Here is a 461,373-nt window from a genome sequence, read left to right on the forward strand (position 1 = left end):
GGAGCTGCAGCAGGATGGCATCGACGCGACCCTGATCGCCGATTCGGCCGCCGCGCATCTGATGAGGTCCGGGCTGGTGCAGTGGGTCATCGTCGGCGCCGACCGCATCTGCGCCAACGGCGATACCGCCAACAAGATCGGCACCTATCAGCTGGCGATCGCCGCGCGCCACCACGGCGTCAAGTTCATGGTGGTGGCACCGTCGTCCACGGTGGACATGGACACCGCCAGCGGCGATCAGATCGAGATCGAGCAGCGCGACCCGGGCGAATTGTTCGGGGTCGGCGGCGTGCGCACGGTGGCCGATGGCATCAACGCCTGGAATCCGGTGTTCGATGTCACCCCCGGCAGCCTGATAGATGCGATCGTCACCGAACGCGGGGTGATCGCGCAGCCGGACCTGGCGCGCATGCAGGCAGCGTTCGGCGGCTGAGGCCAGTGCGGCGCACTATCGCCGCATCGCCCCGCCAAAATCCTGCAAGTGCTTGTTTCTGGCCGGTAAACCGGCGGCATCGTGGTGCCCCTTCGTGATACAATCCGGGGCTTGAAACGATCGGCGGGAGCGTGGGGTCGGCAGCCTGTTGTCAGGGCGCCCCCGACGCGGCTTTCCGGCTCGCCCGCCACCTCACTTACGGAACCCGAATGGCAGAAACCGCCAAGGAAATCATCCAGGTCAATCTGGAAGACGAGATGCGCAAGAGCTATCTCGATTACGCGATGAGCGTGATCGTGGGCCGCGCACTCCCCGATGCCCGTGATGGCCTCAAACCCGTGCACCGTCGCGTCCTGTACGCCATGCACGAGCTGGGCGCACACAGCAACAAGGCCTACTTCAAGTCGGCGCGTATCGTCGGCGACGTCATCGGTAAATACCACCCGCACGGCGACCAGTCGGTGTACGACACGCTGGTGCGCATGGCGCAGCCGTTCTCGCTGCGCTACATGATGGTGGACGGCCAGGGTAACTTCGGTTCGGTCGATGGCGACTCCGCCGCGGCAATGCGTTACACCGAGTCGCGCATGTCGCGGCTGGCGCATGAGCTGATGGCCGACATCGACAAGGAAACCGTCGATTTCCAGCCCAATTACGACGAAAAGGAACAGGAGCCGACGGTCATGCCGACCCGGTTCCCGAGCCTGCTGGTCAACGGCTCGGCCGGTATCGCGGTGGGCATGGCCACCAACATCCCGCCGCATAATCTGACCGAGGCGATCAACGCCTGCATCGCCTTGATCGACACGCCGGAGCTGGATGTCGAAGGCCTGATGGAATACATCCCCGGCCCGGATTTCCCCACCGCCGGCATCATCAACGGCACCGCCGGCATCGCTGCCGGTTACCGCACCGGCCGTGGCCGCGTGCGCATGCGCGCCAAGGCCGATGTGGAAGTGGCCGACAACGGCCGTGAAGCGATCATCGTCACCGAGATTCCGTATCAGGTGAACAAGGCGCGGCTGATCGAGAAGATCGCCGAGCTGGTCAAGGAAAAGAAGCTCGAAGGCATCAGCGAGCTGCGCGACGAGTCCGACAAGGACGGCATGCGCATCTACATCGAGGTCAAGCGCGGCGAGTCGGCCGAGGTTGTGCTCAACAACCTGTATCAGCAGACCCAGATGGAGTCGGTGTTCGGCATCAACATGGTGGCGCTGATCGACGGCCGCCCGCAGTTGATGAACCTCAAGCAGATGCTGCAGGCGTTCATCCGCCACCGCCGCGAAGTGGTGACCCGCCGCACCATCTTTGAACTGCGCAAGGCGCGTGCGCGTGCGCATGTGCTGGAAGGCCTGACCGTCGCGTTGGCCAACATCGACGAGATGATCGAGCTGATCAAGACCTCGGCCAACCCGCAGGAAGCGCGCGAGCGCATGCTGGCCAAGACCTGGGAACCGGGTCTTGTCGGTGCGCTGCTGGGCGCCGCCGGTGCCGAAGCCTCCAAGCCGGAAGATCTGGCCCCGGGCGTGGGCCTGGCCAACGGCTTCTATCAGCTCAGTGAAGTGCAGGCCTCGCAGATCCTGGAAATGCGCCTGCATCGCCTGACCGGGTTGGAGCAGGAAAAGCTGACCGACGAGTACAAGCAGTTGCTTGAGGTCATCCAGGGCCTGATCCGCATCCTGGAAAACCCCGACGTGCTGTTGCAGGTGATTCGCGACGAGCTGATCAACATCCGCGAGGAGTACGGCGACGAACGCCGCACCGAGATCCGTCACAGCGAAGAAGATCTGGACATCCTGGACCTGATTTCGCCGGAAGACGTGGTGGTGACGCTCTCGCATGCCGGCTATGCCAAGCGCCAGCCGGTCAGCGCATATCGTGCGCAGCGCCGTGGTGGCCGCGGCCGGTCTGCGGCGGCGACCAAGGAAGAGGATTTCATCGACCAGCTGTGGCTGGTCAACACGCACGACACGCTGCTGACCTTCACCAGCAGCGGCAAGGTGTTCTGGCTGCCGGTGTACCAGTTGCCGGAGGCCGGCTCCAATGCGCGTGGCCGTCCGATCATCAACTGGATTCCGCTGGAACCCGGCGAGCGTGTGCAGGCGGTGCTGCCGGTGCGCGAATACGCCGACAACCGCTATGTGTTCTTCGCCACGCGCAACGGCACGGTCAAGAAGACCCCGCTGAGCGAATTCGCGTTCCGCCTGGCACGCGGCAAGATCGCGATCAACCTCGATGAGGGCGATGCGCTGGTCGGTGTGGCCTTGACCGATGGCGATCGCGACGTGTTGCTGTTCGCCTCCAACGGCAAGACCGTGCGCTTTGGCGAATCCACCGTGCGTTCGATGGGCCGGACCGCCACCGGTGTGCGCGGCATCCGTCTGACCAAGGGCGAAGAGGTGGTCAGCCTGATCGTGGCCGAGCGTGCAGGCGGCATCGAAGGCGATGTCGAGGACGAGGGTGTCGAGGACGTGGTGGAGAGCACGGATGGTGTCGAGGCAGAGGTGATCGACGTCGCCGAGAGCGACGACATGGCCTACATCCTCACCGCCACCGAGAACGGCTACGGCAAGCGCACCCCGCTGACCGAGTACCCGCGCAAGGGCCGCGGTACGCAGGGCGTGATCGGCATCCAGACCACCGAGCGCAACGGCAAGCTGGTGCGTGCGGTGCTGCTGGGCGCCACCGACGAAGTGCTGCTGATTTCCGATGGCGGTACGCTGGTGCGCACCCGCGGTTCGGAAATCTCGCGCGTGGGTCGCAATACCCAGGGCGTGACCTTGATCCGCTTGTCCAAGGGCGAAAAGCTGCAGGCGGTCGAACGCCTGGATGCCTCGCTGGATGAGGCCGAGGATGTGCTGGACGATGCAGCGGTTGCACCGGCAGCAAGTGCAGGCGACCTGCCACCGACCGAAGCGTGATCGCAGCAGGCGAGCAATGCAGCTGAAGAAAAACGCCGGCGCACAGCCGGCGTTTTTTATTGCACGCGATGACATCTGCAACGCAGTGTTTTTCGACGGCGTTCGCAAAGAACGCGGTTTTTTCACCGCGGCGGGTCGAAGGTTGGGGGTGGTGTGGCGGCGTTGCGTCGCCGCAGATCGAAGAGGAACAACTGATGACGACATTGCATCGTCCTTCCCGTCGCGGCCACTGGGCGCTGGCGACGTTGGGAGGCGTGATTGGAGTGCTGGGCACCGTGCTGCTGGCCGGCGGCGTGTGGCTGGCCGCGCTGGGCGGCTCCTGGTATTACGCGCCTGTGGGCGTGGCTTTGCTGATCGCCGGCGTATTGCTGTTTCGCGGTCGCAATGCGGGCGCGTGGTGGCTTGCCGCAGTGGTGGCGGCGACGTTGCTGTGGACATGGTGGGAATCGGGCAGCGACTACTGGCGTTGGGTGCCGCGACTTGGCTTGATCGTCGGCCTGGCATTCGTGCTGGCGCTGCTGCTGCCGAAGCTGGAGCGCCCGGTATCGCGTGCGGTATCGCGCAGCGTGGCCGGCGTTCTGGCGGCGGTGTTCGTGGTGGCCTTCGCGCTCGCCTTCGTGCCGTTTGGAGTGACCGAGGCCGATGGCGCGCTGGCACACGCCGCCGGCATGGCCGTGGGCCTGGTCAAGCGCAGCGCGTCTGCAGCGCCGGCCGCCGCCGACGGGCAGCCGGGCAATGCGCCTGCCGACGACGACTGGGCCGCGTATGGACGCAGCCAGGCCGGGCAGCGCTATTCGCCGCTGCAGCAGATCAACCGCGACAACGTTGCGCAATTGAAGCAGGCCTGGGTCTTCCACACCGGCGACCTGCCGAGCAAGCGCTGGGGTGCGGAAACCACGCCGCTGAAGGTGGGCGACAGCCTGTACCTGTGCACCGCGCGCAATCAGGTGATCGCGCTGGATGCCGCCAGTGGCAAGGAGCGTTGGCGCTACGATCCCAAGGTCAAGGACGAGGCGATTCCGTATACGGCCGCCTGCCGTGGTGTGTCGTACTACCAGGTGCCGGTGGCAGCCAACGACGCCGCCGCAGCAGTGGCAGCGGATGGGGCGCCGCTGTGCCGCACGCGCATCATCGAAGGCACGCTGGATGGCCGCCTGATCGCGCTGGATGCGCGTAGCGGCAAGCCGTGCACGGATTTCGGCAACAACGGCCAGGTCGACATCACCGTCGGCATGGGGCAGACGCCGCCGGGTTATGTGTCGATCAATTCGCCGCCCGCCATCGTGCGCGGGGTGGTGGTCACCGGCCATCAGGTGCTGGACGGGCAGAAGCGTTACGAGCCGTCCGGTGTGATCGAGGGCTTCGATGCGGTGACCGGCCAATTGCGCTGGGCCTGGGACATGACCCATCCGGACTGGAACGGCGCACCGCCGCCGGGCCAGACCTGGACGCGTGGCACGCCGAACATGTGGACCACCGCCGCGGCCGACGAACAGCTGGGCTATGTGTATCTGCCGATGGGTAACTCCACCGCCGATTACTGGAGCAGCTCGCGCACGCCGCAGGAGAATCGCTATGCGACCTCGCTGGTGGCGCTGGATGTCACCACCGGCAAGCCGGTGTGGAATTTCCAGACTACGCATATCGATGCGTGGGATTATGACCTGGGCTCGCAGCCGAGCCTGATCGACTTCCCCAAGGACGGCGTCAACGTGCCGGCAGTGTTGTTGCCGAGCAAGCAGGGCGAGTTGTACGTGCTGGATCGGCGTACCGGCAAGCCGCTGGTGGGCGTGGAAGAACGCGCAGTGCCAGGCGGTGGCGTGGAGCCGCAGATGCGTGCCAAGACGCAGCCATTTTCGCTGTACCACACGCTGCGCAAGCCGGATCTGACCGAGCGCGACATGTGGGGGATGACGCCGATCGATCAGCTGGTCTGCCGCATCCAGTTCCGCAAGGCCAGCTACAAGGGCATCTACACGCCGCCGGAAGCCGACCGTCATTCGATCGAATACCCCGGCTACAACGGTGGTTCGGACTGGGGCAGCGTGTCGGTGGATCCGCAGCGCGGCGTGATTGTGGCCAACTACAACGACATGCCCAACTACAACCTGCTGGTGCCGCGCGCCAAGGCCGACAAACTGGGCTGGGCGCCGCGCGATGAAGCGCGCGGCGATGCAGGTGGCGCAGAAGGCGCGGGCGATCCGCAGGCCGGCACGCCGTACGCGATCAACGTCAACGCCGGCTGGCGTCTGCCGTTCACCAAGCTGCTGTGCAAGCAGCCGCCGTATGGCGGCATTCGTGCAGTCGATCTGGCCAGCGGCAAGACGCTTTGGGACCGCCCGTTCGGCAGCGCACGCGGCAATGGTCCGTTCGGCATTCGCTCGGGTCTGCCGATCGAGATCGGCACGCCCAACAACGGCGGTTCGGTGGTGACGGCCAGTGGCTTGATCTTCATTGCCGCAGCCACCGACGACCTGATCCGCGCCATCGATCTGGCCACCGGCAAGGAGCTGTGGCATGCCAAGCTGCCGGCCGGCGGCCAGGCCAACCCGATGGTCTACGCCTACAACGGCCGCGAGTATCTGGTGATCATGGCCGGGGGCCACCACTTCATGGAAACGCCTGCAGGCGATGCCGTGGTGGCCTACGCGCTGCCGCAGCAGGCACCATGACGTAGGCAGGGACCAAACCCGCCAACCAAGGCGAACCGGCCAGTCCCGAGGCCTGAAACAAAAAAGCGCACCGCAAACGGTGCGCTTTTTTCATGGGCAATCGCATCGCAGCAGTCGCTGCATCGGGAAGCGGTCAAACAGCATGCATCTACCTGTTGACCCAACAGAACCCCGCACCCACGCTCATACGATTCCCGATTCCCGATTCCCGATTCCCGATTCCCGACTCACCCAACGTTAGCCGCAACCGCATCCTCCATCACCGCATCGCGCACATCCTGCGCCAGCGTCGCCTTGACGATGATCGAGCGGATGGCATCGGTGGCATCCGACAGCGGCACATCGCTGCTCAGGCGCTGGAAGGTGTCGCGGCTGTTGTAGCCGGACCCGTCCTTCAGATAGTGGTCGTACATCGACAACAGGTCCTGGCAGGCGGTGATCAGCGCCGCGGCGTTGCCGCGCAACAGGGCATAGCCGATCTGGTCGAAGCTGTGCAGGCAATCGGCCAGCCAATGCAGGTCGTAACGGGCGGTGGCCGGTTCCGGCGCAGTGTGGCCGCGGCTGTAGGCGCTGTAGCGGCGCAGGCTGCGTGCCACCCGTGCGACGTGCGCGAACAACGTGCCAATCTCGTTGGCGATATCCAGCCGCTGCACCATCACCATCGGAATGACCTGGCTGTCGGCAGCCGGCGCCTGTTCGGCGGCCGTCTGTTCCTGCTGCTCCAGCGATTGCTTGAGGACGGTGTAGCTGCGTTGCAGCGATTCCAGCTCCAGCACGCTGGCGGCCGCACGCGCCTTCGCCTGCGAGAGCGCAGCCTGGTAGCGGGCAAGGCTGTCCTGGGTGCTGGCGAGCTGGCCGGATTCGGCGCGCAGCTGGCGGCCACGCACGAACGCCAGCACGGTGGCAATCAGCGCCCAGAGCGCGAATGCAGGCACCAGGTAGATCAAGATGCCCATGGAGATCCCTCGAAACGTTGCATACCTTGTCGGCCCGCACGCGGTGGACTTGAGGGCAATCGTCGAGAATGTGATGGGCAACGATGTCCTCGCTCGCAGCCCGACGCCGGAAGCTGTCGCGCCCCCTGACCAAAGGCACGTGGCGGGCGGTATCCCGGCATGCTCGAATCAGCGCACTCGCCAGCCCGGAGCCTTGCATGCGCAGATGGATCGATCGCTGGCCGCCAACGTTGCGGCGCATCCGCTCAGCCGGACTGATCTGGGTCGTGATGTGTACCACCGCGCATGCCGCGCCAGCCGTGCCAGCCATGCCGTCATCGGCACCCGTGCAGGTGGGTTACAGCGAGGCCACGGACCTGTTCAATCTGCTGGATAACCTGTCGGACTGGTTGCCCGGCTATACGGCGCCAGTGTATCGCAGCTATTTCGAAACCCATGGCGGGCTGGACCCGGCCGATCGTGCAGCACTTGTGGCCTACGCAGCTTTCCGTCGGCGCACCTCGGGGCTGACAAAGGACGACGATCTGGAGATGCTCGACCGCGTGTTTGCGCCAGATGCTACCCGTGAGGTGGATCCTTTCTCCCGGCATTTCCTCGGGAATGCGGGATTCGAGGCCTCAGCGGATGCCGCCATTGCCGAGCAGTCGGCAGACGACCAGGCGATGTTGCACGCGTACTTTGCCCGCTTCGTTCCGCGCGCCAGGCGCGTGGTCGCCGTTGCACCGCGTTTCGCGCAACAGGCGCGCGAGCTGGGCGAGGAACTGTCCAACCCCGCCGTCTCGCGGTTGGCAGCGCAGATGCGGGCGTTCTTTGCGGTGCCGGAGCCTGCGGTGTTCCAGGCAAGATTCGTCTGGTGGCCGGAGCCGGACACCACCCAGGCCAAGGTACGTGGACGCACCATGCTGCTGTATTCGCAGCATGATGCGCGCACCGGCACGGCCTCGATGGACTGGGCGCCGATCGTGTTGCATGAATTGAGTCACTACCTGTCTGCGGGGCAGCCCTTGGCGCGCAAACGCATGCTCGCTGCCAATTTCGTGCGGCTGTGTCCGGGTGCGAGCACCTTGCGTAACCCGCTCAACGCGCTGGAAGAGCCGTTGGCGATCTACTGGGGACAGTATCGCTTCGAGCAGGCGGTGCGCGGGCGTTCGCTGCCGCCGTCGTCGCAGTGGTATATCCAGGCGGACGCCGATCGCGCGGCGAAGGCGATCGCAGCGGCCTATCCAGCAAGCAGTGCGGCACCGGTGCTCGATGACAACGCATTGCTGGCCGCTGCTGCATCGGCCTGCAAGTAGACCGTCGTGGAGCTGAGAGCGGCCAATCGCATGCAGCCGATAGTCGTTGCCTGCTGCGGACGCTGCGCCCACAACCGGTGATGTCCGCGTGCTGCATGCCGACCGCGTGCGGGGTGCACGCGGTCGGCGAAACAGCCGGGGCCGAGAGTCCTCAGCCGAGAATGCCGGGCAAATCCAGGCCTTTTTGCTTCGCGCAGTCGGTGGCGATGGCGTAGCCGGCATCGGCGTGGCGCATCACGCCGGTGGCCGGGTCGTTCCAGAGCACGCGCTCCAGACGTCTGTCGGCCGCCTCGCTGCCGTCGCAGACGATGACCATGCCGGCGTGCTGCGAGAAGCCCATGCCGACGCCGCCGCCGTGATGCAGCGACACCCATGTCGCACCGGACGCGGTGTTGAGCAGGGCATTGAGCAGCGGCCAGTCGGAGACCGCATCCGAGCCGTCGGCCATGGCCTCGGTCTCGCGGTTGGGCGAGGCGACGCTGCCCGAATCCAGATGATCGCGGCCGATCACCACCGGCGCCTTCAGTTCACCGCTGCGCACCATCGCATTGAAGGCCAGGCCGAGCCGATGGCGGTCGCCCAGACCGACCCAGCAGATCCGCGCAGGCAGGCCCTGGAAGGCGATCTTTTCGGCAGCCATGTCCAGCCAGCGGTGCAGATGCGCATCGTCGGGAATGAGCTCCTTGACCTTGGCATCGGTCTTGGCGATGTCGTCGGGATCGCCACTGAGCGCGACCCAGCGGAACGGGCCGATACCGCGGCAGAACAGCGGCCGGATATAGGCGGGCACGAAGCCGGGGAAGTCGAACGCATTGTCGACGCCGGCCTCCAGCGCCATCTGGCGCAGGTTGTTGCCGTAATCCACGGTGGGCACGCCGAGTGCGTGGAAGGTGAGCATGGCGCGGATGTGGTTGGCCATCGAGTCGCGCGCGGCCGCTTCCACCTCCTTCGGTGCGCTCACGCGTTTCGCGTCCCATTCCTCCACCGTCCAGCCCTGCGGCAGGTAGCCGTTGATCGGGTCGTGCGCGGAGGTCTGGTCGGTCAGCAGGTCCGGTTTGACTCCACGTAGCAGCAGTTCGTCCAGCACGTCTGCGACATTGCCGAGCAGGCCGACCGACAGCGGTTTCTTCGCCGTGCACGATTCTTCGATCAGGCGCAGCGCTTCGTCCAGGTCGTCGGTCCAGGTGTCCAGGTAGCCGGTGCGCAGGCGCATGTCGATGCTGGAACGGCGGCATTCCACCGCCAGGCACGAGGCGCCGGCCATTACCGCGGCCAGCGGCTGCGCGCCGCCCATGCCGCCCAGGCCACCGGTAAACAGCCACTTGCCGGCCAGGCTGCCGCCATAATGCTGGCGGCCCATTTCCACGAAGGTTTCGTAGGTGCCCTGCACGATGCCTTGCGCGCCGATGTAGATCCAGCTGCCGGCGGTCATCTGGCCGTACATCGCCAGACCCTTGCGATCGAGTTCATTGAAATGCTCCCAGCTGGCCCAGCGCGGCACCAGGTTGGAGTTGGCGATCAGCACGCGCGGCGCATCGGCATGCGTGCGGAACACCCCGACCGGCTTGCCGGACTGCACCAGCAGGGTCTGGTCGTCGTCCAGGCGGGTCAGCGCGGCGACGATCGCATCGAAGGACTCCCAGTCGCGCGCGGCGCGACCGATGCCGCCATAGACCACCAGTTCCTGCGGGCGCTCGGCCACGTCCGGGTCCAGGTTGTTCATCAGCATGCGCAGCGGCGCTTCGGTGAGCCAGCTTTTTGCGGTGAGCGTGGTGCCGGTGGCGGCGCGGATGACGCGGGTTGCATCGTGACGGGTCATGCCGGTTTCCTTGCAATCAACGGTGCGCCGCAGGCGGCGTGGTGGCGGAGGAGTGAGTGGCGTTGGCAAACTGCAGGCAGGCCAGCAGCACGTGGCGCAGCACCGCGCGCAGTGCGACCGCATGTGCGGGGAGCCAGGGCGTGGGCCAGTTCTGCGGTGTGATGGTGTCCGGCTCGCGCATGTAGCCGCGGCACGCCAGCTCCATCTGCAGCGTATGCACGCCATGCCCGGGCTGCGCGTAATGGCGGGTGATCCAGCCGCCCTTGAAGCGCCCATTGCGCACGGTGCTCGAGCCGCTGCTGCGGCACAGCTGCTCCACGGCATCGGCCAGGGCCGGATCGCAACTGCGGTCGTCGTTGCTGCCGATGTTGAACTGCGGCAGCTCGCCATCGAACAGATGCGGAATATGCGAGCGGATCGAATGCGCGTCGTAGACCACGATGCTGGCGTGCTGCGTGCGCAGGCGCGCGATCTCGGCAGCGAGCGCAGCGTGATAGGGGTCGAACCACTGCGTGCGGCGCCAGGCGATCTGTGCTTGGTCGGGTTCGGCTCCGTCAGCATATAGCGGCTGATTGTCGAAGGTGGTCAGCGGACACAGGCCGGTGGTGTTCTGGCCCGGGTACAGGGACGCTCCGCTGGGATCGCGGTTGACGTCGATCACCGAGCGCGAGATCGCGGTGCGCACGGTGGTGGCGCCGAGCGATTGCGCGAAGTCGTACAGCTGATGCACCCACCAATCGGCATCGCGGCGTGCCAGCCAGGGCGAGACGAACTGGTCGGCCATCTCCTCGGGCAGCTCGGTGCCGGTATGCGGGAAGCTGAGGATCAGCGGCGCATCGCCGCGCTGTATGTCGAGCCAGGGCAGGGCGCTCATCGCGGTGCGCCTTGTGCTGGTGCGATCGTCAAGACGCGACGATGTCGCGCCTGCATCCGGTCGGCACGCAGCGCGCAAGCGCGCAGCACGGCCTGACGCGCAAGCAGTCCGCGCGCGCGTATCGCCCGCAGTGCATGGTCGTCGCGCAGATGCGCGCTCGGCAGTGACGCGAGACCTTGCACGCGCGAACACCATGCTGCCGAGTTCATTCCAGCAGCTGCGATGTGGCGCGTCATGCGTGCTGCTCCACGCCTGGCAAGGCAATGGCGACCGCCTGCGCGAGCGCGCCCGAACGCACCAACGCACTGGCCGCCAGCATGTCGGGATGGAAATAGCGGTCGTCCTGCAGGGTCGGTACCTGCGCGCGCAGAAGGGCGCGTGCCGCTTCCAGCGCGGCGCTGGAGCGCAGCGGCGCATGGAAGTCGCAGCCTTGTACGGCCGCCAGCAGTTCGATGCCGATCACGTGCGCGGCGTTCTCGGCCATCGCCAGCAAACGCCGCGCGCCATGCGCCGCCATCGACACATGATCTTCCTGATTGGCCGAGGTCGGGATCGAATCGACACTGGCCGGATACGCGCGCTGCTTGTTCTCCGACACCAGGGCCGCAGCGGTGACCTGCGGAATCATGAAACCGGAATTCAGGCCCGGGCGCGGGGTGAGAAACGCCGGCAGGCCCGACAAGGCCGGGTCGACCAGCATCGCGGTGCGGCGTTCGCTGATCGAGCCGATTTCGCAGACCGCCATCGCCAGCATGTCGGCTGCGAAGGCCACCGGCTCGGCGTGGAAGTTGCCGCCGGACAAGGCCTCGCCGGTATCGCTGAACACCAGCGGGTTATCCGAGACGCCATTGGCCTCGATCTCCAGCGTGCGTGCGGCCTGACGCATGATGTCCAGCGCCGCGCCCATCACCTGCGGCTGGCAGCGCAGGCAGTACGGATCCTGCACCCGCACATCGCCGAGCCGGTGCGATTCGCGGATGCTCGAATCGGCCATCAGCGCGCGCAGCGCGGCAGCGGTGGCGATCTGTCCCGGCTGGCCGCGCAAGGCATGGATGCGCGCATCGAACGGCGTGTCCGAGCCCTTGGCCGCTTCCACCGACAGCGCGCCGGTGACCAGCGCGGCCTGCAGCACGGTTTCGATCTCGAACAGCCCGGCCAAGGCGCAGGCGGTGGAGAACTGGGTGCCGTTGAGCAGCGCCAGGCCTTCCTTGGCGCCCAGCACGCGCGGCTGCAGCTGCGCTTGCGCCAGCGCGTCGGCTGCAGGCAGGCGTTGCCCGCCGACGAAGGCTTCGCCGACGCCGATCATCACCGCGGCCAGGTGCGACAGCGGTGCCAGATCGCCGGAGGCGCCGACCGAGCCCTGGCACGGCACCACCGGCGTGATGCCCTGGCGCAGCATCGCGTCCAGCAATGCCAGCGTCTGCGGCTGCACCCCGGAAGCGCCCTGGGCCAGGCTGGTGAGCTTGAGCGCCATCATCAGCCGCACCACCGGCACCGGCGTGGGCTCGCCGACCCCGGCGGCGTGCGAGAGCACGATATTGCGCTGCAGGGTTTGCAGGTCCTCGCGTTCGATGCGCACGCTGGCCAGCTTGCCGAAGCCGGTATTGACCCCATACACCGGTTCGCCGCGCGCCACGATGGCCTCCACCGTCTGCGCGCTGCGCAGCACCGCGGCCGCGCAGGCGTCGTCCAGCACGACGTCGGCGCCGCGATACAGCGCACGCCACTGCGCCAGCGTGACCTGGCCGGGCTGCAAGACAATAGAAGCACTCATGATGACTCCGGATTCAGCAGGAATGCCCGCGCCAGACGCGGGCATGAAGAGGGTTGAAGCCCATGCGGTAGACCAGGTCGGCTGGCGCATCGATGTCCCAGATCGCCAGGTCGCAATGCAGGCCGGCGCGTAGCCGGCCCAGTCGCTCGCCGCGCCCGAGCGCGCGGGCGGCTTCGCGGGTGAACCCGGCGATGCACTCGTCCACGGTCATGCGGAACAGCGTGGCGGCCATGTTCATCGCCAGCAGTGGGCTGGTCAGCGGCGAGGTGCCCGGATTGCAGTCGGTGGCCAGGGCCAGCGGCACGCCGGCGGCGCGCAACGCCGCGATCGGCGGCAGCTGGGTGTCGCGGGTGAAATAGAACGCGCCCGGCAACAGCACCGCGACGGTGCCGGCGCCGGCCATTGCGGCAATGCCGGCGTCATCCAGGTACTCGATGTGATCGGCCGACAACGCGCCATGGCGTGCGGCCAGTTGCGCGCCATGCTGGTTGCTCAGTTGCTCGGCATGGATCTTGATGTCCAGGCCGTGTGCCTGCGCGGCGCGGAAGACCTGTTCGGCCTGCGCGGGCGAGAACGCCAGATGCTCGCAGAACACGTCCACCGCCTCGGCAAGCCCTTGCGCGGCGATCGCCGGAATCATCTGCGTGCAGACGGCGTCGATATAAGTTTGCGCATCGCCGCCCGGCGGCACCGCATGCGCACCGAGGAAGGTCGGCACCACTTCGACCTTGCGCAGTGCCGCGAGCTGGCGTGCCACGCGCAGCTGCTTGGTTTCGTCCTCCAGCGTCAGCCCGTAGCCAGATTTGATTTCCAGCGTGGTCACGCCTTCGGCGAGCATGGCGTCCAGGCGCGGCAGGCTGGCGGCCAGCAGCGCTGCGTCGTCGGCGGCGCGGGTGGCGCGCACCGTGGCCACGATGCCGCCGCCGGCTGCGGCAATCTCGGCATAACTGGCACCGCGCAGGCGTTGCTCGAATTCGTGGGCGCGATTGCCTGCATACACCAGATGGGTATGGCAATCGACCAGGCCGGGGCTGATCCAGCGGCGCCGGCAATCGTGCGCAACGTCCGGTGTCAGCGCCGGGGCCTGCGCGGCCGGGCCGGCATAGGTGATGCGGCCGTCCTGGCAGGCCAGTACGCCATCGTCCACGATGCCAAGGCCACCGTCTGCTGCGTCCAGGGTCATCAGCTGTGCGTTGTGCCAGAGGACGTCGCAATGCATGGCGCAGGCTCGTGGTGTCTGATATGTATATACAATAGAACCGGTAATCGAGGGTGTCCAGTGGCAGACCAACAGGTGCAGGCGTTGTGGGCGGCGCGGGCTCTCTTGCCCGATGGCTGGGCGGGCGACGTGCGGATCACGCTGGCGCAGGGGCGCATCGCCTCGGTGCAGCCCGGCACCGCACCCGCTGCCGGCGACGACCGGGTCGAGCGGCTGCTGCCCGGGCTGGGCAACCTGCATAGCCACGCATTCCAGCGCGGCATGGCCGGGCTGACCGAAGTGGGCGGGCGCAGTGGCGACAGTTTCTGGAGCTGGCGCGAGTTGATGTACCGCTTCGTCGACCGGCTCGATCCGGACAGCCTGCAGGCGATCGCCGAACAGGCCTATGTGGAGATGCTCGAAAGCGGCTTCACCCGCGTCGGCGAATTTCATTACCTGCACCACAGCCCCGGCGGCGCGGCGTATGCGCAGGCCGGCGAAATGTCCGGGCGCATCGCCGCTGCCGCCGCCAACACCGGCATCGGGCTGACACTGTTGCCGGTGTTCTATGCGCATGCGGATTTCGGTGGCGTGGCGCCCAGCGCAGCGCAGCGTCGTTTGATCCACGACATCGACGGCTTCGCGCGGTTGCTGGACGACTGCAAGGGCAGCCTCAAGGTATTGCCGGATGCCGTGCTCGGGCTGGCACCACACAGCCTGCGCGCGGTCACGCCGGAGCAGTTGGCTGCATTGGTGCCACTCACCGATGGGCCGATCCACATCCATATCGCCGAGCAGCAGCGCGAGGTCCAGGCCTGCCTGGCCTGGTCCGGCCAGCGTCCGCTGCAGTGGCTGCTGGCCAACGCACCGGTGGATGCGCGCTGGTGCCTGGTGCATGCCACGCATGTGGACGCCAGCGAGCTGCAGGGTATCGTCGACAGCGGCGCGGTGGTCGGGCTGTGCCCGATCACCGAGGCGAATCTGGGCGACGGCCTGTTCCCGATGCAGGCATTTGCGGCCGCGGGCGGGCGCTTTGGTGTCGGCTCGGATTCGAATGTGTTGATCGACGCGGCCGAAGAACTGCGCCTGCTCGAATACGGCCAGCGTCTGCAGCTGCAGGCGCGCAATGTGCTGGCGCAGGCGGGCGCCTCCAGTGGGCGTTGGTTGTTCGAGCAGGCGGGCGAGGGTGCGGCGCAGGCCCTGGGCATTGCGCGCAGCGGCATCCGGGTTGGCGCGTCGGCCGATCTGCTCGAACTGGACCCGACCCATCCGGCGCTGCTGGCACGCAACGACGACGCGCTGCTGGACAGTTGGCTGTTCGCCGCGCGCGGCGGTGCGGTGCGCACTGTCTGGCGCGCCGGGCGAGCGGTGGTGCGCGACGGGCGCCATGTGGATCGCGCGCGGATTGCCGCGCGTTTTGCCGGTGTTCTGCGATCGCTGCTGAGCAAATGAGCGGATGCGCGCACAATGCGGGTCTGACCGGAGACCCGTTTTGACCGCCACCCCCACCGCCGCGCCCGGCACCCTGCATCAACGCATCCGGCAGGATCTGGAACGCCGCATCCACAGTGGCGACTGGCCGCCCGGTCACCGTGTGCCGCCCGAGCACGAGCTGATGGCGCAATACGGCTGCTCGCGCATGACCGTGAACAAGGTGCTCGGCCTGCTTGCCGATGCCGGCATGATCGAACGTCGTCGCCGCACCGGCTCGTTCGTGGCGCGCCCGCATCCGCATCTGGAGCAGGTCGCGTTGTCGATCCCCGACATCGAAGTGGAAATGACCGCGCGCGGCCACGTCTACCGGTTCGCGCTGCTGTCGCGTCGACTGCGCAGCCCGCGCCTGCGCGTGCCGCAGGAGCGTGCGCTGGGCAGCAGCGGCAAGGTGCTCGCGCTGGAAAGCGTGCACCTGGCAGACGGCCGCCCGTTCGCGCTGGAACAGCGGGTGATCGACACCACCACCGTGCCCGAGGCATTGCTGCAGCCGTTCACCGACGTGGCGCCGGGCAGTTGGTTGTTGCGCAACGTGCCGTGGACGCGCGCCGAACACCGCATCAGTGCCGTCAGTGCGGACGCCGCGCAAGCCGAACGCCTGCAGGTGGACGATGGCGCGGCCTGTCTGGTCATCGATCGCCACACTTGGCGCGGCGACCAGCCGGTCACCTACGTGCGGCAGTTGTTCCTGGGCGGATCCTACGACCTGGTGGCGCGGTTCGCACCGGGAATGCGCTGAGCCTCAAACGCCGCGCGCAAGCGCATAGGGCGATGCATGAATCAGATCGTCGTGCACTGCCGCCAGCGCACCGCCTCGTCCACGCCGGGGCGCGGATTGAGTTGCACGCGCACGGTGCGCAGGTAGGGGTAGCGCTGCAGTTCGCGGCAGATCAACGGCCACGCCGCCGCATCGTCAACCGAGCGATCCACCGCCAGCGTTGCCTGGGTGATCCAGATGCCGCGCACCAGGCCTGGCGTCTGTGCCAGCGCCTTGGACACCTCGCGCTGATAGCCCTGCATGGTTGCCGCATCCGGTTCGGCATCATTTGCCAATGGTGTCGATGCAGGCGGTGCGGCTGATGGCGGCGCGGCCTGCGGTGAGCTCGCGCCCTGCGGTGCAGGTGTTGCAGCGACCGCTGCGGCAGCACCTGGGGCGGCCACCACCGTTGCCTGCTGCGTGGGCGCAGGTGGCTGCACCGGTTGCAAGGCCAGCACCGTGACCAGCGCCAAGGTTGCCAGCGCTGCAGCGGCAATGAGGCTGTGACGGATCGCGCGACGGCGCGCCATGCCGACTACGCCGGTTTCCACATCGCCCGGCAGATACGGCTTGAGCAAGGGCCACAGGCGCACGCCATCTAGCACTTCGATGGACTGCTTCTCGGCGGCCGCCAGGCCTTCGCGTTCCATGCGGCCCTCGGTCACCATCACGCCGCCACCCGCGCCGGCCAGCCGTGCCATCGCACCCAGCTCGTTCACCGCTGCCACGCCGATGCGGTAGCCGCGCCCGTGCTTGCAGGCCACCAGGCGCGTGCCCTGCTCGGTCTGCATCATGAAGTCCGCCGTCGGCAGGCCGTCCTGCGGCACCTGCGTGGGTTGCCAGCCGCGTTGCTCCTGCAGCACGCGCTGCACCACGGCGGAAAAATCGCGCCAGTGCATCGCCGCCAATGCACGCACACCCTCGCTGGTTTCGTTGGCACGGCGCCGCACCAGCCACACATAGGCGCACACCACCACCCACAGCAGCAGGGAAACCACAAGCGCCACAGTCCAGGAAGGCATGAGCATCAAGCGAAGGTATGGCACGTATGACGAAGCGGTGCGCCTAGAAGAATCCTTCGCCGCAGATTCGTCAATGGATCGCGGGCGGCGATACCACGCAGCGTGATCCAGATAGCGAAAGACCCGCCAGTCCGAAGCCGTGAGGGGAGGGGAGCAAACGGACTTCGTATTACAGGACTGGCGGGTCCTTCCCGATTGTCTAAAAAATCATGTTGCTTTGCAACATTGCCGGGCTGGCTTATTCACCATCGAACGCAGCGCTGCCAGGATTGGAGTTGCCGCCGGCCGAGCCTGCGCCGGTGGTGTCGCTGCTGGCAGCCTGCGCGGCCTGATTGGCGGTGCGGTTGGCGCGCTTGGTCGCGGCGGTATTGGCGCGTACCTGGGCCTTGAGCGATTCCACCTCGCGGCGCAGGTTTTCCAGTTCGTCCTGCTCGGGAATGTTGAGCGTGCGCAGCACGCCCTTGACGCGTTCGTCGAAGGCCTTGCCCAGCTTGTCCCAACCGCGTACCGCGGTGTCGCGTGCCTGCTCGAACTGGGTCTCCACCTCTTCGCGCAGCTCATCGACGCTTTCGGCTGCCTTGCGCTGGCCGCTGCGCTCGTAGGCTGCGCCTTCGCGCACCAGCGAATCGAACAACTTGCCACCCTCGCTCTGTACCCGTCCCAGCGCACCTAGCCCGGCCAGCCACACCGTCTGCGCCGATTCGCCGAGCCGGCGCGAAATCTGTTCCGCCTGCGCCTGGAAGCCGTGCGCGGCATCGTCGCGCTTGCCGTTCTGATCGTATCCGGTCGTCATGGAATGCTCCTGTGGGTTGCCAAAGTGACGTTGCCTTCACCCTAGTCCCGGCACTGCATCGAGCAGGTGAAGCACGCTCAGAGCATCCGCCTGCAATGGGCCGCGCGGGTGACTTGTCGCTGAAGCACCGGTGCGGTCAGGCCATGGCCGGGCGATCAGGCCCGGACCAACGACGCTGCGGCTCAGGCGAGTTTTTCGGCCAGCAGGCGCCGGATCTCCGATTCCACCATCGGCTGCATCGCCGACAACAGGAAGCCGAGCTCGGCGGTGACATGTACCTGCTGCGGCAGCAGGGTGATTGCCCCATCCACGCCGGCCCGCGCGATGCGCAAGGTATCGCCTTCCCAATGCGAGGCGACGCCATAGCGATCGGTCAACTTGCGCGCCGCCGCGTCGATCGCTGCGCGGGCCTGGGCCGGCGACAAGGCATGGTCGTGGCGGATATCGATGCTGGACATGGGTTCCATGGGGAAGACGAAAGAAGCGTGCATTGTGCGCATGCGCGGGCCAGGCTCCAAGTGCGGCGCGCGCGTGGTCAAGCAGCGCCGCCACTTCGGTGCCGTACCTGCGTCGGCAGGACGCAGGTCACATTGTTGGCCGCGGCGCGCGGCAAACCTGCTAGGCTGCGGCGGGTGCGCGATCTGCAAGTTCATTTCACCCACCGGCAGCAGCCGGATCATTCCCTCAAGCCCGGCGTCCACCGGATCGTCCGCCATGCCTCCGGCAGCGTGCGGGTGGTTGCCGATGCGCAGGGTGCGTTGCTGTTGGCGCAGTTCTGCCTGGACCAGCGCGGGCTGTGGCTACAGGTCGCCAACGGGATCCGCGGCATCCATGTCAACGGACGTCCGGTGCGGCGCATGGCGCTGTTGCGCCCCGGCGATGCGATCTACGCCGATGGCGTGGAGATGCTGCTGCGCAGTGCGCCATCGAGCGCGCCGGCCAACGACGTTGCAGACGACGATGCCGGCCTGAGCGAGGTCTGTCTGCTGTTGCGCGGGCTGGGCGGCCGCCATCACGGGCGCAGCTTCACGCTGGACCGCTCACGCCTGGTCGGCAGCGACCCGGCGGCGGACATCGTCATCGACGACCCGGCCTTCGCCGCGCAGCACGCGCGCCTGGAACGTCACGGCGACCGTGTGCTGATCCGCGACCTGGGTTCGGAAGAGGGCAGCTGGATCAACGGCGTGCAGGTGCGCGACGGCTGGCTGCAGGCCGGCGACCAGGTGGTGTTCGATGCCCGCCACCGCTTTGTCGTCGAGGTGCCGCGGATCCATCACGGCACCACCTGGGACCTTCCCGAGTCGGAGCCGTTGCCACCACCACGCGCGCCCGGCGAACCGGTGCGTGCGCCGGTCAAGGTGGCGCGCTGGCCGTGGTTGCTGCTCAGCGCGGTGTTGCTGGCGGCGGCGTTGAGCGCCTTGCTGTGGTTCGGCGCGCGCTGAGTTTCTTCCAGATCCGCCAGCCCAGCAGCACCGCCAGGATGCCGGCATACAGCGCCGGTTCGCGGATGTCGGATTTCACCAGCCACCAGAAATGCAGCACTGCCAGCAACCCGATCGGGTAGATCAGCATGTGCAGGCGGCCCCAGTTGCGCTTGAGCCGCCGCATCCAGCCCTGGGTGGAGGTGATCGCCAGCGGCACCAGCAGCAGCCATGCCGCAAAGCCCACCGTGATGTAGGGGCGCTTGAGGATCTCTTCGAAGATCTGCGTCCAGAAGCCGCGCAGATCCAGGCTCAGGTAGGCCGCCAGATGCACGCTGGCGTAGAAGAATGCGTACAGCCCGAGCATGCGTCGGAAACGGATCAGCGTCGCCTGGCCGGTGAGCTGGCGCAGCGGCGTGATTGCCAGGGTGATCAACAGAAAGCGCAGCGCCCACAGCCCGGTGCGGTGCTCGATCTCGGCCACCGGATCGGCGCCCAGCGCATCGCTGCCGGTTTGCCATACCTGCCAGAACTGCCAGCCGAGCAAGGCGATCGGCGTCAGCGCGGCGACATGCACCAGGGTCTTGGCGGCGATCAGGGATGCGGAGGTCTTGGCCATGCGATCTCGAAGAAGGAAGCGATGCCGCACGGGCATCAACATGCATCGTAGGAGCGCACCCGGGCGCGACGGGCATTCCTGGTAATGCCCGTCGCGCCCGGGTGCGCTCCTACGCGGGGGGTATCACTGCCTTAGAACCACTTCTTCAGGTCCATCCCCGCGTACAGCGAGGCGACCTGGTCCGCGTAGCCGTTGAACGGCTTGGTCGCGATGCGCTCGGCGAACAACTTGCTCGCGGTGCCGGCGATACGGCGCTCGGTTTTCTGGCTCCAGCGTGGGTGATCCACCGCCGGATTGACGTTGGAAAAGAAGCCGTACTCGGACGGCTGCAGATCGTGCCAGGCGGTCTCGGGCATCTTCTCGACAAAGCGGATTTCCACGATCGACTTGATGCTCTTGAAGCCGTACTTCCACGGCACCACCAGCCGCAGCGGCGCACCGTTCTGCTGCGGCAGCGGCTTGCCGTACAGGCCGGTGGCCAACAGGGTCAGCGGGTGCATCGCTTCGTCGATGCGCAGGCCTTCGCGGTACGGCCAGTTGATCGAGCGGTAGCGCACGCCGGGCATCTGCTGCGGATCAGCCAGCGTGGTGAATGCCACGTACTTGGCCTTGGAAGTCGGGGCGAAGCGCTTGAGCACCTCACCCAGCGGCACGCCTGTCCACGGGATCACCATCGACCAGCCTTCCACGCAGCGCAGCCGGTAGATGCGCTCTTCCGCGCTGATGCCCTTGAGCAATTCGTCCAGCGACAGGCTGCCGGGCTTTTCGCATTCGCCGCTGACCTTCACCGACCACGGCGACAGCTTCAGGGTCTTGGCGGCCTTGGACGGGTCGGTCTTGTCGGTGCCGAACTCGTAGAAGTTGTTGTAGCTGGTGACGTCTTCCAGCCGGGTCAGTTCCTCGGCGGTACGGAAGCCGCTGCGCGCCTGCGCCGGGGTCACCACGGTCTTGGGCGGAGGCGGCGGATCGGCCTCGGCGCAGCCGGCCACGCCCAGCGCCGGGGTCAGCGCAAACAGCTGCAGCAGCCGGCGTCGGTCGCGGTAGACGGCCTCATCGGTGATCTCGCTGGACGGCGTCTTCAAGACATCGCGAAGGGACATGGCTCGCTCCTGACAGTGGCTGCTAATGAGAATACCGGACCATGGTGATGACGCTGCCGATGGCCTACGCAAACCATACGTCGCCGTGGGTGAGAAGGATGCACATGCAACTTTTCTGCAACGCTGCCAAGGCCGGTGCGCTGCGGCATACTAGAAGGCTAGCTCGACAAGGTGTGCCATGACACGCGCGTTCAATTTCAGTGCCGGCCCTGCGACATTGCCGGAATCGGTCCTGCGCCAGGCGCAGGAAGAGATGGTCGAGTGGAACGGCGTCGGCGCCTCGATCGTGGAAATCAGCCACCGCAGCGCCGATTTCATGGCCGTGGCGGCCGCGGCCGAAGCCGATCTGCGTACCCTGTTGTCGATTCCCGACGATTACGCGGTGCTGTTCACCGCCGGTGGCGCCACCACCATCCAGGCGCTGCTGCCGCTGAATTTCGCCGCACCCGGCCAGGCTGCCGACTACGTGATCACCGGCCACTGGGGCAAGACCGCGATCAAGCAGGCGGCCACCTATGTGGATGCGCGCATTGCTGCCGACGGCCAGGCGGGCGGCTTCACCGACATTCCGCCAGTGGCCAGTTGGACCTTGTCGCCGCACTCGGCCTACGTGCACATCACCGCCAACGAAACCATCCACGGCGTCGAGTTCCGCGACACGCCGGCAGTGGGCACGCTGCCGCTGTTTGCCGATTTCAGTTCGTCGATCGCCTCCGAGCCGCTGGATGTGTCGCGCTACGGGCTGATCTATGCCGGCGCGCAGAAGAATCTGGGCCCGGTCGGCATCTCGGTACTGATCGTGCGGCGCGACCTGCTCGAACGCGCCGGCCAGCCGCGCGCGGACATCTTCAACTACGCCTCGCATGCCGCCCGCGATTCGATGCTCAACACGCCGCCGACCTGGAACTGGTATCTGCTCGGACTCACCGTGAAGTGGATGCTGGAGCAGGGCGGGGTGGACGAGTTCGCCCGCCGCAACGCCGAAAAGGCTGCGCTGGTGTATGGCGCGATCGATGGTTCCGGCGGGTTCTATCGCAACCTGGTCAAGCCGGCGGTGCGTTCGCGCATGAACATCCCGTTCTTCCTGGCCGACGAGCAGCTGGATGCGTTGTTCGTCAGCGAATCCAAGGCAGCCGGTCTGCTGGCGCTGAAGGGGCACAAGGCGGTCGGCGGCATTCGCGCCTCGCTCTACAACGCGATGCCGGTGGCGGGCGCGCAGGCGCTGGCGAGCTTCATGCACGACTTCCAGCAGCGTCACGGCTGAGTCTTTCATTCGACCGCGGCGCATGCCGCGCAGGCGCATGCGCCGCAATTTCAAGGAATGCCGAGCGATGGCTCCCAAGTCCAGCAAGCCCAGTGCCGCCACCGGTGGCAAGACCAAACCGGCAGGCAAGTCCGCCGCCAAGTCCGCGGCCAACGCCTCGGACAAGCGCGCGATCAAGCCGGCCACCGCTGCGCCGGTGCTGGCCGACGTGCGCGCCAAGATCGACGAGATCGACCGCACCATCCAGGCGTTGATCGCCGAACGCGCCAACTTCGCCCATCAGGTCGGCAAGGCCAAGGGCAAGCTCGCCGCAGCGGTGGATTACTACCGGCCCGAGCGCGAGGCGCAGGTGCTGCGCATGGTGGTGGACCGCAACGAAGGCCCGCTCAGCGATGAAGTGCTGGTGCACGTGTACCGCGAAATCATGTCCGCGTGCCTGGCCCAGCAGGAGCCGTTGAAGATCGGCTATCTCGGCCCGGAAGGCACCTTCAGCCAGCAGGCGGTGCTCAAGCACTTCGGCCGTTCGGCAGTCGGCCTGCCGATGGCAACCATCGAGGAAGTGTTCCAGGAAGTGGAAGCCGGCAATGCCGATTTCGGCGTGGTGCCGGTGGAAAATTCCGGCCAGGGCACCATCCAGGTCACCCTGGACATGTTCCTGACCTCCAACCTGAAAATCTGCGGCGAAGTCGAGTTGCGCGTGCACCAGTACCTGCTCTCGCGCAACGGCCGGCTGGAAGACATCGAGCGCATCTACGCGCATTCGCAGTCGTTTGCGCAGACCGCCGGTTGGCTGCGTTCGCACCTGCCCAAGGTCGAGAAGATCGCCGTCTCCAGCAATGCCGAAGGCGCACGCCGCGCCCGCAATGCCGAGGACGCCGCGGCGATCGGCGGCGAGAGCGCCGCGCATGTGTATGGCTTGAAGAAAGTCATCATGAAGTCGATCGAAGACGACGACGACAACACCACGCGTTTTCTGGTGATCGGCCGGCAGATCTTTCCCACCTCCGGGCATGACCGCACCTCGGTGCTGGTGTTCATCCACGACAAGCCAGGTGCATTGTTCGACGTGCTCAGCCCGTTCGCGCGGCATGGCATCAGCATGAACCGCATCGAGTCGCGTCCCTCGCACCAGGCCAAGTGGGAATACGGCTTCTTCATCGACCTGGCCGGCCACGTGGAAGACGAGGCGATGAAGCAGGCGCTGGCCGAACTGGAAGCGCACTCGGCGCAGATCAAGGTGCTGGGCTCGTACCCGGTCGCCATTCCCTGAGCGCCGGGCGTCACGCCAGCGCAGTCCCGACGGGCGCGCCGTCACCGGCCGAGGTGACGGTAGCGCCACGACACTCTTCAACGCGCATCGCCGCACAGGGCGATGCCGCAGCAATCGGATCACACGCATGAGCAGCAGCACGCACCACTGGATCGCCCGGCAGGGCAGCGCATTGCAGGGCAGCCTGGCCATTCCTGGCGACAAGTCGGTCTCGCACCGCGCAGTGATGTTCGCCGCGCTGGCCGATGGCGTCTCGCAGATCGACGGCTTTCTCGAAGGCGAAGACACGCGCTCCACCGCGGCCATTTTCGCCCAGCTCGGTGTGCGCATCGACACGCCGTCGGCGTCGCAGCGCATCGTGCACGGCGTCGGCGTGGATGGCCTGCAGCCGCCCAGCCAGGCGCTGGACTGTGGCAACGCCGGCACCGGCATGCGTCTGCTCACCGGCCTGCTGGCCGCGCAGCGTTTCGATAGCGAGTTGGTCGGCGATGCGTCGCTGTCCAAGCGCCCGATGCGGCGCGTGACCGGCCCGCTGGCACAGATGGGCGCGCGCATCGACACCGAGGACGACGGCACCCCGCCGCTGCGTGTGCACGGCGGCCAGACCTTGCATGGCATCGACTTCGTCTCGCCGGTCGCCAGCGCGCAGGTCAAATCCGCGGTGTTGCTGGCAGGCCTGTATGCGCAGGGCGAGACGTCGGTCAGCGAGCCGCATCCCACCCGCGATTACACCGAGCGCATGTTGTCCGCGTTTGGGGTTGAGATCGATTTCTCGCCCGGCAAGGCGCGGCTACGCGGTGGTCAGCGTCTGCGCGCCACCGATATCGCGGTGCCTGCTGATTTTTCGTCGGCGGCGTTCTTCATCGTGGCAGCCAGCATCATTCCCGGTTCGGAGGTGCTGCTGCGTGCGGTGGGCCTGAATCCACGTCGCACCGGGTTGCTGGCGGCACTGCGGCTGATGGGCGCGGATATCGCCGAAGAACGTCATGCCGAACATGGTGGCGAGCCGGTGGCCGATCTGCGCGTGCGCTACGTGCCGCTGCAAGGCGCGCAGATTCCCGAAGCGCTGGTGCCTGACATGATCGACGAATTCCCGGCGCTGTTTGTGGCCGCCGCTGCGGCAACCGGGCAGACGGTGGTCACCGGCGCTGCCGAATTGCGGGTCAAGGAGTCCGACCGCCTTGCAGCCATGGCCATCGGGCTGCGCGCGCTGGGCGTGCGTGTGGACGAAACCCCTGATGGCGCCACCATTCACGGCGGCAGCATCGGCAGCGGCGTGATCGAAAGCCACGGCGACCACCGCATCGCGATGGCGTTTGCCATTGCCGGGCAGCTGTCCACCGGCAGCGTGCGGGTCAACGACGTGGCCAATGTCGCAACCTCGTTCCCGGGCTTCGACAGCCTGGCGCGGGGCGCCGGTTTCGGGCTCGAAACGACCTGAGTAACGAAACGGCTTCGGTAGGAAAAGCGGGCAGTTCTCTTACCGGTTGAGGACTGCTCGTCGGATGAGGACTGCTCGATCGAAGGGCGTCGTGAGTGGCGACGCCTGTCAGTTGACTTTTAGATGCCGCGTTGCAGCCAGCACGGCGCTATTACGATCCAACTTGGTTGATGATCCCGCTCAGCGCTCTGCGGTGAACTCCACCGGCACCTGCACGCTGCTGACGACGGCATGGCCGTCACGGGTGGCTGGCTCGAAACGCCACTGACGCAAGCTGTCCATCACCGCTGCATCCAGGCGCGGGTCGTTGCTGCCGCTGCGATCGACGATGCTCACATCGCTCACCCGGCCTTGCACATCCAACTGCAGGCGGGCGGTGCGGCTGCCTGCGATCCCGGCCTGCGCGATATCCGACGGGTAGCTCGGCATCGCATTGCCCGGCAGCGGAATCGCTTCTTCAGTGCTGACCGGCGCGCGCGCGGGTTGGTGCGCAATCATGGTCATCGCACGCGGGCCATCCGAGGTCGGGAGGATCTGGCGACTGGCCGCAGGCGCGGGGCGCGTATCGGTCGCAAACGATTCATCGCTATGGCGGGCCCACCACCAGGTCGGCACCACCACCAGCAGCGCCAGCAGGGTCGCCCACAGCCACGGCGAGGCGCCGTCGGCCGTGTCGTCGCCCGCACGGTCTTGCGCATGCACGGGGCGGGGCGGCAGTGCCTGGGTAGGGTGTGACGAAGGATTGGAGATGAAGGACATGGCCGGCCTCCTGGCGCATCTTTGGGATGACGTGGCCAGTCTGGTCGGCCTTGCCTGAGGCCCAGCTAAGGCAGGGCGCTCAGGAAGGTTTAAACGGCGGTAGACATTCAGCTTGGTCAAACCGAGTCAAGGTCTGGTTCGACCCGCTTTGTCCGGTTAACGCGCAGTGATGTTCGTCGATTGCGGTAGTCCGGCCGTCGTCAGTTTGCGGTACGCACGACGCGGCTCAGCGGCCGGGCTTACTGCGCCGGCTTGAACTCGAACGGGATATCCAGACTGCCGGCAATCGGCTGGCCGTTGCGCTGCGCCGGATGGAAACGCCAGTGACGCACCGCTTCCATCGCGGCGCGGTCCAGATCGCGCGAGCCGCTGCGTTGCACCAGCGTCACCCCGCCTGGGTTGCCCGCTGCGTCTACGTCCACCCGCACCACCACATCGCCGGCGTCGCCGCGACGCAAGGCAGCCGAGGGATAGCGTGGCGGCGGCATCTGGCCCTGCATCGGCACCGGGCGATCTCCGCCTGCGGCCGCCGCGGCGTTTGCCGGTGCTGCGCCCGGCGCGCCGGGAACCGCGTCCTCCGGCAAGGGCGTCGGCGCGGGCGGGGCTGGCGGCGCAGTTTCCACCAGTGTCGGGGTCTCTTCCGGTGGCTTGGCCTGGGGCATGTCGCTGGCGCCGTCCTGGGCCGGCAGCGGTGCGGGCAACGGCTGGATGTTGTCGTCGGCCTGCGCACCTGCAGCCGGTTGCGCCGGCGAGGCCTTGTAGAAGTCGTCCTTGCGGCCGGTGGCCCATACCAGCAGGAACAGCAGCAGGCCGGCAACGAAGGCGATACCGGCAATTTTCAGGGTGTGGCGGGGCAGTCGCAGGACGATCTGACGATCGGACGCAGGGCGGGGCGCGGGCATAGGGCTCACCTGAAGGATCGGGCCAATTCTGGCATAGCAGCGGTGAATCGATCGCAGCAGGTGGCGGAACAGGCGATAATCTCGCGCTTCCTACCGACACACAGACTCCCGATGCTAGATCCGGCCCTGCTTCGCCAACATCCCGCCGACCTTGCCGAGCGCCTGCGCAGCACGCGCAGTTTCTCCCTGGACACTGCGGAACTGGAGTCGCTGGAAAGCGAGCGCAAGCGCATCCAGGTGCGCACGCAGGAGCTGCAGAGTCAGCGCAATTCCAAGTCCAAGGCGATCGGGCAGGCCAAGGCAAAGGGCGAGGATGTCACTGCGCTGATGGCCGAAGTGGCCGGTTTCGGTGATGAGCTCAAAGCCTCCGAAGAAGCGCTGGAGGTGATTCGCGCCAAGCTGGAGACCATCGCGCTGGGCTTGCCCAATTTGCCCGCAGACGACGTGCCGCAGGGCAGGGACGAGAGCGAGAATGTCGAGCAGTCGCGCTGGGGCACGCCGCGTCAGTTCGACTTCCCGGTCAAGGACCATGTGGAACTCGGTGCGCCGCACGGCTGGCTGGACGGCGAGACCGCCGCCAAGCTGTCGGGTGCGCGTTTCACCGTGCTGCGCGGGCCGGTCGCGCGGCTGCACCGCGCGCTGGCGCAATTCATGCTCGACCTGCATGTCGGCGAGCATGGCTACGAAGAAACCAATGTGCCGCTGCTGGTCAATGCCGAATCGATGCGCGGCACCGGGCAACTGCCCAAGTTCGAGGACGACCTGTTTCAGACCGAAGTGGGCGAGTCGCGCCGCTATCTGATTCCTACCTCGGAAGTGCCGCTGACCAATATCGTGCGCGACGAAATCGTCGATGCCGAGCGTCTGCCATTGCGTATGACCGCGCATTCGATGTGCTTCCGTGCCGAAGCCGGCAGCGGCGGCCGCGACACGCGCGGCATGATCCGCCAGCACCAGTTCGAAAAAGTAGAGCTGGTCACCGCCTGCGCGCCGGAACACAGCGATGCCGAGCATCAGCGCATGACCCGCTGCGCCGAAGTGGTGCTGGAAAAACTCGGCCTGCCGTATCGCAAGGTGCTGCTGTGCACCGGCGACATGGGCTTCTCGGCGATCAAGACCTACGATTTGGAAGTGTGGCTGCCGTCGCAGGACACCTATCGCGAGATTTCGTCGTGCTCGAACTGCGGCGATTTCCAGGCGCGGCGCATGCAGGCGCGCTGGCGCAACCCGGCCAGCGGCAAGCCGGAGCTGCTGCACACGCTCAACGGCTCCGGCACCGCCGTGGGCCGCGCGATGATCGCGGTGATGGAGAACTACCAGAACGCCGACGGCTCGATCGATGTGCCCGAGGTGCTGCGTCCATATATGGGCGGGCTCGAGCGGATCGGATAAGAGCGGCTGAGGCACCGGCTGCGCGGTGTCCAGACGGGCGCGGCCGATGCATGGAATGGGTGTGCATTTTCATGTTCGATTCCAGGCGGACAGGCAGTCTCGACTGGCGACTGGCGACTGGCGACTGCCAGCTCCGGCTCGCTCGTCAGCCTTGTTGAGCATGTTGCTCGCTGCCGCTTAGCTGCCCAGGTTGCGGTGGGGTAGCTGTTAAAAATATTGATCGAGAACGGGGCCGGCACTGGCCCCGTTTGCATTTCCATGGCGCACGGCTTGTTGCATTGCCTGGAAGACCCTGGCGGATCTTGCGAGCGCTACCCGCCGACATCTGCGCTGGGTGCCGCGCGTAGCGGCGGCGAAAACGATGGAGCTCCGTGCACAAGAGTTCGATGTTCTGGCTGCAAGGAACTACATTTCTGATGTATCAGGTCGTTGCTCTGTTGGAATAAAGGTGATTAAATATCACTTATCGTTCTATCCATGGATGCCTGCGCCATGCACGACCTGAATGACCTGTACTACTTTGCGATGGTGGTGGACCACGGCGGCTTCGCCGCGGCCGAGCGTGCGCTCGGGATCCCCAAGTCGCGCCTGAGCCGCCGTATCAGCCAGCTCGAAACGGATCTGGGCGTGCGCCTGCTGCAGCGCTCCACGCGCCGCTTTGCGGTCACCGACGTCGGCACCAGCGTGCATCGGCACGCGCAGACCATGCTGGCCGAAGCTCAGGCCGCGCGCGAGGTGGTGGATCGTCTCAGTGCCGAGCCGCGCGGTCTCGTACGTGTGAGCGTTCCGGTCTCGCTGGCGCAGATCCAGCTGCCCAAGCTGTTGCCGGAATTCCTGGCCAAGTACCCCAAGGTGCGGCTGCAGCTCAACATCAGCAATCGCCGCGTCGACGTCATCAACGAAGGCTACGACATCGCGCTGCGTGTGCGTTCGCGCCTGGACGACGACGGGAGCCTGGTGATGCGCAGCTTCGGCCAGGTGCAGGAGTTGCTGGTGGCCAGCCCCAAATACCTGGACCGCGCCGGGCGCCCCAAGGACCCAAGCGAGCTGGCCAACCACACCACCATGAGCACCAGCGAGGACGAAGCCCACCAGCGCTGGGAACTGCACGGCCCCAATGGCGAGATGCGCCGCGTGGACCTGCAGCCGCGTCTGGCCGGCTTCGATTTCCCGCTGCTGCAGTCGATGGCGCGCGATGGCTTCGGCATCACCATGCTGCCGGAAACCGTGTGCGCCCAGGCAGTGCGCAGCGGCGAGCTGGAAGTGGTGCTGCCGCACTGGTCGCTGCCGCAAGGCATCTGCCACGCGGTGTTCGCCTCGCGCCGCGGCCTGCTGCCGGCGGTGCGGGTGTTTATCGACTTCCTGGCCGAGCACCTGCCGCAGGAAATCGAACGCTCGCGCCTGGATTGCGGCGGCAACTGCGCCGAGCTGGCCGAAAAGCTCAAGCGTGCGGCCGCGACCGCACCGCGCCTGGCCGTGGCGGAAGCCGGCTGAGCGCCGTGCCTGTTGGTGGCTGAAGCCGGCTAAGCGCTGTGCCTGGTCGTCGACGTCGGCACATCAGCGCTGTCGCTTGGCAGCACTGCGTAATCGAGAACGCTGCGTAACCCGGCAAGCGGAACCGCTTGGCTGAGCTGTGCAGCTCAACAACACGCGGCGCTTAGCAAAGCGCGTCCGGGCATGCGAGAATGCGCGCCCGGGAGCAATCCCGGGTCGATGGCACCGCGTAAAGCCGAGTCCATCGACACACGTCACCCGCATCGCGCGTGGCGCAAGCGTGATCACCCGACACCTTCGGCGGTCACGCAAGGCAGCATCGGAGAGATGGCCGAGCGGTTTAAGGCACCGGTCTTGAAAACCGGCGAAGGGTCAAACCTTCCGTGGGTTCGAATCCCACTCTCTCCGCCAGTCACTTCTAAGCCGTTAGTTTTTAAAATAAAAATCTGACTTGGTTGGATTGGAAGGCAGGAAGCATGCAGAGGAAACACTCGCATGCGCATCCCTCATCATCTGAGCCGTTCTCCGACCGGTCGTTGGTCGTTTGTCCAACGTGTGCCCGTCGATTTGCAAACCGTGATGGGCTGCCGGCTTATCAAACGCACTTTGCAAACGAAGGACTTGGCGCAAGCGCATGTGCGTGCGGTGGTGCTTGGGGCGGGCTATGCTCGGCTCTTCGCACAGTCGAAGGATCAACGCGTGGCCAAGCTCGGCAAACCGGACGCCGACCCCCTAATCGCTCGCCTAGCGAGCGCCGAGAACCTCCAAGAATTGACGCTCAATCGCACCCGCTAACCGGATGGGACGGTAAACGAGCAGTGGTAGATCGATAGCCCAAAAGACCTGAAGTTGTATCGGCAGTTGATGGAGTTGTAAGCAAGGGGGCGTGGCAAGCGCCCAGCCGCCGCGACTCCCAGTAACCGCTTCCACCACATTCCGGGGCGCCGCATAAGTCCAGCCCGGTTCGGCTGTCATCTCCGCCGGCCATCGAGACGATGACGCTGGGAAAGGCCCGGGACGCGTTCCTGGCGACCCTCAAAGGCTCGACGCTGCCCGAAACCTACACGATCCAAAAGAGGGTCAGTCGTGTATGTGCAGCGGCAAGAAGCTAGGATTGCAGTGGTTGAGGAAAAGCTTGGGCGAACGCAAGTGGGGAAAGAAAAAATTCGGAATTGATGGGATTGTCTGTTCGTCAGCTGGCAGCGTTGGCTCGGCGAAAGGAAGAAAAGGCTCCGGCAGTAGGGGCGTCTTCTTTGCATTTCGAAAGACTTAGCTCAAATCACAACCGCTCGGCTGCGGCCAAAGTAGTGGCCGGCAACATCGCCTTGACGTTGGCCGGTGCTGAGATGCCAATCGTGCTGGCGCCCAAGATGTCTTCTAGCTCGTTGATGCTGACGATGTAGCTGTCCAGCGACCCGGGCGTAGCGCTGTCGAGGATCAGCCAGCTGATGGCCAGCGAGCCGCCGCTGGGGTTGGCCGTAATGATTATTCTCTGAAAGAAGTCTGGCATCCGATGCCGTGGCTGGAAAGGAAGTAGTTGTTGGTGATGTCGCTATAGATGACGTCACTGTAGACCAGGGCGCTGGCGATGTCCCGGTAGCACTCGGCGACGTCTTCCCTGACACTTGGCGCCTTGGTTGAAGCTAGCGACCTGCGGAACAATGCGGACAGCCGAAGGCGGCCCAACTGGGCGAGTGATGGGGTGACGCAGGGTCCGTGTCAGATAACCGCTGATGACAGTGTCAGGGTTTTCTGAATCCAGCATAGGGAGGGCGACCCTTAGTTTCGCCTTTCGTAAGCATTCCTCATAACGTCAAAAATTTGTGGTCCTGCGTTTTAGCTCCCTCAACGGTGGGTAGCCGATAGCAGGCAGTTGACATCAAACTGGCGCCGAGCAACTCTAATGCGCGTGGGGGTATTGGGGAATGACCTCGCGGTCGCGCTTCGCGCACCCTCCGCATTCTTTGAACACGAACACCTGCCGATAGGTTTACTGGGCATGCGTTGCCATGCCTTGTCTTCGCATGGGCGCTAGTTCGTGGGAGCGATGAGGTCTACCCGGATCTCGGTCAGTGATCAACTTGGAAGATGCTATGGAATCGGGCACAAAGCCGCGCCAGATGCGCGCGTTTGGATTTGCACTGGCTGCTTTGGCAGGGATCATGCCCGTAGCAGGATCGGCCGAGAACGTCTACGACGACTACGGCAAGCTGATTCAGTCCGGAGCTGTGGTTACAAGTCCGGGGGACAAGCTCTTCGGGGACAACATCAACCTCTATACCGGGTCGATGGAAATCACGCAGACCGACGTCGACTTGAAGGGCAACAACGCACTCCAAGTCCGGATAGGCCGTCGGTTCACGGTGGGCAGTCCGAGTAGGGGGCACTTCAAACTCTGGGACCTGGACATTCCCAACATGCACGGGGTCTTCGCCTTTCCAGGCGGCAACACCGCGCCAGACGGCTGGGCAATAAATGGGACCAGAGACACCGCTTACAACCGGTGCAGCAGCTACAGCGTGCCCCCCGCTGCCCAAAACCAAGGTGGGATCTTTGAGTCTTCCGAGTTCTGGCGCGGCAACTTTCTCTACCGCCCTGGAAGCGGCGATCAGGAGCTGCTGCGAGCTTCTGCTCAAGCCCTTCGTCCAGACGATGGACGCACTTATCCCATCGTTCTAAAAGACGGCTCTGCTATCCGTTGTCTGGCGTCGTTGGATGGAGCCAGCGAATCGGGAGTGCGTGGTGAAGGATTTGAATTGGTTGACACGCAAGGCAGCGTGTATGCCTTCAACCACATGGTCACGCGCTCCTATCCAGCGTTGGCTAAGTCCTCCCCTGGCCCAGAGGCCCTTTCTGCAGGTGCGGCGATGACCACCGCAAGCGTCGGTGGAATCGTTCCGATGGTCGCTAACAACTACATCCTGGTTCGCAAGGAGGTCTTGATCTATCCCACGCGAGTGACCGATCGCTTCGGCAACACGGTGGTTTACAACTGGAATCCCGGTGCTCCGTGGCAGCTTCTAAGCATTGTTGCAAGCGATGGGCGTCGCATTGACCTGTCGTATGCCGGAGGGAATGGCAACACCATCACCTCCGTGACAACTGGCGGGCGAACCTGGTCTTACGGCTACAGCGACACCCTGGACACAGTGACGCTGCCTGACGGCAGCAGCTGGACTTTTGACTTGGTCGCCTTGTCTCTTGCACGCGTAACTTACAGCCAGCCGCCGGGCTGCGACAACATACGCCCTTGGTCCGGTGGCACTAGAGTGGGAAGCATTACTGCTCCCACCGGTGCTCGCAGCGATTACACGATCAATTCCATGCTGATGGGCCGGTCGTGGGTGCCCAGGGTTTGCAGGAGAGAAGAAGCCTACTCTGACATCCCCTACCAGTTCTATGTCATGGCAGTTACCAGTCGGCGTATCTCCGGCCCCGGGTTGCCGTCGCAGGGCCTCACCTGGACGTATGACTACGGCACACCAAACAACTGCTGGCAGCCAAGTCCCAACCCAAATCCTCTCGACCCTACCAAATACGTTGAGTGTAATGCTGGCTCGCCCATTACTCGGGACATCACCGTCAAGGATCCTGCAGGGCAGGCCACGCGTTATCGATTTGGAAATCGCTATTGGTCCAACGAAGGCTTATTACTCCAGCAGGACTTCGGTTGGAATGGTTCTACAGCCGTTCGCACGCGGATGACCGATTACGCTGCATTTGATGCGGCTCCTTATGCGGCACGGACGATGTATCCGGGTGGCAACTATGGCGATAACACGGTGGCGGCCAGGCAGCGGCCCGTGCGTCAGGTAATCACGATCGACAAGGGCGACCAGTTCGTGTGGCGGATTGCGGACTGCAATGGGCAGCCGTGTTTCGATGAGTTTGCTCGTCCGTTGCGGATCGAACGCTTCAGTCCCTGGCACAGCCGCACCGACGAAACCACGTATTACGATGAGCGCGGTGCGTGGGTGTTGGGACAGACCGCCATCGCTCGCAACATCAACACCGGCATTGTTACCTCTCAAGTCGACTACGGCAGCAATGCGTTGCCCCAAACGGAACGGCGCAATGGGAAGCTGGTCGCAACCTATACCTACAATCCCGATGGGACCCTGGCACAAGTCAAGGATGGCTTGGGAAACGCGACAACCTTGTCTGGCTGGAAGCGTGGCATCCCCCAGACCGTTGCAAATGCCGATGGCACGGCTAAGTCCGCATCCGTGGACGACAATGGGTGGATCCGTCAGACCAACGACGAGAATGGATTTGCGACGACGTATGGCTACGACGCGATGGGGCGGGTGAACGCCACGAACTACCCATCGGGCGACAGCACCGCTTGGAACTCGACTGCACAGGCGTTCGAGCGAGTGGGTGGCGACGAATACGGCATCGGTGCCGGCCATTGGCGCCAGACTGTGACCACTGGTAACGCACAAAAAGTTACCTACTTCGATGCACTGTGGCAGCCGCTACTGACGCGGGAATACGATGCGGCAAACGTTGCGGGGACACTCCGGGTCAAGCGCTTCGTCTACGACCATGAAGGAAGGACTATCTTTGCTTCCTATCCGAGTGGCAACGAGACCGCCAACACCGGAGTCTGGACAGAGTTCGACGTAGTGGGTCGGCCCACGGCCGTATCCCAGGACAGTGAGCAGGGACTGCTGACCACGATCACGCAGTATTTGCCTGGCGCTCAAACCCTGGTTACCAATCCGCGTGGTGCTCAGACGCGCACGGGTTACCAGGTGTTCGATCAACCGATCTATGACGCACCTGTCTGGGTGCAGCTACCAGAGTCCAGCAGGACCAATATTGCTCGCGATGTTTTCGGCAAGGCGGTCAAGATCGAGCGGGGTGCCCAATGATTCAATGCATGGATGCAATCGGTCAAAGGACGAAGTTCTACGTTCTTGGCTCCACTGGCAAGTTCAGGGCTCTTCGGACCTTTGGAGGCTGCCTCGTTTTTCTTCTACTCCTCGTGTTGCCGGGATTTGCGCACGCAGCTCGCCAATGTCCAGACGGCAGCCCTGCGGGTAGAGGCAACATTTGTCCGGACGTTCCAGACAACGAGGCCCGCTGGGTGGGCTATAACGTGCCATCCCAGATGGTCGTTGGGCAGACGTATGCGGTCAGCGCGACCTACCAGAACATGGGCAACCAAGTGTGGGGTTCAAGCATCGGCCACAAGCTTGGATATGGCGGCAGCTCTGTTCCTGTCAGTCCTTGGGGTATTTCAAGGATAGAACTGCCAGGTGCTGTCTCGATTGGAAGTAACGTAACCTTCAATTTCAATGTCACCGCGCCACTTACGCCAGGCCAGTATTCATTTGCTTGGCGAATGGTGCAGGAGGGAAAAGAGTGGTTCGGAGCGTTTGGAGCTTCTTCTATTCAGGTGCTTCCCTCGCTGATCAAAGGCAGCATCGAAAGCGTCACTTACAACGCAATATCTGGCTGGGCCTGTTCAACGTATTTGAACCGCTCGGTCGATGTGCATATGTATCTGGGCGGCTCTGCTGGCTCGGGAACCTTCGCTGGAGCCACCGCGGCTACCCTGCCAAGTGATGCTGGTATCGCAAATGCCTGTAGCGCTTCTGGCAGCAACTATCGGTTTTCGTTTCCCATCGATGAGAACTTCATCATCCAGAACGGTGGGAAGTCGATCCACATCCACGGCATATCGCCAGTGGGAGCTGGGAACGACACCATCTCTGGGTCAGGTTCAGTCGCTGTGCCTGCATCGATTATCAAAGGCAACATCGACGGAATCCAGAATGACAACGCCATCGTCGGCTGGGCGTGTTCGACTGGCTTGGCCCGGTCGGTTGATATCCATATGTATACGGGCGGCGCCTATGGAACCGGCAGTCTTGCTGCCATCGGCAGAGCCAACCTTCCCAGCGAAGGGGGCGTTGCTGGTGCCTGTTCGGGGTCGGGGAGTAATTACCGTTTCTCCATTCCCATCACGGAAGACCTGATTCGAAGCCACGGTGGAAGGCCGATCTACATCCATGGCCTTTCACCCATCGGTGGCGCAAACAATGTCATCGCGGGTTCCGGGGCAGTGGCGGTGCCGGCATCGGTCGTCAAAGGAAGAATCGATGGCATTGACAACAACAGAGCGATCGTTGGGTGGGCGTGCTCGACCAGATTGAGCCAATCCATCGAGGTTCACATGTATGCGGGCGGAGCCGCCGGCAGCGGGACGATGGTAGCAAGTGCAGGCGCGAACCTTCCCAGCGATGGTGGCATTGCCGGAGCATGTGCTGCATCGGGAGGCAATTATCGTTTTTCTATCCCAATTACCGACGAGCTAATCCGCAGTTACGGAGGCAAGTCGTTTTACATTCACGGTCTGTCACCGGTTGGCGGAGGGAACAACCTCATTGATGGGTCAGGGGCCCTAGCAATTCCAGCGCTTCAGCGTGGTGCTGCGTTTGCCTCCCAGAACATGCCTGCACAGCTCTCGACGGGTCGTTCGTATAACGGTTCGGTTCGCTTCACCAATACGGGCAACGTCACTTGGCGCCAAGGGCAGAGCTATCGGGCAGTGTTGGTTGGCGATACACGCGGGTGGTCTCCAGGCGAAATCGGCCTGCCGTCGGACGTTCCGCCGGGTGGCAGCGTGGACTTCAATTTCAGCCTCCGGGCACCTTTGGGTGCGGGCGGCTACAACCTGCGTTGGCGGATGCGCGATGGTGCTGGTGATCTGGGTAATGAGTCCAGTAATCAAGTCGTGCAGGTGGTGGCTCCGCCGCCGGTGGAACATGGCGTCGGGCTTGCTGCCCGTAGTTACGTTTACGACGCGAACCAGCAGCTGTGCAAGGTGATTGAGCCCGAAAGCGGCGCCACGGTCATGGCCTACGACGCGGCTGGCAACTTGGCTTGGTCGGCCAGCGGCTTGGACCTTCCGAGCACGACCAGCTGTGATCTGGATGCGGCAGCGAACAGTGGAAGGCGTGTCGCCCGCACCTACGACTCTCGCAACCGACTCAAGACCTTGCAGTTTCCGGACCGCAACGGCGATCAGAACTGGGACTACACGCCAGATGGCCTTCCTTCTCGCGTAAGCACGGTCAATGACTCGGGCAATACGACAGTCGTCAACGCCTACAACTACAATAAACGACGGAAGTTGCTGTCTGAGGTGGTTGAGCAGCCAGGGATCAGTTGGTCATTTGGCTACGGCTACGACGCCAATGGAGCATTGGCGAGCCAAAGCTATCCCACCGGCACAACAGTGACCTATTCGCCGAATGCGCTGGGTCAGCCAACGGCCGTGCGGGACCAGGCAGGAAACAACTACGCCACTGGGATTGCCTACTACCCAAATGGTGCGGCTAGCCAGTTCAATTATGGCAACGGTGTGAATCACTCGCTCGTGCTCAACGGGCGTCAGATGCCCCAGCAAGTGCGGGACTACAACGTTGCGTCGTTCGAGTATCAATACGACGCCAACGGGAACGTCAGCGCTATTTTCGACCAGCAAAGAGGCTCAGGCTTCAACCGCTACATGGGGTATGACGGGCTGGATCGCCTGATGGAAGCAGGGTCTGAGCGGTTTGGTGGAAGCAACTGGAACAACTACACCTACGATGTTTTGGACAACATCCTCACCGCCAAGCTCCCAGGTGTGCGTGAGAACAACTACTGGTATGACTCTAAGAACCGCCTCACCAACATCCTGAGCAATGAAGGGTCCACGACAATCGGCCTGAACTACGACGTTCAGGGCAACTTGAAGAACAAGAACGGCCAGGCCTACGCGTTCGACTATGGAAATCGTCTGAGAGACGTGACAGGGAAAGAGGCCTATCGCTACGACGCTTATGGACGTCGGGTGTTATCTGGGGGCTTATCTACCTTGAACATACAAGCGTATAGCCAGGCGGGACAGCTGCTTTACGCTGAGGTGCGCGGCAAGGGCAACACCGAATACGTCTACCTCAACGGGAGCTTGCTCGCCACGCGCAATGCAGGGGCCATCAAGTTCCAGCACACCGATGCATTGGGCAGCCCGATTGCGGTGACCGACGCTGCCAGTCAAGTAGTTGAAAGGACTGACTACCAGCCCTACGGCAGCCCCATCGGTAAGACGGTCGATGGCATCGGCTACACCGGTCATGCCATGGATGGTGCGACCGGGCTGACCTACATGCAGCAGCGCTACTACGACCAGGACCTTGGGCGGTTCCTGAGCGTGGATCCGGTGGCTGCGGACTCGGTTTTTTCGGCGAATTTTAATCGCTATTGGTATGCTAATAACAATCCGTATCGCTTCACAGATCCGGATGGGCGAGATGTCAAATGTGACGGAGTCAAGTGCCACATCAATAGCCGTAACGGCTACGAATTCTGGGCAGTCGATTTCCCGCGATACACCGCCATCACTATGCAGACCGCAGTCTTGGACATCGCAATCGCCTACGTCCAGGCAATCCAAGCAGTTGCAAACGTTACCCAAAGTGGGGAGCCACAGACTAGCAACAATCCTTATGATGGCCCGGTGGACAGCCCCGTCATCGTAGTAGATGGTGACGGCAACGCTATCCCGGTTGAACAAGGAGAGCAGATAAAGGGCTCGCCTGACGGTAGATATCAGCAGGTTCTCGGTCAAGATGGCAGGCCAACAGGAACGCGTTTGGACAAAGGCGGGCACAAGGGACAATCTGATCCAAAAGCTCAGGGACCTCACGGGCATCGCCCTGGTGTAACTGATGACACGGGAAATCCGCACTTGCCGCTAAACCCGCCAATCCCTGAAAAGCGAGAGGATAATTAATGCCGAAGTTCAACTATGACGACCGGGTTCGTGTGATAAGCGGTGCTAGCGCATCAGCTAGACAAGGCGCCAATGGGTGGGTTGTTGGAGTCTTTGAGAGCCGACCTGCTGGAGAATATTTCCAAGCGTTTCCAGAAGGTGTGGTCTATTCGATAGAGTTCGAGGATGGCCAAGCTCTGGAGATACATGAGGTCGACTTGGAAGCCTTGGAATAGTTTGGTGCCATGTTTTTCTGACGCCCAAGGTATGGCTCCCACGATGTGGATGGAGACAAATTTTATCCACTCAATTACAGGCACAGAACCAAGACCAGCATCTGTAGCGATTTCAGAACAACGACTGTCCTCAGCTGAAGCTTGGTATTGCAGCTGTGCTACATAGGCCACCTGTGGATGGAGAACTCCGCCTTCCGCAGTCCCGCCGAGCCTGACGGAGCCAGGAAGATCAGGCTGAGCGAGAACTACCAGAAAAACCGGTTGTGCGGAGTAGCACCAGGCAGGCATGGCTCCCAGTTTTGGCGGGCATGCTGCTGCGATGAGTGCTATGGCGAGATAGCGGGCATGTTTTGCATCACCGCGAAGCGCGTTTCGACTTGTTCGTGGCTATCGACTTGAGAGCGATCTGCTGGTCACTGACCCTGACCTCGGCAAGTGGTCCTTTCAAGGCTCCGAGCTGTAAGGCACCAGATTCCCCGATGGTTAACGAACTCAACCTGGACGACTGCTTGGCGTTTCGATCGTAAGCAATGGCAATGAGGCCGTGGGCATTGAATACCAAAGCGCTGGCTCCAATAGCCATGCAGCCAGCGGAAGCCTTCTTCGCACCGGCGTCCACCATGACGAAGCGAAATCCTTTGAACGTCATGTCCGCACTGACATGCCAGCCCGCGTTGATAGCCGCCTTGGCCTCAGAGGATGGGTTGGGCAGCGACGAAAGAGGGCATCGCTCGTCGGCCTGCAGGGGTTGCTTTACCGGCGGCAGCTGAGTGGTGGGCACCAGCCTTAGGGAACCTGCGCGCTCGGTCGAAAAAGTAGGGGTTCCTGCATTCAACGGAGGCGTTACTGATGAGTTCGCTGCTGTTTCTACTGTCGTCTTATCTGGTGCGCGCTCTACATCAGCAGTGCGAAGCGCTAGCGCTACCGTCATGGTCAAGATAATCACTGCAGAAACAGCTAAGGGAGCCCAATCCGCAGTTTTTTGCGGTGCCCAAGCTGGCAATGAGGTAGGGGTAGGGCGAGTCACCATGGCCCATCATAGATTGGGTTGATTGGCGGAGCTATGATGGCGCTTCAAACCAATGGACAGGGAGATCCAGCGTAATGAACGATTTTGAACAGGTGCCTTTTGGCGCCAGCGATTTTGCGGAGAACCCAGAGAACCGGTGCGCCTGTCTGCTGCTGCTGGACACCTCAGGTTCCATGAGCGGCAAGCCCATCGAGCAGCTCAACGCGGGCCTGCTGCAGTTCCAGGAAGAACTGAACTCGGACTCGCTCGCTGCCAAGAGAGTGGAGGTCGCCATTGTCACGTTTGGCCCAGTCCAGACCGTGACCGATTTCGTCACGGCAGATAGCTTCTATCCTCCCGTGCTGTCGTGCACTGGGGACACCCCGATGGGCGCAGCGATTGAGCAAGGCTTGGAGATGGTTCGGCAACGCAAGGAGATCTACAAAGCCAACGGCGTTTCCTACTACCGACCTTGGGTGTTTCTCATCACCGATGGTTCGCCGACCGACGCATGGCAACGTGCTGCAGCTTTGGTCCGGGAAGGGGAAGCAACGAAGAACTTCCAGTTCTTCGCGGTTGGCGTGCAGGGGGCAGACATGGACACTCTTGGCAAAATCTCCTCGCGTGCACCGCTGCATCTCAAGGGCCTCCAGTTCAAGGAACTGTTCAAATGGCTGTCCAACTCAATGAGCGCGGTGTCCCGTTCGACCCCTGGAGATAATGTGCCTCTGGTCAACCCCGCAGCCCCGGACGGCTGGGCCAGCGTGTAATGAATCTCCAGGATTGGCGCGTCGTTGCGGCCTCATCCATTGGCACATCCCACATCAAGTTTGGAACGGATTGCCAGGACGCCTATGAACAGGAATTCTTTCCAGAGCACGGAGCCGTGCTCTTGGTGGCGTCGGATGGTGCGGGAAGTGCATCTCAATCAGAGACCGGTGCGAAGCTAGCGACGTCGGAGATTCGGGACTGTGTGCGCAACTACTTTGAAGACGGCCATGGCGTTGAAGAGATAACGCGGGACGTGGTCTTGAACTGGCTCGCCGGCGTTACGACCCGTATTGCGCACAGGGCTGCGGCCGACGGGTTGGAGGTCAGAGAGTATGCTTGCACGTTGGTGGCGGCTATCGTCTCCCCGACGCATACATGCTTCTTCCAGGTGGGCGACGGGGCCATTGTTATACGCCCTCGCGGCGATGATTGGGCCTATGTGTTTTGGCCGCAGCATGGGGAATACATCAACACGACCGTCTTCGTCACCGATCCGGCCGCCGTATTGAACGCGGAGTTCTCCTGCAATGTGGGCGCGGTGGATGAGGTCGCGGTGTTCACCGATGGCATAGAAGCCTTGGTGCTCCACCAGGCCACGCAGAGCGTTCATTCGCCCTTCTTCGACAAGATATTCGCGCCGGTCCGTGCCTTAGAGGGGGCAGGCTACAGCGAAGATTTGTCCTCTAAGCTGGAAGCCTATCTTGCCTCGCCAGTGATCTGCGAGCGGACGGACGACGACAAGACGCTCCTGCTTGCCAGTCGGCTGGCGAAGCTGCCAGACGCACCGGCGCCAGTAGAGGACGCCTAAGTGGTTTCACCTGCTCTGGTTGGTAAATCCGGACCAGTTCGGCTGGGAAAGCAACTGGGCAAAGGGGGAGAGGGAACGGTCTTCGAGGTCGAGGGAAGGCCGGACTCGGCTGCCAAGATCTATTTGGCTGCGGTAAGCAGCGAGAGAGCCGACAAGCTGGTGGCCATGGCTGCCCTTCGGACCGCTGCGCTGGATCAGCTCACTGCCTGGCCTACTGACGTGCTGCGGCAATCCGATGGCAAGGTCTGTGGCTTTGTCATGGCCAACCTTCGTGCGTCGAAGGACATACATAAGCTCTACAGTCCGAAAAGCCGCTTGGCGGACTTTCCCCAGGCAGACTGGAGGCTAGTGGTTCGTGCCGCCTTGAACACTGCGCGAGCATTCTCGGTTATCCACCAAGCAGGTCACTTGGTTGGGGACGTCAATCACGGCGGTGTGCGGGTGTCACCGGATGCGACCGTGAAGCTGATCGACACAGACAGCTTCCAGATTTCGCATCAAGGGCGCACCTTCCTCTGTGAGGTCGGCGTCCAGGACTTCACACCGCCCGAGCTCCACGGAAAGGCCTTCAAACAAGTCACACGAACCGCCAACCACGACAACTTCGGCCTGGCCGTCCTGATTTTTCAGATGCTCATGAATGGTCGGCATCCCTTTGCTGGCCGATACAATGGGCCGGGCGATATGCCTATCGAAAAGGCGATCCCGGAGTTCCGTTACGCCTACGGCAAAGACACTGCTCGGACACGTATGAGCCCTCCGCCGCTGAGTGCGTCGCCGGCCGCAGCGTCGCCTTGGGTTGCAGATCTGTGGGAAAGGGCGTTCGGCACCGAGGGAGCTAAGCCGGGTGGGCGTCCCAAGGCAGAGGATTGGGTTCAAGCGCTGACCAGGCTGGAGCAGCATTTCAAGCGGTGTTCTTCCAGGCCGTCCCACTTCTATTTTGATGGACTGTCTGAGTGCCCATGGTGTCCAATTGAACGCGCCGGGATTTCGCTCTTTGGCGGTGCAGCGGTCGTCATCCCCAAGCTGGCCTCCGGTCCCTTCAACCTGGATGCGATTTGGCGAGATATCACGACAGCAGTGTTGCCACCCATGCATGCGCTGCCTCAGGTGAAGGCGGTGCCTGCCAATCCCCAGATTCAAGCATTGGGCAGCCGGCGCACGTTCTGGAAAACGACAGGGTGGCTGGTGGGGCTGCTTATTTTGGTGCTTGGCATCGCGCTTTCTGCGGTGCTAGCCCCCGTGTGGGCGTGTCTGGGCTGGGCGATGGGCGCGTGGGTCAACAGCCGAGGCCGTTCGGACCTGGCACCACTGGCGTCCGGCTATAAGCAAGCGAAAGCCCAATACGACGGGCTCGTCGCTCGATGGAAGCAAGAGCAAGCGGACACTCAGCTCCAAGCGAAGCAGAATCAGCTTCGTCCGTTGCGGGATGAGCATGCCGGTCTGCAGGCGGAACGAGAAAGGCGTTATCGAGCGCTGTCCAACAATCGCGAACAGATCGCACGCAAACAGTTCTTGGATCAGTTCGAGATTGAGCGAGCCACTATTCCGGGCATCGGGGCGGCGAAGAAAGTCATGCTGGAATCGTTTGGCATCGAGACGGCAGCAGATGTGAATCGCAATGCGGTTCTAAACGTTCCGGGGTTTGGGCCCGCGCTGACCGACCGCCTTATGAAGTGGCGGCAGGAAAAAGAAGCACGATTCCACTTCAACCCGAACTCAGCAATCGATCCCAGGCAGGTCGCGGATCTAGATCGAACCATTCAAGCAAGAAGGGCCCAAATCGAGGCAGACCTGGTGGCCGGCCGCAGTGCCATTCTCCAGATGCGACAGGCCGCGATGGCTCGTCGCAGGTCTTTAGAGGAAGCCATGAGTGCCGCGGTGGAAGATTTCTCACAGAGGACAGCAGACGCTAGGGCTGCCGGGGTTCTTTAAAAGTCATTGCTGACAGAGGCGATCGCTGGGCAGCTCTCTAGGCATGACTCGGGATAGGCCATCAATGGCTGAGGCGAACCCAGCGGCTGATCCCAGACGAGAAATCTGTAGTAGCTTGTTGAGGCCGGTGTCGCTGCGCAGGGCGACCTCTTCGTATTGGCATACCGGCAGCTCCCGATTGTCCTTGAAGCGGCGGTGAGGGCCTCCTTTCTTATTGACGTAACGCCATGTCCGATCCACAACCGTTGCATCACGCGGAACGCTGCCATCCTCAATAAAGCGAGTGGATGACACCAGCACCTGTAGCTCTTTGTAGCCCACCGCGCCAACGCCATTCGCGTCGTAGATCAGAACACGGTCCGGGAAAAAATGGAGTGCCTGGGTTCCGACATTGACGGTAATGGTCTTGATGTTCGTTTTGACAAATGGGGGCGGCGCTGAGGCAAAGCGCGTCGGCTTGCGCTTAACAAGGGTTCCAGCCCCAGCGTGGTATTTCCGGTCGAAGACCTTGGCGTGGGAGGACACGTGCCACGTGGCATAAGCGGAGGCTATGGTGTGGGCTCCTGCGTGGAGTGCTTCCAATGCCTTCTCCATCGGCTCGTCCAGCTCATACATCAGAACTACCGTCTTCCGGAGTTGGTCCTTCAAATACGCTGCGATGATGGCTCCTATGCTGAAGAAAGCCAGCATAACCAGCGCCCAGTCCGGGGCTTCGTTGCCAGCCGCAATCAAAAGCACCAGCGCCGAAACCATAGCGACGCCTGGCCACATGCGCCATCTCTTCTTCTTTGCATTGAGCTCTTCCAGCAATGCCTGCGAGGACGAGTCCACAATCGTGGTCGCGTCGGCCGAATCTATTTCGACCATCGGGCCATGCGTGCGCGAAATTTCAGGCCATTGTGGGGGTGAAGACGGGGAGTGCTGGGCACCAGGCACGGGACGGACGGAACCGCGTGGTGACACCGGGCGAGGACGCGTGGCTCCCGAAGGGATGGTTGCGCGGTAGTAAATGCCGCCTGCACCCATGTGCACGTAGTTACCCCGCGGACCATTTCCGACCCGGAGCCCCTTGATTCCGGCCGAGACGCCAATCCCGCCCTTCGACAAGTTGAACCGCAGAGGTCCAACCCTCACGCTTTTGCGCAGATAAAGTCCCATGCTCAGGCCCCCTAGGCCTCCGTGCCAGATGCTTGTATAGCACGTGGCTCCGCTGCAGTAGCGGGCTCGGGGCGCCTCATTGGTTCCGCTATTCGTCAGCGTTTGGCATCAATAGCTTTGGGACGCGCGCAGCACGCACCTTGGGCTCCAGCTTAGATAGCGCCACCAAGTCCTTTGCCAGTTGGTCCTTCTGTCGATCGCTTTGCTCTCCCAACGCCAAGATTGCGTCGGCCATACCGGGGCTGCTGGCCAATAAAAAAGCCGGCGGCACTTCGAGCGCTCCGGCCATCTCAAACAATGCCTCAAGGCTGATAGACATGGCTCCCGATTCATACCGGGAGATCCGCGCCGCCGACGCCATTGGCATTGACGTAACTTCCTCCGCCGCGGATGTTGCCAGGACCGTCATAGCGGTCCATGTAACCGACCCCTCAAAGTGAGTAGCGGGCGCTTGGCTTTTCGCGTTGAGGCCGTCGTTGACTTGCTTTGTCTTTAAGGCGCGAAGTGATCAACGCCAGGGATGAAAGCGCGTTATTGACCGACCGTCAGTGATGTTGAGCCTGAAAGGTTTAACACTGCTGACTGGCGCACATTTTTCACGCTGTCACGTCTCTTCTGGTGCGACAGCAGGCTGATCCACTTGACCCCGGCACACGTCTTTTAAGGCGAGGAGCCGCACACAGCCAAAACACATTGACACTTTAAGGAGAGAGACCATGGGTGACCTGCACTTGGATGCGAACAGCATCTTTAACGGTATTGTGGTTGTGCTGTTGGCGGCAGGAGGTAGTTGGGCACTTGGGCGGGCCTGGGGACGGCTTGGTCTTTTGAGTGACCGAATGAATTTGAAGATTTTGCGTGCAGAGCTTGGAAAAGTAGTGGATCTGCAGGGGGATTCCTCGAAGACTTCTGTTTTTCTTTTGACACAGGTGCTTTTTTGCCTTGCAATCATGGGCGTGGGAGCGGCCTATGCTCCTCTTGCGTTTTTCGAAGGAGGAATGAGGTGGTTCGTTGCAGTTTTGGCTGTCCTCGGTCTATCGATTTATGGCTGCGCAATCTATGCGGTCGGCATACTCGTCCGACTGCGTAAAGGTCCTGCGTATGTGCAGCGGCAAGAAGCCAGGATTGCGGCGGTTGAGGAAAAGCTTGGGCGGACGCAAGTGGGGAAAGAAAAAATTAGGGATTGATGGATTGTCCGTTCGGCAGCTGCCAGCCTTGGCTCGGGAAAAAGGTAGAAGAGGCTCCGGCAGCCGGGGCCTCTTCTTTGCGTTTCGAAAGACTCAGCTCAAGTCACAACCGCTGGGTGCGGCCAAGTAGTGGCTGGCAGCATCGCCTTGACGTTGGCCGGTGCTGAGATGCCAATCGTGCTGGCGCCAAACGTGTCTTCTAGCTCGTTGATGCTGACGATGTAGCTGTCCAGCGACCCGAGCGTGGCACTGTTCGGGATCAGCCAGCTGATGGCCCGTGAGCCACCGTCAGGGTTGGCCGTGATGATGGTCTTCCAGAAGAAATCTGGGGTGCGGATGCCATGGCTTGTCAGGAAGTAATCGTTGGTCGTGTCGCTGTAGATGACCCCGCCATAGACCTGGACGCTGGCGATATCGCGGTAACACTCGGCGACTTCTTCCGCCCGCACCCAGATGCCTTGGTTGAAGCTGGCGACCTGAGGAACGATGTTAGACATCAGGTTGGCGCGGCGGATGTAGGTGGCGTTGTAGTCCATGTGATTGGACGTAACCAGATGTCCCCGGTCGTATCCCGAACGCACGCTGGCGTAGGAGGCGCTGGACGTTTGGCCGGCGCAGCCGCTGGGCAGTTCGGTATCCAGGTTGAAGCTGGACGGCCGAGCCGCCGAGCCGTTGTCCGCCTGCAGCACGTATTCGTAACGAAGCGCGGTGCGGTTCGTGCAGTCGTAGCTCAAGCCTCCGTTCAATGTGCGCAGGCAGACGATTACGCGCTGCAGTCGCGCAATGGTCGAAAGTTCTGCGAAGCGCTCTCCGGCGGGCGTGCCCAGCTCCAGGCAGGGGATAGAGTGGCATCAGGCATTCAGCTCACGCTGTCAGGTCGCGAGGCGCCGCTCGTCATTGCCCTGGACCAGAAGGCCGATGCAGCGTTGACCGAAGGAGGGCGCTGGCGCTCAAACGCCCTGACGTCGGCGCAGCTGGACCTGGTGGCGACGGCGGTCCGGCCGGGTGATGTGGTCGGTCGCCTGCGCTATGGCGCTCCTCGGGACTGCCAAGTGGAATTGCGCTATGCCGGGCATGAGGCAGGTGCTTTGACTGCCTGGATCGGTGCCAACGATAGCGGCTACTGCCGGCGGCTCAGCGGCAGCCAAGCCAGGATGCAGATGCGTCCCGACGGCAGCGCCGCGCTTTCGCTGCTCTTGAACGGTCAACGCGATATGGCGTTGTTTGAGCGGGTGCCCTGACCTCGGTGCAGGTGCAGGCTGCCAGCGCGACAACACCGCCGTCTTTCAAACGGTGATTACTGTGTGTCGGCGTGCTGATGGAAGTTAATCCTTGCGGCAGCGAACGAGGAAAAACATCAGGGGCGTGGCCTGGCTATAAATTGTTCATGAAATGAGCAAGATCAGCCGCCTGCGAGGACTGCCGCGGGTTTCTCCAAGGAAGCGGCAGCTTCGACTAGAAAAACGAAAGGAATGCCGGGCGTAGGCTGGATCGCGCGTCTATTAGCCATTGCCATTGCAACGGCAGGCCAGTGTAGGCGTGCGGCCCTCGACAAGTGACTGCCTACGGCTTCGACGGAGCGTAAACAGCGGGTGTAGCACATTGGCCTGACCAGCCATAAAGCCAGGAACCTCATGAACGCGCCCGTCGAATATCGCCCCGATCTGGAAACGCCCAGCGTCAGTGAGCATGAAACCATTCGTTCCCTGGAAGCGCTGTTCGTTGACATGGCAACGACCGTGGCGGAAAAGGAGGGGCATGCGCACCGCGCAGTCCATGCGAAAGGGCAGGGCCTGTTCACCGCCAGACTCAGCGTATTCAACGATCTGCCCGAAGAGCTGCGACAAGGCCTGTTTGCAGGGCCTGGGCAGTACGATGCTTACATCCGTCTGTCATCGCCACCTGCAGAACAACTGAGCGATGCTGTCTCGACCCCGCGCGCCCTGGCGTTGAAGGTGTTGGGTGTCAGCGGTGAGCGTGTCGAGGGCGGAGACGAGAAGCACAGCCAGGATTTCTTGATGGTCAATGGCCCTTCCTTCACTACCCCCGGTCCCGACGGGTTCTTGCGTAATTTCCGGGTGCTGGCGACGACTACGGAAAAGGCGCCAGGTGCCAAGGCGGCGCTTTCGAAAGTGCTTCGGGGTGTCGAGCACACGCTTGAAAAGATCGGCGGGGGAAGCGGCAGCATCAAGCAGATGGGCGGACAGCCGCAGGTTCATCCGCTGGGCGAGACGTTTTTCTCGCAGGTGCCGTACCTCTACGGGCGTTACATCGCCAAGTTCTCGCTGGCGCCGGTGTCCAGCAATCTCGTTGAACTCGATGGGCAGGAAGTTGGCGACTCCCAGGACGCGCAGCGCGAGGCCGTTCATCACGCCATCAGCACCCTGGACAGCCCGGCCGAGTGGGAGCTACGCGTGCAGCTGTGCCGGGACGTGGAGAAGATGCCGGTCGAGGATGCGTCGATAGAGTGGTCGCAATCCATCAGCCCCTTTGTGGCAGTCGCGCGCGTGGTGGTCGAGCGCCAGGCCGGTTGGGACGGAGAGAACTCGCAGCAGCTGGAAGACCGCATCGCCTTCTCGCCGTGGCATGCCTTGGCCGCGCACCGGCCGCTGGGCGCCATCAACCGGGCGCGCCGTATCGTGATGGCAGCCTCGCGCCGATTCCGCTCCGAGTTCAATCGCTGCCCGATTCACGAGCCGACTGGCGTCTAGCTGTTCTCGCTGCGTGCCCGTGTCATGCAGTCTCTCTGCATCCGCGGGCCGGAGTGCCCCGGATCGCAGCTGCCAGGCAAGGATTTTGAGAAGTCGTTGAGCGACTGCGGCGACCAGCTTGGCATGTCAGGGTGACCGCCGCCGCATTTGGCAAGGAGTAGCAGACCGCGGGCTCGATCCATCAGGACTGGTGCTTCTGCCTAGCTGAATGCTTGACTCACCCAGGGTGGTGGATCGGGAAAGGACCATCAAGAAAGGCCGTTTGCCGCCGCTAGGGACGCATCCCCAACGCAAGCAGCAGAGGCCGCTATGTTTTTCTCCGATAGCCACAAGGTGGACGCACTGACCAAGGCGGTTGATGCCACGTTGAAAGGTGGCAGTGCGCAGTGGCCCAACAACGGATCGGCTCTGCTGCTCAAGAAGATGGCCGAACGCTTGTATGCGGCCCAGCAGGAGCGCGACCTGGCCAAGGCACAGGCGGAAGACGCGACCACCGCGTTGCGCCATCTGGAGGGCCGTTTCGAGCTGGTCGCCAGCGGTACGACCGACGGGCTCTGGGATATTGGCGTCATCGCCGGCGATCCCAGCCACCCCGACAGCCCGGTGTGGTGGTCGCCGCAGATGCGCCGGCTGCTGGGCTTTGCCTCTGAACAGGATTTTCCCAATGTCCTGGACAGCTGGGTCGCATGCCTGCACCCGGATGACAAGCAGCCGACGCTGGATGCCTTCGCGGCACACCTTGCCGATCGCAGCGGTCGAACGCCCTACGACGTCGAAAACCGCCTGCGTCTGAAATCCGGCAAATATCGCTGGTTCCGCGCATTCGGCACCACCGAGCGCGATGCGCAGGGCTTGCCGCTCCGTGTGGCGGGTTCGCTCACCGATATCACCGAGCGCCGCGAGCGCGAGCAGTTCCTCGACATCACGCTGACGCGCTTCGAGCTCGGCTCGCAGATGCTCAGCGACGGCTTGTGGGACATGAGCGTGATCGCAGGTGACCCGATCAATCCGAATAACGAATTCTGGTGGTCGCAGCAGTTCCGCCATCTGCTCGGCTTCGAGTCCGAGCAGGACTTCCCCAATGTGCTCGATAGCTGGGCGTCACGGCTGCACCCGGAAGACAAGGAGCGTTCTTTGAACGCGTTCGCGGCGCATTTGAACGACCGAAGTGGCCGCACCAACTTCGATATCGAGTATCGCCTGCAGCTCAAGAACGGCCAGTACCGCTGGTTCCGCGCACGCGGCCTAACCAAGCGCGCTGCCGATGGCACGCCGTTGCGCGCGGTTGGAGCATTGATGGACGTGGAAGCCGGGCGTCAGCTGGGCGAGGTGGCAAATACGCTCAGCAGTGCGGCAGGCGATATCGTGCGCAGCAACGATGACCTGTCGCGGCGCACGGAGCAGCAGGCGGCGGCGCTCGAGGAGACTGCAAGCTCCATGGAGGAGATGACCAGCATCGTTCGCAAGAACGCCGAAGGTGCGCGTCAGGCCAATTCGCTGGCGAGCAAGGCCGCGGAGACCGCGTTGCATGGCGGTGAGCTGGTCAATGGTGTCGTCAGCACCATGGCGGCAATCCAGGCGTCGTCGCGGAAGATCGGCGAAATCATCACCGTCATCGATGGCATCGCGTTCCAGACCAATATCCTTGCCTTGAACGCGGCCGTGGAAGCGGCGCGGGCTGGCGAGCAGGGACGTGGCTTTGCGGTCGTCGCGTCCGAGGTGCGTAGCCTCGCGCAGCGCTGCACCATGGCCGCCAAGGAGATCCGCGACCTGATCGCCGATTCGGGTGCGAAGGTGGGGCAGGGCGCGGAGCAGGTCAACGTGGCGGGCAAGGCCATGGAAGAACTGCTTTCCTCGGTGCGGCAGGTCAACGACATCATGAGCGGCATCGCCGCGGCCAGTCACGAGCAAAGCGCTGGCATCGAGCAGATCAATCAAACCATCTCGCAGATGGATGCAGCGACCCAGCAAAACTCCGCTCTTGTTGACACCATGGCATCGTCGGCCCGTGCACTTGAGGATCAGGCGACGGCGTTGGTGGAGAGTGTTGCCAACAGCTCACGCAGCGTCGCCGGCAAGACGAAGCTCGCATTGGCTGCATAACGCGTGTAGCCGGTGCCACCCTGTGACCCGGTAATGCCGGGAAGCAGGGCGGTGCACTGGAAACCAGAATGCGTTCAATGGCTTTTCTACGCTCGGCCTGAAAAGGCGCCCGGTCTAGACCGATCGCCTGAAATGTTTCATCGGGCAGGTGCGGTGTCGATGCGTGCGCCCGTCACGAATGAGGCTCTCTGGATTTTTCCATCGGCCACCTCGTAGATGCATAGCATCTCAACAAGGCCGATCCCGTCTGGAAAGTTGCGGGTGATGCGCTCCGCGTCGGTGACGATGTTGCCGACGACGGTCCGCGACAACAGCCGCGCATGCAGGTCCGGCTCTTGAAAGCGGGCCAGAAACCGCTCGCGAAGCATGGCATGCCCCTTGGCCAGCTGTGGTCCGTGCAAGGTGTAATGCTCGGCATCGTCAGCATAGGTGGCCAGCAAGGCGTCGATATCCTTGGCGTTGTAGGCGTCCAGCTGCGCTTGAACGATCGAGAGCACGCTATCGGTGGTCATGTCTGACAATGCTCGTGTAGAGAAGGACAAGCCGCTATCGTCCAGCATCCGTGGATGACGTGCCAAGGATTTGCTGGCAGTGAGGCACCGGGGCAAGCGGATCCTGGTGGGTGTCTGCTAGTACCAACCCAGATACAGCGTCGCAATGCCCCAGGTGTCGATCAAGCCATGCGCCAGGATCATCGCCCAGAGGTTGCGTCGTGATCGCAGATAGACATAGCCGAACAACGCGCCGACAAGCCCGGTCAGCAACACCCCCGAGATGCCTTGGGTCAGGTGCATCGCGCCAAACAGGGCTCCCCCTGCCAGTGCCGCCATCACGCGTCCGCCAGGATAGCGGCTCAGCAGGTGATCGAGGTGGTGCATCAGGAACGCACGGAAGACCAGTTCCTCGCCAAGCGCCGCGCTGAGCCAGGCGCCGCCTGCCAGGTGGGCGGCCGCGTTGACGTTGCCAAGCAGTGCGCCGTAGCCGCTGTAGTCGGCTTTGGTGCCGGTCAGCGCATCGATCAGCGGTTGCACGAACGGATTGATGACGCCGATGACCAGCGCGAGCAGCAGCAGCGTCCAGCCGAGCAAGGCGCGAGACGGCTGAGGCTTTAATCCACAGGCACTCAGCGAGCGCGTTTCCAGCCAGACCAAGGCAATCCCTAGAATGCCGACAAGCGGCATCCGCCAGGGAAACTGCACCCAGCGGTAGTGCGCCAGTGCGAGGATGACTGCGATCGCTGCGATGCGTGCCAGAGGATGTCCCAGTGCAGGGATGCCCGGGTGGAGATGTGCGCTTGAGGAGCCTTGTTGAAACATGCTGGACGAAGGATCGAGTAGGTCCTCGAACGGTAACCACGGGAGCGACAAGCGTCCTGTGCCAGAGGGCATGGGTTGCTGACTGCGACGAGGGACAGACATGCGCTGTTTCAGGCGCTCGACCGTGATCCGCACATTGAAGTAGGGCCGGCCGATGTCGCCGTGTGCGGTGAAGACGCTGCTGGCAGCGGCTGATTTCAACATTCATCACTGATGGGTTTGCATTGAGTTCAAGCAATGTCTGCATCAGCACAGTTTTTCAGTTGGCAGCCGCTCCATGCTCTCATTTCATTTTCTGGTGACGTAGTGGCTGGGGATTCGTTTCAGCTTGGACTGCACATCGCTTCGAAATGACGATGTCCTTGGTGCCTTCGCCGTGCGGCCCTGGTTGCCTGATTACAGCTTGAGCATTGATTGCCGCGCTCAACGTCAGCTGGTATCGATCATCTCAAGCGATGGTTCTTCGTTATAGAAACTGCGTTGGCTAGTGGTGACCGCTGACGTCTGTCATGCAGTGCTCTGCTTGAACTCGGCATCACCTTGCTTGTTCAGCTGTGTTTGCGCCGACCGGCAAAACGCACCACCAAGGACATGTGGATCCGGATACGCTATGCGCTTCCCACAGCGTTGTTGAAAGGTATGGAGCAGTTGAACGAGCAATGGATGACAGCGGTTGTGGATGCCTTGAGCGACCTGCAGGCAGCAAGGGTGGCTCAGGGCGCGGTGCTTGAGGCCCTGGTTGCTTCGCATCCATCCCCGGTGCTGCTGATGCGGTGTTGGGATCGCCTTTCCTCCTCCTTGGTTGCGACCGTTTCGCAACACAAGGCCTCGTCGACAATGGCAAAGCCGATCGAGGCGTATACGCTTGAGCAGTTGGCAGCGTGGACGGATCGAATGGAGCGCTGTTTTCCCCAGGCCAGAGGGCAATCCTAGCCTGGGCTACTGCAAGGCAGCGCTTGCCATCCCGCTCGATGCACAGCACCTGGCCATCCAGTGCGTAGCGTAGTCATACGCCGCGCCTGGATCAGCGAAGGCAACAATGAGCAGTTGCCAGCAGTGCAGTGTGCTGGCGCCGGACGCTAGCCGGCCGAACAGAGCGGGCAGTCTGCATCGACGTGCTGGGGCTTACTGACGCATACCAATCGCCAAACGATTGAATGCGGCCATCAGCGCGATGGCAAAGCTCAGGTCGGCAATCTCGGCGTCACTGAAATGGGCTTTCAGAAGAGCAAAGTCATCGTCAGGGGCTCGGCTGTTTGCAATATCTGTCAAAGATTCGGTCCACCCCAGGGCCACGCGCTCACGTTCGCTGAAATGCGGACTCACCCGCCACCCGGCCAGGCTGTCCAACTTGGCGTCGGGCATGCCGCCGGCACGTAATGCAGCAGCGTGCATTTCCAGGCAGAAGGCGCAGCCGTTGAGTTGCGAAACGCGCAGGTAGACAAGTTCAATCAAGGGCTTGCCGAGGCTGCTCTGCTCCAGTGCTTTCTTGGTGATGCCAAATCCTTTATAGGCATCTGGAGATAGGGTTTGGTAAGGCAAACGACGTGTGGTCACGCAGAATCCAGTCTTGAGTCAGTGGCAGCAAGCAGCCGTTTTTAGGGAGGCAAACCCGCTGATGCTGCCGTTGCGCCAACGAGGCCGCAGAACAGGAATGAGCGGCGAGCAATGTTCGGGTGCCCGGCGGAACTTTTGCCGCATCTTGTGCGGCCGCGTCTACTTTAAGAGACTGATGTCCCAGCTGGATGGGGCAAGAATTGAAGATCCGAGTAGGACATGAGTGACAGGGGGCAGTGCGAGCCGGCGCGCGACTTGCCGATGTTTTTGCAGTTGTATTGGCGCTACCGAAACGCAATTGCGCAAGGCGGGCTGCGCCCGGGTGACCGGGTACCTTCGGTGCGCAGTCTTGCCAGCGAAGTAGGGGTTGCGCGTGGAACGGTAGAGAAGGCTTACGAGTTGCTCGTGAGTGAGGGCTACCTTCTGACCAGGGGGCCAGCCGGAACCGTGGTGTCGCCCATGGCGTGCAGCGTGGGCGCTGGCCGGCGTCAGCGTCACCCTCCGCCGCGCGCGGCGCCTTCGCTGGACACGTCGTCTGCAGGCGTGCTCAGCAGGCCCTTCCAACTCGGCGTGCCGGCGTTCGATGCATTCCCCTGCAAGGTGTGGAAACGCCTGGCGGGGCGTCACCTGCGCTCGCTGGATACGGCAGCCATGGGCTACCCTGAAGCGGCAGGTCATGAGCCGTTACGCCGTGCCATTGCCAACTACCTGGCCAGCGCTCGAGGCGTTGCCTGCACATACGAACAGGTGTTCGTGACCGCAGGCTACCCGGGTGCCCTGGACTTGATCTGTCGCACCCTGCTGAAAACAGGAGATGTCGGCTGGTACGAAGATCCGGGCTATCTGTTCGCCCGCCAGTTCCTGCAGCGCTCCGGGATGCAGCTGCAGCCGGTGCCAGTAGACGAGGAGGGCTTGAACGTAGGCGAAGGTCTGAAGCAAAGCCCTGCGGCGCGATTCGCCGTGGTCACACCTGCCCATCAAAGCCCGACGGGCGTGGCACTGTCATTGCCTCGCCGCCTGCAATTGCTGGACTGGGCCAGCCAGGTCAATGGATGGGTGATAGAAGACGATTACGACAGCGAATTTCGTTACCACGGCCGGCCCCTCACGGCGCTCAGTAGCCTGGATGACAATGATCGCGTGCTCTATACGGGGTCTTTCAGCAAGGTGCTTTTCCCTGGTCTTCGCCTGGCCTATCTGGTTGTCCCCAAGGCCCAGACCGAACGTTTCGCCGATGCAGCCGGGCAGCTTGGCGGTGTGGGATCCTTCGTGTCACAGGCCACGGTCGCCGAGTTCATGGAGCAAGGGCACTTCTCCCGTCACTTGCGCAAGATGCGCACGCTCTACAGTCAGCGGCGCAGCTATTTGGTCGATGCGCTCACCGATCTCTTTGGCTCTCGCATGGCGATCCAGCCCCAGGCAGGCGGGCTCCAGGTGCTGGCCTATCCCAGCACGGGGCAAAGCGATGCGCTGCTGGCGCAGGCCGCCCAATCACACGGACTGCCACTCCAGGCATTGAGCAGGTGGCGAATGCGCCCCTCACCGTCCGGCGGTTTGCTGATGGGATTCTCAGGCTTTGCAACGCGAGAATACGCGTACGCCTCGGTTCAACGGCTACGAGCAGCGCTGGATGACGTGTGGGTGCCTGCAGGGCCTCGCGTTCGTGCTGCATCGCCCCGGGCCTGAAGCACTTTGATCAACGGCCACCCTGAAAGCGGAAGGTGAAGCGCATGTCCGACGCGGCGGCCGTTGCCGAGTCTGCTGGCGGGGCAGTGGCGGCGACCAACGTCAACTGGCCATCGGCCACAGGCACCGGGATGCCAAGGGTGAGATCGATCTGTTTGGACCAGCCGCCGCCAAGCACGGCGGCCCTGACGATCAACCGGCCTGCCACGACGCATTGCACCTCGGCCGGGCAACGGCTGTCTTCGATGACGCGGTCGGGACGTACCTTGGGGCCATCGACCGCCGCGATTTCTCCCAGCCGCACCGGGCCTTCGATGGGCTGGCTGGCAATGGGGCCAGCCGCCGCGCACGCGGCAAGCCAGGCGACCAGAAGCGTTGCAAGCACCAGCGTGCGGAAGGGGCGGAGACGTTCCATGGCGGCAATCATGCCCGTGTGTTGTGGAGATGCAAGCTGGTGTCTTCGGTGCACTGTGCGGATGTAGCGACCACATCACTGCGATGCAGCGTCATTTCGCCGTGATGCGCTCGCGCAAGTGTCAGCATTGCGCGAGCGCAGGCAGCAATACGGCCAGTCACTAAGGATCGCGCTACCCGGCCAGTCAGATCACCGAGGCATTGACCTTGAACACCTCGACCGCCTGCGTCAGCTGGGTCGAATGCGCTTCCAGCGAACGTGCCGCCGTGCTCGCGGCTTCGACCAGGCTGACGTTCTGCTGCGTGGTTTCATCCATCTGGGCGATGGTCAGGTTGACCTGTTCGATGCCGCCGGCCTGTTCCTGCGAGGCGGCGGAGATGTGGCCCATGATGTCGGTGACATGCTGGACGCTGGTGACGACCTCGCCCATGGTGGTGCCGGCCTTGTGCACCAGCGTTGCACCGTCGGCAACGCGCTGCACGGAGTCGTCGATCAGGCGTTTGATCTCCTTGGCGGCGTCCGATGAGCGGTGCGAGAGGGTGCGCACTTCCGAGGCGACCACGGCAAAACCGCGGCCTTGTTCGCCGGCGCGTGCGGCCTCGACGGCGGCATTGAGCGCGAGGATGTTGGTCTGGAAGGCGATGCCGTCGATGACCGAGATGATGTCGGCAATACGCCTGGACGAGGCTTCGATGCCGGACATCTGTTCGATGACCTGGCCAACCACGTCGCGTCCTTCCGAAGCGATGGCGGCGGCGCCCAGCGCGAGCTGGTTGGCGCGGCCGGCGTGCTCGGCATTCTGCTTGACGGTGGAGGTTAGCTCTTCCATCGAGGCGGCGGTTTCTTCCAGGCTGGCGGCCTGCTGTTCGCTGCGGCGCGACAGTTCCTGGTTGCCGCTGGCGATGTCTTCGGCGGCAAAACCGATGCTGTTGGAGGTGGTCTGGATATGCGTGACGATGTCGGTCAGGCGATGCACGGTGCTGTTGGCATCGTCGCGCATGGAGGCGAACACGCCGTGGAAGTTGCCGGTCATGCGCACGGTCAGGTCGCCATCGGCGATGCACCGCAGCAGGTCGGAAAACCTGGCCAGGTTGGTGTCGGAGGTGGCCATCATGGTGTTGAGGTTTTCGACCATCAGGCGGAAGTCGTGCTCGAACTTTTCCGGCTGGCCGCGCAGCGCGAAGTTGCCGGCGCAGGCAGCCTGGGTGAGCTGCTGGATCTGCGCGTTGATGGCGCGCAGGTTCTGCTTGACCTGCTGCATGGTGGCGGTGATGGCGGCTTTCTCGCCGGGGTATTGCTCGATTTCGGGGGCCAGGTCGCCGATGGCATAGCTGCCCATGACCTCGGTCATGCGCAGCTGGGTCTGCACGTGCGCATGCACCAGGGCGTTGGTGTCCTGCACCATGTGCCCGTATTCGCCGGGGAACTGCTGGGCGTCGGTGCGGTAGCTGATCTCGCCGGCATCGTGGCGGGCCGCCATGCTGCGCTGGGCGGAGATCACATCCTGCAGGCGGCGCTGCATCTGCTGCATGGCGCGCAGCAGCTGGCCGGATTCGTCCTTGCTGGTGGGCAGGTCCTGGCTGCGCAGGTCGCCGTCATTGATGCGCTCGGCCAGCCGCAGCGATTGCCGCAAGGGCAGCACCACGCTGCGGGTCAGCAACCACGCAATGGTGGCGCCCAGCAGCAAGGCGATGACGGTGGAGACCACCATCAGCATCGCAAAGCCGCGCGCGGTGGTCACCGCGTCCTTGGCGGCCGCGCGGTTCTTGGCCTCCTGCAGGTCGATGAAGGCGTTGATGCTGGCCAGCCAGGCGACGAAAGCAGGGCGCGCCTGCTGCAGCAGGCGTTGTTCGGCATGCGGCTTGTCGGCGCCATCGCGGAACGCGCGCACCTGCGCGATCAAGGGCATGGCGCGCTGCTCGATGGCCTTGATACGCTGGAGGATGGCCTTTTCTTCGGCGTCCGTGGAGGCCGCGATCATGTCGTCCAGTGGCTTGGCGGAGCGGGCGTAGTCCGCGGCGAGCTTGTCGATCGATTGCTCTGCCGTGTGCCGGTCTGCCGGGTCGTCCAGCAGCACGACATCGCGCAGGGCGATCGCGCGGTCGTGCACGCTGCCGCGGAAATTGATCGCATAGCGTTGCTTGACGCTGTTCACTTCGTTGATGGCGGTGAGCTGCTGGTCGATGCTGCGTACGCGCTGGATGCCGACGACGGTGAGGATCACCATCAGGACAATGATCGCGAGGAAGCCGAGGGCCAGGCGCTGACCGATGCGCAGATTCGAAAGCAGGGACATAGGGAGTTTGATCGGTGATCCGGCGAGCGGAAGAGCGGGGAGAATCCCAGCAACAGCTGGGAGGCGATGCGCCCGGGACACCGATGGGGTCGGCAGCGTCGCCGCTGCACGAAGGATGTCTCGACCTGTTCGTTAGCGGCCTGCGTCAGCGGAAATGAAACCGTCCGCCGCGGCAGGATTCATCCACGGTTGGCTTCGCAATGCCGTCAGGCCAGGGCGATCAGGACGCAAGCTACCGGTCGCGGCCGCAGCGCTGCGCTTTGGTGCCGGTCAGCGCCAGGGCAGAAGCGGATTCAGGCTCAGCGAGTGGCCGAGGCGTGGAGACGGCCGCAGCGCCGGAGCCGCGGCCGATGGCAGGCGTCGATCAGCACGCACCGTGCCGCCACCGCAGCACAGCCGCCGATTCAGACGGCCTCAGTCATAGCGCGACAGATCCGGCGCCTTCATCGACGGCGTCATCAGCTTGGCGGCAATGTTCTGGATGCTGGGTTGGCTGGCGAATTTCAGTGCGCCGTGCAGCAGCTGGATGCCGAGCCGGCTGTGTGGATTCATCAGGCGCGGGCCGATCTTCGGTACGCCCTGGCCCTGTTCCACCATCGGCCGCATGGCGTCGGCGTAGGCGGCGAAGGCCTGTTCCAGCGTCGCGGCGCGTGCGATCTCGTTGGCCAGCACGTAGCCGCCGGTGACCGCCAGGGTGGCGCCGATGCCGGCCAGCGGGGTTGCGCACCAGGCCGCGTCGCCGGTCAGCACGACGCGGCCGGCGTGCCAGCGCGGCATGCGCACCTGCCGCAAGGCATCGAAGTAGAAATCGTCGGTGGTGTCCATGCCGTCCAGCACCCGCGCAGCCTGCCAGCCGGCGTCGGCGAAGCGTTCGCGCAGATAGGCCTTCTGGGTCGCCATATCCCAGTCCTGCTCGCCCTCGGGGGCTTTCTGCAGCGACAGCATGGCGCGCGTGGTGCCGTGCTGGTCAGGGCGCAACGAGATGCTGCGCCCGCCGGTGGCGTGATACCAGCGCCACAGGCGGTCATCGTCGGCGGTGCGTGCGATGGTGAAGTAGGCGATGGTCAGATCCATCCAGCGCGGGTCGTTCTCGCCGGGGAACAGCAGCTCGCGCGTGGCCGAGCCGACGCCTTCGGCGACGATGACGGCATCGAAGCGGTCGCTGCGTCCGCTTTGGAAGTGGACGGTGGCAGCCTCGCCGTCGTCATCGATGCTGGCGATGCGGTCGCCGAACAGGTACTCGGCCTGCTGGCGGGCGGCGTCGTAGAGCAGGCGGGCGAGATCGCCGCGCAGGATTTCCAGTTCTGCGGTCGGGCCATCGCCGTCCATGTCGTCGGTCTTGAAGGTCGCCACCGCATGGCCGTGGTCGTCGACCCAGGCGGTGCCTTCCTCGCCGGTGCCGTGATCGAGTGCGGCCTGCTCCAGGCCCATGCGCTGCAGGACCTCGCGGCCGACCCCGCGCACGTCGATGTTCTGGCCGCCATCGCGAAACTGCGCGGTCTGCTCGACGACGCTGACGTCGAACCCCTGCCGGGCGAGCGCCCAGGCCACGGTGTTGCCGGCGACGCTTGCGCCGGTGATGAGGATGCGACGCGCCATGACAGATCACCCGAAAGAAGAAATATCAGAAGTGATATTACATGTCCTGGCCGCGCTGCTCCATGTTGGCGATCAGGCGCTGCATGAACGCGACAGTCTGCTGCGCCTCCTCGGGCGAGAAGTTCTTCAGCGCATCGGCATTGAGATCGATCAGTATCTTGCCGCCGATCTCGGCGATCTTGCGCCCGCGCGGCGTGAGTGAGACCACCGCGGCGCGGCGGTCCTGCGGCGCCGGGGAGCGCTTGATCAACTTCAGGCCCTCCAGCTTGTCCAGCAGGGCCACCATTGCCGGCTGCTTCACCGCCGAGTCGATCACCAGGTCGCGTTGCAGCATCGGCCCTTTCCAGGACAGCAGCATGATTGGCCCGATCAGTGCCAGCGACACGCCATGCGGCCGCAGTTGCGCATCCACCAGACGATTGAAGACCCGCGCAGCGTGGTTGGCCAGATACCCCGGTGCGACCGCAGCCAGCGGGTGAATGAGTACGTCGCGATCCTGCATCTGCGTTACCGTGCCACGCCTTTCGGCCATCTCGCGATTTTATCCGGGCACGCGCACCACGGGGCATTGCCTGCGCGCCGCGTCGAGACATCCATGCCGGCTGCCGCGCCGCAACGCGCGCCATGGTGGGGCCGGCGCGCAGTCAGCAGGCATCGTCACCTGAGTGTTGTAACGTAGGCGGGCGCTGCACGCCGGGCAGGGCGCCCACGGCGATGCCGGATGGCGCTGGTGGCAGGTCAGGCCGGCAGGTCGGCCTGGTCTGATCCTGCCAGCCGGCGATGCGCGGCGTTGGCCCCTGGTTCCTCTTCAATGGTTCGTCAAAGATGCTTGTTTGGGTAATTGGTAAACCGGCCGCGCACCGCGTTGCGCATTGCACGCAGGACGACTGCCGCTGGACGGCAGCACGATCGGGCGCCGCATGAGCGCGCCGTTTCCGTATGGCGACAGCGCCATGGCGCAAGCCGTGCGCGCCTACGACTGGGCCGCAACACCGCTGGGGCCGACCACGCAGTGGCCGTCGCCGCTGCGCAATGCGGTCAGCCTGATGCTCAGCTCGCCGGAAAGCATGTATGTGGTGTGGGGCGATGCGCTGACCTTCTTCTACAACGATGCCTATACGCCGATCCTGGGGCCGCGGCAGCCGCATGCGCTGGGTGCGCCGCTGCAGGAACTGTGGGCCGATGCCTGGGAGGCGGTGCGTGCGCCAATCGAGGCCGCGTTCGCGGGGCGCGCCTCGCGCTTCGAGGAAGTGCCGATCGGCATGAACCGCTACGGCACGCCGGAAGACACCTGGTGGACGTTCTCGTTCTCGCCGATCTATCTGGACGATGGGCGTGTGGGCGGCGCGTTCTGCGTCACCAACGAAGTCACCGACCGCAAGGTGGCGCAAAACCGGCTTGCCGATGAGCACGAGCGACTGATCCGGTTGTTCGAGCAGGCGCCGATGTTCATGGCGTTCCTGAGCGGTCCGCAGCATCGGGTGGAGTTCGCCAACCCGTGTTATTCGCGCCTGATCGGGCACCGCGACGTGATCGGCAAGCCGCTGGCCGAGGCCTTGCCGGATCTGGTCGAGCAGGGGCATCTGCATCGCCTGGACGAGGTGTACCAGTCCGGGCGTGCCTACGCGGCTAATGCGCTGGCCTATAACGTGCAGGCCGAGCCGGGCGGCCCGGTGGAGCGACGTCTGCTGGATCTGGTCTACCAGCCGATCGCCGGCGCCGACGGCACCGTCTCCGGCATCTTCGTGCAGGGTCTGGACATCACCGACCGCATCGGCCTGGAACGCGCGGTGCGCGAGGCGGAAGTGCGCAACCGGCAGATCCTGGACAGCGTGATGGACTACGCGATCATCGCCACCGACCTGCACGGCCTGGTCACGTCCTGGAACGAGGGCGCTCAGCGCATTCTTGGCTGGAGCGAGGCCGAGATGTTGGGCCAGACGCTGGAGCGCACCTTCACCCCGGAAGATGTGGAGCGGCGGCAGATCCTGATCGAGGCGGCGGCGGCGCTGGAAAGCGGCAGCGGCATGGACGAGCGCTGGCATGTGCGCAAGTCCGGCCAGCGTTTCTGGGCGAACGGGTCGCTGATGGTGCTGCGCGACGAAACCGGCGCGGCGATCGGCTTTGTCAAGGTGTTGCGCGACCGCACCGCCGAGCGGCTGGCCAGCGAGGCCCTGCGCGAGAGCGAGCGCCGGCTGGATGCGCTGGTGCGCGCGTCCTCGCAGTCGATCTTCTCGGCCAGCGCCGACTGGCGCGAGCTTCGCCAACTGGTTGGCGAGGGGGCGCTGAGCGATGCGCTCTCGGCAAGCTTGAACTGGCAGCAGGAGATGGTGCACCCGGACGATCGCGCGCGGCTGGCCGAAGCCATTGCGCATTCGATCGTCAACAAGACCGGGCTGGACGTGGAATACCGCGTGCTGGATGCCGATCAGCGGGTGGGTTGGACCCTGATGCGCGCGATCCCCTTGCTGGACGAGCGCGAGCAGATCGTGGAGTGGTTCGGCACCGCTGCCGACATCACCGACAAGCGGCTGGCCGAACAGCAGCTGCGCCAGCTGACCGAAACGCTGGAAGAGCGCGTGCGCGAACGCAGCGCGGCGCTGCTGCTGGCCGAGGAAAAGCTGCGCCAGAGCCAGAAGATGGAGGCGGTCGGCCAGCTGACCGGCGGGCTGGCGCACGACTTCAACAATCTGCTGACGGCGATAAGCGTCGGTCTGGAGCTGTTGCAGACGCGCATCGAACAGGGCAAGTACGACCGCCTGGAGCGCTACGTGGAAATGGCGCAATCCAGCGCCGCGCGCGCCACCGCACTGACCCAGCGGCTGCTGGCGTTTTCGCGCCGGCAGACCCTGGCGCCCACCGCGCTGGAGGTACAGGCACTGGTGCAGGGCATGCACGACATCATCGCGCGCACGCTTGGGCCTTCGATCGCCTTGCGGCTGCGCCCTGCAGCCGACCCCTGGAAAGTGCTGGTGGATGCGCCGCAGCTGGAAAACGCGCTATTGAACCTGTGCATCAACGCGCGCGATGCGATGCCCGATGGCGGCGAGCTCACCATCGCCGTCGCCAACCGGGTGCTGGACGCCGGCGCCGCCCAGCAGCTGGACCTGCCGATCGGCGAGTACGTGTGCCTGAGCGTGCAGGACACCGGCACCGGCATGAGCGCCGATGTGATGTCCAAGGTGTTCGAGCCGTTCTTCACCACCAAGCCGATCGGGCAGGGCACCGGTCTGGGCTTGTCGATGATCTACGGATTCACCCGCCAGTCCGGCGGCCACGTGCGGATCGATTCGGAGGTGGGCGTCGGCACCACGATGGCGTTGTACCTGCCGCGCTTCGATGGCGTGCTTGCGCAGGACGAGGCGGTGCCGGCGACCGAGCAACCGCTGCGCTCGACCGCGCCAAGCTGCACGGTGCTGCTGGTGGAAGACGAAACCGCGATCCGCGTGCTGATGTCCGAAGTGCTGAGCGAAGCGGGCTACCGCGTCATCGAGACCGCCGAAGGCAGCGCCGCAGTGGAGCGTCTGCGCTCGCAGGAGACGATCGATCTGCTGGTGACCGACGTCGGCCTGACCGGCGGATTGAACGGGCGTCAGGTCGCCGACGCGGGGCGGCAGTCGCGGCCGACGTTGCCGGTGCTGTTCGTCACCGGCTACGCGGCAACCGCCGCGGTGGGCGCCGGGCAACTGGAGGACGGCATGGAGGTGCTGACCAAGCCGTTTCTGGCCGTGGACCTGGAACGCCGCGTGGCGCAGCTGCTGGAACGCAAATCGCACTGAGGCCTGCATGCAGGCCTGGCGATGATTGGGTCGGGCTTGCTTACAGCGCGGTCTGCACGATGCCCAGCAGGTCGCGCAACGAAAACGGCTTGGTCAATAGACGCATGCCGGTATCGAGAAAATCCGCGCGCTTGGCGATGGAGCCGGCGTAGCCGGTCATGAACACGATGGGCAGGGCGGGATACAGACGGCGCGCATTGTCGGCAAGGTCGCGTCCGTTCATGCCGGGCAGGCAGATATCGGACAGCAGCAGATCGAACGGACGCGCCTGGTTGAGCTGCTCCAGCGCCTGCTCGGCATCTGGCGACGCGATGACCTGATAGCCCTCGTCACCCAGGATATCTGCCGTCATCGCACGAATGGCATCGTCGTCTTCGACCAACAAGATACGGGCGTTACATGATGCGTGATTCACCGCTGTCCTCGAGCGATCGCAACCATGCGATGCACTTCAGGCGTAACGCTAGGCCCACGCGCGTGACGAACGTGTCGGAACTGTCATAAAGCGCGGCGCAGGTCACAGCACGCTACCGGTATCGCGGGCGCTCAGCTCGCGCCAAGCAAGCTGATCCATTCATTGGTGCGCAGCGGTCAGTGATGCGCCCGTGATAAATTTAAACCTATGGAAAATCTGAAGCCGATGATCGCAAACCGCATTACGACTGGTACGACGGGGCTTGACACCATCCTGCGCGGCGGCCTGCCGCCCAACCGCCTGTACCTGCTGGAGGGCCAGCCGGGCTCGGGCAAGACCACCGCATCGCTGCAGTTCCTGCTCGATGGCGCTGCCAAGGGCGAGAGCTGCCTGTACGTGACCTTGTCGGAGACCATCGACGAGCTCAACGAAGTGGCCGCCTCGCACAACTGGTCGCTGGAGGCGCTGCATATCTTCGAGCTGGCATCGGCCGAAGCGTTTCTGGGCGATGGACGCCAGCAGTCCATTCTGCATCCGTGGGAAATGGAGCTGGACGGCACCATCAAGCTGATCCAGTCCGAGGTGGACCGGGTCAAGCCGACGCGTGTGGTGTTCGACTCGCTGTCCGAGTTGCGCCTGCTGGCGCAGGATTCGCTGCGCTACCGGCGTCAGGTGCTGGCGCTCAAGCAGTTCTTTGCGCCGCGTAACATCACCGTGTTCCTGGTCGACGACCTCACCGGCGAGAACGGCGAACGCGATGCGCATCTGCACAGCCTGTGCCACGGGGTGATTTCGCTGGAACGCATGACGCTGGATTTCGGTGCGGCGCGGCGGCGCATGCAGGTGCAGAAATTGCGCGGCGTGGATTTCATCGCCGGCTACCACGACATCACCATCACCACCGGCGGCATGCGGATCTTTCCGCGGCTGATCGCCTCCGATCACCATGTGCCGTTCATCGGCGATGCGGTGTCCAGTGGCGTGGCGCGGATCGATGCGCTGCTGCACGGGGGGCCGCTGCGCGGCACCAGCACGCTGCTGACCGGGCCTGCCGGCTCGGGCAAGACCAATATCGCGCTGCAGTACGTGACCGCTGCCTGCGAGCGCGGCGAGCATTGCTGCATCCTGGAGTTCGACGAGCGCACCGGCACCTTGCTGACGCGTGCCGAGAGCCTGGGCATGGATCTGCGCAAGTATCTGGACGCCGGCTTGCTGGAACTGCATCAGATGGATCCGGCCGAGCTGACCCCGGGCGAGTTCGCCTGGGCGGTGCGCGCCAGTGTGGAACAGCGCAACTGCCGCGTGCTGGTGATCGACAGCCTCAACGGCTATCTCACCTCCATGCCGCAGGAAAAGCAGCTGATGCTGCAGATGCACGAGCTGCTGTCCTACCTCAACCAGAGCGGTGTGACCACGTTCCTGGTCAATCCGCAGCACGGCCTGGTCGGCACGATGTCCACCGGCAACCTCAATATCTCCTACATGGCCGACACCGTCATCCTGTTCCGCTTCTTCGAGGCGCAGGGGCGCATCCGCAAGGCCTTGTCGGTGATCAAGAACCGCAGTGGCGCGCACGAGGATTCGATCCGCGAGCTGCGCATCGGGACGGGCGGTATCCATCTGAGCGAGCCGCTGGAGAAATTCCACGGCGTGCTGACCGGTACTCCGCATTTCGTTGGGGACGATACGCCGTTGCTGGATCGTCCACTTGACTACCTGTGACCCGGATGGGTCCATCGTCCACATCATCGCGCCGTTCGGCCGCGATGCGGAGAGCATTGCCGGCATTGTCGGCCAGCGCGGACTGACGCGCCGGGTGTACGGCTCGCTGGCTGCGCTGGCCAGCGACCTGCTCGATGCCTCCGGTGTGGTGGTGCTGACCGAGGAAGCGGTCGGCGGCGATCTGCAGCAGCTTTCGCGCATCCTGCAGAGCCAGGCCGCCTGGTCGGATATTCCGTTCGTGCTGCTGCGTGCGCCGCGCGGCACCCATAACGGGCGCCAGGCCACGCTGCCGGCCGAAGTCACCAATGTCATCGAGCTGGAACGGCCGCTGAGTTCGTCTTCGTTGCTGAGCGCGATTTCCACTGCCTTGCGCTCGCGCCAGAAGCAGTTCGTGATCCGCGACCAGATGGAGCAGTTGGCCGAGAGCAAAATGGCCTTGATGTCGAGCGAGGCAGAGCTGCGCCGCGTCACCGATGCGCTGCCGGTGTTGATTGCCTTCATCGACAAGGATCTGGTCTACCGCTTCGCCAACCGCTCGTATGAAGACTGGATCGGCATCCCGCCTGCCGAGGTGATCGGGCGCCCGATGGTGGATGTGGTGGGGCCGGCGGTGGTGCAGCAGCGTCGCGCCTGGATCGAGGCCGCACTGGCCGGACGGGCGTTGACGGTGGAGGCCAGCTGGCCGCACGCCGACGGACGCCGGCGTGATGCGGAGATCCGCTACATGCCGCGCCTGGATGCGGACGGCAAGGTGGACGGCTTTCATGTATTTGCCACCGACATCACCGCGCGCGCGCTGGCGCTGGAATCGATCCAGCAGCAGGCCAGCCTGCTCGAGGTCAAGGTGGCCGAGCGCACCGCCGAGCTGCAGCAGCAGATGCTGGCACGCGAGTCCAGCGAGGCGGCATTGCGCCAGGCGCAGAAGATGGAGGCGGTGGGCCAGCTCACCGGCGGCATCGCACACGACTTCAACAACATGCTGACCGGCATCCTGTCGGCGCTGGATCTGGCGCGCCTGCGCATCGACCAGGGCCGCACCGAAGGGCTGGGCCGCTTTCTGGATGTGGCGTCGGCATCAGCCCTGCGCGCGGCCGCACTGACGCAACGGCTGCTGGCGTTTTCGCGCCGGCAATCGCTGGAAGCGCGGCATCTGCATCTGAACGACCTGGTGGTATCACTGCAGGAATTGCTGGCGCGCACGCTGGGCGAATCGGTGCATCTGGAAACCGATCTGCAGGCCGACCTGCCGCAGGCATATGTCGACGAAAACCAGCTGGAAAGCGCGCTGCTCAATCTGGCGATCAATGCCCGCGATGCGATGCCCGATGGCGGGCAGTTGCGCATCGCCACCCGGCAGTTGCAGGTCCAAGCGCAGCCGCTGGAACTCGGGCGCGGGGTGACGCTGGCGCCGGGCAATTACGCGGTGGTGTCGGTGACCGACAGCGGCGCCGGCATGCCGGCCGATGTGCTGGAGCGTGTGTTCGAACCGTTCTACACCACCAAGCCGATCGGGCAGGGCACCGGCCTGGGCATGTCGATGATCTACGGCTTCATGCAGCAGTCCAACGGGCAGGTGTGGGTGGAGTCCGAGCTGGGCAAGGGCACCACGGTGAGCCTGTACCTGCCCGCCGGTCTCCATCCGCAGGCGCTGTCGCCGCAACCGCAAGCCGGTGCCGTGGTGGCCGGGCGCGGCCAGCAGGTGCTGGTGGTGGAAGACGACGAACAAGTGCGGCTGCTGGTGACCGAACTGCTCAACGAGTTGGGCTATGAGGCCGATGTGGTGGCCGACGCCGATGCCGCGCTGCCGATCCTGGCCTCGCAACGGCGCATCGATCTGCTGGTGACCGATGTGGGCCTGCCCGGACTCAACGGGCGCCAGTTGGCGGAGATCGCGCGGCAGTCGCGGCGGGATCTGCCGGTGATCTTCATGACCGGCTATGCGGAAACCGCGCGGGATCGCGGCGAGTTTCTTGCCGACGGCATGAGCATGATCGCCAAGCCGTTTACGCTGGGCGAGTTCAGCGGAAAGCTGCACGAGGTGTTGGGGCCGTCGGCCTGATGGCGTTGCGCGGTCAATCGCGCCTGACACCACGACGGCGCTGCCGTCCGCTGGCACCGGGGCGTCTTTGATGAGGGATGCAGCCTGAGGTTGGCGTCAGGGCGCTGCGCGCCCGGATTGCCGCGCGCTGGCCAGCGACTCGGCCACGGCGATCTTGTCGGCCACCGCCTTCTGCATCGGCGAGCCGGCGTCGAGCAGGCCGTGCAGATGCCGCCAGTGCTCGCTGGCGGCGCGGTAGTCCTGCTGCTGAAAGTCGCTGATGCCCAGCAGCCACAGGCCGCGTTGATGATCCGGCTCGCGTGCGACCACCTGTTGCAGGCGGCTGCGTGAGTTGGCGTCGATGGCGAAATCGCTATGCGTGGCCATGTCCGCGGCCACCCAGCCGACGATGGCGGCGCTGAGATCCGGCGCGATTTTGAGCGCTTGCGCATAGGCCTCACGCGCATCGGCGGGGCGGTTGTCCTGCTCGTGGGTTTTGGCTTGCTGCATCCACGACTCCAGCGCCTGCTCCTGCGCAGCGTCGGCGTTGGCCTCTGCGGCCCGGGCCTGCTCACCCGCGGCGGCGACGGCAGGCGCGTCTGCCGGTTGTACCTGGGGCTGCGCCGTCGCATACACACGCCGTGCGATCGCATCCGGCGCGCCGACCAGCCGATACAAGCCGGCCGTGGCGATCGGCAAGCCGAGTACCAGCACAATCGGCAGGCTGTAGCGTGCATTGCCATTGCGCGCGGGCTGACGCAGCAACGGCACCAGCACCAACAGCAAGGCGACGACCACCAGCGCGGCGCTTGCGACATAGAAACCGGTCATCACCATTCTTCCTCCGGTTGCGGCGCCACCGGCGTGCCGGCGCGCGCACGTTTGCGCACGGTATGGATCACCACGCCCGCACCGGCACCCAGCAGCAGCAACGGACCAAACCACAACAGCCAGGTGCCGCGCTTGACCGGCGGGTCGTACAGCACGAAGTCCGAATAGCGATCGACCATGTACTGCTTGATCTGCGCATCGCTCCTGCCGGCCTGCAACTGCGCGAACACCTGGTGGCGCAGATCGCGCGCAAGCTCGGCGTTGGAGTCGGCCAGGTTCTCGTTCTGGCACACCAGGCAGCGCAACTGCGCGGTCAGGCGCTGATAACGCGCTTCGTCGCTGCGGTTCTTGAACGGCAGCGGGTCCACCGCCTGCGCCGCCAGCGGCGGTGCAAGCAGCACGCCCAGCAGCAGCACCAGCAGCACACGCAGTTGCCGGCCGTGCATGCGCCAGTACCAGCGCCAAACCCAGCGCGCCGCCATCACCGCGTGCCCTTGGGCAGTGCGGCGATGGCGGGCAGTAATTCGTCGTCGATGATCGCGGGCGTGAGCACGCCGATGTGCTTGTAGCGGATCACGCCTTGCGCATCGATCAGGAAACTCTCCGGCGCACCGTAGACACCGAAATCGATCGCGGTCTGGCCGGCTTCATCGGCAATCACCAACGCATACGGATTGCCGTACTGCGCAAGCCAGGCCGTGGCGTCGGCAGGCGCGTCCTTGTAGTTGTAGCCGATCAACGCCACCCCGAGCCGGCTGGCCTGCGCCATCAGCACCGGATGTTCGTGCACGCATTCGGCGCACCAGCTGCCGAAGACATTGAGGACGTAAGGCTTGCCCAGCAGCTGATCGCGGCTGACGCGTTGCTCGGGCCGATCCAGCCGCGGCAGCGAGAACGCCGGTGCCGGCTTGCCGATCAAAGGCGAGGGCACATCGCGCGGGTTGTGCTGCATCGTCCAGTAAATGCCAAAGCCGAACAGCGCCGCCAGCAACAGAAAACCCAGCAAGGGCAGCAGACGGTTCATGCGTGCGATTCCTGCGCAGTGACACTGGTGCCGTGTGCCGGTGCCGGGGTCGCCGTCGTGGCGAGCGTCGGCGCACGGAACCGGCGGGCACAGGCGCTGACGAAGCCGCCCAGCATCATCAGCAGGCCGCCGGCCCAGATCCAGCGGATGAAGGGTTTGTAGTACAGCCGCAGCGTCCAGTCGTACTCGATGTGTTGATCGTCCAGCGGCTCGCCGAGGGCGACATACAGATCGCGGGTGATACCGGGGTCGATCGCCGATTCGGTCTGGATGCGCTCGCTGCTGTACAGGCGTTTTTGCGGATGCAGTTGCGCAACCAGCTGGCCATCGCGGCTGACCTGCACGCTGCCTTGTTCGGCCTTCCAGTTCGGCCCGTCGATCAGTTGCACGCCGTCGAAGCGGAAGGCGTAACCGGCGATCTCGGCGGTCTGCCCGGGCGACAGCCGCACGTCGCGTTCGACCGACAGGCTTTCCGACACCAGCACGCCGGCCACGAACACCGCCACGCCCGCATGCGCGAGCAGCATGCCGGCCATTTCCGCCGGAAACCGCCGGCCGCGCGGCATCTCGCGCCAGCGCTTGTACATGTACAGCGCGGTGCCGGCCGCCACCCATGCGGCGACGCCGATCCCGGCGATCGCCCTGGGTTGGCCCTCGGCAAACAGGCTGCCGACCAGCGCACAGGCGACTGCGGCGATGCCGGCGCGCGTGCCCAGTGCCTGCAACGGCGCCGCCGCGGCCTTGCCCCAGCGCAGGTACGGGCCGAACGGCAGCAACAGCATCACCGGCAACATCAGCAGCGGGAACAGCAAGCCGAAGTAGGGCGGCCCCACCGACACCTTGCCCAGGCCGAAGGCATCGGCCACCAGCGGAAACAAGGTGCCCAGCAGCACCATTGCCGCCGCCACGGTGAGTAGCAGGTTGCCGATCAGGATCGCGGTCTCGCGCGAGGCGGCGGCGAACGGTTTGCCGCTGGCGATCCGGGGCGCGCGCAGCGCATACAGCAGCAGCGAGCCGCCGACCACGGCGATCAGGAAGATCAGGATGTACAGGCCACGGCGCGGATCGGCGGCGAAGGCGTGCACCGAGGTCAGCACGCCCGAGCGCACCAGGAAGGTGCCCAGCAACGACAGCGAGAACGCCAGGATCGACAGCAGGATGGTCCAGGCGCGCAGGCTGCCGCGTTTTTCGGTGACCGCCTGGGTGTGGATCAGCGCGGTGCCGACCAGCCACGGCATGAAGCTGGCGTTTTCCACCGGGTCCCAGAACCACCAGCCGCCCCAGCCCAGTTCCGCATACGCCCACCAGCTGCCGGCGACGATGCCGGCGGTGAGGCAGGCCCAGGCCACATTGGTCCACGGCCGCGCCCAGCGCACCCAGGCCTGTTCCAGCTCGCCACCCAGCAAGGCCGCCACCGCGAACGCAAACGCCACCGAGAAGCCGACATAGCCGGTGTACAGCACCGGCGGGTGGAAGGTCATGCCCGGGTCCTGCAGCACCGGATTGAGTTCGTTGCCATCCAGCGGAATCGGCGACAGCCGCGCGAATGGATTGGAGGTCAGCAGGATGAAGGCCAGAAAGCCCACCGACACCAGCCCCAGCACCGCCAGCACGCGCGCGGCAAAATGCTGCGGCAGATGCCGGCTGAAGGCGGCCAGCAACAGCGTCCAGGTCGACAGGATCGCGATCCACAGCAGCAACGAGCCTTCGTGCGCGCCCCACACCGCGGCAAAGCGGTAGTACCAGGGCAGGGCGATGTTGGCGTTGTCGGCGACATAGCGCACCGAAAAATCCAGCGACAGCAGCGACCAGGCGAGCAGGCCGAACGCCATCCACACAAACAGCGCTTGACCGACCGCGGCCGGCCGCGCGATGCCCATCAACGCGCCATTGCCGCGCCAGGCGCCTATCAGCGGCAGCACGCCCTGCGCAAGCGAGAGCAGTAACGCCAGGATCAGTGCGATCTGGCCGAGTTCAGGCGTCATGGGCGAATCGCATCGTGCAGCGAAGAGGAATCATCGAGGGAAGGAACAGCCTGCGCGCCGCATCAGCGCGGCGCAGACAGCGGCACCGCGGCGGCGGGAATCGGCTTGCCGACATGGCCTTCGGCCATCGCGTCCTTCAGTTCCTTCGGCATATAGGTTTCGTCGTGCTTGGCCAGCACTTCGTTGGCGACAAAGCGCCCGCCCTGCATGCGCCCGTTGGCGATCACCGACTGGTTGTCGCGGAACAGGTCCGGAAGAATGCCGGTGTACTCGACCTGCGTCGCGGCATGCTTGTCGATCACGGTGAAGTGGACGGTGAGGCTGTCGGTGGCGCGCTGGATCGAGCCGGCCTTGACCATGCCGCCGAGGCGGAATTGCCGGTAGCTGGCCGCCTCGCCGGCATGCACCTGGCTGGGCGTGAACAGGTAGCTCATGTTCCGCTGCAGCGCGAGCACGATCAGCGTGACCGCCAATGCCGCAGCGGCGAGTGCGCCGATCACCAGCCACAGGCGTTGCTTGCGGGTGGCGTTCATGGGGCGTCACGCTCCAGCGGCGCTGTTGCCGACAACTCGCGCGTGCGCCGCGGCGTTTGCCGTTGCAGCTGGCCGCGCAGCTCGCGCGGCAGGCGGCGGCGACGCAACCATGGCGATGCCAGGTCGGCCAGCAGCACCAGCACGAACAGTGCGTACGCGGTCCACACGTATTGCCCGTAACCGCCCATCGCCAGCAGGGTCGTCATGCGGTGCGCTCCGTCAGCACGATGCGGCGCGCCCAATCCTTACCGCTTTCCAGGGCGAGCAGGTCCACACGCACGCGGCCGAACAGGCTGGCCAGGTAATAGCACTTGGTCGCCAGCGTCATCGTCAGCAGCGGCCACAGCATGTCCGCGCTCATCGTGGAGGGGCCGAGCAGGCGTACGGTGGAGCCCTGGTGCAGCGTGTTCCACCACACCACCGAGTAATGCACGATCGGCAGATTCACCAGGCCCACCAATGCCAGCAAGCCGGCCGCACGCATTGCCTGGCGGCGGTCTTCCACTGCGTGGTACAGGCCGAGCACGCCCAGATACAAAAACAGCAGCAGCAACTCGGAGGTCAGCCGCGCATCCCAGGTCCACCAGGTGCCCCACATCGGCTTGCCCCACAGCGAGCCGGTGCACAAGGTGATGAAGGTGAAGGCCGCGCCGATCGGCGCCGAGGCCATGGTCACCACCTCGGCCAGCTTGATCCGCCATACCAGCGCGATGAACGCCGCCACGCCCATCGCCGCGTAGATGAACAGGCTCATCCAGGCGCTGGGCACGTGGATGAAGATGATGCGGTAGGCATCGTGCTGCTGGTAATCCGGCGGCGCCAGCACCAGGCCACCGTAGGCGGCCACCGCACCAAGCAACAGCGCCAGGCCCAATGCCCACGGACGCACGCGTCCGGCCACGCGATAGAAGGTCGGCGGCGAGCTGAGTCTGTGCAGCCACAAGGGAATCCACTTGGCCATGCCGGTGTCGTCAGTTGGAATGTCTGGCGGGAGGCGCCAGCGCCTGCACGGCGGCGCCGGCGTTGACCTGCAACTGGCCGTCGGAGAGCTTGCTGGTGCGCTGCATCAGCTCGCGCAATGCGGTGGCGTCCAGCGACGGCGACAGCGACAACAGCAGCGCGACCACGCCGCTGACATGCGCGGTGGCCATCGACGAGCCGGAGGTGAAGTCGTAGCGGCCGTTTGGCTGGGTGGTCAGGATGTCCTTGCCGGGCGCGCTGAGCACGCCGGGCATGGCCGCGGTGGGGCTGCTGCTGCTGCGCACCACCAGCACGCCCGGCACATCGTTGGGAAAGCCGTCCAGCCGGCCGTTGGGCGGCATCGCGGCGACCACGATGCGGCCCTGCTGCACCAGGTGCTGCAGCATCTTGCTCAGCAGCGGGTCGGCCGGGCCGCCCAGGCTCAGGTTGATCACACGCGCGGAGCTGTTGTTGATCGCTGCCAGCGCCTTGGCCAGGGTGAAGGTGTTGCAGCGTGCGGTGGCGCCGACCGTGGGCGCATACCAGCAGGCCTTGTAGATGCTCAGCATGGCCTTGGGCGCCATGCCGACGATGCCTTGATGGTTGTTGCTGCCGGCGGCGATGATGCCGGCCACCTCGGTGCCGTGCGAGTCGCTGCTGGTCATCACCGGCGAGTCGTCGACCAGGTCGTGCACGTCGCGGATGCGCGCCTTCAGGTCGGCATGCGTGGTGTCCACGCCGGTGTCGACCACCGCCACCACCACGCCGCGGCCCTGGGTGACGGTCTGTGCGCTGGCCGCATCGGTGGCGATGAAGCCGCGTTGCAGATCCACGTAGGGGTCGTTGTAGCCGGACAGCGCGGTGGTCTTTTCCGATGCGTCGGCGGAAAACACCGAGAAATCCTGCACCGGTTGCACCAGCTCAACGCCGTCGTCGTCGGCCAGCGCGCTGACCAGTTCGTCGCGCGACACCCCCGGCGGTGGCTGCAGCACGGCGCAATACAGGCCCAGCGAGGTGATCGGCCAGCCGGAGACTTCGCGCAGCTTGTAGCGCTGCTTGAGTGCTTCCATGCGCACGGCGGCCTTCTGGCCGGCGCCGTAATAACTGGAGGCGTAGCCGATCAGGCTGGACCCGGCGCGGGCCGGCGGCGCGCTGAGCGGGTTGGCCACCGCCAGCAGGATGTCGCGGCTGCTGTCGGGCGTATGCGCATCGGCCGCCGGTGGCGTGCTGGCGCTGGCGACGGGCGCCGGCTCCTGCGCGGCGGCCTGCGGGCCAAGGCCGATGCAGGCGGCGATGATGCCGATGGCGAGCAGGCGCTTCATGGTGCGGACACGATCTCGGCCATGCGGATGCCCGGGTTGGCGCGCAGCTGCTGCACGGTCTGCTGCGGCTGGGCCGGCGGTTGCGGCTGGGCCGGCACCACGGTGTAGGCGCCCATCTCGTTGGGCCCGCCGATCACCTGCAACTGCTGTGCATGCAGCAGGCGGTCCCAGTCGGCCACGGTCATCTTGGCGTCCGGCACCACCCGGATGGCGCCTTGCGGCACCGGCTGGGCGGTGGCGCTGCTGAGCGTGCGGTAGTCGTGCGAGGGCGCAGGCGTGGCCAGCCTGACGCCCATGACGCCCAGGCCGATTGCCTGCACCAGCGCCGCGGCCGCCAACGCGCGCACGGTCCAGCTACCGGAGCGGCGCGCTGGCGGCCGCGCGGGCGCGCTGGCCTGCTCCGGCGCATCCAGGCGGCCGAGCAGACGCTGCAGGCCGGCGTTGGCGTCCAGCTTCACCGCCGACGGCAGTGCCAGCGCCTGGCGCAGGCGGTTCTGCTGGGCGAACTCGGCACTGCACGAGGCGCACTTGGCCACGTGCGCGATCAGCCAGGTGTTCTCTTCCTCGGTGGCGCTGTCGAGCAGGACCGCGGGCATCAGTTCCCAGGCGTGCGAGCATTCCTTGCCAGGCGCGATGAAAAACGTCTTCATTGCATGGTCTCCGTATAGGGGGCGCCGCCGGCCAGACCGGGCAGCACATTGCGTAATTTGACCCGCGCATGAAACAGCCGGGCCTTGATGGTGCCTACCGGGCACTGCATGATCTCGGCCACTTCTTCCAGCTTGTGGCCGACGCCGTAGACCAGTTCGATCACCAGGCGCTGGTCCGGCGACAGCCGTTCCATGCCCTTGTCGAGCCAGTCGCGCAGCTCGCGGTCGTCGTTGTCGTCGGCGCTGGGGGCGTGGTCTTCCACCACCGCGGTATCGTCGATGGCCTCGCCGTCGTGCTGGCGCAGGCATTTGAGGCCGCAGCGGTAGGCGATGCCCATGATCCAGGTCGAGACCTGCGAATCGCCGCGGAAGTCGCCGGCCTTCTGCCAGGCGATCCAGAAACAGTCGTTGATGGCTTCTTCGATGATGTCCGGGCGCCGGGTCAGGCGCGACAGGAAGCGGCACAGCCGGCCGTGATAGCTGGTGTACATGGTGGACAACGCGGCGCGATCGCCCGCCGCCATTCGGCGCAGCAGCATGCGATCGGTGGCATCACCCAGGGTGTCGGAATCATTCATCGAGGCAGGCACGGCTTAGGACGCATGTCAGTGCCCGCGGGCGGGCAAAAGGTTGCGTGGGGATCAGAAGGTGACCGACGCGGTGCCCAGCCAGGGCGTTTCGCCGGGGCCGCCCTGCAGGCGTGGGGTGTTGTCGCTGGTGACGATGCGTTCCAGCTTCAGCGTCCATCGGTCCCGACTCCAGCGCAGGCCGAATTGCCCATACTGATAGCGGCCGGACCGGGCGGCGCCGTAGGCCATCGCCGGGAAACGTGACGAACCGGCGCCGACCGTCAGGCTGAGGTCGTCGCGCAGCGGGATATTGGCGGTAACGTCGATGGCGACATTCCACGGCGACTGGTCGGCGCGCGGGAAATTGAAGGTCGACACCGAGAAGGTCAGCACGTCGCGATAGGACCAGGCCAGGCTGGCCTCCTGGCGGTCGAAGGTGCGCGTGGCCTGGTTGGTGGGGTAGCCGTAATACAGCGCGCTGGCCTGCATCTGCCAGCGGTCGCCCAGCATCCAGGCGCGTGCGGCCTGGGCGGTCACCGCCACCGGCTTGCTCAGCGAGGGCGATTGCAGCGCGACCGACGCCGACATCGACCAGCCCGGTGCGGGCAGCCAGTAGCCGGCGGTCTGCAGGGTCGCCTTGTTGGGCGCGATCGAGATGCCGCGGTCGATCAACTGCGAGGTCAGCGCCACCGCGCCGCCGACCGTGCCGGCGATGGCGTTGCCTGGGCCCAACACCAGGGCCAGCAGCAGGCAGTGGCGCAACGCGGCGCGTCGGCGCGCGGCTTGCGCGTGCCGGCAGTGCGGCATCCCCCGGGGCGTGTGGCAGCGTCGCCGGCCCGCCCAGTGGCCGCTCGCGAGCCACGGCTGCCCGTCGCAGGCGCAGCTGCGTCGCGTCCGGAGTGGGTAGGGCCTGGCAGTCAAGGCATTCGGCAATGGGGTAGGCGTCTACATGGAACAGGGGCGCGATAGTGACCCATCACGCAAGACGAGACCGCTGCGACGGCGGTTGTTCCGTCCGTATACGCGAAGGAACCGGCACAGGCAACGCGCACCTGTGCCGGTATGCGCCGGCGATCGCGCTTCCGGATGCCAACCGGCAGCGCTGGCGCCAGCACGCCGGTGGCGATCAGTGCAGGGTGTTGAGGTAGGCGATCAGCGCGTCGAGCTCCTTTTGATCTTCCAGGCCTTCGTACTTCATCTTGGTGCCCGGCAAGGCCTTGGAGGAGGACTGCGATAGATAGGTCTTGAGCTGGGCAGGCGTCCACTGCCACTTGCTGGCCTTGAGCGCATCGGAGTAATTGCTGTAGTCGGCCAGGCTGGCGGCCGGGCGCCCGGCCACGCCGAACATCGACGGGCCCTTCTTGTTCTTGCCCTGGGCGGCGCTGTGGCATTCGGCGCATTCGGTCATGAAAACGCCTTTGCCGTCGGCCGCGTGCGCAGGTGGGGCAAGCAGGGCGCCGGCCAGCAGCAGGCCGGCCAGCGGGGCGCATAACAGGGTCTGGTGGAATGACTTCATGGGGGTCCTTACGCGTGCGGGGGGATCAGAACGAGACATTGACCGACAGCGCGAAACTGTCGAGATCGCGCGGGTTGGTGATCGGAATGCCGCCACCGAACACATTGGTGGTGCTGCCGTTGAACTTGTCGAAGCGGAACCAGGTGGCCGCGAACCGCACGTTGGCATTGGTGGTGTAGGTGCCTTCCTTGCCGAACGGGGTCCAGTACAGCAGGATCAGATTGGCGGTGGTGTCGGGGATGCCGTAGGGCTGATAGCGCGCCACATCGAACGAGCCGCTGTTGATCAGATGCGCCGCCAACACGCCGTAGGTCTGCTTGAACGCGTAGTTCATGCTGATGTTCTGGTCGCGCACGCTGCCGCGGTCGCGCGGGGACATGCTCGGGTCGGTGGGCAGCAGCGGGCTGCCGTATTTGCGGCGCTCGTAGATGTTGACGTAGGCCAGCGACAGCACGTGCTCGCGGGTGCCGAGGAACTGATAGGTCAGGTCGTAGCCCAGGTCGGTGAGGTCATCGCTGGGGCCGCCGCTGCGCAGCCGCTGGCGGCGCGTGGTCATGGCGGTCAGGCCGGCCGAGAAGAATTGCCGCTTCATGTCCTTCATGTAGGCAAAGCGCGCATAGCCGGTGTCGCTGAGCTTGCCCGGGTCGCCATTGGGGTTCCAGCCCAGGTGGTCCTGCGCGTCGGTAGACAGCGCGCTGTAGCTGCCGACTTCGCCGTACCAGTTGCGGTCGAACAGGCCGTACACGGTGGCGCCGATCACGCGGTTGGAGAGCGAGGACGAACTGAGCATGCTGGCCGAGCCGGCATTGGACACCGGGCTCAACGTCGATGCATTGGGCAGCACCTGGATCGGGTCGGACACGCCGGGATTGTTGTTGATGCTGACGCCGACCATCGCGTCCTTGCCGGCCAGCTGGAACGGCTTGCTGACAAAGCGCAGATCCACATCGTCGAGCTGGGTGTTGAAGGTGTCGTTGCCGCCGTTGTTGGAGCGGATCTTGGAGTAACCGCCGACGTGGTCGTTGATCCGTCCGGCCAGATACAGGTCCGCTTCGTTGATGCGTGCGCTGCTGTCGCCGCGGCTGGGATTGCGCCGGGTCCAGGTGACCTGGCCGGAGGCCGGGATCTTGGTGCCGTTGCCGTCGGTATCGGTGAAGCCGCCGAGCTTGAAGCGCATACCGTACGGCGTCAGCGACGGACCGTAGGAGCCGACATGGCAGTCCGCGCACGACGAACCGGTCTGGCGTGCGAACGAGGGAATCGCCTGCGCCTGGGTGCTCGCCAACAGCAGCAACGGGCCGGACACGCACAACAAGGAGGTCAGGGAAGCGGTGCGCGTGGCAGTGTTGCGACGCGGAGCGGGCTGGGAAGTAGGCATGGAAAGTCCTTGTTCGACGGTACGGGGTTCGGCGCTGCGGGAGCGGGGGACGGCGGGCAACACGGCGGAGCTCATCGGCGTTTTCCCGGCAGCACGCGGTGCAGCAGGCCATCGCGCAACACCAGGTGGTGCCAGAGGGCGGCGCCGATATGCGCAATCACCAAGGCCAGCAACACCCAGGCGGCATTCAAGTGCCAGGTGCCCAGGGTGTCGGCCAGGTCTTCGTCCGGCGCAACCAGATTGGGCAGCGTCAGTCCGAACAGATAGACCGGTTTGGCGTAGGCGTTGCTCAACGACCAGCCGATCAGTGGCAGGGCGACCATCAAGCCGTACAGCGCGAGGTGGGTGGCGCCTGCAGCCAGCCGCATCGGCAGCGGCGATGGCGGGCCGGGCGGCAACGCGCGCAGGCGGATGCGCAGGCCCACCCGCAGGACGAACAGCAGCAGCACCATCAAACCGAAGTGGCGATGGCCTTCCATCAGCCACTGCCGCAGGGCGCGTCCTTCCAGCTCGGCGCGCAGCAGGATCAGCGCGGCCGCCATGGCCAGGCAGAACACCGTCAGCCAATGCAATACGCGCATCGGTCTGGGCAGCGGAATGACGCGCGCCGGCAGTGCGGCCTGCTCCGGCAGCGCACTGGCACTGTCGGCTGCAACCGCATCGGGCGCGTGGGGGGATGAACTCATCGATCGGTGTCCTGCGCTGGTGTCGTTGGATCCGGCAGTACGCGGTGCGCTGCCAGGCCTGGCTCCCCACGCCGGCCGAGCTGCGGCCACGTGAACGTGCACCGATATGTGCGGTGCGGCCGCTGAAAGGTTGCATCGCCGCACGCAGATGACGTGCTTTGGCATGGTGTTGGCCGCAGCGACTGCGCTTGCGCGCACCTGGCTTCGCAGCGCCGTGACGCCGCGCAACCTTTCGCGCATGCCGGCGCACTCAGGCATGTCGCACTACGTGCAGTCAGCGGTTACGCCCTTCCGATCATGGCCATCGAACGCATCCAGTTGCATACCCACGGCGACGATCGCGGGCTGCTCATTTCGTTGGAGCAGCAGCGCAATGTCCCGTTCGAGATACGTCGTGTGTATTACCTGTTCGGCACCCGCAACGGCGTCCATCGCGGACAGCATGCACACCGGCGGCTCAACCAGCTGGCGGTGGCCTTGCACGGCTCGGTGACGATCCTGCTGGACCAGGGCGACGGCCACGGCCAGCAGGAAGTGGTACTGGACGATCCATCGCAGGGCCTGCTGCTCGGCCGCATGGTGTGGCGCGACCTGCATCGCTTCAGCCCCGACTGCGTGCTGATGGTGCTGGCCGACCAGTTCTACGATCCCGCCGACTACATTCTCGATTACGACCAGTTCCTCAGCGAAGTGCGCGCTGGCAGCGGTTTGGACGCACGCAGGTTGGAAGCATGAGCGTGCACAAGCCCCTGGTGATCGTGGGCGCAGGCGAATTTGCGCAGATCGCCTGCGAGTATTTTCAGCACGACAGCGACTACACCGTGGTGGCCTTCAGCGTGGAGCGCGACTTCCTGTTGCGACCCACGCTGGCCGAGTTGCCGGTGGTGGCCTACGAGGAGCTCGAACAGCGCTATCCGCCCGAACAGTACGAGGTCTTCGTCGCCATCCCGGCCACGCAGCTCAATCGCCTGCGGACGCGCTTTTTCCAGGACATGTTGCGGCGTGGCTATCGCTGCGCCAGCTATGTCAGCTCGCGTGCGTTCGTCTGGCGCAATGCGCAGATCGGCGCCAACTGTTTCCTGTTCGAAGGCAACGTGATCCAGCCGTTCACCCGGATCGGCGACAACTGCATCCTGTGGAGCGGCAACCATATCGGCCACCGCACCGTGGTGCAGGACAATGTCTTCATCGCCTCGCATGCGGTGATTTCCGGCTATTGCGAGATCGGGCGCGGCAGCTTCATCGGTGTCAACGCCACGCTCAGCGACAAGGTGCGCATCGCCGCCGACAACATCATCGGCGCCGGTGCGCTGGTCACCCGGCACACCGATGCCGAGCGTGTCTACGTCGGCTCGCCGGCGCGCGCGGTGGCCGGCAGATCCAGCTTCGACGTGGAGCTGTGAGCATGTTTGCCTGGACCAAGCGCGGCCTGGTGTTCGACGTCGCACGCGATGGCGTGGGTGGCTGGATGCAGCACGCCGCGCTGACGCCGACGCCCTACCGGTTGTCGGCGCAGGTGCTGCGTGTCTATGCGGGCTTTCGCGATGCGAAGGGCGTGAGCCGGATCGGTTATGTGGACGTACGCGCCAACGCACCGACGCAGATCGTCGGTGTCAGCGGGCAGCCGGTGCTGGACATCGGCCGCGCTGGCTGTTTCGACGACAACGGCATGATTCTCGGCGATGTGGTGGCCGGGCCGGATGGGCTGTACATGTTCTATGTCGGCTTCCAGCGCGTGGCCAAGGCCAAGTTCCTGGCCTTCACCGGGCTTGCGCTGTCCCGCGATGGTGGCGAGCGTTTCCAACGCTTGCAGGACACCCCGCTGCTGGATCGCGCGCCCGGGCGCAGCACGATTGCCGCGGTGCATTCGGCACGTTTCGAGGATGGGCGGTGGCGGCTGTGGTACGCGGTGGGCGACGATTGGGAAAGCATTGGCGGCCAGCCGTATCCGCGCTACCACATCCGCTATGCGGAGACCGACGATCTACGCCATATCCCTGTCGACGATGTGGTGTGCCTGCGTCCGCAGGGCGATGAATACCGCATCGGCCGTCCACGCGTGTATCGCCTGGGCGATCGCTATCTGATGTATTTCACCCGCGGCGATACGCACGGCGGTTATTTCCCGGGTTTCGCGTCCAGTCGCGACGGCGTGCAGTGGCAGCGCGATGACAGTCAGCTGGGGCTGCGGCTGTCCGAGCAGGGCTGGGATGCGCAGACACTCTGTTACCCGGCCTTGATCCAGCAGCATGATCGGGTGTTGATGTTCTACAACGGCAATGCGATGGGGCAGGCCGGCTTCGGCCTGGCCGATGCCGCGTTGCCGCCGGACCTGCAGGGGCACCATGTTTTCGGTTAGGCCGTATCTGCCCGGCGATGCGCCTGCCTGGGATGCCTTGGTGGCGTCCTCGCGCAATGGTAATGTGTTGCATCGGCGCGGCTACATGGACTATCACGCCGACCGCTTCGTGGACGCATCGTTGCTGATCGAACGCGGTGGCGAGGTGGTGGCGGTGTTGCCGGCGAACGTGGAGGGCGACTGTGTCAGCAGCCACGCCGGCCTGACCTATGCGGGCCTGCTGTCGTCCACGGCCCTGCGCGCGGGTGCGACCTTGCAGGTGTTCGAACAGATCGCCGCGCACTATCGCGCGCGCGGGGTGCGCGAGCTTGTGTACAAGCCGGTGCCGCATATCTTCCACGCATATCCGGCCGAAGAAGACCTGTATGCCCTGCATCGCGTAGGTGCGCAGCTGTACCGGCGCGATCTGTCCTCGGCGATCGCGTTGCGCGAGCCGTTTGCGTTCAGCGCCGAACGTCGACGCTCGCTGGGCAAGGCGCGCAAGGCCGGTATGCAGATCCAGGCCAGCACCCGACTCGATGAATTTCATGCCCTGCTGACCGAGGTGTTGCAGCGCCACCACGTGGCGCCGACCCATCGGCTGGACGAGCTGCAATTGCTGCAACGCCGGTTTCCGCAGCAGATCGTGCTGCATGAGGCGCGAGCCGAAGGGGAGCTGTTGGCGGCAGCGCTGGTGCTGGATTTCGGTCGCAGCGTGCACACCCAGTATCTGGCGGTGTCCGCGCGCGGTCGCCAGCTGGATGCGCTGAGCCTGCTGCTGGCCGAGCTGATCACCCAGGTGTATGCGCAGCGCCATTACTTCAGCTTCGGTATCTCGACCGAGCAGGCCGGCCAGGTGCTCAACGACGGTCTGGTCGAACAAAAGGAACGTTTCGGCGCACGCGCCGTGGTACAGGATTTTTATCGGTGGATGCTGTAATGGATGTGCCGTTCTTGGATTTGCGCGCGGTCAATGCGCGGTATGCGGAGGAGCTGAAGCTGGCTGCGGCGCGGGTGATCGATGCCGGCTGGTATGTGCTTGGGCAGGAGCTGGCCGCCTTCGAGGAAGAATTCGCCAGCTACTGCGGCGCTGCGCAGGCGGTGGGTGTGGGCAACGGGCTGGATGCGTTGTCGCTGATCCTGCGCGGCTATCGCGAGCTGGGCGTGTTGCGCGAGGGCGACGAAATCATCGTGCCCGCCAATACCTTCATCGCCACCTTTCTTGCGATCAGTCAGAACCACCTGGTGCTGGTGCCGGTGGAGCCGGACCCTGCGACCTTCAACATCGACCCGGCCAGTGTGGAGAAGGCGATCGGCCCGCGCACGCGCGCCATCATGGCGGTGCATCTGTACGGGCAGTTGGTGGATGTGGCGGCGCTACAGACGCTGGCGCATCGCTACGGGCTGCTGCTGATCGAAGATGCCGCGCAGGCGCATGGTGCCAGTGCGAACGGGCGACGTGCCGGCGCCTTCGGCGATGCGGCGGCGTTCAGTTTTTTCCCGACCAAGAACCTGGGCGCACTCGGCGACGGCGGCGCAGTGGTGACCTCGGATGAGCGCCTGGCCGAGCGCATCCGCGCGCTGCGCAACTACGGTTCGCAGGTGAAGTATCACCACCTCTGCCAGGGCGTGAATTCGCGGCTGGACGAGATGCAGGCGGCGTTCCTGCGGGTCAAGCTGGGCTATCTGGACGATGAGATCGCCCGTCGCCGCGCAGTGGCGCAGCGCTACCTGCACGGCATCGACAACCCCCTGATCACGCTGCCGACGGTGGTGGCCGAAGCGCAGCACGTCTGGCATCTGTTCGTGGTGCGCAGCGCCCAGCGCGACGCCTTGCAGGCGCATCTGCTGCGCTCGGGCATCCATACCCAGATCCATTACCCGGTGCCGCCGCATCGGCAGCCGGCCTACACCACCTTGGGCGATGCCTGCCTGCCGGTGAGCGAGCGGTTGCACCGTGAAGTGCTGAGCCTACCGATGGGGCCGGCGCTGGACGATGCGTCGGTTGCGCGCGTGATTGCCGCATGCCAGTCGTTTGGCGCCCCCGCATGAATGTCGTGCGCAGCAGCGCCTACACCGGCGTTGCGACGCTGGCCAAGCTGCTGGCTGCGCTGGTGGTGGTGAAGCTGGTGGCGGTCTACGCCGGCCCGCAAGGGGTCGGCCGGCTGGGCCAGTTCCTCAATCTGATGTCGGTGCTGGCGGTGCTGGCGGGCGGCGGCATCAGTGCCGGCATCGTCAAGTACGTGGCCGAGTATCGCGACGACGCGGCTGCGCTGGCACGTCTGCTCAGCGCGGCGCTGTGGTACGCGTTCTGCGCGGCCTGCGTGATGGCGGTGCTGGCGTTGCTGTTCAGTGGTGCCATCGCCGAGAGCCTGCTCGGCGATGCGGCGTACCGGCCGCTGATCTGCGTGGTGGCGGTGGCGCAGCTGGGCATCGCACTGGTCAACTACATCCTGGCGGTGATCAACGGCTTCATGGATGTGCGCCGCCTGGCATTCGTGCAGGTCAGCGGTGCGGTGCTGAGCACGGCACTGGTGGCATGGCTGTCTAGCCGGGCACAGCTGCAGGGCGCCTTGCTGGCGCTGGTGCTGGGCCAGGTGCTGTGGTTGCTGGCCGGCGTGCCGGCGCTGCGGCGCAGCGATTATTTTCGACGCGAGATGTTGCGCATGCGCTTCGATGCGCAAATGACGCGCAGGCTGGCGGCGTTCTCGGTGATGACGCTGACCTCCACGCTGGTGCCGCAGCTGGTGGCCATGCTGGTGCGCGACCATCTGGCGCTGCAGTTCGGCTGGCAGCAGGTGGGGTACTGGCAGGCGGTGAGCCGGGTGTCGGATGCGTATCTGCTGTTCTTCACGACTGCGATCAACGTGTATTACCTGCCCAAGCTGGCATCGCTGCAGGAGCGCGCAGCGCTCGGGCGCGAGCTGCGTGCCGCGTATCGCCATGTGCTGCCGGCGGTGATCGTGATGGCGCTGGGCGTCTACCTGTGTCGCGATTGGCTGACCTGGCTGCTGTTCGACGCCCGGTTTGCCCAGGCCACCCCGCTGTATGCCCCGCAGCTGCTGGGCGATGTGATCAAGATCGCCGCCTTCGTGCTGTCGTACGTGATGCTGGCCAAGGCGATGACGCGGCTGTTCGTGATCTCCGAATGCGTGTTTGCCGCCAGCTATCTGGCGCTGGTGTATCTGTTCACCGCGCAATGGGGGCTGATCGGTGCGATGTATGCCTTCGTCGCCAACTACGTGCTGTATCTGCTGTTCAATATCGTGGTGGTGCGGCGCTATCTGGTGCAGCCGGCATGAGCGATTCCACCCAACCCCTCCGGCGCGCACGCTGGCCGCTGGTCTCGGTGCTGATTCCGGCCTTCAACCACGAGCGTTTCGTGCAACGCTGCCTGGACAGCGTGCTGGAGGACCCGTACCCGTGCAAGGAGCTGGTCATCATCGACGATGGCTCCAGCGACGCGACCGGCGAGAAGATTGCGCAGTGGATCGCCAGTCATGGCCACCGGCTGCCGGTGCAGTTCGTGCAGCGCGCCAATCGCGGGGTGGCGGCCACACTCAACGAGCTGGCGCTACGTGCGCGCGGCGAATACCTGCGGCTGGGCGCAAGCGATGATTATCTGCTGGCCGGCGGGCTGGATGCGCAGGTGCGCTACCTGCGTGCGCATCCGCAGAAACTGGCTGTGATCGGCGATGCCTGTGTGGTCGACCAGCATGGGCAGCTGCTGCACGGCAGCGCCATGCGCGACCTGCATCGGGTGGATGTGGACCTGTACCGCTCCGCATCCGGCATCCGCCGCGCGGTGATCCAGCAGTGGGCGGTCGGCGGCGCGGTGGCCTTGCTGCGTCGCAGTGCCTTCGATGCGCGCGCCGGCTGGGACGAGTCGCTGCGGATCGAAGACTGGGATTTTTTCCTGCGCCTGGCCGCGCGTGATGCGCTGGGTTTTGTCGACGTGCCGGTGTGCGCGTACCGGTTGCATGGCCACAATCTCAGCAAGACCGTGGACGTGCGCGCGCGCATTGCCAACCTGAGCGAGTCGCGTCAGGTGGCAAGGCGCTGTGCGGAATTGTTCGATGCGCCCGAGCGTGGCTTGCTGCACGCGCAGTCGCACTACATCGCGGCCAAGGTGGCGTTCCTGCAGCGCCGGCCGCACCGGGTGATCGGGCATCTGCTCGCCTATGCCTGGGTGTCGCTGCCAGCCAGGTGGCGGCCCAGGCCGGCGCGCAGCACGGTGAAACCGGCATGAGCACGCTGCTACGCCGGCCGGCGACCTATCTGGCACTGCCGATGCTGCTCAGTTGCGCGCTGACGTTGCTGACCTATGCGCTGCCCGGCGACTATCTTGACGGCATCGCGCTGCTGGCCGCCGCCGCCGCCGCGACCTGCGTGCTGGACGCCGTGCTGCGCGTGCAGTTGCCTGCGGTGGAGCGCTTTCGCGCCTACCGTTACACCGGTACTCGCGATGCGTTCCTGGTGATGACGCTGGCGGCGGTGGTGACGCTGTTCTGCGTCGTGGATGTGGCGCTGTTTCCGATTCCGCTGTTCAGCGATCCGTCCTCGTATGCGACCTTGAGTCCGCTGCGCGCGCATGTGCGGCACATCTCCAACATGTGCTGGATCCTGCCGCCGATCGCGCTGCTGTGCGTGCGCCATCGCGGGCTGCGCGCGGCGATGCTGACACTGGGTTTCGTGTTTCCGATCGTGGTGATCGACCGCAACCGCATCTTTGCCGGGTTGTTTTCGTTCGTGCTGGTGATGCTGTTGCGCCGCGATCCGGCACGTCGCCTGCCGTGGAAGACCATCGGCCTGCTGATGCTGGCCGGCGGCGGGGTGTTTTCCATCCTCGGCGCACTGCGTTCCGGCTCGCTGGCCACGGTCGCCCTGCCGTTCAGTGCCTTGTATCGCGCCATGCCGCAGGGCGTGCAGTGGTTGCTGCTGTACATCAGCGCCGGGCCGTACAACTTCGGCGCGATCCTGGCCAAGGGCTATGTCAACGCCAGTTTCCTGGTCAATCAGCTGGTGCCGTTCAGTGGCTCGATCGCCACTGCCGGCACCAGCATTCCGCTGGATGCGCCCAACATCAATGTAGGGACCGAATTCTTGCCGTTCCTGATGGCCTGGGGCGCGCCGGGTGCGTTGCTGGCGCTGCTGGCGTTGTATGCAGGGCTGGTGTGGAGCGTGCGCCTGCTCAACAGCTCGCTGTCGATCTTCCATGTGCTGATCTTCCTGCGCATCGCCTATGCCTGCCTGATGTCGCCGTTCGCGCCGCAGGCCTTCACCTGGACCAATTTCGGCTTCATCGCGCTGTGCCTGGTGTTGCATGCCTGCACGGTGCTGTTGCCTACCCGCAATGCCGTACCCACCGCTGCTGCGTAATGCGCGGCCGCTCCGCTTCACCCTGTTCCAGAGCCGGTGCACCATGACTCAACATGACGATATCTATCTGATCGACCTGTGGCGCATCCTGCGCCGCGAATGGCGCTGGGCGCTGGCCGCACTGGTGGTGGTGCTAGCACTCACCTTTGCCTTTACCCGCCTGGCCAGGCCGCAGTGGGAAGCCACCGCCTGGATCCAGGTCGGCGAGATTGGCCCCACGCCGGCCGGGCGCGACCCCAAGGTCGAGCCGTTCCAGCGCGTGATCGACCGCATGAAGACGCGGCTGTTCCAGGATGCGGTGCTGCGCCAGGCCGGCGTGCCGCTGAAAAGCCGCGCTGCGCAGCTGTACCGCGGCAGCCTCAAGCCGGACCCGGACCCGTATGCCAATCTGATCGGGGTGACCATCCGGGCCGAATCGTCGGCGCAGGCGCGCAAGCTGGCGATGGCGACGGTGAGCGCCTTGCAGGGCCTGCACGGCGACACCAATGCCGTGGCGCTCGCACTGGCGCGTACACGCCTGCAAGGCCTCACCGACGATCTACGCGTGGCGACCCGCAACCGCGATCAGCTGCAGCAGCAGGTGCAGGCCGGGCAGGGCACCGCTGCGGCCACGCCGGCCCAGGTTCTGGCAGGCGTGCTGTTGACCGACAGCAACACCACCGTGCGCGCATTGAAGAGCGAACGCGACGATCTGGTGGCCCGCCTGACCACGCGCTACACCTATCAGACCTCGCTGGCGTGGCCGTTGTACGTGCCCGAGCAGCAGGCGTTTCCCAATGCCGTCACCGCCTGGGCCGCCGGCCTGCTCGGCGGGGCGGGGCTGGCGGTGCTGGCGGCGGTGTTACGCAATGCATGGCGGCGCCGCGCGGTGGCCGTCCCGCAGGCTATCGGCTGATCTGCGCAGCGCCGTGCGGCACGCTGCGCAAGGCTGCCCACGCTGCAACCAAACCGCCGGCGCACGGCACTCACCGGTCAATCAAGCGATGTCGCATTGGCGGTGTCGCGTCTGGAGAGTGTCGTGAGAACAGCTGGATCGGTGTGGGAGGCTGCGTATGTCGGTGGTCAATGAGCATGCGGCGCGCGGTGGCACGGTGGCCCCGGAGCGCTTGCTGGAGACGCAACGCGCGTTCGACAGCGTTGCGCCCGACTACGACGGCCCACGCGGCAACAACGCGTTGATCCAGCGCATGCGCAGCACGTTGTGGGACACCGTCGCGGCCGAGCTGCCGGTGGGCTCGCATCTGGTGGACCTGGGCTGCGGTACCGGCCTGGATGCCGGCGAATTCGCACGTCGCGGTTACCACGTGCTGGCCACCGACTGGTCGCCGGCGATGGTCGAGCGCACCCGCCATCGCGCGGCCACGCACGGCCTGCAAGAGCGCCTCAGCGCCGTCCATGTCGGCATCCAGCAGCTCGACCAGCTGCAGGGCAGCTTCGACGGCATGTATTCCAACTTCGGCCCGCTCAACTGCGCGCCGGATCTGCCGGCGGTGGCGGCCGAATGCGCGCGTCTGCTGCGCGCCGATGGCTGCCTGGTGTTCTCGGTGATCGGGCGCATCTGCCCCTGGGAAATCGGCCATTACGGCGTGCGTGGGCGGCTCAAACGCGCCGCGGTGCGCGCCGCGCGCGGGGTCACCGCGGTGGGCATGAACGGCCACACCATCTGGACCTGGTACCACCTGCCGCGCGAGTTCTACCGCGCCTTCGCCAAGCACTTCGTCCTGGAGCGCTATCGCGCGTTGAGCCTGTTCCTGCCGCCGCCGTACCTGGTGGATTTTTGCGAACGGCATCCGCGCCTGTCCGCGCGCCTGGGGCAGTGCGACGACCGGCTGGGCGGCCTGCCGTTGCTGCGCGACATGGGCGACCACTTCCTGATCGTGATGCGCAAGCGCTGAGTGGAGACGCCGATGTCCATGGCCGATGTCTGTCTGCAGGGCGCGCGCTCGATCACCCTGGCCGGCCCCTCGCGCGCGCCGCTGACCATCCGCGCGGGGCGCTTCGGCGGCACGCTCGGCACGCGCAGCCTGCGCCTGGACCTGCAGGGGCATGTGCTGGCGCCCGGCCTGATCAATGCGCACGATCATCTGCAGGTCAACTGCGTGCCGCCGCTGCCGCAGGGCGCGGCGTTTCCCAACAGCTATGCGTGGATCGAGGCATTCCAGGCGCATTTCCAGCATCCCGAGGTGGCCGCGGCCCTGCGTGTGCCCAAGGCGGTGCGTTTGCGTCACGGTGGTCTAAAGAATCTGCTGGCCGGCGTCACCTGCGTGGCGCAGCACGACCCGTGGCATGCCACCCTGGACGAGCCCGGCTTTCCGGTTGGCCTGCTGCGCGAGTTCGGCTGGAGCTATGCGCTGGGATGGACCGGCTACGGCCCACCAGTGCAGGGCAGCTTTGCCGCCACCTCGCCCGAGCATCCCTGGATGATCCACCTGGCCGAAGGCACCGACGCGGTGGCGGCCGCCGAGCTGGACGAACTGGATCGGCTCGGTTGCCTGGCCTCCAACAGCGTGCTGATCCACGGCGTGGGCATGGGCGAGTGCGACATCGAGCGGGTGATCGCATGCGGCGCGGCGGTGGTGTGGTGCCCGTCGAGCAATCTTGCGCTGCTGGGTCGCACGCTCGACCCCTGGCGCCTGTGCATGGCGGGCCGGCTCGCGTTGGGCAACGATTCGCGCGTCAGCGGTTCGCGCGATCTGCTGGAAGAACTGCGCTTCGCCGCCAGCAGCGGGCTGGCCGCGGATCTCTTGCTCGGCCTGGTCACCCATCAGTCGGCGCGCATCCTGCGCATGGCCGCGCGTGGACGCCTGGCGCCGGGGGCGGCGGCCGATCTGGTGATCGTGCGCGACCGCGGTGGCGACCCGGCCGACAGCGTGGTGGGCTGCACACGCAGCGACCTGCGTGCGGTGATACGCGATGGCGTCCCGCGCATCGCCGACCCGGATTTTGCCGACTGGTTCGACGCTGCAGGCGTCCGGACCGTGCCGGTGCTGCTGGATGGCCGCCCCAAGCTGCTCGATGCCACGCTGGCCGATCCGGCGGTGCTGGCACTGGAACCCGGCCTGCAGCGCGTGGCGCAGGCTGCGCACCGGCCCGGCGTGGCCATGGTCGCCAGCGGTGCGCTGTCGTGAGCGTAGTGCCGACGCTGGAGCCGGCAGCGGCGTATGCGCTGTGGGCGCAGGCGTATCCGCCGCATGCGCACAACCCGGTGATGCTGGCCGAGGAACGCGCCATGCTCGCGCTGATGCCGAGCGTGTTGCAGGGCCAGCACGTGCTGGATGCCGGCTGCGGCAGTGGCCGCTACATGCTGCATGCCTTGCGACGCGGCGCGCTGCAGGTCACCGGCGTGGATCTGTCGCCGCAGATGCTGCAGCGTGCGCACGCCGAGCTGTCGCAGCACTGGCCAGCGGCGCGCATGCGCCTGCAACAGGGCAGCCTGGAGCAGCTGCCGCTGGACGATGCCGTGGCCGATCTCAGCGTCTGCGGCCTGGTGGTCGGCCATCTGCAGCGGCTATGGCCGGCGCTGGAAGAATTGCATCGGGTCACCCGCGTCGGCGGCATCGTGCTATGCAGCGATGTGCATCCGATCGGCCATGCGCTGGGCTGGCGGCGCGACTTCAAGGCCGATGGCCGGCAGTACGCGGTGCGGCATACGCAACATCTCTACAGCCATTGGCATGCAGCCTGTGCGGCGCTGGGGATGGAGATCGAAGCAGTGGCCGAGCCGATGCTGGACCCGGCCGACATCGCGCCCGGTGCGCGGTTCGACCGGGCCGCGCTGCAGGTGCCGGTTGCGCTGGTGTTGCGGCTGCGGCGCATCGCGTGAGCGCCGTGGCGGCCATGCTGGCATGTGCCTGCAGCACCTCGGCCGCGGGCAAGCCTTGCCGTTTGCGCGCCGCGCGGTGCGCGGCACGTGGCCCGATCGCGCTTGCAGGCCGTGCAATCCGGGCGCGGTCGCTGTCATGAGCTTGCGGGTGGCGCAACTCAATCTGGTGCCGACGCCGGCCGGCCTGACGGCAGAACAGGTGTTCGCGCAATGGCCATCGCTGGCCGATATCGCCGAGGCCGTCGCCAGCGCCGGGGTGCGCGTGGCGGTGGTCCAGGCCTCTGCACTGAACCTGCGGCTCACCCGCCAGGGCGTGGATTACCGCTTCGTCGAGCTGGGCGCGCGCGGCAGTGCGCAGCGCGCAGCGCTGCTTGCGGCGACGCTGCGCGAGATCGGCGCCGATGTGGTCCATGTCCACGGTCTGGAATTTGCCGGCGATGCACGCCGTCTTGCCCGCCTGCTGCCGCATACGCCGATCCTGCTGCAGGATCACGCCAACCGCCCGCCGCGCTGGTGGGCCCGGAGTGTCTGGCGGCGTCGCTACGCTGCCGCCGCCGGGATCGCGTTCACCTCGCAGGACATGGCGCAGCCGTTCGCACAGGCGCGCCTGTTCAATGCCAGGACGCAGCTGTTTGCGATTCCCGAATCGAGCAGCCGCTTCTCGCCGGGCGATCGCCTGCAGGCACGCGAGCACACCCGCCTGCAGGGCGACCCCTGCGTGTTGTGGGTCGGGCATCTGAGCGCGGCCAAGGATCCGCTGTGCGTGCTCGATGCCGTCGCCCTGGCCGCGCGGGTGTTGCCGGGGCTGCGGCTGTGGTGCGTGTTCGACCAGGCGCCGTTGCTGGAGCAGGTACAGCAGCGCCTGCGCGCCGATCCGTCGCTGGCGCGCTGCGTGCAGCTGCTGGGCAAGGTGCCGCATGCGCGCGTGGAAACGCTGCTGCGTGCCTGCGACCTGTTCGTCTCCGCCAGCCATGCGGAGAGCTGCGGTTATGCCGCAGTGGAGGCGTATGCCTGCGGCACCTTGCCGCTCTTGACCGATATCCCGGCCTTTCGTGCGCTCAGCGATGGCGGCGCAGTCGGCGCGTTGTGGCCGGTGGGCGATGCCTCGGCCCTGGCGGAACTGCTGTTGCGGCTCTTCCGGCAACGCCCCGACCGCGCACAGGTGCGCGCGCATTTCGAGGCACGGCTGTCGTTTGCTGCGGTGGGGCAACGCTGGAAGCATGCGTACACCCGGTTGCTGGCCGCGCCAGGGCGGGCCGCATGAAACTGGCCCTGGTGGTCCCGGGCGGCGTCGACCGCAGCGGCGAGGTCCGCGTGATCCCGGTGTTCCTGACCCTGATCGAATGGCTGGCGCGCCATCACCAGGTGCATGTGTTCGTGCTGCACCAGGAGCCGCTGCCCGGTACCTGGGCATTGCGCGGCGCCACCGTGCACAACATCGGCGCCAGGCGCACCCGCACGCGCGCGATCGCCGCCATCGTCGACGAACATCGGCGTGCTCCGTTCGATGTGATCCAGGCCATTTTTTCCGGCTATTGCAGTCTGATCGCGGTCGCCGCGGCAAGGCTGTTGCGCCGTCCCAGCGTGGTGCATATCGCCGGTGGCGAGCTGGTCGCATTGCATGGCATCGGCTATGGCGGCCGGCAGCGTTGGCGCGGGCGGCTGCGCGAAGCGGTGATCCTGCGCCTGGCCGACCGCGTCACCGCGGCCAGCGCGCCCATCCTGGAGTCGCTGACGGCGCTCGGCATCCACGCGCAGCGGGTGCCGCTGGGCGTGGATCTGCGGGCCTGGCCGCCGGCCGCGCCACGTGCACGCAGCGGCGGCATCGCCCGCTTGCTGCATGTGGCCAGCCTCAATCCGGTCAAGGACCAGACCACCTTGCTGCAGGCAATGGCGGCGCTCAAACGCGCCGGTGTCGCCTTTACCCTGGACATGGTCGGCGTCGATACGCTGGATGGCGCCATGCAGCGCCTGATGCACCAGCTGGACCTGGGCGGGCAGGTGCGTTTTCTCGGTTTCAAGACCCAGCGCGAGTTGCGCCCGATCATGCAGACGGCCGACCTGCTGGTGCTGTCGTCCTTGCATGAAGCTGGCCCGCTGGTGCTGCTGGAAGCGGCGGTCGCCGGCGTGCCCACCGTCGGCACCGCAGTCGGGCATCTGGTCGAGTGGGCACCGGTGTGCGCACTCGCGGTACCGCCGGGCGACTGGGCCGGGCTGGCAGAAGCGGTCCGCCAGGTCTTGGCCGACGACGAGCTGCGCCTGCGCCTGGCCTGGGCGGCGCAATGCCGTGCGGTACGCGAAGACGCGGCGTTGACCACGCGGCTGTTCGAGCAGCTGTATCGGCAACTGTGCGAGGCGCGGCCGCTGCGCTGACTGCGCCTGCAAGGACGCAGCCTGCAGCGGCCGCCATGCAGTACGCGCGGTGCAGCAACGAGGCTGCCAGGCCAAACGTGGTGACATCCTCGCAAGGGTGGTCGACTGTACAAGCCGGCCGCTTGTGCACGCCTGCTGCAGTCCTGGAATGACCAACAAGACGTCGCGAGCGGCCGATGGATGGGTGCGGACGGCGCGCGCGGGATCGGACTGTGCGGCAGATACCTGCCGACTCAGGGCACCGGCCGCGCCGGTGCGGCAGTGAGCGCAGCAGCGTTGTCAGCCGCGCTCAGACTGGCTGCAGATAGCCGTCCAGCGCTGCACGCACCACATACAGCATGTCGGTGCGCGGCACCGGCCGGGTCAGGCGCGTCATCACCCGGCGCAGCTGGGTCTGCCGCACCCACGGCTGGTCCTGAAGCCACAACTGGGTCTGCAGCATGTCGGCACGTTCCTTGCGGCTCTCGGCCGACGGTACTACCCGGTTGCGCAGGTACTGGCGCGCTTCGCCCAGCGAGCGTGACCATTCGATGCCGGGCAGGGCCGACAACCACAGGTTGGAACACGAGGCGGTGGTCAGGGTCTGGCGGGCCGCACGCATGCGCAGCAGGCGCGGGCAATCGGCCTGCAGCCGCGCCATCACCGCCGGCGGCACCACGCTGCGGTAATAACGTTGCAACAGCAGCAGCGGTGGCAACGCCCACCACGGTGCCATGGCCGGGTCGTCCCACAACTGTTCCCAGTCGCGCGGGCCCATGCGCGTGGCCAGCAATGCCAGGTCATGCAGATGCATCAGGCGGATGCTGCGCTGGCAGATGCCGCCGGCGGCATGCAGCAGCAGATGGCACATCAGCGCGCCGACCGACGGGTAGGGATTCAATCCCGGCTGCGGACGCTCCGGCAGGATGCGCGCGGTGATGTCCACGCTGCTCAGCGGCAGGCGTTCCTGGATGCGGGTATGCAGCTCGAGATTGATCGGCGCATCGCGATGCTCGCCCAGTCCTGCGACCGCCTCGCCCTGCAGAGGCTTGAACACCTGGTGCTTCCATTGTTCGAAGGAGGCCACGTAACCCAGCTCGCACAACAGCGCCGCCGCCGCGGGCGCATCCTCCGGCGCCACCAGCAGATCGATATCGGCCATCGGGCGATCGCCGGGCAGATAGACGCCGAGCCGATGCAAGGCAGTGCCCTTGAGACCGACCAGGGCGATGCCCGCCGCACGCGCTGCCGCGTCGATGCGCGTCAGCAGCAGCGCGATGCGCCGATGGCGGTCTTCGACATGGCTGCGTTGCTCGTGCAGGAACGCGGTCCAGTCGGCGTCCTGCCACAGCGAACGGCGTTGCAGCAGCGGCGACACCCCATGCGCGGCCGCCGCGGCCGCGGCCAGCTGCCATTGCAGCCGGTTCCACTGCGGCACCGCCTCGCCGGGCTGCGCCAATTCCCGGGCCAGCCGTTCGGTGGCCGTCTGCAGGCCGTGCTTGATGGTGCGAAGGGAAGGCTGCATGCGGCGGAGATTCCGAGAAGGGCAACGTGATGTGGGGAAGCGAGGTCGGCGGGTTACGCGCTAGCCGACCAGCACGCTGGCCAACTGGCGCGGTTGGGGTTCTGCAGCGCCGGCAAGCGGCTCGGTGCGATGTTGCTGTTCACTGGCGATCAAGGCGGACCAGCGCGCTTCCAACGTGTCCGAGGCCTGTGCAAACGCATCGGCGCCCAGCGTGGCGCGCGCCTGTTGCAGGTCGACCTGCGTATGCAGCAGATCGCGCACGCTGCGGTAGAACTCCGAGTCGTACGCGCCATGGAACATCATCGCCAGGTCGTCGCTGTCCTGCCAATGGGTCTTGCCGCCCAGCTGGTTTTTCACTTCTTCGTAGAACTTGGTGCCGGGCAGCGGATAGGACACGCTGACGCCGATGATGTCCGGGTTGGCCTGTGTCACCAGTGCGCGCGTGGCCAGGATGTCTTCGAGTTCTTCGCCCAGGTAGCCGAGTTGAATGAAGAAGCCCACGCGGATCCCATGCGCACCCAGGCGCCGGCGTGCGGCGATCACCTCGCCAACCTCGGTGCCCTTGGTCATTTTGTCCAGGATGCGCTGGCTGCCGCTTTCGGCACCCAGCCAGGCCTCTGCGCAGCCGGCGCGTGCCAGCGCGGCAGCCATGCGCTCGCTGGCCAGGTCGGCGCGGGTCTGGATGGTGAACGGGATCGCGCCATCGGCGTCGCTCAGGCGCTGCGCAAAGGTTTCCACCCAATCGATGTGGAAGCCGAAGATGTCGTCGGCCATCCAGAGGTGATCGGGCTGGAAGCTGCGCTTGAGATGGATCATTTCGGCAGCCACGTCTTCCGCGTCGCGGCGCTTGTAGTGATTGCCCCAGATCGGTTTGGCGCACCAGTTGCAGCGGAACGGACAACCGCGCGAGGCGGCCATGTTGAGGCTGAAATAGCCGTGCCGTTGCCGCCAGAACCGCTGATAGCGCGGCATGTCCACCAGGTCCCAGGCCGGCAGGCCGCTCAGGCGCGCGTCCGGCGGTTGTGCGCCACGATGCACGTGTGCTGCAGCAGCTGAGCTGACGGCGATACGTGCAACGCCCGCGAGCCAGGCGTCTGTATCGATGATGGGATCTTCTTCGACGCGCGCCACCAGTTCGAGCAGTGGTGCGATGCCTTCGCCAATCAACACCGCGTGCGCGCCGGCAGCCAGAAACACATCCGGGTTGTCGGATGCATCGGAGCCGGCCACCAGCACGCGGCAGCCGGCCGCGCGCGCTTGCCCAATCATCTGGCAGGCCGCCTCGCGCATGCGGCTCAGGCACATCTTGGTGAGGAAGTTGAAGTTGTCCTCGTAGAACACCACAAGGTCAGGCTGCGCAGCGTGCAAGGCGCCGGTGTAGTCCTGCACATCGTCGGCCAGCATCGCGTCGAACAGGCTCAGCGCATGGCCGCGCTCGCGCAATAACGCGGCAACCTGCAGCGTCGCCAACGGTGGATACGGCTTGCCGCGCTCCCATTGCTTGGGGTCGTAACGCAGGAAATACGAATGACTGACCTGGATCTTTAGCATCTGCACAAGGCTCTCGTTCTGTCGCCAGGTGCGCGCAGCGGCGGCGTGCGCAGGCACCGGCATTCGGCTCGGCAGTAGGTGCGGATGCAGGTGGCTTTGGTTGCGCCGATCGGCATGCCGTCGTTGGCGTGCATTGGGCACAGGTGCCGATGCGGATGCGGCAACCTTTCTGTTGCCGTTCGGCACACACCGGCTGATCGATGCAATGGGTGGAAGGGCATGCCGCAGTCGGCTGCGTTGGCGCAATTGATGCCGGTGGGCGATGACGCACGCACTGGCGCGCCGGATGCGGCGGCAGTGGCAGCAGATCCGTTCGGCGAACATCGGCCGCGTCGGCAGTGCGTGCGCCGGCAGATCCTTGGCGCACTGTTCCACTTCGAAAGCGACAGCGACGCGCTGCTGGCATTGGTGGACCTGGCCTACGCGGGCCTGCCCGCGCATCGCCTGCCGGGTGCGCCGGAATTCCATATCACGCTGGATCTGGTGGCGCGTGGTCACGCGGCTTCGAGCGCACAGCCGCCACCGGTGCGCACTCATGCCAGCGGCGGGTTGCTGTGCGGCGTCATGGATGCCTGCAATTACCTGATGTTGTCGGTGCCCGCGCGCCGCGCCATGCTGGTGGTTTCCGACGACATGCTCGCCCACGCCTATCACGTGCGTTATGAGCTGATCGAATTTTCGGTATTTCTGCTGGCGGCGCGCGGCATGGGCCTGGTGCCGTTGCATGGCGCCTGCGTGGGCCGGCAGGGACGCTGTGTGCTGTTGCTCGGCGCCAGTGGCGCCGGCAAATCGACCCTGGCATTACACAGCCTGCTGCATGGCCTGGATTTCATCGCCGAAGACGGCGTGTTCGTGGCGCCGGAGAGTCTGCTCACCACCGGTGTTGCCAACTTCCTGCATCTGCGCGCCGACGCGCTGGGCCTGGTCGATGCGGACACGCGCGCGTGGATCAGCGCCTCGCCAACCATCCGCCGCCGCAGCGGTGTGGAAAAGTTCGAGATCGACATCCGTCACGGCCGTGCGCAGCTGGCGCGCGCGCCCTTGCAGCTGTGTGCAGTGGTGATGCTGTCGGCAACGCCAGCGAGCGATCCCGCACAGCTGTTGCTGGCAATGCCCGCCGAACGCATTGCCGCTTGCCTGGCAGACGATCAACCGTATGCGGCCGGGCAACCGGGCTGGCAGCGCTTTATCCAACAGGTACAGCGCGTCGGCATGTTCACCCTGCGCCGTGGAGCGCATCCGCAGGCCGCGCTGGACGCGCTGCTGCAGGTGTTGCGGTGAGCGCGCCGGCAATGCGGCAGCAGCGCGGCCTCTTTCAGGCCGACGCCATGCCGCATTCCACCGTGAGGGTCATGCGTGACTGAGATGCGCGCTACTGCAGACCGCAAGCCCATGCGCGCGCTATGGCGCGATTTCGTCGGCACGCTGGTGCCGGCGGATGTCTCGACCATCGCGCTCTATGTGGGCTTGTCGCTGCTGGCCGCACTGGCCGGCAGCCTCGTCGCGGTCAGCCTGGTGCCACTGGTGCAGCCTGGTCATGCCGTCCGCCTGGCCGGCTACGCGCTGGCTTCAGCGGATGGTCTGGCGATGCAGGTGGCGCTGTTTGCCGGTGTCAGCCTGGTGTTTGCCGCACTGCGCTGGCATGGCGCACGGCTGGCCGCACGGCTGACCAGCCGCTACGCGATCGGGCTGCGGCAACGCGTGCATGCGGCGTTGATCGATGCGCCGCTGCCGGCCCTGTCCGGTGCCAGCTCGGCGGAAATCGCCAACGTGCTGACCTACAACATCGAGATCGCCACCCAGGGTTTCAGTGCCACCTTGCAGCTGCTGGTGGCCGGAATGACAGCTTTGGTGAGCATCTGCATCGCGGTCATGATCGCCCCCGCGTTGCTGATGGCCACGCCGCTGCTGCTGGCACTGGCGTGGCTGGGCTTGCGCATCTCCAGCAGCGACACCCAGGCGCGCATCAGCCGCGATTACGTGGCCGACATGACGCAGCTGTTCTGGCTGAGCGAAGATTTCCCGCGGCGCCTGCGGCATGTACGTTCGTTCCAGCGCGAAGCATTGGAAACCCTCCATTACGAGCGCATTTCCGCTCGATTGGGGCAGGGCTATGCGCAGCAGCAGGCGCTGGTGGCGGGCAGCCGGCTGATGCTCGAAGCCACCGCAGTGGCTGTGATCGCCGGCATCCTGGTGCTGGCCAACCTGTGGCAGGGCGCGGACCGCGCTGCGTTGATCACCGTCAGCCTGCTGCTCGGGCGCCTGCTGCCGTATCTGGTCAGCACCCGGCAGAGCGTGCAGCAACTGCGCTCGGCGTGGCCGGCGTTGCAGCTGTGGCGGCGCTATGTGGCGCTGGGCACGACGCGTCCACCGGCGTCGGCCGCACCGGCACAACCGTTGCCGGCCGCCCTGCATCTCGAACACATCGGCCTGGCACCGCCGTTGCCCAGGCTCGCTCTCGATCCGCTGCTGTTGCTGCCCGGCGAGCTGACCTTGGTCGTCGGTCCCTCCGGCATCGGCAAGAGCAGTCTGATGGACGTGCTCTCGGGTCAGACCCCGCCTGCGCAGTTTACCGCGCACATGGCCGGGCGCCGGCTGGATTTTGCCGCGTATCGCGCCCTGGTGCGGCATGGCGCCTACCTCGGCCAGGGGGTGCGGCCGTGGCAGCGCACGATCCGCGCCTGTCTGGACTGGGCATTGCCCGGCACCAGCGATGCACGCATGTGGCAGGTATTGACCGACGTCGGATTGGGCGTGCGTCTGCAGCGCGACGGGCAAGGCCTGGACAGCCCGATCAACGGCCCGGATGGGCGCCTGTCCGGTGGCGAAGCGCAGCGCCTGCTGCTGGCGCAGGTGCTGTTGCGCAAGCCGACCCTGGCGGTGCTGGACGAGGCCACCAGCGCACTGGATGCAGAGGCCGAACAGCAGGTGTTGGGCATGCTGCGGCAACGCCTGCCGCAGACCGTGCTGGTGGTGGTCTCGCATCGCACCAGCCTGGCCGCAGTGGCCGATCGCACGGTTGTCTTGGGCATTGCAGTAGCGGCGCAGACCGCTGCCTACGCCGATGCGGTTGCAAGCTCGGACGCGTGATGCCAGGTGGCGTGCTCGCGTCGGCAGCGCGATCAGCCGGCAATCTCTTCCAGCGCCCGATTGCGCGTGCGCGGGCCCAATAGCGCAATCACGCTGGCCACGATCGACATGCTGATCACGATAAAGGCCAGCACGCCATGGCTGCCGACTTGGGCGAGCAGCCAACCGATCAGCACGCTGCTCACCGCCGTGGAAAGACGGCTGAAGGAATAGCAAAAGCCCACCGCCCGCGCGCGCAAGCCGGTGGGGAACAGCTCGGCCTGATAGCCGTGATAGGCAAAGCTCATCCAGGCATTGCAGAACGCGATCATCGCCCCGCACAACACCATGCCGAGCGCCTGATGCTGCAGCGAAAACAGCACGCCGAACAGCACCGCGCCCAGGGCCGATGCGGTGATCTGCCATTTGTTCTCCCAGCGCTGCGCAAAGCGCAGCAACAGCAGCGGCGCCAGCGGGTAGGCCAGCGAAATCGCAAAGGAATAGGCCAGGCTCTTGGTCACGCCGGTGCCTTGCGCCGAGATCAATGCCGGCAACCAGTTGCCGAAGCCGAAGAAGCCGATCGCCTGAAAGATATGGAACACCACCAGCATGCCGATGCGCCCGCGATACGGCGCACGCCACAGCGCCGCGGTCTGCATGTCGCCGGCCGGCGAAGGGGCGGCCACCTGCGGTGCGTCCAGGGGCGCACCCAGATCGCGCACGCAGCGCGTTTCGAGGCGGGTCAAGACCGCATCGGCTTCGGCATGGCGTCCCTGCGCCGCCAGCCAGCGGGCGGATTCCGGCAACCGGCTACGCAGCCACCAGATCGCCAGCGCAAATACCCCGCTCAGCAGCACCACCCAGCGCCAGCCACTCACCCCCAGCGGTGCATGCGGCACCAGCAGCCAGGCGGTCAGCGCCACCGCAGGCACCGCCAGAAACTGCACGAAGAATGCAAACGCGAATGCGGCACTGCGCATATGCCGCGGCACCAGCTCGGACAGATAGGTGTCGATGGTGACCAGCTCGATGCCCAGGCCGATCCCGACCACCAAGCGCAGCAGGATGACGCCGGTGGCGGTGTGCTGCAGGCCCATCGCCACGGTCGCGGCGGTGTACCAGATCAGGGCGAAGGTGAACACCGGACGGCGCCCGAAGCGGTCGGCGAACGGACTCAGCAGGGCCGCGCCGACGAACAGGCCCAGAAACGTCGCCGCCGCAAACGCGGCCTGGTCGGACATGCCGAACGCGCCATCGGCAGCGCTGGCAAAGATGCCGTCGCGGATCAGCCCGGGGCTGATATAGGCGGTCTGGAACAGGTCGTACAACTCGAAAAATCCACCCAGCGCGAGCAGGCCGACCAGCCGCCACAGCGTCGCGCTGGCCGGCAGCCGGTCGATCCGCGCGGCGATGTGCAGGGTGGCGGAAGCGGGGTCAAGCGGAGCGGTCGAAGCCATCGTCATGCAGGCGCTGCCAGTGCGGTGTCCATCATAGCCAGCAGCCCTGTCACCCGGCGCCCGCGCTTCGCGGTCAGGCAACTGCATTCGCAGGCGATCCGACGAGCGCAAGGCACCCCACAGCCATCGCGCATGGCCTGATATCCCTCCCTCCGCGGTGAATGTGTGGCTTGCACGCCATTGCCGCGCCTGCGTTGCAGCGCCTGTGCAACGAGGCGCGGGCCTGGGCACGGAGCGGGGCAGTGGTCAGCTGCAGGTCCTCCCGTTGTTTGACCACTGGAATGCTGTAATCCCCCCAGCGCCACCTGGGCAGGTGGCAAAGCCGCCTGGCCAGCCCCATCTCATGCCTATCACTCATTCCCCGGAGTCATCCGATGACGCCCATTTCCGTGCTCGACCTGGCGCCGGTCTGCGAAGGCAGCGACACCACCCACGCCTTCGCCAACATGCTCGATCTGGCCCAGCACGCCGAGCGCTGGGGCTACCAGCGTTACTGGCTGGCCGAGCACCACAACATGCCGGGCATCGCCAGCGCCGCCACCGCGGTGCTGATCGGCCACGTCGCCGGCGGCACCAAGACCATCCGCGTCGGCGCCGGCGGCATCATGCTGCCCAACCATGCGCCGCTGCAGGTGGCCGAACAGTTCGGCACGCTGGCCTCGCTGTATCCGCAGCGCATCGACCTGGGCCTGGGCCGCGCGCCCGGCACCGACCAGCCGACCGCGCGCGCCCTGCGCCGCTATTTCGACAGCGCCGACCATTTCCCGCAGGACGTGGCCGAGCTGTTGCGCTACTTCGCGCCGGTGGTGCCGGGGCAACTGGTGCAGGCAGTGCCGGGGGGCGGTCTCGACGTGCCGGTGTGGCTGCTGGGTTCCAGCCTGTTCAGTGCGCGGCTGGCCGCGGCGATGGGCTTGTCGTTCGCGTTCGCCTCGCATTTCGCGCCCGATGCGATGGACGAGGCGGTGGCGATCTACCGCCGCGAGTTCCGTCCGTCCGCGCAGTTGGCCAAGCCGCACGTGATGCTGGCCTTGAATGTGGTGGCCGCGGAAACCGAAGCGCAGGCACGCCGCCTGTTCACCACCCAGCAGCAGAGCTTCGTCAACCTGCGCCGCGGCAAGCCGGGCAAGATTCCCGCGCCGATCGACGATATCGACAGCTTCTGGCAGCCGCACGAGCGTGCCGGCGTGGAGCGCGCGTTGGCGTGCACGGTGCTGGGCGATGCCGAGCAGATCGCCCAGGGCGTGGCCGAGTTCATCGAGCGCCACACCCCGGACGAACTGCTGTTCACCGCCAACATCTACGACCATGCTGCGCGTTTACGTTCGTTCGAAATCGCCGCCATGGCCTGCCGCGAGCTGGACGTGACCCCTGCGTGATTCACGTCGCTTTGCGCGACGATCCGCTCAGATGCATGCACCTCCATTGGGAAGACAAGCATGCAATTTCAGGAACGCAGCGAGAGCATCAAGCAGTTGGCGGAATTGATCCGCGGCGTGGACATCGCGATGTTCACGACCGTGTCGGCCGACGGCAAGTTGGTGAGCCGGCCGTTGGGGACGCAGGAAGTCGAATTCGATGGCGACCTGTGGTTCGCCACCGCCGCCGACAGCCCGAAGGTGGCCGAAATTGCCGCCGATCCGCGCGTCAACGTGGCCTATGCCTCGGCCTCGAAGAACAGCTACGTATCGGTCGCCGGTACCGCACGCGTGGTCGATGACCGCGCCAAGATCGAGCAGCTGTGGTCGCCGGCGATGAAGGTGTTCTTCCCCGGTGGCAAGGACGACCCCAACCTGCGCCTGATCCATGTGCGCGCCGAATCGGCCGAGTACTGGGATGGCCCGAGCGGGCTGCTGGGCAAGGCGCTGTACTTCGTGATGACGGCCGTGACCGACGATACCGGCAGCCTGTCGGACAACCGCGTGGTCGATCTGAAGTAACTGTGCTCCAGGTGTGCCGGCCGTCGCGTGCTCAGCGCCAGGCGGCCGGCCACCAACCGCGGATCAGGTCCAGCAACTGGTCCGAGGTGACGCCGAACACCGCCACCGAGATCAGCGCAGCGGCCCAGCCCACCAGCAGCAATGCGCCGTCGCGCTCGAGCAGGGCCAGCGCAAACAGCAGCAGGATCAGCCCGAAGATGTAGTTGGTGAATGGAATCGGCAGGGTCAGCAGGATGCCGACCAGCACCAGCAGCACGCCGGTGACCATCTGCGCCGGCATCCGGTCCAGCACGCCGTGCAGGCGCGGCTTGAGCAGCCGGTCCAGGCGTTGCAGCGTCGGCGCAAGCCGCGCGACGAAACGCTGGCTGGTGCTGCGGCGCGGCCCGCGATCGCCGATGAAACGCGGCACCCATGGCTTGCGCAGGCAGCACATCATCTGCAGCCCGATCAACACCGTCAGCGGGCCACTGATGCCGCCGGCCACGCCGGGAATCGGAATGAATGACGGCAGGATCGCCAGGAACAGGAACACCCCGAATGCGCTCTGCTGCAGATCGGCCAGGATTTCGCGCACCCGCAACACATGCTCCGGATCGCCCTCGCTGAAGGCCGCCAGCAGGCTGCGGATGCCTTCGTTGCGATAGCGCATCTGCGCACCGTCCGCTCCATCCGAGGGCGGGACGCGGTTATCCGACGATGTCATCGCTGCCCTCGTCGCTGACGCGGCTCAGCAGCAGCTTGTCCACGCGTGCGCCATCCAGGTCGACGATCTCGATGCGCCAGCCGGCCCAATCGAAGAATTCGCCCGCCTGCGGAATGCGCCCGAAGTAGTAGATGCACAGGCCGGCGAGCGTGTGGTAGTCGCCTTCGTCGGCCTCCGGCAGTTCGGCACCCAGCACTTCGCGCAGTTCCTCCACCGGCAACGAGCCGTCGATCAGCAGCGAGCCGTCGGCGCGCGTGACCACCAGCGCGTCCTCGTCGGTGTTTTCCACCGCCTGCAGGCGGCCCACCACCGCGCCCATCAGGTCGCTGATGGTCACCAGCCCGCGGATTTCGCCGTATTCGTCCACCACCAGCGCCATCGACTGCTGCTCTTCGCGGAAGATCTCCAGCAGCTTCATCGCATGCGTGGACTCGGACACGAACAAGGTGTCGCGCAGCGCCTGGAACAGCTGCGCGCCGTGTCCGTCCATGCGCGTGACCAGCGACTTGACCTCCAGCACGCCGGCGATGTCCTGGTCGCTGCCGCGGTAGACCGGGTAGCGCGAGAATTCGTGTTCGCGCATCACCAGCAGATTGCGTTCCGGCTCGGCGTTGGCATCCAGCCAGGCGATGCGGTTGCGCGGCGTCATCAGGCTGTCGGCGGTGCGGTCGCCCAGCCGCATCACGCGGTTCATCATGTCGCGCTCGTGTGCATCGATCACGCCGGCCTCGTGGCTTTCGGCCACCAGCATGCGGATCTCCTCTTCGGTCACCGATGCCGATTCGTCCTTGCCCATGCCGAGCATGCGCAGCACCAGCCGGGTCGAGCGCGCCAGCACCCACACGCCGGGCGCGGCGATCTTTGCCAGCCACGCCATCGGTACCGCGACCACCCCGGCGATGTCTTCGGAGTTGCGCAGCGCCAGCCGCTTGGGCACCAGCTCGCCGAAGATCAGCGTCAGGAAGGTGATCAGGGCCACCGCCAGCGTGCTGCCGATCACCACCGAATACGGGCGCGGCTTGCCGACCAGCTCGAACGAGGCCGACAGCGCCGGGAACAGCCCCTGCAGCCAGCTGCTGATGGCCTCGCCGATCGCCTCGCCACCGAACACGCCGGTCAGGATGCCGATCAGGGTGATGCCGATCTGCACCGTGGACAGGAAGTTTTCCGGGCTTTCGGCCAGCGCCAGGGCGCGGGCAGCGCGCTTGCTGGAGCCGGCCATCTGCTTCAGCCGGCTCTTGCGCGAGGTCATCAGGGACATTTCCGACATCGCGAAGAAGCCGTTCAACAGGATCAGCGCGATGACGATCAGAAACTCAACCACGGGCGTCTTCCCCGGTCAGTGGAGGGGAGGGCGGGCGAGCACTGGGTTGGCCGGCGCGCACAGGGGCGGGGCGGCAACGGGGGAATATAGGGTCGTCTTCCATAGGGTGCACCCGAGGGCGCGGGAGCATGTTAGCAAACCACAGGGTGGTTCGAGCCGGGAAATGCCGATGTGAAGGCCGCCTGCGCCGCCGAGATACCCAGACAGGTCATGGAACGGTCATAATTCGCGCTTGGCGTCCGTCTCTCCCTCGACGGCAGGAAGTTTTCCACCCATGTTCTCGTTGCAGACCATCTTCGGCTCCGGCAAGCAGTTCTATGCGCTTCTGAACGAAGCGGCGCAGGCCGCCTACGACAGCACCAAGGCCTTGCATGCCATGATGCGCACGTCCGACCGCCAACCCGCGCTGGACGCCTTCAAGCTGGCCCGCCTGCGCGAACGCGCCGCCTCGGACAAGATCGGCCAGGCGCTGGTGGACAGCTTCATGACCCCGATCGAGCGCGAGGACATCGAAGCGCTGGGCTCGGCCCTGTACAAGATTCCCAAGCAGGTCGAGAAGTTCGCCGACCGCTACTCGCTGGCCACCAAGCATCTGGAGCACATCGACTTCGCCCCGCGCGCGGCGATGCTGGAACAGGCCGCCGCGGTGGTGGTGGAGATGGTGGCCGACCTGCCGCAGATGAACATCGATCGCATGACCGCGCTCAACGACAAGCTGCGCATGCTGGAAAACGAGGCCGACCGGCTGATGCTCGAGCTGTATCGCGACATCTATTCCGGCCGCCTGGACACGCTGCAGATGTTCCTGCTCAAGGAATTCTTCGAGATTCTGGAAAAGGCCATCGACCGTTGCCGCGAGGCAGGGGTGGTGGTGTACCAGATCGTATTGAAGAACAGCTGAGGTCGCCGCGTGCTTACCCTAGTTCTGGTGGTGATCCTGGCGGCGTTGGTGTTCGAGTTCATCAACGGCTTCCACGACACCGCCAACTCCATCGCCACCGTGGTCGCCACCAAGGTGCTGTCGCCGGGCTGGGCGGTGATGCTGGCCGCCGGCATGAACCTGATCGGCGCGCTTACCGGCACCGCGGTGGCGCTGACGATCGCCTCCGGCCTGCTCAATACCGAGGTGGTCGAGGTCACCCCGCAGGTGATCCTGTGCGCGCTGCTGGGCGGCATCATCTGGAACCTGATCACCTGGTGGAAAGGCCTGCCGTCGTCGTCCTCGCATGCCCTGATTGGCGGGCTGTGCGGCGCCGGCCTGGCCGCCGCGCACAACAACTGGAACGCCTTGATCTGGTCGGAAAACATCGGCAACTGGGCCAAGAACAAGGGCCTGTTGTGGAAGGTGTTCGTGCCGATGATCACCTCGCCGATCGCCGGCTTCCTGCTCGGCATCGTGGTGATGCTGTTGCTGTGGGCGATCATCGCCGGCATGGCCCGGCTGGGCGGGCCGATCGGGCGGCTGGCGCGTCCGCGCTGGGTCAATGCGTTCTTCGGCAAGGCGCAGATCGCCTCGGCCGCCTACATGGGCTATGCCCACGGCCATAACGACGCGCAGAAGACCATGGGCATCATCGCGATGACCCTGATCGGCGCGCAGTCGGCCGGTGCGCTGGACGATCTGCCGAGCTGGCTGTCGTTCCTGCATCCGGGCACCGGCCTGGCTGCGGGCGCCGGCATTCCGATGTGGATCGTGCTGACCTGTGCGGTGGTGATGGCCGCCGGCACCGCCTCGGGCGGCTGGAAGATCATCAAGACGCTCGGCCACAAGATGGTCAAGCTGCATCCCATCCACGGCTTTGCCGCAGAAACCAGCTCGGCCACCGTGCTGACCGTGGCCGCGCACTTCGGCATGCCGGTGTCGACCACGCACAGCATTTCCACCGCGATCATGGGCGTGGGCTTTGCCAAGAACCCGCGCTCGCTGCGGCTGGGCGTGATCGAGCGCATCGTCTGGGCCTGGATCCTGACCATCCCGGCCGCCGGCGGAGTGGCGTATCTGATCCTGCGCTGCTTCGAATGGTTCGGCTGGACCTGAGCGATGTCGCGCTGTGGTCACCTCGGTGGGCGAGCATGCGCGCCAACCGCGGCGTGCCCTGTTGCAGGTCATGCCGTTCGACCCTGATGTGCCAACGCGTCCTGCCTGAGGAAACGCGCCGATGATGCTTGCGCTGGTGTGCGTGCTGTTCTTGCTGTCCTGGCTGATCGGCCGCCGGCGCTGGCTGCGCACTGCGCGTGCGCTGGCAGCGGCCACATTGGCGTTGCTGCTGCTGGTGGGCTGCGGCCCGTTGGCGAGCTGGATGCTGCACGGGCTGCAGCAGACCGGCGTCAACGATTTCAACGACTGGCGCGCGCGCAACATGATCGTGCTGCTGGGCGCGGGCACGGTGCGGCCGGATGGCCCCGACGCCACCGCCGAGGCCAACATGTTCGCCTACGGCCGCATCGTCGAGTCGGCGCGGCTGTACCGGCAGTGCCGTGCGCATGGCGGCGACTGCAAGATCGAGATCAGCGGCGGCGACGCGCGCGGGCTGGGCCTGTCCGAGGCGGTGGTGTATCGAAAGGTGCTGATCGGGCTGGGCATCGACCAGGCCGACCTGATCATGGAGCCGTCCAGCATGAACACCTGGCAGAACGCGCAGTTCAGCCAGCCGTTACTGCGCCAGTACCGCCCCGATCGGGTCGTGCTGGTGTCCTCGGCCACGCATCTGCGGCGTGCCGAGCTGTACTTCCGCCACTTCGGCATCGACGCCACGCCGGTGCGCTCGGACTGGTTGACCGCGTCCTGGGCGTGGTTGCCGCAGAGCTACAACTTCACCGTGGCCGATGTCGCCTTGCACGAGTACCTGGGCATTGCGCGCTATCGGGTTTACGAGTGGCTGGGGTGGAATGTGGAGGCTGTTCGGGCTGGGGCGTTGTGAATGGGGAATGGTGAATCGGGAATGGGGAATGGGGATTCGGGATTCGTAGCAGCTGGTGCGCTTCCTGATATGTGGCTGATTTGATTCAGCGGCGCCTGGTGCCCCTTCGGATTGGCGGTGCAATGCGTGTGCGCGGCGGTCGGGAGGGTGATTGCGCTGCTTGGTAGTGTCGCGGCTAGTTGCGCATTTTCTTGCGGCTGGCGTGATGCATCGCCCGCCGCGTGTGCGGCCGGTGATGGTGGTGCTCAGCGGGTTTCGTACATCGTCTTGACGTCGTTGCGGAATGCGGCCTGGCTATCGGTGCGGTTGTAGAACATGTGGCCGCCGGGATATTCGCGCACCTGCACGCGCTTGGGGTCGCTGCCCATCGTCGGCATCTGGTCCACCGTCAGCACCGAGCCCATGAACGGGCAGGAGAGATCATTCCAGCCATGCGCGATCAATACGCGCAGCTTGGGGTCGATCGCCACCGACTGGCGCAGCTGGGTGACCGCGCCCTTGCGCAGTTCGTCGTTCCAGTCCCATAGCTTGTTGACGTCGTAATTGAGCGCCTGATAACGCGCATCGACCTTCCAGCCGACCACGCGGGTGACGAAGTCCACCATCGCGGTGGTGGTCGGCGCGATGATGCTGTCCAGCAGCGGGTCGTTGGCGCGCTGCTCGGGATCGTTGGGGAAGGGGTCGAACGCGGTCACGTTGGAGTCGTAGCGGCTGCCCAGCTCGCCCTTGTCGCGGAACACCTCGCGCAGATACGCCTGGGTTTCCAGGCGCCCGCCGGAGCGGCGCACATAGGTCGCGTCCAGCCCGGTCATGCGGGTGACCTGCTGCAGCATCGCCTCGGTCGCCTGCGGGTCGGTGCGGCCCCTCATCAGCGCCACCGCGTAGTCGCCGCGGGTGTAATCGATCACCTGGCGCATCGCCGTGTCGCTGAGCTGGCCCTGGCGTTCCAGGTGTGCGGCGGCGATCGAGGGCAGCGTCATCATCCAGGCCAGCGGCGACACGTCGCTGTTGTCGTCCAGGGTGGGATTGAGATACGGCGACACCAGCACCACGCCGTTCATCGCCACGCCCAGCCGGGTCTGCAGGTACTGGGTGATGCGCGGGCCGCGGAAGCCGCCATAACTTTCGCCGACCAGGTACTTGCGTGCCTGCAGGCGGCGGTTCTTCAGCAGCCAGTCGTAGACCGCACGCGAGAGATATTCCACGTCGGCCTGCGGGTTGTAGAACTGCTTCTTGGCCTCGTCGTCGCCGATCAGGGCGCGGCTGAAGCCGGTGCCGACCGGGTCGATGAACACCAGGTCGGTGAAGTCCAGCCAGGTGCCGGGGTTATCGCGCAGCGCCGCCGGCGCGGAAGCGCTGTCGCCTTCGGCGCCGAAACCCACCACCTTGGGTCCGATCGCGCCCATGTTCAGATACACCGACGACGCACCAGGCCCACCATTCAGCGCGAAGGTCACCGGGCGGTCCTTGCCATCGACGGTGTAGGCGGTGAACACCACCTCGCCGGTGGTCTTGCCCTGCGCATCGCGCACCGGCAGGGTGCCGACGGTTGCGGTGTAACTCAGCGTGCGCCCGCCCACGCGGGTGCTTTGCCGCACGCTGGCATCGGCCGGCAGTGGCGCGGGCTTGGCGGCGGCGGCATCGGACTTGGTGTCGGTTTTTGCAGCGTTGTTGTCGGGCGCATCGGCCAGCGCGTTCCCGCTGAGCAGGACGCAGGCCAGCAGGCTGGCACGGAGAAGGGAGGGCATGAGCATCGGAGATTCGGCAGGGAGCGACGATGCTAGGCCGCCGATGGCGTCCGATGGATGTGCACAAAGGCATGTGTGTCGCGTTGGCCGACGTGGCCTGCCTGGCTTGGAGCAGCATGTGCCGCTGCAGGCAGTCGTCTGATCCGAAGGGTGGGGATCGGCTTCACCCTCACCCCAACTTCCGCTTCGCACCCCCGGCCCGGGCTGGCAGCGCGGGCGCTCGAAGAGACCTGCGCAAGCAGTGCCTTCTCGCCCCGCTGGGGGGCGAAGCTTTCGCTGCTTGGTGTTTTCAGACTTTCAGCGAATTCAAACCTCCAGCGACGCCAGATCGCCCTTGGTCTCCAGCCACTGCTTGCGATCGCCGGCGCGCTTTTTCGCCAGCAGCATGTCCATCAGCGAGCGGGTCTGTTCGCCATCGTCGATGGTCAGCTGCACCAGGCGGCGCGTATCCGGGTGGATGGTCGACTCGCGCAGCTGCTGCGGATTCATCTCGCCCAGGCCCTTGAAGCGGGTGACGCTGACCTGTCCCTTGAGCTTCTCGCGCGCGATCTTGTCCAGCAGCGTGGTCTTTTCCTCTTCGTCCAGCGCGTAGAACACCTGCTTGCCCACGTCCACGCGGAACAGCGGCGGCATCGCCACGAACACGTGGCCGGCCGCGACCAGCGCAGGGAAATGCTGCAGGAACAGCGCGGTCAGCAAGGTGGCGATATGCAGGCCGTCGGAGTCCGCATCGGCCAGGATCACCACCTTGCCGTAACGCAGCCCGGTGATGTCGTCCTTGCCCGGGTCGCAGCCGATCGCGATCGCCAGGTTGTGGACTTCCTCGGAGGCCAGCACGCTGCCCGATGCCACTTCCCAGGTGTTGAGGATCTTGCCGCGCAGCGGCAGGATCGCCTGGAAGTCCTTGTCGCGGGCCTGCTTGGCCGAGCCGCCGGCCGAGTCGCCCTCGACCAGGAACAATTCGGTACGCGACAGATCCTGGCTGATGCAGTCGGCCAGCTTGCCGGGCAGGGCCGGGCCCTGGGTGACCTTCTTGCGGACAATCTGCTTTTCGGTCTTCAGGCGCGCACTGGCGCGGTCGATGGCGATCTGCGCGATCTTCTCGCCGATCTCCACGTTCTGATTCAGATACAGGCTGAAGGCATCGTGCGCGGCGCCTTCGATGAAGCCGGCGGCCTGGCGCGAGGACAGCCGCTCCTTGGTCTGGCCGGAGAACTGCGGGTCAGTCATCTTCAGGCTGAGCACGAAGGTGACCCGGTCCCACACGTCTTCCGGTGCCAGCTTGACCCCACGCGGCAGCAGATTGCGGAAGTCGCAGAACTCGCGCAGCGCATCGGTCAGGCCCGAACGCAGGCCGTTGACGTGGGTGCCGTGCTGCGCGGTCGGGATCAGGTTGACATAGCTTTCCTGCACCAGCTCGCCTTCCGGCACCCAGGCCGCGGCCCAGTCGACGATCTCGGTGTCCTTCTTCAGGCTGCCTGCAAACAGGTCGGCCGGCAGCATCTCGTGCTCGGCCATCTCGCCCTTGAGGTAGTCGCGCAGGCCGTTCTCGAAGTACCAGCTGTCCTGCTCGCCGGTGGCCTCGTCGTGCAGCTTGACGGTCAGGCCCGGGCACAGCACGGCCTTGGCGCGCAGCAGATGGCGCAGCGCGCGTACGTTGAACTTGGGCGTGTCGAAGTACTTCGGATCGGCCCAGAAGCGCAGCCGCGTGCCGGTGTTCTTCTTGCCAACGGTGCCGACCACTTCCAGCTTGGAGGCGGCGTGGCCGTCGCGGAACTCCATGCGGTGCTCGCTGCCTTCGCGCTTGATGAACAGCTCGACCTTGGTCGACAGCGCGTTGACCACGCTCACGCCCACGCCGTGCAGGCCGCCGGAGAAGGTGTAGTTGCGGTTGCTGAACTTGCCGCCGGCATGCAGCCGGGTCAGGATCAGCTCGACACCGGGAATCTTTTCTTCCGGGTGCATGTCCACCGGCATGCCGCGGCCGTCGTCGGACACCTCGCAGCTGCCGTCCTTGTACAGGGTCACTTCGACCTGCCTGGCATGACCGGCCAGCGCCTCGTCGACCGAGTTGTCGATCACTTCCTGCGCCAGATGGTTCGGGCGCGCAGTGTCGGTATACATGCCAGGGCGGCGTTTGACCGGGTCCAGGCCCGACAGCACTTCAATATCGGCGGCGTTATAACGGGTGTTCATGCATCTCGTTGGCACGTGAAACGACGCGCAAGTGTGGGGGGTGGGCCGATTTTTTGCACGCGACAGGCGTTCAGTGCAGGGCGGGGTGCGGCTGGATACCCTGGCGTTGGATTCGGAACCAAACGTCCCCACCTGAGGATGTCACCGAACCCGGAGGACACCATGAAGTTCAAGCACATCCTGATGCTCACCCTCGGTGCTGCCGCAGTGGCCGCGCTTCCTGCCATGGCCCAGGCCGCTCCCCAGCAGACCGGGCAAGGCGCCGGCGCCAGCGCGCAGAAGGCCGACGACGCCAAGGCCAAGACCGAAGCCGAGCGCAAGGCCGAGCGCCGCGCCGCCGCCGCGGCACACAAGCCCAAGGCCGACGCCGCCACGCGCGAGGAAGAGGAAGAAGAAAAGCCGGCGCGCTGATTCCATCGCGCGACGGCACAACGCCACACGGACGCCCCGGCCTTGGTCGGGGCGTCTGCATTTGAGCGCCAGGCGCAGCGCGTTTTTCGCCGCTGTGACGACATGATCGTCACGCAACCCTTGGGCATTCGCCCGTCACCCGCTAAACTATGGCTTTCCGGGAGGCTTCAAGCCCCATGACCCCCCTGATTTTTGTTACCGGCGGCGTAGTGTCCTCGCTAGGCAAGGGCATTGCCGCCGCTTCGCTTGCCTCCATTCTGGAAGCGCGTGGCCTGAAGGTCACGATGATGAAGCTGGACCCGTACATCAATGTGGACCCGGGCACGATGAGCCCGTTCCAGCATGGCGAGGTCTACGTCACCGACGACGGCGCCGAGACCGACCTGGATCTGGGTCACTACGAGCGCTACGTGCGCACGCGGCTGTCGCGCAAGAACTCGGTCACCACCGGCCGGATCTACGAGAACGTGATCCGCAAGGAGCGCCGCGGCGATTACCTGGGCGCCACCGTGCAGGTGATCCCGCACATCACCGACGAGATCCGCCGTTGTATCGACGAGGCCACCGCCGGGTTCGATGTGGCGCTGATCGAGATCGGCGGCACCGTCGGCGATATCGAGTCGCTGCCGTTCCTGGAAGCGATCCGCCAGGTGCGCACCGAGCGTGGCGCCGAAAAGGCCATGTTCATGCACCTCACCCTGGTGCCGTACATCGCCGCCGCCGGTGAGTTGAAGACCAAGCCGACCCAGCATTCGGTCAAGGAGCTGCGCTCGATCGGTATCCAGCCGGACGTGCTGCTGTGCCGTTCCGAGCAGGCGGTACCGGATTCGGAGCGCCGCAAGATCGCGCTGTTCACCAACGTCTCCGAGCGCGCGGTGATCAGCTGCCCCGATATCGACGTGCTGTACGGCATGCCGCTGGAACTGCGTCGCCAGGGCCTGGACGAACTGGTCATCGATCAGTTCAAGCTGCGCGACAAGGTGGCTGCGCCCGACCTGTCCGAATGGGCTGCGGTGGTGGATGCGGTCAAGCACCCGCTGGACGAGGTCACCATTGCGGTGGTCGGCAAGTACGTCGACCACCAGGACGCCTACAAGTCGGTGGCCGAAGCGCTGCGTCACGGCGGTCTGCGCCAGCGTACCAAGGTCAACCTGAAGTGGCTGGAAGCGCAGGATCTGGAAGGCAGCGACATGGCTGCGCTGCAGGATATCGACGGCATCCTGGTGCCGGGCGGCTTCGGCGACCGTGGTTTCGAAGGCAAGGTGCTCACCTCCAAGTATGCGCGCGAGCACAAGGTGCCGTACTTCGGCATCTGCTACGGCATGCAGGCGGCGGTGGTGGACTATGCCCGCCACGTGGCCGATCTGGACGCAGCCAACAGCACCGAGAACGATCGCCAGTCGCCGCACCCGGTGATCGGCCTGATCACCGAATGGCGCACCGCCACCGGCGAAGTGGAAAAGCGCGACGAGAAGTCCGACCTGGGCGGCACCATGCGGCTGGGTCTGCAGGAGCAGCGGCTCAAGCCGGGCACGCTGGCGCGCGAGGTGTACGGCAAGGATGTGGTCGCCGAGCGTCACCGTCACCGCTACGAGTTCAACAACCGCTACCGCACCCAGCTGGAAGACGCCGGCCTGGTGATCTCCGGCAAGTCGATGGACGACACGCTGGTGGAGATGGTGGAGCTGCCGCGCGATGCGCACCCATGGTTCCTGGCCTGCCAGGCGCATCCGGAATTCCTGTCCACCCCGCGCGACGGGCATCCGCTGTTCATCGGCTTCGTGCGCGCTGCGCGCGAGAAGAAGGCGGGCGGAAAACTGCTGAAGGAAGCGCGTGCCTGAGCCACTCCTTCTCCCATCGGGAGAAGCTGGCGTGCAGCGCCGGATGAGCGGCGCCGCAACGCACCGGAAGATGGCCGCCATGACGAACGCGTCGCCACGCGTCAGCCAGGGCAAACCATCGCACTTCAGCAGCGCTTCGCAACCGTACCCGCACACCAACCCCTCTCCCGACGGGAGAGGGGCTTTAATCAATAGGTGACCTGATGAAACTGTGTGACTTTGACGTTGGCCTGGATCAGCCGTTGTTCCTGATCGCCGGCCCCTGCGTGATCGAGTCGATGCAGCTGCAGCTCGACGTGGCCGGCAAGCTGAAAGAGATCACCGGCAAGCTGGGGATCAACTTCATCTTCAAGTCGAGCTTCGACAAGGCCAACCGCACCTCCGGCACCAGCTTCCGCGGCCCCGGCCTGGAAGAGGGCCTGAAGGTGCTGGAGGCGGTGAAAAAGCAGATCGGCGTGCCGGTGCTGACCGACGTGCACGAATACACCCCGATGAACGAGGTCGCCGCCGTCGTCGACGTGCTGCAGACCCCGGCCTTCCTGGTGCGCCAGACCGATTTCATCAAGAACGTCTGCGCCGCCGGCAAGCCGGTCAACATCAAGAAGGGCCAGTTCCTGGCGCCGTGGGACATGAAGCCGGTGGTCGACAAGGCCAAGTCGACCGGCAACGAGCAGATCATGGTCTGCGAGCGCGGCGCCTCGTTCGGCTACAACAATCTGGTCAGCGACATGCGCTCGCTGAGCGTCATGCGCGACACCGGCTGCCCGGTGGTGTTCGATGCCACCCATTCGGTGCAGTTGCCGGGCGGGCAGGGCAGCAGTTCCGGCGGCCAGCGCGAGTTCGTGCCGGTGCTGGCGCGCGCGGCGGTGGCGGTGGGCATTTCCGGTCTGTTTGCCGAAACCCATCCAGACCCGTCCAAGGCCTTGTCGGATGGCCCCAACGCCTGGCCGCTGGACCGCATGGAGGAACTGCTCGAGACCCTGATGGAACTGGATGCCGTCACCAAGAAGCACGGGTTCGCGCGCTTCGCATGAATTCCGATCCCTGGGCGCTGGCCGCGTCGCAGCGCCAGCGTCGGCAATGGCGCCACTGGCCCTGGGGCTGGATCGCGCTGGTCGCATCGATCGCCGCGTGGGCGTGTATGGCCGCAGTGGTGTTTCTGGTCGCTGCCAGCATCGGCATGCCGGGTGACGGCGACCATGCCATGCAGGCCACGCGGGTGCCAATGCTGGTCACGCTGCTGCTGGCCGCAGTAGCGATCACAAGTTGCCTGATCGCCGGCCCGCTGGCGTTGCGGCTGGCTCGCCAATCCGGCACAGCGATCTTTGCGTTGGTGTTGCTGTCGGTCTTGCTGCTGCTGTCTGGGCTACCGCTGCTGGGCTTGATGGCCTAGCGGCATGCTTGCCGGCCTGTTGCGTGCGGCAGCTTCACGCGATTTGGCAATGTGCCGGTGTGCGGCGATAATCCCGCAGCTTGTTTCCGGTGTACTTCCCCCTTACTGGTAACCGATCGACCTATGACCACTATCGCCAAGATCCTCGCCCGCGAAATCCTTGACTCCCGCGGCAATCCCACGCTGGAGGCCGAAGTCACGCTGGACGACGGCTCGTTCGGCCGCGCTGCCGTGCCCTCGGGCGCCTCGACCGGCACCAAGGAAGCGGTGGAACTGCGCGATGGCGACAAGACCCGCTACCTGGGCAAGGGCGTGCTGCACGCGGTGCAGAACGTCAACGGCACCATCGCCGAGACGCTCAAGGGCTTTGACGCGGCCGACCAGCAGGGTCTGGACCGCCGCCTGATCGACCTGGACGGCACCGAGAACAAGGGCCGCCTGGGCGCGAATGCGCTGCTGGGTGTTTCTCTGGCCGCCGCGCATGCCGTGGCCGCCTCGCGCAAGCAGCCGCTGTGGCAGTACCTGTCCACCATCACCGAGTCCGACGTGGCACTGCCGGTGCCGATGATGAACATCATCAACGGCGGCGCGCATGCCGACAACAACGTCGATTTCCAGGAGTTCATGGTGCTGCCGGTCGGCTGCAGCTCGTTCTCCGAAGCGCTGCGTGCCGGCACCGAAATCTTCCATGCGCTCAAGTCGGTGCTCAAGGGCCACGGCCTGAGCACGGCGGTGGGCGATGAAGGCGGCTTTGCGCCGGACTTCCGCAGCAACGTCGAAGCGCTGGACACCATCCTCGAGGCGATCGGCAAGGCCGGCTACACCGCCGGCGAAGACGTGCTGCTGGGCCTGGACGTGGCCTCCAGCGAGTTCTACGACAACGGCAAGTACAACCTGGTCGGCGAGAACAAGCGCCTGACCAGCGAGCAGTTCGTCGACTTCCTGGCCGACTGGGTCGCGCAGTACCCGATCATCAGCATCGAAGACGGCCTGGCCGAGGACGACTGGGCCGGCTGGAAGCTGCTCACCGACCGCGTCGGCAAGAAGGTGCAGCTGGTGGGCGATGATCTGTTCGTCACCAACCCGAAGATCTTCAAGCAGGGCATCGACTCGGGCACCGCCAACGCGATCCTGATCAAGGTCAACCAGATCGGCACGCTGACCGAGACGCTGGAAGCCATTGCGATGGCGCATGCGGCCAACTATGCCTCGATCGTCTCGCACCGCTCGGGCGAAACCGAAGACACCACCATCGCCGACATCGCCGTGGCCACCACCGCCACGCAGATCAAGACCGGCTCGCTGTGCCGCAGCGACCGCGTCGCCAAGTACAACCAATTGCTGCGCATCGAGCAGGCGCTGGGCTCCGGCGCGCGTTACGCCGGCCGCGACGCGTTCGTTTCGCTCAAGCGCTAAGCCGTGCGCAACTGGCGCTGGCTACTGCTGGTGCTGGCGGTGCTGCTGGCTTGGCTGCAGTACCGCTTCTGGTTCGGGCCTGGGAATTCTGGCGAAGTCATGATGCTGGAAGCCCAGGTCGCGCATCAGACACAGGACAACGAAGGTCTGCGCCAACGCAACCAGGCGTTGGCAGCAGAGGTGAAGGATTTGAAGGACGGCGAGGCGGCAATCGAGGAACGCGCGCGCAGCGAGCTGGGCATGATCAAACCGGGCGAGACGTTCTATCGCGTGGTCGAGGATGCACCGCCGCTTCCGCCTGCAGTGGCCGCGCCGTCCGCTGCGCCCGTCGAGCCTGACGCTCCGGCGGAACAACCATGACCGGTTCGATCTGGGCGATCGTGCCGGCCGCCGGGCGCGGCACGCGTTTTGGTGGGCAGACCCCCAAACAATATCTGTCCGCTGCCGGGCAACCGCTGATGGCCTACACGCTGGCGGCGCTTGCCGCGCATCCGGTGGTGGCCGGCATCGTGGTGGCCATCGCGCCCGACGATGCGGATTGGCCAGGCTGGACTTCGGTGCAGGACAAGCCGGTGCTGACCTGCGTCGGCGGCGGGACACGTGCGGCATCGGTGCTGGCCGGATTGCTGGCCCTGCCGGAGAGCGTGCGGGCCGATGACTTTGTGCTGGTGCACGACGCCGCGCGGCCCAATCTCGCCTTGGCCGATCTGGAGCGTCTGCTGGAAATCGGCCGCGGCGATCCGGTCGGCGCGATCCTGGCTGCGCCGGTGCGCGACACGCTCAAGCGAGCCGGCGACGATGGCGGCATCGATGCCACCGAGCCACGCGAGCGGCTGTGGCGCGCGCTGACCCCTCAGCTGTTCCGTCGCCATCAACTGATCCGTGGCCTCACCGAAGCGTCGGCGGCCGGGGTGGACGTGACCGATGAGGCGATGGCGATGGAGCGGCTGGGATTGCGCCCGTTGCTGGTGGAAGGTGCCGAAGACAACTTCAAGGTGACCACGCCGACGGATCTGGCGCGCTTTGAATTCGAACTGGCGCGCCGAGGTGTTGCAGTGGATGCCCAGTCGCCTGCAACCGACCCGCATGCCGGGGCGGTCGTTGGCCACACCGATGCGCTGTCCGCTGGTGCCCACCACGACGCCGACGCTCCCTAATCACCACGGATTACCATGTCTTTCAATTTTCGAATCGGTCAGGGCTACGACGTGCACGCGTTCGGTGCGGGCGACCACGTGATGCTGGGCGGCGTGCGCGTCGCGCACGGCCATGGCGTGCTCGCGCACAGCGATGGCGACGTGGTGCTGCACGCGCTGTGCGATGCGATGCTGGGCGCGCTGGCGCTGGGCGATATCGGTCAGCACTTTCCGCCGTCCGACGCGCGCTGGAAGGACGCCGACAGTGCGCAGTTCCTGCAGCATTGTGATCACTTGCTGCGCGAGCGTGGCTGGCGGGTCGGCAATGCCGATGTCACCGTGATCTGCGAGCGTCCCAAGATCGGCCCGCATGCACTGGCGATGCGCGAACGCATCGCCGGCCTGCTGGCGATCGAACTCGATGCGGTCAGCGTCAAGGCCACCACCAGCGAAAAACTCGGCTTCACCGGCCGTAGCGAGGGCATTGCTGCGCAAGCGGCGGTCTTGCTCGGCAAGATCGCTGCCTGACCGCAGCTCACAAACGCCTGCGCGCACCGTTGGCGGCGCGGACGGTGCCGGGTATGGCGATCATCAGGCATACCCTGCAGTGCTGAGCCTGCCTTCCCCACCCATCCGGCCACTGCCGGCCAGGTGTTCCAGCCGCTCCAGATCGCGGTTACCTGCGCCGGGCTCGTCTTGGCGTCGCACCGCGACACCACCGCGCCGAGGCATTCGGCACATAGCGCACGACCTGTCGGCGCGAAGGTAAATCACAGCATGAGCGACATCTTTGTTCTGCCGCGCGCGCATGGCGCTGCGGTCCTCGGCGCGGCAATGCGCAGCACGCCCGAAGATTTTCAGGTCGATGAGCTGCCGGCTTTCGAGCCCACCGGCGAGGGCGAGCACCTGTTGCTCACCATCCGCAAGCGTGGGCAGAACACCGCCTATATCGCGAAAAAACTCGCGCAGTGGGCCGGAATCGCCGAAATGGGCGTCAGCTACGCCGGGCTGAAGGACCGCCATGCGGTGACCACGCAGCGCTTCAGCGTGCATCTGCCCAAGCGCATCGCGCCGGAGCTCGCCGCGCTCGACGACGATGAGATGCAGGTCATCGCCAGTACCTGGCATAACCGCAAGCTGCAACGCGGCGCACTGCTGGGCAATCGTTTCGTGTTGACGTTGCGCCAGGTGCAGGGCCAGCACGCGGCGATCGAACAGCGCCTGCAGGCGATCGCCGCGCGCGGTATCCCGAACTGGTTTGGCGAACAGCGTTTCGGCCGCGATGGCGGCAACGTGGCCTCCGCGCTGGCGATGTTCGGTTATGTATCCAATGCAGACGGCACCTTGTCGGCGGCGCCGGCATCCCGGCGGCGGCTGCGCAACGATCAACGCTCGATGCTGCTGTCGGCGGCGCGCTCGGCGTTGTTCAATCGGCTGCTCACCGCACGCGTGGAGCAGGGCAGCTGGGACACCGCGCTGGATGGCGAGGCGTGGATGCTGGATGGCTCGCGCAGCGTGTTCGGCCCCGAACCATTCACCGATGTACTGGCAGAGCGCCTGGCGCGCTTCGATATCCATCCCAGCGGGCCGTTGTGGGGCGCCGGCGAGCTGCGTTCGACCGGGCAGGCTGCGGCGGTGGAGCAGGGCGCGTTGTCCGATCCGCAATCGGAGGTGCTGCGGCAAGGCCTGGAGGCCGCGGGCTTGAAGCAGGAGCGCCGCGCACTGCGCTTGCGTCCGCAACAGCTGGAGTATCGCTGGCTGGATGCGGACAGCCTGCAGATCGCATTCGCACTGCCGCCGGGCTGCTACGCCACCGCGGTGCTGTGGGAGCTCGGCGAGGTCAGCGACGCCGGCCGTCTCAACGCCGGCCTGCGTTCCGACGCCTAGGCCTGCTCGGTTGTCGTTGGCCGCCCGGCAAGCACGTCACCGCCGTAGGAGCGGACCTGGCCGCGACAGGCCTGCCCATCAACGCGTCCTTCGCGCAAGCGCATGCCTACATCGGCGACCCATCGCCCAATCGGCGCTAACGCCGCGCCAGCAACACCAGCAATGCCCCGGTGCCACCTTGCGTGGCCGGCGCGGAATGAAATGCCAGCACATCGTTGCGCTGACGCAGCAGGCGATCCATCAGGTTTTTCAACACCGGCGCGCCATTGTCCGACTGCAGCCCCTTGCCGTGGATGATGCGCACGCAGCCATGCTCGTGCGCATGCGCTTCCAGCAGGAACTGCCGCAGCAGGGATTCGGCCTGCGCGGCGGTGGCGCCATGCAGGTCCAGTTCGTCCTGGATCGAGAACTGACCGCGCTTGAGCCGTTGAAACAATCGGGTGGGAAGATTCTCGCGCCGGTAGCTGGCGGTATCGCCCGCCTCCAACGGCGCACTGTCGCGCAGCAGACGCGCGAATTCGGTGTGCGCTTCCGCATCGTCGCGCTCGGCCATGCGCGCGCGCGGCTTGGGGCGCGGCTTGGCATTGGCCGGTGGGGCGACTTCACGAATCGGCTTGACCGCGCCGATCGCTGCGCGGAACAGCGCGCCGTCGTCTTCGTCTTCAGGATGCGACATGCTCACAGCCTAACCTGCCCAACCTCAGGCGCAAGCGAAGATCAAGCGCGAAGGGCGCGGACGCATCCGGTATCATGACCCGGTTTTCCGAGGAGTCCCATGCGCGTACTGGTTAGCAACGACGACGGTGTCGACGCCCCCGGCATCCAGATTTTGGCCGAGGCGCTGCGCCATGCCGGTCATGAAGTGATGGTGGTCGCGCCCGACCGAGACCGCTCCGGCGCCAGCAATTCGCTGACGCTGGATGTGCCGATCCGCACCCGCCGCATCGACGCGCAGACCTGCGCGGTTGCCGGCACGCCGACCGACTGCGTGCATCTGGCGCTGACCGGCATGCTTGATTACGACCCGGATATCGTGGTCTCCGGCATCAACAACTCGGCCAATCTCGGCGACGACGTGATTTATTCGGGCACCGTGTCCGCCGCGATGGAAGGCCGCTTCCTCGGCCTGCCGGCGGTGGCGGTCTCGCTGGTGACGCACAATCACGAAGCGCATCACTACGAAACCGCCGCGCGCGCCGCGGTGGAGATCGTGGCACGGCTGAAGTCCGACCCGTTGCCCGCCGATACCATCCTCAACGTCAACGTGCCGGACCTGGCCTGGTCGGAGGTGCTCGGTTTCGAGGTCACCCGGCTGGGCAACCGCCACCGGTCCGAGCCCTGCGTGCCGCAGCGCGACCCGCGCGGCCGCACCGTGTACTGGATCGGCCGGGCCGGGCCGGAGCAGGACGCTGGCGCCGGCACCGACTTCCATGCCGTGCGCACCGGACATATCTCGATCACCCCGATCCATGTCGACCTGACCCGCTATCAGGCGCTGGAGACGGTGGCCGGCTGGGTGGGCGGCCTGACCGCCGCGCTGGATACGCCGGCATGACGCCGAGGCTGCGCCTGCAACCGGAATCGGTCGGGATCGGCATGACCTCGCAACGCGTGCGCGACCGGCTGGTCGAGCGCCTGCGCGAGGCTGGCATCCAGGACGAAGCAACGCTCAACGCGGTGCGCACCGTGCCGCGCCATCTGTTCATCGACGAAGCGCTGGCCTCGCGTGCCTATGAAGACACCGCCTTGCCGATCGGCCACGGGCAGACCATCTCGCAGCCCTGGGTGGTCGCGCGCATGACCGAGGCGGTGCTGCAGGTCGGCCCGACCAAAGTGCTCGAAGTGGGCACCGGCTCCGGCTACCAGGGCGCGATCCTCGCCGCGCTGGGGCTGGAGGTGTACACCGTCGAGCGCATCGGCGACCTGCTGCGGCAGGCGCGCAAGCGCTTCCGCCATCTGGGCATGAACGTGCGCAGCAAGCACGACGACGGCCGCATCGGCTGGCCCGAACATGGCCCCTACGATGCCATCGTGGTCACCGCCGCCGCCCCGGCGCTGGTCGACGCGCTGGTCGATCAGCTGGCGGTCGGCGGGCGGCTGGTGGCCCCGGTCGGTGGCGCCTCGTCGCAGTCACTGGTGCAACTCACGCGCGCTGCCGACGGTGCAATCGAGCAGCAGGTTCTGGCGCCGGTCACGTTCGTCCCGCTGTTGTCGGGCATGCTGGATTGAATCCATGAGAGTTTCTCGATGAAGATCTTCGGGCCGTTGTACGACGTGGCCATTCGTTGGTCGCGCAATCGCCGCGCTCCGGCGCTGCTGACCGGCCTCAGTTTCGTGGAGGGTTTCATCTTTCCGGTGCCGCCGGAGGTGATGCTGGCACCGATGTCGCTGGCCGAACCCAAGCGTGCGTTGTGGTTCGCCACCTTGAGCCTGATCGGCTCGGTCTGCGGTGCGCTGGTCGGTTATCTGCTGGGCCATTTCGCCTTCGCCGCATTGCAACCGTTGATCGAATGGCTGGGCTGGAGCGCGAAGATCCAGGCGCAGATCGAGACGCTGCGCACGCTGGTCGCCGATTCGCCGTGGAAGGCCTTCTGGGCGCTGGTGCTGGTGGGCTTCACCCCGATCCCGTTGAAGATCTTTACCTGGGCCTCGGGCGTGGTCGGCGTGCCGATCCTGCCCTTCATTGCCAGCATGCTGGTGGGGCGCGGCAAGCGCGTGTATCTGGTGGCCGGCGCGATCCGGCTGGGTGGGGCGCGTGCCGAGGCCGCGTTGCATCGCTGGATCGAGCCGCTGGGCTGGGTGGCCATGGCCGTTCTGGCGGTGGGAGCAGGCTGGCTGGTGTGGAAGACAACCAACGGATGAGCAAGTTGCAGATGAATTCGGTACGTAAGACAGCAGTCCTGCTCGCAGTCGCCGTCGGGCTGGGCGCCTGCAGCAGCGCCACGGTGGTGCGCTCGCCCGGAGCCGGCGGTGGTTCGGCGTCCGCGCGTCCGTCCGCGGCGCCGCGTCCATCGGTGCCGCGCCCGGGTGCGACCGTCACCGTGCAGCGCGGCGACACGCTATACGCCATCTCGCGCCGCACCAATATCACCGCGCCGGATCTGGCGGCCTGGAATGGCCTGTCCTCGCCGAACACCATCTATCCCGGCCAGACCCTCAAGCTCTATCCGCCCGGAGCCAGCAGGCCGGGCGGCAGCAGCTCCAGCGCCGGCACGGTGGTTCCGCCGCGCCCGAGTGCCCCGATCGCAGCACCGGTCAGCAGCGGATTTCCGTGGCGCTGGCCGGCCGACGGCGTGGTGGTCGGCACCTTCGTCAGCGGCGAGACCACCAAGCAGGGCGTGGACATCGCCGGAGCCAGCGGGCAGGCGGTGCGTGCCGCGGCCGACGGTGTGGTGGTGTACTCCGGCGCCGGCCTGGTCGGCTACGGCGAGCTGATCATCATCAAGCACAACGACCAGTGGCTGTCCGCCTACGGACACAACCGCAAGCGCCTGCTCAACGAAGGCCAGAGCGTCAAGGCCGGCCAGCAGATCGCCGAGATGGGCCGCAGCGGCGCGGCCCGCGACATGCTGCACTTCGAGATTCGCTACAACGGCAAGCCGGTGGATCCGTTGCTGTATCTGCCTAAAAAGTGAATCGGGAATAGGGAATAGGGAGTCGCAATAGCCTTGGGCTGGAGCTTTATCGGTGGGCCGCGTGCGACGCCCTGCAGAGTCACGGCATCTTAGGCTTTGTCAACCTATTGTTTGACAGAGAAACTTCAGCCCGGCCTGCTTTCCCGATTCCCGATTCCCGATTCTCTAATCCCGGCCTTCCAGAATCATCGCCAATGCCACCCGGCGGCCTTCGCTGGCCAGCACGTTGTAGGTGCGTGCCGCGGCCGCATTGGTCATCGCTTCCAGGCCGATGCCGCGGGTCAGGCAGGCTGCCAGCACCTCCGTCTTCGGGAACTGCTGCCGCTCTCCGGTGCCGAGCAGGATCACCGCCGGGGCGAGCGCCAGCACCGCGTCCATATGCGCGACCTCGAGTTGTTCCAGGCTCGACACCGGCCAGTCTTCCACCAGCTCGTCGGGCATCAGGATGAAGCTGCGCTGCAGAATCTGGTCGTTCACCTTGGCATGGCGGCCATCGGCCGCGCGCAGCGCATAGGTGTAGTCGGGGTGTTCCTGGCTTAGAGGCATGTCGAACTCGTCGGGTCAGCCGCGCGGCAGCACGATCTGACGCTTTTCCTTGCTGGGGCGGTACAGGATGGCGACATGGCCGATCCGCTGCACCAGCGCGCTGCCGGTCTGCTGAGTCAGTTCGGCGATCATGGCGTCACGGGCCTCGCGATCCTCCGATGTCACCTTCACCTTGATCAGTTCGTGGCGCTCGAGCACTTCCTCGAGTTCGGCCAGAAATGCCGGCGTGACCCCTTTGCCGCCGGTTTGCAGCAGTGCCTTGAGATCGTGGGCCTGGCCGCGCAGGAAACGGTTCTGGGCGGAGGTGAGAACAATGGACATGCAGGATCAAAGGGAAGCAAAGGGTGTTCAGGGTATCATGGCGACCCGTTCAGACCCCTTTGCCGATGCCTTCCCGTAGTAAAAGCAGCCAGCGCTGGCTCAAGGAACACTTCGCCGATCCGTTCGTCAAGAAGGCGCAGGCCGAAGGCATGCGCTCGCGCGCGGCCTACAAGCTGGAAGAACTGCTCCAGCGCGACCGCCTGCTCAAGCCGGGCATGGTGGTGGTCGACCTGGGCGCGGCGCCGGGCGGCTGGTCGCAGCAGGTGCGCAAGTCCATGGGCGACAGTGGCCGGGTGGTGGCGCTGGATATCCTGGAGATGCCGCCGCTGGCCGGCGTGGAGTTCCTTCACGGCGACTTCAGGGAGCAAACCGTCCTATCGGAATTCGAGGCGATGCTGGGCGATGTGCCGGTGGACCTTGTGCTGTCCGATATGGCCCCCAATAAGAGTGGCATGGATGCGGTCGACCAACCGCGGATGATGCACCTGGCAGAACTGGCGATGGAATTTGCCGATACCCACCTCAAACCGGGCGGGGCGTTCCTGATCAAGCTGTTCCAGGGTGTCGGGTCCGACGACTACATTCGTGAGCTTCGCCGCCGCTATGACAAGGTGACGATTCGCAAGCCGGCGGCCTCGCGCAAGCGCTCCCCGGAAGTTTATGCGCTCGGTCAGGGCAAGCGTGCCCAGATCAAGTAAGCTGCCAATGACCACCGTGTTTCAAGAATTGAAGAGTAGAGGGCACCGGAGCCAATGAGGATGAACGACTTGACCAAGAATCTGCTGCTGTGGGTGGTCGTCGCGGTTGTGCTGATGGTCGTCTTCCAGAGCTTCTCGCCGCGGATGGCGGGCGGTGTCGGCCCCGACTCGATCACCTACACCCAGTTCCTGAAGGAAGTGGACTCAGGTCGGGTCAAATCGGTGGACTACACCGACGAGACCAACCTGGCGGTCAACGCGATCCGCTTCAAGCGCACCGACGGCAGCGAAGCCACCGTCTACGGTCCGCGCGACGACAAGCTGGTCGACGTGCTGTATAGCAAGAACATCGAAATGACCCGCCAGAAGCCCTCCACCGGGCCTGGCTTCTGGTCGTTGGTCCTTAACTTCCTGCCGGTCATCCTGATCATCGGCTTCTGGCTGTTCATCATGCGCCAGATGCAGGGCGGTGGCGGCGGTGCCAAGGGTGCAATGAGCTTCGGCAAGTCGCGCGCCAAGCTGCAGGGCGAGGACCAGGTCAAGATCACCTTTGCCGACGTTGCCGGCTGCGACGAGGCCAAGGAAGAAGTCGGCGAGCTGGTCGACTTCCTGCGTGACCCGACCAAGTTCACCAAGCTGGGCGGCAAGATCCCACGCGGCGTGCTGATGGTGGGCCCGCCGGGTACCGGCAAGACGCTGCTCGCCAAGGCGATCGCCGGCGAAGCCAAGGTGCCGTTCTTCAGCATTTCCGGCTCGGACTTCGTGGAAATGTTCGTCGGCGTGGGTGCCAGCCGCGTGCGTGACATGTTCGAGCAGGCTAAGAAGCATGCGCCGTGCATTATCTTCATCGACGAAATCGATGCGGTGGGCCGTCATCGCGGCGCCGGTCTCGGCGGCGGGCATGACGAGCGCGAGCAGACCCTGAACCAGTTGCTGGTCGAGATGGACGGTTTCGAAGGCGGCGAAGGCGTGATCGTGATCGCGGCGACCAACCGTCCCGACGTGCTGGATCCGGCGCTGCTGCGTCCGGGCCGTTTCGACCGTCAGGTCGTGGTCGGTCTGCCGGACGTCAAGGGGCGCGAGCAGATCCTGCGTGTGCACATGCGCAAGCTGCCACTGGCCGACGACGTGGTGCCGATGGTCATCGCACGCGGTACGCCGGGCTTCTCCGGTGCCGATCTGGCCAACCTGTGCAACGAGGCGGCGTTGTTTGCCGCGCGTGGCAGCGAGAAGGAAGTCCGCATGGACCACTTCGATCGTGCCCGCGACAAGATCCTGATGGGTGCCGAGCGTCGCTCGATGGCCATGAGCGAGGACGAGAAGACGCTCACCGCGTACCACGAGGCAGGTCACGCCATCGTCGGTCGTCTGGTGCCCGAGCATGACCCGGTCTACAAGGTCACGATCATTCCGCGTGGTCGCGCCCTGGGCGTGACGATGTATCTGCCGGAAGGCGACCGTTACTCGATGAACCGCGTGGCGATCGAGTCGCAGCTGTGCTCGCTGTACGGCGGCCGCGTTGCCGAAGAGCTGATCTTCGGCGGCGACAAGGTCACCACCGGTGCGTCCAATGACATCGAGCGTGCGACCAAGATGGCGCGCAACATGGTCACCAAGTGGGGCCTGTCCGACGAGCTCGGCCCGGTGGCCTACGGCGAGGAGGAAGACGAGGTGTTCCTGGGTCGTTCGGTTACCCAGCACAAGAACGTCTCCGACGAGACCGCGCGCATGATCGACGAAGTGGTGCGCTCGATCCTGGACAAGGCCTATAGCAAGACCAAGGCGATCCTCACCGAGAACCTGGACAAGCTGCATGCGATGTCGCAGCTGCTGCTGCAGTACGAGACCATCGACGTGCCGCAGATCGACGCCATCATGGAAGGCCGCGAGCCGCCGCCGCCGGCAGGCTGGGGTAAGTCCGACAAGGACGGTGGCAACAACAACGACAAGGGTAGCCCGCGTCCGTTGCCGCCGATTGCCGGGCCGGCCGAGCAGCTGTAACCCAACGCATCGGTCAGCTGCAGAAGCATTCATCAAGGCCGGGAAGCGATTCCCGGCCTTGATGCGTTATAGCGCCGCATCATCCGATCAGCGCTTGCCGCAATCATCCAAGGAGACACCATCGATGTTCGACACCGCCCTCAAGCTGGATTGCGCCGGTCGCGAGCTGCGACTGGATGCGCCGCAGGTGATGGGGATCGTCAATGTCACGCCGGATTCGTTTTCCGACGGTGGCCAGCACGCCAGCTGCGAGGCCGCCATCGCGCATGGCCTGGGTCTGGTCGAGCAGGGCGCTGCGGTGCTGGATATCGGTGGCGAATCCACCCGTCCCGGCGCCACGCCGGTGTCATTGGAGGAAGAGCTGCAACGCGTGATCCCGGTGATCCAGGCATTGGTGCAGCAGACCACTGTGCCGATCAGTGTGGATACCTACAAGCCGGAGGTGATGCGCGCGGCGGTCGCGGCCGGCGCCGGCATGATCAACGACGTGCATGCGCTGCGCTCGCCGGGTGCGCTGGATGCGGCAGCCGAATTGCGGGTGCCGGTGGTGTTGATGCATGCACGCAGCGCGCCGCATGCGATGCAGGACGCGCCGCACTATGACGACGTGGTGGCCGAGGTGCATCGCTTCCTGGCCGAGCGCATCTTCGCGGCCGAAATGGCCGGGATCGACAAGCGCCGCTTGATCCTCGACCCGGGTTTCGGCTTCGACAAGACCACCACGCACAATCTGACCGTGCTGGCGCAGTTGCAGCGCCTGCAGGAGTTCGGCCTGCCGGTGCTGGCCGGGTTGTCGCGCAAGCGCAGCATCGGCGAGTTGACCGGGCGCCAGGTCGCCGCAGAGCGCGTATACGGCTCGGTCGCCGCGCATCTGATCGCCGCCCAGCACGGCGCGATGTTGCTGCGCGTGCACGATGTGGCCGCCACCGTGGATGCGCTGAAGGTGTGGAGCGCGATGGCGGCGATTCCGCTGCCACGCGTGAGCGCGCCGGCGGCACCGGGCATTCGCTGGCCGGACGAGGACTGATGCCGGCCGACCGCCGCCCGCTGGCGATCGCGCTGATGGGGCCGACCGCCAGCGGCAAGACCGCGCTGGCACTGGACGCCGCGCAGCGCTGGAACGGCGAGATCGTCAGCGTCGATTCGGCGCTGGTGTACCGCGGCCTGGACATCGGCGCGGCCAAGCCGGATGCGGCGATGCGCGCGGCTGTGCCGCATCACCTGATCGATCTGCGCGAGCCCTGGCAGATCTATTCGGCGGCGGAATTCGCCAGCGATGCGCGGCAGGCGATCGAGCAGATCGTGGCGCGCGGCAAGCTGCCGATTCTGGCCGGCGGCACCGGACTGTACTTCCGCGCCTTGCTGGAAGGGCTGTCGCAGTTGCCCGAGGCCGACCCGGCGGTGCGCGCGGCGATCGCAGCCGAAGCCGGCGAGCTCGGCTGGGCCCGGATGCACGCACAACTGGCGGACGTCGACCCTGTTGCGGCGGCGCGGATCCATACCACCGATCCGCAGCGGATCCAGCGCGCCCTGGAGGTCTACCGCATCAGCGGCAGGCCGATCAGCTACTGGCAGGCGCTACCGCCGGGCCCGCGCTTGCCGGTGCGGGTGCTGAAGGTGGTGCTGGCGCCGCGCGAGCGCGCAGTGCTGCATGCACGTATCGAACAGCGCCTGGACACGATGCTGGCGCAGGATTTCCTGGCCGAGGTGGAACGTCTGCGGGCACTGCCGCAACTGCGTGCGGTCGCCGCGCCGCTGGATCTGCCCGCGGTGCGCGCGGTGGGGTACCGCCAGGCCTGGGAGTATCTGGACGGGGCCGGTCGCCTGGCCGATTTTCGCGACAAGGCGGTGCAGGCCACCCGTCAACTGGCCAAGCGGCAACTCACCTGGCTGCGTGGCGAGCTCGACGCGCGCTGGTTCGACCCGGAGCATGACCGCCATCGACTGGAGAGCTCACTTGTCGGCTTCCTCGGTCAACGTCCCGCTGTACGGCAGGCTTCAGGCGTGTAACATCCCGTTTCCGGGGCCGGCTGGGGATGGCAGGTGTCGACCGGGACTATAAGAACAATAATGAAGAGGAGTTTTCGATGGCTAAGGGGCAATCTTTACAGGATCCATTCCTCAACGCGCTGCGGCGCGAGCGGGTGCCGGTCTCTGTGTATCTGGTCAACGGCATCAAGCTGCAGGGCACGATCGAGTCGTTCGACCAGTTCGTGGTTCTGCTGCGCAATACCGTGAGTCAGATGGTCTACAAGCACGCCATCTCCACGGTCGTGCCGGCGCGCAATGTGCGCGTGGGACCAGGTGGTGGGTATGTGCAATCCAATGAAGGCAACCAGGCGGAAGATGACGACGTCGAGCAGTAATGGAGTAGTGCGTGTTTGATCGCTCACGCAAGGGTGAACACGCGTTGTTGATTCAGACCCACTCCGGTGGGCCTGCCGAAGAGGATGTGCTGGAGGAGTTCGCCGACCTTGCAAAGTCGGCGGGCGCCACGGTGGCGGCCACGCTCACCGCGCGCATCGACAAACCGAACCCGTCGACCTTGATCGGCAGCGGCAAGCTGGAAGAAATCAAGGCCGCCGCCGAGGCCACCGGAGCAGATCTGGTGTTGGTCAACCACACCTTGTCGCCGGGCCAGGAGCGCAATCTGGAGCGCTATCTGGAGCGGCGCGTGATCGACCGCACTGGCCTGATCCTGGACATCTTCGCGCAGCGGGCACGCAGCCACGAGGGCAAGTTGCAGGTGGAGCTGGCGCAGCTGCGGCATATGGCCACCCGGCTGGTCCGCGGTTGGACCCACCTTGAGCGTCAGCGCGGTGGTTCGATCGGCCTGCGCGGCCCTGGCGAAACCCAGTTGGAAACCGACCGCCGCTTGCTGCAGAAGCGGGTGGAGCAGTTGCAGCAGCGGCTGGAAAAGGTCGAGGTGCAGCGCACCCAGATGCGGCGTGCGCGCATGCGCAGCGAACTGCCGCGGATTGCGTTGGTCGGTTACACCAATGCCGGCAAATCCACGCTGTTCAACGCCTTGACCGGTGCGGAGGCCTACGTGGCCGACCAGTTGTTCGCCACGCTCGATCCCACCGTGCGCCGTATCGCGCTGCCCGGCGGCAGTGCGATCCTGGCCGATACGGTCGGCTTCGTGCGCGACCTGCCGCACCAACTGGTCGCCGCATTCCGTTCGACCTTGTCCGAGGCGCGCGACGCCGATCTGCTGTTGCATATCGTCGATGCGGCCGACCCGCTGCGCGAGGAACGCATCCAGCAGGTCGATGAGGTGTTGCATGCGGTGGGTGCGGGCGATCTGCCGCAGCTGCTGGTGTTCAACAAGATCGACAAGATCGAAGGCGCGCAGGTGCGTCACGATGCGCAGGACGGTATTCCCGACCAGGCGCGGCGCGAACGCGTGTGGGTTTCCGCGCGCGACGGACGCGGGCTGCAGGAACTGCAGCATGCGCTCGGGCAGCGACTGGACCTGCGCCATGTGACCGGGCAACTGCGGTTGCCGCCATCGGCCGGCCGTCTGCGCTCGAAGTTGCACCAACTGGAAGTGGTGCGCGGCGAGCAGTCCGACGAGGGCGGCTGGTTGCTGGACGTCGACCTGCCGATGGTCGAGGCCGAGCGCCTGGCTGCCGGCGACGACGGTGCGCCACTGCGCGCGATGCTGCCCGATCGTCGCGAAGACTGGGAGTCGTGATCGGCGCTGCACGGTCGGCTTGTGCCGGCCGTGCAGATCGATGTGGTCAGGGCCGGCAGATGAGGGCAGCGGTGTAGCGATCGCGCTGCTTGGCCGTGGCGTTCTGTTTGCTGGCACGACCAAATGCGTGTCTGCAGCAGTGGTGCAGGCGTAAGAATGTCCGCCAGCAGCCGATATCATTGCGATCCTGTCGCCAGCGCAGCCGATGCCCGCTGCCATCGGCTGCACACCGCCACTGAACCCCGGCCACGTCGTCGCTGGCGCGGATTGGGCGCCAGCGCAGACAGGCGCGGCAAATTCGGCTAAAACGTCGGTTGCTCCTTCACTCGCCGTGCCCATGTCCATGTCCGCCGATTCCGAACTGCAGCAGCTGGCCGAACGCCTTGGTCAACAGCTGCTTGCCGCGCGCGAGCGCCTGGTCACTGCCGAGAGCTGTACCGGTGGCTGGATCGCCAAGGCGGTCACCGATGTGGCCGGGTCCTCGCACTGGTTCGATTGCGGCATGGCCGCCTACAGCTACGAGGCCAAGCAGGCCTTGCTGGGGGTGCGGCCGCAGACGCTGGAAGTGCATGGTGCGGTTAGCCGCGAAACGGTGATCGAAATGGTGTCGGGCGCGCTGGTCAATTCCGGTGCGAGCATCGCGGTGGCGGTGACCGGCATCGCCGGCCCGGGTGGCGGCAGTGAGGACAAGCCGGTCGGCACGGTATGGATCGGCTGGAAACGGCGCGGCGGCTATGCCACTGCGCAGTTGTTCCAGTTCGCTGGTGATCGCGATGCAGTGCGGCGTCAGACCGTGGTTGCCGCGCTGCAGGGCTTGAGCGCACTGCTCTAGTCCTCGTACGGAAGAAAGCCGCACGCGCGCCTATGCTGCGCGCAGTGCGACGCTGGCCGCGGTGTTTCTCTTCGACATCTAGCGATTGCGCAGTTCATGCATGGCTGCAATGCAGCTTTCGTTGCATTGTGTTCGCTGCGCGCTGCGCAGCTTCTGCCAGCGGTGTTGTCCAACCCCATTCACTCGCTAAGGTGTGGCCTCACGCGACCTACGGCGCTCGCCGCAGTGCGTCGCGGGCTCTTGGTCGGGGGACAGGCATGCGCATGCAACAGCAACGCCGCACCGGGCTTGCGCTGGCGCTCTTCGCGGCCGCACAGGCATCGCCGCTGCATGCGCAAACGGCCACGCAGCAACCGCGCAACGAGCCGGCAACACTGGCGGCCCTGAAGGTGACTGCGCAAAAGCGCGAGGAATCGCTGCAGAACGTACCGGTGGTGGTCTCGGTATTGCCCGAGCAACTGCTGCAGGACAGCGGCGTGCATGACATCAAGGAACTGCAGGTGCTGGTGCCCGGCTTGATCGTGACCAGCAGTCAGAGCGCTGCGCAGACCACCGCGCGCATCCGCGGCATTGGCACCGTGGGCGACAACGCCGGTCTCGAATCCTCGGTCGGTGTGGTCATCGATGGGGTGGCGCGCGCACGCAACGGCGTGGGCTTTGTCGACCTCGGCGAGCTTGAGCGCATCGAGGTGTTGAAGGGGCCGCAAGGCACCGTGTTCGGCAAGAACACCTCGGCCGGCGTCATCAACGTGGTGACGCGTCGGCCCAGTTTTACCCGCAGTGCCGATGCCGAGATCACCGTGGGCAACTATGGTGCGCTCGGGATTGCCGGCGCCTTCAACGATGCGCTGGGCGACACCAGTGCCTTGCGCGTCTATGCGGCCAGGCGGCGTCGCGACGGCTTCGAACAGGTGGTCACCGGGGCCGGCCCACGCACCGCCAGCGACGATGGCGACCAGAACCTGCGCACTGCGCGCGTGCAATGGTTATGGGAACCCGGCGCCGACCTGGACATCAATCTGGCTGCCGACTACACCCGCCGCCAGGAAAACTGCTGCGTCACCGTCACCACCGAACGTGGGCCGACCGCAGCCCTGATCGATGCGCTGGCACCAGGCGGGCAGGGCGCGATTGCGCGTGCCGATCCGCAAGGCAGGCGTGCCTACAGCAATCGCAGCACCGCGCAGGATATCCAGGACAAGGGCGTATCGGCGCAGCTGGATTGGATCACGCCGTGGCTGGGCGAGGCGGTGCTGACCTCGATCACCGCGTTGCGCGACTGGACATCCATCAACGGCCTGGACTTCGACTACAGTGCGGCCGACATCCTCTACCGCGCGCCGCGCGAGGACGAGATGCTGACCCGGTTCAAGACCTTCAGCCAGGAACTGCGCCTGGCCGGATCGGGCGAGCACCTGGACTGGATGGTCGGTGCGTTCTACGCCGACGAAACCCTGCATCGCAACGAGTCCTATCGCTTCGGCAGTGCCTACGAGCCGTATCTGTCCAGCGTGTTGCTTGCACGGGTCAATCCGGCGCTGGCCACCCGTGCGGATGCAACGCGCTTTCTCGCGGATGCCACCGGCTTGCCGGCCGGCACGCTGTTTCGCGGCCAGGGTAGCTGGGATCGCTTTCGGCAGGATGGCACCAGTGCCGCGCTGTTCACCAATAACACCTGGCATGCCACCGATGCATTGGATGTGGTGGTTGGGCTGCGCTACACCTACGAGCACAAGGCATTGCAGTCGAGGTTTGAAAATCCCGATGGAAGCTCGGCGTGCGCCAGTTACTTCGCGGCCAACGGTCAGCTCGATCCGGCCGCATTGCGGCGTATCGGGGCCGCGCTGGTCGCGCGCGGCGTGCCTGCGTCGGCGGTGCCGACAATCGCACCACAAGTGGTCGGTTTCACCTGTCTGCCCTGGGCCAACGTCGCCCATGCCGGCCGTCGCACCGAGCAACGCCGCACCGAGCGAGGATGGTCGGGCACGGCGAAGCTGGCGTACCGCTGGAGCGATGCGGTGATGACCTATGTGTCCGCCGCACGCGGCTACAAGGCCGGCGGTTTCAACCTGGATCGCGTGCAGTCCTCCGATGGTTTGTCCAGCGGCGTGCAAGGCATCCTGCCGGTGGACGACACCGCGTTTCCCGGCGAATTCGTCGACAGTTACGAGCTCGGCGCCAAGACCAGCTGGCTCGGTGGCAACCTGCTGCTCAATGCCGCGCTGTTCTATCAGGACTTCAGCGACTTTCAGCTCAACAATTTCCTCGGGACCAGCTTCGTGGTGCGCGCCATTCCCAGCGTGGTGTCGCGCGGCATCGATACCGAACTGCTGTGGCAGGGCGCCATGCCCGGCCTGATGGTGCAGGGCGGGCTCAGCTACACGGATACCGCGTATGGCGACGATCCGCTGCCGGACGCCGATCTGGCACTGCTGCCGGGCAGTCGTTTGAGTTTTGCGCCACGCTGGTCGGCCAATCTTTCGGTCAGCTACGAGCACGCGCTCGGCAATCGCATGACCGGCCGGTTCAATGTCGGCGCGAAGTATGTTTCCGAGTACAACGCCGGCTCCGATCTGGATCCGCAGAAGGCACAACCGGGCTATACGGTGCTCAACGCACGGCTGGGCATCGGCGCCGACGACAAGCGCTGGATGCTGGAAGCGTGGGCAGAAAATCTCGGCAACGAAACCTATCGCCAGATCGTCATCGATGCGCCGCTACAGGCGGGTTCGTGGAATGCATTTCTGGGTGCGCCGCGCACGTATGGGCTCACCTTGCGGTTGCGGTATTAGGTTTCGAAGGCCCAAGCACCGCATTGCCAAAGCAGCAAGATGCATGCGCAAGCGCAACCTCGGCTAAGCCCGCAGGTATTCATGACGCGACAGGCACGTGCAGATCGGCTACAAACGAGGTCCCGTTTCCAACCTGCGTGCCGATGCTTCCGTTTTTTGCTCATGCGTTGCCGTTGTCCTTGCTGCGCCGATCTGCTGGCGCTGTCCGGGCGTTGCTGGATGATCGGCGCGCAGCCGCGCGGCAGCCGATGCCTGCGGCGACCGGCCACCGCGCCGTCCTGCGCGCGAGCGATCATGTAGCCACAGGCGTTGCGCGTGGTCGTGCATGGTCAACAGGCGTTTGCAAGGAGCGCACACAAGCAGTGATGCACGTTAACGCCATGCGGCCCGTTGCCGCAGCGCAATCGCAGGCGGTGTGCTGATGTGGGAAGCGCTCGGCACCGTTCGGGATCTTGGGCGGCTGCAGGAAATCGCCGCGGTGCTGATTCGTTACGGATTCGGCGATGTGGTGCGGCGCATCGGGCTTGCCGACGTGCTCGAACGTGCCGGCAAGCTGCTGCACTGGCATAACGCCGAGGGCCGCCTGCGCATGTCCGCCGCGACGCGGGTGCGGCGCGCGCTCGAGGAACTTGGGCCGACCTTCGTCAAGCTGGGGCAGGTGCTGGCCACGCGCGTGGACCTGCTGCCGCCGGAGTGGATCGAAGAGCTGAGCGAGCTGCAGAACGCGGTGCCAGCGCTGCCGTTCGAACAGATCCGCCCGCAACTGGTCGCAGCCCTGGGCGCGGAGCCGGAAAGCGTGTTCGCACGCCTGGACGAACAGCCTCTGGCTGCGGCATCGCTGGCGCAGACGCATCGCGCCTGGCTGGCCGATGGCACACCGGTGGTGCTGAAGATCCGCCGCCCCGGCATTGGCGATGTCATCGATGCGGATCTGCGTCTGTTGGCGCGCCTGGCGGAAATCGTGGAAACGCGTGCGCCCGATCTCAAGCGTTATCGCCCCGCCGAAGTGGTGCAGCAATTCACCGTCTCCTTGCGGCGCGAACTCGATTTCGCCGCCGAGTGCCGCAATGCCGAGCGCATCGCAGCCAATTTCGTCAACGACCCTCAGGTGGTGGTGCCGTCCGTCTATTGGCAGTGGACCTGCGAATCGCTCAACGTGCAGGAATTCATCGACGGCATCCCGGGGCGGGACCTGGTCGCCGTGGATGCGGCCGGCCTGGACCGCAAGGCGCTCGCACGCACCGGCGCCGGGATCGTGCTGAAGATGGTGCTGCAGGATGGCTGTTTCCACGCCGACCCGCATCCGGGCAATATCTTTTATCTGCGCGACGGGCGCATCGCCGTCATCGATTTCGGCATGGTCGGGCGCGTTTCCGAGCAGCGTCGCTTCCAGGTCGCACAACTGCTGCATGGCATGGTCAGCTACGACGCCGAAGCGGTCATCGACGTACTGCTGGAATGGGCCGGTACCAGCCTGGAGATCGATGAGTCGCGGCTGCAACAGGATATCGGTGCCTTCGTCGACGAGTACCGCGGCGTGCCGCTGAAGGAACTGCGCATCGGCGCGATGCTGGGCGATGTGACCTCGATCCTGCGCGATCACGGGCTGACCCTGCCGTCGGATCTGGCGCTGATGATCAAGGCGTTTCTGACGCTCGAAGGCATGGGGCGCCAGCTCGATCCGGATTTCGACATGGCCACCGAGGCGCGCCCGTATCTCGAACGCGTGGTGCTGCAGCGTTATGCACCCAGCGCAATGCTGCGGCGCAGCCGTCGCACCGTGACCGGCGCGATCGACCTGATCGGCGATCTGCCACGCGACCTCAAGCGGCTGCTGCAGGCCGCGCGGCGCGGCAAGCTGCAACTGCAGATCGAAACGCGTGCATTGCGCGAGTTCGGCGAGCAGGTCGATCGCGCGGCCAACCGGCTCACTATGGGGATCGTTACTGCTGCGCTGGTGATCGGCTCGTCGATCGTCATGAACAGTGTCGGCGGCAGTGCCAGCCGCTGGCTGCTCGCGTTGGGCGTCGGCGGTTTCATCGGCGCCGCCATCTGCGGCGTCTGGATCCTGTTCTCCATCTGGCGCAGCCGCCGCTAGACACGGCACGTGTGCCGACTCCGATGGTTGACCCGTGCGTAGCCCACGACACGGCTATTGCGCAGGCGCCAGTTAGTAGTAATACTACTAACCATGGACCTGACCGATACCCAGCAAGCAATCCTGGCCTTGATCGCCGAGCGCATCGATGCCGACGGTGTACCGCCGTCGCAGACCGAGATCGCCCGCGCCTTCGGCTTCAAGGGTGTGCGCGGCGCGCAATACCATCTGGAGGCATTGGAGCAGGCCGGTGCGATCCGTCGCGTGCCCGGCCAGGCCCGCGGCATCCGTCTGGCCGGGCAGTGCGCCCAGTCGCGCACTCCGCCTGCCGCTGCAAACGAGCCGATGCGCGACGATGTGCTGCGTCTGCCGGTGCTGGGACGCGTGGCCGCAGGCCTGCCCATCGGCGCGGATATCGGCTCGGACGACTTCGTGGTGCTGGACCGGGTGTTCTTCTCGCCGTCGCCGGACTATCTGCTCAAGGTGCAGGGCGACTCGATGCGCGACGAAGGTATTTTCAACGGCGACCTGATCGGGGTGCACCGCACCCGCGACGCGCGCTCGGGGCAGATCGTGGTGGCGCGCATCGATGAGGAGATCACGGTCAAGCTGTTGAAGATCGGCAAGGACCGCATCCGCCTGCTGCCGCGCAACCCGGACTACGCGCCGATCGAAGTGTTGCCGGATCAGGATTTCGCGATCGAGGGCCTGTACTGCGGGCTGTTGAGGCCGAATCGTTGAGTACTGCGCCGATGGCCCCACTGGTGTTATCCCGAGCCGGTGCCGCAGGATTTCCCGCTGCCATCGCCATGGCCGCCTCCCTAATCTGAGTGTGTCGCAGCCAGTCTCAGCCTGTGCGATACACCGCCGTTACATTAGCCCTACACCGAAATCACTGACAAGGATCACCCAGATGGATGAGAACAAGAAGCGCGCCCTTTCCGCCGCACTGAGCCAGATCGAGAAGCAATTCGGCAAGGGCTCGGTGATGCGCATGGGCGACCGTGTGATCGAGGCCGTCGAAGTCATTCCGACCGGCTCGCTGATGTTGGACATCGCACTGGGCATCGGCGGCCTGCCCAAGGGCCGCGTGGTGGAGATCTATGGTCCGGAATCGTCGGGCAAGACCACCCTGACCCTGCAGGCGATTGCCGAGTGTCAGAAGAAGGGCGGCACCGCAGCCTTCATCGATGCCGAGCATGCGCTGGACCCGATCTACGCCGCCAAGCTGGGCGTCAATGTCGACGATCTGCTGCTGTCGCAGCCGGATACCGGCGAACAGGCGCTGGAAATCGCCGACATGCTGGTGCGTTCCGGTTCGGTGGACATCGTGGTGGTCGACTCGGTCGCTGCGCTGACCCCGAAGGCGGAAATCGAAGGCGAAATGGGTGACCAGCTGCCGGGTCTGCAGGCTCGCCTGATGAGCCAGGCGCTGCGCAAGCTGACCGGCAATATCAAGCGTTCCAACACGCTGGTGGTCTTCATCAACCAGTTGCGCCACAAGATCGGCGTGATGATGCCAGGCCAGAGCCCGGAAGTGACCACCGGCGGCAACGCGCTGAAGTTCTACGCATCGGTCCGTCTGGACATCCGTCGTATCGGCGCGATCAAGAAGGGCGACGAAATCATCGGCAACCAGACCAAGATCAAGGTGGTCAAGAACAAGCTGGCGCCTCCTTTCAAGCAGGTCGTGACCGAAATCCTCTACGGCGAAGGCATCAGCCGTGAGGGTGAGCTGATCGACATGGGCGTGGAAGCCAAGCTGGTCGAGAAGGCCGGCGCCTGGTACAGCTACGGCGAAGAACGCATCGGACAGGGCAAGGACAACGCGCGTGGCTATCTGCGCGACAACCCGCAGGTTGCGGTGCGGCTGGAAGCCGAGCTGCGCGAGAAGTTCCAGCCGGCCGAAGCGCCGCGCGAAGCCGGCGACGACGTCGAGAAGGAATAACAGCAGCCAGGCAGTGCGAGCCCAGCCGTCATCAGGCCGGTGTCTCGGCGGCAGCGCGAACCGGGACGTCCGCGTGGGCCATCCCCGGTTCCCCCTGCCGGCCGCGTCCGCCTGATGGCAGAACGGCAGCACTGACGGCTGTGGCAGGTTTTCTATCGCGGGGACGGCGGAGTCAGTGCCGTCGCTTCCCGCGGTAGATCTATTGAAGGCCAGGAGGGCAGGCGCCATGGACGGCGCATTGATGCTGTGTGGTTTTGGTACTCGGGACACCCACGATGGACGAGCAACAGCCCGCGCCAAAGCGGGGACGCCGGTTCAAGGAACAGACGCCGGTCCAACGCGCACTGGGATTGCTGGTGCGGCGCGAGCATTCGCGCAAGGAATTGAACCGCAAGCTGCTGGCCCGCGGTATCGAGCCGGACGCTGCACAGGCGGCCGTGGAGCGCCTGGCTGACGAGGGGTGGCAGGACGACACCCGTTTTGCGGCCTCGGTCGTGCGCAATCGCGCAGGCTCGGGCTACGGCCCACTGCATATCCGCGCCGAGCTCGGAACCCATGGCCTGGACAGCGATGCCATCAGCGCCGCAATGGCGACATTTGAGGGCGACTGGACCGAAAACGCGCGCGATCTGATCCGGCGTCGCTTTGGCGACCAGGGCCCCACCGATCTGCCGCAACGGCGCAAGGCCGCCGATCTGCTGGCCCGGCGTGGTTTCGATGGCAACAGCATTCGTAGCGCCACGCGCTTCGACCTTGAGGACTGAGGGCGTCAGGCCTGCTACCCTTCGTGGTTTCAGGTTGTTCCGCTCATCTGCGCCCACATCTCATTGGGTGACCGGGACTGCCGCCCGCCCAATGCCAGCACATGAACGCACCTGCCAAATTCAGCACTTCCCAGATTCGTAGTGACTTCCTCGCGTTCTTCGAGGGGAAGGGCCACACCATCGTGCCATCCGCGCCGCTGGTGCCGGGTAACGACCCGACCTTGCTGTTCACCAACTCCGGCATGGTCCAGTTCAAGGACGTCTTCCTCGGCGCGGAGAAGCGCAGCTACGTGCGCGCGGCCGACGTACAGCGCTGCCTGCGTGCCGGCGGCAAGCACAACGATCTGGATTCGGTGGGCTACACCGCGCGCCATCACACCTTCTTCGAGATGCTGGGCAACTGGTCGTTCGGCGACTACTTCAAGAAGGACGCCATCAGCTGGGCCTGGGAGCTGCTGACCCAGGTCTGGAAGCTGCCGGCCGAGCGGCTGCTGGTCACCGTCTACCACACCGACGAAGAAGCCTTCGCGCTGTGGCGCGACATGATCGGTATTCCGGAAAGCCGCATCGTGCGCATCGGCGACAACAAGGGTGCGCCGTACGCGTCGGACAACTTCTGGCAGATGGCCGATACCGGCCCGTGCGGCCCCTGCACCGAGATCTTCTTTGATCATGGCGACCATATCGCCGGTGGCCCCCCGGGCTCCCCGGACGAGGATGGCGACCGCTTCATCGAGATCTGGAACCTGGTGTTCATGCAGTTCGATCGCCAGCCCGACGGCACCCTGGTGCCGTTGCCGGCCCCGTGCGTGGACACCGGCATGGGCCTGGAGCGCCTGGCTGCGATCCTGCAACACGTGCATACCAACTACGAGATCGATCTGTTCCAGGCCTTGATCGGCAAGGCCAGCGCGCTGACCGGCGTCACCGATCTGGAGAACAAGTCGCTGCGGGTGATCGCCGATCACATCCGCGCCTGTTCGTTCCTGATCGTCGACGGTGTGCTGCCGTCCAATGAAGGCCGCGGTTATGTGCTGCGCCGGATCATCCGGCGTGCGCTGCGCCACGGCTGGATGCTGGGGGTACGCCAGCCGTTCTTCAGCAAGATGGTGCCGACCCTGGTCGAGCTGATGGGCGAGGCCTATCCCGAACTGGTGGTCGCGCGGGAGACCGTCGCGCGCGCATTGCTGGCCGAAGAAGAGCGTTTTGCCGAGACGCTGGACGCCGGCATGAAGATCTTCGACGACGTCGCCGCGCGCGCGCAGGAAGTGATTCCCGGCGCCGATGCGTTCCGCCTTTTCGATACCTACGGGTTCCCGGTAGATCTGACCTCCGACATCGCACGCGAGCGTGGCTTGCGCGTGGACATGGAGGGCTTCGAGTTCGCCATGGAGCGTCAGCGCGAGACCGCGCGTGCCGCCGGCAAGTTCGGTGGCGGCGTCGCATTGCCGGCCGATCTGGTCGCCACCATGTCGCCGACGGTATTTCTGGGCTACGAGGCCTATGACGCCGATGCGCTCAAGGTCGTGGCGTTGCTCAAGCAGGGCCGCCCGGTCGAACGCGCGGAAGCCGGCGACGAGGTCATCGTGTTCACCGACCGTACGCCGTTCTATGCCGAGTCCGGTGGCCAGGTCGGCGATAGCGGCCAGCTGAGCGGTAGCGATGTCTCCATCGAGATCACCGACACCCAGAAGTTTGCCGGCCAGTTCCATGGCCATGTCGGGCGCATCACCGAAGGTGCGCTGGCATTGGGCGATGTGCTGGCAGGCGGCATCGACGTGCAGCGTCGCGGCAAGACCATCCTCAACCACTCGGCCACGCATCTGCTGCATGCGGCCCTGCGCGAGGTGCTGGGCACGCATGTGCAGCAGAAGGGCTCGCTGGTTGCACCGGACCGCTTGCGGTTCGACTTCTCGCACTTCCAGCCGATCACGCCCGAAGAGCTCGCCGTGATCGAACGCAAGGTCAACGCCGAAGTGCGCACCAACCACAGCGTGGAAGTGCACAACATGGCCATGCAGGAGGCGCTGGATTTCGGCGCAATGGCCCTGTTCGGCGAAAAGTACGGCGAGAACGTGCGCGTGCTGAAGATGGGCGGCTATTCCACCGAACTCTGCGGCGGCACCCATGTCACCCGCACCGGCGACATCGGCTTGTTCAAGATCACCTCCGAAGGCGGTGTGTCCTCGGGCGTGCGTCGTATCGAGGCGGTGACCGGGCAGGGCGCGCTGGACCATGTCGCCGATGAGGAGCGACGTCTGCTCGAGGCAGCCAGCCTGCTCGGCGGCAATGCCACCGAGGTGGTCGACAAGGTTCGCGCGCTCACCGAACGTCAGAAGCGGCTCGAGCGTGAACTGGAGTCGCTCAAGGCCAAGCTGGCCTCCGGCGCAACTGCAGACCTGGGTTCCAGCGCGGTCGATGTGGCAGGCGTCAAGGTGGTCGCCGTGCGTCTGGAGGGCTTCGACGCCAAGGCGCTGCGCGATGCGATGGATCGCCTCAAGCAGCAGTTGGGCGACTCGGTCATCGTGTTGGCAGGCGCTGCTGGCGGCAAGGTTGCGCTTGTGGCCGGCGTGAACGGCAGCCCAACTGGCAAGGTGAAGGCGGGGGAACTCCTCGGCCATATCGCCAGTCAGATCGGAGGCAAGGGCGGCGGTCGTCCGGATCTCGCCCAGGGTGGTGGCGAGGATGGTCCCGCCCTTGCGACCGCGCTGGAAGGCGTGCCCTCCTGGGTCAAGCAACACTTGGGCTGAACACTTGTCCTGGTATGCCTTGCTGGTTGGCAGGGTGTCCCGCTACCATTTCCGGTCTATTCCCTTTACCTAGGGCGCGCCTCGTCAGTCGGCCGCCGATGCTGGTGGGAAACCCACCGGTTCCAGGAGATTTGCAAAATGTTGATCCTCACTCGCCGGGTAGGCGAAACCTTGATGATCGGCGACTCGGTCACTGTGACCGTACTCGGCGTCAAGGGTAATCAGGTGCGTATCGGCATCACCGCACCGAAAGATGTTGCTGTACACCGCGAAGAAATCTATCAGCGGATCCAGCGTGGGGATGAGCCGGTCGCTTCCGGTGCGCATCAGGGCGACGATTCTTCGAATTGATCGTCATAAAGGGTTTACGTTAGCCCCTCTTACCCGGTATTCTTCGCGGCCTGCAACGGACACCGCGGCAGGACGCAAAAACTGGAGCGATGCCCGAGCGGCTGAAGGGGCTCCCCTGCTAAGGGAGTATAGGGTCAAAAGCTCTATCGAGGGTTCGAATCCCTCTCGCTCCGCCAGTGTTCTAGACGCCCGCAAATCCCTGATTTGCGGGCGTTTTCATTTGTGCCGGCAGGTCAGTGACGGTCTGCATTGGCATTGCTGGCGCAACGCCGGCGGCTGTGCCGGCCGCAGCATCTGAACTGCCACGAACGCGCTGCGGGCAGCGATTCAAGTAAGCCGGGCACGGGTCGCTAAGGCTGTGACACCTCTCTCGGATCTCACCCCGATGCGCCTGCCGCCGCTGCTTGGACGCTTGTTTTCTTCACTGAGCCGTGGGCTGCAGCACAAGGCCGATGCGGTGGACCGGGTGATGGCGGTGATCGAGTTCGATCTGGATGGCCGCATCCTGCACGCGAACCAGAACTTCCTGTCGCTGATGGGCTACCGGCTGGACGAAGTCGTCGGTCAGCATCACCACATGTTCGTGACCCCCAGCGACCGCGACAGCGAAAGCTATCGACAGTTCTGGCAGGCGCTGCGTCGCGGCGACTTCAATGCCGGGCGGTTCTGCCGGTTGGACAAGAACGGGCGCGAAGTGTGGATCAACGCTTCCTACAACCCGTTGCTGGATCGCGCGGGCAAGGCCTACCGGGTGATCAAGTACGCCACCGACATCACCGCGCAGGTGCGCCAGACCGCCGACTTCGAAGGCCGCATCGATGCGATCGACAAGGTCATGGCGGTCATCGAGTTTTCGCTGGATGGCACGGTGCTCGATGCCAACGAGAATTTCCTTGCGGTGATGGGCTACCGGCTCGATGAGATCCGCGGCAAGCACCATGGCATGTTCGTGGACGCGCAAACGCGGCAGTCGGCGGCCTATCGCGCGTTCTGGGACAAGCTCGGGCGCGGCGCGTTCGACGCGGGGCGCTACAAGCGCCTCAACAAGGACGGCAGCGAGGTGTGGATCCAGGCGTCCTACAACCCGGTGCTCGACGAGCACGGGCGGCCGTACAAAGTGGTCAAGTACGCCACCGACGTGACCCGCCAGGTGATCGATTCGGCCGACGCCGATGGACGCATCCAGGCCATCGACAAGGTGATGGGCGTGATCGAATTCGATCTGCAAGGGCGCGTGCTGAGTGCCAACGACAACTTCCTGGCTATTTTGGGGTACTCCGCCGAGGAGGCGATCGGCCAGCATCACCGTATCTTCGTGGACGCAAGCTACGGCGCCTCCGAGGACTATCGGCATTTCTGGGCGAAGCTGGCGCGTGGGCAGTTCGATGCGGGCCGCTACCGTCGGCTGCGCAAGGACGGCAGTCCGGTGTGGATCCAGGCGTCCTACAACCCGATCCTGGATGTGTCCGGGCGCCCGTACAAGGTGGTCAAGTACGCCACCGATGTCACCGATCAGGTGCGCTCGGCCGAGCGCATGCGTCAGTTGATGCAGCAGACCATGAGCATTGCGCAGAACGTGCAGCGCGAAGCGCACCATATTTCGGTCAGCAACCAGGAACTGGTGAGCCGCTCGTCCACGCAGTCGGCGGCCGTGGCGCAGACCTCGACCACCATCGACCAGCTGGCAGAAACTGTGCGCAGCAATTCCGACAGCGCCGGTTCGGCGCAGCGCATGGCCGAGGCATCGGCCGATGTGGCGCGACGCGGCGCCACCGTCATCGCCGACATGGTCAAGACCACCGCCGGTATTCGCGCGGCCACCGACCGTATCGGCCAGATCATCGAGGTGATCGACGGCATCGCGTTCCAGACCAATATCCTGGCCTTGAATGCAGCCGTGGAAGCGGCACGCGCTGGCGAGCAGGGGCGTGGATTTGCCGTGGTGGCGACCGAGGTGCGTAGCCTGGCGCAGCGCTGCAGTGTCTCGGCAAAGGAAATTCGTGGCTTGATCGACAACGCGACCGACCAGGTGGGCGACGGTTCGCGCCTGGCCGAGCAGGCCGGGGCGGTGATGCAGGACATGGTCGGTTCGGTGCTGCGGGTCACCGCCACCGTGGAGCAGATTGCCGCTGCCAGTCAGGAGCAGGCGCGGGATATTTCCACCGCCAACACCGCGCTGCAATCGATCGGTGTGCAGGCGCGCGACCAGGCGCAGATGGTCGACGATCTGGCGCGCTCTGCACGTGTGCTGGAAGCCGATGCCGACGCGCTGTTTGCTCTGGTCAATGGTGATGGTGATGGTGATGGTGATAGCGATGGCGCCGCAGCGGCGGCTGTCGTGCGCAGCGAGACCCCGAGCAAGCCGCTTGCCAGGCCTGCCAGGCCTGCCAGGCCGCAGGCCGCCTGATCTCGCGCAGTGATGCAGTACTGCGCGGCGTTGGCAATGCGTTGCGTCAAGCGTTGCAGCGTCATCGCAGGCGTCCTGCAATCAGCGTTACTTGAGCACAAAAAAAGCCCGCCGGAAGCGGGCTTTTTGATATCGGCAACTCTCGAGTGTGCAGCGTGCCGGCGTGTCGGCGGCACGCTGCGCGCTGCGCTGGTGCCGCTTACTTTGGTAGGTCGAACACCAGCACTTCCGCATCGCGTGCATCGGCCAGCACAATTTCCGGCTCGTCGGTGATCTGCAGCGCATCACCGGCCGACAGCGCCTGACCATTGACGCTCAGGCTGCCGCGCGCCACCTGCACGTAGCCGATGCGGCCGTCGGCCAGCGGCTGCTGCAGGCGCACCTCGCCATCGAGGATCGAGGCATACAGGCGCGCATCCTGATGCAGGCGCAGCGAGCCATGCTCGCCACCGGGCGAGGCGATCAGACGCAGCTGGTTGCGCTTGCTGTCGGCATCGAAATGCTTCTCCTCGTAGCTGGGCTCGATGCCGCTGCGCTCGGGCATCACCCAGATCTGCAGGAAGTGCACCGGTTCGCTGGCGGAGTGGTTGAACTCGCTGTGGCTGACGCCGCTGCCGGCGCTCATGCGCTGCACGTCGCCGTAGTGCAGCACCGAGCCGGTGCCCATGCTGTCCTTGTGCTCCAGCGCGCCGCCCAGCACGTAGGAAATGATCTCCATGTCGCGGTGGGCGTGGGTGCCGAAGCCTTCGCCCGGGATCACCTTGTCTTCGTTGATCACCCGCAGCGGGCCGATGCCCATGTGGCGCGGGTCGTGGTAACTGGCGAAGGAGAAGGTATGGCGCGAGGACAGCCAGCCATGTTCGGCGCGGCCACGGGTTTCGCTCTTGCGGACATTCAACATGCTGCTTCTCCTTGAAAGGGTTGGTGTCGCCAGGGAATGAATCGGTGTCCCGGCGGCTTGATGGCTAGTCTCTACCTCCGCGCCGGCGCCAAAAAGCGAGTAGATTTGGCCGCTATCATCGAAAAAATCGAACAATGAAAATCAGCCTGGAAGCGTTGCAGATCCTGGATGCGATCGACCGCCGCGGCTCGTTCACGGCCGCGTCCAAGGTGTTGTTCAAGGTGCCGTCGACGATTTCCTACACGGTCTCCAAGCTGGAGGACGATCTGGGCGTGCAGCTGTTCGAGCGGGTCGGCCCCAAGGCGACACCGACCCAGGCCGGGCGCGAACTGCTGCGCGAAGGGCGGCAGCTGCTGCGGGCCGCGCAGGAGTTGGAGGTGCGGGTCCGGCGGGTGGCGTCGGGCTGGGAGTCGGACTTTGCGATCGGGCTGGATGCGATCCTGCCTGTGGCCTTGCTGCAGGCGCAGATCCTGGACTTCTACACGGTGGCCGACAGCACCCGCCTGCGCGTGGTGAGCGAATCCTTGTCCGGCAGCTGGGAGGCGTTGCTGGATCGGCGCGTGGACCTGATCGTGGCGGCGGGCGAGGGGCCGAGCGGTGGTGGCTATGTCGCCGAAGCGATCGGCACGCTGGGCTTCGTGTTCGCGGTGGCCTCCACGCATCCGCTGGCGGGCGCCGGCCTGCTGGGCGCGGCCGAGCTGGCCGAGCACCGTGCGATCGCGGTGGCGGATTCGGCGCGGCGTCTGCTGCCACGCACGGTCGGCCTGCTCTCCGCGCGCGATGTGCTCACCGTGCCGGACATGCAGGCCAAGCTGCAGCTGCAGCTGGCCGGTGCCGGCTACGGTTTTCTGCCCGAGCCGTATGCGCGCGGCGCGCTGCAGGACGGCCGGCTGTGCGCGCTGCAGGTGGAAACCCGTAAACCTGATGAAACCTTCTACCTGGCGTGGCGGCCGGGCGAGGAGGGCGAGGCATTGGGTTGGTGGCGGCGCGCACTGCGCCGCGATGGACTGTTCGATGGCTGGTTGCAGTCGCTTGCCGAAACGTATCGTTCCGTCGCCGCCGGGCAGCCGTGCGTGTGAGGAAGGGCGGATAATGGGCCCTCGCCGTCGCGCAGGGTCGCCGCATGCAAGGCTTGATCGAACAGTACGGATTGGCGCTGGTCTTTGCCAACGTGCTGGCGTTGTCGCTGGGCCTGCCGGTGCCGGCGCTGCCGACCCTGGTGCTGGTCGGTGCCGGCTATGCGCTGCAGGGCGGGAGCGACGCCTGGCTGGCCGGATTGCTGGCGTTGGCTGTGTCAGTGCTGGCAAGTCTGCTCGGTGACCTGGCCTGGTATCTGGCCGGCCGCCGTTTCGGCAATCGCACCCTGCAGTCGCTGTGCCGGCTGTCGCTGTCGCGCGATACCTGCATGAAGAAGACCGAGCGGTTCTTCTCGCGCTGGGGTGTGCGGGTATTGGCGGTGGCCAAGTTCGTGCCTGGTCTGTCGATGGTCTCGGTGCCGATGGCCGGTGCGATGCGGGTGCGCCCGGCGGCGTTCCTGCGCTACGACGCCCTGGGTGCGTCGCTGTGGGCGTTCGTCGGGCTGAGCCTGGGCGCGCTGTTCGCGCATCAGGTGCAGGACGTGCTCGCGTTGCTGTCCGATCTGGGCTCCGGTGCGGTGGTCGTGCTGGCCGCGTTGCTGGCCTGCTACGTCGGCTGGCGTTGGTGGCGGCGGCATGCCTTGCTGCGCTCGCTGGAGCACGCGCGTATCGCGGTGGATGAGCTGGTGCCGCTGCTCGATGGCGACGAGGCGCTACGGCCGACGGTGCTGGACATCCGTGCGCCGGGCTATCGCGATCTGCAGCCGTACACGATTCCCGGCGCGGTGTTTGCCGACGAGCGGCAGCTTGCGCAGATCCTGGCCAGCGTGCCGCGCGATCGCAGTGTGGTGATTTATTGCGCGTGTCCGGACGAGGTGTCGGCGGCGTGGTTGGCCGGTCGGATGCGCGAGCGCGGATATGGCGACGTGCGGCCGTTGCTGGGTGGGCTGGATGCATGGCGCGACGCCGGGCATCCGGTGACCTCGCTGCTGCCGGTGGCGGTGGTTGCCCGTACCAATGATGTGCTGGGCGCAGTGGCCTGACCGCAGTGACGCGATGTCCTGCGGCGGGTGTGCTGGTTTTTGGCAGTTGCTGCGTCGCGTTCGCTGCGTGGTAACAGCGCGGCCACGCCATGCACTCGAACGACAGGCAAAAAAAAGACCAGCAAGCTGGTCGTTTTCTTCAAGATTGGTGCGCCCGGAGAGATTCGAACTCCCGACCGCCTGGTTCGTAGCCAGGTACTCTATCCAACTGAGCTACGGGCGCATTATCTTGTTTTGCCTTGCATTTCTAACTTGCAGATCCGTCGCAGTGCGATCGAACCCTTGTAACTAAAAAGACAGCGGTTAAAGGCTGTCTCTTGTTGTTCTGAAGATGGTGCGCCCGGAGAGATTCGAACTCCCGACCGCCTGGTTCGTAGCCAGGTACTCTATCCAACTGAGCTACGGGCGCGTCGTCAGGAGCGGAATTATGCGGATGCCCGGAGTCCTCGTCAATCCCTTTGTGACATTCGATTGTCGCTACCCTCATCGCCAAGACGCCGGCGCAGCGCGGCGGCCACGGCGGCGGGCGTCTTCATCCATGCGAAGTGATCGCTGCGCGCGCCTAGTTGCGCATCGTCCAAGGCAACACGTTCGGCACGTGCCTGCGGCATTTTCTGCAGCAAGGCCTGCAAGGCGCCGGGCGGGCCGAAGCGGTCGCGTGCGAAGGTCACTGCGCTGATCGGCAGATCGAGTTGGCCCAGTGCCTGCTCGAGATCCCACGACGTGCCTGCCGCACGATAGCGATTGCTGCGACCGACCTGCGCCCAATCGGCGATCAGGCTGCGCGCCTCGGTGCCGCCGAAACCGAGCGTTCGCCCGTGCAGCACGCCTTGCGTGCGTGCCAGCCATGGCAGCAGCCGGAAGATCAGCGGCAGGCCGTAGCGCATCGGCACCGGAAACTTGCGCCAGTACGGCGAGCCGCTGGCGACCAGCCACAGCTGCGCAATCCGTGCCGGCTGCAGCGCGGCATGGCAGCAAGCCAGTTGGCCGCCCAGGCTATGACCGCCCAGCACGCACGGCAGTTGCGGGTCATGCAGGTCGAGCAGCGCGCGGCTGGCGGGGATATCGTCGGCAAGCAGCGTGCGATAGCCCCAGTCGTGCTCGCGCGAGGGGCGCAGGGTGCTGCTGCCGTTGCCGCGCCACTCGTGTAGATACACCGCAATACCGGCGCCGGCCAGGGCGTGCGCGAACGGCTGGTAATGCCGCGCGGCAACGCCCAGTGCCGGCAGCCACAGCAGGCTGGCGATCGGCCGCGCCGGTGCGTGACGCAGCACCTGCCAGGCATGTCCATCCGCAGCGGTCACGGCGATCGTGCTGGCCTGCACGCTCATGGGCTGGGCGCGGCACCGAAATGGTCCAGCACCAGTACCTCGCCGTGCCCTGGGCTGTGGCCGAGGCGGATGGCACGCGCAACGTAGTCGATGGCCGCTTCGCAGGCGTTGAGCAGGGACAGGCCCTGGCACAGCTGCGCGGCAATGGCCGCCGACAGGCTGCAACCGGTGCCATGCGCATCGACCTGCAGGCGCGGATGCATGAACACGTCCTGGGTGACACCGTCATCGAAGCGGTCGATCACCCGCGTGCCCTCGTGCAGGTGACCGCCCTTGAGCAGCACCGCATTGGCGCCGAGTTCGAGCAGGGCAGCGGTGGCGTGCTCGGAGGCATCGGCATCGTCGATGCGGCGGCCGGTCAGCAGTTCGGCTTCGGGCGTATTGGGTGTGATCAGCGTGGCCAGCGGCAGTAGACGCGTGCGCAGGGCCTCCAGCGCGGCGTCTTCGAGCAGGCGGGCGCCACTGGTTGACACCATCACCGGGTCGAGCACCACGAACGGTGGGCGATGGGTTTCGAGCAGATCGGCCACGCAATGGATGACCTCGGCATTGGCGAGCATGCCGAGTTTGACTGCCTGAATTTCGAAGTCCGCAAAGCAGGCATCGATCTGCGCCCGCAGAAACGCGACCGGGGGGATATGCACCGCAGTGACGGCGCGGGTGTTCTGCGCGGTCAATGCGGCGATCGCCGACAGGCCATGCACGCGGTGCGCGGCGAAGGTCTTGAGGTCGGCCTGGATGCCGGCACCACCGCCGGAATCGGAGCCGGCGATGGTCAGGGCGGACAGCGTGCTGGACGTGGTCATGGGGGGATTCTGCACTGCTGCCTGGCGGATGTGCGGATCAGCGCGTGCGCCAGCGACGCCATTGCAGATAGGCAACGTAGCCGGCACCGGTCACTCCGGTGAGGCCGGCCGGCAGGTAGAGCGCGTCGTAGTGCCAGCGCTGGAACAGCCAGGCGCCGAGCATGCTGCCGCCGAGAAAGCCGCCGATGATCAGTCCGCTCAGCGTGAGCCGGCGCACCTGCAGCGGGCGCCCGCGCAGCAGATGCCCCAGGCCGATGCCCAGGTCGGTAAACATGCCGCTCAGATGGGTGGTGCGAACCGCTGCGCCGCTGAGGGTGGTGGCCATGGCGTTCTGCAGGCCGCAGGCGCCTGCGGCGACCAACGCGCCGCCGACATGGTGCAGCTTGAACAGCGGGATTGCGGCCAGCAGCAGCAACGCTTCGAGCAGCAGCGCCGCGCCGTAGCGCTGTCCCAGCCGCAAGACATCGTCCTGGATGATCAGGCCGCTGAGCATGGCGCCTGCGCAGAAGGCGATCAGGATGCCCCAGAGAAAGCCGATCTCCGGTGCGCTGTTCTGCACCAGGGCCACGCCGAGCAGGCTGGTGGTGCCGGTGAGGTGGCTGACCACCTGATGCTCGGAACCCAGGTAGCCGACCACGTTGACCATGCCGGCCACGCCCGACAACGCCACCGCGCCGATCCAGACCCAGCGCGGCAGCAGGATTCCCATCGCCGGTCAGGGTGTGCCGTTGACGGCGATCTGCGAGAACGCGCCGGTTTGCGGGTCGTACAGCGCACCCCAGAAGGCGCTACCGCCATCGCACACCCGGATCGCTTCCTTGGCCGGTTTCACCGGCGGATCGTTCGGGAGTTTGAAGGCGTTGATGTAGATCAACTGCTGGCCCTGGATCACCACGCCCACGTACTGGCGATCGAAATCGCGCGGCTCGGGGATGGTCGGCGTCAAGGCGTCCTGCCTGGATTCGAGCTGTTCGATCTGCTGCTGGCTCGGTGTCCAGTACCCGGTGATCTGGCCCGGATGCCGCGCCGGGCTGTCGCGCGAGCAGGTGTCCAGCACCTGCTCGGCGATGCCCTGGCGGGTGATGACCCAGGACTGCCCGTTCTTGAGGTTGGTCGGCACGCTCGCTGGCGGCGGTGTGGTCGCGCAGCCGGCCAGTGCCATCACGGCGAGTGCCGCCGCGCCGCGCAGCCCGTGCATCACAGTACCTCCGAGGCGAAGTCGGCCAGACGCGAACGCTCGCCGCGCCGCAGCGTGATATGCGCGCTGTGCGGCCAGGCCTTGAAGCGATCCACCGCATAGGTCAGGCCGGAGGTGGTTTCGGTGAGGTAGGGCGTGTCGATCTGTTCGACGTTGCCCAGGCACACGATCTTGGTGCCGGGGCCGGCACGGGTGATCAGCGTCTTCATCTGCTTGGGCGTGAGGTTCTGCGCCTCGTCCAGGATCAGGTAGCGCGACAGGAAGGTACGCCCGCGCATGAAGTTCATCGAGCGGATCTTGATGCGGCTGGCGAGCAGGTCGTTGGTGGCCGCACGCCCCCAGGCGCCGCCGTCCTGGTTGTGGGTGAGCACTTCCAGGTTGTCGGTCAGTGCGCCCATCCACGGCGTCATCTTTTCTTCCTCGGTGCCGGGCAGGAAGCCGATGTCTTCGCCGACGCTGACGGTGGCGCGGGTCATGATGATTTCGCGGTAACGCTGCTGATCCATCGTCTGCGCCAGGCCGGCGGCCAGGGCGAGCAGGGTCTTACCGGTACCGGCGGTGCCGAGCAGGGTGACGAAGTCGATTTCCGGGTCCATCAAGGCATTGAGCGCGAAGTTCTGCTCGCGGTTGCGCGCCACGATGCCCCAGACCGCGTGCTGGCCGCTGCGGAAATCGTCGACCAGGCACAGCGTGGCCTTGCCGCCGCCGACCTTGGCCACGCGCAGCTCCACTTCGTCCTCGCCCGGCAGGTACAGGTACTGGTTCGGATACCAGTCTTCGTCCTCGGCCAGCACGATCTCGTAATGGGTGCGGCCACGCTCGTTCCAGCTGCGCAGGTCCTGATTGTGCTTTTCCCAGAAGTTTTCCGGCAGCTCGATGGCGCCGGTGAACAGCAGGCTGAAATCGTCCAGCGCGCGATCGTTCTGGTAGTCCTCCGCGTTCAGGCCGCTGATGTAGGCCTTGATGCGCAGGTTGATGTCCTTGGACACCAGGATGACCGGCACATCCGGATGCTCTTCGCACAGCGCCAGCACCGAGGCCAGGATCTTGTTGTCCGGGATCATCGCGCCGAAGGTGCGGCCCGGGTCGATCGGGTGGATCTGGAAATACAGCCGGCCGATCGCGGCCTGGCCCTTGAGCTGGATACCCTGCGGATGGCTGAGCAGGATGCCGGCCTGGATCTGCTCGGCGTTGGTGTTTTCCAGCAGTTCGTCCAGGAAGCGGCTGACCTGGCGCGCATTGCGGCTGACTTCGGACGTGCCCTTCTTGGCGTTGTCGAGTTCCTCGATCACCTGCATCGGCAGGAACACATCGTGTTCCTCGAATTTGAACAGCGCGGTGGGATCGTGCATCAGCACGTTGGTGTCCAGCACGTAGATGCGCTTGCCTCGGGTCATTGGGTCTTCCAAGTGATGGAGCAGGGGCGAGCCATCACGCCTGCAGGGCAGGGTGATGGAGGACACGGGAAACCAGGGGGCGTCACTGTCTGGCGTGCGCCTTCAACGCGGCCAGCACGGCGTCGGCGTGGCCGGCGACCTTGACCTTGCGCCAGGCCTGCACCACCACCCCTTCGGGCGAAAGCAGGAAGGTGCTGCGCTCGATGCCGAGCACCTGCTTGCCGTACATGTTCTTTTCCTTGATGACATCGAAGGCGCGGCACAGGGCCTCGTCGCCATCGCTGACCAGCGGGAAGGTAAATCCCTGCTTGGCGCAGAAATTGTCGTGCGACTTCACCGAGTCGCGCGAAACGCCCAGCACGACCGCGCCGGCCTGGGTGAACTGCGGCAGCAGCGCGTTGAAATCCAGGCCCTCGGTGGTGCAGCCGGGCGTGCTGTCCTTCGGGTAGAAGTACAGCACCACCCATTTGCCGGCGTAGCCGCGCAGCGTGGTACTGGTGCCGCCGGACAGCGACAGTGGCAGGTCGAAGCTTGCAGCGGGTAGTTCGAATACAGCGTCGGTCATCGTTGCTCAGCCCTAAGTGGAGGGGCGTACGGCGCGGTCAAGCCGGGCCGACGTCCATCCCATCATAAGCAGCCACGTGGAAACGTTTGGCAAGCGCATCGAACTGCGCATTGCGCTGATTCAGCGACTCGATGGTGTGCTGTTCCAGCTTGTCCACGTGCAGGAAATAGGACTCTTCGTCGTCGCCATCGTCTTCGTCGCGTTCGCCCAGGAAGATATCGATGACCCGATAGCCGTCCTGGGTCAGTTGCTCGGCGAGTTGTTGCAGCGGTTGCTGCGCCGGGTCGGCGAAGAAATATTCCCAGCGCAACGGCCCGTCGAGATTCCAGTCGGTCTCGGAGCGGATGTGCTCGAACATCTGTTTCAGTGCGGAAAGGGCAATGGCCATCGGAACGTCTGCCTCAGAACTTCATCGGGTCCATGATCGCGTCGAGATTGAGGTGATCACAGAATTCCAGGAAATCATCGCGCAACGCGGCGATGTGCATATTGGCCGGCACGCCGATCGTCACCTGCGCCGAGAACATCTCCGCGCCGGTCTGCATGGCGCGGTAGCGCGTGCTCTGCAGGTTCTCGATGGTGATGCCCTGGCGGTCGAAGAAATCGGCCAGCTGGAACAGGATGCCCGGCTTGTCGGCAGCGATGACTTCGACGATGTAGGGCAGCAGGTTGGACTGGGTCTGCTTGGGGCCGGTGCGGTACCACACCAGCTTCAGGCCTTCCTCGCGCTCGAGCCGGGTCAGCATCGCTTCGAGCTTGGCGACCGAATCCCAGGAGCCGGTGGCCAGGGCGGTGACCGAGACATCGCGCCCCACCGTGGCCAGGCGGGCGTCCACGAGATTGCAGCCGCTGTCGGCGATGCGGCGGGTGACGGGCAACAGGGGGGACTCCGGATGCGTCGTGTAGGCGTTGATCAGGAGGTGGTTTTCGGTCGGCGAAGGCCGGGGAGTCGAGTCGGTCAAAGGGGCTTCCGGCATTGCATCAGGCTGAATGGCCGCCCGGGCAGGCGCCCTGGCGGTGACCAGCATACTTGCCCGTGGTTTCGCGCCGCAAGTAACATGCAGGCGGCCACAACCCGCGTGCGCGCGGGCCTTTCCTGTCACGTAAGAGCAGCAGAATTTTGTCCCTTTCCGGCATCATCACCGCGCTGGCGACCCCTTTCGGTCCGGACGGCGCACTTGACCTGGATGCCTGGCGGCGGTTGCTGGAACAGCAACTGCACGGCGGCGTGCAGGGAATCGTCGTCGCCGGCTCCACCGGCGAGGCTGCGGCATTGAGCGACGAGGAGTACGACACCTTGTTGCGCGCCGCGGTTGCGCAGGTGGCCGGCCGCGTGCCGGTGCTGGCCGGTACCGGCCTGTCGGGCACCGCCAAGACCATCGCGCAGACGCGCCGCGCTGCGGCGCTGGGTGCGCAGTACGCGCTGGTCGTGACGCCGCCGTACGTGCGTCCGCCCCAGGCCGGCCTGCAGGCACATTTCCAGGCGGTTGCCGACAACGGCGGGCTGCCGGTGGTGCTGTACAACGTGCCCGGCCGCACCGGATGCGATCTGTTGCCGGAGACGGTTGCCGCACTGGTCGGCCATCCGAATATCGTCGGCATCAAGGAAGCACGCAGCGAGCCGGAGCGCGTCGCCGCGCTGGTGGCGCTGCGCAGCGAGTCCTTCGTGGTGCTCAGCGGTGACGATGGCAGCGCCGCGCAGGCGATGCTGTCAGGTGCCGACGGGCTGATTTCGGTGGCGTCCAACGCGTTGCCGTCGGCGTACCGGCGGCTGTGCGATCTGGCCCGCGATGGCCAGCGCGAGGCGGCCACCACGTGGGACGCACGCCTGAGCGAGTACCACAGTTTCTGCGGGATCGAATCCAATCCCATCCCGGTCAAGGCGCTGCTGCAGCGCGCCGGGATCGGGCACGGCCTGCGTTTGCCGTTACTGCCTCTTTCAGCGGCGCACCAGCCTGCCGCCGACCGCCTTGCCGCCGACGCTGTTGCGTTGGAAGCGCTTTCCAGCCGCGAAATGCTCGCGGCCTGACCCAGGAGATCTATCGATGCGTCATTCCGTTTCCCCCGTCCGCGTGCTCTCGCTCGCGTTGCTGGCGACCGCCACCGTCGCCGCCACGAGCGGTTGCAGCTGGTTCCACAAGGGCGCACGCGGTGACTACGCGCTGGCCCCGGAAGCCCGTCCGCTGGAAGTGCCGCCGGATCTGAACCTGCCCGACACCTCCGGTGCGATGAAGGTGCCGACGCTGGCATCAAGCGCGCAGCAGAACACTTCGGCGCCGCCGTCCGCCAGCGCCAACAGCGGTTTCACCACGCCGGGCGAGCGCGACGAGGTGTTCGCCAAGGTCGGCGCGGCACTGGCCGACATTCCCGGCCTGACCATCGCCAGCAAGGCGCAGATGCTCGGTTCCTACGACGTCAGCTACGAAGGCTCCAGCTTCCTGGTACGCGTGGTGAAGGTCGAAGCCGGCAGCTATGTGTCGGCGGTGGACCCGCGCGGCATGCCGGCCACTGCGGCAGCGCCGGTGGCGGTCATCACGGCGTTGAAGGGCAAGCTGGGCGGCTGAGGCCGCTGCAGCAATCGCAGACAGCAGAACGGGCGCTTCGGGCGCCCGTTTTGCATTCTGATGCGTTGCTGTCGCTTGGTTGCTGCGTTGTCGCCCGGCTGGATGCTGCCAGGCGCTGTTTCAGCGTTGCAGCAGCGGCAACTTGTTCGGCTTGCCATCCCACTCGGCGGCATCGGGCAGCGGCTCCTGGCGCACGGTCAGCACCGGCCAGGCCTTGGCCAGCTCGGCGTTGAGCGCGACGAAGCCTTCCTGGCCTGCCGGGACGTCGTCTTCCGGGTAGATCGCATTGGCCGGGCATTCCGGCTCGCACAGCGTGCAGTCGATGCACTCATCCGGGTCGATGACCAGGAAATTCGGGCCGACGTGGAAGCAATCCACCGGACAGACCTCGACGCAGTCGGTGTATTTGCACTTGATGCAGTTTTCGGTGACAACAAAAGGCATGGCGGAATCCGGCGTTTAGCCTGTCAATTCTAAAGCAGTCCGGTGGCCGGTGTGGGGTTGGCCGGGATTTGTCGGCCTCCAGCCCTGGCCGCTCGGCGCGGTCCTGACCGTCTCCGGTCAGGCCAGCCCGCGCTGCCTGGCCAGCGCGAACAATCCCGTGGCAGCCAGATCTTCCGGATGCAGCTGCGTCTGCACGCCCAACTGCGCCAGCGCCAGCGCGTAGCGCTGCGCCAGGCCGGGGCTGCCGACCAGGTGCACGGTGGCGTGAGTGCCGCGCTGCTCGCGCAGTTCGTGGCCGATCAGCAGGCCCGAGAGGTAGGACGGCAGCGCGGTGGCGGCGAGGCGGTCGAACAGGCCCAGCGTGCGGGCGCCAAACAGGTGGTGGCTGAGGCCGCCGGGCGCGGCGCTGCGGTCGACGCCTTGCGCGAAGGCATCGGTGTCCAGGTCCGCAGGGTCCTCCTGCATCAGCTTGCCCAGGATGCTGTGCTGGCGCAGCACCGCATACAGCTCGCCGGTCATGACGGTGGCGAAACCGGTCAGCTGGCCGTGCGCGATCTGCGCCCATTTGCTGTGGGTGCCGGGTAGGCAGGCGACGTGCTCGCCGTCGCCGAGTGCGGCGATCAGGCCGACCAGCTGGGTTTCCTCGCCACGCATGACATCGGGCACACCGTGCTGCTCGCCGGTGCTTACGCCGGGCACGAACCACAGCGTGCGTCCGGGCAGCAGGTCGGCGTAGCTGCGCATCGCCTGCGCCAGTGCGGTGGTATCGGCCGGGCAGGGCAGATAGGCCTGCTCGACCCAGCCATTGCGGCTGCCGATCATGCCCGACAGCAGCAGCGGGCCGTCCCAGCCGTCGATCAGCGTGCTCAGCACGTCGGCGAAGCGGCCCTGGCAGGCCAGGATGCCGTCGCTGCCGCGGCGTTGCTCCAGCACCGTGCCGTCGGCAGCGAGCAGGTAGCCACGCAGGCTGCTGGTGCCCCAGTCGATGGCGATCATGCGCTGGTCACCCGGCTCTCGGGCAGGCCCTTGATCGGCACGTCGCAGACGTACAGACCGCCGGCTTCCGGCGTGCGCGCCAGTTCTTCGGCGCTGTGGTCCAGGCGCGAGCTGATCACGTGCAGGCGGTCCAGCGTGGCGCCGCCGAGGGCGCTGCAGGTGGGGTGCTTGACCGGCAACTGCACGATGCGCTCGATGCTGCCGTCGGGGCGGTAACGCACCACGCGCCAGGCGCGCCATTGCGCATTCCACAGATGGCCTTCGCTGTCGATGATGGAGCCGTCCGGCTCGGCATCGTCGCGATCCAGCGTGGTGAACACGCGCACGTTGCTGGTCTGCGCAGTGTCGGCGTCGTAATCGCAGCACAGGATCTGCGGGCGCAGCGAGTCGCAGTAATACAGCGTGCGGCCGTCGGGGCTGAAGCAGATCGAGTTGGGGATCGACACGCCCGGCAGCGGCAATGCACGCAGGCCGTGGCGCAGCGAGAACTGGTATATCGCGCCGCGTGCGGCCTTGTGGTCGTGCTCGTCCATGGTGCCGAACACGAGGTTGCCGTTGCGGTCGGCGCGGCCGTCGTTGCTGCGCGTATGCGGGTTGTCGGCTTCGATATCGGCCAGGTGCTCGAGCGGCAGCGTGTCGTCGTTGGCGTTGTCCGGGTCGGCGATGCAGACCGACTTGGCTAGCGCGATCATCACGCGGCCGTCGTCCATCAGGCCGAGGCAACCGGGGCGGTCCGGCAGCGTCCAGTACTGCGTGTGTGCGCTGTGCGGATGATGCCGCCACAGCCGCTTCTCGCTGATGTCCACCCAGTACAGCGCTTCACGTTGCTCGCACCACAGCACGCCTTCGCCATGCGTGCAGCGGCTGTCGACCGCCAGCACGGCGGTGTGTTCGGGCGTGCTTACCATTCGGCGATGCTGCCATCGCTGTGACGCCAGACCGGGTTGCGCCAGTCCGGCGGATTTTCGTTTGCGCGCTTGAGCATGTCTTCGTCGATCTCCACACCGAGCCCGGGCTTGGGCAGCGCGGCGATACTGCCATCGACACACTGAAAATCGTCTTTATTGATCACGTAATCGAGCAGGTCGGCGCCTTCGTTGTAGTGGATGCCGATGCTCTGTTCCTGCAGCACCGCGTTGTGCGAAACGAAGTCCACGTGCAGGCAGGCGGCCAGCGCGATCGGCCCGAGCGGGCAGTGCGGGGCGAAGCCGACATCGTAGGCTTCGGCCATCGCGGCGATCTTGACGCACTCGGTGATACCGCCGGCATGCGACAGGTCCGGCTGCACCATGCCGATACCGCCGGCGCACAGTACGTTCTTGAATTCGAAGCGCGAGAACATGCGCTCGCCGGCCGCCAGCGGAATCGAGGTGCTCGCGGCCAGGCGCGGGTAGTACTCGGCCTGCTCGGCCAGCACCGGTTCCTCGACGAACAGCGGCTTGAACGGCTCCAGCTCGCGCAGCAGCGCCTTGGCCATCGGCGCGCCGACGCGGCCGTGGAAGTCGATGCCGAAATCGATGCTGTTGCCGAAGGCTTCGCGGATCTCGGCGACCTTGACCACCGCCGCATCGACCGCGCGCGCGCTGTCGATCAGCTTCATTTCCTCGGTGCCGTTGAACTTGAAGGTGTCAAAGCCCAGTGCACGGTAGTCGGTGATCTGCTGGATGATCGCGCCCGGGCGGTCGCCGCCGACCCAGCGATAGGTCTTCATGCGATCGCGCACCAGCCCGCCCAGCAGTTCGTACACCGGCACGCCCAGGGCCTTGCCCTTGATGTCCCACAAGGCCTGGTCGATACCGGCGATGGCGCTCATCAGGATGGCGCCGCCACGGTAGAAACCGGCGCGGTACATGGTCTGCCACAGGTCGTTGATGCGCGCCGGATCCTTGCCGACGACGTAGCCGGCCAGTTCGTGCACGGCGGCTTCCACCGAGCGCGCGCGGCCTTCGATGACCGGCTCTCCCCAGCCGGTGATGCCCTCGTCGGTTTCGACCTTGAGGAACAGCCAGCGCGGTGCGGCGTGGTAGGTGGTGAGGCGGGTGATCTTCATCCTTGCAGTTCCTGGTAGGCCTGCACGAAGGCGCGTGCATGCGTCTGGGTCGTTTCGAGCGATTGCGCGGGTTTGTACAGTTCGCCACCGATGCCGGCGCCGGCGGCGCCCTGGGCAAGGAAGCCGGCCAGGGTCTGCGGGCTGACGCCGCCGACCACGTAGACCGGAATGTGCTTGGGCAGCACCGAGCGCAGCGCGCGCACATGCGCGGCGCCATAGGTGGCTGCGGGGAACAACTTCAGGATCGTTGCGCCGGCATCGATGGCGTCGAACGCCTCGCTGGCGGTGGCGAAACCGGCGACCACGGTGAGCCCGCGCGACACCGCATGGCGGATCAGCGACGGGCGCGTATTCGGGGTGACGATGAAGCGCGCACCGATCTCGGCCAGGGTGTCGACATCGTCGTTGCGCAGCACGGTGCCTGCGCCGATCCAGGCGCGCTCGCCGTAGGTCTGCTGGGCCAGGGCGATGCTCTCGGCCCAGCGCGGCGAATTGAGCGGAATCTCGATCGCGTCGAAGCCGGCGTCGATCAGTGCACCGACATGGTCGAGCGTTTCTTCCGGCGTGATGCCACGCAGGATGGCGATCAGCGGCAGGGCGAACAGGCTGGCGGTGGTGTCTGAGGTCATCGTGTTACTCGCGATAGAGCGGAAAGCGGCCGCCAGCGTCCGGATGGGCGCCAGCGTCGGGGGAAGTTGCAGCGCTGCACGGCAGCGCACGGAGGGCGACAGACGGCCGCGACGAGGTGGCTGCTGCACTTGCGTGCGCACTCCAACGGCCTGCAATTGGCCGGCAAGTTGCCGTCATCGTCGTCCACCTCCGCAATCATGGCGTGCGTGTTGCCATCTCGTGGAAGATGGGTCACGTCTGTTCTGGCCGCGCCCGGGAGGTAGGGGCTCCTGCTGCGGCGTTCGATAGCCTCGCGCGGGGAGATATGTGCTGCAAATGAAATTTTCGGCATATTCTATTCCTCCTACGAATACAGCTGCGTGGCGATACCCCATGGCAAATTCCGGCACTCCCTGGTTCAACGCTGCCCGCCTCAAGACGCGCCAGCTGCTGCTGCTGCTGCATCTGCACGAACAACGCTCGGTGCTGCGTGCGGCCGAGGCCGCCAGCATGACCCAACCGGCCGCCTCCAAGCTGCTGGCGGAAATGGAAGACATGCTGGGGGTCAAACTGTTCGAGCGGCATGCCCGCGGGGTGGAGCCCACCTGGTACGGCCATGTGCTGATCCGGCGTGCGCGTGCGGCGATGTCGGAGATCGGCCGGGCGCAGGAAGAAATCGCCGCGTTGCGCGCCGGGCGCATGGGCCAGGCCTCGATCGGCACCGTGGTCAATCCGGGCACCAACCTGGTGCCGCAGGCGATCGCCGAGGTCAAGCGCGAGTTCCCCGACATCCTGGTGCGGGTGGAAATGGACTACAGCCGCCCGCTGGTGGCCAAGTTGCTGGACGGCCAGCTGGACATCGTGATCGGCCGCATCCTGGGGCCCGAAGGCGTGGGCGAGCTGGAGTTCGAGCCGCTGGCCGACGAGCCGCATTCGGTGATCGCGCGTGCCGGCCACCCGCTGGCCAGCCGGGCCGGCCTGCAGCATGCGGATCTGGTGCGGCATGGCTGGATCCTGCCGCCGGCCGACAGCGTGCTGCGCGCGCGGCTGGATTCGATGTTCATGGAGCACGGCGTGCAGACGCCGACCAACGCGATCGAGACCTCGTCGCTGCCGGTGACCTCCACGCTGCTGCGCGGCACCGACATGCTGACCGCCTTGCCGGTGGAGTCGGTGGCGCCGCTGATCCAGGCCAAGCTGCTGACCGTGCTGCCGATCGAGCTGGGCGTCCGCATGGAGTCGTTCGGCATCATCCGGCGGCGCGATTACATCCTGCCGCCCGGGGCCGAGCGCATTCTGCAGGCGCTGCGCACCACCGCGCGGCGTTTGTACCCCGGTCTGCGCGGGCCGGAATCCACTGGTTAAGCGGGCTCTTCCATTTGTATTCCGGCACGGCATACCAGGCTGTGAATTTTTCATTGGCTGGCGCTAGACCACGCGCCTATATCTGTGAGCCAGATCGCACGCTGAAGCGCACGTGAAGTCGGGCAGGTGATCGGCGGCCAAGCCGCCATGCAGTGAGAAGTGGAGCCGGGCGGCGACGTCCGCGTCCTGCACGATCATGCGGCCCGTTGACGGTGCCGCGACAACCAGTCTTCAGTCGTCTTGCGTCCTGGGAGGGATTCAGATGTACAAGTTTTCAAGCCATGCCTCGGCAGGGACGGGCGTGCACGCACGTCGTACCCCGCGTTTGCGTCATTCCGCCATGGCCGTCAGCATCGGGCTGTTGCTCGCCGCACCGGTGTACGCACAACAGACCCAATCGTCCTCGACCGCCCCGGCCGGCAAGACCGCCGGCAGCGCGGTGGATCTGGACACAGTGGAAGTGCGCGGCGTGCGCGCCAGCCTGATCAAGTCGCAGGTGATCAAGCGCGATGCCAGCCAGATCGTGGATTCGGTCAGTGCCGAGGACATCGGCGCCTTGCCCGACCGCAGCGTCACCGAAACCCTGCAGCGCGTCAGCGGCGTGACCATCGATCACTTCGCCGCACGCAGCGACCCGGACCATTTCTCCGCCGAAGGCAGCGGCGTGATGATTCGCGGCCTGACCCAGGTGCGCGGCGAACTCAATGGGCGCGACATCTTCAGCGCCGCCAGCGGTCGCGGCCTGAGCTTCGAAGACGTGCCGGCCGAGTTGATGGCCGGTGTGGACGTCTACAAGAACCCCTCGGCGGAAATCATCGAAGGCGGGCTGGGCGGCACGGTCAATCTGCGCACGCGCATGCCGTTCGACAATCCGGGCCGGATCGTTGGCGGTAACGTCGATTACAACTACGGCGACATGAGCAAGAAGTACAAGCCGTCGGCCTCGTTCCTGTTCAGCGACCGCTGGAACACCGGCATCGGCGAAATGGGCTTCATGATCGATGTCGCGCATTCGGAGCTGGCCACGCGCTCGGACGGCATCCAGGTGGAGCCGTACGTGCGGCGGACCGATGAGGCCGTGCTGGCCGGCAGCGGGCGCAGCGAAGTGTTCGTGCCGGGCGGGGTGAACTGGCGTCAGCTGGATTTCGAGCGCAAGCGCGACGGGATCGCGGCGGCGTTCCAGTGGAAGCCCAGCGATGCCACCGAGATCTATGCGCAGTTCCTGCGCTCGCGCTACGAGATGAACTGGCAGGAGCGCGCCGCGTTCTTCAACGACAGCAACAACAGCATCACGCCGGCACCGGGCACCACCTTCGACTACGACGATCGCGGCGCCTTCCTGCGCGGCTCGCCGGTATCCAGCTCGTGGCGCGGGGTGCTCACCGGCGATGGTGTGCGCTTCAATACCGATAACCGCTATTCCGAACAGCGCACCACCACCACCGACATGTCGGTGGGCTTCAGCCATTTCTTCAACGACAACCTGCAGATCAAGGGCGATATGCAGCTGGTGGAGTCGGAGAACGAACAGCTGGATTTCACCGTGTTCAGTGCGACCTATCTGCCGGGCCTGTCGTACGACGTGTCGGGCAAGTATCCCAGCGTGCAGATCGCCAATCCGGCCTTTACCCAGGACCCGTCCAACTACTTCTGGGCGGCGGCAATGGACCACCTGGGCAAGAACCGCGGGCGGCAGCTGTCCACGCGCGTGGACCTGGAATACACCTTCGATGACAGCAGCTGGTTGCGCTTTGCGCGCTTCGGCATGCGCGCCACCGACCGCAACCAGATCAACAAGAATTCCGGCTACAACTGGGGCGTGATCTCCGACAACTGGGCCGCCATTCCGGGCACCAGCAACGGCCTGGCGAATATGTCCGAGTTCATGACCGACCAGTCGTCGTTGTTCACCTTCTCCGACTTCTTTCGCGGCGGAGTGAACGTGCCGACCACGCTGGTGGTGCCCAACAGCAGCCTGGTCAACAACTACCGCTCCGCCTCGCAGATGATCCAGCAGATCGTGGCGCTGCGCGGCTACGGCTGGGCGCCGGACACCTATCAGCCGCAGGACACCAACCGCCAGCACGAACGCACCCAGGCCGCCTACGCGGCGCTGTACTTCGGCAACGACGAGGCCTGGGGCGTGCCGGTGGACGGCAACATCGGCATCCGCGTGGTGCAGACCAAGACCCAGGCCGAAGGCTTCGGCCAGTTCCAGAACCTGGCCGGGCTCAATGTCTCGCCGGAGCTGCAGGCGCGCTATACCGGGCAGTACTTCGAGAACAACTCCCAGGGCAGCTATACCAACGTGCTGCCCAGCCTGAACCTGCGGCTGCGCTTCACCGACAGCCTGCAATGGCGCTTTGCCGCCTCCAAGGCGATGGCGCGCCCGGACTACACCCAGCTGCAGCCGTACGTGTTGCTCAACGTGGAGACCAACGACGCCGGCCAGGCCACCGATTTTGTCGGCACCGCCGGCAACCCGAACCTCAAGCCGATGGTGGCCAACCAGTTCGACACCGCGCTGGAGTGGTATTTCGACACCAGCGACATGCTGTACGCCACGCTGTTCTACAAGAAGGTCAAGGATTACTTCTCCACCCAGACCCGCAGCGAGATCTACGACAACCGCCCCTGGCTGGTGACGCGCCCGTACAACATGAACGAGGGCACCATCCGCGGCGTGGAGCTGGGCTATACCCAGTTCTTCGATCAGCTGCCGGGCTGGCTGAGCGGGTTCGGCGTCAATGCCAACTTCACCTTCGTCGACAGCCAGGGCGGCGCCAACACCGCCACCGACCCTTACACCAATACCACCGTCACCGGTGTCGAGTTGCCGCTGGAAGGCCTGTCGCGGCGCAGCTACAACCTGGCCGGTATCTACGAGAAGGGCCCGTTGTCGCTGCGCCTGGCCTACAACTGGCGCTCGCGCTACCTTCTGACCACCAGCGATGCATCCACCCGTCTGCCGACCTGGGCCGACGACTATGGCCAGCTCGACGGCTCGTTCTTCTACCGCTTCAACGAGCACCTGCAACTGGGCGTGCAGGTCAACAACCTGACCAACACGGTGACCAAGGTGTTGATGGGGCCGACCTCGTACGAAGGCGGTGAGGTGGACCCGCGTCTGTATACACGCTCCTCGTTCGTCAACGACCGGCGCTATTCGCTGGTGCTGCGCATGAACTGGTAAGCGAAGGCCATCACGGAACTGCCGTGTGCGGGCTCGCAGACTTGAGCCCGCTTTGACCGATCCGGCCATCCGGATCCGCAATGCCAGACCCGGCGGGTTTGTCGGCGTTGCTATAGGTTTTACGAATACCTTTCCAGGAATATTTCATTGGTGTGGCACGACGGCGCCGCCCTATGCTCCGGCCGCAGCCGCTAGGTAAGCCTCGTCAGGATTACCACGCATCGCACCCGCCCGGCCTACCGGTCGTGGGCGGATGCGGGCCAGCACCAACGACGGGCAGGGCGTTCGCGCACCGACCCGCTAAAAACTAGAAGTACATGCGTCCTGGGAGGGAGCACCATGTCAGTGCAACATCGCCACATTCCGGCAGGCCGGACTGTGGGTCAGCGTTCGATCCGTGATTTCCGCCGCTCCGTGATGGCCCTCAGTGTGGCCACGCTGTTGAGCGCGCAGGCCTACGCGCAGGACGCGACCACCACTGCCGCCCCGGCCCAGGACTCCACCACCCAGCAGCTCGACACCGTGCAGGTCACCGGCACGCGCAGCAGCGTCACCAAGGCGCAGCTGGTCAAGCAGAACGCCGAGCAGATCGTCGATTCCATCGTTGCCGAAGACATCGGCAAGCTGCCCGACAACAACGTCGCCGAGGCGCTGCAGCGCATCTCCGGTATCCAGATCTCGCGCAACTACGGCGAAGGCAGCTCGATCGCCATCCGCGGCCTGACCCAGGTGCGCACTGAACTCAATGGCCGTGACATCTTCACCGCCAACGATGGCCGTGGCCTGAGCTTCGAGGACGTGTCGGCCGAATTGCTCGGCGGCGTCAACGTGTACAAGAATCCCTCGGCCGACATGATCGAAGGTGGCCTGGGCGGCACCGTCGACCTGCGCACGCGCCTGCCGTTCGACTACGACGGCCGCAAGATCGCCGGCAGCGTCCAATACAACTATTACGACCTGGCCGACGACGGCAAGCCGGCGTTCTCGGGCCTGTTCAGCGATCGCTGGCAGACCGGCATCGGCGAGATCGGCCTGCTGGTGAACTACTCGCAGCAGAAGAGCCCGTTCCGCCAGGACACCATCTCGATCGAGCCGTGGTATACGCAAACCGATCTGCCGGGCTATGAAGGCCAGGGCGTGTCGGTGCCGCACGGCGCCGGCATCAACACCACCATCGGCGAGCGCGAGCGCAAGACTGGTGCGTTCGCGATGCAGTGGCGCCCGAACGATTCGGTCGAGGTCTATACGCAGGTGCTGCGTTCGGATTACGACTTCAGCTGGCACGATTATTCGTTCTTCGCCCTGACCGGCGCCAACCCGATGCAGGGCTTGCCGGGTATCCAGGTCAACGACCGCAACGAGTTCGTCAATGGCTCGTTCCAGAACGTGCCGACCGAATCCAACACCAGCCTGACCGAGCGGCATTCGGTGACCACCGATTACTCGCTGGGTGCCAAGTGGACGGTCAACGAGAAGCTGACTCTGAGCACCGACTTCCAGTACGTCGATGCCACCACCAAGGGCACGCGCTACATCATCGCCACCGGGCAGGACACCAGCCCGCAGTTCAACGTCGACTTCCGTGGCGATCTGCCGCGCCTGTCGGTGACCGATGCCAGCGGCGCGGAAGGCTACCTGGCCGATGCCAACAACTACGACGGCTGGCGCTGGCACCTGGACAACAAGGACGACAACAAGGGCACCGAGTTCGCCTGGCGCGCCGACATGGACCTGGCCTTCGACAGCGACTTCGTGCGCAGCTTCAAGGCCGGTGTGCGTTACACCGACCGCGATGCCGAGACCAAGGGCAATATCTACCGCTTCATGTGCATCAACGATTGCTCGGGCACCCCGTTCTCGCAGTACCCGACCATCGGCCTGGTGACCAACCCGATCACCGACTTCTTCCGCGGTGAGAGCAGCACCTTTGGCCGCACGCTGACGGCTGCCGACTCGGCAGTCGCCAACTACGAGCAGACCCTGGCCACCTTTGGTGCCAGCCCGCTGGAATTTGCGCCCAACAACATCAATACGCAGAACGAGAAGACCTACGCGGCCTATGGCGTGTTGCGCTTTGGCGTGGACAGCGACTCGATTCCGTTCGACGGCAACATCGGCGTGCGTGTGGTGCGGACCGAGGTGGGCTCGCAGGGCGTGCGCACCGGGACCGACAGCGAAGGCGGTGGCCTGATCCCGGTGGATGCGCAGCAGACCTATACCGACGTGCTGCCCAGCTTGAACCTGCGCTGGATGCTGAGCGATCAGCTGCAGTGGCGTTTTGCGGCCTCGCGCGGCATCTCCCGTCCCACCTTCGACCGGCTCAACCCGAACCTGAGCCTGAGCACCGGCACCTCCAATGGTGCCTCGACCTTCACCGGGACCGCGGGTAACCCGAGTCTGGAAGCGGTCAAGGCCGACCAGTTCGACACCGCGCTGGAGTGGTACTTCGGCCAGGGCTCGATGATGTACGGCACCTTGTTCTACAAGAAGGTCGAAGGCTTCATCGCCAATGCCGTCTTCAACGAGGTCTACGACGGCCAGGTCTGGCAGATCACCCGTCCGGTCAACGGCGATGCCGGCAAGATCCGCGGTGCGGAACTGGGCTACACGCAGTTCTTCGACTTCCTGCCGGGCTGGCTGAGCGGCTTCGGCCTGCAGACCAACTACACCTATGTCGACAGCGAGGCACCGAGTCCCACTGCCACCGACACCAACGGCCAGGCACTGACCGTGCCGCTGGAAGGCCTGTCCAAGAACAGCTACAACGCGATCCTCAGCTACGAAACCTCGCGCTTCCAGGGCCGTGTGGCCTACAACTGGCGCAGCGACTGGCTGGTGACCACCGCGGGCAACGGCACCGGCAACCTGCCGGTCTACAACAAGGGCTTCGGCCAGCTGGATGCCTCGCTGCGTTTCAACATCAATGATGTGTGGTCGATTTCGCTCGATGGCGTGAATCTGCTCGATACCCGTCGCGAAAGCTATCTGGGCACCGAGTCGCGCTACCGTGACTTCGTGATCAACGATCGTCGGTATGGCCTGACATTGCGGGCCAGCCTGTAGAACGCGCCGTAGGAAGTGCGTCTCCGGTCCGGCGAGCTGTGCAGGCAGCCCGTCGGGCCGGTGTTTTTCCTATCGACGGCATGCCGTCGATCGCAAGAGGAGCCGGAGGAATGATCGCTGTGATCGATCCGCCTACTGTGCGCCGCGTTACCGCAGCGATGTGGCCGGTCCGTGTATGGCTGGCACTGCTGGTGCTGTTGTCGCTTTCGATTTTGCCGCTGCAGGCCGCCGATCCGGCGGTGCAGGGGCCATACCAATGGCGCAGCGTCGCCATCGGCGGTGGCGGATTCGTCACCGGTGTGCTGTTTCATCCCGCCGAGCGCGATCTTGCGTATGCACGCACCGATGTCGGTGGTGCGTACCGCTGGGATGCGCGTGCGCAGCAGTGGGTGGCGCTGACCGACTGGCTGGGCGCCGACGACTGGAACCTGATGGGAATCGACGCATTCGCGGTCGATCCTGCCGACCCGCAGGCGCTGTATCTGGCCGCAGGTACTTACATGCACGAGCGCGCCGGCAATGCTGCGGTGCTGCGCTCGTTCGATCGCGGCCGCAGTTTCGAGCGTGCCGAGTTGCCGTTCAAACTCGGCGGCAATCAATTGGGCCGTTCCAATGGCGAACGGCTGGCGGTGGACCCGCACGATGGCCGTGTGCTGTTGCTCGGCTCACGGGATGCGGGCCTGTGGCGCAGCGACGATCGCGGCGCGCACTGGGCGCGGGTGGATGCATTTCCCGCCGAGGCAATGGCGGGCGCGACGGCGCGCAATCATGTCGGACGCGAGCAGGCGGTGGGCATCGCCTTTGTCGTCTTCGATGCTGCCAGCGGCCGCGCCGGCCGTCCGACCCCGCGCATCTATGTCGGCGTGTCCACCGCGCAGACCAGTCTGTATGTCTCCGACGACGCCGGTCGCAGCTGGTCGGCGGTGGCCGGGCAGCCCAAGGGCCTGCGTCCCAGTCATATGGCCGGCGGCAGCGACGGGCAGTGGTATCTGAGCTACGGCGACCAGCCCGGGCCGGACCTGATGGCCGGCGGCGCGCTGTGGAAATACACCCCGGCGCAGGGGCGCTGGAGCGAGATCAGCCCGATCGCGCAGCCGGCCAGCGGCGATGGCTTCGGCTGGGGTGCGGTGGCGGTGGATCCGCAACAGCCGCAGGTGCTGCTGGCCAGCACCTTCCGCCGTCGTAGCCCGCGCGATGAGCTGTTCCGCAGCGTCGACGGCGGGCGCAGCTGGACGCCGTTGCTGGCGGGCGCGCAGTTCGATCACAGCGCAGCGCCGTGGACCGCACAGGCCACGCCGCACTGGATGGGCGCGCTGGCGATCGATCCGTTCGACAGCAACCACGCGCTGTTCGTCACCGGCTACGGCATCTGGGCCTCGCGCAACCTGCAGGATTTCGCCAGGCAGCAGCGGCCGTTGCAGTGGTGGTTCCAGGATCGCGGGCTGGAGGAGACCGTGCCGCTGGATCTGCTCAGCCCGATGCAGGGCGCGCACCTGCTCAGTGCGCTGGGCGATATCGACGGCTTCCGGCATGACGATCTGGAACGTGCGCAGCTGCAATACGCCGGCCCGCGCCTGACCAATGGCGAGAGCATCGATGCCGCCGGGCAGGCCGCGCAGTGGGTGGTGCGCAGCGGTACCGTGCGCGATCGCCGCAACAACGAGATCCGTGCGCTGTATTCGCGCGATGGCGGCGCGCAGTGGACGGCGTTCGCAAGCGAGCCGCCAGCCGGGCAGGGCGCCGGCAACATCGCCATTGCCGCCGATGCATCCCATGTGGTGTGGGCGCCCGAGAAAGGCGGCAACTGGCGCACCGCCGATTTCGGCAAGCACTGGCAACGTGTGCAAGGCCTGCCCGAGACAGCGTTGGCGGTGGCCGATCACGTCGATGCGCGGCGCTGGTATGCAGTGGATACCGCCAGCGGGCGCTTGTACGAGAGCCGCGATGGTGCAGTGAACTTTCGCGACACCGGTGCACAGGCCGGCAACCCGGCGCGCGACGAACGGGCGCGCCCGCAGCTGCGTCCGGATCCGTGGCGGGCAGGGGTGGTGTATCTGGCCAGCCCCGCGCTGGGCGTGATGCGCTGGCAGGACGGGCGTTTGCAGACCTTGTCCAAGCCGGACGAGGCGCGTTCGCTGGGCATCGGCAAGGCACTGCGTGATGGCGCACCGCCGGCGCTGTATCTGGCCGGCCGCGTGGATGGAGTCGACGGCGTGTTCCGCTCCGACGATGAAGGCGCGCACTGGTTGCGCATCAACGACGACGCGCACCGGTTCGGCAAGCCCTACAGCGTCACCGGCGACCCGCGCCTCCCTGGGCGCGTGTACTTCGCCACCGGTGGGCGTGGCATCTTCTACGGCGATCCACGATGAGCGCTGCGTCCCTGCGTGTTTCATCGCGCTGTCTTACCGTGTACGGCGGCATGCGCCGTCGCATCGCTGCGCGCCGAGTGGCCGCGCCGACCCTGGAGATCACTGCATGACCGTTTCCCTCATCCGTCGTGGCTGCCTGTTGGGCCTGGTCCTGGCCAGCCCTGCCGCATTGGCGCAACCGAGCCTGCCGTTGTTGTTTGCCGATGGCGCGGTGCTGCAGCGCGACCAGGCGATGCCGGTGTGGGGCTGGGCCACGCCCCATGCCGCGATCACGGTCAGCTTCGACGGCAAGCGGGCCACCGCTAAAGCCGATGCCAAGGGCCAGTGGAAGGTCAGCCTGCCCGCGCACAAGGCCGGCGGCCCCTATGTGCTGAGCGTGCAGGGCGACGGCGGCGAGTTGCAGGTGCGCGATGTGCTGGTCGGCGATGTGTGGCTGGCCAGCGGCCAATCGAATATGGAGTGGCCGCTGGCGCAGGCCAGCGATGGCCCGCAGGCGGTGGCGGCCGCCAACGACCCGCAGTTGCGCCACTTCAAGGTACCCAAGTCGTGGTCGCTGCAGCCGGAAGCGCGCCTGACCGGCGGCGACTGGAAGGCTGCCACGCCGGACAACGCCGGCGAGTTCACCGCAGTCGGTTATTTCTTCGCCAAGGAGCTGCGCGCCAGCACCGGCGTGCCGATCGGTATCGTCAACAGCACCTGGGGCGGCAGCGCGATCGAGGCGTGGATGGATGCGGCCTCGCTGGGTTTGGATGCCGGGCAGAACCAGGGTGCGATCGAGGCGATCAAGCAGCGCGATGCCGCTGCGCAGGCCGCCACCGGCAAGCGCATCGCGCGCTGGCCCAAGGTGGATGGCGAGATGCCGCAGTGGCGCGAAGCGACATTCGACGACAGCGACTGGGACAGCATCCCGACCACCCAGCAGTGGGAATCCAGCGGCTATGACGGCATGGACGGGATCGCCTGGTATCGCACCACGGTCACCCTGAGCGCTGCCGAAGCCAAGGCCGGCATCACGTTGGGCGTGGGACAGATCGACGACTCGGACATCACCTACGTCAATGGCCAGCAGGTCGGCACGACCGAAAAGCAGTGGAACCTGCCGCGTGTCTACGCCGTGCCGGCTTCGGCCTTGCATGCAGGGGTCAACCACATTGCGGTGCGGGTGGAAGATCTCAGTGGCGGTGGCGGCATGCATGGTCCGGACGAGCAGCGCTTCGTGCAGACCAGCGCCGGTGCCAAACGCGCGTTGGGCGGCTGGAAGTTCCGCCCCGCCGCCGTGCGTGTATCGCTGGTCGACAACAAGAATCAGCTGCCCACGCTGTTGTACAACCAGATGATCCATCCGCTGCAGCCGTTCCCGGTCAAGGGCGTGATCTGGTACCAGGGCGAAACCAATGCTAGCGACACCGGCGCGCTGAAGTACCGTGAACAGTTCGCCGCGATGATCCAGCAATGGCGCGCCGAACGTGGCGCGAAAACGCTGCCGTTCCTGTGGGTGCAGCTGGCCAACTTCAAGGCCGGCGGCGACAAGGGTGAGCTGAGTCCGTGGGCACTGTTGCGCGAGTCGCAGTCCAAGACGCTGGCGCTGCCGGCGACCGGGCAGGCGGCGATCATCGATATCGGCAACCCCACCGATATCCATCCCACCAACAAGCGCGATGTCGGCCATCGCCTTGCGATTGCTGCACGTCATGTGGCGTATGGCGAAACGCTGGTGTACAGCGCGCCGGTGTTCAAGCAGGCGCGCTTTGCCGATGGTCAGGCAATGCTGAGTTTCGATCTGCAGGGCAGTGCCTTGCAGGTGCGTAATGGTGGCGAAGTGCAGGGCTTCCGCGTCGCCGGTGCCGACAAACACTTCCATCCGGCCACCGCACGCATCGAGGGCGATCGGGTGATCGTGCGCAGCGACGCGGTGGCTGCACCGGTCGCGGTGCGCTACGGCTGGAGCGAAAACCCGGACGACGCCAACCTGGTCAATCGCGAACAGCTTCCCGTTTCCCCCTTCCGCACCGATACCTGGTGACACGGAGTCCTATGTCCATGCATTCCCCCGTTGCACGTTTGATCGCTCCTTCCCCTGCACGCCGTTACCTGCGTCCGCTGCTGCTGTCCGCGCTGACGCTGGCCCTGGCGGCGTGCCAATCCGGCGAGCAGGACGACAAAGCCAAACCGGCCGCAGTGGCACCGACTGCCGGTAGCGCAGCGACCGCGCCTGCCACGGCAGCGGCGCCGGCTGCGCAGACACCGATGCCGCAGTTCGTCAGCAAGGACGGCAAACACGCATTGATGGTCGATGGTGCGCCATTCCTGATCCTGGGCGCGCAGGTCAACAACTCCAGCAACTATCCCGGCGTGATGGACAAGGTGTGGCCGGCGATGCAGGTGCTGGGCCCCAATACCGTGCAGGTGCCGATTGCCTGGGAGCAGGTCGAGCCGGAAGAAGGCAAGTTCGATTTCTCCTTCGTCGATACGCTGCTCACGCAGGCGCGCGAGCACAAGGTGCGGCTGGTGCTGCTGTGGTTTGCGACCTGGAAGAACAACGGCCCGGCGTATGCGCCGCACTGGGTCAAGACCGACAACCAGCGCTTCCCGCGCGTGGTGACGCGCGAGGGCAAGGCGATCGGGTCGCTGTCGCCGCATGCGCAGGCCACCCTGGATGCCGACCGCAAGGCCTTCGTGGCCTTCATGCAGCACCTGAAGCAGGTCGATCCGCAGCACACCGTGATCATGATCCAGCCCGAGAACGAGCCGGGCACTTACGGCAGCGTGCGCGACTTCTCGCCGATGGCGCAGCAGCTGTTCGACGGCCCGGTGCCGGAAGAGCTGCTCAAGCGCCTGAACAAGCAGCTGGGCAGCTGGGCACAGGTGTTCGGTGCCGATGCGGACGAGATCTTCCATGCCTGGTCGATCGGTCGCTACATCGACCAGGTGGCCGAAGCCGGCAAGGCCGAATACCCGCTGCCGATGTACGTCAACGCCGCACTGCGTGGCCCGTTCAATCCCGGCCAGCCCGGCCAGTACGCCAGCGGCGGCCCCACCGACAACGTGCTGGATGTGTGGAAGGCCGCCGGCCCGCATATCGACCTGCTGGCGCCGGACATCTACATGCCCGAGTACCGTACCTACACCACGGTACTGGAGCGCTACGCCCGCCCGGACAATGCGCTGTTCGTCGCCGAAACCGGCAACCGCCCGGAATACGCGCGCTATCTGTTCCCCGCGCTGGGCCACGACGGCATCGGCTGGTCGGCGTTCGGCATGGACTACACGCGTTATTCCAACTATCCGCTGGGCGCCAAGCACGTCAACGCAGAAACCCTGGCCCCGTTTGCGCTGGGGTTCGAGCTGGTCAAGCGCGGCATGCGTCCGTTTGCCAAGGCCGCGTCCGAAGGCAAGCTCCACGGCACGGCCGAAGAACCCGGCCAGGCGGTGCAGGAGCTGCAGCTCAACGAGCGTTGGGGCGCCACCATCACCTACGGCGTGCCGCAGTTCTGGTTCCAGGGCAAGCCGCCGGGCAACCCCGAGCCGATCGGCGCGGCCTTGATCGCCGAGCTCGGCCCTGACGAGTTCCTGGTCACCGGCTACCACGTGCGCGTGACCCTGCATCCGGCCAGCGAGGCGACCGCCAACATGCTTTACGACCGCGTCGAGGAAGGCGTGTACGACGGCAGCGACTGGAAGTTCGAGCGCAACTGGAACGGCGACCAGACCGATTACGGCGTCAATTTTTCCAGCGCACCGCAGCTGCTGAAGATCAAGCTGGCCACCTACAAGTAAGCCTGCACGGCCGCCTGCTGCGCAGCCAGATCGCTGCGCAGCAGGCCGTCTTTCAGGTCGAACGCAATGAACCCATGCGTTGCCGCCCCCGCGGCAGCGTTTCGTAATTCCAAGGGAGTGAACATGCAAACCATCAACCGTTCCGCCGGCCATGCGCCTGCCACCCGACGTACACCGCTTGCGCAGTGCCTGGCGTTGTCGCTGGCCTTGCTGGCCAATGCCGCGCACGCGCAGGAAGTGCGCAAGGCCGCCGATGGCGTCACCGTGGTGCCGAGCGCCAAGGGCGCCGCACCGGTGCGTCTGCAGGTGGTCGATGCCGGCATCATCCGCGTCAGTGCCGACCCGGACGGCGACTTCGCGCGCAGCCCCAGCCTGATGCGCGTGCCGGTGCAGGGCGATGGCAACTTCCAGCTGGCCGAGCAGGGCGACAGCGTGCAGCTGAAGACCGGCAAGGTCACCGCCACCGTGTCCACCGTCGATGGTCATGTCAGCTTCGCCGATGCCAATGGCAAGCCGGTGTTGTCGGAGGTTGCCGGCGGGCGCAGCTTTGCGCCGCTGAAAGTGGAGGGCAAGCAGTACCTGAGCGTGCGTCAGCGCTTCCAGTCGCCCGACGACGAAGCGCTGTACGGCTTCGGCCAGCACCAGCAGGGCTGGATGAACCAGAAGGGCCGCAACATCGAGTTGCAGCAGAACAATATCGACATGGCGGTGCCGTACCTGGTGTCCAGCCGCAACTACGGCCTGCTGTGGGACAACAACTCGATCAGCCGCCTGGGCGACCCGCGCGGCCTGCAGCCGCTGCCCAAGACGTTGAAGTTGTATGACGCCAAGGGCAAGGCCGGTGCGCTGACCGCGCGTTATGCGATCAACGGCAAGCAGATCGTCGAGCGTCGCGAGAGCGAGGTGAACTACCAGTATCTCAGCGACCTGACCAAGTATCCGAAGAAGGCGATCACCAAGGACAAGGACAGCCGCATGCAGGTCACCTGGGAGGGCGAGATCGAAGCGCTCACCGGTGGCGAGCACACCTTCTCGCTGTATTCGAGCGAGTACGCCAAGCTGTACGTGGACGGCAAGCTGGTCGTCGATCGCTGGCGCCAGAACTGGAATCCGTGGAATCACGAGTTCAAGCTGGATCTGGAGCCGGGCACGCGCCACACCGTCAAGGTCGAATGGGACCTGATCGACCCCAGCTACATCGCGCTGCTGCACCGCGACCCGCTGCCGGCCGCCGAAGCGAAGGACCTGTCGCTGTGGTCCGAAGCCGGCCAGATGATCGACTACTACTTCGTCTCGGCCGATTCCTACGATCAGGCCGTGGCCGGCTACCGCGAGCTGACCGGCAAGTCGGTGATGCTGCCCAAGTGGGCCTACGGCTTCTGGCAGAGCCGCGAGCGCTACAAGAGCCAGGACGAGTTGGTCGGCGCAGTAGCCGAATACCGCAAGCGCAAGCTGTCGCTGGACAACATCGTGCTCGATTGGTCGTACTGGCCCGAGAACGCCTGGGGCTCGCACGATTTCGATCCGCAGCACTTCCCCGATCCGGACGGCATGGTCAAGGCGGTGCACGACATGCATGCGCAGATCATGATTTCGATCTGGCCCAAGTTCTATCCCACCACCGCCAACTACAAGGAACTGGACGCGGCCGGTTTCATGTTCAAGCGCAACGTGGAAGTGGGTGAGCTGGACTGGATCGGCAAGGGCTACAAGAACTCGTTCTACGATCCGTATTCGGAAAAGGCGCAGGCGATCTACTGGCGCCAGGTCAACGAAAAGCTCAACAGCAAGGGCTTCGATGCGTGGTGGATGGACGCCGACGAACCGGACGTGCATTCCAACCTGGACATCGGCGAGCGCAAGGCGCGCACCACGCCAAACGCGCTGGGCTCGTCCACCGAATACTTCAATTCCTACCCGCTGCCGCACACCCATGGCGTGTACGTGGGCGACCGTGCGGCCGACGACAAGCGCGTGTTCATCCTCTCGCGCAAGGGCTATGCCGGCACCCAGCGCAATGCGGTGGCAGTGTGGAGCGGCGACATCGTCTCGCGCTGGGACGACATGCGTGACCAGATCTCCGGTGGCGTCAACATGGCGCTGTCGGGCCTGCCCAACTGGACCTTCGACATCGGCGGCTTTGCGGTGGAGAAACGCTACGAGAACCAGGACCCGGCGCACCTGCCGGAATGGCGCGAACTCAACACGCGCTGGTTCCAGTTCGGCGCATTCGTGCCGATCTTCCGCTCGCACGGTCAGTTCCCGTACCGCGAGATCTGGAACATTGCCCCGGAAGGCACGCCGTTCTACGACAGCATGGCGTACTACAACCGCCTGCGTTACGCGCTGCTGCCGTACATCTACAGCCTGGCCGGCGACACCTATCAGCGCGATGGCGTGATCATGCGCGGCATGATGATGGACTTCCCGAACGACCCCAAGGTCCGCGACATCAACGACCAGTACCTGTTCGGCCCGGCCTTCCTGGTCGCACCGGTGACCCGCTTCGGCGTCACCTCGCGTCAGGTCTATCTGCCGGCCGGCAGCAGCTGGCTGGATTTCGCCACCGGCAAGCGCTACGAAGGCGGCCAGAGCATCGAAGCGGCCGCGCCGATCGAGCGCATGCCGTTGTTCGTGCGCGCCGGTTCCATCGTGCCGACCGGCCCGGTGCAGGAATACGTGGATCAGAAGCCGGATGCGCCGCTCACCGTGGTGGTCTACACCGGTGCCGACGGCCAGTTCTCGCTGTATGAGGACGACGGCAAGGGCTATGGCTACGAGAAGGGCGAGTTCAGCCGCATTCCGCTGAGCTGGAACCAGGCCAAGGGCGAGCTGAGCATCGGCAAGCGCGAAGGCAGCTGGACCGGCATGCAGGCCAAGCGCACCGTCAATGTGCGCTTTGTCGACGGCCCGCGCGAGGACGCCGGTGCGCTGGAGCCCAGGACCGATGCCAGCATCCAGTACGACGGTAATCCGGTCAGCGTGTTGCAGCGCAAGATTGCGTCCGGCAAAGCGCGTCGTCGATGATCGCAACTCGTTGTCAGTCAGTGAGTGCGCAGATGCCGGATCGCCGCAAGGCTAGGGCGTGCAGGTCCGGTCATGCAGCACGGTGGTGCACGTGCTGACCCGCAGGGAAGTCTGCAAGGCAACCGGTGCCGCACTCGCGGCGCTGGGCGCTGCGCCGGCTGCGTCCGCCATTGCTGCGCCGGTCAAGGCTGCCGGCGAGCAATCGTTGCCTGCCGTTGCTGCGGGCGATGCCTTGCAGCTGTGGTACCGCGAACCGGCCAACGAGTGGGTGCAGGCGCTGCCGGTCGGCAACGGCCGGCTGGGCGCGATGGTGTGGGGCGGTATTGCCCACGAGCGCCTGCAACTCAACGAGGACACGCTGTACGCAGGTGGCCCGTACGATGCCACCAGCCCCGACGCGCTGGCGGCCTTGCCACAGGTGCGCGCGCTCGTGTTTGCCGGGCGCTATGCCGAAGCCGAAACCCTGGCCGACGCAAAGATGCTCTCGCGTCCGCTCAAGCAGATGCCGTATCAACCGCTGGGCGATCTGTTGCTGGATTTCGATCGTGCCGACGGCATCAGCGAGTACCGCCGCCAGCTCGATCTGGATACCGGCGTGGCCACCACCACGTTCCGCTCCGGCGGTGCTGTGCACAAGCGCGAAGTGTTCGTGTCGGCGCAGTCGCAATGCATCGTGGTGCGCCTGTCCTGCGATCGGCCACGCGCGATTTCCCTGCGCGTGGGCATCGACAGCCCGCAGACCGGCGCGGTCACGGTGGAGCAGGGCGGGCTGCTGTTCAGCGGCCGCAACGGCAGCTTCGCCGGCATCGACGGCAAGCTGCGTTTTGCCTTGCGCGTGCTGCCGCAGGTCAAGGGCGGCACGCTCAGCGGGCTACGCGACCGCCTGCGCATCGACGCCGCCGATGAAGTGGTGCTGCTGCTCACCGCTGCCACCAGCTACCAACGCTTTGATGCAGTCGATGGCGATCCGCTGGCATTGACCGCAGCAAGCACGCAGAAGGCGGGAAAGCTGGACTACGCCGCATTGCTGCGTGCGCATCTGGCCGATCACCAGCGGCTGTTCCGGCGCGTGGCGATCGATCTCGGCACCAGCGAGGCGGCGGCACTGCCTACCGACGAGCGCGTGCAGCGTTTTGCGCAGGGCAACGACCCGGCGCTGGCCGCGCTGTATCACCAGTTCGGCCGTTACCTGCTGATCTGCAGCTCGCGGCCCGGCACCCAGCCGGCCAATCTGCAGGGCATCTGGAACGACCTGATGCAGCCGCCGTGGGAAAGCAAGTACACCATCAACATCAACACCGAGATGAACTACTGGCCCAGCGAGGCCAACGCGCTGCACGAGTGCGTCGAACCGCTGGAATCCATGTTGTTCGATCTGGCCAAAACTGGCGCGCACACCGCACGTGCGATGTACGACGCACCCGGCTGGGTGGTGCACAACAACACCGATTTGTGGCGCCAGGCCGGGCCGATCGATGGCGCCAAGTGGAGCCTGTGGCCGATGGGCGGCGTCTGGCTGCTGCAGCAGTTGTGGGACCGCTGGGATTACGGCCGCGACCGCGCGTATCTGGGCAAGATCTATCCCTTGTTCAAGGGCGCAGCGGAGTTCTTCGTCGCCACGCTGGTAAAGGATCCGCAGACCGGCGCGATGGTGACCAACCCGTCGATCTCGCCGGAAAACCAGCATCCGTTCAACGCCGCGCTGTGTGCCGGCCCCACCATGGATGCGCAGCTGCTGCGCGATCTGTTCGCCCAATGCATCGCGATGAGCAAGCTGCTCAAGGTCGACGACGCCTTCGCGCAACAGCTGAGCACGCTGCGCGAGCAATTGCCGCCCAACCGCATCGGCAAGGCGGGGCAATTGCAGGAGTGGCAACAGGACTGGGACATGCAGGCGCCGGAGATCCATCACCGCCATGTCTCGCATCTGTATGCCTTGCATCCTTCGAGCCAGATCAATCTGCGCGATACGCCCGAGCTTGCCGCCGCGGCCAAGCGCACGCTGGAAACGCGCGGCGACAACACCACCGGCTGGGGCATCGGCTGGCGGCTGAATCTGTGGGCACGGCTGGCCGATGGCGAGCATGCCTACCGCATCCTGCAACTGCTGATCTCGCCCGAGCGCACCTACCCAAATCTGTTCGACGCACATCCGCCGTTCCAGATCGACGGCAACTTCGGCGGCACCGCCGGCATCACCGAAATGCTGCTGCAAAGCTGGGGCGGCAGCGTGTTCCTGCTGCCTGCCTTGCCCAAGGCATGGCCGCGCGGCAGTGTGCGTGGCTTGCGCGTGCGCGGTGGTGCCAGCGTGGACCTGCACTGGGACGGCGGCCGCCTGCAGCAGGCACGCGTGCACAGCGAGCGGGGCGGGCGCTATCAACTGTCTTACGCAGGGCAGACCCTGGACCTGGAACTGGGTGCCGGGCGCACCCGGCTGGTGGGCCTCAACAACAACCGATTGGTGACGCAATGAGCTTGTACGTAGGACTGGATGTGGGCACGCAGAGCGTCAAGCTGGTGGCCTACGATCCGCAGGAGCGCGCCGTGGTCGCCACGATCGCCGCGCCGATGGAACTGATCAGCCGCGACGACGGCACCCGCGAGCAACAGGCGCAGTGGTGGATCGACGGCATCGTGCATTGCTTCGCGCAGCTCGATGGCGAGCAGCGTGCGCAGGTGCGTGGCATCTCGGTCTCCGGCCAGCAGCACGGCTTTGTGCCGGTGGCCGCCGATGGCAGCGTCACCGCACCGGTGAAGCTGTGGTGCGATACCAGCACCGCACTGGAATGCGAGGAAATCATGGATGCGGTGGGCGGCGCCGCAGGCAGCGTGGCCACCGCCGGCAACCCGATCATGGCCGGCTACACCGCCTCCAAGCTGCCGTGGACGCGCAAGCATCGCCCCGAGGCGTATGCGGCGATGACCACGGTGATGCTGCCGCACGACTACGTGAACTTCTGGCTCACCGGCGAGCGCTTTGCCGAAGTCGGCGATGCTTCCGGCACCGGCTGGCTGGACGTGCGCACGCGGCAGTGGTCCGAGCGCATGCTCGGCGCGGTGGACGCACAACGCGACCTGCGCGAGGCACTGCCGCCGCTGGTGGAGACCGGCGCAGTCTATGCCTTGTCCGACGCCGCCGCCGATGCCTTGAATCTGCCGGCCGGCGTGCGTGTCACCACCGGCGGCGGCGACAACATGATGGCCGCCATCGGCACCGGCAACGTGGTGCCGGGGCGCCTGACCATGAGCCTGGGTACCTCGGGCACCTTGTTCGCCTACGCCGATCACCCGGTAGTGGACGACGAGGCACGCTGGGCCGCGTTCTGCTCGTCCAGCGGCGGCTGGCTGCCGCTGATCTGCACCATGAATTGCACCGTCGCCACCGAGGCGGTGATGCGCATGTTCTCGATCACCCGCGAGCAGACCGACGCCTTGATCGCGAGCACCACGCCCGGCGCCGATGGGCTGGTGCTGCTGCCGTTCTTCAACGGCGAGCGCACCCCGGACTTGCCGGCCGCCCGCGGCTGCCTGTTCGGCATGGACCTGCACAACACCACCCCGGCACATTTCTACCGCGCCGCGATGGAAGGGGCGACCTATAGCCTGCGCAACGGCTTCGATGCGTTCGTTGCGGCGGGTCTGCAGTTCGACACCATCCTGCTCACCGGCGGCGGCAGCAAGAGCGCGCAATGGCGGCAGATGGTGGCCGATATCTTCAACCTGCAGGTCGTGGTGCCGACCCAGCCCGAAGGCGCTGCCTTCGGTGCCGCGTTGCAGGCCTTGTGGGCCTGCGATCGCGATGACGGCGGTACGCACGCGTTGTCGGATGTGGTGCTGGAGCATCTGCAGGTGGACGACAGCCTGTCGGCGCGCCCGGATCCGCAGCGCGTGGCCCAGTATCAGCAGCACTACCAGCACTTCCTCAAGCACCTGCATGTGGTCAGCCCGCTCTACGCCGGCTGATTGACACGCTTTCTACAACTCCCCCAGCAGCAAGGACATTCCACCCCATGAGCAACACCGTCTACATCGGCGCCAAGGAATATTTCCCCGGTATCGGCAAGATCGGCTTCGAAGGCCGCGACTCGGACAACCCGCTGGCGTTCAAGGTCTACGACGCCAACAAGCAGGTCGGCGACAAGACCATGGCCGAGCATCTGCGCTTTGCCGTGGCCTACTGGCACAGCTTCTGCGGCAACGGCGCCGATCCGTTCGGCCCGGGCACGCGTGCGTACCCGTGGGATATCGGCAACACCGCGTTGAATCGCGCCGAAGCCAAGGCCGATGCCGCGTTCGAGTTCTTCACCAAGCTCGGCGTGCCGTACTACTGCTTCCACGACATCGATCTGTCGCCCGATGCCGACGACATCGGTGAGTACCAGAGCAACCTCAAGCACATGGTCGGTATCGCCAAGCAGCGCCAGGCCGATACCGGCGTCAAGCTGCTGTGGGGCACTGCCAACCTGTTCTCGCACCCGCGTTACATGAACGGTGCGTCGACCAACCCGGACTTCAACGTGGTGGCGCGTGCGGCGGTGCAGGTCAAGGCCGCGATCGATGCCACCGTCGAGCTGGGCGGCGAGAACTACGTGTTCTGGGGTGGCCGCGAGGGCTATGCCTGCCTGCACAACACCCAGATGAAGCGCGAGCAGGACAACATGGCGCGCTTCTTGACCCTGGCACGCGACTACGGCCGCGCGATCGGCTTCACCGGCAACTTCCTGATCGAGCCCAAGCCGATGGAGCCGATGAAGCACCAGTACGACTTCGACAGCGCCACGGTGATCGGCTTCCTGCGCCAGCACGGCCTGGACCAGGACTTCAAGCTCAACATCGAAGCCAACCACGCCACCTTGTCGGGCCATAGCTTCGAGCACGACCTGCAGGTGGCATCCGATGCCGGCCTGCTCGGCAGCATCGATGCCAACCGCGGCAACCCGCAGAACGGCTGGGATACCGACCAGTTCCCGACCGACCTGTACGACACCGTCGGCGCGATGCTGGTGGTGCTGCGCCAGGGCGGGCTGGCACCGGGTGGGCTGAACTTCGATGCCAAGGTACGCCGCGAGTCGTCCGACCCGCAGGATCTGTTCCTGGCGCATATCGGCGGCATGGACGCGTTCGCACGCGGGCTGGAAGTGGCCAATGCGCTGCTGACCTCCTCGCCGCTGGAGCAGTGGCGCGCCGAGCGCTACGCCAGCTTCGACAGCGGTGCAGGCGCGGATTTCGCCAACGGCAGCAGCACGCTGGTGGATCTGGCCAAGTACGCGGCCGGCAACGAACCCAAGCAGCTCAGCGGCCGTCAGGAAGCCTACGAGAACCTGATCAACCAGTATCTGACGCGTTGATGTCCCGTGGCCGGCGGCGCACTGCGCGTCGCCGGCCGATGTCGGCCGCCCCCGTGGCCGCTCCCTTGCATGCTTCCAGGTGAATCCATGTCCAGTGTCTCCGTAAACGGCGCCCCCGATGCCGGTGAGAACACCCGTTTTATCGTCCTGATCAGTTGCGTAGCCACGATCGGCGGTTTTTTGTTCGGTTTCGATAGCGGTGTGATCAACGGCACCGTCGACGGCCTGAAGCAGACCTTCAATTCCAGCGCCGCCGAGACCGGGTTCGAAGTCGCCTCGATGCTGCTGGGCTGCGCCATCGGCGCCTTCTTTGCCGGCCGTCTGGCCGACCGCTGGGGCCGCCGCGCGGTCCTGATCATTTCGGCGGCACTGTTCCTGCTCTCGGCCATTGGCGCCGGTGCCTCGCACAGTTCTGGCTTCTTCATCTTCGCTCGCGTGATGGGCGGCTTTGCGGTGGGCGCTGCCAGCGTCATCTCGCCGGCCTACATCGCCGAGGTCGCCTCCGCGCGCTATCGCGGCCGGCTCGCCACGATGCAGCAGATCGCCATCATCAGCGGACTGTTCTGCGCATTCCTGAGCAACTACCTGCTGGCCAACGCGGCCGGTGCCTCCACCGAGCCGCTATGGGCCGGGCAGGCCGCCTGGCGCTGGATGTTCTGGATGCAGGCGGTTCCCTCGCTGCTGTTCCTGTTGCTGTTGCTGGTCATCCCGGAAAGTCCGCGCTACCTGGTGGTCAAGGGCCGCCGCGAGCAGGCGCTGGTGGTGCTGAAGCGGCTGTACGGCAACGCCGCCGCGCAGACCAAGCTGGCCGAAATCTCGGCCTCGATGTGGGCCGACCAGCACAAGCCCAAGTTCTCCGACCTCATCAACAAGGCCACCGGCAAAATCCGCCCGATCGTCTGGATCGGCGTGGGCCTGGCGGTGTTCCAGCAACTGGTCGGCATCAATGTGGTGTTCTATTACGGCGCGGTGCTGTGGCAGGCGGTGGGCTTTTCCGAGCAGGACGCACTGCTGATCAACGTGCTCTCCGGCGGCCTGAGCATTGGCGCCTGCCTGGTCACGGTGATGCTGGTCGACAAGATCGGCCGCAAGCCGTTGCTGTGGATCGGCTCGGCCGGCATGGCGGTCTCGCTGGCCCTGGTGACCTATGCCTTTGCGACCGCTTCGCTGGACCCCAACGGCAAGCTCGCCATGTCCGATGCCATGGGCATGCTCGCGCTGGTGGCCGCCAACGTCTACGTGGTGTTCTTCAATGCCTCGTGGGGCCCGGTGATGTGGGTGATGCTGGGCGAGATGTTCCCGAACCAGATCCGCGGCTCGGGCCTGGCCATTGCCGGCGCCGCGCAGTGGACCTCCAACTTCGCCATCACCGTCAGCTTCCCGATCCTGCTCGGCAGCATCGGCCTGGCCGGCGCATACGGCATCTACACCGTCGCCGCCTTCATCTCGGTGTTCTTCGTGCTCAAGTACGTCTACGAGACCAAGGGCAAGGAGCTGGAGCAGATGGAGGGCTGATCTCCCCGTTATGCTGATAGCGGCATGGAAGACGAACAAGGCCGCGCACTGCGCGGCCTTGTTCGTTGACGGTCTCGCCGGGATCTTGCCGATGTCTCGCATACCTGCGGGCGCCTCAATCGCGCTGGCTGTCATCGTTGGGCTGGATTGGGTGCGTGCGTCGTCTCGTGACTGCCGGCAGCTCTGACCTGTGCTGTGTCAGGCGGCCTGATTCCCGCGTGGCCCAACGCACCAGCAAAGTGCAATGCGCGTCTTCAACGGCGATAACCGCCTGCAAGGGCACCGGCTCTTTTTGCAAATTGTGCGCCACCGCTATACTCCACCAGGCAGTTTCCCTCCAGACTAGGGCGAATCGTGGAACCAAGGAGTGGTGGTATGGCAGTAGCTAAAGAGCTTGTCAGAGGCATGCTGATCAGCGTGTGCTACTGCCTGGTGTTTCTGATGCTTTGGCGCTTGTCGATCGAACAATGGTATCTGCCGGTTGGTTTGCGCGTAGTCGCCTTGCTCTTTCGGCCTTATCGCGAGTGGCCTTTTCTGTTGGCAGGTGACGCTGCGGCGATGTTGTTCTTGCGTATTCCGCTAGGCGAGTTACAGGGCTTCAATCCGTTATGGTCATATCTGAGTCCCTTCATTCATGCGCCTTTGATTGCTGGGGCGATTGGCCTGCTTCGATACCAAGTTCCTCATATTGTTAAAAGCCAGCACTGGTTTATTCCTGCTGCTCTTGCGATAGCTCTCTGGAACGCTATATGCAGTCTGTTAATAAACGCGACCCTCGGTGGACCGCAGGCTGACCCTGCACTAGACCTGATAGTGCTCTATTGGTCAGGTAGCTATCTGGGCATGCTGGTCTTGCTTCTTCCTGCGATGTTATGGGCGAACTGGAATGACGGTCCTGTACGCCCGAGTCTCCAGCGAGATCTCGGAATCGCGGTGGCTTTTATCCTCGGTCTGTTCTTCTTATTAGGGGTCTCGCAGGAACCATTGACTCGAAGCATCTTGATGGTTGCGATGCTCGTGCCAATGGTCGTGTTGACTTTCAGGCAGGGGTGGAGAGGCAGTGCTCTAGGGTCACTATTGGCAAGCTTCGCAATTGAGTTCTCGCTTCCTCGGGTGTATCAGATCGGGTTTTTTGATCAACAAGTCTTTAGTATCCAGTTGCTCTATGCGGTCACGACGACAGCTCTTTTTGTTTTCAATGCTCGTCTGCGCAAGCCTGCCCGCGATCAGGTTTCGAACCAGCCAAGAGATGATGCCTTCACACTAGCCCGAGCAAGCTATTCCAGTGCTGAGCGCATGCTGCGCAATCGGGTGCTCGAATACTCTGACATCAATGTTCAGATCAACAAGATGCGCAAAGATGTGGTGGCTGATTTGAGGGGCAGAGGGCAGCATTCTGCAGCAATGGAGATGACGCGGGTTGGTGTCCTTGAGTCGCAATTGCTTCAGCAGTATGTCGCCGCGCTGTATCCGTTGGAAATCGAGACGCATGGGCTGTATCAGGCTCTGCGTTCGTCAGCACTCGAACGCTTCTGCCAATCTCAGTTTCAATGCGTGTTTCGCGGTGACTGCAGGAAGCTGTCATTGGAGCTCCAATTGAGTGCTTATCGCAGTACGCTCAATTGTGTGGAGATCTTGCCGCCGGCTAGTCGGCACTTCATCCAGGCTCGTGCTTGGACAGGGAGAGGGGCTAAGGGCGTGTTGGTGCGCGTGATTGCGGATTCGTCGTCAGCTGAGGCGGCCAAGAGCGACTCGGTCGATGTGGAGGCTGAACTGAAGGCGCGCTTGAAAGCGCATGGCGGCATGTTTCGCCGCCGCCATGCGTTTGTTCTGACCTTTCTGGTTGCCGAGCCAGTCTCCGTTGCAGTCAGGGGGAGACTATCCAGTGTTCCCCAGTTGCTTCCCGCCAGTTGAATACCGTGAAGTTTTTTGTTTTGTAGACAAGTCGTGCTTGATCACGCTGAGTTGAATCAAACATTGGCGGATTGTTTGAACTCGTGCTTGCCGAAATCCTGTTTGCCGCCGGCAGCACGACGCGTTCTACATCCTTGCCCATTGGCAAGGTCCAGAGTGCGTTGTCGACTCGTGCTACCACTGCGTGGACCACTCCAGTTACATCGTTGATCTGGAGATATGTCACTCCATCGCGATGGAGTTCATAAATGGCAAGCGACGGATCCATCGTTAGGTTGGCTGCCTTGGGATTGCTGTCGCCAAGTCCTGTCATTGCATGTACGCCGACGCCACCATTGGCACAGCATTGAGCCATTGCCATGCCTGACGACAGCATTCCAGCAACGACGCAAAAAGCCATAAGCCAATCTTTTGCGTTCTTCATGATTTTGCCTTCCCCCTGCATGGGGCAACTCCGCCTGCGATTCAGGCGCTTATACGTTACGTGTTGAATGGCAGATTTTGTTGATTGTTTGTCGCAGAAAATCGCTGCGGCATACCGTTTGCCGATCAGCGAGGAACAGTCAACCGCATCCGCTGTTACCTGGACCTATCCGGTCAGGCGTGATGTGCAGTGCTGGAGCGCGCGCGCTATTTAGCGGCTCGGCTCGAGTTCGCCACCGGCACGTTCAAACCATCCAATCACTCGCCGGTGATGAGGTTCGCCCCAACGACGCAAGAACTGCTGGGTGTGGTGGTCGCCGAGGTCGCGCAGGCTGGCGAGTCGTTGGACGATGAAAGGGGCGGTCAGTGGCTGGGCGCAGTCGACTTCGATGCAGTGGCGCCAGGCGGTATAGCTGTCGGGGATGACGGTCGACATCGTGGTGCTCTTCGGCAAGAGTGAACGTGAGGGCGTTGGCGGGCCGCGGCGGGCTTGCTTTTGCGCGATCAGTGTTACTTTATAACACTTAATTCCATCGTTCGTCTGGTAACGCCGTGTCGCGTCCCTTACCGCAGAGTGTTGTTTGCCTGGTCACCATGCCGAACCTTCCATGCTCGAAGCGGCGCGGTGGCCGCGTCGATCCAGCGGGGTGGGCCCGATGAGGCGGCGGCAGGTGCTGCATGCCGTCGGCGCAGCCCTGGTGCTGTCGCCGCGCCTGGTCCACGCGCAGCCGCTGCCGATGCTGCGCAGCTGCAATCTGCAGCGTCAGGATGCGGGGCTGCGACTTCGACTCGCATTGAACGCGCAGGTCGCCTACCACAGCTTCAGCCTGTCCAATCCAGCGCGCTTGGTCATCGACCTGCCGGGCGTTTCGACACAGCCACCGCAGATCGATCCATTGCCTGACGGTCTCGCGGTCGTTGCCATCCGCAGCGGCCCGCACGGCGATGGGCTGCGCGTGGTGCTCGATCTGGCGCAGCCGCTGACAGCTACGGCGCGCTGGGAGGATGGTGCACTGGTGGTCGATCTTGCTGCTGTGTCCGGCACTGCGTCGTTGTCTGCGGCCGATCCGACCGAGCCGACCGTTGCGGCGGCTGCGCCCACGCGCTCCCGCCTGCATCCCTACGTGGTCGCCATCGACGCCGGTCACGGCGGCAAGGATCCCGGCGCGGTCAGTGCCGATGCGCGCTACGAGAAGCATGTGGCCATGGCGGTCGCGGGGCGGCTGCACCAGCGCCTGGCGGCCGATCCGCGTTACCGGCCGACCATGATCCGCAGCGACGATCGCTTCGTGGCGTTGCACGAGCGGGTGTTGATCGCCCATCGCCGCAATGCCGATCTGTTCGTGTCCATCCATGCCGATGCTGCGCCCAGCAGCCAGGCGCGCGGCGCATCGGTGTTTGCCCTGTCGCAGAACGGCGCCAGCTCTGCATTGGCGCGCTGGATCGCCGACAGCGAAAACGCCGCCGACGACATGGGCGACAGCGCGCGCCGCTTGCGCGTGCCCAGCAACCCGGTGCTGTCGCAGGTGCTGGCCGACCTGTCGCTGAGCGGCACCATCGCCAGCAGCGTGGCGTTCGGCAAGTTGATGCTCGGGCGGCTGCAGCAGGTGACGCGGCTGCATCAGGACCAGGTCGGGCAGGCCGGCTTTGCCGTGTTGAAGTCGCCGGACATTCCGTCGCTGCTGGTGGAAACCGGCTTCATGAGCAATCGCGACGATTGCCGGCGATTGTGCGGCGATACACATCAGGACGAACTGGCGCACACGCTGCATGCCGGTATCGACGATTACTTCCAGATGTTTCCCGGTCGCGCCTGAGGCGCGATTGCCCTCATCTCCTTCTACGAGCTTTCGATGTCCGCCACGCTTCCCGATGTTGCCGTTACCGAACCTTCCCCACTGAGCGCGCCGCTGCGCTGGGTCGGCATGCAGGACATCGCCGTGCCGCTGCGCCTGGCCGATGCCGGGCCCAGCGGCAGCGTGGCCGCGCGTGCCAGCGTGCAGGTGGATCTGCCGCGCCCGGAACTCAAGGGCATCCACATGTCGCGCTTGTACCGCCTGCTGGATCGGCATCTGGAGCAGCCGGTGTCGCCAGCGATGGTGTCGCAGCTGCTGCAGGCGCTGATCGACAGTCATGCCGATTGCGGCAGCCGTGCGGCGCGGCTGGCGCTGAACTTCGAGTTGATGCTGCGGATGCCGGCGCTGCGCAGCGAAGGGCTGAGCGGTTGGCGCGCCTATCCGGTGCGCATCGATGCGCAATCCAGGGCAGGCCGCACCGAGATCCAGTTGCAGGTCGATGTGCTGTACGCCTCCACCTGTCCCTGTTCGGCGGCCTTGTCGCGCCAGTTGCTGAGCGATGCGTTTTTGCAGCAGCACCAAGGGCGCGATGCGTTACCGGTCGCAGAGGTTGCGCAATGGCTGCAACACAGCGGTTCGTACGCCACGCCGCATAGCCAGCGCAGCGTGGCGCAGGTGCGCGTGGAGCTGAGCGAATGCATGCAGCGCTTCGACATTCGCGAACTGGTAGGCCTGTGCGAACAGGCACTGGCGACGCCGGTACAGGCGGCGGTACGGCGCATCGACGAGCAGGCGTTTGCCCGCTTGAATGGCGCCAACCTGATGTATGTCGAAGATGCCGCGCGGCGGTTGCGCAAGGTGCTGGCCGAGCGGCATGCCGTCTTCCATGTGGCAGTGCGCCACCTGGAAAGTCTGCATGCCCATGACGCCATTGCCGAAACCGACAGCGATGCCGGCGCGTTTCATCCATTGGCTGAGTGAGGAAATGCCATGCAGTGCAAACATCCATGTCGATCTGCCGTTGCTGCGTGCAAGTGCAAGGTCGATCGCACGCTGCGGCGATGCGGACGCGCTGTCGCGCAGGCCTATGTGTTGATCGGGCCGTACATGATTTTCGTAGTGGGGTGATCGGCAAGAGCCACGCCCATGCACCCACCCCAGGGTGCACCACGTGCAGCCGCAGGACTGAAGTGCGCGATCGACGGCAAGGCGCAACCCGCAGCGCCCGGCGCCGTAACCGGCCTCAGCCAATCGGCACATCTCAGCACATTGGCTCGATGGCGTTGCCATGGAAGCTGCGCTTGTCTGACCGGTGCGGGATCAATGCGCGTCCACCCGACCAGCGGCAACCACCCTGGCCCAATAACGCAAAAACCCCGCAATGCGGGGTCTTGGCGTGTTCTGCAGTCAGACGACGGTGGTGCTCCCTAGGGGACTCGAACCCCTGTTTTAGCCTTGAGAGGGCCACGTCCTAACCATTAGACGAAGGGAGCGTTTGGTGCGTCTTGTGCAGCGCGCTAGTATAGTGCGCTAAAACCCGTTGGGCAATCCTGCAACACAAGACGGAAGCGCCATCATCGAACCCTCAGTTACATCTCCGTTCACGCTGCGCGTCATCCCACGCGATCAGCACACCATCTCGCGCAAGGACATCAGCCCCAACGCGCTGCGCGTGCTGTACCGCCTACGCGAATCGGGCTTTGGTGCCTACTTGGTCGGCGGCGCCGTCCGCGACCTGCTGGTCGGCGGCCATCCCAAGGATTTCGACGTGGCCACCAGCGCCACGCCGGAAGAAGTCAAAGCGCTGTTCCGCAACTGTCGCCTGATCGGCCGCCGCTTTCGCCTGGCGCATGTGGTGTTCGGCCGCGAGATCATCGAAGTGGCCACGTTCCGCGCCAACATCGACGATGGCAGCGGCGACCGCGAACTGGATAACGGCCGGCTGGTGCGCGACAACGTCTACGGCACCATCGAAGACGATGCGATCCGTCGCGACTTCACCTGCAACGCGCTGTACTACGCGATCGAGGATTTCTCGGTACGCGACTACTGCGGCGGCTTCGAGGACGTGCAGGCACGCCTGATGAAGCTGATCGGCGACCCGGAACTGCGCTACCAGGAAGATCCGGTGCGCATGCTGCGCGCGGTGCGTCTGGCGGCCAAGCTGAACTTCGATATCGAAGCCGGCACCGCAGAACCCATCCCGCGCCTGGCCGGTCTGTTGTCCGAGGCCGCGCCGGCGCGCTTGTTCGAAGAGATCCTCAAGCTGTTCCTGTCCGGGCATGGCGTGGCCAGTTTTGAGGGGCTGGAGCGTTACGGCCTGCTCGGTGCGCTGTTCCCGGAGAGTGCGGCCGCATTGCGCTCCAACCGCAGTGGCGCATTGCGCGCCATGGTGCTGGAAGGCCTGCGCAATACCGATGCGCGCGTGGCCAACGACGAGCCGGTGTCGCCGGCGTTCCTGTTCGCCCTGCTGCTCTGGCCGGCGTTCTGCCGCACCCTGATGGGCCTGCAGGCGCAGGGCGTGCAGCCGGAAGACGCGCAGCGTCGCGCCGCCGACCGGGTCACCCTGCATCAGCTCGAGCGCGTGGCGCTGCCGCGCCGTTTCTCGCTGCCGATGCAGGAAATCTGGCTGCTGCAGACGCGCTTCTCCTCGCGTCAGCGCAAGCGCGTGTTCCGCACCTTGTCGCATCCGCGTTTCCGCGCCGCGTTCGATTTCCTGGTGTTGCGCCAGTTCGCCTCGGCCGATCACGCCGCCGATGTGGAGTTCTGGCGCGAGGCGCAGAAGTCCTCCGGCCAGGAACTGGTCGATGCGATCGAAACCGCGCAGGCCGATCACGAAGGCGAGGAAGGTGCACCGCGCAAGCGGCGGCGCCGCCGCCGTCGCACCGGCGCACCGGCAGGCGAGTAGGGCGTGCAGACCGCCTTTGTCGGCCTGGGCGCCAACCTGGGCCCGGCCGAGGCCAGCGTGCGCGCGGCCATCTTCGCACTGGGCGAGCTACCGCAATCCACCCTGATTGCCGCCTCGCGCCTGTACCGCACGCCGGCCTGGGGCCGCGAAGACCAGCCCGATTTCATCAATGCGGTGGCGCAGCTGCGCACCGCGCTGGCGCCGCTGGAATTGCTGGAGGCCTTGCTCAGCATCGAGCAGGCCTTCGGCCGGCAGCGTATCGACGGCGAGCGCTGGGGCCCGCGCACGCTGGACCTGGATCTGCTGCTGTACGCCGATCAGTTGATCGACCTGCCACGCCTGCAGGTCCCGCACCCGCATCTGCAGGCGCGCGCTTTTGCGCTGCTGCCGCTGTCCGAGCTCGCTCCGGAGGCGATCATTCCGGGCCATGGAACAGTGCGACACGCCCTGCAGGCCATCGATGTCTGCGGGCTGGAGCCGATTGGGTAGATAATGGCCGGCTTATCACCCCACGTAATGACTTCATGAGCAGCCATACCGACAGCAAGCCCTGGACCGTGCCCGCCTTGGCGCAGGCCAAGCGCGAGGGTCGAAAACTGGTCATGTTGACCGCCTACGACGCCGGCTTTGCGCGGACTTTCGATGCCAACGGCGTGGACCTGATCCTGGTCGGCGATTCGCTGGGCATGGTGGTGCAGGGGCACGATTCCACCTTGCCGGTGACCACCGCCGACATGGTCTACCACACCGCCGCAGTGGCAAGGGTGCTGGAGCGGGCGTTGCTGGTGGCCGATCTGTCGTTCCAGGCCGATGCCACGCCGGCGCGCGCACTGGACGCTGCCACCCAACTGCTGCAGGCCGGCGCGGAGATGGTCAAGATCGAGGGCGCCGGGCACAAGCTCGAGGTGATCCGCTATCTGGTCGAGCGCGAGATCCCGGTCTGCTCGCATCTGGGGCTGACCCCGCAATCGGTGCTGCGTTTTGGCGGTTACACGGTGCAGGGGCGCGGCGAAGCCGGCGAACAGTTGCGCCGCGACGCGCAGGCCGTGGTCGATGCCGGTGCCAGCCTGGTCGTGCTGGAATGCGTGCCCACGCCGATCGCCACCCAGATCAGCGCCGCGCTCGGCGTGCCCACCATCGGCATCGGCGCCGGCCCCGGCTGCGATGGCCAGGTGCTGGTGATGCACGACATGCTGGGCCTGGACAGCGGCCACCGCCGTCCCAAGTTCGTCAAGGATTTCCTCGCCGAAGGTGGCTCGGTGGCGGGCGCGGTGCGTGCTTACGCGCAGGCCGTGCGCGACGGCAGCTTCCCCGACGCAGCGCACGCGTACGCCGCATGATCCAGACCCTGACCGATCTTTCCACCCTGCGCGCACTGGTCACCGGCTGGAAGCGCGAGGGCCTGCGCGTGGCGCTGGTGCCGACCATGGGCAACCTGCATGCCGGCCACTATTCGCTGGTGATGCTGGCGCGCCAGTACGCCGACCGCGTGGTGTCGAGCGTGTTCGTCAACCCGACCCAGTTCGGCCCTAATGAAGACTTCGCGCGTTACCCGCGCACGCCCGAGGCCGACCTGCGCGGCCTGGAAGACGCCGGTTGCGATGCACTGTGGCTGCCGGACGTGGACACCATGTATCCGCTCGGCACCGCACTGGCCACGCCGATCCACGCGCCGGGCGTCAGCGACGTGCTGGAAGGTGTGTGCCGGCCGGGGCATTTCGACGGCGTGTGCACGGTGGTGGCGCGGCTGTTCAACCAGGTGCAGCCGGACGTGGCCGCGTTCGGCAAGAAGGACTACCAGCAGCTGGCGGTGATCCGCCAGATGGTGGCCGACCTGGCGTTTCCGATCGAGATCCTGGGCGGCAGCATCGTGCGCGAGGCCGACGGCCTGGCGATGAGCTCGCGCAACCAGTATCTGACCGACGACGAGCGCCCGCGCTCGACCCAGATCCGCAAGGTGCTGCTGCAGATGCGCGACAGCTACGCCGCCGGTACGCCGCGTGCGCAGGTCGAGGACGCCGCCACCCAGGCGCTGGAACAGGCCGGTTTCCGCGTCGATTACGCGGTGGTGCGGCTGCCCGACCTGAGCGAGCCGGGCGATAGCCATGCCGGCGCGCGCGTGGCCTTGATCGCCGCCCGTCTGGGCAGCACGCGGCTGATCGACAACCTGGAATTCTGAGCGGTCTGATGCCGCTGCAAGTGCTGCGTCAGGCCGTGACCGGCGACACCCGCTGTCCGGCGCACAGGCGCGTTTGTCCAGTGCCGGCCTGAAGCCCTCACCACCGGTTGCGCGGCAGGCCGGTGGACACCGGCGCTTTCCGCTAAAATGCCGGCTTTCCTTTGCCGTTGCCCGTCATGCACCTGTCCCTGCTGAAAGCCAAGATCCACCGCGCCACCGTCACCCATTCCGAGCTCAATTACGAAGGCTCGATCGCCATCGACGGCCTGCTGCTGGAAGCCACCGGCATCCGTGAGTTCGAACAGGTGCATATCTGGGACGTCACCAACGGTGCGCGTTTCAGCACCTATGCCATCCGTGCCGACGAAGGCAGCGGCATCATTTCGCTCAACGGCGGCGCCGCGCGTCACGTGCAGGTCGGTGACCTGATCATCGTGGCCGCCTTTGCCAGCATGAGCGAAGCCGAAGCCGAGACCTTCAAGCCCAATCTGGTATATGTGGACGGCAGCAACACGATCACCCACACCAACCACAGCATCCCCACGCAGGCCGCATGACACACACCAACGGATTCGACGCGCTTCACGCCCACGCCCAGCGCCTGCGCGGCGCTGCCATCCCCGCATTGCTTGCCGCCGAGCCGCAACGGCCGACGCAATACGCCAGGCAGGTCGGTCCGTTGTATTTCAATTTCGCGCGGCAGAAGTACGACCGCGCCGCGCTGGATGCCTTGTTCGCCATCGCGCGCGAGCGTGACCTGGCCGGCGCGTTCCAGCGCCTGTTCCGCGGCGAGCAGGTAAATGTCACCGAACAGCGCGCTGCGTTGCACACCGCATTGCGCGGCGACCTGACCGATGCGCCGGTGGCCTCCGAAGCGTATGCCACCGCCGCGGAAGTCCGCCAACGCATGGGCGCGCTGATCCAGCAGCTGGAAGCCACCGACGTCACCGATATCGTCAGCGTGGGCATCGGCGGCTCGGACCTGGGGCCGCGGCTGGTGGCCGATGCCTTGCGTGCGCCGTCGGGTGCGCGTTTCCGCGTGCATTTCGTCTCCAACGTCGATGGCGCGGCGATGCAGCGCACGCTGGCCACGCTGGACCCAGCACACACCGCCGGCATCCTGATTTCCAAGACCTTCGGTACCCAGGAAACGCTGCTCAACGGCAGCATCCTGCACGCCTGGCTGGGCGGCAGCGAGCGCCTGTATGCGGTGAGTGCCAATCCCGAGCGCGCCGCCAAGGCCTTCGACATCGCACCGAGCCGCGTGCTGCCGATGTGGGATTGGGTCGGTGGGCGTTATTCGCTGTGGTCGGCGGTGGGTTTCCCGATCGCGCTGGCGATCGGCTTCGAACGTTTCGAACAATTGCTGGAAGGTGCTGCGCAGTTCGACGCGCATGTGCTCGACACGCCACTGGAAGAAAACGTCGCCGTGCTGCACGGCTTGACTGCGGTGTGGAACCGCAACCTGCTCGGCAGCGCCACGCATGCGGTGATGACCTACGACCAGCGCCTGGCCCTGCTGCCGGCCTACCTGCAGCAACTGGTGATGGAAAGCCTGGGCAAGCGGGTCAAGCTCGACGGTTCTGCAGTGGACAGCGACACCGTGTCGGTGTGGTGGGGCGGTGCGGGTACCGATGTGCAGCACAGCTTCTTCCAGGCGCTGCATCAGGGCACCAGCGTGGTGCCGGCCGATTTCATCGGCACCGTGCACAACGACGATCCGTATGCGGAAAACCACGTCGCGCTGATGGCCAACGTGCTGGCGCAGACCGAAGCGCTGGCCAACGGCCAGGACAGCAGCGATCCGCACCGCAGCTATCCGGGCGGCCGCCCGAGCACGGTGATCCTGCTCGATGCGCTGACCCCGCAGGCGCTGGGTGCGCTGATCTCGATGTACGAGCACAGCGTCTACGTGCAGTCGGTGATGTGGGGCATCAACGCGTTCGACCAGTTCGGCGTGGAGCTGGGCAAGCAGCTGGCCAGCCAGTTGCTGCCCGCGCTGAAGGGCGAGTCGGCCGACGTGGCCGACCCGGTGACGCGCGAGCTGCTGGCCAAGTTGCGCGGCTGAGCCTGTCGCGCATCGATGGGTGTCAGACGACGGGGCCTGCGGGCCCCGTTTCGTTTCTGGAGCACCTGCCTGGCGATAAATTTGGACTAAATGGCCAAATTTCCCAAAATGGGACGTTGGGAGTAGGCTGAAGCCACCACAGCGCGCAGGACCGTCCCATGTCTCGCCTCCAGGATCTGCCCGAACTCGAAAAATCCCCCGCCGCCGACATCAAGGTGAAGGGCTGGCCCAGCCTGATGCGCAAGGTGCGCTCGCATGGCGCGGTGGTCATCACCAACCACAATCACCCCGAGGCGGTGGTGGTGGACGCGGAGGAATACCGCCGGCTGGTCAGCCAGGCAAGTGCAGCGATGGCCACCTCGACGCGCGCGCAGTCGCTGCAGGCACTGCAGGCCAGGTTCGATGCACATCTTGCGGCGGTGACCGATGGCGCAGGCCTGGCCCAGGTGATCGGCAAGCCGGCACGCGGGGGCAGCAAGATCACCCTGGGGCCGTCGCTCTAAATCGTGGGGAACATTCTGGTGCTGGCCGGCGTCAACGGTGCCGGCAAGAGTTCGCTGCTGGGCAGCCTGCTGCGGGAAGACGGTGCCACCTGGTTCAACCCGGATGCGTTCACCCGGGAGCTGGTGGAGCAAGGATGGTCACCCGGAGACGCCAATGCGCAAGCCTGGCAGGAAGGCGTGCGGCGGCTGCGTCAGGCCATGGCCGCCGGCCACGACTATGCATTCGAAACCACCCTGGGCGCGACCACCATCCCGCGCCTGCTGCGGCAAGCCTGCGCGACGCACACGGTGGCGGTCTGGTTCTGCGGCCTGTCCAGCGTCGAGCTGCATATCGCACGTGTGGCAGCGCGCGTGGCCGCGGGCGGGCATGCCATCCCCGAGCACAAGATCCGCGAACGTTACGATGCCTCGCGCGCCAACCTGATCGCGCTGTTGCCGCACCTGTCGGTGCTGCATGTCTACGACAACAGCGCGCCTGCCGACGCGACCGGGCAGGTCGCGCCGCTGCTGGTGCTGGAACTGGACCGCAACGGCCTGCAGTACCCGCAAACGCCCGAAGAACTGGCGCAGGTGCCCGATTGGGCCAAGCCCATCGTGATGGCGGCGCTGGAGTTGCGGCAGTCCTGACCGCGCGCTCAGGTACTTGCGGTCTGATCTGCTTCTCACTGACGCTGCCAGACATCCATCGACTCACCCGTAGGAGCGCACCCGGGCGCGACAGGCCATACCGGCAAAGCTCCTCGCGCCAGGTGCGCTCCTACTGGCCTTGCGACAGCAGCGAGAACGCCACGCTGCACGTGTCGGCCTCACCCGTAGGAGCGCACCCGTGCGCGACAGGGCATACCGGGAAAGCTCCTCGCGCCCAGGTGCGCTCCTACTGGCCTTGCGACAGCAGCGAGACGCCATGCTGCACGTCTGAGCTGTAGCGTCACGCAGCGCTGCAACTGCAACGGCGGCGCTTACGCCTTGCCCAGCTTCACCGCTACCGGGTCGCCGGTGAGGTAGCCCACCGCTGCGCCGAAACGGTTCTTGTAGTTGGCGCGGATCAGCGGATCCAACGTGGCCTTGACGGTGTCGTGCAGCGGGCTTTCCCAGTCGCCGGGATGCTGGAAATTGCTCATCACGTAGGTCCAGCCGTGGATCTGGTCGACCGCGTGCAGGCCGGTGGATTCGGCGCCGGCCGGCACCGACAGCACCCGCGTCAGCGTGCCGCTGTCCACGTTGTAGGCCCACAGGAAATTGTTGACGTGCAGGCTACTGTCTTCGCCAATGAACAAGGTGCGTAGCGCTTCGGAGAACTTGAGGTTGTCCGGGTTGGCCAGCCGTTCCGGGTCGGCCAGGTTGCCCAGCGCGTCGGCCTTGGCCAGATCGTGGCCGGTAAGCGCGGCCGGTGCGGCCATGTCGATCGGCACCCAGTCGCTGTGGATCGGCGCGCCGTGGTTGTCGCGCTGGCCGCCACGCAGATTCAGGGCGTACACCGCACCCGCATCCGGGCCTTCCACTTTCACATCGCCCGAGCCGTTGCGCATGCTGGTGACGATGTAGGACATCGCCATGTAGGCGATCTTGTCACGCGCGTTGACGGTGGTGCCTTCGAGCTTGGTGAAGCCCAGGCTGCCGCCGGCCAGCGCCGCGTAGCGATGGGTTTCCAGATAGGTCGCCGCCTTCTCCATGCCCGGCTTGATGCGGATCCAGTTGAAGGTGCCGTTGAACGGGATCTTGGTAAACGACGCATCGCCCGGGTCGCTCAGATGCACGTCGAGGATGTCGGCGGCGGTCAGACGGTCGGCCATGGCCTGGATCTCGGCGCTGGTGGCGTGGCCGAGCTTGATCCAGCGCAACGTGGCCGCGCCCGGGCCCACGCCCGAGGTCTGCTGCCACTTGCCCACATACAATGTGCCGGCCGACAGGTCCGCCTTGCGGTCGGCGATGAACATGAAAAGACCGCCATTGGTGGCGTCATCGCCCATCAGCACGGTGCGCTGGTCGGGCATCACCTGCACCAGCTCGTGCGAGATGCGGCCCAGGCAGTAGTGCTTGCGCACGCTCCCGGTGCCGTCCGGGTGCACGGTGATTTCGGGCAGGTGGCCGTAGTGATACGGGTTGGCTTTTTCCGGGTCGCCGTACAGATGCGTGCTGTAGCTGCGGAACTGGGTGTTGCCGGCCAGCGCGGTGGCGTCGGGTTCGTACTCTTCGCTGGACAGGTGGGTATTCCACGGCGACAGGCTGGCGCCGCAGGTGGTCCAGAGCCCGTGCACCGGCGCGGTGTCGACGTTGTGGTACTTCACCAGCGACAGCTTGCCGGTGGCCGGGTCCTGATCCAGCGTCAGCACCGCGATCGGCGCGGGCAGGTGGCGGTTGGTGTCGTTGCCGGCCTGGTCGCGGGTGGTGTATTCGAACTGCACCACCGCAAACACGTGGTTGCCCTTGACCCCGGGCACCTTGGCATCGGGCAGGGTCAGCAGCGAGGAGCCGTCCGGGCAATCGGAAAAGAACGGGCGTTCGGCACCGGGTTTGGAGCGGTCGATGATCGGCCGATGCTGGATGTCGTAATAGCCACCGGCCAGCACGGTGCCGCCCTTGCCGTCGGGCACCTGGTCGCCGGTGACGAAGAACGGGTGGTACGCAAGCGCATAACGCTGGCTGCTGCCGTCGCTGTGCGCCACCGTCAGCGCCGACCCCACCGTGGTGGTGGCCATCGCCGCGGGGTTGGCCAGGCTGGGTGCGGGCATGCCATGGAACGTGGCCGACACCAGCTGGGTCGGGTTGTCCGACGGCCGCAACGGGTGTGCGGCCAGTGCCGCGCCGCCGAGGTGTTGCAGGGCGGCGGCGCTGGCGCTGCCCAGCGGCAACAGCGGGACGGACGCCAGCAACTGCATCAGGCGGCGGCGGGCGGGATCGGGGGAGGCAGACATCGAAACTCCAGGCAAAGACGACGATCAACGATGGCCGGTGGCGCATCAGCAAGCCGGTCACGCTAGGCCCGAGGTATGACAGTTGTTTGACGGCGAGCTCACCCGTTGGCGGGCGTTCGAACACCTGCCTGCAAGCGAACCCGGCAATACCCGCGCGGGCGACAGGGGCTGCGCAGTGCGGAGCCTGCGAAGTGGTGCATTGCAGCAAAGTACGCCGCCGCGAAAGATCAAGCGCCACGCCGGATTCGGCGCTTTGCCGTGGTTTGACAGGTGCTGCCGGTATTCCAAGCCTATAGCCCGGGCCAATAAGTTGGCCGTCGTTTGGCATACAAGCGCGCGTTGTTGACAGGGTAGGGGAATCACGCAAGCGTACGCCGCCTAATGGCCTGCGGCGTCACGCATCGCCGTGGGGAGAACCACCTGGAGACCTGGATCTTGGACAAGCTGCTTCGTCGTACCTCCGCGCCTGTCGCGCGTCGTGCCCTCTCTCTGGCCACCGCCGCTGCGGTGCTGATGCTGGCCGCCTGCCAAGGCAAGGACACCGCTGCCGAGGCGAGCAAGACCGCGCCGGCCGCCGCTCCTGCCGAGGCGTCCACCACGATCCATCCCGACCAGTGGCCGTCGCCGAAGTGGCCGTTCGTCCAGGACCAGGCCCTGGAGCAGCGCATCACCGATGTGATGGCCAAGATGAGCGTCGAAGAGAAGGTCGCGCAGACCATCCAGGGCGACATCGCCAGCATGACCCCGGACGATGTGCGCAAGTACCGCATCGGCTCGGTGCTGGCCGGCGGCAATTCCGATCCGGGCGGCAAGTACGACGCCAGCCCGGCCGAATGGTTGAAGCTGGCCGACGCCTTCTATGAAGCGTCGATGGACACCTCCAAGGGCGGCAACGCGATTCCGATCATCTTCGGCATCGATGCGGTGCACGGCCAGAGCAACATCGTCGGCGCCACGCTGTTCCCGCACAACATCGGCCTGGGCGCCACGCGCAACCCGGAGCTGATCAAGCAGATCGGCGAAGTCACCGCCGCCGAAACCCGCGTCACCGGCATGGAGTGGACCTTCGCGCCGACCGTGGCGGTGCCGCAGGACGACCGCTGGGGCCGCAGCTACGAGGGCTATTCCGAGTCGCCGGACGTGGTGGCCAGCTTCGCCGGCAAGATGGTCGAAGGCGTGCAGGGCGTGCCGGGCACTCCGCAGTTCCTCGACGGCAGCCACGTGATTTCCTCGGTGAAGCATTTTGTCGGCGACGGCGGCACCACCGACGGCAAGGACCAGGGCGACACCAAGGTGTCCGAAGCCACCATGCGCGATATCCACGCGGCCGGTTACCCGCCGGCGATCGCGGCCGGTGCGCAGACGGTGATGGCCTCGTTCAACAGCTTCAACGGCGAGAAGATGCACGGCAACAAGGTCATGCTGACCGACGTGCTTAAGGGCCGTATGAACTTCGGTGGCTTCGTGGTCGGCGACTGGAACGGCCACGGCCAGGTCAAGGGCTGCACCAACGAAAACTGCCCGGCCTCGTTCATTGCCGGTGTCGACATGGCGATGGCCTCCGACAGCTGGAAGGGCATCTACGAGACCGAACTGGCGGCAGTGAAATCGGGCCAGATCTCGGCCGAGCGCCTGGACGATGCGGTGCGCCGGATCCTGCGCGTCAAGCTGCGCCTGGGCCTGTTCGAAGCCGGCAAGCCGTCCAAGCGCCCGCTCGGTGGCAAGTACGAATTGCTGGGCGCGCCGGAACACCGCGCGATCGCCCGCCAGGCAGTACGCGAGTCGCTGGTGCTGCTGAAGAACCAGGCCGGCATCCTGCCGCTGGATCCGAAAAAGCGCGTGCTGGTGCTGGGCGACGGCGCCAACGACATGGGCAAGCAGTCCGGCGGCTGGACGCTGAACTGGCAGGGCACCGGCACCAAGCGCAGCGACTACCCCAATGGCAACACCATCTGGGAAGGCCTGGACAAGCAGATCAAGGCCGCCGGCGGCAAGGCCGAGCTGGCAGTCGATGGTGCGTACAAGACCAAGCCCGACGTGGCGGTGGTGGTGTTCGGTGAGAACCCGTACGCCGAGTTCCAGGGCGACATCGCCACCCTGCTGTACAAGCCGGGCGACGAGAGCGAGCTGGCGCTGATCAAGAAGCTCAAGGCCGAAGGCATCCCGGTGGTGGCGGTGTTCCTGAGCGGGCGCCCGTTGTGGATGAACCAGTACATCAACGCCGCCGATGCCTTCGTCGCCGCCTGGTTGCCGGGTTCGGAAGGTGAGGGCATTGCCGACGTGCTGCTGCGCAAGGCCGATGGCACGGTACAGAACGACTTCAAGGGCAAGCTGAGCTTCTCCTGGCCCAAGACCGCGGTGCAGTTCGCCAACAACGTCGGGCAGAAGGATTACGACCCGCAGTTCAAGTTCGGCTTTGGCCTGACCTATGCCGACAAGGGCGACCTGGCCGCGTTGCCGGAGGAATCGGGCGTGTCCGGCGAGCAGTCGGTGGGCGGGGTGTACTTCGTGCGCGGCAAGCCGGCACTGGGCATTGCGATGCAGCTGTCCAATGCCGGCCAGGCCAACATGCCGGCGACTACGCTGCCGGTGGGTCTGTCCGATGGCAGCCTGAAGATGACCGCGGTCGACCACAAGGCGCAGGAAGATGCACGGCGTCTGGTCTGGTCCGGTGCCAAGGCCTCCAGCGTATTGCTGGTGTCTGGCAAGCCGGTCGATGTCTCGCGTGAGAGCAACGGCGATGTTCAGTTGCAGCTGACCGTGCGCCGCGATAGCGCGGTGACCGCGCCGGTGTGGCTGGGCGTGGGCTGTGGCGACAAGTGCGGCGGCCGCGTCGATGCGCAGAAGACTCTGGCCGCGCTGCCGCAAGGCCAGTGGAAGGTGGTGGGCGTGCCGTTGAAGTGCTTCGCAGTGGCCGGTGCGGATGTGACCAAGCTGACCCAGGTCGCCAGCATCGAAAGCGCTGCGGCGCTGGACCTGTCGGTGTCGAAGATCGCGCTGGGCGCACTCAACGAGGCCGAAGTCACGCTCGACTGCCCGGTCAAGTAAGCAGCACACCCGCAGGCGCGCTTGCGGGTATGCCCAGGTAAGAACCACATACATGCGTCGCCGGCCCCGGCGACGTGTTACAGCGGCCACCCTCAGCGGTGGTGTCATCAGCCGCCGCGGGACGCGCGCGTCGATCGGCCGGGACGGCCTGCAGCTGCGGTTCGCCGCGCTGCTGCCACGCACGTAGTGCGGGCGGCGGCAGTCTGCAGACCTGTCCGGTCCACGACGCTCAGCCCAGAGCCAGACAGGAGAGTGCAGTGGGTTTGGCGACGTTGGATATCGTGATTGTGCTGGTCTATCTGACCGGCATCTTCGTGCTCGCGCAGTGGGTCTCGCGCGAGAAGGCAGGTCACAGCAAGAGCGCCGAGGATTACTTCCTGGCCAGCAAGTCGTTGCCGTGGTGGGCGATCGGCGCCTCGCTGATCGCCGCGAACATCTCGGCCGAACAGATCATCGGCATGGCCGGTTCCGGTTATGCGATCGGCCTGGCGATCGCCTCCTACGAGTGGATGGCGGCGCTGACACTGCTGATCGTGGGCAAGTTCTTCCTGCCGATCTTCCTGCGCAACGGCATCTACACCATGCCGCAGTTCCTGGAACAGCGGTACGGCAAGTGGATCCGCACGCTGATGGCGGTGTTCTGGCTGCTGCTGTACGTGTTCGTCAATCTCACCTCGATCCTGTGGCTGGGGTCGATCGCGGTCAGCCAGGTCACCGGCATGGACCAGACCCTGGCGCTGGCGTTGATCGGCGTATTCGCGCTGGTCTACCAGCTGTACGGCGGTCTGAAGGCGGTAGCGCTGACCGACATCGTGCAGGTCACGCTGCTGGTGCTGGGCGGCCTGCTGGTGGCCGGGCTGACCCTGGCGCGGATCGGCGACGGTGCCGGCGTGCTGGCCGGCTTCAAGCACCTGTGGAGTGCGCACCCGGAGCACTTCCACATGATCCTGAGCAAGGACAACCCGTTCTACAAGGACCTGCCCGGCCTGAGCGTGCTGCTGGGCGGTCTGTGGGTGATGAACATCAGTTACTGGGGTTTCAACCAGTACATCATCCAGCGCGCGCTGGCGGCCAAGAACATCGGCGAGGCGCAGAAGGGCATGGTGTTCGCCGCGTTCCTGAAGCTGCTGATGCCGTTGGTGATCGTGGTGCCGGGCATCGCCGCGGTGGTGCTGGCGCCGGACCTGGCCAAGCCCGACCAGGCCTATCCGACCATGATGCAGTTGTTGCCGACCGGCATCCTGGGCCTGGTGTTCGCGGCGCTGGTGGCGGCGATCGTGGCCTCGCTGGCCTCCAAGATCAACTCGGTGGCGACGATCTTCACCCTGGATTTCTACGCCAAGTTCCGCCCGCAGACCGAGCAGAAGCAACTGGTGCGCGTGGGTCGCATCGTGGCGATCGTGGCGGTGGTGATCGGCATCCTGACCGCGCGGCCGTTGCTGGGCAACTTCGATCAGGGCTTTCAGTTCATCCAGGAATTCACCGGCTTCTTTACGCCTGGCGTGGTGGTGATCTTCATGCTCGGCCTGTTCTGGAAGCGCGCCAATGAAGCCGGCGCACTGACCGCGGCGATCGGCTCGGTAGTGCTGTCGTTCGCGCTCAAGTTCGCCTGGCCGGAACTGCCGTTCATGGACCGCATCGGCGTGGTGTTCGTGGCGGCGCTGGTGCTGGCGGTGCTGGTGTCGTTGATGACCGCGCCCACCCAGGCGCGCGACCTGATCCGTACCGACGATGTGGCTTACGGCACCACGCTGGGCTTCAAGGTCGGCGCGATCGGAGTGGTGGTGATCCTGATCGCGCTGTACGCGGTGTTCTGGTAATCGCTCGAGCGATCCGCTGAGATTGGCTGTACGCAATGCGGCGCGACACTCAGGTGTCGCGCCGCATTGCGTTTGCACCTTGTGCTGCTGCCGTTTACACCCGCGCCGCGGCCAGGCTTGCGGCGAGCAGGTTAACCGGCGCTTCAAACTGCTCATACCACGGCGTCTGCAGCCAGGTTTCCAATGCGGCCGCCGGCATCGGTTTGGCGATCCAGTAGCCCTGGCCTTCGTCGCAGCCCCAGGCACGCAACTGCGTGTAGGCCTCTGCCGACTCGATGCCTTCGGCGACCACGCGCTGGCCCAGGCTGTGGCCGAGCTGGATCATCGCCGGTACCAGGGTGCGGTCGGTGCGGTTGTCCGGCAACGAGCGGATGAAGGACTGATCGATCTTCAACGAGCTGGCCGGCAATTGCTTGAGATAGCTGAAATTGCTGTAGCCGGTGCCGAAGTCGTCGATGGCGATATGCACGCCCAGCGCCGCGATGGCCGCCAATTGCTCGGCCAGATGCTCGGGGTGGCGGATCATCGCGCTTTCGGTGAATTCGATCTCCAGCCGGCGCGGATCCAGGTTGTGGCGTTCCAGGCCACGCCGCAGCAGGCCGACGAATCCGGGCCGGTCCAGATCGGCGGCCGACACGTTCAGGGCCAGATTGAAATCCAGTCCCTGTTGCTGCCAGCGCGCGGCCTGGGCGATGCCGTTGTCGATGACCCAGGCGGTGATGCGGTTGATCAATGCGGTTTTTTCGGCCATCGGCACGAAGTCGGCGGGCATCACCGGGCCGATCATCGGATGCTGCCAGCGCAGCAGCGCCTCCACTCCGACGCAGCGGTGATCGTGCAGGTCCACGCGCGGCTGGTAGTGCAGGCGCAGCTGGCTGGCGCTGTCCAGCGCGGCGGGCAGGGAAGCCAGCAGGCGGAAGGTGTTGCGCTGGGCCACGTCGTGCTTGCGCTCGTACATGCTCCACGGCACGCCGCGTTCGCGCGAGATATCCACCGAGGTGGTCAGCGAGCGGATGGTGTCGGCCGCGCCATAGCTGGTCTGCAGTGAGACCGCGCCGATCGAGGCCACTGCGGTATGCGGAATGCCCTGATGTTCCAGTGTCTCGGCAAAGGCCTTGGAGACCTTGGTGCACAGCGCGGACAGACGCTGCGTTTCGGCCTGGGCCAGAAAACCGAAGGTGGTCGGGTCCAGCCGATACAGCGCGGTACCGGCGGGCAGATAGGCCGCCAGCCGACGCTGGGCGATGGCCACATAACCGTCGGCGTAATCCCAGCCCAGCGCTTTGACCATGTCGCGGAAGTAATCGCTGCCGCAGATGTCGACCGCCACCGCGGTGGTGGCCGGCGCGCTGTCGCGTTGCGACAGCCAGGCATCCAGGTCTTCGGCAAAGCGCGACCGATTGGGCAGCCCGGTCGGGCCGTCGCGGTAGGTGGTGCTGCGCAGGTTTTCCACCCGCAGCACCGCCAGGTCGCGCAGGCCTTCCAGCTGGGTGATCGCTTCGGCGTCCAGGCCCGGACGCGGGCTGGTCCCGATCACACACAAGGTGCCGATGCGGTGGCCGTCGCGCAGCGTCAGCGGCGCGCCGGCGTAGAAGCGGATGAAGGGTGGCCCCAGCACCAGCGGGTTGTGGCAAAAGCGCGGATCCAGTTGCGCGTCGGGCACCACCATCACCTCGGGGGCGCGGATCGCATGCGCACAGAACGCCTGGTCACGCGGCGTTTCCTGCGGTTCCAGGCCGATGCGGGCCTTGAACCACTGACGATGCTCGTCCACCAGCGACACCAGCGCGATTTCTGCGCCAAGGTTGCGGGCGGCCATGGCGGCGATGGTCTCGAACACCGGGTCCGGCGGCGAGTCCAGCAGGCACAGGCCACGCAGGACGGACAACCGGGTCGACTCGTCGACCACGGGCGGAGGAGGGGACTTGGCGGGAGCGAGCGCGGATTGCATGCGCTTCTATCGGCCTGGAGCGTAATCCCTTGACCGATCGCGCTGGGCGCCGTTCAGTTGAAGCGGGGCTTGCCACGCGATGGCTGCGACTGAGCCGCTGCCGCGACGACAGCTGCGCGATGGCATCAGGCCACAGTATGCGGCGAGAGCCAGGCGCCAGGCCCGCGGTCGCTCTGACTCCCACGTCATGCGTGATGTAAGCAAACGTGCGGCGTCGCGGTCGGCGCTGGCGCACGGCCGCTAAACATTGGCGACGCCTTGCCGATCACTGAGGGTGCGCCTGCTTCGTTGCCCCACAACAACGTAATCGTTCAGCGCGCTTGTTTCGGCGCTTGTTCGATATGTGACAGGGGTTGCATCGGCTGACACGTCAAATTGACACAGTGTTCACGCGCACTGTGGGTGCCGCCATTGCTCGTCGTCCTCCCCTCTGTCTGGAAAATCGATCGTGAAATCACCGTTGTCTCGTTTTGCCCGCCGCATGCTGCTGGTCGTTGCAGGCCTGGCAGTGTCGTCTGCCGCACACGCGGGGCTGTCGGTGTCCGGCACACAACTACGTGAGTCCAATGGCAACACCGTGGTCTTGCGTGGCGTCAATCTGCCGCACGCCTGGTATGCAAGCCGTACCGACGCGGCCCTGGCTGCCATCGCTGCCACCGGCGCCAATAGCGTGCGCGTGGTGCTCAGTTCCGGTTATCGCTGGAACCGCACACCGGAGGCCGAGGTGTCGCGCATCATCGCGCGTTGCAAAAGCCTGGGCCTGATCGCGGTGCTGGAAGTGCACGACACCACCGGCTATGGCGAAGACGGCGCTGCCGCTGGCCTGGCCCACGCTACTGCGTACTGGACCAGCATCCGCAAGGCGCTGATCGGCAACGAAGACCAGGTCATCATCAACATCGGCAACGAGCCGTTCGGCAATCAGTTGAGCGCCAGCGAATGGGTCAACGGCCATGCAACCGCGATCGCCGCATTGCGCAAGGCCGGACTGACCCACGCCCTGATGGTGGATGCGCCGAACTGGGGCCAGGACTGGAAGTTCTACATGCGCGACAACGCTGCGGCGTTGCTGGCGCGCGACAGCCGCCGCAACCTGATCTTCAGCGTGCACATGTACGAAGTGTTCGGCAGCGATGCGACGGTCAACAATTATCTGCGCGCCTTCCGCGATAAAAAGCTGGCGCTGGTGGTCGGCGAGTTCGGTGGAGACCATCGCGGCGCGCACGTGGACGAGGCAGCGATCATGCGCCGTGCCCGCGAATACAACGTCGGCTATCTGGGCTGGTCGTGGTCGGGCAATGACAGCAGCACGCAATCGCTGGACATCGCAATCGGCTGGAACGCTACGCGCCTCAGCAGCTGGGGGCGCAACCTGATCCTCGGCGCCGATGGCATCACCGCGACCTCGCGCAGGGCGAGCGTGTTCGGGCCACGTTGAGAGTGACGCCCTGCGGTCAGCGTCTTTGGTTTTTCGGGATGGGTGGATAGTTAGCTGCCGAGCTGCCGAGCTGCGGCCTGGCTGCGGGGCCCTTGCCCGCCCACCATCGCAGGACACGCCGCAAGTACGTACTTGTAGGCTCTTACGCGGCATCCATGCCGCGTAAGTTCCCGCGACGGTGAGCGGGCAAGGACCAGTTGAGATGGTCGGTGCGCATGACACAAGCGATGTGCTGTAAGCACTGTTCGGATAATTGCGCGTCCAGTCATTTTCCAAACGTAAGCCGGGGAGCTTTTCAAGAAAGCAGCCGATCAACTCTCTGGCGCGGTGTCCTTACCGGTTGCGGGACCCTTGGCGGCATGGATGCCGCCAAGGAGCCTCCATGGATGGATTCACGGCGTGTCCCGCAAGCGGCGAGGGCACCGCGCTCTCGACTCACCGAGCTTTTGACTCAGTGTCGGATCGAACCAAAAAACAACGCCGTGTTTGAATGGATCAAGCCTGGAATAGCACCTGAAAAACGCCACGGTTCAACGTTTCGTTGTCAGGCCTCAACGCCCGGGCTCGCGTAACGGCCCCGGGCTTGGACGCTTGGTCAGCTTGCGCTGCAGCGAGCGACGGTGCATGCCGAGCAGGCGGGCGGCGGCGGAGACATTGCCGCCGGTCTCGTGCAGCGCCTGCTGGATGTGCTCCCACTGCAGGCGGCTGAGCGGTGTCATCATTTCCCGCGCGGTTTCTTCTTCGTCCGGCTCCGGCAGCTCGTCGTCCTCTTCGCCCAGCGCCCGCATGATGGTGGGGATATTGGCCGGCTTGGGCAGGTAGTCGTCGGCGCCGAGCTTGATCGCCTCCACCGCAGTGGCGATGCTCGCATAGCCGGTGACCAGCAGAATGCGCATGTCGGCGCGGATCTCGCGCAGCGGCTGGATCAGGCTCAGACCGGAATCGTGGCCGAGCTTGAGATCGATCAAGGCGAAATCGGGCAGGGCGCTGCGTGCGGTCGACAGGGCACTGGCCGCGTCGGTGGCGGTCAAGGTTTCCACGCCGCGGCGGGCGAGGCTGCGCTGCAGCGTGCGCAGGTACAAGGTGTCGTCGTCGACCAGCAGGCCGGTACGCAGGGGAGTGCTTGTCATGCGAGTGCCTCGTGTTCGGAGAGCGGCAGACGGAAACCGACGCGGGCGCCGCTGCCTTCGGCGGGCAGCATCCACAACTCGCCCTGCAGCCGCTCGACGGTAGCGTGCGAGAGCGCCAACCCGACTCCCATGCCGTCGTGCTTGCCGCTGTTGAATAAAGTGCCCGGCAGCATGGCCTGCGAGGTGTCGAAGCCCGGCCCGTAGTCGCGGACTTCGCCGCTGAGATGGTCCTGCTCCACGCGCAGGGTGAGATCGATCTGCGGCCGGCCGGCGCGTTCGCCGGCATCGGCCGCATTGTTGAGCAGCACCATCAGCAGATGGCTGACGCCCGGCTGCAGCAGCAGGCGCATCGGTGCGTCGTCGTTGCGGCGCAGCTCGATGGTCGGGCGTACCAGCCGCCATTGTTCCAGCACGTCCTTGACCGCCACCTCGCGGCTGAGGTGGCCGTTGTCGGCCGGTGCGGCCAGCGCCAGCACGCGCTCGTGGCACTGCACCAGCAGTTCGCGCAGGGTGTCCAGATCCTCGCGCAATTCGCCCTGGTCGCATTGGTCGGCGATGTCGTCGACCAGCAGGGTCATCGTCGCCAGTGGCGTGTTGAGTTCATGTGCCACCGAGGCGGCATGCGTGGCCAGCGCGACGATGCCCTCGTTACGCGCAAAGCGCTCGCGCAGCGTGGAGATCTCGCGCTCGCGTTCGCGCATCGACAAGGCCAGCCGGGTGGCAAAGGCCAGCACCACCACCGTCGACAGCAGGAAGTTGGCTGCCATGCCCCACATGTGCAGGCTGAGCGGGTCGAAGCTGCCGTAGGGCAGCGGCAGGCCGAACGCCGCACTGATCACATAGCCGGCGACACAGGACGCCGCCACGGCCATCGCCCAGCCCAGCGGCAGGGCCAGCGCGGCCAGCGCGATCAGCACTAGGAACAGCGAGCCGAACGGGTTGGCGATGCCGCCGCTCCAGCCCACCATCCAGGTCAGCACGGTGACATCGACCAGGATATGGCCGAACTCGGTGGCCGGGCTGACCGCGCCACGGTGGGCCACCCGCAATTGCGCATACAGGTTGAACACCGCCAGTGCGGCCACGCCGGCCCACAAGGGTTGCTGCGGCAGGTCCAGGCCCATCAGGCCGGTGGCGACCAGGATGGTGGCGGCCTGGCCGGCGGTAGCCAGCCAGCGCAGGCTGCACAGGGTCCGCAGGAAGGAGGCGTCTGAGGAATTCATCACGGCAATGCTATGCGCTCGGGGGCGTGGCGGCCTGCGACAAACCGTCGCATCGGCCCGGAAGACGACCCGCGCAGCGCTTCAGCTGTGAGCGGACCGATGACAGGCTAAAATACCGCGATGTACGACGCCGTGACTCGCCCAACCCCTCCCGCCGACGCCACCGCCTGGCCGCGCCGCATCACCCAGGCCGTCAAGATCGGCAGCGTGACTGTGGGCGGCGGCCACCCGGTGGTCGTCCAGTCGATGACCAATACCGATACCGCCGACATCGCCGGCAGCGTCAAGCAGGTGGCCGACCTGTGGCGCGCCGGCTCGGAAATGGTGCGCCTGACCGTCAACAACGCCGAGTCGGCCGCGGCCATTCCGCGCATCGTCGACAAGCTGCGCATGATGGGGATCGAGGTGCCGTTGATCGGCGATTTCCATTACAACGGTCACCAGTTGCTCGCCGCCGAGCCGGCCTGCGCCGAAGCGCTGGCCAAGTACCGCATCAATCCGGGCAATGTCGGCTTCGGCAAGAAGAAGGACCTGCAGTTCGCGCAGTTGATCGAGTTCGCGATCAAGTACGACAAACCGGTGCGCATCGGCGCCAACTGGGGCTCGCTGGACCAGTCGCTGGCTGCGCAGCTGATGGACGAGAACTCGCAACGCGCCACGCCCTGGGATGCCGGTCGCGTGCTGCGCGAGGCCTTGATCCGTTCGGCAGTGGATTCGGCCGAGCGCGCGGTGGAGCTGGGGCTGGCGCGCGAGCGCATCATCCTGTCGGCCAAGGTATCCGGTGTGCAGGAGCTGATCGCGGTGTATCGCGACATGGCGAGCCGCTGCGACTTTGCGCTGCATCTGGGCCTGACCGAGGCCGGCATCGGCAGCAAGGGCATCGTGGCCTCGGCTGCGGCGCTGAGCGTGCTGCTGCAGGAAGGCATCGGCGACACCATCCGCATCTCGCTGACGCCGGAACCGGGCCAGTCGCGCACCCAGGAAGTGATCGTCGCGCAGGAACTGCTGCAGACCACCGGCCAGCGCGCCTTCACGCCGATGGTCACGGCCTGCCCGGGCTGCGGCCGCACCACCTCCGAGTTCTTCCAGGAACTGGCCGGCGTGGTGCAGAACCATGTGCGCGCCAAGATGCCGGAGTGGAAGATCAGCAACCCCGGCGCGGAAAACATGACCCTGGCGGTGATGGGCTGCGTGGTCAATGGGCCGGGCGAATCGCGCCACGCCAACATCGGCATCTCGTTGCCGGGCACCGGCGAGGCGCCGTCGGCGCCGGTGTTCATCGATGGCGAAAAAAGCGTCACCTTGCGTGGCGAAAACATCGCCTACGAGTTCATCGATCTGATCGATCAGTACGTCGAACGCACCTATGTCCGCCGCGCCGGCTGAATCGCCGGCCGGTTTTAGGGGATGGCTGCGTAGCAATGCGTGGCGCATGGCATTGCTGTTTGCCGGCGTGCTGTTGCCCTTGGGCTTGTTCGTCGACCTGGCCGACGAAGTCCACGAGCTGGAAAATTTCTATTTCGACGAGCCCCTGCTGTGGAGCATGCGCAGCATCGCCACGCCGGGGCTGGATGCGTTTTTCGGGGTGATCTCCAAGATCGGCTACCAATACGGGGTGATCCCGGCCGATATCGCCATCGTGCTGGTGTTGCTGATGTTGCGGCGCTGGCGCGAGGGAACCTTTGCCGCACTCGGCTTTGGTGGCTCGGCCTTGTTGAACATGGGCGCCAAGCAGGTGTTCCAGCGCGACCGCCCGAGCCTGTGGGAATCGATCGCCCCGGAAAGCACTTTCAGCTTTCCCAGCGGTCATGCGATGGGCTCGATGACGCTCGCTGCGGTGCTCATCGCGCTGGCCTGGAACACGCGCTGGCGCTGGCCGGTGACCATTGCCGCCAGCCTGTTCGCGGTATTGGTCGGCGTGTCGCGGATCTACCTGGGCGTGCATTATCCCTCCGACATCCTGGGCGGCTGGTCGGCCGCGCTGGTATGGGTGGTCGGGCTGTATCTGGTGATGTTTCGCGGCGCACGGCGGCCGCATTGGCGCCGCCATCTCACCTCGGCCTGAGGGCACGGCCGCGCGACGTCGAACGTGGTCGGCGCAGGCGTGTGACCGGGACTGGCGCAGACCGGCACGGCGTTCGACTCAGTAACGACGTACGCGCTCCCGGCGCCACAACTGCAGCCCGATCACGCTGCCGATCGCGGCCAGCAGAATCATGTAATACGCCGGTCCCATCGGGTGCTGCTTGAGCAACATCACCACCACCAGCGGGGTCAGGCCACCGAATACCGCATAGCCCAGGTTGTAGGCGAACGACACGCCGGACAGGCGCACCACCGGCGGAAACGCTTCGACCATGACGCGCGGAACCGCCCCCAGGACGCCGAGCGCCGCGCCCAGCAGGGCGTACAGCGGAAACAGCAACTGCGGATCACCGGCCAGGCGATAGAACAGCCAGGCGCTGGCGCCCAGGAACACGCTGCCGGCAAGCAGCACACGTCCATTGCCGCAGCGATCGGACAAGGCGCCGGCCACGATCGAGCCGACCGCCTGCAACAGGACCGCGAGCAGGTTGGCCTGCAAGGCGACCGCTGCCGGGTAGTGGTACGCGCTCTGCAACAGCGTTGGCGTCATCAACGACACCACCAGCACCCCGGCTGCCACCATCCAGGTCAGCCACAACGACTGCGCCACACTGCGTGGATGATCGCGCAGCACCAGTTTGAGCGGCGTTTCACGCGCGACGGCACGCATCGCCATCAGCTCGACGAACACCGGCGTTTCGTGCAGCCAACGCCGCAGATACACGGAAAGCAGGCCGAAGAGGCCGCCGGCCAAAAACGGCAGGCGCCAGGCATAGTCGGCGATTTCCTGCGGCGTGAAAGCGCGATTGATCGCCCCGGCGCTGAGCGAACCGAGCAACACCCCGGCGGCCAGGCCGGCGGTCAGTGTTCCGCAAGCCAGTCCCCTGCGTTGCGCAGGCACGTGCTCTGCGACGAAGACCCATGCACTGGGAACTTCGCCGCCGATGGCCGCGCCCTGCAGCAACCGCATCGTCAGCAGCAGTAGCGGGGCGGCCAGGCCGATCTGCGCATAGGTCGGCAGCACGCCGATGGCCAGCGTTGGCAAGGCCATCAACCCGATGCTCAGCGCGAACATGCGCTTGCGACCGAGCAGATCGCCGAAGTGCGCCATCACGATCCCGCCCAGCGGACGGATCAGGTAGCCGGCAGCAAAGATGCCGAAAGTCTGCAACTGCCGCATCCAGTCCGGTATGCCTGGCGGAAAGAACAGCTCTCCCAGCACCGTCGCGAAGAAGATGAAGATGATGAAGTCGTAGAATTCCAGCGCGCCGCCCAGGGCGGACAGGCCCAGCGTCTTGTAGTCGCCGCGTGTGAGCTGGCTTGCGGGTGCAGTGCCTGTTGCGGAAGGGGTCTTCAAGGCATGACATCCTGTGGCAGGTGCTCGCGCGCATGCGCGTGCTGGAGCAGTGAGGTAGGCGTCGTCAGTGGCATCGCTGCGGCAACGCGCAGCTTGCACGCTCGCCCGCCACGGCCGGGCGCGTGCACTTCGGGAAAGGCGCGCTGGCTGCGCCTTCGGTGCCGATCAGTCGCGCACACTTGCGTGCGCAGCCGCTTCGGCATGCAGTGCGGTGGTGTCGAACAACGGCAGCTGCGCATCGCTGCTGTCCACCAGCAGCGAAATCTCGGTGCAGCCCAGGATGATCGCTTGCGCACCCTCCTGGCCGAGGTCGGCCATGACCTGGCGGAAATAGCCGCGCGACTCCGGCCGGATGATGCCCTGGCAGAGTTCGTCGTAAATCACTCGATGCCGTTGCGCGCGTGCGTCGGCCGGCGGTACCAGCACCTGCAGGCCACGCGCAGCCAGGCGCTCGCGATAGAACGGCTGTTCCATGGTGAAACGCGTGCCGAGCAGCCCGACCCGGGTGACCCCCGCGGCAATCAACGCATCGGCGGTGGCATCGGCGATATGCAGCAATGGCAGCGGCGTTGCGGAGGTGATCGCATCGGCAACGCAATGCATGGTGTTGGTGCACAGCACCAGGAAGTCGGCACCGCCGGCATGCAGCGCGCGCGCCGCTGCCGCCATTGCCTGGCCTGCGCCGTCCCAGTCGCCGGCGTGTTGCAGGCGCTCGATCTCATGGAAATTGACGCTGTACAGCAACAGCCTGGCCGAATGCAGGCCGCCGCAGGCCAGGCCCACCCGCTGGTTGATGATGCGGTAATAGGGCAGGGTGGATTCCCAGCTCATGCCGCCGATCAGGCCGATGGTTTTGCTTGGAACCGGCATGCCGACCTCACCTTGGAACAGTCAACGAAGTGCGTGCGCATCGCCCCTTCAATGGCCGGGGAGCGCGTACCAGCGCAGTGTACGTCGGCATCGTCGCCACGCCACCGCGCGGGCCGGTCAGGCCGCTCGCAGACGGTCGATCACTCGCCCGGTTTTGCGCCTTCCAGCGGTGCGTGCGTGGCGGCGCGACGCGCCAGCACGCTTTCACGATGGGCGATGTAGACATTGGCGCAGATGATGATGGCCGCACCGATCAGGGTATGGTGTTCGATCGCCTCGCCGAACAGCCACCAGCCCAGCAGCGCCACCAGCGGCAGCTGCATGAAGCTGATCGGCTGCAGTGCGGAGACTTCGCCAAGCTTGAGCGCGCGCGTCCAGAACAGCTGGCCGGCGGTACCGAAGATGCCCGTCGCCGCCAGCCAGAGCCAGTCGATGCCCTGCGGCCAGCTCCACTGGAACAGCGCCGGAATCAGCGACATCGGCACCCAGAACACATAGGTGTAGAACACCACGGTGTCCGAGTCGTCGCTGCGCGAGAGCTGCTTGATCTGGATCGCCACCACGGCGCTGATCACCGCTGCCAGCAGCGCAATCAGCAGGCCGGGCGTAAAGGTGGACGAGCCCGGCCGCAGGATCACCAACACGCCGATGAATCCGGCCGCCACCGCCAGCCAGCGGCGCAGGCGCACCTGTTCGTGCAGCCACACCACGGCCAGCACGGTGACGAACAACGGGGTGGAATACGACAGCGAGATCGCCTGCGACAACGGCAGATGGCCGATCGCCCAGAACCCGCACAGCATCGAAGCCAAGCCGATCAGGGTGCGTGCCAGGTACTGCGGCAATTGCCGCGTGCGCGGCAGCGCCTTGCCGGCGCGCAGGATCAGCGGCAACAGGGCTAACAGCCCGAACGCATTGCGAAAGAACGCGATCTCGGTGGTGGCGATCGTGCCCGAGGCCAGCCGGATGCAGATGGCCATCAGGCCGAAGGCGAAGGTACTGGTGAGCATCCACAGCGCAGCACGTCGTGATGCCTGCTGCGCTGTCACCAATGCGCTCCGATGATGCGCGGCTCCGGCTCCAGGATCACCGAGTAACGCTCGCGCACCGATTCGGCGATGCGCCGCGCAAAGTCCAGCAGCTGCGCACCGCTGGCGGTGCCGTAATTGACCAGCACCAGGGCGTGATCCGGCGACACCCCGGCATCGCCTTCGCGCCGGCCCTTCCAGCCGCACTGCTCGATCAACCAGGCCGCCGACAACTTGCCCTGGCCGGGCTGCTCACCGGGGTAGACCGGCATATCGGCAAAGGTGGCCTGCAGCGCGGCAATCTGCTCGCTGGGCAGCAAGGGATTCTTGAAGAAGCTGCCGGCATTGCCGAGCACATCCGGGTCCGGCAGTTTGCGCCGACGGATGTTGATCACCGCCTGCGCCACATCGGCGGCACCGGCCAGGTCGGCGCCCATGCTCGCCAGCTCCTCGCGGATGCCGGCGTAGTCCAGTCGCAACTCGTGCAGCAGCGGCAGATTGAATTCCACCGCGACGATCAGATAACGCTCCGGCTGTTGCTTGAACACGCTGTCGCGATAGGCAAAGGCGCACTCGGCCGCGGTCAGCCGCACGAACTGCTGGGCATGCAGATCGAAGGCGTCCACCACATGGATGAAGTCGCCCACTTGCGCGCCGTATGCGCCGATGTTCTGGATCGGGCAGGCGCCGACGGTGCCGGGAATCAAGGCCAGATTCTCCAGCCCCGACAGGCCTTGCTGCAGCGAATACAGCACCAGCGCGTGCCAGTTGACGCCGGCACCGGCGCGCACGATGGCGTGGTCGGCGTGGTGCGCGATGATGGCGATGTCGCGGTTTTCGAAACACAGCACGCAGCCCGGCGGGTCGCCGGCCAGCAGCACGTTGCTGCCGCTGCCCAGTACCAGCAGCGGTTGCCCGGCGATTTCCGGCGCCGCCAGCGCCTGCGGCAAGGCAGCGGCTGCGTGGATGCTCAGCAACCAGCGCGCCGTGGCATCGACATGAAAGGTATTGAGCGCGCGCAGGGGCGCGTGTTCGCTCAAACGCCAGCCGGCCTGCGTTGCATCGCTCATAGCGGCGACACCGCACCACCGCTGGGCGCTTCGCGGCGGCGACGGATCGCGTCCACGCATTCGCCGATCAGCGGCGGCCCGCGATAGACCAGGCCGCTGTAGCACTGCACCAGCGTCGCGCCGGCTGCCATCTTGGCCACCGCATCCGCACCGGAGTTGATGCCGCCCACGCCGATCAACGGAATCGACTCCGGCAGACGCGCGCGCAGGCGGCGCAGCACCAGGGTGGATTGCCCCAGCAGCGGCGCGCCCGACAGGCCGCCGGCTTCGGCGGCCAGCGGATGGTTGGCGATCAGGGTGCGCGTCACCGTGGTGTTGGTGGCGATCACGCCATCCACCGCCAGATCGGCCAGCACGCGCGCGGCCGCATCGATGTCGCGGTCGTTGAGATCGGGGGCCACCTTCACCAGCATCGGCACGCGCTTGCCGTGTTGAGCGGCCAGGGCTTCCTGGGTTTCGCGCAGATCGGCGATCAGTCGGCGCAGCGCCTGTTCTTCCTGCAGTTCGCGCAAGCCGGCGGTGTTGGGCGACGAGATGTTGACCGTAATGTAGTCGGCCAGCGGGTATACGCGCTCCATGCAATAACGGTAGTCGCTGGTGGCTTCCTCGTTGGGCGTGTCCTTGTTCTTGCCGATGTTGATGCCGAGCAGGCCGCCACGACGCCGCGCGCGTTGCACGTTGGCCACCAGCACGTCCACGCCCAGGTTGTTGAAGCCCATGCGGTTGATCACCGCCTGGTATTCCGGCAAGCGGAACATGCGCGGCTTGGGATTGCCTTCCTGCGGACGCGGCGTCACCGTGCCGATCTCGACGAAGCCGAAACCCAGCGCAAGCAGCGCATCGATATGCTCGCCGTTCTTGTCCAGGCCGGCACCGAGCCCGACCGGGTTGGGAAACATCAGACCGAAGGCCGGCGTCGGCAGCGGCACCGGGCGCTTGGCCAGCAGCGGCGTGGTGCCGGTGCGGTAGGCGACGTCGATGGAGCGCAATGCCAGCGCGTGGGCGCGCTCGGCGTCGAGGGAAAACAGCAAGGGGCGGGCAAGCGAATACATGCGGGTCAGTTCAATCCCCCGGCGAACACCCGGGTCTGGTATTGGAAGTCGATCAGCCCGTCGCGCGCATGCGCGTCGAACAGCGTGCGTAGCGCGGCGAGCATCGGGGCATGGCGTGGGTCATGCGCGAGCGGCGCATACGACGAAGACAGCAGCCGGCCGCGCAAGGCGTCGAAGTCCAGCCGCTGCACATTCGGAAAGCGTGCCATCGCGCGGAAGCCTTCGCCGAACCACGCCTGCATGGTGGCATCGTCCTGATAGCGTTCGGCCACGGCCGAATAGTCGGTGCCGTAGTCCAGCAGCAATTGCTCGTAGCCGCGCAGGAAGTCGGTGGTGTCCAGCTCGCGGCTGTTCCAGTAGATCACCGCCAGACCGCCGGGCTGCAGGATGCGCGCCCACTCGGCACGCACCGCCTGCACGTCGAACCAGTGGAAGGCCTGCGCCGCAGACACCAAGCCGACGCTGGCATCGGCCAGCCCGGTGGCCTCGGCGGTGCCGTCGACCGCGCGGAACTTGGGGAACTCCGCCAGCCACTGCTGCGCGGCTGCGCGCATGGCCGGATTGGGTTCCACCGCCGTGACCGGATAACCGGCCTCCAGAAACAGCCGGCTGGAGATGCCGGTACCGGCACCGATATCGGCCACCGCGGTGGCCGGCGTCAGGCCCAGCTCTTCGTGCAGCCAGCGCAGCAGCTGCGGCGGATAGCTCGGCCGGTAGCGCACATAGGCCGCGACGCGGTCGTTGAAGCGTTGGGCGGAGGAGGGCGCGGCCATGCTCAACTGTTGGCGGCCGCAAGCCAGGCCAGGCCGCCGAAGAACAGGATGAAGATCGCCACCCCTGCCACCCAGAGCGCGACCGCCAGCCAGCCAAGAATCAGCCCGCCGATGGCCAGGCCGTCGCCGTCCAGCCCCTGCGGATTGCGGCGGATTTCGCCACGCGCCAGATGGCCGGTGATGATGGCGCAGAGGCTGCCGAGGAACGGGATCAGCGTCCAGCCGAGAATGCCCGAGACCAGGCTGACGATGGCCATGGCGCTGGTCTGTCGAACGACGACGTTCATCATGAACTCCTGAAGTGGCGGCAGCCGACGGCTGGCGTGTCCTGATTATCCCAGAGCCGCCGCCCGAATGGCGTGCCGTCTGCGGCCAGACGCGGTGCATGGCCGGTTTTGACCGGAATGGGAGGGCTCGCGTGTCTGGTCGCCCTGCTATCGGACCGAGCGGCCGATGAGACGTTGGGTGCCGAGATCGTGCGCAGCTGCGTGGCGCACTGCCAATGACCAAGACATCGGAACCAAGCCGCCGCTGATTGGCTGAGCCGGACGCAGGCGCAACGTGGCAGCCATGCTCCGGCAAGCTTGCGACAGCGCGCCGGCTCGATCCCCGGCGCGCCTGCACATCGATCAAAGATCGAACTTGATGCCCTGCGCCAGCGGCAGCGAGTCGGAGTAGTTGATCGTATTGGTCTGGCGACGCATGTAGACCTTCCACGCATCCGAGCCGGATTCGCGGCCACCGCCGGTCTCCTTTTCGCCACCGAACGCACCGCCGATCTCCGCACCCGAGGTGCCGATGTTGACGTTGGCGATGCCGCAGTCGCTGCCGGCCGCCGACAGGAACTTCTCGGCCGCCTTCAGGTTCTGGGTGAAGATCGACGACGACAGGCCCTGCGGCACGCCGTTCTGCAGCTCGATCGCCTCGTCCAGCGTGCTGTACTTCATCACGTACAGGATCGGCGCGAAGGTCTCGTGCTGCACCACCGCGTCGCTGTTTTGCAGCCCGGTGACGATGGCCGGCAGCACGAAGTTGCCGGGGCGGTCGATCGCGGTGCCGCCCACTTCGACCGTGCCGCCAGCGGCCTTGGCCTTGGCGATCGAGGCCAGGAACTGTTCCACCGCGCCCTGGCTGTTGAGCGGGCCCATCAGGTTTGCCGGGTCGGTCGGGTCGCCGATCTTGCTGTCGAGCTGCTTGTACGCCTTGACCAGCGTCGCGAGTACGTTGTCGTAGATGGACTCATGCACGATCAGGCGGCGCGTGGTGGTGCAGCGCTGTCCGGCGGTGCCCACCGCGCCGAACACGATGCCCGGGATGGCCAGCTTCAGGTCGGCGGTGTCGTCCAGGATGATGGCGTTGTTGCCGCCCAGCTCCAGCAGGCAACGGCCCAGGCGATGCGCGACCTTTTCCGCAACCACGCGGCCGATCTGGGTGGAACCGGTGAAGCTGATCAGCGGGATGCGGGTGTCTTCCACCAGCTTCTGCGACAGCGCAGTGCCGGCATCGTTGATCAGGAAGAAGATGTCCGGGAAGCCGGCGTCCTTCAATGCTGCATTGCAGATCTTCATCGTCGCGATCGCGGTCAGCGGGGTCTTGTTGGACGGCTTCCAGATGCAGATATCGCCGCAGATGGCCGCCAGGAACGCATTCCACGCCCACACCGCCACCGGGAAGTTGAACGCACTGATGATGCCGACCAGGCCGAGCGGCTGGTACTGCTCGTACATGCGGTGGCCCGGCCGCTCCGAGTGCATGGTGTAGCCGTACAGCATGCGGCTCTGGCCGACCGCGAAGTCGGCGATGTCGATCATCTCTTGCACCTCGCCATCGCCCTCGGGCTTGCTCTTGCCCATTTCCAGCGCCACCAGCGAGCCCAGCGCATCCTTGTGCGCACGCAGCGCCTCGCCACACAGGCGAACGGCTTCGCCACGGCGCGGCGCAGGCGTGGTCCGCCACACCTTGAAGGCGGCCTGCGCACGCTGGACGATCAGCTCGTAGTCTTCCGGCGTGGTGGCCTGCACCTCGGCGATCACCGCGTTGGTGGTCGGATTGAGCGGCTGCAGCACCCCGGCGCCGGTGGCCTGCGACCAGGTCGCCTCGCCAAGATAGGTACCGGAATTGGACGCGGCGAGGTCGAGCGCCTTGAGCAGGTCAGCGGACATGGGATCTCCAAAGGTCGGGACGGTCGCGCGGCGGCCAGGGCCCCCGCGACACGGGTAGCCGTCGATTTTAGCAGGCTCCGCCGACCACCCACCGGCTTGGCAATCGCAACGATCGTGCGACAATGCCCACCTTGGCCCCGTAGCTCAGCTGGATAGAGCGTCCCCCTCCTAAGGGGAAGGTCGCCCGTTCGAATCGGGCCGGGGTCACCAGGAATCAATTACTTAGCGTCTCGAACGGTTTGGTTTCGGCGGGCACATGTATGCCCAGCTCATCTTCGAAGATGTTTCTACCTGATCGGAACGGTCTAGCAAACGGGCAGCGGCGGTCATGGGGCTGGTCCAGCCGGCACGCATGAGCGGACATGATGCGTATGCCTATCAAAGACGTACCGCCACGGCTGCTACGCAGCGGCGGGAGTGAGATGACGGAGCTGCTGCCATGCGAACGAGGCTGCCGTTGATTACTCCAGATATGTAAAATTATCTGGATCATATGGATTAAACATAAAGTCGTGCGCCATGGAAAAAACCATCAGACTCGCCGGCCTGGCGGATATCGATGCAATTTTTGATATCCGAACCAGAGTTCACGAAAATCATTTATCCCGTGATCAACTGGTGGAAATGGGGATTACCCCCGCAATTATAAAGCAGGCAATTCTAGAAGCCCCATGCACTTGGGTCGCCGAGGTCAATGGTGCCCCTGTAGGGTTTTCTATGGCAGATGTCGAGGAAGGATGTGTGTTCGCAGCTTTCGTTCTACCCGAATTCGAGGGGAACGGATTAGGGCGCAGATTGATGGATAAAGCGGAGGCTTTCCTATTTCAGCACCATCAGACGATCTGGCTAGAAACAGCTGAGGCTAGCCGTGCGAGTGGCTTCTATAGAAGCCTGGGCTGGCAGCCCGTAAAGAATTTGCCGGGAGGTGATGTTCGCTTTGAAAAGTGCCAGAAATAACAATCGAAAATGTACCGATGAGATGCTCGCGCTTAGGCGGGTATCCGCCCAATCACGCAAGGTGTGTTGAGCGTGCGCTTACCGGGGTAGCGCCGGGGAACCAGCAGTACACTAGTGACATTGCTTGGATAAGGATCGCATTGCATGACCTTTGAGAACGTGCGAGTGGATTAGAGCCAGATCGAACTAGTGTCGCCGCGCCTACGACTTCGGCCGTTTATGCCTGCTGATGCTGACGAGGTATTGGCATGCATCACTCCTTCCTTGACGCGCTACATGTCGTTTGATCCTCCGCAATCAAAGATGGATTTCAAGGGTGTCTGGCAAGGTTGGCTGAAGAAAAACGAAAAGGGGAAGGAATTCAACTTTGTGGTACGGATCGACGCTACGCGAGCATTTGTTGGACTGTGTAGTCTTCATCGCACAGGTACGCCTGAGCCGGAAGTCGGCATCTGGATCCGGGAAAGCGAACATGGCCGTGGGTACGGGCGTGAGGCGGTTAGAACAGTCGTTGGCTGGGGAGCAGCAGCGTTCGGCTCTGCCGGATTCATCTATCCCGTAGCGGATTTAAATAGGCCAAGCCGTAGCATCGCTGAGTCCCTTGGTGGCGTCGAGGTTGGGCGAAGTTCGGGAGTCAAGTACGATTCTGTGACGTATAGGATCCCGGCCCGAAGCTGATTTCGCGTCCGCTATTTTGATTGTTTCGGATTTGGAGATTTGCCATGGTTGCTCTCTTCTTATAAATCGTCACGGTACCCAGACTCCTGCCCGCACTGCACATCCGCTAGCGAGCACCTTGCATAGCTCCTTTTATACTGGCCGAGCTTAGGCGAAATATATTTGGTGCCGGTATGTTGCATGAGCTGCAAGAACCACTCACCCATGCCGCACAACCCGCACCCCCACCGGCCGCGCAAACTTATCCATCGCCACCGAGGAGATGCGGCTATGGCGCAGCAGGCTGCCGAGCTGTTCGGGGACACCCAGGCGTTGATCGACCTCTGGTTCGAGCACGGTGCGGCGGCGTTTGCGTTGATCGGCCTTGGCGAAGCGGATGCGGTTGTATTCGGCCCAGCCGACGGTGGTGATGGCGCTCATCAGCGCGATTACCGGCAGGGCGCCCAGTGCGAACGGATCCAGCGCGTTGTGCTTGAGGTACAGCTCCATATAGGCGCTGCGCAGGCCGAAGAACCAGGCGATCAGCGTTGCCAGTGGTGCCCACAGATAGAAATAGACCATCCAGGCGCCGGCGGTGGCGGCACCGTAGGCGAGTCGGCGCGAGCGGCCGAGGCGTTGCGGCAGGTTGATGATGGGCGGTGTCATTGGATTCCTCGGTCGGGGCTTTTCCAGCGAGCGCGTTTGCTGCGGCGCGCGAGCAGGGCACGGGGGAAGGCGATGACGGCAGTGAGCATGCCGATCATCCAGAAGGCGACCGGATACCAGATCACCCAGAAGAACTGGCGCGCCAGGCCTTTTTCGTAGCGGCGTTCGATCACCAGGCTGGTGGCGAACTGCATCAGGCACACCACCGCCAGCACCAGGCCATGCCAGCGCGGCAGGATGGTGTCGACGTACAGCGCAGGCGGCAGCGTGATGACCTTGCCGAGCAGCCACAGCACGATGATGAAGAGCATCGTGTAGGCCCAGGCCAGGCTGAGCGCGTATTCCAGCAGCACGCCCCACATGCGTCGGCTGCGCCAGGACAGCACGCGGCGACCATGGCTCAGCAACACTTCCACACCACCGCGCGCCCAGCGCAGGCGCTGCATCCACAGGCCGCGGAAGGTCTCCGGCATCAGGATCCAGCACAGCGCGTTGGGTTCGTAGCGGATATCCCAGTCGTCGAGCTGCAGGCGCCAGGAAATGTCGATGTCTTCGGTGACCATGTTGTCGGACCAGAAGCCGACGTGATGCAGCGCCGACCGCCGGAACGCGCAGATCACGCCCGACACGGTGAACAGCCGCCCGTAGACACGCTGCGCACGCTTGATCAAACCGACGATGGCGGAGAATTCGCCCACCTGCATGCGGCCCATCAGCGTGGTGCGGTTACGCACGCGCGGATTGCCGGTGACGCCGCCGACGCGCGGGCCGGAGATCAGGTGGCCGACCATCCAGCGGGTGGCATTCGGGTCCAGAATGGCGTCGGCATCTACGCACACCAGGTAGTCCGAGCGCGACGCCAGCGTGCCGACGCGCAGTGCGTTGGCCTTGCCGTGGTTCTGCTCCAGATGCACCACGCGCAGGCGCGGATGCTGGTGGGTGAGGTCGTCGAGCGCCTGGGCGGTGTCGTCGCTGCTGCCATCGTTGATGGCGATGATCTCGAAGTCCGGGTAGTTCTGCGCACTCATCGCGGCGATGGTTTCGCCGACATGCTTGGCCTCGTTGTAGCAGGGCACCAGCAAGGACACGAAGGGCTCGCTGGCCAAAGGTGGCGGCGACGAGGGACCTGGCGTGCCGCGTTCGCGTCGCAGGTAGTAGTACGTGCCTCCGATCATCCAGAAGAACGCCATGATGATGGGATAGAAAAACGCGAAGTTGAACAGGGCGCCCAACAGGAGGCTGGTCGTCATCGGCTACCGCTCGATATATGGGAATTGCCGAGCCGACATGGCCTCGCGCGCTTCGGGAAGAGACGGGTGGCCGCCGATGAAGTCGTCGGGGTAGTACGCCAGGTGGCGCACGCCCGCAGCCAGAAGCAACTTGCTGTGTTCGAGCAGCACACCCTCCGGCAGGGGCTTGCCGGTGCGCCAATCCACGGTCTGCAGTTCGAAAATGGTGTTCTCGAAACCATGCGAATGCTGGCCGACACGCTGCGCCAGCTGCTGCAGCCACTGCTGCGGGTCGTTAGCTTGCTCCATGTACGGCATCGCCATCAGTGCGGTGTAGTCGTAGGCCGAAGCAAACGCATCCAGGCGCTGCGCGAACCAGGCTTCGCTATGCGGCTGCAGCACTGGCTGCGCGAACAGGTTGCGCACGGTCACCAACTTGGGGCGCCAGCGTTCGGCGGCTGCTTTCAGCTCCTGGGTGAAGCCGATCAGCTGCTGCGTGCGCCTGGCAGGATCGCCATTGCCGTAGGCAGGCACTTCGTCGTCGCGCAGATAGGCATCGTCGTGAAACAACAGGCCTTCGAAGTAGGTGTTGGCGGCCAGGTCTTCGTAGATGTCGGCGACCAGCTGATGCGTGCGCGGATTGCCTGGGTCCAGGCGTGGCACATCCTTCGGGTCCTTGCCGCGAATCTGTAGCGCGGCCTGCTGCTGCGCGTCGGGCAGATGGAAGCCCAGCACCGGTAACCAGGCGAACACGCGCACGCCGGCACGGGTGCGCAGCTGCCAGGCCACACGCCCGAACAGATCCGCACGCATCGGCAGATGCCGGTTGGGGAAGTACAGCGCATCGGCTGCGCCATCGCCATCCGGGTCGGCGAAGGCCTGCAGGAACACATGGCTGGGGCCGATGTCCTTGACGCGCTGGACCAGGATGTCGAGGTTGCGTGCCAGCTGCGCCGGATCCGGGTCGTAGACGTAATCCAGATCGATCTGGATCGCACGCAGGCCATCACGCGACAGGTCGCGTCGCAGTTCGCCGGCCAGGTCGCGCACATCGGGGTTGTTGAACAGCAACAGGCGGCCAAGGCTGGCCAGCGATTGCCCGTCCACGCGGTCGCGGCCCTGCTGGCCGATATCGGCTTCGTGCGAACGGCCTTCCAGGTCGAAGCTGAGCGTCATGCCTAGTTGCGCGGCAATGGCGTTGCTGGCGCGGTTGTAGGCGGCATACGGCCACACCATGGCGCGCGGCGGTTTGCCCAGATGCGCCACGATGGCGTCGCGGCTATGGCGCAAATCGGTCTGGATGCGCTGGCGATAATCCGCTTCGCTCTCATAGCCCTTGCCTGCCTCCCAACGACGGGTGACCGCTGCCGGGGTCTGGTTGCCAAATGGATTGCCGGGGATACCTTTGTGTAGATCATCGCTGTGCGAGCCGATTTCGATCAGGCCGCTGTCCTGCATCTCGCGCAGTTGTGCCCAGGTGACGAAGTCATCGTGGGTGAAATCGCGATGGCCATAGGGCACTACCTGGCCGGCCGGCAATTCGACCCAGCTGGTGACGGGGGCGACCAGTGCGGGATAGCCATAGGCCTGCAATAACGGAAAGACGCGCGTGTAGACGCTGCGCAAGCCGTCGTCGAAGGTCAGCAACACCGGCCTGGAGGGCAGGGCGCGCCTACCGGCACGTGCATCCAGGACCTGCTGCACGCTCACCGGGTGGTAGGCGTGCGAGCGCAGCCAGTCCAGATGCGCGGCGAAGTTGCTGGTGGACACCGCGTAACGATCGGGATCGCCCTTGGCGGCGACGTCGTCGCGAATATCGTGGTAGCTGAGCACCAGCAGGCCCGCCTGCGCCGACGACGCGAACGTCATCAGCAGCAAGGCGACCAGCAACAGCGGCAGGCGGATCAAGGCGTACCTCCCCATCGGAAATCCAGGTCGAATCCAAGTTGTTGTTCGCGCTGGCCGTCGTAGACCGGGCGCGACCAGCTCACGCCGTAGCTCAGTGCACTGCCGTCGCCCAGCGACCACAGGTGCCGATACGCCGCGCTGGGCACCCACTGGCTGCCGAAGCCGGACTGATAGGTCGGCCCGACCGTGACCTCCAGCCGCTGCCGGAAGGCGTAGTCGTAGCGACGCCAGCCGATCTGATCGATGCGCACGCCGGCGGCCACCGCAGAGTTGTGGCGCGGATTGAAGTAATTGACGGCGCGGTCGTCTTCGGCGCGTCCGGCCGAGGCGGCGAACAGGCCATCGAGCAGCACGTGCGGGCTGGCCCACAGGCGCTGGCTGCCGGACAGATCCAGCTGATCGCGCCGATTGCCGTCGCTGTAGCGCAGCTGGCGTGCCTGCAGTTCCCAACGGCTTTCGTCGTTGGGTGTCCAGCGCAGAGCGGCGCCGATGCTGTCGCCGGTGATGCCGAAGCGGCGTGCCTGCAGTGAGGCGTCCGGATCGCGTGTGCGCCAGGCCAGGCTGCCGTACCAGGCATCGGAAAACCGCCAGCCGGCATCCAGCGCCCAGGCGGTGCCATCGCGATCGAATTCGTCGAGCGCGCGTCCGCCGTAGGCGCTGACATCCAGGCGGTCGTAGCGGTAGTGCGTGCCCAGCCAGAAGCTGCGGTAACGCACGCGCGTGTCCTGGAAATCGGCCCAATCGTCGCGTGCACGCAATCCCACGCGCCAGCGCTCGCCGAGCAGCGGCGATTCGGCTTCCAGCAGCGTGCTGCCGAAGTCGTTGCCGAGCGGCGAGGTGCTGTTGGTCAGGGTGTCGTTGTCGCTGCGGCCGCGCGCATGGCTGAGATGTACCTGCCAGCCGCGTTGGCGTTCCAGCGAGGCGCCAAGCCGCTGCAGGCCGGCGTCATCCGGATATTCCTTGCGCAGCGGCGCAAAGGTCGCCTCGGCCAGATCCAGGCGATCCAGATCGCGCTGCGCTTCGACCACGCCACTGCGCGCCTGTTTCTGGTGCGGATCCAGCGTCAATGCCATCGCATTGCGTTGCAGCGCGGCACTCGGGTGCCCGCGACGGAATTCGATCGAGGCCAGTGCCGCCTGCAGCTCTGCATTGTCGGGGCCGATGGCTACGCGTTCGCGCAACAGGGCGTCTGCGTCGCGATTGTGGTTCGCCGCCGAGCGTGCGGTAGCCAGGGCGATGTCTGCGCTGAAGCGATCCCAATTTTCGTAACCGCTGCTGGCACCGTTGCGGCGCGGCCACGGCGCCTGCGTGGCCGCGAGTGTTTCAAACAGCGGCATCGCCAGGTCGAAGCGTTCCTGCTCCAGCAAGGCGTAGCCCAGCAGCAGCTGCGTATTGAAGTCGTCGGGATTGTGCTGCAGGGCCTGCCGGAGCACGGCTTCGGCCTCGGCCGGGCGACGCAGGCCCATCAGCGAATCGCCGACCGTCGGCAGCACATAGGCGGGAACCTCGATATCTTCCGCCTTCAACGCCTGGTAGTTGGCCACGACGTCGCGATGGCGCTGACGCTGGTTGAGCGCGACCAGGCTGTCGACGCGCAGCCGCGTGGCTTCCCACGTCAGCGTCGGCGGTGATTCGCGCTCGATGCGGGCGACATTGACCAGGGCCTGATCGGTCTCGGCATAGTGGTGCGCGGTGTCGATGGGTTCGGCGCTGGCCCACCCGATCATGCGGGCGACGCGATCGTTTTCTATGCGTTCGCGCTCCTGCTGCGAGAACCAGTCCGGATGCCGCCACACGGCCTCTGCTGCGAGCTGTGCGCTGCCGAGTTCGCTTAGCGTGATCGCACGCATGGTGTAGGCGCCACGGTCCCGCGGATTCGCACGCAGTACGCGTTCGTAGATGGCCAAGGCATCCGCATGGCGTTGCTGGCCGCGCAATTGCTCAGCCTGCTGCATGGGAGTGAGGGCAGTGGAGGCGTCAGTCACCCCGTTCGGCCGCACTTCACCACCGTGCGCCTGGGGCACACATGCGGCAATCAAAGCGAGGCTGAGCAGAGGAGTGAGTGCGCCCGTGCGGTCAGGACAACCGCGACGCACGTGGTTGCAAAAGCTGGGGGAAAAGGCAGTGCATTAGCGGTCCAGGCGTATGACGACTGGCGATACTGCGTATGCCCATGTAAAGCCCACGTCATCACGAATTTAACGCGATCTTCATCGGATCAGTCCGCTTTAGATGTGACTTGAATCACGAAAAATTCCTTGAGGCAATCTTCCCGACCTAATTAATTGCCTTCAAGCGGCGCCACGGAGACCTGAAGATTGACCAGACGGGCATCACTCAAATACGCCGCTGATTTGCCACGCTGGTCGCAGTTAGATATGCATTAAAGGTAATTACTCTGTGGTCTACGTTAGCGGCACGTTGCCCGATGTTTCTGGTTTGGGAGCAACGGAACTCGGTAGCGAGCGCGTAGGCGGAGATATTTTTGCCCGCTTTTTAAGTGATTTACGTCACAAAAGTAAAAGGGTCGGGTTTTTCTTACAGGGTGGCCCCTACATGGCGCGTTGACCAGTTCTTAACGTTCCATCACAGTTGCGCCGCACTCGTTGTGTTGAAGGGTTGCGTCGCCGTCTTGGTGGCCAGGCATAGCGGTGTGAGCGACGGCGCGCCAAGGCGCGGCCCGCCGCACAGGGGGCAGGACAGATGTGGATGCGTTCGGCGCCAATGGCGCTGGCGGCTTGCCTATGGGCTGTCGCCGGGCTGGCGGCTGCACAACAAACGGCACCGACGACGCTGGATCGGCAGGAGCAATTGCGCCAGGCCGAGGAGATTCAGCGGCGTCAGGAACAGGAGCGACAAGCACCCTTCGCCGGCCCGCGCGAGGATGCCGAGCGCGTGGATGCGCGCAGCACCGTGCTGCCCAAGGAGGAACTGTGTTTCCCGATCGCCCGCGTGCGCCTGTCCGGTGCAGGGAACGACGGTGCACGCTTTGCGTGGTTGTGGAAGTCGCTGCGTCGTTATGAGGGCCGCTGCATCGGTCGCGCGGGTATCGACATCATCCGCCGTCGCGCCCTGGACCAACTGGTCGCGCGCGGCCTGGTCACCACCCGCATCGGCGTGCCCGAACAGGATCTTTCGCGCGGCGAACTGCGTTTCGAATTGATGCCCGGCCGCTTGCGTGCGGTGCGCGTGGTTTCCGACACCGGCGGCGAACATTGGAAGAGCGCGCTGCCGCTACGGCACGGCGACCTGCTGGACCTGCGTGCGATCGAGCAGGCGGTGGAGCAGTTCAAGCGACTGCCATCGCAGGACGCCAAGATCGATATCGCGCCGGGCGAGGCACCGGGCGAATCGGATCTGGTCATCACCTTGCAGCATGGTCGGCGCTGGCGCGGCGTGGCCAATGCCGACGACTCTGGCGTGGAAGCCACCGGGCGCGTGCAGAGCGGGCTGGATTTTTCGCTGGACAACCTGCTGGGCCTCAACGATCTGCTCAGCGTCGGCTACAGCCATGACCTGGCCACGCGCGACGAAGAGCGCGGCACGCGCGGCAACAGTCTCAGTTACAACCTGCCGTGGGGCTGGTGGACGTTTGCGTTGTCGGCCTCGTCGTACCGCTATCACCAGCGCGTGGACGGATTTTTGCAGACCTTCCAGTCCAGCGGCGAATCCAGCAACGCGCAGCTGGATATTCAGCGCGTATTGCATCGCAACGGCACCAGCAAGACCTCTGCTGGTGTCACGGTTGGCCGGCGGCGTGCGCGCAGCTATCTGGATGGCGTGGAGATCGGCATCCAGCGTCGCGATACCAGCAGCGCGGAGTTCTACTTCACCCATCGCCGTTATCTGGGGACGATGCAGTTGGACGTGCGTATCGCGCATCGGCGTGGCACGCCGTGGTTCAACAGCCAGTGGACCGGTTACGACCCGCAGATCGGGTTCCCGACATTCCGTTATGGCGTGACCACGCTGGACGTGAGCACCGCCATGCCGTTCAAGCTGGGACCGGTGCCGATGGCGTGGGAAAGCAGCCTGCGTGCGCAAACCGCAGGCGAGCTGCTGCTTGGCTCGGAGTTCGTCACCATCGGGGGTCGCTACAGCGTGCGCGGCTTCGATGGCGAAGCGACCTTGGGCGCGGAAAAAGGCGCGTATTGGCGCAACACCTTGAGTTTTCCGATCCAGCAGATCGGGCTGACACCGTACCTGGGCCTGGATGCGGGTCGCATCGATGGCACCAGTGCCAGCGGCCTGCGCGGCCGCAGTCTGGTGGGCGGCGCGGTGGGTCTGCGCGGCGGTTGGTTCGGTGCCAGCATCGATGCGTTTGCAGGCTGGGCGATCCATCGCCCGGACGGATTTGGAAGTGCGCAGCCGGCATATGGCGCGCGTGTGATCTACCAGTTCTGACATGGATCGCGCCGCCAGCCGGCAGCGCGCTGTTGATTGATGACGCCCACCAGTGGCGAGAGAGAAACGATGGACACCGAAGCGATGAGCGTACGTGCTTACCTGGCCGAACAAAGCAAGCGCGCGCTTGCGTTGCTACTGTGCTGCACGGTCACCTGGACATCGTTTCCGGCATGGGCACAGATGACGCCAACGCCAAATCCCGGCGGGCAGACACCCGGTCAACAGGTCGCCGCCAATGGCGTGCCGGTGGTGGACATCGTCGCGCCCAATGCGCGCGGCATCTCGCATAACCGCTACAGCAATTTCAATGTCGGCCCGAACGGGTTGATCCTCAACAACAGCGCGCAGATCTCCAAGACCGAGCTGGGCGGCTATGTCGCCGGCAACAACAATCTGCAACGCAGCGGCGCCGCCTCGCTGATCCTCAACGAGGTCACTTCGGCCAGCAGCCGCTTGCAGGGATACACCGAAATCGCCGGTGCCAAGGCGCAGTTGGTGATCGCCAACCCCAACGGCATTTCCTGCGATGGCTGCGGGTTTCTCAACACTTCGCGCGTGACCTTGACCACCGGCACACCCAACCTGGGCAGCGATGGCGCGTTGAACGGCTTCAGCATCACCGGCGGTGCGCTGAGTATCGGCAGCAACGGTCTGGATGCGTTCAATGTGGACCGCCTGGACCTGCTCTCGCGTCAGCTCAGCGTGGACGGCTCGATCTGGACCAGGGAACTGGTCGCTGCCGCGGGTGCAGGGCGGGTCAACTATGACGGCATGCTGCTGGACGTGGTGCCGGGCACCGATGGCGCGGCACCGTCGATCGGCATCGACGTGGCGCAGCTGGGCGGCATGTATGCCGACCGTATTCGCCTGATTGCGACCGAAGCCGGTGTGGGCGTGGTGAGTCGCGGCACCCTGGCGGCGCAGAGTGGCGATCTGCAGATCGACAGCGCCGGCCAGGTGAGCCTGAGCGGGACCACGGTGGCGCGCGATGGAATGGGTGTGCGTGCAGCCGGTGACCTCGACCAGCGCGGCGTGCTCGGCTCGCAGCAAGGCGATGTGCGCCTGCGCGGCGCGCGCATGACCCTGGCAGGCGATCTGGTCGCCGCCGGTATCCTGGATGCACAAGCCAGTGGCACGTTGAGCCACAGCGGCCGCAGCAGCGCCGGGGCCATCCGTCTGTTCGGTTCGGAATTGAATGCCGATGGCAGTCTGCATACGACTGGTGCGCTGGATCTGGGCGCCGACGGTGTATTGCGCAGCAATGGGGTGGCCTATGCGGCAACCGCTGCAACCCTGCGCGCGGGCCAGATTGGCCTGACCGGCACGCTGCAGAGCGGCGGCGCGATCGGGCTGAATGCGAACGCGATTGATGCACTGGGCACCCTGGACGCGGCCACCGCCTTGCGCGTGAACAGTAGCGGCGACGCGCGCCTGGGTGGATTGGCGCAGGCCGGGCAGGGTGCTGATGTGCAAGCCGGCGGTCGGCTGGAACTGCAGGGTCAGCTGATTGCAGCGGATGCAGTGGCGCTCAATGCGGCGAGTATCGACATCGCACAGCGCGGTGCAGTGTCTGCGGGTGGCGATCTGGAGTTGCGCAGTGCAGGTGCGTTGAACAATGCCGGTAGCGGCTACGCCGGCCGCGATCTGCGTCTCCAGGCAGCGTCTGTCACCACGACGGGCAGTCTGGCGGCCGCACGCGATGCGCAGGCGGCGGTTGCGGGTGGTCTGGTCAATAGCGGCACGTTCGTTGCTGGCAATGCGCTGACCATCGACGCGGCGCAGCTGGACAGTCGTGGCGATATCGGCAGCCAGCGTGGGGAGACGCTGCTGCGCAGCCGCGGCGGTCTGGCGCTCAGCGGCAACACCGTGGCAGGTACTGCCCTGGGCCTGGATGCCGCAGCGGATGCGCAAGTCTCGGGCATCGTCAACGCCGGTAGCGTAAATCTTCGTAGCGGCGGGGATACCGCACTCTCCGGCACCCTGCAGACCACCGCCGGTGGGTTGGTGATCGCCGCAGGCGGTGAGCTCGTCAGCGATGCCGTGGTGGGTTCGACAGGCACGATCGATTTGCAGGCGAACGGCGCGCTGAGTCAGCGTGGTCAGCTCCGCGGCGACGGCGCGGTGCAATTGCGCGGCGCAGCGGTCGAGCACAACGGTGTCATCGATGCAGGTGGCGACCTGCGCATCACCAGTGCTGCCGAGCTCGCGTTGGACGGCACCGTGCAGAGCGCTGGCTCAGCCACATTGCAGGCGGGCGCAGCACTGCAGAACCGCGCGAAGGTGATCGCAGCTGGCGCGCTGGATGTAGAGGCAGCCTCGTTGCGCAACGCGCAAAGTGGCGCGTTTTCGTCGGATGCCGGTGCGCGCGTGCGCACGGCCGGCACATTGGACAATGCCGGCAGCCTGTATGCGGCGAGCGATCTGCAGCTGACCGCAGGCGCGTTCACGCAAAGCGGCAGCGCCAGCTCGGGCAACACGCTTTCGGCAGCTGTGAGCGGGTCATTCGACAACGCTGGCAATGTGATTGCCAGGAACGCGCTACAGATCGATGCCGGCAGCGTGCGCAGCAGCGGTCAACTCGGCAGCGAAGCGGCAGGTGTCCGTCTGGGCAGCCAGGGCGATATCGCGCTGCAAGGCGTGGTTGCCGCTGCGACCACGCTGCAGGCCAGCGCCGCTGGCGATCTGCAGCAGGCAGGGTCGCTAAGAGCGCAATCGCTGGCATTGAGTGCCGGGCGTGATCTCACCGCTGCTGGCAACCTGCAATCAGCGTCCACGCTGGATCTGCAGGCACAACGTGCTCTGACATTTGCTGCCCAGGGCCAGGCTGGCGGTGATGCTTCGATGCGCGCCACCACACTGACAACCAGCCAGGATGCGGTGTTGCAGAGCACGGGAGCGATTGCGCTGGACAGCGCGGCCATCGACAGCCGCGGCAAGCTGGATGCAGGGAGCGATCTGCACATCCGCAGCCAGGGCGATCTGGCGCTGGCGGGTGTGGCACAAGGCGGGCGCGACGTTGTTTTGAATGCTACCGGCGCGCTCAGTAACGCAGCGCAGGTGTTTGCAGGCCGCGATCTGTCGTTGCAGGCAGCTAGCCTCGACAACACCACGAGCGGTGTGTTGGCGGGCGAGGGCAACATCGCCCTGACCACTACGGCACTGCTGAACAACGCTGGCCGCGTGCAGGCCGGTGGCGATCTGCAGGTCAGCGCAGCAAATATGGACCAAGGCGGCAGCGCGTCTGCAGGCAGGGCGTTGCGCGCCGCCATCGCAGGCACGCTGGCCAATCGTGGCAATCTGATCGCCAAGGATGCGTTGCAGGTCGATGCGGCCACGCTGCGTAGCAGTGGGCAGTTGGGTAGCGAGCGGGCCGATGTCACGTTGAACAGCCGAGACGCGCTGCAACTCGAGGGTGTGGTTGCAGCGGCCACTGCATTGCGCGCGACTGCTGGCGGCGATTTGCAGCAGGCCGGTTCGCTCAAGGCACAGTCGATCGCGTTGCAGGCGGGGCGCGACCTCACTGCAAATGGCACTCTGCAATCGGCATCCACGTTGGACCTGCAGGCGCAGCGCACGCTCGCCCTGAATGGACAGGCATCGAGTACGGGTGAGGCAACCGTCACCGGTGCAACGGTTCTGACAGGCGCTGCAGCAGTGCTGCAGAGCGGTGCCGCCATCACCCTGGATGGCGGCTCCATCGATAGCCGCGGTTCGCTCGATGCGGCGACCGATTTGAACGTGCGTAGCGCCGGTGATCTTGCACTGGCTGGCGTGGTCCAGGGCGGGCGCGATGTTGCGCTGACCGCTGCGGGCGCGTTGAACAATGGCGCTCAAGTCGTCGCAGCCCGCGATCTGCACGTGCAGGCCGCCAGCGCCAACAATGCTGCAACTGCAACGCTGGGTGCACTACGCGACCTGCGCGTCGATGTCGCCGGGGTGTTGGAAAACAAGGGCAGCCTGCATGGCGAGCGTGGCCTTGCACTGAACACCGGAACATTGCTTCAGCGCGGCCGTGTCTACAGCGGGGATGCGGTATCGATCTCGTCGACAGGCGCATTCGAAAACGCGGGCCAGCTGGTATCGGGCAAGGATCTGAGCATCGCTGCCGACAGCATCGTCAGCAGCGGGCAACTCGGCTCGGTCAACGGCGCACTGACATTGACCAGCCAGAACGCGATCGATCTGCACGGTGTGGTGGCTGCGGCGACCACGCTGCAAGCCACCGCTGGCACCGATCTGCTGCAGAGCGGCTCGCTCAACGCGCAGGCCGTGACATTGCAGGCTGGCCGCGATCTCACTGCCGGGGGAACCCTGCAGTCCGCGTCTGCGTTGGATCTGCAGGCGCAGCGTAGCCTGACGTTGAACGGTCAGGCGCAGGCGGGCAGTGACGCCAACCTGCGCGGCAACAGCATCGCCACCGGCCGCGACGCCGTGCTGAAAAGCGTCGGCGCGATCAGCCTGGACGGTGCGGCAATCGACAGCCGTGGCACGCTCGATGCCGGCACGGACCTGCGCCTGCGCAGCACGGGAGCACTTGCGCTCGCAGGCGTGGCGCAAGCCAATCGCGATGTTGTGTTGAGCGCAACCGACACCTTGAGTAATGCGAGCCAGGTGATTGCCGGCCGTGATCTGTCGGTGCAGGCGGGCAACATCAATAACGTGGCGGCCGGCGTGTTGGCGGCCGATGGCAGCGTCACGCTGACCTCTGGCGCGTTGCAGAACGCCGGCAGCCTGCAGAGCGGTGGCGATCTGCGCATCACCGCCGCCAGCATGGATCAGGGCGGTACTGCGATTGCAGGCAAGGCACTGACCGCGAAGGTCACTGGCACGCTGGACAACCGCGGCAACCTCATTGCCAAAGACACGCTGCAGGTGGAGGCAGGCAGCTTGCGCAGCAGCGGCCAGCTCGGTAGCGAAACTGCCAACGTCAGCTTGATCAGCCAAGGCGACATGACGCTGCAAGGCGTTGTCGCCGCAGCGACCACACTGCAGGCCACTGCAGTTGGCGATCTGCAGCAGGCCGGCTCGCTCAAGGCGCAATCGATCGCGCTACAGGCCGGGCGCGATCTCACCGCCGCAGGCACGCTGCAGTCGGCAACGCAACTGGATCTGCAGGCGCAGCGCGCACTGACAATGAACGGACAAGCGGTGGCGACGGGCAATGTAACCCTGCGCGGCGCGCGGATCGGCACCGGTCAGGCTGCCGTGCTGCAAAGCGGTGGCGCGATCAGCCTGGATGGTGCCGCGATCGACAGCCGTGGCGCACTCGATGCAGCCACTGATTTGAATCTACGCAGCACCGGCGACCTGGCGGTTGCCGGTGTGGCGCAAGCCGATCGCAATGTGGTGCTGAGCGCAGCTGGCACGTTGACCAATGCGGCGCAAGTCGTCGCTGGTCAGAGCTTGAACGTCACCGCAGCCAGCGCAAGCAATGCCGCCAGCGGCGTGCTGCTCGCGCAGGGCGACGCTACCTTCGCCATCGGCGGCTTGCTCGACAATGCTGGCGCCGTGCGCGCCGGCAATCAACTCGCCTTGGGCGTCGGGTCGCTGCGCCAGACTGGCCAGGCCTACGGCTTGCAACGCCTGGGTGTTATCGCCACTGGAGCGGTGGACAATCGCGGTGACCTGATTGGCGGCAATGGCTTGCGCGTGGAAGCGGCGCAAGTCAGCAGCAGCGGCCAGCTGGGCAGCGAGCGCGGGGATGTCGCATTGATCAGCCGCGGCAACCTGGAGCTCGGCGGCAACCTCGCATCGGCAGGCAGCTTCTCGGCGCAGGCCGATGGCGCGCTGGCACAGAGCGGCACCTTGAGCGCTGGTAGCACGCTGGAATTACGCTCCAAGGGCGATCTGGGTGTGGCCGGCCAGCTCGGCGCTCAGCAGGTCACCTTGACCAGCGACGCCGTGTTGCGTCAGCAGGGCACCGTCAGCGGTACGACGGTAGGTCTGCAGGGCGCACGCATCGAGAACGCCGGGCAGACCACCGCTTCGGGCAACTTGAGCCTGCGTGCGGGTGAGATCAGTATCGTCGGCACGGTGGGCGCTGGTATCAACGCAGACGGCAGCCTCGGCAGCGGACGCACGCTGAGCCTGATCGCCGATCGCCAACTCAGCGCCTCCGGCAAGCTGTTGGCTGGCGGCAACCTCACGGCGCAGGGCAGCCAGCTGCAGCTGGCGGGTGCCAGCACACGCGCAACCGGCAATGTCGCACTGACCACCGGCGGCAACCTCGATCATCGTGGCGGTGATTTGCTTGCCGGCGGCACGCTCACCGTGCAGGCCGGCGGCAATATCGACAACGGGCGTCTCAACGCCGTCGCCGGCCAGATGCAGGCCAACCAGCTGAGTATCGACGGCGCCAGCCTGAGCAATGCCGGCGGGCGGTTGGTGCAAAGCGGCAACGGACTGACCCGCGTCAGCATCGGCGGCGCGATCGACAACACCGGTGGCACGCTGGCCAGCAATGCGCAGGATCTGACCATCACTGCAGCCAGCCTGGAAAATGCACAAGGGCGCATCGAGCATGCCGGCACCGGCACCCTGTCGGTCACCAGCCGTAGTGCGCTGGGCAACAGCAGTGGGCGCATCCTCACGCAAGGGCAACTGAACCTGGATGCCAGTGGCGCGTTGAACAACCAGGGCGGCGCGATTGCCGCAGCGGGCGATGCAGCACTCACTGTTGCTGGCCTCAATAACATCAGTGGTTCGGTCTCAGCACGTGAATTGAAGGTGCAAAGTACCGGCGCGGCCGACAACCGCAACGGCTTGCTGCAGGCCAGCGGTGGTGCGCTGACCTTGCGTGCCGACAGCCTCAGCAATGCCGGCGGCATTGTGCAGGCGGTCGCAAACGCTGGTGCGGGTGGAAGCCTGCGCGTCGAACTCAATCGTGGCCTGGACAACGGCAACGGCACGATCGGTGCCGGCACCGACGCAGTGGTTACTGCGGAAAACATCAGCAGCAGCGGCGGCAGTCTGCAAGCAGCGCGCGACCTCAGCGTCACGGCACGCGGCCAGCTAGACAATCACCAAGGCGGCAAGCTCAGTGCTGGCCGTGATCTCAACGTTGCCGTCGCCGGCGCGTTGCTCAACAGCGGCGGCCAGCTCGATGCCGGCAATACGCTGACCGCCTCCGGCGGAAGTATCGACAATAGCCAAGGCAGTATCGTCAACAACGGCGGTGGACTGACACGCATCACCACCGGTGGTGCATTGACCAACAGCGGCGGCAATCTCGGTGGACGCGGCAGCGTGGTGATCGATGCCGCCAGCATCGCCAACAACAGCGGCCAGCTGGTCGCCGGCGGCGACCTGATCGCCACCACCAATGGCTTGAACAACCAGGGCGGCAACGTCTATGCCGGCGCGAGCTTCCTGCTGCAGCGCGCAGGCGCCACGCTAGACAATCAGAACGGCACCATCAAGGCCGAGCAGGCAGTCCGCTTGAACCTGCAGAACTTGAACAACGCGGGTGGCAAGATTGGCGCCGGCAGCATGACCGGCGGCGCCGGCGATGTGGTGATCGATACCGTCGGCTTCGACGGTGGCGGCAGCATCCTGGCGCAGAACCTGCTGGACCTGACCTTGCGTAGCGACTACACCCACCGCGCCGGTGCAGACCTTACCAGTAACGGCACTTTCAACCTGCGCGTCGGTGGGAGCCTGGTCAACGAGTCCACGCTCAAGGCTGCGCGCAGTCTGGACATTACGGCCAGCAGCATCACCAACCGCGCCGGCGCCAACATCCTGTCCAACGACACCCGCCTCAACGGCGGCAACATCATCGACAACGCCGGCAGTATCTCCGGCAATGGCGCACTGTCGCTGGTGGCGAACAGCATCAACAACACCGGCAGCATCGTCGGCGGCAACGTCTCGGTGAGCACCGGCACATTGGTGAACGGCGCCGACTTCGGCGGCGCGACCGACAACGCAGCCTATGGCTCGGCCTTGCTTGGTTCCACCGGCAACATGAATCTGATCGTGCGCGATCAACTACTCAACCGCGACGCGCGCATCTTCAGCCTGGGCAATATCGCCATCGGCGGCGCGCAGGATGGCGGCGGCACCTTGGTATCGCGTACGGGTGTGGTCAATAACCTGTCGGGCAGCATCGAGGCTGATGGGAGCATCTTGATTGCGGCCAATCAGCTGAATAATCGGCGGCGGGTTTTGACTACTGCATTGGGTGCATTGACCGAGCAAGAAAAGGCAGCTGCGAATGCAACGATGCCCGAGGAGCTTATTGAGTCACGTGGAATTGTCTATCCAAGGCAATCTTACTTCATTCGTTTTCCTTACACAGGAAAAAATCCTGGTGTTTATCGTTCCTATTCGGTCGAACAGCAAGAGCGTCTCATCGCTGCAAGTACGGAGGGACGAATCGCGGCTGGAGGAAATATAGCGATTTCTGGAAGCGTCACCAATAACACTTCGTCGATTGCGGCGGCAGGTGCGCTGCAAATAAACCAACGTGGTGTGGGTGGATTGAGTGATGGGCTTTTCGTTGGTGGAGAGTCAATCTTCAACGAATCGCTTGCCTTGAATAGGCAAGTCGTACAGAGAGACTACGAGTATTCAGTAACAGCGGTCATTGACGACTGTGCGCTGAACCAAGGGAATCGGCGTCCTATCTGTACATATGATGCTGAGTCAAAAACCATTTCTTCTTCTACGATCAACACGAGCTATATCGCCCTGGGCGCCAGCATGACCGGTGGCCAAGGCGTCAGCATCAACGGCGCCAACATCAGTAATGGTGCCGTCGGCAGTGACGGTCGTGGCATCAGCGGCGCTTCGCTGAATGGTGTCGGCGCACAAGGTGGCTTGACCGGCCGCGCCACGCAAAGCGCCGGTGGAGTGGGCGGCCAGGCAGTGATCGGCCGCGCCAATGGCGGCGCGAACAGTATTCGTGTTGCCACCGGTACGACCGGCAGTGCAGGCACTCAGGTGGGTACCAACACGCAAGACGCAACGCTGGCTACATCGGGTGGCATCGTCAAGATGTCGGTTGCACCTGTCGCGTCCAACGACAGCGGGCTTGTACGCAGCAGCGTCGATCAGGCAGACGTGGAGGCCACCGCGGCCGGTAACGGCGTCACTGCCGTCGCAACTGACAGCCGTACCCGAGTCGATCCGGCCACCATTCCGGTGACCAACATTGTTGGTAGCGGGCAAACCTCGCTGACGCAGATCGATCTGCCCATTGGCGGGCTGTATCGCTTATCCGGCGGCACCGGTACCGATCTCACTGCAATGGGCCGTGCCGCCAACGGGCTGGGCGGCATCAATGCCTGGCGCAGCAATGGCCCGGGCCGTCGTTACCTGATCGAGACCGACCCGCGCTTCGTCAACTACGACAACTTCATCAGCAGCGACTTCCTGCTGGACAAGCTGGGTGTTGACCCGGAGTGGACCCAGACCCGCCTGGGCGATGGCTTCTATGAGCAGCGCCTGGTGCTGGACCAGATCACCCAGCTCACTGGTCGCCGCTATCTGGGCAACTACGCAGATGGCGTGGCGCAGTACCGCGCCTTGCTGGAGTCGGGCGTGGCCGCCGCAGGTCAGCTGCAGCTGAGCATGGGCGTGGGCTTGACCGCCGCACAAGCGGCCGCGCTGACGCAAGACATCGTCTGGATGGTCGAACAGGACTACCAGGGCCAGAAGGTGCTGGTGCCGGTTGTGTATCTGGCCTCCAACTCGCTGCAGTTGCGCGGCAACGGCGCATTGATTGCAGGCGGCAACGTCGAGCTCAACGCCACCAATTCCATGAGCAACCAGGGCGTCATCGCCGGTGCCGACGTCAGCGTCACCGCCGGTAACCTGCTCAACCAGGGCCGCATCAGCGGCACTGGCAGCGTTGCCCTGGAAGCGCGCAACGACCTGCTCAATCAGGGCCAGATCCAGGGTCGCGACGTGGCACTGGTGGCCGGCAACAACCTGGTCAGCGAAGCATCCAAGGCCATCAACGGCGTTGGCATCCTGTCGGGCATCACCGCCAGCAACACCTTGCAGATGATGGCCGGCAACGACATGACGCTGACCGGTACCCGCGTGCAGGCCGATGGCAGCGCAGCGTTGATTGCGGGCAACAACCTCAGCCTCACGCCCAGCGCCTTGCGCAACGACAACGGCTTGCTGCGCGGTGGCGACGCCGTGTCGGTAACCACGGGCAAAGATCTGGTGATGTCGGCAGGCAACGACCTGCAATTGCACGGCGTCACCATCAAGGCCGACGGTAGCGCTGCACTGCAGGCAGGCAACAACCTCTCGCTGACACCGACCACCGGTCTGGACGGCAAGGTCGCCACCCGTACCAACATCAGCACCGGCGACAGCCTGCAACTGACCGCCGGCAACGACCTGACCATCCGCCAGGCCAACGTCAAGGCCGGCGGTGATCTGATTGCTGCAGCAGGCAACAACCTCAACGTCGAATCCGTCCTCAACGAGACCGAAACCAACAGCTACAAGACCCGCAACGGCAAGACGCGCGTCACCACCACCACGACCACCCAGAGCATTGACCAGCAGGCGCTCACTGCCGGCGGCAACCTGATCCTCAGCGCCGGCAACGACGTCAATCTGGTCGCGGCCAAGCTGGACGCCGGCAAGGGTCTGGGCATCAGCGCCGGCAACGACATCAATGCCAGCACGCTGACCACGGTGGACACCAGCAACACGCTGGAAACGCGCAAGCGCTTCAAGCAGACCACAACGACCAGCGACGAAACCGTCCACGGCACCGAGCTAAACGCCGGCGGCAACCTGGCGATGCAGGCAGGCAACGACATCACCCTCACCGCCGCATCAGCCGCCACCAAGGAAGGCGGCATCACCCTGGCCGCCGGCAACGACGTCAACCTGCTCGCCGCCATCGAACAGCACGACGCCGTGCAGGACATGACCAAGAAGAAGAAGGGCACGTTCTCCAGCAAGACCACGACCACGCATGATGAGTGGCACGACAACGTGGCGGTCACCACCACGCTCAGTGGCGACACGGTGCAGATTGCGGCGGGTAACGATCTGCTGTCGCAAGGCGCGCAGCTCGCCAGCACCGGCGATGTGGTCTTGTCCGCAGGCAACAACATCACGCTGGACACGGTGCAGACCACGCACAGCGAGGAACACGAAAAGACAGTCAAGAAGTCCGGTCTCTACGGCGGCGGCGGATTCAGCGTCGCTTTGGGCGTCACCAAGAAGACCGACGGCCTGGACGTCACCGAGGTCACCAACAGCGGCAGCCTGGTCGGCAGTACCGATGGCTCGGTGACAATGACCGCCGGCAACAAGGTGGCCATTACCGGCAGCGATGTGCTGAGTGCCACCAGCACTACGATCGTGGGCAAGGAAGTCACGATTGCCGTGGCAGAAAATACCGTGGATATGGTGCAGACGTCCAAGCAGCAGAGTGCTGGCATCACGTTAGGATTGACCGGTGGGGCTGTAGACGCCGCGCAGGCGATCTACGGCGCAGTCAAGCGCGGCTCGGAGGTTGAAGACGATCGCCTGAAGGCGCTCTATGCCGCCAAGGCGGGTTACGCGGTCAGCGACACCGTGGGCTTGGTTGGCAATGGCCTGAAGGGCTACGACGGCCAAGCGGTTGCCGGAAACATGACAAAGACTGGCGCCGCCGCAGCCGATGGTGCGCAAGGTGCCGCCAATGCGACGGGGGTAAGCTTGCGCCTTGGCATCGGTGCCAGCAGTTCGTCGAGTAAGACAACCACACACGAAGAGACCACCGGCGGTAGCCGCATCCTCAGTAATGGTGATGTCACCATCGCGGCAACTGGCGGCGATCTCAACGTCATTGGCAGCAAAATTGCCGGTGAAAATGTGGCCTTGGCTGCAGCAAACAATCTCAACTTGCTCAGTAACAAAGAAACCAACACCACTAAGTCGGAGAACAAGAACGCAGGCGGTGAAATCGGCATCAGTGTCGGTGCGGTAACTGGCTATTACCTCACGGTGTCTGCAGGCAAGGGCAGCGCCAAGGGCAATAGCGATCTACGCACAGAAAGCGTGGTCACTGCCAACGACACGTTGACCTTGGTGAGCGGCAACGACACTACGATCCAGGGTGCACAAGCTGTTGGCAACAAGGTCCTTGCTAATGTCGGCGGCGATCTGCTGATCAAGAGCGAGCAGGACACCAATGAGTACAAGAGCAAACAACAGCAGGCCAGTCTGACCCTAGCGACCGGCTCGGGCAGTGGCGGCAGCTACAGCCAGCAGAAGGTCAACAGCAGCTACACCAGTGTGACTGAGCAGAGCGGCATCCAGGCTGGCAATGGTGGCTTCGACATCAATGTGGGCGGTAACACGAAGTTGGTCGGTGGTGCGATTGCTAGTGCTGCCGATGCCAGTCTCAATCGGCTGTCCACCGATAGCCTGACGGTCGAGGACCTCCAGAACAAGGCGGAGTACAAGACCAGCGGCGTAACAGTTGCCGGCGGCACGGGCAGCAGCATGGCCAGCGTTGCCATCGGTGCCGGATTGAGCATGCTGGGTAACGCCAGCGACAGCTCAAGCAGCACGACCAAAAGCGATATCGCCGCCGGTACGATCCAGATCCGCAATGGCGACGACTCTGCACTGGCAGGGTTGGATCGAAGTGCGGCCGAGTTGCAACAATCTGGGCTGAAGGAGATTTTCGACGAGCAAAAACTTGCCGAACAGCAAGAGCTTGCTCAGGCAGCGGGCGAAGTGGCGTTGCGGTCCGCTAAAGCGGTGATCACCTATAAGCGGGAGCAGGCAGCAGCTGCTGCAGATCAAGCGATGAACGATTTGTCTGTCGCCGAACGTGATGGCGATAAGGCAGCGGCTGCTGAAGCTCGTAATCGATTAGCAGATGCAAAGCAAAGTCTGGCGAGCTGGAATGACAAAGGAACTGCTAAGCAAGTCACGCAGGTTGCTGCCGGCGCGCTCGCAGCTGCGGCCTCTGGAGGCAACGTCTTGGCAGCCGCAGGTGGCGTGTTTGTTAGCGAGAATGCACTCCCTAGGTTTGCCGAAGCTTTGCAACGTAACGGCGTTAGTCCCGGTAGCGATGTCGAATCGGCACTAATGGGCGGAATGGCGGCTCTTTTCGGGGCAGCCGGTGGCCTCCTTGCCGGTGACACACAGGCAGGTGCTTCTATGGCGAGTACTGCACAAGTCTACGGCTACTACGATTACCGCGATGGAAGACAGCAGCGCCAGGGTATGGTGGCTGCCGCTCTGGATAAGATCAACGTGGTCGACCCTGACCAGCGGGCAGGTATCAACACGGTTTTGGATAATGCGGTCAGGTTGGGAGCCAATCCGGACGACTTAGTGTTGTTGCTAAAGTCTCCTGAGGCAGGTTCATATCTTGCAAGTATCGCTGCGCCGGAGACCTATGCCTTCAAGCTGTACGGAAAAGAGTACAATCGGCTTACTGTTGATCAACAAAGTGAAGTAATCAAGAAGATCCCGACAGGTACTGTTACTGTATTGATTGGGAAGACAGAAGGGACATCCGCATCTGATAATTTGCAGTCCCGGGATGTCGGCGGTTCTGCTGCAACTGGTTCTACTGGCTTAAGCGGAGCGGCATCGGATAACGAAAGCTTGCGTTTCAAGGGCGCTAGAGTTGTATCCGATTTGGCGATCGCAGGCGGACAGAAAGTCGAAGAGTTCAAAAACTTCCTTGGGCCAAAGACCGCCGAAACGACTGCTCTTGTGCTAATGGCGGCAGCCGGTGGTCCGGTTAAAACGTTCGGTGGCGCACTTTTGGGTGCGACGCCAATTGCCAGCTATGCACAGGACAAGAAAGAGACCTTCTTAGTTCAGCCATTTTCGCCGTTTGTAGGTTCAGCTGCATTCGGTGCCTACACCGACGGTGATCAACAGGCGGTTTATCCGGCTAGTCACGCCACGAGCTCAATGCTTGTCGATACATTGCTCTCATCGCTCGGTGTGTTAGGGACAAAGGCGGGTATTGCTGGAATTATTAAGAGTAGTGATGGATTTGCAGGTGCGGTAAAAGATGCTGAGCAGTACACATCGCTTCTTGATCCTAAGGCAACTAAACACATTTTGGATGGCGATTCTCCCACGTCGGGAGGGCATCGATTTGGAACAGGAAATCCTGGAAAAACGGAATTTCCAGCAAGCTGGAGTGATGATAAGATAGCTCACACTGTTTCTGATATTGCTACTGATCCAAAAGTTAAATGGTCTTTGCCGGATGGTCGTGGATATATAACTGGGACGGCGAATCGCGATGGTTTGGATGTAAAGGTTGTTTATGATACAAAAAAAGGTAGAGTTGTGAGTGGTTATCCGACAAATGTTCCCAAGAATCCAAAGCCATGAATATTTATCATAATTTGGTTAAGAAAAATCTTTATATCGTTATATCTGAGTTGGCTAATCAGCCTGGGGTTGGTAATTCATTTTTAAAAAATGAAATGTCTTATGTGGATCAAATTAACCAAGTGATGGAGTGGGTACAGGATGCTGGTGAATATGGATTGGCTTATGAAAGCATTATTTGTCTACTTGAAAAATATGATTTCACTTTGTCGGGTTTCGCTGTGGTTAAATTATTGGAAGTGGCGCTTATATTTGGATTCAAAACAGATTTAGAGCAGGATAAAGATTTTGATCGGCGCGGTTAGGCGTACGTGACATCTTCCCCCGCGTGAGGTTAGGAGTAGAGCTAGAGCGTGTTATAAAATTTAAGCGAATGCAGCTATTGCAGTCGGATGACGAACAAACGCTCCTATCACTACTAGGATCAGGTTCACTTGGACATGCACTCAATTTTGAGTGGGAGCTCATGTCAGCCCCGCGCAATTCATTGCCAGCTAAAGTTGATGGCCCGCAGTTGATGCTGCGCGCCAAACTCAGCAGGTGTCGGGTTGTCGGTCAGCCTAGGGAGTCGTGCAGGCCTTGCTGTCGGCGTTATGGCGGCGCAAATCCATAGTGGACTGACTAAACTCGGACCATTCATCCGCGTAGTCGCGGCTTGCACAGATGCTCTGCCAGGCTAAGGAGCACGACAACACTTCACGGCAGTCATGACGCAAAGTATTTCAAGAAAGTCGCAATGGCTCGGCCTCCTCGTCTGGTTGGCGCTGTGCTATGCGGTCGCTGGGCTTGGTGCGATGGCATCCATCCAGGCGGCCAGCTTCTATGCAGAACTTGCACGGCCGGCGTGGGCGCCGCCGGGCTGGTTGTTCGGGCCGGTGTGGACGGTGTTGTACGGGATGATGGCAGTGTCGGCTTGGTTGGTGTGGCGCCTTGGGGGATGGGCTGGTGCGCGCGTGGCGCTGACACTGTTCGTCGTGCAGCTGGCGCTCAACGGACTGTGGAGTTGGTTGTTCTTTGCGTGGCATCTGGGGGCGTGGGCGTTCGCTGACATCCTGGTGCTGTGGCTTGTGCTGGTGGCGACCATCGGGGCGTTTGCGAAGAGGCAGGCTCTGGCGGCGTGGTTGTTGGTGCCGTATCTCGCATGGGTGAGCTTTGCGGCCGCGCTCAACTTTTCGATCTGGCAACTCAATCCTCAGGTGCTCGGCTGATCTCGCTGCGGACCTTAGTGACTTGCACCTACCAGCGTGACGGCAGCGACGATCTGTTGCTTGATGCGAAGTGACGCCTATAGTGATGCGGTGCATTGCGCTCAAGTGAGCCCGTTAGCTGCATCGCATCAGCTGAGTCACACGTCAGCCGAGTGACACGACGGCACCAATCCATGTGCAAAACCTGCGCAGGGCCGTCCGCTTAGGCCGCTCCAAAAGTTTCCATAGCAATCAATTGCTTGCGAGCGCGTCGCTTAAATCCCTGAGCCGCAAGGTTTTCTGTTCTGTAGGCCGAGCACGTGCGCCTGCCCATTCACGCAACGCTTGACAGGCCTCGCCGCGGTGATGTCTTTTGCGTACATGCCTAACGCCTCCGCCATCTCCTCGCTTACCTGTCAGCCGCAGCTGCGGCCGGGTGCGGGCGTGGCCGGCATTAGCACCACCATTACCACCGTCACCATTCGCCCGGTGCGGCCCGTCGTCTTCGCGTAACTTCCGAAAACAACGGCCCCGCACCCGGATCAGGATGCGGGGGCTTTCCTCCCTCATCTGATGCGGACGGGGCCTCCCTAACGAGGTCTGTCGATGTCATCGCCTGTTGTTTTGCTCGAACCCGCCGCTGTTGCCGCATCTTCCGCACGCACCATCGTGCACAAATTCGGCGGCACGTCGGTGGCCGATGCCGAGCGCTACCGGCATGTGGCGCAGTTGTTGCTGGCACGCGACGAGTCGGTGCAGGTCACCGTGGTGTCGGCGATGAAGGGGGTGACCGATGCGTTGATCGCACTGGCCGAACTGGCCGCGCAGAACCGCCCCGAATGGCGCGAGCGCTGGCATGAGACGCGTGCGCGTCATCGCGGTGCGGCGGTGGCCCTGCTGGGCGAGCGTTCCGGGCCGACCGTCGAATGGCTGGACGAGCGCTTCGAGCATCTGTCGCAGATCCTCGGTGCATTGGCGGTGATCGGTGAGTTGCCGCGCGAGGTGCTCGACCGCGTGCAAGGCCTGGGCGAGGTGTATTCGGCGCAATTGCTGGGCGACCATTTCCGTGCGCTTGGCGAGGATTGCGCGGTGCTGGATGCGCGCGATGTGCTGGTGGTCAATCGCGGCGAACTCGGCGTGGATGTGGATTGGGACGTCAGCGCGCAGCGCTTGCAGACCTGGCGCCAGGCGCATCCGCAGACGCGCGTGGTGGTCACCGGCTTCGTTGCGCGCGACCGCGCCGACCGCATCACCACGTTGGGGCGCAACGGCAGCGATTATTCCGGTGCAATTTTCGCGGCCTTGTTCGATGCCGATGAGCTGCATATCTGGACCGACGTGGACGGCGTACTGTCGGCCGACCCGCGCGTGGTGCCGGAAGCGGTGCAGCTGGAAACGCTGAGCTACGACGAGGCCTGCGAGCTGGCCTATTTCGGCGCCAAGGTGGTGCACCCGCAGACCATGTCGCCGGCGATCGAGCGCGGCTTGCCGATCATCATCCGCAATACCTTCCAGCCGGAACATCCGGGCACGCGCATCACCGCCAGCAGCGCGGTGAGCGGGCCGATCAAGGGGCTGACGCTGAGCCCGGATCTGGCCGTGCTCAACCTGGAAGGCACCGGCCTGATCGGCGTGCCGGGTACCGCCGAGCGGGTGTTCGCGGCGCTGCGCACGGCGCAGGTGTCGGTGGTGATGATCTCGCAAGGTTCTTCCGAGCATTCGATCTGTTGCGTGGTCAAGCAGCATGAATCCGAGCGTGCACGCAATGCCTTGCTGCAGGCGTTTGCGCATGAACTCACGGTCGGTCAGGTGCAGCGTGTGCAGCTGACCACCGGCATCAGTGTGCTCGCTGCAGTGGGCGATGGCATGGCCGGGCAGCCGGGTGTGGCGGCGCGGCTGTTCGAGTCGCTGGGGCGTGCGCAGGTCAATATCCTGGCGATCGCACAGGGTTCGTCGGAGCGCAACATCTCGGTAGCCATCGACGCGGCGCATGCGACCAAGGCCTTGCGCGCGGCGCATGCCGGCTTCTGGCTGTCGCCGCAGACGTTCTCGGTGGGCGTGATTGGCCCGGGTAACGTGGGCGCGGCGTTGCTGGATCAGTTGCGCATTGCGCAGCCGCAGTTGCTGGGCAAGGCCAACCTGGATCTGCGCCTGCGCGCGGTGGTCTCGCGTGGGCGCATGTTGCTGGACGAGCGCGGCCTGGTCGGCAACTGGCGCGATGCCTTCGCCTCCGCAGCCACCGCGACCGATCTGGAGCGTTTCACCACGCACTTGTTATCCGCGCATCTGCCGCATACGGTGATCATCGACTGCAGCGGCAGCGCAGAAGTGGCCGATCGCTATGCGGAGTGGTTGGCTGCCGGCATCCATGTGGTGACGCCGAACAAACAGGCCGGCTCCGGTCCGTTGCAGCGGTATCAGGCGATCCGTGCGGCGGCCGATGCCAGCGGGGCGCGCTTCCGTTACGAAGCCACCGTGGGCGCCGGCTTGCCGGTGATCACCACGCTGCGCGATCTGGTCGATACCGGCGATGCGGTGACCTCGATCGAGGGCATCTTCTCCGGCACCCTGGCCTGGCTGTTCAACAAGTACGACGGCAGTGTGCCGTTCGCCGAACTGGTGACGCAGGCGCGCGGCATGGGCTATACCGAACCGGATCCACGCGACGATCTGTCCGGCGTGGATGTGGCGCGCAAGCTGGTGATCCTGGCGCGCGAAGCCGGGCGCGAGATCAGCCTGGAAGATGTGCAGGTCGAGAGCCTGGTGCCTGAAGCACTGCGTCAAGCCAGCGTGGACGATTTCATGGCGCGCCTGCATGAGGTGGATGCGACGTTCGCGCAGCGCCTGGCCGACGCACGTGCACGCGGCAATGTGCTGCGCTATGTCGCGCAGCTGCCGCCGGATCGCGCACCGAGCGTCGGCCTGGTCGAACTGCCGGCCGATCACGCGTTCGCCAACCTGCGCCTGACCGACAACGTGGTGCAGTTCACCACGCGTCGTTACTGCGAAAACCCGTTGGTGGTGCAAGGCCCGGGCGCTGGCCCGGAGGTCACCGCAGCCGGCGTGTTTGCCGATCTGCTGCGGGTGGCGGCGGGCGAGGGAGCACGCTTGTGAATCAGGCGGTTGCAGACCAGTCCGCGGAGATGCAACGGGTGGCGATTGCTGCGCGCGAGCTTGGCCAGGCACGCGCCTTTGCACCGGCCTCGGTGGCGAATGTGGCGGTGGGATTCGATCTGCTCGGCTATCCCATCGACGGCGTCGGCGACACCGTCACGGTGCGGCGCATCGATGCGCCACTGGTGCGCATCGCCGCCATCCGCGGCACCACCGTGGCCTTGCCGCTGGATGCCGAACGCAACACGGCGGGTGCGGCCTTGATGTCGTTGCGCGCGGCGCTGGCGCTGCCGTTCGGCTTTGAAATCGAAATCGACAAAGGCATCGCCTTGAGTTCGGGCATGGGCGGCTCGGCAGCGTCATGCGTGGCGGCGTTGGTTGCCGCCAACGCGCTGCTGGATGCGCCGCTAAGTAACGAGCAGCTGTATCAGCACGCACTCGATGGCGAGGCCGTGGCCAGCGGTAGCCGCCACGGCGACAATCTTGGCCCGTTGTTTTTGGGCGGCCTGGTGCTGTGCACGCTGGAGCGTCTGGTGCCGATCAACGTGCCGGCTGCATGGCATAGCCTGCTGGTGCATCCGGATGCGGTGCTGGAAACCCGCCGCGCGCGCGAAGCCCTGGCTGGCGACTATCAGCTACGCGAGTTCGTCGCGCAGAGCACCAACCTGGCCTTGGTACTGGCCGGCTGCCATGCCGGCGATGCGGGGCTGGTGCGGGCCGGCCTGCGCGATGTGCTGGTCGAACCACGCCGCGCGCCGTTGATCGCCGGCTTTGCCGCTGCCAAGCAGGCCGCGCTGGATCACGATGCCTTGGGTGCCAGCATCTCCGGCGCCGGCCCCAGTGTGTTCGCCTGGTTCGCATCGCGCGCGGCCGCCGACGCGGCCGCCGCATCGGTCAAGGCCGCCTTCGCAGGCGTTGGCCTGGATAGCCAGCACTGGGTGTCTCCGATCGCCAGCCCGGCCGCGCGGTTGCTCGCATGAGCCATCGCGCGGAAGTCGTCGTCGATCGATCGACCGCGCACGGCAGGCAGGCCGTGCAGCGCGCAAGGCACGCTTCAACCGACCACCACCTCGCTGATCTGCATCACCGGCGCAAGATCGGTGTAGTTGGCGATATCGGCCAGGATCTCTTCGGCGTGCGGCCCGAAGCTGGCGCCGAATGCCTCCACCGACTCGCAGAAGATATGGCACATGCCGATGAAGGCCGGGGGGCTGCCCGGCTCGCCGCCGCTGATGCCCTTGTCCACCGTATAGCGCAGGCAGGCCGCGCCCATCCGCGCGCTCACCAGCGGCATGTGCGAGTCGCGGTAGTAGGCATGGTCGAAGCGGGCGCCTTCGCGGTACGGGTACATCACGCTGACCTTGATCATCTGCCGGCTCCACTGGAAGGTGCGCGCAGCATAGCGCTGCGCCGCCCTTGCCGGGCGCCGCCGCAACGCGGCGCGGCCATGCCGCAGTGTCCGGCTTTCTCATTCACGGGCCACGCCCCGTCTTCGTCTTGTCTGGAGTCGTCACCATGAACTTCCTCTCCACCCGTGGCGGCGCGCCCGCCGCCAGCCTGAGCCAGGCGATTGCCGCCGGCCTGGCGCCCGATGGCGGCCTTTACGTGCCGCAGAGCCTGCCACCGGCACGCACGCTGACGGCCGGTACCACGTTGGCCGACACCGCCGCCACGTTGCTGCGGCCGTTCTTCGATGGCGATGCGCTGGCGGCCGAGCTGCCGGACATCTGTGCCGAAGCCTTCGACTTCCCGGCGCCGCTGGTGGCCCTGGGCACGCCCGGCGATTACGCGCTGGAGCTGTTCCATGGCCCGACCGCCGCGTTCAAGGATTTCGGCGCGCGCTTTCTTGCCGCCTGCCTGACCCGCCTGCGCCGTGCCGAAGACCGCCCGCTCACCATCCTGGTCGCCACCTCAGGCGACACCGGCGCTGCCGTGGCCGCGGCATTCCACCGCCAGCCGGGTCTGCGCGTGGTGGTGTTGTATCCGGACGGGCGCGTGTCGCCGCGCCAGGCGCATCAGCTGGGCTGCTTCGGCGACAACATCCACGCCCTGCGCGTGGCCGGCTCGTTCGACGATTGCCAGGCGATGGTCAAGCAGGCCCTGAACGATGCCGACCTGCAGGCGCAGCTGCCGCTGAGTTCGGCCAACAGCATCAGCCTGGGCCGCTTGCTGCCGCAGATGAGCTATTACGCGCACGCCGCCCTGCAGCACCATGCCGGCGCGGGGGCGGCGCTGAATCTGGTGGTGCCGACCGGCAACCTGGGCAACGGGCTGGCGGCGATCCTGGCGCGCGCGCTCGGTGTGCCGCTGGGTCGTATCGCGCTGGCGTCCAATGCCAATCATGTGTTGCCGGATTATTTTGCCGGCGACGATTACGCGCCGCAGCCCAGCATCGCCACGCTGGCCAATGCGATGGACGTGGGTGCGCCGAGCAACTTCGAACGGCTGCGCTGGCTCTACCAGGGCGACGATGCCGCGCTGCGCGAGGCCTTCCGTGCGCTCTCGGTGGACGATGCCGCGATCCGCCACACCGTGCAGCAGCGCTTTGCGCGCTATGGCGAAGTGCATTGCCCGCATACCGCCACCGCCGTGCATGTGCTCGAGCAGCTGCGCGCAGAAGGGGCCGAGGGCGGCACCGGCGACTGGGCGGTGGCGGCCACCGCACATCCGGCCAAGTTCGAAGGCGTGGTCGAGCCGCTGATCGGGCGTGAGGTGGAGGTGCCCCCAGCGCTGGCCGCGCTGCTGCAGCGTCCTGCACATGCCGAAACCCTGGCGCCGGACTATGCGGCGTTCCGGCAGCGCCTGCTTGTGGACGCCGCCTGACCGAACGCGTTCAGCCTGCCGGGGTTGGAAAGTGCGGCACATGCGGCTATTTGTAGAGGGTGCGGTTCCGCCATGGCGCCGCGTCCGATGTGGGTCGTTGCATGTCTTATCGAGTGATCGCCGTTGCCGCCGCGTTGTGTGGGTGGGCAGCGGCTGGAACGGCCAGTGCGGCCGATGCCATCTCCGCCGCGCCGTTGCCGGGGCTGGGCGCACCGCGTATGGGTCTGGTCGATGCATTGGCGCGGCAGGCGCCGTCGCTGGATCGCCAGGTGCTGGCCCTGGCGGCCGAGGCGCTGCAATGCGCGCGGCAGCGCCAGCAGGTGGGCGCCGAGCGCGTGCTCAGCGTCATCGACTACAGCCGGCCGTCGACCGAGCGCCGGCTGTGGGTGTTCGATCTGGAGCGGCAGCGGTTGCTGTTCCAGGAATGGGTGGCGCACGGGCGCAATACCGGCAACAACCTGGCGGCCAAGTTTTCCAATGACGACGGCAGTTTCCAGTCCAGCCTGGGCGCGTTCACCGCGCAGGAGTCGTACACCGGCCATAACGGCTATTCGTTACGGCTGAAGGGTCTGGAGCCCGGCTTCAACGACCATGCGCGCGACCGCGCGATCGTGATCCACGGCGCGCCCTATGTCAGCGAGGCGGTGATCCGCACGCAGGGCCGGCTTGGCCGCAGCCTGGGCTGCCCGGCGGTGCGTCCGGCGGTGGCCAGACAGTTGATCGATACCTTGCGTGAAGGCGCCTTCGTGTTTGCCTACTACCCGGACCGGGCCTGGCTGCGGCAATCGCGGTTGCTGGGCAGCGGCTGCGGCGCGTCGGTGGCGAGCGCGAATGCCGGCGGTCGCTGAGTCGTTGCAGGCGGCGCGGGCTCTGACGATCGCGCGAGCGGCCTGAAGTGCTGGCATCGCGTTGGAATCTGCGGGTCAGTCATGCGGCGATGCTTGCTGTCTGCGCGAAGCGCAAAGCAAAGCTTGGTCAATGGCCTGGTGCGGAAGTCGCGCAAACATCCGCAATTGGTGATGCCAACTTCCGCAGCGCTTGCGCCAGTGGATGCGCGCGCTCGCTGGTCGCATCGGTCCTGCTGGCCGTCGCGTCTCAGACGGTATCGCCCGCCAGGCTGCGCAGCGCCGCGTAATCCAGGATCTGCACCAGATGCAGCTGCGGCAGCGCGATCAGCTGCTGTTGCCGCAGCTTGGTGAAAGTGCGGCTCACCGTTTCCACGGTCAGCCCCAGGTGGTCGGCGATATCGCTGCGGCTCATCGGCAGGGCGACGGTGTCGCCGCTGGCGCCGGGCTGGGTGGAGCGGGCGGCCAGTCGCAGCAGGAAATGCGCCAGCCGTTCGCCCGGTTGCAGGCGCGCCAGCAGCAGGCCGGTGTCCTGTGCGGCGGCCAGCTCCATGCTGGCACGCTGCAGCAGCTTGCGTTCCAGCTGCGGGTAGCGCTCGCGCAACTGGCGCATCTGCGCCAGCGGCGTGCGGCAGACCCGGCTGTCGATGATGGCTTCGATATCGTGGCGGTGCTGCGGGGTTTCGGTCAGCCCCACGTAATCGCCCGGCAGCACGAAGCCGGTGATCTGGCGGCGGCCGTCGGCCAGCGTGCGCACCATGCGCAGCGCACCGGAGGTGAGTGTATAGACGTGGTGGCGGGTATCGCCGGCGCGCACCAGGGTGCTGCCGGGCGCGTAGGACTGGGCGCTGGTGGCCTGGTCGAGTGCGTCCATTTCCTGCGGCGACAGCGCCGCGCAGATGGCCCGGCCGCGGACCGCACACTGTGCGCAGTCGGAACCGCGCACATCGGTGCGCGTGGCCACGCCGGGCGCCGGGCAGGTCGTGCTGGGGTCTGGAAGCTGCCGGTACATGAGTCACGCACTGCTGGAATGCGTGTGAATGATACGCCATGCGGTCAGCGCGGCCGGCAGCCGGTAGAATTGTGCGTTCGCCACATTGCCCTGCAGGAGTTTCGCTCGTGATCAAGCCCCGTACGCCGCCCGGCATCATGGAATTGCTGCCGCGCGAGCAGATCGCGTTCCAGCGCATGCTGGACGTCATCCGCCGCAACTACGAGCGGTTCGGGTTCCTGCCGGTCGAAACCCCGGTGTTCGAGCTGTCCGATGTGTTGCTGACCAAGTCCGGCGGCGAGACCGAGCGCCAGGTGTATTTCGTGCAGTCCACCGGCGCGCTGGCCAATGCCGCCGCGGCGGCAGACGAGGGCGGCGAGGGCGGCCTGCCGGAGCTGGCGCTGCGTTTCGACCTGACCGTGCCACTGGCCCGCTACGTGGCCGAGCACGAGCACGACTTGAGCTTCCCGTTCCGCCGCTATCAGATGCAGCGCGTGTATCGCGGCGAGCGTGCCCAGCGCGGGCGGTTCCGCGAGTTCTACCAGTGCGACATCGACGTGATCGGCAAGGATGCGTTGAGCATCCGCTACGACGCCGAAGTGCTGGCGGTGATCCACGCGGTGTTCGCCGAGCTGGGCATCGGCGCGTTCAAGGTGCAGTTGAACAACCGCAAGCTGCTGCGCGGCTTCTTCGAAAGCCTGGGCGTGGCCGAGGGCGAGCTGCAGCTGGCGGTGTTGCGCGAGGTCGACAAGATCGACAAGCGCGGCGCCGACTACGTGCGCGACACGCTGGTGGGCGAAGGCTTCGGCATCGCCGCCGCGCAGGTCGACAAGATCCTGGCCTTCGTGGCGGTGCGCTCGAACGGGCATGCCGATGCGCTGGCACAGCTGCAGGCGCTGGAGGCCTCGGCCGCTGCGAGCGCGACGCTGGGCGAGGGCATCGCCGAGCTGCGCGAGGTGCTGGAACTGGTCAAGGCGCTGGGCGTGCCCGAGAGCGCGTACTGCCTGAACTTCTCGATCGCGCGCGGGCTGGACTACTACACCGGCACGGTCTACGAGACCACGCTGACCGACCACCCGCAGATCGGCTCGATCTGCTCGGGCGGCCGTTACGAAAGCCTGGCCAGCCACTACACCAAGTCCAAGTTGCCCGGCGTGGGCATTTCGATCGGCCTGACCCGGCTGTTCTGGCAGCTGCGCGAGGCCGGCCTGATCCAGGGCATCGCCGAGAGCAGCGTGCACGCGATGGTCGCGCTGATGGACGAGTCGCGCCTGGACGATGCGCTGGATATCGCGCGCCGGCTGCGCATCGGCGGCATCAATACCGAAGTGCAGATGGAGCCGAAGAAGATCGGCAAGCAGTTCCAGTACGCCGCACGCGCGGGCATCCGCTTCGTGGTGCTGGCCGGCGACGACGAGCTGGCGCGCGGGGTGGTGGCGGTCAAGGACCTAGTGCGCGAGCAGCAGTTCGATGTGGCCCGCGACGAGCTGGCCAGCACCTTGCTGGTGGAGCTGGAGCAGGCTAGGGCGATGCTGGTGGCCGGTAACGTCAACGGAAATTGACGCCTCCGGAAGCAGCGCGATGGCGCCGCCAGGGTGGTAAAGACGGTCAGCAGCGCTCACGCCTGCTGAAGCATGCGCAGGCCCACTGGCACCTCGGTGTCGGTGGGTTTGTCGTTTCTGGTCCGCCGCACGGTCCGGGGCTTCTCTGAACGCTTTGCCCGTCGTACTTGTCCCGCAGCCTGTGTTTGCGTTAATGTGCTAACACGCTATTACATTAACGCAATGAAACAACGACCTGCCCCCCGCGAAAGTGCCGATGCCGCCGCCTCCCTCAAGATGCTGGCCGATGCGCTGGCGTGCCTGAAGGAACCCGGCGCGGTCGAGGCCTTTCTGCGCGACCTGTGCACGCCCGCCGAGCTGGAGGCCATGTCCGACCGCTGGCGGGTGGTGCCCTTGTTGATCAAGGGCGTGCCGTATCGCGAAATCCACGAGCTGACCCAGGTCAGCGTGACCACCATCGGGCGCGTTGCGCGCACCCTGGAACATGGCGCCGGCGGCTATGCCGAGGCCCTGCGCGAGCAATCGTCGCGCCCTGTCGAATCCCACTGAGAGAACAAGATGAGTGCTTCCACGGCAGCACCGGCACGTGACCGGTTGCGTATCGCCATCCAGAAGAGCGGCCGCCTGGCCGAACCGGCGCGCAGCCTGCTGGCGGCCTGCGGGCTAAGCTGGCGGCAGAGCCGCGACAAGCTGTTCTGCTACGGCGAATCGCTGCCGGTGGACCTGCTGCTGGTGCGCGATGACGACATCCCCGGCCTGATCGCCGATGGCGTCTGCGATCTGGGCATCGTCGGCCAGAACGAACTCGAAGAGCAGGCATCCGAGCGCCGCCGCAACGGCCTGCCGGCCGCGTATCACGCGGTGCGCGGGGTCGGTTTCGGCCAGTGCCGGTTGATGCTCGCGGTGCCGGAAGAGTGGGACTGGCAGGGCGTGGCGCAACTGGCCGGCAAGCGCATCGCCACCAGCTACCCGTCAATCCTGGCCGACTGGCTGGAGCGCCAGGGCATCGACGCGGCGGTGGTGGAATTGTCCGGCTCGGTGGAGATCGCCCCGCGCCTGGGCACCGCCGATCTGATCTGCGATCTGGTTTCCAGCGGCGCCACCCTGGCCGCCAACCAGCTCAAGCCGGTCGAGCTGGTGATGGAGAGCGAAGCGGTGCTGGCCGGTGCGGTGCGCGAGCCGGCCGACGCACGCGCCGCGCTGCTGGCGATGCTGCTGCGGCGCATGGATGGCGTGCTCAAGCTGCGCGACAGCAAGCTGCTGATGTTCCGCGCCGAGCAGGACAATGTGGATGCGCTGCGCCGTCTGCTGCCCGATGCAGAGCCGCTGGTGCAACTGCCCGACGATGGCAACGGCGCATTGCGCCTGCAGACCATGTGTCATGGCGCGGTGACCTGGCAACGCTTGGAAGAACTCGAACGCGCAGGTGCGCAAGGTTTGATGGTGTTGACGGTGGAGCGCTCGCTGGCATGAATATTCTCGATTGGTCGCAACTGGACGCCGCTGCACGCAACCAGGCATTGACCCGCCCGGTGCAGACCGTGGCCACGCAGACGCGCGACGCGGTGGCTGCATTGATTGCCGATGTGCGCGCACGCGGCGATGCCGCCTTGCGCGAGATCACCGCGCGTTTCGATGGCGTGGCGCTGGACAACTTTGCCGTGAGCGAGGCCGAATTTGCCGCCGCCGAAGCGGCGGTGGCGCCGGAACTGCGTCAGGCCATGCAGGATGCGGTGGCGCGCATCGACACCTTCCACCGCGCCGGCATGAGCGAAGGCTATGCGGTGGAAACCGCGCCGGGCGTGGTGTGCGAAAAGATCGTGCGGCCGATCGGCCGGGTCGGCCTGTACGTGCCGGCCGGCAGTGCGCCGTTGCCATCGACTGCGTTGATGCTGGGCGTGCCGGCACGTCTGGCCAGATGCCGCGAGGTGGTGTTGTGCACGCCGCCACGCAAGGACGGCAGCGTGGATCCGGCTGTGCTGGTTGCCGCGCAGCTGACCGGCGTGCGCCGGGTGTTCAAGCTCGGCGGTGCGCAGGCGATTGCGGCAATGGCGTATGGCAGCGAATCGGTTCCGAGTTGCGACAAGCTGTTCGGCCCGGGCAACAGCTTCGTCACCGAGGCCAAGCAGCAGGTGGCGCAGTCCGGCGCGGCGGCGATCGACATGCCGGCCGGTCCGTCCGAAGTGCTGGTGATCGCCGATGCCGGTGCGCAGCCGGCCTTCGTTGCCGCCGATCTGCTGTCGCAGGCCGAACACGGCCCGGACTCGCAGGTGCTGTTGTTGTCCGACAGCGATGCGCTGATCGCAGCGGTGCAGGTGGAACTGGACACCCAGCTGGCGCAACTGTCGCGCGCCGGGATCGCACGCCAGGCATTGGCGCAATCGCGCCTGATCAAGGTGCAGACCCTGGACGAGGCGTTTGCGATCAGCAACCGCTACGCACCTGAGCATTTGATTCTTGCGCTGCGCGAGCCGCGTGCGTGGCTGAGCCAGGTCGAAGCGGCCGGCTCGGTATTTCTCGGCGATTACACGCCCGAAGCGCTGGGCGATTACTGCAGCGGCACCAACCATGTGTTGCCGACCAGCGGTGCGGCGCGCGCCTACAGCGGCGTGAGCGTGGCCAGCTTCCAGAACATGGTCAGCGTGCAGGCGGCCAGCAAGGCAGGCATCGACGGCATCGGCGCATGCGCGCTGATTCTGGCGCGCGCCGAAGGCCTGGATGCGCACGCCAATGCAGTGGCATTGCGCATGGGAGTGGCAGCATGAGCACGTCTTCGATTCTGGAACTGGTGCGCGAGGACCTGCGTGCGTTTGCCGGCTATTCGTCGGCACGCACCAGCGCCTTGCAGGGCGATGTGTGGCTCAACGCCAACGAGTCGGCCTGGGGCAATCCGGCCGACCCCGGCGCGAGCACGCGGCGGTATCCGGATCCGCAACCCAAGGGTTTGCGCAGCGCACTGGCAGCGCTGTACGGCTGCACGCCCGAGCAGCTGTTGATTGGCCGCGGCAGCGACGAGGCAATCGATTTGCTGGTGCGTGGCCTATGCGTACCCGGGCGCGATGCGGTGGTGGTGACGCCACCGGTGTTTGGCATGTACGCGGTGTGTGCGCGCCTGCAGAACGCACCCCTGGTCGAGGTGGCGCTGGTGGACGGGCCTGCGGGTTTCTACGCGGATATCCCGGCGATCGTTGCGGCAGCGCTGGCCTCGCAGGCCAAGCTGGTATTCCTGTGTTCGCCGTCCAACCCGGCCGGCTCGGCGATTGCCCTGGACGCGATCGAAACCGCGGTGCAGGCCCTGCAGGGCAAGGCGCTGGTGGTAGTCGACGAAGCCTACGGCGAATTCTCCGATGTGCCATCGGCAGTGAGCCTGCTTGCGCGCTACGACAATCTGGCGGTGTTGCGCACGCTGTCCAAGGCGCATGCGCTGGCAGCGGCGCGCATCGGCAGCCTGATCGCCAACGCCGAGCTGATCGCCTTGCTGCGGCGCTGCCAGGCGCCGTACCCGGTGCCGACGCCGTGCGCGGCAATGGCCGAGCAGGCCTTGTCGGCGCCTGCGCTGGAGGTCACGCGTCGGCGCATCGCCGAGGTGCGCAGCGAGCGCACGCGCGTGCACCAGGCGCTGGAGCAGCTGGCCGGTGTGCGTCAGGTGTATCCCTCGCAGGGCAACTTCTTGCTGGTGCGCTTCGACGATGCCGAAGCGGCATTCCAGGCGCTGCTGGAGGCCGGTGTGGTGGTACGCGACCAACGCGCGGTTGCGCAGCTGTCCGACGCGCTGCGCATCACCCTGGGCACGCCCGAACAGAACGAGCGCGTGCTGAGCGCGCTGCAACGCAAGCAGGAGGCCGCCGCATGACCCCGATTCTTTTCGTCGACCGCGACGGCACGCTGATCACCGAGCCGGCCGATTACCAGATCGACGCCTATGAAAAACTGCGCCTGGTCGACAACGTGATTCCGGCGATGCTCAAGTTGCGCGATGCCGGCTATCAGTTCGTCATTGTCAGCAACCAGGACGGGCTGGGCAGCGACAGCTATCCGCGCGCGTCCTTCGATGGCCCCAACAACCTGATGCTGCAGATCTTCGCCAGCCAGGGCATCGTGTTCCGCGAGGTGTTGATCGACTGCAGCTGGCCGGCCGACAACGCGCCCACACGCAAACCCGGGGTCGGCCTGATGGTGCCTTACCTGCAGGACCGCACGATCGACTGGGCACGCTCGGCAATGGTGGGCGACCGTATCACCGACATCCAGTTCGCGCAGAACCTCAATATCCGTGGCTTCCAGCTGCGCACCGACGAGTTCGGTGGCGAGTGGGACTGGCCCGGCATCGCGCACGAGCTGGCCGATGCGCCAAGGCGTGCGGTGGTTCAACGCAACACCAAGGAAACCAAGATCCGCGTCGAACTGGATCTGGACCGCGTGGCCGAGCCGAAGACCGCCACCGGCCTGCCGTTCTTCGATCACATGCTGGAACAGATCGGCAAACACGGCGGTTTTGCGCTGGATATCCGTGCCGAAGGCGACCTGCACATCGACGAGCACCACACCATCGAAGACACCGGTCTGGCGCTGGGCCAAGCCTTGCGCGAAGCGCTGGGCGACAAGCGCGGCATCGGCCGTTACGGCTTCGATCCCGACGACAGCCCGTGGCGCGTGGCCGGCGCCACCGCGCAGCATGGCTTCACGCTGCCGATGGACGAAACCATCGCCAGTGCCGCGCTGGATTTCAGTGGCCGGCCGTACTTCTTGTTCGACGGCGAGTTCAAACGCGAGCGCGTGGGCGACATGCCGACCGAACTGGTGCCGCATTTTTTCCGCTCGATCTGCGACGCCTCCGGTTTGAACCTGCACTTGAGCGTGCGCGGTGAGAACGATCACCACAAGGTCGAAGCCTGCTTCAAGGCCCTGGCGCGCGCGTTGCGCCAGGCGATCCGTCGCGAAGGCACGGCGTTGCCCACCACCAAGGGTGCGCTATGACCGATGTCGCGTTGATCGATGCCGGCGGCGCCAACCTGGGCTCGGTGCGCTACGCGTTGGAGCGGCTGGGCGTGGAAGCGCGCCTGGTACGCGATGCAGCCGGGCTGCAGGGCGCGCAGCGGGTGATCCTGCCTGGCGTCGGCGCTGCGCCCGAAGCGATGTCGCGCCTGCGCGCACAGGGCCTGGTCGAGCCGTTGCGACAACTGCAGGTGCCGCTGATCGGCATCTGCTTAGGGATGCAATTGCTGTTCGAGCATTCCGAAGAAGGCGATGTCGATTGCCTGGGTCTGCTGCCGGGCATCGTGCGTCACATGACGCCGGCGCTCGGCATTCGCGTACCGCATATGGGCTGGAACCAGCTGGTGCCGATGCGCGCGTCCGCGCTGCTGGACGGCCTGCCGGAGCGTGCCAGTGCGTATTTCGTGCATGGTTATGCCGCGCCGGTGACGGCCGACACCGTGGCCGCCTGCGATCACGGCGGCCTGTTCACGGCGGTGGTGCAGCAAGGCCTGCGCTGCGGCGCGCAGTTCCACCCCGAGCGTTCGGCCGAGACCGGTGCACGCATCCTGCGCAATTTTCTTGAGATGAGCTTCCCATGAGTTTCACCGTTTACCCGGCCCTGGATATCCGCAACGGCCGCGTGGTGCGCCTGCTGCAGGGCGACTACGCACGCGAGACGCAGTACGGCGACGATGTGCTGCCGCGCGCGCAGGCGTTTGCCGATGCCGGCGCGCAGTGGATGCATCTGGTCGATCTGGATGCGGCAAAGGCCGGTGGTTACACCCTGGCCACCACACTGGGCGAGATTGCACGTGCCACCGGCTTGCGGGTGCAGACCGGTGGTGGCGTCCGCTCACGCGCCGATGTGGCGCGTATCCTCGATGCTGGCGCCGCACGCGTGGTAATCGGCTCGTTGGCGGTGCGCCAGCCCGACAGCGTCATCGAATGGCTGCAGGAATTCGGCGCCGATCGGTTGACCATCGCGCTGGACACGCGACAGGACGCCGACGGCGTATGGCAGTTGCCGGTGCACGGCTGGACCGAGGCCGCCGAGGCCACGCTGGATCAGTTGGCCGTACGTTACGCGCGGGCCGGCCTGCAGCATCTGCTGTGCACCGACATCGCACGCGACGGCATGCTGTCCAGCCCGAATATGGATTTGTACGCGCACCTGCGCACGCTGGCGCCGCAGTTGCAGGTGCAGGTGTCCGGCGGTGCGCGCAACCTGGCCGATGTCGCGGCCGCCAAGGCTGCCGGATGCGCCGGCATCGTGCTCGGCAAGGCCTTGCTGGAAGGGCATCTGGCATTGAAGGAGGCACTGGCATGCTGAGCCGCCGCATCATTCCGTGCCTGGACGTGCGCGACGGGCGCGTGGTCAAGGGCGTCAAGTTCCGCGACCACATCGACATGGGCGACATCGTCGAACTGGCGCTGCGCTACCGCGACCAGGGTGCAGACGAGCTGGTGTTCTACGACATCGGTGCCAGCCCGGAAGGGCGCTCGGTCGACTACACCTGGGTCGAACGGGTGGCGCGGCTGATCGATATCCCGTTCTGCGTGGCCGGCGGCATCGGTAATGTGGAAACCGCGCGCGCGGTGCTGCATGCCGGTGCTGACAAGATTTCGATCAACTCGCCCGCGCTTGGCCGCCCGCAGTTGATCTCCGAGCTGGCCGATGCCTTCGGCGTGCAGTGCGTGGTGGTCGGTGTCGACTCGATTCGTGAGGACGATGGGCAGTGGCGCGTGCGTCGCTATACCGGCGACCCGAGCAAGACCCAGGCCTTGCCGATGCGCACGCTGGACTGGGTGGCCGAAGCGCAGCGCCTGGGTGCGGGCGAGATCGTGCTCAACTGCATGGACAACGACGGCGTGCGGCGTGGTTACGACATTGCACAGCTGCGTCAGGTGCGCGCGCTCTGCCACGTGCCGTTGATCGCCTCCGGCGGTGCTGGCGAGATGCAGCATTTTGCCGACGTGTTCGACCAGGCCGATGTCGATGGCGCGCTGGCGGCAAGCGTGTTTCACAGCGGCGCGATTCCGATCCCGGCACTCAAGCAATTCCTGCGCGCGCAACAGATCGAGGTACGTGATGGGCAGTAACGAGATGACAGCGGGCGACGCGCTCGCCGCGCTGGACTGGAGCAAGGGCGAGGGCCTGTTGCCGGTGGTCGTGCAGGACGCCGACAACCTGCGCGTGCTGATGCTGGGCTACATGAACGCCGAAGCGCTGGCGGTGACGCAGCAGCGTGGCGAAGTGACCTTCTTCAGCCGCAGCAAGCAGCGCCTGTGGACCAAGGGCGAGAGCTCGGGCAACGTGTTGCGGGTGGTGTCGATCGAGACCGATTGCGACGCCGACACGCTGCTGGTGCAGGCGCGCCCGCACGGGCCGACCTGCCATCTGGGCCGCACCAGCTGTTTTCCAGGCGCGCCCGGCCAGTTCCTCGGCAGCCTGGACGCCTTGATCGCCACGCGCGAGCAGGAGCGCCCGCACGGCAGCTACACCACCAAGCTGTTCGAACAGGGCATCCGCCGCATCGCGCAGAAGGTGGGCGAGGAGGGCGTGGAAACTGCCTTGGCCGGCGTGGTGCAGGGCGATGCCGAGTTGCTCGGCGAGTCGGCCGACCTGCTGTATCACCTGATCGTGCTGCTGCGTGCGCGCGGCCTGGGCCTGGGCGATGCGGTGGCGCTATTGGAGTCGCGGCACAAATAACGTAGTCATGTAGGAGCGCACCCGGGCGCGACGCGTTAGGGGTAAGGCCCGTCGCGCCCGGGTGCGCTCCTACGGGGCACGTGTCGGCGTGTCTTTCGCGCCGTGCGCCTGGCGAGGGCGGGTACAATTTCCGCTGATCTTCGCGCGGGAAAACGCATGCAGCTTTGCTTCGCTCTGTTGGCCCTGGGTGTGCTCGCGGGAAGCGCCTACGCGCGCGATGCCGTGGTCGATGGCACCGTCTACGAAGAACGCGACGGGCGTGCCGGGCGCAGCGCCGATGAGCCGGGCATTGCCGATGTAGCGGTCTCCAACGGCGAGCAACTGGTGCGTACCGACGCGCAAGGCCGCTATCGCCTGCCGGTGCGTGACGGGCAGACGGTGTTCGTGATCAAACCGGGCGAGCGCAGCTTCGTGCCAGCCGCCGACGGACTGCCGGGTTTCTGGCGTCACTACGCGCCCAAGGGCTCGGCCAAGCGCAAATACCCGGGCATCGCCGCAACCGGGCGCAATACGCAGCACTGGGATTTTGCGCTGACCCCGCGCGCCAGTGCCGGCAAGGAAGGCTTCCAGATGCTGGTGTTTGCCGACAGCCAGACCGCCAGCCTGACCGACGTGGGCTACTACCAGCGCGATATCGTGGCACCGATCGTCGGCAAGACCTCGGCCAGGCTGGGCACCACGCTGGGCGATATCGTCAGCGACGATCTGAGCCTGTACCCGGCCTTGAACAAGGTCACCACCCAATTGGGGGTGCCGTGGTTCCATGTGCCGGGCAATCACGATCTCAACGTCGACGCGGGCGACGATGCGCATTCGCTCGACAGCTGGCGTGCCGTCTACGGCCCAGACACCTATGCGGTGGAAGAGGCCAACGCCAGCTTCGTGTTCCTGGACGATGTGATCTATACGCCAGGCGGCAAACCGGCTTATGTGGGCGGCCTGCGCGAGGATCAGTTCACGTTCCTGCAGGCCTATCTGGCGCAGCTGCCGCGCGAGCGGCTGCTGGTGATGGGCATGCATATTCCGTTGTTCGACGCGGCGCCGGGGCAGGAGACCTTTCGGCATGCTGATCGTCGCCGCCTGTTCGCCTTGTTGAAGGATTTTCCGCATGTGCTGGTGCTCAGCGCACACAGCCATACCCAGCGACAGGTCGATCACGGCGCCGACGAAGGTTGGCAGGGCGCCCGCCCGCTGCACGAATACAACGTCGGCGCGGCCTGCGGGGCGTTCTGGTCCGGTGCCAAGGATGCCGACGGCATTCCCGACGCGACGATGAGCGACGGCACGCCGAACGGGTACGCGGTGCTGCGGGTCGCGCCCGGCGGCGACTACACGCTGGCCTATCACGTGGCGCGTTCGGTCGATGATGCGCAACTGCTGCTGCACGCGCCCAAGGTGCTGCGCCAGGGTGCGTATGCGGCTTGGGGGATCTACGCCAATGTCTTCATGGGCCAGGACGACACCCTCGTCGAGATGCGCATCGACAATGGCGCATGGCAACCGATGAAGCGGGTGGAGCGCGCCGATCCGCGCCTGCTGGCCGAGAACGTGCGCGACGATGCGGCCGAGCAATTGCGCGGCTACGACCGCTCGCCCGAGGCCACGCCGTCGACGCATCTATGGCGTGGTGCGCTGCCGACCACGCTGGAGGTAGGCGAGCACGCGGTGGATGTACGCGCATCGCTGCCGAGCGGGCAGTACAGCGCACGCACGGTGTATCGCTTGCAGCGCGCCGATCCCTGAAGAGGAGGCGTGTGTGGGGCGGGGGTTCTGGTGTGGAGCCCGTCGCGCATCAATGCGCTCCTACGGTGATTGGTTGTTGGTTCGTTGACGCTTGAACCCTATCGTCGGAAACACAAACGCCTCCACGAGGGAGGCGTTTTGGGATCCGGGCTGGCAGGCGATGGCGCGCTGGCGGGGATCGATGCTGGCTGGCGTGAGCTGGCTGGCCGGGCGAGTGTAGCGAGGCTGCGCAGGCGCTGACGAAATGAGAATTAGTCTCAGCGCGCGGCAATCTTCATGGCGTCGCGGGTGCCGGCACAGGCGACGGTTTGCGCGGGCTGGCCGGTGCGGCCGGCACCTTGACCTTGGTCGGATCGTCCAGCGACCTGCTATCGGGATCGGCTTCCGGATCCTGGTCCTGCCCGGCGTCCGGAGCGGTCTCCAGCGGCGGATATGGGTAGGCCACGGCCGGGCCTGCCTGTAGCCCTGCACGCCAGCGTGCCAGCACCGGCGCGATGCGCTTGCCGAGCGATTGCTGCGGCAACGACGGCAGTTCGCCTTCCTGCTTCTCGCGCGCGGTGATCGCCGTCCTGGCCATATCGAACGCGGCCAGCGGGTCGTCGCTGCGGTTCATCGCATCGATCAGCCAGGCCTGGCCGAAGTAGGTTGCATTGGAGGTGTTGCCGCAGCCGAACGAGGGCCGGTCAGCGCGCGCGGCGGTGAGGATCAGCGTGTCCGGCGAACGCAGCGCCGGAATGAAGCCGCCCGAGTAGCACGCCGACAGCACGATGATGCGATTGCCGATGCCTGCATCGTCCAATGCCTGGCGCAGATCCTGCGGGCTGATGAAGTCTTCCTCGTTCTGGTCCACCTGCACGTACAGCGTGTGGTCTTCGGTGCCATGGGTGGTGACGAACAGCAGCAGCGCGTCTTCCTTGCGATCCATGCGCTTGCCGATTGCGGCGAGCGTGTCGTACAGGTTGTCGTAGGTCGCCAGCGGCGCGTACGGCTGCTCGCCCAGATTGTCGGGGTTGTTGACCAGCGTCACCACGCGGCCGCGCGCGTCGAAGCGTTGTTCGAACAGCTGCCTGAGGTAGAGCGTCTCGTTGCGAAACACATCGTCGCTGGCATCGCCGGCGAAGCCGACCACATACAGGTCGGTCACCCCAGGACGCTGTGGCTGCAGCGCGTTCAATGCCTGCGCAAGCGCCGCCTGGTCGACCGGGTCCACCTCATCCTTGCCTGCCGCCGCCTGGTTCGGCAGTGCGGCACCGGCATCGGGATGACAGCCGGCCATCAAGGCCACGATGACGATCAACAAGGAGAGCCGCCGCAGCAAGGCGTTCGGTCCGAAGGGGGAATGCAGCGACATGACAAACGCCGAGGTCTGGGAGGACGGGTGGAGCGCCTGGGCGCAGTGATCGCAACGCAGGCCATGACGTTGCACAACGTCCATCGATCCGCTTCAAGCACATCTTGCAGAACACGTTGCCTGCAGCAGGCCTTGCCTGCCAAGTCTCGCCACTGCGCATCGGCAAGGTCGGCTGACCCACGCCTGCAACCGCGCCGCGAGCGCGCCGTCAGGCAGGTGCGGACGGCGCGCTTGAACCGCAATACATCAGTAGCGCATGCAACGCCGAGTAACGACTGCGCTCACCCGAGGATGAGCGCAGCGGACTTGCCGATCGCGCTTACAGCGCCAGCTCGGTGAAACTTTCTACGCGCTGGTGGCTGCCGATCTCGTCGGCCGAGCGTGGGGTGGGGTAATCCTCGCGACGGTCCAGCAACGCGGTACGCATTCCGGCACGCTTGGCTGCGTCCAGCTCTTCGATCACGTCCGACAGGAACAGGATCTCGCCCGGCGGCACGCCGATGCGTTCGGCGATGCGGCGGTAGCTGGCGCTCTCGCGCTTGGGGCCGACCTCGGTATCGAACCAGTCGCTGACCAGCCCGCTCAGGTCGCCGGCATCGCTATGGGCGAAGAACAGCTTCTGCGCCGGCACCGAGCCGGACGAATACACGTACAGCGGAATGCCGGCCGCATGCCAGGCCTGCAGCTGGATCGCCGCATCGGCATAGATGTGCGCGGTGAAGTCGGCGGTCTTGTAGCCGTCGCTCCAGATCATCCCCTGCAGCGCCTTGAGCGCGGTGTGCTTGCGATCCTCGTCGATCCAGGTCTGCAGGGTGCTGACCAGGACTTCGTCCGGCACGTCCTCGCCGATCTCGTCGGCCACCTGGTTGAGCCAGTGCCGTACCTGCGGGTGACCGCCGTGCTCCTGCACGTAGGCCGGCATGGCGCGGCGCGCATACGGAAACAACACGTCCTTGACGAACGAGATGCTGCTGGTGGTGCCTTCGATATCGGTGAGGATCGCTTGCGGTCGTGTCATCGTCAGCTGGCCTTTGGAGGTTTCTCGGGGGCGTAGCGGGGGAATTGTTGGGCGATCTCGGTGCCGGTGAAGTGGCCGACCCAGCCATCGGGCTCGGTGAAGAACCGGATCGCCACAAAGTGCGGCTCCGGCCCCATGTCGAACCAGTGCAGGGTGCTGTCGGGCACGGCGATCAGGTCGTCCTTCACGCATTCGATCTCGTAGACCTTGTTGTCCACGTGCAGCGTGAACTGGCCCGAGCCGGCGACGAAGAAGCGCACCTCGTCTTCCTTGTGGAAGTGCTCGTCCAGGAACTTGGCGCGCATTTCCTCGCGCTTGGGATTATCCGGCGCGATGCTGACCACATCGACGGTCTTCAGCCCGCGCTCGGCGCTGAGCCGCTCGATATCCTCGCGGTAGGCCGCCATCACCTGCTCGGGTGATGCGCCGGGCTCGATCGGCTGATTGGCCTTCCAGCGCTCGAAGGTCACGCCGATCTTGCTCAGCTCGGCGGCAATCTGCTGGCCGTCGCGGCTATCGAGCTGCGGCAGGTTGGGATCGGAATCGTTGTAGATGCGAAGTCGGCTCATGGCGATCTGGCTCACAAGGGAAGGGGGAGGTGGCGAGGACTCAGCGCGGGCCGCGCAGCTTCAGCAGCTCGAGTTCGCAATGCAGCAGGAATTCGAAGGCCTCCAGGTGACGGCGCGCCTCGGCCATGTTGCGGCCCCAGGCATACAGACCGTGTCCTTCGATGAGATACCCCCACAGGCTCTGTTTGTCCAGCAGGGTCTCGACCTGCGCGGCCAGCACCTGCATGTCCTGCGTATTGGCGAACACCGGCACGTCCACTGCCGTTTCATGTGTGGTGTTGCCTTCGAAGGCTTTCAACAGCTCATAGCCCTCCAGCCGGATCATCCCGCTGCCGGCGTACAGCCGCGAGGCAATGGTCTGCACCGGCGAATGCGTGTGCAGCACGCAGCCGATCTCGGGGAAGCGGCGATACAGCTGGGTGTGCAGCAGCGTTTCCGCGGACGGGCGCAACGGACGGCCAACCGCCAGGCCATCGAAGTCCACCACCATGATGTCTTCTTCGACCAGGCGGCCCTTGTCGCGGCCGGACACGGTGATCGCCGCGTGCTGTTCGTCCAGGCGATGGGAGAAATTGCTGCTGGTGGCCGGCGTCCAGCCGGCCTGGGCCAGCTCGCGGATGTTGCCGATCAGCAGGTGCGCCAGCTCGTGCAGACGCGCGGCGCTATAGGGCAGGGGGGCAGTGGTCGCATTCATGGACCTATTCTACTGCCCCGCCGGATTACGGTCAGGTGCAGCGCAGCAGGGTTTTGTTCCTGCCAGGCCCGTACGCAGATCGGCCTACAAAATGTTAGGAGCGCGCGCCTGGCAGTGGCCGCGGTGGTTTCGTCAGTCGTCTGTTGGTGGATGCAGTCAGAAGCCCAGGTCAAATGCCTGGTCGGTCGAGGGCGCGGTGCCCTCACCACTTGCGGGACACGCCGTGAATCCGTCCATGGAGGCTCCTTGGCGGCATCCATGCCGCCAAGGGTCCCGCAACCGGCGAGGACACCGCACCAGGAAGCTGGTCGGTGGTCGCATGAAAAGCCGCTTGTCGCCCCCGTGTCGCACCTCGAGCCAGCGCGCCAGTATCGAACAACGCGCATCACGCACTGCGCTTACTGCTCTTCACTGTGCACACCGATCATCCCGACAGGTCCTTGCCCGCCCACCGTCGCGGGACCTTACGCGGCATGGATGCCGCGTAAGAGCCTACACGGACGTACTTGCGGCGTGTCCCGCGACGGTGGGCGGGCAAGGGCCCTGCAGCCAGGCCGCAGACCAGCACCATCCAACCAACCAACCAAGCTACAGATCAGCCCGCGCAGATCAGCCGCTCTGCGATAGACCGGCGCGCAGGCGTTCTATCGGCCGCTCTCAGCCCACGCGTGTGCTCAACGACCGTCGCGCAGACGGCTGTGGCGATAGCCGTAGCCGAAATAGACCACCAGCCCGACCAGCGTCCACACCCCCATCAACATCCAGTTGTGCAGGGTCATCGCCGACAGCAGGGCCAGGCAGCTCAACACGCCGGCGCTGCAGATCAGCCAGGCCACCGGCATGCGGAACGGACGCGGCAGTTCCGGGTGGGTGCGGCGCAGGATCAGCACGCCGGCGCACACGGCGGCGAACGCGATCAGCGTGCCCATCGAGGTCAGCTCGCCCAGCACATCCAGCGGGAACACCGCTGCCAGCAGGGCGATGCCCACGCCGGTGATCACGGTATTGACGTGCGGGGTGCGGTACTTGGGATGGATGCGGGTGAAGATCGACGGCAGCAGCCCGTCGCGCGCGATGATCATGAAGATGCGCGGCTGGCCGATGATCATCACCAGCACCACCGACGACAGCCCGATCAGCGCACCGACTTCCACCACCACGCGCAACCAGGCCAGCTGCGGATGCGCCGCCACCGCGGTCACCACCGGCTCGTCGGTGCCGAGTAGGGTGTAAGGCACCAGGCCGGTCATCACGGCCGCCATGGCGATGTAGAGCACGGTGCAGATGACCAGCGACAGGATCATGCCGATCGGCAGGTCGCGTTGCGGGCGGTGCGATTCCTGCGCCGCCACCGACACCGCCTCGAAACCGATATAGGCGAAGAACACCATCGCCGCGCCGCGCAGCACGCCTTCCATGCCGTACTTGCCCGGACCTTCGTTGGCCGGAATGAACGGGTGCCAGTTTGCGGTATCCACGTACTTCCAGCCCACCGCGATCACCAGCAGGATCAGCCCGGTCTTGAGGATCACCATCGCCATGTTCATCGCCGACGACTTGCGGATGCCCACATAGCACAGCCAGGTCAGCAGCAGCACGATACCGGCGGCAGGCAGGTTGGCGATTGCGCCGGTGCGCTGCAGCTTGCCGTCCAGCGGCGCGCTGACCAGGGCGGCCGGCAGGTGGATGTTGAAATGTTCCAGCAGGCTGAGGAAATAGCCGGTCCAGCTGACCGCCACCGCCGAGGCGGACACGCCGTACTCCAGCACCAGCATCCAGCCGATGAACCAGGCCGCCAGTTCGCCGAAGGTGGCATAGGTATAGGTGTAGGCGCTGCCGGATACCGGCACCATCGCCGCGAACTCGGCGTAGGCCATTGCGCAGAACGCGCAGCACACCGCGGCCAGCACGAACGACAGCATGATCGCCGGGCCGGCATGGTCGGCCGCGGCCTGACCGGTGATGACGAAGATGCCGCCGCCGATCACCGCCCCGATGCCCAGGGCGGTCAGCCCCCACGGCCCGAGTGCGCGTTGCAGGCCCAGCCCGTCGGCCGCCTCGTGGCTGGCGTGCGGGTGCTTGGTGGCCCAGAGTTGCTTGAACATGCAGCGGTTCCTGTTGAATCCCTGCACGTGGCGGTGCGGGCGTGTGCGAGATGTGCGGGCTGTTGCGAGGTGCTCGTGTCGTCAAATCCCCACACACGAATGTGTGGGCTGTTGCGAGGTACTCGTGTCGTTAAATCCCCGCACACGGATGTGCGGGCTCTTGCGAGGGACTCGCAATCAAGCCTTACGGGCCAGCCGGCTATGGCGAATGCCATAACCGAAATAGATGACCAGGCCGATCATGGTCCAGCCCACGAACACCTTCCAGTGTTCCTGGAAGGCCTGGAAGAACAGGAACAGGCAGGCCAGCGCGCCCAGCGGGCAGATCAGCATCGCCAGCGGCACCCGGAACGGGCGCGGCAGATCCGGCTTGGTGAAGCGCAGCACCATCACCCCGGCGCACACGGTGGCAAAGGCGAGCAGGGTGCCCATCGACACCAGTTCGCCCAGCACGCTGAGCGGGATCAACCCGGCCAGCAGCGCCGCGACCACGCCGACGAAGATCGTGCCGACATAGGGGGTATGGAACTTCGGATGCACCTTGCCGAACAGTCGGGGCATCAACCCATCCTTGGCCATGGTGTAGAAGATGCGCGGCTGCGCCATCAGCATCACCAGCACCACCGAGGACAGGCCGGCGATCGCGCCGATCTCCACCGCGGTCTTGAGCCAGGTCAGTTGCGGGTGCGCTTCCAGCGCGGTGGCCACCGGCTTGGCGGTGCCGAGCTGGGTGTAGGGCAGCAAGCCGGTCAACACCGCGCAGACGATGATGTAGATGACGGTGCAGACCGCCAGCGATACCAGAATGCCGATCGGCATGTTCTTCTGCGGATCCTTGGTCTCGCCGGCGGAGGTGGAGACCGCGTCGAAGCCGATATACGAGAAGAACACGATGGATGCGGCGCGGAACACGCCGTCCCAGCCGAACTGGCCCGGCCCGGTGTTTTCCGGGATGAAGGGATGCCAGTTGGCCGGGTCGATGTAGGCGATACCGAAGCCGACGAACAGGCAGATCACCACCACCTTGATCGCCACCACGATGGCGTTGGCGAACGCCGACTGGGTGACGCCGACGTAGCACAGCATGCTCACCGCAGCCACGATCAGCACGGCCGGCAGGTTGATGAGGTTGCCGGAGCTGACAAAGTTGTGGCCGTCCCAGGCCAGTGGCGCGCCGGCCAGCTCGGCCGGGAACGGCAATCCGAGCGTGCCGGTCAGGAAACTGATCAGGTAGGCGGACCAGCCGACCGCAACGCTGGAGCCGGCGAACAGGTATTCCAGCACCAGGCACCAGCCGATGAACCAGGCGATGCCCTCGCCGAGAGTGGCATATGAATACGAGTAGGCGCTGCCGGAGACTGGCATCATCGCCGCGAACTCCGCGTAGCACAGGCCGGCGAATGCACAGGCGATGCCGGCGAACACGAAGGACAGCATCACCGCCGGGCCGGCATGGTTGGCAGCGGCCTGGCCGGTCAGTACGAAGATGCCGGCACCGATCACCGCGCCGATCCCCAACATGATCAGGTGCTTGGCGGTGAGGGTGCGTTGCAGGGTGGCTTCGCCTTGCAGGCTGCCTTCGACCGGTTCGCCCCCGTCGACATGTCCAGCGGGCTCGATCGGTTTGACCCTCAACAGAGACTTCAGCATTCGGTACATCCCTAAGTGGCAAAGCTAAGGCGCGCGCGCCTGGGCGAAGGTGGTGCGCCGCATCCCGGTGGGACAGGCAAGCGGCCTACCTTGCCAAAGCTACACGCTCACGACAAGCACGTACGCAGCATGAATGGCGATAATGGCCGCCTGGCCCGCAACGGGCGACCGGGAACGACAGATGGTGGATGCAACCCTGCAACAGCGATTGGCCGACTACCGCGCACGCTGGCCGGACGAAGCGGAGCTGGCCGAGCAGTTCGCTCAACTGCTGGACGATGCCACCAACCCGTTCCTGCGCGAGCGTGTCGAAGGTCATTTCACCGGCTCGGCGTGGGTGGTCAGCGCCGATGGCACGCGCACGTTGCTGACCCATCACCGCAAGCTGCAACGCTGGCTGCAGCTGGGCGGGCACGCCGACGGCGACCGCGACCTGGCGCAAGTGGCCTTGCGAGAGGCGCAGGAGGAATCCGGATTGACCGGCTTGCGCCTGGCTGACGCGGCCATTTTCGACCTGGACCGGCACTGGATTCCCGCGCGCGGCGAGGTGGCCGGGCACTGGCATTACGACGCGCGCTATGTGGTGATGGCTGGGGCGGACGAGGCGTTCGAAGTCAGCGAAGAATCGCTGGCCCTGGCGTGGCGCCCGGTCGCCGAACTGCTTGCCGATCCGCAGCTGGATCCGTCGATGCGGCGCATGGCCGAGAAGTGGGTGGCGCGCTCGCGTTGAGCAGCTTGTTATAGCCCCTTTTGTCGGGGCGATAAGGTGCTGCTTGCGCGCCACTGGCTCAGGTGCCGCAAGCGCGGGCACGCCTGTTACTTGCCGGCTTCGGTGGGTGGCAGCAGCGCGGCCGGCGATCGGCTGCTCGGCTCGGTCAGACATCCTGTCTGACTCACCGCCGCGGCACATCCCTGTGCCGCTTTCCGCCAATCCCCGGCCACGCTGCTGCCTCGGCCATTCGCTGTCATGACCTTGAAAGCAGTGGGTGAGTGATGAGACGTTGCCTAACGCTTACGTCTGCGAATCAAAGCCCCTCTCGCGTCGGGGCGAGCAGGCACAGCTTGCTCGCCATGGGCGCGGCCTGGCCTGTCGCTTAGCGGCTTCGGTGGGTGGCAGCAGCGCGGCCGGCGATCGGCTGCCCGGCTCGGTCAGACATCCTGTCTGACTCGCCGCCGCGGCACGTCCTTGTGCCGCTCTCGCCAATCCCCGGCCACGCTGCTGCCTAGGCCATTTGCTGTCATGGCCTTGGAAGCATTGAGTGAGTGATGAGACGTTGCCTAACGCTTACGTCTGCGAATCAAAGCCCCTCTCCTGTCGGGGCGAGCAGGCACAGCTTGCGCGCCATGGGCGCGCGTGACTGGGAGCGCCCGCGCCGCAAGCGCGGGCCGGGGCGCGGGGGGAAGTACAGCCAGGCATCGGCTGCCAGTTTACGAGTCAGCCTTACTGGCGCGTGGCGACGCGTTTGCCATGGCAGACGCGTCGAAGTTGGCCGCAGCGCCCCCTCATCCGGCCCCTCGGGCCACCTTCTCCCGTTGGGAGAAGGGATCACCTCAGTACAAAGTCCGCTCAGTACAGAATGCGCGTCCGCAAGGTCCCTTCGATCAAGGCCAGGCCTTCCTTCAACGCGGTGGCCTGCGCCTCGCTGGCGCTGACGTCGATCACCACGTAGCCCACCTTGGGGTCGGTGCGCAGGAACTGGCCGTCGATATTGACGTTGTGGCGCGAGAACAGTTCGTTGATCTTGGACAGCACGCCCGGCACGTTGCGGTGGATATGCAGCAGACGCAGGCTGTCGGGGTGCTCGGGCAGGGTGACCTCGGGGAAGTTCACCGCCGACAGGGTGCTGCCGTTGTCGCTGTAGCGCACCAGCTTGGCGGCCACTTCGATGCCGATATTGTCCTGCGCTTCCAGCGTGCTGCCGCCGACGTGCGGGGTCAGGATCACGTTGTCGTGTGCGGTCAACTTTGATTCGAACGCATCGCCATTGCCCTTGGGCTCGATCGGGAACACGTCCACCGCCGCGCCGCCGATCTGGCCCGCGCTCAGTGCCGCGTCCAGTGCGTCGATGTCGATCACCGTACCGCGCGAGGCGTTGATCAGATGCGCGCCGTGCTTCATGCGCGCGATCTCCGCCGCGCCGATCATGTCCTTGGTCGACGGCGTCTCCGGCACATGTAGGGTCACCACATCCGAGCGTGCCAGCAGGTCGTCCAGATCGATCGCCGCGCGCGCGTTGCCCAGCGACAGCTTGGTTTCGATGTCGTGGAAGATCACCTGCATGCCCAGCGACTCAGCCAGCACGCCGACCTGGGTGCCGATATGCCCGTAACCGACGATGCCCAGCACCTTGCCGCGCGTTTCGTGGCTGCCGGCGGCCGATTTGGACCACCCACCGCGATGGCATTCGGCATTCTTCTGCGGGATGCCGCGCAACAGCAGGATTGCCTCGGCGATGACCAACTCGGCCACGCTGCGGGTGTTGGAATAGGGCGCGTTGAACACCGGGATGCCGGCCAGCTCGGCCGCGTCCAGATCGACCTGGTTGGTGCCGATGCAGAAGCAGCCCACTGCGATCAGGCGCTTGGCATGCGCCAGCACCTCGGCGCTCAACTGCGTGCGCGAGCGGATGCCGACGATATGCGCCTCGGCGATGCGCGCGATGAGCTCGTCTTCCGGCAACGACTTGGCGTGCAGTTCGATCTGCGAATAACCGGCGGCGCGGAACACATCCACGGCAGTCTGGCTGATGCCTTCCAGCAACAGGACGCGGATGTCCTGCTTGGGAAACGAGGTTCTCTTCGGCGACATGGGGGAGCGCATTGCGGCAATCGGGTCGGCAACTATGCCAGATGGGCCGCGCGATGGGGCGCCCGCAACGCAGTGTTTGCGCAGGCTAAGTCCTTGCGGTGCAACGGTTTCAGCTGAATCCAACGCGGTGGCGGTGCCGCGTCGTGCAACTGGACGAGGCTGGCGCGCACTGGCACGCTGTGCGGTTCCTACTGCAGCGCCGTGTGTCATGACCGATCCCCGCATCCTTTCGTTGCAACAGGCCGTGCCCGAGTTGCGTTTGAAGACCGAGCCGGCCGACCTGGAACACTACGGCCGCGACTGGACGCGGCGCTGGACGCCCAACCCGCTGGCGATCGCCTTGCCCGGTTCGGTGGACGAGGTGCAGGCGGTGCTGCGCTGGGCCAATGCGAACGCGGTTGCGGTAGTGCCTTCGGGCGGGCGCACCGGTCTTTCCGGCGGTGCGGTGGCTGCCAACGGCGAGCTGGTGCTGAGCCTGGAGCGCCTGAACAAGTCGCTGGAGTTCAATGCGGTGGATCGCACGCTCACCGTCCAGGCCGGCATGCCGCTGGAAGCGGTGCACAACGCCGCGCGCGAGCATGGGCTGGTGTATCCGGTGGATTTCGCCGCGCGCGGTTCGTGTTCGATCGGCGGCAACATCGCCACCAATGCCGGCGGCATCCGCGTGATCCGCTACGGCAATACCCGCGACTGGGTGGCCGGCCTGAAGGTGGTCACCGGTGCCGGCGAACTGCTCGAACTCAACAACGCGCTAGTGAAGAATTCCAGCGGCTACGATTTCCGCCATCTGATGATCGGCTCCGAGGGCACGCTCGGCGTGGTGGTCGAAGCGACATTGCGATTGACCGACCCGCCGCCGCCCAGCAACGTGATGTTGCTGGCGCTGCCCTCGTTCGAGGTGCTGATGCAGGTATTTGCCGCGTTCCGCGCGCAGCTGCGGCTGGAGGCGTTCGAATTCTTCACCGATCGCGCGCTCGAACACGTGCTGGCGCACGGCGCGCAGGCACCGTTTGCGCAGGTGTATCCGTATTACGTGGTCACCGAATTCGCTGCCGGCGACGAGGCGCAGGAAGCCGCAGCGATGGCGGCATTCGAAACCTGCATGGAGCAGGGCTGGGTCAGCGACGGGGTGATCAGCCAGAGCGATGCGCAGGCCGCGCAACTGTGGCGGCTGCGCGAAGGCATCACCGAAGCGCTGGCGCGCTACACGCCGTACAAGAACGACGTGTCGGTGCGCATCTCGTTGATGCCTGCGTTCCTGGCCGAAACCCAGGCGTTGCTGCACGATGCGTATCCGCATTTCGATGTGGTGTGGTTCGGCCATATCGGCGATGGCAACCTGCATATCAATGTGCTCAAGCCCGATGGCACCAGCCAGGCCGATTTCGTGGCGGCCTGCGATCAGGTGACCAAGTTGCTGGCGCAGGCCTTGCAGCGTTTTGGCGGCAGCATCTCCGCCGAACACGGCATCGGCCTGGTCAAGAAGGCCTACCTGTGGAGTACCCGCTCGGCCGAGGAGATCGCCTTGATGCGCGGGATCAAACATGTGCTCGATCCTCATCTTTTGCTGAATCCCGGCAAGCTGTTCGAGATGGACGACGCGCCTGCCGCCACGCGTGCCGGTTAGTCTTTCACCACCTTCACATGGAATCGATACGCCAATGATGCGCTCCCTCGTGTTTTGCGCTTTGACGCTGCTGCCGCTGGCGGCCTTCGCATCCAGCCTGGCCGGAACCTCGGCGGGTGCATCGTCGGCCGGTTCGTCCAATTCCTCCGGCAGCAGTTCCGGCGACGACAAGGTGGTGGCCGACGCACGCGAAGATGCCGCCGGCTTCGTCGCCAGCGATGGCGCGATCCGCGGCGCGCGGCTGGAAGCGGCGCTGCTGCAGTTGCGCAGCCGTAGCGATGCGGCGCGGCTGTCCAGCGACCTGGAACTGGCGCAGTCCATCCTGGCCCAGTGAGTTCTCCTCGCCGGTGCTGGTGGCTGTGGCTGGCCGCAGCGATCGCACCGGCGGCGCAGGCCGAATTACGCATCGATGTCGATCCGCAGGGCCTGTCTGCGGCGCAGATCGACACCACGCACGCATTGGTGAAACAGGTGGCGCAGCGTCTGCCGCCGGCCTGGATGCAGCGCATCGACGCACCGATCCAGCTGCAGTGGCGCACGGACTTGCCGGCACACGTGCATGGCCGCGCGATCGGCCGGCGCATCCTGCTCGATCGTGCGCTGCTGGATGCCTGGAGCGCGCAGGCGACGGCCACGCAGACCGACCCCGAGGCACCGGCCACGCGCGCGGCAATGGCCGCCGTGGTGCATGAACTGGCGCATGTGCTGGACCGCAGTGCGCACGGCGGCCTGTCGCGCGACCCGCGGCTGCGCGATCTGGCCGGCTGGCAAGTGCGTCCCTGGCGGATCGGGCGCGGCGCAAACCGGTTCAGCGATCGCAGCCCCGACGATTACGAGCGGCGCAGCCCAGCCGAATTCGTCGCGGTGAATCTCGAACACTACGTGCTCGATGCCGACTATCACTGCCGGCGTCCGGCGCTGGCGGCCTGGTTTGCCGAGCAGGTCGGTGGCATGCCCGATGCAACGCATTGCGAGACGACGTTGCCGTACCTGCAGGCTGATAACGATGCCGGCGCGATGTCGCTGCTGGCACTGGATCCAGCGCGTGTGTACGCGGTGGACTACCTGCTGGCCGAGGGCAATGCGCAGCCGATGAGCCGCTGGGGCCACAGCATGCTGCGTCTGGTGATCTGTGCCCCTGGCCGCACGCCCGGTCCCGATTGCCGTCTGGATCTGCAGTATCACCGCGTGCTGTCGTTCCGCGCCTTCGTCGGCGATGTGCAGATTTCCAGCTGGCGCGGGCTGACCGGCTCGTATCCCTCGCGGTTGTTCGTATTGCCGTTGAATCAGGTCGTGGACGAATACACCAAGGTGGAGCTGCGCGCGCTGTCGTCGGTGCCGCTGACACTGGCGCCCGGGGAGATCGCCGCGCTGCTCGCACGCGCCGCGCAGGTGCATTGGAGTTACGACGGGCGCTACTACTTTATCGGCAACAACTGCGCGGTGGAGACCTTCAAGCTCCTGCACGACGGCGTGCCGCGGCTGGCCGCGGCACGGCTGTCGTCGATCACCCCGCGCGGCGTGAGGCAGCGCTTGCAGCGCGCCGGCATCGCCGACATGCAGGTGCTGGACGACCCTGCGCAGGCGATTCGGCAGGGCTATTACTTTGAGTCGGCGGCGGCGCATTACCAGACCATGTTCGAGGTGATCCGCCGCGGCCTGCCGGTGCCGCAGACCAGCGTGGAGCAATGGCTGGACGCGCGCGCGGACGCGCGTGCGCAGTGGTTCGACCGCGGCGGTCTACGCGAGACGGCTGCAGCGTTATTGCTGGAACAGGCCGCGTTGCGCCGCCAGGAGTTGCTGGCACGCGATGCGCTCAAGCGCCTGCTGACGCCCGGCGCTGCCGGGCGCGACTCGGTGCAGGGTCAACTGCAATCACTGTTCGCGCGGCAGGCCCGGCTCAGTCACCCGGCCACGCTGTTGGGCAGCGCCGGCTACGGGCTGCCGCAAGCGGAAGAGCAGCAAGACCTGAGCGTGCGCGTGGCGCAGGAAACCGGCGTACTGGTCGACGGCTGGAAACAGCTGCAGGCGCTGGGGCGGCAGCAACTGCCGGCCGACGTCCGCGCCGGACTAGAGCAGGGCGAGGCGAATGTGCAGCGCCTGCGCGCACGCCTGCGCGTGCTAGCGCGCGGTGATGCGGCTGCCGACAAACGCCTGCAGCGGTAAGTCCCAGTTCCCGGTGCTCCGGCCAGGGACGACGCATTGCACCAGCTGGCACCTGTCACGCCAGCCGGCGCACCTCAGCCAGCCGGTTGCAGATCCGCCTGCACCGAATACTTGCGCAGCCAGTCGCTGACCTGCGCGTTGTTGCGGTACTGCTTCAGTAGCGTTGCAAGCCGTGCCGGTGCCGGCGTGCAGAACTGCGCGATCGCCACTTCGATCTCGTGGCGACGATCGGCGTCGTACGGATCCTCGCCCGCGAAGTGCTCGCAGGTGTCGTAGTCCTCCACCAGCGTGCGCACATCCTCCGGCATGCCGCACAGGCCGGGCGGATGTTGCAGCCACTCCTCGTCCACCTTGGCGTCGGTGCAGGCCACCGGCGCGGGTGCGGGCGTGGAGGTCGGTGCCGGGGCTGGTTGCGCCGTGCAGGCGCCCAGCAGCCCCAGCGTCACCAAAACGACCAGCTTGCGCATCAGTCGGCGCGGCCTGCGAATTCGCCGGTGGTGGTGTTGACCAGCACGCGCTCACCGTTGGTGATGTACTCGGGCACCATGATTTCCAGGCCGGTATTGAGCTTGGCCGGCTTGGGCCGCTTGGTGGCGGTGCCGCCCTTGAGTTCAGGCGGGGTTTCGACCACTTCCAGCGTTACCGTCTGCGGCAGTTGCACGGCCACCGGCTGGTCGTCGATCACCTGCACGTAGATGCCGGTCAGCCCGTCGATGATGTAACCGGCATCGGTGCCGATCACGTCCGCATCCAGCGTGTAGGGAGTGAAGTCCTCGTCGTCCATGAACACGAACGCCTCGCCATCCTTGTACGAAAACGTCGACAGGCGACGCAGCAACTCCACTTCCGGCAGGTTGTCGTCGGCGTCGAAGCTGGCGTCCAGCTTGGCGCCACCGGGCACGCTGTACATGATGAAGCGGAAACGCACGTTGCCACCGCGGCCCTGCGGCGAGCTACGCTCGATGTCGCGGATCTGGTAGATGCCGCCGTTGTATTCGACGACGTTGCCTTTCTTGATGTCGTTAGCTTTCATGGGAATCGGGAGTTGGGAATGGGGAATCGAAAAAGCCGGGGCCGGGGTGCTGAGAGTAGGGCGCCGTTACGATTCCCCATTCCCGATTCCCCATTCCCCGCTACTTGGGCGCCAACCGCACGCCGCCGTCCAGGCGAATCACATCGCCATTGAGATAGCGATTGCGCAGGATGAAGGCGACGGTGTCGGCGTATTCGTCGGGTTGGCCCAGACGCGAGGGGAACGGGATCGCCGCGGCCAGCGATTGCTGCACCGCCTCGGGCATGCCGTCCACCATCGGGGTCCAGAACACGCCCGGTGCGATCGTCATCACGCGGATGCCGAAGCGCGCCAGTTCGCGCGCCATCGGCAAGGTCATGCCGACCACGCCCCCCTTGCTGGCGGCATAGGCGGCCTGGCCGATCTGGCCTTCGTAGGCGGCCACAGAGGCGGTGTTGATGATCACGCCGCGCTCGCCGTCGTCGCCGGCGCTGTTGTGCTGCATCACGTCGGCTGCGGCCTTGGCGACATTGAAGCTGCCGACCAGGTTGACCAGCACGGTGGTGCGGAAGGTCGCCAGCGGCATCGGCGCTTCCTTGCCGAGCACGCGGCCCGAACCCAGGATGCCGGCGCAGTTCACCGCCAGGTTGAGCCCGCCCAGCGCCTGCGCGGCCTGCGCCACGTTGGCGGCGACCTGCGCCTCGTCGGTGACGTCGGTGGCGAAATACTGCGCGTTGCCGTCACCGAGCAGCGCCAGCGCCGCCTCGGCCTTGTCGGCGTTGACGTCGAACAGGGCGACCTTGCCGCCGTCGGCCACGATGCGCTGCGCCACGGCCAGGCCCAGTCCGGAAACGCCGCCGGTGACGATGGCAAGAACAGAAGAAGGCTGCATGCGGTGGTTCCTTGGAAATCCTGGAAGCCGGTGGATGCCGGCAGGCGAACGGGTGACGACGCAGCCGGCGATTCTAGCCGAAGCGTCCGTGCGCCCGCCCTGGAAGATGGCGCGGGCGTGGCGGCGGCGTGCGGGACTAAAATCTCAGCCGGGGGCCGCCAAGGCCTTGCCGACCTTGCTGCCGGTCTCGCGGCCCAGCAACCGCGCCAGCCAGCGGCCGGTGCGGGCGAGGGCAGGTAGGTCGATGCCGGTCGGCATGCCCAGCCCATGCAGCAGATACACCACATCTTCGCTGGCGACATTGCCGCTGGCGCCCTTGGCGTAGGGGCAGCCGCCGGCACCGGACACCGCCGCATCGACCACGCGCACGCCTTGCTCCAGGCAGGCGGCGATGTTGGCCAGCGCCTGGCCGTAGGTGTCGTGGAAGTGCACGGCCAATGCCGGCATCGGGACCGCCTGCGCCACCGCGGCCAGCATCTGGCGTGCCTTGGCCGGGGTGCCGACGCCGATGGTGTCGCCCAGCGAAATCTCGTAGCAGCCCAGTGCGTACAGCCGTTGCGCGACATCGACCACATCGGCCACCGGCACCTCGCCCTGATACGGGCAGCCCAGCACCGTGGAGACGTAGCCGCGCACGCGCACGCCGTCGAGGGCGGCCTGCGCAAGGATCGGCCGGAACCGTTCGAGCGACTCGTCGATACCGGCATTGGTATTGGTGCGGTTGAAGGCCTCCGACGCCGCAGTGAAGACCGCCACTTCCTGCGCGCCCGCCGCCTGCGCGCGGGTGTAGCCCTGCAGGTTCGGCACCAGCACCGGATAGGCGATGCCAGGCGCCTGTGCGATGCCGGCAAACACCTCGGCCGCGTCGGCCAGCTGCGGCACCCAGCGCGGGCTGACGAAGCTGGTCGCCTCGATGCTGCGCAGCCCGGTCGCGGAGAGTTGATCGATCAAGGCGATCTTGTCGGCGGTGGCGATCGGTGTCGCTTCATTCTGCAGGCCATCGCGCGGGCCGACCTCGACAATGCGGACAAAGTCGCTCACGCCGCGCCCTCCGGCACCCAGGCCGGGCTGCGCTTGTCGAGGAAGGCGCCCAGGCCTTCCTGACCTTCCGCGGAAACGCGCAGGCGCGCGATCCACGCGGCATTGGCAGCGTCGATGGCGTCGCGGTCGATCGGTGGCAGCACCGCGCGCACCAGCGCCTTGGCGCTTGCCGCGGCCAATGGCGCGGCCGCCAGCAACAGGCGGACCTGGCGCTCCACCGCGATATCCAGTTGGTCGGCGGCCACCAGTTGATGCAACAGGCCCAGCAGCTGCGCGGTGGCCGCGTCGAAGATCTCGGCAGTGGCGAACCAGCGCCGGGCCTGGCGCGCGCCGATCGCTGCGATCACATACGGCGAAATCACCGCCGGCAGCAGGCCGAGCTTGCTCTCGGTCAGCCCGAAGCGCGCCTCGGTGCAGCCGATGGCGATATCGCAGCATGCCACCAGGCCCACGCCGCCGCCAAACGCCGCGCCGTTGACGCGCGCGATGGTCGGCTTGGGCAACTCGTCCAGCGTGCGCATCAGGCGCGCCAGGGCGAGCGCATCTGCCGCGTTGTCGGCCTCGCTGGCACCGGCCATGCCGCGCATCCAGTTCAGGTCGGCGCCCGCGGAGAACGCAGCGCCGGCACCGGTGATCACGACGACGCGGATCTGCGCCGCCTGGCCGGCCTGCTGCAAGGCGTCGGTGAGCGCGCCGATCAAGGTCGCATCGAAGGCGTTGTGCACCGCCGGGCGGTGCAGTCGCAACGTGCGGACCGCTCCCTGGTCCTCCACGATCAAGCCGGTGTCCTGCATTGCGTCAACGTCCATGAATGGGATGCGAACCATGATAGCGGCACGGGTCGGCTGAGCCATGACGCGGTGCGTCGATGCTAGAATTGAGAACCATTCCTAACAATCAGGCCGTCTTTGTGACGCTGTCCGACATGCCCTTGCATCGCGCCGCCATCGTGGATTCCGTGGAGGATCGCCTCCCCAACGACACGATCGCCCGGCGTCTGCGCGAACTGGGTTTTGTCGCCGGCGAAGAAGTCACGGTGCTGGCGACCGGGCCGGTCGGGCGCGAACCGCTGCTGGTACAGGTCGGTTACACCCGGTTCGCCCTGCGCCGTAGCGAGGCCGCACGCGTGCAGGTACGCGTCGATGGAGCACAGGCATGAGCGTGGCAAGCGTTCCGTTGCGGCTGGCGCTGGTGGGCAATCCCAACAGCGGCAAGACCGCGCTGTTCAATCAGCTGACCGGCAGCCGGCAGAAGGTTGCCAACTACACCGGCGTCACCGTCGAACGCAAGGAAGGGCAGTTCCGCGCGCCATCCGGGCGCGACTTCGCGGTGCTGGATCTGCCCGGCGCCTACAGCCTGCAGCCGGCCAGCCTGGACGAGGCGATCACCCGCGACCTGTGCCGTGGCTTTTACCCCGGCGAACCGGCACCGGACGTGCTGGTCTGCGTGATGGATGCGACCAACCTGCGCCTGCATCTGCGCTTTGCGCTGGAGCTGCGCGAGCTGGGCCGGCCGATGATCGTGGCCTTGAATATGGTCGATGCGGCGCAACGACGCGGCATCGTCATCGACCTGCCGGCGCTGGAACAGGCGCTTGGGGTGCCGGTGGTGGAAACGGTGGCGGTGCGCCGCGGCGGTGCCAAGGCGCTGGTCGAGCGCATCGACGCGCAGGCCGCGCGTCTGGCGGCACCGAGCGCCACGCCGCCTGCCGACGGCAACTACCATGCGCAGGTGCGACAGATCCTGAGTGCGGCGGTGACCATGCCGACACGGACCTCGCGGGTGGACGATGCGCTGGACCGCTGGCTGCTGCACCCGCTCTGGGGCCTGGTCACGCTGGCGGTGGTGATGTTCCTGATCTTCCAGGCGGTGTATGCCTGGGCCAACCCAGTGATGGACCTGATCGATGCCGGCACCGCGATGCTGGGCGAGTGGGCGGGCACCACGCTGCCGGAGGGCCCGCTCAACAGCCTGCTCAAGGACGGCATCATCACCGGCCTGGGCGGGGTGATCAAATTCCTGCCGCAGATCCTGATCCTGTTCGCCTTCATCCTGGCGTTGGAGGAGTCCGGCTACCTGCCGCGCGCGGCCTTCCTGCTGGACCGCATGATGTCTGCCGCCGGCTTGTCCGGGCGCTCGTTCATCCCGTTGCTGTCGAGCTTTGCCTGTGCGGTGCCGGGCATCATGTCCACCCGCAGCATCCAGGACCCGCGCGACCGGCTCGCCACCATCATGGTCGCGCCATTGATGACGTGCTCGGCGCGCCTGCCGGTGTATGCCTTGCTGATCGGCGCCTTCATCCCGCAGAAGACCGTGTGGGGCATCTTCAACCAGCAGGGCCTGATCCTGTTCGGGCTGTACGCCGCAGCCATCGTCAGCGCGCTGCTGGTGTCGTGGACGATGAAGAAGTGGCGCCGCGACAAGAGCGAGCATCCGCTGATGCTGGAGCTGCCGTCGTACCGCCTGCCGCATCTGCCCGACCTGGCGCTGGGGCTGTGGGAGCGTGCGCTGATCTTCCTCAAGCGCGTCGGCGGCATCATTCTGGCCCTGACCATCCTGCTGTGGTTCCTGCTGTCGTTCCCGGCCGCGCCGGCCGACGCCACCTTGCCGGCGATCGACTACAGCTTCGCCGGGCGCATCGGCCATGCGATGGCGGTCTTCTTCGCGCCGCTGGGCTTCAACTGGCAGATCTGCATCGCGCTGATTCCGGGCCTGGCCGCGCGCGAAGTGGCAGTGGCCTCGCTGGCGACCGTGTACGCGCTGTCGGCTGCCGACGACGATGCCGCGGCGCAGGCCTTGTCGCCGCTGATCAGTGATGGCTGGTCGCTGGCCACCGCGCTGTCGCTGCTGGTCTGGTACATCTACGCGCCGATGTGCATCTCCACGCTGGCCACGATCAAGCGCGAAACCAACTCGTGGAAGCAGATGACGGTCAGCGCGGTGTACCTGTTCGCGCTGGCCTACCTGGCCTCGCTGGTGACCTACCAGCTGGCCGTGCTGCTGGGAGCCGGCTGAAGTGGATCTGTCGCTTACGCTGCAGTACCTGGTCATCGCGCTGGCGGTGTTGCTCAGCCTGTGGGTGGTGATGAAGAAGCAATTTCCCGGCACGCTGCGGCGTCTGCGCGGCGCAGTGGCGATCTGCCTGCTGCGCGATGGGCGGCCTGCGTGGATGCGGGCGCTGGGCCGCCGCGTGGCGCCGCCGGCCGCGCAGAACGCCGCGGCCTGCGGTGGCTGCGACAGCTGCGGGCCGGCGCCGCCACGTCGTCACTGATCCATCGCATCCCTTACACTTGCGCGGCCGCAGGACGCGGCGATGCAGGGGGCACAGATGCGGTTGTTGGTGTTATTGGCAGTCCTGGCGGCGGTTGCCGGCATTTATAACTACGGTGGCAACGCGCTGGACGAAGCGCAGGTGCGCGATTTCTACGCCGCGCACGACAAGGCGATGCTCGGTCAGGACGGCGAAGCGCTGTGCGCGATGACCGCGCCGACGTTCGAAATGGTGGTGCTGTACCGCATGGATTCGCACCAGAAGCGGCAGACCACCACGCGCGAGCAGTACTGTAAATCCAATGGCGAATGGGCGCAGGTGCTGCGTCAGATGCGTCATGTGGCCAACCCGGAAGAGGTGATCGACTACAAGCAGTCGATCACCAGGATCGAGATTGCTGCCGATGAAGCCTCGGCCATGGTCGAGACGCGCGCCACGCTCGGCTTGCCGGGCTTGCGCATGACCTTCCGCTCGCGCGACAAGCTGGTCCGCAAGCGCTGGAAGACCTTGATCGAACGCAGCGAAGGCACTGCCTGGGTCGGCCCGGCGTACGACTGAACGTCGTCGGCACGATTGCTGCCGCATTGTCGTGCCGGCGCCATCGATGCGCGGAAGGGCTGCCTGTTACCGGTACGCGCTGCCCTGGCTCGCGACCCAGCCGATTTGCGCAGGTAACCCGCGTCGACGACAGAAGCCGGTGACCATCCTGGGCGAGGGGATACGCGTGTGGCGATTGCCTTGCCGGCTGGCATCGACGCCAGTGCATCGGCATCACTGCAGCGGGTGTTCGTTAGCGCCGCTGCAACCCAGGCGAGCGGCGTGACGCGTGGCAATGATCGGTGCAGCAGCAACACTGTCACTGGCCGGGTTGCGTCGTCGACGCTGCAGTGCACAGCGCGTCGGCCACGGGCCTTCGCTATGCTTGCGCGATGACGACTTCCTTCCAGATCTCCCGACGTGCGCAGGCGCTGACCAGTTCGGCGATTCGCGAAATCCTCAAGGTGACCGAGCGGCCGGAGGTGATTTCCTTCGCCGGCGGGCTGCCGTCGCCGGCTACCTTTCCGGTGGAGCGCATGCGCGCGGCCAGCGATCAGGTGCTGCGCGATGCGCCGCAGGCCGCGCTGCAATACGGCCCCACCGAAGGCCATGCGCCGCTGCGCGAATGGGTGGCCGCACGGCTGAGCCGTGACGGCGCCAGCATCCGGCCCAGCCAGGTGTTGATCACCACCGGCTCGCAGCAGGGCCTGGATCTGCTCGGCAAGGTCTTCATCGACGAAGGCAGCAAGGTGCTGGTGGAAACGCCGAGCTACCTGGGCGCGCTGCAGGCGTTCTCGCTGTTCCAGCCGAGCTTCGTCGGCATGCCCTCGGATGAGGACGGGGTGGTGGTGGAGGCGCTGGATCCTGCAGTGCTGGCCGATGCGCGCTTTCTGTATTGCCTGCCGAACTTCCAGAACCCCACCGGTCGCCGGTTGCCGCTGGCGCGTCGTCAGGCCCTGGTGGCGCGCGCGGCGGAGGCAGGCGTGCCGATTGTCGAAGACGATCCGTATGGCGAGCTGTATTACAGCGGCCAGCCGCTGCCGAGCCTGCTGTCGCTCAACCCGGAGGGCGTGATCTACATGGGTTCGTTCTCCAAGGTGCTCGCACCCGGGTTGCGGCTGGGCTATGTGGTCGCGCCCGAAGCGGTGCTGGGCAAGCTGATCCAGGCCAAGCAGGCGGCCGATCTGCATACGCCCTCGTTCACCCAGCGCGTGGTCCACCAGACGTTGCAGGACGATTTCCTGGACACGCACATTCCGCAGATCCGCGCGCTGTATGCGCGTCAATGCAGCCTGATGCTGGAAGCACTGGATCGGCATTTCCCGCCCCAGGTGCAATGGAATCGCCCCGAAGGCGGCATGTTCCTGTGGGTGACCCTGCCGCCCGGGCTGGACGGCACCGCGCTGCTGGCGCGTGCGATCGCGCGCAATGTGGCATTCGTGCCGGGCGCGCCTTTCTACGCCACCTTGCCGCAGGTCAATACCTTGCGGCTGTCGTTTGTCACCGTGCCCGGCGACAGGATCGACGCCGGCATCCAGGTCCTGGGCGAGGTGCTGCGCGAGGCGCTGGCCGAATTGCCCGGGCAGGGCGCGTGAGCACGCAGACCGCTGGCGTGCAGGCGCCTGCGCTTGCGCTTGCGACCACCATCGACAGCGTCGCGATCGGTATCGCACGCGACTACACCCGGCCCGGTAGCCGCAGCGCGATCGACAAGCGGGCGGTGGACGGCAGGGTGCACGTCAGTCCCGACGGTCTGCACGGCGACGAGCAGGGCGACCGGCGTGTGCATGGCGGGCCGGACAAGGCGATCCACCATTATCCGCGCGATCACTACGCTGCCTGGCAGGCCGAGCTCGGTGCGCAGGCATTGCTGGAGACGGCCGGCGCATTCGGCGAGAACCTGAGCAGCCTCGGCCTTACCGAAGCCGACGTCTGCCTGGGCGATCGCTTTGCATTGGGTACGGCGGTGGTGGAGGTGTCGCAGCTGCGTCAGCCATGCTGGAAGCTGTCCGACCGTTTCGGCCTGCGCGACATGGCGCGCCGCGTGCAGGACACCGGCCGCACCGGCTGGTACTACCGCGTGCTGCAGCCTGGCGACGTTGCGGCCGGCGACACGCTGACACTGCAGCAGCGACCGCATCCGCAATGGACGCTGTCGCGCCTGCAACAGCTGCTGTATGCGCGCGATATCGACGTCGCCGCCATTACCGAGGTGCTGCAACTGCCGCTGGTGCCGTCATGGCAGGCGCTGTTCGAGCGCCGCCTGCAACGCCGCGAAGTAGAGAGCTGGAGCAAACGCCTGCACGGCGCAGGCGACTGAGAACCGCCAACGCCATCGCGCCAGATCAAAGGCCGCAGCCGCGCTAGCTGCAGGGCTGAGATTTGGGATTTGGGATTCGGGAGTCGGGAGTCGGGAGTCGGGAGTCGGGATTGGGAAATCGCGGTCACGAAGTCGGCAAACGCCACCTTCCAGGCGCCGCCATGATGGCCGTGTGCCACGCGTCCTCATCGTCCTTACCAACGTGCAGCGACGCAGCCCTCACCGCCCCATGACCGCTCGCGCCGTTGTGTGCCAACCGCCACGCGCACCCCACGGACGCCACCAAGCCAAAGCGCCACAGCACATAAAACGCGCACACCCGCACCAGCTCTCACGATTCCCTAACCCCCCCATCCCGATTCCCGGCTCCAACGATTCCCCAATCCCGACTCCCCAATCCCAGCTTTTACGATTCCCGATTCCCGATTCCCAGCTATCTTGTACAACCCCATCGCCCCGCTAGGCCTGCCGCCATGACACCGTCTCCTGTGAAAGTTCTGATCCACGGCGCCTCCGGGCGGATGGGCAAGGCATTGCTGCGCCTGGCTGCCGAAGACGAGGCGCTGCACGTCGTCGGTGCGGTGGTGGGGCGCTCGCCGTCGCAGCGCGTAGTGGACGGTGTGCCGTACTTTGCCGCCAGCGAACTCGGCGGTGCGCCGGCCTTCGATGTGGCAATCGACTTCAGCCTGCCGCAGGGCTTCGCACCGATCCTGGCGCTGTGCGCGCAGCGCGGCAAACCGCTGGTGTCCGGCACCACCGGTCTGGATGAGGCGCAGCGTGCCGCGTTGCTGGAGGCCGCGCAACAGATCCCGTTGGTGTGGGCGTCCAACTTCAGCCTGGGCGTTGCGGTGCTGACCGAACTGGTGGAGCGTGCCGCCGGCAGCCTGCCGGGCTGGGATTGCGACATCGTCGAGGCGCATCACGTGCACAAGCAGGACGCACCCTCCGGAACCGCACTGACGCTGGGGGAGGCGGCCACCGGCAGCGGCGCGCAGCCGCGCTTTGCCAGCCTGCGCGCCGGCGACATCGTCGGCGAACACACGGTGCAGTTCACCGGGCTGGGCGAGCGGGTGGAGCTGGTGCACCGCGCCACCAACCGCGACATCTTTGCGCGCGGTGCCCTGCATGCGGCCAAGCGGCTGCTCGGCAAGCCGGCCGGCAGCTATCGCGTGCGCGATCTGGTGCTGTAAGCCGGCGCGTCGCCGCGCATGAATGGCGAATGATCGCAGTGGCGCATTCATCCCGCCATTGCGATGCCAGCGCGGCGACCGGTGTTCTCCAGGCTGGCATGCCGGGGCACTTGCCTTTACAATTCTCGCTTGCCCGAACCAGCGTCGGACCGGTCCTCAGCACCGCGTCCGCGCTTTGCTGCAACCGGAATTTGGCCGGAAGCGCATCGGAGTCCCAGGCAGCCAGAGCGAGACCCCCACGTGACCCAACCCGCAATCCTTGTCCTCGAAGACGGCACCGTGTTCGAGGGCGAATCCGTAGGCGCCAACGGGCTTTCCGTCGGCGAAGTGGTGTTCAACACCGCCATGACCGGTTACCAGGAAGTCCTGACCGATCCCTCCTACGCCCGCCAGATGGTCACGCTGACCTATCCGCATATCGGCAACACCGGCTTTACCGATCAGGATGACGAGGCCAGCAAGATCTGGGCCGCCGGCCTGATCGTGCGCGATGTGCCGCGTCGCCCCAGCAGCTGGCGCAGCGAAGTCGCACTGCCGGAGTGGCTGCAGGCCCGCGGTGTGGTGGCCATTTCCGGCATCGACACCCGCAAGCTGACCCGCCTGTTGCGGCAGAAGGGCGCCCAGAACGGCGCACTGATGGCCGGCGAGATCGATGTCGACAAGGCACTGGAAGCCGCGCGCAGCTTCCCCGGCCTGAAGGGCATGGACCTGGCCAAGGTGGTTTCCACCGAGACCAGCTACAGCTGGCAGGAAGGCTCGCTGGATCTGAATTCCGACACCTTCGTGCGCGCCGAGCTGAAGCACAAGGTTGTTGCTTACGATTACGGCGTCAAGCTCAACATCCTGCGCATGCTGGCCGACCGTGGCTGCGACGTCACCGTGGTGCCGGCACGCACGCCGGTGGCCGAGGTGCTGGCGATGAACCCGGACGGCGTGTTCCTGTCCAACGGACCGGGCGATCCGGAACCCTGCGATTACGCCATCAGCGCCATCCAGGAATTGATCGCCAGGCAAGTGCCCACCTTCGGCATCTGTCTGGGCCATCAGCTGCTGGCGCTGGCCGCCGGTGCCAGCACGGTCAAGATGACCACCGGCCATCACGGCGCCAACCATCCGGTGCAGGATCTGGACGGCGGGCGGGTGATGATCACCTCGCAGAACCATGGCTTTGCGGTCGACGAAAGCACGCTGCCGGCCAATGTGCGGGTGACCCATCGGTCGCTGTTCGATGGCACCAATCAGGGCATCGCGCTGACCGACGCACCGGCGTTCTCGTTCCAGGGCCACCCGGAAGCCTCGCCGGGCCCGCGCGATGTGGGCCCGTTGTTCGATCGGTTCGTGGAGTTGATGGCCAAGGATGCCAAGCGCGCATGAGCGCTCGTTTGATGGGTGTGCTGATCGTGCTGATGGGCGTTGCCCTGACGTATTGGGGCGTGTGGATGCCGCTGGAGCAGGCACGCGCTGGTGCACAGTCGATCACGCTGCACGGCGGCATGAAGCTGGCCTTGCTGGTGCCGATGTGCTTCGTCTTCGGCGTCGGCTATGTGGCTGGAGGGGAATCCTTTCACCACCGCATGCAGAACAGCGACCCGGACAAGGTGCGCCGTTGGGGCAAGACCTCCGGGATCGGCTGGCTGCTGATCCTGGGCAGCTTTGCCGCGTCCTTCGGGCTGTATCAATGGCTTCAGCACACCCTGCGCGCCCTCGGCTATGGATCTGCCGGATGAACCCGGCGTTCGGCTCTGCCGAGCCGATGCACTATCACGCCGCGTCGCGATGCGATCGCCGCGGCCACTCTTCCGCACCTGCGGCTTGCCGCATGTTCCTAATCGAGTAAAGAAATGCCAAAGCGCACCGACCTAAAAACCATCCTGATCATCGGCGCCGGCCCGATCGTCATCGGCCAGGCCTGCGAGTTCGATTACTCCGGCGCGCAGGCGTGCAAGGCGCTGCGCGACGAGGGCTATCGCGTCGTGCTGGTCAACAGCAATCCGGCCACGATCATGACCGACCCGGACATGGCCGATGCGGTGTACATCGAGCCGATCAACTGGCAGACGGTCGAGAAGATCATCGCCAAGGAAAAGCCCGATGCCCTGCTGCCGACCATGGGCGGGCAGACCGCGCTGAACTGCGCGCTGGATCTGGCCGACCACGGCGTGCTGGAGAAGTACAACGTCGAGCTGATCGGTGCCAAGCGCGAAGCGATCCGCATGGCCGAAGACCGCGAGCTGTTCCGCGTGGCGATGGGCGAGATCGGCCTGGATTGCCCCCGCGCCGAAGTGGCGCACACGCTGGAAGAGGCGCTGGATATCCAGACCCGAGTCGGCTACCCGACCATCATCCGTCCCAGCTTCACCCTGGGCGGCAGCGGCGGCGGCATCGCCTACAACCGCGAAGAGCTGATCGAGATCGTCGGCCGTGGCCTGGAACTGTCGCCGACCACCGAGGTGCTGGTGGAAGAATCGGTGCTGGGCTGGAAGGAATTCGAGATGGAAGTGGTCCGCGACACCGCGGACAACTGCATCATCGTCTGCGCGATCGAAAACCTCGACCCGATGGGCGTGCATACCGGCGACTCGATTACCGTGGCGCCGGCGCAGACGCTGACCGACAAGGAATACCAGCGCCTGCGCGATGCCTCGATCGCGGTGCTGCGCAAGATCGGTGTGGATACCGGCGGCTCGAATGTGCAGTTCGGCATCAGCCCGACCACCGGCCGCGTGGTGGTGATCGAGATGAACCCGCGCGTGTCGCGCTCGTCGGCGCTGGCGTCCAAGGCCACCGGTTTCCCGATCGCCAAGGTTGCCGCCAAGCTGGCGGTGGGCTACACGCTGGACGAATTGAAGAACGAGATCACCGGTGGCCTGACCCCGGCCTCGTTCGAGCCGTCAATCGACTACGTGGTCACCAAGATCCCGCGCTTTGCGTTCGAAAAATTCCCGCAGGCCGACGCGCGCCTGACCACCCAGATGAAGTCGGTGGGCGAGGTGATGGCGATGGGCCGCACCTTCCAGGAATCGCTGCAGAAGGCGCTGCGTGGCCTGGAAACCGGCAAGATCGGGCTGGACCCGACCGGCCTGGATCTGAGCAGCGAAGACGATATCGCCGCGCTCAAGCGCGAGCTCAAGGCACCGGGCCCGGAGCGTCTGTTCTATGTCGCCGATGCGTTCCGCGCCGGCATGAGCGTGGCCGATGTCTACGCGCTGTCGTTCATCGACCCGTGGTTCCTGGATCAGATCGAAGAACTGATCAGCCACGAACAGCAACTGGCCGATGACGGCATGCCGGCACTGGATGCGGCGCGTCTGCGCACGCTCAAGCGCGCTGGTTTCTCCGACGCGCGGCTGGCCGAGTTGACCGGCACCAACGAGGAATCGGTGCGCACGCTGCGTCGCGCGCTCAAGGTGCGCCCGGTCTACAAGCGCGTGGATTCCTGCGCCGCCGAATTCGCCACCAGCACCGCGTATCTGTATTCGACCTACGAGGACGAGTGCGAGGCGCTGCCGACCGACCGCGACAAGATCATGATCCTGGGCGGTGGCCCCAACCGCATCGGCCAGGGCATCGAGTTCGACTACTGCTGCGTGCATGCGGCGCTGGCGCTGCGCGATGACGGCTACGAGACCATCATGGTCAACTGCAACCCGGAGACCGTGTCCACCGATTACGACACCTCCGACCGTCTGTACTTCGAGCCGCTGACGCTGGAAGACGTGCTGGAAATCGTCGAGCTGGAAAAACCCAAGGGCGTGATCGTGCAGTACGGCGGCCAGACCCCGCTGAAGCTGGCGCGCGCGCTGGAAGCCAACGGCGTGCCGGTGATCGGCACCTCGCCCGATTCGATCGATCTGGCCGAAGACCGCGAGCGTTTCCAGCAGCTGGTCGACAAGCTGGGCCTGAAGCAGCCGCCGAACCGCATTGCCCGCAATGCCGAGGAAGCGCTGGTGCTGGCGCGCGAAATCGGCTATCCGCTGGTGGTGCGCCCGAGCTACGTGCTGGGCGGCCGCGCGATGGAAATCGTCTACGGCGAATCCGACCTGGCGCGCTATGTGCGTGACGCGGTCAAGGTCTCCAACGATTCGCCGGTGCTACTGGACCGCTTCCTCGACAACGCGGTGGAAGTGGACGTGGACATCATTGCCGACAAGGACGGCAACGTGCTGATCGGCGGGCTGATGGAACACATCGAAGAGGCCGGCGTGCATTCGGGCGATTCGTCCTGCTCGCTGCCGCCGTATTCGCTCTCGCCCAAGACCCAGGCCGAGCTGCGCCGTCAGGTGGTGATGCTGGCCGAAGGTCTGAACGTGGTCGGCCTGATGAATACCCAGTTCGCGGTGCAGGTGAACGAGGCCGGCGACGACGTGGTGTTCCTGCTGGAAGTGAACCCGCGTGCCTCGCGCACCGTGCCGTTCGTGTCCAAGGCGATCGGCATGCCGCTGGCCAAGATCGCCGCGCGCTGCATGGCCGGCAAGACGCTGGCCGAGCAGGGCGCCACCAAGGAAATCGTGCCGGGCTATTACTCGGTGAAGGAGGCGATCTTCCCGTTCGCCAAGTTCCAGGGCGTGGACCCGATCCTCGGGCCGGAGATGCGCTCCACCGGTGAGGTGATGGGCGTGGGCCGCAGCTTCAGCGCCGCGTTTGCGCGTGCGCAGGAGGCCGGCGGCATCAAGGCACCGCCGGTGGGCAAGGCCTTCGTGTCGGTGCGCGATCCGGACAAGCAGCGGGTGTTGCCGGTGGCGCAGGCGCTGGTGGAGCGCGGCTATACGCTGGTCGCCACGCGCGGCACCGGTGCCTGGCTGCAGCAGAACGGGCTGAGCTGCGAGATCGTCAACAAGGTCGCCGAAGGGCGCCCGCATATCGTCGATTCGATCAAGAACGGCGAGATCGTGTATATCGTCAACACCACTGAAGGTCGCGCCGCCATCTCCGACTCGTTCTCGATCCGGCGTGAAGCGTTGCAGCATCGCGTGACCTATTCGACCACTGTTGCCGGCGCCAAGGCGCTGGTGCATTCGCTGGAATTCCGCGGCACCGGCCCTGTGTGGTCGCTGCAGGAACTGCACAAGGAGCTGGAAGCATGAGAGCACCCATGACGGCAAAGGGCGCGCAGCGTCTGCGCGAAGAGCTGGACCAGCTGAAGTCGGTCAAGCGTCCGGCGGTGATCAATGCGATCGCCGAAGCGCGCGCGCACGGCGATCTGAAGGAAAACGCCGAGTACCACGCCGCGCGCGAGCAGCAGAGCTTCATCGAAGGCCGCATCAAGCAGCTGGAAGGCGAGCTCTCGCATGCCGAGATCATCGACATCACCAAGCTGTCGGCCGGCAACAAGATCGTGTTCGGCGCCACGGTGACGCTGGCCGACACCGAGACCGACGAAGAGAAGCGCTACCAGATCGTTGGCGATCTGGAAGCGGACATCAAGCTGGGCATGATCGCGATCTCCTCGCCGCTGGCGCGTGCGTTGATCGGCAAGCTGGAAGGCGACTCGGTCACCATCGATGCGCCGGCCGGCCAGCGCGAGTACGAAGTGGTCAGCGTTGCCTATCTGGACTGACGCGCCGGGATTGAACGACGCCATCGCCCGATGACCACCGCCACGCTGCTGCTGCCGGAAAAACGCCGCCTGCCCGGTGAACTGGGCGACACGCCGGTGGCGCGCGCGCTGGCGCGTGCCGACCAGCAAGGTGCCGAGCCCGGCGAAGTGGCGCAGCTGCAGCGCCACTTCACGCTGACGCCTGCGCACTGGCCGGTGGCCGCGTTGACCCGCCAGCTCGATGCCGGCGATGCGGCCGGTGCGACCTGGGTGCGTGCCGATCCGGCTTACGTGGTGCCGGATATGCAGGGCGCGCGCTTGATGGGCTACGGCGAGGCGCTCGGCCCCACGGCCGAGGACCTGGCGGTGTTGCTGCCCATCCTCAAGCCGATGTTTGGCGATGCCGGATTCCTGCTGGATGCGCCCACGCCAGCGCGCTGGTATCTGCGGCTGTCGCCGGATGCCAAATTGCCGGAATTTGCGCCACCGGATCTGGCAATCGGCGACGACCTGTTCGAGCATCTGCCAGCCGGCGAGATCGGCCGGCGCTGGCGCGCCTTGCTGACCGAGGCGCAGGTGCTGCTGCATCAGCATCCCTGGAACGAGGGCCGCGTGGCCAGCGGCAAGCCGGCGATCAATTCGCTGTGGTTCTGGGGCGGCGGCGTGCTGCCGCATGCGGTGAGTTCGCCGCACCGTCAGGTACGCAGCCGCGAATCACTGCTGCGTGCGCTGGCGCTGGCGGCCGGTGCCGATGCGCAGGGCGAACAACGCGTGGATGCGTTGGTGGACCTGCGCCATCTGCGCTCACTGCAGCAGTTCAGCGACGACGCGGTGGCGCCGTTGCTGGCGGCGATGGCACGTGGCGAACTGGATCGGCTGGTGCTGGATTTCCAGGATGGCGAAACCGTGTCGCTGACGCATGCGCAACGCTGGCGTTTCTGGCGCAAGCCGCGGGCACAGCTGGCGCAATGACCTCAACCCCGCGGATCGTCCGGCGCCCGCCCGGGCAGGCCGGCAGCTGGCCCGATGCCATGTTGCCGCTGCTGCGCCGCATCTATGCCGCGCGTGGCGTCACCGATACCCACGGCGCGCAGCCGCGTCTGGGTCAATTGCTGTCGCCGCAGTTGCTGCACAACAGTGACGTGGCGGCCGAGTTGCTGGCCGATGCGATCGCCCGGCAGCGGCGCATCCTGGTGGTGGGCGATTTCGACTGCGATGGCGCCACCGCCTGCGCGGTCGGCGTGCGTGGCTTGCGCATGCTCGGCGCGCTGGATGTGCATCACGCGGTGCCCAATCGCATGGTGCATGGCTACGGCCTGTCGCCGGCGCTGGTGGAGGAGCTGGCTGCATTGCAGCCGGATCTGCTGGTCACGGTCGATCACGGCATCGCCTGCCACGCTGGCGTGGCCGCGGCCAAGGCGCGCGGCTGGACGGTGCTGGTCACCGACCATCACCTGCCTGGCGAGGTGTTGCCGCCAGCCGATGCGATTGTCGATCCGAATCTGGCCAACGACCGCTTCCCGAGCAAATCACTGGCCGGGGTCGGGGTGATCTTCTATGTGCTGATGGCCTTGCGCGGTGTGCTGCGCGCGCGTGGCGCCTTCGCCGAACGCGCCGAGCCGGATCTGTCGGTATTGCTGGACCTGGTGGCGGTCGGCACCGTTGCCGATCTGGTGCCGCTGGATATCAACAACCGGGCGCTGGTGTCGGCCGGCCTGCGCCGCCTGCGCGAGGGCAAGGGTTGCATCGGCCTGCGCGCCTTGATCGATGCCAGCGGCCGCGATGTGGCGCGCCTGAGCGCCAGCGATATCGGATTTGCGTTGGGCCCGCGTCTCAACGCAGCCGGCCGGCTGGAAGACATGGCGCTGGGCATCGAGCTGCTGCTCAGCGAGGACTGGAACCGGGCGCGCGAGATCGCCGGCACCCTGGAAGAGATCAACGCCGAGCGCCGCGCGGTGCAGCAGTTGATGACCGACGATGCCGAGCAGGCCGTCACCAAGGTGGTGCTGGATGCCGATGGCGCGTTACCGATCGCCGCGTGCCTGTTCGATGCCGACTGGCACCCGGGCGTGATCGGCCTGGTCGCCTCCAAGCTCAAGGACCGCCTGCATCGCCCGGTGATTGCATTGGCGCCGGCCGAGCCGGGCAGCAGTCAGCTGCGTGGTTCGGCACGTTCGATCCCCGGCCTGCATATCCGCGACGTGCTGGCGGCAGTGGATGCGCGCCACCCGGGCCTGATCCAGAAGTTCGGCGGCCATGCGATGGCCGCCGGGCTGAGTCTTGAGCATGCCGCGTTGGCGACCTTTGAACAGGCATTCCAGCGCCAGGTGCAGGCGATGGTCGACGCCTCGCTGCTGCATGCCGAATTGCATAGCGATGGCGAACTGGCCGCGCACGAGCTCGATCACCTGCATGCCGAGGCGCTACGCGCGGCCGGGCCGTGGGGGCAGGGCTTTCCCGAGCCGCTGTTCGATGGTCAGTTCGAAGTGCTGCAATGGCGCCTGCTCAAGGAACGCCATCTCAAGCTCACGCTGCGCTGCGCCGGCCGCGCCGAACCGCTCAACGCCATCCACTTCAACGGCTGGCGCGGCAGCGAGCCGGCACGCATGGTGCGGCTGGCGTACCGCCTGGTCAGCGACGACTATCGCGGCGGCACCGCGGTGCAGTTGATCGTCGAGCACTGCGAGCCGGCGACAGTCACTGGCTGAGCGCGCGGCTGTCAATCGCTTGCTTTGGTAGGGGCGACAGCGCGGCCCTGCAGCCAGGCTGCACATCAACCGCTCTACACGGGACGGCGCACCCACAGCCGGCATGTACGTGGTGGTACATGCCGCAAGTGGCGCCTGCCTGATGGCGGCAAGATGGTTTCGTTCGCCGCTCAAGGCGTCTTGCAAGACAGTGCAAGCGCACGCTCGCACCGTCCTCGCCTCGGTCAGGGCGCCTTCTTGACCTCGGTCACCAGGGTCGGCAATTCCCACGCCCCGCCAGCGGCCACCAGCCGGCACAGGCCGGAGGTGGATTTGGAGGTCGGCACAAAACGGCGGCCATCCCAGGTCCAGCTGGCCTCGCTGTAGCAGTCGCCCAGGCCGCGGCCCTTCTGCGATTCAAGGATGGTGGAACCGTCGATATCGCTGGCGTGCGTGGTCACCAACGTCGGCGCGAACGGCGCGCGTGCATTGATGACCCAGAAACCGGTGCCGACGTTGTAGGCGCCCATCCAGCAGTCGGTCGAGACCAGCAGTTTGTCGCTGCTGAGCCGGGTGACCGTCAGCGGCTCGGCTGCATCGCCGGCCTGCAGCCCCTTGCATTCCTCATCGGCCGGCAAGCTGGCACGCAGTGCTTGATAGAGCGCCGGCAGCGTGCCCAGGCGCGCATCGGCTGCTTGCGTTGCTGCGAGTTTGACCGCACGCACCTGCGGTGCCGGCACGGCCGGCAGCACTGCAGCGTCGTCGCGATCGCCCTTGCGCACCAGTGCGCCGCGCGTGCCCAGCCGGCCCTGGAACTCATCCATCTTCAGCAGCACCGCCGCGGCGCCGCGATCGGACAGCTGCCAGCGGCGACCATCGTTGCCGACCGCCACGATCTTGCTGCTGCGGGTCAGTGCGGCCAGCAGCGCGGTCACCTGCGCGCTGGTCAGCGGTGCAGTGCCGCTGTCGCGATTCAGTGCCAGCTTGCCCAGGTCGCGCTGGTCAATGCGCAAGGCGAGCGATGCCGGCATCTTGAGCTCGTCGTACTGGCCCAGCACCAACTCGGCGGTGACCGCTTGCCCGGCACCGGCCTTGCGCGTCAGCAAGACCGATACCGGCGTGCTGCCGTCGTCATCCGGCTGATAACCGGCAGCGCGGCAGGTGCGGGTGTTGTCGCAGGCGATGGTCCAGTCCTGGTGATCGAAGGCGATGCCGACCGGCGCATCGGCAAGGGCGGCGACGGGTGCGAGCAACAAGGTGGCGGCAAGCAGGGTAGGGCGCATGGTGTCTTCGAAAGAGCGTATCCGGCGCGCATCTTGCGTTGCTGCCGACGGGCCGTCCAGTGCGTCGCATGCCGAAGCGGGACACGCCTGCGCAACATTTTCATGACGGCACCGGCGCGCTGTCGGTCTTGCTCGCCAGGCGCGGCCTGCGCGCACGTAATCCGAACAAGGGACGCAACCAGCGCACCCGGCGGATCGCAAACTCGTGCAACGCCAGGCAGCCGATCACGGTGGCGGCGAGTACCAGCGCCGGCTCCAGCCAGGCATTCAGATGCAGGGGCATCAGCCAGTACAGCGTCACGATGATCAGGCTCTGGTGCAGGATGTACCACGGGAACACCGCCTCCGTGCAGTACGGCAGCCAGCGGAACGGGCGATTCAATCGAAGCCTTGCCCCGCCAAGAATCGTCAGCAGCGCCAGCCAGGTGTAGGCGGCACGTGCGCTGTGTTCGATCGCCTCCCACGGCAGCGCGGCCAGCGGTGCACCCAGTTGCGCAGTCTGCCCCTGGATGCTGGCATAGCGAATGCCCAGTTCGGTGCCGATCGCCACCAGCGCGGCGACCAAGGTGAGCCAGCGCAGTTGTACGGCCAGCTGCCAGAAGCGTTCGCGGCGTGCCGACAGATACCCCAGGACGAACAGCGGGAACGATTCGGCGTGCACGAACCAGTCGCCAAACAGCGCGTGGGTGGGCGGGTGCCGCGGCATCACCCACAGCACGCAGAACGCTTCCCACAGGATCGGCAACAGCAGCAGTGCCGGCACCGCCAGCGCGGCGGGCAAGCGCGGCCACGCGGCCAACCGCAGCGGTCGGGTCAGCGACACCAGCGCCATCAAGGCGATGGTGTAGGGCAGCAAATAGGCCAGATACCACAGATGGTTCCAGGTGATGCCGTGCTCCCAGCCATCGAAACTGCCGGCCGGCCATGGCCGCACCTGCCAGTAGCGCAGCAGGAAGCTGCCGAAGCCCGGGCTGACCTTGCCGTTGCTCACGCCCTGGCAATAGGCCTGCACCGCGACCACGACGAACATGCCGAACAACAGCGGCGGCAGCAATCGCCCGCAGCGCTGCAAGGCAAAGTGCCAGGGCCTGGCCTGCGGCCGCGCCAGCCCGATCGCGATGCCGGAGATCATGAACAGCAGGGGCATCCGCCAGCGGTTGAGCACGATCATCGGCCATTGCAGCCACTGCGCGGTGTGCACGCTCTTGAGGTGGAAATCCCAGTCGGCCACATAGGCCATGCCCACGTGATAGAGGATCAGCAGTGCGAAGGCGAAGACGCGCAAGGCATCGATATCGTGACGGCGTTCGGTCATGGTGGTGTCGGCAGGAGGCATGCCCGCATCCTCGGCAACGCAGGCCCCAAGCAGCTGCGCCAAGGGCGGCAATGCCGTCCCCGAGTGACCAGTTGCGGTCCCACAGGGACGAACCGGGGACGGCAAGCGGGCGGTTTGCATAGAATGCGCGGATGAATTCACCTGTGTCCGGGGCTATCGCACGCGAGACCGACAGCGATGCCGGCGCGGGCAGGCGCTGGGTAGCGTTGATCTGGCTGCTGGTTTTCTATGGCAGCGCGCTGGGCAACACTGCGAGCATATGGCTGGCGGCACGGCGCGACGGTCAGCCGCTGCTGCTGTGGCAGGTGCTGACCTGGGAGCTGAGCAGCGCGACCGTCTCACTGCTGCTCTTGCCGCCGCTGATCTGGCTCTGCACGCGTTGGCCACTGCATGCCGATGTCTGGCGGCGGCGCGTTCCTCTTTATCTTGCGGCCGCACTCGTCTGGTGGCTGCTGCACGTGAGCGGCATGGTGCTGCTGCGCAAGCTGGTCTATCTGGCGGTCGGTGCGCACTACGATTTCGGTGCCTTGCGGTTGCAGTGGATGTACGAACTCTCCAAGGATCTGCGCACCTTTGCCCTGCTGGTGGCGCTACGGCATGCGCTGGCATGGTATGGCCGGCGTCGGCAGGGCGAGGCACATCTGCTGGCCGCCCCGGACGAAGGCCCGCCGGTCGAGCCGCTGGACCGTCCGGAACGTTTTCTGGTGCGCAAGCTGGGGCGCGACTTCTTGGTCGCCACCGCCGACATCGAATGGATCCAGGCATCGGGCAACTACGTCAATCTGCATGTGCGCGGCCACGATTACCCGCTGCGCAGCACGATGGCCGCGATCGAGGCCAGGCTCGATCCGGCCGTGTTCGTGCGCATCCACCGCAGCTATCTGGTGCAGCTGGCACGCGTACAGGCGATCGAGCCGCTGGAATCCGGCGACGCCCGCGTGCACCTGGCCGACGCCACCGTGCTGCCGTGCAGTCGCCGTTACCTGGCCGCGTTACGGGCGGTGGCAGGGCAGGCGCCTACACCGCAGCGTGTCGAAGCCGCACAGGGCTGACGGTTGTCCAGGCTGTCAGCCCTGCGATCGTACCGGGGGCTTCGCAGTGGCAGATGAGCCCAGGCGCTCGTCGTCTGAGCCGCCTCCTGGCTGCCTTGTTTCAGTCTGAGCTTGCAGTGCTCGCCATGACGTCCACGGCCGGCACGAAACTGCGGCCCGTCACGATCGCCACCGCGTTCCGCCACCGTCGCCCGCTTGCTAAACTAGCCAGCTTGTTTGCCGGAAGTCCGTCATGATCGAAACCAATCCGATCCGCCAGCGCATCACCGATCTCAACGATCGCGTGCTCTCGCTCAGGGGGTATCTTTGACTACGACGTCAAGAAAGAGCGTCTAGAAGAAGTCAGCCGGGAGCTTGAAAGCCCCGATGTGTGGAACGACGCCGAGCGCGCGCAGGCCCTGGGCCGCGAGCGCTCGATGCTGGAAAAGACCGTCATCGGCATCGCCGATGTGCTGACCGGCCTGAGTGATGCCGGCGATCTGCTGGAACTGGCCGAAAGCGAGCAGGACGAAGACACCGCGGTGGCGGTGATCGCCGATCTGGACAAGTACCAGGCCCATGTCGAAAAGCTGGAATTCCAGCGCATGTTCTCCGGCCAGATGGACGGCGCCAACGCGTTCGTCGACATCCAGGCCGGCGCCGGCGGCACCGAGGCGCAGGACTGGGCCGAAATCCTGTTGCGCATGTACCTGCGCTGGGCCGAGTCGCGCGGCTGGAAGACCGAGCTGATGGAAGTGTCCGGCGGCGAAGTCGCGGGCATCAAGTCGGCCACGATCCGCATCGAGGGCGAGTACGCCTATGGCTGGCTGAAGACCGAGATCGGCGTGCACCGGCTGGTGCGCAAGTCGCCGTTCGATTCGGACAACCGCCGGCATACCAGCTTCACCTCGGTGTTCGTGTCGCCGGAAGTGGACGACAACATCGAGATCGACATCAACCCGGCCGATCTGCGGACCGACGTGTATCGCTCCTCCGGCGCCGGTGGTCAGCACGTCAACAAGACCGAATCGGCGGTGCGTATCACGCATATTCCGACCAATACCGTGGTCGCCTGCCAGACCGGCCGCAGCCAGCACCAGAACCGCGACAACGCGATGAAGATGCTGGCCGCCAAGTTGTACGAGCTGGAAGTGCAGAAGCGCAACGTCGAGCGCGATGCGCTGGAAGCCACCAAGTCCGACATCGGCTGGGGCAGCCAGATCCGCAACTACGTGCTCGATCAGAGCCGCATCAAGGATCTGCGCACCGGCATCGAACGCAGCGACACGCAGAAAGTGCTGGACGGCGACCTGGACGAATTCGTCGAGGCCAGCCTCAAGGCCGGTCTGGCAGCAGGCTCCAAGCGCCTGGATGCCTGACCGCAGCAAGACCTCGCCGCGCCCGCCGCGCAGCGACGTGTTCCGCGGATGCTGCGATATGTGCAGCGCCGCGCAGCCTGTACATCGCCACGCAATTCCGTTGCGCCGTGCAGTTGTCACCGATACACCGTAAAACGCAGGAACCGGCCAGCCCGGTTCCGCATTCTCCACCGGGCACGCGCCCGACCTATCGCAGACCGATTCCCGCCATGACCGAACAGACCCCCGCGCCGCAGATCCCCGCCGACGAGAACAGCCTCATCGCCGAGCGTCGCGCGAAACTGGGCGCGTTGCGCGGCCAGGGCATCGCCTATCCCAACGATTTCGTGCGCGAACACTTCGCCGGCGATCTGCAGGCCGAATTTGCCGATGCCGACACCTGGACCTCCGAGGCACTGGAAGCGAGCGGCCGCACGGTCAGGATGGCCGGCCGCCTGATGGCCAAGCGGGTGATGGGCAAGGCCAGCTTTGCGCAGATCCAGGACGAGTCCGGGCGCGTGCAGCTGTTTCTGCAGGGCAATGTGCTGGGCGATGCCTATGCCGCGTTCAAGGGCTGGGATGTCGGCGACATCGTGGCGGTGGAGGGCGGGCTGACCCGCACCAAGACCGGCGAGCTGTCGGTCAAGGCCAGTGCGCTGCGCCTGCTGACCAAGTCGCTGCGTCCGTTGCCGGACAAGTGGCACGGCCTGTCGGACGTGGAGCAGCGCTATCGCCAGCGCTACGTCGATCTGATCGTCACCCCGGAGGCGCGCGAGGTCTTCATCAAGCGCTCCAGGATCATCCGCGCGATCCGCGCCTGGCTGGATACGCGCCGCTTCCTGGAAGTGGAAACGCCGATGATGCATTACATCCCCGGTGGCGCCACCGCCAAGCCGTTCACCACCCACCACAACGCGCTGAATCTGGACCTGTACCTGCGCGTTGCGCCGGAGCTGTACCTCAAGCGGCTGGTGGTCGGTGGGCTGGAGCGGGTCTACGAGATCAACCGCAATTTCCGCAACGAGGGCGTGTCGACCCGGCACAACCCCGAGTTCACCATGCTCGAGCTCTACGAGGCCTATGCCACGTACCACGAGATCATGGACCTGACCGAGCAGGTGATCCGCGACACCGCGCAGTCGGTGCTGGGCACCGCCCAGGTGAACTGGGACGGCGCCGCCATCGATCTGGCGCCGGCTTTCCGGCGCTGGCGCATGGATGAGGCCGTTCGTCACCACAATCCGGAGATCAGCGCGGCCGATTGCACCGATCGCGATGCGCTGCTGCGCCATTGCGAGCGGCTGAAGATCAAGGTCAAGCCGTCCTACGGCTGGGGCAAGTTGCTGCTGGAGATCTTCGAGGGCACCGTGGAACACACCCTGGTGCAGCCGACCTTCATCACCGACCACCCGGTCGAGGTGTCGCCGCTGGCGCGTTCCAGCGACACCGAGCCGGGGTACACCGACCGCTTCGAGCTGTTCATCAACGGCAAGGAGCTCGCCAACGGCTTCTCCGAGCTCAACGACCCGGAAGACCAGGCCGCGCGCTTCCAGGCGCAGGTGCAGGCCAAGGACGGTGGCGACGACGAAGCGATGCATTACGACGCCGATTACATCCGTGCGTTGGAGTACGGCATGGCGCCGACCGGCGGCCTGGGCATCGGCATCGACCGCCTGGTGATGCTGCTGACCGGCAGCACCTCGATCCGCGATGTGCTGCTGTTCCCGTACATGCGTCCGGAAGCCTGATCTTTTTTGTGCCGTCGGCGTGCCGACGGCACAGATACTGCATATGCTAGAGCGGAGCCCCGAATGGCGTATCGTCGGGGGAGTCGGCACAGCGGCCGGCGTCATCGCTTTTCCGTTCTCGGGATAGAGGAGCAACGGCTATGCAGGATGTTTTGGGTAATCTTGCCGGCGTATCGTCGGCGGATCCATCGGGAAGCTGGTCGGAAAAGGCGGATCTGGGATTGAACATCGTCATTGTCGATGACCAGATGTCTGCGCGGACGATGCTGCGCCACGTCATCGAGGACATCGCACCGGAGTTGAAAGTCCACGATTTCGGTGACCCGCTCGACGCGCTGGCGTGGTGCGAGGCCGGACGGGTGGACCTGTTGCTGCTCGACTACCGCATGCCCGGCATGGATGGGCTGGAGTTCGCCCGGCGTCTGCGCCGGCTGCCCAGCCATCGCGATATTCCGATCATCCTGATCACCATCGTCGGTGACGAGCCGATCCGCCAGGCGGCGCTGGAAGCGGGCGTGATCGATTTCCTGGTCAAGCCGATCCGCCCGCGCGAACTGCGTGCGCGCTGCGCCAATTTGCTGCAGCTGCGTCAGCAGAGCGAAAGCGTCAAGCAACGCGCACTGTCGCTGGAGCAGCGTCTGCTGGCCAGCATGAACGAGGTCGAGGAGCGCGAACGCGAGACGCTGTCGCGGCTGGCGCGTGCCATCGAGTACCGCGACTCGGGCACCAGCGCCTTCCTGGAGCGCATGTCGCACGTGGCCGGCCTGATCGCCGAGCAGCTCGGCTTGTCGGAAGAAGAAGTGCGCATCATCGAGATGGCCGCACCGCTGCACGACATGGGCAAGATCGCCATTCCCGATGCGGTGCTGCTCAAGCCGGGCAAGCTCACCGACGACGAGATGAGCATCATGAAACGGCATCCGCGGATCGGCTACGAGCTGCTCAGCGGCAGCCAGAACCGCTTCATCCAGGTCGGCGCCCTGATCGCGCTGCGTCACCACGAGCGCTACGACGGCACCGGCTATCCGGATGGACTGGTGGGCGAGGCGATTCCGCTGGAAGCGCGCATCGTGGCGGTGGCCGACGTCTTCGACGCACTGCTGTCGCCGCGCCCGTACAAGGAGGCCTGGACCATGGACGCCGCGCTGGCTTATCTCTACGCACAACGCGGTCGCCTGTTCGACCCACGCTGCGTGGATGCGCTGCTGCGCGGCCGCGCGCAGCTGGACCAGATCTGCGGCGAATTCTCGACCGCATCGGCACGACCCGGGGTGTAAAGCTATGAATCCGTTCGGAAGGATCCGGCAGCGGTTGATGAATCGACCTGACAGCGAACATGGCCAGGCGATCGTCCGCATCGTTCTGATCAGCCTGATCCTGTCGTATGTCCTCGTGCCGAGCGTCCGGCACAGCTTGCCGCTGCACCAGCACACCGGTGTCTTGGTCATCGTGCTGACAGGCCTCGGGCTTGGCCTGGCCTTGTTCGGATGGCTGCTGTGGCGACCCGACCGCTCGGATGCGCGTCGCATCCTGGGCATGCTGGCCGATTACGGGCTGATGGCAGCCGGCATGATCCAGATGGGCGAGCCGCTGGCCTGGGTGTATGTCGTGGTGATGTGGGTCACCGTCGGTAACGGCCTGCGCTACGGCAACCGCTATCTGTATCTTGCGGTGGCAATGGCGGTTGTGAGTTTTTCCACGACGCTGTCGATGACCGAATACTGGCAACACAACCAGCGCCTTGGGGTCGGGCTTGCGGTGGGTCTGGCCGCCGTTCCGCTGTATTTCTCCAGTCTGCTGCGGCAGTTGACCCGTGCAACCGCCGAGGCGCGCCGCGCCAGCGAGGCCAAGAGCCGCTTTCTGGCCAACATGAGTCACGAGTTTCGGACACCGTTGAACGGTCTATCCGGAATGACCGAGGTATTGGCAACGACGCGTCTGGACGATGAGCAGCGCGAATGCCTGAAAACCATTCAAGCCTCCACACGCAGTCTGCTGGCACTGGTGGAAGAGGTGCTGGACATCTCGGCTATCGAAGCCGGCAAACTGCGGATCAACGCGTCCGACTTTGCAGTGCATGACACCTTGCAGGCAATCGGTCTGATTCTGGAGCCGCAGGCCAAGGCCAAGGGCTTGAGTTATCAGGCAACTATCGCCGTAGATGTCCCTCCCCGTGTGCACGGGGATGCGGGACATCTGCAGCAAATCCTGCTCAACCTGGTCGGCAATGCGGTCAAGTTCACCGACCACGGCAGTGTCCAGTTGAAGGTGGCGGCCACCGACGCCAGCGGCCGCGCTGGTCTGCTGCTCCGTTTTGAAGTGCTCGATACGGGGATCGGTGTGCCGGTCGATATGCGTCCGCGTTTGTTCGAGGCGTTCGAACAGGCGGACACCGGACTGGCGCGCCGCTTCGAAGGCAGCGGCCTCGGAACGACGATCGCCAGGGGGCTGGTGCAGTCGATGGGTGGCGCGATCGGGTTTGAGGAAAATCCCGAAGGCGGCAGCTTGTTCTGGTTTGAACTGCCGTTCGGCCTGGCGACCGCCAAGCCTGCAGCAACTCCGTCGCCTGTGCTGCACGAGACGGAGTCCACCAAGATACCGGGCAACGTAATTGCGTTTGCCGATCCGTTCCTACGTCACCGTGCCCGCGTGCGTAGCATGCAGATCCTGGTGGCAGACGACCATCTGGCAAATCGTCTTGTGCTGCAGCGGCTGCTGCAAAAAGCAGGGCATCGCGTGACCTGTGTTGATGGCGGCGAAGCCGTCCTGGATGCGTTGGCCGAAGCCGACTACGACGCGGCCATCGTCGACCTGCATATGCCTGGTGTCAGCGGTCTGGACATGTTGAAGCAGCTGAGGGTCATGCAGGCCGGTGGTAAGCCGGGAACCCCGATCGTGGTATTGAGCGCTGATGTCACCCCCGAGTCGATTCGCAGCTGCGAACAAGCGGGCGCTTATGCATTCCTGGCCAAGCCGGTGGCGGCGATCAAGTTGCTGGATACGCTGGCCGAAATCGCGGTCAACCAGAAGCTGCGTCAGACCGATCTGAGCATTGGTACCCGTAGCGCGGCCCCAAGCGGCGCAGTCCTCGATCCTGCCGTGCTCGACGAGCTGGCGGAACTGGGGATGGGAAATGAGTTCGAACGCGAGTTCATTCAACAATGTCTCAGCGATGCTGCGGCATGTGTTGTCCAGCTCGGTAAGGCGGCGGCGGACGGAGACTGGGCACGTCTACGCGAGCATGCTCACGCGGTCAAAGGTGTTTCCAGCAATCTCGGGCTGGTGATGTTGGCCGAACAGGGCGGTGAGTTAATGCGCCTGCCGGAAGCGCAGCTGCGAGCAGAATGGAGTCAAAGACTGGAGCAGCTGAAGACTGGTTTGAAGCTTGGGCGCGAAGCGCTCGCCCAGCGTGCTCAAAATAAGTCCGACGGAGGCGTCAGCGGGAATGGCGACCGTGGGTAAGCGAAGCCCGGCAATAGGCCGGGCCTGATTCCCCCAGTATTGGATCCACCAAAATCAGGCGACACCCGCGCCTGCGCGGCGGTTCTGTGCTTTGACCAAACGGTCCATCGTGCGCAGTGATTTCTCACTGAGTGCCAGGGCCGTGTCTACCCAGACTTCGGTGATGCGCAGCAATTCCTCGTAAGGCACCGCCTGTGCGAGGTTGCGTGCGGCGTTCATCGCCAGATAGGAGTGGGAGATGCGCTTTTGCTGGCGAATCAGCGTTTCGGTGGCAACCACGCCTTGGCCCTTCGGTACGAGTACGTCCACGATCCCCATCGCATGCATCTCTTCGCTGCTGTAAATGCGTCCATCGAGAATGATTTTTTCCGCCAGATGGGGCGAAACGCGACGGCACAGGAAGGAATACGCGCCCATGCCCGGAAACAGGCCGAACAGGACCTCGGGCAGTCCCATGCCGATGCCTTCCTCGGCCACGATGGTGTGGCAGGCCAGGGCCATCTCCAGCCCACCTCCCAATGCATCGCCCTGCAGCAGCGCGATGCTGCGCACGTCCCCACCGAAGCCGGTATGCAGGTGATGGACGCCTTCCACGCAGCGAATCGCATACCGCATGAGTTGCTCGCGATTCTGTTCGCGGATCAAGCGTGCGAACAGGTCCAGATCGCCACCGAGATTGAAGGCGTCCGCGTCGGAGGCGAGTACGAAATGGCGCAGTTCCCCACTGCGTCGCTCATGCGGAGCGCGGGTGATGGAGCCCATGACATCCCAGATGTCGTCCAATAACTCGGGACTGCAGCAGGGACGTATGCCAAAAGGCGCATCGGCATGCATGAACAACCAGTGGGTGCCGTCAGCAGCCGAAGAATCGACCCGAATGGTGGAGTGGGGACGACCGAGGGAAATCTTTTCAATCGTGTTCATGGGCGTGATCCTGGAAAAGCCCGCAGTGGGAGAGTGAACGCCGGCGGGCGCGCGCGATCCACTCCGAATCGATGCTACACCGGCACTATCTCCATGAACGCAGAGGGCTTCCTTTCTATCCGGTGGGCCCTATGACCTGAATCTTTCAGTGAATTTCCGCAAGCAAAAGTAGTTTATTGTGAATTGTACATTCTTGAAATTATGTGTTCCGTGATTCTGCGTTCCGGGTCAACCGAAGTATTCCCTGGGCGGCCGTCATGAGTTTTGAAAAAGCATGGTGGTATTTCCATGCATCAGAACGGCGCAGATAACCAAGTGCAAATCGGCCCTTATTCCGGCGCGCGCGTCGTCGCAAGCTGGCCGTCCGAAACGAACGTTCGTCCGAAGCGTGCAGAAGCAAACGCCCGCAAGCCTGGCGGCAGGGCGGGCGTTGGATGACAGCCGGGTGGCTGTCGACCTGCGCTGGCGCCGGTGGATTACGTCTTGGGCGCATCCCGCAATTCGCGGCGCAGGATCTTGCCGACGTTGGTTTTCGGCAATTCCTTGCGGAATTCGATCACTCGCGGCTGCTTGTAGCCGGTCAGGTTGGCGCGGCAGTGCGCCTTGACGGCGTCGGCGGTCAGGGCAGGATCCTTCTTCACGATGACGGCCTTGACGATCTCGCCGGACTTTTCGTCCGGTACACCGACGGCAGCCACTTCCAGCACGCCGGGCATCTCGGCAATCACGTCCTCGATCTCGTTCGGGTAGACGTTGAAGCCGGACACCAGGATCATGTCCTTCTTGCGGTCGACGATGTAGACGAAGCCCTGTTCGTCCATCCGCGCGATATCGCCGGTATGCAGCCAGCCGTCGGCATCCATGACCTTGGCGGTTTCTTCGGGCTTCTTCCAGTAGCCCTTCATCACCTGCGGGCCCTTGATGCACAGCTCGCCGATCTCGCCCAATGGCAGCGCCGCGCCGGCGTCGTCCTTGATGCAGGCATCGGTGGACGGAATCGGCAGGCCGATCGAGCCGTTGTAGTCCTTCAGGTCCATCGGGTTGATGCAGGCGGCCGGCGAGGTTTCGGTCAGGCCGTAGGCCTCGACCAGGGTCAGGCCGGTGACCTTTTTCCAGCGTTCGGCGACCGAACGTTGCACCGCCATGCCGCCGCCAAGGGTCATCTTGAGCGACGAGAAATCCACCTGATCGAAGCCGGGGGTATTGAGCAGGCCGTTGAACAGCGTGTTGACCCCGGTGAAGGCGGTGAAGCGGGTCTTCTTCAGTTCCTTGACGAAGCCGGGCATGTCGCGCGGATTGCTGATCAGGTGATTGCAGCCGCCGATCTTCATGAAGACCAGGCCGTTGGCCGTCAATGCAAAGATGTGGTACAGCGGCAGCGCGGTGATCACCACCTCGGCGCCTTCTTCCAGCTTGCCGGTGCCGGCAAGCCACTGATGGGCCTGCTGCATGTTGGCCACCAGATTGCGGTGGGTGAGCATCGCGCCCTTGGCCACGCCGGTGGTGCCGCCGGTGTACTGCAGGAAGGCGATGTCGTCGGGCTCGATCTGCAAGGTCGGCACGCTGTGCTTGCGGCCCAGTGCCAGTGCGTCGCGGAAACGGATCGCGCCATTGAGGCGGTAATCGGGCACCAGCTTCTTGACGTACTTGACGACGAAGTTGACCAGCGCCGCTTTCGGGAAACCGAGCATGTCGCCCAGCCCGGTGGTGATCACCTGCTTGACCGGGGTGTCGGCGATAACCTGCTGCACGGTGGTGCCGAAGTTGTCGATCACCACCAGCACGCTGGCGCCGGAGTCAATCAGCTGATGCTTCAGCTCGCGCGGGGTGTAGAGCGGATTGACGTTGACCACGGTCAGGCCGGCACGCAGGATGCCGAAGGTGGCGACCGGATACTGCAGACAGTTGGGCATCATCAGGGCAACGCGGTCGCCTTTCTTCAACTGCAGTTCGCCAAGCAGATAGGCGGCGAACTGCTCGACCAGCTGATCAGCTTCGCGATAGGTGATGGTCTTGCCGAAGCTGTGATACGCGGGGCGGTCGGCAAACCGCTTGACCGAGGTGGCGAACACCTCGGCCACGGTACGGAACTGCTCCAAATCGATCTCGGCGGCGACGCCGGCCGGATAACTTTGCAACCAAGGACGTGCCTGATTCATCTGCCCCCCTCCAGGGTATTCGGTACGTGCCGCGGTGTGTTCCACGGCACTACAACAGCGGGCAGCATACCGTCATGGATGGAAAAGGCGAAGCGTGATGCAGAGCAGCATTCAAGCGCGGTGGCGGGTCGGGTTGGTCGCGATTTTGGTCGTGGCCCTGAGCGGTTGCACGCGTGCCGCACCGGAGCAACGGCTGCGCGCAACACTCGAAGCGATGCATCAGGCGATCGAGGCGCGCGAGATTGGTGAGGCGATGGCGCCGGTGGCCGAGGACTTTGTCGGCGAACAAGGGCTGGACGCAGCCGGCCTGCGACGGTTGATGCAACTGCAGATGCTGGGCAACCGCCGCATCGGCGTGACCCTGGGGCCGGTGGATGTGCAAGTGCGCGATGACACCGCGCGCGTGCGCTTCACCGCGCTGCTGACCGGTGGCAGCGGACGCTGGCTGCCCGAGCAGGCACAGACCTATCAGGTGACCACCGGCTGGCGCCTGCAGGACGGCGACTGGCAGCTGACTCACGCGCAATGGGAGCCGGCGGGGCGCTGAGCACGGCGACTCCGGTCTGCGTCTCGCCAGGCGAGCGCGGCCGGTGTCTGGTGGCAAGGTATCTCCCCGTCGCGCTGCGTCGCGTGCAGCGTCTTGCTGCGTCCGACGATGCTTCGCTCGTCCAGCGTCGGCAAGTTCTGGCCACCCAAAACGACACTCCCGCCTGGCGGCGGGAGTGTCGTCGAGCTGATGGCGCAGCGTACCTTGCGATCAGGCCGCCTTGCGTGCGGCCAGTTGGCGCAGCACGTACTGCAGCAGGCCGTCGTGCTTGAAGTACTCCACTTCCTTGGGCGTCAGCAGCAGCACCTTGACCTGGAACTGCTTGACGCTGCCGTCGGACTTTCTGGCATCCACGGTGGCACGGCGGCTGGCGCCGTCCTGCAGGCCGGTGATGTCCAGCACTTCCGAACCATCCAGGCCCAGCGTCTGCGCGTTTTCGTTCTCCAGGAACTGCAGCGGCAGCACGCCCATGCCGACCAGATTGGAGCGATGGATACGCTCGAAGCTCTCGGCGATCACCGCCTTGACGCCGAGCAGGTTGGTGCCCTTGGCCGCCCAGTCGCGCGAGGAGCCGGTGCCGTATTCCTTGCCGGCCAGCACCACCAGCGGCACGCCGTCGGCCTTGTACTTCACTGCCGCATCGTAGATCGCCAGTTTTTCCGGCGCCGCGCCGTCCTTTCCGTAGTACAGCGTGTTGCCGCCTTCTTCGCCACCGAACATCAGGTTCTTGATGCGGATATTGGCGAAGGTGCCGCGCACCATCACGTCGTCATTGCCGCGGCGGCTGCCGTAGCTGTTGAAGTCGGCCGGTTGCACGCCGCGCTCCTGCAGGAAGCGGCCCGCCGGTGAATCCTTCTTGATGTTGCCGGCCGGCGAGATGTGGTCGGTAGTGATCGAGTCGCCGAACAGGCCCATGATGCGCGCACCGTGCACGTCCTCGACGTGGCCGACCTGCATGGTCATGCCGTCGAAGTAGGGCGGGTTCTTGATGTAGGTCGAGGCTGCGTCCCATTCGTACAGCGCACCATCCGGGGAGGCGATGGTGTTCCAGCGGCTGTCGCCCTTGAACACGTCGGCGTAGTTCTGCTTGAACATTTCCGGGCCGACGGTGGCGGCGATGGTGTCGCCGATTTCCTTGTTGCTCGGCCAGATATCGCGCAGATACACCGGCTGCCCGTCGCTACCGGTGCCCAGCGGATCGGTGGTGAGGTTGATGTCGGTGGTACCGGCGATCGCATACGCCACCACCAGCGGCGGCGAGGCGAGGTAGTTCATCTTCACTTCGGGATGCACGCGGCCTTCGAAGTTGCGGTTGCCCGACAACACCGAAGACACCACCAGGTCGTCCTTGGCGATTGCCGCAGACACATCGTCCGGCAGCGGGCCGGAGTTGCCGATGCAGGTGGTGCAGCCATAGCCGACCACGTAGAAACCGAGCGTTTCCAGATCGGCGAGCACGCCGGCCTTGCTCAGGTAATCGGTGACCACGCGCGAGCCCGGCCCGAGCGAGGTCTTCACCCACGGCTGCGCCTTCAGCCCCCTGGCCGCCGCGTTACGCGCGAGCAGGCCGGCACCCAGCATCACTGCCGGGTTGGAGGTGTTGGTACACGAGGTGATCGCGGCGATCACCACCGAGCCGTCGCGCAGCTGCCAGCCGGCACCGCTGTTGGTGGAACTCTCGGCCTGCGCTGCCTTGGCGCCGACCGCGGTGCCGCCGCCGCCTTCGTTCTTCAGCCGGTCTTCCTGCTTGATGTCGGTCAGGCGCTTGCTGCGCGCGTCCACGAACGGCTTGAGGCTCTCGCGGAAGTTGGACTGCATGTCTTCCAGCAGCACGCGGTCCTGCGGGCGCTTGGGGCCGGCCAGCGACGGCTTGACCTCGCCCATGTCCAGCTCCAGCGTGGCGCTGTACTGCGCCGGCGGGGTGTTGGCGTCGTGCCACAGGCCCTGCGCCTTGGCATAGGCCTCGACCAGCGCGATCTGCTCCTCGCTGCGGCCGGACAGGCGCAGATAGGTCAGTGATTCGTCGTCGACCGGGAAGATGCCGCAGGTGGCGCCGTATTCCGGTGCCATGTTGCCGATGGTGGCGCGGTCGGCCAGCGGCAGATGCTGCAGGCCTTCGCCGTAGAACTCGACGAACTTGCCGACCACACCGGCCTTGCGCAGCATCTGGGTGACGGTGAGTACCAGATCGGTGGCGGTGGCGCCTTCGGGCAGCTTGCCGCTGAGCTTGAAGCCGACCACCTGCGGAATCAGCATGGACGAGGGCTGCCCCAGCATTGCGGCTTCGGCCTCGATCCCGCCCACGCCCCAGCCCAGCACGCCGATGCCGTTGATCATGGTGGTGTGGCTGTCGGTGCCGAACACGGTGTCCGGGTACGCGATCTGTGTTCCGTCCTTGTCGGCGCTCATCACCACGCGCGCCAGATTCTCAAGATTCACCTGGTGGACGATACCGGTGTTGGGCGGCACCACCTTGAAGTTTTCGAACGCCTTCTGGCCCCAGCGCAGGAAGCCGTAGCGTTCCTGGTTACGCTGGAATTCGATCTTGCCGTTGAGGTCGAGCGCATCGGCCGAGCCGAATACGTCCACCTGTACCGAGTGGTCGATGACCAGCTCGGAGGGGATCTGCGGGTTGATCTGGTCGGCGTTGCCGCCGAGCTTGACCACGGCATCGCGCATCGCGGCCAGGTCGACCACGCACGGCACGCCGGTGAAGTCCTGCAGCACCACGCGGGCGGGCATGAAGGCGATTTCGATATCGGGCTCGGCCTTGGGGTCCCACTTGGCGACCGCTTCGATATGGTCCTTGCCGACGGTGACACCACCGTCCTCGTGCCGGAGCAGGTTCTCCAGCAGGATCTTCATCGAATAGGGCAGGTGGCCGATATCGAAGCGCTCGCCCAGCTTCGGCAGGCTGTAGTACTCGTAGCGCTTGCCGTGGACCTCAAGCGAGGTGCGGGTGGAAAAGGAATCGCTCATGCATCACTCCTATGGCTGCAGGCTGTAGGTCTGTTTGGAACAGTGTGACTAATTCAGTGTGTACGTTCGGTTGCAGAACAGGGTATGTGGTCTTGAGTACGACAAGTCAAGTATGTAAAATCGGCGCATACTTTCTGCCGGGGCCACCTCCATGGAAGCCACAGTTGCCGAACGCGGGCAGATCACGCTGCCCAAGGCCGTGCGCGATGCTCTGGGACTGACCAAGGGCACCACGCTCAAGATCGAGCTCGACGGCGGGCGCATCATCCTGCGCAAGGACGTCAGCGAGGCGCTGCGCAAGGTGCGCGGCAAGTTCAAGCTGGTCGACGGGCTGACCAGCACCGACGAGGCGATGCGCGCCATCCGCGGCCGCGCCCCCGGGGATCCGTTCGACCCATGATCGCCCTGGATTCATCGGTGCTGCTCGACATCCTGGTCGGCGATGCGGTCTACGGCGAGGTGTCGGAGATCTGCATCGGCGATGCGCTGGCGCGCGACGAAGTGGTGGTCTGCGATGCGGTGGTGGCCGAGGTGCTGGCCATGCTCGATACCCAGGTCGACCTGATGGAAACCCTGGCCTCGATCGGGGTGCGTTACGAAGCCACCCAGGAAGCGGCGGCGGTGCGCGCCGGCCATATGAACAAGCGCTTCCGCGCGCGCGGCGGCAAGCGCGAGCGGGTGGTGGCCGATTTCCTGATCGGTGCCCACGCGATGCTCCAGTGCGACGGGTTGATCACCCGCGACGAGGGCTTTTTCCGCGACTACTTCAAGGGTTTGAAGATCGTTGTTCCCAAACCCGCAAGCTGATCCACGTTTCGCGTCTACACATTCACTGCTGTCTTTCGGAGAATCCGCATGTTGGAAGCCTACCGCCACCACGTTGCAGAGCGCGCCGCGCTCGGTATCCCGCCGCTGCCGCTGACCGCGCAGCAGACCGCCGAGGTCATCGAGCTGCTGAAGGCTCCGCCGGCGGGCGAAGAAGAATTCCTGGTCGAGCTGCTCAGCCAGCGCGTGCCGGCCGGCGTGGATGATGCCGCCAAGGTCAAGGCTTCGTACCTGGCCGCGGTGGCCTTCGGCACCGAGAAAACCGCGCTGATCAGCCCCACCCGTGCAACCGAGCTGCTCGGCACCATGCTGGGTGGCTACAACATACAGCCGCTGATTGACCTGCTCGACAACGCCGAGCTGGGCGCCACCGCCGCCGAAGCGCTCAAGCACACCTTGCTGGTGTTCGACGCCTTCCACGACGTGCAGGAAAAGGCCGAAGCCGGTAATGCGCATGCCAAGGCCGTGCTGCAGAGCTGGGCCGACGCCGAGTGGTTCACCAGCAAGCCGGAAGTGCCGCAGAGCATGACCGTCACCGTGTTCAAGGTACCGGGCGAGACCAACACCGACGACCTGTCGCCGGCCCCGGATGCCACCACCCGCCCGGACATCCCGCTGCACGCGCTGGCGATGCTGAAGAACAAGCGCGACGGCGCGGCCTTCGAGCCGGAAGAAGACGGCAAGCGCGGCCCGATCCAGGCCATCGCCGATCTCAAGGACAAGGGCCATCTGGTCGCCTACGTGGGCGATGTGGTCGGTACCGGTTCCTCGCGCAAGTCGGCGACCAACTCGGTGCTGTGGTGGACCGGCGAGGACATTCCGTTCATTCCGAACAAGCGCTTCGGCGGCGTCTGCCTGGGTAGCAAGATCGCCCCGATCTTTTACAACACGATGGAAGACGCCGGCGCGTTGCCGATCGAGCTGGACGTGTCGCAGATGGAGCACGGCGATGTGGTCGAGCTGCGTCCGTATGACGGCAAGGCGCTGAAGAACGGGCAGGTGATCGCCGAGTTCGCGATGAAGTCGGACGTGCTGTTCGACGAAGTGCGCGCCGGTGGCCGCATTCCGCTGATCGTCGGCCGCGGCCTGACCGCCAAGGCGCGCGAGTTCCTGGGCCTGCCGGCCTCTGACCTGTTCCGCCTGCCGATGGACCCGCCGGACACCGGCAAGGGCTTCTCGCTGGCGCAGAAGATGGTCGGCCGCGCCTGCGGCTTGCCGGAAGGCCAGGGCATGCGTCCGGGCACCTATTGCGAGCCGAAGATGACCTCGGTGGGCTCGCAGGACACCACCGGCCCGATGACCCGCGATGAGCTCAAGGACCTGGCCTGCCTGGGCTTCTCGGCCGACCTGGTGATGCAGTCGTTCTGCCACACCGCGGCCTATCCGAAGCCGGTCGACGTCAAGACCCACCACACCTTGCCGGAGTTCATCTCCACCCGTGGCGGCGTGTCGCTGCGTCCCGGCGATGGCGTGATCCACAGCTGGCTCAACCGCATGCTGCTGCCCGACACCGTCGGCACCGGTGGCGACTCGCACACGCGTTTCCCGATCGGCATTTCGTTCCCGGCCGGCTCCGGCCTGGTGGCCTTCGCCGCCGCCACCGGCGTGATGCCGCTGGACATGCCCGAGAGCGTGCTGGTGCGCTTCAAGGGTGAGATGCAGCCGGGCGTGACCCTGCGTGACCTGGTCAATGCGATCCCGCTGTATGCGATCAAGGACGGTCTGCTGACCGTGGCCAAGCAGGGCAAGAAGAACATCTTCTCCGGCCGCATCCTGGAAATCGAAGGCCTGCCGAACCTGAAGGTGGAACAGGCGTTCGAGCTGTCCGACGCCTCGGCCGAGCGTTCGGCGGCCGGTTGCACCGTGCACCTGGACAAGGCGCCGATCATCGAATACCTGACCAGCAACATCACCCTGCTGCGCTGGATGATTGCCGAAGGCTATGCCGATGCACGCACGCTGGGCCGCCGCATCAAGAAGATGGAAGAGTGGCTGGCCGACCCGCAGCTGCTGCAGCCCGATGCCGACGCCGAGTACGCCGCCGTCATCGAGATCGACCTGGCCGACATCCACGAGCCGATCGTGGCGTGCCCGAACGACCCGGACGACGTCAAGACGCTGTCCGACGTGGCCGGTGCGGCGATCGACGAGGTGTTCATCGGTTCGTGCATGACCAACATCGGGCACTTCCGTGCCGCCGCCAAGTTGCTGGAAGGCAAGCGCGACATCCCGACCCGTCTGTGGGTTGCGCCGCCGACCAAGATGGACGCCTCCGAGCTGACCAAGGAAGGCCATTACGGCACCTTCGGCGCGGCTGGTGCACGCATGGAAATGCCGGGCTGCTCGCTGTGCATGGGCAACCAGGCGCAGGCACGCGAGGGCGCCACGGTGTTCTCCACCTCCACGCGTAACTTCCCGAATCGTCTGGGCCGCAACACCAACGTGTACCTGGGTTCGGCGGAACTGGCGGCGATCTGCTCGCGTCTGGGCCGCATCCCGACCAAGGACGAATACATGGCCGATGTGGGCGTGATCAAGACCAGTGGCGATCAGATCTACCGCTACATGAACTTCGATCAGATCCAGGAATATCAGGACGTGGCCGACACCGTCGCTGCCTGATCCAGCTGCTTGATCACCTGTTCGAAAACGCCCGGCAATGCCGGGCGTTTTTCGTTATTCGGGCGATGACTTCGTTTTAGCTACGTAATGTCGGGAATTAAGGCAATCGCAGTTAACTCGGCTATCGCATTGCAACAAAAATCTGAAGTCCGGAGGTCTAGAGTGGCGCCGCTCCCATCGCTCTGATTGATCTCCAATGCCCACTTGCACGATCGCTGGTCAAACGCTGCACTACGCACAATACGGTCAAGGGTTTCCGGTGTTGCTTGGCCACAGTTATCTCTGGGACGCGGCCATGTGGGAGCCGCAGATCCAGGCGCTTTCGCAGCACTATCGGGTCATCGTTCCCGAGTTGTGGGGGCACGGGCAATCGGCAGCGCTGCCAGCGGGCACGCAGACGGTTGGCGATCTTGCCAAGCAGATGCTGCTGTTGCTGGATGCGCTGGAACTGCCGCAATGCGCGGTGGTCGGCCTGTCGGTCGGTGGCATGTGGGGCGCCGAACTGGCGCTGCTGGCACCGCAGCGCGTGCGCAGCCTGGTGCTGATGGATACCTTCCTGGGTGCCGAGCCGCAGGCCACGCAAACGCGTTATTTCGCTCTGCTCGATGCGATCGAAGCGGCCGGGCAGGTGACGCCCGCGTTGATCGAGGCCATCGTGCCGATCTTTTTCCGGCCCGGCATCGATCTGAATTCCGCGCTGCCGGCTGCGTTTGCGCAGCGTCTGGCGGCGCTCTCGGCCGAGCAGTTGCGTACATCTATCGTGCCGCTGGGCCGGCTGATCTTCGGGCGCGCGGATCGCCTGGAGGCAATGTCCGCGCTGAATCCGGCCAGCACCTTCCTGCTCGGCGGCGCAGACGATATTCCGCGCCCGCCGGAAGAATTGTGGTTGATGGCTGAGGTGATCGGTTGCGACTACGAGCTGATCCCCGATGCCGGACATATCGCATCGCTGGAGAATCCGGCCTTCGTCACCGCGCAGTTGCTGGGTTGGTTGAAGCGCACCGTGGCATCGGATTCGACGCGGATGGAGAGGCACGCGCTGGAAGGCAGCGCTCAGGCATAGCACCGCTTTAATGATGTGCTGCTGATCTGGCGATCAGAACGACACCGTGTGTTGCTTGCAACCATGAGCACCGACCGCCTCACCTGGTCCTTGCCCGCCCACCGTCGCGGGACCTTACGCGGCATGGATGCCGCGTAAGAGCCTACAAGGACGTACTTGCGGCGTGTCCTGCGATGGTGGGCGGGCAAGGACCCTGCACCGAAGCACCAGATCAGATGCTTTGCCTTCCGGCAATTTGCTTCGGTCTGCTGATGTGGGCGTAGAACGCTATGAGAACAGCCTGCCAAACCACGACGTAGTGTCGTGAGCCGCTCTAAGACTGCGCGCCCAACCAGGCTTCCAGTGCCGCCGCCGGCAACGGCCGCGAAAATAGATAGCCCTGCAGCACTTCGCAGCCGAGGTCGGCGAGGAACAGGCGTTGGGCTTCGTTTTCCACGCCTTCGGCAACCACGTGCTTGCGCAGATGCTCGCCGATGCGCAGCACCGAGGTGGTGAGGGCGCGGGCGTCTTCGCTGTGTTCGATGTCGCGCACGAAGCTCATGTCCAGCTTGAGTTCGTCGATCGGCAGGCGATGCAGATGGCTCAGGCTCGAGTAGCCGGTGCCGAAGTCGTCCAGCGACAACGAGATGCCGGCTTCGCGGATGGCGTGCAGGTTTTCCAGGACGCCGGGTTGCCCGGAGAGCATCACGCTCTCGGTCATTTCCAGGGTGAGGTCGGAGGGCTGCGCGCCCATGTCGGCGATCAGGCGCAACAGGTCGCTGAGCATGCGCGGGCTTTCGAAGCTGCTCGCCGACAGGTTCACCGACACGCGCGACACCGGCACGCCACGCTTGCGCCAATCGGCGATCTGCCGGCAGGCGCTGCGCAGCACCCAGTCGTTGAGCTGCGGCATCATGCCTTGTTCTTCGGCCACGGGCAGAAACCGCGCCGGCGAAATGGCGCCCATTTGCGGATGATTCCAGCGCAACAGCGCTTCGACGCCGTATAGCGCGTGCGGCGCGGCGCTGTGCAACTGCGGTTGGTAGTGCAACTGCAGTTGATCGCGGTCGATCGCCTGGCGTAGCTCCGCTTCCAGCGCAACGCGCTCCTGCGCCATGCGGTTCATGTCGGAACTGAAGAAGCGGAACCGTCCGCCGCCTTCCTGCTTGGCGCGATTCATGGCCAGATCGGCATGTCGCAGCAGGATGTTGATGTCGCGCCCGTCCTCGGGAAACATCGCCACGCCGATACTGGCCGACGGATGCACGGTCATGTGCCCGACCGGCAGCGGCCTGGCAATGGTGCCCAGCACGCGTTCTGCGGCGGCACTGGCCTGCTCGGCGCTGCATTGCGGCAGCGCAAGCGCGAATTCGTCGCCGGCCAGGCGCGCCAGCATGGCGGTGGCGGTCAGCTGTTCGCCGATGCGCAAGGCGATGTCGCGCAACAACCCGTCGCCGGCGGCATGGCCCTGGCTGTCGTTGATCAACTTGAAGCGGTCGATGTTGATGAACATCAACGTGGCCGGTTCGCCGGCGTATTCGGCCTGCGTCAGTGCCTGCTCGGCGCGTGCGCTGAACATGATGCGGTTGGGCAGGCCGGTCAGCGCATCGTAGAACGCCAGTTGATGCACGCGCTGGCGGATCTGTTCGCGTTCCAGCGCCAGCGTGCACAGCTGCTGGCACAGGTCGGTGAGGCGTACGTGCCAGGCATCGGCACGCTGCGCCTTGCGGTAGTACAGCGCGAAGGTACCGAGCACGCGTGCGCTGTTAGAGCGGATCGGCGTGCTCCAGCACGCGCGCAAGCCCATCGGCAGCAAGAGTTCGCGGAATTGCGCAAACAGCGGGTCGGTGGCGATGTCTTCCACCATCACCGGGCGGCCGCGCCAGGCGGCCGTGCCGCAGGCGCCTGCACCCGGCGCGATCTTCAAGCCGTTGACCGCATCGGCATATTCCGGCGGCAGGCTGGGGGCAGCCAGCGAGTGCAGGCAGCCCTGATTGTCCGCGCTCATGACCGTGGCCAGCACGTCCGGTGCGATGCGCTCGACCTCGGTGCAGATCAGCGTCATCACCTCGATCAGCGGCCGCTCCTGGACCAGGGCCTCGAGCACGCGGTGCTGCAGCACCTCATGCATCTTGGTGTCGGTGATGTCGGTCAGCACCGCCACGTAATGCGATGGCAGATGCCGGGCGTCGTAGATCGGATTGAAGTTGAGCGAGATCCACAGCGGCGTGCCGTCCTTGCGGTACACCAGCAGGTCGGCCTGGGTCTGCTGCAACGCGTCGGCGCGGTCGCGGATGCGCGCCACTTCTTCCTGGCCGCTTTGCGCGCGGGTGAGCACGTCCGACGGACGCTTGCCCACCAGTTCGGCTTCGGTGTAGCCGAACATGCGCTGGAAGCCTTCATTTGCGTAGAGCAGGCGCGATTGCAGATCGCAGATCAGGATCGCACTGCTGCTGCCGTCCAGCGCTTCGGCCAGCAGGCGTGAGCGCGTGACGTCGGGATGTTCGTCGGGCCTGGTTATGCCCGCGGTGAGCGGGCCGGGCTTGATCGTCCCGGGGGCGGGCGCGTGATCTGCCGGCGCATCCGCCGTCGCCAGCGAGGCGGTTCCCGTAATGCCGGGAGCCGCCGCCTGTTGGGTCGGATGCGGGGGACGGGCCATCATGCCGGATCAGCGTGCCTGTGCCGACAGCGCGATCAGGCGCTCGGCAACGCGGTTCAGCGGCACCACTTCCTGCGCGGCACCGAGCTTGTAGGCGGCGCCGGGCATGCCCCACACCACGCTGCTGGCTTCGTCCTGCACCAGCGTGGGCGCGCCGGCCTGCAGCATTTCCAGCAGGCCGCGTGCACCGTCGTCACCCATGCCGGTGAGGATGGCGCCGACCGCATTCGGGCCGGCGTTGGCGGCGACGGAGCGGAACAGCACGTCCACCGCCGGCTTGTGGCGATTGACCGGCGGGCCGTCGTCGATGCGGCAGCGCCAGCGCGCACCGTCGCGGATGATGCGCAAGTGCTGGCCGCCCGGCGGCAGGTAGGCGTGGCCCGGCAGGATCGCCTCGCCATCGCTGGCCTCGCGCACCGACATCGCCGAGTGGCGATTGAGGCGCTCGGCGAAGGCAGTGCTGAAGCTGGCCGGCAGATGCTGGGTCATCACCACCGCCGGGGCATCGGCGGGCATGTGTTCGAGCACCACGCGCAGGGCTTCGGTGCCGCCGGCGGAGGCACCGATGGCGATCAGGCGGTCGGTGGTGCGGAAGCGCAGCGCGCTGCCGGGTACCGGCGCGGACTGCATGTCCAGGGTGACCTTGGGCGCGCTGGGACGATTGAGCGCGCTGACCCTGGCCTTGGAGGCCATCTTGACCTTGCTGACGATCTCTTCCGCGTAGCCTTCCAGCCCGCGTGCGACGTCGATCTTGGGCTTGGAGACGAAATCCACCGCACCCAGCGACAAGGCCTGCAAGGTGGTGTCGGCGCCGCGCTCGGTCAGCGACGAAATCATCACCACCGGGGTGGGGCGCAGGCGCATCAGGTTTTCAAGAAACACCAGACCGTCCATGCGCGGCATTTCCACATCCAGCGTGATCACGTCCGGATTGAGGCGTTTGATCTTTTCGCGCGCCAGGATCGGGTCGGCGGCCGAGCCGATCACCTCGATGCCGGCATCGCGCGAGAGGATTTCGGTCAGCATCTGGCGTACGACCGCCGAGTCGTCGACGATCAATACACGCACAGGAGTTTCCAGCGTCATTCGAACAACTCCACTCCACCGGTAACCGGTGCTTTGGACAGACGGGCGCGCACGGCCGATTCGGCGGCGGCGACTTCGGCTTCGTGTGCATGCGGCAAACGCTGCACGACCACGCGTCCGGTCGTCGGGAAGAACCACACCTTGCGCGGATGGATGCCGCACAGATCTTCGGCAATGATGGGAATGTGTTCGGCCTGCAGGTACTGGCGCACGAACTCGGCGTTGCGGGTGCCGACCGGGTTGCTGGTGAAGCCCTTGAGCACGTTGGCGCCACCGAAGACCTTGGCTTCGATGCGTTTGCGATGCGCGCCGCGCTTGAGCATGTCGTTGATCAGCAACTCCATCGCATAACTGCCGTAACGCGCGGGTGCGCCATCGCCGACCTGGCCCTCCGGCAACAGGAAGTGATTCATGCCGCCGATCTTCAGGACCGGGTCGCGCAGGCAGGCGGCAACGCACGATCCCAAGGTGGTCGTCAACGCGGTGTCGTCGTCGACCACCAGGTACTGGGTGGGCAGCAGCTTGGCGGTGATGGTCTGGAACCGCGAATCGCGGTAGCGCATGACATCGTCGACCTGCACAGCGGTACTCATGCAGACGCTCCCGCGCGCGGGCTGCGCCGATACAGCGTGCGCCCGCACGGCTGGATCAGATCGGCCGCGTGCAGGTAGTTCTCCGAGTGCCCGGTGTAGAGCAGACCGTCGTCGCCCATGTGGCTGACCAGCCGCGACAGGATGCCGCGTTGGGTCGGCTTGTCGAAATAGATCATCACGTTGCGGCAGAACAGCGCCGCGTACGGGCCGCCTACGTCGTAACGCGGTGCCAGCAGGTTCAACTGGCGGTACTCGATGAGCTGGCGCAAGGCCGGGATGACCCGGCACTTGCCCTCGTTGGGGCCGCTGCCGCGCTGGAAGTACTTGCGCTTGATCGATGCGTCCAGCGAGGCGACGCGGTCGATGGCGTAGACGCCGCGCGAGGCGGTTTCCAGCACCTGGGTGTCGACGTCGGTGGCGACGATGCTGACCGGCGGGGTCAAGGTGCCGAAGGCTTCGCAGGCGGTGATGGCGATGGAGTAGGGCTCCTCACCGGTCGAAGCCGCGCACGACCAGATCTTCAACGGCGCCTGCGAGGCGCGCTTTTGCAGTTCTTCGCGCAGTTTGTCGAAGTGGTGCGGCTCGCGGAAGAACGAGGTCAGATTGGTGGTCAGCGCGTTGGTGAACGCCTGCCATTCCTCCTCGTCGTTGCCTGCTTCCAGCTGGTCCAGGTAGTCGCGGAAGGAGCGCAGGCCGAGCACGCGAAGACGACGCGACAACCGGCCATACACCATGTCGCGCTTGGCCGGAGCCAGGGCGATGCCGACACGCTGATAGATCAGGTCGCAGACGCGCTTGAAATCGCGGTCGCCAAAATCAAATTCGCGTGTGTCTGAAGCGGAAGTCGAGGTGGTCGTCATATCCATGCGCGTCGTTAGCTATGACTGGATATCGGCCACGTGGTCATGCAACTGAAGCACCAATCACGTATTGCAGACAGTCGGGTCTGCTGACGGTGCCCGGCGCGGCGTGGGCGGTGCGATCGCACCCGGCGGCGGGGCAGTGCGCGCTGCGCCGAGCGCAGATACACAAAGCCCCGGCAGTGCCGGGGCTTTGTGGGGGACAGCGGTGGATCAGAACTCTTGCCAGTTACCGTCGGCCAACGCGGCCTGCGGCTTGGCCGGCCGTGACGAGGTGGCCGCTGCGCGCGCCGCCGGCTTGGCTGCGGACTTCACCGCCACCGGGCGCGAGGCGACCGGGCGCACGCGGGCGGCCGGGGAGGCCTGGGCGGCCGGCTCGTCCAGCTTGAACACCGACACCGCTTCGGCCAGATGGCCGGCCTGCTCTTCCATCGAGCGTGCGGCCGCAGTGGCTTCTTCCACCAGGGCGGCGTTCTGCTGGGTGGTTTCGTCCATCTGGGTGATGGTCTGGTTGACCTGCTCGATGCCGGCCGACTGTTCCTGCGAGGCGGCAGAGATCTCGCCCATGATGTCGGTCACGCGCTGCACGCTGGCCACGATCTCGGCCATGGTCGCACCGGCCTTGCGCACCAGTGCCGAACCCTCGGCCACCTTGTGCACGGAGTCGTCGATCAAGCCCTTGATCTCCTTGGCCGCGCCGGCCGAACGCTGTGCCAGCGTACGCACTTCCGAGGCGACCACGGCAAAGCCGCGACCCTGTTCGCCGGCACGGGCGGCTTCCACCGCTGCGTTCAAGGCCAGGATGTTGGTCTGGAACGCGATGCCATCGATGACCGAGATGATGTCGGCAATCTTCTTGGACGAGGCTTCGATGCCCGACATGGTGGTGACCACCTGCGAGACCACGTCGCCGCCCTGCGAGGCCACGCCGGTGGCGCCAATGGCCAACTGGTTGGCCTGACGGGCGCTTTCGGCGTTCTGCCGGACGGTGGAGGTGAGCTCCTCCATCGAGGCAGCGGTTTCTTCCAGGTTGGCGGCCTGCTGCTCGGTACGATGCGACAGGTCGCTGTTGCCGGAGGCGATCTCGCCGGCCGCCGAGTTGATCGCGGTGGACGAGACCTTGATGCGCCCGACGATGTCGGCCAGCTGCTCGGCGGTGGCATTGGCATCGTCACGCATCTGCGCGAACACGCCGCTGAATTCGCCGTGCATGCGCACGGTCAGGTCGCCGCGCGACAGCGCCGACAGCAGCGCGGAGATCTGCTCCAGGCTGCCGGCGTTGGCATCCAGCAGGCCGTTGAGCTGCTGGGCCAGCTGCAGGAAGAAGCCCTGCTTGCCGTCGGTTTCCACCCGGCCGCTCATGTCGCCGCTGGCGGCGGCACGCACGATGCGGGCGACTTCTTCTTCAACCTGGACTTCGATGGTGCGGTCGCGCCATTCGCAGACATCGCCGGTGCTTTCGCCCTGCTCGTTCTTGATGACGGTGACGGTCTGCATCATCACAAACTCGCCGTAGCGCTCTTCGAAGCTGGTGATGCCGTCGCGTTCCAGTGCTGCGATGGCCTTGCGCACGGTCGTTTCGGGCAGGCCGAGATAGCTGATGTGCTGGCCGATGATCTTGCTGGCTTCAAAATCGGGCGAGGACAGACGAATGCTGCCTTCGTAATGCGTGACCAGCTTCATGAACGCCTCGTTGGCGTAGATCATGACCCGATCGGCGTTGGTGATGAAGGTGCTGGTGGACGATTTGTCCAGCGCGGTACGGATGCGCAGGTTTTCGTCGGCGATCTTCTGATCGCGTTCGATGCGTTCCTTCAGGTCGCGCTGCATGCGGTGCATGGAGCGCATCAGTTCGCCCACTTCGTCCTGGCCCCGCACATTGATCTGGCCGTCCAGCTTGCCGCTGGCGATTTCGGTGGCGGTGGAAACGGCGCCGCGCATGCTCTTGACGATGGAACGTGCGAACAGGAATGCCAGGCCCAGGCCGCCGGCGATGCCGATCAACAGCACCATCACGGTCAGCGAGACCGAGGTGGCATGGACTTTTTCGGCCTTGCTCTTGGCAGCCTGCGCCAACTTGTTGTCTTCGACGATCAACGCGGCCAGCGAATCCTTGGCCTTGTTGTGCAGGGTGCGGGTCTCGCCGACAAAGGTGTCGACGGCATCGTCGGGCAGATTGAGCTCGACCATTTCGTCGACGCTGGCGTAGGAGGCCGCTGCCTTCTTCCAGTCCGCCACGAACACGTCGAACAACTTCTTCTGCTGCGGGCTCTCGATCAGGCGGGGGTAGCCCTTGATCGTGGCTTCGATTTCGCCATGGAGCCGCTTGGCGCGGACCTTGGCTTCCTGCTTGACCGAGTCGCTGGCGCGCACCAGATTCTGATAAGACGCATTTCGATATTCGCCGAGCATGCCGCGCAGGTCGCCTGCTTCGCGCACGCTGGACATGGTATTGCCGGCCAGATCGCGGGTGACGTTATTGAGCGACGCCAGGCCGGCATAGGCGATGATGCCCTGCACCAGCATGATCAGCAGCACGATGCCGAACGCCAGCATCAGCTTGGGCATCAATTTCAGATTGTTGATCCATTGCATTGACACGATTCCCCGATAGAAGTCAGTGCGCATAACCGCAAACAGCAGATCGCCACGCGCGAGGGCGTGGCGATCTGTGGGCGATTACTTGATGGTGGCCAGCTTCAGGCTGGCCGGCGAGCTGACTTCGATTTCGGCACGCGAGCTGTCGCGCTGGATCTTGCCGAGCACACAGACGTCCTTGCCTTCCAGGCTTTCCGGGGCAAAGCTGAACTTGCCGCGGTTGGCGCCGTCGATGCGGGCCGAGAAGGTGTGACGCGGGAACATGCCGCCCATGTACAGGAAGGTGGGTTCACCTTCCGAGCTCTGGGCGTACTTGGCCTTTTCGACCTTGCCGCACACCATGCCGTCCTTGCCGACGAAACGGGTCGCCATTTCCGGCGGAATCATTTCCTGCGACTGAGCCGACAGCGTGGGAGCAACGATCACGAGAGCAGCGACGGGGAGGAGCGAGAGCAGGAACTTCATTGGGATTCTCCAGAATCAAAAGTCGAACGGTGACCCGTTTGTGTACGCGGGCTTCTATTCAGCTATCGGCTAGCCGCCGTTCAACTTGAATCCGAAAAACGTGATTTCTATCTCACTTCAACTTCGTTGTGCGTCTCGTGTCGGGAAGCTCCCGACACCAGATGGTCTGAATCAGGCCGCTTCTTCGGCCAGCTGCTGCTGACCGAGCTCGGTGCTGTCCAGCAGGGTCTCGATATCCAGCAGGATCAGCATGCGATCGTCCTGGGTGCCGATGCCCGAGATGAAGCGGGTGTCGACCGAGGCGCCAAATTCGGGGGTGGGGCGGATCTGGTCGTCGTTGAGCGGAATCACGTCCGAGACGCTGTCCACCACGATGCCGACCACGCGGTCTTCGACGTTGAGCACGATCATCACGGTGAAGGCGTCGTAGCGCGCTTCTTTCAGGCGCAGCTTCAGGCGCAGGTCGATCACCGGCACGATGGTGCCGCGCAGGTTGATCACACCCTTGATGTAGTCCGGTGCGTCGGGCAGGCGGGTGACCGAATCGTAGCCACGGATTTCCTGCACCTTCAGGATGTCCACGCCGTAGTGTTCTTCGCCCAAGGCGAAGCTGAGGAATTCACCACCGGTGCCGGTGGTCGTGCTTTTGTCGTTCATGGAAACTCCGGGCGTTGCGGCTGAGTGTCGGATTGCAGCTATAGGAAAAGCATGCGGATGAGGATTGCCCTAGCAACATCGGCGCAGCGCAGGGCAACTTTAGCCGCGCGCCGTGGCTGGTGCGGGTGGGTTCAGAACACGCCGCTCTTGCGCGCATTGCGCTGGCGGTCGACCCGGAAGATATAGCGCTGGATGGTCTCGTCGGCGCCGCGTGGCAGGTCGCTGAACTGCATGCCGACGCGGAAACCTTCGCTGCCGTTGGGCAGGGTTTGCTTGTATTGGCTGCACACCGTTAGCGGCAGGGTGATCGGCGCGGTGTCGGGCAACTGCAGCGTGCAGTTGCGGTAGGTGCGCTGCGGTTCGAGCAGGGGCATGCCATCGGTGAGCGAGACCGCCAGGCCACCGCTGCTGATATCGATCACGCGCAGCTGCAGGTTGAGATTGCCGCCCTGTGCTTCATCCTGGCGAATGATGCAGACGGGCGAGTCGGTGATCGGCGTTTCCAGCCGGTATGACTCGCGACGCTGCAGGTGATACATCGCCTCGGGCAGCTCGGCGCGGAAGGCAACGTGGATGTCGCGCTCCAGCCGCTCGGGCGTTTCCAGGCGGAAGCGGATATTGACCCGTTCCAGCTGCGCATAGCACAGCAGGTACTTGGCGTCCTGGATGGCGCGGTTGGAGGCTTCGTTGTGGCTGCCGTCCAGAATCACGCAGTCGTCGTCTTCGTCCACCTCGAGCACGGCGGTGGGCACGGCCATGTCGCGCCCGGCCACATGCATGGTCACGATGGCGCGCTGGTCGAGCAACTGGCGCAGCAGGCCACGGATCTGCCGTTTGTTGCGCAGCAGATAGCGCTCGTCACCTTCGGCAAGGTGGTCGGCATCGTGGTCCAGCTCTGAGGTATCGCCTTGGGACATGGGCACAGGCACTGTGGATGCGGGAAGGCGCCGGAACGGTTGTCCCGGCGTCGCCTTGATATCGGCGGCAAAACGAAATCTTTAAGAGCAGCTGACAAAAACTATTGCATGAAGCGTTGGTTGCTTTGGGTGTTCTGTTCCCAGTGGCTGGATAGTGCACATGGATCAAGTGTAGAGCGCGTGGTCCTGCCGCTTGGCTGCAGGGTCCTTGCCCGCCCACCATCGCGGGACACGCCGCAAGTACGTCCGTGTAGGCTCTTACGCGGCATCCATGCCGCGTAAGGTCCCGCGACGGTGAGCGGGCAAGGACTTTCGAGGTAGTCGGTGTGCGTGGTTGTAGGTCTCGATTTCTTCAGGCGTTGTGCTTCGATGGGCTTAGATGGTGCGGATACATCAGTCGCAGAGCGGGTGATCTGCGACTTTGCTGCAGGGCCCTTGCCCGCCCACCATCGCAGGACACGCCGCACGTCCATGTAGGCTCTTACGCGGCATCCATGCCGCGTAAGGTCCCGCGACGGTGGGCGGGCAAGGACCAGTGGAGATGGTCGGTTTGCGCGATAAGAGCAGTGCTTGATGCGCGTTGTTCGGATTGCGCGTTCAACAATCTTCTATCACGAGCCGAACAACAAGCTTTCAAGAAAGCAGCCGACCAACTTCCTGGTGCGGTGTCCTTGCCGGTTGCGGGACCCTTGGCGGCATGGATGCCGCCAAGGAGCCTCCATGGATGGATTCACGGCGTGTCCCGCAAGTGGTGAGGGCACCGCGCACTCGACTCATCGAGCTTTTGATCTGAGCATCTGATCGCTTCTGAACGCGGCAACGATTCCAGGGTCTCGTTTTTTCAGGCGCTGTGTTTCGATAGGCTTGAATAGTGCGGATACATCAGTCGCAGAGCGGGTGATCTGCGACTTTGCTGCAGGGCCCTTGCCCGCCCACCATCGCAGGACACGCCGCAAGTACGTCCTTGTAGGCTCTTACGCGGCATCCATGCCGCGTAAGGTCCCGCGACGGTGGGCGGGCAAGGACCAGTGGAGATGGTCGGTGTCATAGTGGAAGCGACGCAGGACGTGCGCTGGTCGGATCACTAAGCGTTCGATCAACCCCTGACCATTTTCCCTTCGCAAGCCGAGCAATACGCTTTCAAGAAAGCAGCCGACCAACTCCCTAGTGCGGTGTCCTTGCCGGTTGCGGGACCCTTGGCGGCATGCATGCCGCCAAGGAGCCTCCATGGACGGATTCACGGCGTGTCCCGCAAGCGGTGAGGGCACCGCGCGCTCGACTCACTGAGCTTTTGATTCAATCAGCGGATCGCGCCTAAACGACGCGACGCAGTCTCCACTGACGGATTAACGGCCTGTCCCTCAAGCGGCGAGGGCATCGCGCCCTCGACTTACATATTCGATGGGCGCGTCGTCGTCGTCTGTCGCATCAGGTGTAGGCGTGGCGTGCGTTGGCCAGCAAGGTGTTCAGTTGGTCCTGCTGTTCCAGGCGGAACACGGCCACTGCATCCACCAGTTGCGCGGCCTGGTCTTCCATCGCGCGTGCAGCCGCGGTGGCTTCTTCCACCAGCGCGGCGTTCTGCTGGGTGGTTTCGTCCATCTGGGTGACGGTCTGGTTGACCTGGGTGATGCCGGCGGCCTGCTCGCGCGAGGCGCTGGTGATCTCGCTCATGATGTCGGTGACGCGCTGCACCGAGCTGACCACCTGCTGCATGGTGCTGCCGGCTTCGGACGCCAGTGCGGCGCCGTTGCCGATGCGGGTCACCGAGTCCTGGATCAGGTGCTTGATCTCCTTGGCTGCGCCGGCCGAACGCTGTGCGAGCGTACGTACTTCGGAAGCGACCACGGCAAATCCGCGGCCCTGTTCGCCGGCGCGCGCGGCTTCCACTGCCGCGTTCAAGGCCAGGATATTGGTCTGGAAGGCGATGCCGTCGATGACGCCGATGATCTCGGCGATCTTCTTGGACGAGGTGTCGATGTCGGCCATGGTGGTGACCACGCGGCCGACCACATCGCCGCCCTGGGCCGCCACGCCGGCGGCGTCCAGCACCAGGCGGTTGGCCTGGTCGGCGTTGTCGGCATTCTGCTTGACGGTGGCGGTGAGCTCCTCCATCGAGGCGGCGGTTTCTTCCAGGGCCGCGGCCTGCTGTTCGGTGCGACGCGACAGGTCGCCATTGCCGGTGGCGATCTCGGTGGCGGCCGAGTTGATCGCCAGCGAGGAGTCTTTGATCCGGCGCACGATGCCGGCCAGCTGGTCGGCAGTGGCATTGGCATCGTCGCGGATGGTGGCGAACACGCCCTGCAGGTCGCCGTCCATGCGCGCGGTCAGATCGCCCTGCGACAACGCAGAGAGCAGGGCGGACACGCGCGACAGCCCGTCCGCATTGTTGTCCAGCAGCGCGTTGAGTTGCTGGGCGAGCAGCAGCAGGAAGCCCTGTTTGCCTTCCAGGCCGACACGCTCGCTCAGGTCGCCGGCAGCGGCGGCCTGCACGATACGTGCGACCTCCTGTTCCACCTGGACTTCCTGGGTGCGGTCGGCCCACTCAACCACAAAGCCCATGCGCTCGCCGGCCGCGCCCAGCACCGGGTTGACCACCAGCCGCATGGTGCGGCCACCGACATGGATCTGCGCGGTGTGGGTGCCGGTGAGCTGGTCGAGCATGCGTGCCTGGTGCTCGGGCTTGCGATGGAACTGGTCGATGCTGGCATCGATCAGCGCATCGGCATCGAAGTTGGGCAGGTCGCGGCGCAGTTCGTCCTGCACGCTCTTGAGCATGCGTTGCAGCGGGCGGTTGACGTAGATGATGCGGCGATCGGCATCGGCGATCATCACGTTGGTGCTGACATCGTCCAGCGCGGTGCGCACGCGCAGCGCTTCACTGGCGATCAGCTGATCGCGTTGCAGCCGCGCGCGCAGGTCGTCGCGCATGGCGCGTGCATTGAGCAGCAGGCGACCGAGTTCGTCGTGGCGGTCGATCTCGATCGGGTTGTCCAGGCGCCCGGCAGCGACGTCGCCGAGCACGCGTTCCACCGCCAGCAGCGGGCGGGTGACCATCTTGCGCGCGGCGATGAAGACCACTGCAATGCACAGGCCCAGCACCACCAGCGAGAACAGCAGCATGCTGCCCATCAGCTCGTCCAGCGGGCCGTCGATGGCGCTGCGCGGCTGGGTGCCGATCACCGTCCACTGCCACGGCGCGTAGCGCTGTGCGGTGACTTCGAAGGCCTGGGCGTTGCCCTGGGCGTCGCGCAACTGCAGGTTGGCGCTAGGCTGCTTGCCGTCCAGCACCGACTGCAGCAGCGATTGCTGCTCGGCCGGCACCAGCGCCGCCAGCGTGGCCGGTGTGCCCGGCGGTGCGGCGATGACCTGGCCCTGGTGCTCGCCCGGCGCCATGTCGACGATGACGAAATAACCGTCCTGGCCCAGCTTGGTGGTGCTGACCTGCGCCTTCAGCGCGGCCAGGCCCTGGGTGTAGTTGCGCCCGACGAACAGCGCGCCGATCACCTCGCCGGCGGCATTGCGCAGCGGCTGGTAATGGGTCATGTACTGCTCGCCGAACAGCTGCGCCTGGCCGGTGAAGGCCTTGCCTTGCGACAGCGCGGCGTAGGCCTTGCCCTTGCGGTCGAGCAGGGTGCCAATCACGCGCTCATTCTGCTTGTTGCGCAGCGAGGTGGTGATGCGCACGAAGTCGTCGCCGGTGCGCGCGAAGATCGTGGCGACCCCGCCGGCGGTCTGCGCGAAGCGATCCACCGCGTCGACGTTGAGATTCAGTGCCTGCTTGCCGGCACGCAGCGACGGCGTCTGCTGCGCGCCGATGGCGACGGTGCTGGCGGTGTCGAGAGTGCGCTCGCCGCTGGGGAGCATGGTCTCGAACACGCTGCCCAGGCGCTGGGTGCCCTCGGTCAGGGTGACGTCGTACATCGCCACCGACTGCTGCATCAACCGGGTGCTGGAGCGCAGCTCGGCCTTGACTTGGGATTCGATGTCGTCGGCGGACTGGCGGTAGATGGTCAGGGCCAGCAGGCCGAGGGAGAGCGCAATCACCAACGTCAGCAACGCGGACAGCCGGGTGCCGACGGACAGGCGGTTGAAGGAGTGCATGAGGAATCGACCTTGCCCGGGGGAGGGCGTTACGGATGCGTGAAGTCGATAGCGGCCGTTTATGCAATTAATTGATGGTTTGTGTCGAAATCCGCACAATTGTCCAGTTCGCTTGCCGGATCGGACGGCTTCAACGATGTGGCAGTTGTTAGTTTTTGATGAAATATGACGCGTCGCTTGATGCTCGGTCTGACTCCCGCCGGCGGATGTCGACCGATGCCCGGAACAAAAAAAGGGCCGCTTCCCTCGCTAGGAAGCGACCCTCAAGATTCGTCACCGAATCAAACTACGCTCGAATGGTGTTTCTGGAGATTGCGGGTGTCACGCGTTGCGGTAAGGCTCAGAACTCCTGCCAGTCGCTGGGACCTGCCGTGGCTGCCGCTGTGGCCGTGCCTGCGGTGCTGCGGCGTGGCGCTGCGTTGCTGCCGGCACGTGCGGCCGGGCGGGCGGCAAAACGTGCATTGACCGGCGCAGCGACCATCGACGCGGGCTGACGTGCGGCCGGGCCCTGCTCGACGATCTTGAACACGGCAACCGCCTCGGTGAGCTGCTGGGCCTGTTCTTCCATCGCGCGGGCAGCGGCGGTGGCTTCTTCCACCAGCGCGGCGTTCTGCTGGGTGGCTTCGTCCATGTGGGTGACAGTCTGGTTTACCTGCTCGATGCCGGCCGACTGTTCCTGCGAGGCGGCGGAGATCTCGCCCATGATGTTGGTGACACGCTGCACGCTGGCGACGATCTCGGCCATGGTCTTGCCGGCCTGGTCCACCAGCTGCGAGCCGTCGGCCACCCGCTGCACGGAGTCGTCGATCAGGCTCTTGATCTCCTTGGCCGCTGCCGACGAACGCTGTGCCAGGGTGCGCACCTCGGAGGCGACCACCGCAAAGCCGCGGCCCTGGTCGCCGGCACGCGCCGCTTCCACGGCGGCATTCAAGGCCAGGATGTTGGTCTGGAACGAGATGCCGTCGATGACGCTGATGATGTCGGCAATGCGCTTGGACGAGGCCTCGATGCCGCTCATGGTGTCGACCACCTTGCTGACCACCTCGCCACCCTGCGAGGCCACGCTGGCGGCGCCGATGGCGAGTTGATTGGCCTGGCGTGCGCTTTCGGCGTTCTGGCGCACGGTGGAGGTGAGTTCTTCCATCGAGGCAGCGGTTTCCTCCAGGTTGGCGGCCTGCTGCTCGGTGCGCTGCGACAGGTCCTGATTGCCGGCGGCGATCTCGCTGGCGGCGGCATTGATCGAGGTGGCCGAGTGCTGGATGTGCCCGACGATGCCGGACAACTGGGTCGCCGTGGCGTTGGCGTCGTCGCGCATCTGTGCGAACACGCCCTTGAACTCGCCGTCCATGCGTGCGGTCAGGTCGCCCGCCGCAATCGCGCGCAGGATGCCCGACAGCGACTGCAGGCTGCCGTCGGCGGTGGCCATCAACTGGTTGAGGCTCTCGACCATGACGCGGAAATCGAACTGGAACTGCGCCGCATCGCCGCGTGCACCGAAGTTGCCGTCGGCGGCGGACTGGGCCAGCTGCTTGATCTGCTGATTCATCGCCGCCAGGTTGGTTTTCACCTGCGCCATGGTGTCGGTCAGCCTGGCCTTTTCGCCGGGCAGCGCGTCCATGTCCTCGCTGAGGTCGCCGATGGCGTAGCGGCCCATGATCTGCGCAAGACGCAGCGTGACCTGGACGTGGCTGTCGACCAGGGCGTTAGTATCGCCGGCCATGCGGCCGTAGTCGCCCGGGAACGCGTCGGCATCCATGCGGAAGCTGATCTGGCCGTTGTCGTGGCGCTTGGCCATGTCCAGCTGCGCGGTGATCAGGTTGCGCACCTGCGATTGCATCTTGTCCATTGCCTGCAGCAGGCGGCCGGTTTCGTCGCTGGCCTCGCTGTGCACCTGGTTATCGAGCCGGCCGTCGGCGATCGCCTCGGCGGCGCGCGTGGCGCGGTTCAACGGGCCGGTGAGGCTGCGGGTGATCGTCCAGGCCAGCAGGGCGCTCAGCAGCACCACGGCCAGGCCGCCGCCGATCAGCATGGCGCGGCCACGCGCCATCGAGGCATTGGCCTGGTCGTAGGCCAGCTGGCTGCTCTTGCGCTGCGCGTCCGAGTAGGTGCGGATCGCATCCTGCCAGCGCTGGGTGGCCGGTGCGGCGCGTTCGAGCAGGATCGGCATGGCCTGGTCGACCTTGCCGGCGGTGCCCAGTTCGCGTACCTGCTGGTTATGCGCCAGCGCCTGCTCGCGGGTCAGATCCAGCGCGTTGCGCAATTGCTGGTCGTGGGCGTCGGCGGGGAACGCGTAGAGCTTCTCGCGCAGCTCCTTGTAGCGGATGCGCTGGGCGTCGATCACTTCGCCGAACTGGCGATTCTGCTCGGCAGTGGTCGGCAGCACGATGTTGCGCAGGTTCAACGAGATGGTGGCATTGGCGTCCAGCATGTCGGTGGCGTACTGGATCATCGCCATGTTGCGGTTGACGATGGTGTCCAGGCGCTCACGCGCCTGGCTGAGCGTGTACAGGCCGGCGGCCACCAACGCGCAGGACAGAAGGATCAACACGCCGAAGGCCAGGGAGAGGCGCTTGCCGACGTTGAAGCGGTGCAGAAAGGAATTCATTGGGTGACCTGAGCGAATGTGCCGTTAGGTGGACTGGCATGCGATGCAGTGCTGGAGCAGTGCGTCGCACGTCATGCCTTGTGTGATGCGTCGGTCAGATAACGGCGTTAGAACTGCTGTATTGAGGCAAGCCGGGCTGGCCGGTAAAGCCGGGTCTCAGGCACGTGACTGCCATGTGTACAAGGGGTAGGGGATTGGTGGGGATGTGTCGGGAATTCCCCTAGAAAACACGCGTTGAACGTGGTTTTGGAGGCTACGCGATAGAGTCCGGCTTGCACGATGTGAAGTGCGATTTCACGCTGGCTGCGGTGCATGCGGGCTTGCGGACAGTTGGCATGTGCGCACAACGCAAAACGGCACCGCGTGTGCGGTGCCGTGGTGAACTTGCTGCGGATGCGGAGTGCACGGCCGCGGGCTCGTGCGTGGTGTCGAGCATGTGGATCCCGCGCACCGTGCACGCCGGTTGCAGCAACTGGCGTGCACTGCTGTCGATGTGCTGACAGTGCTTGCTGGCGGTTTAGAACTCCTGCCAGTCGCCCACGTCGTTTGCCGTTGCCGACGCAGCAGCGTTGCTGCGGCGTACGGGCGCGGGAGTGATGGTGCGGGCGATCGGGCGCGGTGTGCTGCGGGCATTGGCGGGCGCATTGGCAATGGCCGACAACTGGCGCGCCACCGGTGCGTGTTCGGCAACCTTGAACACGGCCACCGCTTCGGTGAGCTGCTGGGCCTGTTCTTCCATCGCCCGTGCGGCGGCGGTGGCTTCTTCCACCAGCGCGGCGTTCTGCTGGGTGGTTTCGTCCATCTGGGTCACGGTCTGGTTGACCTGCTCGATGCCGGAATACTGCTCCTGCGACGCAGAGGAAATCTCGCCCATGATGTTGGTGACGCGCTGCACGCTGGCGACGATTTCGGCCATGGTGGTGCCGGCCTGGTCGACCAGGGTGGCACCCTGGGCGACCTTGTCGACCGAGTCGTCGATCAGGTGCTTGATCTCTTTCGCCGCACCGGCCGAACGCTGCGCCAGGGTACGTACTTCGCTGGCGACCACCGCAAAGCCGCGACCCTGTTCGCCGGCACGCGCTGCTTCCACCGCCGCATTCAAGGCCAGGATATTGGTCTGGAAGGCGATGCCGTCGATGACACTGATGATCTCGGCGATCTTCTTCGACGAGCTCTGGATGTCGGACATGGTGGTGACCACCTTGGCCACCACATCGCCGCCTTGCGAGGCCACTGCCGCCGCGCCGATGGCGAGCTGGTTGGCCTGGCTGGCGTGTTCGGCATTCTGCTTGACGGTGGAGGTGAGCTCTTCCATCGAGGCGGCGGTTTCTTCCAGGTTGGCCGCCTGCTGTTCGGTGCGCTGCGACAGATCCTGGTTGCCGGAAGCGATTTCGCCCGAGGCCAGGCCGATCGCGTCGGCAGCGGTCTGGATGCGGCCCACGATGCCGGCCAGCTGTTCGGCGGTGGCGTTGGCGTCGTCGCGCATCTGTGCAAACACGCCCTGGTACTGGCCACTCATGCGTGCGGTGAGGTCGCCGGCGGCGATCGACTGCAGCAGGCCGGACAGCGACTGCAGGTTGCCGTCGGCGGTGGCCATCAAGGTGTTGAGGCTTTCCACCATGATGCGGAAGTCGAACTGGAACTGCTCGGCATTGCCACGCGCGGTGAAGTCGCCGTTGGCGGCGGCCTGTGCCAGCTGCTTGATCTCGGCGTTCATCGTCGACAGGTTCAATTTGACCTGATTCATTGCCGTGGTGATGGCGGCTTTTTCGCCCGGCAGCTGTGGCATGTCTTCGCTCAGGTCACCGATCGCATAGCGCTCCACCAGGTGGATGGTCTGCATCTTGACCTTGATGTGCGCGGCGACCAGCTCGTTGGTGTCCTTGGCCATGCGGCCGAAGTCGCCCGGGAAGGCGCCGGCATCCATGCGGAAGCTGATCTGACCATCATCGTGGCGCTTGGCCATGTCCAGCTGCGCGCTGATGAGGTTGCGCACCTGGCCCTGCATGCGATCCATGGCCTGCAACAGGCGGCCGGTTTCGTCGTTGGACTGCGTGCGTACGTCGTTGTCGAGATTGCCGTTGGCGATCGCTTCGGCAGCGCGGGTGGCCTGGGTCAACGGGCGCACCAGGCTGCGGGTGATCAGGAAGCCGAGCAGGGTGCTGAACAGCACCACCGCCAGGCCGCCGCCGATCAACAGCGCACGGCCGCGGGCCATTTCTGCCGTTGTGGCCACATAGGCTTCCTGGGTGCGCTGACGCTGCAGATCCGAATACTCCGTCAACGCATCCTGCCATTGCTGCGTGCCCGGTGCGGCCTTTTCCAGCAACAGCTTGAGTGCCTCATCAGCTTTGCCGGTCAGGCCCAGCTGCACGACGGTGTCCCTGGTCTCGCGGGCCTGCTCGCTGGCAAGGTCGATCCGCTCGCGGATCTGGGTGGCCTGGGGCGAGGCCGAAAATGCATACAGCTTGCGGCGCGTGTCTTCGTAGCTCTTCAGCTGGTTCTTGATGATGGCGTAGAAGCGCAGATTGTCTTCTTGCGAGGTCGGCAACACGATGTTGCGCAATTGCACGGCGATGACCGAGGTGGCGTTGGTCATGTCCTGAGCGTACTGCATGATCGTGATGTTGCGGTTGACCACCGTGTCCATGCGATCGCGGGCCTGCGCCAATGTATGCAAGCCGGCGGCGACAAGTGCGCACGACAACAGGATCAGCGTGCCGAAGGCGAAGCTCAGGCGCTTGCCGACGTTGTACCGTTGAAGAAGAGCGATCATTTGGGGGGTCTCGAGGCAGTTGGCAAGGAAGAATCAAGACGCGTCGGGGAGGACGCGTGGGCGGTACACGGGTGCAGCGGGGCAGGCATCCAACCGATCCATCACCCGGGCCACCGCGTGGTGACCCCAGCAATTGCAAGGCAGGTATGCGTGCGTGGTAGGTAACGGCCGGTGCCTGGACGACTGAACGCGTGCCCACCGCTGCGTATGGGTGGCCGTCACTGAAGTGACGCGCATGTGCACAAATGGACTGGAAACGTCGATGGGAGCGCTATCAACACAGATGCATCCATCGGCGGATTCACATCTGTCTCACCCTTTTGGGCGCGGTACGACGTCGCCGTTGCGAGATGGCCGGGTGGGTGGTCCTGGCCGATGCAGTGATGGGGCCGGCTATGCGACGTTGTCGCAACGGCGTGCGAGAGCAGGGCATTGCCTGCGCCAGGCATCAAACGGCTGCCGGGCAGGTTGAAGTGGGGTCCGCAGCGGCAATGTCATGCCGCCTGCATTGGCTTCGGTCGGGATGCAGCGCTCGATTGCGCGGCTCAGGCGGTGTTGCTCGGCCGCGATCGGTCAGCACACTGGCGCCGGCGACCATGTTGCACGAGGGCTCTGTGCGCTGGCCCACATGTGTGCGGCTTGGCGCGCATGCAGCTGCGCGCGCAACCGCCTTACGCGGCGCGCACCAGCCTGGCCGGCCTGGCAGCGGCCTGCAGCTGGAACACCGACACCGCATCGCGCAGCTGCTGCGCCTGTGCTTCCATCGAACGTGCGGCGGCGGTGGCTTCTTCCACCAGCGCGGCGTTCTGCTGGGTGGCCTGGTCCATCTGCGCGATGGTCTGGCCGACCTGTTCGATACCCTGCGACTGCTGCTGCGAGGCTTCGCTGATCTCGTGCATGATCTCGGTGACGCTGTGCACCGAATCGACGATGTCCTGCATGGTGCGGCCAGCCTGGCTGACCAGCACATTGCCTTGCTCGACCCGGCTCACCGAATCGTCGATCAGCTGCTTGATCTCCTTGGCCGCGCCGGCCGAGCGCTGCGCCAGGGTACGCACCTCGGAGGCGACCACCGCAAAACCGCGCCCCTGTTCGCCGGCGCGTGCCGCTTCCACCGCCGCATTCAGGGCCAGGATATTGGTCTGGAAGGCGATGCCATCGATGACCGAGATGATGTCGGCGATCTTGCGCGAGGCGGCCTGGATGCCGGCCATGGTGCCGACCACTTCGCCGACTACCGTGCCACCTTGCGAGGCCACCGCGGCGGCGCCGACCACCAGCTGGTTGGCGCGCCGCGCATGCTCGGCGTTGTTGCGCACGGTGGAGGTGAGTTCTTCCATCGAGGAGGCGGTTTCTTCCAGGTTGGCGGCCTGCTGCTCGGTGCGCTGCGACAGGTCCTGGTTGCCGGCGGCAATCTCGCTGGCGGCATCGTTGATGGCGTCGGTGGACTGCTGGATGCGTCCGACGATATCGGCCAGCTGCGCCACGGTGGCATTTGCATCGTCGCGCATCTGCGCGAACACGCCGTGGAAGTCGCCATGCATGCGGGTGGTGAGGTCGCCGGCGGCAATGGCGCGCAGCACGCTGGACAGCGCGCCCAGATTGCCATCGGCAGTGGCCATCAGCTGGTTGAGACTCTGCACCATGGCCAGGAAGTCGTGCTGGAAGCGCTGCGTATCGCCACGCACGCTGAAATCGCCGTTGGCCGCAGCCTGCGCCAGCAACTTGATCTCGCTGTTCATCGCAAACAGGTTGCGCTTGACTGCATCCATGGTGTCGCTGAACACGGCTTTTTCGCCGGGCAGGCGGTCCATGTCCTGGCTCAGGTCGCCGATGGCATAGCGCGACATGATCTGGGCGAGTTTCATCTTCACCGCGATATGCGTGCCGACCAGGGCATTGGTGTCGCGCACCATGGTGGCGTACGCGCCCGGGAAGCTCTCCGCGTCCATGCGATAACTGATCTGGCCGGCGTCGTGACGCTGTGCCATCTCGCTCTGCGCTGCCAGCACCCGCTGCAGCTGCTCCTGCATCCGGCGCATGTTGTCGAGCAGTTGGCCGGTTTCATCGCGGCTCGGCGCGGCGATGTGTTCGCCGAGCTGGCCTTGGGCGATATTGGCCGCCACCGCAGCGGCGCGGCGCACGTTGCGGGTCAGCCGGGACAAGGTGTACCAGCCCAGCGCCGTGATCAGCACCGCCAGCAGCGACAGCCCGGCAATGGCCTGCCACATCGCGTTGCGGGCATCGGCCAGGTGGCGTTCGGACTGGCGCTGCAGGGCCTGCAGCGAGACGCTGCTGAGCGCCTGCATGGCTTGGCCGAGATCGTCGAGCGCAGCGTTCCACTGGGTGTCGGCGTTGGCGTCGCTGCCGTCCAGCGCGGTGCCGAGTGCGGCCAGCGCCGCGGTTGCACGCGTGGTTTCGGTCCTGGCGGCATCGGCCAGTGCGGGGTCGGGTTGTTCCAGCAGGCCCATCGCCTTGTCCAGCTCATGCCGGAAGCGCGCATGGCTGCGGGCCAGCTGGCCGAGTTGTTCGCGCAGCATGGCGCGGCTGTCGGCGGCCTGCGACGGGTCGCTGGCTGCATCCAGGCGGGTCAGCGACTCGGTGGCATCGGGGCTGTAGATCAACGTGGCCACCACCAGGTGGTAGCTCTCGATATATGGGGTGTAGACCAGCTGGCTGTCGTCGCGCAAGGCGTCGAGCGCAGCAAACGCCTGCTCGCTGACCGTGGCGTAGCCGTCTGCAGCGGCACTGGCAACGTGACGCTGCTGCAGGCCAAGCAAGGCCTTCTGGCTGCGTTCGAAGCCCGGCATCGTGGCGGTGGTGGCCAGTAGTTGTTGCAGATCGCGATCGGCGCGCGTGGCCGCGGCGCGGGCGGTGCTGCCGCTGTCGACGTGGGCGGCGTGCAGGTCGGTGATCAGGCCCAGCATCTGTCCGAGCGGCGCGTAGCTGCGCAACTCGTTGCTGCTGATGGCCACACTTTCGTTGAGCTTGCCGCTGTACAGCAGTACCGGAATGACCAGGCCAGCCAGCGCCAGGATGCCGATCATGCCGAGCTTCCTGGCGATCGCCAGATCATCCCAGCGGCTGCTCCAGCGCTGCGGAGAGGGTGGGGCGGTCTGCGGCGACAGCGCGGGCGAAGTGGTCATGGAGGTTCTCATAGGCGTACGCAGCCTATCGGCCGATAACAGTTATGCCTTGAGCCGGTCGGCATCGATGCCGACCGGCTCCATTCAGACTGTTGTGCTCGCTTGGCTCAGAACTCCTGCCAGCTGGCGTCGTTGCTTGGCGCGGTGACCACGGGGCGCGGCTTGGACGCGGCGGTGCGTCCGGCCGCGACCACCTTGGCCTTCAGCGCGGGAGTCACCACCGGCCGCGGCGCGGCGGTGCGCACCGGCGCCAGGGCATGGCCGGCATCGGTCTTGAACACCGCCACCGCGTCGGTGAGCTGGGTGGCCTGGTCTTCCAGCGCACGTGCGGCGGCGGTGGCTTCCTCCACCAGCGCGGCGTTCTGCTGGGTGGTCTCGTCCATCTGGGTGACGGTCTGGTTGACCTGCTCGATGCCGGAGGATTGCTCCTGCGAGGCAGCGGAGATCTCGCCCATGATGTCGGTGACCCGCTGCACGCTGGACACGATCTCGCCCATGGTCTTGCCGGCGCTGTGCACCAGCACCGACCCTTCGGAGACACGCTGCACCGAGTCGTCGATCAGCCCCTTGATCTCCCTGGCGGCCGCGGACGAGCGCTGCGCCAGCGTGCGCACTTCCGAGGCGACCACGGCAAAGCCGCGGCCCTGCTCGCCAGCGCGGGCGGCTTCCACCGCCGCGTTCAAGGCCAGGATGTTGGTCTGGAACGAGATGCCGTCGATGACCGAGATGATGTCGGCGATCTTCTTGGACGAGGCTTCGATGCCGCTCATGGTCTCGACCACCTTGCTGACGATCTCGCCGCCCTGCGAGGCCACGCCCGCCGCGCCGATGGCGAGCTGGTTGGCCTGCCGTGCGCTCTCGGCGTTCTGCTTGACGGTGGAGGTGAGCTCCTCCATCGAGGCGGCGGTTTCTTCCAGGTTGGCGGCCTGCTGCTCGGTGCGCTGCGACAGATCCTGGTTGCCGGCGGCGATCTCGCTGGCAGCGCCCTTGATCGACACCGCCGAGGCCTTGATGCCGCTGACGATCTCGGCCAGCTGCGTGGCGGTGGCATTGGCGTCGTCACGCATCTGCGCGAACACGCCGCGGAAGTCGCCGCTCATGCGTGCGGTGAGGTCGCCGGCGGCGATGGACTGCAGCAGCGTGGAGAGCGACTGCAGGTTGCCGTCGGCGGTGGACATCAGGTTGTTGAGGCTTTCCACCATCAGGCGGAAGTCGTACTGGAAGCGCTCGGCATCGCCGCGGGCACTGAAGTCGCCGTTGGCCGCCGACACGGCCAGGTGCTTGATCTCGGTATTCATCGCACCGAGATTGACCTTGACCTGCGCCATGGTCTCGCTGAGCACGGCCTTTTCGCCGGGCAGTTTTTCCATGTCCTCGGACAGGTCGCCGATCGCGTAGCGGCCCATGATCTGCGCCAGGCGCATCTTCACCGCGATATGCGAGCCCACCAACATGTTGGTGTCGTGCGCCATGCGGCCGTACTCGCCGGGGAAGGCAGCGGCATCGATGCGGAAGCTGATCTGGCCGTCGTCGTGGCGCTTGGCCATGTCGGTCTGCGCGGCAAGCAGGTTGCGCAGCTGCAGCTGCATCTTGCTCATCGCCTTGAGCAGGCGGCCGCTTTCGTCGTTGAATTGGGTGTCGACGTCGTTATCCAGTTTGCCGCCGGCAATCGATTCGGCTGCGCGGGTGGCCCGGCTCAGCGGCTGGGTGAGGCTGCGGGTGATCAGCAGGCCCAGCACGCCGCTCAGCAGCACCACTAGCAGCGAGCCGCCGACCAGCAGCTTGCGCGAGTCGTCCATGGATTGCAGTGCGACCGCAGAGGCCTCACCAGCCAGCTTGTCCTGCAGGGCGATGTTCTCGGCGATCTTGTCCTGCCATTGCTGCATCGCCGGCGCGGCCTGGGTCAGCAGCAAGGGCAGCGCCTCGTCGCTGCGGCCGGTCATGACCAGGTCGATGACCTTGTCGTTCAGGACCTTGGCGACCGCACGGCGGCGATCGATTTCCGCCCGGATGGCCTTGCCTTCTTCGGAAGGCGGAATTGCATACAGGGTTTCGCGTGCCTTGAGGTAATCGGCGCGCGCGGTCTTGATGAGCTCGACAAACTTGAGATTATCTTCGTTGCTGGTTGGCAGGGCCACGTTGCGAATCTGCATTGAAATTATATAGTTGGCATTCATCATGTCATTGGAGAGACGGATCTTCTCCATGTTCTGATGCACCAGCTGGTCCACCAGCGCGCGTGCAGAGGTCAGGCCGCGGTAACCGATAAACGCAATGATGCCGGATAGTACGATCAGGACAGCAAAAGCCGCCGCTAGTCGAGGGCCGACGTTGTAGCGTTGGAGAAGTGCAGTCATGACAGATCCTGGAAGGCTTTATGCGATGGATGGGAGCGACCAGGCAACGCCAACCAGTGTCTGCGTGACATGTCGCTATGCGCAGTAACGGCGCGCGACCGCATCGCTGAATACCTCGATATCAAAAAAATATATAACTCGGTCAGGCTTGTGAAAAATACAAGTCGCCAGGGATGGAGTTAATCGATTCTTGTAATCGCTGCCGGTGGAGATAATGCCGAACTCGACAATATGAATATTGCTACATAAGTAAAAGGTTATTTTAAAGTTGTTTTATTGCCTATCGGGTTGATATGTCTTTTAAAAAAACGATGCGGCAATAAAAAAGCCGCGCTCCCAGGAGCGCGGCTTGTGTTTCACAGCGGCCAGTGCGCGGCCGCTGCGGCGTTTCCTAGAACTCGGCCCAATCCGACTCGTTGGACGGTGCCAGCGCCACTGCGGCGCGTGCAGCGGGCCTGGCGACCGGCGGCTTGGTCGCCACCGCCGCGCTGGCGGGGGCAGGCCGCTTGGCAGCGATCTGGCGCACCACCGGCGTGGCACGCGTCACCGCTTCCAGTTCGGCCGACAGGCGGAACAGGGCCACCGCTTCGGTGAGCTGCTGCGCCTGTTCTTCCATCGAACGCGCGGCGGCGGTGGCTTCTTCCACCAGCGCGGCGTTTTGCTGGGTGGCTTCGTCCATGTGGGTGACGGTCTGGTTGACCTGCTCGATGCCGGCCGACTGTTCCTGCGAGGCGGCGGAGATCTCGCTCATGATGTCGGTCACGCGCTGCACCGAGGAGACGATCTCGCTCATGGTGGTGCCGGCCTGGTTCACCAGTGCCGAGCCTTCGGCCACCTTGCTGACCGAGTCGTCGATCAGGCTCTTGATTTCTTTGGCGGCGCCGGCCGAACGCTGCGCCAGCGTGCGCACTTCGCTGGCGACCACCGCAAAGCCGCGGCCCTGTTCGCCGGCACGTGCCGCTTCCACTGCTGCGTTCAGGGCCAGGATATTGGTCTGGAAGGCGATACCGTCGATCACGGAGATGATCTCGGCGATCTTCTTGGACGAGGTCTGGATACCGGACATGGTGGTGACCACCTGGCCGACCACGCTGCCGCCGTGCGAGGCGACATCGGCGGCACCGATCGCCAACTGGTTGGCCTGGCGTGCGTGTTCGGCATTCTGCTTGACGGTGGAGGTGAACTCTTCCATCGAGGCGGCGGTTTCTTCCAGGTTGGCCGCCTGCTGCTCGGTACGCTGCGACAGATCCTGGTTGCCGGCGGCGATTTCGCCAGCGGCGGTGTTGATGGCCAGTGTGGAGTGCTTGATGCGCCCGACGATGTCGGTCAGGCGCTGGGTGGTGGCATTGGCATCGTCGCGCAGGCGCGCGAATACGCCGTGGAATTGCCCATCCATGCGTGCGGTCAGGTCGCCTTCGGCCACTGCGCCGAGCAGCTGCGACAGCTTGCCCAGGTTGCGGTCGCTGACCTCCATCATCGAGTTCAGGTCCGCCACCATCACCGCGAAGTCGTACTTGAAGCGCGCCGCGTCGCCGCGTGCGCTGAAATCGCCGGCCGCTGCGGCCTGCGCCAGCTGCTTGATCTCGGTGTTGATCGACAACAGGCTGGCCTTGGCCGCATCCATGGCCTCATGCAGGATGGCGCGGCTGGCCGGCAGACGGCGTGCGTCCTGGGTCAAATCGCCCTGTGCGTACTGGTTGAGGATGCGCACCGCATCGGTGATGGCATCCAGATGCTCGAAGATCATCGTGTTGATGCCAGTGGCCAGGGTGCCGTACACGCCGGGGAAATCCTCCGGCATGCGGTGGGTGATGTCTTCGGCCGCGTGCAGGTGCGACATGCGCGCGGTTTCGTCGCTGAAGCGGCGCAGCATCTGCGTCATGCTGCCGGTGGCGTCGAGCATCTGGCCGATTTCGTCCTTGCTGGTCTTGCTGACCTGCACGCTCAGATCGCCACGCGAGACCGCCTTGATGGCGCCCAGCGCCTTGGACAGCGGGTTGGTGATGCCGCGCGCGATCAGCCAGCCGAAGGTCACCGACAGCGCGGCCATCAGCAGCGTGCCGATCAGCAATACCGCGCTGGTCAGCTTGAACGAGGCGTCGCTGGCCGCGACCATGTCGCTCAGGGCCTTGGACTGCTGTGCATAGAGCTTGTCGACCGAGGCGAACAGCTCCTTGCGGATCTCGCCAGACTGCTTGCGCGAAAATTCCATCGCCGCAGCGCGGTCGGGTTCTGCATAGAGCTTGCGCAGCTGCTGGTTGGCGGCGAAGTAACGCGTACTGGCATCGCTCAGCTTCGCGTATTCGGCCTGCAGCGGCGAGCCGGCACCGATCTTGGCGTCCAGCAGCTTTTGCGTTTCGACGTACTTGGCCTGGATCTCGTCCATGCGTTTGAAGAACATCGCATAGCGTTCCGGATCGTCCAGATTGACGAACTGGCCCACTTCATAGACGCGGAATTCGCCGGCAAAGCCACGCAGCTCGGATAGACGGCTCAGCACCGGCACCACGTCCTGGTTGATCAGGGTGGTCTGCCGCTGCATCTGCTGCATGCGCGAAAAACCGAGCCCGCCGAGCAGGGCGGTCAGCACGGCACTCAGGCAAAAGGCAAACATCAGTTTGCGGCGGATCGGCCAATCGTTGAACTTGTTCATCAGTAACTCCGGGGCATTGCGCAGGAACGCTCTCCAGCACGCTAGCGGCTGCCCGGCATGATTCTTTATCTTTGAAGGATGAACGGTGCCGTGGCCGGCTCGCGGAGGCCGCAATCAGGCCGCCGGCTACGCTGCCGTGGCGGGCAGGGCGGGCACGCCGGTGGCGCGGCAGCTATGCGTGTGCACGCGGCCCAGGCTTGGGCCGCGTGCACACGCAGCTCAGAAGTCCTGCCACTGCCCGTCGTTGCTAGTGGCGACCACCGGCGTGGTTGCCGGCTTGCGTGCAGCCGCTGCGCCGGGGCTGCGCTTGAGCGCAGCCACTGCCGCTGCGGCCGCCGGCGCTGCCGCCATCGGCGCCGGCGTGTCGGCGAGGGTGAAGCGCGACACCGCCTGCGCCAGCTGGCCGGCCTGGTCTTCCATGGTGCGCGCGGCGGCGGTGGCTTCTTCCACCAGCGCGGCGTTCTGCTGGGTGGCCTCGTCCATCTGGGTGATGGTGAGGTTGACCTGCTCGATGCCGGCCGACTGCTCCTGCGAGGCGGCGGCGATCTCGCCCATGATGTCGGTGACGCGCTGCACGCTGGCCACGATGTCGGCCATGGTGGTGCCGGCCTGCTGCACCAGGACCGAGCCTTCGGCGACCTTGCTCACCGAGTCGTCGATCAGGTGCTTGATCTCCTTGGCCGCGCCGGCCGAGCGCTGCGCCAGCGTGCGTACTTCCGAGGCGACCACGGCGAACCCGCGCCCCTGTTCGCCGGCACGCGCTGCTTCCACCGCGGCGTTCAAAGCCAGGATATTGGTCTGGAAGGCGATGCCGTCGATGACGCTGATGATCTCGGCGATCTTCTTCGACGAGACCTCGATGCCGGACATGGTGGTGACCACCTTGGCCACCACCGCACCGCCTTGCGAGGCGACGCCGGCCGCACCGATCACCAGCTGGTTGGCCTGGCGCGCGCTTTCGGCATTCTGCTTGACGGTGGAGGTGAGCTCTTCCATCGAGGCGGCGGTTTCTTCCAGATTGGCGGCCTGTTGTTCGGTGCGTTGCGACAGGTCGCTGTTGCCGGCGGCGATCTCGCTGGAGGCGGTGTGGATGCTGCCGGCGGCCTGCTGGATGCGCCCGATCACCAGCGCCAGTTGCTCGGCGGTGGTGTTGGCATCGTCGCGCATGCGGGCAAACACGCCGTGGAAATCGCCCTGCATGCGCGCGCTCAGGTCGCCATCGGCCAATGCGCTGAGCAGGCGCGAGACCTCGGCGATGCTGACCGCGTTGGCATCGAGCAGTGCATTGAGCTGCTGCGCCAACTGCAGGAAGAAGCCTTGCTTGCCCGCGCTGTCGATGCGCCTGGACAGGTCGCCGGCCGCGGCGCTGCGCAGCACATCGGCCACGTCGATTTCCACGCGTGCCTCGGCGGTGCGGTCGCGCCATTCGCAGACAAAGCCCAGATGCGCACCGGCCGGGTCGCGGATCGCCGAGACATCCTGGGTGATGCATGCCGCGCGGTACTGCACCTGGCGTTGCGCCGAATCCTGGCGATCCAGACGTTGATAGATCTCCGCATCCTGCGCATTGCCCACTTCCAGCATGGACACCGATTGGCCGATCAGGCTGCTGGAGCGGTCGAACGCCGGCGCGCAGGCGTGGATGTCGTCGGCATAGGTCTGCAGCAAGGTCCGCAGCGCGGTGTTGGCGTAGATGATGGTCAGGTCCGGGTCGGCGATGTACATGCCGGTGGAGGCGTTGTCGAGCGCGGTGCGGATGCGCAGGTTTTCCGCAGCGATGCTGCGCTCGCGCTCCAGGCGTTCGCGCAGGTCGCGCTGCATGCTTGCCAGCGCGGCCATCAGGCTGCGTGCGTGGTGTGCGGCCACCGGAATGGGCTGGTCCAGGCGACCTTCGGCGATGTGCTGCGCGGCACTCATGGCCAGCTGCGGCTCGCCGCCGAGCAGGCCGAACACCGAGCGCAGGATCCAGCCGGCGGCCAGTGCCAGGCAGACGAAGGCGAGCACCACCGCGCCGCCTTGCTGCCACATCACCCGGTGGCTGTCCTGTTCGGCTTTCAGCCGATTGGCCTTGTTCAAGGCCAGGATGCGCTCGCTGATCGCGCCCATGCGGGTTTCCAGCTGGGCGAACTTGGCGGTGAAGTCGGCGTAGGCCGCGCCGCTGTCGGCCTGCGTTTCGGCCAGGGTCATGACCTGGTCCGCCGCGCCGATATAGGCCTGCACTGCCGGCGCCGCCGCGTCCAGATCGCTGCGCAGTGCCGGGTCCAGCGGCAGTTTGCGGTTGGCCTGCAGCGCCTGACGAAATTCCGTGGCGTGTTCGCCCAGTGCGCTGCGTGCTTCTGCAATCGCAGCGGCGTCCTGGCGCGAGGCAGCCAGCAGGGCGGCAGTGACGTCGCCACGCAGGGCGTCGTGCATCATGTCGGCCTGCATGTGGTTGCGCAGCGCATCGGAGGAGATGACCTGTGCGGCGATCGCGTCGAGCAGGCCGCGCTGGCCGTTGTAGCCGACGCCGCCCAGCGCGAGCAGCGCCAACGCTGCCACCAGCACCAGGATCCCCAGCATGTGCATGATCTTCATTGTGCGGCCTGTTTCAGAAGCGGAAAGACAGACCCACGCCGAGCGCGTGATCCGGTGAGCGATCGTTGAGGCCGCGGCTGTACACCGCATCCAGTTGCACATCGTTGCTCAGCAGCCAGGCCGAGCCGACGTCGAGCAATGCCACGGTGCCGCCGTCCTCGCTGCTGGCGACCTGCGGCAATGCCACTTCCACGAACGAGCGCACGCGCTCGTTCCAGGCCTTGCCCAGCACCGCGCCGAAGATGCCGGCGGTGTAGCGGTTGCCTTGCCCATCGTCGTCCCACACCACGCCGGGCATCACCCCGGCCGAGAGGCTGTCGCTGAGCTCCCATTCGGCCACCAGCCGCAACGATGGCCGTGCACCGTGCCCACGCAGGGCGCGGGCGCCGCTGGGCAGGTCCACATGCAGCAGCCAGGCCAGCGAGGCCTTGCCGTCGTCGGACCCGACAAGATGGTGTTTGACCCCGAGCGACACATCGGACATGCCGCTCACGCTAGCCTCGCCGGGTGCGTCGATGCGCTGCCAGCCATCGGTTTCCAGACGCAGTTCCCAGGTCTGGCCAAGGCCGTAGCGAAACAGCGTGGGCGTGGAATATCCGTCGACCGAGGCATCGCGCTCCCAGGCGACGCTGGTTTCCACCTGCAGCCGGCGGTCGCCGACGGTGAGGCTGGACTCGACGAAATCAGGACGGTCGGTGGCGATCGGATCTTCGGCGCGGGCATGGCCGACGACGCAACACAGCACAATACAGCTGGCAACAAGGCATGGCTTCATGGCGACCCCTGGAACGCGCGAATCTCCGGGCGCATGTGCAGGTCTGGCGACCAGGCAGATGCGCTGCTGGACCGGCTGCTGCGCTGGGACGCAAGCCGCCGATGTCTCCCTCGCTAGCGGCAACGGCGGCTGAATCTTTAAGCGTGGCCGATGGCCGGAGCCGGGCAGGGCAGTGGGGTCGGGTGTCAGGTCAGCGATATGCCGCTAGTGGATGTGCTTCATCCTGCGTCGCAGCTGCGCGCGTGCGCAGCTGCAGACGCTGCACTCAGAAATCCTGCCACTGGCTGTCGTTGCCGGCGACACTGCCGGGCGACTTGCGGGTGGGGTGACGCGGCGGTACCGCCGCACGTTTCTTGTCGGTCGGCACCCGGGTGGATGGCGCAACCGCGCTGACCACCGGCCTGGCGGCAGGGGCAATCGCCGCCGGCCTGCCGGCGTGGCTGAGCTTGAACACCGCCACCGCATCGGTCAGCTGGCCGGCCTGTTCTTCCATCGCGCGTGCAGCGGCAGTGGCTTCTTCCACCAGCGCCGCGTTCTGCTGGGTGGCCTCGTCCATCTGGGTCACGGTCAGGTTGACCTGCTCGATGCCGCTGGACTGCTCCTGCGAGGCGGCGGAGATCTCGCCCATGATGTCGGTGACGCGCTGCACGCTGGCGACGATCTCGGCCATGGTGGTGCCGGCCTGCTGCACCAGTACCGAGCCTTCGGCGACCTTGCTCACCGAGTCGTCGATCAGGTGCTTGATCTCCTTGGCCGCGCCGGCCGAGCGCTGCGCCAGGGTGCGCACTTCGCTGGCGACCACCGCAAAGCCGCGGCCCTGTTCGCCGGCACGCGCCGCTTCCACCGCCGCGTTCAAGGCCAGGATATTGGTCTGGAAGGCGATGCCGTCGATGACGCTGATGATCTCGGCGATCTTCTTCGACGAGACCTCAATGCCGGACATGGTGGTGACCACCTGCGCCACCACCGCACCGCCTTGCGAGGCGACACCGGCCGCGCCGATCGCCAGCTGGTTGGCCTGGCGCGCGCTTTCGGCGTTCTGCTTGACGGTGGAGGTGAGCTCCTCCATCGAGGCGGCGGTTTCTTCCAGGTTGGCGGCCTGCTGTTCGGTGCGTTGCGACAGGTCGCTGTTGCCTGCGGCAATCTCGCTGGCGGCTGCGTTGATCTGCGTGGCCGAGGCCTGGATGCCCGAGACGATGCCGGTGAGTTGCGCCACGGTGGCATTGGCATCGTCGCGCATGCGCGCGAACACGCCCTGGAACTGCCCGTCCATGCGCACGGTGAGGTCGCCCTCGGCCAGTGCGCTGAGCAGGCTGGAGATGCGCTCCAGACCTTGCGAGGTGGTTTCCAGCAAGCCGTTGAGCTGACGGCCGAATTCCAGATAGAAGCCGTGCTTGTCGTCCAGCGCCAGACGCTGGCCAAAGTCGCCCATCAGCGCCGACTGCACCAGCGCGGCGACCTCTGCCTGGGTGCTGACTTCGGCGCTGACATTGCGCCACAGCAGCATGCTGCCGCTGCGATGGCCATCGGCGGCGTAGAGCGGGGTCATGGTCAGGTCCAGCGTCACCGGGCCGAAGGTGTAACGCTCCAGCGTGGTGGACTGCAGTTGCTGCAGGCGCTGCAAGCGCGCCTTGCCGTCGGCATCGCTGCCGAACACGTAGTCCAGCGGTTTGCCGACCACCGCATCGGCGCTGAAGCCCTGCTGGCCCTTGGCATGAAACGCCGCTTCGCCGCATTTGAACGAGGTGTGCAGCGCCTCGGTGATGAACACCGCATTGTGCTGCTCGTCGGCCAGCAGCACTTCCATTTCCGAATGTTCCAGCGCAGTGCGGATGCGCAGGTTTTCGTTGGCGATCTGCGCATCGCGTTCGATGCGCTGGCGCAGGTCGGTCTGCATGCGCTGCATGGCGCCCATCAGGCGGCCCACTTCGTCCTGGCGCTGCGCGGCAATCTGGTTGTCCAGCTTGCCGGAGGCAATCGCATCGGCCACCTTGGCAGCGGCGTCCAGCGGACCCACCACCTGACGCCGCAACAGTACGAACAGCGCCAGGCTGAGCACCAGCGCCGAGCCCAGGCCGACCGCCAGAATGGTCCACAACAGCCGATGTGCCTGCTGCATGATCGCCGCATACGGCACCACCACGCCCAGCGCAAAACGCTCCTGCGCCTGGCCGATCTGCAACGGCACATAGGCGCTGACCGTGCCGGCGGCATCCGGCGTGAAATCCAGATAGTCCTTGCCGGCCCTGGTCGCCGCCAGCATCGCGCGATAGTCGGCGCCGTCGGCCGGCTTGCCGATCCGCGCAGCGTCGCGCGAGGCCAGAATGACCCCGGCGGGCGAGATCAGCTCGACGTAGCCGTCGTCCATCGGACGCAAGCCGCTCAGGCGCTTCTGCAACGCGGCCAGGGCGAAATCCACCGATACCACGCCCACATACTTGCCCTGATCCATGATGGGCGTGGACAAGGTGGTCATCAGCACCGGCTGGCCGCCGATCTGGTAATCGTAGGGGCCGGCCACGATCTGCCGGCCCAGCTCGCGCGGTTTGAGGTTCCAGTCGCCGTCGCCGGGTTTTTCGTAACCGACCAGGGGTTCGCGGATCAGCGACTGACCGTTGTAGGCCCAGTAGGTCATGAAACGGCCGGTGTTGTCGTGACCCTCGGCATCGACATAGTCGCCGTCCTTGCCGTCGAAGGCCTGCGGCTCCCACAACGTGCCCATGCCCACCCATTCTGGATGGTTCTGCAACTGGTCGTGCACGATCGCCGACGCCGCCTCGCGGCTCACCCCGCCATGCGCACGCTGCGCCAGCAAGGCGCTGGCGACCGACTGGCCGGTGGTGAACGCCTGCCCCAGCTCGCTGCCGATCTGTTCGGCCTGATAGCGCGCCGCGTTCTGCATCGTGGTCTGTGCCGAGGCGATCAGTGCGCGACTGCTTTGCCAGTAGCTGATCGCCGCAGTGAGGCCGAAGCACAGCAACGCAGCGACGGCGGTGCCGAGCATCAGGCGGTACGCCAGACTGCCGCCGGAGCGGGATTGCGTGGGGGACGAGGGCATGGGCGTGGCTTCGAAGTGAGGGAGGTGGTGCGGGAGCGATCGGGCGGTCGTCAGCTGGCGACGCGCAAGGCCTCCGCGCGCGCGGCACTGCGGCTGCTGCCGCGCTGTGCGGGCGAGGCAACGCTCACCCGGAAGCTGGACACCGCCTCATCGAGCTGCTGCGCCTGCTGCTGCATGGCGTTGGCGGCGGCGGTGGCTTCTTCCACCAGCGCGGCGTTCTGCTGGGTGCTCTCGTCCATCTGGGTGACGGTGAGGTTGACCTGCTCGATACCGGCCGATTGTTCCTGTGAGGCGGCGGAGATCTCGCTCATGATGTCGGTCACGCGCTGCACCGAGGACACGATGTCGGCCATGGTCTTGCCGGCCTGATCCACCAGCGCCGAACCCTGCGCCACCTTGCCGACCGAATCGTCGATCAGGTGCTTGATCTCCTTGGCCGCGCCGGCCGAACGCTGTGCCAGCGTGCGCACTTCGCTGGCGACCACCGCAAACCCACGGCCCTGTTCGCCGGCACGCGCCGCTTCCACCGCCGCATTCAAGGCCAGGATGTTGGTCTGGAAGGCGATGCCGTCGATGACCGAGATGATCTCGGCGATCTTCCGGGACGAGGTCTGGATGCCGGACATGGTGTCCACCACCTGGCTGACCACCTGGCCGCCCTGCGAGGCCACCGAGGCGGCCCCGATCGCCAGCTGGTTGGCCTGGCGTGCGTGCTCGGCATTCTGCTTGACGGTGGCGGTGAGCTCCTCCATCGAGGCGGCGGTTTCTTCCAGGTTGGCGGCCTGCTGCTCGGTACGCTGCGACAGGTCGTTGTTGCCGGCGGCGATCTCGCTGGCCGACCCGGTGATGGCGCCGGCGGCCTGCTGGATGCGCCCGACGATGCCGGCCAGCTGCGTGGCCGTGGTGTTGGCGTCATCGCGCATGCGAGCGAACACGCCGTGGAACTGACCGTCCATGCGCGCGGTGAGGTCGCCCTCGGCCAGCGCGGCCAGCAGCTCGGACAGCTTGCCCAGGTTGCGGTCGCTGACTTCCATCATCGCGTTGAGGTCGTTGATCATGCGCGCCGAGTCGTGCCTGAAGCGCGTGGCATCGCCGCGCTGGCTGAAGTCGCCATTGGCTGCGGCCTGGGCCAGGCGCTTGATCTCGGTGTTGATCGCCAACAGGCTGGCCTTGGCCGCATCCATCGCCTCGTGCAGCACCGCGCGCGTGCCGGGCAGGCGCGCGGCGTCGCGCGACAGGTCGCCTTGCGCATATTCGTTGAGGATGCCGATCGCATCGATGATGGCGTCCAGGTGTTCGAAGATCATCGTATTGATGCCGCCGGCCAGCTCGCCGTAGACACCGGGGAAATCGGTGGGCATGCGGTGGCCGACGTCTTCGCCAGCGTGCATGTGCACCATCACCTTTGTCTGCGCGGAGAAGCGCTCCAGCGTGTGCACCATGTCGTCGGTGGCCTTGAGCATCTGGCCGATTTCATCGCTGCCGTGCTGTGCGGTGCGCACGCTCAGGTCGCCACGCGCCACGCCCTTGATGGCGGCGAGTGCACGCGACACCGGCTCCAGGATCGAATTGCCGATCAGCCAGCCCACCAGCAGGTTGAGCAGCACCAGCACGCCGCCGGCCAGGGTGACGACGCCGGTGAAGGCCAGCGCCTGCGACTGGGTGTCGTCCAGATACACGCCGGTGCCGATCACCCAGCCCCACGGCTTGTACAGCGCGGCGTACGAGGTCTTCTGCACCGGCTCTTTTTCGCCGGGCTTGGCCCAGGCGTAATCGACGTAGCCGCCGCCGGCCTGCGCCGCAGTGACGAAGGCCGGGAAAATGCGCTTGCCGTCCGGGCTCAGCACGTCGTTGAGCGGCTTGCCGTTGAGATCCGGGCGGATGGGGTGCATCAGCATCACTGGCGTCTGGTCGGTGACGTAGATGTAATCCACGCCGCCGCGTGCGCGCATGGTGGACAAGGTATGCAGCGCGGCTTTCTTGGCGCTGTCCATGTCCATCTCGCCCTTCTCGGCGCGCTCGGCGTAACCGTTGACCACCGCAATCGCCATCTCGATCTGGCTCTTGAGCCCATCGCGGCGCGTATCGGTGAGATCCACGTATTGCATGCGGGCGGCGATCACCGCCAGCGCGATGATGCCCAGCGCCACCAGCGCGGTCTGCGCCAGGAACTTGCGCTTGAGCGGAACGTTGGCCAGCGTGTTTGCAATCGTGGTCTTGAAGGTCATGGCAGGTATCCAGCAAAGGAATGTGACCGGGATAAGTCGAATAGCGACCTGATCCCCAAAATGTTGAGCACTGCGCGACAGCCGGTCCGACGGCGGCTTTTCAGCGGTTTTCGAGGCGGCGGTAGCTGTACGCCGGGCATGTCATCCGATTGCCGGGGCCGTGCGGCGAATGCGCGCACCCGCGCGGGCAGGGCATACGGCACCGGGATCAGCCGGGCAGGGCAGGATGCACGCGAACCTGCGTGGCAGGCTGCGTGGTTTGGCGCAGCGCCGGGCTGGCTAACCGGGAATGCTGCAACGCCGCTGCGGCCACCGGGCTCGCAGTGCGGGCAGTGCTCAGTTGCGTTGCGTGTTGCCCACGCTGGCCACCGACTGCTGCAGGGTCTGCAGTTCGGTCCACAGCAGGTGGCGCGTGTCGCCCGCATGGCCCAGCGACAGGGCCTGCGCAGACTGCAGGTCGCCATCGTGCAGGGCGCGATTGGCCTGCCGATGTTGCGCCAGGTACTGGCCCAACTGCTGCTGCACCAGCGCGAACTGGCGCGCCTGTTCGCCCTGCGGCGCGCTGGCCTGAAAATAGCCCGCATGCCGTGCAATGCGTTGACGCAGGTTGCCCAGGCGCTCGTCATAGGCCTCGATGCGGGCACGGTCGTGCGCTGCGGCAAGCTGCGCCCGCTGGTCGTCGCGCAACTGCACCAGGTCGATGGCCAGCGACTGCAGCGCGCTCATCGGCACGTTGTCCAGCAGGACCGAGACCGGCGCGGCCGGTGCTGCGAAGGACGGCGGCAACGAGACGCTGGCAACCAGCAGCGCGACGGCGAACACCGAGCCCAGCATGTGGCGGGCAGAGCGTGGTGAGTTGACGGTAGGCATGCGGACTTCCTTGGACGTAGCGCGGGCCAGGCAGCCCTCATTGCTCCTGGTATCGACCGCCGAAGCTTGTGCTTGATCACCTTTCGACCAACGGCAGCATTGCCTGGCGATCGCGGGGGTGGTGTGGTGCGTCTTTAATTCGCTGCCGCATGGCAAAACGCCCCGACAGATCGGGGCGTTTCGGGTGTCGATGCCGACGTGTCAAACCGGACAGAGCGTTTGCTTCTCCCCGCGGGAGAAGGTGGCGTGCAGCGCCGGACGAGGGGACGAGGGCAGGTTCCTGCGGCTTAAACCACCGTCAGATGCCGCGCGGCGGGTGTGCGGCTTGCCGACGGCAGCGCCGCGTTCGGCTGGATCTTGAAGATCGCCACCGCATCGGAGAGCTGCCCGGCCTGTGCTTCCATCGCACGGGCGGCGGCGGTGGCTTCTTCCACCAATGCCGCGTTCTGCTGGGTGGCCTGGTCCATCTGCGTCACGGTCAGGTTGACCTGTTCGATGCCGGCCGACTGTTCCTGCGAGGCGGCGGAGATCTCGCTCATGATGTCGGTGACACGCTGCACGCTGGCCACGATCTCGGTCATGGTGGTGCCGGCCTGATTCACCAGCACCGAGCCTTCGGCGACCTTGCCCACCGAGTCGTCGATCAGCTGCTTGATCTCCTTGGCCGCACCGGCCGAGCGCTGCGCCAACGTGCGCACTTCGCTGGCCACAACCGCAAAGCCACGGCCCTGTTCGCCGGCACGCGCTGCCTCCACCGCCGCATTCAAGGCCAGGATATTGGTCTGGAAGGCGATGCCGTCGATGACGCTGATGATGTCGGCGATCTTCCTGGACGACGCCTGGATGTCGGCCATCGTGGCGACGACCTTGCTGACCACCTCGCCACCTTGCGAGGCAACGCCGGCTGCGCCGATCGCCAACTGGCTGGCCTGGCGGGCGCCTTCGGCATTCTGCTTGACGGTGGAAGTCAGCTCCTCCATCGAGGCGGCGGTTTCTTCCAGGTTGGCCGCCTGCTGCTCGGTGCGCTGCGACAGGTCGTTGTTGCCGGCGGCGATGTCGCTGGCGGCCGCATTGATCGAGGTGGTGGCGTGCTGGATGCGCCCGACGATGCCGGACAACTGCTCGGTGGTGGCGTTGGCGTCATCGCGCATCTGCGCGAACACACCGTGGAACTGGCCGTGCATGCGCTCGGTCAGGTCGCCGGCGGCAATCGCCTGCAGCACCTTGGACAGGGCACCCAGGTTGCCATCGGCAGTGGCCATCAGCTGGTTGAGGCTCTCCACCATGGCCAGGAAGTCGTACTGGAAGCGCTGCGTATCGCCACGCACGCTGAAATCGCCGTTGGCTGCGGCCTGGGCCAGCAACTTGATCTCGCTGTTCATCGCAAACAGGTTGCGCTTGACCGCGTCCATGGTGTCGCAGAGCACGGCCTTCTCGCCGGGCAGGCGGTCCATGTCCTGGCTCAGGTCGCCGATGGCATAGCGCGACATGATCTGCGCCAGCTTCATCTTCACTGCGATATGCGAATCGACCAGGGCATTGGTGTCGCGCACCATGCTGCCGTATTCGCCGGGAAACACCGCTTCGTCCATGCGGAAGCTGATCTGCCCGTCGTCGTGGCGGCGCGCCATGTCCTGCTGTGCGGCGGCAACCGCCTTGAGCTGGTCTTGCATGCCACGCATGCTGGTCAACAACTGGCCGGGTTCATCGCCGGGCTGCGGGCCGATCGGGTTGTCCAGCTTACCGTGCGCGATGGCGTCGGCGACCTGGGTGGCCTGGGTCAACGGACGCACCAGGCTGCGCGAGATCAGCCAGGCCAGTGTGGCAGCCAGGCCGGCCGACAACAGACCGAAGGCGATCAACGCGCGGTTGGCCAGCGCCACGCTGCCCAGGATGGCGGCGGCACCGGCGGCGTTCTGCGCGTTCTGCAATTCAACCGCGGCGCCAATCGCCTTGGAGCGGCGCTCCAGCAACGGCTGCGCTTCGCCGCGCAACAACTGCTTGGCGCCGTCCAGATCGCCGCTGCGGATCATGCCGAGCAGACGGTTGTTGGTGGCGCGGGCGGCGGTGAGGCTGTCTTCGATGGTCTGGCGTGCACGCATGCCATCGGCGGTGGTCGGCAGGCGTTTCAGCGCAGCCCACAACTCGGCGTAGTGCGCGCGATTGGCCTTGAGCTGTGCATCGATGGCGGGCTGTTGCTGCGGCGAGGCCAGCATGAAGTCGCGGATGTAACGCTCGCCCAGCATATTGCTCTCGCGCATCTGGTTGAGCAGCTGCGCCTTGCGGTTATTGATCTCGATGATGATCGAGACCTGGTTCTTGACGGTCTTGAATTCGTACAGCGCCAGGCTGGTCGAACCGGCCAGCAGGACGATCAGCAACGCAAATGCCAACGCCAGGCGTCGCCCGACGTTGAGGGAGTGCAGAAATTTCATGGTGTTCTCGGGAGGGAGGGAGGAGAAGAGGTACAGCGGTAGCGTTCGCTAGCCGGCTTTCTTGAGCTTGCCGGCGTCTGCCGGCCCGCTTGCGTTCTTTAGATGTGACGCGTTGCGCAGTGCGCGTGTGGGAGAGCGGGGTGAGAAACGAGCTGACCTGAGCTCACGTTGCAGATCGCGTACGGCCAACGCTGAGCACGCCGCGCGCATGCAGGCGTGCTCACCCACGGGCAGGCAGGCAGCAAACACAGGGCACACAGACGCACCACAACGACAAAGCCCCGGCATCGCTGCCAGGGCTCTGTCGTTGCCGCACAAAATCGGCGGCCTGGGTGCTTCGAGCCCCTCTCCTGCGGGAGAGGGGTAGTGCGAGGGTACCGGCGCAGCCGCGTGTAACTCCGACTGCGCGTGGCTGTGCTCGTACCCTCATCCGCCCCTTCGGGGCGCCTTCTCCCGATGGGAGAAGGGATCACATTGCAGTTGTTGCGTGGCTTGGCGTCTTACGCGGCTTGCGGCACGCGCAGCGAGCGCACCAGCCCACCGATGTCCACGATCAGCGAGACCCGGCCATCGCCCAAGATGGTTGCGCCGGACACGCCCGGGATGCGGCGGTAGTTGTTCTCGATGTTCTTGACCACCACCTGTTGCTGGCCGAGCAGTTCATCCACTTCCAGCGCGATCTTCTGGCCATCGCCTTCGACCACCACCACCAGCGGTTCCTGCGAGGACTGCTGCCCGCCAAAGCCGTAGTAGTCGGTGAGCGACAGGATCGGCAGGTATTCTCCGCGGACTCGCAGCACCCGGCCGTCGCCGGCCATCGAGCGGATGTCTTCCGGTGCCGGCTGCAGGGCTTCGAGCACATAGGCCAGCGGCAGGATCAGGGTTTCGCCGGCCACCGACACGGTCATGCCGTCGAGGATGGCCAGGGTCAGCGGCAGGCGGATCAGCACGCGGGTACCGCTGCCGGCGTTGCTTTCCAGCTGCACTTCGCCACCCAGGCCCTGGATGTTGCGGCGGACCACGTCCATGCCCACGCCACGGCCGGACAGGTCGGTGACGGCATCGGCAGTGGAGAAGCCCGGTGCGAAGATCAGATCCCACACCTGCGCATCGGTCGGGTTGTCCGGCACGGCGATGCCGCGTTCGGCCGCTTTCTCCAGGATCTTGGCGCGATTGAGGCCACGGCCGTCGTCGCTGACTTCGATCACGATATGGCCGCCCTGATGCGAGGCCGCCAAGGTAATCGTGCCGGTCTCGTCCTTGCCGGAGGCGCGACGCGCATCGGGCATTTCCAGACCGTGGTCGATCGAGTTGCGCACCAGGTGCACCAACGGATCGGCGATCTTTTCGATCAGGCCCTTGTCCAGCTCGGTGCCTTCGCCGATGGTGCGCAGGCGCACCTGCTTGCCGAGGCGGCTGGAGAGGTCGCGGACCAGGCGCGGGAAGCGGCGGAACACCGCATCCACCGGCAGCATGCGCACGCCAATGACCGCTTCCTGCAGGTCGCGGGTATTGCGTTCGAGCAGATCCAGGCCGGCGAACAGCTGTTCGGCATGCGCCGGATCCAGACCGGTGGAGACCTGCTTGAGCATGGCCTGCGTGATGACCAGCTCGCCAACCAGATTGATCAACGCATCGACCTTGTCGACGCTGACGCGGATCGAGGTTTCCGCTTCGGCCGCGGCGGCCTTGGCCGGCGTGGCGGCAGCAGCGGCGGCAGGTTCGGCAGCGGCGGCGGGTGCCGCAGCGACAGCGACCGGCGCCGCGACAGCGGCTTCGACGGCCAGGCTCGGCGGCGGGCCGGGCACCGCCATCGGGCGGATGTCCAGCTCGCAATCGTCCACCACCCAGGCGAAGGTGTCTTCGATCTTGCTGCGCGGAATCTTGCCGATCAGGCCCAGATCCCAGGCCAGGTAGGCTTCCAGCGGATCGATGTTCTCAAAGCCCGGCATGCGCTCCAGGCGTGCGGCAATCTGCAGCGGGCCCAGGTGCTCGAGCTCGCGGATGATGCGCAGCGGGTCGTTGCCGCTCATGAACAGCGACGGCGCCGGGGTGAAACCGATATGCCAGGCTTCGGGTTCTTCTTCCTTCGGCTTGGCGACCGCAGCGGCGGTCGGCGCTTCGCCGGCCAGCACGGCGTTCAAACGGGTATGCACGGCCTTGACCGCGGCCGGGTCGGCCGGGGTGCCGTGTTCGGCTTCGCGCAGCAGGGCGCGCAGCACGTCGACCGAGCCGAGCATGGCATCGACCGCATTGGGTTCGAGCTGGCGCTTGTTGGAGCGCAGCTCGTCCAGCAGCGTCTCCAGCACGTGGGTCAGGCCGGCGACGGCTTCGAAACCGAAGGTGGCCGCGCCGCCCTTGATCGAGTGCGCGGCGCGGAACACCGAGTTGATGATTTCCGGGTCGCGGTTGCCCTCTTCAAGGGACAACAGCCCGGCCTCCATCGCGTCCAGCCCTTCGCGGCTTTCCTCGAAAAAGGTGGCGTGGAAACGTTGCAGGTCCATGCTCATGGGCGTGAGATCCGATGGTGAAGCGAGTAAGGATTAACCCAGAACTTTCTGGACGGTGGCGATCAGCTGTTCCGGATTGAACGGCTTGACCAGCCAGCCGGTGGCACCGGCGGCCTTGCCTTCGGACTTCTTGTCGGCCGCCGACTCGGTGGTGAGCATCAGCATCGGGGTGAACTTGTAGTCCGGCAGCTGGCGCAGCTCGCGGATCAGCGAGATGCCGTCCATGTTGGGCATGTTCACGTCGGTCACCACCGCATTGAAGCGTTGGCCCTTCGCGCGGCCCAGCGCAACGGCGCCGTCCTCGGCTTCTTCGACGGCAAAGCCGGCAGAGGTGAGGGCGAAAGAGACCATCTGGCGCATTGACGCCGAATCGTCCACCACCAAGATACGTGCGCTCATGCGGCGTTCTCCACAGATTTCAGGTTGTCATTGGATGCGGAAAGTCCGAGCGCGTCGGTGACGCCGAGCAGACGGGCCGCATCTCTAAAAGTGTCGTTGCAGCCATCGAATTCGGTATGCAACCCCGCCTGGCGGCGGCTCTGCACAAAGGCGCAGAGCAACTGCACGCTGGCGGTATGGATGCGCCGGACGTCGCCGGCATTGAGCACCAGGTCGCCGTCCTGGGTCAGGAACGCGGCAAGCTTCTGCTTGAGGTCGGCGCTGGTCTCGATGCCGAGATCCTCACCCAATGTCACTGTGCTCATTGTTGCTCCGAACGGATGGTTCTATGCGTACTAACGGCGGGGGGCGGGAAAGCTTTAACGCTGAATCGTTGCGCGTGCAGGTGCGCGTCAGCTGCGCGTTGAATCAATGCAGCAGATGGCTGGCGTCGAGCAGGATCATCGGCTGATGGCCCAGCCGCGCGACGCCACGGAACAGGTTGTTGGAAATGCGGCACAGGCGGGCGTTGTCTGGCGGCTCGATCTGCTGGTCGGTCAGGCTGGTGACGTCTTCCACCGCCGACACGCGCAGGCCCATGGTCTCGCCGTTTTCTTCCAGCACCACCACGCGCGTCTGCAGATCCATGTTGATCGGCGCCGAGCCCAGATGCATGCCCAGATCGATCACCGGCACCACCTGGCCACGCAGGTTCATGATGCCGAGCATCGCACTGGCAGTGCCGCGCAGCGGCAGCAGCGGTACCGGCAGTACCACTTCCTGCACCTTGAGCAATTCCAGCGCATAGGTCTGCTCGCCGCAGCGCAGGCGCAGCCAGCGCGTACTGCGTTCGCTGGCGCGCCGCTCGGCCTGGATGTGCTCGGCCTGGCCGGGAGCCAGCAGTGCCTGCAGGCCTTGCGGGTAGATCGGCGGCGGCGGTGCGCGGTGCGGTGCCTGCATCGGTGCCGGCGCAGGCCGCGCCGGTGTCGGCGGGGCAGGTGCGGCATCGGCAAAGGCCGGGTCGGCATCCATCTCCGACAGCAGATCGGCCGCCAGCAGATCCGTGCCGGAGGCCGCCGTGGCGAAGGCCGGGTCGGCGTCCATTTCGGCCATCAGGTCGGCGGTGCTCATAAACGGGCTGGGTGCAGCGGTGGCAAAGGCCGGGTCGGCATCCATTTCAGCGAGGAAGTCGGCAGCGATGTCCGCGGCGCTGGGCGCGGCAGCCACAGGCGGCCCGAAGGCCGGGTCGGCATCCATTTCGGCCAGGAAGTCGGCAGCGATGTCTGCGGCGCTGGGCGCGGCGACCACTGGCGGACCGAAGGCCGGATCGGCGTCCATTTCGGTCAGGAAGTCGGCAGCAATGTCCGCGGCGCTGGGCGCGGCAGCCACCGGCGGCCCGAAGGCCGGGTCGGCGTCCATTTCGGCCAGGAAGTCGGCAGCGATGTCTGCGGCGCTGGGTGCAGCGACCACTGGCGGCCCGAAGGCCGGGTCGGCATCCATTTCGGCGAGGAAATCGGCAGCGATCGCGTCGGCGCTCAGCACCGCGGCAATCGCGTTGGACGTCGCCGCTTCCGACACAGCGGCGGCTTCGGGAGCTGCGGCAGCCTGCACCGGCGGCTCAGCCAGCGCGAGGTCTGCGTCCGCAGGCGCCGGAGTTTCGCTGGCAGCAGGGGCGGCAGTGGCCGCAGCAGCCGGGGCGGGGATCTCGACGCCGGCGTCGTGCAACAGGCCTTCCAGATAATCGTCCAGCTCACCGTTGGCGGTGTGGTTGCTCATGCAGCTTGCTCCATACGCATCGCGTCATCGGCCAGCACCCATTCCAGCGCGCGGCGATAGGCGGACAGGCCGCGGCCCTGGTAGTCGCCGCCGGTGGCGGGGACAGTCAGTGCGGCGGCATTGCAGATTCGGGTATCCACCGGCACCGCGTCTTCCCAGACGACGGCGCCGTAGGTGTCCTGCATCTCCTTGAGCGTCTCGGTGCCGGCGCGGGTGCGCCGGTCGAACAGGGTCGGCAGGATCGACACCGGCAGCGCGCGGCGACGCGAGCGCTGCACCATGTCGGCAGTCCGCACCATGCTGGCCAGGCCATGCAGTGCCAGCGGCTCGGCCTGGGTCGGCACCACCACGCGGTCGCAGGCGGCCAGCGCGTTGATCATCAGCAGGCCGAGCGTGGGCGGGCAGTCGAGCAGGATGTAGTCGTGCTGGCCGGCATGCCGGGTCATCGCGTTCTGCAACGCCAGGCCCAGGCCGGGCTGGTTGGCGCTGCGGCGTTCCAGCGTGGCCAGTGCGGCTTGCGCGCACACATAGGACAGGCCGGGGATGGCGCTTTCATGGGCCAGGCTGGCCAGATCGCTCGGCGGGGTGCCGAACAGGTCCAGCACGCCGCGCGGCGGCGGGTCGATCGCCACACCGAACGCGCGGGTAAGGGAGGAGTGCGGATCGAGGTCGATCAACAATACCCGGTGGCCGAGCGCGGCCAGGCCGCGACCCAATGCCAGCGTCGTGGTGGTCTTGCCGACGCCGCCCTTTTGGTTGGCGATTGCCCAGATACGCATCTCACTGCACTCCTTGAATTACGGCGGGGACGGAACTTGTGCCGCTTTCGGTGGTGACGGCCGTTTGGCCGCCGTCAGACTTGGGAAGCTTGGGCGCCCCGGCGGCGGTCGCATGCATCTGCGATGGCGGATCGGGTGCGAGTGAGCCAGCCGAGTCAGCGAGGATGATCAACACCACACGCCGGTTCGCATTCCGTCCCGCCTCAGTGCTGTTATCGGCACGTGCGCGGAATTCTCCATAGCCCACCATCGCCAATCGTTGCGGGGCCACGCCGTCGTCGGCAAACAGGTGCACCACGCTGGCGGCGCGCGCGGCCGACAGCTCCCAGTTGGAGGGGAACTGTGCGGTGGCGATCGGCTGGTTGTCGGTATACCCCTCCACGCGCACGCCATTTGGCGCATCGCGCAGCACCGCGGCCAGCGCCGACAGGGTGCCGCGGGCGCTGCTGGCCAGCGAGGCCGAGCCGGTGCCGAACAGGATGTCACTGTTGATCTCCACCTCGATCCACAGGTCGTTGCGGCGGATGGTGATGAGTTTCTGTTCGATCAGCGGCGCCAGCGTCTTGCTCAGCTGCTGGGCCACCGCGTCCATCTGCCGCTGCGCGCGCGCCAGCTGCGCCTGGTTGCGCAGCGACACCGGCATGCGCATCTGCGCGGCCATCGATGGCAGCAGGGTGGGGTCGGTCGGCCCGCTGGAGGCGGCCATCGGCGCGCCGGCCTTGATCACCGAGGGGCGGTCGTAATCGGCGCCCAGGGTCTGGGTCTTGCCGATCTGCACCGGGCTGGCGGCAGTGGACGAGCCGCCGAAGGCGGTGGTCAGCGCCTGCGCCATGACCTTGTACTTGCCCTCGTTGAGCGAGGAGATTGCGTACATCACCACGAAGAACGCCAGCAGCAGCGTCATCAGATCGGCATACGGAATCGCCCACGCTTCGTGGTTGCCATGGTCTTCGTGATGTTTGCGACGGCGGGCCATGACGGGACTAATGCAAGTATCCGGCCAATTTCGACTCGATGTTGCGCGGGTTCTCGCCCTGGGCGATCGCGATCAGGCCTTCGATCGCCATTTCGCGCTCGTTGGTACTGCAGTGGATGACGCTCTTGAGCTTGGCGGCGACCGGCAGGAACAGCAGATTGGCCGAGGCGATGCCGTAGATGGTGGCGGTGAACGCCGCGGCGATGCCATGGCCGAGCATGGCCGGGTCGGCCAGGTTCTTCATCACCGCCATCAGCCCCAGCACCGCGCCGATGATGCCCAGCGTGGGCGCATAGATGCCCATGCCTTCGAACACCTTGGCCGCGGCAAGATCCTGACGCTCCTGGTTGTCCATTTCGATCTCGAGCATGTGCCGCATGGATTCGGGCTCCACGCCATCGACCAGCATCTGCAGGCCCTTGCGCAGGAACGCATCGTCCTGGCGCGGGAGCTGGTCTTCCAGGCCCAGCAGGCCCTGGCGGCGGGCGATGTTGCTCCATTCGACGATGCGCGCCAGCAACTGCGGGCGGTCGCTGGCCGGCGGCTGGATCACCCAGCGCAGGATCTTGAAGGCGCGCCGGAAAACTGCCGGCGAGGTGTGCAGCAGGATCGCCGCCACGGTGCCGACGATCACGATCACGAAGGCAGCCGGCGACCACAGCGACGAAATGCCGGCGCCTTTCAACACGCTGCCGCCCACGATCGCCACGATCGCGAGCACCAGTCCGATGATGCTGAGTCTGTCCATGGAAGCGATATCGGCGCGAGCGCGGCGGACTTGATAGGCGCACTCGGTCGATGCGCCAGAAAGTTGTCGTTTTGCGGCATGGGCCGCTTCCACGCTGGCGTCGATGCAGGGTTGACAGGTCATCGGCGCATGCGCTTCCGACCAAGGCGTGTCATCAATGCCGCAGCAGGCCCCGCCGCCCTTGCGCATGTACGCAGGCAACAAGCTGGCGCATGTTCGGTGGTGGCGATCGCGTTGGCGATGGCCGCCAAGCGGCGTGTGGCAGGCGATGCCCTCACGCCGATCCAGTCTGTTGCTGAGCTCGGTTTCAAATGAGGTGTGTGCTGGCGCGTCGGCAAACCGCTTGCGTCCGGTTGCGGGTAAGGGTGTGTTGCTTGCAGCGATCACGCTGCTGCAGCCGGCAACGCGGCAGGCCGTGCCATGCCGCGTGCAAGCGTGGCGGGCCGGCCGGCCATCGTGGATGCCCTGCAATGCCGCGGGCCTGTTGCGGGGCAGAATGCGCTGCCGCATGGGCTGTGCTACTTAGCTTTCCACGGTATTAGAACGATCTAATTGCATCTGCGTGGAAGCGGACGCAAGAGGAGGGGGGGCGCAACGGCGCCGGATATTTTTGTGTCACTTCGCGCAGCGTTCTTGGCGGATCGTTGGATCGACAGGAATCGGCCGAAGCCAATCACTATTGGGAGAGCATGATCGAAATGAACTGCATGCCATTCGCACGCAACCGCAGCACGCTGTCCGCCGGTATCGCCATCGTCTTGTTCGCGAGCGCCGCCTCTACCACCGCTGCCGCCCAGCAGGCCGACGCCACGCCGGCGCCCACGGGCCAGGCCGAGGTGCAGGCCACGGACCTGGATGCGGTGACGGTGACCGGCTACCGCTACGCGATCGAAAAAAGCCTGGAGCAGAAGCGCAACGCCAACGCCGTGGTCGATGTGATCACCGCCGAGGACGTGGGCAAGTTCCCCGACAAGAACGTAGCCGATGCGCTGCAGCGCGTGCCCGGCGTGGTCATCAGCCGCGACGGCGGCGAGGGCAAGAACGTCAGTGTGCGCGGCCTGTCCTCGGAGCTGGTGCTGACCGAATTGAACGGCAACTACATCGCCACCGCAGAATCCAACGGCGACCCGACGCGCTCGTTCAACTACACGCTGCTGCCGTCGAACCTGCTGGGCAGCGCGGAGCTGTACAAGACCCCGGAAGCACGCATCGACGAAGGCGGCATCGGCGGCACGGTGATCCTGCAGACGCGGCGCCCGCTGGAACTGGAGCCACATTCCGGCTTCGTCTCGGCCGAGGGCACCTGGTCGGATACCAGCAAGAAGACCGACGGCCAGTTCTCCGGTTCGTACTCGTGGCACGACAAGGACAACCGCTTCGGTGTCTTCGTGGGCTACACGCAGCAGAAGCGCACCGCTCGCACGCTCAATGCCAGTACCGAGAGCTGGCAGTGGTACGGCCGCGACGAAGTCGGCCCGGCGGTCGACGTGAATGGAAATCCGTCGGACTTCAACGCCAACTGGTGGGGTGGTACCGGTTTCTGGGACCAGAACAGCAATTACTACACCGGTTTCATGATGCCGACGGCGGTCAGCCTGGACGCCAAACGCGAGGAGCGCGAGCGCAAGGGTGGGCAACTGACCTTGCAGTTCAAGCCGACCGACGACCTGACGCTGACCGCGAACTACTTCCGCTTCGACCTGTCGCAGGACTCCCAGACCAATACCATCAAGATTCCCGAGTGGAACATTGCCCGCTATAACGGCGATGGCAACTGGCGCGGCGGCCGTCTGCTCGACGGGCTGCAGTTCGATCCCAGCGGCACCATCGTCACTGGCGCCGCCTACAGCCTGCGTCCGGGCAAGACCTACTATTGCAGCGAGGCGCAGGCCGCCGCGGCGGGCCTGCCGCCGGGCGGCTGGGGCTCGGACGATTGCACCGTGCCGACCCCGCAGATCACCGGCAGCTACAACATCGAGAAATCGCAGTCGCAGACGGTGGACCTGGGCGGCGAATGGCGTGGCGAGCAGGTGGACGTGGCGTTCAAGGTCGGCCGCACCTGGGCCAAGGGCGGGCCGGAGCTGCAGTTCTCCCTGCCGATCAAGCCGCGCCTGCAGAACGCCGACGGCAGCTGGACCAACGGCAACTTCGCCAGCGCCTGGGACCTGACCGGCACGCCGTCCATGACATTCTCGCCGCAGCTGATGCAGAACCTGCGCGACGGCATCCTGCAGGTCGACCTGGGCTCGACCGGCTCGTCCTGGACCCGTAACACCAATCAGCAGCAGTACGCGCAGATCGATACCACCTGGCATTTCGATGGCGAGGTCTTCGACTCGCTGCAGTTCGGCCTCAAGCGTCGCGACGGCGGCATCCACCGCAGTACCGGCAACAACTACTGGGTGTGCCCGGGCACCGATCCGGGCGACTACGACAACCGCTACTGGAACGGGCGCTGCAATGCCATCGCCACCCAGTTCTCGCCGGGCCTGCTGTTCGCGCAGGACAACCTGGCCGGTGGCGTCAACGCCAGCGCGTTCCCGGCGATCAACTTCCCGGGCTACATCGGCTACTTGAACCAGACCTACGGCGCGATGCAGACCCGCAGCGAAGACAACTTCGTCTACAACGTCGACGAGGAGATCTATTCCACCTACCTGCAACTCAACTTCCACACCGAGCGGCTGCGTGGCAACGTCGGCGTGCGGGTGGCGCGCACCGGCCAGCGTGCCGATTCCACCGACAAGGTGACCGCCTACAACGACTACTTCTTCGATGGCGCCGACGGCAATCCGCTGGCCTGCCAGCAGGGCGCCGCCATGCCCAGCGGCGCCCCGGCCGACACCTATTGCGGGACCGAAGGCTACTGGCGTTTGTCCGACAGCGTGCAACGCACCGAGTCGTTCGTGGTCAGCGGGCTGGACCGCAACTACACCGACGTGCTGCCGAGTTTCAACCTGGCCTACGACCTGACCGAGAACCTGCTGCTGCGCGCGGCAGCCGCGAAGGTGATCGCACGTCCCAGCTACAACGACATCGCCGCGCCTGGAAGCCTGGAGTTCTACAGTCCCGAGTACGTGGCCGACCGGCGCCTGACCGGCGGTGCCAGCGAGCAGGGCTGGTACGGCTCGGGCAGCAACAAGAACCTGGAGCCGTACAAGGCCAACCAGTTCGACCTGGGGCTGGAATGGTATTTCCAGCCGGGCTCGGTGGCAGGTGTGGGACTGTTCCGCAAGAACGTGGAGAACTTTGCGGTCGACGTCATCAGCGACGTGAACATGATGGTCGACGGGCAACCGGTCACCGTGCAGAACTACAGCACCCAGGCCGGCGGCCAGGACGCGGTCTCGCAGGGTGTGGAGCTCTACGCGCAGCACACGCTGCCATTTGGCCTCGGTGTGCAGTTCAACTACACCTACAACGATGCCAGCAAGGCGGCGGTGCGGCTGGAAGACGGCACTGAGGCCGGCGAGACCGCCATGCCGGGCAGCGCCAGAAACCAGACCAACCTCACCGTGTTCTACGAGACCGACAGCCTGCTGCTGCGCGCCTCGTACAACCGACGCGGCGAGCTGGTGCAGGGCCTGGTCAACGGGTTGAACGTCTTTGAAGAGCCGTACTACCAGGTCGATCTGAACGCGGCCTACAACATCACCCCGGCGCTCAGCCTCACCGCCTCGGTGCTGAACCTGACCAAGCAGGAGTCCCGCTCGTACCTGGGCGAGGACACCCGCGCCCGCTTCTACACCGGCGGATACGCAGGCCGGCTGGCGTACCTGGGGCTGACCTACAAGTTCTAGCGCCAACGTATCGCGCCCATGCCTGCCGCGTGGCGGTGTGGGCGCGATGGTTTGGCGACGGCCGGGCTGTAGTGGAAGTGACCTGGAACTGTTATTTCAACCCTGCGCGCGCAATCAACAGCGGGGGTCAGTGTCCACATCGCGTACAGCTCCCACATAATGGCTGAAGTAGCCAAACGTGGCCGCACGTAAATACTTCGGCGAAAGCGCTTGCAGTATCTCGCCGAATGCCAGCTTGCCAATTGCACGCGGCGGAAGCCCTCGCGCGTGCTCAAGGCGCAGGATCATCGCCGCCGCGATCATAGCCAGCCCGAGGCCGACACAATCGGCGTCTGCCACGGCAGCGCACCACCCATTGCCTTGATGCCTTGTCGCAGCGCCGTACCAAACGTCAACATACCTACCAGCCAAGCCAGCGCCATGCCCGCACGCTGCGGCGCCCACTGCACACCATTAGCTTCATGCTGATCGGGTAGATGCCGGCAAGGCACAGCCCTACTGAAAAGTGCTCGTGCTGGATGCGCCTTCTTTTTGACGCTATGTGCGTGGGCGATGTCGGGCATGACACCGCTGGCACAAAATGTCGGATTCCCCACAGACAAGACTGCTACATCTCGGTATTGTCCAAACTGGAAATCTTCATGCATGGAAAGCAAACGGGGTAATAAAGTGTTTCCTTCTGCGTACTTGTTAGCATGGCCGTTTGGTCCGGGTGTGAAAATCGGCAACCTTTTTGGCATCCGGAATTGCGTGCTGTTGCTGCCGTCGCATCAAAGCGGCTCAATCTTGCGAGGCCTGATTAAAGGCATCAACACGGTAATTGCACCTATGACATCGACGATGCTAGAGGTTCGCTGCCTTGCTGGGCTCGCTTCGTTTGTCGGAATGTGCCTGCAACACAAGCTATCAATTTTGCTCAACATTAATAAGCGTAGTCGTCGGCGACTGGAATCGCTTCGAGAAGGACGTGGGCGAAGCCTTATGCCAACGCTGCACAATATAGGGGGATGGCGCCGACGGCAGCATAGACCAGGGAAGACAGCCGCACCTTTGTACAATGCAAGTAATAAAAACAGTAGCACGTGGAGCTAAGCGTGTTGCAAGGCATGACAGGTTCGGACCCTCCAGAAGGACCTTCAACTCTCGAGCTGTCAAAGAAGAATAAATAATTTATAAGTGCTACGCAAAAAGGAAAAATAGTGGAAATTGAAAATAAAGTTGCGTCGATGAATTTTGATGCCGTCATTTCATCGCCGGATGAGTCGGTAGACATGAAGTCAGGCTTAGATACGTTGCAGGGCATTTCGGATGCTACGAGAAAAATTGGCGAGACACTTCTAACGAAAAAAGTTCCTCAAAGGTTGCATCATGGTAGTGCGGTGCGTACCAAGCTTAAGCAAAGTTTCAAAGGCTCTTATGGACAGATTTTTAGTTTGGAGTTCCATGATTCAGATTTGAAAAAAGAACTAAGAAAGCTTGGCCGAGAGAATTTTGTCGAGCTAATGAATTATTTTATTGGTGAGTCGCTTTATGAAATAAATAGCGACTTGTCAGAGAAGTCACAACATCACCTGGAAAAATTGGGTAATGTGACTGAAGATCTAATAAAGAACTTAAGAACCTCTTGCATGGAAAATATCCATGAAGTCCCTGTCAAATTTGGCTTTGACGTCAAGCTAAATTACAGAAAAACTAGATCTGAAAAAATTGAGATCGGAAGTTTCACAAAAGAAACTGCATTGGTGTTACAGGCAGAGCCAACAGATGAAGAAGTTGAGATAAGGGCTGCAATAACTAGGCTTAACATAAACACCGGGAACGGCCGACTAAAGCCGGAGGAATCCGCTGAAACCTATGCGTTCGGATTTTCAAGTGCTTATGCGGAAATAAGAATGGAGGCCAAAAAGATATTCTCAGAGAATCTGAACTATAACAATGGAATTCCCGAGGGGAAATGGAGGGTTATTAGGTTGAGATTAAATCCTGTTAGATTGAAGGATAGGAGAATAATTAAATATATAGTAATTGGATACTTCAATGATTGACAGGCGAATCCTTATTGCGGCTTTAGCCGTTGCTGCAGTGCTGGGTGCATATACAATCAACTTTCATTTGAGTGACATTTCCCCTAAAGCAGAGGTTTGGGGTCAATTTGGAGATTATATTGGTGGAACCTTAAATCCCATACTTAGTTTTATATCGTTACTTCTGATTGTTAGGTCTTTAGGGTTACAAAACGAATCTAATAAGGCGTTTCGGGATGAGCTTTATCAATCAAGAAAAAGTGAGGATTTGAAATCTTTTGAGAACAAGTTTTTCAAGATGATTGAAGTGCAATCGGCGAAATTTCAAAGATTCAAAATAAACTCATGCGATGATGTTGCTGAAAAATCAGTATTTAGTGCTGAAGCGGTAGTGGCGATTGAAGACGAGATAAGTCGCTTAAGGAGCAATTCTTCAAGTGATGAAGAAATTGCCACTTTTTTGAAAACGTGCGATGAGCAAGATCAAATATTTGGATCGGTTAGGACTTTTTACACATGCGCTAAGTTCATTGTCGATCACCTCAGTGATTCAAATGGATTCAGCCAAAAAATTAGGCTTGATTACATGAGAACCCTAATTAACTTTACTGATTTCTCGTTAATACGCTTGAACATGATGTCGATACAATTTCTAGACTATGAGGCTAGTAGATACCTCAGGGCATGCGGGGAATTTAATGATATTATGGTGGAGGTTGGGCTTTCATATACGTCATACTAAAATGCGATAGAGGGCTGTTTCCAAACAAAGTGGAAAAAGCCTTCGTTCAAGCTGGGAATAATGGGGTTAGGTTCTTAGGTACCCCACATTTTTTTACGCCACCAGCGTCATCTGCTCGCGTACTGCGTCGGGCAGTGTGCGCAAGCGTTCTAGCCAGCGTGGAAATTACCGTGATAGGGTCAGGTGCACTTATCAGGCGACGGCGTTCGGCTTGCGTGGCCCTTATGGAACTGCGCCAGTGGCGCACACAGCCGCGCGAGACCTGCCAGCGTGTATTGACACGCCAGACCGCGTACTTGCAATCTAGTCCCAAGGAGCGTCGAAACTCCTCACGTAGCGGTACCCACCTCCGTCAAACCGGTGGGTTTTTTGTGCCTGCATCCTGCAGGTACAAGCCGACGCAATGCCTGCGTCGGGAGGGCGGCTAATACAACACCCGCAAGGGGAATATGCCCGCCGGCTACGTGCGGTTTCGAACCTCCCGACATCCCGTCGCCGTTGGCGGCGGTTCTTGGGTTGTTCCAGGAGGGCGTTGCCATGTCTACCGCACCATCCATGCCGGCATCTGTGCCGGTTGATCTGTTGCCAGCTTCCGCTTACCGCCTGCCGAGGGATATGGGCGATGTGCTGCGCAGGCTCGACGCAAGCACAGCTATTGAGCAGGCGAGAGACCATACCGCGCATCCGCTGAGTCGCCAGCTCGGTGTATTGCCGCACGCCTCGCGCCGCCTGTCGGCACGCAGGGCTGTGCCATTGCAGCAGTACGTCGCTGCAACCATCACCCGCTATCACCCGGAGGCGCTATGACACGCCGCCGCCCACCCACGGCATCTGCCAGCGCACGGCCCACCCGCACACGTACGCGCCCCGCGCCGCCCAAGCGGGTGCAGTGGGTCGTTGTGGAGCCCGACCGCACCAAGCTGCCACCGATGCTGCCGCCCGACCCGGACGCCTCGCCGCAAGGCCCCGGCACGCTACGCGCACCCCGCCGCGCCCGCCGCCCGCGCCAATGCACCGTCAGCTACACCCATTACCCCGGCGCCCACGACCACGCCGGCGACCAGCACGTGCCCCACGTCCGCCTCAGCGGCCTATGGCTGGAGCAACTGGGCTTTGCCATCGGCACCAAGCTGCGCATCACCGCCAGCGAAGGGCAGCTGCTGATGGAGGTGTTGCCGCCAGCGGAGGTGCCGGCCAGGGCGCGCAGTGTGCGGCGATGATGGTGCGGCTGCCAGACCCCTTGCGATTGACCTCGGTGCCGGATCCCACTAGCGTCGCAGCCACACCAGCGCACAACGGACGCTTCATGATCGCGCGCCCCCTCTACGCCTTGCTCGCCACCCTCGCTCTGGGCGCATGCGCCCACACGTCGGCCATCCCAGCCGCGGCAACCGTCACGGAGACATCTGCCATGCGTTCCTCATCCGAATCCGCAGTCACTCCCGCTGGCAGTGAACCCAGTGGGCCGATACGAACGGCAGAGGATGCGCTCACCCGCATGCTTGCATTGATTCAAGCTATTGATGGACTGGACGATCTGACACCTGACTACCTGCAGTCCAAAATGGGGGTTCCGGTGACGCGTGCGGCAGCTGATCCCAAGCGTTATGGCGCCAGTGCTCCGCTTACCAGTGAGTGGGGTTACAGCTTTGGCATGGACCAGACGCCTACTGCGGGGCGTTGGTTCGAGTTCACTTTTATTCCGGCGCAAGCGGGTGCTTCCCCGTCCATGGCGGAGATCTGCGGGATCGATTTCGATACGTTTACCAAGAAGCTGGAAAACGCCGGGTTTGTACGTCAACGCAACATGGTGGAAGACGGGCGATGGATGAGTGACTTCTTCAGCCGCCCGGGCATGCGCGTGGAGGTGTTTCCACGAGGTGAGTCAGATGCACCGCAGGAGCGGGTGGAGCACCACTGTGTTGAATGGATCTACATTCGTTCAAATAACGGTTCCACAAATAACGGTTCCAGGTTCAGTTCCACGGCAGCCTGACCGTCGCCAAACCATCGCGCCCATGCCCGCGCGCGTAGCGGCATAGATCGGCAGCCATGCTGGTAGTGAAACGACAACGGCCGCAGTACGCGGCCGTTGTCGTTAGATCAGGCAACCAGGATCGTCTTGACGATTCCCGATTCCCGATTCCCGATTCCCGATTCCCGATTCTCCCAATCCCGATTTCCCAACCTCAATGATCGCTGGAGCGCAATCCATCCACATCCAGGATCAGCGCCATGCGGCCGTCGCCGATCAGGGTGGCGCCGGCGTAGCCGGGCAGGCCGCGCAGGGCGCGGGGCAGGGGCTTGATCACCACTTCCTCGCGGCCGCGGACCTGGTCCACCACCAGGCCGAAGCGGGTTTCGCCGGCCTGCAGCAGCACCACCGTCAATAGCGGCGGTTGTTCGGCAGGCACGCCCAGCCAGCGGCGCAGGTCGATCAGCGGCAGGGTGTGCGAGCGGCGATCCAGCACGGCGCGGCCGTCGAACCAGCCCAGCGAGGTCTGCGGGGCGTGCAGTACTTCGACCACGCGCGCCAGCGGCAATGCATAGACCGCTTCGCCGGCCTGTACAAGCAGGGTCGGCAGGATCGCCAGGGTCAGCGGCACACGGATCATGAAGCGGCTGCCGCGGCCAAGTTCGGACTGGATCTGGATCTGCCCGCTGAGTTCGCGGATGCGCGATTGCACCACGTCCATGCCCACGCCGCGGCCGGAGATGTCGGTGACCTCGGCCTTGGTCGAAAAGCCCGGCATGAAGATCAGATGCAGACACTCGTCGGTGCTCAGACGGGCGGCGGCTTCGGCGTCGATCAGGCCTTTATTACGGGCGATCTCGCGCAGGCGTTCGGGGTCGATGCCGGCGCCGTCGTCCTGGATCTCGATGCTGACGTAGTCGCCTTCCTGCTGCGCGGACAGGCGCACATGGCCGCTGCGCGGCTTGCCGGTGGCTTCGCGCAGGGCCGGCGATTCGATGCCGTGGTCGATCGCGTTGCGCACCAGGTGCACCAGCGGGTCGGCCAGGGCCTCAACCAGGTTGCGGTCCAGTTCCGTCTCGGCGCCGATCAGTTCCAGTTCCACTTCCTTGGACAGCGTGCGCGCGACATCGCGGGCCACCTTGGGGAAGCGTGCGAACACCTTGCTGACCGGTTGCATGCGGGTGCGCATCACCGCGGTCTGCAGGCGGGCGGTGGCGATGTCCAGGGTGCTGACCGCGCGGTCGAGTTCTTCGTCGCGCAGGCGGGTGCGCAGGGTCTTGAGGCGATTGCGCGACAGCACCAGTTCGCCGATCAGGTTGACGATGGCGTCCAGGCGCTTGGTGTCCACGCGCACGGTCTGCTCGGCGTCGGCGGCCTTGGCCGCCGCCTTGGGCGCGGCCTTGGCGCCCGGCGCAGCAGCGCCGTGTGCGTCATCGTGTGCGGGTGCAGCGGCAGCGGCCTTGGGCGCGGCCTTGACCGCCGGCGGGCCGCTCTTGGCGTCGAACTGCGCAATCAGCGAGGCCGGTGCATGCGGCACGGTTTCGCCCGAGCCCATCGCGTCCAGCATGGCCTGCAGATAATCCAGCGACTGCTGCGCGGCATCGAAGTGATGCGCCTGCAACACCGCCTGGCCGGAGCGCGCCATGCCCAGGGTTTCCTCGGCGGCGTGGCAGAGCTCGACCATCGGCTTGATCGCCAGGAAGCCGGCGCCGCCCTTGAGCGTGTGGAAGCCGCGGAACACCGCGTTGAGCTGGTCGGCTTCGTCCGGTGCCTGTTCCAGCGACACCAGCTGTTCGCCGAGGCGATCCAGGATCTCCTGGGCCTCGACAATGAAATCGGCAGCAATATCGTCTGGAACAGCACTCATGGTTACAGCCCCAATCCGGACAGCAGGTCGTCGGCGTCGTCCTGCGACACCGCGTGACGGTCCAGGCCCTTGACTGCAGGACCGGCAAGACCGCCGTCGTCTTTCTTCGGCTCGGGATTCTTCGGCGGCAGGCCGAGCGCACCGAAGCCCTCGTGCACGCGCCGCACGATCCCGGCCACGCGACGGATGATCTGGCCGCTCAGGTCCTGGTAGCTCTGCGCCAGCGACAGCTCGGTCAGGTTATGGCGCATCTTGTCCATCAGCGCGCCCTGGTCCTGGTTCAGGCCACCGTCGCGTAGCTGGTTGGCCAGCTCGCGGCATTCCTCGACCAAGTCCAGCGTGCGATGGCTGGCCTTCTCGGTCATTTCCACCACGTGGTCCAGGCGCGAGCAGGCATCGTCCAGTTCGCCGGCTTCCTCGGGCACGGTGGGCAGCTCGCCCAGCGCCTGCCCGAGTTCGCGCGCGAGCCGGCTCAGGCTCTGCATCATCGGGCGCGTGCGCAGCGCGGCGAGGTGGTCCACCTCGCGCCGCCAGGCGACCTGGTCACCGCTTTCCAGTGCATCGAGCGCGTGCTGCAGGCGTTCGATCAGGGCGGCACGTTCGGCATCGGCTTCCACGGTGGCGTTCATCAGGCGGTCGCCGCCAGACGTTCGAACACCTTGCCCAGCTTCTCTTCCAGGGTCTGTGCGGTGAACGGCTTGATGATGTAGCCGTTCACGCCGCACTGGGCCGCTTCGATGATCTGCTCGCGCTTGGCTTCGGCAGTCACCATCATCACCGGCAGGTGCTTGAGCTTGGCGTCGGCGCGGATGTTGCGCAGCAGGTCGATGCCGGTCATGCCGGGCATGTTCCAGTCGGTGACCACGAAATCGAACGGGCCGGCCCGCAACGCCGCCAATGCGCTGTTGCCGTCTTCGGCCTCTGCGGTATTGGTGAAGCCCAGATCGCCCAACAGATTCTTGACGATACGTCGCATCGTCGAGAAGTCGTCCACGATCAAAATCCGCATGTTCTTGTTCACATCAAGCTCCTAACACTAAAAAATGCGCGAAAAAATCATTCGTCAATTTCGACACCGGCATCGGCCAGTTCGAAGACCTTGAGGCGGCCGCGCAGACGCACCACCGCCTGGCCATGGATCTGGCAGACGCGCGATTCGCTGACACCAAGCACGGCGCCGATTTCTTTCAGGTTCAATTCCTGTTCGTAGTACAGCGACAGCACCAGCTGCTCGCGCTCGGGCAACTGGCCGATGGCCTTGCCCAGCTCGCGGCCGAATTCGCCACGCTCCATCATCTGCTGCGGATTGGGGCCGCCCTTGGCGGTGGTGTCCAGCTCGCCGTGATCCTCGATCCGCGACTCCAGGCTCAGCACCTGGCCGCGGGCGGCATCTTCCATCAGACGCAGGTAGTCGGGCAGCGGCATCTCCATCGCGGCGGCCACTTCGGTGGCGGCGGCGGCGCGGCCGGTGTGCTGTTCGATCTTGCGCACGGCGGCGGCAGCGTCGCGTGCGCGGCGGTGCACCGAGCGCGGCACCCAGTCGCCCCGCCGGATCTCGTCGATCATCGAGCCGCGGATGCGGATCGAGGCATAGGTTTCGAACGAGGCGCCCTGTTCGGAGTCGTAACTGCGCGAGGCTTCGATCAGGCCGATCATGCCGGCCTGGATCAGATCGTCCACTTCCACGCTCGCCGGCAGGCGTGCGGCCAGATGGTGGGCGATGCGGCGCACCAGGTCGGCGTGCTGGGTGACGATGTCGTTGGCGTTGTTGCGCTGCACGGCGCGGTACTGCGCGCTGGCCGTGGTTGCGGTAGCGGTGCTCATGCGGCCACTCCCCGTTGGATGATGCGTTCGACGAAGAACTCGACATTGCCGCGCGGCACGGTGGGGGCCTGCCAGCGCGAAGTACGGCGAGCGATTTCTGCAATGGCCTGCGCCGACGGACTGGCGGGGTAGGCCTTGATGACCGGCTGCTGGCGCTGCACCGACAGGCGCAACCAGTCGTCCTGCGGCACGTGGCCGAGGTAGTTCAGCGACACGTCGCCGAGGAATTTTTCGCAGACCCGCGACAGCTTGTCGTACAGCAGGCGGCCCTCGTTGGGGTCGCGCACCATGTTGGCGATGATCTGCAGGCGGTCCACGCCGCGTTCGCGCGAGAGCACCTTGATCAGCGCATAGGCGTCGGTGATCGAGGCCGGCTCGTCGCAGACCACCACCACGGTGTCCTGGGCGGCCTGGCAGAAGGTCAGCACGCTGTCGGTGATGCCGGCGGCGGTATCGATGACCATCACGTCCAGGTCGCGTTCCAGCTCGGAGAACACGTTGACCAGGCCGATGTGCTGGGCCGGGGCCAGTTCGGCCATGTGGCGGCGGCCGGAGGCGGCCGGGACCACCAGCACGCCGCCGGGGCCTTCGATGATCACTTCATCCAGCGTGCAGCGGCCGGCGATCAGGTCGGCCAGGGTGTACTTGGGCGACAGGCCCAGCACCACGTCCAGGTTGGCCAGGCCCAGGTCGGCGTCCAGCAGCAGGGTGCGCTTGCCCATGTCGGCCAGCGCCACGGCCAGGTTGGCGGAGATGTTGGTTTTACCCACGCCGCCCTTGCCACCGGTCACGGCAATGGTGCGCACCGGGCCCAGGGGCTCGGGACGGGTCGCCGACAGGGGGAAGGCGTTGGTCAGCTTGGCGTATTCACGCGACTGCATGGTTGTGCTCCGGAGTACAGGGCTTATCGGCAGCGCGCCGCAAATCTTCAAGGCGAAGAACGAGACTGGCGGCATTGGCGCGGTGCAGGTCGTCGGGGACCCGCTGTCCGTCAGTCACCCAGGTGATGGGCATTTGGTGATCGACGACAACCGACAGCGCACTACCGAAGCGGCCGGTCTCGTCAAGTTTGGTCAGCACCACGCCCTGGGGCTTGGCGTGGGCAAAGCGGCGCACGACCTCGTCGAGGTCGGAAAAGTGCGCGTTGGCAGGCAGCACCAGCAGCGAAGTGACCTGGTGCGCGGCGCGCAGCCAGTTCAGCTGGGCGGCCAGGGCGCGGTCGCGCTGGCCCATGCCGGCGGTGTCGATCAGCACCAGCTTGTAGTCGCGCAGGCGCTCGAGCAGTTCCAGCAGGCTTTCGGCGCTATCGGCCTCGTGCACGGCGATGCCGAGCTGACGGCCGTAGCTGTGCAGCTGCTCGCGGCCGCCGACACGCTGGGTGTCGGTGGTGACCAGGGCCACGTCGCGCGGGGCGTGCTGGGCGGCGAAGCGCTGGGCGAGCTTGGCGATGGTGGTGGTCTTGCCGGCGCCGGTCGGGCCGACCAGGGCGATCACGCCGCCGCGTTCCAGCGGGTCGACCGGGGCCACCGGCAGGCGCTTGGACAGCAGGCCCAGCATCAGCCCGCGGCCGCGGTGCAATTCGGTATCGGCCGGGATCTGCAGTGCCACGTCGCGGATCAGGCCGGCGTCGAAGCCGTAGTCGTCCATCAGTTCCAGGGCCTGCGCGCGCACCGGCGAACCACGCAGGCGCTCGTCGGTGAGGCGGTTCATTTCGCGCTCGATCATCTGCCGCATCAGCGCCAGCTCGCCACGCAACTGCTTGAGTTCTTCATCGTTCTGCGGCGCCGGGGCGGCGGCGACCGGCACCGCGGCCAGCGCCGGCGGGGCGACCACCAGCGGCGGCAACGCGGCCGGCGGCAGGATCTGCGGCAGCGCGTCCAGGTCGAAGTCGGCGTCGTCGTCCAGCGCGTCTTCGTCCTGGTCGTAGCCGGCCTGCACGGGGGCAGCAGCGGCGGCCATGATCGGGGTCGGGGCCTGCACCGGGGCAGCCTGCACGGCGGCGCGCTGCACCGGCGCGGTGGTCAGGAAATCGGCGAACAGTTGTTCCGGCACGGCCGACAGCGCGTGCTCCTGGCGCGGCGCGGCGGTCACCGCGACGGCGTGGGCCAGGGCCTGGGCGGCGGGCGAGGGGACGGCGGCGCTACGCACCGGTGCGGGCACCTGCGGCTGGCGCGGCACGTTGACCGGCTGGCGCAGCGCCATCGCGGCGATCATGTCTTCGGCGGCGCTGGCAACGCGCTGGCGCTGGCTCGTGCCGGCATCGGCGGCCGGCTTCAGCGGTGCGTGGACCGGTGCGGCGGCGACTTGCGGGGCCGGTGCCTGCGGAGCTGGTGCCGACGGGATCGGCGCGGCGGCAACGGCCGGCGTCTCGGAGCGCGCGGTTTCCAGGGCGCGCTGCACGAGTTCTTCGTCGTAGTTGCTGGCAGCGACGATCTCGATGCCTTCGGCGGTGCGGCGATTGGACAGGATCACTGCGTCCGGGCCATGTTCTTCACGCACCATTCGGAATGCGGTGCGCATGTCCGGGGCAACGAAGCGTTTGATTTTCATGCGAAGTGCCTCCAGGAACGGGACCCGCCGGACGCCGGACGGGTGCGCGATGAATGTGGGTGTGTTGCCAGCGTCATGAGTTGCCTGTCCCGTTCGGTTGTTCCAAGTGCTGCTCTCGCCCCGCAGCGGTGGCGCTGGCTGCGGTCTCGGCAGAGCTAATGCACGCGGCGTGCCAAAACGGGGTGCCGGGGTTCCGGCGCGGGAAGCTGGGGCGTCGGGACGGGGCGGGGGCTGTGTGTCCGGCCGCGTCCGACGGCTTCAAGTCAATGGATTGATTGACTTTTTTCCGGGGCGGCGATGCGCTGGTGGCGTCGTGCGGGCGAATGCGCTGGCGGGTCGGAGGTCGTGCCTGGGCCGCTTGGAATGCCTGGAAACGGCCAGCGCCGTGCAATCGATTGGAGATCCGGACCAGTGGCGGCTTTCCGACGCAGGGTGTGCTGGTCGGTTGCCGGCCTGCTGCCATCGCTGGTCGACGTGGTGGGTGGGTTCGTAGGAGCGCACCCGGGCGCGACGGGCCGTCCCGGTAACGCCTGTCGCGCCCAGGTGCGCTCCTACGGTGGTGTCGGCGTCTGTGGTGTGTTCCCGGATTGCCTGGCCTGTCGTAGGAGCGCACCCGGGCGCGACGGGGTGTCCCGGTAACGCCTGTCGCGCCCAGGTGCGCTCCTACAGTGGTGTCAGCGTCCGCGGCGTGTTCTCGGATTGCTGGCCTGTCGTAGGAGCGTCGGCGGGCGGTCTCAGCTGATCGTGCCGACCAGCTTCAGGCGCTTGTCTTCTGGCACTTCGCTGTAGGCCAGTACCGACAGGGACGGGACGCTGTGGCGGACCAGGCGGGCCAGGGCGGCGCGGACCTGGCCGGGCACCAGCACCACTGCCGGTTCGTTGCGCGCTTCCTGCTTGCCGACGCAGTCGGCCAGGCTCTGGTGCAGGCGTTCGGCCAGGCCGGGCTCCAGCGCCACGCCGTTGCCGTGGGTGGATTCCTGCAACACGCGCTCCAGCTGCGGGGCCAGCGTGTAGACCGGCAGCTCGGCCGACATGCCGGCGATTTCCTGCACGATGAAGCGGCCCAGCGAGGTGCGTACCGCGGCGGTGAGGGTAGTCGGGTCCTGGCTGTGCGGGGCGTGTTCGACCAGGGCTTCGACAATCTTGCGCAGCTGGCGCACCGGGATGCGCTCGATCAGCAGGTTCTGCAGCACGCGCACCACCACCGACAGCGGCAGCGCCTTCGGGGTGAGGTCTTCGACCATCTTCGGCGCGGTCTTGGCCAGGGTCGCCAGCAGCTGCTGCACTTCCTCGTGGCCGAGCAGTTCCGGGGCGTGTTCGCGGATCAGGTGCGACAGATGGGTGGCGACCACGGTGGCCGGGTCGACCACGGTGTAGCCCATCGATTCGGCATAGGCGCGTTGGTGCGGCTGGATCCAGGTGGCGTCCAGGCCGAACGCCGGGTCCTTGCCAGGGATGCCGTCGAGCTGGCCGAGTGCGCCGCCCGGGTCCAGCGCCAGTTCGCGATCGGGATAGATTTCCGCGGTGGCCACCGGCACCCCGTGCACCAGCAACCGGTAGGCATTGGCCGACAGTTCCAGGTTGTCGCGGATATGCACCGGCGGCACCAGGAAGCCGATGTCCTGGGTGAGCTTGCGGCGCACGCCCTTGATGCGCGCCATCAGTTCGCCGCCCTGGTTCTTGTCCACCAGCGGAATCAGCCGGTAGCCCACTTCCAGGCCCAGCGGGTCGATCGGGCGCAGCTCGTCCCAGCTCAGCTCCGAACTGGCCTGGGCGGCAGTGGCCGCGGCGGCGGCCTTGGGATCGGTGGCCGGGTCGCCGGTTGGCGGGATGACCAGGCTGCGCTTGTACATTTTCCAGGCGATCACGCCCAGGATCAGGCCCAGCGTCAAAAACGCGACGTTGGGCATGCCCGGCACCAGGCCGACCAGGCCCAGGATGGCCGCGGCCACCGCGAGGGCGCGGTGCTGGCCGAACACCTGGCTGATCATGGCGCCGCGCATGTCCTGCGCGCGCGAGGCGCGGGTCACCAGCAAGGCGACCGAGGACGACACCAGCAGGGCCGGCAGCTGCGCCACCAAACCGTCGCCGATCGACAGCAGGGTGTAGGTGGAAGCGGCATCCACAAAGCTCATGCCGTGCTGGAACATGCCCACCGCCATGCCGCCGACCAGGTTGATGAACAGGATCAGGATGGCGGCAATGGCGTCGCCGCGGATGAACTTGTTGGCACCGTCCATCGCACCGTAGAAGTCGGCTTCCTCGCGGACTTCCTCGCGGCGGGCCTTGGCTTCCTCGCGCGTCAGCAAACCGGCGTTGAGGTCGGCGTCGATGGCCATCTGCTTGCCGGGCATGGCGTCCAGGATGAAGCGCGCGGTCACTTCCGACACGCGCCCGGCACCCTTGGTGATGACCACGAAGTTGATGATGGTCAGGATCGCGAACACCACGATACCCACTGCGTAGTTGCCGCCGATCACGAACTGGCCGAATGCCTCGATCACCTTGCCGGCCGCGGCATGGCCGTCCTGGCCGTTGATCAGGATCACGCGGCTGGAGGCGACGTTCAGCGCCAGCCGCAGCATCGTGGTCATCAGCAGCACGATCGGGAAAATGGTGAATTCCAGCGGGCGCTGCACGTACACCACCGCCAGCAGCACCATCAGCGAGATGGCGATGTTGAAGGTGAACAGCGCGTCCAGCACCGGCGCGGCCAGCGGCACCATCAGCATGGCCAGCATGGCCATCAGCGCCAGCGGCGCGCCCAGGCCGTTGCGCAGCAACTCCATGATGCGCCGGGCATTCATCGGGGCGGGTTGGGCGCTCATGCGCTGGCTCCCTTGCCGAACTCATCCACGTCCAGCGACGGCAATTCCGGCATCGGGCCGCCGTTCCAGCCACGCAGCTGGTAGACGTAGGACAGCACCTGGGCCACGACCGAATAGAGTCTCACGGGAATTTCCTTGCCGATTTGCGCTTCTCTATACAAGGCGCGTGCCAAAGGCGGGGCGGTGACGATCGCCACGCGGTGCTGTTCGCAGGCTTCGCGGATGCGGAAGGCCATTTCGTCCACGCCCTTGGCCACCACGATCGGGGCGCGCATCTTGCCGCCTTCGTACTTGAGCGCCACCGCGTAGTGGGTCGGATTCATCAGCACCACGTCGGCCTTGGGCACCGCTTCCATCATCTGGCGCTGCGACATCTGCATCTGCATCTGGCGGATGCGGCCCTTGACCTCCGGGCTGCCCTCGCTTTCCTTCATCTCGCGCTTGATCTCTTCGCGCGTCATCTTCAGCTTCCGCAGCCAGTTCCACTTCTGGTACGGCGCGTCGATGGCGGCCAGCAGCACCAGCGCGCCAGCGGTGTAGAACAGCAGGCTCTTGGTGAAGTCCAGGCCGTTGCCCACCGCCTGTTCCAGCGGCTGGTTCACCAGCGAGCGCAGGCCGTGCAGGCCCTTGGAGATGCACAGGCTGGCGGCCAGGCCGACGAACAGCAGCCGCAGCACCGACTTGACCAGCTCGGCCAGGCTGTTGCTGCCCCACATGCGCTTGATCCCGTTCATCGGGTTGAGCTTGTTGAGGTCGGGCATGATCGCCTTGCCGGAAAAGCGCAGCCCGCTCATCAACAGCGGGCCGGCCAGGCCGGCGGCCAGGCAGATGCCGATCAGCGGCAGCATCACCCACAGCAGCTGCAGCAGCAGGTCGCCGAAATGGCCGAACAGCGCCATCGGGTTTTCACGCATCTTCGGGTCCGGGCTGAGCGCAGTCTTCATCCAGACGCTGGCGCCATCGCCGATGCCGCGGGCCAGGGCCATCAGCGCGAACACGCCGGCACCGAACACCGCGGCGGTGGACAACTCGCGCGATTGCGGGATGTTGCCCTGCTCGCGGGCTTCGCGCAGGCGTTTTTCGGTGGGAAGCTCTGTGCGTTCGCCGCCGTCTTCGGACTCGGACATGGAGGTGCCGGTGACTGGTCAGCCCTGCGTCATGCAAGTGGCGTTCCAGTTTGAGAGGCCGGGAATCGGGAATCGGGATTGGGGATTGGGTAGTCGGGACGCAGCGGCTGTGCGTGGGGCTGCTGGCGGGTCGTTGCGCGTGGATGCCGGGGCGGCGTTCGTTTTGACGCCTGCGCTCAGCCGGTCGGGCGAGTTGGGCCGTCGCGTTGGGCGACCACCACCGCGATGAAGTGCTCGGCGTCCATTGGCCGGCCCAACAGATAGCCTTGCAGCTGGTCGCAGCCCAGCCGTTCCAGCGTGTTGCGCTGGGCGGTGGTCTCCACGCCCTCGGCCACCACCTGCAGGCGCATGGTGTGCGCCAGTGCCACCACCGCGGCGACGATGGCGATGTCTTCCGGGCCGTTGTCCAGGGCCTGCACGAAGCTGCGGTCGATCTTGAGTTCGTGCGCGGGCAGCTTGCGCAGGTACATCAGGTTGGAATAACCGGTGCCGAAGTCGTCGATGGCAATGCGCACGCCCAGCGTATTGAGCTGGCCGAGCGTGCGCAGGCAGGCCTCGGCATCGCGCATGGCCATGCTCTCGGTGATTTCCAGGGTGAGCTGGGCCGGTGGGATCGCGTAGTCGGCCAGGGTGGTGGCCACCTCGTCCAGCAGGCTGGGCGAGGCCAGTTGCGTGGCCGACAGGTTGACCGCCACCCGCCAGTGCCCATGTCCGGCCTCGCGCCAGTCGCGCATCTGCCGGCAGGCCTGCTGCAGCACCCAGCTGCCGAGCGGGCCGATCATGCCGCTGCGTTCGGCCAGCGGGATGAAGCTGTCCGGCGGCACCAGGCCGCGCTCGGGGTGCTGCCAGCGGAGCAGCGCCTCGGCGCCCACCGGGCGGCCATCGTCGGCGCAATACTTGGGCTGGTAGTGCAGCACGAACTGGCCCAGTTCCAGCGCACGCGGCAGATCCTGCAGCAGCTGCAGGCGCTCGCGGGTGGTGCCGGTCATCGAGCGCTCGAAAAAGCTGTAACGGTTGCGGCCGGCCTGTTTGGCGTGACTCATCGCCGCATCGGCATGGATCATCAATTGATGCTCGCTGCCGGCATCCTCCGGATACAGCGCAATGCCGACGCTGCTGCTGAGGCGCAATTCCTGGTCGGCGACCAGGAACGGCACCGCCAGTGCCTGCAGCAGATGCGCGGCGATGGCGGCGGCATCCTCGGGGTCGGCGATGGCCGACACCAGCGCGAACTCGTCGGCCCCCAGCCGCGCCAGGCTGCCGTGGGCGCGCCGGTGCGCACTCATGCGCCCGGCCACCGCCACCAGCAACTGGTCGCCGAACTGGTGGCCGTAGCCGTCGTTGATGGCCTTGAATCCATCCAGGTTGATCAGCATCACCGCAAAGCGCTGCCCGTCACGCTGGGCGCGGTCGATGCTTTGCAGCACGTGCTCGTGCAGCAGCACGCGGTTGGGCAGGCGGGTGAGCGGGTCGTGCAGGGCGGCCAGCACCAGCTCGGCATTGGCCTGCGCCAACGACCGCGCGAGCACGTCGGTGCGTTGCTGGAAGCGCCGCGACAGCACCGAGATCACCAGCGCCAGCGCCAACAGCGCCAGCGTGACCAGCACCACCACCGCGGCCAGCCAGGGCAGCGGCAGGTGCGCACCGGCGGCCGCGCCGCAGATGCTGCCGGGCGCAAACTGCGCGGCGGCCATGCCGGTGTAATGCATGCCCACGATCGCCACGCCCATGATCATCGCCGCGATCAGGCGCAGGCTGTAGCGGCGCCCGTCGTGGCGCAGCCGGAAGGCGATCCACAACGCCGCCGCCGAGGCGCCGATGGCGATGGCAAGGGACAGCCCGAACAGCAGCGGGTCGTAGCTGATGGCCGGGGACATGCGCAGCGCGCCCATGCCCATGTAGTGCATCAGCGCAATGCCCAGCCCCATCAGCACCGCGCCCATGCCCAGCCGCGGCCATGGCAGATCGGCACGCGAGGTCAGCCACAGCGCGAATGCCGATGCCAGAATCGCCGCCAGCATCGAATAGGTCGTCAGCGCCAGGTCGTAGCCCAGCGGAATCGGCAGGCGAAACGCCAGCATGCCGACGAAGTGCATCGACCAGATGCCGATCCCCATCGCCACCGCGCCGCCCATCAGCCAGGCCACGGCATCGCCGCCACGGCTGGCAGTCACACGTGCGGCCAGATGCAGTGCGGTGTAGGAGGCCAGCACGGCCACCACCAGCGACAGCATCACCATGCCAGGGTTATAGGTTCCGACCACCCATCCACTTCCGGCGCCGAGGGACGCACTTGCTCAAGCACCTAGCGACCCCGGGCGCCACTTCTTGAGCGCCTGCAGGCAGCCGGCAGCGATCGACGCGCATGCGCTGCAGGTCACGCGCAACTGCGCTGGTCGGCCGGGCAGGGCAGCCGGCGATGACTGTGATGCGGCGGGTTGGTGGTGAGGGTTTCTGTGCGCGAGGTGACGGCGCTGGCGATGCTGCGGTGCCGTGACCGGCATGCGGGTGGCTGCCAGTGCATGCGTTGATGCTGTGCGTCGCGCTGAAATCCGTACGTAGCGAGCTGCGCCCGACCGGCGACTCTTGGGCTCACGCCACCGACGATTCGGGCTCTTCCGGTTCGATGCGATTGCGGCCATGCCGCTTGGCGCGGTACAGCGCCTCGTCGGCACGCGCCAGCAGCGTGGCGGCGTTGTCGCCGTTCCGGAACCAGGCCACGCCGACCGAGCAGGTCACCTGCAGCGGCCGGGCGGCACCCACCTCGTACGGTGCCAGGCTGAGCTTTTCGTGGATGGCGCGCAGCCGGTGCTGGCTATGCTGCGACATGCCCGGCAGCAGCAACAGCAGTTCCTCTCCACCGTAACGGCCCACCTTGTCCGAGTCGCGCAGGCAGGCGGTCAGGCGAGCGCCGACCTTGGCCAGGACCGCATCGCCGACCAGATGCCCGTGTTCGTCGTTGACCAGCTTGAAGTGGTCCAGATCGATCAGCACCACCGCCAGCGGGTGCCCGCCGTGCGCACAGGCCTGCAGTTCTTCGGCCATGGCTTCGAGCACGCCGGAGCGGTTGAGCAGGCCGGTCAGGGCATCGTGGCTGGCCTTCAGGGCCAGCGCTGCGCGCGCGCTTTCCAGATCGCGTTTTTCGTGTTCCAGCTGATAGGTGCGCTCGGCCACCAGTTCGGCCAGCATGCGCTCGCGCGCGACCAGATGGCGGTGCCGCCAGCGCCACAGGCCGGCCAGCAACGCGCTGCCGATCAGCACATACAGCACGATCGCCGGCGGGCTGCGCCACCACAGCGGGGCCACCGCAAACGGCAGGTCGGCGATCGGCGAGGCGGTGCGGCGGTAGCGGTCCAGCACCTGCACCTGCAGGCGGAAATGCCCGGAGGGCAGCGGCGCCTGGTCGATCGACAGGTTGTCGCTCTGGATCCATTCGTTGTGCAGGCCGAGCAGGCGGTAACGCACGGTCAGGCGGCTCGGGTCGTCGTAGACCTCCATCGTGGACAGCTCGATATGCAGCGGCTTGTCGCTCCAGCCCAGCAATTGGCCGCGCTGCACCGGCACGCCGCCACGGCTGACGCTGTCGATGCGCACGCTGGGCTGGCGCGCATCGAACAGCCGCGCCGGGTCCAGCAGATGGCTCACCCCGCGCGAGGTGCCGATCCAGACCGACCCATCCGGATCCTCGGCGAAGGCCGCTTCGGAGATGTCGTCCCACAGCAGGCCCTGCGATTGCGACAGATGCGCCCAACGCTCGCCGTCGTAGACCTCCACGCCACGCGCATGGCCCACCCAGACCCGGCCGAGGCTGTCGCCGCGCATCAGGTAGACGCCGACATCGCGCAGCGCCTCGTCACTGATCGCCTGCAGATCCAGCCGCTCGCCCAGCAACATGCCGTGCCAGAGACCGGGCCGGTAGAACGCCAGCCACACCTCGCCGCTATCGCTGATGTGGAACTTGCTGATCCAGGGGTCGGAGGTGCCGCCATTGACCAGCACCTCGACCTTGGACCAGCGCGTGCCCTGCAGCCGGAACAAGCCGTTGGCGGTGGACACCCACAGCGTGCCGTTGGCGGTCTGCTGGACGTCGGTATAGGCGATCGTGGGCATCTCGGTGACCGCTTCCATCGTGCCGCCATCCAGCGGACGCCGGATCACGAACAGCCCGCCCGCACTGAGCATCCACATCCGCCCCTGCCGATCGATCAGCAGGCGGCGCGCGGTGCGCGGCAGTTTGGCGATCTGCGCACTGCGGCCATCAGGCCAGGTGCGGCGCAGGAAACCGGCCGAATTGAGCGTCCACAGGCTGCCGTCGGCGCTGCGTTGCATGCCCACGATCTGGATCCCGGAGGCCTGCAGGGCCGGAACGAACCGGCCGCCCGGATCGACCTGGCGGCCGGTGCCATGTTCGTTGCCGACCAGCAGCGCCCCCTGCGCGTCGCGGGCGATCGACCAGGTGGGCGCGGCCGGCATGCCCTGCGAGACGTCCCAGTTCTCGATCCATTCGTAGCCGGCCCAGCGCACCAGGCCTTCGCCATCGACGGTCATCCAGACATCGCCATCGCGGTCCACCAGGATCGCATCGCTGCTGCCGGGCGGCAGCCCGTTGTCGGCGCCGAAACTGCGCCAACGGCCGTTTTCCCAGCGCGCCAGCCCGTCGTTGCGACGCACCAGCACGCGCCCTTCGCGGTCCAGCACCAACGGCGCTTGTCGCCCGATGGTTCTGCCATCGAGCAAGGGCAGCGGCCGCACGCTGAATTTGCTGGCGCCCGGCGCGCGATAGAGCAGGTTGCCGGTGCCGCGGACCCACAGTGCGCCGTCGTGATCGCGCAACACGCTGTACCAGCGATCGTCCGGCACGCCTTGGTCCGGCCCGTACACCTGCACCTTGCGTTGCGCATCGATGGCGCACAGCCGCTTGGCGCAGCCGGCCCACAAGGTGTCGCCGTCCACCGACAGGCTCAGCACCTTGGACAGCTCGGGCACGCGCACCCGTGTGGCGGTATCCAGCAGCGGCTCGCTATGCCAGTGGCCGTTGCCGCGTGCGCTCAATCGTTCCAGCGTGCCGCCATTGGCCAGCACCGTGCCCCAGGAGGGACTGGCCAGCAGCATGTCTTCCTGCAGGTGTTCGGCCTCGTCGGGGGCCAGCTTGCGGAAGCCGTGCTCGTCGCCGACGAACAGGGCCTGGAAGCCGGCCACCCACAGCCGCCCGTCGGCGGCTTCGGTCATCGAGGTGATCGGTTCGTTGCGCAGGCCATCCAGCATCACCTGCTGGAAGCTGCGCCCGTTGTAGCGATACAGGCCGCTTTCGGTACACACCCACAGCAGCGTGGCGCGGGTCTGCAGCAGGCAGGTGCCGGCCAGCCCGAGCAAGCCCTGGTCGTGGGCGTAGCGACGAATGCTCGCGCTCTGCGCGCCGGCCAGATCGGCCAGCGACAGCAAGGCCAGCAGCAGCACCGCCAAGAACGGTGCACGCCGGCCTGACGACCTGCATTGACGGTACTCAACCCCCACGAGCGTTGCACTCTCCCACGCATCGGCGCGTGTGGTCCGCGCCCCTCGCGCGGGTGTCTCACGCTTGCCATGGGCGGCCCCCATAGCAGGCCGCAGTAAACCGACTAGCGGCTGTTCACGCGTGTTTCTTTAATGCTTAAGCAGGCATGGCGGTGTGAGTGCGCAGCGCGCATGGCCATTGCCAGGGCATGTTGTTCCCGAGCTGCACACTGTTGCTGCAGGCGCGATCACGCAGATGGCTTGATGCCGGTTTCAAAACGGTTGCGTGCTGTTCGCACACAAGTACCCGTGTGGCAGCGGACATTCTCTGCAGCGACGTGTCTGCAGGCGCGCCGCCCAGGCGCGTTGTGCGCCGGGCGGTCGGCAGATCGCAGCATTGGCACGGCCTTTCGGCCTGCGTCCAGGCGCAGGCTCAGCCGCTGGCCGCGGCGTCGTAGCGCACATGGTCGTAATCGATGCGGTTGCGCCCATTGCGCTTGGCGCGATAGAGCGCGGCGTCCGCGCGCGCCAGCAGCTGTTCCAGGGTTTCGCCCGGCTGGAACCAGGCCACCCCGACCGAACAGGTCACCGGCAGCACGCCGCCATCGATCGGGTAGTTGCCGCAGATCCCGCGATGCAGTGCCTGCAGGCGATGGGTGGCCTCGGTACTGAGCCCCGGCAGCAGCGCCAGCAATTCCTCGCCGCCGTAGCGACCGATGCGGTCGTCGCCGCGCACCAGCGTGTCCAGGCGCCGGCCGACCTCGGCCAGCACCGCGTCCCCGGCCAGGTGGCCGTGCTGGTCGTTGACCAGCTTGAAGTGGTCCAGGTCGATCAACACCACCGCCAGCGGCCGCGCGCTGGTATCGGCACGCGCCAGCATGCCGCGCAGCGCGTGCAGGATGCCGGCGCGATTGAGCAGCCCGGTCAGCTCGTCGTGGGTGGCCTTGAGCGCGAGCTCGGCGCGTGCCGCCTCCAGCTCGCGCTTGTCCTGTTCCAGCTCGGCAGTGCGCTCGGCCACCAGTTGCTCCAGCTCGCGTTTGCGCCGCAGCAGTTTGCGCGTGCGCCAGCGCAGCAGCGCGATCACCGCGGCAATGCCCAGCAGCACGTAGCCGGCCACTGCCGGCACGCCGCGCCACCATGGCGGGCGCAGCACGAAACGCAGCCGCGCGACCGGGCTGGCGCTGCGTTGGTAGGCATCCAGCGCCTGGACTTCCAGCGTGTAGGTGCCGGGCGGCAACAGCGGGTAGGTGAGGTGACTGAGCGAGGTCTGGGTCCAGCGCGCCTGGTGGCCCTCCACCCGGTAGCGGAAGCTGATGCGGTCCGGGCCGCCTTCGGCGCCGGGCGCGCTGATGTCCACATCCAGCGGCACCTGCGACCAATCGACCTGCGCTCCCGGCATGATCGCCTGGTTGCCACGCCGCACGCGCAGGATGTCCACGCGCAGTGGCGGCGCGGCGAACACGCGCAACGGATCGATCAGATGGGTGGCGCCGCGGCTGCTGCCGAGCCAGATGCTGCCATCCACATCCTCGAAGAACGCATTGGCCGACATGTCGTCCCACAACAGGCCCTCGGTGCGCGTGGCCCGCGACCAATGGCCGTTTTGCAGCATGTCCAGGCCCTGACTGCTGCCCAGCCACAGCCGGCCCTCGCGGTCGTGGCGCAGGATGAACGGCATTACCCGCGCCACCAGCGGATCGTCCACCGCGCGCAGCGCCAGCACGCCATCGGCCTGCAGGCGGCCATGCCACAGCCCGGTATCGCGCAGCGAGATCCACAGCTCGCCATCGGGAGCAAAATCGATCAGGAAGAAATCCTGGCTGGGCAGCGCGCCACGCACCTGCACGCGCTGCCAGGCACTTTCTGCCTGCCGCTTGTACAGCCCCTCGCGGGTGCTGGCCCAGAGCCGGCCCTGGGGGTCGAGATCGACATCGCCCACGAACGCGGCCGGCACGCCCGGATCGCGGATGGCCTGGTATGGCGCGCCCGGCGGCATGTGATACAGGCCGCGCGGGGTGGTGATCCACAAGGTGCCGGCCGCGTCGAACAGCAGCTTGTTGATCGGCAGGCCCAGCTGCAGCACGTCGACGGTCCGGCCGCTGCGCGGATCGCGCCGCGCCAGCGCGCCGGACGAGCGTGCCACCCAGGCGGCGCCGTCTGTCGGCGAGAGCGCCAGAGAGATCGACTGCAGCAGCGGCTGGCCGTCGTCCAGCGTCCACGGCTGCATGCGCCCGCTGCGCGGATCCAGCACATTGGAGCCGGCATCGCTGCCGACCAGCAGTTCCCCGCTGGGCAGGCGCTGGATCATCCAGGTCGGCGCTTCCGCCAGGCCCTGGCTTTCGTCCCAGTGTTCGATGTTGCCGTAGCCCAACCAGCGCTGCACGCCCAGGCCACGGGTACCGATCCACAGCTGGCCGGTGCGCTGCATCAGCAACGGGCCGACCATCGGGCTGATCGGCAGCCCCTGGTCGTGGCCAAAATAGCGCCAGTGATCGCCTTCCCAGCGCACCAGGCCGCGATCGGAGCGTGTCAGCAGGCGGCCCTGTGCATCTTCGGACAGGGTGGTGGCGGCCGAGAGCGTGTCGAAGCTGGTGCCTGCCGGCGCCGCATGGTTGCGGAATACACGCTCGCCCGGCGCGCGCGATAGCACCAGGCCACCGCCGCGCAGCCACAGGGTGTTCTGGTGGTCGCGAAAGATCGCCCGCCACTGCCGCTCCGGCACTCCGTCGGCTTCGCCGAGCAGCTCGGTGCGTCCGTTCTCGTCGATCCGGCAGACGTGCGGCCCGCAGCTGCTCCATAGCGCCGTGCCATCGGCAAGTAACGCCTTGCCGGCCGGCAGGCTGGTGCCATCGGCCAGCTGCAACGGCAGCGGGTGCACCGACCAGCCGCCCGTGTGGTCCGGCGACAGGCGCAGCAAGGCGTTCTCGCTGACCACTACCATGCCGCCGGCGTAGGCGGCCAGCACATTGCCGCTGTCGGCGCGGATCGGTTTGCCGTCGCGCAGCAGCTGCACGAACGCACCGCCGTCGCGTACGAACACGCCGTTGGCACTGGCCACCCATAACCGTCCTGCCGCATCCAGCGCCAGGGCGCGGATATAGCGCGCATCCAGGCCGCTTTCCTGGCCGACCGGTATGAAACTCTCGCGCTCGAAGCGGTGCAGGGCCAGCTCGGTGCCCACCCAGACCACGCCCTGGCGGTCTTCGAGCAGGCTGTTGACGGTCATGCCCTGCAGGCCATCGGCCTGGGCGTAGTCGCGGAAGCTGTAGGTCTGCGCCCGCGCGTGGCTGCACGCCAGCAGCACGGCAATCCAAAGACAGCCCCAGGCCCACCAGTGGCCGCGTCGTGACGCAATCGGAGCGAACAGCGCAGACAGGTTGGGCATCGGTTCCCGCCGACTTTGGCGTGGGTGAGTGATGACGATTGGCGGTATCAATCGTCCTGTGGCGTTGACGGCTGACCGGCGAAAAACTTGAGGCAGTTCACACTTATGGATGTGTCCGCTAGGCAGTCAATTCCCTGGCGGCGTCGAAGGCGGTATCGAACATGCGTTGCACGGGCGGCGCGAATTCGCTGGCGAAGCTGGACAGCAGGAACAGCCCCAGCAACACGGTCAGCGGCAGGCCTAGCTGCATCGGATTCAGCGCCGGCGCAGCCTTGGCCAGCGCGCCGAAGGCCAGGTTGACCGCCAGCATCGCCACCATCATCGGCAGTGCCAGGGTGAGCCCGCCGCGCAGGATCTGCAGGAACAGGGTCGGCGCTACTTCGGCGAAGGCGGCGGCGTCGGGAAGCGCGGTGCCGATCGGCAGGGCCTTGTAGCTGTCCACCAGCAATGCGATCACTGCCAGATGTCCGTTGGCCGCGAAGAACAGCAAGCCGAACCCGAGATAGAACCACTGCGCGATCACTCCGGAGGTGACTCCGCGCAGCGGGTCGGACATCTGCGCAAACGACAGGCCGGTGGACTGCGACACCAGCTCGCCGGCCATCGCGCCGGCCTCGAAGATCAGCTTGAGCATGAAGCCCATGCTGGCGCCCACCGCCAGCTCGCGGGCGACGCTGAGCACCGCCTGGGCGGTGAAACCGTCCCAGTCCGGCACCGGCGGCAGCAGCGGCGCCAGCACCATCGACAAGGTCCCGGCCAGCATCACCCGCACCCGTCCCGGCACCGCGCGCGTGCCGATCAATGGCATCGCGGTCAGCAGCGCACCGGTGCGCAGCATGGTCCACATGATCGCCCCGACCATCGCGAACGCGCGCTGGCCGTCGATCACCATCTGGGTGGCAGCATCCATCCGGCCGGGTCCGCTAGCCGATCAGGTGCGGTATGCGCTGGAACAGCGCAATGGTGAACTCCACCAGATGCCCCAGCAGCATGCTGCCGGTGGCAAACAGGGTGGCCGTCAATGCCACCGCCTTGGCCACGAAGGCGATGGTCGGCTCGTTCAACTGGGTGGCCGCCTGCACCACGCCGATCACGACACCGACAACCAGCACCGCCAGCAACATCGGGCCGGCAATCCACAGGACGGTGACCAGGCCACCACGCAATTCGGTCAGGGCGATTTCAGGGCTCATGGGTGTGGTGATGCAAGTGGGGTGCCAAAGGATGGGATTGGGGAATCGGGAATCGGGAATCGGGAATCGGGAATCGGGAATCGGGAATCGGGAATCGGGAATCGGGAGGCTGAATAGGGGAATGAGGTCTGAAGCTGGTGCGACGGTGTGTGGGCTGACCGAGGTGCGGTCTGCAGAGGCTCGGCCCTCTCCAGCGGGAGAGAGGGGTTGGGGTGAGGGTGCGAGGCGAAGCCATGCGTGTTGGGTGGCTCCGCTGGGGCATTGCTCAGCCGTGCGCTTCGGCCGCTATCGGCTGCACTGGCTGGCGCGCTTGCTGTGTGCTCTGCGTCTGCTGCCCTACGTCGGGCCCATACCGAAGCGGCAGGCCGGGTCGACACGCCGGCAGGGCGGCGCGCATGCAGACCTTGCGGCTACGACGCGTTGAAGCTCGCGGCCAATGTGCCCACCACCAGCACCCAGCCATCTACCAGGATGAACAGCAGGATCTTGAACGGCGCCGAGATCAACATCGGCGACAGCATCATCATGCCCATCGACATCAGCACGCTGGCGACCACCAGATCGATGATCACGAACGGGATGAAGATCAGAAAGCCGATCTCGAACGCCGTCTTCAGCTCGCTGGTCACGAACGAGGCCACCAGCACCGGGAACGGCACCGCGTCCGGGCCGGCGTACTTGCCGTCGCCGGCCATGCCGGCAAAGGTCATCAGGTCGGTCTCGCGGATCTGCGCCAGCATGAAGGCGCGCAGCGGCTGGGTGGTCAGCGTCCAGGCGGTCTGGAAATCGATCTGGTTGTTGAGGTACGGCGAGAGCCCGGCACCCCACATCTTCTGCCACACCGGCATCATCACCAGCGCGGTCAGGAACATCGACAGCCCCAGCAGTACCTGGTTGGACGGGGTCTGGCCGGTACCCAGCGCCTGGCGCAGCAGGCCCAGCACGATGGTGATGCGGGTGAAGGCGGTCAGCACCAGCAGCATCGACGGCAGCAGGGTGATCGCCGTCATCAGCAGCAAGGTCTGCAGCGGCAGGCTCACCGGCTGGTCGCCGATGCGGCCGACGCTGACATTGGGCAACGACGGCAGCTGATTGGCGCCGCCCGGAGCGGCCGCCGGCGCTGCGGCAGGAGCGGCGGCCTGGGCCATGGCCGGCAATGCGGCAGGCGTGGCAGCGGCCAGCAGCGGGCAGCTCATCACCAGCAGGATCAGCACCAGGCGGAGGCTGCGCCCCCAGCGATTCCAACGACTCAACATGTCACGGGTCCTTGCGCAGCTTCTGTGCCAGCAGCTGGGCGAAATTGGGAAGTTGCTTGAAGTTGGGCAGGGTGGGGGCGGGCGCGGACGGCAGCGGTTCGGACAGGGTGTGCAAGGTGTTGATGCCGCCGGCGGTGACGCCGAGCAACAACTGCTGGCCGTTGACCTCCACCACCACCACGCGTTCCTTGGCACCCACCGCCAGGCTGGTCACCACCCGCAGGCCCTCGGTACTGCGGAAACCGCTGCCGGGCATGCGCTTGAGCAACCAGCCCAGGCCGACGATCAGCGCCAGCACCAGCAGCAATGCAAAGACCGCGCCAAACAGGCTGGGCGAGGACGGCGCCTGCGCGCCGACCTGGGTGGCCTTGGCCGCGACTGGCGCGGCCAAGGCCAGCAGGCCGATCACCGCAGCCTCCGGATCCGTTCGCTGGGGCTGACCACGTCGGTCAGGCGGATGCCGAAGCGGTCGTTGATGACGACGACTTCGCCATGCGCGATCAAGGTACCGTTGACGTACACGTCCAGCGGCTCGCCGGCGCCGCGCTCCAGTTCCACCACCGAGCCCTGGTTGAGCTGCAGCAGGTTGCGGATCGGGATGCGCGCGCGGCCCACTTCCAGCGACAGCGTCACCGGCACGTCCAGGATGACGTCCAGGTTGAGGTCGGTGGCATTCTGGTCGTGCTCGGCCTGCAGGCTGTCGAAGGTGGCAGGCGCGGCGTCGAGGATGTCGGAGTTGATCATTTGCTGGAGTCCTGGGAGGGAACGGCGCGTGGGGCTTGCACGCCGGGCGGGCGTACGGCGGTGATCTTGACGGCGTTGTTGCCATTGGAAACGCCGAATTCGCCGGTGAACAACGGGATGTCTTCCACGCACAGCGGCACCTGTGCGGGCAGGTCGATCGGCAGGATGTCGCCGATCTTCAGGCCGGTAAGCTGGCGCAGGCTCATGCGCTTGCTGGCCAGCACGCTGGACAGGGTCACCTCGGCGGTGTCCAGCTGCTCGCGCAGCATCACGTTCCAGGAGTCGTCGCGGTCGTTGCGGTCGCTCTGGATGCCGGCATCGAGCAGTTCGCGGATCGGCTCCAGCATCGAATATGGCAGGGTGATGTGGATCTCGCCGCCGCCGCCTTCCAGTTCGACATGGAAGCGGCACACCACCACATACTCGCGCGGGGTGACGATGTTGGCGAAGTGCGGGTTGATCTCCGAGTTGATGTACTCGAAGTCCACTTCCATCACCGGCGCCCAGGCTTCCTTCAGGTCGGCAAAGGTCTGCTTGAGCATCAGTTGCACCACGCGCATCTCGGTGGCGGTGAATTCGCGACCTTCGATACGGGTGTGGTAACGGCCGTCGCCACCGAAGAAGTTGTCCACCACGGTGAACACCAGCGTGGGTTCGAACACGATCAGGCCGGTGCCGCGCAGCGGCTTGAAACGGATCAGGTTGAGGTTGGTGGGCACATACAGCGAGTGCATGTACTCGTTGAACTTGACCAGGTCGATGCCGCGCACCGACAGGTCGGCCGAGCGCCGGATCAGGTTGAACAGGCCGATGCGCCACAGCCGCGCGAAGCGCTCGTTGACCATCTCCAGGGTCGGCATGCGGCCGCGGATGATGCGGTCCTGGCTGGACAGGTCGTACTGGCGCGCCTCGCCGGGCAGCGGCTCCGGCTCGGTATTGACCGCACCCGAATCCACGCCATGCAGCAGGGCATCGATTTCGTCCTGGGAAAGCAGATCGCTGACGCTCATGGGGCAGGCCTTACTGGGTGACGAAACTGGTGAACAGCAGTTCTTCGACGCACTTCTTGCCGGTCTCGCTGGTCATGACCTTCTGCGCTTCGGCTAGGGCGGCCTTCTGCAGCTTCTGCTTGCCGACCAGGTCGGCCACATCGGTGGCCTTGACCTGCGACAGCAGCATCAGCAGATGCGCGCGGATGGCCGGGGCGTTTTCGGTGATCAGCTTGAGGTCTTCCGGGTCGCGGGTGACCAGCTGCACTTCGACCTGCAGGTACTGCGGGCCGTCGCCGGGATCGGCCAGGTTGACCACGATCGCCGGATCCATCGGGAAGTACTGCGCCGGCTTGGGCACTTCGGCCACCTTGGGCGCGGCGTGCTTGCCGTCTTTCTCCTCGCCCTTGTGGCCGAAGAAGAACCAGGCGCCGCCGCCGGCAGCGGCCAGCACCACGACCCCGACGGCGATCAGCAGAAGTTTCTTGCCGCCCTTCTTCTTGTCGCCCTTGTCGTCTTTGTCTTCGGTCTTCTTGGGTTTTTCCGCGGCTGCCACAGTCTGCTCCAGGGGGAATGCTCACCCAGTGCATGCAATTGGCATGCCAATCAGGCGACGGTTTCCTGGCGCGCGTGCAGCTTCAACGGCAAAACCCCCGCAGGCCTTGCGCTGCGAGGGGCGTGGGGTGGTGCCGGAGCTTGCCGGCACCCAGATTTGAGCCGCGCCGGGGCGTACCCGGCGCGGGCGCTCAGGCGTAGGCGTCCAGCAATCCACGCTGGCGTAACACCACCGACGGAATTCCGACGGGCGGGCTGTCGTCCAGGCTGAGGCCTGTGCCGTCGTTGCCGCCGCCGTTGCGGTTGCCGGACTGGTTCTGCTGTTGCTGGCCAACATCGGCCTGGCCGAGCTGGAAGCCGTTCTGGCCGAGCATTTCGCGCAGGCGCGGCAGGCTCTGCTCCAGCGCCTGGCGCACGTCGGCATTGGCGGAGCTGAAGCTGGCGTTGACCTTGTCGCCCTCCAGATGCAGCCGCACCTCGACCGGGCCCATCTCGTTCGGGGTCACCTTGATATGGGCATGGCCGATCTTCTGGTCGGCCAGCCAGCTCATGCGCGCGCCGATGGCGTCGTCGAAGGTGTCGCTGCCCATTTCCGGGGTCGGGGTGGGCGAGGCGCTGAACACCGGCGCCGGGTCCTGCAGGCGGCCGAGCGCGGCCGCCGTGGTGGTCGGCAGCACGAACGCCGGGGCGTCCGGCGCGGCCGGGCCGGCGCTGTCGTCGGTACCCGGGTCCAGCGCCTTGGTCGCCATGCTCATCAGCGCGGCCGCCTGGGCGTCGCCGCTCAAGGCGGCGACGGAGGTGGGCTTGGCGCCTGCGGCAGCAGCCGGTGCCAACGCGCCCAACGAGGGCAGGGCGGTGCCGGCGGTCGCGGGTGCGGTGGGTGCGGCCGCGTCGGTCGGCAGCGCGGTCGCCGCCGGCGTGGCGCCGGCGGCAGCGGTCACGCCGGCCGCCAGTGCCGCAGCCGCGGCCGCCAGCACATCGCCGCCGGGCAGTGCCTGCGCCAGCAGACCCATGCCGAAGCCGCCGAGGCCCGGCGGTGGCCAGCCGGTGTCGGTGGCGGTGGCTGCGTCGGCCGGTGCGTCTTCGCCGTTGCTCGCGGTCTTGCCGCCCTTGCCGGTCTTGGCGGTGGCGGCAGCGCTGCTACTGTCGGCGGCAGACGACTCCTTGGCGGCGCCGGACTTGGCGGCCTTGGCATCGCCATCCTGCGCGCGCGGGCGTGCGGTGGCGTCGCCCGCCGCGTCGTCGCCGTGGTCGTCGTCGCTGCGCTGCTTGTCGGGCTGGCTGGGCTTGGGCGCGGCCTGCTTGGCCGGCACGCGCTCGGGCGCCTGCGGCGGGGCCTGGTTCGGCGTGTTGGCCGGGTTGAGCATGCGCGCGAACTGATCCTGGCCAGCGTCCGGCTCGGACGAGGGATCGCTGTAGCTGGATTTCTTGCCGGTGCCGGCGAGTGCGCCGAGGCCGGCGGCAAAAGCGGACAAGGGGTTCATGCGGATTCTCCGTGGGTGTCTTCGCTGCGGGCCAGGCGCGAACGACGCGCGCCGAGGTCGTCCATCTCACGCTGGTCGCGGCGTTCGATCACCTTGTTCTCCTGCGCGCGGTAGCTGGCCGCCAGTTGCTCCAGCACCTGCTTCTCGCGGCTGGCCAGCAGCAGCCGGGTGCGCTCGGCTTCCACCTTGTTGCGGTTGGTTTCCACGGTCTGCGCCTGCTGCAGCACGGCGCTGTCGAGCCGGTCCAGGAAGGCGCGGCGGTTGGTCAGTGCAGCGGCGCTGGTGCCGGCCATGTGGCTGTTGGCGTATTCCTCGGCGTAGCGGCGCAGCTCTTCCAGGCGCGACTGGTGGGTGTCCAGGGCGCGCTGACGCTCGGCCAGGTCGCGCGCGACCTTGTCTTCCTGTTCCTGGGCGCGGCGCAGCAGGGGGTCGATCCGTTTGGACTGCATCATGGATTAGTTCTCGGGTTCGACCAGCCGCTGCAACGCGGACAGGCTGTCGGGCAGGTCGGCGGCCCGGTGGACATCCTGGCCGAGGAATTCGACGATCTCCGGCCAGCGCGCCAATGCTTCGTCGGTGGCCGGGTCGCTGCCGCGCTGGTAGGCGCCGATGGCGATCAGGTCGCGGTTGGCGGTGTAGGCCGACAGCAGGCGCTTGAGCTTGCGGATGCGCAGGCGCCAGGTGTCATCGGCGATGTCCTGCACCACGCGGCTGACCGAGGATTCGACGTCGATGGCCGGGTACAGGCCGCTGTCGGCAACCCGGCGCGACAGCAGGATGTGGCCGTCGAGGATGGCGCGCGCGGCGTCGGCGATCGGATCCTGCGGGTCGTCGCCTTCGGTCAGCACGGTGTAGAAGGCGGTGATCGAGCCGCGCCCCTTGGCGCCGTTGCCGGCGCGTTCGACCAACGCCGGCAATTTGGCGAACACCGACGGCGGATAGCCGCGGGTGGTCGGCGGCTCGCCGACCGACAGGCCGATCTCGCGCTGCGCCTGGGCGAAACGGGTCAGCGAATCCATCAGCAGCAGCACGTTCAGGCCCTGGTCGCGGAACCATTCGGCGATGGCGGTGGCGCGGTAGGCGCCGTGCAGACGCGCCAACGGCGGGCGGTCGGCCGGGGCGGCCACCACCACGGCGCGGCGCAGGCCTTCCTCGCCCAGCGTGGTTTCGACGAAGTCGCGCACTTCGCGGCCACGTTCGCCGATCAGCCCGACCACGATGACGTCGGCCGAGGTGAAGCGGGTCATCATGCCGAGCAGTGTCGATTTACCGACGCCGGAGCCGGCGAACAGGCCGACGCGCTGGCCGCGGCCGATCGGTAGCAGCGCGTTGATCGCGCGCACGCCGACATCCAGCGAGGTGGTGATGGGCTCGCGCGCCAGCGGGTTGATCGACACGCCGGCCATGCTGACGCTGCCTTCGCCGCGGATCGGGCCCTTGCCGTCCAGCGGGGTGCCGTCGCTGTCGATGACGCGGCCGAGCAGGCCTTCGCCCACTTCCACGCCGCCGCGGCGCCGCGAGGGCACCACGCGGGCGTTGGGCAGCAGGCCATGCAGCTCGGCGCTGGGCATCAGGTAGGTGCGTTCGCCGGCAAAGCCGACCACTTCGGCATCGACCCAGCCGCCGTCGACTTCGACCTTGCAAGTGGCGCCCATCGGCGCCTCGCAGCCGGTGGCTTCCAGGGTCAGGCCGACCGCGCGGCGCAGGATGCCTTCGCGGATCAGGGTGCGCCCGGCGCTCGGTTCCAGCCCGAGTCCGCTCAGGCGAGTGGCCAGGCGCAGGTTGCGTGCGTCCAGCCAGTCGGCCGGGGTGGCGCCCAGCAGGGCGCTCACAGGCCCGCTCCGGATTTGCGCATGACTGTCTCCAGCGCGGCCCGCAGGCGCGCGTCCAAGGTGCCGTCCACGCGCACGCTTTCGGCGTGCACGCGCAGGTCGCCGCGGCTCAGGCTCAGGTCCGGGGCCACGCGGGTGGTGCTGCTGGGCGCCAGATGCGGCAGCAGCGCGGTGATGTCATCGGGATGCAGGCGCACTTCCACCTCGCGGCCGGCGCCGCCGACCGCATCGACGGCCTCCTGCACCAGCTCGGCCAGCAGCTGCGGGTCGGCCTCATAGGCACGCCCGACCAGCGAGCCGGCGATGCGCACGGCCAGCTCGCCGAGCGCGCCGACCACTTCGTTCTCCAGCCGCGCCAGTGGGCGGGTGAAGTTGTCCAGGATGCCGTCGATCTGCGCGGTCAGGCGGCGCACTTCGGACTGGCCCTGGGCAAAGCCTTCGGCATGGCCGCGGGCGAAACCTTCCTGCTGGGCGGCGTCCTCGATCGCCTGGATCTCTTCCAGGGTCGGCGGACGCAGCACCGGCTCGAGCACGGCCGGCTCGTCGTACTCCGGCGCCGGCGGGGCCGGCTCCAGGTGCAGGTCGGGGGCCAGCCAGCGAGTGACGATGTCGTTCATACCATCGCCTCCGCACCGGCGCCGCCGAGGCTGATGGCGCCTTCGTCAGCCAGGCGGCGGACGATGGTGAGGATTTCCTTTTGCGCCGCTTCCACGTCGGCCAGGCGTACCGGGCCGCGCGCTTCCATGTCCTCGAGCAGGATCTCGGCGGCGCGCTGGGACATGTTGCGGGTGATCTTCTCGCGCACCTTGACGTCGGCACCGCGCAGGGCCAGGCCCAGGCGCTCGCCGGAGACCTCGCGCAGCAGCGTCTGCAGGCCGCGGTCATCCAGGTCCACCAGGTTGTCGAACACGAACATCAGGTCCTGGATCTTGCCGGCCAGGTCGGCGTCGATCTTGCCGATCTCGCCCAGCACGCCCTGGTCGGCGCCGGTGTCGAGGAAGTTGAGGATGTTGGCGGCGACCTTGATGCCACCCACGTTGGACGACTTGAGGTTCTGGTTGCCGGAAAACTGGCGCTCCATGATGTCGTTGAGCTCGCTCAGCGCATTGGGCGGGATGCCGTCCAGGGTGGCGATGCGCAGCAGCACGTCGGCGCGGGTGCGCTCGGGCAGCAGCTTCAGGGCCTCGGCGGCCTGGTCGCTGTCCAGATGCGCCATGACGATGGCGATGATCTGCGGGTGCTCGTTGCGCACCAGGTCGGCCACCGCGCGCGGGTCCATCCACTTCAGGGTGTCCAGGCCGGTGGTGTTGCGGCCGAGCAGGATGCGGTCGATCAGGCCACCGGCCTTGTCGGCGCCCAGCGCCTGGATCAGCACGTTGCGGATGTAGTCGTCGGCGCCCACGCCCAGCGAGGTCTTGCCGGCCAGTTCGCCGTTGAACTCGTCCATCACCTTCTCGACCTGATCGCGCGAGATGCCGGTCATGGTGGCCATGGCGATGCCGATCTTCTGCACCTCCTTGGGGTCCATGTGCTTGAGCACTTCGGCGGCGTCGCTTTCCCCAAGCGACAGCAGCAGCACGGCGGCGCGCTGTACGCCGGTCATCGGTGGTGTATCAGGCTTCACTGGCGACCCATCCCTTCACGACTTGTGCGACACGTTTTGAATCGGCTTTGACTGCTTCGCGTGCGAGACGCATGCGTTCTTCGTAGGCGTCCGGCAGCGCGATCGGGTTCTTGCGGTCCTGACCGAGCTGGGCGGTGTCCTCTTCCAGACGCGGCATCAGGTCGTCATCGTCGACCATCCGCACGTCGGCGCTCTGCGGAGTGCCATCGTTGCCGCCCTTGGCCTGCTTTTCCTTGATTGCGGTCACGCCGGTGAGCTGGCGCAGTGTGGGGCGCACCACGCCGAACAGCAGCGCCAGCACCACCACCGCACCGACCAGCAGGCGCAGACCGTTCTGCACGCGCGGGTCTTCCCACCACTTCGGGCCTTCCTCGCCGGCCACCGCTTCGCGCACGAACGGGGCGTTCATCACCGACACCGTGTCGCCACGGGCCGCGTCGAAGCCCACCGCCTGCTTGACCAGGCCCTCGATGCGGGTGAGCTCGGCGGCCGTCAGCGGCTGCTCGACCATCTTGCCCTTGGCACCGGGGCGCGGGACGTTGTCCAGCAGCACCGCCACCGACACCCGCTTGATGCGGCCGGCCGGCTGGCGGGTGTGTTGCAAGGTCCGGTCCAATTCGTAATTGCGGGTGGCGCTCTTGGAACTTTCGGTCGGCGCGGCCGGTGCGGCGGCCTGGCCGTTGGCAGCGGCCGGGGTGCCCGGTGCGCCGGCAGTGGCGTTTGCGGCTGGCGCCGGCGGCTGGCCGGGGCTGTTGCTGGTGGCGCCCGGGGGGCCCTGCGGGCCGGTGGCGCTGGTGCTGGTGTCGCTGACCTGTTCGCTGCGCAGCTTGGCCGGTTCGCCGTTGTAGAGCTCGCGGGCTTCCTCGACCACCGAGAAGTCCATGTCCACGCTGACTTCCGGGTTGACCCGGCCCGGGCCGGTCATCGGCTCGAGCAGCTCGCGGATACGCTGGTTGTAGGAGCTTTCCTGGCGACGCACCTGTTCGAACTGGGCGGCGTGCTGGGCGGCGTCGCTGTTGGGATCGGCGATGGAGAGCATGCGGCCGCTCTGGTCGACCACGGTGACGCGCTCGGGGGTCATGTCCGGGATGCTGGAGGCGACCAGGTTGACGATGGCATCGACCTGGTTGCGCTCCAGGCCCTGGCCGCCGCGCAGCTCCAGCACCACCGAGGCGCTGGCCACGTCACGCTGGCGGGTGAAGGCGCTGGGCTTGGGAATGGCCAGATGCACACGGGCCTCGCGCACCGGGCGCAGGGTGCCGATGGTGCGCGACAACTCGGTTTCCAGGGCGTGCTGGTAGCGGGCGTTTTCGACGAACTGGCTGACGCCGAAGCCGGGATCCTTCTCCATCAGCTCGAAGCCGCCGCCGGTTTCCTTGCCGGTCAGGCCGGAGCCGGCCAGTTTCAGGCGGGCATCGTACAGACGGTCCTGCGGTACCGAGATGGCGCCGGTGTCCTGGTCGATCTTGAACGGGATCTGCGCGGTGCGCAGCAGGTCGGCCGCTTCGGCATTGCCCTTGTCGTCCAGGCCGGTGTACAGCGACTGGTAACCGGGCTTCTGCGACCAGAAGAACACTGCCAGACCGGCCGCCACCGCCACGGCGATCATCGCCATCATGGTCAGCTTGCGGGTGATCTGCAGGCTGCGGACACGGTCGAACCATTGCCCCGCCTTTTCGGCGTTCTGGTTCATGTTTTCTTTGGTGATCGCGAGAGCCATGTGTCGTCAACCCTTACAGCGGCATGTTCATGACGTCCTGATAAGCCTGGACGAGACGGTTGCGGACTTCCACGGTGGCGCGGAAGGCCACCTGGGACTGCTGGGAGGCGACCATGACCCGTGCCAGATCGGCATTGGGGTCGCCCATTTCAAAAGCCTTGGCCAAGGCGCCGGACTTCTGCTGGGCCTCGTTGACGCCGCCGATGGCGCCGCGCAAGGTCTCGCTGAAGCTCGGTGCCTGGGTGGCCGGTGTTCCCTGCGTGCCGGCCAGCCCCTGGATCTGATTGCCGCGCGCCGCATCGCCCACCGCGCCCATCGGGCCTTGGCCCATCTGCGTCTGGTAGCTGCGGATCTGCGAGAGGATGGAGGTAACGGAATCGCTCATGGGTGCGGTCAGCCAGGGAGGCATTCACACCAATGCAAGCGGCGTGCCGAAACCGCGCCGGGATTCCGGCGCCGGGGGCGGGGAGGGGCTTCAGTCAGCGCGGATGGGTCCGGCGCTGGGCGGGCAAGGGCCCATCGAGAGGGTCGGTGTGTGGTTGCAAGCAGGCCATGACGTGCATCGTCCGGATCACCTTGTGTCCGACAATTTTCCCGTCACAAGCTGAGCAACGGGCGGACGTCCAACAAGCAATCGATTGACCTCTCGGCGTCTCAATGCCTCGCAATAAGCGTGTTTTTCTACCTGGCCACCGACCAACTTCCCGGTGCGGTGTCCTCGCCAATTGCGGGACCGTGTGGCGGCATGGATGCCGCCACCGAGCCTCCACGGACGGATTCACGGCGTCTCCCGCGAAGGGTGAGGGCACCGCGCCCTCGACCGACTCAGCGTTTGAAGGGGCCAAACGACGCTACGACTCCACATCAGTGTCGCTGCAAGCCGATTGAATCGGGCCGGCTTTGCTTGGCCTGATGACACCATGCCCGGAGCCGGAGCCCGCGCCGCGGCCTCGATCCACTAATCCGGCAACCACGCCTCGCGCCAGCGATCAAGATTGCTTCCGGTCAGCATCCAGTCGCGGCGCACCACGTCACGCAAGGCCGCGCCCTTTGCCGCCGAAGCGGCCGGGTCGGCCAGATGCTCGCGGATCGCGCCGATCCAGTCACGGTAGCGGTTTTTCACCAGGGTCACCGGCAGGTTGCCCTGGTAGCAGCGCACATCGCTGGCGATCACCGGATAGCCGCAGGCGCCGTATTCGAGCAGGCGCAGATTGCTCTTGCACTCGTTGAACAGGTTCTGTTCCACCGGCGCCAGCGCCAGATCCAGATCCAGCGCCGCCAGTGCGGCCGGGTAATGATCGATCGGCACGCCAGGCTGGAACTGATGGATGTGCTGGCGCAACGCGAACGGGTACATCCCCATGAATACCCATTCGACCTCGTCGGCCAGCTCGCGCACCACATCGGCGATCAGTTCCAGGTCGCCGGTGTGACTGACGCCGCCGGCCCAGCCGATGCGTGGCTTGCCACCCTGGCGTTGCCTGCGTTCGCTGCGTGCGGGCAGGTGCTCCCACCAATGCGGTGGCAGGCGGTTTTCGGCCACGCGGATATCGCCATGCAACCCGGCGAACGTCTCGGCCAGGGCAGGGGTGGACACCACGAAGCGATCCACCATGCCCAGCCCGCGCCGCACGGTCTTGAGGATGTCCTTGGGCATGTGCTCGCGATGCGCGTTCTTCAGCGGCAGGTTGGGCAGGTAGTCGTCCAGCTCGTAGACCTTGAACGCGCGCGACAGCGCCTGCATGCGCCGCATCGCTTCCAGTCGCGGCTCGCCGACCTGGCGTTGCAGGATCACCACGTCGGGATCCTGGCGTGCCAGCTCGCTGATCTCCAGATAGCCGTTGAACAGCACGCCTTCGACCATGCCGGCCTCGCGCAGGGCGCGCAGCGGCTGGATTACCCGGTAGTGGCCGCAGCCTTCGATATCGGCGGGCAGGGCGATCATCGTCGGCAGCGGTCGCCACGACTGCAGCGGCCGCCAACTGGCGCGCGGGTCGGCCAGCTGGAAGCCGGCGCCGGGATCCAGCGAGAAGCCCGGGTTGTAGGCCGGGTCGTTGGCCATCACCGGCAGCCAACGCGCATACATCGCTTCTTCGTCGAGTGCAGTGGCGGGCGTCGCGTCGGGCGGGTCGATCAGCAACTGCGCGCGCGCGGCGTAGACGTTGAGATAGCCGGCCTGCTGCAGGCGCAGACATAGATCGACATCGCTCCATTGCGCCAATGCCGGTTCCTGCGCAAAGCCGCCGGCGTCCAGGAACAGCTGGCGCGGCAGCATCAGGCATTCGCCACTGAGCGCGCTGTAGTTCTGATCCAGCTGCAGGCGCTGCAGATAACCCGATTCGTCAAACGCCGCACCTGCAAAGGCGCGCGCCGCTGGTGCCCCCAAGCCCAGCAGCAAGCCGGCGTGATGCACGGTGCCGTCGCCGCGCAGCAGCTTGCCGGCCACCGCGCCGACCTCCGGGCGCAGCGCGTGGTTGAGCAACTGCGCCAGCCAATCGGCCTTGATCGCTGCCGCGCCGGCCGCCAACCACAGCAACATCTCCCCACGTGCCTGTTCGGCCGCCGCATTGCAGGCCGCCTCGCGCGAGGGCACACCGTCGAAGCGCAGCACGCGGATCTGCTGCAGGCCGAGGTTGTCGATGCCCGCCAGCCAGTCGCGCAACCCCGGCTCGGCGCTGTCGCCGCGATCCAGCAACAGCAGCTCGTAGTGCGGGTAGCCGGTGTTGGCGAGCACGCTTTCCAGGCAGCGCTGCACCTGCGCCAGGCGTCCATCCACCAGCACCAGAATGCTGACCAATGGTTGCTGTGCATGACGGTAGTCCACCGTATGCCGGCCGGGACCGTTGCTGCTCACCACCGCGTCCAGGTACCCGCGCGCGGCAAGATGGCGGCTGATGGCGCGCTGCTCGTCTTCGTCGCCATGCCGCGTGGTGGCCGATGCCACCAGCAAGGGTTCGGCGATGTGCTGGATGCAGGCCAGGCCATAACGCTCGACCAGCCCAAGCTGGTAATCCAGTTCGAAGGCGTCGCTCGTTTCGGTTGCAAAGCCGCCATCGGCCACTAGCGTCTGGTGCCGGAACAGCCAATGCCGCGACATCGTCGACGGTGAACTGAGCAACATGTCCAGATACAGCGCCGGCCGCATCGCCAGCCCCAGCTGACCGCCGTCCAGCGCGACCACTTCATCGGCGTAGATGGCCTGACACGTGTCCGGCAGCGCGAGCATCTCCAGCGCCAGCATCAGCAGGCCGCTGGCGGTGAACAGGCTGCCGGGCTGGACCAGCAGCACCCAGTCGATGGACTGTTGCGTGGCGATGGTTCGATTGAGGGTGGGCACCAACCCGTCCGCACCGATCGGCACACCGCGCTCGCCGTGCTCGGCGGCCTGCTGCGGCGAGCTGCTGATCACCCAGGTCTGCTGGTTCCGATAACACGCCAGCGCCGCCAGGCTGGCCTGGGTTGCGGCCACCGCTGCCGCATCGCCGTCGCTGTCGACCACCATCACTGCGATCCGCGGGCCGCCCGCATGCGCCTGCAAACGTGCATCGATCAAGGCGCGCTGCACGGTGCTGGGATGACGCACCCCCAACCAGGTGGCCGGCGACACGCGCTCGGCCATTCCTGCGCTCTGCATCAAGGCGTTGACCAGATCCACCGACTTGAACACCCGCGCCTTGTGCGGGCTGAGCGGGGCGACACGCACCTGGCGGTTGTCGCCGCCCTCGCGTCGCCAGCCGAGTTGGCGGATGCCCTGGCGCAGGTCGTCGTGACCTTGATCGCCGATACCCGGCTGATCGCGGCCGGCCTGACTGAACTGCGCGCTGGAGACACGAAACTGCGTGAGCGGGCTGGAAAGCAGGGCCAGGTTGCCGTGACGCAGCAGCTTGACGTAGATCGCCAGGTCGCCAACCCAGTGGATGGCCTTGCCGTTCAACATCATCAGCTCGCCACCCAGCGCCACCAGGTCGGCGCGCCGTGCAAGCACGCAACTCGGCTCGCCGATGAAGTTGATGGCGTGGTCGGCCAGGAACGACACCAGCTCCGGCCCATCGATCAGCACATCTTCGGCAAACGGGAAGCTGGTGGCCAGGATGTCCGGCAACGGCGCACCGTCGTCGTCGATGCGCAACCGCCGTGAGGAGGCCAGCGCGGTGCCGGGGTTGCGCTCCATTGCGCCGACCAGCTGCGCGACGCAGTCCGGCTGCAGCACGTCGTCGTCGTGCAGGAACTTGACGTACTCGCCCTGCGCCAGGCCGATCCCCTTGACCGTGCTGCCGAGTTCGCCGAGGCGGGGGGTATTGCGGTGGTAGCGGATCGGAAATGGGGCGTCAGCCAGCCTCGACGCCAGCACCGCCTCGATGGCGCCATCGGCGTTGTCGTCGCAGATCACCAGCTCCAGCGCCGTGTAAGTCTGCGCCAGCACGCTGTCCAGCGCCTGCGCGAAATAGCGTGGCTTGTAGGTCGGCATGACGATGCTGACTAGAGTGGTAGAAGTCATGCAGAGCGGACCGTGTTCGAGGATTAGAGGACTGGGACTCATCGCATTGTCGAGGATTCGGCAACTAAGCGTATACAGGCAGCGGAGCCAGAGCGGTCCGTTGCTTGAAATACTCGTGCTTTGATCGCCTGCGCGAGGTGCTGAGTTCAGCAAAGCCTGTAATGCGCATATGCACGGATGCTGTGTCGAGGCGAATCTTCAACTGAGGACTGGTTCTCAATAATAGAATTAGGTCAATGATAAATTGAAGAAAAAACAATTTTCCGTTGAATTTTTCCATTTAATATAATGTCCACTAATGGGGTATTGGCCTAAAAAGATCTCGCGCTTCAATTAGAGTGATGGTGCCAAAAATTTTTAATATCATCTATTTTGAACTATAAATCCAGGGAATTTAACGCTATGTCTGATTCAATATCAGGTGCCAATATTTATGTGAAACGCGGAACGCGTGCGCAATTTGATGCTGCTGCCACAGCTGGTGAACTCGCTGCCAGCGAGCCGTATTTCATCATTGATGAAGGTCGGTTCGCGATGGGTACCAGTGCAAACAGCTATGCCACTTACGCCATTGCCTTGACTCAGGATTTATCTTTGTATGTCTCCACCACCGGTAGTGATTCAAACGATGGGTTAAGCGCTGCGACTGCATTTCAGACCATCCAGCGTGCTGTGAATGTGGTTCGAACGCGCTACTCATTGTGTGGATATGCAGCAATTATCAATGTTGCAGACGGAAATTACGTGGAAAATGTTGTGATGGGCAGCGTGGCAGGTGGCATCGTAAGACTTGTAGGTAGCACATCTGCTATTTGGCGTAACACAGCAGGATACCTCCTCACAGTTAGTGAGGGTAGCAGGGTTTCGGTGTCCGGTTTCACTTTTGGCGGCGGAGGTACAGTAAATGGCATATTGATTAGTAATAGAGCGTTGTGCAGTTTCCTAGGTGGTCACGTGTTTGCAGCAATGACCGGTTTCCAAATCGTCGCAATTTCCAATGGTGTCTGCTACGTCAACGGTAACTACAGTATCACTGGAGGTGGTATTTACCACTATGGGGTGTATGATGGTGGTCAGCTAATTATTGGTAGCATTACCGTTGCACTGACAGGTACGCCGGCTTTTACTGCCTTTACTAACGTTGGTCGCGTTGGCAGCATAAATGGCGGTGACAACGTATTTACATTCTCCGGGGCGGCCACGGGTCAGCGATATCAAATATACACAAATGGAGTGATTTGGATTAACGGGAAAGGTCCAAATGTCTTTCCGGGAAACGCAGCGGGATTCGTTACTGCCGGTGGTACTTATTACTGAAATCAGAATTTGTAAAGGCTGTTAGTTTGTGAAGACCAGCATTCCTCATTCAGAGGGGCGAATTTCCAAGCTGGTGCGCTGCTAGCCCAGCTTGTTTACGCGCTGCCGGAAATCGGTATGACCTTACTCTTTAATGCTTATCTGGTTGCTGGTAGCGAACGGGGGAGGGCGCTACCAGCAACTTGGACGCCACCACCGCCTCAATGGCGCCAGGGGCATCGGCGTCACAGATCACTAGCTGCAACGCTGCTTAGGTTTGCGCCAAAACGCTATCCAGCGCCTGCGCGAAATAGCGCGGTTTGTAGACCGGCATGACGATGCTGACTAGATTCGATTTCACTTGGCTTTACCCGTAGATCGGCTGAGATAATCCAAATACTCCTTGCGCGTCAGCCCTGGATAGCGCCGTCTAAGGAGTTGGAATTTATCTACCAAGCGCCGAGACATCTCTCCGCCATGCTCTCTCCGAACAACGACTTCGCGGTCCAGATTCTCTACGAGTTCGGTGTAGGCTTCATGTAGCTCAGCTGCAACCGAGGGGCTAGTGCTTTTCTTTAGATCCGGAAATTCAAAACAGGGTTTGTCATGAGGCACAGTGCAAGGAACAAGGCCGACTGCGTCGAGAAAATCAAGAAATTCCTTGTACAAAACCGGGTAAGCGTTGTTCATTTCAGAGAGGTCGAGGTTCTCGAAAACTTCACGGATGTTGCTTCGGCTGTGAATGGTAGGGTCATAAGGGATGCGGAGGTATTCGCAAGTTTCCCTGGCCCTGGAATCCGGGTTGGTCACAATGGCGGGGACGCCGCTATTAATCGAGAGAATTCCCGAGTGAAGTCGGGTTCCAATCGTGAGGCAATGGTCGTTGCTTTTGAAGAACGTGGCCCATCGGCTGTAATCAGAGAAAAATTCCAGCCGTCCAGCCATGGCCTTGGCCAATAGTTGGAAGGACGTGGGTATTTCGTCGAGATTGAAAGGTTGCGCTGTGATGTTGCGGGTCGATGGCAGTGCTTTTTCAAGATAGAGCAAGTTGATGAAATACAATTCATCCTGCAGCAGATGAGATGTCCTCGGCAGCCCGGAATTGAAGAATGTGGCCGTAGTGATGACCTTGTCCGCATCCCACGGCTTTTTTTGCAGAGCCCGGGTGGGTCCGTTGTCGAAGTAGCTCGGGCAGCCAATCACTCTGACGTTCTTTATGCCAAGGCTATTCAGGATCTCGGCGGAATAATTTCCGCGAACACCAATTAGCTTAGACTTTTCAGAGAGAAGGGAGAAATTTCGCTTTTGATTGGGGCTGAGGCGCTCGGCCAGGTTCGGGTCGTAGCCGTTGAATGAGTTCGCGCAAAGGCTCACCGGCACGATCGGGATCGTGATTTTCTCAAGAAAGTGCGTGATTCTCTCAATAGGGAGGCCCGAGAAGTCCTCCCGGATGTCATCCTTCATCGTCCAGACAAGATGCGAATATTTTTGGTTGATCTCTTCTGCAAGTTGATCGGAGAGCTTTGCCTCAAGTGCGTTAGAGATGTGGTCAACTTTCACCGGGCGCCCGAACAGCGCTTTCAAAAAACCGTAGGCGATATAGCCGTTTCCTATATTCTGGCCTCTGACATTGTCTTGGGATGGCCCCATGCCTTTCAGGAAATCCGACATTTCCAGGGATTCAGGAAGGGCTGAGTTGAAAAGGAAAATCTTGCTTGGGTCAGTCATCGATCCGCTCATTTTTAAGGCAGAGCGTTAATAAAAATAAAGGCAGGTATCCCAGCGATCCGGCGTGTGATGGCGCAGGCCGATTCTGTAATCCGGGTTCAGAGATAGGGCAAAATCGCTTAGATCTAGCAGGTCGGTAGCTCTGTGATAGGCGGAGATAGCCATCTTGGGCTTGCACTGAACAATCGCATTCTGCGCACCTTTCAGTGCCGAAAGCTCCGACCCCTCGATGTCCATTTTGATGAAGGTGGGTGCATCGTCGATGACATCGTCGATGCAACATACGTCGATCATGTCTGCCGGTTCGCAATCCTCACTCGAAGGCTTGACGAAGCCGCCGTGGCCACCCTCATGATTGAATGGAACCCTGCCTGTTGTCTCGCCTACGCCGCAGTCATGCAGACTGATTCTGGACGCCAGAGCTGTGCCTTCGTAGCGGCGCAGTACGTTCTTGAGTGTGCCGACGTTGATCCGATCGGGTTCAATCATCCAAGAACGCGAGAATTGGCCTTTGGTGGCGCCAATCAGGCCTGCGAGCGACTCGCCAATCGAGGCGCCGCAATCAACCATCTTTTCTCCGCTACCGAATTGCAGCAGGCCGGAGCGGAAGTACAACGTGGTGTAGGGGCGTTCGATTTCGTGGTAGTACTCGGGGTCACAGGTCAGGTGGAAGTTGAGGACAGAGAACAGGGTTTGTGCCGAATAGGCATCGGAAAAGCGTTTTGCCAGGCGCTGAAACCTGGGAATGTTGCGCACGATCTCCCGTCCCCAATCGTCCACCCGGAAATCTACACGCCCCTGTAGACCGAAAGCGCGAACGGCCTGTTCAAAGTTGATATGAGCGATCCCGTGCTGCCTGCAGACCTGGTCAAAAAATCGCTTGGGTCCGTCATATCGGCAGGTGTTGAGGGCGATGATGTCGCCAGACTTGGCCAGTTCGATGAACCTGTCCGTCGAGATGATCGGAGTGCCGTAATACAGCGCACCGGAGTGATAGCGGAAGTCGTCCACCGAGGCGATCACATTGCAGTGCCGGTCCTGCTTCAGGTTCAGTAAGTGCGCGCCGAACCCCCCGGTTCCTAAAACGATCACCTTGACTTCGTCGCCAAATTTGGCAATGAGGTGGCGAACGTCCTCGGGAATACCGAACATCGGATCACCAGTCAGGCCCTCGGCGGCGACCTGAAACGTCTCTTCCGATGCCTGCGGGTCGATATTTAGTTTGAATTGGATAGCAGTTTGCATGATTGGTCCCCGGCTTAGGCTTCATAAACATGGATTGGAGTGTCGTAGCGGGCGTGGAAATAGGTCTTGGCCGGCACGTCCTCGCAGTAGACACGTGGCCAGCCAAGTTCGCAGCTTCGCCCCACCTTGACGCCCCCACGCACGATGGCGCCGGTTCGCAGGATGCTATTGCTGCCGATCTCGACGCCCGCGCCGATTTGCACACCATTCTCTATCCAGCATGACGATTTAACGCGGCATGCGGGTCCCAGGTGCGTGCCTGCATGGATGACGGTGTTGTAGTCGATCCTGCACCCGTGCCCAACGACAGCATTGGCACCCACGAATGCGTTGAGACCAATGGCCGTGTCAGAGCCGATGGCTGCGCTCGGGTGGATGAAGGGTTCGAGCTTGAAGCCACGCTCCATCGCTGCCTGCATCAGTTCCATGCGCTTGAAGTTGCCGAAGCGTTCGTCGAAAGCCACGAACATGGCCCCGTCGGTCGGATTCAGTCTATCCAGCACGTCCAGATCGAATTCGTGTTCCGAGTCCTGTGGTACATCGATCCTGATGACCGTCTCGTCCTGACGCGCGTGCTTCCAGGCATGAAAGGCCAGATCGAGGTATTCGCTGCCGCCGATGATCCACCTAGATCTCATGTTCGGTCTCCATCAGCACCGTGTACCAGCGCTCAACCAGGCGATTCATTGATTCATAGGCTCCCTGGGTGGGTAGCGGGGCGTCTATATGCAGTGCCGCCTGCACCCGCTCCATGATGTCCACGTCTTCTCCCACGACCACCTTGCTGCCGTGCATCTGCGCAAGCAACACTTGGCTGGAAGAACCGTAAGGCTGTTTCTTGCGCGCGCTGAACCAATAGATTTCCAGGTCGGTCCGGTCCGGTGCGACGGGGATGTGGTGTTCCAGAGTGAAGGAATAGCCCCCGTTGGCGCTGGCGATATGCAAATTCGGGAAGGCAAGCCAGTTAAAGTAGGCGTCCTGCTTGCCCCAGCGTTCCACTTTAGCGTGCCAGCCGAAATGCTTAAGGTTGGGGATGGTGGCTTCCGGGCCGCCGAAACTGAAGCGGCGCATCTCGCGCCTCAGCGCTACGGGCGACGTGTCCTGCAAGGCCTCCATGGACTCCTTGGCTTGTTCCTCGTTTACCTGGGGAGTGAAGTTGACGCTTTTGGCCAGGGTCTTGGGGTGGACAAAGCGCGGGTGGTTGGCGTCCCGCAGATTCTCGTAGGCCAGCTTCCAGTTGTACCGGCCATGCCATGTGGTCACCATGACCTCAGTGTCATAGGCGTTGGAACTACTTTCCAGCAAGGCGATGAAGTCTGCCGAAAACTGCTCCTCGATTGGCATGGGGTCTGGATCGAGGTTGACGAACAACAGGTTGCCGATGGCGCGCAGCGAGAATTCGCGCAGCTTCAAGTTGGCCTTTTCACTATTGTCCAGGTGGTAGATCGCATCGCAGTCCGGGATGTTCTTTACCCGGCCTTGTTCGTCGTAACTCCAGGCGTGGTAGGGGCACACCAAAGGCCGGCAACCGAGAGCAGCGGTTTGAATCAGTGCACTGCGGTGGAGGCAGACGTTCTCGAACGCACGGATTTGCCCGTGGAAGTTCTGGATCACCAGAGGAACACCCGCGATCTTGCGTGTGATAAAGCAATTGTGATCCTTCAGCAGCGTTTTGAGTCCTGCGAACAACCAGACCCTGCGGAAGATCTTGCGCTGTTCGCAGTCAAAGATTTCCTGCGACAAGTAATACTTGGGGTGCATCCTGGAGCGCATGGATCAGTCCATCTTGATGTTCTTGTGGAATACGATCTTGGCCGGATTGCCAAACACCGTGGCGCCTGCCGGCACATCCTTCAGCACGACCGCACCGGTGCCGACGACAGCGTGCTCACCTACCTTGACGCCAGGTACTAGGGTGGCACGTGGGTGCACGACTGCGAAGTCGCCTATCTGCACACCGCCTCCCATGAAAACCTGTGCGCCCACATGAGCATAATTGCCAATGCGGACATCGTGTCCAATCACCGACCAAGTGAGCAGATTGGCAAAATCCCCGATCCACACATCGGGGCCAACGTGTACCTGGTTGCCGAGAAAGCAACCTGTGCCTAGACGCACGCGGCGACTGAGGTGCGCCTCGGTGCAGATTGGGATGAACGCGGCCCCCTTTGCAAGCAGCGGTTGAATGTATTTATGCCGTTCCAATGGGTCGCCTTGCGCGCAGACAAAAGCCTCGTTGCCACGCGGCACGTATGTCAAAGGGTCACCGACGATGGGTACCCCGGTATCGAAGCCATCGAGAATATGCTCGCGGCTGTCCAGGAATCCGGTGACTTCCCATTCCCTGCGATGTGCAATATCACCTTGCATTTGCTCAAGAACCTCCCGGCCCCAGCCGCCTGCCCCGACGATGAGCACGGAATAGGTCATAGGACAGACCCACCGTCCATTACCAAACTGGTCCCGGTTACCCAGCGGCTGGCATCGGACAAGAGATAGATCGCAGCGTTCGCTACGTCCTCTGAGGTGCCCAAACCGAGCGGGTGGCGTTTTCGCTGTGCTTCCAGATGGGTTGCGTCCCAAATGGGCGTTATGACCGCAGAGGGAGACATGCCATTGACCCGTATCTTGCGTTTGGCCTGCTCCATGGAAAGGCAGCGAATGATGCCGAGCAGGGCTGACTTCATGGCCGAATACGGTCCTACCCCGGGTGTGCCGATATGGGCCGCAGTGGAAAGCATGAAGACGATGGAACTTTGAGGCGCAAGAGCGTTGGCCTGCAACAGCCGCTGGGTGAGCATGACAGGGGCCAGGAAATTGACCGCATAGACATCGGTCATGAGCTTCTCGGTCAACTGCCTGATAGGGCTCAAGCGCTGCCTGCCAGCGCAGTGGACCAAGCCATCTAGGCTGGAAATGCCCTGTACTAGTCGTTCACGGCCTTCGGCTTCGGTCAGGTCGGCCAGCACTTGAACGTGGCCTTGGCCATTCAACAAGTTGTAGGTTTCCTGCAGGCGTTCTGCATGCCGCCCGGTGATGACCAAGCGCGCCCCACGCCGCGCGCAGGAAACGGCGATTTGCCTGCCGATGCCCGATGAAGCACCTGTGACCAAAATGGTCTTGCCATCCAGTGAAAAAGCGCGTTGCGCCGCGTTGGTCATGCGTAGATGTCCATCGGTACAGAAAAACCGCCATCAAGAATGAAGTGGTTGCGCGTGATCCAGCGGCTGGCATCGGAAAGATAGAACACTGCTGCGTAGGCCACGTCTTCCGGCTCGCCCATGCCAAGTGGCGTCAATGCAAACAGGCTGTCCATATTGCCGCCGCTTCCCTGCAAGCCATCCAGCAAGGGAGTGCGTACATAACCTGGTGCAATGCAGTTGGCGCGCATGCCTTGCTTTGCTACTTCCATGCCAAGCGAGCGCATCATGCCCAGCAGGGCGCTTTTGCTGGCAGCGTATGCGCTGCTCGCCAGCGGGCCGATATGCGAGGCAATTGAGGCAATGAATAGCAGGGATCCGCCCGGCGCGATCTGCTTCTTCGCCAATAGGCCTCGCGTCAGTAGCATGGGTGCGTAGGTGTTGCTTGCAAATGTCTCGTCCAGGTGCGCATGACCGATCATTCGAAAGGGGGTCAGCTTGGACATGCCAGCTGCGTGCGCCAAGCCGTTGATGACACCGCTCGCAGCCACCACGTGGTCAATACCCTCCTGTACCGCCAAGTCCGCCACCACTTGCGTGTGGCCTTGGCCTTCCAGTTGGTTGAATGTGGCTTGCAAGCGCTCGGTGTTGCGCCCGGTGATGACAACGCTCGCTCCCATTTGTGAGCAAGTGATTGCAATTTGACGACCAATACCCGATGAAGCACCAGTCACCAGGACGCGCTTGCCTTCCAGGGAAAACGGATCACGCTCGGCGTTCATGCTTCGATCAGTGCCGGAAAAGCTGCGTTCTCGACGTCCACGATCGCCGTGCCCCACGACAAGCCGATACCGAAGCCGGCAAGCAACAGTCGGTGCCTGGCATTGATCAGCGTATCGTTCAGGCGGACGGTCATGGTGATGGGCAGGGAGGCGCCACTGGTATTGCCAAAGTCTCGCAAGGTTGACGGAACTTTCTCCGTCGGCAGCGCCAACTTCTTGCGGATGGTTTCGTTGATCATTTTGTTGGCCTGATGGAAAACAAAAAAATCAACGCTGTCCTTATCAACACCAGAATACTCAAGCAATCTTTCCACCGCTGGAGGTACTCGCTGGGTCGAGAAACTCAATACGGCAGGGCCATCCAGAATGAGTTCACCCGGCCAATGCAGCACACCGTTCTCGTCACGTGTAGGAGAGATATGTTGGGGGCCGTAAGGCTCACGATGTCCGCCTATGGGCAACATGATGGCCCGGTAGCCGCTACCGTCGCTGTTCAAATCGAAATGCATCGGTGGTGCATTCTTGTCGAACTCCAGCGCCGTGGCGGTGCCCGCGTCGGAGAACAATGGGTCCAGAAGCGTGGCCGAGCGGTCGCCGACCAGCAGAAGCGCCTTCTTGATGGTTCCCGCCGCAATCATGCTTCCCACCAGGTGTAGGCCAAAGGGATAGCCGGAACAGCCGAGATTGACATCAAAGGCGATAGCGGTCTGCGGCAATTGCAGCCGGTGCTGCATGATGATGGCCGTGGCCGGGATGGGGTAGTCGGGTGATTGCGTTACGACAATCAGTGCATCGATTTCTTCCTTGTCCCATTGCAGCTCTGCAAGCAGCTTTTCCGCGGAGATGAGCGCCAAATCGGAAAATGTCTGCCAGCTTGGGCAAATGCGACGAAACTCGATGCCGATGTTACGCACCAGACGCTCGCGTTCTGAGCGCATCTTCGGCGGGCAATCGGTCAGGTTGGAAATGATCCGCTTGGGAACGCAACTTGCCATGCCCGCAAAACGGACATTGCTAAGGGTGGACAGTCCCATGGCTTTACCCCAGCAGTTTGTGAAGATCGTTCAAGGTGGCGCAGTTCTTGAGATCTTCGCCGGTAATGACCTTTCCGTAATCCACGTCGAACATGACGATTACCCCCAACGCGGAGAGCGAATCCCACTCGGGCAAGTCGGCCAGTGCGGTGTCCATGGTGACCTCCACCGGCTCCTGGAAGTCGGTGGCGGAGAGGAAGTTCTCGATAAATGTTGCCTGGGTCATGCGAGCTCGCCTGGTTGCCTGTTGAAGAGATGGGAGTCTGAAATGCAGCTGCAGCGTGTTGCGATCATGTTGCCTGTGCGCGGGCGATCAGATCGGCAATGGTATCGACCTGGTCGCGGGTCAGGCCAGGAAAGATCGGCAGGCACAAGACCTGTGCGGCCACCGAACGCGCGACTGGCAGCCATGCCGGCGCCGAGGAGGGCAGGGCGCGATACATCGGGAAGTCGCTGATCAACGGATAGAAGTATCGCCGCACCAGGATGGCGTGCTCGCGCATCACTTGGTACAGCGCATCGCGCGACAGCGGGTAGTCGTCCTGCACCAGGATCGGAAAGTACGCGTAGTTGGCACTGGCGTGATCGGGCCGTGCCACGCAGCGCACGCCGCGAACATCGCTCAATCGTTGCCGATACTGTGCGTCGATGGCGCTGCGCTGGGCGATGGCGTGATCGATGTGCTTGAGCTGCAGGAGGCCGAAGGCTGCGCTGATCTCGTTCATCTTGCCGTTGATACCCGGCGCCACCACCGTGGTCTCATCGACGAAGCCGAAATTCTTCAGATGCCCGATGCGCTGATAGGTTCTTTCGTCCGGGCAGACGATGGCGCCACCTTCGAAGGTGTTGAACACCTTGGTGGCATGGAAGCTCAACACGCTCAGGTCGCCATGGCGCAGGATCGAGCCACCCTCATCGCGCACGCCGAAGGCATGCGCCGCGTCGTAGATCACCTTGAGGTTGTAGATGTCGGCGATGCGCGTGATCGCAGCGGTATCGCAGGCGGTGCCGTAGCAGTGCACCGGCATGATGGCGGTGGTCTGCGGGGTGATGGCCGCCTCGATCTTGGACGGATCCATGTTGAGCGTCACCGGGTCGATATCCACGAACACCGGGGTGATGCTTTTCCACAGCAGCGAATGCGCAGTGGCCACGAACGAGTAGGGCGTGGTGATGACTTCCCCGGTGATGCGCAGCGCCTGCAGCGCGGTGATCAACGCGGTGGTGCCGTTGGTCAGCAAGGCCAGGTGCGGCACGCCCAGGTACTCGCACAACGCGCGTTCGAGCGCGTGATGCATGTCACCGCCATTGCTGAGAATGCGGCTGGACCAGATCTGCTCCAGATAGGGCAGAAATTCTTCCAGCGGCGGCAGCAGCGGACTGGTGACAGGGATGGGCATCAATGCCTCGGCAGGTGCTGGTGAATGTCGGGATTCCGCCGCAGCCGACGGCTGCGGACGGGGCAATCCTGCTGAAGCAAGCGCTATGCCAGCAAGCCGGGCCGTGAGGCCGGCCCGCTCAGTTCGCCAGCTCGGTCTGCTCGCGATCGATGCCGTACTTGCGCAGCTTTTCCACCAGCGTGGTGCGGCGCAGGCCGAGCAGCTGCGCTGCATGCGCCACCACGCCCTGGGTGCGTTCAAGCGCTTCGTTGATCAGCGCCAGCTCGATGTTGGCCATGTGGCCACGCAGATCGATGCCATCGTCGGGCAGGCTGGAGCTGGTCGCCGGCTCGTCATCGGCTGACGTGGATGGCAAGGTCACCACATTGCCCGGCAGCGCGATGTCTTCGACGGGGGCGGCAACCAGCGCCGGTTCGGGCGCAAGCTCGACCGGCACGGCCGCGGCAAAATCACCGCGGTAGCGCGCCGGCAGGTCCTGCACGCGTACCAGTCCGCCCGGATGCAGCACCGCCAGGCGCTCCACTAGGTTGGTCAGCTCGCGCACGTTACCCGGCCAGTCGTAGCTGCGCAGCGCCTGCAGGGCTTCGTCGGCAAAGCGCACTTCGCCGCGTCCGGTGCGTGCCAGCTGCCCGGCAATGGTCTGCACCAGCATGGCCAGGTCGTCGACACGTTCGCGCAGCGCCGGCATCTCGATCGGGAATACGTTGAGGCGATAGAACAGGTCCTCGCGGAACTGGCCGTCGCTGATGCGGGTTTCCAGGTTGCGGTGGGTCGCGGCGATCACGCGCACGTTGCAACGGATGGTCTGGCCACCACCGACACGCTCGAAGCTGCGCTCCTGCAGCACGCGCAGCAGCTTGACCTGCATCGGCAGGCTCATGTCGCCGATTTCGTCCAGCAGCAGGGTGCCGCCCTCGGCCATTTCGAAGCGGCCCTTGCGGGTGCTCAGCGCGCCGGTGAAGGCGCCTTTTTCGTGACCGAACAGCTCGCTTTCCAGCAGATCCGGCGGGATCGCGCCGCAGTTGATCGCCACGAACGGCCCGTCGCGCCGCGGCGAATGCTGATGGATGGCGCGCGCGACGACTTCCTTGCCGGTGCCCGATTCGCCCAGCACCAGCACCGTGGTGTCGAAGGCTGCCACCTGGTCGATCAAGCGGCGCAAGCGGGTCACCGCCTCGCTGTTGCCGGTCGGGCCAGTGTCCTGCTGCACGCCGGCCTGGTGCTCGGCGTCCAGGCGCTTGAGGCTGGCACGGCGCAGCAGGGCTTCCAGCTGCGTATGCCGCAACGGGGTGTCCAGCGTCCAGACATTGGCTTCGTGCAGGCCATGGGCCTGTGCGAACGCGCTCGGGCTGCCTTCCATCAGCAGCACCGGTGGCGGCAGCTTGGCATCGGCCAGCCAGTCGAAGAACTTGTCGGCCTGTGCAGCGTCCTGCGCCGAGCCCACCATCACCGCCATCCATTCGTCGTGGCGATGGCGGCCGGGATTGATGTCGGCGCCGTCGGTGACCCAGCGGGGATTGAAGTCCATGAACTCGAGCAGCGAGACCGTGCGCTCGGCGCGCACGGCATCGCTGTCGATCAACAGAATGCGGGACTCACTCATTCCTGGCTCCTTCCGTCAGGCCCTCCAGGATTGGCATGACTTCCTGGATATAGGACAGCTTGCTAACAAAATTGTCAGCACCCGCGCGAAGAGCATGTTCACGATGCTCTGCATCGTCGAAGTGGCTCGCGATGACAATATACGGCGGATCGTCCTGCGTCTTGATCAGACGCGTTGCCTGCAGCCCGCCCATCTCCGGCATGGCCAGGTCCATCAGCACGACATTGGGGCGCAGCGACTCAGAGCGCTCGATCGCTTCCAGTCCATTGGCGGCACTGCCCACGATATCGAGCCACTCCACTTTGCGAAAATGACGCATCGCAGCGTTGATGAAGCCCTCGTGGTCGTCGACCAGCAGCACGGTGAGTTTGCTCATAGTAGTCCTTATCCTGCCCGGGCAAGCAGCGGTTTGTTGGTGCGGCGGCGCTCGCGTGCCGGGGCGATGTCGAGTTGTTCGCGGTACTTGGCCACAGTTCGACGGGCGATATTAACGCCCTGGCGCGACAACAGCCCGGCGATGGCTTCGTCGGCCAGCGGCCGCCCGGCCGGCTCGCTTTCGATCAGTCGCCGCACCATCGCCTTGACTGCCTGGCCGGAGACGCTGGCGCCTTCCAGACGTACAGCAAAGAAGTGCTTGAGCTCGAAGGTGCCGCGCGGGGTCTGGATGTATTTGCCGGTGGTAATGCGCGAAATCGTCGATTCGTGCATGCCGATCTCATCGGCAATTTCCTTCAGCGTCAGCGGTGCCATCGCTTCTTCACCGCGCACCAGGAAGGTGGCCTGGCGTTCGACGATGGCGCGCGTGGCGCGCAGCAGGGTCTCGTAGCGCATCGACAGGCCGCGGGTCAGCCAGCGCGCTTCCTGCAGCATGTCGCGCAGCGGCTGGGCGGCGTCGCCGGCCTCGGCCAGTGCGCGCTCATGCACGGGGTTGATACTCACCCGATGCGTGGTGGCCGGGTTCAAGGCCACTCGCCAGCTGCCATCGGCATGCCAGGCGAGCACGTCCGGAATCACGCTGGCGTTGCTCTCCTGCAACAGGTCATCGCCGGGGCGCGGCTGCAGCGACAGGATCAGCCGTACCGCTTCGCGCACATCGTCCAGCTCGGCATCGTGTGCGCGCGCCAGCACCGGATAGTCGTGGCTCGCCAACAGGTCCAGGTCGCCGGCAAGGATGCGCGCGGCCAGATGGCGCGCCGGCACGCGGCCGGGCAGGGCGCCCAGCTGGGCCTGCAGGCACTCGCGCAGGTCGCAGGCGGCCAGGCCGGCCGGGTCGCCGTGCAGCAGGCGCTGACGGACCGCTTCCACTGCCTGCACGGTCATACCAAGACGGGTGGCGCCAAGCTGCTGCAGCGTCGCCAGGGCCTCGCTCAGATAGCCGGCGTCGTCGGTCTGCTCCAGCCAGAACGCGGCGGCCCCCAATGCGGCCTCGTCAAGGTCCAGCGCCAGATCGCGCAGGATGCGCACGTGCGGGTCGGTGGATTCGCCGGCTGCCACGCGCTGCATGCGGTCGTCGTCGTCGCCGTTCCAGCTGCTGCTCTGCACGTCCCACATCGTGCTTTCCGGCAGTTCATCGAAGGCGGCGACATCGGACGCGCCATCGTCGCTGGTCGCGGCGGCGTCGCTGTCTGCCAGTTCTTCCAGTTCCAGCAGCGGATTGGTTTCCAGCGCGCGACGGATTTCCAGTTCCAACTGCATGCCGTCCAATTGCAACAGACGGATCGACTGCAGCAACTGCGGGGTCAGGTGCAGTTGCTGGCCAAGCTGGGCGGAAATGGTCGTCTTCATCGAAGCGCTTCCGGAAGGCGCCGCACGTGGCAGCGATGGAACGCATCTTGCAGGACAAAGCGACGGGTTTCTAATCAGGGAATCGCGTGAGGCAATTCGTGATTTTCCTGACAGGGCGTGGGGAATTCCCTGACGTTCAATACGGACTCAAGCGTGCCCGCCGGAATCCCGTCACTGTTTTCGTCGCTGGCGGCCGTTTCCGGTCGACGCAGCGGTTTGCTCAGACCAGTTCGTTGTGATGCTTGGCGGCCAGCAACACCAGGTCGTTGGCACGCCGGCAACCGAGCGATTCCATCATGCGCGCGCGATGGGTCTCCACCGTCTTGACGCTGATGCCGAGATCGGCGGCGATTTCCTTGTTGCTCTGGCCGCGGCCGATCTCGCGCAGGATCTCGCGCTGGCGCGGCGACAAGGCAGCGATACCGACCGGTTTTTCCCGGCCCAGCATCGGCGCGATCATCTTGGACGAAATCTGCGGGCTCAGGAACACCTGGCCGGCCGCCGCTGCACGCAATGCCAATTCCAGCTCGAGCGGCGCCGCATCCTTGACCACGAAGCCGACCGCGCCGCGATCGAGCGCGTCGCGCACGTGCACCGGGTCGTCGTGCATCGACATCATCACCACATGCGTGCGCGGCGCCGCGCGCAATACATCGGTCATGGCATCCAGGCCGCTGCGGCCAGGCAGGGACAGATCCATCAACACCAGATCAGGCCGGTGCAGGGATGTCATGTCCAGGGCTTGCTGTGCGTTGCTGGCCTCACCCACGACATCGATGCCGGCGAAGGTTTGCAGCAGCCTGGACAGGCCGGCACGGACAAGGGTGTGATCGTCGACGATGATGACTCGCACGGCGCAGAAGAGACCTTTTTTCAGTAAAGGGCACCTTAGCCGACCCGGCGCCCCGCGCCAACAGGCGCTATCAGCGCTGGCGGCGGGCGTCGGCGATCTGACGGCGATGCAAACGGAACAGATGACGTTCCAGCGCCTCCTGCAAGCCTGGGGAAAGCGGCGCAAACCGCAGCCATAGCCAGTGATCGTGGCCATCGCTTGCGCTTGCCAGAACCTCGGCAGGAAGCTGTACCAGTTCAGGAAGCCAGTCGGAGGGTTGCAGGCAAACGCTCCCCAGGGTGCCCGGCGGGTGGCTGCTTGCGCAGCTCAGGCGGATTCCGCGCACCGACCAGTGCACGTTCGCCTGGATCAGTCCGGTGTCGCCCTGTTGCACCAGGCGGCCGATCAGGGCCAGCATCAGGTCGAGCTTGGCGTCCATGCGCTGCACCAGCAGCGGCAGCTCGCCACGGTCTTCGCTGGTGTCTTCGCTGCGCAGGTCTTCCACCTGGCCCAGGCTGCGCAGCAGGGTTTCTGCGGCACTGTGCGAGCCGGCGTCGCTGCCGGCACGGAAGCCGGCCGGCAGGCGCACTTCGCAGCTGAGCGTGTCGGCGAACAGCGCGGCATCGGCCGATGGCGCGAGTGTGCCGAGCGCGGACATCAGATCCGTCCGATCCGTGCGTAGGCGCGGCTGGCCGTAGAGGACGTGCGCTGCGCGCGGATCAGATCCAGCAGCTTGCGTCGACGCTCGAGCATCATCCGCATCAGGTCCTGCTGCATCACCTGCAACGTCTGCAACGCGTCGCGGTCCTGACTCAGGTCCGCCTGCTGCGCGTACTCGCGCAGGTGCAGATCGTGAGCATCCAGCATGAACGGCATCACCTCGAATTCTTCCTGCGCCATGGCCAGGCGGATGTCGGCAATTTCGGCTTGAAGGCTCTGCGCGCTATGCATGGTATGACTCACGAAGCGGCGGAAAGGCCGCGTTGGTCCAGGGGGATGGAATTCCACGCCGAGTCGATTTCGCTGAGCAGTTCCAGCGCTTCGGTCAACGCGGTTTCGTCGTTGTGCAGGTTGGCGGCAGTCAGCCGCTGCATCACGTAGTCGTAGAGCGCCGACAGGTTACCAGCGATCTCGCCACCGGCTTCGTGATCGAGCGATCCGTTCAAGTGACCGACGATCGCGCAGGCTTCGCCGATGGCCTTGCCCTTGCGCGCCTGGTCGCCCTGCGCCAGGCAGGCCTGGGCCAGACGGATGCGCTGGCAGGCGCCGGCGAACAGCAGCGACACCAGCTTGTGCGGGTCGGCTTCGGTCACGCTGGTGGACACGCCGACCTTGCGGTATTGCTCGGCATACTGACGATTGGAACCGTACATGGATGACTCCTCAATGGGCTGACCTTCGTTGGTCCCGGAGCGCTGCGCTCCTGCGACGACGCTCCTGCCGGAAGGCAAGGCCGAAATCACGATAGGCCCTTCTTGTATCGGCAAGACCATTGCGGGACTTGAGGATCCTCATCACGGAAATCAGCTCGTCAGCAGGCTGCTGAGCGAACTGGTGCTGCTCTGCAGCTTGCTGATCATGGTTTCCATCGCGGTGAACTGCGCGGTGTAGCGATCGCTGAGCTTGGTCATGCGCGCGTCGAGGTCATCCAGGTCATCCTCGTAGCCCTTGATCTGCTTGTTCAGGCTGTCCGAACGCAGGGTCAGGGTGCCGTTGTTGGCGTTGACGTTGCTGTCGAGCAGCTTGGTCATGGCCGAGCCGAACTTGCTGTCCTTGCCGAGCACCTCGGCGGCGGCACCGCCGTCGGCGGCGATGGTGGTGTCGAACTTGCCGCCATCGAAGCTCATCACCCCATCCTTGTCGATGGTCAGGCCGAGCGACTTGAGTTCGGTGAGGTTGCCGCTGACCTGGCCGCGCAACTGCTGCTGCAGGCCGCGCACCAGCGAGTCGCCGGTCAACGCCGCGGCGGTCTTGGTGGTGGGGTCGTAGGCGCTGCTCTTGGCCAGCAAGGTGTTGGCGGTGTTGTAGGCGGCCGCGTACGCGGTCAGATTGGCCTTGAGGCCGCTGGTGTCGGCCGCAACGCCCAATGTGACCTTGGTGCCTTCGGCGGCCTTGGTGAGGTTGAGCACCACGCCCGGCACGATGTCGGTGACGGTGTTGGAACTGGAGGTGCGTTCGAAGCCGTCCACGCGCACCAGCGCATCGGTCGCGGCCACGGACTGGGTCAGGCCGCCGCTGACGCCGGGGCCATAGGTGAGGCTGCTCAGGCTGGGGTCGCTGGCGCTGACGGTCAATGCGCCCTTGGTACCGGTGTCGACCGCGTTGAACACCAGGTGCTGGCCGTCGTTGGCGGTCACCACGCTGGCGGTGACGCCCTTGCCGCCGGCCGCCTTGTTGATGGCGGCGGCGATATCGGTGAGCTTGTCGGTGCCGCTGATGTCCACGGTGATGCTCTTGTCGCCGTATCCGATGGTCAGCGTGCCGCTGCCGACCGTGGCATCGGCGGCGAACGCGCCGGAGGCGAGCTTTTGCGCGCTGGCCAGCGAGACCACTTCCACCGAATAGTTGCCCGGCGCGGCCGAGCTGGTGGTGGTGGCGGTGAAGCCGGCATCGGTCGGCACCGTCGCCTTGTAGGCGTTGGTGTCGGCGCTGCTGATGACCTTGTCCAGCGCAGACTTGAGCGTGGTCATGCTGCTCTTGATCTGGCTGATCGCCGACAGCTGCGTGGTCGCGGCGGTCCCGGCCTTGTTGATGCGCGCCTGCTCCGGGTCTTTCTGCCGGGAAACCAGGGTGGACACCACAGTTGGGATGTCCAGACTGGAGCCGGAAGTGCTGATCACCGATGCCATGTTGCATTCCTCGTCTGGGCGTCCAAGCAAGGATGGACGCATGGGATTACGAGACGGGTATCGGCCGCATCCGCCAGGACTTTAGCGGCAGCGACCCCGTTTCGCTCACGAGTTTGGGTAGTGCAAGTTCCATGCCGGCGGGATGCGTCAAAAAACCCGCGCCAGGAAAGCGTGCTGCGCGTTCGCGCCAAATCTCGGGCGAAGAAATCTGCGGCCACAAAAAAGCCCCTCCGAAGAGGGGCTCTGGACGTGCTGCGAAGCGCTGCCGATTACTGCAGCAGGCTCAGCACGTTCTGCGGAACCGACTTGGCCTGGGCCAGCATCGCGGTACCGGCCTGCTGCAGGATCTGCGTGCGGGTCAGCTCGGCGGTTTCCTTGGCGTAGTCGGTGTCGCGGATACGGCTACGCGAGGCCGACAGGTTTTCCGAGGTTGCGCTCAGGTTGGCGATGGTGGAGGTGAAGCGGTTCTGCACCGCACCCATGTCGGCGCGCGAGGAGTTGACCGCGGTCAGCGCCTTGTCGACGATTTCCAGGGCCTTCTGTGCGCCGGAGAACGTGGAGATGTCCAGGGTGCTCAGGGTCGAGGCGGTGGAGCCGGAAGCGGCCGAGGCAGTGGTGATGCCGGCGCCGACGGTGATGCCTGCGGCGCTGGAAGTACCGGCGGTCAGCGAGGTGAAGTCCTGGCCAGCCTTCAGCGATTCGATCTGCACCGTACCGTCGGTCTTGATCGAGGCGTACATGCCGGTCTGGTCGAGCTTGTCGTTGATCGCCGCAGCCACCTTCTTGTTGACGTCGGCAGCGCTCTCGCCGACGCCGATCTTGACGTCTGCAATGGTGACGCTCTTGGCCGCGCCGCTGGCGTCCTTGAACGACAGGCTCATGCCACTGATCGAGCCCGACGCGGTGGAGGTGCCGGTCACGCCAGCGCCGGAAACGGCGGCAGCGAAGTTGGCCTTGCCCAGCGAATCGACGTTGGCGTCAACGATGCTGTTGATGCCGATGGTCTGGCCGGCGTCGGCGCCGACCTGGAACAGCGCGCCGGAGAAGTCGCCGTTCAACAGCTTGGTGCCGTTGAAGTTGGTCTGGTTGGCGACGCGGTCGATTTCGGCGGTGAGCTGCTTGACTTCGGAGTTCAGCGCGTCACGGTCGGTCGGCGAGTTGGTGGCGTTGGACGACTGCACCGACAGCTCGCGGATACGCTGCAGGTTGCTGCCGATTTCGACCATCGCGCCTTCGGCGGTCTGGGCCAGCGAGATACCGTCGTTGGCGTTGCGCGAGGCAACGTCCAGGCCGCGGATCTGCGTGGTGAAGCGCTCGGAGATCGCCAGACCTGCGGCGTCGTCCTTGGCGCTGTTGATGCGCAGACCCGAGGACAGACGCTGGATGCTCGTCGACATGCTCGCGCTGCTGGTGTTGAGGTTCCGCTGAGCGTTCAGCGACATTACGTTGGTGTTAATTACCTGTGCCATTTTGATTTCTCCTAAGCGATTTTTCCGGCAAGGGGGACTTGCCCGGAGCCTCCGCAGGGGGGCCATCAAGTTGGCCGTTGCCGCTGCTGAGATGAATAACGGCGTTGCGTCGGGAACCTTTAGCGAAATCCAGTGTTTTTTTACTGTCTTTCTGCTGCGGGACGAAATACGGAAGCGTTGTGTATCAAGGGGTTTGGTTTATTCGGCAGCACCCCGTAGATCTTTAGCGTTGGTATAACTTTCGACGAATAAACTCCGTCGGCCTGCGCAAGTGCTGGCGCGCAGGAGTGCAGAAAACGCGGGTTTTCTGCTGCAATCAGCGGATCAGGTTGAACAACGACGACGACTGCATCTGCTGAAAAATCGTTTGAGCGGCCTGCAACGAGGCCTTCTCTAGTTCGTACTGCCCAAGCGCCGAGGCGTAGTCCAGATCGCGGATCGACGACAGGGTGGTCTTGAGGGTGACCTCGTTGGACTCGAGCAGGGAGTTGGCGTTGTCGATCGCTGACAGCTGCGCACCGCCGGAGGCGCGCGCATCGATCATCTTCGACGAGGCCTGTGCGATGTCACGCATCGACGACTGCAGCGTGTTGATCATCGCCGCCTTCTGCGGCTGGGTCAGCGTGTCGGAGTTGAGCGCGCCGACCAGGTCGTCGATGGTGGAGAACACGTCCTTGGTGGTGGAGGCACCGATCTGGAAACTGTCGCCCACCGCCGGTGCACCGCTGATACGCATGCGCACGCCGGCCGCGTTGATGTCCTCGCCATCCTTGTAGGTGCCGGTACCGACCACCGTATTGCTGCTGTCGCGCACCTCGTAGGTGTCGGCGGCGGTGAACTGCACGCTGTAGCTGCCGCCGTTCCAGCTGCCGGTGCTGGAGTCGCGGCTGAAGTCCAGCAGCAATCCGGTGCCGGTGTTGGCAGCGTTGGGGTGCGCATCCACGGTGCCGTCGCCGGTGCGGATACGCATGAAGATTTCGCTGCCGGGCAGGGTGTCGCTGACGAAGGTGTCCGGCGCCACTTCGACCTGTTTCTGGGTCTGGTCGCCGTTGTAGGTGACGCCGCCGCTGCTCTTGATGAACGGTGCGCTGCCATCGGCAGTGCCGCCGAACAGGTAGCGCCCGGTGCCGTCGGTGCTGTTGGCCAGGCTGACCATGCTGTCGCGCAGGGCGGTCAGTTCCGAGGCGATCGCCTTGCGGTCGTCGGGGCTGAGCGAGGAGTTGTTGGCCTGCACCGCCAATTCGGTGACGCGCGCCATTTTGTCGCCGGCCTGCGACAGGGCATTTTCCTGCAGGCCAAGGCGGTTCTGCACGTTGTTGGCGTTCTCGCCAAAGCGGGTGATTGCGGCCAGTGCGCGATCCAGGCCGACCGCGGTGCCGGCGGCGACCGGGTCGTCCTTGGCGGTGACCAGGCGCTGCCCGCTGGTGAGCTGGGCCTGGATCTGGTTCAGCCGGGACTGCTTGGCCGTCATCGACGACACCGACTGGCTGTACATCATGCTGGTGGAGATACGGTCGGTCATCAGCGTACGGCACCCAGGATGGCTTGGAAGATGGTGTCGGCGGTGGAGATCATCTGTGCGGCGGCCTGGTAGGCCTGCTGCAGCTTCAGCATGTTGGCGGCTTCCTCATCGAGGTTGACGCCGGAAATCGAGTCGCGGCTGGCCTGCGCCTGGTCGTTGATGACCTTCTGCGCGTCCGAGGCATAACTGGCCGCACGCGCGGCCGAGCCCACCGAGGTGGTCAGGCCCGACAGCGCGCCGTTAAGCGTGACCGTGCCGCCGCTGAGCGCCTTGGCATCGTCGAGATTGGCCAGCAACTTGGCGTTGCCATTGTCGCTGGAGCCGGCACCGGTGGGGCCGACGCCGAAGGTATCGCCGGCCTTGGGCGCGCCGTCCAGCGCAAAGCTCCAGCCGTTGGCGCTGATGGTCTGGCCGGCGGTGTAGGCGAACGGGCCGGTGCCGTCGATGGTGTACTGGTTGGCGTCGATGAACTCCACCGACGACGGGGTCAGCAGCGCCGGGTTCTGCGCATTGGTGACCTTGACGTCGCTGATCTTGCCGGTGCCCAGGTTGGCGACCGTGGCGGTGGCCTTGACCGGGGTAGCCGCGGCAATCCGCGAGGGGTCGGTGATGGCCACCGACAGGGTGCCGGCCAGCCCGGCGGTGGGCTGCAGCAGGAACTTGTCGCCGTTGGCCGGCGTGCCGCCGACCACCAGGCTGACGCCGTTGAGCACCAGCGGATTTGCCGGGGTGCCGGTGCCGCTGAGCGGCACCGCCGAGCCGGTGCTGGCATTGGTGGCCTTCCACGCAGTGCCGTCGAAACTGAGCGTGACGTTCTGCCCATCCACCGCCGACATGTTGCTGAAGCTGGCGCTCAGCGATGCGCTGCCGGTGTTGGCGGGGTTGGCGGCGGTGGTGGGCGAGCCGATGTTGAAGAAATTGCCGCCCATCGCGCCATACAGATCCATGCCTTGCGCGTGACCGGCGTTGAAGGTGCTGGCCATGCCCACGGCCAGGCGACCGAGTTCGGCCTGGGTCGGTTCCAGCACGCTGCTGCGGAATTCCAGCAGCCCGCCGATCTGCCCGCCCAGCGAGCTGGCGCTGAGGCTGACATTCTGGCCCTGGGTCTGCATCGCCACCTGCAGCTTGCTCGGCTGATACGGGTCGGCGACGGTGGTCAGCTTGGACGAGGTGGTTCCCACCACCAGGGCCTGGCCGCCGGAGGTGAAAACATTCATGAAGCCGCCGTCCTGCATCACCGCAGTGCCGCCGGTGTAGCCGACCAGCTTGCTCACCAGCGCGTCGCGCTGGTCGAGCATGTCCGGCGAGGCGCTGTCGATGCTGTTGCCGATGGTGCCGTTGATCTTGGCGATCTGCTGGGTCAGGCGATTGACCTCGTCCACCGCGGAGGTCAGGCCGCTGTTGACCTCGTTGCTCAGGCTGTCCATCTGCCCGTTGAGCTGCTTGAAGCGCGTGGCCAGCGAGTTGCCGCTGTCGAGCATGCTCTGCCGCTCGGCGGTGGACGAGGCATTGGACGAGACCGCGCTGGTGGAGTCGAAGAAGTTCGACCACAGCCCGGCCACGTTGGTGGCGGTGTTGGAGTAGAGGCTGTCGACGCGGTTGGACAGCGAGGACAGCTGCTGCAGCCGCGACAGCTCGCCGCCGCTGTCGAGCAGGCGCGAGGTGGCCAGCTGGTCGGCCACCCGGCTCACGTCGGTGATCTTGGCGCCATTGCCCACGAACGCGTAGCCCATGTCGGTGGGCGTGCGCGTTGCAAATTCCACACGTTGGCGGCTGTAGCCTTCGGTATTGATGTTGGCGACGTTATGGCTAACGGTCGACAACGCCCGTTGGAAGGCGATCAGCGCACTGGTCCCGGTGGACATGATGGACATGGGCGTTTACCTCAACGACGGATGGTGCCGAGCCCAGCAGGCTCGGCGGTGCTGGCATAGCGGTTGGACAGGTCGGCCGCCGCGTTGCCGATCGCGGCTACCGCACGGTCGATGGTCGGACCGTTGGCGATCGCCGCGATCTTGGCCGCGTAGCCCGGATCGGTGGCGTATCCAGCCTGTTGCAAGCCGCGTGCAAAACCCTTGATATCGGTGCCGGCCTGCAGCGCGGGCTGGTAGCGACTGTTGTTCTTCAGCAGCCGCACGTAGTCGGCAAAACTCTCCTCGGCCGAGCCGTAGGCACGGAAATCGGCGGTTTCAGTGGTTTTGACGCCATTGACGTATTCGTGGGTGCCGGTGGTGACCTTGTCACCGCTCCAGCCGGTGGCCTTGATGCCGAACAGGTTGTTGGAGTCGCCGCCATTGCCGATGCCGCGCCGGCCCCAGCCGGTTTCCAACGCAGCCTGCGCGACCAATGCACGCGGATCCACGCCCAGTTCGCGCGCGGCCTTCTGCGCATGCGTCCAGATCTTGGCGACGAAGCCTTCCGGGGTACGCTCGCCCAGGCTGGCGGCCGCGCTGCTCGCCGCGCTCGCATTGACCGCGGCGTTGGCGTCGGCGGCATCGCTGGCCGCCACATCGCTCCAGCGATCGTTGGCCGAGGGCCAGCTCAGCGCGGCCGCATCGTCGCTGCCGGCATCGCTGCTGCCGGTGCGCCCGGCGATCAGATCCAGCACCTGGCTCATGCCGATGCCGCCCAGGCCGCCTGCGCCGATGCCTGCAGCGCTACCGGTGCTTGCGCCGACGCCGGTCGCCGCGCCATCGCGGCTCGGCAGCGGTAACGAGGCATCGCGCTTGCCGGCCACCAGCGAATAGGCCTTGGCGGCATCGGCGGTGCTCAGCGAGGTATTCAACGCCGGGCCGCCGGTGTCGCCGCTCAACTGCTTGGAGATCATCGCCGACAGGCCCAGCCCCTTGCCGTCGGTCAGCGCCTTGGCCATCTGCTGGTCGTACATCTCGCGGAACATCTGGTTTTCGCCCGGAAACATCGGGTCGCCAGAGCTCGCATCGCGCATGCTCTTGACCAGCATCTGCGCGAACTGTCCTTCGAGCTGACGTGAGACCTTGTCGATCTTGGCGGGATCGGCCTTGGTGCTCGGGTTGAGATCAATGGGCGAGGCTGCGATACGCATGTCAGATCACCTCCAGCTCCGCCGTGAGCGCACCGGCTTGCTTGAGCGCTTCCAGGATGGCCACCAGGTCGCCGGGAGCGGCGCCCACTTCGTTGACCGCACGCACGATCTGATCGAGCGTGGTGCCGCCTTCGAACTTGAACATGCGGCTGCCTTCGGAGGTGGCCGTGATCGTCGACTGCGGGGTCACCGCGGTGCGGCCGCCACTGAAGGCGCCCGGCTGGCTGACGTTGGTGTTCTCGCTGATGGTCACGGTGAGCGAGCCATGCGCGATCGCCGCCGGCATCACCCGCACCAACTGCCCGATCACCACCGTGCCGGTACGTGCGTTGACCACCACCTTGGCCGGGGCATCGCCTGGAGACAGTTCGACATTTTCCAGCCGCGACAGCAGGCCGATACGCGCGCCGGGGTCGGTCGGCGAGCGCACTGCCACGGTCACGCCATCCACCGCACGCGCGGTGCCGGCGCCGAAGCTGCTGTCGATCGCCGCGACCATGCGCGAGACGGTGGTGAAGTCGTTCTGGTGCAGGTTGAGGGTGATCTCGCCGCTGCCGGCAAACACGTCCGGCAATGCGCGTTCGACGGTGGCGCCGTTGGGAATGCGGCCGACGCTGGGAATGTTGACCGACACCCGCGAGCCGTCCTTGCCCTGCGCGCCGAAGCCACCGACCACCAGATTGCCCTGCGCCATCGCATAGACCTGGCCGTCGGCGCCTTTCAGCGGTGCCATCAGCAGCGAGCCGCCACGCAGCGACACCGCGTTGGCGATCGAGGACACAGTGATGTCGATCGGCTGGCCGGGTTTGGCAAACGGCGGCAGTTCGGCATGGATGGCCACGGCCGCGACGTTTTTCAGCTGCGGATTGACGTTCGCCGGAACATTGACGCCCAGCTCGCCGAGCAGGTTCTTCAGGCTCTGCACGGTGAAGGGCGCCTGGCTGGTGCGGTCGCCGCTGCCGTCCAGGCCGACCACCAGGCCGTAACCGACCAGCGCGTTGCCGCGCACGCCGCCGACCTGGGCAAGATCCTTGATGCGCTCGGCCGAGGCCGGCGCGGCGATCGCGCAGACCGCCACAGCGGCAGCCAGCAGACGGAAGGGCAGGGAAGACAGATTCATGGTCGCAGGCTCAGTAGGGCGACAGACGGGAATTGAAGAAGCGGCTCAGCCAGCCCATTGCGTTGGACTGCGCGATCGCGCCGCGGCCGCCGTAGGCGATGCGGGCGTCGGCGACCTTGCTCGAGGGCACGGTGTTGTCCGGGGCGATGTCGGCGGCGCGCACGATGCCTTGCACCTGCACCAGTTCGTCGCCCTGGGTCAGGCGCAGGTTCTTCTGCCCCTGGATCACCAGATTGCCGTTGGGCAGGCGCTGCATCACCGTGACCGTGACGCTGCCCTGCATGCGGTTGCTCTGCGCGGTGTTGCCCTTGCCGTCGAAGCTGCGATCGCCGCTCAACGAGTTCTGCAGCACATTCAAGCCACCGACGGTGAGCGGCGCACCCAGCAGCGTCGGCGCAGCCATGGTGGTCGCGTCCTTCTTGCTGATGCTGGTATTGGCGGTGGACGAGGCGGTGGTGCTTTCCACCAGGTTCACCGTCAGCAGATCGCCGACATCGCGGGCGCGGCGGTCGCCGTACAGGTTCAGGCTCGGGCCGGCAGCGTAGATCGCCCCGGCGGTGGGCTGCGCCACCGGCGCGACCACCGGCACGATCGGCGCCAGTTCGGCGAACGGCCGCACATCGCCGGCCGCCACGCAGCCGCCCAGCAGCGCGCTGCAGGCAATGGCGAGGCACAGGGAGGAAAGAGAAGGCAGGCGGGACATGGCGTGGATTCCTGAGAGGGCAGTGACCGGCGGGCCGATCAGACGTTGTTGTTCAAGTAACCGAGCATCGAGTCGGTGGTGGAGATCGCCTTGGCATTCATTTCGTAGGCGCGCTGCGTTTCGATCATGCTCACCAGTTCTTCCACCGTGTTGACGTTGCTGCCTTCCAGCGCGCCCTGCACGGTGTTGCCCAGGCCGTTGAGGCCGGGGGTGCCGTTCTGCGCGGGGCCGGATGCGGTGGTTTCGACGAACAGGTTCTCGCCCTTGGACTGCAGGCCCGAGGGGTTGATGAAGTCGGTCAGCGTCAACGCGCCGATTTCCTGCGCGGCGGCCTGGCCGGCCAGCGTCACGCTGATGGTGCCGTCGTTGCCGATGGTCAGCGACTGCGCGCCTTCGGGGATCTGGATGCCCGGCTGCAGCGGGTAGCCACTGTTGGTGACCAGCTCGCCCTGCGCATTGATCTGGAAGGTGCCGTCGCGGGTATAGGCCGAGGTGCCGTCGGGCATCTGCACTTCGAAGAAGCCGCGGCCGTTGACCATCACGTCGAGCGCGCGGCCGGTCTGCTGCTGGCTGCCCTGGTCGAAGCCCTTGAAGGTGGAGACCACCCGCACGCCAGTACCCAGCTGCAGGCCGGTCGGCAGCTGCGTCTGCGCGGAGGTGGAACCGCCCGGCGCACGCACCTGTTGGTACAACAGGTCTTCGAACGCCGCACGATCGCGCTTGAAGCCGGTGGTATTGGTATTGGCCAGGTTGTTGGAAATGACCGACATGCGCGTCTGCTGCGCATCCAGTCCGGTTTTGGCGACCCACAAAGCCTGATTCATGACCCGATTCCTCGTTAGACCCGGGGATGTGTTCCGGGTACGGGTGGGTATATGCACGTGCCGTGCCAAACCCGCGTCGGATTTTTGCCGGCTGTGCACTGGATCACGCGAAGCGGGCGCGACAGTCTGCGCTGGACGGGCTGGCGGCGGACAGGTAGCGGCTAAGCGGAAGCGGTGGAACTCTGCGCAGCAGATCAGGCGCGCTAGATCGGTCGCCGGTCAGCGATATGTGCGACGACGTGTGAACCCCTGGCGCTGCGTGCGGAAGGGTTTGGGGATTTGCCGGCTGGCATTGCGACGCCGTCAACAGGCTGGTTGGTCGAGGGCGCGGTGGCCTCACCGCTCGCGGGACACGCCGTGAACCCATCCCTGGGGGCTCGGTGGCGGCATCCATGCCGCCACACGGTCCCGCAATCGGCGAGGCCACCGCCCCAGAGAGTGAATCGGTGGTCGTGTGAAAAGCTGCTTGTTGCTCGGGTTGAATCGTGAAGCGAATCGGAAGCGATGCGATCCGAGCAACACACCGCATGCTCTGCTCGCAACCCTGCGTACCGACCATCTCGACAAGTCCTTGCCCGCCCACCGTCGCGGGACCTTACGCGGCATGGATGCCGCGTAAGAGCCTACATGGACGTACTTGCGGCGTGTCCTGCGATGGTGGGCGGGCAAGGGCCCCGCAGCCAAGTCACAAACCAGCCGCTCTGCAGCGAATGCCCAGATCAACAGCATTGCCAACCGCACACACCTGGCCGACAAACCATCGGTAGTCAGCGTCAACCGCGTACGAACCACCTGCGAGACCGCAGGAGTCGAACGACATGCCACTTCGCTCGCGAGCCACGTCCCCTAGGCGGCCGCCATCCAGGTGCTAGGCAGCGCGGCAAGCCAACCGGCGGTGCGGCAGTGGGCGCCAGTGGCGCTTAGCCGCTAACCCGCAGCAGCGAATTGGCCGACTGCGCGTTGTCGTCGCCGTTCTTGATGATCTTGACCTGCATTTCGAACTGACGCTGCAGCTGGATCATCTCCACCAGCGCGCCGGCGGCATCTACATTGCTGCCCTCCAGCATGCCGCTGTTGATGGTCTTGCCGGTGGCCACTGCAAACGCCTGCGCCGGGTCGGTGCTGGTGTTACGCATCAGCCCGTCCGGGCGCCGCGTCAAACGGTCGGCGGGGGCGTCGACCACCTTCATCTTGCCGACGATGGCCATGGTCTGCGGGCCTTCGCCCTGCGGAATGATCGAGATGCTGCCGTCGCTGCCGATCTCCATCGCCTGGTGCGGCGGGATCGTCATCGGGTTGCCGCCCTCATCCAGCACCGCATGCCCATTGGCGGTGACCAGCTGGCCATTGGCGGTGAGTGCCAGCTCGCCGTTGCGGGTGTAGGCCTCGCTGCCGTCGGGCGATTGCACCGCCAGCCAGCGGTCCTGCTGCAGCGACACGTCCAGCGGGTTGCCGGTGACTTTCTGGTGGCCCTGGCTGCGGTCGAAGCCCTGGTCCACATGCAGCGCATCGATCCGCGACGGATAGCCCTTGCCCTGGATCTTGAACGCCTCGGTATTGGCCAACGCGGCCTTGAACCCCACCGTATCGACGTTGGCGAGATTGTGCGACACGGTGCCCTGCGCCTGCAGGGAGGCGCGGGCACCGGTCATCGCAACGTAGAGAGCTTTGTCCATGAGGCACCGGGATTGGGGAGTCGGGATTCGGGATTCGTAAACGCGGGCTATTGCGACCTGGCAGAAGAGGGGGGCAGGGCCGGTATCCGCTTGACGGAGTACCGGCTCTTGCCAATCCCTAATCCCTAATCACTCATCCCAGCCGTTAACGAATATTGATGATCGTCTGCGTGACCTGATCCTGGGTCGAGATCATCTGCGAGTTGGCCTGGAAGTTGCGCTGGGCCACGATCATGTTCACCAGCTGCTCGGTCAGGTCCACCGTGGAGGATTCCAGCGAGCCGGATTCGATCTGGCCCAGGTCCGAGGTGTCCGGTGCGCCGGTGCGGGCGGCACCGGAGGTGTAGCTTTCGGCCCACATGTTGTTGCCCTGCGACTGCAGGCCCTGCGGGTTGACGAAGGTACTCAGCGCGACCTGGCCCAGCGGCTTGTCGGCGCCGTTGGAGTAGCGCGCGAACACCACGCCGCTGGTGTCGATGCTGATCTCATTGAGCTTGCCGCTGGCATAGCCGTCCTGGCGGGTATCACGCAGCGCGAAGGCTTCGCCGTACTGGGTCGAGCCGCTGACGTTGAGCTGCATGTTCAGCACGCCGGCGCCGGTGCTTGGGGTGAACGGGTCCATCGTGATGATGCCGTTGGCCGGGGTGGTCAGCGCGCCGGTATCGGAGAACTGCAGCGTGGTGGGCGCGCCGACCGCGGCACCGTCCACGTAGTTGTGCACCTGCCACTCGTTCGGGTTGGCGGTCTTGACGAAGTAGGAGGTCTGCACATGGCTGACGCCCAGCGAATCGTAGACGTTGATGCCGCCGGTGGAGTGGCTGTAGGTCTTGTCGTCGGCCGGGCTGAACGGGGTCACCGACGGGGCGGTGGCATTGCCGGGCAGGGTGAAGGCCAGGTTGACCGTGGAGGTCGACTTGGGCGGGCTGTCGGTGGTCAGCAGCTGCAGGTCCGACAGGCGGCCGACGTCGAAGCCGTTGCCGCTCGGGTTGGGGGCGAAGACCTGCAGGCGCGCGCCCTGCGGATTGATCACGTAGCCGTTGGCATCGGTCTGGAAGTTGCCGGCGCGGGTGTACATCTTGGCGCCGTTGGAGGTCACGGTGAAGAAACCCTCGCCGGAGACCGCCAAGTCCAGGCTACGCCCGGTCGGGTCGATATTGCCCTGCGAGAACTGCTGCGCCACATTGCTGACGCGCACGCCCGAACCCACCGCGTTGCGCGACAGGCCGTAGCTGGTGCTCTGGAACATGTCGGCAAACTCGGCACGCGATTCCTTGAAACCGGTCGTGTTGACGTTGGCGATGTTGTTGGAGGTGACGTTCAGATCGGCATTGGCTGCGTTGATGCCGGACAACGAGGTATTGAAAGCCATGGATGAGGTCCTTTAAGTGTCGGTTGCCGGCTCAGCTGACGCGGAGCACGTTGGCGAGCGGGGAAGTGCCTAGCCCGGTCAGGTTGAGATACAGGCCGTCCGAGCCGATCGTGACGCTGTCCACCGGCGCGTCGACATAGGTGGACAACTTGCTTTTGGAACCGGCGGTGTCGGTCTGGGTGGCGGTCACGCCGTACTTGCCGGCGGCCATGCGGTTGCCGTTGGCATCGGTGCCGTCCCAGGCAAACGACACTTCACCGGCGGCGCTGGCCGGCACGCTGAGCTGTTTGACGAAGGCGCCGTTGGCATCGGTGATTTCGAAATTGACGGTGCCGGCCGAGGTCGCGGCGACCACGCCCTTGGCCGAATTGGTGGCATCGATGGCGAGCTGTGCGGAGGGCACCAGCACGTTGTGCCCGACCAGCGAGGCGCCCTTGAGCACCTGATCGCTGCTCTGCGCTGCCGAGAAGCTGCTGACCTTGGTATTGAGGTCGCCGATGCCCTGCACGGTGGAGAACTGCGCCAACTGGCCCAGAAACGCGCTGTTTTCCATCGGCTTGAGCGGGTCCTGGTGCTGCAGCTGCTCGGTCATCAACTTGAGGAAGTCGGCCTGGCCGAGCGATTCCTCCTTCTTCTTGGTCGCCGTGGCGCTGCTGGAGGTCAGCCCGAGGCTGGTGTAGAGGTCACTACCGATCGTGCTCATGTGAAAGGTTCCGTAAGGGAAGGGTCAGCTAGGAGGGTCAGCGACCCATGGTCAGGGTGGCGAGCGCCAGTTCCTTGGCGGTGTTGAGCATTTCCACGCCGGCCTGGTAATTGCGCGAGGCCGAGATCATGTTGACCATCTGCGAGACCGGGTCCACGTCCGGCGAGAACACGTAGCCATCGGCATCGGCCAGCGGATGGCCGGGCTCGTAGCGACGGATCGGTGGCGCGTTGGTGGTGGTGATCTCCTTGACGTTCACCGAGGTCAGGCTGGGGTCCTGGCGACTTTGCTGGGCCTGGAAGATCGGCTCGATCGGCTTGTAGGTCGCCTCGGCCGAGCCAGCGACGGAGTCGGCATTGGCCAGGTTGGAGGCGATGGTGCTCAGGCGGACCGACTGCGCGTGCAGCGCCGAGCCGGCCACATCGAAGATGGGTAGATTGCTCATGACTTATTGGCCGGTGATCGCGGTGAGCATCGAGCGCACCTTGGATTCGAGGAAGCTCAGCGAGGCGCGGTATTCCAGCGCGGCGCGGCCGTAGGCAGCACGTTCGGCATCGGGATCGACGGTATTGCCGTCCAGGCTGGGCTGGTCGGATTCGCGGGTGATCTGGAACGGGTTGAGCCCGGCACTGCTGCCGATCTCGTAATGCTTGGCGTCGGTGGTCTGCAGCAGGGTGCCGTCGCGCACGCCTTCGGCCGATTTGAGCGCCGCCTCGAAATTCAGATCCTTTGCCTTGTAGCCAGGGGTGTCCACATTGCTCAGATTGCTGGCAATGAGCTTCATGCGCTGCTCGCGCAGCGGCAGAGCATCGCCGTGGATGCCTAGAAAGGACGAGATGGAATTGGACACGGTGCTCTCCCGCGAAGTGTTACCAGGGAGAAAGCAATGTTTGTGCCAATCGAGGTGGTGCGGGCCGCGGAACGCGCAGAGTGATCGGCGCTGCCGACGAACGGCAGGTTGGCCGTCCCGGGAACGCGATGGACTTCGTATCCGTCGCGGCGTTGCTTCAATCAGGCACGCCAGGCCGGAAGGTTCGGCACTAACCGAGGCGCAGTCCGGCCACGTCCGGCGTCAGCGGATATCACTTTAAAAGCGGGTTGATGCACACCGCCCCAACTTCAATGTTGCCGGGCTCCTGGAAGCCCGGCGTGGCGCCTTGTCGCTGCCGTCGGCTCCGACCCGGCAGCCGCCTGGCCTGCTCAGGCCGCTTCGGCGACCACTTTCAGGCGCGCCAGCACGTAGTCGGCCAATTCGTGGGCACTGTACTTGGCCACGAAGGCATTGGCACCCACCTGTTCGACCATGGCGTTGTTGAACACGCCCGACAGCGAGGTGTGCAACAGCACGTACAGGCCTTGCAGGCCCGGCGTGCGCCGGATTTCCGTCGTCAGCGTATAGCCGTCCATGGCCGGCATTTCGATGTCGGAGATGACCATCGCATAGCGGTCGGCCGGATTCTCGCCTGATGCAGCCACCTGCAAGAGGTGGTCCAGCGCCTGGCGGCCGTCGGACAACAAGGTTGCCGAGACGCCGAGCTGGTCGAGCACGCTGCGGATCTGCTGACGCGCCACGCGCGAGTCGTCCACCACCAGTACCTGGAACTGCCGGTCGTAGGCGACCAGCTGCAGCGAGGGATCCAGCTGCACGTCCTTGCTGACCTTGGCGATGTCGGCGAGCACGCTTTCCACGTCGATGACCTGGATCAACTCGCCCTGGAACCGCGTCACCGCCGTCAAATAAGTGGCTTCGGCGCCCAGTTCCGGCGGCGGGTGAATATCTTCCACCGCAATATTGACGATGCGCTCCACGCCGCTGACCAGAAAGCCCTGGACCGAGCGGTTGAATTCGGCCACCACCAGGTAGCCGGGGCCGTTTTCCGAGTGCGCGTCGCGCTCCGGGTGGCCGATCGCCAGGCCCAGGTCCAGCACCGGCACCGAGCGCCCGCGCACGTCGGCCACGCCGGCGAACTCGGTCGGCAGGCCGGGCACCTGGAACAGCTCCGGGCGGCGCAGCACCTCCTGCACCTTGAACACGTTGACGCCAAAAAGCTGGCGCCCGCCCAGCCGGAACAGCAGCAGGGCCAGTCGGTTGTGGCCAGCCAGACGCGTGCGCTGGTCGATGCGGTTGAGCAGATCGTGGGTCATGGGGCAGATATCGACAGCGCCCCTGGAAAACTTGAGTGGTTTTAAGTTTGGTGTGGGGCGCTGTCGGGAATCGGGAGTAGGGAATGGGGAATCGCAAAAGCGGAGGGCTTTTTGCAGCAAGCCCGAGGCGAAGGATCCTGCTGTGACGTACCTACGGTGTCACTAAGCAAATCGCACATCAGCAACGAAGACCTATCAAGGCTCAGCCCCCGACCGATTCCCCATTCCCGATTCCCGATTCAAAAACAGGCACGCCTCTTGCACTGTCTGTTCCGTCTCCCTCCGGATCTGGTCCCATGCGCCTGCTCCTGCTTGTCATCTTGTTGGCTGCCGCTCCGGCCTGGGCCCAGAGCTATCAGTCTGTCGATTCCATCCGCGCTGCGGCGCTGGCCACCGTTGGTCCGGATGCCGAGGCCGAGGCCACGCTCGATCCGGGCTTGCGCATGCCGGCCTGTCCGATCGCGCTGCAGGCGCAGCCGACTGGCACCAATACGGTGGAAGTGGCCTGCCCGCAACCGGCCGGCTGGCGCCTGTTCGTGCCGCTGAAGGTGCGCCGCAACCAGGATGTATTGGTGCTGCGCCGCGGCATCAGCGCTGGAGAAGTCATTTCGCTGGCCGATATCAGTATCGAGAAGCGTGATGCGGCGCGCATCGTCGGTGCGGTGCTGGCCGATCCGGTGGCGGCGGTGGGCAAGACCGCCCGGCGCATCCTGCCGGCCGGCTCGCTGCTGTCGGCCAACGATCTGGTCACGCAGCGGCTGGTCCGGCGCGGCGACACCGTGCCGCTGGTGTCGCGCAATGGCGGTCTGGAGGTGCGTATGAGCGGTCGCGCACTGTCCGATGCCGGCGAGAACGAGCGGGTTTCGGTGGAAAATTCCTCTTCGCGCCGGGTGGTGCAGGGGATCGTCGAAGCGAGCGGGACCGTTGTGGTGTCCAGATAGAAAATCGCTATAAAGTTTTTTTTTGGCATGCCGTTATCCCCTACGACCTGTAGAGGAGTTCCCGACATGAGCCAGAAAATCGAAGGCAATCTACCGACCGCTGCAACCCTTCGCACCGCGGCCACGAGCAGCAAGATCGCTTCGGCCGGTGAAGATCGCGCGTCCCCGATCGCCGCATTGCCGCCGACCGACAGCGTCAAGCTGACCGGTGAGGCGACCAACCTGCAGAACCTGCAGCGCACGCTGTCGCAGTCCTCAGCGATCGACACCGGTCGCGTCCAGGCAGTAAAGGATGCGTTGCAGAACGGCAGCTACTCCATCAACCCGGATGCCATCGCCAGCCGCATGATGGATCTGAATCAGCAACTGGCGGGCTAATCCCCGACCCAAAGGATGAACGTGAACGAGTTCCTGCAACGTCTCAGCGATGCGCTGGCCGGCGAACGCCAGGCATTACTCGAGAACGACATCGATGGGTTGATGCGCCATACGCAGGACAAGCTGTCGGCACTGCGCGCGCTGGAAGCGGCAATGCCCCAGGGCGAAGAAGAGCGGCTGCGCGAACTGGCCGAAGCCAATCGCGCCAACGGCGCGCTGCTGGCACGCCGGCGCCGCGAAGTGAACTGGGCACTGCGTCACCTGGGCCGCACCGAGAGTGCGCCGTCCTACGACGCCAAGGGCCAATCGAGCGTGCTGCGCGGCGGTCGTTCGCTGGCAGTGGCCTGAAGTACCGTAGCGTGCCCGAGCGCACGCAGGCTGGACGAGGCAAGTGATACAGCTTTGAGCTGCCCGGCGTGCAAGAGCGTGGCCCCGCGCAATACGAGGCCTGGGCGGTTCGGCGTATATTGAAGCGTCCTCTACGCCGCCCTGTCCCGTGACTGCCAAGTTTTTTCTCAATCAAACCCTGTTACCGTCCTCGACCATGCTGCGCGCCTTTGGCGACCAGATGCTCGAGGGCGTGCTGCTGTTCCGCGCCGACGGACAGCTGATCCTGGCCAACGCCATCGCCCGCCAGAGCCTGTGCAAGGAAGATCCTGCCGACGACCGCAATCTCGGCGAGCGGATCTCGCAGGTGCTGCCGTCGGATGCGCTCAATCAGGCGCGCAGCAAGGGCAGCTGGACCGGCAGCCTGCCGGTGGCCGATCGCGTGGTCATCGCGCATCTGTACTACAACGAGGAGCAGGGCGTCGGGCACTTCCTGGCGCTGTTCCACAACATCGAAGGCCAGCAGGACTACGAGCGCGAGCTGCAGCAGCGCCATGCCGAACTGCGCCAGGCCTACCTGCGTCTGAACGGCGCGCAGGACAAGCTGCTGCAGTCGGAAAAGATGGCCTCCATCGGCCAGCTGGCCGCCGGCGTGGCGCACGAAATCAACAATCCGATCGGTTACGTGCACTCCAATCTCGGCAGCCTGCAGGAATACCTGCGCAGCCTGTTCACGCTGATCGAAGCCTATGAGCGCGCACTGCAGGCGCCGGATCCGAAGGCGCTGATTCCGGAGATCGACGAGATCCGCAATCGCGCCGACATCGACTTCATCAGCCGCGACCTGCCGCAGCTGATGGCCGAATCGCGCGAAGGCATCGAGCGGGTCACCCGCATCGTGCGCGACCTGAAGGACTTCTCGTACTCGGACCGTTCCGAGTCGTGGAAGATGGTCGACCTGCATGCCGGTCTCGAATCCACGATCAACATCATCTGGAACGAGCTCAAGTACAAGGTCACGCTGGAGCGCAATTACGCCGAGCTGCCGTTGGTGGAATGCCTGCCGTCCGAGCTCAACCAGGTCTACATGAACATGCTGCTCAACGCCGGCCAGGCGATCGTCGAGCGTGGCACGATCACCGTCACCACCGGCCGCGACGAGACCGAGAATGTCTGGATCCAGTTCCAGGACAGCGGCGCCGGCATCGCCCCGGACCTGCTGCAACGCATCTTCGACCCGTTCTTCACCACCAAACCGGTCGGCAGCGGCACCGGCCTGGGCCTGTCGATCTCCTACGGCATCATCAACAAGCACCACGGCCGCATCGACGTCGAAAGCGTCCCGGGGCAGGGCGCCAGTTTCCGGATCGTGCTACCGGTGCGGCAGCCGCGGTAGCGCTGGCGCGCTGGGAATCGGGAATAGGGAGTGGGGAATCGGTAGAGCGGGTTTGCTTGTGATTTGCGCTTGACGCGCAAATTGAAAATCTCGGGAACATGCAGGGCCAGTGCACTGCTTTCCCGATTCCCGATTCCCGATTCCCGAATCCCTATTCCCTGCCGTTACGCAGCTCATCATGCGTGCGAAATGCCTGACGAATGTGCTCGCGCAGCTCGTCGTCGTTCCAGGGCTTGGTCAGGAAGCGGTAGATTGCGCCGCGGTTGATCGCTTCGGTGACCGTGGCCAGGTCGGTGTAGCCGGACAGCACCAGGCGCACGGTATCTGGGTAGAGCATCTTGACCCGGCCCAGGAACTCGGTGCCGCTCATGTCGCTCATGCGCTGGTCCGACAGGATCACCTGCACGTCGTTGGTGGCGAGCAGGTCGAAGGCGTCGCGCACGTTGCCGGCGGCCAGGATGCGGTAGCCATCGCGGCGGAACAGGCGCACCAGCGAGCGCAGCACGTTTTCTTCGTCGTCCAGCAGCAGCAGCGTGCGGTCGGGGCGGCTTTCGGCGAACGATTCCGGGCGCAGGTAGCGGCGGCGTAGCGCCATGCCGGCCGACTCGGCCGACATCGGCTCGCCAAAAAGATAGCCCTGGAAGATGTCGCAATCGTTGCGCCGCAAAAAGCCCAGTTGCGCCTGCGATTCCACGCCGTTGGCGATCACTGTCATGCCGAGCTGGTGGCCCATCGCGATGATCGCGCGCGCAATCGCCGCCTCGCGGCTGCCGGCCGGCGCGCTCTTGATGAAGCTGCGATCGATCTTCAGCCGGTCCACCGGATAGCGCACCAGCGCGCTCAGGCTGGAATCGCCGGTACCGAAGTTGTCCAGGCTCAGGCTGATGCCTTCGTTGCGCAGGTTGGCCATCGTCTCGTGGACGAAGTTGACGTTGTTGGTCAACGCGCTTTCATTGATCTCCAGCGTGACGAACTGCGCCGGCACGCCGGCGGTCTGCAGCATCGCCATCACTTCATTAAAGAAACCCGGGCGCAACAGCTGCAGCGTGGACACGTTGACCGCGATGCTGAAATCGTCGAAGCCCTGGTCGCGCCATAGCCGCGCCTGGCGCACCGCGTTCTGCAGCACCCATTCGCCGATCTGCACGATCACCCCCAGGCGCTCGGCGGTGCGCATGAAGCGCTCCGGCACCAGCATGCCCAGGGTGGGCGACTGCCAGCGCAGCAGCGCTTCCATGCCGACGATGCGGCCGTCGCGTGCGCTCACCAGCGGCTGGTAGCGCAGGCGCAGTTCGCCATGCGGGATCGCGTCGACGATCTGCCGCGCAATGATGCTTTCGCTATGCGCATTGGTGGTCGAGTTGCGCGTGTACAGCCGCACCGTATTGCCGCCTTCGCGTGCGGCCTGGTAGCTGGCTTCTTCGGCGTAGTCGAGCAGGATCGACAGCGAGGTCGAGTGTTCCGGGCACAGGCTGATGCCGACCTTGCCGGTCATGAACAAGGTGTACGGCAGCACCGACAGCGGCAGTTCCAGCTGCTGGCGGATCTCTTCGGCAAAATCCTCCGGCAACGGGGTGTCTTCGCGACGCACCGCCACCACCACCATTTCATCGCTGCCGTGACGCCACAACTTGCCGCGCGCGCCAAGAAAATCCTGCAGCCGGCGCGCCACCAGCGTCAGCGCCTGATCGCCGACTTCGGCGCTCATGTTCTCGTTGATCGAGGCGAAGTGATCGATATCGATGTGGAACACCATCAACGGCGGGCCGCCGGATGCGGCAGCGTCCACCAGATGCAGCAGTTCGGGATTACCCGCGCCCAGGCGGGTGGGTTTGACGATTTCCAGTCCGGGCGGGATTACGGGGCTCCACATGACTTAACGTCCACCATCGTCGTGGACGGGCTCGCCGACCGGGTGATAGGGCAGGCGCAACGTCACGCGCGTGCCTGCTCCGGGTGCTGATTCTATCGCGAGCGCGCCGCCGACGGTTTGCGCACGCTCACGCATCACGATCAGCCCGAGCCCACGCGGGCCTTCCGGTTCGAAGCCATCGCCGTCATCGCTGACTTCCAGGCGGAAGCTTTCGCTGTCGATCGAGTACAGCCGCATGTGCACTTCGCCGGCGCAGGCGTGGCGCAGCGCGTTGGTCAGGCTTTCCTGCGCAATCCGGAAACACGCCTGCTCGATCTCGTTGCCCGGGCGCACGTCCAGTGCCTGGATATCAAGCTCCAGCCGCACCGGCGATGCGCGAAACAGCATCGAGGCCTGCCAGCGCAGCGCCGCCTCCAAGCCCAGCGCATCCAGCTGCGGCGGACGCAACAGCATCGACAGGTTACGCAGCTTGGTCACGGTGCTGTCGGCCAGCGACACCACTTCCAGCAGGTCTTCGCGGCGCGCGTCAGGATCGGGCTCGTCCAGCGCCGCATGCGCGGACAGCTTCATTGCCGTTATGGCCTGGCCGATGTCGTCGTGCAGATCGCGCGAGATCGCGCGGCGTTCGTCTTCCTGCAGCGAGAACAGGCGCTTGGCCATCGCCTGCAACTCGGCATTGCTCTCGGCCAGCGCATCGCGCATGCGTTCGGGTTCGCTCAGGTCGCGTACCACCAGCAACTTGCAGCTGCGCCCGCCGTAGCGGATATCGCCGGCCGACAGGCCGGCATAGAAGGTGCTGCCATCGCGACGGCGCATCGCCCGTGCGCTGGATACCGGCTCGTTGCGATCGCTGCCCGCACGCAGGTACTCGCGCACCACCGGCAGGTCGCTGTCGCCGACCAGGGTCTGCAGCGGCTCGCCCAGGATGGTTTCGCCCTGGAAACCGAATTGCACAGAACCGGCGGCATTGGCATACATCACGTGCTCGTCGGCCAGGATCAGCACGCCATCGGGCAGCACCCTGACCAGCTCGCGGAACTGCTCCTCGCGCTCGCGCAGCAAGCGGCGCGACTGCTCGCGCTCGCTGACGTCCTGCAGCGTGCCATGGATATGCCGGGCGCCGTTCGGGTTGGTGACGCTTTCTGCGCGCAGATGCACGGTGCGCGGCTGCGAATCGCCGCCGGTCAGCGGCAGCAGCACGTCGATCTGCACGTCGCCACCGGTGCACATGTCCTCGATCATGCGCTCGATCCGCGCCTGGGTGGCGGTGTCCGAGGCGGTCAACAATTCTTCCAGCCGATGTTCGCGCCGATGCATCGGCACGCTGCGGCCGAGCAGGCGGTACACCGCCGGCGAGTAGCGCCCCAATCCGGTCGCGCGATCCAACTGCCATGAGCCAAGCCGCGCGATGCTTTGCGCTTCTTCCAGCCGCTGCAGCGCCTCGTCGCGCAGATGCTGCGCCTGGCGTTCCTCGCTGCGGTCCACGGTGACCACCAGGCGGGCAGGGCCGCTGGCCAGATGCAGCTGGTTGCTGCGGATCTCGACATGGCGCGGGCCGCTGCGGGTCAGCAGATCCTCGTGCAGGGTGCAGGTGGCGTCGCCCTTGGCGCGGATCTGGGCGATGATTTCCTCCAGGCGCGCGCCGTCGGCGTTGGGCCAGATCGCCTGCAGCGTCTGCTGCAGAAATTCGTCGCGCTCCCAGCCGAAGAATTCCAGCGCTGCCGGGTTGGCATCCAGGATGCGCAGCGTGGCCAGGTCGTAGATCAGCGCCGGGCTGGGCAGGGCCAGGAACTTGGCCTGCAGCACCGCCTCCGATTGCGCCAGTTGCGCGTGCTCTTCCACGATCAGCGCCACGAAACGGCGCAGCACCAGGTGGATCACCACGCTCGACACCAGCAGGAAGCTGGCGTCAGACCAGCGCTCCGGCATGGCGGCGCCGGCCAGGTGCAGCAGCCGGTTGCCCAGCAGCAGCCAGATCACGCCGACCAGCAAATACAGCCCGGTCAGGGTCCACAGACCTTGTTGCAGGCGCTCGGCGAGGCGAAGACGGGACACGGGAGCGGACGAAAACGCGGGCGCGGCGACAGGATGAGGCATGGGTCCGCGGACGACCTTTGGTGCTGGCGATGCAACCATCTTAGCCGCAACTCGTCCCGGTTCGGTCGGGCCCGAAACACGCGCCTCAACTAATCCAGGAAACGGCCGTTATCCATTGCGACTCCGAAGGCCGGGGTCGATTCTTCGGAGTGTTCCAGAGTGGACTCAGGCGTCATTGCAAGCATGCTGCAGCACCCGCTGACCTCGGCGGTGGTGTTGTTGGATGCGCATGGCCAGCCTCTGGCGGCCAACCGCGTTGCGCAATCGCTGGGATTGCCGTCCACCCTTGGCGCCTATGCCGAAGTCCTGGAAAGCAGTCGCGTCCAGGTGGCCAATAGCGGCGGCATGGCCGCCTGCGTGCTGCCGGGTACCGGTGGCGGGCGTCTGGAAGGCTGGCTGCGCGCGGTCAGCGACGAACACGGCCAGGTCATGGCCTTCACTCTGAGCATTCCCGAGCCGATGGGCGCCGACGGTACCAGCCGCTGGGAAATGGGCCTGGACAGCGCCGATCACGGACTGTGGGACTGGGACATTCCAGCCGATGTGGTCTACCGCTCCGAGCGCTGGACCCGCATGCTCGGTTATTCCGAGCAGCCGCTACCGAACAATCTCACCGCGTTGTCCGGGCTGATCCATCCCGACGACCACGCGCTGGTCAGTGCTGCCGTGCAGGCGCACCTGGACGGGCGCACCGATACCTATACGGCCGAATTCCGTCTGCGTCAGCACGACGGCCAGTGGCGCTGGATCCTGGATCGCGGCCGCGTGGTGTCGCGGACCGCCGACGGCCGCCCGCTGCGCATGGTCGGCACGCATACCGATGTGCACCACCACAAGTTGCTCGAGCAGCAGCTGCGCGAGCAGCAGGCCCAGCTCGAAGAGGCCCAGCGCATCGCCAGCATGGGCAGCTGGAGCTGGGACACGCTCAAGGACACGCTGTGGGTGTCGCCGGATTTCCTGCAACAGCTCGGCGTGACCCAGCAGCGCCTGCAGGGCATTCGCGACATCCTGCGCCTGCTGGGCCGGCCGTCGGTTGCGCATTTGCGCAGCGCCTGGCGCAAGATCAAGCACGAAGGCCTGCCGGTGCATTTCGAGCTGGAAATCAATGGGCTTGGCGACGTCAATCCGCATCACCTGCGGGTCTGGGCGCAGCCGGTGTTCGATGGCAACGGCAGCATGGTGCGTTTGCTCGGCCAGTTGCAGAACGTCACCGAGCAGCGCCAGACCGATGCATTGATCCGCTGGCGCACCGAGCTGCTCAACCGCGTGTCTGCGCTGGGCAAGATCGGCGGCTGCGAGATCGAGGTCGACACCCGGCGCATGCAGTGGACCGAGGAGTGCTACCGCATTCACGGCCTGCGCAAGGAAAACATCACCCTGGAGCAGGCGCTGTCGCTGTACACGCAGGACTCGCGCGACGCTTTCGAGGCGGCGCTGCTGCGTATCTCCGACGGCGGCCTGCCCGAACAGCTGGAGCTGTGTTTCTACCGCAACTCCGGCCAGCGGATCTGGGTACAGGTGCTGATCGAGCTGGACCGTCGCGAAGGCCTGCCGCCGCGTTTCGTCGCCTTGTTCCGCGACGTCACCCGCGAACGCGAAGCCAACGAGCGCATCGAGCTGCTGGCCCACTACGATCGCCTGACCGGTCTGCCCAACCGCTTCCTGCTGCGCGAGCAGGCAGAGAACGCGATCCGCGAAGCGCACGAGCGCGGCCAGGTACTGGCGATGCTGCTGATCGATCTGGATGGCTTCAAGAGCATCAACGATTCGTTCGGTCACGCCACCGGCGACAATCTGCTCAAGCTGGCCTCCGCACGCCTGCACCAGCATCTGCGCAACAGCGACCTGTTCGGCCGCTTTAGCGACGACGAATTCATCGTGCTGCTGCGCGATCTCTCCGAGCCGGAAGACGCCGGCCACGTAGCGCGCAAGCTGATCAGCGCGCTCGGCGAGCCGCTGCGCAAGGACCACGTCACCCTCAAGCTCGGTGCCAGCATCGGCATCGCGCTGCAGGGCGAGGGCCTGTCGGATTTCGACAGCCTGCTGCGCGCCGCCGATGCGGCGATGTATGCAGCCAAGGAATCGGGCCGCAACACCTTCCATTACTACAGCCAGGACGTGCTGATGCGTGCACAGCGCCGCCTGGAGCTGGAACACGCGCTGCAAGGTGCGCTGGAACGCGAAGAATTCACCCTGGTCTATCAGCCGCTGGTCAACACGGTGGGTGAATCCTCGCCGGCGATCGAAGCGCTGATGCGCTGGAATCGCCCCGGCCATGGCCAGTGCAGCCCGGTCGAGTTCATTCCGATTGCCGAGGAGTGTGGCGAGATCGTGCGCCTGGGCGAATGGGTGATCGGCGAGGCCTGCCGTCAGGCCGTGGTCTGGGACCGCGCCGGGCTCAATTTCAGCCGCATCGCGGTCAATGTCTCTGCGGTGCAGTTGCGCGAGCGCGGCTTTGCCGAGCGCGTACTGGAAATTTGCCGCGACAACGGCTGGTCGCCATCGCGCCTGGAACTGGAATTGACCGAATCGGCCTTGATCCGCGATTCCGACTCGCTGCGCCGCTGTTTCGAGTTGTTCGAACAGAATGGTGTGCTGTTGGCGGTGGACGACTTCGGTACCGGTTTCTCCAACCTGCATTACCTCAACCGCTTCCCGGTGCAGCGTCTGAAAATCGACCGCAGCTTCGTGCAAGGCATGCTCGACGACGCCAACACCGCAGAAGTGACCCAGGCCATCGTGCATCTGGGCCACGCGCTGGGCATGCAGGTGGTCGCCGAAGGCGTGGAAACGGTGCAGGAAGACGCATTGCTGCGCCAGCAGGGCTGCGACGAAATCCAGGGCTACTTCTACTCGCGGCCGCTGTCGCCGCGCGACATGGCGCAGTGGCTGCGTGAAGCCGAAGCCGGCATGCGCCTCGGCGCGCGCCTGGTCATCGCGAGCTGACGCAAGCTGTCGCAGCGCCCGGCGTCGCCCGCCCGGCTATTGAAATGCGCCGGTCAAAAGCTCAGTGAGTCGAGGACGCGATGCCCTCACCACTTGCGGGACACGCCGTGAATCCGTCCATGGAGGCTCCTTGGCGGCATCCATGCCGCCAAGGGTCCCGCAACCGGCAAGGGTTGCGCACCAGAGAGTTCGTCGGCTGCTTTATTAAAAGCTTGTCCGTTGCTCGGCTTGGGCTAGGAGCATGGAAAGCTTGCAGGCTGCATTTTGAATGCTTTTCTGCTGCTCAATTTGCGACGGGGATCTGATCGTCTATACGGCGATCCATGCAATTCACGTCAAGCGTCGCTTGCACCACACACACCGATTATCTCGACTGGTCCTTGTCCGCCCACCGTCGCGGGACCTTACGCGGCATGGATGCCGCGTAAGAGCCTACACGGACGTACTTGCGGCGTGTCCTGCGATGGTGGGCGGACAAGGGCCCTGCAGCCAACCTGCAAAGCCAGGCGATCCACACCTGATCCATCACACGCCTGACGACCGAAAAGGTACACGTCGCAATTCAGAGCGGAAGCTACGTCGTGCCGGTGCAGCCCGCTCACCATCGCGGGACCTTGTGCGGCATGGATTCCGCTCAAGAGACCTCAGGAACGGATTCAAGGCGTGACCAGCGACGGTAGGCAAGTAAGGACCCCGCAACCAGGCCGCAGATCATCCGATCGACGTGTGTGTTATGTCGTGGAAGTACTCGAGCAGACGGGCAGGGGGAGATTTCACCCTGGTGCTGCAATCGCACGGCATTGCGTGTTCGGCGCCACGCCGGGTGGCACGGCCTGATGCACAAACGCCACAAGTAGGGCAGTGAATACAGCCAGCGGGGCGCCTGCCGAGGCACGCCCCGCTGCCGCACAAAAACCTCAGCGTCCGGATACGTCGACTGCGGCGCCATCCAGACCCAGATCCCAGGCCACGGTCGCGAACAGCAGTTCTTCTTCGCTGCAGCTGCGGCGGGGGTGCTGCATTGCCTGCACTTCCGCACGGGCGGCACGCTCCAGCCGTTCCAGCGCGGCCGGCATGCGCACGCTGCGCAGCGCGGGCCGGGCAGCGTCGCTTTGCGCAATGCGCTGGGCGTGTGCAGCCGCCAACGCGGCTGATTCCAGCACGGCCGTGGGTGCATCGGTGGGCGGGGCGAGGAGCGTCATCAGCGGAATACCAGGTTGTTGCGGAACGACAAATCCCCGGGAGGCCGGGGAATGTCGGAAATCAGACAGTGCGTGGCATCGGTCTTAGAACAGCTCGACCGTACCGGCGCCCATGCCTTGCTGCGCCACCGGCTTGTGCGGCGGGCGCTCCCATTCCACACGCATGTCGCGCAGGCGGTTGGACACCTTGGCCAGCGCGGCGACCAGATCGCTGTCGTACACGCCGCCATTGCGATGCAGCAGTTCCTGCAGTGCCACCGCTTCGCGGTTGATCGCGGTGAGGCGATCGAGGTGGGTGTGGATACCGCTCAGCGTCTGCGTGGCGATGTCCTCGAACTGCAGGGCACGCACCGCTTCGGCCACGCTACCGTCGATGGAGCGCGCGCATTCGGAAATTTCGCGCATGCCGTCGCCCAGCGAGGCGTTGATCTGCGCGACGTTCTCCAGCATCGCCGCCGATTCGTGGCGGGCTTCGCGGGAGCGATCCATGTGACGCGAGGCCAGCTGCGAGACCGTTTCACGCACCTTGGCGATCGATTCCTTGGAGCTGTGCGCCAGCTTGCGGATCTGTTCGTTGAAGGTGGTGGAACGCTCGGACAGGTTGCGCACCTCGTCGGCGACCACCGCGAAGCCGCGACCGGCTTCACCGGCACGGGCTGCTTCGATGGCGGCATTCAAGGCCAGCAGGTTGGTCTGGTCGGCGATCGACTTAACGTCTTCCAGCAGCGCGAAGATGCCATCCAGATGCTGCGCCATCTCATCGATGTGATGCACGGTGTTGGTGCTTTGGCCGCTCACTTGTTCCAGCGCTTCCACCAGTTGCTCCATGCGGGAGCTGGCGTGCTGGGCGAAGCGGGCGACGTCAACACCGGCGCTGCCGTCGTCACCGGCACGGTCGACGATGCGGGCCAATGCCTGGCTTTGCTGGCGCGACTTGCGGTTCATCGCTTCGAAGCTGCCACCAAGACCGGACACGGCCTGGCGGATCAGTTCGCGGGCACGCTCGACTTCCGAGCGCGAACCGTCGACTTCGTTGCTGACGAACGTACGCAGTTCGTTGAGCAGTTGGTCCTGCTCGCGCAGGATGCGGGTCTGGTCCGGATTACGCCGGAACTGGGAGTAGGTCACCCAGGCAGCGAAACCGAGCCAGCTGAGCGTCATGGTCGCCAGGATCGCCCAGCGCACCGAAGCGGGCCAGTCGAATCCGACAGCGAAGGGAAACAGCAAGGTCAGGGCCAAAGGGGCGGCCAGACGGATAAGTGGACGTGAATACATGGGCGTTCTCGGCAGAGTCACGGTTGCTGTATCGGCCGTACCCCCTTTGTCTTTAGCGACGATCGCCACATCGTCTCGCCCGTTCAAGCTTTGTTGACACGCGCCAGCGACCGCCAGCGCGTGTAGCACACCGGAATCGTCAGTGCTTTAGCGCAGCGCGCGGTCCACCGCTTCGATCATTGCGCGCTTGGCAAACAGGAAATCCCACAGGCTGCCACCCATCTGCCGCCACAACACGGCCGAGCGGACCGCGGCCAGCAGCAGCGCGCGGATTTCCGCAACCACGCCGGCCTGGCCCAGGTAATGCGGATTGCCCTGCACCATGACCTTGGGACGCAGGTGGCTGATGGTCTGCGCATACAGCCCGCCCAGCGAACTCAGCACGTCAGGGTGGCCGCTGTCGCCCAGGCTGTGTGCCTGCCGCGCCGCTGCCTCGATGCCATTGGAGACCGTGGCGACGGTGGCGGTGTCGCGCACGAAGCGGCGCTCCAGCTGCAGCACTGCCAGCGCCAGCCGCGGCAGGACCTCGTCCTGGCCCTGGTTGTGGAAATAGTTGTGCAGCAGCCGCAGCCCTGGCGCCAGGTCCGCTGGCGAGCCGTACACGGCCTCCGGCGAGGACGCATCCACCCGGAACACGCTGTCCATGGCGGTACGCACCGTCGCAGCCTCCGAATGCCCGGTTTCGGCGATCCGCCGCACCTGTTGCAGGGCCTGGGCGACGCCGGCAAGCGCCAGCACGCGGTGATCCATGGAAGAACTCATCAAGCCACTACCTCAGGTGAAAAAGAAGATCCCGCCAGTTGGCGTTCCAGCGGCGCATCGGTGGCGGCGATGACCGCGCCGCCCAGGCATTCCTCGCCGTCGTACAGCACCAGCGACTGCCCGGGCGTCACCGCCCGCTGCGGCCGCTCGAAACGTACCTGCACGCTGCCATCGTCCTGCACCTCCACCGTGCACGGCTCGTCGGGCTGCCGGTAACGCGTCTGTGCGGTGCAGCCGAAGCTGCGCGCCGGCGGCGCCCCGGTGACCCAATGGGCCTGCTCGGACTGCAGCCAGCGCGATTGCAGCAGCGGGCTGTCGCGGTCCTGGTCCACATACAGCACGTTGCTTGCCACATCCTTACCGACCACGTACCACGGCGCGGCGGCACGCCCACGCACGCCACCGATGTTCAGGCCTTCGCGCTGACCCAGGGTGAAATAGAACACCCCCGGATGCTCGGCGATGCGCTGCCCCTGCGGGTCGCGGATCTCGCCGCTGCGCGCGGGCAGGTAACGGCCCAGAAACTCGCGGAAATCGCGTTCGCCGATGAAGCAGATGCCGGTGGAATCCTTCTTGGCATGGGTCGGCAGACCGGCGTCCTGGGCGACCCGGCGCAGCGTGCTTTTTTCCATATCGCCGATCGGAAACAGCGTCGCGGCCAGTTGCGTCTGTCCCAGCTGATGCAGGAAGTAGCTCTGGTCCTTGCTGCGGTCGGCGCCGCGCAGCAGGCGCCAGCGCCCGCCGCTGTGCGCCACCCGCGCATAGTGGCCGGTGGCGATGCGCTCGGCGCCCAGCGCCTGGGCCGCATCCAGAAAATGCTTGAACTTGACCTCGCGGTTGCACAGCACGTCCGGGTTCGGCGTGCGCCCGGCCGCGTATTCGGCCAGGAAGTGCTCGAACACGCCGCTCCAGTATTCGCCGGAAAAATCGCGGAAATGGAACGGGATGCCCAGTACCCCGCACACCGCCACCGCATCGCGGCGGTCATCCTCGGCGCGGCAATCGCCGCTGCCGTCGTCGGCCCAGTTCTGCATGAACAGCCCTGCGATCGACTCGCCCTGCTGGGCCAGCCGCCAGGCCGCCACCGACGAATCCACACCGCCGGAGACCCCCACAACGATCCGCGGCGTACTCATGCGACGTGCCGCACCAAGGCCAGGGGATGGCGCTGGCCGGCCAGATAGTCGGCCACCACTTCCCACACCAGCGGGCTGCGCAGGCGCTCGGTCGCGCTGCGCAATTCGTTCGGCGTCATCCACAACGCGCGCACCACGCCGGTATCCAGGCTGCGCTCGGGATGGTGGGTCACCGCCTCGGCCACAAACGCGAACCGCAGGAAGCACTGGCCAGTCGGGGCGACCCACTGATAGGTGCCGATGAAGTGGGTCAGGCGGACATCCCAGCCGGTCTCTTCCAGCGTCTCGCGCACCGCCGCATCGAGCAGGCTCTCGTCAGGTTCCAGATGCCCGGCAGGCTGGTTCAGCAACAGCTTGCCGCCGATGGTCTCTTCGACCTGCAGGAAGCGCCCGTCGCGCACCACCACGGTGGCCACGGTGACATCCGGATGCCAGCGTTGGTCGGAGGCGCTCATCGCTGCGGGTCCTGCGTGATCGGGGCCGCGCTCGCGCTAGCGGCGAACCGTACGGTTTGAAGCCGGGTCAAGCGGCGCTGCAACCCGGCAAGGTGCACGGAGTTGGACAAGTCGGCAATGAACGACGGCGCCAGCAACAGCGCGGTCAGGGAATCGGTCATCAAGGGCCAGCCATGGAATCGGAGACAAATTGTGCGGGGCGCGGCGTAAATCGTCCAATGCGCGCGGCGATGAACCGTATAATGCCCGGATGCCTCGTAAGACCTCACACGAACACGATCACGGCCTCACCGTCGAAGCCAGCAAGCCTGAAGTGGCGCCACCGCCGCGCTATCAGGTGCTTTTGCTGAACGACGACTACACCCCGATGGACTTCGTGGTGACGGTGCTGCAGCAGTTTTTCAACCTCGATCTGGAGCGGGCCACGCAGGTCATGCTGCATGTCCATACCCGTGGACGCGGCGTTTGCGGGGTCTACAGCCGCGAAGTCGCCGAGTCCAAGGTGGCGCAGGTCAACGAATTCTCGCGCATGAACCAGCACCCGCTGCTGTGCACGATGGAACAGACCTGAGGCGTCAATCCGATCATTCCAGCAGCGCAACACTGTGGCTGCAATCACATGCTAACGCCGTCTGAACATGCCTATCCGATAGGGTTGTGGTAAATCCCAACAAAAGCCGCATATTGTTGGCAACAGCCGTTCGGAGTTACCAATGTTCAGCAAAGACCTAGAGCAAACCATCGGCCAGTGCTACAAGCGAGCACGCGAGGCGCGTCATGAGTTCATGACCGTTGAGCACCTGCTGCTCTCGCTGCTGGACAACCCGTCCGCCCAGGCCGTCCTCAAGGCCTGCGGTGCCGACCAGGTGCGTTTGCACAACGATCTGGAGCAGGCGATCGAGGCCTCGGTCTCGCGCCTGGCCGAAGACGATGGCCGCGACACCCAGCCCACCCTGGGCTTCCAGCGTGTGCTGCAGCGTGCGGTCTATCACGTGCAATCCTCGGGCAAGAAGGAAGTCACCGGCGCCAACGTGCTGGTCGCGATCTTCGGCGAGAAGGATTCGCACGCGGTGTACTTCCTGAACCAGCAGGACATCACCCGTCTGGATATCGTCAACTACCTCTCCCATGGCATCGCCAAGCTGGGTGAAGACGGCGAGCAGCCGTCCGCCTCCGATGGCGAGCCCAAGAGCGAGGGCGGGGAGGGCGAGGCCAAAGGCGATGCGCTGGCCGAGTTCGCCACCAATCTCAACGAGCAGGCCCGCAACGGCAAGATCGACCCGTTGGTCGGCCGTGGCGACGAAATCGAGCGCACCATCCAGGTGCTGTGCCGCCGCCGCAAGAACAACCCGCTGTACGTGGGCGAGGCCGGCGTGGGCAAGACCGCGATCGCCGAAGGTCTGGCCAAGCGCATCGTCGACAACGACGTGCCGGAGGTACTGGCCGATGCAGTGATCTTCTCGCTGGACCTGGGCGCGCTGGTGGCCGGCACCAAGTACCGTGGCGACTTCGAAAAGCGCCTCAAGGGCGTGCTGGCGGCGCTGAAGAAGGTGCCCAACGCGGTGCTGTTCATCGACGAGATCCACACCATCATCGGTGCGGGTTCTGCGTCGGGCGGCACCATGGATGCGTCCAATCTGATCAAGCCGGCGCTGTCGTCTGGCGAGCTGCGCTGCATCGGCTCGACCACGTTCCAGGAATACCGCGGCATCTTCGAAAAGGACCGTGCACTGGCACGTCGCTTCCAGAAGATCGACATCGTCGAGCCGACCGTGGGCGAGACCTTCGAGATCCTGCAGGGCCTCAAGCCCAAGTACGAAGCGCACCACGGCGTGACCTATGCCGATGACGCACTGCAGGCGGCCGTGGACCTGTCGGTCAAGCACATCGGTGACCGCCTGCTGCCGGACAAGGCGATCGATGTGATCGACGAGGCCGGTGCGCGTCAGCGTCTGCTGCCGGAAGGCAAGCGCAAGGAGCTGATCGACATCGAGGAGATCGAGACCATCGTCGCCAAGATGGCGCGGATTCCGGCCAAGCAGGTCAGCGCGACCGACAAGGACGTGCTGCAGCATCTGGAGCGCAATCTGAAGATGGTGATCTTCGGGCAGAACCCGGCGATCGAGACGCTGGCCGGCTCGATCAAGCTGGCGCGCTCGGGTCTGGCCAATCCGGAAAAGCCGATCGGCAACTTCCTGTTCGCCGGCCCCACCGGCGTCGGCAAGACCGAGGTCACCAAGCAGCTTGCGCTGCAGCTGGGGATCGAGCTGGTGCGCTTCGATATGTCCGAGTACATGGAAGCGCATTCGATCAGCCGTCTGATCGGTGCGCCTCCGGGCTATGTGGGCTTTGATCAGGGCGGCTTGCTGACCGAGAAAATCGTCAAGACACCGCACTGCGTGCTGCTGCTGGACGAGGTGGAGAAGGCGCATCCGGACATCTTCAACATTCTGTTGCAGGTCATGGATCGCGGCATCCTCACCGACACCAACGGGCGCGAGGCGAACTTCAAGAACGTGATCCTGGTGATGACGACCAATGCCGGTGCTACCCAGGCGTCGCGGCGGTCGATCGGCTTCACCAAGCAGGATCACTCCACCGATGCGATGGAGTCGATCCGTCGCGGGTTCACACCCGAGTTCCGCAACCGCCTGGATGCGATCGTGCAGTTCCAGCCGTTGGGCTTCGACCACATCCTGCGAGTGGTGGACAAGTTCATCATCGAGCTGGAAATGCTGTTGCAGGAAAAGCACGTCTCGCTGTCGGCCACCCCGACTGCGCGCGACTGGCTGGCCCAGCACGGCTTCGATCCGCTGATGGGTGCGCGTCCGATGTCGCGCGTGATCCAGGAGAAGATCAAGCGCCCACTGGCCGATGAATTGTTGTTCGGCAAGCTGGTGGAAGGCGGCCGGGTCAATATCGACGTCAAGGATGGCGAGCTGGTGGTGGAGGCGCACCCGGAACCGGAGCGTCTGCTGCCGGCAACGGTCGACTGATCGCCTTGCGGTCCTGAAACAAAAGAACCGCTCGAAAGAGCGGTTTTTTTATGCCCTCAGAACGTGTGGTCCGAGTGAGGGGCGCGTAGAAGCCAAGCGGCGGTCGCGGCTCGCGAGGAGCAGCGACAGCGCGCCGCCAAACCTTGGTCAATGCGGCAACCGAGGCGCAAGCGCCGGAGGTAAGGTGCAAGCGAAGGGCAGAAGCAAGCCGACACCGCCCGATCCCCGTTGCCAATCAAATACGCAAATCTCGGCCACGACAAAAAGCGGCCATTGGCCGCCTCGCGTCTCACACCAGAACCGCTTACTTCATGCGGTAGGTAATACGACCCTTGGTCAGGTCGTAGGGAGTCATCTCAACTTTGACCCGGTCGCCGGTCAGGATGCGGATGTAGTTCTTGCGCATGCGGCCGGAGATATGGGCGATGATTTCATGCCCGTTTTCCAGCTTGACCCGGAACGTGGTGTTGGGGAGCGTCTCGCTGACGCTGCCTTCGAATTCAATGGAGTCGTCTTTCGACATGTAATCCTGTGCAATCACGGCTGGCCCGGGAGGGCCGTAAGGGACAGCATTTTACGCCCCATCTCCCCGCGGTGCAAATTTTATGTTAAGCGGACTTCAGCGAGCGTGCTGGCAGGCCGCTCGCCGTAGCGCTCGGACCAACTGCCCGGCGGCGCAACCTGGCCGACCTGCAGCCGTACCTGCTGCAGGAATTCTGTACGTGGCAGGCGTTGCGCGCCCAGGCGCATCAGGTGCGGATTCTCCACCTGCGCGTCGAGCAATGGCCAGCCGCGGGAGTGCAGATGCGCGGCCAGCGCCGCCAGTGCCACCTTGGAGCCGCCGCTGTCGGCACTGAACATGCTCTCGCCGAAGAACATCTGGCCGATCGCCACGCCGTAGATGCCGCCGACCAGGCGCGTGCCATCGAACACCTCCAGCGAATGCGCATGGCCCAATCGATGCAGTTCGATGTACGCCTGCTGCATCGGCGTGGTGATCCAGGTGCCATCCTGGCCGGCACGCGGAATCGACGCGCAGGCATCGATCACCTGCGCGAAGGCGGTATCGGCGCGCACGATCCAGTGGCTGCAGCGCAGCTGGCGACGGAAGCGCGAGGACAGGCGCACGCCATCGGTGCGAAACACCGTGCGTGGGTCCGGGCTCCACCACAGGATCGGCTGGCCTTCCGAGAACCACGGGAACACGCCACTGGCATAGGCGTTGAGCAGGCGCTGCGGCGACAGGTCGCCACCGATGGCGAGCAGGCCGTCCGGCTCGCGCAACGCGGAATCGGCCGGCGGAAACGGTGCGGCCGGATCGGCCGCCAGCAGGTAGGGAAGGGCGCGGGACATGCGCGCAGTGTAGAGCGTGTCGCACATGCTGCACCCAGGGCAACGACCATCGCCGGCATGCGACGGTCCGCGGGTGTGGTCGACACGCGTTGCGGCATGCGTCCGCGAGCACCGCGGTGCTGGGCGCGTAGTTCGCACTCGCCAGACGAGTGTTCTCTGGGTGGATTTGGCCGCCTTGCTCCGACGTCCCCAATACGCCCGGCCGGCGATCAGCTGCGACTGTGCCCTGCGTCGCCGCCGCGCGGCTCAGTCGCGAAACGGGCTGTGCTCGGACAACTCGTGTGCATGCCGGGCCACCGCCTGGCGCTCGTCGGCGCACCATTGCGCCAGCGGCTCGCGGAAGCCGGGGTCGGCGATCCAGTGACGGCTGCGGACCAGTGTCGGCAGGAAGCCGCGCGCGATCTTGTGCTCGCCTTGCGCGCCGGGCTCGAAGCGGGCCAGGCCCTCGCGCAGGCAGTATTCGATGCCCTGGTAGTAGCAGGTTTCGAAATGCAGCCCCGGAAGGGCTTCGCCGCCCCAGTAACGCCCGTACAGTGTGTCGCGCCCGCGCAGGCAGAGCGCGCCGGCGATCGGTTGCCCCTCCAGCTCGGCCAGAAACATCACCAGCTGGCGCGGCAGGTGCCGGGCCAGGTGATGCAGGAATTCCGGCGTCAGCGCGGGCGAGTTGCCGTATTCGTTGAAGGTCTTGAGATAGAAGCCATACATCGCCTCCAGGTCGGCGTCGCTGGCTTCATCGCCATGCACCACGCGCAACTGCACGCCGGCCCGCTGCACCTTGGCGCGCTCCTGGCGGATGTTCTTGCGCCGCTTGTGGTCCATCGCCGCCAGGAAGCTTTCGAAATCGCTCCAGCCGCTGGCGTTGTGCCAGTGGTACTGCAGATCGTTGCGCTCCAGCCAGTCGGCGTCGAAGGCGGTGTCTTCGTCGGCCGGGTGGAAGTTGACGTGCGCCGACGACAGCCCGCTGCGCTCCACCAGCGTGCGCATCGCCGCGAGCAACTGCGGGCGCCAGCGCGGTGCGCCCAGCAGGCGAGGGCCGGTCACCGGCGAGTAGGGCACCCCGCACAGCCACTTGGGGAAGTACTCCTGCCCGTAGCGCGCGTAGGCGTGCGCCCAGGCGTGGTCGAACACGAACTCGCCATGCGAGTTGTTCTTCAGGTATCCCGGCGCGGCGGCGACCAGCGTGTCGCCATCCCATAGCGTCAGGTGCAGCGGGTTCCAGCCCCAGTCCGGGCGCAGGCAGCCCTCCTGCTCCAGGCCTTCCAGGAACGCGTAAGAAATGAATGGGTGCGCGCCGTCGTGCAGCGCGTCCCAGGCACCGGCCGGAAGCTCGTCCAGCCGGCGGCACCAGCGGGCGGTGACGCTCATGCGCACGGCCCGCTGGTATCGGCGCTTCCCGCGCGGCGCGGCCGGCGGTCAGCAGCCACCTCAGGCGCTCTTGTCGAGGTAGCGCTCGGCATCCAGCGCGGCCATGCAGCCGAAGCCGGCCGAGGTGATCGCCTGACGGTAGTGCTGGTCGGCGACGTCGCCGGCCGCGAACACGCCGGCCACCGAAGTCTCGGTCGCCGCGCCGTTGAGGCCGGAGCGGATTTCCAGGTAGCCATTGTTCATCGCCAGCTGGCCGTCGAACAGTTGCGTGTTGGGGTGATGGCCGATGGCAACGAAGAAGCCGTGCGCGACGATCTCGCGGGTGCTGCCGTCGAGGGTGGACTTGACCCGCACGCCGGTGACGCCGGCATCGTTGCCCAGCACTTCATCGATGGCGTGGTGCCAGACGGTTTCGATCTTGCCGGCGGCGACCTTGGCGAACAGCTTGTCCTGCATGATCTTTTCGGCGCGCAGCGTATCGCGGCGGTGCACCAGGTAGACCTTGCGGGCGATGTTGGACAGGTACAGCGCTTCTTCGACCGCAGTATTGCCGCCGCCGACCACCACCACGTCCTGGTCCTTGTAGAAGAAGCCGTCGCAGGTGGCGCAGGCGGACACGCCGCGGCCCTTGAAGGCTTCCTCGCTGGGGATGCCCAGGTATTTGGCGGTGGCGCCGGTGGAGATGATCAGTGCGTCGCAGGTGTATTCGGCACCGTCGCCGGTCAGCCGGAACGGGCGCTGCGACAGGTCGGCGGTGTGGATGTGGTCGAAGATCACCTCGGTCTCGAAGCGCTCGGCATGCGCCTGCATGCGGCTCATCAGGTCCGGGCCCATCAGGCCGTGGGGGTCGCCCGGCCAGTTGTCGACTTCGGTGGTGGTCATCAGCTGGCCGCCTTGCTGCAGGCCGGTGATCACCACCGGCTTGAGGTTGGCGCGGGCGGCGTAGACCGCGGCGGTCCAGCCGGCCGGGCCGGAGCCCAGGATCAACAGGCGGGAATGCTTGGCGGGACTGGCAGAAGAGGCGCTCATGTATACTCGCGATCTAGGAATTGGCAGGGCAGACGAGTGAATTCGCGCCCCTGTGGCGGCATAGAGTGGCGGTCCCCACCCGGTGAATCAAGGCGGCGCGATGGAACTGCTTGAACCGCAGATGGCATGGTCCACCCAGTACGCGTAATCGACGCCGCCCCGTGCGGCGTTTTTTGTTGACCATCGCATGCCCGCGCAGGCGAGGCGCATGCAACAGCTGAAACCGTGGCCTCAGTCGTTTATTATCAACCACTAACAGCATTTTTCTAAGGTCTGGCTACAGGTGGCAAAGCAGGTTCCCGAACGCAGCAAGCCCGCTGAGGGCAAGACGTCCTCGCGCAAGACAGCGGTGGCGGACAATCCGCGTCGGCAAAAGCTCTGGCGCGATCTGGCATTGATCGCGGTGGCGCCGCTGCTGCTGTATCTGCTGGCCAGCCTGTTCACCTATTCGAGCGCTGATCCGGGCTGGTCGCAGACCGGCAGCGTGGTGGCGCCAGTGCACAACATGGGCGGCCGCGTCGGCGCCTGGACGGCCGACGTGCTGCTGCAGTTGTTCGGTTATGTGGCCTTCCTGCTGCCGGTGGTACTGGGCGCGGTGGCCTGGATCGCCTTGTTCGGCATGGACAAGGAAGGGCAGGCCGAAGCCGATCTGGGGCCGGCATTGCGGCTGGTCGGCATGGTGGGCTTTCTGATCGCCTCGACCGGCTTCCTGCATCTGCGCCTGTTCAATGGCGACGTGGCCGCCGCCGGCGGGATCCTGGGGCGGTTGGTCAGCAATTCGCTGAGCGCCGGGTTCGGGGCCCTGGGCGCCAACCTGTTCGTGCTGGTGCTGCTGCTGGTGTCGATCACCCTGGCCACCGGCCTGTCGTGGTTCGCGGTGATGGAGCGCATCGGCACCTGGGTGCTGGCGCTGGGGCCGCTGATGCAGCGCAAGACCCATCAGGCCACCGAGTGGCAGCAGACCCGCGTGATGCGCGAAGAGCGCGAGGAAGTGCGCAAGGTCGATGCGGTCAAGCAGGCCAAGCGCGAGCCGGTCAAGATCGAGCCGCCGCCGGCACCGGTGGTGGAGAAGAGCGAGCGCGCCAAGCGCGATACCCAGATCCCAATGTTCCAGGGCGTGAGCACCGACGGCTCCGACCTGCCGCCGCTGGCCCTGCTGGACGACCCCAAGCCGCAGGCCAAGGGGTATTCGGAAGAGACGCTGGAGACGCTGTCGCGGCAGATCGAGTTCAAGCTCAAGGATTTCCGCATCGAGGCGCAGGTGGTCGGGGCCTATCCGGGTCCGGTGATCACCCGCTTCGAGATCGAGCCTGCGCCCGGCATCAAGGTCAGC

General features: G+C 65.3%; 365 protein-coding genes, 6 tRNA genes, 1 other RNA gene and 6 pseudogenes (2 of these 378 running past the window's edge). 173 read left to right on the plus strand and 205 right to left on the minus strand.

Annotation, left to right across the window (positions count from 1 at the left end; all coding sequences use genetic code 11):
* The 3 genes from mtnA to ABQY74_RS08460 all read left to right on the plus strand — a co-directional run.
* On the plus strand, positions 1 to 433 hold the 3' end of the coding sequence (mtnA, locus tag ABQY74_RS08450; RefSeq protein WP_349793666.1) for an S-methyl-5-thioribose-1-phosphate isomerase. It extends 632 nt beyond the left edge of the window; the window shows 433 of its 1,065 coding nt (coding positions 633-1,065); its start codon lies off the left edge, out of view; it ends in the stop codon at positions 431 to 433.
* A 209-nt stretch (positions 434 to 642) separates the two neighbouring features.
* Positions 643 to 3,354, plus strand: coding sequence for a DNA gyrase subunit A (gene gyrA / locus ABQY74_RS08455; protein ID WP_039520640.1), 2,712 nt, complete (start codon positions 643 to 645; stop codon positions 3,352 to 3,354).
* A 194-nt stretch (positions 3,355 to 3,548) separates the two neighbouring features.
* Complete coding sequence (locus ABQY74_RS08460) at positions 3,549 to 6,026, plus strand: membrane-bound PQQ-dependent dehydrogenase, glucose/quinate/shikimate family (RefSeq protein ID WP_349793663.1); 2,478 nt, start codon at positions 3,549 to 3,551, stop codon at positions 6,024 to 6,026.
* A 227-nt stretch (positions 6,027 to 6,253) separates the two neighbouring features.
* On the opposite strand, the gene ABQY74_RS08465 is transcribed toward ABQY74_RS08460, so the two are convergent.
* The gene (locus tag ABQY74_RS08465; protein ID WP_349793661.1) at positions 6,254 to 6,982 is read right to left on the minus strand and encodes a hypothetical protein; all 729 of its coding nucleotides are present in this window, start codon (positions 6,980 to 6,982) and stop codon (positions 6,254 to 6,256) included.
* Between the two features lie 308 nt (positions 6,983 to 7,290).
* Between ABQY74_RS08465 and ABQY74_RS08470 the strand changes: the two genes are divergently transcribed.
* Positions 7,291 to 8,277, plus strand: a complete 987-nt coding sequence (locus tag ABQY74_RS08470; protein ID WP_349793659.1) for a hypothetical protein — start codon at positions 7,291 to 7,293, stop codon at positions 8,275 to 8,277.
* A gap of 151 nt (positions 8,278 to 8,428) precedes the next feature.
* On the opposite strand, the gene hutU is transcribed toward ABQY74_RS08470, so the two are convergent.
* From hutU to hutI, 5 genes are read right to left on the minus strand one after another with little or no spacing between them, the layout of a single operon-like run.
* Positions 8,429 to 10,096, minus strand: coding sequence for a urocanate hydratase (gene hutU, locus ABQY74_RS08475; protein ID WP_039527941.1), 1,668 nt, complete (start codon positions 10,094 to 10,096; stop codon positions 8,429 to 8,431).
* 16 nt (positions 10,097 to 10,112) lie between these two features.
* Positions 10,113 to 10,970 carry an N-formylglutamate deformylase gene (gene hutG / locus ABQY74_RS08480; RefSeq protein ID WP_047128541.1) on the minus strand — a complete coding sequence of 286 codons (858 nt, stop codon included), beginning with the start codon at positions 10,968 to 10,970 and terminating at the stop codon, positions 10,113 to 10,115.
* Positions 10,967 to 11,206, minus strand: a complete 240-nt coding sequence (locus tag ABQY74_RS08485) for a hypothetical protein (protein ID WP_144422656.1) — start codon at positions 11,204 to 11,206, stop codon at positions 10,967 to 10,969. The genes hutG and ABQY74_RS08485 overlap by 4 nt, the downstream gene beginning before the upstream one ends.
* The gene (gene hutH, locus ABQY74_RS08490) at positions 11,203 to 12,744 is read right to left on the minus strand and encodes a histidine ammonia-lyase (RefSeq protein WP_053054363.1); all 1,542 of its coding nucleotides are present in this window, start codon (positions 12,742 to 12,744) and stop codon (positions 11,203 to 11,205) included. The genes ABQY74_RS08485 and hutH overlap by 4 nt, the downstream gene beginning before the upstream one ends.
* Before the next feature lie 13 nt (positions 12,745 to 12,757).
* Entirely contained in the window at positions 12,758 to 13,963 is a 1,206-nt protein-coding gene (gene hutI, locus ABQY74_RS08495) for an imidazolonepropionase (protein ID WP_349793656.1), read from the minus strand.
* 60 nt (positions 13,964 to 14,023) lie between these two features.
* Here hutI and ABQY74_RS08500 point away from each other — a divergent pair, with 60 nt between their 5' ends.
* Positions 14,024 to 15,394 carry a formimidoylglutamate deiminase gene (locus ABQY74_RS08500; RefSeq protein ID WP_349793654.1) on the plus strand — a complete coding sequence of 457 codons (1,371 nt, stop codon included), beginning with the start codon at positions 14,024 to 14,026 and terminating at the stop codon, positions 15,392 to 15,394.
* 4 nt (positions 15,395 to 15,398) lie between these two features.
* The gene (gene hutC, locus ABQY74_RS08505) at positions 15,399 to 16,172 is read left to right on the plus strand and encodes a histidine utilization repressor (protein ID WP_180969646.1); all 774 of its coding nucleotides are present in this window, start codon (positions 15,399 to 15,401) and stop codon (positions 16,170 to 16,172) included.
* A 41-nt stretch (positions 16,173 to 16,213) separates the two neighbouring features.
* On the opposite strand, the gene ABQY74_RS08510 is transcribed toward hutC, so the two are convergent.
* From ABQY74_RS08510 to ABQY74_RS08520, 3 genes are all read right to left on the minus strand, one after another.
* Complete coding sequence (locus ABQY74_RS08510; protein WP_349793651.1) at positions 16,214 to 17,218, minus strand: restriction endonuclease; 1,005 nt, start codon at positions 17,216 to 17,218, stop codon at positions 16,214 to 16,216.
* A gap of 232 nt (positions 17,219 to 17,450) precedes the next feature.
* The gene (locus tag ABQY74_RS08515) at positions 17,451 to 18,005 is read right to left on the minus strand and encodes a phasin family protein (RefSeq protein WP_349793649.1); all 555 of its coding nucleotides are present in this window, start codon (positions 18,003 to 18,005) and stop codon (positions 17,451 to 17,453) included.
* Between the two features lie 182 nt (positions 18,006 to 18,187).
* The gene (locus ABQY74_RS08520) at positions 18,188 to 18,463 is read right to left on the minus strand and encodes a polyhydroxyalkanoic acid system family protein (protein ID WP_026064847.1); all 276 of its coding nucleotides are present in this window, start codon (positions 18,461 to 18,463) and stop codon (positions 18,188 to 18,190) included.
* A 174-nt stretch (positions 18,464 to 18,637) separates the two neighbouring features.
* Here ABQY74_RS08520 and ABQY74_RS08525 point away from each other — a divergent pair, with 174 nt between their 5' ends.
* Positions 18,638 to 19,447 carry an FHA domain-containing protein gene (locus ABQY74_RS08525; RefSeq protein ID WP_024939832.1) on the plus strand — a complete coding sequence of 270 codons (810 nt, stop codon included), beginning with the start codon at positions 18,638 to 18,640 and terminating at the stop codon, positions 19,445 to 19,447.
* On the opposite strand, the gene msrQ is transcribed toward ABQY74_RS08525, so the two are convergent.
* Together msrQ and msrP are read right to left on the minus strand one after the other, a co-directional pair.
* The gene (gene msrQ / locus ABQY74_RS08530; protein WP_065032370.1) at positions 19,389 to 20,045 is read right to left on the minus strand and encodes a protein-methionine-sulfoxide reductase heme-binding subunit MsrQ; all 657 of its coding nucleotides are present in this window, start codon (positions 20,043 to 20,045) and stop codon (positions 19,389 to 19,391) included. The two genes, ABQY74_RS08525 and msrQ, sit on opposite strands and share 59 nt — an antisense overlap.
* A 131-nt stretch (positions 20,046 to 20,176) precedes the next feature.
* Positions 20,177 to 21,145 carry a protein-methionine-sulfoxide reductase catalytic subunit MsrP gene (msrP, locus tag ABQY74_RS08535; protein WP_024940184.1) on the minus strand — a complete coding sequence of 323 codons (969 nt, stop codon included), beginning with the start codon at positions 21,143 to 21,145 and terminating at the stop codon, positions 20,177 to 20,179.
* Positions 21,146 to 21,323: 178 nt separating this feature from the next.
* Between msrP and serC the strand changes: the two genes are divergently transcribed.
* The 3 genes from serC (at position 21,324) to aroA (ending at position 25,120) form a co-directional block, all read left to right on the plus strand.
* The gene (gene serC / locus ABQY74_RS08540; RefSeq protein ID WP_024940183.1) at positions 21,324 to 22,409 is read left to right on the plus strand and encodes a phosphoserine transaminase; all 1,086 of its coding nucleotides are present in this window, start codon (positions 21,324 to 21,326) and stop codon (positions 22,407 to 22,409) included.
* 67 nt (positions 22,410 to 22,476) lie between these two features.
* The gene (gene pheA, locus ABQY74_RS08545) at positions 22,477 to 23,679 is read left to right on the plus strand and encodes a prephenate dehydratase (protein ID WP_039520680.1); all 1,203 of its coding nucleotides are present in this window, start codon (positions 22,477 to 22,479) and stop codon (positions 23,677 to 23,679) included.
* Positions 23,680 to 23,806: 127 nt separating this feature from the next.
* Positions 23,807 to 25,120, plus strand: a complete 1,314-nt coding sequence (aroA, locus tag ABQY74_RS08550) for a 3-phosphoshikimate 1-carboxyvinyltransferase (protein WP_349794344.1) — start codon at positions 23,807 to 23,809, stop codon at positions 25,118 to 25,120.
* A gap of 180 nt (positions 25,121 to 25,300) precedes the next feature.
* Here the strand turns inward: aroA and ABQY74_RS08555 are convergent, their stop codons facing one another.
* Positions 25,301 to 25,768 carry an energy transducer TonB gene (locus tag ABQY74_RS08555; protein ID WP_039514370.1) on the minus strand — a complete coding sequence of 156 codons (468 nt, stop codon included), beginning with the start codon at positions 25,766 to 25,768 and terminating at the stop codon, positions 25,301 to 25,303.
* Between the two features lie 350 nt (positions 25,769 to 26,118).
* A complete protein-coding gene (locus ABQY74_RS08560; RefSeq protein ID WP_161961420.1) occupies positions 26,119 to 26,781 on the minus strand; it encodes an energy transducer TonB in 663 nt (220 codons plus the stop codon).
* 111 nt (positions 26,782 to 26,892) lie between these two features.
* Here ABQY74_RS08560 and serS point away from each other — a divergent pair, with 111 nt between their 5' ends.
* The 4 genes and pseudogenes from serS to ABQY74_RS08580 all read left to right on the plus strand — a co-directional run.
* On the plus strand, positions 26,893 to 28,173 hold the full coding sequence (gene serS / locus ABQY74_RS08565) for a serine--tRNA ligase (protein ID WP_349794342.1): 1,281 nt from the start codon (positions 26,893 to 26,895) through the stop codon (positions 28,171 to 28,173).
* A gap of 477 nt (positions 28,174 to 28,650) precedes the next feature.
* Positions 28,651 to 29,667 (plus strand): LysR family transcriptional regulator, encoded by a 1,017-nt coding sequence (locus tag ABQY74_RS08570; protein ID WP_016903391.1) that lies wholly within the window; start codon positions 28,651 to 28,653, stop codon positions 29,665 to 29,667.
* A gap of 321 nt (positions 29,668 to 29,988) precedes the next feature.
* Positions 29,989 to 30,078: transfer RNA gene (locus tag ABQY74_RS08575), tRNA-Ser, on the plus strand.
* A gap of 84 nt (positions 30,079 to 30,162) precedes the next feature.
* Positions 30,163 to 30,743 (plus strand): annotated as a pseudogene (locus ABQY74_RS08580) (DUF6538 domain-containing protein); the annotation flags it as partial.
* A gap of 193 nt (positions 30,744 to 30,936) precedes the next feature.
* Here ABQY74_RS08580 and ABQY74_RS08585 read toward each other — a convergent pair.
* A pseudogene (locus ABQY74_RS08585) lies at positions 30,937 to 31,330 on the minus strand (DNA/RNA non-specific endonuclease); the annotation flags it as partial.
* Between the two features lie 418 nt (positions 31,331 to 31,748).
* Between ABQY74_RS08585 and ABQY74_RS08590 the strand changes: the two are divergent.
* On the plus strand, positions 31,749 to 34,544 hold the full coding sequence (locus ABQY74_RS08590) for an RHS repeat domain-containing protein (RefSeq protein WP_349794362.1): 2,796 nt from the start codon (positions 31,749 to 31,751) through the stop codon (positions 34,542 to 34,544).
* 8 nt (positions 34,545 to 34,552) lie between these two features.
* On the plus strand, positions 34,553 to 38,458 hold the full coding sequence (locus tag ABQY74_RS08595) for an RHS repeat domain-containing protein (RefSeq protein WP_372470068.1): 3,906 nt from the start codon (positions 34,553 to 34,555) through the stop codon (positions 38,456 to 38,458).
* A gap of 53 nt (positions 38,459 to 38,511) precedes the next feature.
* On the opposite strand, the gene ABQY74_RS08600 is transcribed toward ABQY74_RS08595, so the two are convergent.
* Both ABQY74_RS08600 and ABQY74_RS08605 read right to left on the minus strand, forming a co-directional pair.
* The gene (locus tag ABQY74_RS08600; protein ID WP_372470069.1) at positions 38,512 to 38,844 is read right to left on the minus strand and encodes a hypothetical protein; all 333 of its coding nucleotides are present in this window, start codon (positions 38,842 to 38,844) and stop codon (positions 38,512 to 38,514) included.
* Positions 38,845 to 39,028: 184 nt separating this feature from the next.
* Positions 39,029 to 39,619, minus strand: a complete 591-nt coding sequence (locus ABQY74_RS08605) for a hypothetical protein (protein WP_349794336.1) — start codon at positions 39,617 to 39,619, stop codon at positions 39,029 to 39,031.
* A gap of 158 nt (positions 39,620 to 39,777) precedes the next feature.
* On the opposite strand from ABQY74_RS08605, the gene ABQY74_RS08610 reads away from it, so the two are divergent.
* From ABQY74_RS08610 to ABQY74_RS08620, 3 genes are read left to right on the plus strand one after another with little or no spacing between them, the layout of a single operon-like run.
* Positions 39,778 to 40,452, plus strand: a complete 675-nt coding sequence (locus ABQY74_RS08610; protein ID WP_047128354.1) for a VWA domain-containing protein — start codon at positions 39,778 to 39,780, stop codon at positions 40,450 to 40,452.
* Positions 40,452 to 41,261 carry a PP2C family serine/threonine-protein phosphatase gene (locus tag ABQY74_RS08615; protein ID WP_349794333.1) on the plus strand — a complete coding sequence of 270 codons (810 nt, stop codon included), beginning with the start codon at positions 40,452 to 40,454 and terminating at the stop codon, positions 41,259 to 41,261. The genes ABQY74_RS08610 and ABQY74_RS08615 overlap by 1 nt, the downstream gene beginning before the upstream one ends.
* Positions 41,262 to 43,196 (plus strand): hypothetical protein, encoded by a 1,935-nt coding sequence (locus ABQY74_RS08620; RefSeq protein WP_349794331.1) that lies wholly within the window; start codon positions 41,262 to 41,264, stop codon positions 43,194 to 43,196.
* A gap of 3 nt (positions 43,197 to 43,199) precedes the next feature.
* On the opposite strand, the gene ABQY74_RS08625 is transcribed toward ABQY74_RS08620, so the two are convergent.
* The 3 genes and pseudogenes from ABQY74_RS08625 to ABQY74_RS08635 form a co-directional block, all read right to left on the minus strand.
* On the minus strand, positions 43,200 to 44,063 hold the full coding sequence (locus ABQY74_RS08625; protein ID WP_349794360.1) for a hypothetical protein: 864 nt from the start codon (positions 44,061 to 44,063) through the stop codon (positions 43,200 to 43,202).
* A gap of 192 nt (positions 44,064 to 44,255) precedes the next feature.
* Positions 44,256 to 44,354, minus strand: a pseudogene (locus tag ABQY74_RS08630) (DUF4236 domain-containing protein); the annotation flags it as partial.
* 88 nt (positions 44,355 to 44,442) lie between these two features.
* Positions 44,443 to 44,673, minus strand: a complete 231-nt coding sequence (locus tag ABQY74_RS08635) for a hypothetical protein (RefSeq protein WP_349794328.1) — start codon at positions 44,671 to 44,673, stop codon at positions 44,443 to 44,445.
* A gap of 397 nt (positions 44,674 to 45,070) precedes the next feature.
* Here ABQY74_RS08635 and ABQY74_RS08640 point away from each other — a divergent pair, with 397 nt between their 5' ends.
* Positions 45,071 to 45,541: a hypothetical protein gene (locus tag ABQY74_RS08640; RefSeq protein WP_349794326.1), complete on the plus strand. Its 471-nt coding sequence runs from the start codon at positions 45,071 to 45,073 to the stop codon at positions 45,539 to 45,541.
* A 93-nt stretch (positions 45,542 to 45,634) separates the two neighbouring features.
* Here ABQY74_RS08640 and ABQY74_RS08645 read toward each other — a convergent pair.
* Positions 45,635 to 46,326 (minus strand): annotated as a pseudogene (locus ABQY74_RS08645) (DNA/RNA non-specific endonuclease).
* Between ABQY74_RS08645 and ABQY74_RS08650 the strand changes: the two are divergent.
* From ABQY74_RS08650 to ABQY74_RS08660, 3 genes and pseudogenes are all read left to right on the plus strand, one after another.
* A pseudogene (locus tag ABQY74_RS08650) lies at positions 46,291 to 46,782 on the plus strand (hypothetical protein); the annotation flags it as partial. The pseudogenes ABQY74_RS08645 and ABQY74_RS08650 overlap by 36 nt on opposite strands.
* Before the next feature lie 393 nt (positions 46,783 to 47,175).
* A complete protein-coding gene (locus tag ABQY74_RS08655; RefSeq protein WP_349794324.1) occupies positions 47,176 to 48,252 on the plus strand; it encodes a catalase family protein in 1,077 nt (358 codons plus the stop codon).
* A 309-nt stretch (positions 48,253 to 48,561) separates the two neighbouring features.
* Positions 48,562 to 50,355: a methyl-accepting chemotaxis protein gene (locus ABQY74_RS08660; protein WP_349794322.1), complete on the plus strand. Its 1,794-nt coding sequence runs from the start codon at positions 48,562 to 48,564 to the stop codon at positions 50,353 to 50,355.
* A gap of 137 nt (positions 50,356 to 50,492) precedes the next feature.
* Here the strand turns inward: ABQY74_RS08660 and ABQY74_RS08665 are convergent, their stop codons facing one another.
* Positions 50,493 to 50,867 (minus strand): nuclear transport factor 2 family protein, encoded by a 375-nt coding sequence (locus tag ABQY74_RS08665; protein WP_349794320.1) that lies wholly within the window; start codon positions 50,865 to 50,867, stop codon positions 50,493 to 50,495.
* 117 nt (positions 50,868 to 50,984) lie between these two features.
* Positions 50,985 to 51,536, minus strand: coding sequence for a CPBP family intramembrane glutamic endopeptidase (locus tag ABQY74_RS08670; RefSeq protein WP_349794358.1), 552 nt, complete (start codon positions 51,534 to 51,536; stop codon positions 50,985 to 50,987).
* 675 nt (positions 51,537 to 52,211) lie between these two features.
* Here ABQY74_RS08670 and ABQY74_RS08675 point away from each other — a divergent pair.
* Positions 52,212 to 52,604: a hypothetical protein gene (locus ABQY74_RS08675; RefSeq protein WP_372470070.1), complete on the plus strand. Its 393-nt coding sequence runs from the start codon at positions 52,212 to 52,214 to the stop codon at positions 52,602 to 52,604.
* Between the two features lie 192 nt (positions 52,605 to 52,796).
* Here the strand turns inward: ABQY74_RS08675 and ABQY74_RS08680 are convergent, their stop codons facing one another.
* Positions 52,797 to 53,228: a carboxymuconolactone decarboxylase family protein gene (locus tag ABQY74_RS08680; RefSeq protein ID WP_167704123.1), complete on the minus strand. Its 432-nt coding sequence runs from the start codon at positions 53,226 to 53,228 to the stop codon at positions 52,797 to 52,799.
* Positions 53,229 to 53,447: 219 nt separating this feature from the next.
* On the opposite strand from ABQY74_RS08680, the gene ABQY74_RS08685 reads away from it, so the two are divergent.
* Positions 53,448 to 54,914: a PLP-dependent aminotransferase family protein gene (locus tag ABQY74_RS08685; protein ID WP_349794318.1), complete on the plus strand. Its 1,467-nt coding sequence runs from the start codon at positions 53,448 to 53,450 to the stop codon at positions 54,912 to 54,914.
* Between the two features lie 10 nt (positions 54,915 to 54,924).
* Here ABQY74_RS08685 and ABQY74_RS08690 read toward each other — a convergent pair whose 3' ends face one another.
* The 4 genes from ABQY74_RS08690 to ABQY74_RS08705 all read right to left on the minus strand — a co-directional run bounded on the left by ABQY74_RS08690 (position 54,925) and on the right by ABQY74_RS08705 (position 59,726).
* Positions 54,925 to 55,341 carry a hypothetical protein gene (locus ABQY74_RS08690; protein WP_349794317.1) on the minus strand — a complete coding sequence of 139 codons (417 nt, stop codon included), beginning with the start codon at positions 55,339 to 55,341 and terminating at the stop codon, positions 54,925 to 54,927.
* Positions 55,342 to 55,513: 172 nt separating this feature from the next.
* The gene (locus ABQY74_RS08695; RefSeq protein ID WP_349794316.1) at positions 55,514 to 57,625 is read right to left on the minus strand and encodes a methyl-accepting chemotaxis protein; all 2,112 of its coding nucleotides are present in this window, start codon (positions 57,623 to 57,625) and stop codon (positions 55,514 to 55,516) included.
* A gap of 414 nt (positions 57,626 to 58,039) precedes the next feature.
* Positions 58,040 to 59,224: an FAD-dependent monooxygenase gene (locus ABQY74_RS08700; RefSeq protein ID WP_349794315.1), complete on the minus strand. Its 1,185-nt coding sequence runs from the start codon at positions 59,222 to 59,224 to the stop codon at positions 58,040 to 58,042.
* 37 nt (positions 59,225 to 59,261) lie between these two features.
* Entirely contained in the window at positions 59,262 to 59,726 is a 465-nt protein-coding gene (locus ABQY74_RS08705) for a MarR family winged helix-turn-helix transcriptional regulator (RefSeq protein ID WP_349794356.1), read from the minus strand.
* 418 nt (positions 59,727 to 60,144) lie between these two features.
* Here ABQY74_RS08705 and ABQY74_RS08710 point away from each other — a divergent pair, with 418 nt between their 5' ends.
* Positions 60,145 to 63,003, plus strand: a complete 2,859-nt coding sequence (locus ABQY74_RS08710; protein WP_126968418.1) for a PAS domain-containing sensor histidine kinase — start codon at positions 60,145 to 60,147, stop codon at positions 63,001 to 63,003.
* Positions 63,004 to 63,043: 40 nt separating this feature from the next.
* Here ABQY74_RS08710 and ABQY74_RS08715 read toward each other — a convergent pair whose 3' ends face one another.
* Positions 63,044 to 63,388 (minus strand): response regulator, encoded by a 345-nt coding sequence (locus ABQY74_RS08715; protein WP_016903378.1) that lies wholly within the window; start codon positions 63,386 to 63,388, stop codon positions 63,044 to 63,046.
* A 237-nt stretch (positions 63,389 to 63,625) separates the two neighbouring features.
* Between ABQY74_RS08715 and ABQY74_RS08720 the strand changes: the two genes are divergently transcribed.
* A complete protein-coding gene (locus tag ABQY74_RS08720) occupies positions 63,626 to 65,140 on the plus strand; it encodes an ATPase domain-containing protein (RefSeq protein WP_104647439.1) in 1,515 nt (504 codons plus the stop codon).
* On the plus strand, positions 65,127 to 67,199 hold the full coding sequence (locus ABQY74_RS08725) for a PAS domain-containing protein (protein WP_039527901.1): 2,073 nt from the start codon (positions 65,127 to 65,129) through the stop codon (positions 67,197 to 67,199). Before ABQY74_RS08720 ends, ABQY74_RS08725 begins: the two co-directional genes overlap by 14 nt.
* Positions 67,200 to 67,295: 96 nt before the next feature.
* Here ABQY74_RS08725 and ABQY74_RS08730 read toward each other — a convergent pair whose 3' ends face one another.
* The 14 genes from ABQY74_RS08730 to ABQY74_RS08795 form a co-directional block, all read right to left on the minus strand.
* The gene (locus ABQY74_RS08730) at positions 67,296 to 68,015 is read right to left on the minus strand and encodes a tetratricopeptide repeat protein (protein ID WP_181098333.1); all 720 of its coding nucleotides are present in this window, start codon (positions 68,013 to 68,015) and stop codon (positions 67,296 to 67,298) included.
* Positions 68,009 to 68,491 (minus strand): cytochrome c-type biogenesis protein, encoded by a 483-nt coding sequence (locus tag ABQY74_RS08735; protein ID WP_104554917.1) that lies wholly within the window; start codon positions 68,489 to 68,491, stop codon positions 68,009 to 68,011. The genes ABQY74_RS08730 and ABQY74_RS08735 overlap by 7 nt, the downstream gene beginning before the upstream one ends.
* Positions 68,491 to 69,033 carry a DsbE family thiol:disulfide interchange protein gene (locus tag ABQY74_RS08740; RefSeq protein WP_104554918.1) on the minus strand — a complete coding sequence of 181 codons (543 nt, stop codon included), beginning with the start codon at positions 69,031 to 69,033 and terminating at the stop codon, positions 68,491 to 68,493. The genes ABQY74_RS08735 and ABQY74_RS08740 overlap by 1 nt, the downstream gene beginning before the upstream one ends.
* Entirely contained in the window at positions 69,030 to 71,018 is a 1,989-nt protein-coding gene (locus tag ABQY74_RS08745) for a heme lyase CcmF/NrfE family subunit (RefSeq protein ID WP_104574159.1), read from the minus strand. The genes ABQY74_RS08740 and ABQY74_RS08745 overlap by 4 nt, the downstream gene beginning before the upstream one ends.
* A gap of 62 nt (positions 71,019 to 71,080) precedes the next feature.
* The gene (gene ccmE, locus ABQY74_RS08750) at positions 71,081 to 71,551 is read right to left on the minus strand and encodes a cytochrome c maturation protein CcmE (RefSeq protein ID WP_039527891.1); all 471 of its coding nucleotides are present in this window, start codon (positions 71,549 to 71,551) and stop codon (positions 71,081 to 71,083) included.
* Positions 71,548 to 71,757, minus strand: a complete 210-nt coding sequence (ccmD, locus tag ABQY74_RS08755; RefSeq protein WP_024940343.1) for a heme exporter protein CcmD — start codon at positions 71,755 to 71,757, stop codon at positions 71,548 to 71,550. Before ccmD ends, ccmE begins: the two co-directional genes overlap by 4 nt.
* On the minus strand, positions 71,754 to 72,512 hold the full coding sequence (gene ccmC / locus ABQY74_RS08760) for a heme ABC transporter permease CcmC (protein ID WP_104554921.1): 759 nt from the start codon (positions 72,510 to 72,512) through the stop codon (positions 71,754 to 71,756). Before ccmC ends, ccmD begins: the two co-directional genes overlap by 4 nt.
* Positions 72,513 to 72,522: 10 nt before the next feature.
* On the minus strand, positions 72,523 to 73,833 hold the full coding sequence (locus ABQY74_RS08765) for a S8 family serine peptidase (protein WP_349794310.1): 1,311 nt from the start codon (positions 73,831 to 73,833) through the stop codon (positions 72,523 to 72,525).
* Positions 73,830 to 74,483 carry a zf-HC2 domain-containing protein gene (locus tag ABQY74_RS08770; RefSeq protein WP_166772312.1) on the minus strand — a complete coding sequence of 218 codons (654 nt, stop codon included), beginning with the start codon at positions 74,481 to 74,483 and terminating at the stop codon, positions 73,830 to 73,832. Before ABQY74_RS08770 ends, ABQY74_RS08765 begins: the two co-directional genes overlap by 4 nt.
* Positions 74,480 to 75,061 (minus strand): sigma-70 family RNA polymerase sigma factor, encoded by a 582-nt coding sequence (locus ABQY74_RS08775; RefSeq protein WP_016902094.1) that lies wholly within the window; start codon positions 75,059 to 75,061, stop codon positions 74,480 to 74,482. The genes ABQY74_RS08770 and ABQY74_RS08775 overlap by 4 nt, the downstream gene beginning before the upstream one ends.
* A gap of 63 nt (positions 75,062 to 75,124) precedes the next feature.
* Positions 75,125 to 75,859, minus strand: coding sequence for a hypothetical protein (locus tag ABQY74_RS08780; RefSeq protein ID WP_102584213.1), 735 nt, complete (start codon positions 75,857 to 75,859; stop codon positions 75,125 to 75,127).
* 319 nt (positions 75,860 to 76,178) lie between these two features.
* Positions 76,179 to 76,568: a cytochrome c family protein gene (locus ABQY74_RS08785; protein ID WP_016902092.1), complete on the minus strand. Its 390-nt coding sequence runs from the start codon at positions 76,566 to 76,568 to the stop codon at positions 76,179 to 76,181.
* A gap of 25 nt (positions 76,569 to 76,593) precedes the next feature.
* A complete protein-coding gene (locus tag ABQY74_RS08790) occupies positions 76,594 to 77,946 on the minus strand; it encodes a cytochrome C (RefSeq protein WP_349794308.1) in 1,353 nt (450 codons plus the stop codon).
* A 71-nt stretch (positions 77,947 to 78,017) separates the two neighbouring features.
* On the minus strand, positions 78,018 to 78,632 hold the full coding sequence (locus ABQY74_RS08795) for a cytochrome b (RefSeq protein WP_104554924.1): 615 nt from the start codon (positions 78,630 to 78,632) through the stop codon (positions 78,018 to 78,020).
* A gap of 297 nt (positions 78,633 to 78,929) precedes the next feature.
* Here ABQY74_RS08795 and ABQY74_RS08800 point away from each other — a divergent pair, with 297 nt between their 5' ends.
* From ABQY74_RS08800 to ABQY74_RS08865, 14 genes are all read left to right on the plus strand, one after another.
* Positions 78,930 to 79,367: an FdtA/QdtA family cupin domain-containing protein gene (locus ABQY74_RS08800; RefSeq protein ID WP_016902088.1), complete on the plus strand. Its 438-nt coding sequence runs from the start codon at positions 78,930 to 78,932 to the stop codon at positions 79,365 to 79,367.
* On the plus strand, positions 79,364 to 80,035 hold the full coding sequence (locus ABQY74_RS08805) for an acetyltransferase (RefSeq protein WP_016902086.1): 672 nt from the start codon (positions 79,364 to 79,366) through the stop codon (positions 80,033 to 80,035). Before ABQY74_RS08800 ends, ABQY74_RS08805 begins: the two co-directional genes overlap by 4 nt.
* A 2-nt stretch (positions 80,036 to 80,037) precedes the next feature.
* A complete protein-coding gene (locus ABQY74_RS08810) occupies positions 80,038 to 80,991 on the plus strand; it encodes a hypothetical protein (protein WP_349794305.1) in 954 nt (317 codons plus the stop codon).
* Between the two features lie 7 nt (positions 80,992 to 80,998).
* Positions 80,999 to 81,910 carry a GNAT family N-acetyltransferase gene (locus tag ABQY74_RS08815; RefSeq protein WP_349794353.1) on the plus strand — a complete coding sequence of 304 codons (912 nt, stop codon included), beginning with the start codon at positions 80,999 to 81,001 and terminating at the stop codon, positions 81,908 to 81,910.
* Positions 81,910 to 83,022, plus strand: a complete 1,113-nt coding sequence (locus tag ABQY74_RS08820; protein ID WP_349794303.1) for a DegT/DnrJ/EryC1/StrS family aminotransferase — start codon at positions 81,910 to 81,912, stop codon at positions 83,020 to 83,022. Before ABQY74_RS08815 ends, ABQY74_RS08820 begins: the two co-directional genes overlap by 1 nt.
* Complete coding sequence (locus tag ABQY74_RS08825; protein ID WP_349794301.1) at positions 83,019 to 84,272, plus strand: O-antigen translocase; 1,254 nt, start codon at positions 83,019 to 83,021, stop codon at positions 84,270 to 84,272. The genes ABQY74_RS08820 and ABQY74_RS08825 overlap by 4 nt, the downstream gene beginning before the upstream one ends.
* Positions 84,269 to 85,219, plus strand: a complete 951-nt coding sequence (locus tag ABQY74_RS08830; RefSeq protein WP_349794299.1) for a glycosyltransferase — start codon at positions 84,269 to 84,271, stop codon at positions 85,217 to 85,219. The genes ABQY74_RS08825 and ABQY74_RS08830 overlap by 4 nt, the downstream gene beginning before the upstream one ends.
* Entirely contained in the window at positions 85,216 to 86,349 is a 1,134-nt protein-coding gene (locus ABQY74_RS08835; protein WP_349794297.1) for a hypothetical protein, read from the plus strand. The genes ABQY74_RS08830 and ABQY74_RS08835 overlap by 4 nt, the downstream gene beginning before the upstream one ends.
* A gap of 43 nt (positions 86,350 to 86,392) precedes the next feature.
* Complete coding sequence (locus ABQY74_RS08840; RefSeq protein WP_104593554.1) at positions 86,393 to 87,244, plus strand: Wzz/FepE/Etk N-terminal domain-containing protein; 852 nt, start codon at positions 86,393 to 86,395, stop codon at positions 87,242 to 87,244.
* Positions 87,245 to 87,401: 157 nt separating this feature from the next.
* The gene (locus ABQY74_RS08845) at positions 87,402 to 88,244 is read left to right on the plus strand and encodes a class I SAM-dependent methyltransferase (RefSeq protein WP_349794295.1); all 843 of its coding nucleotides are present in this window, start codon (positions 87,402 to 87,404) and stop codon (positions 88,242 to 88,244) included.
* Between the two features lie 12 nt (positions 88,245 to 88,256).
* The gene (locus tag ABQY74_RS08850; protein ID WP_349794293.1) at positions 88,257 to 89,477 is read left to right on the plus strand and encodes an amidohydrolase family protein; all 1,221 of its coding nucleotides are present in this window, start codon (positions 88,257 to 88,259) and stop codon (positions 89,475 to 89,477) included.
* Positions 89,474 to 90,172, plus strand: a complete 699-nt coding sequence (locus tag ABQY74_RS08855) for a class I SAM-dependent methyltransferase (protein WP_349794291.1) — start codon at positions 89,474 to 89,476, stop codon at positions 90,170 to 90,172. The genes ABQY74_RS08850 and ABQY74_RS08855 overlap by 4 nt, the downstream gene beginning before the upstream one ends.
* Before the next feature lie 136 nt (positions 90,173 to 90,308).
* Entirely contained in the window at positions 90,309 to 91,436 is a 1,128-nt protein-coding gene (locus ABQY74_RS08860; protein ID WP_349794289.1) for a glycosyltransferase family 4 protein, read from the plus strand.
* The gene (locus tag ABQY74_RS08865) at positions 91,433 to 92,545 is read left to right on the plus strand and encodes a glycosyltransferase family 4 protein (protein ID WP_349794287.1); all 1,113 of its coding nucleotides are present in this window, start codon (positions 91,433 to 91,435) and stop codon (positions 92,543 to 92,545) included. The genes ABQY74_RS08860 and ABQY74_RS08865 overlap by 4 nt, the downstream gene beginning before the upstream one ends.
* A 150-nt stretch (positions 92,546 to 92,695) precedes the next feature.
* Here ABQY74_RS08865 and ABQY74_RS08870 read toward each other — a convergent pair.
* From ABQY74_RS08870 to ABQY74_RS08880, 3 genes are all read right to left on the minus strand, one after another.
* Positions 92,696 to 92,768, minus strand: a non-coding RNA gene (locus tag ABQY74_RS08870) — sX9 sRNA.
* A 66-nt stretch (positions 92,769 to 92,834) separates the two neighbouring features.
* Complete coding sequence (locus ABQY74_RS08875) at positions 92,835 to 94,049, minus strand: nucleotidyltransferase family protein (RefSeq protein ID WP_104574168.1); 1,215 nt, start codon at positions 94,047 to 94,049, stop codon at positions 92,835 to 92,837.
* Between the two features lie 60 nt (positions 94,050 to 94,109).
* A complete protein-coding gene (locus ABQY74_RS08880) occupies positions 94,110 to 95,663 on the minus strand; it encodes a radical SAM protein (protein ID WP_104574169.1) in 1,554 nt (517 codons plus the stop codon).
* Positions 95,664 to 95,819: 156 nt separating this feature from the next.
* Here ABQY74_RS08880 and ABQY74_RS08885 point away from each other — a divergent pair, with 156 nt between their 5' ends.
* Positions 95,820 to 96,881, plus strand: coding sequence for a serine kinase (locus tag ABQY74_RS08885; protein ID WP_126968432.1), 1,062 nt, complete (start codon positions 95,820 to 95,822; stop codon positions 96,879 to 96,881).
* 111 nt (positions 96,882 to 96,992) lie between these two features.
* The gene (locus ABQY74_RS08890; RefSeq protein ID WP_349794351.1) at positions 96,993 to 98,690 is read left to right on the plus strand and encodes an ABC transporter ATP-binding protein; all 1,698 of its coding nucleotides are present in this window, start codon (positions 96,993 to 96,995) and stop codon (positions 98,688 to 98,690) included.
* A 32-nt stretch (positions 98,691 to 98,722) separates the two neighbouring features.
* Here ABQY74_RS08890 and ABQY74_RS08895 read toward each other — a convergent pair whose 3' ends face one another.
* Positions 98,723 to 100,132, minus strand: coding sequence for an MFS transporter (locus ABQY74_RS08895; RefSeq protein ID WP_126968434.1), 1,410 nt, complete (start codon positions 100,130 to 100,132; stop codon positions 98,723 to 98,725).
* A 368-nt stretch (positions 100,133 to 100,500) separates the two neighbouring features.
* Here ABQY74_RS08895 and ABQY74_RS08900 point away from each other — a divergent pair, with 368 nt between their 5' ends.
* Positions 100,501 to 101,502 carry an LLM class flavin-dependent oxidoreductase gene (locus tag ABQY74_RS08900; RefSeq protein ID WP_016902070.1) on the plus strand — a complete coding sequence of 334 codons (1,002 nt, stop codon included), beginning with the start codon at positions 100,501 to 100,503 and terminating at the stop codon, positions 101,500 to 101,502.
* A 60-nt stretch (positions 101,503 to 101,562) separates the two neighbouring features.
* The gene (locus ABQY74_RS08905) at positions 101,563 to 102,063 is read left to right on the plus strand and encodes a pyridoxamine 5'-phosphate oxidase family protein (RefSeq protein ID WP_016902069.1); all 501 of its coding nucleotides are present in this window, start codon (positions 101,563 to 101,565) and stop codon (positions 102,061 to 102,063) included.
* A 31-nt stretch (positions 102,064 to 102,094) separates the two neighbouring features.
* On the opposite strand, the gene ABQY74_RS08910 is transcribed toward ABQY74_RS08905, so the two are convergent.
* Positions 102,095 to 102,766, minus strand: a complete 672-nt coding sequence (locus tag ABQY74_RS08910) for an exopolysaccharide biosynthesis protein (RefSeq protein WP_164737080.1) — start codon at positions 102,764 to 102,766, stop codon at positions 102,095 to 102,097.
* Complete coding sequence (locus ABQY74_RS08915) at positions 102,750 to 104,090, minus strand: hemolysin family protein (RefSeq protein ID WP_016902067.1); 1,341 nt, start codon at positions 104,088 to 104,090, stop codon at positions 102,750 to 102,752. Before ABQY74_RS08915 ends, ABQY74_RS08910 begins: the two co-directional genes overlap by 17 nt.
* A 274-nt stretch (positions 104,091 to 104,364) precedes the next feature.
* Between ABQY74_RS08915 and ABQY74_RS08920 the strand changes: the two genes are divergently transcribed.
* The 3 genes from ABQY74_RS08920 (at position 104,365) to ABQY74_RS08930 (ending at position 107,011) form a co-directional block, all read left to right on the plus strand.
* Positions 104,365 to 104,991, plus strand: coding sequence for a DUF47 domain-containing protein (locus tag ABQY74_RS08920; RefSeq protein WP_016902066.1), 627 nt, complete (start codon positions 104,365 to 104,367; stop codon positions 104,989 to 104,991).
* A gap of 9 nt (positions 104,992 to 105,000) precedes the next feature.
* Complete coding sequence (locus tag ABQY74_RS08925) at positions 105,001 to 106,128, plus strand: inorganic phosphate transporter (protein WP_024939559.1); 1,128 nt, start codon at positions 105,001 to 105,003, stop codon at positions 106,126 to 106,128.
* A gap of 121 nt (positions 106,129 to 106,249) precedes the next feature.
* Positions 106,250 to 107,011 carry a YdcF family protein gene (locus ABQY74_RS08930; RefSeq protein WP_126968795.1) on the plus strand — a complete coding sequence of 254 codons (762 nt, stop codon included), beginning with the start codon at positions 106,250 to 106,252 and terminating at the stop codon, positions 107,009 to 107,011.
* 245 nt (positions 107,012 to 107,256) lie between these two features.
* Here ABQY74_RS08930 and ABQY74_RS08935 read toward each other — a convergent pair whose 3' ends face one another.
* Positions 107,257 to 108,759: a S10 family peptidase gene (locus ABQY74_RS08935; RefSeq protein ID WP_126968796.1), complete on the minus strand. Its 1,503-nt coding sequence runs from the start codon at positions 108,757 to 108,759 to the stop codon at positions 107,257 to 107,259.
* 306 nt (positions 108,760 to 109,065) lie between these two features.
* Positions 109,066 to 110,955, minus strand: a complete 1,890-nt coding sequence (parE, locus tag ABQY74_RS08940; RefSeq protein ID WP_016902062.1) for a DNA topoisomerase IV subunit B — start codon at positions 110,953 to 110,955, stop codon at positions 109,066 to 109,068.
* A 162-nt stretch (positions 110,956 to 111,117) separates the two neighbouring features.
* Between parE and ABQY74_RS08945 the strand changes: the two genes are divergently transcribed.
* The 9 genes from ABQY74_RS08945 to truD all read left to right on the plus strand — a co-directional run bounded on the left by ABQY74_RS08945 (position 111,118) and on the right by truD (position 119,039).
* Positions 111,118 to 111,366 (plus strand): hypothetical protein, encoded by a 249-nt coding sequence (locus tag ABQY74_RS08945; protein WP_024939563.1) that lies wholly within the window; start codon positions 111,118 to 111,120, stop codon positions 111,364 to 111,366.
* 176 nt (positions 111,367 to 111,542) lie between these two features.
* On the plus strand, positions 111,543 to 113,207 hold the full coding sequence (locus tag ABQY74_RS08950; protein WP_024939564.1) for a CTP synthase: 1,665 nt from the start codon (positions 111,543 to 111,545) through the stop codon (positions 113,205 to 113,207).
* Positions 113,208 to 113,410: 203 nt separating this feature from the next.
* Positions 113,411 to 114,241, plus strand: a complete 831-nt coding sequence (gene kdsA, locus ABQY74_RS08955) for a 3-deoxy-8-phosphooctulonate synthase (RefSeq protein WP_126968797.1) — start codon at positions 113,411 to 113,413, stop codon at positions 114,239 to 114,241.
* On the plus strand, positions 114,238 to 114,600 hold the full coding sequence (locus ABQY74_RS08960) for a hypothetical protein (RefSeq protein ID WP_126968798.1): 363 nt from the start codon (positions 114,238 to 114,240) through the stop codon (positions 114,598 to 114,600). Before kdsA ends, ABQY74_RS08960 begins: the two co-directional genes overlap by 4 nt.
* A gap of 123 nt (positions 114,601 to 114,723) precedes the next feature.
* Positions 114,724 to 116,016, plus strand: a complete 1,293-nt coding sequence (gene eno, locus ABQY74_RS08965; RefSeq protein ID WP_016904017.1) for a phosphopyruvate hydratase — start codon at positions 114,724 to 114,726, stop codon at positions 116,014 to 116,016.
* A 3-nt stretch (positions 116,017 to 116,019) separates the two neighbouring features.
* Positions 116,020 to 116,376, plus strand: a complete 357-nt coding sequence (ftsB, locus tag ABQY74_RS08970) for a cell division protein FtsB (protein ID WP_016904016.1) — start codon at positions 116,020 to 116,022, stop codon at positions 116,374 to 116,376.
* Positions 116,373 to 117,173 (plus strand): 2-C-methyl-D-erythritol 4-phosphate cytidylyltransferase, encoded by an 801-nt coding sequence (gene ispD / locus ABQY74_RS08975; protein ID WP_126968799.1) that lies wholly within the window; start codon positions 116,373 to 116,375, stop codon positions 117,171 to 117,173. Before ftsB ends, ispD begins: the two co-directional genes overlap by 4 nt.
* A gap of 15 nt (positions 117,174 to 117,188) precedes the next feature.
* The gene (gene ispF / locus ABQY74_RS08980) at positions 117,189 to 117,680 is read left to right on the plus strand and encodes a 2-C-methyl-D-erythritol 2,4-cyclodiphosphate synthase (protein WP_126968800.1); all 492 of its coding nucleotides are present in this window, start codon (positions 117,189 to 117,191) and stop codon (positions 117,678 to 117,680) included.
* A gap of 249 nt (positions 117,681 to 117,929) precedes the next feature.
* A complete protein-coding gene (gene truD / locus ABQY74_RS08985; protein ID WP_126968801.1) occupies positions 117,930 to 119,039 on the plus strand; it encodes a tRNA pseudouridine(13) synthase TruD in 1,110 nt (369 codons plus the stop codon).
* A 136-nt stretch (positions 119,040 to 119,175) separates the two neighbouring features.
* On the opposite strand, the gene ABQY74_RS08990 is transcribed toward truD, so the two are convergent.
* Complete coding sequence (locus ABQY74_RS08990; RefSeq protein ID WP_039520788.1) at positions 119,176 to 119,715, minus strand: Smr/MutS family protein; 540 nt, start codon at positions 119,713 to 119,715, stop codon at positions 119,176 to 119,178.
* Positions 119,716 to 119,814: 99 nt separating this feature from the next.
* On the opposite strand from ABQY74_RS08990, the gene surE reads away from it, so the two are divergent.
* Genes surE through ABQY74_RS09010 form a run of 4 tightly spaced genes read left to right on the plus strand, consistent with a single transcriptional unit; the run spans position 119,815 to position 122,674 of the window.
* Positions 119,815 to 120,594: a 5'/3'-nucleotidase SurE gene (gene surE, locus ABQY74_RS08995; protein ID WP_349794280.1), complete on the plus strand. Its 780-nt coding sequence runs from the start codon at positions 119,815 to 119,817 to the stop codon at positions 120,592 to 120,594.
* Positions 120,591 to 121,268 carry a protein-L-isoaspartate(D-aspartate) O-methyltransferase gene (locus ABQY74_RS09000; protein WP_016904010.1) on the plus strand — a complete coding sequence of 226 codons (678 nt, stop codon included), beginning with the start codon at positions 120,591 to 120,593 and terminating at the stop codon, positions 121,266 to 121,268. Before surE ends, ABQY74_RS09000 begins: the two co-directional genes overlap by 4 nt.
* A gap of 18 nt (positions 121,269 to 121,286) precedes the next feature.
* Positions 121,287 to 121,901 carry a YqaA family protein gene (locus ABQY74_RS09005; protein ID WP_039515957.1) on the plus strand — a complete coding sequence of 205 codons (615 nt, stop codon included), beginning with the start codon at positions 121,287 to 121,289 and terminating at the stop codon, positions 121,899 to 121,901.
* Positions 121,898 to 122,674, plus strand: coding sequence for a peptidoglycan DD-metalloendopeptidase family protein (locus tag ABQY74_RS09010; RefSeq protein ID WP_054592808.1), 777 nt, complete (start codon positions 121,898 to 121,900; stop codon positions 122,672 to 122,674). Before ABQY74_RS09005 ends, ABQY74_RS09010 begins: the two co-directional genes overlap by 4 nt.
* A gap of 165 nt (positions 122,675 to 122,839) precedes the next feature.
* On the opposite strand, the gene ABQY74_RS09015 is transcribed toward ABQY74_RS09010, so the two are convergent.
* Both ABQY74_RS09015 and yhbY read right to left on the minus strand, forming a co-directional pair.
* Positions 122,840 to 123,220 carry an Mth938-like domain-containing protein gene (locus ABQY74_RS09015; protein WP_039527813.1) on the minus strand — a complete coding sequence of 127 codons (381 nt, stop codon included), beginning with the start codon at positions 123,218 to 123,220 and terminating at the stop codon, positions 122,840 to 122,842.
* Between the two features lie 15 nt (positions 123,221 to 123,235).
* A complete protein-coding gene (yhbY, locus tag ABQY74_RS09020) occupies positions 123,236 to 123,541 on the minus strand; it encodes a ribosome assembly RNA-binding protein YhbY (RefSeq protein ID WP_039520794.1) in 306 nt (101 codons plus the stop codon).
* A gap of 65 nt (positions 123,542 to 123,606) precedes the next feature.
* Between yhbY and rlmE the strand changes: the two genes are divergently transcribed.
* The 16 genes from rlmE to ABQY74_RS09100 all read left to right on the plus strand — a co-directional run bounded on the left by rlmE (position 123,607) and on the right by ABQY74_RS09100 (position 143,879).
* Positions 123,607 to 124,239 (plus strand): 23S rRNA (uridine(2552)-2'-O)-methyltransferase RlmE, encoded by a 633-nt coding sequence (gene rlmE / locus ABQY74_RS09025; protein WP_016904005.1) that lies wholly within the window; start codon positions 123,607 to 123,609, stop codon positions 124,237 to 124,239.
* 60 nt (positions 124,240 to 124,299) lie between these two features.
* A complete protein-coding gene (gene ftsH / locus ABQY74_RS09030) occupies positions 124,300 to 126,240 on the plus strand; it encodes an ATP-dependent zinc metalloprotease FtsH (RefSeq protein ID WP_016904004.1) in 1,941 nt (646 codons plus the stop codon).
* 124 nt (positions 126,241 to 126,364) lie between these two features.
* On the plus strand, positions 126,365 to 127,267 hold the full coding sequence (gene folP / locus ABQY74_RS09035) for a dihydropteroate synthase (RefSeq protein ID WP_104574176.1): 903 nt from the start codon (positions 126,365 to 126,367) through the stop codon (positions 127,265 to 127,267).
* Positions 127,267 to 128,250, plus strand: a complete 984-nt coding sequence (miaA, locus tag ABQY74_RS09040; protein ID WP_104574205.1) for a tRNA (adenosine(37)-N6)-dimethylallyltransferase MiaA — start codon at positions 127,267 to 127,269, stop codon at positions 128,248 to 128,250. Before folP ends, miaA begins: the two co-directional genes overlap by 1 nt.
* Before the next feature lie 77 nt (positions 128,251 to 128,327).
* Positions 128,328 to 128,606, plus strand: a complete 279-nt coding sequence (gene hfq / locus ABQY74_RS09045; RefSeq protein WP_005915027.1) for an RNA chaperone Hfq — start codon at positions 128,328 to 128,330, stop codon at positions 128,604 to 128,606.
* A gap of 11 nt (positions 128,607 to 128,617) precedes the next feature.
* Complete coding sequence (hflX, locus tag ABQY74_RS09050) at positions 128,618 to 129,937, plus strand: ribosome rescue GTPase HflX (RefSeq protein ID WP_126968806.1); 1,320 nt, start codon at positions 128,618 to 128,620, stop codon at positions 129,935 to 129,937.
* Between the two features lie 337 nt (positions 129,938 to 130,274).
* Positions 130,275 to 130,769 carry a CinA family protein gene (locus tag ABQY74_RS09055; protein ID WP_039515969.1) on the plus strand — a complete coding sequence of 165 codons (495 nt, stop codon included), beginning with the start codon at positions 130,275 to 130,277 and terminating at the stop codon, positions 130,767 to 130,769.
* Between the two features lie 263 nt (positions 130,770 to 131,032).
* On the plus strand, positions 131,033 to 133,561 hold the full coding sequence (locus ABQY74_RS09060) for a TonB-dependent receptor (protein ID WP_372470072.1): 2,529 nt from the start codon (positions 131,033 to 131,035) through the stop codon (positions 133,559 to 133,561).
* Between the two features lie 421 nt (positions 133,562 to 133,982).
* Complete coding sequence (gene ubiB, locus ABQY74_RS09065) at positions 133,983 to 135,659, plus strand: 2-polyprenylphenol 6-hydroxylase (protein WP_024939581.1); 1,677 nt, start codon at positions 133,983 to 133,985, stop codon at positions 135,657 to 135,659.
* 93 nt (positions 135,660 to 135,752) lie between these two features.
* Positions 135,753 to 136,400 carry a transcriptional repressor LexA gene (lexA, locus tag ABQY74_RS09070; protein WP_102584463.1) on the plus strand — a complete coding sequence of 216 codons (648 nt, stop codon included), beginning with the start codon at positions 135,753 to 135,755 and terminating at the stop codon, positions 136,398 to 136,400.
* Positions 136,401 to 136,572: 172 nt separating this feature from the next.
* Positions 136,573 to 137,607, plus strand: a complete 1,035-nt coding sequence (gene recA, locus ABQY74_RS09075) for a recombinase RecA (protein WP_016904265.1) — start codon at positions 136,573 to 136,575, stop codon at positions 137,605 to 137,607.
* Positions 137,608 to 137,882: 275 nt separating this feature from the next.
* Complete coding sequence (gene recX / locus ABQY74_RS09080; RefSeq protein ID WP_016904266.1) at positions 137,883 to 138,371, plus strand: recombination regulator RecX; 489 nt, start codon at positions 137,883 to 137,885, stop codon at positions 138,369 to 138,371.
* A gap of 101 nt (positions 138,372 to 138,472) precedes the next feature.
* Positions 138,473 to 141,121, plus strand: a complete 2,649-nt coding sequence (gene alaS, locus ABQY74_RS09085; RefSeq protein WP_104570447.1) for an alanine--tRNA ligase — start codon at positions 138,473 to 138,475, stop codon at positions 141,119 to 141,121.
* Between the two features lie 138 nt (positions 141,122 to 141,259).
* Positions 141,260 to 141,472 carry a carbon storage regulator CsrA gene (csrA, locus tag ABQY74_RS09090; RefSeq protein WP_024939585.1) on the plus strand — a complete coding sequence of 71 codons (213 nt, stop codon included), beginning with the start codon at positions 141,260 to 141,262 and terminating at the stop codon, positions 141,470 to 141,472.
* Between the two features lie 83 nt (positions 141,473 to 141,555).
* Positions 141,556 to 141,648, plus strand: a tRNA-Ser gene (locus ABQY74_RS09095).
* Positions 141,649 to 141,884: 236 nt separating this feature from the next.
* A complete protein-coding gene (locus ABQY74_RS09100) occupies positions 141,885 to 143,879 on the plus strand; it encodes a PAS domain-containing methyl-accepting chemotaxis protein (protein ID WP_349794349.1) in 1,995 nt (664 codons plus the stop codon).
* Positions 143,880 to 144,078: 199 nt separating this feature from the next.
* Here the strand turns inward: ABQY74_RS09100 and ABQY74_RS09105 are convergent, their stop codons facing one another.
* Positions 144,079 to 144,780, minus strand: coding sequence for a pirin family protein (locus ABQY74_RS09105; protein WP_016905008.1), 702 nt, complete (start codon positions 144,778 to 144,780; stop codon positions 144,079 to 144,081).
* A gap of 134 nt (positions 144,781 to 144,914) precedes the next feature.
* Between ABQY74_RS09105 and ABQY74_RS09110 the strand changes: the two genes are divergently transcribed.
* Together ABQY74_RS09110 and ABQY74_RS09115 are read left to right on the plus strand one after the other, a co-directional pair.
* The gene (locus ABQY74_RS09110; protein ID WP_104570444.1) at positions 144,915 to 145,859 is read left to right on the plus strand and encodes a LysR family transcriptional regulator; all 945 of its coding nucleotides are present in this window, start codon (positions 144,915 to 144,917) and stop codon (positions 145,857 to 145,859) included.
* 44 nt (positions 145,860 to 145,903) lie between these two features.
* On the plus strand, positions 145,904 to 146,899 hold the full coding sequence (locus ABQY74_RS09115) for a DedA family protein/thiosulfate sulfurtransferase GlpE (protein ID WP_349794270.1): 996 nt from the start codon (positions 145,904 to 145,906) through the stop codon (positions 146,897 to 146,899).
* A gap of 146 nt (positions 146,900 to 147,045) precedes the next feature.
* Here ABQY74_RS09115 and ABQY74_RS09120 read toward each other — a convergent pair.
* The 10 genes from ABQY74_RS09120 to ABQY74_RS09165 form a co-directional block, all read right to left on the minus strand.
* Positions 147,046 to 147,122 (minus strand) — tRNA-Arg (locus ABQY74_RS09120).
* A 109-nt stretch (positions 147,123 to 147,231) separates the two neighbouring features.
* Positions 147,232 to 147,308 (minus strand) — tRNA-Arg (locus tag ABQY74_RS09125).
* Positions 147,309 to 147,348: 40 nt separating this feature from the next.
* Complete coding sequence (locus ABQY74_RS09130) at positions 147,349 to 148,230, minus strand: alpha/beta fold hydrolase (protein WP_104594687.1); 882 nt, start codon at positions 148,228 to 148,230, stop codon at positions 147,349 to 147,351.
* Positions 148,227 to 149,036 carry a bifunctional hydroxymethylpyrimidine kinase/phosphomethylpyrimidine kinase gene (gene thiD / locus ABQY74_RS09135; protein WP_161961428.1) on the minus strand — a complete coding sequence of 270 codons (810 nt, stop codon included), beginning with the start codon at positions 149,034 to 149,036 and terminating at the stop codon, positions 148,227 to 148,229. Before thiD ends, ABQY74_RS09130 begins: the two co-directional genes overlap by 4 nt.
* 37 nt (positions 149,037 to 149,073) lie before the next feature.
* Positions 149,074 to 149,745 (minus strand): YoaK family protein, encoded by a 672-nt coding sequence (locus ABQY74_RS09140; RefSeq protein ID WP_104559241.1) that lies wholly within the window; start codon positions 149,743 to 149,745, stop codon positions 149,074 to 149,076.
* A 6-nt stretch (positions 149,746 to 149,751) separates the two neighbouring features.
* Positions 149,752 to 150,234: a hypothetical protein gene (locus ABQY74_RS09145; protein ID WP_349794267.1), complete on the minus strand. Its 483-nt coding sequence runs from the start codon at positions 150,232 to 150,234 to the stop codon at positions 149,752 to 149,754.
* Positions 150,234 to 151,631: a PhoH family protein gene (locus ABQY74_RS09150; RefSeq protein WP_024939790.1), complete on the minus strand. Its 1,398-nt coding sequence runs from the start codon at positions 151,629 to 151,631 to the stop codon at positions 150,234 to 150,236. Before ABQY74_RS09150 ends, ABQY74_RS09145 begins: the two co-directional genes overlap by 1 nt.
* An 82-nt stretch (positions 151,632 to 151,713) precedes the next feature.
* Entirely contained in the window at positions 151,714 to 152,196 is a 483-nt protein-coding gene (locus ABQY74_RS09155; RefSeq protein WP_047128581.1) for a peroxiredoxin, read from the minus strand.
* 37 nt (positions 152,197 to 152,233) lie between these two features.
* The gene (locus tag ABQY74_RS09160) at positions 152,234 to 152,584 is read right to left on the minus strand and encodes a ribonuclease E inhibitor RraB (RefSeq protein ID WP_047125509.1); all 351 of its coding nucleotides are present in this window, start codon (positions 152,582 to 152,584) and stop codon (positions 152,234 to 152,236) included.
* 13 nt (positions 152,585 to 152,597) lie between these two features.
* Positions 152,598 to 153,224 (minus strand): glycine cleavage system protein R, encoded by a 627-nt coding sequence (locus ABQY74_RS09165; RefSeq protein ID WP_002813792.1) that lies wholly within the window; start codon positions 153,222 to 153,224, stop codon positions 152,598 to 152,600.
* Between the two features lie 92 nt (positions 153,225 to 153,316).
* On the opposite strand from ABQY74_RS09165, the gene dapA reads away from it, so the two are divergent.
* Both dapA and ABQY74_RS09175 read left to right on the plus strand, forming a co-directional pair.
* Positions 153,317 to 154,225 (plus strand): 4-hydroxy-tetrahydrodipicolinate synthase, encoded by a 909-nt coding sequence (gene dapA, locus ABQY74_RS09170; RefSeq protein ID WP_228600960.1) that lies wholly within the window; start codon positions 153,317 to 153,319, stop codon positions 154,223 to 154,225.
* Positions 154,226 to 154,241: 16 nt separating this feature from the next.
* The gene (locus tag ABQY74_RS09175) at positions 154,242 to 154,760 is read left to right on the plus strand and encodes a hypothetical protein (protein WP_026064956.1); all 519 of its coding nucleotides are present in this window, start codon (positions 154,242 to 154,244) and stop codon (positions 154,758 to 154,760) included.
* Between the two features lie 120 nt (positions 154,761 to 154,880).
* Here the strand turns inward: ABQY74_RS09175 and fdxA are convergent, their stop codons facing one another.
* The 5 genes from fdxA to ABQY74_RS09200 form a co-directional block, all read right to left on the minus strand.
* Positions 154,881 to 155,204, minus strand: a complete 324-nt coding sequence (gene fdxA / locus ABQY74_RS09180) for a ferredoxin FdxA (protein ID WP_006453280.1) — start codon at positions 155,202 to 155,204, stop codon at positions 154,881 to 154,883.
* A 117-nt stretch (positions 155,205 to 155,321) separates the two neighbouring features.
* Positions 155,322 to 156,200, minus strand: a complete 879-nt coding sequence (locus tag ABQY74_RS09185) for a 2-dehydro-3-deoxygalactonokinase (protein WP_349794264.1) — start codon at positions 156,198 to 156,200, stop codon at positions 155,322 to 155,324.
* Complete coding sequence (locus ABQY74_RS09190; protein WP_349794262.1) at positions 156,197 to 157,108, minus strand: SMP-30/gluconolactonase/LRE family protein; 912 nt, start codon at positions 157,106 to 157,108, stop codon at positions 156,197 to 156,199. The genes ABQY74_RS09185 and ABQY74_RS09190 overlap by 4 nt, the downstream gene beginning before the upstream one ends.
* On the minus strand, positions 157,102 to 158,250 hold the full coding sequence (dgoD, locus tag ABQY74_RS09195) for a galactonate dehydratase (protein WP_024939784.1): 1,149 nt from the start codon (positions 158,248 to 158,250) through the stop codon (positions 157,102 to 157,104). Before dgoD ends, ABQY74_RS09190 begins: the two co-directional genes overlap by 7 nt.
* Entirely contained in the window at positions 158,247 to 158,879 is a 633-nt protein-coding gene (locus tag ABQY74_RS09200) for a 2-dehydro-3-deoxy-6-phosphogalactonate aldolase (protein ID WP_039520823.1), read from the minus strand. The genes dgoD and ABQY74_RS09200 overlap by 4 nt, the downstream gene beginning before the upstream one ends.
* A gap of 373 nt (positions 158,880 to 159,252) precedes the next feature.
* Between ABQY74_RS09200 and ABQY74_RS09205 the strand changes: the two genes are divergently transcribed.
* From ABQY74_RS09205 to galD, 6 genes are all read left to right on the plus strand, one after another.
* The gene (locus tag ABQY74_RS09205; protein ID WP_016903232.1) at positions 159,253 to 160,224 is read left to right on the plus strand and encodes a LysR family transcriptional regulator; all 972 of its coding nucleotides are present in this window, start codon (positions 159,253 to 159,255) and stop codon (positions 160,222 to 160,224) included.
* Positions 160,225 to 160,486: 262 nt separating this feature from the next.
* Complete coding sequence (locus ABQY74_RS09210) at positions 160,487 to 163,417, plus strand: TonB-dependent receptor (RefSeq protein WP_349794260.1); 2,931 nt, start codon at positions 160,487 to 160,489, stop codon at positions 163,415 to 163,417.
* 339 nt (positions 163,418 to 163,756) lie between these two features.
* Complete coding sequence (locus ABQY74_RS09215; protein WP_104589189.1) at positions 163,757 to 166,480, plus strand: TonB-dependent receptor; 2,724 nt, start codon at positions 163,757 to 163,759, stop codon at positions 166,478 to 166,480.
* 110 nt (positions 166,481 to 166,590) lie between these two features.
* Positions 166,591 to 168,852 (plus strand): cellulase, encoded by a 2,262-nt coding sequence (locus ABQY74_RS09220; RefSeq protein ID WP_349794258.1) that lies wholly within the window; start codon positions 166,591 to 166,593, stop codon positions 168,850 to 168,852.
* A 106-nt stretch (positions 168,853 to 168,958) separates the two neighbouring features.
* The gene (locus ABQY74_RS09225; protein WP_349794256.1) at positions 168,959 to 170,875 is read left to right on the plus strand and encodes a sialate O-acetylesterase; all 1,917 of its coding nucleotides are present in this window, start codon (positions 168,959 to 168,961) and stop codon (positions 170,873 to 170,875) included.
* A gap of 83 nt (positions 170,876 to 170,958) precedes the next feature.
* Positions 170,959 to 172,629: a GH35 family beta-galactosidase GalD gene (gene galD, locus ABQY74_RS09230; protein ID WP_349794347.1), complete on the plus strand. Its 1,671-nt coding sequence runs from the start codon at positions 170,959 to 170,961 to the stop codon at positions 172,627 to 172,629.
* On the opposite strand, the gene ABQY74_RS09235 is transcribed toward galD, so the two are convergent.
* On the minus strand, positions 172,620 to 172,754 hold the full coding sequence (locus ABQY74_RS09235) for a hypothetical protein (protein ID WP_349794254.1): 135 nt from the start codon (positions 172,752 to 172,754) through the stop codon (positions 172,620 to 172,622). The genes galD and ABQY74_RS09235 overlap by 10 nt on opposite strands.
* Here ABQY74_RS09235 and ABQY74_RS09240 point away from each other — a divergent pair.
* From ABQY74_RS09240 to ABQY74_RS09265, 6 genes are all read left to right on the plus strand, one after another.
* Positions 172,753 to 175,656: a TIM-barrel domain-containing protein gene (locus ABQY74_RS09240; RefSeq protein ID WP_349794252.1), complete on the plus strand. Its 2,904-nt coding sequence runs from the start codon at positions 172,753 to 172,755 to the stop codon at positions 175,654 to 175,656. The two genes, ABQY74_RS09235 and ABQY74_RS09240, sit on opposite strands and share 2 nt — an antisense overlap.
* A gap of 91 nt (positions 175,657 to 175,747) precedes the next feature.
* Positions 175,748 to 178,129: a glycoside hydrolase family 95 protein gene (locus ABQY74_RS09245; RefSeq protein WP_349794250.1), complete on the plus strand. Its 2,382-nt coding sequence runs from the start codon at positions 175,748 to 175,750 to the stop codon at positions 178,127 to 178,129.
* Positions 178,126 to 179,619, plus strand: a complete 1,494-nt coding sequence (gene xylB, locus ABQY74_RS09250) for a xylulokinase (RefSeq protein ID WP_016903224.1) — start codon at positions 178,126 to 178,128, stop codon at positions 179,617 to 179,619. Before ABQY74_RS09245 ends, xylB begins: the two co-directional genes overlap by 4 nt.
* Positions 179,620 to 179,666: 47 nt before the next feature.
* On the plus strand, positions 179,667 to 181,004 hold the full coding sequence (xylA, locus tag ABQY74_RS09255) for a xylose isomerase (RefSeq protein WP_054591108.1): 1,338 nt from the start codon (positions 179,667 to 179,669) through the stop codon (positions 181,002 to 181,004).
* Positions 181,005 to 181,091: 87 nt separating this feature from the next.
* Positions 181,092 to 182,519, plus strand: a complete 1,428-nt coding sequence (locus ABQY74_RS09260; protein WP_349794634.1) for a sugar porter family MFS transporter — start codon at positions 181,092 to 181,094, stop codon at positions 182,517 to 182,519.
* A 375-nt stretch (positions 182,520 to 182,894) separates the two neighbouring features.
* Positions 182,895 to 184,433, plus strand: a complete 1,539-nt coding sequence (locus ABQY74_RS09265; protein ID WP_349794632.1) for an MASE1 domain-containing protein — start codon at positions 182,895 to 182,897, stop codon at positions 184,431 to 184,433.
* Here the strand turns inward: ABQY74_RS09265 and ABQY74_RS09270 are convergent.
* Together ABQY74_RS09270 and ABQY74_RS09275 are read right to left on the minus strand one after the other, a co-directional pair.
* Positions 184,387 to 184,878 carry a hypothetical protein gene (locus ABQY74_RS09270; RefSeq protein WP_167704011.1) on the minus strand — a complete coding sequence of 164 codons (492 nt, stop codon included), beginning with the start codon at positions 184,876 to 184,878 and terminating at the stop codon, positions 184,387 to 184,389. The two genes, ABQY74_RS09265 and ABQY74_RS09270, sit on opposite strands and share 47 nt — an antisense overlap.
* Positions 184,879 to 185,067: 189 nt before the next feature.
* Positions 185,068 to 185,292 (minus strand): hypothetical protein, encoded by a 225-nt coding sequence (locus ABQY74_RS09275; protein WP_349794630.1) that lies wholly within the window; start codon positions 185,290 to 185,292, stop codon positions 185,068 to 185,070.
* Positions 185,293 to 185,512: 220 nt separating this feature from the next.
* Between ABQY74_RS09275 and ABQY74_RS09280 the strand changes: the two genes are divergently transcribed.
* Both ABQY74_RS09280 and folE2 read left to right on the plus strand, forming a co-directional pair.
* Complete coding sequence (locus tag ABQY74_RS09280) at positions 185,513 to 186,673, plus strand: N-acetylmuramoyl-L-alanine amidase (protein ID WP_349794628.1); 1,161 nt, start codon at positions 185,513 to 185,515, stop codon at positions 186,671 to 186,673.
* Positions 186,674 to 186,709: 36 nt separating this feature from the next.
* A complete protein-coding gene (folE2, locus tag ABQY74_RS09285) occupies positions 186,710 to 187,633 on the plus strand; it encodes a GTP cyclohydrolase FolE2 (RefSeq protein ID WP_349794625.1) in 924 nt (307 codons plus the stop codon).
* Between the two features lie 437 nt (positions 187,634 to 188,070).
* Here the strand turns inward: folE2 and ABQY74_RS09290 are convergent.
* Positions 188,071 to 188,145: transfer RNA gene (locus ABQY74_RS09290), tRNA-Glu, on the minus strand.
* Positions 188,146 to 188,192: 47 nt separating this feature from the next.
* Between ABQY74_RS09290 and pcnB the strand changes: the two genes are divergently transcribed.
* From pcnB to ABQY74_RS09330, 8 genes are all read left to right on the plus strand, one after another.
* Positions 188,193 to 189,560: a polynucleotide adenylyltransferase PcnB gene (pcnB, locus tag ABQY74_RS09295; protein ID WP_024939771.1), complete on the plus strand. Its 1,368-nt coding sequence runs from the start codon at positions 188,193 to 188,195 to the stop codon at positions 189,558 to 189,560.
* 3 nt (positions 189,561 to 189,563) lie between these two features.
* Entirely contained in the window at positions 189,564 to 190,049 is a 486-nt protein-coding gene (folK, locus tag ABQY74_RS09300) for a 2-amino-4-hydroxy-6-hydroxymethyldihydropteridine diphosphokinase (protein ID WP_349794621.1), read from the plus strand.
* 35 nt (positions 190,050 to 190,084) lie between these two features.
* A complete protein-coding gene (gene panB / locus ABQY74_RS09305) occupies positions 190,085 to 190,900 on the plus strand; it encodes a 3-methyl-2-oxobutanoate hydroxymethyltransferase (RefSeq protein WP_349794620.1) in 816 nt (271 codons plus the stop codon).
* Positions 190,897 to 191,739, plus strand: a complete 843-nt coding sequence (panC, locus tag ABQY74_RS09310) for a pantoate--beta-alanine ligase (RefSeq protein WP_053054587.1) — start codon at positions 190,897 to 190,899, stop codon at positions 191,737 to 191,739. The genes panB and panC overlap by 4 nt, the downstream gene beginning before the upstream one ends.
* Positions 191,740 to 191,915: 176 nt before the next feature.
* Entirely contained in the window at positions 191,916 to 192,296 is a 381-nt protein-coding gene (gene panD / locus ABQY74_RS09315) for an aspartate 1-decarboxylase (protein WP_024939767.1), read from the plus strand.
* Positions 192,293 to 193,807: a glucose-6-phosphate isomerase gene (gene pgi, locus ABQY74_RS09320; RefSeq protein WP_065048970.1), complete on the plus strand. Its 1,515-nt coding sequence runs from the start codon at positions 192,293 to 192,295 to the stop codon at positions 193,805 to 193,807. The genes panD and pgi overlap by 4 nt, the downstream gene beginning before the upstream one ends.
* A 158-nt stretch (positions 193,808 to 193,965) precedes the next feature.
* The gene (locus tag ABQY74_RS09325) at positions 193,966 to 194,310 is read left to right on the plus strand and encodes a type II toxin-antitoxin system prevent-host-death family antitoxin (RefSeq protein WP_349794617.1); all 345 of its coding nucleotides are present in this window, start codon (positions 193,966 to 193,968) and stop codon (positions 194,308 to 194,310) included.
* A gap of 3 nt (positions 194,311 to 194,313) precedes the next feature.
* Complete coding sequence (locus tag ABQY74_RS09330) at positions 194,314 to 194,937, plus strand: AAA family ATPase (protein ID WP_167703997.1); 624 nt, start codon at positions 194,314 to 194,316, stop codon at positions 194,935 to 194,937.
* Between the two features lie 332 nt (positions 194,938 to 195,269).
* On the opposite strand, the gene ABQY74_RS09335 is transcribed toward ABQY74_RS09330, so the two are convergent.
* On the minus strand, positions 195,270 to 197,225 hold the full coding sequence (locus tag ABQY74_RS09335; protein WP_349794615.1) for an alkaline phosphatase PhoX: 1,956 nt from the start codon (positions 197,223 to 197,225) through the stop codon (positions 195,270 to 195,272).
* Between the two features lie 435 nt (positions 197,226 to 197,660).
* Here ABQY74_RS09335 and ABQY74_RS09340 point away from each other — a divergent pair, with 435 nt between their 5' ends.
* Both ABQY74_RS09340 and ABQY74_RS09345 read left to right on the plus strand, forming a co-directional pair.
* On the plus strand, positions 197,661 to 200,273 hold the full coding sequence (locus ABQY74_RS09340) for an exo 1,3/1,4-beta-D-glucan glucohydrolase (protein WP_104601347.1): 2,613 nt from the start codon (positions 197,661 to 197,663) through the stop codon (positions 200,271 to 200,273).
* A 257-nt stretch (positions 200,274 to 200,530) separates the two neighbouring features.
* Complete coding sequence (locus ABQY74_RS09345) at positions 200,531 to 202,093, plus strand: sodium/sugar symporter (RefSeq protein ID WP_039509865.1); 1,563 nt, start codon at positions 200,531 to 200,533, stop codon at positions 202,091 to 202,093.
* Positions 202,094 to 202,187: 94 nt separating this feature from the next.
* On the opposite strand, the gene ABQY74_RS09350 is transcribed toward ABQY74_RS09345, so the two are convergent.
* Entirely contained in the window at positions 202,188 to 204,044 is a 1,857-nt protein-coding gene (locus ABQY74_RS09350) for a GGDEF and EAL domain-containing protein (protein WP_349780029.1), read from the minus strand.
* A gap of 481 nt (positions 204,045 to 204,525) precedes the next feature.
* Here ABQY74_RS09350 and ABQY74_RS09355 point away from each other — a divergent pair, with 481 nt between their 5' ends.
* Positions 204,526 to 205,482, plus strand: a complete 957-nt coding sequence (locus ABQY74_RS09355; protein ID WP_349794638.1) for a glycoside hydrolase family 5 protein — start codon at positions 204,526 to 204,528, stop codon at positions 205,480 to 205,482.
* Between the two features lie 551 nt (positions 205,483 to 206,033).
* Here the strand turns inward: ABQY74_RS09355 and ABQY74_RS09360 are convergent.
* Both ABQY74_RS09360 and ABQY74_RS09365 read right to left on the minus strand, forming a co-directional pair.
* Positions 206,034 to 206,612 (minus strand): response regulator transcription factor, encoded by a 579-nt coding sequence (locus tag ABQY74_RS09360; RefSeq protein WP_016903100.1) that lies wholly within the window; start codon positions 206,610 to 206,612, stop codon positions 206,034 to 206,036.
* A complete protein-coding gene (locus tag ABQY74_RS09365) occupies positions 206,609 to 207,835 on the minus strand; it encodes an ATP-binding protein (RefSeq protein ID WP_016903101.1) in 1,227 nt (408 codons plus the stop codon). The genes ABQY74_RS09360 and ABQY74_RS09365 overlap by 4 nt, the downstream gene beginning before the upstream one ends.
* A 120-nt stretch (positions 207,836 to 207,955) precedes the next feature.
* Between ABQY74_RS09365 and ispG the strand changes: the two genes are divergently transcribed.
* Positions 207,956 to 209,221, plus strand: coding sequence for a flavodoxin-dependent (E)-4-hydroxy-3-methylbut-2-enyl-diphosphate synthase (ispG, locus tag ABQY74_RS09370; RefSeq protein WP_016903102.1), 1,266 nt, complete (start codon positions 207,956 to 207,958; stop codon positions 209,219 to 209,221).
* Positions 209,202 to 209,900, plus strand: a complete 699-nt coding sequence (locus tag ABQY74_RS09375; RefSeq protein ID WP_016903103.1) for a phosphatase PAP2 family protein — start codon at positions 209,202 to 209,204, stop codon at positions 209,898 to 209,900. The genes ispG and ABQY74_RS09375 overlap by 20 nt, the downstream gene beginning before the upstream one ends.
* A 78-nt stretch (positions 209,901 to 209,978) precedes the next feature.
* Here ABQY74_RS09375 and ABQY74_RS09380 read toward each other — a convergent pair whose 3' ends face one another.
* The 8 genes from ABQY74_RS09380 to ABQY74_RS09415 form a co-directional block, all read right to left on the minus strand.
* Positions 209,979 to 211,277: an MFS transporter gene (locus tag ABQY74_RS09380; protein ID WP_349794612.1), complete on the minus strand. Its 1,299-nt coding sequence runs from the start codon at positions 211,275 to 211,277 to the stop codon at positions 209,979 to 209,981.
* A 165-nt stretch (positions 211,278 to 211,442) separates the two neighbouring features.
* Positions 211,443 to 212,147, minus strand: a complete 705-nt coding sequence (locus tag ABQY74_RS09385) for an aspartate/glutamate racemase family protein (protein WP_349794609.1) — start codon at positions 212,145 to 212,147, stop codon at positions 211,443 to 211,445.
* A 140-nt stretch (positions 212,148 to 212,287) separates the two neighbouring features.
* Complete coding sequence (locus ABQY74_RS09390) at positions 212,288 to 213,199, minus strand: DMT family transporter (RefSeq protein ID WP_026064463.1); 912 nt, start codon at positions 213,197 to 213,199, stop codon at positions 212,288 to 212,290.
* A complete protein-coding gene (murB, locus tag ABQY74_RS09395; protein WP_166773622.1) occupies positions 213,193 to 214,245 on the minus strand; it encodes a UDP-N-acetylmuramate dehydrogenase in 1,053 nt (350 codons plus the stop codon). The genes ABQY74_RS09390 and murB overlap by 7 nt, the downstream gene beginning before the upstream one ends.
* Positions 214,242 to 215,297 carry a quinone-dependent dihydroorotate dehydrogenase gene (locus ABQY74_RS09400; protein WP_349794606.1) on the minus strand — a complete coding sequence of 352 codons (1,056 nt, stop codon included), beginning with the start codon at positions 215,295 to 215,297 and terminating at the stop codon, positions 214,242 to 214,244. The genes murB and ABQY74_RS09400 overlap by 4 nt, the downstream gene beginning before the upstream one ends.
* A gap of 5 nt (positions 215,298 to 215,302) precedes the next feature.
* Positions 215,303 to 216,070 carry a class I SAM-dependent methyltransferase gene (locus ABQY74_RS09405; RefSeq protein ID WP_016903109.1) on the minus strand — a complete coding sequence of 256 codons (768 nt, stop codon included), beginning with the start codon at positions 216,068 to 216,070 and terminating at the stop codon, positions 215,303 to 215,305.
* 2 nt (positions 216,071 to 216,072) lie between these two features.
* A complete protein-coding gene (locus tag ABQY74_RS09410) occupies positions 216,073 to 216,357 on the minus strand; it encodes a DUF4190 domain-containing protein (protein ID WP_016903110.1) in 285 nt (94 codons plus the stop codon).
* 342 nt (positions 216,358 to 216,699) lie between these two features.
* Positions 216,700 to 218,232 carry an aldehyde dehydrogenase family protein gene (locus tag ABQY74_RS09415; protein ID WP_349794603.1) on the minus strand — a complete coding sequence of 511 codons (1,533 nt, stop codon included), beginning with the start codon at positions 218,230 to 218,232 and terminating at the stop codon, positions 216,700 to 216,702.
* Between the two features lie 133 nt (positions 218,233 to 218,365).
* Here ABQY74_RS09415 and ABQY74_RS09420 point away from each other — a divergent pair.
* From ABQY74_RS09420 to ABQY74_RS09430, 3 genes are all read left to right on the plus strand, one after another.
* Positions 218,366 to 218,442, plus strand: a tRNA-Arg gene (locus tag ABQY74_RS09420).
* A gap of 309 nt (positions 218,443 to 218,751) precedes the next feature.
* A complete protein-coding gene (locus ABQY74_RS09425; protein ID WP_104570126.1) occupies positions 218,752 to 219,189 on the plus strand; it encodes a GNAT family N-acetyltransferase in 438 nt (145 codons plus the stop codon).
* Positions 219,190 to 219,408: 219 nt separating this feature from the next.
* Positions 219,409 to 219,867 carry a GNAT family N-acetyltransferase gene (locus ABQY74_RS09430; protein ID WP_372470074.1) on the plus strand — a complete coding sequence of 153 codons (459 nt, stop codon included), beginning with the start codon at positions 219,409 to 219,411 and terminating at the stop codon, positions 219,865 to 219,867.
* Between the two features lie 198 nt (positions 219,868 to 220,065).
* Here the strand turns inward: ABQY74_RS09430 and pgaD are convergent, their stop codons facing one another.
* The 4 genes from pgaD to ABQY74_RS09450 are packed head-to-tail and all read right to left on the minus strand — an operon-like array spanning position 220,066 to position 225,604.
* Positions 220,066 to 220,512 (minus strand): poly-beta-1,6-N-acetyl-D-glucosamine biosynthesis protein PgaD, encoded by a 447-nt coding sequence (gene pgaD, locus ABQY74_RS09435; protein ID WP_016904642.1) that lies wholly within the window; start codon positions 220,510 to 220,512, stop codon positions 220,066 to 220,068.
* Positions 220,509 to 221,762: a poly-beta-1,6-N-acetyl-D-glucosamine synthase gene (gene pgaC, locus ABQY74_RS09440; RefSeq protein WP_016904643.1), complete on the minus strand. Its 1,254-nt coding sequence runs from the start codon at positions 221,760 to 221,762 to the stop codon at positions 220,509 to 220,511. The genes pgaD and pgaC overlap by 4 nt, the downstream gene beginning before the upstream one ends.
* A gap of 3 nt (positions 221,763 to 221,765) precedes the next feature.
* Complete coding sequence (pgaB, locus tag ABQY74_RS09445; protein ID WP_349794599.1) at positions 221,766 to 223,664, minus strand: poly-beta-1,6-N-acetyl-D-glucosamine N-deacetylase PgaB; 1,899 nt, start codon at positions 223,662 to 223,664, stop codon at positions 221,766 to 221,768.
* Positions 223,646 to 225,604 carry a tetratricopeptide repeat protein gene (locus ABQY74_RS09450; protein ID WP_349794597.1) on the minus strand — a complete coding sequence of 653 codons (1,959 nt, stop codon included), beginning with the start codon at positions 225,602 to 225,604 and terminating at the stop codon, positions 223,646 to 223,648. The genes pgaB and ABQY74_RS09450 overlap by 19 nt, the downstream gene beginning before the upstream one ends.
* A gap of 748 nt (positions 225,605 to 226,352) precedes the next feature.
* On the opposite strand from ABQY74_RS09450, the gene ABQY74_RS09455 reads away from it, so the two are divergent.
* From ABQY74_RS09455 to ABQY74_RS09480, 6 genes are all read left to right on the plus strand, one after another.
* On the plus strand, positions 226,353 to 228,053 hold the full coding sequence (locus tag ABQY74_RS09455) for a ShlB/FhaC/HecB family hemolysin secretion/activation protein (protein WP_349794595.1): 1,701 nt from the start codon (positions 226,353 to 226,355) through the stop codon (positions 228,051 to 228,053).
* Positions 228,054 to 228,122: 69 nt separating this feature from the next.
* On the plus strand, positions 228,123 to 242,387 hold the full coding sequence (locus tag ABQY74_RS09460) for a hemagglutinin repeat-containing protein (RefSeq protein ID WP_349794593.1): 14,265 nt from the start codon (positions 228,123 to 228,125) through the stop codon (positions 242,385 to 242,387).
* Positions 242,384 to 242,692, plus strand: a complete 309-nt coding sequence (locus tag ABQY74_RS09465; protein ID WP_104570131.1) for a hypothetical protein — start codon at positions 242,384 to 242,386, stop codon at positions 242,690 to 242,692. The genes ABQY74_RS09460 and ABQY74_RS09465 overlap by 4 nt, the downstream gene beginning before the upstream one ends.
* Positions 242,693 to 243,094: 402 nt before the next feature.
* Entirely contained in the window at positions 243,095 to 243,595 is a 501-nt protein-coding gene (locus tag ABQY74_RS09470; RefSeq protein ID WP_115510933.1) for a TspO/MBR family protein, read from the plus strand.
* A gap of 585 nt (positions 243,596 to 244,180) precedes the next feature.
* The gene (gene thrA / locus ABQY74_RS09475; protein WP_349794590.1) at positions 244,181 to 246,688 is read left to right on the plus strand and encodes a bifunctional aspartate kinase/homoserine dehydrogenase I; all 2,508 of its coding nucleotides are present in this window, start codon (positions 244,181 to 244,183) and stop codon (positions 246,686 to 246,688) included.
* Positions 246,689 to 246,717: 29 nt separating this feature from the next.
* Positions 246,718 to 247,668 carry a homoserine kinase gene (locus tag ABQY74_RS09480; RefSeq protein ID WP_349794636.1) on the plus strand — a complete coding sequence of 317 codons (951 nt, stop codon included), beginning with the start codon at positions 246,718 to 246,720 and terminating at the stop codon, positions 247,666 to 247,668.
* 74 nt (positions 247,669 to 247,742) lie between these two features.
* Here the strand turns inward: ABQY74_RS09480 and ABQY74_RS09485 are convergent, their stop codons facing one another.
* Positions 247,743 to 248,057 carry an EthD family reductase gene (locus ABQY74_RS09485; RefSeq protein ID WP_065032272.1) on the minus strand — a complete coding sequence of 105 codons (315 nt, stop codon included), beginning with the start codon at positions 248,055 to 248,057 and terminating at the stop codon, positions 247,743 to 247,745.
* Between the two features lie 146 nt (positions 248,058 to 248,203).
* Between ABQY74_RS09485 and thrC the strand changes: the two genes are divergently transcribed.
* Complete coding sequence (thrC, locus tag ABQY74_RS09490; protein WP_349794588.1) at positions 248,204 to 249,511, plus strand: threonine synthase; 1,308 nt, start codon at positions 248,204 to 248,206, stop codon at positions 249,509 to 249,511.
* 101 nt (positions 249,512 to 249,612) lie between these two features.
* Complete coding sequence (locus ABQY74_RS09495; protein WP_102254110.1) at positions 249,613 to 250,359, plus strand: murein L,D-transpeptidase catalytic domain family protein; 747 nt, start codon at positions 249,613 to 249,615, stop codon at positions 250,357 to 250,359.
* 247 nt (positions 250,360 to 250,606) lie between these two features.
* Here ABQY74_RS09495 and ABQY74_RS09500 read toward each other — a convergent pair whose 3' ends face one another.
* A complete protein-coding gene (locus ABQY74_RS09500; RefSeq protein ID WP_349794586.1) occupies positions 250,607 to 251,230 on the minus strand; it encodes a helix-turn-helix domain-containing protein in 624 nt (207 codons plus the stop codon).
* Positions 251,231 to 251,475: 245 nt separating this feature from the next.
* Here ABQY74_RS09500 and hisS point away from each other — a divergent pair, with 245 nt between their 5' ends.
* The 11 genes from hisS (at position 251,476) to ABQY74_RS09555 (ending at position 262,339) form a co-directional block, all read left to right on the plus strand.
* Positions 251,476 to 252,909 (plus strand): histidine--tRNA ligase, encoded by a 1,434-nt coding sequence (hisS, locus tag ABQY74_RS09505; RefSeq protein WP_349794584.1) that lies wholly within the window; start codon positions 251,476 to 251,478, stop codon positions 252,907 to 252,909.
* Positions 252,910 to 253,131: 222 nt separating this feature from the next.
* Positions 253,132 to 253,458, plus strand: coding sequence for a YerC/YecD family TrpR-related protein (locus ABQY74_RS09510; RefSeq protein ID WP_039521339.1), 327 nt, complete (start codon positions 253,132 to 253,134; stop codon positions 253,456 to 253,458).
* A 9-nt stretch (positions 253,459 to 253,467) separates the two neighbouring features.
* The gene (hisG, locus tag ABQY74_RS09515) at positions 253,468 to 254,382 is read left to right on the plus strand and encodes an ATP phosphoribosyltransferase (RefSeq protein WP_039521341.1); all 915 of its coding nucleotides are present in this window, start codon (positions 253,468 to 253,470) and stop codon (positions 254,380 to 254,382) included.
* On the plus strand, positions 254,379 to 255,674 hold the full coding sequence (gene hisD, locus ABQY74_RS09520; RefSeq protein WP_104623152.1) for a histidinol dehydrogenase: 1,296 nt from the start codon (positions 254,379 to 254,381) through the stop codon (positions 255,672 to 255,674). Before hisG ends, hisD begins: the two co-directional genes overlap by 4 nt.
* A complete protein-coding gene (gene hisC / locus ABQY74_RS09525; protein ID WP_349794581.1) occupies positions 255,671 to 256,762 on the plus strand; it encodes a histidinol-phosphate transaminase in 1,092 nt (363 codons plus the stop codon). Before hisD ends, hisC begins: the two co-directional genes overlap by 4 nt.
* Positions 256,759 to 257,886, plus strand: a complete 1,128-nt coding sequence (hisB, locus tag ABQY74_RS09530; RefSeq protein ID WP_127158884.1) for a bifunctional histidinol-phosphatase/imidazoleglycerol-phosphate dehydratase HisB — start codon at positions 256,759 to 256,761, stop codon at positions 257,884 to 257,886. The genes hisC and hisB overlap by 4 nt, the downstream gene beginning before the upstream one ends.
* Complete coding sequence (hisH, locus tag ABQY74_RS09535) at positions 257,883 to 258,485, plus strand: imidazole glycerol phosphate synthase subunit HisH (protein WP_039521347.1); 603 nt, start codon at positions 257,883 to 257,885, stop codon at positions 258,483 to 258,485. Before hisB ends, hisH begins: the two co-directional genes overlap by 4 nt.
* Positions 258,482 to 259,216, plus strand: coding sequence for a 1-(5-phosphoribosyl)-5-[(5-phosphoribosylamino)methylideneamino]imidazole-4-carboxamide isomerase (hisA, locus tag ABQY74_RS09540; RefSeq protein WP_349794578.1), 735 nt, complete (start codon positions 258,482 to 258,484; stop codon positions 259,214 to 259,216). The genes hisH and hisA overlap by 4 nt, the downstream gene beginning before the upstream one ends.
* Positions 259,210 to 259,986, plus strand: a complete 777-nt coding sequence (gene hisF, locus ABQY74_RS09545; protein ID WP_024937742.1) for an imidazole glycerol phosphate synthase subunit HisF — start codon at positions 259,210 to 259,212, stop codon at positions 259,984 to 259,986. The genes hisA and hisF overlap by 7 nt, the downstream gene beginning before the upstream one ends.
* Positions 259,976 to 260,596 carry a bifunctional phosphoribosyl-AMP cyclohydrolase/phosphoribosyl-ATP diphosphatase HisIE gene (hisIE, locus tag ABQY74_RS09550; protein WP_024937741.1) on the plus strand — a complete coding sequence of 207 codons (621 nt, stop codon included), beginning with the start codon at positions 259,976 to 259,978 and terminating at the stop codon, positions 260,594 to 260,596. Before hisF ends, hisIE begins: the two co-directional genes overlap by 11 nt.
* Before the next feature lie 156 nt (positions 260,597 to 260,752).
* Entirely contained in the window at positions 260,753 to 262,339 is a 1,587-nt protein-coding gene (locus ABQY74_RS09555; RefSeq protein WP_349794576.1) for a calcineurin-like phosphoesterase family protein, read from the plus strand.
* A gap of 274 nt (positions 262,340 to 262,613) precedes the next feature.
* Here the strand turns inward: ABQY74_RS09555 and ABQY74_RS09560 are convergent, their stop codons facing one another.
* The 6 genes from ABQY74_RS09560 to ABQY74_RS09585 form a co-directional block, all read right to left on the minus strand.
* The gene (locus tag ABQY74_RS09560) at positions 262,614 to 263,690 is read right to left on the minus strand and encodes a C13 family peptidase (protein ID WP_349794574.1); all 1,077 of its coding nucleotides are present in this window, start codon (positions 263,688 to 263,690) and stop codon (positions 262,614 to 262,616) included.
* A 319-nt stretch (positions 263,691 to 264,009) separates the two neighbouring features.
* Complete coding sequence (gene mtnC / locus ABQY74_RS09565) at positions 264,010 to 264,708, minus strand: acireductone synthase (protein WP_349780665.1); 699 nt, start codon at positions 264,706 to 264,708, stop codon at positions 264,010 to 264,012.
* A gap of 2 nt (positions 264,709 to 264,710) precedes the next feature.
* Positions 264,711 to 265,277, minus strand: coding sequence for an acireductone dioxygenase (locus tag ABQY74_RS09570; RefSeq protein WP_349794572.1), 567 nt, complete (start codon positions 265,275 to 265,277; stop codon positions 264,711 to 264,713).
* A 40-nt stretch (positions 265,278 to 265,317) separates the two neighbouring features.
* A complete protein-coding gene (locus ABQY74_RS09575) occupies positions 265,318 to 265,971 on the minus strand; it encodes a methylthioribulose 1-phosphate dehydratase (protein WP_349794569.1) in 654 nt (217 codons plus the stop codon).
* 674 nt (positions 265,972 to 266,645) lie between these two features.
* Positions 266,646 to 268,076, minus strand: a complete 1,431-nt coding sequence (locus ABQY74_RS09580; protein WP_016904398.1) for an amino acid permease — start codon at positions 268,074 to 268,076, stop codon at positions 266,646 to 266,648.
* A 177-nt stretch (positions 268,077 to 268,253) separates the two neighbouring features.
* Positions 268,254 to 269,726 (minus strand): amino acid permease, encoded by a 1,473-nt coding sequence (locus ABQY74_RS09585; protein ID WP_026064795.1) that lies wholly within the window; start codon positions 269,724 to 269,726, stop codon positions 268,254 to 268,256.
* A gap of 142 nt (positions 269,727 to 269,868) precedes the next feature.
* Here ABQY74_RS09585 and ABQY74_RS09590 point away from each other — a divergent pair, with 142 nt between their 5' ends.
* Positions 269,869 to 270,456 carry an NUDIX hydrolase gene (locus ABQY74_RS09590; RefSeq protein WP_104573293.1) on the plus strand — a complete coding sequence of 196 codons (588 nt, stop codon included), beginning with the start codon at positions 269,869 to 269,871 and terminating at the stop codon, positions 270,454 to 270,456.
* Positions 270,457 to 271,293: 837 nt separating this feature from the next.
* Here the strand turns inward: ABQY74_RS09590 and serA are convergent.
* The gene (serA, locus tag ABQY74_RS09595) at positions 271,294 to 272,535 is read right to left on the minus strand and encodes a phosphoglycerate dehydrogenase (protein WP_166764331.1); all 1,242 of its coding nucleotides are present in this window, start codon (positions 272,533 to 272,535) and stop codon (positions 271,294 to 271,296) included.
* Positions 272,536 to 272,743: 208 nt separating this feature from the next.
* Between serA and ABQY74_RS09600 the strand changes: the two genes are divergently transcribed.
* The 3 genes from ABQY74_RS09600 to ABQY74_RS09610 are packed head-to-tail and all read left to right on the plus strand — an operon-like array spanning position 272,744 to position 276,328.
* Entirely contained in the window at positions 272,744 to 274,162 is a 1,419-nt protein-coding gene (locus tag ABQY74_RS09600; protein ID WP_349794698.1) for an FAD-binding oxidoreductase, read from the plus strand.
* A gap of 34 nt (positions 274,163 to 274,196) precedes the next feature.
* Positions 274,197 to 274,496 carry a DUF2388 domain-containing protein gene (locus tag ABQY74_RS09605; protein WP_024937732.1) on the plus strand — a complete coding sequence of 100 codons (300 nt, stop codon included), beginning with the start codon at positions 274,197 to 274,199 and terminating at the stop codon, positions 274,494 to 274,496.
* Positions 274,493 to 276,328 carry a DUF4105 domain-containing protein gene (locus ABQY74_RS09610; protein WP_104570109.1) on the plus strand — a complete coding sequence of 612 codons (1,836 nt, stop codon included), beginning with the start codon at positions 274,493 to 274,495 and terminating at the stop codon, positions 276,326 to 276,328. Before ABQY74_RS09605 ends, ABQY74_RS09610 begins: the two co-directional genes overlap by 4 nt.
* A gap of 74 nt (positions 276,329 to 276,402) precedes the next feature.
* Here the strand turns inward: ABQY74_RS09610 and ABQY74_RS09615 are convergent, their stop codons facing one another.
* The 5 genes from ABQY74_RS09615 to ABQY74_RS09635 all read right to left on the minus strand — a co-directional run bounded on the left by ABQY74_RS09615 (position 276,403) and on the right by ABQY74_RS09635 (position 280,067).
* Complete coding sequence (locus tag ABQY74_RS09615; protein ID WP_181143198.1) at positions 276,403 to 276,795, minus strand: hypothetical protein; 393 nt, start codon at positions 276,793 to 276,795, stop codon at positions 276,403 to 276,405.
* The gene (gene yeiP, locus ABQY74_RS09620; RefSeq protein WP_016904354.1) at positions 276,795 to 277,361 is read right to left on the minus strand and encodes an elongation factor P-like protein YeiP; all 567 of its coding nucleotides are present in this window, start codon (positions 277,359 to 277,361) and stop codon (positions 276,795 to 276,797) included. The genes ABQY74_RS09615 and yeiP overlap by 1 nt, the downstream gene beginning before the upstream one ends.
* A 100-nt stretch (positions 277,362 to 277,461) precedes the next feature.
* Positions 277,462 to 278,232: an SDR family oxidoreductase gene (locus ABQY74_RS09625; RefSeq protein ID WP_039527531.1), complete on the minus strand. Its 771-nt coding sequence runs from the start codon at positions 278,230 to 278,232 to the stop codon at positions 277,462 to 277,464.
* A 144-nt stretch (positions 278,233 to 278,376) separates the two neighbouring features.
* Positions 278,377 to 279,273 (minus strand): hydroxymethylglutaryl-CoA lyase, encoded by an 897-nt coding sequence (locus ABQY74_RS09630; protein WP_349794701.1) that lies wholly within the window; start codon positions 279,271 to 279,273, stop codon positions 278,377 to 278,379.
* Positions 279,270 to 280,067 carry an enoyl-CoA hydratase-related protein gene (locus ABQY74_RS09635; protein WP_349794732.1) on the minus strand — a complete coding sequence of 266 codons (798 nt, stop codon included), beginning with the start codon at positions 280,065 to 280,067 and terminating at the stop codon, positions 279,270 to 279,272. The genes ABQY74_RS09630 and ABQY74_RS09635 overlap by 4 nt, the downstream gene beginning before the upstream one ends.
* A 116-nt stretch (positions 280,068 to 280,183) precedes the next feature.
* On the opposite strand from ABQY74_RS09635, the gene ABQY74_RS09640 reads away from it, so the two are divergent.
* The 13 genes from ABQY74_RS09640 to recJ all read left to right on the plus strand — a co-directional run bounded on the left by ABQY74_RS09640 (position 280,184) and on the right by recJ (position 294,835).
* Positions 280,184 to 280,432, plus strand: a complete 249-nt coding sequence (locus tag ABQY74_RS09640) for a FeoA family protein (protein ID WP_016904358.1) — start codon at positions 280,184 to 280,186, stop codon at positions 280,430 to 280,432.
* Positions 280,429 to 282,288, plus strand: a complete 1,860-nt coding sequence (locus ABQY74_RS09645) for a ferrous iron transporter B (protein ID WP_104623144.1) — start codon at positions 280,429 to 280,431, stop codon at positions 282,286 to 282,288. The genes ABQY74_RS09640 and ABQY74_RS09645 overlap by 4 nt, the downstream gene beginning before the upstream one ends.
* 1 nt (position 282,289) lies before the next feature.
* Positions 282,290 to 282,544 (plus strand): DUF6587 family protein, encoded by a 255-nt coding sequence (locus tag ABQY74_RS09650; RefSeq protein WP_181141791.1) that lies wholly within the window; start codon positions 282,290 to 282,292, stop codon positions 282,542 to 282,544.
* A 57-nt stretch (positions 282,545 to 282,601) separates the two neighbouring features.
* A complete protein-coding gene (locus ABQY74_RS09655) occupies positions 282,602 to 283,102 on the plus strand; it encodes a nuclear transport factor 2 family protein (RefSeq protein WP_349794703.1) in 501 nt (166 codons plus the stop codon).
* A 371-nt stretch (positions 283,103 to 283,473) separates the two neighbouring features.
* A complete protein-coding gene (locus ABQY74_RS09660; protein ID WP_349794705.1) occupies positions 283,474 to 284,676 on the plus strand; it encodes a PLP-dependent aminotransferase family protein in 1,203 nt (400 codons plus the stop codon).
* Between the two features lie 17 nt (positions 284,677 to 284,693).
* Complete coding sequence (locus ABQY74_RS09665) at positions 284,694 to 285,401, plus strand: MOSC domain-containing protein (protein WP_349794735.1); 708 nt, start codon at positions 284,694 to 284,696, stop codon at positions 285,399 to 285,401.
* A 473-nt stretch (positions 285,402 to 285,874) separates the two neighbouring features.
* On the plus strand, positions 285,875 to 286,591 hold the full coding sequence (gene dapB, locus ABQY74_RS09670) for a 4-hydroxy-tetrahydrodipicolinate reductase (protein WP_039521385.1): 717 nt from the start codon (positions 285,875 to 285,877) through the stop codon (positions 286,589 to 286,591).
* A 240-nt stretch (positions 286,592 to 286,831) separates the two neighbouring features.
* Positions 286,832 to 287,965, plus strand: a complete 1,134-nt coding sequence (carA, locus tag ABQY74_RS09675) for a glutamine-hydrolyzing carbamoyl-phosphate synthase small subunit (RefSeq protein ID WP_039521387.1) — start codon at positions 286,832 to 286,834, stop codon at positions 287,963 to 287,965.
* A complete protein-coding gene (locus ABQY74_RS09680) occupies positions 287,962 to 288,318 on the plus strand; it encodes a hypothetical protein (RefSeq protein ID WP_039521388.1) in 357 nt (118 codons plus the stop codon). The genes carA and ABQY74_RS09680 overlap by 4 nt, the downstream gene beginning before the upstream one ends.
* 114 nt (positions 288,319 to 288,432) lie before the next feature.
* Positions 288,433 to 291,675 carry a carbamoyl-phosphate synthase large subunit gene (gene carB / locus ABQY74_RS09685; protein WP_024937721.1) on the plus strand — a complete coding sequence of 1,081 codons (3,243 nt, stop codon included), beginning with the start codon at positions 288,433 to 288,435 and terminating at the stop codon, positions 291,673 to 291,675.
* An 8-nt stretch (positions 291,676 to 291,683) separates the two neighbouring features.
* The gene (gene greA / locus ABQY74_RS09690; RefSeq protein WP_016903166.1) at positions 291,684 to 292,148 is read left to right on the plus strand and encodes a transcription elongation factor GreA; all 465 of its coding nucleotides are present in this window, start codon (positions 291,684 to 291,686) and stop codon (positions 292,146 to 292,148) included.
* A gap of 30 nt (positions 292,149 to 292,178) precedes the next feature.
* Positions 292,179 to 293,099 (plus strand): phosphoglycerate mutase, encoded by a 921-nt coding sequence (locus tag ABQY74_RS09695; RefSeq protein ID WP_104595560.1) that lies wholly within the window; start codon positions 292,179 to 292,181, stop codon positions 293,097 to 293,099.
* On the plus strand, positions 293,096 to 294,835 hold the full coding sequence (recJ, locus tag ABQY74_RS09700; protein ID WP_349794709.1) for a single-stranded-DNA-specific exonuclease RecJ: 1,740 nt from the start codon (positions 293,096 to 293,098) through the stop codon (positions 294,833 to 294,835). The genes ABQY74_RS09695 and recJ overlap by 4 nt, the downstream gene beginning before the upstream one ends.
* 224 nt (positions 294,836 to 295,059) lie before the next feature.
* Here the strand turns inward: recJ and ABQY74_RS09705 are convergent, their stop codons facing one another.
* Positions 295,060 to 296,097 (minus strand): DUF1176 domain-containing protein, encoded by a 1,038-nt coding sequence (locus ABQY74_RS09705; RefSeq protein WP_349794712.1) that lies wholly within the window; start codon positions 296,095 to 296,097, stop codon positions 295,060 to 295,062.
* A gap of 100 nt (positions 296,098 to 296,197) precedes the next feature.
* The gene (locus tag ABQY74_RS09710) at positions 296,198 to 297,412 is read right to left on the minus strand and encodes an acyltransferase family protein (RefSeq protein WP_349794737.1); all 1,215 of its coding nucleotides are present in this window, start codon (positions 297,410 to 297,412) and stop codon (positions 296,198 to 296,200) included.
* A 152-nt stretch (positions 297,413 to 297,564) separates the two neighbouring features.
* Here ABQY74_RS09710 and ABQY74_RS09715 point away from each other — a divergent pair, with 152 nt between their 5' ends.
* The 5 genes from ABQY74_RS09715 (at position 297,565) to ABQY74_RS09735 (ending at position 305,032) form a co-directional block, all read left to right on the plus strand.
* Entirely contained in the window at positions 297,565 to 298,485 is a 921-nt protein-coding gene (locus ABQY74_RS09715; RefSeq protein WP_349794714.1) for a LytTR family DNA-binding domain-containing protein, read from the plus strand.
* Between the two features lie 232 nt (positions 298,486 to 298,717).
* Positions 298,718 to 299,843, plus strand: a protein-coding gene (gene prfB / locus ABQY74_RS09720) for a peptide chain release factor 2 (RefSeq protein WP_102254087.1) whose coding sequence is annotated in 2 segments (ribosomal slippage) — positions 298,718 to 298,792 and positions 298,794 to 299,843 — 1,125 coding nt in all. Because the reading frame shifts where the segments join, the coding sequence is not laid out codon by codon here.
* Between the two features lie 209 nt (positions 299,844 to 300,052).
* Positions 300,053 to 301,570 carry a lysine--tRNA ligase gene (gene lysS, locus ABQY74_RS09725; RefSeq protein ID WP_349794716.1) on the plus strand — a complete coding sequence of 506 codons (1,518 nt, stop codon included), beginning with the start codon at positions 300,053 to 300,055 and terminating at the stop codon, positions 301,568 to 301,570.
* A 140-nt stretch (positions 301,571 to 301,710) separates the two neighbouring features.
* Complete coding sequence (locus ABQY74_RS09730; protein WP_024937712.1) at positions 301,711 to 302,847, plus strand: HD-GYP domain-containing protein; 1,137 nt, start codon at positions 301,711 to 301,713, stop codon at positions 302,845 to 302,847.
* Between the two features lie 37 nt (positions 302,848 to 302,884).
* A complete protein-coding gene (locus ABQY74_RS09735; RefSeq protein WP_349794718.1) occupies positions 302,885 to 305,032 on the plus strand; it encodes an ATP-binding protein in 2,148 nt (715 codons plus the stop codon).
* A 54-nt stretch (positions 305,033 to 305,086) separates the two neighbouring features.
* Here the strand turns inward: ABQY74_RS09735 and ABQY74_RS09740 are convergent, their stop codons facing one another.
* Positions 305,087 to 305,956, minus strand: coding sequence for a crotonase/enoyl-CoA hydratase family protein (locus tag ABQY74_RS09740; RefSeq protein WP_047128634.1), 870 nt, complete (start codon positions 305,954 to 305,956; stop codon positions 305,087 to 305,089).
* Positions 305,957 to 306,432: 476 nt separating this feature from the next.
* The gene (locus ABQY74_RS09745) at positions 306,433 to 308,115 is read right to left on the minus strand and encodes a long-chain fatty acid--CoA ligase (RefSeq protein WP_349794720.1); all 1,683 of its coding nucleotides are present in this window, start codon (positions 308,113 to 308,115) and stop codon (positions 306,433 to 306,435) included.
* Between the two features lie 97 nt (positions 308,116 to 308,212).
* Here ABQY74_RS09745 and ABQY74_RS09750 point away from each other — a divergent pair, with 97 nt between their 5' ends.
* Positions 308,213 to 308,662: a hypothetical protein gene (locus tag ABQY74_RS09750; protein ID WP_104574244.1), complete on the plus strand. Its 450-nt coding sequence runs from the start codon at positions 308,213 to 308,215 to the stop codon at positions 308,660 to 308,662.
* Positions 308,663 to 308,872: 210 nt separating this feature from the next.
* On the opposite strand, the gene acnA is transcribed toward ABQY74_RS09750, so the two are convergent.
* Positions 308,873 to 311,641 (minus strand): aconitate hydratase AcnA, encoded by a 2,769-nt coding sequence (gene acnA, locus ABQY74_RS09755; RefSeq protein ID WP_349794722.1) that lies wholly within the window; start codon positions 311,639 to 311,641, stop codon positions 308,873 to 308,875.
* Positions 311,642 to 311,792: 151 nt separating this feature from the next.
* On the opposite strand from acnA, the gene ABQY74_RS09760 reads away from it, so the two are divergent.
* From ABQY74_RS09760 to ABQY74_RS09775, 4 genes are all read left to right on the plus strand, one after another.
* Entirely contained in the window at positions 311,793 to 312,041 is a 249-nt protein-coding gene (locus ABQY74_RS09760) for an AbrB/MazE/SpoVT family DNA-binding domain-containing protein (RefSeq protein WP_016903180.1), read from the plus strand.
* The gene (locus tag ABQY74_RS09765) at positions 312,038 to 312,448 is read left to right on the plus strand and encodes a type II toxin-antitoxin system VapC family toxin (protein WP_039515076.1); all 411 of its coding nucleotides are present in this window, start codon (positions 312,038 to 312,040) and stop codon (positions 312,446 to 312,448) included. Before ABQY74_RS09760 ends, ABQY74_RS09765 begins: the two co-directional genes overlap by 4 nt.
* Positions 312,449 to 312,496: 48 nt before the next feature.
* On the plus strand, positions 312,497 to 315,088 hold the full coding sequence (gene acnB / locus ABQY74_RS09770; RefSeq protein WP_024937705.1) for a bifunctional aconitate hydratase 2/2-methylisocitrate dehydratase: 2,592 nt from the start codon (positions 312,497 to 312,499) through the stop codon (positions 315,086 to 315,088).
* 196 nt (positions 315,089 to 315,284) lie between these two features.
* Complete coding sequence (locus ABQY74_RS09775; RefSeq protein ID WP_349794725.1) at positions 315,285 to 316,151, plus strand: alpha/beta fold hydrolase; 867 nt, start codon at positions 315,285 to 315,287, stop codon at positions 316,149 to 316,151.
* 313 nt (positions 316,152 to 316,464) lie between these two features.
* On the opposite strand, the gene ABQY74_RS09780 is transcribed toward ABQY74_RS09775, so the two are convergent.
* The 27 genes and pseudogenes from ABQY74_RS09780 to ABQY74_RS09910 all read right to left on the minus strand — a co-directional run bounded on the left by ABQY74_RS09780 (position 316,465) and on the right by ABQY74_RS09910 (position 362,710).
* The gene (locus ABQY74_RS09780) at positions 316,465 to 318,792 is read right to left on the minus strand and encodes an EAL domain-containing protein (protein ID WP_349794727.1); all 2,328 of its coding nucleotides are present in this window, start codon (positions 318,790 to 318,792) and stop codon (positions 316,465 to 316,467) included.
* Between the two features lie 6 nt (positions 318,793 to 318,798).
* On the minus strand, positions 318,799 to 319,875 hold the full coding sequence (locus ABQY74_RS09785; RefSeq protein ID WP_047128639.1) for a chemotaxis response regulator protein-glutamate methylesterase: 1,077 nt from the start codon (positions 319,873 to 319,875) through the stop codon (positions 318,799 to 318,801).
* Positions 319,872 to 320,468, minus strand: a complete 597-nt coding sequence (gene cheD, locus ABQY74_RS09790; protein WP_024937701.1) for a chemoreceptor glutamine deamidase CheD — start codon at positions 320,466 to 320,468, stop codon at positions 319,872 to 319,874. Before cheD ends, ABQY74_RS09785 begins: the two co-directional genes overlap by 4 nt.
* Positions 320,465 to 321,334 carry a CheR family methyltransferase gene (locus tag ABQY74_RS09795; protein WP_024937700.1) on the minus strand — a complete coding sequence of 290 codons (870 nt, stop codon included), beginning with the start codon at positions 321,332 to 321,334 and terminating at the stop codon, positions 320,465 to 320,467. The genes cheD and ABQY74_RS09795 overlap by 4 nt, the downstream gene beginning before the upstream one ends.
* Positions 321,335 to 321,541: 207 nt before the next feature.
* A complete protein-coding gene (locus ABQY74_RS09800) occupies positions 321,542 to 323,923 on the minus strand; it encodes a methyl-accepting chemotaxis protein (protein ID WP_349794730.1) in 2,382 nt (793 codons plus the stop codon).
* An 84-nt stretch (positions 323,924 to 324,007) separates the two neighbouring features.
* A complete protein-coding gene (locus ABQY74_RS09805; RefSeq protein ID WP_372358778.1) occupies positions 324,008 to 324,313 on the minus strand; it encodes a hypothetical protein in 306 nt (101 codons plus the stop codon).
* A 249-nt stretch (positions 324,314 to 324,562) separates the two neighbouring features.
* A complete protein-coding gene (locus tag ABQY74_RS09810; protein WP_016904902.1) occupies positions 324,563 to 325,048 on the minus strand; it encodes a chemotaxis protein CheW in 486 nt (161 codons plus the stop codon).
* Positions 325,049 to 325,179: 131 nt separating this feature from the next.
* Positions 325,180 to 325,965: a flagellar brake protein gene (locus tag ABQY74_RS09815; protein WP_016904901.1), complete on the minus strand. Its 786-nt coding sequence runs from the start codon at positions 325,963 to 325,965 to the stop codon at positions 325,180 to 325,182.
* Between the two features lie 1,428 nt (positions 325,966 to 327,393).
* Complete coding sequence (locus tag ABQY74_RS09820; protein ID WP_349791242.1) at positions 327,394 to 330,066, minus strand: Cache 3/Cache 2 fusion domain-containing protein; 2,673 nt, start codon at positions 330,064 to 330,066, stop codon at positions 327,394 to 327,396.
* A 340-nt stretch (positions 330,067 to 330,406) separates the two neighbouring features.
* On the minus strand, positions 330,407 to 332,671 hold the full coding sequence (locus tag ABQY74_RS09825; RefSeq protein ID WP_349791244.1) for a methyl-accepting chemotaxis protein: 2,265 nt from the start codon (positions 332,669 to 332,671) through the stop codon (positions 330,407 to 330,409).
* A 517-nt stretch (positions 332,672 to 333,188) separates the two neighbouring features.
* A complete protein-coding gene (locus tag ABQY74_RS09830) occupies positions 333,189 to 335,447 on the minus strand; it encodes a methyl-accepting chemotaxis protein (RefSeq protein WP_349791246.1) in 2,259 nt (752 codons plus the stop codon).
* Positions 335,448 to 336,118: 671 nt separating this feature from the next.
* On the minus strand, positions 336,119 to 338,593 hold the full coding sequence (locus tag ABQY74_RS09835; RefSeq protein ID WP_349791248.1) for a methyl-accepting chemotaxis protein: 2,475 nt from the start codon (positions 338,591 to 338,593) through the stop codon (positions 336,119 to 336,121).
* Positions 338,594 to 338,700: 107 nt separating this feature from the next.
* Positions 338,701 to 340,950, minus strand: coding sequence for a methyl-accepting chemotaxis protein (locus ABQY74_RS09840; RefSeq protein WP_349791250.1), 2,250 nt, complete (start codon positions 340,948 to 340,950; stop codon positions 338,701 to 338,703).
* 391 nt (positions 340,951 to 341,341) lie between these two features.
* Positions 341,342 to 343,603 carry a methyl-accepting chemotaxis protein gene (locus tag ABQY74_RS09845; RefSeq protein ID WP_349791252.1) on the minus strand — a complete coding sequence of 754 codons (2,262 nt, stop codon included), beginning with the start codon at positions 343,601 to 343,603 and terminating at the stop codon, positions 341,342 to 341,344.
* A 219-nt stretch (positions 343,604 to 343,822) separates the two neighbouring features.
* Complete coding sequence (locus ABQY74_RS09850; RefSeq protein WP_349791254.1) at positions 343,823 to 346,177, minus strand: methyl-accepting chemotaxis protein; 2,355 nt, start codon at positions 346,175 to 346,177, stop codon at positions 343,823 to 343,825.
* A 13-nt stretch (positions 346,178 to 346,190) separates the two neighbouring features.
* Positions 346,191 to 346,952: a transporter gene (locus ABQY74_RS09855; RefSeq protein WP_127158863.1), complete on the minus strand. Its 762-nt coding sequence runs from the start codon at positions 346,950 to 346,952 to the stop codon at positions 346,191 to 346,193.
* Positions 346,953 to 347,217: 265 nt separating this feature from the next.
* Positions 347,218 to 350,010: a methyl-accepting chemotaxis protein gene (locus ABQY74_RS09860; protein WP_349791257.1), complete on the minus strand. Its 2,793-nt coding sequence runs from the start codon at positions 350,008 to 350,010 to the stop codon at positions 347,218 to 347,220.
* A gap of 50 nt (positions 350,011 to 350,060) precedes the next feature.
* Positions 350,061 to 352,238 (minus strand): methyl-accepting chemotaxis protein, encoded by a 2,178-nt coding sequence (locus tag ABQY74_RS09865; RefSeq protein ID WP_127158861.1) that lies wholly within the window; start codon positions 352,236 to 352,238, stop codon positions 350,061 to 350,063.
* 336 nt (positions 352,239 to 352,574) lie between these two features.
* Positions 352,575 to 353,108, minus strand: a complete 534-nt coding sequence (locus ABQY74_RS09870; protein WP_349791259.1) for a hypothetical protein — start codon at positions 353,106 to 353,108, stop codon at positions 352,575 to 352,577.
* Positions 353,109 to 353,242: 134 nt separating this feature from the next.
* Positions 353,243 to 355,543 (minus strand): annotated as a pseudogene (locus tag ABQY74_RS09875) (methyl-accepting chemotaxis protein).
* A 500-nt stretch (positions 355,544 to 356,043) separates the two neighbouring features.
* The gene (locus ABQY74_RS09880; RefSeq protein ID WP_039527454.1) at positions 356,044 to 358,053 is read right to left on the minus strand and encodes a chemotaxis protein CheA; all 2,010 of its coding nucleotides are present in this window, start codon (positions 358,051 to 358,053) and stop codon (positions 356,044 to 356,046) included.
* Between the two features lie 33 nt (positions 358,054 to 358,086).
* Entirely contained in the window at positions 358,087 to 358,452 is a 366-nt protein-coding gene (locus ABQY74_RS09885) for a response regulator (RefSeq protein WP_002806565.1), read from the minus strand.
* On the minus strand, positions 358,449 to 358,757 hold the full coding sequence (locus ABQY74_RS09890; RefSeq protein ID WP_024937684.1) for a lipid asymmetry maintenance protein MlaB: 309 nt from the start codon (positions 358,755 to 358,757) through the stop codon (positions 358,449 to 358,451). Before ABQY74_RS09890 ends, ABQY74_RS09885 begins: the two co-directional genes overlap by 4 nt.
* Positions 358,758 to 358,860: 103 nt before the next feature.
* Complete coding sequence (locus ABQY74_RS09895) at positions 358,861 to 360,207, minus strand: chemotaxis protein CheW (protein WP_349791262.1); 1,347 nt, start codon at positions 360,205 to 360,207, stop codon at positions 358,861 to 358,863.
* Positions 360,204 to 360,986, minus strand: a complete 783-nt coding sequence (locus ABQY74_RS09900; RefSeq protein WP_024937682.1) for a ParA family protein — start codon at positions 360,984 to 360,986, stop codon at positions 360,204 to 360,206. Before ABQY74_RS09900 ends, ABQY74_RS09895 begins: the two co-directional genes overlap by 4 nt.
* 1 nt (position 360,987) lies before the next feature.
* Positions 360,988 to 361,962 carry a flagellar motor protein MotD gene (gene motD / locus ABQY74_RS09905; RefSeq protein WP_349791264.1) on the minus strand — a complete coding sequence of 325 codons (975 nt, stop codon included), beginning with the start codon at positions 361,960 to 361,962 and terminating at the stop codon, positions 360,988 to 360,990.
* Between the two features lie 7 nt (positions 361,963 to 361,969).
* A complete protein-coding gene (locus tag ABQY74_RS09910; RefSeq protein ID WP_026064871.1) occupies positions 361,970 to 362,710 on the minus strand; it encodes a flagellar motor protein in 741 nt (246 codons plus the stop codon).
* Positions 362,711 to 363,354: 644 nt separating this feature from the next.
* Between ABQY74_RS09910 and ABQY74_RS09915 the strand changes: the two genes are divergently transcribed.
* Positions 363,355 to 366,510, plus strand: a complete 3,156-nt coding sequence (locus tag ABQY74_RS09915) for a TonB-dependent receptor (RefSeq protein ID WP_349791266.1) — start codon at positions 363,355 to 363,357, stop codon at positions 366,508 to 366,510.
* A gap of 299 nt (positions 366,511 to 366,809) precedes the next feature.
* Here ABQY74_RS09915 and ABQY74_RS09920 read toward each other — a convergent pair whose 3' ends face one another.
* Positions 366,810 to 367,157, minus strand: coding sequence for a hypothetical protein (locus tag ABQY74_RS09920; protein ID WP_349791268.1), 348 nt, complete (start codon positions 367,155 to 367,157; stop codon positions 366,810 to 366,812).
* A gap of 552 nt (positions 367,158 to 367,709) precedes the next feature.
* On the opposite strand from ABQY74_RS09920, the gene ABQY74_RS09925 reads away from it, so the two are divergent.
* From ABQY74_RS09925 to ABQY74_RS09945, 5 genes are all read left to right on the plus strand, one after another.
* A complete protein-coding gene (locus ABQY74_RS09925) occupies positions 367,710 to 368,555 on the plus strand; it encodes a hypothetical protein (protein ID WP_349791270.1) in 846 nt (281 codons plus the stop codon).
* The gene (locus ABQY74_RS09930) at positions 368,548 to 369,276 is read left to right on the plus strand and encodes a hypothetical protein (RefSeq protein WP_349791272.1); all 729 of its coding nucleotides are present in this window, start codon (positions 368,548 to 368,550) and stop codon (positions 369,274 to 369,276) included. The genes ABQY74_RS09925 and ABQY74_RS09930 overlap by 8 nt, the downstream gene beginning before the upstream one ends.
* 537 nt (positions 369,277 to 369,813) lie before the next feature.
* Positions 369,814 to 370,083, plus strand: a complete 270-nt coding sequence (locus ABQY74_RS09935) for a hypothetical protein (protein ID WP_349791274.1) — start codon at positions 369,814 to 369,816, stop codon at positions 370,081 to 370,083.
* Positions 370,080 to 370,496 carry a SymE family type I addiction module toxin gene (locus ABQY74_RS09940; protein WP_029219772.1) on the plus strand — a complete coding sequence of 139 codons (417 nt, stop codon included), beginning with the start codon at positions 370,080 to 370,082 and terminating at the stop codon, positions 370,494 to 370,496. Before ABQY74_RS09935 ends, ABQY74_RS09940 begins: the two co-directional genes overlap by 4 nt.
* Before the next feature lie 86 nt (positions 370,497 to 370,582).
* A complete protein-coding gene (locus ABQY74_RS09945; RefSeq protein ID WP_349791276.1) occupies positions 370,583 to 371,272 on the plus strand; it encodes a hypothetical protein in 690 nt (229 codons plus the stop codon).
* A gap of 193 nt (positions 371,273 to 371,465) precedes the next feature.
* Here the strand turns inward: ABQY74_RS09945 and ABQY74_RS09950 are convergent, their stop codons facing one another.
* The 26 genes from ABQY74_RS09950 to ABQY74_RS10075 form a co-directional block, all read right to left on the minus strand.
* Entirely contained in the window at positions 371,466 to 373,118 is a 1,653-nt protein-coding gene (locus tag ABQY74_RS09950) for a chemotaxis protein CheA (RefSeq protein WP_016904945.1), read from the minus strand.
* 2 nt (positions 373,119 to 373,120) lie between these two features.
* Positions 373,121 to 373,747, minus strand: coding sequence for a protein phosphatase CheZ (locus ABQY74_RS09955; protein WP_016904946.1), 627 nt, complete (start codon positions 373,745 to 373,747; stop codon positions 373,121 to 373,123).
* Positions 373,747 to 374,139 carry a chemotaxis response regulator CheY gene (gene cheY, locus ABQY74_RS09960; protein ID WP_002813536.1) on the minus strand — a complete coding sequence of 131 codons (393 nt, stop codon included), beginning with the start codon at positions 374,137 to 374,139 and terminating at the stop codon, positions 373,747 to 373,749. The genes ABQY74_RS09955 and cheY overlap by 1 nt, the downstream gene beginning before the upstream one ends.
* 35 nt (positions 374,140 to 374,174) lie before the next feature.
* On the minus strand, positions 374,175 to 374,942 hold the full coding sequence (locus ABQY74_RS09965) for an RNA polymerase sigma factor FliA (RefSeq protein ID WP_024937674.1): 768 nt from the start codon (positions 374,940 to 374,942) through the stop codon (positions 374,175 to 374,177).
* On the minus strand, positions 374,939 to 375,823 hold the full coding sequence (locus tag ABQY74_RS09970) for a MinD/ParA family protein (RefSeq protein ID WP_010374294.1): 885 nt from the start codon (positions 375,821 to 375,823) through the stop codon (positions 374,939 to 374,941). Before ABQY74_RS09970 ends, ABQY74_RS09965 begins: the two co-directional genes overlap by 4 nt.
* Positions 375,810 to 377,492, minus strand: coding sequence for a flagellar biosynthesis protein FlhF (flhF, locus tag ABQY74_RS09975; protein WP_245101941.1), 1,683 nt, complete (start codon positions 377,490 to 377,492; stop codon positions 375,810 to 375,812). The genes ABQY74_RS09970 and flhF overlap by 14 nt, the downstream gene beginning before the upstream one ends.
* Positions 377,493 to 378,226: 734 nt before the next feature.
* Positions 378,227 to 380,299, minus strand: a complete 2,073-nt coding sequence (gene flhA, locus ABQY74_RS09980) for a flagellar biosynthesis protein FlhA (RefSeq protein ID WP_024937671.1) — start codon at positions 380,297 to 380,299, stop codon at positions 378,227 to 378,229.
* A 17-nt stretch (positions 380,300 to 380,316) separates the two neighbouring features.
* Entirely contained in the window at positions 380,317 to 381,447 is a 1,131-nt protein-coding gene (gene flhB, locus ABQY74_RS09985) for a flagellar biosynthesis protein FlhB (RefSeq protein WP_024937670.1), read from the minus strand.
* Positions 381,448 to 381,623: 176 nt separating this feature from the next.
* On the minus strand, positions 381,624 to 383,711 hold the full coding sequence (locus tag ABQY74_RS09990; protein ID WP_349791278.1) for an EAL domain-containing protein: 2,088 nt from the start codon (positions 383,709 to 383,711) through the stop codon (positions 381,624 to 381,626).
* A gap of 328 nt (positions 383,712 to 384,039) precedes the next feature.
* Complete coding sequence (locus tag ABQY74_RS09995) at positions 384,040 to 386,961, minus strand: diguanylate cyclase domain-containing protein (protein ID WP_349791280.1); 2,922 nt, start codon at positions 386,959 to 386,961, stop codon at positions 384,040 to 384,042.
* A gap of 412 nt (positions 386,962 to 387,373) precedes the next feature.
* A complete protein-coding gene (locus tag ABQY74_RS10000) occupies positions 387,374 to 390,325 on the minus strand; it encodes a diguanylate cyclase (RefSeq protein WP_349791282.1) in 2,952 nt (983 codons plus the stop codon).
* Between the two features lie 118 nt (positions 390,326 to 390,443).
* A complete protein-coding gene (fliR, locus tag ABQY74_RS10005; RefSeq protein WP_016904238.1) occupies positions 390,444 to 391,235 on the minus strand; it encodes a flagellar biosynthetic protein FliR in 792 nt (263 codons plus the stop codon).
* A 13-nt stretch (positions 391,236 to 391,248) separates the two neighbouring features.
* Positions 391,249 to 391,518 carry a flagellar biosynthetic protein FliQ gene (locus ABQY74_RS10010; protein ID WP_005917968.1) on the minus strand — a complete coding sequence of 90 codons (270 nt, stop codon included), beginning with the start codon at positions 391,516 to 391,518 and terminating at the stop codon, positions 391,249 to 391,251.
* A gap of 410 nt (positions 391,519 to 391,928) precedes the next feature.
* The gene (fliP, locus tag ABQY74_RS10015) at positions 391,929 to 392,774 is read right to left on the minus strand and encodes a flagellar type III secretion system pore protein FliP (protein WP_039511037.1); all 846 of its coding nucleotides are present in this window, start codon (positions 392,772 to 392,774) and stop codon (positions 391,929 to 391,931) included.
* 1 nt (position 392,775) lies between these two features.
* Positions 392,776 to 393,183, minus strand: coding sequence for a flagellar biosynthetic protein FliO (gene fliO / locus ABQY74_RS10020; RefSeq protein ID WP_349791285.1), 408 nt, complete (start codon positions 393,181 to 393,183; stop codon positions 392,776 to 392,778).
* Complete coding sequence (gene fliN / locus ABQY74_RS10025; protein ID WP_016904992.1) at positions 393,180 to 393,518, minus strand: flagellar motor switch protein FliN; 339 nt, start codon at positions 393,516 to 393,518, stop codon at positions 393,180 to 393,182. Before fliN ends, fliO begins: the two co-directional genes overlap by 4 nt.
* Positions 393,515 to 394,528 (minus strand): flagellar motor switch protein FliM, encoded by a 1,014-nt coding sequence (gene fliM / locus ABQY74_RS10030; RefSeq protein WP_016904991.1) that lies wholly within the window; start codon positions 394,526 to 394,528, stop codon positions 393,515 to 393,517. The genes fliN and fliM overlap by 4 nt, the downstream gene beginning before the upstream one ends.
* A gap of 10 nt (positions 394,529 to 394,538) precedes the next feature.
* Positions 394,539 to 395,063 carry a flagellar basal body-associated protein FliL gene (gene fliL / locus ABQY74_RS10035; protein WP_016904990.1) on the minus strand — a complete coding sequence of 175 codons (525 nt, stop codon included), beginning with the start codon at positions 395,061 to 395,063 and terminating at the stop codon, positions 394,539 to 394,541.
* Between the two features lie 190 nt (positions 395,064 to 395,253).
* Positions 395,254 to 396,546 (minus strand): flagellar hook-length control protein FliK, encoded by a 1,293-nt coding sequence (locus ABQY74_RS10040; RefSeq protein WP_349791287.1) that lies wholly within the window; start codon positions 396,544 to 396,546, stop codon positions 395,254 to 395,256.
* Positions 396,543 to 396,998 carry a flagellar export protein FliJ gene (gene fliJ, locus ABQY74_RS10045; protein ID WP_039511884.1) on the minus strand — a complete coding sequence of 152 codons (456 nt, stop codon included), beginning with the start codon at positions 396,996 to 396,998 and terminating at the stop codon, positions 396,543 to 396,545. Before fliJ ends, ABQY74_RS10040 begins: the two co-directional genes overlap by 4 nt.
* Positions 396,999 to 397,001: 3 nt before the next feature.
* Positions 397,002 to 398,378 (minus strand): flagellar protein export ATPase FliI, encoded by a 1,377-nt coding sequence (fliI, locus tag ABQY74_RS10050; RefSeq protein WP_016904676.1) that lies wholly within the window; start codon positions 398,376 to 398,378, stop codon positions 397,002 to 397,004.
* Positions 398,375 to 398,995 (minus strand): FliH/SctL family protein, encoded by a 621-nt coding sequence (locus ABQY74_RS10055; protein WP_102584561.1) that lies wholly within the window; start codon positions 398,993 to 398,995, stop codon positions 398,375 to 398,377. The genes fliI and ABQY74_RS10055 overlap by 4 nt, the downstream gene beginning before the upstream one ends.
* The gene (fliG, locus tag ABQY74_RS10060; RefSeq protein ID WP_016904678.1) at positions 398,992 to 399,981 is read right to left on the minus strand and encodes a flagellar motor switch protein FliG; all 990 of its coding nucleotides are present in this window, start codon (positions 399,979 to 399,981) and stop codon (positions 398,992 to 398,994) included. The genes ABQY74_RS10055 and fliG overlap by 4 nt, the downstream gene beginning before the upstream one ends.
* A 10-nt stretch (positions 399,982 to 399,991) precedes the next feature.
* On the minus strand, positions 399,992 to 401,722 hold the full coding sequence (fliF, locus tag ABQY74_RS10065) for a flagellar basal-body MS-ring/collar protein FliF (RefSeq protein WP_016904679.1): 1,731 nt from the start codon (positions 401,720 to 401,722) through the stop codon (positions 399,992 to 399,994).
* A gap of 13 nt (positions 401,723 to 401,735) precedes the next feature.
* Entirely contained in the window at positions 401,736 to 402,107 is a 372-nt protein-coding gene (gene fliE, locus ABQY74_RS10070; RefSeq protein ID WP_164737138.1) for a flagellar hook-basal body complex protein FliE, read from the minus strand.
* A 573-nt stretch (positions 402,108 to 402,680) separates the two neighbouring features.
* Positions 402,681 to 406,190 carry a glycosyltransferase gene (locus tag ABQY74_RS10075; protein WP_349792215.1) on the minus strand — a complete coding sequence of 1,170 codons (3,510 nt, stop codon included), beginning with the start codon at positions 406,188 to 406,190 and terminating at the stop codon, positions 402,681 to 402,683.
* Between the two features lie 432 nt (positions 406,191 to 406,622).
* Between ABQY74_RS10075 and ABQY74_RS10080 the strand changes: the two genes are divergently transcribed.
* Entirely contained in the window at positions 406,623 to 407,537 is a 915-nt protein-coding gene (locus tag ABQY74_RS10080; protein WP_146092500.1) for a hypothetical protein, read from the plus strand.
* A 336-nt stretch (positions 407,538 to 407,873) separates the two neighbouring features.
* Here ABQY74_RS10080 and ABQY74_RS10085 read toward each other — a convergent pair whose 3' ends face one another.
* The 31 genes from ABQY74_RS10085 to ABQY74_RS10235 form a co-directional block, all read right to left on the minus strand.
* The gene (locus ABQY74_RS10085; RefSeq protein WP_104555051.1) at positions 407,874 to 409,244 is read right to left on the minus strand and encodes a polysaccharide pyruvyl transferase family protein; all 1,371 of its coding nucleotides are present in this window, start codon (positions 409,242 to 409,244) and stop codon (positions 407,874 to 407,876) included.
* 27 nt (positions 409,245 to 409,271) lie between these two features.
* Positions 409,272 to 410,489: an FkbM family methyltransferase gene (locus ABQY74_RS10090; protein ID WP_228601099.1), complete on the minus strand. Its 1,218-nt coding sequence runs from the start codon at positions 410,487 to 410,489 to the stop codon at positions 409,272 to 409,274.
* A gap of 14 nt (positions 410,490 to 410,503) precedes the next feature.
* Positions 410,504 to 411,127: a UDP-3-O-(3-hydroxymyristoyl)glucosamine N-acyltransferase gene (locus ABQY74_RS10095; protein WP_104555053.1), complete on the minus strand. Its 624-nt coding sequence runs from the start codon at positions 411,125 to 411,127 to the stop codon at positions 410,504 to 410,506.
* Positions 411,117 to 412,262 (minus strand): aromatic ring-hydroxylating dioxygenase subunit alpha, encoded by a 1,146-nt coding sequence (locus ABQY74_RS10100; RefSeq protein WP_104559332.1) that lies wholly within the window; start codon positions 412,260 to 412,262, stop codon positions 411,117 to 411,119. The genes ABQY74_RS10095 and ABQY74_RS10100 overlap by 11 nt, the downstream gene beginning before the upstream one ends.
* 3 nt (positions 412,263 to 412,265) lie before the next feature.
* On the minus strand, positions 412,266 to 412,919 hold the full coding sequence (locus ABQY74_RS10105; RefSeq protein ID WP_104553487.1) for a NeuD/PglB/VioB family sugar acetyltransferase: 654 nt from the start codon (positions 412,917 to 412,919) through the stop codon (positions 412,266 to 412,268).
* Positions 412,916 to 413,650, minus strand: coding sequence for an SDR family oxidoreductase (locus tag ABQY74_RS10110; RefSeq protein WP_349791293.1), 735 nt, complete (start codon positions 413,648 to 413,650; stop codon positions 412,916 to 412,918). The genes ABQY74_RS10105 and ABQY74_RS10110 overlap by 4 nt, the downstream gene beginning before the upstream one ends.
* On the minus strand, positions 413,647 to 414,411 hold the full coding sequence (locus ABQY74_RS10115; protein WP_104553485.1) for an SDR family NAD(P)-dependent oxidoreductase: 765 nt from the start codon (positions 414,409 to 414,411) through the stop codon (positions 413,647 to 413,649). Before ABQY74_RS10115 ends, ABQY74_RS10110 begins: the two co-directional genes overlap by 4 nt.
* Positions 414,408 to 415,445 carry a ketoacyl-ACP synthase III gene (locus ABQY74_RS10120; protein WP_104553484.1) on the minus strand — a complete coding sequence of 346 codons (1,038 nt, stop codon included), beginning with the start codon at positions 415,443 to 415,445 and terminating at the stop codon, positions 414,408 to 414,410. The genes ABQY74_RS10115 and ABQY74_RS10120 overlap by 4 nt, the downstream gene beginning before the upstream one ends.
* Before the next feature lie 4 nt (positions 415,446 to 415,449).
* Positions 415,450 to 415,671 carry an acyl carrier protein gene (locus ABQY74_RS10125; RefSeq protein WP_008575943.1) on the minus strand — a complete coding sequence of 74 codons (222 nt, stop codon included), beginning with the start codon at positions 415,669 to 415,671 and terminating at the stop codon, positions 415,450 to 415,452.
* A gap of 64 nt (positions 415,672 to 415,735) precedes the next feature.
* Complete coding sequence (locus ABQY74_RS10130; RefSeq protein ID WP_104600546.1) at positions 415,736 to 416,845, minus strand: DegT/DnrJ/EryC1/StrS aminotransferase family protein; 1,110 nt, start codon at positions 416,843 to 416,845, stop codon at positions 415,736 to 415,738.
* Positions 416,846 to 416,963: 118 nt separating this feature from the next.
* Positions 416,964 to 418,448, minus strand: a complete 1,485-nt coding sequence (locus ABQY74_RS10135; protein ID WP_349791296.1) for a sigma-54 dependent transcriptional regulator — start codon at positions 418,446 to 418,448, stop codon at positions 416,964 to 416,966.
* Entirely contained in the window at positions 418,441 to 418,824 is a 384-nt protein-coding gene (locus tag ABQY74_RS10140) for a response regulator transcription factor (RefSeq protein ID WP_016904817.1), read from the minus strand. Before ABQY74_RS10140 ends, ABQY74_RS10135 begins: the two co-directional genes overlap by 8 nt.
* Before the next feature lie 8 nt (positions 418,825 to 418,832).
* A complete protein-coding gene (gene rpoN / locus ABQY74_RS10145; protein ID WP_349791298.1) occupies positions 418,833 to 420,233 on the minus strand; it encodes an RNA polymerase factor sigma-54 in 1,401 nt (466 codons plus the stop codon).
* Positions 420,234 to 420,453: 220 nt separating this feature from the next.
* A complete protein-coding gene (locus tag ABQY74_RS10150) occupies positions 420,454 to 421,086 on the minus strand; it encodes a response regulator transcription factor (protein ID WP_003482986.1) in 633 nt (210 codons plus the stop codon).
* A gap of 70 nt (positions 421,087 to 421,156) precedes the next feature.
* A complete protein-coding gene (locus ABQY74_RS10155) occupies positions 421,157 to 421,723 on the minus strand; it encodes a PilZ domain-containing protein (RefSeq protein ID WP_047128673.1) in 567 nt (188 codons plus the stop codon).
* Positions 421,723 to 422,016, minus strand: a complete 294-nt coding sequence (locus tag ABQY74_RS10160) for a hypothetical protein (protein WP_039527384.1) — start codon at positions 422,014 to 422,016, stop codon at positions 421,723 to 421,725. Before ABQY74_RS10160 ends, ABQY74_RS10155 begins: the two co-directional genes overlap by 1 nt.
* Positions 422,017 to 422,024: 8 nt before the next feature.
* Positions 422,025 to 422,438, minus strand: coding sequence for a flagellar export chaperone FliS (gene fliS, locus ABQY74_RS10165; RefSeq protein ID WP_039527382.1), 414 nt, complete (start codon positions 422,436 to 422,438; stop codon positions 422,025 to 422,027).
* 150 nt (positions 422,439 to 422,588) lie between these two features.
* Positions 422,589 to 423,914, minus strand: a complete 1,326-nt coding sequence (gene fliD, locus ABQY74_RS10170) for a flagellar filament capping protein FliD (protein ID WP_104574275.1) — start codon at positions 423,912 to 423,914, stop codon at positions 422,589 to 422,591.
* A 269-nt stretch (positions 423,915 to 424,183) separates the two neighbouring features.
* Positions 424,184 to 425,383, minus strand: coding sequence for a flagellin (locus tag ABQY74_RS10175; protein WP_024939608.1), 1,200 nt, complete (start codon positions 425,381 to 425,383; stop codon positions 424,184 to 424,186).
* A gap of 316 nt (positions 425,384 to 425,699) precedes the next feature.
* Positions 425,700 to 426,905: a flagellar hook-associated protein FlgL gene (gene flgL / locus ABQY74_RS10180; RefSeq protein WP_126968855.1), complete on the minus strand. Its 1,206-nt coding sequence runs from the start codon at positions 426,903 to 426,905 to the stop codon at positions 425,700 to 425,702.
* Entirely contained in the window at positions 426,905 to 428,779 is a 1,875-nt protein-coding gene (gene flgK / locus ABQY74_RS10185; RefSeq protein ID WP_104645698.1) for a flagellar hook-associated protein FlgK, read from the minus strand. The genes flgL and flgK overlap by 1 nt, the downstream gene beginning before the upstream one ends.
* Positions 428,780 to 428,790: 11 nt before the next feature.
* Positions 428,791 to 429,969 (minus strand): flagellar assembly peptidoglycan hydrolase FlgJ, encoded by a 1,179-nt coding sequence (gene flgJ, locus ABQY74_RS10190; RefSeq protein ID WP_053045464.1) that lies wholly within the window; start codon positions 429,967 to 429,969, stop codon positions 428,791 to 428,793.
* A gap of 1 nt (position 429,970) precedes the next feature.
* Positions 429,971 to 431,089 carry a flagellar basal body P-ring protein FlgI gene (locus ABQY74_RS10195; protein ID WP_039521506.1) on the minus strand — a complete coding sequence of 373 codons (1,119 nt, stop codon included), beginning with the start codon at positions 431,087 to 431,089 and terminating at the stop codon, positions 429,971 to 429,973.
* 10 nt (positions 431,090 to 431,099) lie between these two features.
* Positions 431,100 to 431,792, minus strand: a complete 693-nt coding sequence (gene flgH, locus ABQY74_RS10200) for a flagellar basal body L-ring protein FlgH (RefSeq protein WP_016901722.1) — start codon at positions 431,790 to 431,792, stop codon at positions 431,100 to 431,102.
* A 38-nt stretch (positions 431,793 to 431,830) separates the two neighbouring features.
* Complete coding sequence (gene flgG, locus ABQY74_RS10205) at positions 431,831 to 432,616, minus strand: flagellar basal-body rod protein FlgG (RefSeq protein WP_016901723.1); 786 nt, start codon at positions 432,614 to 432,616, stop codon at positions 431,831 to 431,833.
* 920 nt (positions 432,617 to 433,536) lie between these two features.
* Positions 433,537 to 434,292, minus strand: coding sequence for a flagellar basal-body rod protein FlgF (gene flgF, locus ABQY74_RS10210; RefSeq protein WP_005921307.1), 756 nt, complete (start codon positions 434,290 to 434,292; stop codon positions 433,537 to 433,539).
* Positions 434,293 to 434,437: 145 nt separating this feature from the next.
* Positions 434,438 to 435,661 (minus strand): flagellar hook protein FlgE, encoded by a 1,224-nt coding sequence (flgE, locus tag ABQY74_RS10215; protein WP_016901724.1) that lies wholly within the window; start codon positions 435,659 to 435,661, stop codon positions 434,438 to 434,440.
* Positions 435,662 to 435,692: 31 nt separating this feature from the next.
* The gene (locus ABQY74_RS10220; RefSeq protein WP_016901725.1) at positions 435,693 to 436,364 is read right to left on the minus strand and encodes a flagellar hook capping FlgD N-terminal domain-containing protein; all 672 of its coding nucleotides are present in this window, start codon (positions 436,362 to 436,364) and stop codon (positions 435,693 to 435,695) included.
* Positions 436,365 to 436,401: 37 nt separating this feature from the next.
* On the minus strand, positions 436,402 to 436,809 hold the full coding sequence (flgC, locus tag ABQY74_RS10225; RefSeq protein WP_005914451.1) for a flagellar basal body rod protein FlgC: 408 nt from the start codon (positions 436,807 to 436,809) through the stop codon (positions 436,402 to 436,404).
* A gap of 3 nt (positions 436,810 to 436,812) precedes the next feature.
* Entirely contained in the window at positions 436,813 to 437,214 is a 402-nt protein-coding gene (flgB, locus tag ABQY74_RS10230) for a flagellar basal body rod protein FlgB (RefSeq protein WP_024939612.1), read from the minus strand.
* 350 nt (positions 437,215 to 437,564) lie between these two features.
* Positions 437,565 to 438,509, minus strand: a complete 945-nt coding sequence (locus tag ABQY74_RS10235; RefSeq protein WP_016901727.1) for a chemotaxis protein CheV — start codon at positions 438,507 to 438,509, stop codon at positions 437,565 to 437,567.
* 296 nt (positions 438,510 to 438,805) lie between these two features.
* On the opposite strand from ABQY74_RS10235, the gene flgA reads away from it, so the two are divergent.
* From flgA to ABQY74_RS10255, 4 genes are all read left to right on the plus strand, one after another.
* Positions 438,806 to 439,450 carry a flagellar basal body P-ring formation chaperone FlgA gene (flgA, locus tag ABQY74_RS10240; protein WP_039527362.1) on the plus strand — a complete coding sequence of 215 codons (645 nt, stop codon included), beginning with the start codon at positions 438,806 to 438,808 and terminating at the stop codon, positions 439,448 to 439,450.
* A 66-nt stretch (positions 439,451 to 439,516) separates the two neighbouring features.
* Complete coding sequence (gene flgM / locus ABQY74_RS10245; RefSeq protein WP_016901729.1) at positions 439,517 to 439,828, plus strand: flagellar biosynthesis anti-sigma factor FlgM; 312 nt, start codon at positions 439,517 to 439,519, stop codon at positions 439,826 to 439,828.
* 15 nt (positions 439,829 to 439,843) lie between these two features.
* Entirely contained in the window at positions 439,844 to 440,176 is a 333-nt protein-coding gene (locus tag ABQY74_RS10250) for a hypothetical protein (protein ID WP_024939614.1), read from the plus strand.
* Between the two features lie 148 nt (positions 440,177 to 440,324).
* Positions 440,325 to 441,551: an ATP-binding protein gene (locus ABQY74_RS10255; protein WP_039527359.1), complete on the plus strand. Its 1,227-nt coding sequence runs from the start codon at positions 440,325 to 440,327 to the stop codon at positions 441,549 to 441,551.
* Between the two features lie 151 nt (positions 441,552 to 441,702).
* On the opposite strand, the gene ABQY74_RS10260 is transcribed toward ABQY74_RS10255, so the two are convergent.
* Together ABQY74_RS10260 and ABQY74_RS10265 are read right to left on the minus strand one after the other, a co-directional pair.
* On the minus strand, positions 441,703 to 443,424 hold the full coding sequence (locus ABQY74_RS10260; RefSeq protein WP_039521514.1) for an EAL domain-containing protein: 1,722 nt from the start codon (positions 443,422 to 443,424) through the stop codon (positions 441,703 to 441,705).
* A gap of 3 nt (positions 443,425 to 443,427) precedes the next feature.
* Positions 443,428 to 445,560, minus strand: a complete 2,133-nt coding sequence (locus ABQY74_RS10265) for a PAS domain S-box protein (protein WP_080931317.1) — start codon at positions 445,558 to 445,560, stop codon at positions 443,428 to 443,430.
* Positions 445,561 to 445,680: 120 nt separating this feature from the next.
* Between ABQY74_RS10265 and ABQY74_RS10270 the strand changes: the two genes are divergently transcribed.
* Positions 445,681 to 448,467, plus strand: a complete 2,787-nt coding sequence (locus tag ABQY74_RS10270; RefSeq protein WP_181105605.1) for an EAL domain-containing protein — start codon at positions 445,681 to 445,683, stop codon at positions 448,465 to 448,467.
* Positions 448,468 to 449,384: 917 nt separating this feature from the next.
* On the opposite strand, the gene ABQY74_RS10275 is transcribed toward ABQY74_RS10270, so the two are convergent.
* From ABQY74_RS10275 to ABQY74_RS10300, 6 genes are all read right to left on the minus strand, one after another.
* Positions 449,385 to 449,669, minus strand: coding sequence for a hypothetical protein (locus ABQY74_RS10275; protein ID WP_047128680.1), 285 nt, complete (start codon positions 449,667 to 449,669; stop codon positions 449,385 to 449,387).
* Between the two features lie 84 nt (positions 449,670 to 449,753).
* Positions 449,754 to 451,031: a methyl-accepting chemotaxis protein gene (locus tag ABQY74_RS10280; RefSeq protein ID WP_172454375.1), complete on the minus strand. Its 1,278-nt coding sequence runs from the start codon at positions 451,029 to 451,031 to the stop codon at positions 449,754 to 449,756.
* A 60-nt stretch (positions 451,032 to 451,091) separates the two neighbouring features.
* Positions 451,092 to 451,706, minus strand: coding sequence for a high frequency lysogenization protein HflD (hflD, locus tag ABQY74_RS10285; protein WP_024940108.1), 615 nt, complete (start codon positions 451,704 to 451,706; stop codon positions 451,092 to 451,094).
* Positions 451,706 to 452,842 (minus strand): tRNA 2-thiouridine(34) synthase MnmA, encoded by a 1,137-nt coding sequence (gene mnmA / locus ABQY74_RS10290; protein WP_024940109.1) that lies wholly within the window; start codon positions 452,840 to 452,842, stop codon positions 451,706 to 451,708. Before mnmA ends, hflD begins: the two co-directional genes overlap by 1 nt.
* Positions 452,839 to 453,297 carry an NUDIX hydrolase gene (locus ABQY74_RS10295; RefSeq protein ID WP_349791304.1) on the minus strand — a complete coding sequence of 153 codons (459 nt, stop codon included), beginning with the start codon at positions 453,295 to 453,297 and terminating at the stop codon, positions 452,839 to 452,841. The genes mnmA and ABQY74_RS10295 overlap by 4 nt, the downstream gene beginning before the upstream one ends.
* Complete coding sequence (locus ABQY74_RS10300; RefSeq protein ID WP_349791305.1) at positions 453,294 to 453,458, minus strand: hypothetical protein; 165 nt, start codon at positions 453,456 to 453,458, stop codon at positions 453,294 to 453,296. Before ABQY74_RS10300 ends, ABQY74_RS10295 begins: the two co-directional genes overlap by 4 nt.
* 89 nt (positions 453,459 to 453,547) lie before the next feature.
* Here ABQY74_RS10300 and clpS point away from each other — a divergent pair, with 89 nt between their 5' ends.
* Both clpS and clpA read left to right on the plus strand, forming a co-directional pair.
* Entirely contained in the window at positions 453,548 to 453,868 is a 321-nt protein-coding gene (gene clpS, locus ABQY74_RS10305) for an ATP-dependent Clp protease adapter ClpS (RefSeq protein ID WP_016901748.1), read from the plus strand.
* A 142-nt stretch (positions 453,869 to 454,010) separates the two neighbouring features.
* Positions 454,011 to 456,293, plus strand: a complete 2,283-nt coding sequence (clpA, locus tag ABQY74_RS10310; RefSeq protein ID WP_016901749.1) for an ATP-dependent Clp protease ATP-binding subunit ClpA — start codon at positions 454,011 to 454,013, stop codon at positions 456,291 to 456,293.
* A 304-nt stretch (positions 456,294 to 456,597) separates the two neighbouring features.
* Here clpA and infA read toward each other — a convergent pair whose 3' ends face one another.
* The 4 genes from infA to trxB form a co-directional block, all read right to left on the minus strand.
* The gene (gene infA / locus ABQY74_RS10315; RefSeq protein WP_002813418.1) at positions 456,598 to 456,816 is read right to left on the minus strand and encodes a translation initiation factor IF-1; all 219 of its coding nucleotides are present in this window, start codon (positions 456,814 to 456,816) and stop codon (positions 456,598 to 456,600) included.
* Between the two features lie 80 nt (positions 456,817 to 456,896).
* Entirely contained in the window at positions 456,897 to 457,646 is a 750-nt protein-coding gene (aat, locus tag ABQY74_RS10320; RefSeq protein WP_349791306.1) for a leucyl/phenylalanyl-tRNA--protein transferase, read from the minus strand.
* A gap of 246 nt (positions 457,647 to 457,892) precedes the next feature.
* Positions 457,893 to 459,011 carry a GNAT family N-acetyltransferase gene (locus ABQY74_RS10325; RefSeq protein ID WP_102584542.1) on the minus strand — a complete coding sequence of 373 codons (1,119 nt, stop codon included), beginning with the start codon at positions 459,009 to 459,011 and terminating at the stop codon, positions 457,893 to 457,895.
* Positions 459,012 to 459,071: 60 nt separating this feature from the next.
* Positions 459,072 to 460,040 (minus strand): thioredoxin-disulfide reductase, encoded by a 969-nt coding sequence (gene trxB / locus ABQY74_RS10330; RefSeq protein WP_016901755.1) that lies wholly within the window; start codon positions 460,038 to 460,040, stop codon positions 459,072 to 459,074.
* A 283-nt stretch (positions 460,041 to 460,323) separates the two neighbouring features.
* Between trxB and ABQY74_RS10335 the strand changes: the two genes are divergently transcribed.
* On the plus strand, positions 460,324 to 461,373 hold the beginning of the coding sequence (locus tag ABQY74_RS10335) for a DNA translocase FtsK (RefSeq protein ID WP_104590920.1). The gene runs 1,308 nt beyond the window's last position; only the first 1,050 of its 2,358 coding nucleotides appear in the window; it begins with the start codon at positions 460,324 to 460,326; its stop codon lies beyond the right edge, outside the window.

Source organism: Xanthomonas sp. WHRI 7064 (genome assembly GCF_040202355.2).
Taxonomy (GTDB): Bacteria; Pseudomonadota; Gammaproteobacteria; order Xanthomonadales; family Xanthomonadaceae; genus Xanthomonas; species Xanthomonas arboricola.

Coding starts and splice junctions, on each gene's coding strand:
- ABQY74_RS09780 (WP_349794727.1), bottom strand. CDS start 318,792: ATGATGGCCCGTCCCCCGCATCCGACCCAACAGGCGGCGGCTCCCGGC.
- ABQY74_RS09355 (WP_349794638.1), top strand. CDS start 204,526: ATGCTGCTGGTCGTTGCAGGCCTGGCAGTGTCGTCTGCCGCACACGCG.
- ABQY74_RS09735 (WP_349794718.1), top strand. CDS start 302,885: ATGAATCGACCTGACAGCGAACATGGCCAGGCGATCGTCCGCATCGTT.
- ABQY74_RS09825 (WP_349791244.1), bottom strand. CDS start 332,671: ATGAATTCCTTTCTGCACCGCTTCAACGTCGGCAAGCGCCTCTCCCTG.
- ABQY74_RS09350 (WP_349780029.1), bottom strand. CDS start 204,044: ATGCAATCCGCGCTCGCTCCCGCCAAGTCCCCTCCTCCGCCCGTGGTC.
- ABQY74_RS08560 (WP_161961420.1), bottom strand. CDS start 26,781: ATGCCCGCGCCCCGCCCTGCGTCCGATCGTCAGATCGTCCTGCGACTG.
- flgJ (WP_053045464.1), bottom strand. CDS start 429,969: ATGCGTATCGCAGCCTCGCCCATTGATCTCAACCCGAGCACCAAGGCC.
- ABQY74_RS08875 (WP_104574168.1), bottom strand. CDS start 94,049: ATGCAGCCTTCCCTTCGCACCATCAAGCACGGCCTGCAGACGGCCACC.
- ABQY74_RS09645 (WP_104623144.1), top strand. CDS start 280,429: ATGAGCGTGGCAAGCGTTCCGTTGCGGCTGGCGCTGGTGGGCAATCCC.
- thiD (WP_161961428.1), bottom strand. CDS start 149,036: ATGACCACGTCCAGCACGCTGTCCGCCCTGACCATCGCCGGCTCCGAT.
- flgK (WP_104645698.1), bottom strand. CDS start 428,779: ATGTCCATCATGTCCACCGGGACCAGTGCGCTGATCGCCTTCCAACGG.
- ABQY74_RS08735 (WP_104554917.1), bottom strand. CDS start 68,491: ATGGCGGCGCGCTGGGTTTGGCGCTGGTACTGGCGCATGCACGGCCGG.
- ABQY74_RS09800 (WP_349794730.1), bottom strand. CDS start 323,923: ATGCAATGGATCAACAATCTGAAATTGATGCCCAAGCTGATGCTGGCG.
- ABQY74_RS09890 (WP_024937684.1), bottom strand. CDS start 358,757: ATGAGCACAGTGACATTGGGTGAGGATCTCGGCATCGAGACCAGCGCC.
- ABQY74_RS10325 (WP_102584542.1), bottom strand. CDS start 459,011: ATGAGCGTCACCGCCCGCTGGTGCCGCCGGCTGGACGAGCTTCCGGCC.
- ccmC (WP_104554921.1), bottom strand. CDS start 72,512: ATGGCCAAGTGGATTCCCTTGTGGCTGCACAGACTCAGCTCGCCGCCG.
- carB (WP_024937721.1), top strand. CDS start 288,433: ATGCCAAAGCGCACCGACCTAAAAACCATCCTGATCATCGGCGCCGGC.
- ubiB (WP_024939581.1), top strand. CDS start 133,983: ATGTGGGAAGCGCTCGGCACCGTTCGGGATCTTGGGCGGCTGCAGGAA.
- ABQY74_RS09570 (WP_349794572.1), bottom strand. CDS start 265,277: ATGAGCCGACTTCGCATCTACAACGATTCCGATCCCAACCTGCCGCAG.
- ABQY74_RS09740 (WP_047128634.1), bottom strand. CDS start 305,956: ATGAACACGATTGAAAAGATTTCCCTCGGTCGTCCCCACTCCACCATT.
- truD (WP_126968801.1), top strand. CDS start 117,930: ATGAGCGACATCTTTGTTCTGCCGCGCGCGCATGGCGCTGCGGTCCTC.
- ABQY74_RS10160 (WP_039527384.1), bottom strand. CDS start 422,016: ATGCATAGCGCGCAGAGCCTTCAAGCCGAAATTGCCGACATCCGCCTG.
- ABQY74_RS08730 (WP_181098333.1), bottom strand. CDS start 68,015: ATGGTGATGACCGGTTTCTATGTCGCAAGCGCCGCGCTGGTGGTCGTC.
- hutC (WP_180969646.1), top strand. CDS start 15,399: ATGCGCGCACAATGCGGGTCTGACCGGAGACCCGTTTTGACCGCCACC.
- folE2 (WP_349794625.1), top strand. CDS start 186,710: ATGTCCGCCACGCTTCCCGATGTTGCCGTTACCGAACCTTCCCCACTG.
- ABQY74_RS09335 (WP_349794615.1), bottom strand. CDS start 197,225: ATGTCTGCCTCCCCCGATCCCGCCCGCCGCCGCCTGATGCAGTTGCTG.
- ABQY74_RS08935 (WP_126968796.1), bottom strand. CDS start 108,759: ATGCCCTCCCTTCTCCGTGCCAGCCTGCTGGCCTGCGTCCTGCTCAGC.
- ABQY74_RS08820 (WP_349794303.1), top strand. CDS start 81,910: ATGGATGTGCCGTTCTTGGATTTGCGCGCGGTCAATGCGCGGTATGCG.
- ABQY74_RS09750 (WP_104574244.1), top strand. CDS start 308,213: ATGCAGAGCAGCATTCAAGCGCGGTGGCGGGTCGGGTTGGTCGCGATT.
- ABQY74_RS08840 (WP_104593554.1), top strand. CDS start 86,393: ATGACTCAACATGACGATATCTATCTGATCGACCTGTGGCGCATCCTG.
- fliF (WP_016904679.1), bottom strand. CDS start 401,722: ATGGCTCTCGCGATCACCAAAGAAAACATGAACCAGAACGCCGAAAAG.
- ABQY74_RS09145 (WP_349794267.1), bottom strand. CDS start 150,234: ATGCACGGGCTGCGCGGCGCGGCGGCACTCGCCGTGATGGCACTGGCC.
- ABQY74_RS08570 (WP_016903391.1), top strand. CDS start 28,651: ATGGATGCCTGCGCCATGCACGACCTGAATGACCTGTACTACTTTGCG.
- ABQY74_RS08910 (WP_164737080.1), bottom strand. CDS start 102,766: ATGACATCGTCGGATAACCGCGTCCCGCCCTCGGATGGAGCGGACGGT.
- flgA (WP_039527362.1), top strand. CDS start 438,806: ATGCGCCTGCTCCTGCTTGTCATCTTGTTGGCTGCCGCTCCGGCCTGG.
- aat (WP_349791306.1), bottom strand. CDS start 457,646: ATGTCCCGCGCCCTTCCCTACCTGCTGGCGGCCGATCCGGCCGCACCG.
- ABQY74_RS08785 (WP_016902092.1), bottom strand. CDS start 76,568: ATGAAGTCATTCCACCAGACCCTGTTATGCGCCCCGCTGGCCGGCCTG.
- hisC (WP_349794581.1), top strand. CDS start 255,671: ATGAGCACGTCTTCGATTCTGGAACTGGTGCGCGAGGACCTGCGTGCG.
- mnmA (WP_024940109.1), bottom strand. CDS start 452,842: ATGAGTACGCCGCGGATCGTTGTGGGGGTCTCCGGCGGTGTGGATTCG.
- ABQY74_RS09155 (WP_047128581.1), bottom strand. CDS start 152,196: ATGACCGACGCTGTATTCGAACTACCCGCTGCAAGCTTCGACCTGCCA.
- ABQY74_RS10085 (WP_104555051.1), bottom strand. CDS start 409,244: ATGACTGACCCAAGCAAGATTTTCCTTTTCAACTCAGCCCTTCCTGAA.
- ABQY74_RS10010 (WP_005917968.1), bottom strand. CDS start 391,518: ATGAGCCCTGAAATCGCCCTGACCGAATTGCGTGGTGGCCTGGTCACC.
- ABQY74_RS08795 (WP_104554924.1), bottom strand. CDS start 78,632: ATGAGTTCATCCCCCCACGCGCCCGATGCGGTTGCAGCCGACAGTGCC.
- fliR (WP_016904238.1), bottom strand. CDS start 391,235: ATGGATGCTGCCACCCAGATGGTGATCGACGGCCAGCGCGCGTTCGCG.
- ABQY74_RS08690 (WP_349794317.1), bottom strand. CDS start 55,341: ATGATTGCCGCCATGGAACGTCTCCGCCCCTTCCGCACGCTGGTGCTT.
- panB (WP_349794620.1), top strand. CDS start 190,085: ATGAGCAGCCATACCGACAGCAAGCCCTGGACCGTGCCCGCCTTGGCG.
- ABQY74_RS10250 (WP_024939614.1), top strand. CDS start 439,844: ATGAACGTGAACGAGTTCCTGCAACGTCTCAGCGATGCGCTGGCCGGC.
- ABQY74_RS08905 (WP_016902069.1), top strand. CDS start 101,563: ATGCAATTTCAGGAACGCAGCGAGAGCATCAAGCAGTTGGCGGAATTG.
- ABQY74_RS09660 (WP_349794705.1), top strand. CDS start 283,474: ATGACGACTTCCTTCCAGATCTCCCGACGTGCGCAGGCGCTGACCAGT.
- ABQY74_RS09375 (WP_016903103.1), top strand. CDS start 209,202: ATGTCCGCCGCGCCGGCTGAATCGCCGGCCGGTTTTAGGGGATGGCTG.
- ABQY74_RS09615 (WP_181143198.1), bottom strand. CDS start 276,795: ATGCGCAAGCTGGTCGTTTTGGTGACGCTGGGGCTGCTGGGCGCCTGC.
- ABQY74_RS09115 (WP_349794270.1), top strand. CDS start 145,904: ATGCAAGGCTTGATCGAACAGTACGGATTGGCGCTGGTCTTTGCCAAC.
- aroA (WP_349794344.1), top strand. CDS start 23,807: ATGAGCAGCAGCACGCACCACTGGATCGCCCGGCAGGGCAGCGCATTG.
- ABQY74_RS09680 (WP_039521388.1), top strand. CDS start 287,962: ATGAGCGCTCGTTTGATGGGTGTGCTGATCGTGCTGATGGGCGTTGCC.
- flgC (WP_005914451.1), bottom strand. CDS start 436,809: ATGAGCAATCTACCCATCTTCGATGTGGCCGGCTCGGCGCTGCACGCG.
- ABQY74_RS08510 (WP_349793651.1), bottom strand. CDS start 17,218: ATGCTCATGCCTTCCTGGACTGTGGCGCTTGTGGTTTCCCTGCTGCTG.
- ABQY74_RS09895 (WP_349791262.1), bottom strand. CDS start 360,207: ATGAGCAACCACACCGCCAACGGTGAGCTGGACGATTATCTGGAAGGC.
- pgaC (WP_016904643.1), bottom strand. CDS start 221,762: ATGACGACCAGCCTCCTGTTGGGCGCCCTGTTCAACTTCGCGTTTTTC.
- ABQY74_RS08745 (WP_104574159.1), bottom strand. CDS start 71,018: ATGACGCCTGAACTCGGCCAGATCGCACTGATCCTGGCGTTACTGCTC.
- ABQY74_RS08845 (WP_349794295.1), top strand. CDS start 87,402: ATGTCGGTGGTCAATGAGCATGCGGCGCGCGGTGGCACGGTGGCCCCG.
- ABQY74_RS09360 (WP_016903100.1), bottom strand. CDS start 206,612: ATGACAAGCACTCCCCTGCGTACCGGCCTGCTGGTCGACGACGACACC.
- xylB (WP_016903224.1), top strand. CDS start 178,126: ATGAGCTTGTACGTAGGACTGGATGTGGGCACGCAGAGCGTCAAGCTG.
- recX (WP_016904266.1), top strand. CDS start 137,883: ATGGACGAGCAACAGCCCGCGCCAAAGCGGGGACGCCGGTTCAAGGAA.
- ABQY74_RS09840 (WP_349791250.1), bottom strand. CDS start 340,950: ATGACTGCACTTCTCCAACGCTACAACGTCGGCCCTCGACTAGCGGCG.
- ABQY74_RS09730 (WP_024937712.1), top strand. CDS start 301,711: ATGCAGGATGTTTTGGGTAATCTTGCCGGCGTATCGTCGGCGGATCCA.
- ABQY74_RS08930 (WP_126968795.1), top strand. CDS start 106,250: ATGATGCTTGCGCTGGTGTGCGTGCTGTTCTTGCTGTCCTGGCTGATC.
- ABQY74_RS09010 (WP_054592808.1), top strand. CDS start 121,898: ATGAGCAAGTTGCAGATGAATTCGGTACGTAAGACAGCAGTCCTGCTC.
- ABQY74_RS10235 (WP_016901727.1), bottom strand. CDS start 438,509: ATGACCCACGATCTGCTCAACCGCATCGACCAGCGCACGCGTCTGGCT.
- ABQY74_RS08610 (WP_047128354.1), top strand. CDS start 39,778: ATGAACGATTTTGAACAGGTGCCTTTTGGCGCCAGCGATTTTGCGGAG.
- ABQY74_RS09805 (WP_372358778.1), bottom strand. CDS start 324,313: ATGATTCCGCCGGAAATGGCGACCCGTTTCGTCGGCAAGGACGGCATG.
- ABQY74_RS09405 (WP_016903109.1), bottom strand. CDS start 216,070: ATGGCCGCGCCCTCCTCCGCCCAACGCTTCAACGACCGCGTCGCGGCC.
- ABQY74_RS09235 (WP_349794254.1), bottom strand. CDS start 172,754: ATGTTCACTCCCTTGGAATTACGAAACGCTGCCGCGGGGGCGGCAACG.
- ABQY74_RS09940 (WP_029219772.1), top strand. CDS start 370,080: ATGACACGCCGCCGCCCACCCACGGCATCTGCCAGCGCACGGCCCACC.
- panD (WP_024939767.1), top strand. CDS start 191,916: ATGCACCTGTCCCTGCTGAAAGCCAAGATCCACCGCGCCACCGTCACC.
- serC (WP_024940183.1), top strand. CDS start 21,324: ATGACACGCGCGTTCAATTTCAGTGCCGGCCCTGCGACATTGCCGGAA.
- flgH (WP_016901722.1), bottom strand. CDS start 431,792: ATGTCCCGCCTGCCTTCTCTTTCCTCCCTGTGCCTCGCCATTGCCTGC.
- ABQY74_RS10275 (WP_047128680.1), bottom strand. CDS start 449,669: ATGACGCTCCTCGCCCCGCCCACCGATGCACCCACGGCCGTGCTGGAA.
- ABQY74_RS09625 (WP_039527531.1), bottom strand. CDS start 278,232: ATGCAGCCTTCTTCTGTTCTTGCCATCGTCACCGGCGGCGTTTCCGGA.
- ABQY74_RS09060 (WP_372470072.1), top strand. CDS start 131,033: ATGCAACAGCAACGCCGCACCGGGCTTGCGCTGGCGCTCTTCGCGGCC.
- ABQY74_RS09695 (WP_104595560.1), top strand. CDS start 292,179: ATGACCACCGCCACGCTGCTGCTGCCGGAAAAACGCCGCCTGCCCGGT.
- ABQY74_RS08850 (WP_349794293.1), top strand. CDS start 88,257: ATGTCCATGGCCGATGTCTGTCTGCAGGGCGCGCGCTCGATCACCCTG.
- ABQY74_RS09175 (WP_026064956.1), top strand. CDS start 154,242: ATGCGTCATTCCGTTTCCCCCGTCCGCGTGCTCTCGCTCGCGTTGCTG.
- ABQY74_RS09185 (WP_349794264.1), bottom strand. CDS start 156,200: ATGATCGCCATCGACTGGGGCACCAGCAGCCTGCGTGGCTACCTGCTC.
- ABQY74_RS09220 (WP_349794258.1), top strand. CDS start 166,591: ATGATCGCTGTGATCGATCCGCCTACTGTGCGCCGCGTTACCGCAGCG.
- ABQY74_RS10040 (WP_349791287.1), bottom strand. CDS start 396,546: ATGAACCCCTTGTCCGCTTTTGCCGCCGGCCTCGGCGCACTCGCCGGC.
- trxB (WP_016901755.1), bottom strand. CDS start 460,040: ATGAGCGCCTCTTCTGCCAGTCCCGCCAAGCATTCCCGCCTGTTGATC.
- thrA (WP_349794590.1), top strand. CDS start 244,181: ATGTCATCGCCTGTTGTTTTGCTCGAACCCGCCGCTGTTGCCGCATCT.
- ABQY74_RS09465 (WP_104570131.1), top strand. CDS start 242,384: ATGAATATTTATCATAATTTGGTTAAGAAAAATCTTTATATCGTTATA.
- ABQY74_RS08790 (WP_349794308.1), bottom strand. CDS start 77,946: ATGCCTACTTCCCAGCCCGCTCCGCGTCGCAACACTGCCACGCGCACC.
- ABQY74_RS08640 (WP_349794326.1), top strand. CDS start 45,071: ATGGGTGACCTGCACTTGGATGCGAACAGCATCTTTAACGGTATTGTG.
- ABQY74_RS09705 (WP_349794712.1), bottom strand. CDS start 296,097: ATGCGCCCTACCCTGCTTGCCGCCACCTTGTTGCTCGCACCCGTCGCC.
- ABQY74_RS09965 (WP_024937674.1), bottom strand. CDS start 374,942: ATGAGCACCGCTACCGCAACCACGGCCAGCGCGCAGTACCGCGCCGTG.
- ABQY74_RS09950 (WP_016904945.1), bottom strand. CDS start 373,118: ATGAGTGCTGTTCCAGACGATATTGCTGCCGATTTCATTGTCGAGGCC.
- msrQ (WP_065032370.1), bottom strand. CDS start 20,045: ATGGCCAAGACCTCCGCATCCCTGATCGCCGCCAAGACCCTGGTGCAT.
- motD (WP_349791264.1), bottom strand. CDS start 361,962: ATGGCCCGCCGTCGCAAACATCACGAAGACCATGGCAACCACGAAGCG.
- ABQY74_RS09005 (WP_039515957.1), top strand. CDS start 121,287: ATGAAGATCTTCGGGCCGTTGTACGACGTGGCCATTCGTTGGTCGCGC.
- ABQY74_RS09910 (WP_026064871.1), bottom strand. CDS start 362,710: ATGGACAGACTCAGCATCATCGGACTGGTGCTCGCGATCGTGGCGATC.
- ABQY74_RS09555 (WP_349794576.1), top strand. CDS start 260,753: ATGCAGCTTTGCTTCGCTCTGTTGGCCCTGGGTGTGCTCGCGGGAAGC.
- ABQY74_RS09200 (WP_039520823.1), bottom strand. CDS start 158,879: ATGACCTCAGACACCACCGCCAGCCTGTTCGCCCTGCCGCTGATCGCC.
- ABQY74_RS09920 (WP_349791268.1), bottom strand. CDS start 367,157: ATGCATGAAGATTTCCAGTTTGGACAATACCGAGATGTAGCAGTCTTG.
- ABQY74_RS09425 (WP_104570126.1), top strand. CDS start 218,752: ATGGAAAAAACCATCAGACTCGCCGGCCTGGCGGATATCGATGCAATT.
- ABQY74_RS09105 (WP_016905008.1), bottom strand. CDS start 144,780: ATGTTGAATGTCCGCAAGAGCGAAACCCGTGGCCGCGCCGAACATGGC.
- clpS (WP_016901748.1), top strand. CDS start 453,548: ATGCCTCGTAAGACCTCACACGAACACGATCACGGCCTCACCGTCGAA.
- lexA (WP_102584463.1), top strand. CDS start 135,753: ATGGACCTGACCGATACCCAGCAAGCAATCCTGGCCTTGATCGCCGAG.
- ABQY74_RS09900 (WP_024937682.1), bottom strand. CDS start 360,986: ATGCGTATCTGGGCAATCGCCAACCAAAAGGGCGGCGTCGGCAAGACC.
- ABQY74_RS09495 (WP_102254110.1), top strand. CDS start 249,613: ATGTCTTATCGAGTGATCGCCGTTGCCGCCGCGTTGTGTGGGTGGGCA.
- ABQY74_RS10120 (WP_104553484.1), bottom strand. CDS start 415,445: ATGGGACTGTCCACCCTTAGCAATGTCCGTTTTGCGGGCATGGCAAGT.
- pgaD (WP_016904642.1), bottom strand. CDS start 220,512: ATGACACCGCCCATCATCAACCTGCCGCAACGCCTCGGCCGCTCGCGC.
- lysS (WP_349794716.1), top strand. CDS start 300,053: ATGACCGAACAGACCCCCGCGCCGCAGATCCCCGCCGACGAGAACAGC.
- ABQY74_RS09600 (WP_349794698.1), top strand. CDS start 272,744: ATGACCGATCCCCGCATCCTTTCGTTGCAACAGGCCGTGCCCGAGTTG.
- serS (WP_349794342.1), top strand. CDS start 26,893: ATGCTAGATCCGGCCCTGCTTCGCCAACATCCCGCCGACCTTGCCGAG.
- ABQY74_RS08800 (WP_016902088.1), top strand. CDS start 78,930: ATGGCCATCGAACGCATCCAGTTGCATACCCACGGCGACGATCGCGGG.
- ABQY74_RS09880 (WP_039527454.1), bottom strand. CDS start 358,053: ATGAGCATGGACCTGCAACGTTTCCACGCCACCTTTTTCGAGGAAAGC.
- fliG (WP_016904678.1), bottom strand. CDS start 399,981: ATGACCGGCGTACAGCGCGCCGCCGTGCTGCTGCTGTCGCTTGGGGAA.
- ABQY74_RS09510 (WP_039521339.1), top strand. CDS start 253,132: ATGAAACAACGACCTGCCCCCCGCGAAAGTGCCGATGCCGCCGCCTCC.
- surE (WP_349794280.1), top strand. CDS start 119,815: ATGCGCGTACTGGTTAGCAACGACGACGGTGTCGACGCCCCCGGCATC.
- ABQY74_RS09400 (WP_349794606.1), bottom strand. CDS start 215,297: ATGTATTCGCTTGCCCGCCCCTTGCTGTTTTCCCTCGACGCCGAGCGC.
- hutI (WP_349793656.1), bottom strand. CDS start 13,963: ATGCATTGCGACGTCCTCTGGCACAACGCACAGCTGATGACCCTGGAC.
- ABQY74_RS09605 (WP_024937732.1), top strand. CDS start 274,197: ATGATGCGCTCCCTCGTGTTTTGCGCTTTGACGCTGCTGCCGCTGGCG.
- ABQY74_RS10295 (WP_349791304.1), bottom strand. CDS start 453,297: ATGAGCGCCTCCGACCAACGCTGGCATCCGGATGTCACCGTGGCCACC.
- ABQY74_RS08885 (WP_126968432.1), top strand. CDS start 95,820: ATGCCGCAGTCGGCTGCGTTGGCGCAATTGATGCCGGTGGGCGATGAC.
- ABQY74_RS10300 (WP_349791305.1), bottom strand. CDS start 453,458: ATGACCGATTCCCTGACCGCGCTGTTGCTGGCGCCGTCGTTCATTGCC.
- hfq (WP_005915027.1), top strand. CDS start 128,328: ATGGCTAAGGGGCAATCTTTACAGGATCCATTCCTCAACGCGCTGCGG.
- ABQY74_RS10110 (WP_349791293.1), bottom strand. CDS start 413,650: ATGACCAACGCGGCGCAACGCGCTTTTTCACTGGATGGCAAGACCATT.
- pgaB (WP_349794599.1), bottom strand. CDS start 223,664: ATGGGGAGGTACGCCTTGATCCGCCTGCCGCTGTTGCTGGTCGCCTTG.
- ABQY74_RS10055 (WP_102584561.1), bottom strand. CDS start 398,995: ATGAACGACATCGTCACTCGCTGGCTGGCCCCCGACCTGCACCTGGAG.
- ABQY74_RS09215 (WP_104589189.1), top strand. CDS start 163,757: ATGTCAGTGCAACATCGCCACATTCCGGCAGGCCGGACTGTGGGTCAG.
- xylA (WP_054591108.1), top strand. CDS start 179,667: ATGAGCAACACCGTCTACATCGGCGCCAAGGAATATTTCCCCGGTATC.
- hisD (WP_104623152.1), top strand. CDS start 254,379: ATGAATATTCTCGATTGGTCGCAACTGGACGCCGCTGCACGCAACCAG.
- ABQY74_RS08470 (WP_349793659.1), top strand. CDS start 7,291: ATGCCGTCATCGGCACCCGTGCAGGTGGGTTACAGCGAGGCCACGGAC.
- alaS (WP_104570447.1), top strand. CDS start 138,473: ATGAACGCACCTGCCAAATTCAGCACTTCCCAGATTCGTAGTGACTTC.
- rlmE (WP_016904005.1), top strand. CDS start 123,607: ATGCCTTCCCGTAGTAAAAGCAGCCAGCGCTGGCTCAAGGAACACTTC.
- ABQY74_RS09855 (WP_127158863.1), bottom strand. CDS start 346,952: ATGAAGCCATGCCTTGTTGCCAGCTGTATTGTGCTGTGTTGCGTCGTC.
- fliE (WP_164737138.1), bottom strand. CDS start 402,107: ATGAGCGATTCCGTTACCTCCATCCTCTCGCAGATCCGCAGCTACCAG.
- ABQY74_RS08775 (WP_016902094.1), bottom strand. CDS start 75,061: ATGAATGATTCCGACACCCTGGGTGATGCCACCGATCGCATGCTGCTG.
- ABQY74_RS10175 (WP_024939608.1), bottom strand. CDS start 425,383: ATGGCACAGGTAATTAACACCAACGTAATGTCGCTGAACGCTCAGCGG.
- ABQY74_RS08810 (WP_349794305.1), top strand. CDS start 80,038: ATGTTTGCCTGGACCAAGCGCGGCCTGGTGTTCGACGTCGCACGCGAT.
- hisIE (WP_024937741.1), top strand. CDS start 259,976: ATGGGCAGTAACGAGATGACAGCGGGCGACGCGCTCGCCGCGCTGGAC.
- ABQY74_RS09225 (WP_349794256.1), top strand. CDS start 168,959: ATGACCGTTTCCCTCATCCGTCGTGGCTGCCTGTTGGGCCTGGTCCTG.
- ABQY74_RS09110 (WP_104570444.1), top strand. CDS start 144,915: ATGAAAATCAGCCTGGAAGCGTTGCAGATCCTGGATGCGATCGACCGC.
- ABQY74_RS08880 (WP_104574169.1), bottom strand. CDS start 95,663: ATGCCGGTGCCTGCGCACGCCGCCGCTGCGCGCACCTGGCGACAGAAC.
- eno (WP_016904017.1), top strand. CDS start 114,724: ATGACCACTATCGCCAAGATCCTCGCCCGCGAAATCCTTGACTCCCGC.
- ABQY74_RS09015 (WP_039527813.1), bottom strand. CDS start 123,220: ATGCCTCTAAGCCAGGAACACCCCGACTACACCTATGCGCTGCGCGCG.
- ABQY74_RS09935 (WP_349791274.1), top strand. CDS start 369,814: ATGTCTACCGCACCATCCATGCCGGCATCTGTGCCGGTTGATCTGTTG.
- ABQY74_RS09955 (WP_016904946.1), bottom strand. CDS start 373,747: ATGAACGCCACCGTGGAAGCCGATGCCGAACGTGCCGCCCTGATCGAA.
- acnA (WP_349794722.1), bottom strand. CDS start 311,641: ATGAGCGATTCCTTTTCCACCCGCACCTCGCTTGAGGTCCACGGCAAG.
- ABQY74_RS09165 (WP_002813792.1), bottom strand. CDS start 153,224: ATGCTGGTCACCGCCAGGGCGCCTGCCCGGGCGGCCATTCAGCCTGAT.
- hisA (WP_349794578.1), top strand. CDS start 258,482: ATGAGTTTCACCGTTTACCCGGCCCTGGATATCCGCAACGGCCGCGTG.
- ABQY74_RS09240 (WP_349794252.1), top strand. CDS start 172,753: ATGCAAACCATCAACCGTTCCGCCGGCCATGCGCCTGCCACCCGACGT.
- ABQY74_RS10125 (WP_008575943.1), bottom strand. CDS start 415,671: ATGACCCAGGCAACATTTATCGAGAACTTCCTCTCCGCCACCGACTTC.
- ABQY74_RS09830 (WP_349791246.1), bottom strand. CDS start 335,447: ATGATCGCTCTTCTTCAACGGTACAACGTCGGCAAGCGCCTGAGCTTC.
- ABQY74_RS09845 (WP_349791252.1), bottom strand. CDS start 343,603: ATGAACAAGTTCAACGATTGGCCGATCCGCCGCAAACTGATGTTTGCC.
- ABQY74_RS09385 (WP_349794609.1), bottom strand. CDS start 212,147: ATGCCGGTTCCAAGCAAAACCATCGGCCTGATCGGCGGCATGAGCTGG.
- ABQY74_RS09410 (WP_016903110.1), bottom strand. CDS start 216,357: ATGAACGTCGTCGTTCGACAGACCAGCGCCATGGCCATCGTCAGCCTG.
- serA (WP_166764331.1), bottom strand. CDS start 272,535: ATGTCGCCGAAGAGAACCTCGTTTCCCAAGCAGGACATCCGCGTCCTG.
- ABQY74_RS09760 (WP_016903180.1), top strand. CDS start 311,793: ATGGAAGCCACAGTTGCCGAACGCGGGCAGATCACGCTGCCCAAGGCC.
- ABQY74_RS09415 (WP_349794603.1), bottom strand. CDS start 218,232: ATGTCCGCTGACCTGCTCAAGGCGCTCGACCTCGCCGCGTCCAATTCC.
- greA (WP_016903166.1), top strand. CDS start 291,684: ATGACGGCAAAGGGCGCGCAGCGTCTGCGCGAAGAGCTGGACCAGCTG.
- ABQY74_RS09275 (WP_349794630.1), bottom strand. CDS start 185,292: ATGTCGACCGTCATCCCCGACAGCTATACCGCCTGGCGCCACTGCATC.
- ABQY74_RS10265 (WP_080931317.1), bottom strand. CDS start 445,560: ATGGTTGCATCGCCAGCACCAAAGGTCGTCCGCGGACCCATGCCTCAT.
- fdxA (WP_006453280.1), bottom strand. CDS start 155,204: ATGCCTTTTGTTGTCACCGAAAACTGCATCAAGTGCAAATACACCGAC.
- ABQY74_RS09210 (WP_349794260.1), top strand. CDS start 160,487: ATGTACAAGTTTTCAAGCCATGCCTCGGCAGGGACGGGCGTGCACGCA.
- ABQY74_RS08765 (WP_349794310.1), bottom strand. CDS start 73,833: ATGAAGCGCCTGCTCGCCATCGGCATCATCGCCGCCTGCATCGGCCTT.
- ABQY74_RS08740 (WP_104554918.1), bottom strand. CDS start 69,033: ATGAACCGTCTGCTGCCCTTGCTGGGTTTTCTGTTGCTGGCGGCGCTG.
- fliM (WP_016904991.1), bottom strand. CDS start 394,528: ATGAGCGTCAGCGATCTGCTTTCCCAGGACGAAATCGATGCCCTGCTG.
- hutG (WP_047128541.1), bottom strand. CDS start 10,970: ATGAGCGCCCTGCCCTGGCTCGACATACAGCGCGGCGATGCGCCGCTG.
- ABQY74_RS08780 (WP_102584213.1), bottom strand. CDS start 75,859: ATGCCGCACTGCCGGCACGCGCAAGCCGCGCGCCGACGCGCCGCGTTG.
- ABQY74_RS09785 (WP_047128639.1), bottom strand. CDS start 319,875: ATGACGCTGGAAACTCCTGTGCGTGTATTGATCGTCGACGACTCGGCG.
- ABQY74_RS09470 (WP_115510933.1), top strand. CDS start 243,095: ATGACGCAAAGTATTTCAAGAAAGTCGCAATGGCTCGGCCTCCTCGTC.
- ABQY74_RS08660 (WP_349794322.1), top strand. CDS start 48,562: ATGTTTTTCTCCGATAGCCACAAGGTGGACGCACTGACCAAGGCGGTT.
- flhB (WP_024937670.1), bottom strand. CDS start 381,447: ATGTCCGAGTCCGAAGACGGCGGCGAACGCACAGAGCTTCCCACCGAA.
- fliJ (WP_039511884.1), bottom strand. CDS start 396,998: ATGATGCAGTCCAAACGGATCGACCCCCTGCTGCGCCGCGCCCAGGAA.
- ABQY74_RS08890 (WP_349794351.1), top strand. CDS start 96,993: ATGCGCGCGCTATGGCGCGATTTCGTCGGCACGCTGGTGCCGGCGGAT.
- ABQY74_RS09460 (WP_349794593.1), top strand. CDS start 228,123: ATGGACACCGAAGCGATGAGCGTACGTGCTTACCTGGCCGAACAAAGC.
- pheA (WP_039520680.1), top strand. CDS start 22,477: ATGGCTCCCAAGTCCAGCAAGCCCAGTGCCGCCACCGGTGGCAAGACC.
- ABQY74_RS09480 (WP_349794636.1), top strand. CDS start 246,718: ATGCAACGGGTGGCGATTGCTGCGCGCGAGCTTGGCCAGGCACGCGCC.
- ABQY74_RS08465 (WP_349793661.1), bottom strand. CDS start 6,982: ATGGGCATCTTGATCTACCTGGTGCCTGCATTCGCGCTCTGGGCGCTG.
- ABQY74_RS08460 (WP_349793663.1), top strand. CDS start 3,549: ATGACGACATTGCATCGTCCTTCCCGTCGCGGCCACTGGGCGCTGGCG.
- ABQY74_RS09765 (WP_039515076.1), top strand. CDS start 312,038: ATGATCGCCCTGGATTCATCGGTGCTGCTCGACATCCTGGTCGGCGAT.
- ABQY74_RS09560 (WP_349794574.1), bottom strand. CDS start 263,690: ATGTCGCTGCATTCCCCCTTCGGACCGAACGCCTTGCTGCGGCGGCTC.
- hflD (WP_024940108.1), bottom strand. CDS start 451,706: ATGAGTTCTTCCATGGATCACCGCGTGCTGGCGCTTGCCGGCGTCGCC.
- fliD (WP_104574275.1), bottom strand. CDS start 423,914: ATGGCATCGGTGATCAGCACTTCCGGCTCCAGTCTGGACATCCCAACT.
- ispD (WP_126968799.1), top strand. CDS start 116,373: ATGACCGGTTCGATCTGGGCGATCGTGCCGGCCGCCGGGCGCGGCACG.
- flgM (WP_016901729.1), top strand. CDS start 439,517: ATGAGCCAGAAAATCGAAGGCAATCTACCGACCGCTGCAACCCTTCGC.
- ABQY74_RS09635 (WP_349794732.1), bottom strand. CDS start 280,067: ATGCAGGACACCGGCTTGATCGTGGAGGACCAGGGAGCGGTCCGCACG.
- ABQY74_RS09150 (WP_024939790.1), bottom strand. CDS start 151,631: ATGACCCGAGGCAAGCGCATCTACGTGCTGGACACCAACGTGCTGATG.
- fliP (WP_039511037.1), bottom strand. CDS start 392,774: ATGTTGAGTCGTTGGAATCGCTGGGGGCGCAGCCTCCGCCTGGTGCTG.
- flhF (WP_245101941.1), bottom strand. CDS start 377,492: ATGAAAATCAAACGCTTCGTTGCCCCGGACATGCGCACCGCATTCCGA.
- csrA (WP_024939585.1), top strand. CDS start 141,260: ATGTTGATCCTCACTCGCCGGGTAGGCGAAACCTTGATGATCGGCGAC.
- ABQY74_RS09325 (WP_349794617.1), top strand. CDS start 193,966: ATGTCTCGCCTCCAGGATCTGCCCGAACTCGAAAAATCCCCCGCCGCC.
- ABQY74_RS09850 (WP_349791254.1), bottom strand. CDS start 346,177: ATGAAGATCATGCACATGCTGGGGATCCTGGTGCTGGTGGCAGCGTTG.
- ABQY74_RS09710 (WP_349794737.1), bottom strand. CDS start 297,412: ATGACCGAACGCCGTCACGATATCGATGCCTTGCGCGTCTTCGCCTTC.
- ABQY74_RS09580 (WP_016904398.1), bottom strand. CDS start 268,076: ATGTTCAAGCAACTCTGGGCCACCAAGCACCCGCACGCCAGCCACGAG.
- ABQY74_RS08635 (WP_349794328.1), bottom strand. CDS start 44,673: ATGTCTATCAGCCTTGAGGCATTGTTTGAGATGGCCGGAGCGCTCGAA.
- ABQY74_RS09775 (WP_349794725.1), top strand. CDS start 315,285: ATGCCCACTTGCACGATCGCTGGTCAAACGCTGCACTACGCACAATAC.
- ABQY74_RS08895 (WP_126968434.1), bottom strand. CDS start 100,132: ATGACGATGGCTTCGACCGCTCCGCTTGACCCCGCTTCCGCCACCCTG.
- ABQY74_RS09260 (WP_349794634.1), top strand. CDS start 181,092: ATGTCCAGTGTCTCCGTAAACGGCGCCCCCGATGCCGGTGAGAACACC.
- ABQY74_RS09820 (WP_349791242.1), bottom strand. CDS start 330,066: ATGCACTCCTTCAACCGCCTGTCCGTCGGCACCCGGCTGTCCGCGTTG.
- flgG (WP_016901723.1), bottom strand. CDS start 432,616: ATGAATCAGGCTTTGTGGGTCGCCAAAACCGGACTGGATGCGCAGCAG.
- ABQY74_RS09055 (WP_039515969.1), top strand. CDS start 130,275: ATGTCCATGTCCGCCGATTCCGAACTGCAGCAGCTGGCCGAACGCCTT.
- ABQY74_RS08950 (WP_024939564.1), top strand. CDS start 111,543: ATGACCCCCCTGATTTTTGTTACCGGCGGCGTAGTGTCCTCGCTAGGC.
- parE (WP_016902062.1), bottom strand. CDS start 110,955: ATGAACACCCGTTATAACGCCGCCGATATTGAAGTGCTGTCGGGCCTG.
- ABQY74_RS08825 (WP_349794301.1), top strand. CDS start 83,019: ATGAATGTCGTGCGCAGCAGCGCCTACACCGGCGTTGCGACGCTGGCC.
- ispG (WP_016903102.1), top strand. CDS start 207,956: ATGTACGACGCCGTGACTCGCCCAACCCCTCCCGCCGACGCCACCGCC.
- cheD (WP_024937701.1), bottom strand. CDS start 320,468: ATGAGTACCGCTGTGCAGGTCGACGATGTCATGCGCTACCGCGATTCG.
- ABQY74_RS08685 (WP_349794318.1), top strand. CDS start 53,448: ATGAGTGACAGGGGGCAGTGCGAGCCGGCGCGCGACTTGCCGATGTTT.
- ABQY74_RS10220 (WP_016901725.1), bottom strand. CDS start 436,364: ATGAGCACGATCGGTAGTGACCTCTACACCAGCCTCGGGCTGACCTCC.
- ABQY74_RS09745 (WP_349794720.1), bottom strand. CDS start 308,115: ATGAATCAGGCACGTCCTTGGTTGCAAAGTTATCCGGCCGGCGTCGCC.
- ABQY74_RS08770 (WP_166772312.1), bottom strand. CDS start 74,483: ATGAAGACGTTTTTCATCGCGCCTGGCAAGGAATGCTCGCACGCCTGG.
- ABQY74_RS08705 (WP_349794356.1), bottom strand. CDS start 59,726: ATGCAGGATCGCGACGTACTCATTCACCCGCTGGCTGCGGTCGCACCG.
- flgL (WP_126968855.1), bottom strand. CDS start 426,905: ATGACCGACCGTATCTCCACCAGCATGATGTACAGCCAGTCGGTGTCG.
- ABQY74_RS09870 (WP_349791259.1), bottom strand. CDS start 353,108: ATGCCTACCGTCAACTCACCACGCTCTGCCCGCCACATGCTGGGCTCG.
- flhA (WP_024937671.1), bottom strand. CDS start 380,299: ATGAATGCCCGGCGCATCATGGAGTTGCTGCGCAACGGCCTGGGCGCG.
- ABQY74_RS09280 (WP_349794628.1), top strand. CDS start 185,513: ATGAGGCGGCGGCAGGTGCTGCATGCCGTCGGCGCAGCCCTGGTGCTG.
- ABQY74_RS08805 (WP_016902086.1), top strand. CDS start 79,364: ATGAGCGTGCACAAGCCCCTGGTGATCGTGGGCGCAGGCGAATTTGCG.
- hisB (WP_127158884.1), top strand. CDS start 256,759: ATGACCCCGATTCTTTTCGTCGACCGCGACGGCACGCTGATCACCGAG.
- ABQY74_RS08665 (WP_349794320.1), bottom strand. CDS start 50,867: ATGACCACCGATAGCGTGCTCTCGATCGTTCAAGCGCAGCTGGACGCC.
- clpA (WP_016901749.1), top strand. CDS start 454,011: ATGTTCAGCAAAGACCTAGAGCAAACCATCGGCCAGTGCTACAAGCGA.
- ABQY74_RS08920 (WP_016902066.1), top strand. CDS start 104,365: ATGTTCTCGTTGCAGACCATCTTCGGCTCCGGCAAGCAGTTCTATGCG.
- recA (WP_016904265.1), top strand. CDS start 136,573: ATGGATGAGAACAAGAAGCGCGCCCTTTCCGCCGCACTGAGCCAGATC.
- ABQY74_RS08710 (WP_126968418.1), top strand. CDS start 60,145: ATGAGCGCGCCGTTTCCGTATGGCGACAGCGCCATGGCGCAAGCCGTG.
- ccmD (WP_024940343.1), bottom strand. CDS start 71,757: ATGACGACCCTGCTGGCGATGGGCGGTTACGGGCAATACGTGTGGACC.
- ABQY74_RS09190 (WP_349794262.1), bottom strand. CDS start 157,108: ATGGTAAGCACGCCCGAACACACCGCCGTGCTGGCGGTCGACAGCCGC.
- recJ (WP_349794709.1), top strand. CDS start 293,096: ATGACCTCAACCCCGCGGATCGTCCGGCGCCCGCCCGGGCAGGCCGGC.
- ABQY74_RS09795 (WP_024937700.1), bottom strand. CDS start 321,334: ATGGATATGACGACCACCTCGACTTCCGCTTCAGACACACGCGAATTT.
- gyrA (WP_039520640.1), top strand. CDS start 643: ATGGCAGAAACCGCCAAGGAAATCATCCAGGTCAATCTGGAAGACGAG.
- ABQY74_RS08520 (WP_026064847.1), bottom strand. CDS start 18,463: ATGTCCAGCATCGATATCCGCCACGACCATGCCTTGTCGCCGGCCCAG.
- ABQY74_RS08615 (WP_349794333.1), top strand. CDS start 40,452: ATGAATCTCCAGGATTGGCGCGTCGTTGCGGCCTCATCCATTGGCACA.
- ABQY74_RS08990 (WP_039520788.1), bottom strand. CDS start 119,715: ATGTCGCATCCTGAAGACGAAGACGACGGCGCGCTGTTCCGCGCAGCG.
- ABQY74_RS09945 (WP_349791276.1), top strand. CDS start 370,583: ATGATCGCGCGCCCCCTCTACGCCTTGCTCGCCACCCTCGCTCTGGGC.
- hutH (WP_053054363.1), bottom strand. CDS start 12,744: ATGAGTGCTTCTATTGTCTTGCAGCCCGGCCAGGTCACGCTGGCGCAG.
- ccmE (WP_039527891.1), bottom strand. CDS start 71,551: ATGAACGCCACCCGCAAGCAACGCCTGTGGCTGGTGATCGGCGCACTC.
- fliS (WP_039527382.1), bottom strand. CDS start 422,438: ATGTACGGTTCCAATCGTCAGTATGCCGAGCAATACCGCAAGGTCGGC.
- flgF (WP_005921307.1), bottom strand. CDS start 434,292: ATGGACAAAGCTCTCTACGTTGCGATGACCGGTGCCCGCGCCTCCCTG.
- ABQY74_RS08695 (WP_349794316.1), bottom strand. CDS start 57,625: ATGTCCCTGCTTTCGAATCTGCGCATCGGTCAGCGCCTGGCCCTCGGC.
- ABQY74_RS08865 (WP_349794287.1), top strand. CDS start 91,433: ATGAAACTGGCCCTGGTGGTCCCGGGCGGCGTCGACCGCAGCGGCGAG.
- acnB (WP_024937705.1), top strand. CDS start 312,497: ATGTTGGAAGCCTACCGCCACCACGTTGCAGAGCGCGCCGCGCTCGGT.
- infA (WP_002813418.1), bottom strand. CDS start 456,816: ATGTCGAAAGACGACTCCATTGAATTCGAAGGCAGCGTCAGCGAGACG.
- ABQY74_RS09000 (WP_016904010.1), top strand. CDS start 120,591: ATGACGCCGAGGCTGCGCCTGCAACCGGAATCGGTCGGGATCGGCATG.
- fliN (WP_016904992.1), bottom strand. CDS start 393,518: ATGATCAACTCCGACATCCTCGACGCCGCGCCTGCCACCTTCGACAGC.
- ABQY74_RS09430 (WP_372470074.1), top strand. CDS start 219,409: ATGCCTGCTGATGCTGACGAGGTATTGGCATGCATCACTCCTTCCTTG.
- ABQY74_RS08860 (WP_349794289.1), top strand. CDS start 90,309: ATGAGCTTGCGGGTGGCGCAACTCAATCTGGTGCCGACGCCGGCCGGC.
- ABQY74_RS09815 (WP_016904901.1), bottom strand. CDS start 325,965: ATGTCCCAAGGCGATACCTCAGAGCTGGACCACGATGCCGACCACCTT.
- ABQY74_RS09205 (WP_016903232.1), top strand. CDS start 159,253: ATGGCAAATTCCGGCACTCCCTGGTTCAACGCTGCCCGCCTCAAGACG.
- ABQY74_RS10195 (WP_039521506.1), bottom strand. CDS start 431,089: ATGAATCTGTCTTCCCTGCCCTTCCGTCTGCTGGCTGCCGCTGTGGCG.
- miaA (WP_104574205.1), top strand. CDS start 127,267: ATGCCGGCCGACCGCCGCCCGCTGGCGATCGCGCTGATGGGGCCGACC.
- ABQY74_RS10095 (WP_104555053.1), bottom strand. CDS start 411,127: ATGAGATCTAGGTGGATCATCGGCGGCAGCGAATACCTCGATCTGGCC.
- ABQY74_RS09585 (WP_026064795.1), bottom strand. CDS start 269,726: ATGCTGAAGTCTCTGTTGAGGGTCAAACCGATCGAGCCCGCTGGACAT.
- ABQY74_RS10140 (WP_016904817.1), bottom strand. CDS start 418,824: ATGAGCAAACTCACCGTGCTGCTGGTCGACGACCACGAGGGCTTCATC.
- ABQY74_RS10130 (WP_104600546.1), bottom strand. CDS start 416,845: ATGCCCATCCCTGTCACCAGTCCGCTGCTGCCGCCGCTGGAAGAATTT.
- ABQY74_RS09160 (WP_047125509.1), bottom strand. CDS start 152,584: ATGGCCATTGCCCTTTCCGCACTGAAACAGATGTTCGAGCACATCCGC.
- yhbY (WP_039520794.1), bottom strand. CDS start 123,541: ATGTCCATTGTTCTCACCTCCGCCCAGAACCGTTTCCTGCGCGGCCAG.
- ispF (WP_126968800.1), top strand. CDS start 117,189: ATGTCTTTCAATTTTCGAATCGGTCAGGGCTACGACGTGCACGCGTTC.
- ABQY74_RS10260 (WP_039521514.1), bottom strand. CDS start 443,424: ATGTGGAGCCCCGTAATCCCGCCCGGACTGGAAATCGTCAAACCCACC.
- hisF (WP_024937742.1), top strand. CDS start 259,210: ATGCTGAGCCGCCGCATCATTCCGTGCCTGGACGTGCGCGACGGGCGC.
- murB (WP_166773622.1), bottom strand. CDS start 214,245: ATGAGCGATGCAACGCAGGCCGGCTGGCGTTTGAGCGAACACGCGCCC.
- folP (WP_104574176.1), top strand. CDS start 126,365: ATGTTCGACACCGCCCTCAAGCTGGATTGCGCCGGTCGCGAGCTGCGA.
- rpoN (WP_349791298.1), bottom strand. CDS start 420,233: ATGAAGACGACCATTTCCGCCCAGCTTGGCCAGCAACTGCACCTGACC.
- ABQY74_RS09860 (WP_349791257.1), bottom strand. CDS start 350,010: ATGCCCTCGTCCCCCACGCAATCCCGCTCCGGCGGCAGTCTGGCGTAC.
- ABQY74_RS08720 (WP_104647439.1), top strand. CDS start 63,626: ATGGAAAATCTGAAGCCGATGATCGCAAACCGCATTACGACTGGTACG.
- dgoD (WP_024939784.1), bottom strand. CDS start 158,250: ATGAAGATCACCCGCCTCACCACCTACCACGCCGCACCGCGCTGGCTG.
- ABQY74_RS08625 (WP_349794360.1), bottom strand. CDS start 44,063: ATGGTCGAAATAGATTCGGCCGACGCGACCACGATTGTGGACTCGTCC.
- kdsA (WP_126968797.1), top strand. CDS start 113,411: ATGAAACTGTGTGACTTTGACGTTGGCCTGGATCAGCCGTTGTTCCTG.
- ABQY74_RS08945 (WP_024939563.1), top strand. CDS start 111,118: ATGAAGTTCAAGCACATCCTGATGCTCACCCTCGGTGCTGCCGCAGTG.
- ABQY74_RS09130 (WP_104594687.1), bottom strand. CDS start 148,230: ATGAGCGTGCAGGCCAGCACGATCGCCGTGACCGCTGCGGATGGACAT.
- ABQY74_RS09810 (WP_016904902.1), bottom strand. CDS start 325,048: ATGAACGACAAAAGCACGACCACCGGCACCGGTGGTGAATTCCTCAGC.
- hisG (WP_039521341.1), top strand. CDS start 253,468: ATGAGTGCTTCCACGGCAGCACCGGCACGTGACCGGTTGCGTATCGCC.
- ABQY74_RS08595 (WP_372470068.1), top strand. CDS start 34,553: ATGGATGCAATCGGTCAAAGGACGAAGTTCTACGTTCTTGGCTCCACT.
- ABQY74_RS09970 (WP_010374294.1), bottom strand. CDS start 375,823: ATGCAGTCGCGTGAATACGCCAAGCTGACCAACGCCTTCCCCCTGTCG.
- ABQY74_RS09365 (WP_016903101.1), bottom strand. CDS start 207,835: ATGAATTCCTCAGACGCCTCCTTCCTGCGGACCCTGTGCAGCCTGCGC.
- ABQY74_RS10000 (WP_349791282.1), bottom strand. CDS start 390,325: ATGCCCAACCTGTCTGCGCTGTTCGCTCCGATTGCGTCACGACGCGGC.
- ABQY74_RS09575 (WP_349794569.1), bottom strand. CDS start 265,971: ATGAATGCGACCACTGCCCCCCTGCCCTATAGCGCCGCGCGTCTGCAC.
- ABQY74_RS10075 (WP_349792215.1), bottom strand. CDS start 406,190: ATGCCGACCTACAAGCCACGCTATTTCGCGCAGGCGCTGGACAGCGTG.
- dapB (WP_039521385.1), top strand. CDS start 285,875: ATGACACCGTCTCCTGTGAAAGTTCTGATCCACGGCGCCTCCGGGCGG.
- ABQY74_RS08835 (WP_349794297.1), top strand. CDS start 85,216: ATGAGCACGCTGCTACGCCGGCCGGCGACCTATCTGGCACTGCCGATG.
- ABQY74_RS09835 (WP_349791248.1), bottom strand. CDS start 338,593: ATGACCACTTCGCCCGCGCTGTCGCCGCAGACCGCCCCACCCTCTCCG.
- ABQY74_RS09140 (WP_104559241.1), bottom strand. CDS start 149,745: ATGGGAATCCTGCTGCCGCGCTGGGTCTGGATCGGCGCGGTGGCGTTG.
- ABQY74_RS08670 (WP_349794358.1), bottom strand. CDS start 51,536: ATGCCGCTTGTCGGCATTCTAGGGATTGCCTTGGTCTGGCTGGAAACG.
- ftsH (WP_016904004.1), top strand. CDS start 124,300: ATGAACGACTTGACCAAGAATCTGCTGCTGTGGGTGGTCGTCGCGGTT.
- ABQY74_RS09865 (WP_127158861.1), bottom strand. CDS start 352,238: ATGACCTTCAAGACCACGATTGCAAACACGCTGGCCAACGTTCCGCTC.
- ABQY74_RS08960 (WP_126968798.1), top strand. CDS start 114,238: ATGAATTCCGATCCCTGGGCGCTGGCCGCGTCGCAGCGCCAGCGTCGG.
- mtnC (WP_349780665.1), bottom strand. CDS start 264,708: ATGACACGACCGCAAGCGATCCTCACCGATATCGAAGGCACCACCAGC.
- flgE (WP_016901724.1), bottom strand. CDS start 435,661: ATGGCTTTCAATACCTCGTTGTCCGGCATCAACGCAGCCAATGCCGAT.
- panC (WP_053054587.1), top strand. CDS start 190,897: ATGATCCAGACCCTGACCGATCTTTCCACCCTGCGCGCACTGGTCACC.
- pgi (WP_065048970.1), top strand. CDS start 192,293: ATGACACACACCAACGGATTCGACGCGCTTCACGCCCACGCCCAGCGC.
- ABQY74_RS10080 (WP_146092500.1), top strand. CDS start 406,623: ATGTCTGATTCAATATCAGGTGCCAATATTTATGTGAAACGCGGAACG.
- ABQY74_RS09270 (WP_167704011.1), bottom strand. CDS start 184,878: ATGCAGGGGGAAGGCAAAATCATGAAGAACGCAAAAGATTGGCTTATG.
- ABQY74_RS09655 (WP_349794703.1), top strand. CDS start 282,602: ATGCGGTTGTTGGTGTTATTGGCAGTCCTGGCGGCGGTTGCCGGCATT.
- ABQY74_RS09455 (WP_349794595.1), top strand. CDS start 226,353: ATGTGGATGCGTTCGGCGCCAATGGCGCTGGCGGCTTGCCTATGGGCT.
- ABQY74_RS09450 (WP_349794597.1), bottom strand. CDS start 225,604: ATGCAGCAGGCTGAGCAATTGCGCGGCCAGCAACGCCATGCGGATGCC.
- ABQY74_RS09485 (WP_065032272.1), bottom strand. CDS start 248,057: ATGATCAAGGTCAGCGTGATGTACCCGTACCGCGAAGGCGCCCGCTTC.
- ABQY74_RS09265 (WP_349794632.1), top strand. CDS start 182,895: ATGGCAGTAGCTAAAGAGCTTGTCAGAGGCATGCTGATCAGCGTGTGC.
- ABQY74_RS10105 (WP_104553487.1), bottom strand. CDS start 412,919: ATGACCTATTCCGTGCTCATCGTCGGGGCAGGCGGCTGGGGCCGGGAG.
- ABQY74_RS09590 (WP_104573293.1), top strand. CDS start 269,869: ATGGCCGCCTGGCCCGCAACGGGCGACCGGGAACGACAGATGGTGGAT.
- ABQY74_RS08515 (WP_349793649.1), bottom strand. CDS start 18,005: ATGACGACCGGATACGATCAGAACGGCAAGCGCGACGATGCCGCGCAC.
- hutU (WP_039527941.1), bottom strand. CDS start 10,096: ATGACCCGTCACGATGCAACCCGCGTCATCCGCGCCGCCACCGGCACC.
- ABQY74_RS09885 (WP_002806565.1), bottom strand. CDS start 358,452: ATGAGCGCACGTATCTTGGTGGTGGACGATTCGGCGTCAATGCGCCAG.
- ABQY74_RS09715 (WP_349794714.1), top strand. CDS start 297,565: ATGAATTCACCTGTGTCCGGGGCTATCGCACGCGAGACCGACAGCGAT.
- ABQY74_RS10115 (WP_104553485.1), bottom strand. CDS start 414,411: ATGAACGCCGAGCGTGATCCGTTTTCCCTGGAAGGCAAGCGCGTCCTG.
- ABQY74_RS09500 (WP_349794586.1), bottom strand. CDS start 251,230: ATGGACGCACTCGACCAGGCCACCAGCGCCCAGTCCTACGCGCCCGGC.
- ABQY74_RS08485 (WP_144422656.1), bottom strand. CDS start 11,206: ATGACGCGCCACATCGCAGCTGCTGGAATGAACTCGGCAGCATGGTGT.
- thrC (WP_349794588.1), top strand. CDS start 248,204: ATGAACTTCCTCTCCACCCGTGGCGGCGCGCCCGCCGCCAGCCTGAGC.
- msrP (WP_024940184.1), bottom strand. CDS start 21,145: ATGTCCCTTCGCGATGTCTTGAAGACGCCGTCCAGCGAGATCACCGAT.
- ABQY74_RS09930 (WP_349791272.1), top strand. CDS start 368,548: ATGATTGACAGGCGAATCCTTATTGCGGCTTTAGCCGTTGCTGCAGTG.
- ABQY74_RS10155 (WP_047128673.1), bottom strand. CDS start 421,723: ATGTCCGCGCTCGGCACACTCGCGCCATCGGCCGATGCCGCGCTGTTC.
- ABQY74_RS08655 (WP_349794324.1), top strand. CDS start 47,176: ATGAACGCGCCCGTCGAATATCGCCCCGATCTGGAAACGCCCAGCGTC.
- ABQY74_RS10100 (WP_104559332.1), bottom strand. CDS start 412,262: ATGCGCTCCAGGATGCACCCCAAGTATTACTTGTCGCAGGAAATCTTT.
- ABQY74_RS10090 (WP_228601099.1), bottom strand. CDS start 410,489: ATGCAAACTGCTATCCAATTCAAACTAAATATCGACCCGCAGGCATCG.
- yeiP (WP_016904354.1), bottom strand. CDS start 277,361: ATGAAAGCTAACGACATCAAGAAAGGCAACGTCGTCGAATACAACGGC.
- ABQY74_RS08700 (WP_349794315.1), bottom strand. CDS start 59,224: ATGGCGCGTCGCATCCTCATCACCGGCGCAAGCGTCGCCGGCAACACC.
- ABQY74_RS08830 (WP_349794299.1), top strand. CDS start 84,269: ATGAGCGATTCCACCCAACCCCTCCGGCGCGCACGCTGGCCGCTGGTC.
- hisH (WP_039521347.1), top strand. CDS start 257,883: ATGACCGATGTCGCGTTGATCGATGCCGGCGGCGCCAACCTGGGCTCG.
- ABQY74_RS08900 (WP_016902070.1), top strand. CDS start 100,501: ATGACGCCCATTTCCGTGCTCGACCTGGCGCCGGTCTGCGAAGGCAGC.
- ABQY74_RS10135 (WP_349791296.1), bottom strand. CDS start 418,448: ATGAGTGAGTCCCGCATTCTGTTGATCGACAGCGATGCCGTGCGCGCC.